This is a genomic window from Herbihabitans rhizosphaerae, from assembly GCF_004216555.1.
Lineage (GTDB): Bacteria > Actinomycetota > Actinomycetes > Mycobacteriales > Pseudonocardiaceae > Herbihabitans > Herbihabitans rhizosphaerae.
In genome coordinates, this window is record NZ_SGWQ01000002.1 from 155,219 (window position 1) to 612,215 (window position 456,997).

Consider the following 456,997-nt stretch of genomic DNA (forward strand, 5'->3'; position numbering starts at 1 on the left):
CCGGTTTCCGGTTTCCGGTTTCCGGTTTCCGGTTTCCGGTTTCCGGTTTCCGGTTTCCGGTTTCCGGTTTCCGGTTTCCGGTTTCCGGTTTCCGGTGTACTTACTATAGCCCATTCCATGCGAAAGGAGCATCAATGGTGCGGTGATGTCGTGCAGATTCCCACTATGGTGTACCGAAATGGCGAGATCGAATTCCGTGTTCGTCGCCCGGTCCCACGGGACGACGATCGCGCCACTCGTGCGGAGCATCTGTTCGATTCCCGAGTCGATCGCCGACGCGTTGGGAAACGTGAACACCAACTGCACCCTGGCGTCGGAGTCGAACACCGGCAGAATGTCGGCGAGGCGGTTCCACGCCGTGACCCCGTGCACGACCACCAGGATCAGCCGTTCCACGCGGACCGTCGACCATCGCGGCCCGTGCGGACCGAGTGGCGCTTTCGCCCACACCATCGTGCACATCGCTCCTGACAGTCGACCACGGCGTTGCGTGGCGTGTCAGCAGGGTACCTGGCAGTAGTCTCCGCCTATGGGATCCACTCCGGCCTGGTTGACCTTGATCGTCGCGTTCCTGGCTCCGCTCGGCGCGTTGGGCGCGCAGTGGGTGGCGGGCGTTCGTGCGTACAAGCTGGCCGAGGTGGAGCGCGCGGCGAAACGGGAGGATCGCGGCTTCGATCTGCGCTACGACGCCTATGCCGCGTTTCTCGCCGTCGCGCGCACGGTGCGGATCGGCGTCGAATGGGCGACCACCGCGGCGCAGACGGATACCGTCTTGTCGAATGTGCGCGAGGCTGCCGCACGGGTCGAATTGTGCGCTCCCGCCGGCGTCACCGAACGCCTCGCCGAGGTCGTGTCGGCCGCCGAGGAAATGGCGGCGGCGCGCTGGAGCGGTTCCGTGGCGGCGCGGGCGGCACGTGATTCCGGCGCCGTGTTCGACACCGCGCTGACCAGGCTCCGCGAGGCCATGCGCGATGATCTCGGAGTATCCGCCGGCGCCTGATCAGTGGTCCGAGGTCGACTTCACCTGATCCATCGGCGGTCGGGGAGTGGGTGCGGCGGAACCGTTCGGCGAGTCGGAGTGCTCGACCCGGTTGCGGCCGGTGCGCTTGGCACGCAGCAGCGCCGTGTCCGCGGCGTGGATGATCCGGTCGAGCGCCGAGCCGGCGGCGGGGTAGGTGGCCGTGCCGATGGACACCGACAGCCCGCTGATCGTCTGCATCGACTCGTCGCTGAGCGGCACGGCGAGCTGGGTGACTGCGTGCCGCACGCGTTCGGCGGTCGCGGAGATGTCCTCGCCGGCCAGGTCGGGCAACAGCACGACGAACTCCTCGCCACCGAAGCGCCCGACCGCGTCGTAGTCGCGCACCGCGTTGGTGATCGCCGCCGCGACCGCCTTGAGCACCGCGTCGCCGGCGAGGTGCCCGTAGGTGTCGTTGATCTTCTTGAAGTGATCGATGTCGATCATGAACACGGCCAGCGCGGACGACGTGCGCTGGGCACGCGTCAGCTCGCGATTGGCCAGGTGGTGCCAGCCGTTCGTGTTGAACAGACCGGTCTTCTCGTCCGTGGCGACCGCGACCTCGAGCTGCTTGATCAGCACGTGCCGGTGCAGGAGCAGCAGCGGCGGGTAGATCAGCAGCACCAGGATCGGCTGGTACACCAGCGCCGTGGCGGTCAACCCGCCGAGGCACAGCGTGACCAGCTCCAGCATGTTGTCGCTCCACGTGCCGACCACGTCGGTAAGCGAGCGCTGGCGGGTGTACAGGCAGATGCTCGCGGCCACCAGCAGCAGGTTGACCAGCTCGAACACCGCCGCCGCCACCAGCACGATCGCGGCGCCGCGTGCGGCGTTCGGCGGCGTGCCGGCCAGAATTCCGAGACCCGTGACCTGCAGGGTCACCGCCGCGAGCCAGCAGGACAACAGGGCCCAGGTGGTACTCGCGATCACGCGGTGCGCAGGTCGGGTGCTGACCTGGCGCCACACGCGAATCCAGAGGTGGACGTACAGTGCCGCCGACAACAGCGCCGCCCAGCCGGGTGCCAGCAGCACGACCCCGGCCAAGTACCAGACCGAGGTGACGTTGATGTGCGTCTGGCCGCCCATCCAGCGGCGCACCCGTTCGATCTGGCGGGACATCTCGGCCTGCGCGACGCCCATGACCAGCAGGACGCTGAACCAGATCAGGTCGTGGCGGCTGTCGAGCTCGCCCCACAGGCTCGCCACGGTCACCACGACGGCGGTGATCTCGCAGATCAGTGCGAACACGATCCATCGCGGCCGGACATCAGACCACATGGCCCAACGGTGGGGGCGCCATACAGCGCCTGACCGCAGCCGAAGGAGGGCACCCAAAATCGGGCGACCACGCCTCATACTGTCCATGCTGTACTCATCACCCCTCAGGCGAAGAGTATCTGCCCGGTAACGAGCCGTCAGGCCGTCGTCCCCGGATCAGCCGGCCTCTCCGGTAGGAGGTGAGCGTCGATGCGTACCCGTGAGCACTGAACGATACCCGGCCGACCCGCCCCTCGCGCCCTTTCGCAGGAGGTGACCACCGATGCGTACCCGCGAGCACTGACACGCCCCCGACCCGTGCCACCCCCGCCGTGCCTCACCCCCAGGAGGTGACCTTCTCCGATGCGTACCCGCGAGCACTGACCTACTTCCCGTCACCCGTCGTCGCGACCCAGACATCCGGCCGCGCGGCCGTGGCGTTGCGCCAGGCCAACGCGGCCGGGACGGCGATCAGCAGCCCGACCACGCCCACCAGACCGACCGTGTGGGCGGTACCGACGGCGTCCGCGGCGCCACCGGCCAGCAGCGGACCGAGACCCTGGACCGTCGCCGTGCCCGACTGGAGCAGCCCGAGCGCCTGCGCCCGCCGGTGATCGGGGACGCCGCGGCTGAACGACGCGGTCGCCTGGATCATCACCGCGGTGCCGAGCGCGCCCGCGACGGCGAACACCACCACCGACACCACCAGCCCCGGTTTGGCCAGACATACCAGCAGCGGCACGCAACTCGCCACCATCAGCGGCCCGAGTAGCCGAGGTCGCCGCCTCGCCGCCACCCACCTGGTGAACACGAACGCCCCGATCGCGCTGCCGAGCGGGTCCGCGGCCAGGATCAGCCCCACCGCGGCCGGCCCGCCGCCGATCTCCGCGGTGTACGGCGCCGCGAGTCCCTCGTAGACGATCAGCAGCGCGGACAGCCAGCTGAACACGGTCAGCGTGCGCAGGCCGGCGTCACGCCAGATCAGCCGCCCGCCCTGGGCGGCCGATCGTCCGAAGGAGTCGGCCTCCGGCGCGTCGTCCGGGCGGGCGGGAGCGGGTCTGGACGTCACGCCGAACCACACGAACGCCGCCGACACGACGAAGGTGAGCGCGTCGAGCAGCATCGCCGTCGGCGGGCCGACCGCGGTGAGCAGCAGACCGCCGCCGGCGAAACCGATCGTCTGCGCGGTCTGCATGGTGATCGTGCGGATACCCATACCGACGACGTAGGCGTCGCCCGGAAGCACGTCCGGCAGCAGCGCGAGTTGTGCGGCCTTGAACGGCGCCTGCGTGAACGACACCAGCCCGACGAGCACGCACAGCGTCCAGAACGGCATCCCGGGGACGGCCACGAGCGCGATCAGCCCGGCCCGCGACAGGTCGGAGACGACCATGACGGTGCGCCGGGGGAACCGGTCGGCCAGGCCGGACAGGAACACCCCGCCGAGGAACGACGGCGCGAGCGTGAGCGCGTAGGTCAGACCGGTGAGCGCGGCGGACTCGGTGCGGCCGTACACGAGCACCGCGAGCGCCACCCTGGCGAGTTGGTCGCCGGCCTGCGACAGCGCCTCGGCCGCCCACATTGCCCGGAACTCCCGCACAGCGAACACGGCGCGGAAAGTCACGCGGTCGGCTCCGGAACCCACCTCTTAACGGTACGACAGCAGTTGATCACGAAGGGCGACCATTTGGCGGGTGGTGATAGTCCGAGCGGTCTCCGACGGGGTACGGGTGATCCGGACGGGTCGACTCAGGGTGATCGCGGTAGCCTGATCCGCGATCAAGACGTCGTTGACTCGAGGAGGGCCCGTGTCGGCAGGGCAGATCGCCGCGCTGATCGCGGCCGGCGCGTTCGTGCTGCTGGTGCTGCTGTTGGCGATCCCGTTGATCAAACTCGGGCGTACCCTCGACGAGGCGACCATCGCGATCCGCAAGGCGCACACCAACTCCGATCCGCTGTTCCGGGAGGCCAACACCTCCCTGACACACGTGAACACGCAGCTCGAGCGGGTTGACGGGATCACGTCCAACGCGCAGTCGGTGACCGGCAACGTGTCCGCGCTGAGCTCGGTGTTCACCGCCACGCTCGGCGGCCCGCTTGTCAAGACGGCCGCGTTCTCCTACGGCGTGAGCAAGGCGATCAAGGCGCGCAAGGCGGCCAAGGCCGACGGCGACGGAAAGCACACCCGGCGCAAGCGGCGAGGTGTTCGCAAGTGAGGCGCCTTTTCTGGCTTGGAGTCGGCGTCGCCGGCGGCGTAGCGTTGTCGAGGAAGGCGAAGCAGACGGCACGGCAGGCCACGCCGTCCGGTGTCGCGGCCAACGTCAGCGACGCGATGCGCGAGCTGGCCGGGGCCATCGGTTCGTTCGGCGCCGACGTACGCGCCGGGATGACCGAGCGCGAGGAGGAACTGTCCGACGTGGTGGAGCAGCGCAGCGGGGTACGTCCCCCGGGAGCCAGGCACGCGGCGAACCGCCGTGGCGCCGCTGGCGCGCGAGCTCGCAGGGCGGACGGCTGACGCCCGCTTTTCCTTGCGGGGCAACCGATCCGCCGCCTCCGGCACCCCTGTCGCGCTTGACCACCTCGAGGACCCATCGTGCAGACCCATGACATCCGCAACCGTTTTCTGACCTACTTCGAGAACAACGGGCACACCAGGGTGCCCAGCTCGTCGCTGATCCTGGACGATCCGAACCTGCTGTTCGTGAACGCCGGCATGGTGCAGTTCAAGCCGTTCTTCCTCGGCGAGGAGCCGCCCGCCTACCCGCGCGCGACCAGCGTGCAGAAGTGCGTGCGCACCGGCGACATCGACGAGGTCGGCAAGACCACCCGGCACAACACGTTCTTCCAGATGGCCGGCAACTTCTCCTTCGGCGACTACTTCAAGGCCGGCGCGATCACGCACGCCTGGGAGCTGATCACCAAGTCGCGGTCCGACGGCGGCTACGGCTTCGACCCCGAGCGGCTGTGGGCCACCGTCTACCACGACGACGACGAGGGCTTCCAGTTGTGGCGCGAGCTCAGCGGCCTGCCCGAGGAGCGCATCCAGCGTCGCGGCGCCGAGGACAACTACTGGGACATGGGCGTGCCCGGTCCTGGCGGCCCGTGCTCGGAGATCTACTACGACCGCGGCCCCGAACACGGCCGCGACGGCGGGCCGGAGGCGGACGAGGACCGCTACCTGGAGATCTGGAACCTCGTGTTCATGCAGGAGATCCGGGGTGAGGTGAGCCCGAAGAAGGGCGGCCCGGTCCTCGGCGAGCTGCCCAACAAGAACATCGACACCGGCATGGGCATCGAGCGGGTGGCGCTGCTGCTGCAGGGCGCGGACAACGTCTACGAGACCGACCTGGTGCGCCCGGTGATCACGCGTGCCGAGGAGATGTCCGGCCGCCGCTACGGCCGCGACCACACCGACGACGTGCGGTTCCGGGTGATCGCCGACCACGCGCGCTCCGGCGTGATGCTGATCGGCGACGGCGTGACGCCCGGCAACGACGGCCGCGGCTACGTGCTGCGCCGGCTGCTGCGCCGGATCGTGCGCTCGGTGCGCCTGCTCGGCGTGAACGAGCCGGTGCTCGGCGAGTTCGCCTCGGTCGTGCGGGACACGATGGCCGAGTCCTACCCGGAGCTGGCCACCGAGTTCGCGCGGATCGACTCGGTGGTGCGCACCGAGGAGGAGGCGTTCCTGCAGACGCTGACCACCGGTTCGAAGATCTTCGACCTGGCGGCCGGCGAGACCAAGTCGTCCGGCGGCTCGGTTTTGGCCGGAGACAAGGCATTCCAGCTGCACGACACCTACGGCTTCCCGATCGACCTGACCCTGGAGATGGCGGCCGAGCAGGGGCTGAAGGTCGACGAGGAGGGCTTCCGCCGCCTGATGGCCGAGCAGCGCCAGCGGGCCAAGGACGACGCGGCGCAGCGCAAGACCGGCCACAGCGACGGCGCGGCCTACCGGTCCATTTTGGACAGTCACGGCGTCACGGACTTCTTGGGCTACTCCGACCTGGCGACCGAGTCGCGGGTGATCGGCCTGCTCGTGGACGGCCGGCCCACACCCGCGGCCGGCGAGGGCACCGAGGTCGAGGTGATCCTGGACCGCACGCCGTTCTACGCCGAGGGCGGTGGCCAGCTCGCCGACTCGGGCGTGATCACCACCGACGGTGCGACCGTCGAGGTGCGTGACGTGCAGTCGCCGGTCGCCGGGCTGAACGTGCACCGGGGCAAGGTCACCAGTGGCGAGCTGATGCTGGACGCGGGCGCGCACGCGGAGGTCGACGCGACCCGCCGCCGTTCGGTGTCCCGCTCGCACTCGGCCACCCACCTGGTGCACGCCGGTGTGCGCAAGGCGCTCGGCACGCAGGCAGCGCAGGCCGGCTCGCTGAACGCGCCGGGCCGGCTGCGGTTCGACTTCACCTCGCCCGGCGGGCAGGTGCCGGCCAGCGTGCTCGCCGATGTCGAGGACGAGGTCAACGACGTTCTGCTGCACGACTACGACGTGCGCTCCGAAGTCGTCACGCTGGACGAGGCCCGCAAGCAGGGCGCGATCGCGTTCTTCGGTGAGAAGTACGGCGACAAGGTCCGCGTGATCACGATCGGCGACTACTCCAAGGAGCTGTGCGGCGGCACGCACGTGCACCGCTCCGGCGAGATCGGCGTGATCAAGCTGCTGTCCGAGGCGTCCATAGGCTCCGGCGTGCGGCGCGTCGAGGCACTGGTCGGGCTGGACGCGTTCCGCTTCCTGGCCCGCGAGCACGTGCTGGTCTCGCAGCTCGCCGAGCAGTTCAAGGCCAAGCCGGAGGAGCTGCCGGACCGGATCGGGCAGACCGTGGAACGGTTGCGCGCGGCGGAGAAGGAGTTGGAGAAGCTGCGCGGCGCCCAACTGCTGTCCTCCGCCGGCACGCTCGCCGACCAGGCCGAGGACGTGAACGGCGTCGCGCTGGTCGCGGTCGCCGCACCGGACGGGGTGGCCGGCAACGACCTGCGCACGCTCGCCGGCGAGGTGCGCAACCGGCTCGGTTCGCGGCCCGGCGTCGTGGCGCTGTTCTCGGCGGCGGGGGAGAAGGTCAACTTCGTCGTGGCCACCACCTCGGCCGCGCGCGACCAGGGGCTCGCGGCCGGCAAGCTGGTGCCGGCGTTCGCGGAGAAGATCGGCGGACGCGGCGGCGGCAAGCCGGACCTGGCACAGGGCGGCGGGTCGAATCCGGCCGGTGTGTCCGACGCGGTGACGGCGCTGCGTGCGGCGCTGGCCCAGCGGTGAGCGATCCCGCCACACCGGATCGGCCGGGCTCGGACGATCCGGGCTCTGGTCGCCGGCTGGCGGTCGACGTAGGGTCTGTGCGGGTCGGCGTGGCGCTGTCGGATCCCGGTCCGGTGCTCGCCACGCCACTCGCTACCCTGTCCCGCGATGAGCGGTCGGATAGTGATTTGGATCAGCTCGCTCAGCTCGTCGCCGAGCACGAGGTGGTCGAGGTAGTGGTCGGATTGCCGAGGACCTTGGCCGCGCGGCACGGCCGCGCCGCGGAGACGGCGGTGGCCTACGCCGGTGCGCTCGCCGGGCGTGTCGCGCCGGTGCCGGTGCGCCTCGCGGACGAGCGGCTCACCACGGTCAGCGCCACCAGAATGCTGAGTGATCGTGGTGTGCGCGGCAAGCGTCAGCGCGCGGTCGTGGACCAGGCGGCCGCGGTGGAGATCCTGCAAGGCTGGCTCGACGCGCGGGCGACCGCGCTGCGGAGCCGGACCCGCGAGGAGGGGCCGTGAGCGACTTGGACCTGTGGGACGCCGAGCACGACGAGCACCAGAGTCGTCGTCCGGTGCGCCGGCGCAGGCGTCGCGGCAAGGTGTGGGCGATCGTGCTGGCCGTGTTGGCGCTGATCGGCGTCGGCGCGTACTTCGGCCTGCAGAAGATCCTGGACATCGGCGGCTACGACGACTACTCCGGTCCCGGTGAGAAGGACGTCGTGGTCGAGGTGCAGGAGGGCTCCTCGCGCGGCCAGATCGCCGACGCGCTGATGAAGCAGGGTGTGGTCGCGAGCACCAAGGCGTTCATCGAGGCCGGCGAGGACGACTCCCGGGTGAACCGGATCCAGCCCGGCTTCTACGTGATGAAGACGAAGGTGTCCGGTAAGGACGCGCTGGCGCGGATCGTCGACAAGGGCGCGCGCAAGGGCCAGTTCCAGCTCAGGGCCGGCTCGCAGCTCGACGACGTGCGCAACCCGGACGGCTCGGTGGTGCCCGGCATCATCACGCTGCTGCACACCGCGTCGTGCGTGGAGCTGAACGGCCAGACGACCTGCGCGTCGGCCGAGGACCTGCGCAAGGTGGCCGAGACGGCCGATCTCGCCCAGCTCGGCGCGCCGACCTGGGCCGCCACCGCGGCGGCCAGGACGCCCATCCCGAAGCATCGCATCGAGGGTCTCGTGCTGCCCGACGTGTACGACGTGCGGCCGGGGGCGTCGGCCGAGGACCTGTGGCGCACGCTGCTGACCCGGTCCAGGGCGACCTTCGACAGCGTGGGCATGCCCGGGATCGCCGACGGCATGGGCTTCACGCCGTACGACGTGCTGATCATGGCGTCGCTGATCGAGCGCGAGGCGATCACCGCGGACTTCCCGAAGGTGTCCCGCGTGACCTACAACCGGCTCGCCAAGCCGATGAAGCTGCAGTACGACTCCACGATCAACTACGTGCTGGACCGTCCGATGATCCGGACAAGGCCGGAGGACCGGGCCAAGGCCGGCGGGTACAACACGTACCAGAACGCCGGCTTGCCGCCGACTCCGATCGGATCGCCGAGCAAGAAGGCGATCGAGGCGGCGGCGAAGCCGGCCGACGGGCCGTGGCTGTTCTTCGTGAAGTGCGAGAAGAACGGGCTGTCCTGCTTCGCCGAGACCAACCAGCAGCACGACCAGAACGTGCGCGACGCGCAGGCTCGCGGTGCCTGGTGACCCGGTAGCCACCCGCCGCGCCGCGGTGGTGGGCAAGCCGGTGGAGCATTCGCTGTCGCCGGTGCTGCACGGCGCCGCGTACGCCGAGTTGGGGCTGGACTGGTCCTACGAGCGCGTCGAGGCCGACGAGCACACGCTGCCCGCCCTGGTCGCCGGGCTCGGGCCGGAGTGGGCCGGGCTGTCGGTGACCATGCCGGGCAAGGCCGCCGCGCTGGCGCTCGCGTCCTCGTCGACCGATCGGGCGGTGGCCGTTGGTGCGGCGAACACCTTGGTGCACAAGGAAAGTGGCGACTGGCACGCGGACTGCACGGACGTGGACGGCGTGGTCGGCGCGCTGCGAGCCGCCGGCTTCCGGCCGGGCGGGAGCGACCGTGCGGTGGTGCTCGGTGCGGGTGGCACGGCCCGGGCGGCACTCGCCGGACTGGCGGCGCTGGACGTCGCCGGCGTGACGGTCGTGGTGCGCGAGCCGTCCCGGGCGGGCGAGGCGGTGGCGTGCGCCGAACGGCTGGGTCTGCCCGTCGAGGTTTCCCGTTGGGACACAACGGACCTGGCGTCGCTGGCCGAGGCGGCGGCGGTGCTGGTGAGCACGGTTCCGGTGGCCGCGACCGCGCCGGTGGCCGCTGGTCTGGCCCGTGCGGACACCGTGCTGGACGTGATCTACCACCCGTGGCCGACGCCGCTCGCCGAGGCTGTGCTGGCGCGCGGCGCGCGGATCGCCACCGGGCTGGACATGCTGCTGCACCAGGCGTTCGGGCAGGTGGAGCAGTTCACCGGCCGGCCGGCCCCGCGCGAGGTGATGCGCACCGCGTTGCGCGACGCCACGGGCGGGATGCTGGAGCTTCCTCTCTGATACCTTGGCCTGCTGCCTACCTGGAGGGAGCGGACGTGTCAGGAGTGTCCGACGACGAGCTGCGCAGTGTCACGATCGGCGAGCTGAAACCCTTTGCCACCAAGGTGATCGTGGTGGACTACGACTCCGAGTGGCCGCGCGCGTTCGCCGAGGAGGAGGCGTGCGTCCGCGGTGCGCTCGGCGACGGCGCGCTGATGGTCGAGCACACCGGGTCGACCTCGGTGCCGGGCCTGCCGGCCAAGCCGATCATCGACGTGCTGCTGGTGGTGGCCGATTCCGGTGACGAGAGCGCGTACGTGCCGGCGCTGGAGGCGGCCGGGTACACGCTGCGGATCCGGGAGCCGAACTGGTTCGAGCACCGGATGTTCCACCGGCGGGTCGAGTACGGCGACGACCGGGACGTCAACCTGCACGTGTTCCCGTCGGGTGTGGAGGAGATCGACCGCATCCTGACGTTCCGGGATCACCTGCGCGCCAACGACTCCGACCGGGAGGAGTACGCGGCGGTCAAGCGTGATCTGGCCACCCGTGAGTGGAAGTTCGTGCAGAACTACGCGGACGCGAAGACGCCGGTGATCGAGGAGATCCTGCGGCGGGCGAAGGCCGACTGAGGACGTCGGAACCGTTGCGACACAACGGTTTTGGTGTGACAGCTGAACCGGCGGCGGAGTGAGGGTGGCCTTCACTCCCGAAATTCCTTGGCAGACAAGGGATTCGCGCGCATCGTGGACGCATGGAAGTTCTCCTGGTCGGTGTGTTCACGAGTGCCGGAGCGCTCGCGGGTGCGGGCGGACGTGTGCTGCTCGGCCGGTTACACCGCGGCACACGGGTCACGCCTGGGTGGTGCGAGGGCGCCACCGGTCTCCTGTGGACGGTCCTCGGGCTGCGCGTCGCCGGTGGAGGCGGGCCGCCGTGGTGGTGGCTGCCCGTGCCGCTCGCGCTCGCCTGGTTGGCCGTCCTGCTCACCGTCGTCGACCTGCGGCACCGCCGGCTACCCGACGCGCTGACGCTGCCGGCCTATCCGGTGCTGGCGGTGCTGATCGCGGTGGCGGCGGCCGGGGGAGCGGGCTGGCCGCTGGTGGCCAGGGCGGTCGCCGGTGCGCTGCTGTTCTGGGGCGTGCACGCGATGGTGCGCCGGCTCGTGCCCGGCTCGCTCGGTGCTGGTGACGTCAAGCTGGCCGGCGTGCTGGGCGCGGTGCTCGGCGTGCTCGGCTGGGCCGCGCTGGCCCTGGCCGCTGTCGGCGCGGCGGTGGTCACCCTGGTGCTGCTGCTCGCGGCACCGGCCCGCGTGTCGAGGCGGTGGCGCACGGGTGTCCCGCACGGTCCCGGCCTGCTCGCGGCGACCTGGCTGATCGCCGCGTTCCCCGGCGCGGCGCTGCTGTCGGAGGGGTGGCTGTGATGCCGGCGACCCGCGCGCCGCCCGCGACAAGCCGGCGGGTGGGCCACATGACAGGATCACGGGGTGCTGCGCTGGATCACCGCTGGAGAGTCACACGGTCCCGCACTGGTCGCTGTGCTCGAGGGCATGGTCGCGGGTGTCGAGATCACCACCGCCGACCTTGGCGAGCAGATGGCTCGCCGCAGGCTCGGGTTCGGCAGGAGCCCGAGGATGGGGTTCGAGACCGACGCGACCGAGTTCCTCGGCGGGGTGCGGCACGGCGTCACCCAGGGTGGCCCGATCGCCGTGCGGATCGACAACGCCGAGTGGCCCAAGTGGGAGAAGGTCATGGCGGCCGACCCGGTCGATCCCGCCGAGCTGGCCGCCCTCGCCCGCAACGAGCCGCTGACCCGCCCCCGCCCGGGGCACGCCGACCTACCGGGCATGCAGAAATACGGGTTCGACGAGGCACGGCCGGTGCTCGAGCGGGCCAGCGCGCGGGAGACCGCGGCCAGGACCGCGCTCGGCACGGTGGCCAGGGCGTTCCTGCGGCAGCTGCTCGGCGTGGAGATCGTCAGCCACGTGGTGTCGATCGGCGCGGCCGAGGCGGCGGCGGACGCACCCGTGCCGGGCCCCGGCGACCTCGCCGCGGTCGACGAGAGCCCGGTGCGCGCGTTCAGCCAGGAGGCGACCGACGCCATGGTCGCCGAGGTCGAGGCGGTCAAGGAGGCCGGTGACACGGTCGGCGGCGTGATCGAGGTGATCACCTACGGGCTGCCACCGGGCCTCGGCTCACACGTGCACTGGGACCGCAGGTTGGACGCGCGGCTGGCCGGCGTGCTGATGGGCGTGCAGGCGATGAAGGGCGTGGAGATCGGCGACGGGTTCACCACCGCGAGGAGGTGGGGCAGCAAGGCACACGACGAGATCGATCCGGCCGGCGGCGTCACCGGCGTGACCCGGCGCTCCAACCGCGCGGGCGGCTTGGAGGGCGGCATCACCAACGGCGAACCGCTCCGGGCCAGGGTGGCCATGAAGCCGATCTCGACCGTCCCCCGTGCACTGTCCACAGTGGACGTCAAGACCGGCGAGCCGGCCGTGGCGATCCACCAGCGCTCCGACGTGTGCGCGGTGCCGAGGGCCGGCGTGGTGCTGGAGTCGGTGGTCGCCCTGGTGCTCGCCGAGGCGGCGCTGGAGAAGTTCGGCGGCGACTCGCTGCCCGAGACCAAGCGCAACGCCGAGGGCTACCTGGCGGCACTCGAGCAGCGGTGGCAGCGGTGACCGGGCCGCGGCTGATCCTGGTCGGCCCGCCAGGGTCGGGCAAGAGCACGGTCGGCCGGCTGGCCGCCGAGCGGCTCGGGGTCGACCTGCGTGACACCGACGCCGACGTCGAGGCCGCCGTAGGCAAGGCGATCAGCGACATCTTCACCGAGGACGGCGAGCCGGCGTTCCGCTCGGCCGAGGAGCAGGCCGTTGCCACCGCGGTGCGCGAGCACTCCGGCGTGCTCGCGCTCGGCGGCGGCGCGATCCTGTCCGAGCGCACCAGGGCGGTGCTCGCCGGGCAGCGCGTCGCGTTCCTGAACGTCGGGCTGGGCGAGGGCGTGCGGCGCACCGGGCTGTCCACCGCCCGGCCGCTGCTGGCCGGCGTGAACCCGAGGGCCACCTTCAAGCAGTTGCTGGACGCGCGGCTGCCGCTGTACCGCCAGGTCGCCGCGATCGAGGTGGACACCGACGAGCGCACGCCGGACGAGGTGGTCGACGCCGTGCTCGCGGCGGTCGAAAACGTCGGTACCCCTTGATAGGACTGGGGTTCCGCTAGCGCCGACGTCGGGGAGGTGCCCGATGACGACCGCAGAACCCGCCGAGCTGGAGCGCGCGCGGATGGTGGCGCACCGCTCGGCCGTCCAGGGCTTGACCGCCCGCGCGCCGATCAGCGGTGTCGGGGTGCTCGACGTCGGCCTGCACGACGCGCCGGCCAGCTCCGCCGACATCGCGCTCGCCGTGCGGACCGGTGATCCGAGGGCGGCCGAGGATCCGAGTCTGGTGCGTGTGCTCAGCGTCCGCGGCGCGCCGCACCTGCACCGCCGAGCCGATCTGCCGAGATTGCGCGACGCGCTGCGGCCACGCGACGACCGAGACCTGTTGGCGCTGCTGGGTGGGCACGGCCCGGCGTTCGTCGAGTCCACTGTGGACACCCTGGCAATGGTGGACGAGGTCGTGGAGCTCATGCGCGCCAGATTCCCGGGGGAGCGGGCGAGCAAGGGCGAACTGTCCGGCGCGATCAGTCCGCACCTGCCGCCGCCGGCGCGCCCGTGGTGCGAAGGCTGTGGCTCGGCGCACGTGATCGAGGGGTTGTTCCGCGTCGGCACGCTGCTCGCCGGCATCGAATTCGAGTGGCGGGACCGGCGGCTGAGCTTCCTGCCACCGTCCACAATGGACAGCCAGGGCGGGGACGCGGCGCTGGTGCGCGCGTTCGTCCACTACGCCGGGCCCGTGCACGAGGACGACCTGCGCACCTGGCTGGTCGCCGGCGCCGTGCCGCAGAAGCCGCCGTGGACGCCGCACGGCTGGGCCGACGTACGCGCCGAGTCGGAGCCGGTCCGGGTAGACGGCAATCGGCTCACGATGGCACCCGGTGCGTTGGCCGCCGCCGAGAAGGCACCCGCGCCGCCGGCCGCGCTGCTGCTCGCCCCGCGTGATCCGTATCTGCTCGGGCACCGCACGTTGCTCGTGCCCGACCGCGCGCTGGCGGGCCAGGTGTGGCGCTCGCCGGTGAGCGCCGGCGCGGTGCTGCTGGACGGCGAGGTGGCCGGCACCTGGCGGCCGCGCGCCTCCGGGAGCAAGATCACGCTCACCGTCCAGACCGTGCATCCCTTCCCGCCGGACGTGCGCCACGACCTGGAGGAACAGGCCCAACTGATCGCCGAGACGCGCGGCGCGGGCGCGGCCGCCGTGGTGTGGGAGTAGCTCACCCGAGCGTGCGGCGGTGACCCGGGGGATGGGATGCTCGTGCCCATGGGAACAGCCGAGCCGACCAGGATCCGGGTGAGCACCGCCGCGCCGTACGACGTGGTGATCGGGCGGGGCCTGCTGGAGGAACTGGTCCGCGCGGTCGGCGACGCGTCGAAGGTCGCGGTGATCCACACCCCGACGCTGGGCAGGACCGCAGAGGCCACCCGAGACGAACTGGTCGCCGCCGGCCTGGACGCGCACCGGGTGGAGATTCCGGACGCCGAGGACGGCAAGGCGCTCACGGTCGCCGCGTTCTGCTGGGAGGTGCTCGGCCGGATCGGCCTCGACCGCCAGGGCGCGATCGTGGCGCTGGGCGGCGGCGCGGTCACCGACCTCGCCGGGTTCGTCGCCGGCACCTGGATGCGCGGTGTGCGGCTGGTCAACGTGCCGACCACGCTCGCCGGCATGGTGGACGCCGCGGTCGGCGGCAAGACCGCGATCAACACCGACGCCGGCAAGAACATCGTCGGCGTGTTCCACGAGCCGGCCGCCGTGATCGTGGACCTCGCGACGCTGGAAACCCTGCCGCACAACGAGATCGTGGCCGGCATGGCCGAGGTGATCAAGGGCGGGTTCATCGCCGACCCGAAGATCGTCGAGCTGGTGGAGGCCGACCCGGCCGCGGCCGTCGACCCCAAGGGCGACGTGATCGCCGAGCTGGTGCGGCGCAAGATCCAGGTCAAGGCCGACGTGGTCTCCGCGGACCTGCGCGAGTCGAGCCTGCGCGAGATCCTCAACTACGGCCACACCCTCGGCCACGCGATCGAGCGCCGCGAGCGGTACAAGTGGCGGCACGGCGCCGCGGTCAGTGTCGGCATGGTGTTCGCCGCCGAGCTGGCCCGCCTCGCCGGCCGGCTCGACGACGAGACCGCCGACCGGCACAGGGCCGTACTCACCTCGATCGGGCTTCCGGTGACCTACGCGGCGGACGCGCTGCCACAGTTGATCGACGGCATGCGCAACGACAAGAAAACCCGCGCGGGCGTGCTGCGTTTCGTGGTGCTGGACGGACTCGCCAAACCCGGCCGCCTCGAGGGACCGGATCCCGCTATGCTCGCGGCCGCCTACTCGGCCATCGCCGCCGACGCGGCCGAGCCCGGAGGAGGAGTACTGCTGTGAAGGTGCTGGTGCTCAACGGGCCCAACCTCGGCAGGCTCGGGACCCGAGAACCGTTGGTCTACGGCAGCAGCACGCACGCCGAGCTGGTCGAGCAGTGCCTGCGCGCCGGGCACGAGCTGGGCATCGAGGTCGAGGTGCGGCAGACCGACTACGAGGGCGAGATGCTGCACTGGCTGCACGAGGCGGCCGACTCGTCGGTGCCGGTCGTGCTCAACGCCGGCGCCTGGACGCACTACTCGATCGCCGTCCGTGACGCGTGCGCCGCGCTCACCGCGCCGCTGGTCGAGGTGCACATCTCCAATGTGCACACCCGTGAGGAGTTCCGGCACCACAGCCACATCTCGGCCGTGGCCGACGGCGTGATCGTCGGGCTCGGCGTGGCCGGCTATCCGCTCGCGCTGCGCTGGCTCGCCGAGAAGGACGGGACGGCCGAGAAGGGGAGCGGGTGACGCCCTCCAGACGCGGGCCGTCGAGTTCCTTATGGACGAGACGGCGGACCATCGGTGCCGTGGCGATCGCCGCGGGGCTGACGATGGCGTTGACCGGTGCGCTGCTCGCCGCGTGCACCGCGAGTGAGGCCTCACCTCAGGCCGATGGCACCAGACCGGCCGTGATCGGTGACGACAGCGCGCAACCGACGCGGCCGGCCGCGCCAGCGCCGCCACCGCGCCCGGCCGAGACGCTCGGCACCGACCGGCAGCGGGCCAGCTCCGCCGTGGTGGCCGCGGGTGCCGCGGACGCGCCGTACAACTACGCGCCCGCGCTGATGGCCGAGGGCGGGCGGTACCGCATGTGGTGGTGCAGCCAACTCGGCGCCGCACCCCCGCCCGGCGACGACGTGCTCTACGCCGAATCGTCCACATTGGACGGTCCATTTAGGACGAACGGCGGCGCGCCCCCGGCGCCGGTGTTCTCCGGAAGCCCCGGCGGGTTCGACAAGGTGCACACCTGCGACCCGTCGGTGATCAAGGTCGGCGGCACCTACTATCTGTACTACACGGGTGCCGCCGGCGACCACGCGCGCGGCAACGCGATCGGCCTCGCGACGAGTCCGGACGGGATCACCTGGACGCGGGCGAACAACGGCGGGCAGATCCTCGCGCCGTCCAACGAGGTGCACCGGGAGAACATCTACGGCTCCGGCCAGCCGTCCGCGTTGTACCTGGACGGGCGGTTCTACCTGATGTTCACCGACACCACCGGCGCCGCCGCGGGGTGGAACGGCGCCGGCCAGTTCGTGCTGCGCTCGCCCGACCCCGCGTTCGGTCGCGAGGTGGAATCCCTGACACCGCAAGGGTTCCGGACGATTCCCGGCACCGTGGGCAACCGGTCGCGGTCCATCGTGGACGCGTTCAGCGCGGACTGGATGTGGGTACCCGCACTGGACGCGTTCGCCGTGGCGCACGAAACGGACGGCGGCACCACGATCACGTTCTGGGACCGGGACTTCCGCCGCCACCCGTACCACCCGGTGGTGGTGCGCGGTCCGTGGCAGGAGGGCCCCGGCCTGGCTCGCACGCCGCTCGGGCACGCGCCGCCGTCGGCAGACGGACCGTGCGACCGGGTGCCGGTCGACCTGGTGCGCTCGACGGCGAACACCGCCGCGCCGACCGACATGGTCCGCTTCGGCCTCGACCTCACCGGCACGCGCGCCTGCCGCGACCCGGCCGGCGCGCTGCGGGCGCTCGACGGGTTCGCCACGCCGTCGCCGCAGCGCACGGTCGACCTGGTGGCCGGCGGTGCGCTGGTGCGGGTGGAGCGGCGAGCCGTCGCCGACCGGCTGGCGGTGCGGATGCTGGAGCGGCGCCCCACCGTGCTGGACGGCGTGCCGGTGGCGGCGCGTCTCGTGCGCGGCGCACCGGTCCGGCGGGCGGCCGGGCGCGGCACCGCCTTCCTGCTCGACGACGGCCGGCTGTGGCCGATCGCGGATGCCGGCCTGATCACGGCGAACGAATCACCGGTCACCGAGATCATCGCGGCCGAGTGGGACGCGATCGCCAAGGGACCGGCGCTGGTCGTCGCCGCCGGCTGACGGGTCGTGGTACCCGTGGAGGCATGACCGATGTGATCACCGGACCGACGCCGCAGATCGGCGTCGGCGTCGTGGCGTCCTTTCGACTTCGACCGGGACCGTGAGCTGTGGCGGTGGGTGCCCGGCGAGGTGACACCGCACCTGTCCCGCACCGCGTCGACCACCGATCGCGAGGCGCTCGCCCTGGTGTCAGCGCTGAACCAGCCGGACGTGCTGCGCCGCCCGACCCGCGAGGTGCTGGAACTGGGCGTGCGGGCGGTGGTGTACCTGTGCACCGCGTGCAGCTTCGTCGGTGGTGTCACCGGCGAGCGCGCGCTGCGGCAGGCGCTGCTGGACGAGGGCGCGGAGTCGGCCACCACGACGTCCGGCGCGGCGGCCGACGCGCTGCGCGCGGTCGGTGCCCGCAGGATCGCGGTGGCGCACCCGTACGTCACGTCGGTCGGCGAGCGGCTGAGCACCTTCCTCACCGAGTCCGGGTTCGAGGTGCTGGCCAGTCAGGGGCTCGGGCTGCAGCCGGCGGAGATCTCGGCCGTGCCGTACTCGCGAGTGTGCGATCTGGTCAGGGAGAGCGACGGGCCAGCGGTTGCTCGACGTTAGGCGTCCTTCGGCGTGGCCTTGGCGTGCCGGGCGGGACGGCGTGCCGGCCGGAGTCGTTGTCCCACAACCATTCCGAGCCACGCCGGCACCATCACCAGGAGCGCCGTGAAGGCCGCGCCGCTGGTCAGCGCCGCGCCCAGCTCGCCGGCGTCGGACTGGTCGACCAGCGTGGCCTTGCCGATCACCCGCAGGATGCCGGCGATGGGCGCGGCGACCAGTCCGGCGTAGAACCAGCGGTAGAAGTCCATGTCGTGTTTGAGCAGCGCGTCCACACCGGCCCACAGCGCGGCCGCCGCGACCAGGACGGCGAGTGCCACTGCCGGCAGCACGGTGGGCAGGGCGCTCGGATCCCGCGCCACGAAGTAGGCGCGCAGCGTCTCCACCACGGCGTGCAGAACGCCGAGGATCGCACCGCGAACGAGCCAGGACCGCATCGCGCAAGCCTAGGTGACAAAGGAGGTGTGGTCACGACGCCCCATCTAGACTCGCTGACATGCCCGAGCCACACGCCCGTCGCCGCGACGCCCTTCGCGCCGAGCTCTCCGAACAGGGACTCGACGCGCTGCTGGTCGTCAACCTGCTCAACGTCCGCTACCTCACCGGTTTCACCGGGTCGAACGCCGCACTGCTGGTGCGCGCGACCGATCACGCCGGGGCCGAGGACGGCACGATCTTCTGTACGGACGGGCGGTACCTCACGCAGGCCGGCCGCCAGGTGCCTGACCTGCAGCAGGTGATCGAGCGGCAGAGTGCGGAGGCGCTGGCCACCCGGGCCGGCAAGGATACCGCTGCCTACGGGCGCACCGGGTTCGAGAGCCAGCACGTCACGGTCGACGGCCTTGACGTGCTGGGCTCCGCCGCCGAGGGTGTCGAGCTGGTCCGGGCGCCGGGCCTGGTCGAGCGGCTGCGGCAGGTGAAGGACGACGCCGAGGTGGAGGCGCTGCGGATGGCCTGTGCGGCGGCCGACCGCGCGCTCGCCGGCCTGGTGCGGCACGGCAGCCTGCGTCCCGGGCGCACCGAGCGCGAGGTCGCCCGCGAGTTGGAAGACCAGATGCTGGATCACGGCGCCGCCAAGCCGGCGTTCGAGACGATCGTGGCGGCCGGGGCGAACTCCTCGATCCCGCACCACCGGCCGACCGACGCTCCGTTGCGCGTCGGCGACTTCGTGAAAATGGACTTCGGCGCCGTGGTCGACGGCTACCACTCGGACATGACCCGCACGGTCGTGATCGGCCAGCCTGCCGACTGGCAGCGCGAGATCTACGACCTGGTCGCGGCCGCGCAGGCGGCGGGACGGGCGGCGCTGCGGGTCGGCGCCGGGGTGCGCGAGGTGGACGCCGCGTCCCGCGAGGTGATCGAGAACGCCGGCTACGGCGAGCAGTTCCTGCACGGCCTCGGCCACGGTGTCGGCCTGGACATCCACGAGGCGCCGGCATTGTCGAAGACCGGCGACGGTAGACTCGCCGCCGGTATGGCGGTCACCGTGGAACCCGGCGTGTATCTGGCTGGCAAGGGCGGCGTCCGCATCGAGGACACGCTCGTGGTGCGCGAGGGCGACCCGGAGCTCCTCACCCTGACCACCAAGCAACTGGTTGTCGTGTAGTCGATCACGCGCGGCGGCCTAAAACGACAGAGAGACCAACCCGTGGCTTCGACCAACGACCTGAAGAACGGCCTCGTGCTGAACCTCGACGGCCAGCTCTGGACCGTCACCGCGTTCCAGCACGTCAAGCCGGGCAAGGGCGGCGCGTTCGTGCGCACCACCCTCAAGCACGTGCTGTCCGGAAAGGTTGTCGACAAGACCTTCAACGCCGGCACCAAGGTCGACACGGCCACGGTCGACAAGCGGTCGATGACCTACCTGTACCGCGACGGCGCCGACTTCGTGTTCATGGACGGCGACACCTTCGACCAGATCACGATCCCGGCGGAGACCGTCGGCGACGCGGCCAAGTTCATGCTGGAGAACCAGTTGGCCGTCGTCGCGGTGCACGAGAGCACCCCGCTGTTCGTCGAGCTGCCGACCTCGGTCGAGCTGATCGTCGAGCACACCGACCCGGGTCTGCAGGGCGACCGGTCCACCGGTGGCACGAAGCCGGCCACTCTGGAGACGGGCGCGGAGATCCAGGTTCCGCTGTTCCTGAACTCCGGCGAGAAGGTGAAGGTCGACACCCGCGACGGCCGGTACCTGGGACGAGTCACGTCCTAGTGGGAGCTCGCAGCAAGGCGCGCAAGCGCGCTGTCGACATCCTCTACGAGGCGGATGTTCGCAAGGTCGACGCCGTCACGATGGTGAGCGAGCGGGTCGGTTCACCCGACGTGCCGCCGGTGAACGACTACACGGTCACCTTGGTCGAGGGCGTCGTGACCAACCGGGACCGGATCGACGAGCTGCTCGCCGAGCACTCGGAGAGCTGGGCGCTGGACCGGATGCCGAAGGTCGATCTCGCGGTGCTGCGGCTGGGGCTGTACGAGCTGCTGTGGGCCGACGACGTGCCGGATCCGGTGGCGATCGACGAGGCGGTGGCGATCGCCAAGTCGCTGTCCACCGACGACTCGCCGCGGTTCGTCAACGGCGTGCTCGGCCGGATCGCCATGATCGCCGACCAGCTCCGCGCCACCCGCTGAGATCATGACAGCCGTGCGGCGGCTGATCATTCCACTGGCGATCGCGCTGGTGGCGTGCGCCGCGCCTGCCGAACGGCCGGCGCCGTCCCCGCCATCGCAGGCGGCTCCCGTGTGCGTGCCGGTCAAGGAGCCGCGCACGGTCGAGGACCTGAACGCGGTGGTCGCCGGGTACCGCGAGGTCGAGGGCTTTCAGGGCGCCGACGTGGGCGCGGAGGTGACCCTGCAGGACGGCCGGCGGCTGTGGGTGTTCGGGGACACCGTGCGTGCGCCGAACTTCGCCGGCCAGCGGTTCACGCACAACTCGATGCTGATCTTCGGGCCGGCCTGCGCCACCGTGGTGATCCCGCCGGACCGGGGCGCGATGATGCCCGACCGGCCGGACGGCGTCGGCTACTGGCCCATGTCGACCGGCGTGGTGCACCGGGGCGACCATGACCTCGTAGGCGTTGCGGCACAACGGGTTCGCACCGGAGCGAGCGCGCTGGAGTTCACCCATCTCGGGCCGGCGTTCGCGTTGTTCGAGGTGCCGCGCGGCGGTATGCCGAGGCTCGTGCGGATGCGCGACATGGGGCCGGACGACCCGGACAAGTCACACCCGACCTGGGGTGCGGCGACCGCCGTCGCGGGCGATTGGGTGTACGTCTACGGCACGGCCACTCCTGGTGCGCCCAAGGCGTTCGGATGGTCGTTGCGGGTGGCGCGGGTGCGTATCGAGGAGATCGAGAACCCGGCCGGCTGGTCCTATTGGGACGGTCGGGCGTGGCAGCGCGACGCCGGCCGGGCCGCCGAGGTGATCCCGGCGACCGGGGGAGTGTCACAGACGCTGTCGGTGTTCTCGCGGGACGGCACCTGGTACGCGCTGAGCAAGAAGGACGACTTCCTCGGTGAGGACTTGGTGGTGTGGCGCGCGCCCTCGCCGACAGGGCCGTTCACGCCGAGCCCGCCGCTGGCCAAGATCCCGTCCGACATCGAAGCCGGACGGATCCAGTATCTCGCGCTGGCGCACCCGGACCTGCTCCCGGAGCCCGGGAGCGTCGTGGTCTCGGTGTGCCAGAACTTCACCGACCTGCGGCGGCTCGGCGACCGGCCTTACCTGTACCGACCGAGGTTTCTCCGCGTGCGGCTGCCCTGAGCTTGATCAAGTCAAGGCAGCCCGCGCGTTGTTCAGTCCTCTTTGGACGGACGAGCTTCCGGAGGAAGCACGCCCCAGTCGATCATGCGCTCGGTCAGCTCGCCGGGCGTCATGTCGTAGATGATCGCCAGCGACCGCAGGTCCTCGGTACGAATGGACAGCACCTTGCCGTTGTAGTCGCCGCGCTGGCTCTGGATCGTCGCCGCGTACCGCGCCAGTGGCCCGACCTTCTCGGCCGGTAGCTGTTGCAGACGTTCCAGGTTGATCACGATCTTCGTTGCGGGCTCCGCACCCGACGGCACCCGGCCCTCCGGCAGCAACTCGACCACGGGCACCCCGTAGAAGTCGGCGAGCTCCGCCAGCTTCTGCACCGTCACCGCGCGGTCGCCCCGCTCGTAGGAACCAACGACGACGGCCTTCCAGCGGCCGCCGGACTTCTGCTCGACGCCGTGCAGGGACAGGCCCTGCTGCTGCCGAATACCTCGGAGCTTGGCTCCCAGCGCCTTGGCGTAGTCGCCCATGTGGCGGTTCTCCGTTCGTTCGCCCTGTCGGTCCGGACCGGCCAACAGGGTCTTCCTCAGATCGATACGCAGAGTAATGGTTACCCACGGTTGTCACCAGGTCAAGCTGATCTCGGTGGTCCGTGTGGGCGAAACGCCTCACACCACCCGGATGGTGGATCCGTTTCGCCTGATACCGTGCGATAGAGCCCCAGGTCCGAGGGTAGATCGACATCCTTTAACGACCCGTCCCGAGAGGCGGGGAAGGAGGTCCTCCGTGGCGCCGCGCAACCGTGGCGCGACGGATCCGGCCGAGCCGCGTGAGCTGCTCTCGGCCGGGGACGTCGCGCGCACCGTCGCCCGAATGGCCCATCAGATCATCGAGAAGACCGCACTCGGCGCGTCCGACGCTCCGCCGATCGTGCTACTCGGGATCCCCACTCGCGGTGCCCCTCTCGCGCACCGGCTCGCCGGCCGGGTCGCCGAATTCAGCGGCGTGACCGTGCCGGCCGGAGTGCTCGACATCACGCTGTACCGCGACGACCTGCGGCGCCGGCCCAACCGCCCGCTGGAGCAGACGTCGCTGCCCGACGACGGGATCGATGGCCGTCTGGTGGTTCTGGTCGACGACGTCCTGTACTCCGGGCGCACCATCCGAGCCGCGTTGGACGCGCTGCGCGACCACGGCCGGCCACGCGCGGTGCAACTCGCCGTGCTGGTCGACCGTGGCCACCGCGAACTGCCGATCAGGGCCGACTACGTGGGTAAGAACGTGCCCACGTCGCGCGAAGAGGAGGTGGCCGTGCTGCTCACGGAGACCGACGAGCGGGACGCGGTGCTGCTGCGCCGCAAGACCGAGGTGGTGTCGTGAAGCACCTGCTGGCCACCGAGGGGCTCGACGTCGGCACCGCGACGACGATCCTGGACACCGCCGAGCGGCTCAAGGCGACACTGCTCGGGCGCGAGGTGAAGAAGCTGCCCACGCTGCGCGGCCGCACAGTGATCACGATGTTCTACGAGAACTCCACCCGGACAAGGGTTTCCTTCGAGATCGCCGGCAAGTGGATGAGCGCGGACGTGGTGAACGTCTCCTCCGGCGGCTCCAGCGTCGGCAAGGGCGAGTCGCTGCGAGACACGGCGCTCACCCTTGCGGCGGCCGGCGCGGACTGCGTGATCGTGCGGCACCCGGCCTCCGGGGCGGCGCACCGGCTGGCCGGCTGGCTGGCCGAGGCGGGCACCAGCGTGGTGAACGCCGGCGACGGAACGCACGAGCACCCCACGCAGGCGCTGCTGGACGCGGCCACCCTGCGCGAGCGGCTGTCCACTGTGGACGGTCGCAAGGTGGTGATCGTCGGGGACGTGCTGCACAGCAGGGTGGCGCGGTCGAACGTGCACCTGTTGAGCGCGCTGGGCGCCGAGGTGGTGCTGGTCGCGCCGCCGACGCTGCTGCCGGCCGGCGTGCGCTCCTGGCCGGCCACCGTGTCGCACGACCTGGACGCCGAGTTGCCGACCGCCGACGCGGTGATGATGCTTCGCGTGCAGGCCGAGCGCATGCACGGCGGATTCTTTCCTTCGGCGCGGGAGTACTCGATCCACTACGGGCTCAACGAGAAGCGGCTCGGCCTGCTGCCGGAGCACGCCGCGGTGCTGCACCCGGGGCCGATGCTGCGCGGCATGGAGATCGCCTCGCGGGTGGCCGACTCGCCGAGTTCGGTGATCACCGAGCAGGTGCGCAACGGCGTGCACGTGCGGATGGCCGTGTTGTACCACCTGCTGGCCGGAGAAGAGGAGGCGGCGTGAAGCCGTTGGTGTTGAAGGGAATCCGGCCGTACGGCGAGGGCGAGCCGGTGGACGTGCTGGTCCGCGACGGCGTGATCGAGGCTGTTGGTTCTGAGATCGGGTCCACGGTCGAGGGTGACGCCGAGGCGGTGGACGTGCGCGGCATGATCGCGCTGCCCGGCTTCGTCGACCTGCACACGCACCTGCGCGAGCCGGGCCGCGAGGACACCGAGACGATCGAGACCGGATCGGTCGCCGCCGCGCTCGGCGGGTACACCGCCGTGTTCGCCATGGCCAACACCGATCCGGTCGCGGACAACGCGGTGATCGTGGAGCACGTGTGGCGGCGCGGCCAGGAGGTCGGGCTGGTCGACGTGCACCCGGTCGGCGCGGTCACCGTCGGGCTCGAGGGCAAGCGGCTCGCCGAGCTGGGCACGATGGCGCGCAGCGCGGCGAACGTGCGGGTGTTCTCCGACGACGGCCACTGCGTGGACGATCCGCTGATCATGCGTCGCGCGCTGGAGTACTCCACCGCGCTGGACGTGGTGATCGCACAGCACGCCGAGGAGCCGAGGTTGACCGTCGGCGCGCAGGCGCACGAGGGCGAGCAGGCCGCGCGGCTCGGGCTCGCCGGGTGGCCCGCGGTCGCCGAGGAGTCGATCGTGGCGCGGGACTGTCTGCTGGCCGCGGCGGCCGGCGCGCGGCTGCACGTCTGCCACGTGTCGACCTCCGGCACGGCGGACATCCTCCGGTGGGCGAAGGCGCGCGGCACCGACGTCTCCGCCGAGGTGTGTCCGCACCACCTGCTGCTGGACGACGCGCGGCTGGCCACGTTCGACCCGGTGAACAAGGTCAACCCGCCGCTGCGCGAGTCCGACGACGTGGCGGCGCTGCGGCAGGCGTTGGCCGACGGCACGGTCGACTGCGTGGCCACCGACCACGCGCCGCACGCCCCGCAGGACAAGGACTGTGAGTGGTCGGCTGCCCGGCCCGGGATGCTCGGACTGCAGACCGCGCTGTCCATCGTGGTGGAGACAATGGTGCGACCGGGCCTGCTCGACTGGCGCGGGGTCGCCCGGGTGATGAGCGAGCGACCGGCCGAGATCGCCGGACTGCCCGACCAGGGCCGGCCGATCGCCGTCGGCGAGCCGGCGAACCTGGTGCTGGTCGACCCGGACACGACCTGGACGGTGCGTGGTGCCGAGCTGGCGAGTCTCGCGGACAACACGCCGTACGAGGGCATGGAGCTGCCCGCCGTGATCGACACCGTGCTGCTGCGCGGGGAGATCACCGTGCGAGAGGGAAAGGTGAACCGATGACCAGGACGTTGCTGGTGCTGCTCATCGCGGCGATCTTCGCGCTGTGCGTGGCCGGGATGCTGTGGGGCTACCGCAACCGCGCGCGACGCCAGGCCGCCGTGCTGCCGCCGTTCCCCGAACCGCCCGCCGACCTCGGCGCCGAGCGGCTGACCACGACCGGCGTGTACGCGAGCACCACCACCGACGCGAGCTGGCAGGACCGGATCGCGATCGGCGACATCGGACACCGCTCCGCCGCCACGCTGCGACTGCACGACGCGGGCCTGCTGGTCGAGCGGGACGGCGCGAGCCCGGTGTGGATCCCCGCCGAGTCACTGGTGCAGAGCCGGACCTCGGCCGGACACGCCGGCAAGGTGATGGGCGGCGACGGCGTGCTGGTGATCCGCTGGCGGCTCGGCGAGCAGTTGCTGGATACCGGATTCCGGGGCGACGACAAGGACGTCTACCCAGAGTGGTCCGACGCGATCACCGAACTCGTTGGCGCACAAGGAAAGGCGGTCTCATGAGCGCGACGTCTCCAGCGGCGCTGGTGCTCGAGGACGGCAAGGTGCTGCGCGGCGAGTCCTACGGCGCGCTCGGCGCCACGCTCGGCGAGGCGGTGTTCTGTACCGGTATGACGGGCTATCAGGAGACGCTGACCGACCCGTCCTACCACCGGCAGATCGTCACGCAGACCGCGCCGCACATCGGTAACACCGGGTGGAACGACGAGGACGACGAGTCGGCCAGGATCTGGGTCGCCGGGTATGTGGTGCGCGATCCCGCGCGCACGCCGTCCAACTGGCGGTCGAAGCGCACGCTGGACGAGGAGCTGGCCCGCCAGGGAATCGTCGGCATCAGCGGTGTGGACACCCGGATGCTGACCCGCCACCTGCGTGAGCGCGGGGCGATGCGGGCGGGCGTGTTCTCCGGCGACGAGCTGGCGAGCGTGGACGACATGGTGGCGCGCGTGTTGGACAGCCCGTCCATGGTCGGCGCCGACCTCGCCGGAGATGTCTCCACCGTGAAGCCGTACGTGGTGAAACCCAAGGGCGACAAGCGGTTCCGGGTGGCGGCCATCGATCTCGGCATCAAGTCGAACACGCCGAGGATGATGGCCGAGCGCGGTATCGAGGTGCACGTGCTGCCGTCGACGTCCACAGTGGACGATCTGCTGGCGATCGAGCCGGACGGCGTGTTCCTGTCCAACGGCCCTGGCGATCCGGCCGCGATGGACGACACGGTGGAGCTGACAAAGGCGGTGCTGGGGCGGCGGATTCCGCTGTTCGGGATCTGCTTCGGCAACCAGATTCTCGGGCGGGCACTGGGTATGGGCACCTTCAAGCTGCGCTACGGCCACCGTGGAGTGAACATCCCGGTGATCGATGTGGACACCGGCCGGGTGGCGATCACCGCGCAGAACCACGGGTTCGCGCTGGCGGGTGAGCCGGGGGAGCGGTTCGACACCCCGTTCGGCGCGGCGAAGGTGAGTCACTACTGCCCGAACGACGGCTGCGTGGAGGGCGTGCGCGCGCTGGACGTGCCCGCGTTCTCCGTGCAGTACCACCCGGAGGCGGCGGCCGGCCCGCACGACGCGGCGCCGCTGTTCGACGAGTTCTGCGAGCTCATGACGAAGTCGGCGAAGGTGTCCTGATGACCATGTTGATCGACCGGCTCAGTGTCCGGAACTATCGGGTGTTGCGGGATGTGACCCTGTCCGATCTCACGCCGTTGACGGTTCTGCTCGGTCCGAACGGCAGCGGGAAGTCGACCGTTCTCGACACGCTGGCGTTCCTCGCCGAGGCGGTTGAGGACGGGCTCGGCACGGCGGTGGGCGCTCGGGGCGGTTTCGGGGAGCTGCGCACCTTCGGCTCGGAGGGGCCGGTGGCGATCGAGTTGGATGTCCGCTCCGAGGCCGGCCGATTCCACTACCGCCTCTCGTTCGACAGTGCGGAGGTGCCGATTGACGAGATTCTGTCGTGGCAATCGGCTGATTCTGAGCTGCGCCCGTTGCTGGAGTTTCGAAACGGAAACGGTGTTACCTACGACGAGAACGCCAACCAAGAGTCGGAAGTGCTCGCCGACGCTAGCCTGCTGGCGCTAGATACGTTTGGTCGGATCAATCGTTACCGGGAGATCGCGGAACTTCGGCGGTTCATTCTGAGGTGGCGACAGGTGAACATCGAGGTGGCTCGCGTCCGAGCAGGTGCAGCGGACCCAGGCGAGCAGTATGGGCTGTTTTCTGACGGCTCGAATCTCGCCTCGGCTGTGGCGAGACTGTGGAATAGCGGTCCCGACGCACATGATGAGCTCGAACGTACTCTGCGAAAGTTTGTCCCGAAGCTTGATTCCGTCGCCCTTGGCTCGGATGACAACGGTTGGTTGATAGTACAAACAAAGGACTTTGCCTTCGAACAGCATGCCGATCCAGACGCGGTTTCGGAGGGAACCCTGCGGTTGTTGGCACAGTTGGTTGCGCTCAGGCAACCACGGGCGTCCGCGCTGATGGTCGAGGAGCCGGAGAACAACGTGCATCCTCGGATGCACTATCGCCTTGCCGAGGAGTTCCGCTTCGCTTCGGCGGATCGACAAGTGCTTGTTGCGACACACGCGCCCAGGTTCGTCGATGCCGTTCGGCCAGACGAGCTGTGGGCGCTGTATCGCGATGACGATGGGTACGCGCGCGTGCGGCGCGCGGCGGATGAGCCCAGACTCATGGCGATGCTCGACGCCGGTGGCTCACTGGGGGAGCTGTGGGCCGAGGGGTACTTCCGGGGCGGTATCGCCGAGGAGGACTCCCCGTGAGACCTTCGTCGCCGGTCACGGTGGAGTTGTTGCTCGAAGAGCCCTCTGCGGAAGTTGCCTTGCGAATCCTCATGCCGAAGATCGTTCCCGGTGTGCAGGTCAATCCAGTGAGCTTCCCCGGTAAGGCCGCGCTGTTGAAGAAGCTTCCTCAGCGCTTGCGTGGCTATGCCACATGGGCGCCCGTAGCTGGTCACAAAGTAGTCATCCTTGTTGATCGGGATGATGACGACTGCAAGGAATTGAAGCACCGGCTCGATGACATTGCGGAGTCGAGTGGACTGGCTGTTGCTTCACGAGGGCGAGTGGGCACCGTACTAAATCGGGTCGTGATCGAGGAACTGGAGGCCTGGTTCTTCGGTGAGGTCGACGCGCTTCGCGCGGCGTACCCGAGATTGCCGGCGAGTATTGGACAGCAGGCAGCCTACCGCGATCCAGATGCGATTCGCGGCGGAACGTGGGAGGCACTGGAGCGAGTGCTGCAGGCTCACGGGTGTCACCGCGAACGGCTGGCGAAGTTGACCGCAGCAGAGGAAATCGCGGTCCACATGGACGTTGATAAGAACAGATCGCGAAGCTTTCAGGTATTTCGTGATGGCTTGCGGCGCCTGGTGAGCGGAGATACAGATGCCTAAACGGACGGATATCCAGCACGTGCTGGTGATCGGCTCGGGGCCGATCGTGATCGGGCAGGCCTGCGAGTTCGACTACTCGGGTACCCAGGCCTGTCGGGTGCTGCGCGAGGAGGGCATCCGCGTCTCGCTGGTGAACTCCAATCCGGCGACGATCATGACCGACCCGGAGTTCGCGGACGCCACCTACATCGAGCCGATCACCGCGGAGTTCGTGGAGAAGGTGATCGCCGCCGAGCAGGAGGCGGGGACGCCGATCGATTCGGTGCTGGCCACGCTCGGCGGGCAGACCGCGCTGAACACGGCCGTCGCGCTGCACGAGCGGGGCGTGCTGGACAAGTATGGCGTGGAGCTGATCGGCGCGGACATCGACGCGATCCAGCGCGGTGAGGACCGGCAGAAGTTCAAGGACATCGTGGCCGCCGTCGGGGCGGAGACACCCCAGTCGCGGGTGTGCCACTCGATGGCCGAGGTGCGGGAGACCGTCGCCGATCTTGGACTGCCGGTGGTCATCCGGCCGTCGTTCACCATGGGCGGGCTCGGCTCCGGCATGGCGCACACGCCGGAGGAGCTGGAGCGGCTGGCGTCCACCGGGCTGGACGAGTCGCCGGTGACCGAGGTGCTGATCGAGGAGAGCGTGCTCGGCTGGAAGGAGTACGAGCTGGAGCTGATGCGCGACAAGCACGACAACGTCGTGGTCATCTGCTCGATCGAGAACATCGACCCGATGGGCGTGCACACCGGCGACTCGGTGACGGTCGCGCCGGCGATGACGCTCACCGACCGCGAGTACCAGCACATGCGAGACGTCGGCATCGACGTGCTGCGTGAGGTCGGGGTGGACACCGGCGGCTGCAACATCCAGTTCGCCGTGCACCCGGAGACCGGGCGGCTCGTGGTGATCGAGATGAACCCCCGGGTGTCGCGCTCGTCCGCGCTCGCGTCGAAGGCCACGGGTTTCCCGATCGCCAAGATCGCCGCCAAGCTGGCCGTCGGCTACACGCTGGACGAGATCCGCAACGACATCACCGGCGAGACCCCGGCGTCGTTCGAGCCGACGCTGGACTACGTCGTGGTGAAGGTGCCGAGGTTCGCCTTCGAGAAGTTCCCCGGCGCCGACCCGACGCTGACCACCACGATGAAGTCGGTCGGCGAGGCGATGGCGATCGGCCGCAACTTCACCGAGGCGCTCGGCAAAGCGCTGCGCTCCATGGAGACCAAGGCGACCGGCTTCTGGACCCGGCCGGACCCTGATCCGTCCACAGTGGACTCCGCGTTGGCCGCGCTCGGCAAGGGCCACGACGGCCGGCTGTACACCGTGGAGCGCGCGCTGCGGCTCGGCGCGACCGTGCGGCAGGTGCACGACGCGTCCGGGATCGACCCGTGGTTCATCGACCAGATCGCCTCCCTGGTGGAGCTGCGCGGCGAGCTGGTGGACGCGCCGGTGCTGTCGGAGTTGTTGCTGCGCAAGGCGAAGCGGGCCGGTCTCGCCGATCGGCAGGTCGCCGCGCTGCGGCCGGAGCTGGCCGGTGAGGACGGCGTGCGGGCGCTGCGGCACCGGCTCGGGATCCGGCCGGTGTTCAAGACCGTGGACACCTGCGCGGCCGAGTTCGCCGCGCGCACGCCGTACCACTACTCGGCCTACGAACTCGATCCCGACGCCGAGTCGGAGATCACCGAGCAGCGCGACCGGCCGAAGGTGATCATCCTCGGCTCCGGTCCGAACCGGATCGGCCAGGGCATCGAGTTCGACTACTCCTGCGTGCACGCCGCGATGTCGCTGCGCGATGCCGGGTTCGAGACCGTGATGGTCAACTGCAACCCGGAGACGGTGTCCACCGACTACGACACGTCCGATCGCCTGTACTTCGAGCCGCTCACCTTCGAGGACGTACTCGAGGTGGTGCACGCCGAGCAGACCGCCGGCACGCTCGCCGGCGTGATCGTGCAGCTCGGCGGGCAGACCCCGCTCGGGCTCGCGCAGCGGCTGGCCGACGTTGGCGTGCCGATCGTGGGCACCCCGCCCGAGGCGATCCACCTCGCCGAGGACCGCGGCAGCTTCGGCGAGGTGCTCACCTCCGCCGGGCTGCCCGCGCCCAAGTACGGCACCGCCACCTCGTTCGCCGGCGCCAAGCGGATCGCCGACGAGATCGGCTACCCGGTTTTGGTGCGGCCGTCCTACGTGCTCGGCGGGCGCGGCATGGAGATCGTGTACGAGGACGCGGCGCTGGCCTCTTACATCGCGCGCGCGACCGAGGTGTCACCGGAGCACCCGGTGCTCGTGGACCGGTTCCTGGACGACGCGATCGAGATCGACGTGGACGCGCTGTGCGACGGCGACGAGGTGTACATCGGCGGCGTGATGGAGCACATCGAGGAGGCCGGCATCCACTCCGGCGACTCGTCCTGCGCGCTGCCGCCGATCACGCTGGGCCGCACCGATCTGGAAGCCGTCCGCCGGTCCACCGAGGCCATCGCCAAGGGCGTGGGCGTGCGCGGCCTGCTCAACGTGCAGTACGCGCTCAAGGACGACGTGCTCTACGTGCTGGAGGCCAACCCGCGCGCGTCGCGGACCGTGCCGTTCGTCTCCAAGGCGACGGCGGCACCGCTGGCCAAGGCCGCCGCGCGGATCATGCTCGGTACCTCGATCGCCGACCTGCGCACCGAGGGCCTGCTCCCGCCGACCGGAGACGGCGCCGAGCTGCCCGCCGACGCGCCGGTCGCCGTGAAGGAGGCCGTGCTGCCCTTCCACCGGTTCCGCACCCCGGAGGGCCACGGCGTCGACTCGCTGCTCGGGCCGGAGATGAAGTCCACCGGCGAGGTGATGGGCATCGACGTGTCCTTCGGCAAGGCGTTCGCCAAGTCCCAAACTGCCTCCTACGGCTCACTCCCCACCACCGGAGCCGTCTTCGTCTCCGTCGCCAACCGTGACAAACGCGCCATGGTGTTCCCCGTCAAACGGCTCGCCGACCTCGGATTCGACATCCTGGCCACCACCGGAACCGCGGAAGTGTTGCGGCGCAACGGGATTCCGTGCACCGTCGTGCGCAAGCACTTCGAGGGCGAGGACAACATCGTGGACCGGATTCTCGCCGGCGACGTGGTGATGGTGATCAACACGCCGTACGGCAACTCCGGCCCGCGCGTGGACGGCTACGAGATCCGCACCGCCGCGGTGTCCCGCGATATCCCGTGCGTCACGACGATCCAGGGCGCGGCGGCGGCCGTGCACGGCATCGAGGCGCTGATCCGGCAGGACATCGGCGTGCGCTCGCTGCAGGAACTGCAGGCCGCGTTGGGGGCGAAGCGATAGCGGCGCACTCAGCGGCGCAGCAGCGTTTCCGCATGCGCCGCGAGCGGGTCCGCGAGGTCGGGAAAGTCGCCGCCGTCGATGCGTCGAAGGAGCCGCGCGATCACGCAGAGCTGGGCAACACGTCCGCCGCGTGAATCGAGTTTGTCCGCGAACAGGGCGCGAACGCGTTCCGCCGTGGGCGGGCGCGCCAGGCTGAAGCAGTACAGCGTCGCGGCGTCGGTTCCCTCGGGGCCACGCCCCCACAGTTCCCAGTCCAGGAGCCCGAACTGGGGACGGAAAAGGTTGGACCAATGGAGATCGCCGTGCACGGTCTCCCATCTGGTGACGGTGGTGTCGGCGTTGGGGCCGAAGCGTTCCGTGATCCGTTCGGCGACCTTGGCCTGGTCGGCGTTGACGCGACTGGTCGGCACGCGGCTGAGCTGATCGAGCGCCTGGGCCAGATGTTCCCACCAGGTGTCGGACAGATCGGGGTCCGTGCGCAGTACGTCGGTGGGCGAGCACGGCTTGCCGGAGAGCAAGGTCATGACCTCGGCGCGCTGATTTCGCCAGTCGAACTCGGACCACTCATACACATCGAGTACGCGAGGTTTGGCAATACCGGTGACTGTGTTCGCGTCGAGAGTTCCGGTCCAATGATCTCCTTGCGCCCACTCGAGTTCTTGGGACACGACCCGCAGCCAACGATCGCCGTCCTGGCTGTAGGCGCGGCTCCCGATCGACCGGAGTCGCCAGCCGTAGACGGGTTCGCCCGCGAGCACGAGCCCGAAGTGGTCGGCGGCGTGGGCGAGGTTGTCGCGCATCCATGCGGCGAACTGCTCGTCGGCGTCCGTCGTGTCGCTCATGTCTCGGTGATGTGCCTCAGGTAGAAAGAGGGGTCGTCGAGGTAGCGCCGCCAGTGAGCGACCAGTTCAAGGTCTGCCCATTTGCTCCGCCGCTGCCCGTGGTCGCCGACTTGTCTCCGTTTCGAGATAGTTGGTGCTGGAGGCTTTCGACTCCTATAGTTCTCGTCGATGTAGGGTCTGGTATGGACTTTCGCACGGTTGCCGGTAAGTCGGTGAGGCGTCCGATCGATGTCGAGGACTTGCCGTCCTCGGACCTCTCTCTGTCCGGCCCGTTTGTGTACAGCGATTGCCAGGCAGAGGACGTTGATCAGTCTGCCGTGGTTGGGCAGGGTTCGCTGCATCATGTGGTGGTATCGCAGTCATCGTTGGCAGAATCCCGGTTCACAGAGCTTGAGTTGTCAGACGTCGCCCTCCGCCATGTCGCCGTGTCGAACGCATCATGGGAGCAAGCGTCGGCGCGGCGAGTGGAAGTCGTTGGCTGCCAAGCGATTGGTCTGCGATTGGGACTGGTCAAGGCGGAAGACCTCTATCTTGAGGATTGCAAGCTTGATTACGCGCGCGTTGATGTGGAACGGCAGCGTGGCGTGGTCGTGTTCCATCGGTGCACGTTCAGGGAGGCCACGCTCGGCGGCGACCTGTCCGGAATGGTGTTTTCGGAGTGCGAGTTCGCTGGGGCGGAGTTCCAGGCCCGCCGGGCCGTGGACTGCGATATGACTTCGTCGCGCTTGGTTGGTGCGTCGGGTCTGCTGACGTTGGCGGGGGCGTCGATAACCGAGGACCAGGCGGTCACGCTGGCTGGGCAGCTCGCTGCCGAGGTGGGTTTCGTCATTTCCTAGGCGGTAGGCAGTTCGGCCGGCAACTGATGGGGTTGCACCGAGGACTGCACGAGGGGTTGCACTCAGGATGGCATCCCGCTGTGTACGGCTCACATCGCGGATCACACTTCGCGGCGGCTCCGCGCTTGCGGAAGCTCGCCGCTAGTTCGTCGCGCACCTCGTGAAGGCGCTTGCCGTTGACGATATCCGATAGCGAGCAATCTTGCACGTTTCCGATGGAAAGCCAGCGGGAGAAGACGCAGGGCCATACCGCGCCGGTCGGAGATACCGCCAGAACCCCGGATGCGCAATTTCCGCATAGCTGCATGGAATCCGGTTTCCGTTGTCGGATGCCGCGACCGATCTGCCGTAGCCGGTCGGTGTCGATTTCTTCAACACCAAGGGCTTTCAGTTCTGCGGCAGCATGGTCTGATCGCTGGCTGTCGTGGATGTCGACTACACCGACCCGCAAGGGGATACCACGGCGCAGCGCTTCGACGATGTTGGCTTTCGTGCGCGTATAACTGCCGCGCCCTTTCGTGATCTTCTCATGCTGGCCGGGTTGGTCGCTGTAGTAGCTGGTGGCCAGGCGCACGCCCGGTTGGCTGAACACGTCCCAAAGCTGTGGTGTGATGTGCGTGAGGTTGCTGTACACCTCGACTCCCAACCCGTTTCCTAGCCCGTGCTCCACAAGGTCGGGCAGTGATGGGTGCAGGGTTGGTTCCCCTCCGATGAATTGGATCATTCTTACGCCGAGCGCGGTGGACTGATCGATGACCCTCGTCCAATCCGCTTCGGTCATGACTCCATTTGTCCCGTGCGGACCGGAATCGGCGTAGCAATGAGTGCAATGGAGTTGACACTTACCGGTGACCCTCAAGCCATACGAACGAAAGCCCTGTTGTCGGCATGATTATTCCTTTCTTCTGCCGTGCAACGGGTTAAGTGTCTGGAGATACATGTAGTGTGTCTGAGTGATTTCGACTTACTGACACAGTGTTTCTGAGGTGCCGTCGTTTCTGAAGTGCCGTCGATCTCGGTGGTGTTCGGACAGGTCCTCGTCGGTGAGCCGCCGAGTGAATCGACCTTCCGAGATCCGTCCGCCATGACCCGGCTGGTGCCCAATGTCTTGTTGATGACACCGGTCTTGCTGCCCTTGGCGAACCTGCGGACCGTGTTGGGATCATTGGAAATCAGGGTGCGCGACACGGTGAGTCCGCACCGGGCGGCGACGGCGAGTTGCAGCGGCTTGTACACCGCATCGGCCGCCCGGTGCGGGTGGTTGACCCAGCGCAACGGCACGGACGAGAGCGCGCCGCCGAACCCCAACTTGGCTTCCCGGTTGGCGTGCTCGCGTCCTGCCCGGGAACTCGAATCGCCGCAGGACTCCGATGCCAGGTCGATCGCAGCGATTCCAGCGCCACCGATCGGTGAGGAGTCCGCAGCGCCCGACCACCGTCCGCCGCCCAACTTGGCGTCCACGGTGAGCTGTCGCGGGAACCACCTCGTGTCGGTCCGGCATCACGCGCACGTGCCGAAAGACCGAATGGTCGTGTTTCAGACGGACGGCGCTTCGGTGTTGTCCACCGCCGCCAAACCTGGACGGGTCAGCGGAAATTGTGCGCTCACCGGGACCAACGGATCGTCGTGAAAAGCGTTGTGTTCATTGTCGAGTCTTTCCTTTCACTATGCGACGTTCTCGTGGTCGGCATGGTCGCGGAATCGTGTGCTGGCTTCCTGGAAAGCGGTCGCGAGCTTTTCGACCATGTCCTCGGAGACGGACAGGCCCAGGGAGTCGACGCCGGAGCCGAACTCGATTTCCAGCGCATCGGCGAACACGTGTTGCTTGATGCTGCACGACGAGTCGAGGCTGACCCATGCGCTGACTGCGATTCCGTTGTGAGTGAACATCGTTGCTCCCGTGGTGTGGCGTGTTGGCACGGCGTGACGGTGGTCCACGGCCTAAACTCGTCCGGTCGCGGAGGTGGCTGCCATGGAACCTGTAAGAGGAAGGTTCCTCTAGAATCTAGCGGGAAGTTGCCCCTTGGGTCATTACCCCGAACGAGTGAGGTTGGTGCATGGGCGCTCGACAGACGGTGGAGCGCAGGCAGCTCGGCCTGTCCCTGAAACGCCACCGGGTCGCGCGCGGCAGGTCGCAGGCCGACGTGGGCAAGCTGATCGGCCAGAGCGACTCGCGGATCAGCAAGGTCGAGGACGGCTCGGCGACGCTCAGCCCAGCTCAGTTGGAGCGGGTGCTGGACTACCTCGACGTGCGTGGCGGTGAGCGGGACACGCTCCTGGAGTTGGGTGCACGGGCACGACGGCGGCAGCGACGCAGCGCCAAGGAGAGTCACGAGTACCGCGCCTACGCGGACACGTTGCCCGGCTCCTTCCAGCGACTCGCGGACATGGAGGCTGAGGCTGCGGCGATCTGCTGTTACGGCGCGGGTGTTGTACCCGGGCTGCTGCAATCGCCCAGTTACATCCGTGCCGTGACGAGTGCCTGCGACGGAGTCTTCTGGCCGACATCGGAGATCGAGGTGGAGAACCGCTTCGCCTTCCGTCGCGAGCGCCAGATCAAGGTGCTGGAAGCCCAGACCTCCAAGAAGCTGGAGTTCGTCGTCGCCGAGGAGGCGCTGGACGTCGACGACGACACGACCGTGATGCGTGAGCAACTGGAGCACCTGCTGTATCTGGTCAAGCAGCACCAGCGCATCACGATCCAAGTGCTGAAACGGGGGATGAGCCTCAGAAATCCCGTCGCGAACGGCGGGATCGTGGTGCTCGACTTCGCCGGTTCCGCGCCGAGGGTCGCCTTCGCCTCGACCGCCTACGGGCCGTCGACGTACCACGACGACGAGGAGGACACGGCGGCTATGCTGCGCGCGTTCCGGAAGGTTCAGCGACTCGCTCGGGATCCTGCGGACACGGCAACGCTGATCCGCCGAAAGCTACAGGAGAACTCGTCATGACTCGCAGGCCAGAGGACACCGGCTGGTTCAAGAGCAGCTTCAGCGGTGGCGCTGACGACAACTGCGTGGAGTGCCGCATCTCGGCCGACCGCGTGGGTGTCCGTGATTCCAAGAACCGTGACGCTGGCGCACTGTGGGTCGGCGGGGAATCGTGGTCGGCGTTGGTCGTCGCAGTAATGTCATGAGGGCGCCATTCGGTGCGCGGCTGACCACGGCGGTGTCGCTGCGCGGGCCGCTGTGCGTCGGTGTCGACCCGCACCCGTCGTTGTTGACGGACTGGGGGCTCACCGAGGACGCTGACGGCCTGGCGCGGTTCGCCGACACCTGCGTGGAGGCGTTCGCCGGCGAGATCGCGGTGATCAAGCCGCAGTCGGCGTTCTTCGAGGCGTACGGGTCGCGCGGGATCGCCGTGCTGGAGCGGCTGATCGCCGAGTGCCGCGCGGCCGGCTCGCTGGTGCTGCTGGACGTCAAGCGGGGCGACGTCGGTTCCACGATGGCCGCCTACGCGCAGGCGTACCTGGCCGAGGGCTCGCCGTTGGCCGCGGACGCGGTGACACTGTCGCCGTACCTCGGCTTCGGCTCACTCGACCCGGCGCTGGATCTCGCCGAGCGGACCGGGCGCGGCGTCATCGTGCTCGCGCTGACCTCCAACCCCGAGGGCGCCTCGGTGCAGCGGGCGCGCACCGGCGACGGCCGCTCGATCGCCCAGTCCATTGTGGACAGTGCGTCCGAGCGGAACCACGGGGTGAGCCCGATCGGCTCCGTGGGCCTCGTGGTGGGCGCGACGGTCGGGGAGACGGGGTTGGACCTGTCCAAGCTCAACGGGACGATCCTGGCGCCGGGATTCGGTGCCCAGGGAGCCGGCGTCGGTGATCTTGTGCGGGTGTTCGGCGACAGCCTGCGGCACGTGCTGCCGGCGTCCTCGCGGGACATCCTGCGGCACGGCCCGGACGCCGCGGCACTGCGCACGGCCGCGCTGCGCGTGCGCGACTCACTGACGGCCCTCGGCCACGGGGTTTAGGCCCGCTCAACCGCCCGAAGCGCGCCGTTTTCGTGAGATGATCGAGGTTCGTCCCTAGCGGGCATACCTGCATTTCGTTACTGTGGGTATGTTCGAGGTGGCCGCACGGTTACCGTCCGAACAAGGTGGACCCGCGTTGTCAGGAGAAACCCAAGGTCGGTAACGTCGCCGCACCGATCCAGAGGAAACCCCACCCCACGGAGGAGATCGTGGCCCTTCCCCAGCTGACCGAGGAGCAGCGGGCCGCAGCATTGGAGAAGGCGGCTGCCGCCCGACGTGTTCGCGCCGAGCTCAAGGAGCGCCTCAAGCGCGGCGGCACCACCTTGGCTGACGTGCTCAAGCAGGCTGACAATGACGAGGTCCTGGGCAAGATGAAGGTCACCGCTTTGCTGGAGGCCCTTCCGGGCGTCGGCAAGGTGCGTGCACAGCAGATCATCGAGCGCTTGGAGATCGCTCCGAGCCGGCGTCTGCGTGGTCTCGGCGAGCGGCAGCGCAAGGCGCTGCTGGCCGAGTTCAGCGGCGAGTGACAAGCCGACTCAACAGCAACGGCGAGCCGGGGTCGGGCGTTCGCGCCCGGCCCCGGCTCACTGTTGTGTCAGGCCCCTCCGGCGTCGGCAAGTCCAGCGTGCTGGCCGAGCTGCGCACGATGCGGCCGGACATCTACTTCAGCGTCTCGGTGACCACCAGGCCGCCACGGCCCGGTGAGGTCGACGGCGACCACTACCACTTCGTGGACCGCGACGCCTTCGCGCGCATGGTGGCCCGCGACGAACTGCTGGAGCACGCTGAGTACGCCGGCAACAATTACGGAACCCCGCGCGCACCCGTCGAGGCCGCGCTGGACTCCGGGCGCCCCGCCGTTCTGGAGATCGAACTGCAGGGTGCGCGCCAGGTGCGCAGGACCATGCCGGAGGCGCAGCTGATCATGCTGGTGCCGCCGAACTGGGAGGCGCTGGTGCGGCGGCTGACCGGTCGAGGGACCGAGGACGACGCCGTCGTGCACCGCCGGCTGGAGGTGGCCAAGCAGGAACTGGCGGCCGCCGAGGAGTTCGACGCGGTCGTGGAGAACGCCGACGTGCGGGTGGCCGCCACCGAGTTGGTAACCTTGGTCGTTGGCAAGCCAACTGTCACGGGAGATTGAGTGAGCACTCCGACCGAGTTCGGCATCCAGGGCGACACGTCCACCACCCTCGAGGGCATTACCAATCCGCCCATCGACGACCTGCTCGAAAAGGTCAGCTCGAAGTACGCGCTGGTGATCTATGCCGCCAAGCGGGCGCGTCAGATCAACGACTACTACGCGCAGCTCGGCGAGGGCCTGCTCGAGTACGTCGGGCCGCTGGTCGAGCCCGGCCCGCGCGAGAAGCCGCTGTCCATCGCGCTGCGCGAGATCCACACCGGGCTGCTCGAGCACACCGAAGGCGAGTAGGTCCCTCCGGTGAGCGACCGCCCGCGAGTCGTTCTCGGCGTCGGCGGCGGGATCGCCGCCTACAAGGCCTGTGAGGTGCTGCGTCGGCTCACCGAGTCCGGTCATGAGGTGCGGGTTCTGCCTACTCGTGCCGCGCTGAACTTCGTCGGCGCGGCCACGTTCGAGGCGCTGTCCGGGCAACCGGTGCACACCGACGTGTTCACCGACGTGCCCGAGGTGCCGCACGTCCGCATCGGGCAGCGGGCCGACCTGGTGATGGTCGTTCCGGCGACGGCCGACCTGCTGGCCAAGGCCGCGCACGGCCTCGCCGACGACCTGCTGACCAACACGCTGCTGACCGCGCGCTGCCCGGTGCTGATGGTGCCGGCGATGCACACCGAGATGTGGGAGCACCCGGCGACGGTCGACAACGTGGCGCTGCTGCGCTCGCGCGGCACGATCGTCACCGAGCCGGCCAGCGGGCGGCTCACCGGCAAGGACACCGGCAAGGGGCGCCTGGCCGATCCGGCGGAGATCGTCGACCTCGCGCGACTGCTGCTGAGCCGGGCCGACGCGCTGCCGCGCGATCTGGAGGGGCTGCGCGTGGTGGTGTCCGCCGGCGGCACCCGTGAACCGCTGGATCCCGTGCGGTACTTGGGAAACCGGTCCTCCGGCAAGCAGGGCTACGCGCTCGCCCGCACGGCCGCCCAGCGCGGTGCGGACGTCACGCTGGTCGCCGCGCACACCGTCGCGCTGCCCGATCCGACCGGTGTGCGGCTGGTGCACGCGGGCACCGCCGAGCAGTTGCGGGACGCCGTGCACGAGGCGTCGGCGGACGCCGATGTGGTCGTGATGGCGGCCGCGGTGGCCGACTTCCGGCCGGCGAGCAAAGCCGATCACAAGATCAAGAAGACCGACCGCGACCCCGACCCGGTGACGCTGGTGCGCAACCCGGACATCCTGGCCGAACTGGTCGCCAAGCGGCGCGACGGCCAGACGATCGTCGGGTTCGCCGCCGAGACCGGCGACAGCGGCGCCGATGTGCTCGACCACGCGCGCGCCAAGCTGAAGCGCAAGGGCTGCGACCTTCTCGTGGTGAACGCCGTCGGCGAGGGCAAGGCGTTCGAGGTCGAGGAGAACTCCGGATGGCTGCTTTCCGCCACTGGTGATGAACGGCCGATAACTCTTGGTTCGAAGTCGCAGATGGCTACCGAAGTGTGGGACGCCATACACACTCTGCGCGATCGCTGACCTCACCGTCCGCTGGACTCAGTACTCTGTGGTAACACCTGCTGTCCAGATGAAACGAGGAACCGTGAGCCAGTCGCAGAGCCACAGGCTGTTCACTTCTGAGTCGGTGACCGAGGGTCATCCGGACAAGATTTGTGACGCGATCAGTGACTCGATTCTGGACGGGCTGCTCGGCAAGGACCCGCGGTCCCGAGTCGCGGTGGAGACGTTGGTGACCACCGGCCAGGTGCACGTCGCCGGCGAGGTGACCACCGAGGCGTACGCGGACATCCCGCAGATCGTGCGGGACGTGATCCTGGGCATCGGGTACGACTCGTCGGCCAAGGGCTTCGACGGGAACTCGTGTGGTGTGAACGTGGCGATCGGCGCGCAGTCGCCGGACATCGCCCAGGGCGTGGACACCGCCTACGAGTCCCGCCTGGAGAACGCGCTGGACGAGATCGACCGGCAGGGCGCTGGCGATCAGGGTCTGATGTTCGGCTATGCCTGCACGGACACGCCCGAGTTGATGCCGTTGCCGATCGCGCTGGCGCACCGGCTGTCCAAGCGGCTCACGAAGGTGCGCAAGGACGGCGTGCTGCCGTACCTGCGGCCGGACGGCAAGACGCAGGTGACCATCGAGTACGCCGGCGATCAGGCCGTGCGGCTGGACACGGTGGTCGTGTCCAGCCAGCACGCGGACGGCATCGACCTGGAGCGGATGCTCGGGGTGGACGTGCGCGAGCAGGTGGTGTTGCCGGAGATCGCCGAACTCGGGTTGGACACGTCGAACGTGCGGCTGTTGGTGAACCCCACGGGCCGGTTCGTGATCGGTGGTCCGATGGGTGACGCCGGACTGACCGGCCGCAAGATCATCGTGGACACCTACGGCGGTATGGCTCGCCACGGTGGTGGCGCGTTCTCCGGCAAGGACCCGTCGAAGGTGGACCGGTCCGCGGCGTACGCCATGCGATGGGTGGCCAAGAACGCCGTCGCCGCCGGCCTCGCGACGCGGTTGGAGGTGCAGGTGGCCTACGCGATCGGCAAGGCTGCCCCGGTCGGGCTGTTCGTGGAGACCTTCGGCACCGAGACGGTCGACCCGACCAAGATCCAGCAAGCCATCGGCGAGGTGTTCGACCTGCGGCCGGCGGCGATCATCCGTGACCTGGACCTGCTGCGTCCGATCTACGCGCCCACCGCCGCCTACGGCCACTTCGGCCGTCCCGATCTCGACCTGCCCTGGGAGCGCACCGACCGCGCCGCCGCACTCAAACAGGCCGCGGGCGCCTGACGGCTCGCGGCTCAGGTCGCCGGGGCCGTAGCATCGAAGTATGTGGGCCACGCGCCCCGGACCGGTTCGGTGGCTGTGGTACGCGTGGGGTGGCCGGCTGCCGCACGCGTACCGCGAGTGGGTGCTGTACGACCTGACCCGGCCGACCTGGGTGCTGTGGCACGGCGCGCGGGCGTTGGTCCAGCACTCGGTCTGGCTGCTGCTGTTGCTGCTCCCGATCCCGATGTCACTGCGCGGGCCGATGGTGCTGCTGGCGATGGGCGTCGGGTTGTTCTACTCGTTCGCGTTCATCGAGGACGCCTCCGAGCGCAAGATCGTGCAGCACGGCTACCCGCCGTGGCTCGCACGCGCGATCAGGGAAGAGACTCCCCGGGCCGACCGTGAGCAGGTCGCCGAGTTGTACGCGGCCTACTACAAGGACGGCCCGGGGGAGGCGGCTAGCAGGGACTGACCCGCCTCGGATCAGGGAAACCCGGGACGGGGGAACTCCTGGACCGAGGACGTTCCGTCCGAAGTGGACGAATCGGCAGTCGCCGCGCCGGCTCCGACGACCAGCGCACCGCAGGCCAGTACCGCCAGCAGTAGGGCTCTCATGCCACGCATCGCATCCCTCTTTTCAGTGGACCACGACCCCAGCAGGTCGAAAGTACTGCGCGGTCGGGTGCTAAAGCGTGCGTGGAACCACCTATTAGGTATACGTATCCCTCGGCTTTAGTACCGGTACGCGGTGGCCCTCCCGGTCGCGAAGTCGTACCGGATGAACCCGCCCTGGAAGTTGCTCTGCCGCCCGCCCGACACTCCGGCCTCGTCGCCGGTCGGGTAGCCGAGCCAGGAGGTCTCCCAGCCCATGTGCGCCCACAGGTCCCGGATCGCACCATGCACCTCGTGCGCCTGGCTGGCCGGCGACCAGTAGACCGAGCCACCCTGGAAGTGGTTGAACCGGCCGATGCGATCCGGCGTGCCACTCTCGTCGGTGGTCGGGTAGCCGAGCACCGAGCCGGACCGCCCCAACTCGGACCACTTGCCGTGGATCGCGCCCATCACCTCGTGCGCGCCGGCCGTCGGATGCCAGTAGACCGATCCGCGCTGGAAGTCGTTGTACCGTCCGGCGCCGTCCGGTGGCGCGGTCTCGTCGGTGGTCGGATAGCCGAGCGGGGACAGCTCCCAGCCCATCGCGGCCCACCGGTCGCGGATCGCGCCGTGCACCTCGAACGCGCCGGCCGGCAGGTGCCAGTACACCGAGCCGCCCTCGAAGTGGTTGTACCGCCCGGTGTTCTGCGGCGTGATCATCTCGTCGGTGGTCGGATAGCCGAGTATGGACTTGTGGCCGCCGACCCGGTTCCACGCGTCCTTGATCGCGTGCTGCACCAGATGCGCGCCGGTCGGCCAAGTCCAGTAGATCGATCTGTTGTCGGAGAACAGGTTGTACTGTCCACGACCGTCCCCTGTGGACAGTTCGTCGGTCTCCGGCACGCCGTAGGTGGTGTGCGCGCCGGCGTTGACGTAGGCCGCGTTGATTCCGCCGATCACGTACTTCACGCCGGTCGCCGGCGACCAGTAGAGCCGGCCGTTGGCGTGCTCCTGCCAGCGCACCGCCGCGTCGCCCTGCTCCGGTTTGGTGAGCGCGCCGACGGCGGCCCGCGCGCCCGCGTCGGAGGCGTACCGGCGCGCGATCGGAGTCAGATAGCCCACGGTGAACGTGATGTCGTTGTCCGGCACCACGAAGGTGCGCACTCGCGGCGCGTTGTCCGACCACTTGTCGAAGGTGGCCAGACCGTCCTGCGCCAGTTCGGGCGCGACGACGGTCAGCGTCATCCCGACGGTGAACAGCGCCGAGTCGGCCTGCTCGTCACCGATCACGAACCCGGCGGGCGTGTCGGTGTTCACCGTGATGCGCCGCTGCTTCGGCTTCACCCGGAACGCCTTGCTGGTCAGCGCGCCCTTGCTGTCCGTGGCGTACGCGGTGACCTCAAGGTAGGTGTCGCCCGCGTGGCCGTCGAACACCAGCGCGAAGTCCGGACCGCTGGGCTGCGGGCCGGGGTGGGTGTGGCAGTCGTTGACGCCACGGCAGTGGATCAGGTTCGCCGACCAGGTGACGGGCAGCGCGCCGTCCTCCGGGTCGGTCGCGTCGGCGTGTGCCCTGATCGTCTCGCCGACCGAGTACAGGTGGTCGGGATCCGGCTGGGTGACGGTCAGCTTCGGCGGGGCGTTCGACGGGTGCACGGTGGTCGTCGCGGTACCGCTGGCGAGCAGCGTGTCGGTGGCGGTCAGTCTCACCGGGTAGCTCTCCGGGCCGGCGGCGTAGACGTGCTTGACCGTCTCGCCGGAACCCGTTGTGCCGTCACCGAAATCCCACTGATAGGTGATCGGGTCGCCGTTGGGATCGCTCGACCCGGACGCGTCGAACACCACCGTCCGGCTCGCACTGTCCACAGTGGACTTGATCACCGGCTTCGGCGGGTGGTTGCCCGGCGCGTACACGATCCTGCGGATCTTGCCGGCGGCGATGTCGGCGTACACCACGTCGCCGCCGGACGGCATGGTGGTGAACTTGACCGGTGCGCCGATGGCGCTGCCGAACCCGTCCTGCTCGGGCGGGGTGATCAGCGCGCCGGTGGAGTCGAAGCCCATGGTCCAGATGCGGCTGCGGGAGTAGTCGCCGAAGAAGTACTTGTTGCGGTACCGCTCGGGGTAGCTGTCGCCGGTGTACACCACGCCGCCGGTCACGGCGTTGCCGGCCGTGCGCGGGTAGCTCCAGAGTGGCGCGACGGTGCTGCGGCCCTTGCACACGTCCAGTTCGCGGTAGCCGGGGGTGGTGGCGTTGCCCTCCCAGCAGGGCCAGCCGTAGTCGTTGCCCGGCCGGACGAAGTTGACCTCTTCGGTGGTGTTGTAGCCGACGTCGCCGAGGATCGGCAGCCGGGACGCCGGGTCCAGGGTGAAGCGGAACGGGCTGCGGAAGCCGCTGGCATAGACCAGGCTGCGCGCCGCGCGCGGCTTCGCCGGGTCGAAGTACGGGTTGGTCGGGACGCCGGTGCCGTCCGGGCGCAGGCGCAGCATCTTCCCGTAGGGCACGTTGACGTCGCCGGCGCGCGGCGCGAGGTCGGGGTCGGTGCCGTCCGCGCGGGCCGAGTCACCGAGGCTCACGAACAGGCTGCCGTCGTCGGCGACCTGGACGGTGCTCATGCCGTGCAGCGCGATGTCGGCGGAGGTTTGGAACAGCGTCTGCTCGCCGGCGAGCCCGGTCGGCTCGCCGGCACCGTTCAGGGTGACCGTCCACCTGCTCAGCTTGAACAGGCCGTTGACGCCGGTGCCCGGACCGGTGGCGTGCACGGAGCGGACGGTGTAGATCGCCCGGCTCGCGGCGTAGTCGTGGGCGATGGCGAGGCCCAGCAGGCCGAGGTCGCCGTTGCCGTTGGTGGGGACCATGGCGATCTGCCGAGGAGTGTCCGGCTGTGCTCCCGCCGCGGGCAGCCACATGACCTTGCCGAACTTGCCGATCGCGATGACGCTCTCGTCGGGCAGGAAGGCGAAGTCGGTGAACCCGTCACCGAGGTCGTGCGGGCCTCTCGCGCCGAGCAGGCCGGTATCGATGTCCTGGACGATGAAGTCGTCCGGAAGGCTGGGTGCCGCCTGTGCGGTCGGTGCGGAGGTGAGCACCGCGAGCCCGGCGAGAGCCGTCGCGATGACGGTGACGGCGACCAGCGTGAGTCGGCTGCGCGGCATCGTTGCCCCTTGAAAGTGCGTGCGGAGTGACCGGGAGTGGTGGTCACCCGTTCGCGTGGGGCCGGCCCGGTTGACGGCCTAATCGCCCACTTTGACGACTACGTTTCACTCGATCGGGTGATTTCGCTCGAACTGCAACACGTCGGACCGCCACCCAGGGTTGCCTGGCGCGCCACATTCGAGCCCAGCCCCTGCCGGCGGCGACGGCGCGCTCTGGTAGACCAGCGGGCATGAGCGGCGATCACCGGGGCGAGCGGCAGCCGGCCGCGCACCTTCCGGTGGCGCGTGTCGTGGTGGACGTGCCGCTCGTGCACCTGGACCGGCCCTTCGACTACCTGGTGCCCGAGGCGCTGGACGCGGACGCGGTGCCCGGCTGCCGGCTGCGGGTGCGCTTCGCCGGCCAGCTCGTCGACGCGTACCTGCTCGAACGGGCCGAGCGCACCGAGCACGGCGGCCGGCTGTCCTATGTGGACCGCGTGGTGTCACCGGAGCCGGTGCTCGCCCCGGAGATCGCCACCCTCGCGCGCGCGGTGGCCGACCGGTACGGCGGCACGATGATCGACGTACTGCGGCTGGCCGTGCCGCCGAGGCACGCGCGGGTGGAGAAGGAGCCGCCGGCCGAACCGCCACCGCCACCCGAGGCGCCCGCCTCGAGCTGGGAGCGCTATCCACGCGGAGACGCGTTCCTCGAGGCGCTGCGCTCCGGCCGCGCCGCGCGTGCCGTCTGGCAGGCGCTGCCCGGCGAGGACTGGCCGACGCGGCTCGCCGAGGCTGCGGGATCCGTTGCGGCACAAGGCAAAGGCGCGGTCATTGTGGTGCCGGACCATCGCGATCTGGCCCGCGTGCACGAGGCGTGTGTGCGGCTCGTCGGTGCCGAGACGGCGGTCGCGCTGTCCGCCGAGGCCGGTCCGGCCAAGCGGTACCGCGCGTGGCTCGCCGTGCGCAGGGGAGTGGCCCGGGTCGTGGTCGGCACCCGTGCCGCCGCGTTCGCGCCGGTCGTCGATCCGGGGCTGCTCGTGGTCTGGGACGACGGTGACGACCTGCACGCCGAGCCGCGTTCGCCCTACCCGCACGTGCGCGACGTGCTGGCGATCCGGGCGCACAACGCCGGCGCCGCGATGCTGGTCGGCGGATTCGCCAGGACGGCGGAGGCGCAGCTTTCGGTGGACACCGGCTGGGCGCACGAGATCGTGGCGGCGCGCGACACCGTGCGCGCGGCCGCGCCCCGGGTGACCGCGATCGGCGAGCACGAGTCGCAGGACGCGCGTGACCCGGCGGCGCGGGCGGCTCGGATCCCGTCGGTGGCCTATCAGGCGGCCCGCGAGGCGCTGACCGCCGGCCGGCCGGTGCTGGTGCAGGTGCCGCGCCGAGGGTACGTGCCGGGTCTGGCCTGTCAGAGCTGCCGCACGCCGGCCAGGTGCCGCCGGTGTGCCGGGCCGCTGGCGTTGCCCGGGCGGTCGGCGGACGGCGAGCCGGCGCCGCCGTACTGCCGGTGGTGCGGCGCGGTGGACGCCGCTTTCCGTTGCGCCGCTTGCGGTTCACGGCGGCTGCGGGCGGTCGTGATCGGTGCCCGGCGGACCGCCGAGGAGCTGGGGCGGGCGTTCACCGGCGTACCGGTGCGCACCTCCGGTGCGGCCGAAGTCCTGTCCACTGTGGACGGTGAGGCGGCGCTCGTGGTGGCGACGCCGGGTGCCGAGCCGGTGGCCGGCGGCGGGTACGGCGCCGCGCTGCTGCTCGACGGCTGGGCCCTGCTCGCGCGGGCCGATCTGCGCGCGTCCGAGGAGGGGCTGCGGCGCTGGATGACCGCCGCCGCGCTGGTGCGGCCGGCTCCGGACGGCGGGCGGGTCGTGGTGATGGCCGAGTCGGGGCTGGCCCCCGTGCAGGCGCTGGTCCGCTGGGACCCGGTGTGGCACGCGAGCCAGGAATTGGCCGCCCGCAAGGAGGTCGGCTTCCCGCCCGCGGTTCGAATGTCCTCAGTGGACGGTCCACCCGCGACACTCGCCGTGTTCCTGGACGACGTCGAGCTGCCACCGTCGGCGGAGGTGCTCGGACCGGTGCCGCTCGGCGAGCCCGACCACGAGGGCAACACCGAGACCGAGCGCGCGCTGATCAGGGTGCCCCGCGCGGACGGCCGCGCGCTGGCCGCCGCGCTGCACGCCGCACAGGCAACCCGTACCGCGCGAAAAGAGCCGGACCCCGTCAGGGTCCGGCTCGATCCGCTGGAACTGATCTAGCCGAGCGGGCAGGTCACCAGGAAGACGGACGCCTTCGGGTCCTTCGGGACGGGGCAGAGGAACTGCTCGAAGCGGGTGTCGTTGTCGACGAATCGCTTGAGCCAGGAAATGCTGTACCTGGCAATGGTCACATTCGGCGCGATCGGCTCGAAATGGCTTGCCCCAGCCAATTCGATGTACCCCTTCTTGACGCCAGCCGGGATGCTGTCGTGGAAGGGTTTCGCCATCGCGCCGGCCGGCGCGATGAAGTCGAGTTGCCCGCCGATCACGAGCGACGGCGTACGCACCTTGGTGAAGTCCGTGAACAGGTGCCACGGCTCGAGCGGGATGGTGGCCTTGAGCGCGGGGTTCTTGATCGCGGCCTCAAGGGATCCACCGCCGCCCATCGAATGCCCCATGACCGCCAGCCGTGAGCCGTCGACGCGGGACTTGGCCGGGCTCTGCTCGACCACGTACTTCAACGCGGCCAGCAGTTGGTCGGCACGCATGGAGGGCGTGTCGGCCGGCGTGTTCGTGCTCATGGTGAGTACGACGAAGCCCTGTGAGGCCAGCCTCGGGCCGTACCAGGAGATCATGAACTCGGGCGACATGAAGCCAGGAGAAACGGCTACCGCGCCGAACGTGCCCTGGCTCGTGTCGGTGGGGAAGTGGACCGTGCCGCCGCCGAAGCCCTGTCCGGGCGGGACGGCGGCCTTGTCGACCTTGAACGGGCCCAATTCGGCGTCGATGCTCTGCGGGGTGGGGTCGGGGCCGCGTTGGAACGGGTTGCTGGCGCTGGCGCTCGTGCTGGTGCCGGCACCCGCGCCCGCGGCGTGCGACGCGACCGTGCCGGTGACTAGCAGCGCGGTCGCCGCGAACGCCGCGACGAGCGAACGGGTCGGTTTCACAGAGGATCCTCCTCGTCAGGACTGACAGACAAGTACGGCAAAGGCCGGAAGCGCCAGTCCGACACCTGTGCCGAGATCAGCGTGGCGAGTGAGTGAACGCACCGTCAATGCGCGCTTTCGTCGCGATCAGTTGTTTGTGGTCCGCATGACAACAGCCGCCGGTACAACCGTGGCCGCCGGTGACAACGGACCCGGATCAGGTCCGTTGTCACCGACCCACTCGAGTTGATCTAGCGCTGGAGGGTGCCCTCGTGGAGCAGCTTCCCCGCCGCGTCGAAGGTCGTGTACTTCACCGTCCGAGCTCCCGGAGGTCCTTCGGCCACGAACGTCCCGTCCACGATCACCGCGTCGAACCTTGTTTCGTCGACGCTCAGCGCCATGCGCGCGACCTGAGGCGGTACCACCCCGCTGACGACCCGGCCGACCGGCTGGCCATGGTTGTCCATCGAAGGCGAGTCGGGGAACAGTGTCGGCTTGGCCACCGGCAACGTGATCATCGGGCGGTCCAACTCACCGTCGTGGTACGGGTAGAACTCGGCGGTCTTCCCGTCGACCGTCGCCTCGCACAGCGCGAGGTGGGAGCCGTTGTGCGCGATCATGCCCCAGATGTCGGCCCCGGTCTGCTGGTTGACGCCGATCTTGGTCATCGCGCCCGGTCGCCAGGTCTCCAGATCGAGCACCTTGTGCCGTGGGTCGGTCAGGCACGCGGCGAGCACGCGTCCGGCCAGTGTGTTCAGATCTTGTTGTCCGGTAACGGTTTTTGGATTGTCCACAATGGACACGACGGGTGAGGCCGGATGTGGCAGCACCCTCGGGGCATCGGGTTTCTGGTTGTTCGCGGAGGGGCCCACCATGATCGGGGTGTCCTGGTTGATACGGAGGAGTGGACGGCTGACGAACAGCCCTTCGCGGGACTTGGCGGTGTCGAAGCTGTACATGCCGATCGCGCGCCCGATCGCCACGTTCTGCCACGTGGGATCCTGCACCCCGGCGACGAACCCGTTCGGCGTCATGATCAACGCACCGGTTCGGGTGCCCGCCGCGTAGGCCGGCGGCGCCGACGGGTCGGACACGGTGACCTTGACCGGTGTCGTCTCGCAGAAGAAGGGTTTGCCGTCGGCGCGGATCGCGCTGAACTCCTGATCGGGGTCCTTCGCGGCAGGGCCCATGCTGGACGTCTTGATCACCGACTGCCAGCGGGAGCGGTCCGGGAACAGGGCGGTCTTGCCCGCCTTCTTGATCCCTTCCCAGCAGCGGTCCATGTGCTGGCCGGCCTTGGCGTTTTCGTCGGACGCGGTGAAGGTGGGCCGGGGCTTGGTGCTCGACGACGTGGGGGCCGATCCGGTGGCGTTGAAGCCCTGGGCGGACTGTGCGACCAGGAGCCCGCCGCCGGCGAGGATCGCCACTCCGGCCGCAACGGCGATCGGCGCGCGGTGGTTGTGCGACGGCTCGGTGTCGATGTTCCTGCGCAGGTCGACCCGCAGCCGGTCACGCACCTCGGGCGGCATCTCGCGCCGCGGTGGGAGCTGAATCTCGTTGTCGCTCATGGGGTTTCCTCCAGAAGAGTGCGCAGCCGAGCGCGGGCACGGGACATTCGGGAACGGACGCTCACCTCGGCCACTCGCATTGCGGCCGCCGCGTCTGATGTGGACAGTTCGCCGAGCAGGCACAGGTCGACCACCTCGCGCTCGGCGCGGGGGAGCGTCTCGACGGCGGCCAGCACCTCGCGCATGCGGCGGTCGTCGTCCACTCGGCCGGCCACAGCGTCGGCGTGATCGTCCACAGTGGACTCGTCAGGCACGCGGCGGAGGGCGCGCAGGAACCGGGCCGCGCTGCGGCGCTCGGAGCGCACGACGTTGCCCGCCACGGCGTACAGCCACGGCAGCGCGCTGTCCCGCACCAAGGTCATCTCGGCGCGCTTGCGCCACGCGGTGAGGAACACGGTGGAGGCGACATCCTCCGCCGTGGCCCACGAGCCGGTCAGCCGGTACGCGTGGTTCCACACCGCGGTGGCGTGCCGCTCGAACAGGAGGGTGAACGAGGACTGGTCGCCCGCGGCGGCGCGGCGCCACAGGTCGGGGTCGGACTCGGTCTCGGTCTCGGTGGGTGGCGGTTGTGCTCGTGCGGACAGCGTGGCCACCCCCGTTGGTTTCATCGTCACATATACAGGTGCCCGATCGGGCTACCCGTGTTGCGTCCCTGAGCCGACTCAGGGTCGCATGCGCCCCCGGTATGACGGCGATACGAGACTTTTGGCCGATGTTTTCGCAGGTACCGGGGCGGACAGTGGAGTCAGAGACAGCGAAGGGAGGTTCTCATGTCGATCAGAGCGATCAAGGTGAATACGGTGCCGCACCGGTCGAGGACGGGCCCACGCGCCGTGCTGCGGTTCCTCGGCAACTTCTGCTACGCGATGGTGGCCGTGGTGCTGTTCGGCTCGGCGGCGGACTGATCTCCTAGACTCGGGTCCGTGACAGCTCAGCCGATCCGACTGTTCGGGGACCCGGTCCTGCGCACGCCCGCCGCCGAGGTCGTGGACTTCGACGCCGAGTTGCGCAACCTGGTGCGCGACCTCGCCGACACGATGACCCAGCAGGGCGGTGTCGGCCTCGCCGCACCCCAGATCGGGGTCGGCCTGCGGGTGTTCACCTACCACTGCGACGGGTTCGCCGGGCACCTGGTGAATCCCACGTGGACGGTCGTCGGCGACGAGTGCCAGGACGGTGAGGAGGGCTGCCTGTCCATCCCCGGCCTGCGCTGGGACTGCCGGCGCTACCGCGACGTCGTGGCGGCCGGGTGGGACATGCACGGCGAGCCGGTCCAGGTGGAGGGCACCGACCTGCTCGCGCGCTGCATCCAGCACGAGACCGACCACCTGGACGGCGTGCTGTTCGTGGACCGGCTGGACGACGAGACCCGCAAGCAGGCGATGCGGGAGATCCGCGCGTCCACGTGGTTCGACGGCGCCGTGCCCACGATCAAGCAGAGCCCGCACCCGCTGTTCGGGGCGCGCTGATGCGGCTGGTGTTCGCCGGCACGCCGTCGGTCGCGTTGCCGTCGCTGCGTGCGCTGCTGGACTCGCCGCGGCACGAGGTCGTGGCTGTGGTGACCCGTCCGGACGCGGCGTCGGGCCGGGGCCGGAACGTGTCCCGCTCGCCGGTCGCGGAACTGGCCGACGAGCACGGGCTGGAGGTGCTCACTCCCAGGCGCGCGTCGGACCCGGATTTCCTTGCCAGGCTGGAAGAGCTGGCGCCGGACTGCTGCCCGGTGGTGGCCTACGGCGCGCTCCTTCCGGAGGCGGCGCTCGCCATTCCCAAACACGGGTGGGTGAACTTGCACTTCTCGCTGCTGCCGGAGTGGCGCGGTGCGGCGCCGGTCCAGGCGGCCGTGCGGCACGGCGACGAGATCACCGGCGCCACCACGTTCCAGATCGTCAAGGAGTTGGACGCCGGGCCGGTGTACGGCGTGCTCACCGAGCCGGTGCGGCCGACCGACACCGCCGGTGAGCTGCTCGACCGGCTCGCCGAAGCCGGCGCCTCCCTGCTGCTGTCCACAATGGACGGTGTAGAGGACGGCACGCTGCACGCGGTGGATCAGCCGGCCGAGGGCGTCAGCTACGCCGGCAAGGTCACCGTGGACCACGCGCACGTCGATTTCACCGAGCCCGCGCTCGGCGTGGACCGGCTGATCCGCTCGGTCACACCGGAGCCCGGCGCGTGGGCCACCTTCCAGGACGCGCGGCTCAAGCTCGGGCCGGTGTCCACTGTGGACGGTGATACCGGGGAACCGTTGGAGCCGGGGGAGATCCGCGTCGAACGCAAACGTGTACTGGTGGGCACGGCGACCCGTCCGGTGGCACTCGGCGAGGTGCAGGCGCAGGGCAAGAAGCGGATGGCGGCGATCGACTGGGCGCGCGGCGTGCGGCCCGAGTCGGGGGAGCGGCTGACGTGAACCGACGGCCTTCGCGTCCCAAGCGCCCCGGCCCGCCGAAGCGCCGGACCACCCCGCGCCCGCCGGTCGACGACCCGGCCCGCCGTGCCGCGCTGGACACCCTGCGCGCGGTGCGTGCCCAGGACGCGTACGCCAACCTGGTGCTGCCCGGAATGCTGCGCGACCGCCGGATCACCGGGCGGGACGCGGCGCTGGCCACCGAGCTGGCCTACGGTTCGTGCCGCGCGATCGGCTGGCTGGACCAGGTGCTCGAAGCGTGTTCGGAACGAGCACTGTCCACAGTGGACCCTGAGCTGCTCGACGCGCTGCGGCTGGGCGCGTACCAGTTGCTGCGCACCAGGATTCCGCCGCACGCGGCCGTCGCGTCCACTGTGGACCTCGTGCGTTCGGAGTCCGGCTCGAAGCTCGGCGGGTTCGTCAACGCCGTGCTGCGCCGGGTGTCCGAGGCGGACGAGGCGACCTGGGTGGAGCGGCTCGCGCCGGACGCGGCCACCGATCCGGTGGGCCACCTCGCGACCGCCACCTCGCACCCCAAGTGGATCGCCCGCGCGTTCGCCGACGCGCTCGGTGACACCGGCGACGAGCTGGCCGCCGCGCTGCGTGCCGACGACCGGCGTCCCGCCGTGCATCTGGTCGCACGGCCGGGGGAGATCAGCGCCGACGAGCTGGCCGCCGTCACCGGGGGAGACGTCGCGCCCTACTCGCCGTACGGCGTGCGGCTGGAGGCGGGCGCCGGCGATCCCGCCGACCTGGAGCCGGTGGCCGAGAAGTTCGCCGCCGTGCAGGACGAGGGCAGCCAGCTGTGCGCGCTCGCGCTGACCCGGCCGGAGCTGGAAACCGTTGCGGCACAAGAGGAGCGTTGGCTCGACCTGTGCGCCGGCCCTGGCGGGAAGGCGGCCCTGCTCGGCGCGCTCGCCGCGGTGTCGGGTGCGACGGTGGACGCCGTGGAGAAGACGCCGCACCGCGCCGGGCTGGTGCGCGGCGCGGTCGAAGGGCTGCCGGTGACCGTGCACCTGGCCGACGGCCGGGAGTTCGGCGAGCCGGGCAGCTACGACCGGGTGCTGGTGGACGCGCCGTGCACCGGGCTCGGGTCACTGCGCAGGCGGCCCGAGGCACGCTGGCGGCGGCAGCCGTCGGACGTCGGCGGGCTGACCAAGCTGCAGCGGGAACTGCTGATGCGGGCGGTCGAGCTGGTGCGCCCCGGCGGTGTGGTGGCCTACGTGGTGTGCTCGCCGCACCTGGCGGAGACCGTCGGAGTGGTGGGCGACGTGGTGCGCCGAACCGGCGCGAAACCCTTGCCCGCCAAGGAGTTCTTCCCCGAGATGCCCGACCTCGGCGACGGCGACAACGTCCAGCTCTGGCCCCACCGGCACGGCACCGACGCCATGTTCTGCGCCCTGTTGCGCCGCTAACCGGCGCCGGAGAGGACCTGGGCGAGGGTGGCGTCGACGCCCTTGGCCTCGATGATCTCCGCCAGGCTGCCGCCGGTCTGCTCGGTGATCTTGCGCAGCGCGTTGCGGTCCGGTGACGGGCCGAGCGCCACGATGCTGACCGACACCTTCCGCGCGGGGTCCGCGGCGCTGCGCAGCGCCGCGAGCAACTGGGGGTCGCCGGGCGTGCCGTCGTTCGGTCCGTCGGTGATCACCACGACCCGGTTGGTCTTGCCGTCGACGTAGTTGTTGGTCGCCGAGCGGTACACGGCCATGATGCTCGCGTTCAGATGTGTCGCGCTGACCGGATTGAGCCCGTTGACGCCGGTGTGCAGCGCCGAGCGGTAGTCCGCGACCGGCCTGGTCGGCACGAGCTGCCGGAACGGTTCCTCGCCCTGCAGCGCCCGGGAGAACTCCCACAGCCCGACCGAGCCGGACGCGGTCCAGTCGGCGAGCTGGTGCAGGGCCTGCTTGACCCACTCCATCCGGCTCTTGCCGTCCCCGCCGTCCTGCTCCATCGACTTGGACACGTCCACCAGCACGGTCACCACCTGGCCGCCGCCGGTGGCGTTGCTCCACGCGGTGACCAGCTGCTGGGTCGCCTGCGGGTCGGCCGGCACCAGGTTCGACGCGGGCGCGTCCCAGCGCAGGCCGGGCGATGGGCTGGGGCGGTCGTTCTGGTCCTTGCCGCGCAGGCCCGCCTTGGCGAACTCGCGCTGCTGGTCCGGCTCCTTGAGAAAGTCGCGGAACCGTTGTGCCGCACGGATGTGCGTCGGTTCGATGCCCGCGCCGGCGAGACCGACGAGCGGGAAGTCGGCGTTCGGGCTCGGGCCCTTGGACACGACCGCGGTCAGCGGGCTGGCCGGCGGCGGCTTGCCGTCGAAGCCCATGTTCCTGCGGTACAGGTCGACCTCGGCCACCGGGATCGCGTTGTAGGACAGGCCCGCCATGCCGGTGGAGTCGCCGAGCTGGATCAGCGCGTCGCGGGTGGTCGGCGGGACGTTGGCCGCCTGCGCGGCGGCGAGTCGGGCCATCGCCTCCTGCACCACCGGCAGCGTGAGGGTGGCGGTGGTGACCGGGCCGTTGCGCCACGGGCTGACGCCGGCCATCCCGCCCTGCAGCGCGAGCCCGCTCGCCGGGTTGGTCGTCGGCGAGGGCAGCGCGAGGCCGAACCGGCCCCACTCGGGGTGGCCGAAGCGGCTCCAGCCGTCGGGTGCCGCGGCCAGCTCCGGCACGTCGCTCCAGCGGAACGTCGGCCCGGAGTTCAGCGCGCTCGCGGCCTCCTCGCGCACGGCGAGCACCACCGGGCTGCCGGCGACCGACTCGGGCGCGGCACCGATCAGCGCGTTGTTGGTGGCGGACAGTCTGCTGGTCCAGAACGAGGAGTCCGGCAGCCACGCCTGCGGGCGCGGGCCGAGCTGCGACTCGTCCCATTTTCCGGTGAGCCCGCCGAGCGCGCGCTCCGGCTCGACCGCGTTCACGTCGACCGTGACGCAGTGGTCGTGCACGACGTTGCGCTGCGAGTTCCACCGGCCGGCCGACTCCTTGACGGCGGACTCGACGCTCGGCGCGACGGCGACCCGCAACGAGAGGTCGCCCTGCGGGCACCCCTCAGGCTGGTCGGCCGCGCGACTGTCCATGGCCGACTGCAGCCACGTCCAACCGAGCCATCCGAGGAGGACCACCGCCACCAGGCTGACCGCGACGATCGGCCAGCCAGCGACGCCGCGACGCGCGGGTTCACCCTGCGCGCGGTGTCGACCCATGCGACAGGTCCCCTTTCAAGCGATCCGTGAACGGACTGGTCGTAGCCGTCCGTAGTCGACACCCGAGTGGCCTCCACCCCGACACGGAGCGCATCCGGCGGTCGCCACTCTAATAGGTGAGTGTCGCCGGTCAAGAGTAGCTACTATGAGTGAGATTCGTGTTGCGCGCTGGTCGATGTGAGGACGGCGGCGCAGACCGCGGTCAGCCGCTCACGCAGCGGCGCGGCCCGTTCGGTGAGCGCGGCCTGTTCTCGCACGTACTGGGCCCGGCCGCGCTCCGACTCGATCGGCACCGGCTCAAATCCGATGGCCGACAGGTCGTACGGGCTCGCCCGCATGTCCAGCGCCCGAACTTCCAGAGCCAGCTCGAAACAGTCCGCCAGCAGGTCGGACGGCGCGTACGGGTCGAGCTTGTAGGCCCACTTGTAGAGATCCATCGTCGCGTGCAGGCACCCGGGCTGCTCCAGCTCGATCTGGCGCGGCCGGCTCGGCTGGACCGTGTTGCGCGGGCGCGCCGGCGCGGTGAAGAACCGGAACGCGTCGTAGTGCGTGCAGCGCAGCTTCGAGGACTCGACGACCTCGTTCGTGCCGCCCCGACCGAGTCGCAGTGGCCAGCCGGTGTGACGGATCTCCTCCTCGCCGGCCCGGTACACCATCGCCCATTCGTGCAGGCCAAAGCAGTTCAGCCGGGGTGTGCGGGCCGCGGTGGCGCGCAGCAGGTCCAGCACGAACGACGCCGTCTCGCGGCGATTGTCCGGCAGCGCGACGAGGTCCAGTGCCACGCCGCCGGGCACCTCCGCGTAGGCCGGCCAGCGCAGGTACTCGCGCGCGGACGAGCCCGCGAGCACCACGCCCGGCCCAGGGTGCCAGCGCAGCAGCTTGGACGGGCGGAACGAGTAGTAGGTGAACATGAAGTCGAGCACCGGGTGCTTCTCCCCGGCGGCGCGGCGGCGCGCGTGCGGCTCGGTCCACCGGCGGACCCTGGCGACGTGCTCGTCCCGGCGGGCCGTCCACGCCGCCTCGCCGAGCACGATCGCGCCGCTCACGCCGTCGACGGTAGTCAGGCCCCGTTGCCGGTGTGCGTGCCGTCCCGAACGGTGCCGACGTACTCCTCGACCAGGTCCTCCAGCGCGACCACGCCGAGCACGGCGCCGTCCTCGCCGACCGCGGCGGCCAGGTGGCTCTCCTCGCGGCGCAGCGCCGCCAGCGCCGCGTCCAGCCGCGCGTTCGCGCTCACCTCGGGGAGCTGCCGCACCCTGGACAGCGGCACTGGCGTGGCCGGATCCGCGCCCGACAGGTCCAGCACGTCCTTGACGTGCACGTACCCGGTGATCCGGCCCTCGTCGGTGCGCACCGGGAAGCGGGAGAACCCGGTGTCGGTGACCGCCGAGGCGATGTCCTCGACCGTCGGCTCGCCCGGCACCGTGCGCACCTCGCCGAGCGGCACCAGCACGTCGGCCACCGTGTGCTCGACCGACGACAGCGTCTGCGCCAGCCGCCGGTGTTCCGCGGGCTCGATCAGCCCCTCCCGGCGCGACTCGCTGAGCAGCTCGGCCAGCTCGCCGGAGGTGTACGCGGTCTCCAACTCGTCGCGCGGCTCCACCTTGAACAGGCGCAGCATCGAGTTCGCGACCAGGTTCAGTATCCAGATGAACGGGGTGGCGATCTTCACCCACAGCACGTGCGCCGGGACCAGCCACAGCGCCAGCCGCTCCGGCTCGGCGATCGCGAGGTTCTTCGGCACCATCTCGCCGACCAGCACGTGCAGCAAGGTCATCACCGCGAGCGCGAAGGCGAACGCGATCGCGTGCAGCAGGTAGGTCGGCAGCGTGAGGCCGAGCGCGTGCAGCGTCACCTCCAGCCGGTGCGCGATGGCGGGTTCGCCGAACGACAGCAGCAGCAGCGAGCAGATCGTGATGCCGAGCTGCGCGCCGGCCAGCATGGCGGACACGTCGCGGCTGGCGTTGATCACGATCTGCGCGCGCTTCTTCCCTTGTGCGACAAGGGATTCCAGCCGGTCACGGCGCGAGGAGATGAGGGTGAACTCCGCGCCGACGAAGAACGCGTTGGCCAGCAGCAGCACGACGATCAAACCCAGGGCCGCCCAGTCGCTCACGGCGCCTCCCCGGTCGTCTCGCGCGCGGCGGCGGTGCGCTGCACGTTGATCTCGGCGATCCGGTGCCGGTCCATCTCGGTGACGGTGAGCCGCCAGCCGTGGACCTCGATCGAGTCGTCGTCGCCGGGGATCCGCCCGAGCCGGTCGAGCACCAGGCCGGCCACCGTCTCGTACTCGCCCTCGGGCATCTTGAAGCCGGTGACGTCGGCGATCTCGTCGGCGCGCAGTTGCCCGGAGACGACCCAACTGTCCGCGTCCAGCCGCTGCGACGCGGGCGCCTCGCGCACGTCGTGCTCGTCGCGGACGTCGCCGATGATCTCCTCGACCACGTCCTCGAAGGTCACCAGCCCGGCCGTGCCGCCGTACTCGTCGACCACGATCGCCAGCTGCAGGTGCGAGTCGCGCAGGCGGTCCAGCAGCGCGTCACCCGGCAGCGACTCCGGCACGGTGAGCACCGGCCGCAGCATGGAGCCGATCTTGAGGGTGTCCCGGTCGGCGGCCGGCACCGTGAACGCCTGCTTGACGTGCACGGCACCGCGCACGTCGTCCAGGTCCTCGCGGTACACCGGGAACCGGGACAGGCCGGTGTCCCGGCACAGGTCCACCAGGTCGGTCACCGAGCTGTCCACGCTCAGCGCGTGGATCTGCACGCGCGGGGTCATCAGTTCGCCGGCGTCGCGGTCGCCGAACCGCAGCGACTTGTCCATCAGCTCCGCGGTGGAGGTGTCCAGCGTGCCGCTCTCCGCGCTGGCCCGCACGATCGAGCCGAGCTCCTGCGGCGAGCGCGCGGACCGCAGTTCCTCCTGCGGTTCGACGCCGAACTTGCGCACCACCCAGTTCGCGCTGTTGTTCATCAGGCTGATCAGCCAGCGGAACGTGGAGGAGAACCGCGAGTGGTAGCCGGCCACGGCGCGCGCGGTCTGCAATGGCCGCGCGATGGCCAGGTTCTTCGGCACCATCTCGCCGAGGATCATGGACAGCGAGGTGGCCAGGACCAGCGCGATCACGACCGAGAAGTTGTCCGCGACGTTCTCGGACAGGCCCATCGCGGTGAGCAGCGGGTCGATCAGGTCACCGATCAGTGGCTCGGCGACATAGCCGGTGATCAGTGTGGTGAGCGTGATCGCCACCTGCGCGCCGGAGAGCTGGAACGACAGGGTGCGATGCGCCTTGAGGACGGCGTGCGCCCGGCGGTCGCCGACCTTGCGCACGTTCGCCTCGACCGTGCTGCGCTCCAGCGCGGTGAGGGAGAACTCGGCGGCGACCGCGAGCCCGGTGCCGATCGTCAGCAGGACGACGAAGAGCAGGCCCGCGATCGCGAGGACGACATCCATCAGCGGACACCGCCGCGATGGTCATGGAGGACGCCGGGTTGTTCACCCGGCTCGGTACTGTCACCGTGCACGGACGGTGTTCACCCCTTGGCTGTCAATCGGTCAACCGTGTTCAGTGTACGGCGAGATTACGGGCGCCGGCCCAGCAGCGCCACCAGTCGTTCGGCAGGCGGCGCGTCGCCGGGCACCGGAACGGGCGGATCGAAGATGCCGGCGCCCTGCCAGTGGGCCACGGCCGGCTCCGCGACCTCGATCAGCGCGCCGGCCAGATCATCGCCGATGCGGTGCGGCACGCCGACCGCGGTGGCCAGATCCCAGCCGTGCACGGCCAGGTCGACGGTCATCTGCCAGCAGTACTCGGTGGCCGAGGTGTCGCCGAAGGACAGGTGCACGGTCCGCTCGATCGCGCCGGGTTCGAGCCACGCCCCGCGAGCCGTGGTGGCCGACTTCTCCCACGCGGCAACGGGTTCCGCGCCGAGTTGGTCACCGTCGTACCGGTCGCCGACCTCGGCCATCGTGGCGCCGGCGAGCAGTTCGGGCACCCAGAGCTGCTCGTACACGAGGTGGTTCACCAGGTCGGTGACGGTCCAGTCGGTGCACGGCGTCGGGCCGTCCCACTGGCCGGGCTCGACCTCGTGCACGGCCCGGTCGAAGATCGTCATCGCCTGACCGTGTGCTTCGAGAACGTCCATACGCTCCAGTGGAGCACGTTCGCCGGGTGGACCGCCCGGTGGCGGTGACTTGGCCGCATGTCGACCCAAGCCACGCTGAGGTCGAACTCGGAGGAGGCGTGACTGAACCACCCACGAAACCCAACCACCCACCTCGCGGCCCCCAACCACCCACTCCAAAAGACCACAGGCCGTCGGCGAAGCCGACTCGGCGACCTTGCTCTCGATAGACGACGCACGCGTACTCTGGGCGGTGTGAACCGTTGGCGCCGCATGCGCGAAGAGGGCAAGACGCCCGACTCGGGAGACGACTTGGCAACGGGCTTGGCGCCGCATTCCCAGCTTCCCAAGCTGAGCGAGCGGTCCGAGCGTGCCGGTGAGGCCTACCTCGAGGTGGAGTCGCTGTTCTCGCCGTCGGTCAAGCACATCCAGGAGCGCAAGGAGTGGGTCGCGGTCGCCAAGATCGACGACCGGGAGACCGGCTCCGGCCCGCTGGATCTGGAGTCGGGCACCGTACGGATCGAAGTGCCGAGCAGGGATTCCTAGCCCGAGCGCCGGTGCCGGCGCACACTCTCCTCGACGAGGTCCAGCACCGGGCCGAGGTCGTCGGCCGGCAGGCCCATCGCGAGGTGGGACACCAGACCTTCGAGCACCAGTTCCAGGAACGCGGTGAGCACGTCCACGTCGATGTCGTCGCGCAGGTTGCCGGCGTCGTGCTGGCGCCGCAGCCGCTCCCGGGTGGCGTCGGTGAGCGCCTGCGAGCGCTCGGCCCAGCGCGCGCGGAACTCGGGATCGGTGCGCAGCCGCCGGGACACCTCCAGCCGGGTGCCGAGCCAGTGCGCCGGGTGGTCGGGGCCGTCTCCCTCGCCGGCCAGCAGATCGCGCATGACCTGCACAAGACCTTGGCGCGCGACGACTTCGGCCATCCGGCGCGCGTCGTCCTCGGCGAGCGCGAGGAACAGCGACTCCTTGTCCCGGAAGTGATGGAAGATCGCGCCGCGGGACAGGCCGGTGGCGTCTTCGAGACGGCGAACCGTGGCGCCTTCGTAGCCGTGGCGCGCGAAGCACGAGCGGGCGCCGTCGAGTATCTGGCTCCGCCGCGCGTCGAGGTGATCCTGACTGACCCGAGGCACTCGTAGATCGTCCCAGTCGGGCACGCCGACTGCAAACCGTACGTACGTCCTGCGTTCTTTATCTCGGGCAAGGTCGCCGAGTCGGCTTCGCCGACGGCCTGTGGTCTTTTTGCTTGGGTGGTTGGGGGCCGCGAGGTGGGTGGCTGGGTTGATTGGGTGGTCCAGTCACGCCACCTCCGGGACAGCGGGCTCGTTCCTCGCCCGCTGTCCCTCCGGCGTCGTCAGGGCGACCGCCCTCGACAATGAGTTTCGACCCCAGCGGGCTTTCGATCGGTGCGGTCAACACACCCGGCTGCGTGAAGTCGGTAGGTGGGTAGGTGGGCTGGGGAGGTCGCCCAATTGTCGGTGTGGGTGCCCCGCGTGAGGGATATTTCGAGGAGTTGGCCGAGATCGCGGCCAGCGGTCGCAAGCTCACCGACGACGCCGAGTGGAACGAGCTGTACCAGCGGCACGACCAGTGGATGGCGTGAGAAGAGGCGTGCGACTGTCGGATGTGTTGTGTAGCGTCGATTTTCGACTGACACGAGGGGCGGTCGCCATGACCAGATCTGGGACGTCAGAGACTTCACTGCCGAACCCATCGATCGTCGAACCGGCCAGGCGCTGGATTCGCGAGCGGCACGACGCCGAGGCCTACGTGGCGTCGGTCTGCTTCAAGCACGGTCCACCGAAACTGACCGGTGTCGAGCTGGAATGGACGGTGCACCACACCGACGACCCGCGGCGCCCGCTCGACGCAGACCGCCTCGCCGCGGCCCTGGGCTCCCACGCCCCGCGCACTCTGCGCCCCGACAGCCCGGCAGTCCCCTTGCCCGGCGGTTCCCCGATCAGCCTCGAGCCGGGGGGCCAGGTCGAGATCTCCGCGCTTCCGCAGCCGACCCTCACCGAACTCTTCGACGTGGTCGGCGCCGACATCGCGCATCTGAGCAACCTCCTCGCCGACGCGGGCCTCGCCCTCGGTTCCAGTGGCACCGACCCGCACCGGCCGCCGCAGCGCGTCCTCGACACACCCCGCTACGCCGCCATGGAGAAGGCGTTCGAGCCCATGGGCGACGCGGGCATCACGATGATGTGCAGCACGGCCGGCCTGCAGGTCTGCGTGGACGCGGGCGAGCGGGACCAGGTCGCCGACCGGTGGGCAGCCGTGCACGCGCTCGGGCCGGTGCTGGTGGCGTTGTTCGCCAACTCCACGGGGTTGCGCGGCACGTCCAGCGACTGGTCATCGGAGCGGATGCGCACGGTGCTGGCCACCGATCCGTCCCGCACCCGGCCCGGCGCGGTCACCGCCGACCCGGCCGCCGCGTGGGCCGCCCACGTGCTGGACACGCCGCTGCTCTGCCTGCGGCGCGACGACGGGTGCTGGGAGGCGCCGGCCGGTGTCACGTTCGCCGACTGGACGGCCGGCGCGTTGCCGAATCCGCCCAGTGTCGCCGATCTGGACTATCACCTGACCACGCTGTTCCCGCCGGTGCGGCCGCAGGGCTACCTCGAGGTGCGCTACATCGACGCGCAGCCGGGGCCGGCCTGGATGGCACCGGTCGCGCTGGTCGCCGCCCTCCTCTCCACACCGTCCACTGTGGACCGAACGCTGGACGCGTGCGCGCCCGCGGTGGACCGGTGGATCGAGGCGGCGCGGGACGGTCTTGCCGATCCACCGGTGGCCGAGGCGGCCCGCAAGGTGGTCGAGATCGGCGTCGCCGAACTCCCGAACACCGGCGTTTCCCCAAGTCTGGCAACGAGTTTGGCCGACGACGTGCACCTGCGACTCGACGGAGGGACCCCGTGACCAACACCGCTGACCTCGGCGCGGAAGCGCTGCGGGACCACGTGGCGGCGCAGCTCACCCGGGCGCGCGAGCGCAGCGCGCTGCTCACCGACGCGGTGGACGACGACGACCTCGTCCGCCAGCACTCGAAGCTGATGTCGCCGCTGGTGTGGGACCTCGCGCACATCGGCAACCAGGAGGAGCTGTGGCTCGTCCGCGATGTCGGCGGCCGGGAGCCGGTGCGCCGCGACATCGACGAGCTGTACGACGCGTTCCAGCACCCGCGGGCCGCGCGCCCGACGCTGCCGCTGCTCGGCCCGGGTGAGGCGCGCTCGTACGTGCGTGAGGTGCGCGACAAGGTGCTCGACGTGCTGGAGCGCACCCCGCTGGAGGGCCGGCGGCTGCTCGACCGGGCGTTCGCGTTCGGCATGATCGTGCAGCACGAGCAGCAGCACGACGAGACCATGCTGGCCACCCACCAGTTGCGCACCGGCGCCCCGGTGTTGCACGCGCCCGATCCGCCGAAACCCGTTGTGGCACACCGTGTCGACGAGGTGATCGTCCCAGGTGGACGGTTCACCATGGGTACCTCGGCCGAGCCGTGGGCGCTGGACAACGAGCGGCCGGCGCACGCCGTCGAGGTGCCGCCGTTCGCGATCGAGAGCGTGCCGGTCACCTGCGGGCGGTACCTGGAGTTCGTCGAGGGCGGCGGCTACGACGACCGGCGCTGGTGGTCCGACGGCGGCTGGGCGTTCCGGGTCGAGGCGAACCTGGTCGCGCCGCGCTTCTGGGACAAGCACGGCCAGACCTGGACGCGGAGGCGGTTCGGCGTGGTCGAGGAGATCCCGCACGACGAGCCGGTGGTGCACGTGTCGTTCCACGAGGCGGACGCGTTCGCCCGCTGGGCCGGCAAGCGGCTGCCCACCGAGGCCGAGTGGGAGAAGGCGGCCAGGCACGACCCGGACGGCGATCGCAGCCGCAGATTCCCTTGGGGCGACGAGGATCCCGAGCCCCGGCACGCCAACCTGGGCCAGCGTCACCTGCGCCCGGCTCCGGTCGGCGCGTACCCGGACGGCGCCTCGCCGCTGGGCGTGCACCAGCTCATCGGCGACGTGTGGGAGTGGACGGCCACCGACTTCTACGGCTATCCGGGATTCCAGGCGTTCCCGTACCGCGAGTACTCGGAGGTGTTCTTCGGGCCCGAGTACAAGGTGCTGCGCGGCGGCTCGTTCGGCACCGATCCGGCCGCCTGCCGGGGTACGTTCCGCAACTGGGACTACCCGATCCGGCGGCAGATCTTCGCCGGCTTCCGGCTGGCCCGCGACGTGCGGTCGGGCGAGGTGCGCTGACGGTGTGCCGACACCTGGGATACCTCGGCCCACCGATCACGCTGGCCGAGCTGATGCTGGACCGTTCGCATTCGCTGCTGCGCCAGACCTGGGCGCCGGCGGACATGCGGGGGAGCGCCGTGGTGAACGTGGACGGCTTCGGCGCCGGCTGGTATCCGTCCGATGTGGACGTTCCAGCGCGGTACCGGCGGGCCGTTCCACTGTGGACGGACCAGAATTTCGACGTACTGGCCCGCGCGACCCACTCGGGTGCCGTGCTGGCCGCCGTGCGCTCGGCCACCACCGGCATGCCGATCATGGACAGCGCGTGCGCGCCGTTCGCGCGCGGGCGCTGGCTGTTCAGCCTGAACGGGTTCGTCGCCGGCTGGCCGGACACGGTGGCCAAGCTCGCCGAGCGGCTGCCGGTGGCCGATCTGCTGACCGTCGAGGCGCCGGTGGACTCGGCGACCGTGTGGGCGTTGCTGTACGCGCGCCTTCGCGACGGTGAGGACCCGGCCGACGCGCTGGCCGCGACCGTGCGCGAGGTGGGCGCGGCAGCACCGGGCTCGAAGCTCAACCTGATGCTGACCGACGGCCGCGTGCTGGTCGCGAACACCTGGGTGCACGCCCTGACGGTGCTGCGCGGCGAGGAGTCCGTCGTCGTGGCGTCCGAGCCGTGGGACGACGATCCGGCCTGGACACCGGTGCCGGACGGGCAGTTGGTGGTCGCCACGATCGGCGACAGCGGGCCGGTGGTGGAGATCCGCCCGATCGAAGAAGGAGAGTCCCCAAAAGTGTCCACAGTGGACGATGAGCCGACGACTGGAGAACCGATGTCCCAGCCGACCGTGGACGTGCACCTGCCGGACGACTTCGCCAGCGCGTCGCTCGCCTCCGACGTGCTCACCGGGCTCACCGCGCACCCGAAGTCGTTGCCGCCCAAGTGGTTCTACGACGCGCGGGGCAGCGAGCTGTTCGACGCGATCACCCGGCTGCCCGAGTACTACCCGACCCGCGCGGAGCGCGAGATCCTGCTCGGGCGCAGCCTGGACATCGCCCGTCTGACCGGTGCGCACACCCTGGTCGAGCTGGGCTCCGGCTCGTCGGAGAAGACCAGGCTGCTGCTGGATGCCTTGCGGCACAACGGAACACTGCGCCAGTTCGTGCCGCTGGACGTGTCCGAGCAGGCCCTGCGGGACGCCACGGTGGCGCTGCACGAGGAGTACCCGGGCCTCGCCGTGCACGGTGTGGTCGGCGACTTCACCGAGCACCTGGCACTGCTGCCGGGCGAGCCGCCCCGGCTGCTGGCCTTCCTCGGCGGCACCATCGGCAACCTGCTGCCTGGCGAGCGCGCCAAGTTCCTGTCCTCGGTGGCCGGTGTGCTGCGGCCGGGGGAGTGGCTGCTGCTGGGCACCGACCTGGTGAAGGACGAGAGCACGCTGGTGCGCGCGTACGACGACAGCGCGGGTGTGACCGCCGAGTTCAACCGCAATGTGCTGCGCGTGCTCAACCGGGAGCTGGGCGCGGACTTCGACGTCGAGGCGTTCGAGCACGTCGCGCTGTGGGATGCCGAGCACGAGTGGATCGAGATGCGGCTGCGCGCGACCAGGGCGATGCGGGTGCGGCTGCCGGCCGTCGAATTGACCGTGGACTTCGCCGATCGCGAGGAACTGCGCACCGAGGTGTCCGCGAAGTTCCGCCGCGAGACGGTGGAATCGGAACTGGCCGCGGCCGGGTTCGCCATGCGGCACTGGTGGACCGACAAGGCCGGCCGGTTCGCCCTGTCCTTGTCGGAGGCCGCCTCTGTCGCAAGTGGACGCTGAGTAGTCGAGCGGTATCCGACGATCTGCCCTACCGTGCCCATGATCATTCGTGGCAGTCTCGCGCGACTGAGGAGCGGCGAGGTGTGTCGCCGCGGGTGCGATCGAGGAGCAAGTCGGCGATGAAAACAACGAAAAAGCTGCGCGTGCTCGCGGCGGCGGCCGGTGTCGCGGTGGCGGGCGTGGTGGCCGTCGCGCTGCCGTCCACGGGTGCGGCCGAGCCGGGCGCGCCGGCGGCGGCGCCCGCCCCGGCCTGGGGTCCGTGCCTGGACGCGAACCTGCCGGGAGTGCCGCCGGAGGACCGGCCGAAGTTCAGCTGCGCCTGGTACACGGTGCCGCTGGACCACGCGAACCCCACCGGCCCCAGCATCAATCTCGCGCTGATGAAGCGCGCCGCCGACGACCCGACTCGGCGGATCGGGTCGCTGTTCCTCAACCCGGGCGGGCCGGGCGGCTCCGGGTTCCGCACGCCGACGCGCGCCAAGAACTGGTTCGAGCCGGAGGTGCTGGCCAAGTTCGACATGGTCGGCTTCGACCCGCGCGGGGTCGCCGCGAGCACGCCGCTGCGCTGCTTCGCGACCGCCGAGGACGCGCACGTGCACTCCGCGCGCACCAACGTGATCCCCACGACCGACGAGGCCGAGGCGGACATCACCGATGCCTACCAGGACTACGGCAAGTCATGCGGCCAGTTCAGCGGCGGGCTGATCGAGCACATGTCCACCGCCGACGTGGCGCGCGACCTGGATCTGCTTCGCCAGGCCGTGGGGGACAAGCAGCTCAGCTTCGTCGGGTTCTCCTACGGCACGCTGCTCGGCGCGACCTACGCGAACATGTTCCCGGACAAGGCGCGCGCGCTGATCCTGGACGGCAACGTGGACCCGAAGCTGCGCCTGTCCGACGGGCTGGACTACGACCGCCAGCGCACCAGGGGCTTCGAGATCGCGCTGGACGCGTTCCTCAAGCGATGCAAGGACGTCGGGCCGGACTGCGCGTTCTCCGACGGTGATCCGCGGGCCAAGTTCGACCAGATCCGTGACACGCTGCGGCAGCACCCGGTGGTCATGCCGGACGGCACGGCGGTCGACCTGTACTCGTTCACCGACACGGTGTCCGGCAACCTGTACTCGCCGGAGAAGCTGGCCGACACCGCGCGCCTGCTGGCCGCACTGCACAAGGTGATCAACCCGCAGGCGCAGGCGCGTGCGGGCGCCGAGCGGGTCGACGTGAAGGCGCTGCTCACCGCGCCGAAGATCGCCCGGCACGACGTGGAGCCGGACACCCCGTACGCGACCGACGACTCGTACTTCGCGGTGAACTGCACGGACAAGCCGTTCACGCACAAGATCACCGAGAACCCGAAGATCGCCGACACGTGGGAGAAGGAGTCGCCGACGTTCGGGCGGTACCTGTCCTGGTCGGACCCGGCCGGCTGCACGGAGTGGCCGGTGAAGAACCCGCAGCCGTACACCGGGCCGTGGAACAACAAGACGGCGAATCCGCTGCTGGTGATCGGGAACTACTACGACCCGGCGACGCAGTACGAGTACGCGAGGCGGATGACCGAGCAGCTGCACTCGGCCGAACTGGTGAGCGTGGACGCGTTCGGGCACTGCATCCTGGGTGACAGTTCGTGCGTGGACAAGATCGCCGCGCGGTATCTGGTGGACGGGCAGATGCCGCCGCCGGGTGTGGTGTGCCACCCGGACACCCAGCCGTTCCCGGGTCCGCCGCCTGCTCCTGCTCCGAAGAGGTAATCGAGCCAGGGGATGCGACGAGCGGGCCCTGCCGGGGAGTGCACCCCTGGCAGGGCCCGCCTCTTTCTTCGCGAGTCCCGCGCTGTGCACCGGCGAGTCCCGCGTTCTGCATCGGCTCGCCGAGCGGCTACTCGTCCAGAAGGTCGCCGGACCGGGCCACGTTGGCGCTGATCATGTCCGCGGCACGCTGTACGGCCGCGGCGATGGAGGGCAGCCGCTTGCCGTCGAAGACCGCCGCACCGACGGCGCCGATGGGTTTGCCGGTGGGCGAGCGGACAGGTGCGGCCACGCAGGACGCCCACGGTACGGAGTCGTGGTCGAAGGCCACGCCCTGCTCACGGGCGCCCGCGGTCAGCCGTTTCCACTCCTTCACGGAGTAGCACTCGGGCGGCGGCCAGCCCGACAGGTCGGTCGCGGTCAGGATGTCCGCGGCGCACCCGGACGGGAGTCGCAGCCCGGTGCGCCACGGCTGGACCTGGTCAACCTCACCGTGGAGTCCGCCAACCAGCAGCGAACGCCCCGACTCCGGAACGGACACGCCCACACTCGCGTTGTCGAATGCCGTGGCCAACTCCCGGAGCGGACGGTGGGCAGCCGCCCGCAACACAGTGCTCGGTTGCCACCCCGAACCGAGATGGAACAGGCGCGGTCCGATCCGGTACCGCCCGCCGCCGCGTCGCACCGCGCCGAGGGCGGCGAGTTGATCCAGCAACCGGTGTGCCGTGGATTTGGGCAATCCGGTGCCCGCGACGAGTTCGGTCGGGCCTGCCTCTCCGAGCCGGGTGAGTTCGTCCAGTAGGAGAAAAGCGCCCTCCAGCACGCCGCGTCCCGCCCCGTTGCCGGTGTGGCCTGCTCTCCGGCCGTCTTGCTCCTCCATCGGTGATCCCCCCGCTGTACTGGTCCCGCTCAACGGGACCGACTCTTCCCGGATATCGCCACCACCGCCATGGTCGGTACCTCACGCACCGGTGGTGCTGTGATCGTTGAGGGGGAGTGAACGATGAGAATCAGGTTGGCTCGGCGTCGGATTGTGGTGGCGCTCGCCATTCTCGCAGTGGTCGGGGGTGTGCACAACGCACCGATCGCGGTCGGCGCGGCAGCGGAGTTGCCTCAGTCGCCCCGCCCATTCCTCGCGCCCGGCGAATCGCTGGCCGACGCCCATTACATTCTCCGGTTCGGCCGCCACAAAGAGGGCAACGACAGTCTGGCCGAAACCGGCATGAAAGATCACGTCGGGCAAAGCCGACGGCTGTTCGACAATCCTGCCCCGGACGAAACCGGTACGCAGAAAAGCGGGATGTACGACATTGCCTACAAGACGAGGTGCTGCACGGAGCACGTCAGCAGCCATCTCCGTAATCGCGTCCCGCCGAATGGCAGCTATCTGAATGATTTCAGCTTTTTCGACAGCACGGCCCTGTGGCTGGGGCACAGCCAGTTCAAGCCGGGCTCGGCACCGCCGGTCGGCTCGGAGAGCCCACCCGCCGAGGGAATCAGAGACGACGGCACGCGTGGACCCGCCGACACCGGCGCGGCCGTGCGCGTCGACGACGAACATCTGGTGCCGGTCCCGGTCGTGCCGAATGCCGAGACCAAACGCAGCTTCCTGATCTCGACGAACGTCCACGCGCCGCGTCATCCCGGGGCGCGGTATCAGCTTCGCCCGCAGCCCTATCTCGACCGTGGTGGCCGCGGGCTGACGGGTCCCGGCGGCCTCGGGAATCGGACGATCGACCTCGGCCCGGCGACCGACAGGTTCGCCGTCCTGCAAATCCGGGCGGATATCGTCACCCACGGCGGCAGCCGCGTCGACACGTCGGACGACACCGGACGCGTCACCTATCGGTATTTCCTCGACAACGTCGAGGTCGGAACCCCGGACACATTCGAGATGTCCCCGTCCGCGTTGCAGACCGGCCAAGGTGACGTGCGGTTCGGCCCGGGTTTCGCGCTACTGCGGGGATGGCAGGGCGACGCCCCGGAGGTGTTCGTGGACAACATCGCCGTGTACGACATCCAGGCCGTTCCGTTCCGGACCTCGTGGATCGGCGAAACCATCCTCCCGACGGACGCCGCCAAGTACGCGGTGGACAACCATCCGTACTACGAACGCCATGTCGCCCAGAATCTCCATGCCCTCTGGACGGAATCGACGCCGTTGCCCGATGGCAAGACCTTGATCTACGCCAACAGCCACTTCGATGAAGCCGGCCGTTCGATGGGCATCTATTCCTACGAGATCGTGGACGGTCGCGGCGTCATCCGTCCGTACAGCCGGCTGGGTGGTACCTACCTCCGAAGCCTTGGCGGGTTGGCGGTCACCGGCGACTCCGAATACGTCTACGCGAGTTATCAGAAGGTCGGCGCCTCGTGTGTCGCCCAGCACGACAAGAGGAAGATCGCGCCCGATATCAGTGTCCCGACCGTGGGAACCGACCTGTGTCTGCCCGACCCGCCGTCGGCGGAAACGCATCCGCAGAACATTCGTGGCCTTGCGGCAAGCGCTGACCATCTGTTCTTGTCCCACCGCCAACTCAACGAGGTTCGTGTTTACCGCAAGGACCAGCTCACCACTCCGGTACACACCGTGTCCGTCCCGAATCCCCGGGGAATGGCCTACGGCTCGAACGGCCGCCTCTGGGTGATCGTCAACGGGCAACCATCGTATGTCCAGGAATACGTTGTCGGTCCCGATGGCGGTCTGACGCCGGGGCGGCGGTTGGCCGGTCCGCGGCCGGGCATCGCGGCTTTCGAACCGAGCGCTGTGGTCGTCGACAAGGCGGGCCTGCTGCACGTCACCAACGATGCTCGTGAGGCTCAGCAGATCCAGGTCTTCGACACCACGAAATCCGAACTGCCGGAGGTGGTGTCCAAGCGTCTTGGTGACGCGGGCGGTGTCATGGCGTTCGGCGGCGAATACGGTCCCGCGCGGTTCGACGGACCAACTGGTGTCGCCGTCGACAACGCGGGCAACTATTACGTCGCCAGCAACGGCGTGGGCGCGTCCACGGCGAAACCGCCCGCGGTTCTAGATATCCGCCGGTTCAACGGGGCCAGCAAAGCACTCGAGGCCCAGGTACAGAATTACCTCAGCACGGCGGTTGTCGCGCCGGACCCGGCGGCGCCGGGAGTGGTGTACTCACCGGTCCATCGCTATGCGTTGAACCTGGACAGTCAGGTTCCGGGAACGGAGTGGTCACCGGACAGGACCACGCTGATGACCGATCGATACCGATGCCAGGACGATCCGCGAGTGTCCGGTGTGCACCAGCAGGCCGCCATCGCCGTCCGATACATGGGTCCGGAACGGAAGAAGTTCCTGTTCGCCACCGGTCAGGGCGATGTGGGCCGGCTCGGCGTCTACAAATTCAGCGACGACGGTAAACGTTCGCAACCGTCGGTGTTCTTCAGTGAACAGACAGACGGCGCGAATTGGCCTCCGAACAAACCCACGAGTCCGCTGTGGTCATGGCGGGACAAGGACGGCGACTGCCAGTTCGACGCCAACGAATACGACAAGCAGATGGACCTCCGGATACTGTCGAACTGGAGCGTGTCGGAACAGGACACCGCGCATCATCGCGCCGGCGACCTGTGGATGGCCGGCCAGAACGGCGTGAGCCAATGGCAGTTGAAGCGGGTTCGGTTCGACGGGACGTTCGAGGGCGGCAGCCCGAAGTACGACACGAACAACGTCGAAGCAATGCCGCTGCCGCAGCCGTTCCTGTCTGTTCACGGGCTCGTCTACCAGTCGGCAACGGACACGTTGTACCTGATGGGCCAGTCGGTGAACGACCCGACCATGCGGACCGGATGGCAGATCGCGAGATACGACAAGTTCTACGAGCGTCATCTCGCGCAGAAGGCGGGAACCGGTCCGGGGCCATCACCGACCTGGCTTCAAGAACTGCCGGCGGACGTGGCGAAATTCTGCCCGAACGACCCGCACATTCTGTGCCGGCCGTTCACACTCACCGCTGCTGGTGACCGCGTCTACGTCGGTAATGCCAAGGGGACCACGCCCACGCTGACCGGTCGGATCCGGATGTACGACGCGGCGACCGGTACTCGACTGGGTTCGCTGGTTCCCGGACCGGAAGTCGCTCACCGATCAGGATTTCACGACATGCGGCACGCGGTGACGGCGATGCAACTCCCGGACGGACGGCGTTACGTGTTCGCCGAGGAGAACTGGTACAGCAGGGTCCTGATGTACAAGGGCTTCTGACCTCACGCGTACGGCGGACTTGCTCGTCCGGATGGTATGACGTGACCGCTCAGAACTGAGCGGTCACGTCATACCGGGCCACTGAGTTCTCGACTTCGCGTACCATTGCGATATGTCAGAAAGTCAAGTAGATCTTGATGAACTCAAGGGACTAACCAACGAGGTGCGGCGGGCGCAAAGCTCACTCGACGCGGGTGTGAAGGGCCTTTCCAGCTCGCCGTCACCGCAACCAACACCTGAAAGCGTGACATTGAGGACGACGTGGGGTGGCGCGCCGGCGAGCAGTTTGAGGCTCACCCCCACGACGACGTTCGGCAATACCAGCGGGGGAACAGAATGTCTCGATGCGCATCATCAGGCCAGGTCAGCCCTGGACGGGGCGCTGAAGGCCTTCGCCGCCACGGTCGACTCGGACGCTGAGCGCCTGGAATTCTCGATGGCGGTCTACCGAAAGGTGGACGCCGACGCGGCGGACAGTTTCCTGGCCATCAGTCGCAACCGGCTGGATGTCCTCACCACACATTTGAGCAAACCCGGTCCACATGCGGCGGAACAATCGGCGCAAATCGATAGGCTGCGCGGTCTGGCCGGTGACCCCACCAGCGGCAACACAGTCGTAACCGGCGACTTCAATGCCGGATCAGAGGGCAACGGTCCGTCAGCGCGCGGAATCAGGGAATTCGGCGGGCAGGGTTTCGATGTCGATGCCGGCAATATCCACGACGGGAAGCACGGCACGTCGGAGTACAACTACCGGATCGATCACGTGCTGCCACGCGGCGTCGGTTCCTCCGAGGCCACGCGGTGGCACCGAGGCAAGTCGGACCACGACGGGCAGGAGGTCGACGTGACGCTGCCGTACTGGTGACGCTCACCTGATGTTGATCTGGGTTCTGGTGGCGGAGCGAGGCTCGTCACCAGGGCCCAGATCGGTGACCGCAGAGGGACCGGTCGTCACACCGTTGCCGGTGCGCACGACGATGGCGTTGCCGAAGTCGTCCTTACCCTTGAACGGAAACAACCCGTTGTCCTCCTGGTGCCACCTCTCCGACCCCTTGCCGAACTGGACCTCCCACTTCTCCCCGGGCTCGGCCCCATCGTTGAGCGCCTTCTCCAGCTTCTCCGCGTCGTCCTTGAAGATCTCCTGCAATGTCGCGACGTCGACGTTGTTGACCCTCAATTGCGCCGCCAAGTCCCCGATGTCCCTCGACTCGGTGCCCTTGTCGTCGTTGCGCGGCCATATCTTGTTGCCGTCGCCGCCCTGTTGGACGTTCCAGTTCAGCATCTTGAGCGTGCGGGCCGACCAGGCGCGTTCCCACGCGGTCAACTGTCCAAGCGCTGCCTTGAAGACCGCCGCCTTGGCGTTCAACTCGCGGTCGACTCGGCCGCGGATCTCGTTGGCCGCCTTGATCGCCTCGTTGACGAGCTTGGCTTCCTGAGGGTCCTTGGGGCGGAAGGTGAGCGTCCCGCCGGCGTTGTCCGAGCGGATGTTGTTGAGCTTGTGCCGTTCGGCGGTGAGCTGGCTTTGGTTGTGCCGCAACGTTTGTGCGCACTCGCCGAGAGCCCGCGCAACGTTGCCGGTCAGGTCGGCACACTTGTCGAGATCCTTGACGATCTTGCGCCGGTGCTGGTCGTACCGCTCGGCCGTCTCGCCTTTCCACGCCTCGCTGCCGACCACCCTGTTCGCGGCGCTGGTGATGGTGTCCGCGGCCCACGACAACTGTTTGACCTGTGACTTCCAGGCGTCTTCAAGCGAGTCGAGCGTGGCCGGGTCGGCTTCGAGGTTCCACAGGTCAGAGACGTTTCCCATACCGTCACAATGCCGACGGCAGAACGCGTCCGGGGCGCTTGGACGGAGTTGCACGGTATTGGACGGCCGGCCGCCCTAAAGCACGCTCCGAACCAGCAGGATCACGGCCGCCACGGAGGCCACTGTGAGCACCGCGGCGCGCACTCGTCCGGCGTCGATGAATCGCCGGGCGGGGCTGGACAACGCGAATCCCGCCGCCATGAACGGCAACAGCAGCAGCGCCGCGTGCAGGTGTTCGCCGTGCACCTCGCCCGCCACGGCCAGCGTCACGATCGAGGACACCGACGCCAGGAAGAAGTACGCGCCGAGTGTCGCGCGCACGGTCGGACCCTTGCTGTTCTGGTACAGCAACGCGATCGGTGGCCCGCCGATCGCCGACGCGGTGCCGAACGTCCCGCTCGCGGTCCCGGCGATCACCAGCCCGGGCGGGGTCGGCCGAGGCTTCCAGGCGACCACCGACAGCACCACGCACGCGATCACCGACAGGGCCACCACGATGTTGAACCCGCGCACCGGCAGCGTGGCCACCGCGAGCACGCCCAGCACGTTGCCGGGCAGCCGGCCGAGCATCGCCCAGCCGACACCGGGCCAGTGCGTGTGCCCGTGCTCCCGCACCACGGCGAGCGTGGCCTGCACCGACGCGACGATCAGCACCGGCACCGGGACGAGCATGGGATCGAGCAGGGCCAGAATCGGGCCCGCGAGCAGGTTCAACCCGTAGCCGACGACACCCTGGATGATCGAGCCGATCAGGATCACCACCCCGGCAACGATCAGCGCCGTGGTCACGTGATCCTCCCTCGGACTCCGCGAACCGCGCGACAATGCGCGGCCGAGCCCAGTCTGCGACTCCGTGACCACGCCACGCCAGCGGATGCGTGCACCGTCACTGTCGTACCCCTGAGGCACTCTGCACCCATGACCGACTGGATCGACCTGCCCATCGCCGGCCCGTTCGACCTCACCGCGTCGGCGCGCTTCCTCGAAGGCTTCGCGCCGGCCGCCCGCGCGAGTGCCGCCGCGCACCAGGGCGAACTGCGGCTGGCGTTCCCGTGCGCGCCGTCCTGGCGTCCGGTGGGTGTCCACATCAGACAGTCGCAAGTGGACGGCCGGGTGCGGGCGCGCGTCGTGGGGGACCGGCGGGACACCGGCAACGCCGTGGCGCACGTGCGGCGGATCCTCTCGCTGGACGTGGACGGCTCCGGGTTCGCCGAGGTCGGCCGGCGTGACCCGGTGGTCGCTCAGCTCCAGCGTCGGTATCCGGGGCTGCGGCCGGTCGGGTTCCACTCGCCGTACGAGGCCGCGTGCTGGGCCGTGATCGGCAACCGCACGCGCATCGCGCACGCCGCCATGATCAAGCACCGGCTGGCCGAGCGGCTCGGCGTCGAGGTCGAGGTGCACGGCGAGCTGCTGCCGTCGTTTCCCGGTCCCGAGGTGATCACCGCTCTGGAGCACGTGCCGCTGGTCAACGAGGTGAAGAGCCGCAGGTTGCGGGGCATCGCCGAGGCCGCACTGGCCGGTGAGCTGGACGCCGGCGCCCTCCGCGCCATGCCGGCCGACCAGGCGATCGAGCACCTGAGGCGGCTCGACGGCATCGGCCCGTTCTCCGCCGAGCTGATCCTGTTGCGCGGCGCGGTGCACCCGGACGGCTTCCCGACCTCCGAGCGGCGCCTGCACGAGGAGATGGTCTCCGCGTACGGTCCGTCCACTGTGGATCTCCACGGCATCGCGGAGCGCTGGCGGCCCTACCGAACGTGGATATCGGTCCTGTTCCGCACCCGAAGGGAGGACTTGACCGGGGAGATCGCCGGACAGCGCCGGGCCGGCTAGATAGGGTGCGGGCGTGACCTCGAGCGAGCAGTTCGACGCGTTGGCGCAGCAGGCCCGGGAGACCGGACGCATGGGCGACTACTGGAACGCCGTGTTCAGCCTGGAGCGGTGGTTCTTCGTGATGCGCGGCGACCTACCCAACCCGGTGCCGTTCGTCGGCATGATCGACAACGCTCCGCACCTGTTCGCGTTCACCAGCGGCGAGCGCGCCCACGCCTTCGGCCAGGATGCCGGCCTCGCCGAGCAGGACGGCACCGTGAAGGTCCTCGCGCTGCCCCTGCCGAACGCGATCAGCATCTGCGGACAGCTTGCCGGACAAGGGGTTCCGACCGTCGTCTACGACGTGCACCAGGCCGGCATCACGCTGCCGACCGATCAGGTCGAGCCGCTCTGGCGGCAACTGTCCACTGTGGACGAGGTGCCCGCCGGGCCGGCGCCGGTTGTCGACCCGGTGTTCGGCTGGTACGCGACCTTCCAGGGCCAGGAGTTTCGCGCCGACCCGATGCCGGACGGCACCGTGGAGCTGTTCCCGCGCGGCCCTGGCGAGCTGCCACCGATGTTCCAGCGCGACGAGCAGGGCACCGTCTTCGCGTCCGTCCCGCGCAACCAGCTCTCCGAGCTGTACACGATCAACCTGACCGCCACCGTCGACGGCGAGCCGTTCGGCGTGGTCGCGGCCGACGGCCAGGCACGGCTGGTCTACGACGGCGGCGACGGGTTCCGCGCCCGGCAGATGGGGCTCACCGAGGTCGAGTTCGGCGTGTTCGAGGCCGTCGTGCCGCGCGAGCGGATGGTCATGGGCAACGGCCTGCGCGGCGACCTGCCGTTGGACCGCGAGGTCGAGCCGCCCACCGTCATGCAGAAAGTGCTGACGCCGCAACAGGTTTCCGACTGCCTCGCCAACCGGTACCGGTTCGTCGCCGGGTTCGTGCACCGCGCGCAGGACGTCGCGCACTTCCGCAAGCCGGCCGAGGTGGTGGCGAATCTCGGCCTCACCTATCCCGGCTCGCCGTTCAGCCCCGACCCGGACGAGGTGCACGTGCTCCGGTTCGCGGCCATCGGCGGAGCGATGAACTACGACATCGCCTACGGCGGCTCGACGCCCGAGGTCGCCGCCGACATGCAGGGCTATCTGGTGCTGCCGCGGCCGTTCCTCGGCACGGGCTACACCAGCGGCGGCACCACGGACACGACCGCTCCGGTCTGGTACATCCGCGGCGGGAAGCTGCTGCAACTCCCGGCCCGCACCGAGCTGTGGGCGCTGCGCCGGGACGGCTCCGAGCAATTCGTCGGCGTGTACCTCGGACGCCGCCGCGGCTGGCAGCGGGCGGGCTGAATCCCGCCCCTGTGATCCACTCCCGTACGTATGATCGTTTTCGGGAGGCGGCGACATCGAGGTCGCCGGATCTGGGGATCGAGGGGAGTGGGTCGTGTCGATTCGATCGAGATTCAGGCTGCGCAACATCGCCGCGGTGACCGCGTTGGTCGCCGCCGCCACGATGATCATCGTGCTGCCGCAGTCGTCCGCGGCGCAGCCGGGGAGCGCGCCGCCGCCGATCACGTGGGGCGAGTGCACCGAGGCCGACCTCGCCCCGATCCCGCAGCCGGACCGAGCGAGGTTCACCTGCGGCTCGCAGGTCGTCCCGCTCGACCACGAGCGCCCCGAGCACGGCACGATCAACATCGCGCTGATGCGCCGCGCGGCGAGCAAGCCGTACGCCAAGATCGGCTCGCTGTTCATCAACCCTGGTGGCCCCGGTGGCCCCGGATTCCACTTCGCCTGGATCGCCGAGCAGTTCCTCCAGCCCGAGGTGCTGGACCGGTTCGACGTGATCGGCTTCGACCCCCGCGGGGTCGGCCGGAGCACGCCACTGCGCTGCTTCGCCACCCAGGAGGACTCGGACGCGGTGCGCGGGCGCATGGCCCAGTTGCCGATCACCGATGCCGAGGAACGGTCCACTGTGGACGCCACGCGGGACTTCGGCCGGTTCTGCGAGCGGTTCGCCGGCCCGCTGATCGAGCACATGTCCACCGAGGCCGTCGCCCGCGATCTCGACCTGCTGCGTGCCGGAGTCGGCGACAGGCGACTCAACTACGTGGGCCTTTCCTACGGCACGTTGCTCGGCGCAACCTACGCGAACATGTTCCCGGACAAGGCGCGCGCCATGCTGCTGGACGGCAACGTCGACCCGACGCTGCGCACGCTGGACGGGCTGGAGTACGACCGCCAGCGCACCAACGGATTCGAGATCGCACTCGACGCGATGCTGACGCGCTGCGATCAGGCCGGCCCGGCGTGCGCGTTCAGCGACGGTGACCCGCGAGCGCGGTACGACGAGATCCGCCGGCACCTCCGCGACGTCGGGCCGATCACGATTCCCGGCCACACGGTCGACCTCGGGTTGTTCGTCTCCGGGTCCGCGGGTGCGCTGTACCGCAGCGCCGACCTCGCCGGCTTCGCGAAGAAGCTGAAAGCACTGCGGGACGCGATCCAGCCCGCCGAGCGGCGGGTTCCGCTGACCGCCGCCGACGTGGCCGATCTCGCCCGGTTCGCGCGGCTCGGCCAACTCGATACCCACCCGGACACGCCCTACTCCGGCGACGACTCGGGCAGCGCGGTGAACTGCACGGACAAGCCGTTCAACCATCGGCCGCAGGAGCTGCCGAGGATCGCCGACACGTGGGACCGGCAGATGCCGAGGTTCGGGCGCTACCTGGCGTGGAACGATCCGCGCGCCTGCTCGGCGTGGCCGCTGCGTGACCCGGACGCTTACCGGGGGCCGTGGAACCGCCGCACGCCGAATCCGGTGATGCTGGTCGGCAGCTACTACGACCCGGCGACGCAGTACGACTTCTCGAAGCGGATGGCGAGCCAGCTCGGCAACGCGTTCCTGGTGAGCATGGACGCGTTCGGCCACACGGCGGTCGGCACGAGCGGCTGTCTGGACAAGATCGCCACGCGCTACCTGGTCGATCTCCGGGCGCCGGGATCGGGCACGGTGTGCCACCCGAATACCCAACCGTTCCCCGGAAGCTGATTGACCCGATTGCTGCTTTCGGGTGTCACCTAAACGTGTGATCATTCGTCGGGCACGCGGCGACATGGTGGTCGCTCCAGGTCGGGGAGCGAGGGAGCACGTCGTGGCTAGTAAATGGAGATCCGGGCTGCGCGATGTCGCCGTGGTGACCGCTGTGGTCGCCGCGTCGGCGATCGTGGGGCTGCCACAGGCATCCGCGGCACCGCCACCGCAGGATGTGGCGGCCGAGGCGGCGGTCGCACCGGTCAAATGGGGGCCGTGCGCCGAGAGTGATCTGAGCAATGTGCCGCCGGCCGACCGGTTCAGGTTCACCTGCGGGCACTACGCCGTGCCGCTGAACCACGACCGGCCGCGCCAGGGCACGATCAACATCGCGCTGATGCGCCGCGCCGCGAACAACGCCGGCGCCAAGATCGGCTCGCTGTTCCTGAACCCGGGCGGCCCGGGCGGCAGCGGCTACCGGTACCCGACTGTCGGCGGGGCGATCTTCGAGCCCGAGGTGATGGACCGGTTCGACCTGATCGGCTTCGACCCGCGCGGCGTCGCCCGCAGCACCCCGCTGCGCTGCTTCGCCACCCAGGAGGACGCCGACGCGGTGTTCGGCCGCATGGCACTGCTCCCGCGCACCCGCGCGGAGGAGCGGTCCACCATCGACGCCAACCGCGACTACGGCCAGTTCTGCAAGCGGTTCGCCGGCCCGCTGATCGAGCACATGTCCACCGAGGCCGTGGCACGCGACCTGGACGTGCTGCGCGGGGCCGTGGGTGACAAGAAGCTGACCTACGTCGGGTTCTCCTACGGCACGCTGCTCGGCGCCACCTACGCCAACATCTTCCCGAACCGTTCGCGGGCGATCATCCTGGACGGCAACGTCGATCCGACGCTGCGCCTGCTGGACGGTTTGGAGTACGACCGCCAGCGCACCAACGGATTCGAGATCGCGTTGGACGCGTACCTGAAACGGTGCGACATGGTGGACACGCGGTGCGCGTTCTCCGACGGCGATCCGCGCGCCAAGTTCGACGGTCTGATCAAGTACCTGCGCGAGGTCGGCCCGATCGCCGTGCCGAACGGTCCGACACTCGGGCACGACACGTTCACCGCGACGGTCGCCGGCAACCTGTACAACCCGGCGGCGCTCGCCCCGCTCGCCGAGTCGATGCAGGCGATGTGGGACGTGATCCACCCGAGCGCGGCGTCCGCGCGCAAGGCACCGATGGCCGCCGCCAAGATCGCGGGGTTGCAACAGGCGGCCAAGCTCGCCCGCTACGACGTGCGCCAGACCAACAGCCCGGACAGTCCTTATGTGGCCGACGATTCCTACGCCGCGGTGAACTGCATCGACAAGCCGTTCAACCACCGGCTGAACGAGGTGCCCGGGATCGCCGACGAGTGGGAGCGGCAGCTGCCGACGTTCGGCCGCTACCTGGCCTGGGGCGACCCGGCGGTGTGCGCGGCGTGGCCGCTGCGCCAGCCGGACGCGTACCGGGGGCCGTGGCACGCCCGCACGCCGAACCCGATCATGGTGGTCGGCAACTACTACGACCCGGCGACGCAGTACGAGTTCTCCCGCCGCATGGCGAGCCAGCTCGGCAACGCGTTCCTGGTCAGCGTGGACTCGTTCGGCCACTGCATCCTGGGTGACAGCTCGTGCGCGGACAAGATCGCCGCGCGCTATCTGATCGATCTCCAGGTACCGGGGCCGGGCACGGTGTGCCACCCCGACGTGCAGCCGTTCCCGTTCGTCCCAAGTGGACAGGCCACCAGGGAGCACTGACGGGCTTGCACTACCCAGGCGTGTCTTTAGCCACGCTAACGGGTTCAGCGGGCTCGACCCGTTCGGCTTGCTAACGGGTTCAGCGGGCTCGACCCGCTGTAGTGCTAGCGCGGCGGCATGAGTCGCTCCGCCGCCGCGCGGAACTCCGGGCTCAACGGCGCCGAGCGGCGCGTGTGCGGGTCGATCTTGACCTGCGTGCGCGCCGCCTCGGCGTGCAGCACGGAATGATCGGCGGACAGCACCCGCGCGCCGTAGCGGATGCTGGTGCGGCCGAGGTGCTCGACCCACAGGTGCACCTCGAGGTCGTCCATCGTGGAGATCGGCGTGTGGTAGCTGATCGTGACCTCGCGGACGGCGAGCATCTGGTCATTCGGGAAGATCGAGGTGGCGGGGTTGAACGTCCAGCCCTGGCTCAGCCAGTACGTGGACAGCGCCCGCTCGACCAGCACGCCGTACCGGGCGTTGTGCACGATGCCCATCGCGTCGAGGTCGTCGAAGTGCACTTGAACCCGTTGCAGGGTCCCGAATTCGACGGTCGTGGTCACTGTTCCTCCGGGAGGATCGATGGATCGGTGGCGAGCTCGCGCAGCCGGTGCAGCACGGCGAGCCGGGATCGGGTGTAGGCGGAGTCGTCGTCGACCAGGCGGGAGTGCGCGATCACGCATTGGCCGAGCGCCTCGATCTCGAAGGCGAGTTGCTCGGGATCGGTGTCGGCGCGCAGTTCGCCCAGTTCGACGGCCTTCGCGGCGAGCGAGGCGATGAACGCCAGCCAGTCGCTCTTCGCCTCGGCGATGCGGGTGTTGACCGGCCCCGGCTTGTCGTCGAAGTCGGCCTGCACGGCGTGGAAGAAGCAGCCGCCGGGCAGGATCTCGCTGGCGTAGAAGGAAAGCCGCGCCTCGTGCAGGGCAAACAGCCGGCGCACGCCGCGCGGCGCGCGCACCGCTGGGCGGGAGATCAGGTCGGTCCACTGCGCACGGGCATGGTCGATCGCGGCGAGCTGCAGCGCCTCCTTGTCCGGCCAGTGGCTGAACAGGCCGGACTTGCTCACGCCGAGACTGTCGGCGAGCTGGCCGAGTGACAGGCCGGCCAGCCCGTCGACCGACGCGCGGGCGATCGCGGCGTCCAGCACCACCTCGCGGGTGCGCCGCCCTCGGGCCAGCCGCCCGTCGGTTCGTTCCGTTCGCACGCCATCCACAGTACACAACAATACGACCGACCGGTCGTACTTTTTGTACCGCCGGCGCGACCAGGGGTGGTTATGGGTTGTCGGCTGCGGCCGCGGACGGTTGGCAGCACGTGCCCGGCCCGGCCGGCCTCGGCGGCTGGGTGGAGGTGCTCGGCGGGACCGCCGTCAACAACACCCAGTCGTGGATGTTCGGCTCGGTGGGGAGCGCTGGGACACCCCTCACTACCCGCTGATCGCCCGATGGGATGGTTCGACCTGGCGCCGCGACCCACTGCCCGGGATCACCTGGGAAGGCAACGTGCGCTCGCTCGCGTCGGTGTCGCCGACCCAGGCCTGGGCGGTCAGCGACGACGGCGACTACGACGCGCCCAGTCACCTGTTGCGCTGGGACGGCAGGACGTGGACGGAGGTGGCCCGCCCGCCGGGCATGGCGTACCCGTCCGACGTGGTGGCCGGCGGCGGAGAGTTGTGGCTGTCCGGTCAGCGGGGCGACGACCGGGTGCTGCTGCGCCGCGACGGCGAAACCTGGCGCGACATTCCGGCGCCGCCCCTCGGGCTCGACGGGATCCGTGTCCATGGGCCGAACAACGTGTGGGTGTCCGGGACGACCGACCAGGGCGTGACGGCGGCACACTGGAACGGCACGACCTGGCGGGCGTTGCCATCCACGGGCGTCCCCGGATCGTGGGCGCACGACGTGCTCGCAGTGTCACCGACCGAGGTCTGGATCGGTGGCATGGGCAAGTACTTCTGGCCACCGCCGCCGGGCACGCCGAGGCCGCCGCTGCTGGCGAAGTGGGACGGTCAGCACTGGAACCACGTCGCCGTCCCGCCGGACTTTGGTTCGGTGATCTCGTTGGCGCCCAACGCATCCGGTGGTCTCGGCTGGGCTGGCATGTTCTACCCGCAGAGCCGTGACCCGAACGACGGGTCGAAGTTGATCCCGGACGACGGCCTACTGCGCTGGGACGGCGCCAAGCTGATCAAGTACGCCGAGCCGACCGTGCCGGGGGAGTCGCGGTCGTACTGGTTCCGGCTGTCGACCGTGCCGGGCACGGCGACGGTGTGGTCGTTCGGGGATGCCGGCTACGAGCCGATCGTGCCGCGCATCCTGCGCTACGGCTGAGGGATCGCGGCGAACAGGCGCGTGTCGAGATCCTCCAGGTAGCGCCGGCCGTAGGTGCCGTCCTCCAGGCCGTGTACCAGCTGCGCTGGCAGGTCCTGGGTGATCCTCGGTGAGCGGGACGCGGCGCCCAGCGCGATCGTTGCCACGGTGTCCACATCGCCGGTGAACGCCACGGACCTGTGCAGGATCTCGGCGAGCCCGCCGCCGGCCGCGATCGCGGTGAGCGCGGCGCGCGTGCTCATCGCGCCCTGTGCGCCGACCTTGCCGTGCCACGGCTCGGCCCACGCAGTCGTGTGGAGCTGATCATCGATCCAGTGGCCGATCTCGCCGACCGGCCCGAGATCGAAGTGGCAGTAGTGCACCGCCAGCGCGGCGGCCCGCGCGGACTCGACGCCGCCGGGTGTGTCGTGGGTGATGCGCGCCTGGACGCAGGCGTGTTCCAGGACGGCGGAAACCGTTGGCAGCAAACCGATCGGGCCGGCGCGCATGGCCGCGCCGCTCTTGTCGCTGTGCGGCCGGATGCGGTCGAGCAGGTCGGCGCCGTCGGTGACCTCGGTGAGCAGGCGCTGGAACCCGCTCGCGTATCCGGCGCGCCGGTCGCGGTGGTAGGTGGCGACGAAGGCGTCGGCGAGCACGTCGCGTGTCCACGGCTTGCCGGACACCAGGACCTCCGCGATCGCGATGGTCATCTGGGTGTCGTCGGTGTAGGAGCCGTACTCGAGGTCGGTGTGGCGCGGATGCTGGACGTAGGAGGAGAGATCGTTGTGTGCCGCGACGAACTCGGGCGAGGCGTACTCGAAGCCGCCGCCGTACGCGTCACCGACCGCCAGTTCGACCAGCATACTCAGTGGATCATGTTGTGCTGCAACGACTTCCAGGCTGGGTCACTGAACACGAGCGCGCGGCCGCCCCGGTTCTTGGAGTCGCGCACCCCGATGGAGTCGGCCACGAAAGCGACCTCGACGCAGGTGTCTTCTTCATGGGTGCCGCTGTAGCTGCTCTTCCGCCAGATCGCGCTGCTGAACACTCACGTACCGCCTTGTCATGCCGAGTACAGCTCCTCGGCCAGGCGCTCGACGAACGCTATTGAGTCCTCTGGGCTCAGTGCCATCGACCGCACCTGGTCGAACGTCACTGTAGTCTCCTGCACCTCTTCTGGTTTCTCGACATGCATTCCGCCGCGCTGGTGTGGCACGTACACCACGTCCGGGTCCTCGTCCTCCGGAAAGCGCAGGATCGTGAACGGGCCATCCATGCCGGGATGCTGCCCAGCGGAGTTGGGCACGATCTGCATCGTGACGGTGCTCAACGTGGCTCGTTCCGCCAGGTAGCGGAGCTGGTCCCGCATGACCTCCCGGCCGCCGATGGACTTGCGCAGCGCCGATTCGTCGATCAAGGCGATCAGCTCGAGTGGGTCTTCCAGGTCGGTGAGACGACGTTGGCGATGCAGCCGAAGACCGATGTCCTTCTCCAACTGCTCCGCGCTTCGACGCTGCCCGCCGGCAAAGCTCGCGCGCATGTATGCCTCGGTCTGCAGGAGCCCGGTGACATAGAGCAGCGTCAGTTCTCGCGTCTGGTCCGCATCACTCTCGAACCCGACGAAGCCGCCACCGCGAACGCCGTACCGAACCCACCAGCCGGGCTTGGCGGCGCCGATGGCCAGATCGATGAGCTTCTCGTCCCACACGTCGTACAAGTCCATAGCGGACTTGACGAGGTGCACGTCGGCAGCCACGTCACCCTTCTCGATGCGGGTGATCGTGCTCTTGTGCTTGATCAGCTTCTTGGCGGCTTGCGCTCGGGTGATGTTCGCTGCTTCGCGTAGATGCCTCAACCTCCTGCCGAGCTGGCGTTTGAGCAGCGTCGGGCCGGCTCCGGTCCCCACAGTTGTCACCTCCGGTGCACGAATGGCTACAAGTATGCGGTGTGCTGTCGGCGATGTGGAATTGCATACGGCGCGCGCGGTCCGCTCCCGACGCGCTGTGAGGCGCATGTGGACACTTGTACGACGTGAAGAAAGACGGTCGCGACGAACGCGCTGCTTTGCTTGCTGTCAAAGCGAATCTGAACAACGGCTGGGTGCGGTTCGCACGCCGTTGGGTGATCGTCGCGGACGACGTCCACGGGAACGGCCGGTGCACGGTTCTGTTCGATCTGACCATGGACCGACATCACCTGATCGTGCATCCTGCGGCCGTCGACACCTACTCGGTGGCGCTCGATCATGGTGCGGTGGCCGCCCTCGCCACGGCGGCGGAGGAGGGGGAGGAGTGCCGCGTGCCCGTCGTGCACCACCTGCACGGCCCGCGCGAACTGCGGCTGGCACCTTCGGTCCGCAATGCCCTGGTGCTGTCCGAGAAGCTGCCCGGCGGGGTGATCGTCCAGGCCGTCTTTCGCGGCGAGCGCATCCTGGAACTCGTCGACACCCTCGCCGAAGCGCGGGATAGCGTGCGCTGAGCGCTGATACGGTGCCCGCCGTGCGAAATGGGGAGCGCCGGTGGCCTGTGCACTCTGTGGGGGCTCGTCGGCGGCCGGCGGCGGTTCAGCGTTCGGGTACGCGGGTGGGCGACCTTCGGAGCGTTCTGGGTCGGCGGCACGGTCACGGTGTTCGCGTTCGTCTACACGACCGATCGGCCGTCGCCATGGCTGGCGGCACTCGCGTTCTGGATCCTCGGCCCGCTGTCGCTCGGCCATGCGGGCCTCAGTGCGTACCGGTTGATCTCCGGGCGGCACTCGGTCCGACCACCGTCGCGCCCAGGTCGGTGACGCGGGCGCGGAGTCCGCGATCGGCGGTCACCACGACGCACGGCTCGCCGGCGGCGCGCACCAGCTCGACGATCGTGTCGTCGCCTTCTCCTTGTGCCGCAACGGTTTCCACGTCGTCCGAGCCGTGAACTCCGCGAGCCGCGCCTTCGACCACCATGACGATCCGCCACGGCTTCGGCACCTCGGGAAGCCGTAGGTCCCCAGGCAGCCGGTCGCGCAGGCGTGCGGTGGCGCCGGCCCGGTCGCGCCACCAGCCGTCCGGCACCGAGCCGACGACGTTCGCCGCGTCCACGATCACCAGCGTCACACCGATGACTTTAGGCGGGCCGGGCTGTCTACACATCGAGACGACATCGAGGAGAGGACGGAATATGGGACACCCGGTCGTGCACTTCGAGATCATCGGCCACGACCCCGCCGGGCTGCGCGGCTACTACGGCGACCTGTTCGGCTGGGAGTTCGACACCAGCGGGGCGGTGGCCGAGGAGGTCTCCGAGCCGAACGACTACGGGTTCGTGGACCACGAGAAATCCACCGGTGGCGTCGGCATTCCCGGGGGAGTGGCGGGCGGCGCCGGCTACGGGCCACGGTCGCTGTTCTACGTCGGCGTGCCCAGCGTGTCCGAGGCGTTGAGCAAGGCGGAAAGCCTCGGCGGGACACGCGTCATGGGCCCGGCGAAGGCGCCGTCCGGGCTTGTCGTCGCGCATTTCACCGATCCCGAAGGAAACCTGATCGGGCTCGCGGGTGGCGAGTAGTTCGGGCAGCACGAATTGCTCCGTCCGCGGTGAGACGGAGCAATTCGTGAGGGTGTGATCAGCCGGGCTGGTGCTTCCGAATGAAGACGAACTGTCCGGGATGCGTGCCCATCCAGATGCCGATACTCAACGGGATCGTCTCATTGGTGTCGTACATCGGGAAAAGGTTTCCGTTGAACGTGACGACGGCGCGCTGCAGCCGCCACCGATCGTCCCTGTTCTGTGGCTCGAACCGCAGGTACACCGGGAACAGGTCGGCATACTCCACCTGTAGCCGCTGCTCACGCGGGTCGTTGATGTCGGCGTTGTTGACGTTCGCGCCGGAGCCGAAGACGTACTTGTTCGACGATCCCTTCTCGTAGTCGTCGCCCGACGTGTCGGCGAAGAATTCACGGCCGCAGATGCCGAGGTAGACGTCACCGTCCGTGCCGGCGTCGTCCAGTTCGCCGGTCTCCAAGTTTAACTCGATACTGGTGATGTCCGTCATTGATTCACTCCCCAGTTCGTGCGCGGGAATCGCTGTGATTGCCCGTCGACAGGGGATACGTGTGGTGGCGCCTTTCGGTTCAATCGAATTTCGAGGAGTCCGCTGATCCGGTGTCGGGCTTGTCCTTCTCGTGGGCGATCAGCGTGTCCAGAAGCGTGACGATCTGCTGCTGCCCGGCCGCCGTGGCGTCGAGCTTGCCGCGCATCTCCGCGAAGCCCTGGTCCACCTGACCGAACCGTACTTCGACATCTCGACGAAAGTCGGTCATGTCTTCACGCATCGCGTTGAAGCTCGCGGTGGTGGCCTTCCGGAAGTCGCGGATCTCCGTGCGGATCTCCGCGACATCGCGGTCGGCGCCGCCGGCGAGCACGCGTGCTGCCGCCGCGTCGTGCTGCGACGTGCGCACCTGCTTGGACAACTCGTCCACCTTGTCTTCGAGCGCGGTGACGCGCGGCTCGAGATCCTTTGACTTCGCCATGCGGCTACCTTACCGGAGGTGCGCCAGGCCGGTCGAACATATGTTCGACGATCACCCGATGGAGTGGTTTCGCCACATTCACGGTTCGGGGAACTGCCCCCTTTCAACGTATATCGCTTGCGGTAGGGCTCGGGGGTGCCGCACAATCGGCCGCCGATGCCAGGATCTGTGGAAATCCGGAATCAGCGAGCCGAATGGGTGGTTCATGTTCGATGTGATCATTGCCGGGTGCGGGCCGACAGGGGCGATGCTGGCCGCCGAACTGCGGCTGCACGATGTGCGGGTACTCGTTCTGGAGAAGGAACCCGAGCCTGTGTCGTCGTTCGTTCGCATTGTGAGTCTGCATATTCGCAGTATCGAGCTGATGGCGATGCGCGGACTGCTGGGTCGTTTTCTCGAACGCGGAAGGCAGCGTCCGGTCGGCGGTATCTTCGCCGCCATCCCCAAGCCCGCGCCGGAGGGCCTGGATTCCGCGTACACCTACTTGCTTGGCATCCCGCAGCCGGTCATCGATCGTCTGCTCGAAGAACACGCGATCGAACTGGGCGCGCAGGTCCGGCGCGGTCGCGCGGTGGCCGGTTTCGAGCAGGACGACCAGGGTGTGACCGTCGAGCTGGCCGACGGCGAACGGCTACGGTCGCGTTACCTCGTCGGCTGTGACGGCGCGCGCAGTACGGTGCGCAAGCTGCTCGGTGTCGGCTTCCCTGGCGAGCCCTCGCGGAACGACACGCTGATGGGTGAAATGGAAATGAGTGTGCCGCAGGAGGAGATCGCCGCCAAGGTGACCGAAATCCGCGAGACACATCAGCAATTCTTGCTCCGGCCCTTCGGCGAAGGGGTCTACAGCGTCGTGGTCCCCGCCGCGGGAGTCAGCGACCGCGCGGAGCAGCCCACCCTCGAGGATTTCAGGCAACAGTTGCGCGCCATCGCCGGAACCGATTTCGGCGCGCATTCCCCGCGCTGGTTGTCCCGTTTCGGCGATGCCACCCGGCTGGCCGAACGTTATCGGGTCGGGCGGGTGCTGCTGGCCGGCGACGCGGCGCACATTCACCCGCCCGCCGGCGGTCAGGGCCTCAACCTGGGCGTTCAGGACGCATTCAACCTCGGCTGGAAACTGGCCGCACAGATCTGCGGCTGGGCGCCGGAAACACTGCTGGACACCTACCAGACCGAACGTCATCCGGTCGCCGAAGACGTACTGAACAACACCCGTGCCCAAGTGGCACTGGGGTCCACCGAACCGGGCCCGCAGGCCGTGCGCAGGCTGCTCACCGAACTGATGGACTTCGACGAGGTGAACCGACACCTGATCGAGAAGATCACCGCGATCGGCATCCGCTACGACTTCGGCGAAGGCCCCGATCTGCTCGGCCGCCGCCTGCGCGACATCGACCTGAAACAGGGCCACCTCTACGACCGACTACATCAGGGCCGCGGCCTGGTACTCGACCGCACCGAACGTCTGACCGTCGAGGGCTGGTCGGACCGAGTCGATTATCTCGCGGATCCCGTTGCGGCACTGGATGTTCCGGCCGTCCTGCTGCGCCCCGACGGATACGTCGCCTGGATCGGCGAGCACCAGCAGGACCTGAACGACCACCTCACCCGCTGGTTCGGCACGCCCGCCAACTGAGCGCGGGTCAGGCGTCGGTGACCCAGTCCATGTGTGCGATCCAGTGGTCGAGCAGTGCCCGATCCCCGTGGATTTCCAGCGTAGGAGCCGCATCCAGCGGGCGACGCCGGCTGAGCACGAGCAGTAGTTCGGCGGCTGGGCCTCGCACCGCGACGTCCGCCTTGGTGTGCGCGCGTTCCAGGACGACCATGTCCGGTTCCCGGCGTGCCAGCCACTCCCCGGGCGCGTCGGTCGCGTGGAAATGCAGGGTCTGGCCGCCGCCGCGCATCGCATCGGCGAAGTCCGGCCTGTTCTCCCAGTAGCCGCGTGACGTCATCGTGTCCAGCCAGTCCTCGATGGCCCCGACGGCGTGTTCCGGCGCCAGCTCGTACCGCACGCCGAGCGCCGCGGCCGCGTCCGCGCGATGCACGCAAACCTCGCCGAACAGCCGACGTGACCAGAACGGCACGCCCGCCGCGGCGCCGGACGGATCCCACACCGGCGTGTCATCGGCGACCGATTCGAACGCCTGCTTCGCCTCGGCCGCGGTGCCGGTCAGCCACGCGCCCCACTGGGCCGAATCGGTCGGAGCCGGAACGTAGCCGGCGAACGCGCTGCTCGGCTCGGTCATCCGCTCACCCACGAGCATCGCCACCATGCGCTGTGTCGCGCCGACATGGTCGACAAGATCGGCCAGTGTCCACTTTGGACATGTCGGCGCCGGGGTCGCCGCATCCCCGCCGTTCACCCAATCGGCCAACGTGCTCGTCTGTTCCACAACAGCGTTCAGATACGTGGACGTGTCCATCGCTGTGCCTCCATCCCTGATCTCACTGGACCACGTCGTAGACCAGCTTCTGGATTCCGTTGGCGTAGGACTCGCTCTCCACGAGCCTGAGGTTCTGCTTGTCCTTGTCCGTGGCACTGAACATCCGCTTGCCGGCGCCGAGCAGGACGGGGAAGACCAGCAGGTGGTAGCGGTCGATCAGGCCGGCGTCGGACAGGTTTCGGTTCAGCGTCGCGCTGCCGTGGATGCTGATCGGCCCGCCCTCGGTCTCCTTGAGCGCGGCGACGTCGTCCAGTGAACGAAGAATAGTGATCTCGCCCCAGTTGGACACCAGATCGCTGTCCCGCAGCGTGGTCGACACGACGTACTTCGGCATCGCGTTGTACCCGGAGAACTCCTCGGTCATGCTCGGCCACACCTGCGAGAACGCGTCGTAGCTGACCCGGCCCAGCAGCATCGCAGTGGCCTCCTCCTGCTCGCGGCCCTTGATCTCGTAGGCGGCCGGGTCGAACTCGATGTCCTTGAAGGTCCAGCCGGTGCTGCGGTAGCCGGGCTCTCCGCCGGGTGCCTCGACGACGCCGTCCAGCGAAACGAAGGCAGTGGCGATCAGTGTGCGCATGGTTGCTCCTCGGGTCGGTCTTACCTGGTTTCACCAGTGCGTCGAACGGCGATCGTCGAATACGACACCTCACGCCGAGAAGTTTCGCCACCTGCTGTTCGCGGGGCTGGAGTGGGACTTTAGCGGGCTAAAGTACGCACGGGAGGCCGATCGCACGGGAGGAACCGGGCAAGTCGGGCACCTGGAGCGTAATAACCCAGCAGAACGTGCGTACTGGATGAACCGGCACGACGTCCCGACGCGCCGAAGGGGCTCCGTCCACAGTGGACGGAGCCCCTTCGTGACGCTCGATCAGGAGCGGAGCATCTTGCGCAGCACGTACTGCATGATGCCGCCGTTGCGGTAGTAGTCCGCCTCGCCCGGGGTGTCGATGCGCACCACGGCGTCGAACTCCACGGTGTCGCCATTCTCCTTGCTGGCCTTGACCCTCACCGTGCGCGGGATCTCGTCGCTCTCGTTGAACGCGGTGATCCCGGTGACGTCGAAGACCTCGGTGCCGTCCAGGCCCAGCGACGACGTCGACTGCCCCTCCGGGAACTGCAGCGGCAGCACGCCCATGCCGATCAGGTTCGACCGGTGGATGCGCTCGAACGACTCGGTGATCACCGCGCGCACGCCCAGCAGCCGGGTGCCCTTGGCGGCCCAGTCACGCGACGAGCCGGAGCCGTACTCCTTGCCGCCGAGCACCACCAGCGGGGTGCCCTCGGCCGCGTAGTTCTGCGCCGCGTCGTAGATGAACGCCTGCTCGCCGCCCTTGGTGAAGTCGCGGGTATAGCCGCCCTGCACGTCGTCCAGCAGCAGGTTGCGCAGCCGGATGTTGGCGAACGTGCCGCGGATCATCACCTCGTGGTTGCCGCGCCGCGAGCCGTAGGAGTTGAAGTCCCTGCGCTCCACGCCGTGCTCGGTGAGGTACTGCCCGGCCGGCGAGTCCTGCTTGATCGCGCCGGCGGGGGAGATGTGGTCGGTGGTGACCGAATCCCCAAGCAGGGCAAGGACTTTCGCGCCGGAGACGTCCTCGACCGGAGCCGGATCGGCGGCCATGCCCTCGAAGTACGGAGGCTTGCGCACGTAGGTCGACTCGCCGTCCCACTCGAAGATCTTGCCCTCCGGGGTGGGCAGCGAGGTCCAGCGCTCGTCGCCGGCGAACACGTCGGAGTAGGACTGCGCGAACGCCTCGGCCGACATCGCCGAGGCGATCACGTCCGCGATCTCCTGCGGCGACGGCCAGATGTCGTCGAGGTAGACCGGCTTGCCGTCAGACCCGGTGCCCAGCGGCTCGGTGGTGATGTCCTTGTCCATCGAGCCGGCCAGCGCGTAGGCGACCACCAGCGGCGGCGAGGCCAGGTAGTTCATCTTCACGTCCGGGTTGATCCGGCCCTCGAAGTTCCGGTTGCCGGACAGCACCGACACCACCGCGAGGTCGGCCTCCTGCACGCCGGCGGAGATCTCGTCCTGCAGCGGGCCGGAGTTGCCGATGCACGTGGTGCAGCCGTAGCCGACCAGGTTGAAGCCGAGCTTTTCCAGGTACGGCAACAAACCCGAGCGCTCGTAGTAGTCCATGACCACCTTCGAGCCGGGCGCCAGCGTGGTCTTCACCCACGGCTTGCGCTCCAGCCCGCGCTCGACCGCCTTCTTGGCCAGCAGCGCCGCGCCGATCATCACCGACGGGTTGGACGTGTTGGTACAACTGGTGATCGCGGCGATGGCGACCGCGCCGTGGTCCAGGTCGAAGGTGTTGCCGTCCAGGGTGACCGTGGTCGGCTTACTCGGCCGGCCCTCGGACCCCTCGGCCGCCGTGTGGTAGTCGAACGGCTGGCCGGAGTCGCCGTTGCCGGACGCGGCGTGCGCGGGGGAGTCGCTCGCCGGGAACGACTCGTCCGACGCTTCGTCCACAGTGGACAGTGCGGGGCTGTCCTCGTGAGACACGTAGTTTCCCAGCACGCCACGGAAAGCGGGCTTCGCGTCGGACAGCGCGATGCGGTCCTGCGGGCGCTTCGGGCCGGCGATCGACGGCACCACGGTGGCCAGGTCCAGCTCCAGCGACTCGGAGTAGACCGGCTCGATGGCCGGGTCGTGCCACAGGCCCTGCTGCTTGGCGTACGCCTCGACCAGCGCCACCTGCTCGGCGGAGCGGCCGGTGAACTTGAGGTACTCGATGGTCTCGCCGTCGACCGGGAAGATCGCCGCGGTGGAGCCGAACTCGGGGCTCATGTTGCCGATCGTGGCGCGGTTGGCCAGCGGCACCGCGGGCACGCCGGAGCCGTAGAACTCCACGAACTTGCCGACCACGCCCTGCTTGCGCAGCATCTCGGTGATCGTCAGCACCAGGTCGGTGGCGGTGGCGCCGGCGGGCAGCTCGCCGTGCAGCTTGAAGCCGACCACCTTCGGGATCAGCATCGACACCGGCTGGCCGAGCATGGCCGCCTCCGCCTCGATGCCGCCGACGCCCCAGCCGAGCACGCCGAGGCCGTTGACCATCGTGGTGTGCGAGTCGGTGCCGACCAGCGTGTCCGGGTAGGCATGGCCGTTGCGGGTCATCACGACGCGGGCCAGGTGCTCGATGTTGACCTGGTGCACGATGCCGGTGCCCGGCGGGACGACCACGAACTCGTCGAACGCGGTCTGGCCCCAGCGCAGGAACTGGTAGCGCTCCTTGTTGCGCTCGTACTCCAGGTCCACGTTGCGCTCGAAGGCGTCCGGGCGGCCGAAGATGTCGGCGATCACCGAGTGGTCGATCACCAGCTCGGCCGGCGCGAGCGGGTTGACCTTCTCCGGGTCGCCGCCCAGCTCGGTCACCGCCTCGCGCATGGTGGCCAGGTCGACGATGCACGGCACGCCGGTGAAGTCCTGCATGACCACGCGGCCCGGGGTGAACTGGATCTCCACGGACGGGTCGGCGGTCGGATCCCAGCCAGCCAGCGCGCGCACGTGGTCGGCGGTGATGTTCACGCCGTCCTCGGTGCGCAGCAGGTTTTCCAGAAGGATCTTCAGGCTGTAGGGCAGGCGCTCGGCCCCGTCGACGCGATCAAGGCGGAACACCTCGTAGGAGGCATCGCCGACGGTCAGCGTGTCGCGGGCGCCGAAGCTGTCCTTGCTTGCTGGTGCGGTCACGGGCAACTCCTGTGGCGGCAAGATCAGTTCGGTACTTCTGTCAGCTCGGGACGAGTCTGGCGTACCCGCCTGGGATCCGCAGAAACGCCCCGTGCGAGTCAAACAGTACGCTTGTCCTGTTTGCTTAGCCAGGGTGGGGTCGTGTGCGTCACTTTCGACTGGGACGGGGTTGGTTCACCCAATCGTGGCTAAGGTGTCGCGCGTGATCGTCATGGAGGCCGTCCGCAAACGGTTCGTCGGTGGACCTGTCGTGCTGGACGGCGTCAACCTGACGGTCGCTGCCGGCGAGGTCACCGTGCTCACCGGGAGCAACGGCTCCGGCAAGTCGACGTTGTTGCAGATCGTGGCCGGTCTGCTGCGGCCGACGTCCGGCCGGGTGAGCGGCGTGCCGAGCCGGGTCGGCTACCTGCCGGAGCGGTTCCCGGGCGGCGTGCGGCTGTCCGCGTCGGCGTATCTGAGACACATGGCCGCGATCAGGGGCGAGTCGGCCGGACGCGCGCGGACCGTGCTCGCCCGGCTCGACTTCTCCGACGAGATCGACGTGCCGATCTCCGTGCTGTCCAAGGGAAACGCGCAGAAGGTCGCCTTGGCCCAGGCACTCGGGTCGGAGAGCGCCGCGCTCGTGCTCGACGAGCCGTGGTCCGGGTTGGACCCGTCGGCCGCGCAGACAATGAGCACGCTGCTGTCCGAACGCGCCCAGGCCGGAAGCGCCGTACTGGTGACCGACCACAGCGGGCATTCCACCGAGGTCGCGCCGGTCCGGCCGCTGCGCGTGCACGAGGGCAAGGTCGGCAACAGTGAACTGGAGCCGACCAAGTTCGTGGACGTCATGCTGTGGTGCTCCCCGGACCTGGACGACGATCTGTCCACTGTGGACGGTGTGATCGGCTCGCGGCGGGATGGTGAGCTGCTGTACCTGCGCGCCGAGCCGGAGCACAGCGACGCACTGCTCGCCGAGGCGCTCGGCAGGGGCGCGTCGGTGTGGGCTGTGCAGACCTTGGAGGGCTGGACGTGATCGCGCTCGCCCGCTACCTCGGCGCCGACGTGCTGCGCTCGCAGCGGTACCTGCCGCCCGCGCTGCTGCAGCTCGCGGTGCTCGCCGTGCTGCACACCGGCAACCCCGATCCGGCGCTGCCGTCGTACTCGATCACCTCGATCGCGCTGTACCCGGTCGGCGCGTGGCTCGCCGTGGTGTGCGCCAACGCCGAGGACGACACGCTGCGCACGATCACCGTGACGGCCGCCGGCGGGCGCAGGCGGGTGGCGGTCGGGGTGGCCCTGGTCGCCGGGTTCGCCGTGCTCGTGCTCGCGCTGGTGTGCTCGGTGCTGCCGGCGGTGCGGCGGTGGCACGGTTGGACGGAGATGCTGATCGGGCTGACCGCGCACGTCGAGTGCGGGCTGGCCGGTGTCGCGGTCGGGCTGGTGTGCGCGCGGCCGGTGATCAACCGGCTCGGCTGGACGGCGGTCGCGGTGCTCGCCGTGGTGCTGCTGACCTTCGCCGCGCGCAAGATCCCGCCGGTCGGCATGGTGGTCTGGCAGCTTTCCGAGGCGGACAAGGGCGTGCCGGACGGCACCTTCGCCGTGCTCGCCGGCTGCGGTGCGGTGGCCGCTGTGCTCGTCGCGGCGGCGGTGTGGATCACCGCGACGGTCGGCGACAGACGCGGAATCTGACGGGAGATCACGGTGATCCATCACGTTCAGGTCTCCGCACCGGCCGGTGCGGAAGCCGAGCTGCGGGCGTTCTACGCGGGTGTGCTCGGCTGGCCGGAGCTGACCAAGCCGCCGGTACTCGCGGCACGGGGCGGCTGCTGGTTCCGGGTGCCCGGTCGCGGTGGGCCGGACGGCGAGCTGCACGTTGGGGTGGAGAAGGACTTCCGCCCGGCGCTCAAGGCACACCCGGCGTTCGTGGTCGACGTGGACGCCACGGCTGCCGCGCTCACAGCCGCAGGGCACGACGTGCGGTGGGCCGATCCGGACGAGATTCCCGGGCGCAGGCGGTTCTTCACCGACGACGCGGTCGGCAACCGGTTGGAATTCCTCGACGGTTAGAAGGGCGGGGGATCGGGGTCGGCGATGGGTTCTGCGTGGACTGTGGTTTCGTGTCCGAGTGGGCTTGTGGTGATGACGGTGTCGGGTTGGGGTTGTTCGACGTGCCAGCCGGGTTGTTCTTTACACAGGTTGTGTCGTTCGCAGCGTGGGTTGAGGTTGCACAGGCAGGTGTCACCGAGGTCGGCGTGCCGAACGGTGTGGTCAATTTCGCAGCGTGTGGCAGGTCGGGTGCATCCGGGGTGGGTAAATCGCGGATGTCGCAAGCGGACGTTTTCCGCCATCGCCGCCGGCGGATATCGTTTCCTGCCGACATCGGTGATCATTCCAGTGGTCGGATCGTGAAGTATTCGCCGCCATGTGCTATTCGGGTCGGCCGCGAGTTCGCGTGCGACTTGCGGGGAAGTGAATCGACGCCGACCAGTTCGCCGGGCTTGTCATCGATACCCAGCAGTGTGGTGTGGGGGACGGTGACCCAGATGATGGTTTTGATGTGCGACTGGTTCTCGCCATTCAGGTTATCGATGGCGGCGTCGAACTGCTTCTGGTCCAACGTGCGCCCGTCACGCTGACGCCGGGCTTCCTGGTCGATGCGCACGTACGCCGGGTACAGCAGTTCGACTGGTCCTCGGATCCCGAGGAAGGCTTCGCCGTCGTCACCGACGTTGAAGGTCACACACCGATCCTGGCGACGCGCCAACCTGCGCTGTTCGACCCCGTTCGGGTCGATCTTCTTGACCCACCGGTTGGCCTTGGCCCGAACGTTCTTGTAGAAGCGTGGCGCGTTGGTGAGCACGCCAGTCTCGACCTGCTGGGCCTGTTCGACGGACAGCGGTCGGCAAACCTCGTAGATGGCGCGCGCTTTGGCCCAGTCGATGTCACCGCGCTCCAACGCGGCCAACGTCTCCGGTTGCCGGGTTGCCATGCCTTCGGAGATCGCCAACCTGCGCGAGGCCTGTCCGGGCGACAGGTCCAGATATTCGCCAACTTCTTCGGGCACGTACTTGCCGACGCCTCGCGCGGCGCGCATCTGCCCGTACTGGGCGATCAACCGCACCTCACGCGCCTCAAGCGCGGCTTTATCTTTCTGGAGAATCTCCAACTCCGCGAGAATGCTGGCTTCGTCGGCGTCAAATGGTCCATCCGCCCAATCAAACTCAGGCTCGCCAAACACCTTGGGCGCGACCGAAAGAACCGCGTCCCAAGACATCTCCTCACCTATTATCAACACACCACAATTCTACCGGACTGTCCACGAAAATGGCGCCCCCCCATTCCGGTGGCAAGCCGGTCGCCCTGACACGCCAACGTAGTCAAACCACAAAAGGGCGACCGGCGCGGCAGCCAAAACGAACGCCGACGCACCCATGAGAACCGATCACCTCGACGCCCGAACACCCCATGAGGCACCATCAACCCGTCGATCACCCCAAGGAGAGGACGGGCAAGATGCGAGTCCCACTGACCGTCAACGACTTCCTGGCCAGAGCCGAGCAGGGCTACGCGACCAGCCCGGCGGTGGTGGACGAGCCGAACCAGCCCGCGACCGCCGTGCCCACCACGACCTACGGCGAGGTCAGCAGACGAGTGCGCGCCTGGCAAGCCGGCCTGGACGCGTTGAACGTCGGCGAGGGCGAGCGCGTCGCCGTGGTCAGCCACAACTCGGCGCGGCTGTTCGAGCTGCTGCACGCCGTCCCGGCCAGCGGGCGGATCTGCGTGCCGGTCAACTTCCGGCTCAAGCCGGACGAAGTGCGCTACATCGTCGAGCACAGCGGCGCGTCCGTGCTGCTGGTCGACCCCGAGCTGGACGAAGCACTGTCCACTGTGGACGCTCCGACCCGGATGGTGCTCGGTGAGGCCACCGAGACCCAGCTGATGCGGTTCGACACCGAGCCGCGCCCCTGGTCGGCGCCGGACGAGGACGCCACTGCGACGATCAACTACACCTCCGGCACCACCGCGCGCCCCAAGGGCGTGCAGCTGACCCACCGCAACATCTGGATCAACGCGGTCACCTTCGCCATGCACGTGCGCGCCTGGGAGCGCGACGTCTACATGCACACGCTGCCGATGTTCCACTGCAACGGCTGGGGCATGCCGTACGGGCTGGCCGGGCTCGGGCTCAAGCAGGTCGTCATCCGCAAGATCGACGGCGCGGAGATCCTGCGGCGGGTGGACGAGCACGGTGTCACCCTCATGTGCGGCGCGCCCGCGGTGTGGAACGCGGTGCTGGAGTCCGCGCAGTCCTGGGACGGCGAGATCCCCGGCCGGGACCGGGTGCGGATCGTGTGCGCCGGCGCGCCGCCGCCGAGCAAGACGATCGCCAGGGTGGAGGCGGAACTCGGCTGGGAGTTCCTGCAGATCTACGGGCTCACCGAGACCGCGCCGCTGCTCACGTTCAACCGATCGCAGGTGTGGGACGACGACCTGGATCCCGAGGAGCGCGCGCGGAAGCAGTCGCGCGCCGGTCTGCCGACGCTCGGCGTCCAACTGTCCACTTCGGACAGTGGGGAGATACTGGCCCGGTCGAACGTGGTGATGGAGGGCTACTGGGAAAACCCGGACGCCACCGCCGAGGCGATCACCGACGGCTGGTTCCGCACCGGCGACGGCGGGCACCTCGACGCCGAGGGCTATCTGACGATCTCCGACCGCAAGAAGGACGTGATCATCACCGGCGGGGAGAACGTGTCCTCGATCGAGGTGGAGGACTGCGTGTTCAGCCACCCGGCCGTGGCCGAGGTCGCGGTGATCGGTGTGCCGCACGAGAAGTGGGGCGAGACGATCAAGGCACTGGTGGTGCTCGCCGAGGGTGAGCAGGCCACCGAGCAGGAGATCATCGCGCACTGCAAGGAGCGCCTGGCCGGTTACAAAGCGCCGACTTCGGTGGAGTTCCGCACCGAGATCCCGCGCACGGCGACCGGCAAGGTGCAGAAGTTCAAGCTGCGCGAGGCGTACTGGGAGGGCGTTCCGCGGCAGATCAACTGAGGGTGCGGGTGGCCCCGGCGTCGGGGCCACCCGCACCGCTCACTCGCCGTCGATGATCACCTTGAGGTCCTGCGGCGTGATGCTCTGCAGGATCGTGATCGCGAACCCGCCGAAGGTGCGGAACGGGCTGACGTACCACTTGCCGTCCACCTGCGTGGTGACCACGCCGAGGCCGTTCTTGAACACGCCGGAGAAGATGTTGGTGAACGCCTGCCGCACGCCGGGCGGCATCTTCTCGCCGAACTCCTTCTCGAGTTCTCCGGCCACCTCGGACCCGCACATCCGTTCGCGCTCGCCGTTCTCCGAGGTATCGAAGCAGTCGCCGTCCTTGCGCAGCGTGAACCGGTCGGAGCCGACCTCGATGTCGATCTCCTTCGGCAGCACCTTCGTGCCGCCGGTGACCTGCTGCGTCTCGGTGTCGAACTTGTGGATCCTCACCTGCTGCGGGCGGCTCTTGCCGAGCACCGAGTCCAGCAGCAGCGGGCCGGTGTCGTGCAGGACGCCCATCTCGTCCGGCGGCAGCAGCTCGATCAGCCGCCGGCCGTCCTCCGCGCCTGCGGCCTGGACCAGGTCGCGCACGGCATCACCGGGGGAGGCGGCGCCGTTGGCCGGGATCGGCGCGGACGGCCACTTCTCCTTCGCCTCGCGCAGCATCTCGTCGGCGATCGTGTAGAAGAGGCTCGGATACCACTTGTCCTCGTGCTTCACGGTGGCGATGCGGATCGGCCTGCCCTCGCGCTTGATCTCCTCGGCGATGTCGACCGTTCGCGTGCTGGGCTTGGTGTCCCGCCCGCGCGGGAACAGGATGTCGAGGAACCTGTCGGTGAGCGGGATCTTGCTCGCGTCCTCGTGGATCGTGATCGTGCCGCCGGTCAGTTTGGTGACCGTCAGGCGGTCGTTGATCCGCTCCGCGTTCGCCTCGTCGAAGGTGAGGTTCTTCGTCTCGAGTTGCACGCCGGACACGTTCTGCGTGTTCGCCTCCGGCTTGAGCACCTCGAGCCGCTTGAGGTTGTCCACCGCGTCCTTGAGCAGGTCGCCGACCAGTGCCGCCTCGGCCGGCGCCAGCGTCGCCGCCGCGCCGGACAGGTCGCCCTTGGTGAACGCGTTCAGGATCTGCTCGGTCGCTTCCCTCGGGCTCGCCGCGCCGGCGACCGAGTCGCTGCGATTGAACGCCATGACCGTCACCACCGTGCCGGCGGCGAGCGCGATCACCGCCACGATCGCGGCGATGATCAGCCCGCGCCGGCGATTCGGCGGCCGGGGTGGTTCCGGCGGCTGGAACGTCTGCGGCGCGGGAAAGCCCTGCGGCGGAGTCGGTGTGTCGTCGGAGGGCTGTTCGTACGGGTACTGCGTCACGTCTGTCTCCCCACTCGTGCGGCTTCGCCAGGACGTGGCCTGACCAGGACACCCGTAGCCCCCAGCAGTGCCAGTACCGACCCGGTCAGCGTGACCGTCGGGCCGGTCCCGGCGATGCCCAATGAGGCTTCTCCACCGCTGACTCTGATGGCGGCGACCACCGAAACGGTTCCGGTCACCACTGACAAAGCGCTCAACAGGCCCGCGGCGTTTCTCCTCAGGCCGAACGCGTACACGATCACGGCCACGGTGGCCACCGGCACGATCGCCATCCAGACGTCGAGCAGCACGGTCAGCGCGGTGCCCTCGACGAAGTCCAACGCCTTGAGCACGCCGATCGACTGGTAGCTGTCCCGGTAGACCGACCCGGAACGTGTCCAGTCGAGGAACGTGCCGAGCACGATCAGCACGATTCCGGCTGCCGAGGTACCCGCGGTGATCCGTGGCAGGAGGGAGCGCACCGGCGGAGCCTGCCACACAGAACGTGCTCAAAGGGGTGATTGTTTTCAGCGGTGAGTATGTTTCCCTTGTGACGACTGGTGCGAAACGTGCGAAAGTGGCACGCTCGGATCGTTTGGACCGTACGCCGTTCGGCCGAACGTACTGGGTCTGATCAGCAGAGCCGGGCCGTGTGGGAGCAGCTCGGAGTGGGAGGTGGGCGTCGTGTCGACTCGACGAGCCGTGGCGCAGGGACTGGCCGCCGCGTCGTTCGCACTGGCCGTGGTGGTCACCGCGGCCGGTACCGGCATGGCCGTGCCGCCACCACCGCCGAACCCGAGCGACGCCGAGATCGACCGCAGCCGTGAGGCGGCGAACTCCCAGGCCGGGCGGGTCGGCGCGCTGACCAACCAGCTCGCCCAGGCCGAGTCGCGGCTCGTGGCGCTGCAGTCCGACGTCGAGGCCAAGATGGAGGAGGCCAACAAGGCGTTGGTCGACCTCGAGACCGCGCAGGACGACGCGGCCAAGGCCAGGGCGGAGGCGGACGCGGCGCGGCGCGAGTCCGACGGCGCGAACCAGGCGATCGACGCCGCACGCGCGCAGATCGACCGGTTCGCCGCCGCCAGCCTGCGGCAGGGCAGCTCGGTCGGATCGATCCCCGCGTACCTCTCCGCGAAGAGCCCCGAGGACATGCTCGCCAAGTCCGGCCTGCTCAACGCGGTCAGCAGCAGCCAGCTCAACGTCATGGACCAGCTCGAGCGGGCGCGTGCGGCCAAGGCCAACAAGGATTCGCTGGCGCGGGCGGCGCTGGAGCGCGCCAACATAAAGCAGGCGGCGGCGGACAAGGCCAAGCGCGACGCGGACGGTGCGCAGGCGATCGCCAGCCAGGCGCAGCGCGACCAGGTCGGTCGCAATCAGCAACTCGAGTCCGAGCGGGGCACCGTCGAACAGGCGCTGGTCCAGGCCCAGAACCAGGTCGGCGGACTGCAGGCGCAGCGGCAGCGGTACCAGGACTGGCGGGCGGCCAAGGAACGCGAGGACGCCGAGCGCGCCCGCGCCGCCGCGGAGGCCGCCGCGAACCAGGGCGGCGGCGGAGGCAGCAACAACAACAACGGCGGCCGGCCCGGTGGTGGGGGCTCGGCGCGTCCGCCGGTGGTCGGCGGCGGGTCGGCGTCCACGGTCATCTCACGCGCGCTGGCCCAGCTCGGTGTGGTCTACGCCTGGGGCGGCGGCAACGCCTACGGTCCGACGCGCGGGATCGCCGACGGCGGCGTGGCCGACGCGCACGGCGACTACCGCAAGATCGGGTTCGACTGCTCCGGCCTGATGATCTACGCGTTCGCCGGGGTCGGGATCAAGCTGCCGCACTACAGCGGCTACCAGGCGCAGGCGGGACGGCGGGTGCCGCTGTCCCAGATGCGGCCGGGCGACATGCTCTTCTGGGCGTCCGGCGGGCGCATCCACCACGTCGCGCTGTACATCGGCAACGGGCAGATGGTCGAGGCGCCGTACTCCGGCTCCCGGGTGCGGGTGACCTCCGTGCGCTACGGCGGCATCGTCCCCTACGCCACGCGATTGCTCTGAGCGTCACCGCGGGCGGTGTATTCCGCGTCGATTTGAGCATTTCCGCGTGTAGTTGAGCCGCTCTTGCCGATGTGATCGCGTCATCCGGCAGGCTGGTCGGCGGCGAGGAAGGGCACCAGGAGTCGGAGCAGTTCGCGGGGCCGGTCCAGCGGAATGATGTGGCCGCAATCCTGGACGAGGTGACCGGCGAGGTCGTCGGTGACGGGGCGCAACTGCTGTTCCAGTGCGCGGCCTACCGGGTGGGCGCCGATCGCCATGGTGGGCATGGTGAGCTGGCCACCTGCCACCGCCTCGCTGATCTGACGCGCGCTGGTCGGCTGGGCGCGGTAGTAGGAGAAGGCGCAGCGCAGGGCGTCGTGTCCGGTGTAGGCGCCGACGAAGGCGTTGCGGATCTCCGGCGGTACACCGCGGCCGTGGGTGCCTGCGGTGAGGAACCAGTCGAGGTACTCCGCCTCGTGTCCGATCAGGACCGTTTCGCCGAGACCGGGAACGGAGTGGAACCCGAACCACCACGGCGGGCCGCTGGCGAGGAAGTCCTCGGCGCCGGGCAGTGAGCCCAGCAGCGACTCCATCACGACCAGACGCCGCACCAGGTCCGGCCGCCGCATGGCGAGCAAGAAGGCGATCGGGGTGCCGGCGTCGATGGCGACCACGGCCGCGGTGGGTTCGGCGAGGGCGTCGAGGACACCTTCGGCGTCGGCGGCCAGCGTGCCCGCGTCGTAGCCCTCGGCCGCGCGGGCGCTGGCGCCGAGCCCGCGCAGATCTGGGGCGATGACCCGATGGTGCTCGGCCAGCGGGCCGATGATCTCGGTCCACAGCCGCCAGGTGTGCGGAAAGCCGTGCAACAGCAGGACTGCCGGCCCTGAGCCGACGACAGCCACGTTGGCTTGGATGCCGTTGGTGGCGATCCGCCGGAGCACGATGTCGGCTCCGTGCCGTGGGGAAGGGGTTGTGGGTGGTGTGCCGGGCACGACGCCTCCAAGCTGGTTACCATTGGTTACTTGGAAACGTTAGGTAACTTCGGTAGTACTGCCAAGACGGCACCTTCTCCACAGGTGGTGAGTTCCAGGTGACCTCCCAACCGGCGCGCTCGACACAAGGTGGGCGCGGTGACTTGTTCGATCCCCAGTGCCCGACCCGCCAACTACTGGACCGCATCGGCACAAAATGGACGTCCATGGCGGTCAAGGTCCTCGCGGAGGCGGCCCCGCACGAGGTGCGTTTCGCCGAGTTGCGCCGGCGGATGCCCGGTGTCTCACAGAAAATGCTGTCGGTGACCTTGCACAGCTTGATCCGCGACGGCCTCGCTGCCCGCCGGGTGGAGCCCACCGTGCCGCCGCGCGTGCACTACCAGCTCACCGATCTGGGCTCATCGCTCGAGGTCCCGCTCGCGGCGCTCCGGACATGGGCCGAGGAGCACATGGCCCAGATCGACCGCGCCAACGCGACCAGCGACGCCCAAGCCAACCCCGCAGACAGAGCGTGAGGCCGCCCGCGAAACACACGCTCATACCGCTGGGCGTCAGCCAGACCAGGGCACCGTTCGGGGCGGTGATTCCTCCGCTGGGTTCACGCCGTGGACATCGGAATCGCCACCTTTGCTGGTGAATACGGCATGGAACCGCCCGCGCTCGGCCGCGCGGTTGAGGAACGCGGCTTCGATTCACTGTTCTTTCCGGAACACACGCACATCCCGGTGCACAGCAGGCGGCCGGACGGGAGCTCGACGCGGCACTACGCGGAAACCTACGACCCGTTCGTGGCGCTGTCCGCGGTCGCCGCGGTCACCCGCACTCTCAAGCTTGGCACCGGGGCACTACCTCTTTGATCACGGGATGGCCACGGGGTGAGGAGCGACGAAAGTCGTAACCCAATCGGGTGATACAAGTACACCTCTCGTCGTCGAACCGGTTCCGCTGGAGGAGCTCAGATGAGTCGCCCCGTTCGATCCGCAGTCGCCCACGTTCTCGCCGCCGCCGCCATCGCGACGGCGACCATGTTGTCCCTGGCCGGGACGGCCGCCGCGCAGGAAGACCCGGTGTCCGGTGACAAGCGCGCGACCGTGCACGCCGGCAACGCCACCACCTGTGAGCAGGCCGGACTGGCCGGTGTCGACGTCACCGCGAAGCTGACCGTCACCAAGGACGACACCTACCTCGACGTGACGGCCGCACCGGCCGACCACGTCCTGACCGGCGTCGTGGTGAAGGGCGGTCCGGCCTACAACGTCTACCTGCCCGGCGTGCTCGGCACCCTGCCGTGGCTGGATCTGCACTCGCCACTGGTGTCCAGCGGCAAGCCGGCCGCGGTCAGCCACTGGTACGCGTGCGGCACGAAGACGACCACCCCGACGTCGACGCCGAGCACCACCACCTCGAGCCCGCACCCCAGCAGCCCGGCGTCGACGTCGACCGCTCCAGGCACGTCGGCCCCGACCGGTACGCCGTCGGTCCCGGTGAAGATCCCGGCCGGTGACGGCCCGCAGGGCGGCGGTGCGTCCGGCGGCTGGCTGGTGCCGCTCGGCGTGGGCGTGCTGGCCGCGAGCGCGGTCGCCTTCATCGCCGTGCCGAGGCTTCGCCGCCGCTGAGGTTGCCGGCTTCGTCGGCGTGTCGTTCCGGGCACGGCTAGATTCGCGGGCGTGCAAGGGAAACTGGCCGCGATCGTGCTCGCCGGGGGAGCGGCACGCCGACTGTCCGGTGTGGACAAACCCGGGCTGGTCGTCGGCGGGCGCACGCTGCTCGCGCGGGCGTTGGACGCGGTCGGCGGCGCCGAGCCGGTCGTGGTGGTCGGGCCGCGGCGGGACATCGGCGAGAACGTCGTCTGGACCCGCGAGGAGCCGCCGGGCGGCGGTCCGCTGGCCGGTTTGGCCGCCGGCGTGCGTGCGCTGTCCGAAGTGGACGGTGGCACGCCGGTCGCGGTGCTGGCCGGCGATCTGGTCGGCGTGCGCCCGACGACCGTGAACCGGCTCCGTGCCGCGCTGGACGGCGATGGCGCGGTGCTCGTCGACGCCGCCGGCGAACCGCAGTGGCTGATCGGCGTGTGGCGGCTGGCCGCGCTGCGCGGCGCGATCCCGCAGGACTCCGACGGCGGCTCACTACGGCGCGTGCTCGGCCGGCTGTCGTATGTGGAGGTGCCCGCCGAGCCCGGGGAGGCCGACGACGTGGACACGCCCGAGGACCTGCACCGGCACGGCGGGTGAGCTTCACAGCCCTCATACCGGTGATCCGGTTGGCTGTAGTCGGCGGAAAGTCTGGTTGCACAAGGAGGTTGGCCCGTGTCCGATCACGGCCAGGTGGACAGCGCGGCGGAGACGGCGGGGCGCCAGTTCGGCCCCGACGCGTCTGACGGCCAGCACGGGCCGGCGTCGAGCACCCCGGCGCGTGACGCCCAGCTGCTCGAACGCACCGTGTTCGAGGTCAAGCGGGTGATCGTGGGGCAGGACCGGCTGGTCGAGCGGATGCTCGTCGGTCTGTTGTCCAGGGGCCATCTGCTGCTGGAGGGCGTGCCCGGTGTGGCCAAGACCCTCGCGGTGGAGACGTTCGCGCGGGTGGTCGGCGGCTCGTTCAGCCGCGTGCAGTTCACTCCCGACCTGGTGCCGGCCGACATCCTCGGCACCCGCATCTACCGCCAGGGCAGCGAGAAGTTCGACGTCGAGCTGGGCCCGGTGGTGGCCAACTTCGTGCTCGCCGACGAGATCAACCGCGCGCCGGCCAAGGTGCAGTCCGCGATGCTCGAGGTGATGGCCGAGCGGCACGTGTCCATCGGCGGTCAGACCTTCCCGATGCCCGACCCGTTCCTGGTGCTCGCCACGCAGAACCCGATCGAGAACGAGGGCGTCTACCCGCTGCCCGAGGCGCAGCGCGACCGCTTCCTGTTCAAGATCATCGTGGAGTACCCGACCGCGGAGGAAGAGCGCGAGATCGTCTACCGGATGGGCGTCACGCCGCCGGAGCCGCACCAGGTGCTCAGCCCCGAGGAGCTGGTCCGCCTGCAGGGCGTCGCCTCGCGGGTCTTCGTGCACCACGCGCTGGTCGACTACACGGTGCGCCTGGTGCTCGCCACCCGCACGCCCGCCGAGCACGGACTGTCCGATGTGGACGGTTGGGTGGCCTACGGCGCCTCACCGCGTGCCAGCCTCGGCATCGTGGCCTCCTCCCGCGCGCTGGCCCTCGTGCGCGGGCGCGACTACGTACTGCCGCAGGACGTGGTGGACGTCGTGCCGGACGTGCTGCGGCACCGGCTGGTGCTGTCCTACGACGCGCTCGCCGACGGCGTGCCGATCGACCACATCATCAACCGGGTGCTGCAGACCGTGCCGCTGCCCCAGGTGTCGGCCCGTCCGCAGGCCGGCGCGCCACAGCACGGCGTGCCCCACCCGGCGGCGACCGGAGCGGCCAGGCCGTGACACGCGACCGGCACGCGGATTCCGAGCGCCCGGGCTGGGCGCCCCCGATCCTGCAGGGCGACCGCATGGAGGCGGGCCTGCGGCTGCTGGAACTGGACACCCGCCGCCGCCTGGACGGCCTGCTGCAGGGCAACCACCTCGGGCTGGTCCCCGGGCCCGGCTCCGAGCCGGGCGAGGCGCGCCCGTACCAACCGGGCGACGACGTGCGCCGGATGGACTGGGCGGTCACCGCGCGCACCACGGTCCCGCACATCCGGGAGACGGTGGCCGACCGCGAGCTGGAGACGTGGCTGGTCGTCGACCTGTCCGCGAGCCTGGACTTCGGCACCGCCGCCTGCGAGAAGCGTGACCTGGCCGTCGCCGCCGTCGGGGCGGTCGCGCACCTGACCCGAGGCGGCGGCAACCGCATCGGCGCGGTGATCTCCACCGGCGAGAAGCTGATCCGAGTGCCGGCGCGCGGCGGGCTGGCCTACGCGCGCGGCCTGGTCCGCAAGGTCGCCGAGACACCCCGCCCGGAGGAGGGCACCAGGGGTGACCTGGCCGGTGCGCTGGAGCAGTTGCGCCGGCCGCCCCGTCGGCGCGGGCTCGCCGTGGTGATCTCCGACTTCCTCGGCGGCATGGAGTGGCAGCGGCCGCTGCGCGGGCTGGCCGCCCGGCACGACATGATCGCCATCGAGGTGCTCGACCCGCGCGATATCGACCTGCCGGAGGTCGGCACGGTCGTGCTGGCCGACCCGGAGTCCGGCCGGCAGCGCGAGGTGCACGCGTCCGCGTTGCTGCGCAAGGAGTTCGCCGCCGCGGCGGCCGAGCACCGGGCCGAGGTGGCCACCGCGCTGCGCCGCGCCGGCGCCGGGCACCTGGTGCTGCGCACCGACTCCGACTGGATCGCCGACACCGTCCGCTTCGTCGTCGGCCGCAAGCGCCGCTGGTCGGGAGGTGCCGCCTGATGTTCGGCTTCAGCTTCGAGGGGTTCTCCGCCCCTGTGTGGTTCCTGCTTCTGATCGCGGTGCTCGCGCTGGTGGTCGGATACGTTGTGGTGCAACGGATTCGGCGGCGCAGGACGATGCGGTTCACCAACCTGGAGCTGCTGGAGAAGGTCGCGCCGAAGCGGCAGAGCTGGCTGCGGCACGTGCCGGCATTGCTGCTTGTGATCTCGCTGATGCTCCTCACCACGGCAATGGCAGGTCCGACCGCCGAGCAGAAGGTGCCGCGCAACCGGGCGACCGTGATGCTGGTGATCGACGTGTCGCTGTCCATGGAGGCGACCGACGTGCGTCCGTCCAGGATCGCGGCGGCCAAGGTGGCTGCCAAGTCGTTCGTGGATGGGCTCACACCCGGCATCAACCTCGGGCTTATCTCCTTCGCCGGCACCGCGTCGGTCCTCGTCGCCCCGACCACTGACCGCAAGAGTGTCGCGCAGTCAATCGAAACGCTCAGGCTGGCCGAGTCCACCGCCACAGGCGAGGCGATGTTCGCCGCGCTGCAGTCGGTCGAGGGCTTCTCCCAGATCATGGGCGGCGCGCAAGGGCCACCGCCGGCGCGTGTCGTTCTGATGACTGATGGCAAGCAGACCGTGCCGACCGACCCTGATCACCCGCGTGGCGCTTTTACCGCCGCAAGGGCGGCGGCTGAGCGGAAGATACCGGTGTCCACTATCTCTTTCGGCACTCCGCATGGCTCGGTCACCATCAATGGTGAAACTCAGCCGGTGAGCGTCGACGATGATTCGATGCGGGAAATCGCGAAGGTTTCGGGTGGTGAGTTCTACAAGGCGGCGAGCGCGGAGGAGCTGCGAAAAGTGTACGACACACTCGGCGAACAGATCGGCTATGAACTCAAGGACGCCGATGCCAGCCGGCCGTGGCTGGCGCTCGGCGTCCTTGTGCTGCTCATTTCTGCAGGTGGATCGCTACTTATTGGTCAACGGCTGCCGTAATGCAGGTGGCAAATGTTTGCCGGATCATCGGGGTTGTGATGCCTTTGAGGCCAAGCATGAAACGCAGCCACCGAGGAAGCTGACCGAGTCAAACCCGATATCGACGTATTCGGTGTGCCTTACTACAGGGCGTGACCGACCGCTGCAGTTCGGGCCTTCGTAGTAGTAGCCCTCTTGTGAACCATGCCGGGCAGATCGTGCTACGGGAAACGAAGGTGTAAGCGGGAAACAAGTCCCGTCGGGAACGTTATATGCAAGTGCGTCCTCGTCTCCATGAAAATCTGTGAAAGGGTAGTAGCAGAACACATCGCATCGTCCCAGTGGTTCGGGACTGCTCATGGAGGTGGTACCGCTTGCGGACGTCGGGAACGAAGTGAGCGAGAGCGCGATGGCTACAATTAGCAAAGCTGTTTTTCGCACAAGAAACCCCAAAAAAGTTACAGGCTGATCGGGTCGGTCTTGAATTCAAAAGTGGCAGTTTGGCCAGGGGTGATCAACCGTGAAGTCCAATGAAGCGAGATTGGTCGCGACACTACACCCCCAGGATGGACTGCGTTTCCCCGATTGAGAATCTACATGAGCGGTGCGCTTGGTCGTCAAGACCAATCACCTGGTTGGACTATTGCGGAGCTCGTGGCGATTCACTGGATAGCTGGTTCTAGGCAAATTCCGCGGATGGGAATTCCGTCATCGGCGCGCTGATCAGCCAGCGGATTCCCTAGCGCGTCGCCGTCTCGGTCACCAGGCGGGCGGCCAGCGCGCCGAAGATCGCCGCGGATACGCGGTCGAGCCAGCGCTGCACGGCCGGCTTGCGACGCAGTGCCTCGGACAGCGTGCCGGCGAGCAGACCGGCCGTCGCGTCCACGATCAGCCCGATCGCGATCAGCAGTGCGCCGAGCACGATGAACTGGAGGCCGACCGGCCACGCGCCCGTCGACGTGGTGAGGAACTGCGGGACGAACGAGACGTAGAACAGCACGACCTTCGGGTTCGCCAGGTTCGTCAGCACCGCCATGACGTACGTGCGGCGCAGCGAACCCGGCGGCACCTTCGGCGCGTCCTCGGTGATCGCCTTCCTCGACGATCGCAGCGTGGTGACCGCCAGGTACACCAGGAAGATCGCGCCGAGCACGCGCAGCACGTCCAGGATCGCCGGCGCGGCGGCCAGCAGCGCGCCCAGGCCCAGCGCGGCGGCGAGCGTGTGCACCGCCAGCCCGGTCGACATGCCGAGTGCGGCGAGCACCCCGGCTCGCCTACCCTTGGCGACGCCGTGAGCGATAATGAAGATCATGTCCGGTCCGGGCACGACGGCGATCAGCACCGCCGCGGCGGCGAAGGCGAGCAGCGGCGACACGTCCATGCGGATACTGAAACACAGGGGCGAAACGATCTTGTTCGGCGTGTGACCGCTACCGCGATTGACCTGCCGTCCGTTCGATCTTGAGCGACGCCGGTTAGCCTCTTCGAGTACTGCAAGCGGGGGAGCGGGTGAGGAGACGGCTCAGTGGCACGGTCTGTATTGGTTACCGGCGGCAACCGCGGGATCGGCCTGGCGATCGCCCGCGCGTTCGAGGCCCAGGGTGACAAGGTCGCGGTGACCCATCGCGGGTCCGGCACACCGGACGGCCTGTTCGGCGTGAAGTGCGACGTGACCGACTCCGATGCGGTCGCGGCCGCGTTCGCCGAGGTCGAGCAGGCCCACGGGCCGGTCGAGGTACTCGTCTCCAACGCCGGGATCACCGACGACACGCTGCTGCTGCGCATGTCCGAGGAGCAGTTCACCCGCGTCGTGGACACCAACCTGACCGCCGCGTTCCGGGTCACCAAGGCAGCCACCCGCTCGATGCTGCGCAAGCGCTGGGGCCGGCTGATCTACGTGTCCTCGGTCGTCGCCATGCTCGGCTCCGAGGGCCAGGCGAACTACGCGGCCAGCAAGTCCGGCCTGATCGGGTTCGCCCGCTCGACCGCGCGCGAGCTGGGATCGCGCAACATCACGGCCAACGTCGTGGCGCCCGGGTTCGTGAAGACCGACATGACCGCGAGCCTGCCCGAGCAGCGCACCGAGGCGATTCTGGGCAACATCCCGCTGCGCCGCTACGCCGAGGCGGAGGAGATCGCCTCGGCCGTCACCTTCCTCGCCTCGGACGGCGCCGCCTACGTCACCGGCGCGGTGATCCCCGTTGACGGTGGGTTGGGCATGGGGCATTAGATTTGGCCCTCGTTCCACACCACCACGAGGGGAGTCGCCCGTGTCTGGCCTGCTCGATGGCAAGCGCCTGCTGATCACCGGTGTGATCACCGATGGGTCGATCGCGTTCCACGCCGCCAAGATCGCCCAGGAGCAGGGCGCCACCGTGGTGCTCACCGGGTTCGGCCGGCTGAGCCTGGTCGAGCGGATCGCCAAGCGGCTGCCGGTGCCCGCCCCGGTGATCGAGCTGGACGTGACCAAGCAGGAGCACCTTGACGGGCTGGCCGACAAGGTGCGCGAGCACGTCGACGGTCTGGACGGCGTGCTGCACTCGATCGGCTACGCCAACCCGGAGACCTGCCTCGGCGCGCCGTTCGTGGACGCGCCGTGGGGCGACGTCGGCCCCGCGCTGCACGTCTCCACCTACTCCTACGCCTCGCTGGCGAAGTCCGTGCTTCCCCTGCTCGGCGCGGGGTCGTCCATCATCGGTATGGACTTCGACGCGCGCGTGGCCTGGCCGTCCTACAACTGGATGGGCGTGGCGAAGGCGGGGCTGGAGTCGGTCAACCGCTACCTTGCCCGCGACCTCGGCCCGCACGGGATCAGGGTCAACCTGGTCAACGCCGGGCCGCTGAAGACCATGGCCGCCAAGTCCATTCCGGGCTTCGGCGAGCTGGAGGGCGGCTGGAACGATCGCGCGCCGCTCGGCTGGGACGCCACCGACCCGACGCCTGTCGCCAAGTCGATCTGCGCGCTGTTCTCCGACTGGCTGCCCGCCACCACCGGCTCGGTGATCATGGTGGACGGCGGCGTGCACGGCACGGGACAGTGACCGCCCGTGTCCACTGTGGACTATGACGCGCTGCTCTGGCTTTCCTTCGGTGGCCCGGAAAAACCCGAGGACGTGCGCCCGTTCCTGGAGAACGTGACGCGCGGCAGGGGAGTACCGCCGGAGCGGCTGGACGAGGTCGAGCGGCACTACCTGCGGTTCGGCGGAGTGTCGCCGATCAACAAGCTGAACCGCGCGGCGATCGACCGCACCCGGGGCGAGTTGGACCGCGCGGGCATCGATCTGCCGATGTACTTCGGCAACCGCAACTGGCACCCGATGGTGGAGGACACCGTCGCCCAGATGGCCGCCGACGGTGTGCGCCGCGCGCTGGTGTTCACCACGAGCGCGTTCGGCGGGTACTCGGCGTGCCGGCAGTACGACGAGGACATCACCCGCGCGCGGGCCGCCGTCGGTGACGGTGCGCCCGAACTGGTGAAGCTGCGCCAGTACTTCGATCATCCGCTGTTCGTCGCCTCGTTCGCCGACGAGGTGCGGGACACCGTGGCCGCGCTCGGTCACCCGGAGGGCGCGTACCGGCTTGTGTTCACCGCGCACTCGGTGCCCGTAGCGGCGGACGCCGCCGCCGGCCCGCGTTCCGAGGGCGGGCACCGCTACTCGCGGCAGGTGGCCGAGGCGGCCCGGCTCGTCGCGGCCGAGGCCGAGGTGCCCGACTTCGACGTGGTGTGGCAGTCGCGGTCCGGCCCGCCGCAGGTGCCGTGGCTGGAGCCGGACATCGTCGATCACCTGGACACGTTGCGGGACAAGGGTTTCACCCAGGTCGTGGTGTGCCCGATCGGGTTCGTCAGCGATCACCTCGAGGTGGTCTGGGACCTGGACACCGAGGCCGGTGAGCACGCCGACGAACTGGGGATGGAGCTGCTGCGCGCCGGCACGCCGGGATCCGATCCCCGGTTCGCCGAGCTGGTCGTCGAGCTGGTCCGCGAGCAGGTGGCCGGTGCCGAGGTGCGCAAGCTGTCCGAGTTCCCCGCCGACGGCGCCACCGTCAACGGCGAGCCCTGCTGGACCGACTGCTGCCTGCCCGCTCGTCGCCCGTGAACGTACTTTTGCGGGGTTAAGTACGGATGCATAGGCCGCCACGAGTGTCAAGGACTTCCTGGGAAAATGGTTGTTGACCTGGGAAGTGGTTCGAGGGGTGCACGGAGGATGCACAGAAGTGGCCGTGAAGGTGCCTTTCGTGCGGCAAAATCGCGGACTTTAGCCCGCTAAAGTCCGCGAAGGTGTTCGAGGTAGGCCGCGCCGCGCGGGGAGATCCGGTAGCCGACGGTCAGGCTGATCGTCAGCCCCATGTTCTTCAGCTTTCGTACGTCGATCTTGAACGGCTGCGTCTCGCGGCCCAGCGTCGCGGCGAGGTCCGGGGCGCGCACGCCCGGGTTGTCGCGGATGATCGCGAGCGTCGGGCCGGTCCAGGAACCGTTGCGGGACAAGCGATCCAGCCGCTCTAGCCGGCCGGTGATCGCCGCGACGTCGGCATCGGTGAGCGCGGAGTCGTGCGCCAGTTCGTCGCGCGGATCGGGTTCGTCCACATAGGACAGCCGCAGCCGGTACACCGGGTCGCTCGGCTCGCCGCGCAGGTCGGCCAGCACGTCGTCGGGCGAGGAGTACCCGGCACGGCGGGCGTCCGCCTTGGTGATCTTCTCCGGCGGGACCACCGTCACGTCGGACACCCGAATGCGGCCGGCCGCCGTGCGGTACACGTTGCCGGCGGTCACCTGGCGGCGGCGCCAGCGGCGGAACATCACGGTGATCGAGCCGTCCCGGATGCCCGCCCACCACCGCTTCTCGATCAGCATTCCGGCTTCCTGCCGGTGAGGATCAGCGTCGGGGCGATCTCGCGTTCCGCGTCCCAGCCATCGCCCGTGGCCAGCGGTCGCCGCTCGGACTCGATCGCGAAGCCGGCATCGGTCAGCACGTCGTGGTGGTCGGCCACCGACCACCACGTGTCGGTGATCTCCATCCAGCCGTCCGCCGTGGCCAGCGACACCGGCATGGCGTCCCCGGACCGGTAGGCCCGGCCGGCCTCGCCGAACCGGAACGTGCGGAACGGCACGCCGGTCGCCTCCGGGTTCGTGGTCAGCACGGCGAACCGGCCGCCGGGGCGCAGCACCCGGAAGACCTCGGCGGCGATCGTTCGCAGTCGCGCGATCTCATCGACGCAGACGAACACGTAGCACGACATGGCCGCGTCCATCGACGCGCCGGCGACCTCGGGCATCCGGTCGTCCAGCACCGCGGAGGTGCGCAGCCCGCGTGCCGAGGCCAGCGCCAGCATCTCCGGGGAACTGTCCACCGCGAGCACGTCCACGTTGTGGGTACGCCGGACTCGTGCGGCGATCTCGCCGGGCCCGCAGCCGTAGTCCAGCAGCGTGCGCACCTCGCCGCCGGCCAGATCGAGCGCCTCGAACACGTGCGGGTAACCGAACTGCCAGCTCGTGTCGTCCGCGACCGCCGCGTACTCCTCCGCCACGTCCGCCGATCGCCACTCGGTCATGGCTAGTGCCGGTCCGCGTGATCGGTGAGCACGCTGACCGCCTCCTGAACCGCCGCACGCCGGGCCGCGCGCACCGCGTCGGACAGCGGCCGCAGCGCGTCGGCACGCTGCAGCGCCGCCGACGCGGACACCGCGCCGCCGGGCTCGTCCTCGGCCGCCAGCTCCAGGATCGCGGCCAACTCGTTGGCGCGCTGCAGAACCCGAAGCGAACGCTGCGGCATGGCGGCCGGCCACGCACCCGTGGACGCCACCCGCTCGGCGATCTCCGCGCGCACGTTGGGGCGGTCGCGCGCGACGTCCAGCGACGCCAGCGTTCCGGCCGCCGCGCGCATCGCCTCGCTCAGCTCACGGTCCGCCGCACCGATCGGCTCGGGCGCCTGCGGTGGGGTCACCGGCAGGTCGTAGACCGTCCACCGGACCACGCCGTCGGCGACTCGGTCCGGCACCAGACCCAGGCCGGCGAACACCGCCGCGTCGCCCACCCGGATCGCCTCGGCGGCGAACTCGCTCTTGCCGTCCAGCCCGCGCACGTCGCCGGGCACGGGCAGCACGATCCGGCCGGCGGACGCGCCGTACTGGCGCAGCGCGGCGAGCAGCATGGCGAGAGCGGCCGGCGGCTCGTCGCGGGTCGGCAGGTCGAGCGCGGTGGCCGTGCCTTGATCGGCGACGACCACTTCGTGCAGCTCGCCCCACTCCTGCGACGCGTCCAGCACGTCGTCCGCCGCGGCCGCGCCGTGCAGCCATGCGGACGTCCACACCACGAACGTGGCACTCGGGCAACACACGGCAACCGAGCCTACGCGAGTCGTGTCGTGTGGCGCGTTCGAGTACCGCATGATGATCGGGTGACGAATGCCGCACCGGCTGCCGGCGAGCGCGGCGCGAGCTGGCTGGAGCTGTTCTTCGACCTGGTCGTGGTCGCCGCCGTGTTCCAACTCGGGCATCTGCTGCACGGGCACGCGGTGCACGGCGTGGACGTGCTGAAGTTCGTACTCCTTTACTACGTGGTGTGGCAGACCTGGACGGCGTTCACGCTGTACGCCAACGTCGCCGCCGAGGCCACACTCCGGCGCACGATGTTCGCCGGCATGGGCGGCATCGCGGTGATGGCCGCCGCCATCCCGGAGGCGTTCGGCGAGCACGCGCAGGTGTTCGCGATCGCCTACGTGTACACCAGGGTGGTCGCCGCCAACGTGTGGCAGAAGCGCCGGCAGATGTTGGCCGCCTGGCCGCTGGCACAGATCGGCTTCGGTCTGCTGCCGTGGATCGCGTCGCTGTGGGTGGACGGCACCGCGAAGTACGTGCTGTGGGCCGTCGGGGCCGGCATCGACCTGGTGGTCAGCGTGCTGATCGGGCCGGAGCGGATGCGCCGCGGTCTCGAGCGGCGCGTGTCGCGGGTCGAGGACTACCGCAGCCGTCACCCGGAGCGCAGGGTGCCGGCAGTCGACACCGCCGAGGTGGCCGCGCCGCACCTGGCCGAACGCATGGGCCTGCTCGTGATCATCGTGCTCGGCGAGGGCGTGCTGCAGATGATCAGGGCGGCCGAGGGCGCGCACTGGGACGCCGAACTCGCCGCCACCGGGCTCGTCGGTTTCGTGCTGCTGATCGCCATGTGGTGGCAGACGCTGCAATACGGCTTCGGCAGGCTGACCGGTCGCAAGCGGCTGAACCTCACGATGGTCGCGCACTTCGCGGTCACGGCCACCATCACCATGATCGCGGCCGGTCTCGGCGCGGCCGTCGAGCACCCGGCGCACCACCTCGACACGGGGATGCGCTGGGCGCTGTGCGGCGCGGTGTCGATCTACCTGGTGGCGATGACGGTGCTGGCGGTGCGCCCGAGGTACTGGGGTTTCGGCGCGCTCCTGGTGGCCGGTCCGCTGGTGCTCGCCGCGCTCGGCTCGCACATGCGATCGTCGGGCGTCGCGGGTGTCGCGACGTTGATCATGCTGGCTCAGGTGGCGTTTCTGGGGACGCTGCGGCGCCGCCACCGCGAGAGCTAGGCTCGCCGACCGCGGTGCGCAGCAGTTCGCGGAACGCCTCGCGCTCCTTGTCGCCGGCGAACGCGCGGTGCGGCACCGGGTACAGCCCGCCGGCCTGGCTGCGCAGGACGAACGTGCGCGAGGTCTCCAGCCAGCCGGGCACGGTCGTCCACTCGACGTCGCTGTGCGCCGTCCCGTCGATCGTGGTCATCCGCAGCGCGGTGGCGTCCGCGACACCGGTCACCTTCCGGTCGGCGACCGGATTCCGCTTGAACGCCAGGTGAATCTGCACCACCGGCATCGCGGCGATCACCACGGCGGCGATCAACCCGAACCCGCCGGCGAGCGGCGAGCCGATGAACAGCAGCACGATTCCCATCACCGCGAGCGCGCCCGCGTACCAGGGTGCCCACCGGTATGCCCGCACGGTCGCCCGCAGCGCGTCGCCCCAGTCGCCCGGCACCGGGTCCCAGTCGAACTCGATCGGTTCTCGTTCCTCCACGAGGTGAAACCGTAGGGCACGATCTGGTCACGCTGGAGCGCACTCCACGTCGACCGAGTCGGTGTGCGTGCGTACGGTCGACACCGTGAACGACGCACCGACCGCGAAGACCCTCGCCGAACTGCGCGCCTCCGGACACCGGCAGCGCGGCGTGAAGGAGGAGATCCGGGAGAACCTGCTCGCCGCCCTGCGCGACGGGCGCGACGCCTGGCCGGGCATCGTCGGCTTCGACGCGACCGTGCTGCCGCAGCTCGAGCGCGCGCTGATCGCCGGGCACGACGTGGTGCTGCTGGGCGAGCGCGGCCAGGGCAAGACCCGCCTGCTGCGCACGCTCGCCGGCCTGCTGGACGAGTGGACCCCGGTGATCGACGGCTCCGAGCTCGGCGAGCACCCGTACGAGCCGATCACCCCCGAGTCGCGCCGCCGCGCCGAGGAGTTGGGCGACGATCTGCCCGTGGCGTGGCGGCACCGATCCGAGCGCTACGCCGAGAAGCTCGCCACACCGGACACCTCGGTCGGTGACCTGATCGGCGACGTGGACCCGGTGAAGGTGGCCGACGGCCGCAGTCTCGGCGACCCGGAGACCATCCACTTCGGACTCGTGCCGCGCGCGCACCGCGGGATCGTGGCGGTCAACGAGCTGCCCGACCTCGCCGAGCGGATCCAGGTCGCGCTGCTGAACGTGATGGAGGAGCGCGACATCCAGGTCCGCGGGTACACCCTGCGGCTGCCGCTGGACGTGCTGCTGGTGGCGACCGCGAACCCCGAGGACTACACCAACCGGGGCCGGATCATCACCCCGTTGAAGGACCGGTTCGGCGCCGAGGTGCGCACTCACTACCCGCTCGACGTCGGGCAGGAGGTGACGCTGGTCCGCCAGGAGGCGAACCTGACCGCCGAGGTCGGCGACGAGCTGCTCGAGGTGCTCGCCCGGTTCGTGCGCAACCTGCGCGAGTCCAGCGCCATCGACCAGCGCTCCGGCGTGTCCGCGCGGTTCGCCGTCGCGGCGGCGGAAACCGTTGCGGCGTCGGCACTTCGGCGTTCCGCGCTCACCGGCGAGGAGCCCGCTGTGGCCCGCCCGGTGGACCTGGAGTCGGTGCCGGCCGTGCTGCGCGGCAAGCTGGAGTTCGAGTCCGGCGAGGAGGGGCGCGAGACCGAGCACCTGACCTACCTGCTGCGCCGTTCGCTTGCCGAGACCGCCCGCGCGCACCTGGCCGGCATCGACCTGCGCCCGCTCGTGGACGCCGTGGCCGACGGGCACCTGGTGGCCACGGGGGAGCGAGTGCCCGGCGCGGAGGTGCTCGCCGCGCTGCCCGAACTGCCCGTGCTGCACGAGGTGGCCGCGCGCCTGCGGGTCACCACAGGGGATTCTCTCGCGGACGCGCCGGCCGGCCGGATCGCCTCGGCCGTCGAGTTCGCACTGGAGTCGCTGTACCTGGCCCGCAAGGTCGCCAAGGACGCGCACGACGGTGAGGTCGTGTACGGGCCGTGAGTACGTCTGGGAGCGCTCCCCGGTACGCCTACGGCCCGTGGCACGACGGGCCGGATCCCCTTGCCGCGCCAGTGGATCTGCGGTCCGCCCTGGACGCGCTCGGCCGCGAGGTGATGGAGGGCGGGACGCCGCGGTCGGCGCTGGACGAGGTGCTGCGCCGCGGCACCCGCGACACCGCCGGACTGGACGAGCTGACCCGCCGGGTGTGGCAGCGGCGCGCGGAGATCCAGCGCCGGCACCGGCTGGACGGCACGCTGCAGGAGGTGCGCCGGCTGCTGGACCAGGCGCTGGACGCCGAGCGGCGGGCACTGTTCCCGGACCCGTCGGACGACGCGCGGTTCCGCGAGTCCACTTTGGACGCTCTGCCGTCCGGCACGGCGGCCGCGGTGCGCGAGCTGTCCACCTACGACTGGCGGTCTTCGGACGCGCGGGAGGCCTACGAGCGAATCGGCGAGCTGCTCGGGCGCGACCTCATGGACTCGCGGTTCCAGGGTATGAAGGACGCGCTGCGCAACGTCACGCCGGAGGACACCGAGCGGATCGCCCGGATGATGTCCGACCTGAACGACCTGCTGCTGGCGCATCTTCGCGGCGAGGACACCACCGAGCGGTTCGAGAAGTTCATGCGCGAGCACGGCGAGTTCTTCCCGGAGAACCCGCGCGACACCGAGGAACTGATCGACGCGCTCGCCGCCCGTGCGGCCGCCGCGCAGCGGATGCTGAACTCGACGTCCGATCAGCAGCGCGCGGAACTGTCCGACCTGATGTCCAGCGCGTTCGGCGATCCCCGGCTGGCCGAGCAGGTGGCCACGCTGGACGCCAACCTGCGGGCGCTGCGGCCCGGCGAGGACTGGACCTCGTCCGGCCGGTTCCGGGGCAACAACCCGCTCGGGATGGGTGAGGGCGCCCAGGCGATGGAGGACCTCGCCGCGCTGGACGCGCTCGCCGAGCAGCTCGCGCAGTCCTACCCGGGCGCGCGACTGGAGGACATCGACCTGGACGCGCTGACCGGTCAGCTCGGCGAGGAGTCCACTGTGGACGCCCGGCGGCTGGCCGAGCTGGAGCGGGAGCTGCGCGCACAGGGCATCCTGGATCGCGCACCGGACGGCACGCTTCGCTTGTCGCCCAAGGCATTGCGGCGGCTCGGCGAGACGGCCTTCCGCGACGTGGTCGGCCGGTTGCACGGCCGGCGCGGCGAGCGGGACACCGCACACGCGGGTGCCGCGGGGGAGCCGACCGGCGCCAGCAGGCCGTGGGCGTTCGGCGACACCGAGCCGTGGGACGTGCCGCGCACCGTGCGCAACGCGGTGCTGCGCGGTGGGCCCGGCCGGGTCCGGTTGGACGTGTCGGACGTGGAGGTCACCGAGACCGAGCAGCGAGCCCGCGCGGCGGTGGCGCTGTGCGTGGACACCTCGTGGTCGATGGTGCAGGACGGGCGCTGGGTGCCGATGAAGCGCACCGCGCTCGCGCTGCACCATGTGATCAAGACCCGCTACCGCACCGACTCGCTCGAGCTGATCACCTTCGGCCGGCACGCGTCCACTGTGGACATCGGCGAACTGGTGTCGCTGGAGGGAACCTGGGAGCAGGGCACCAACCTGCACCACGCGCTGCTGCTCGCCGGGCGACACCTGCGGCGCCACCCCGACGCCGAACCGATCGTGCTCGTGGTGACCGACGGCGAGCCGACCGCGCACCTCGAGCCGGACGCGCAGCCGGTGTTCAGCTACCCGCCGCTGCCCGAGACGCTGCGCCGCACGCTGTCCGAAGTGGACGGTCTGGCCCGGCTGGGCGCGTCGGTCACGGTGTTCATGCTCGGCGAGGACGAGCGGCTCAAGTCCTTTGTGGACATTCTGGCCAGGCGCGGCGGGGGCCGGGTGCTCGCGCCGGACCTGGACGGTCTCGGCGCGTCGGTGGTCGGGGACTACCTGCGCACCCGGCGCTCCCGCCGCTGACCCTCAGAGCTCCATCACGTTGTCCCGCGTGGTCAGCCACGGCTGACCGCCGCTGTCACAACCCGCCTTGCCGACCTGGGTCGGGCCGTACGGACTGCGCTTGAACGTCGGGATCCGGTCACCCCCGAACCCCTGCGGCCCGACGGTGCCGTTCGCGTCCCGGACCGCTTTCAGCGTGTTCTCGGTGAACTGGTTGCCGTGGCTCGGGCACTCGAAGAACGCGACCTCGCCCTTCTCGAGCGTGTCGCAGCCCTTGCTGGTCACCTCGGGTTTCGGCGTGCACGGGAAGTTCTCCACGCGGTCGTAGAACACGCCGTCGGAGACGGTTCCGGTGCGAGTGAACCGGTTGCGGGTCACCGTGTTGCCGCTGGCGTCGTTGCGGATCTTGAGCGGTGAGCCGCTGATCGTGCCGAAGTTGTTGGCCTCGATGGTGTTACCGGTGGAGCCGTCCTTGACGTAGAACGCGTGGATGATCTCCGCGTCCAGACCGTGGGTTGCCGGGTCCTCCACTCCCACCAGGTCGAGGAAGTGGTTGTTGCGGAACGAGTTGTGGTTGGAGTTGCGCAGCGCGACCGCGTGGGTGCCCTTGTGGGCGGTGTTGCCCGGGGTCAGCTCCGCGCCGTTCCAGTTGTACCGGTCACCGAGGAACTGGAACTTCATGCCGAACAGCGAGTTGTGGTTGTTCCCGTTGGCGGCGGGCAGCCGCAGGTCGTGGTGGCCCCGGTCGACCACGCCGCCGCTGAAGCTCATGCCGCTGGCGTAGTTGCGCACCTCGAGATAGTGGAAGTGCAGGCCCTCGGTCGGCCTGGTCGCCCGCGTCGGATCGGCGGCGTTGAACCACGACGCCCCGTCCTCCTTGTCCTTCGGCGCCTGGAACACCGGACGCTCGCCGGTGAAGGGGCTGCCGGGGACGTAGCCGACGGGCAGGAACGAGATCTTGTGATCGTCGAGGTAGGTGTCCCAGGAGGTCTTCTTCGCGTCCTGGTACAGACCCGGCGCGATGAGCACCTCGACGTCGACGGCGGGCCGATGGTGCTTGATCACGTTCTCCGCGCCGTCCAGCGTCCGCACGGCCTGCTCCGGTGACAGGCCGGCGTTGGTGTCCGTGCCCGCCGGCGACAGGTACACGCGGAACGGTTCCGCCGCAGCCGGTTCAGCGGCTGCCGGGAACTGGGTGACCGCGAGTCCCGCGGCGACCAGTGCGGTGGCCGCGACGCCGATCAGTATCGCGGGTCTGCGGCGTTTGACGGTTGACACATGGCTCATGCGTTGCCCCCTCGATCGTGTTCGCGGTGGGTTCGCCGCGCGCGGCACGGTATCGAGAGGATCTTTCAATCGGCTTTCACTCGACCGTGTAGTTGCCGTCGTGTGCCCCGTCGCCGCTGGTGATCACGATTCCCCCTAGCGTGCTTCGATGTCTGTCTGCATGAGTCCGAACAGATTGCCCTCGGTGTCGCGGCAGTAGGCCAGCCATCCCACGGCGGGCACCGCGCTGCGCGTGACCACGACGAGCCCGCCCGCGATGGTCACCGCGTTGGTGAAGCCGTCGAGATCGGGCACGTCGATGGTCAGCGGGAACGCCGCCATCGGCGCGTCGAGCGCGGGTTCGACGCCCAGCCTCGGGGTCAGCGCGCCGTCGATGCCCGGCCCATCGCCGGTCTGGATCAGCCAGTACGGGTTGTCCGCCAGTCGCACGAACGCCCAACCGAACACCGTCTCGTAGAACGTCCTCGCCCGATCCGGGTTGGTGGCGTGGATCTCGAAGTGCACGGGACGAGGCATTTGGCGCCTCCTCTTCTTGATCGCCGCACGGACGGTACGCGCGGCGACGCGAAGCGAGGCAGGGGCGAACGGCTCTGTCCTGGCGGGCTTTGGTCAGGCGTCGGTGTCAGACGTGAGGGTCGGGCTTGGCCTGGTTGAGCACCCGCAGTCCCGGCACGGACAGGTCCGGCCACGGCGGCCGGCGCAGAATCGCGAGGGTGGACAACGTCGCGGCCACGAGCCCGGTGATCGCGCCGAGCAGGGCGATCCGCTCACGGTCCACGGCCGCCTCCCACGATGCCTTGCCCTCGTGGATGACGAACACGCCGACCGGGGTGACCCGTCCGCCACGTCCGACGCGCGCGACCGGGATGACCGTGCTCCCGTCGGTCAGGACGTGGGGCTCGCCGTACGCGCGCGTCATCACAGGATCCTCTCGTCGACTGCCTTCCTGTCTACAGCAGACGGTCAGCTCGTGATGTCCTTGCGGGTGAAGCGGCGCACGGCGAGCGCGCCGAACACACCGCAGTACAGCACGGCGGAGAACGCGCCCTGGGTCATCTGCTCCCAGTCGATGTCCGTGGCGATCAGGTCCGACCAGGCGAACGCGAAGTGCGTCGGCAGTACGTCGCGTATCCCGCCGAGCGCGGTGATCTGGTCGAGGATCTGGGACAGGATCGACACCAGCACGGCGCCACCCACCGCACCCAGCGGCGCGTCGGTCAGCACCGACAGGAACAGCGCCAGCCCGGCCACCCAGAGGAGTTGGATCGCGAGGTAGCAGACCGCGAGGCCGATCGCGTACACGCCGCTGGAGAACGGGATCGCGTCCCCGGTGGGGCTGACCGCCTCACCGGCGCCGTAGAAGATCACGCCGGCCAGCAGCGCCACCGCCGGCAGCAGCGCGATCGCGGTCAACGACAGCAGCGCCGACGCGATCGCCTTCTGCCGCAACAGTCTCGTGCGTGGCACGGGCATCGCGAGCAGGTATTTCAGGCTCGACCAGGACGCCTCGCTGGCGATCGTGTCACCGAAGAACACCGCCACGATCATCGGCAGCAGGAAGGTGCCGGCGGCGAACAGGATGAACACCACGAAGTTCGGGGCGCTCGCCGTGGCCAGGTCCACGAACCCGCCGGAGCGCCGGTTCGGCGACGCGTCGCCCAGCGCGAACGCCCCGGCGATCAGGAACGGCAGCAGCACGAGGAAGCCGAAGATGAGCTGGGTGCGGCGACGGCGGAGCTGGCGGACCAGCTCCACCCGCAGCTTGAGTGTCCCTTGTGGACGGTAACCCGCCGACGCGCCGGCCGCGCCGACCCCGACGTGCTCGTGCGAGGCCATCTCGGTGAACTCGGCGACCGCCGCCGGGTCGGTGTGCACCTCGTGATCAGTACTGTCCACTGTGGACTTCCGGTCGCTCATCCGGACGCCTCCTCTCCGACCAGCTCCAGGAACACGTCCTCCAGGCGGCGCCTCGGGCCCGCCTGCTCCACCGCCACGCCCGCCTCGACGAGCGCGGCCACCGCGGTCGACCTCGGCGTGCCGTTGAGGCTGGCGTGCACGACACCGTCCTCTGTGGACACTTCGGACACGCCGTCGAATCCGCGCAGCACCTCGGCGGCCCGGTCCGGGAGGTCCACCCGGAAGGTCGCCTCGCCACCGCCGGCCACGATGTCGGACACCTCGCCGGAGGCGATCAGCCGGCCGCGGTGCATCACCACGACGTGGCTGCAGGTCTGCTCCACCTCGGCGAGCAGGTGGCTGGAGACCAGCACGGTGCGCCCGGTGCTCGCGTACTTCTGCAGCACCTCGCGCATCTGGTGGATCTGCGGCGGGTCCAGCCCGTTGGTCGGCTCGTCGAGCACCAGCAGATCGGGGAGCCCCAGCATGGCCTGCGCGATCGCCAGCCGCTGGCGCATGCCCTGGCTGTAGGTGCGCACCCGCCGCCTGACCGCGTCGCCGAGTCCGGCGATCTCCAGCGCCTCGTTGAAGTGCGCGTGCTCGGTCGGCCGACCGGTGGCCGCCCAGTACAGCCGCAGGTTCGCCTCGCCGGACAGGTGCGGCAGGAAGCCGGAGCCCTCGACGAACGAGCCGATCCGGGACAGCACCGGCGCGCCGGAGTCGATCTTGTGCCCGAATACCCGGATCGTGCCCGTGGTCGGCGTGATCAACCCCATCAGCATGCGCAGCGTGGTGGTCTTGCCGGCGCCGTTCGGGCCGAGCAGGCCGAGCACCTGCCCGGTGTCCACTCGGAACGAGAGACTGTCCACGGCGGTGACGCCACCGGGGTAGGACTTGGACAGGTTCTCGATCACCAGCGGCACGTCGGCCAGCTCACTGTCCACATCGGACCGGCGGCGGCGCAGCACGATCATCGCGATACCGCCGAGTACGGCCAGCCCGAGCACCACGCCGATGCCGATCAGCGGCGCGGTGGGCGGGCCGGTGCTGGACGCGGAACCCGGAACCACCGGCGCGGCAAGGGAAGCCGGCTCGGCCAGCGCGACCGTGTAGGCGGCCGGCTGCGCGGGCGTGGCGTAGGACTGGTCGGTCGTGGTGACCGCCAGCTCGATCGCGTGCTCGGCCTCGATCGGCCGCACGATGCCGGGCAGCGTCACGGTCACCTCGACCGGCCGCCCGTCGGCCGGCAGGTTCGGCACTCGGAACGCGGAGACGTTGGAGCCGGGGAGGATCTTCACGCCGTCCGGTCCGACGTCGTAGATCTTGGCGAAGAACACGCCCTCTCCGGGCGGCTGGCCGGGCACCGCCGCGATGCGCAGCCGCACGGTCGACGAGCCGGCGATCAGCAACTGCCCGTCCAGCGGCGCGCTGCGGAATCGCGCCACCTGTCCCGGCAGGTCGATCGCCATCCGGCCGGCCAGCCGCGACGAACTGCCGATCATCGCGCCGAGGCCGGGCATGCTGCTCACCGACGCCGGGTTGCCGCCGGGCGGGTTCACCACGGTCTGCTGCTCGCCGCGCAGCGGAACGGTCTTGCGCTCGCCCGCACCGCTCGCCGCACCCGGGTAGTTCGCCGCGGTGACCGTGCGCACCGACGGTGTGCCCTGCGCGCGCAGCGCCCCCTGCACGGCGTACTGGAAGCCGGAGCCCGGGTCGGATCCGTTGCCGCGCAGGTGGAAGTCGAACCAGTCCACAATGGACGATCGGAGTTCCTTGCCCGGCCGGCCGCCGTCGTGGCCACCGGTGTACCAGGACACCTTCACCTTGCCGCCCGCCCGCGCGATTGCCCGCGCGGTGGCGTCGGCCTGGTCGAGCCCGAACAGCGTGTCCTGTTCGCCCTGCACGATCATCGTCGGCTTGGTGATCCGGTCGGCGACCGACACGGGGGAGACCGACCGCAGCAGGTCAACGGTCGCCTGGCTGGCCTTGCCGGTCGTGGCCACCTCGGCGTAGGCGCGGCAGATCTCCAGCCGGAACCGGCCGCAGGCGTTCATCGGCCCGGCCTGGCGTTGCCCGCCGTTCTGCCCGGGAGCGCCCGCGCCCGGGATTCCGCCACCACCCGCGCCGCCGGTCGGGTCACCGCCGCCGGGTGCGGGCGGATCGGCGTTCTGGTCCTCCTCGTCGCCCGGCTCCGGTGCGTCGGCCTGTGGGTTGGCCAGGCCCGCGCCGCCCATTCCGGCGGCGAAGAAGATGCCGGCCCACGAGCGCTTGAACACGCCGTTGGCCTCGAACGCGCCGGCGGCCGGGGTGCCCGGCAGGTCGGTGCGCGTGGTGGCCGCGTTGGGGATCAGCGCTTGGCCGAGGTCGTTGTAGGTGATCACTGGCGCCAGCACGTCCACCCGGGGGTCGTGCCCGGCGAGCAGCAGTGAGAGCGCGCCGCCGTAGGACGCGCCGGTGACGCCGACCCGCGGGTCGTTCGGCCCGTCCTTCTGTACCTCGGACCGGGTGGACAGCCAGCTGATCAGCTCGCGCGCGTCGGCCACCTCGGCGTCCGGCGCGTTGAGCGCGATCTCCCCGGTGCTGCGGCCGAACCCTCTGGCGGAATAGGCCAGCACCACGAATCCGCGCTCGGCCATCTCCCTGGCCTCGCCGGCGACGCTGTCCTTACTTCCACCGAACCCGTGCGCGAGCAAGATCGCCGGCGCCGGTGTCCCCGTCTCGGGGAGGTACAGGGTGGTGTCGATGCGCACTTGGCTGATTCCGGTGCCGATGGGCAGCACGGACTCCTGCGTACGGACCTCGGCGGTGTCATCATCGGCAAGGAACCACACCACGCCGGCCGCGGCGAGGAGGGCGACGAGCAGGATGACCACGAACGTGCGCGGCCTGGGAGTTCGGGGCACGGCACGACGTTATGCGAGTTTCGCTGAGATATCTGAGAACGACCTGAAACCCGCCAGAACCCGACCCCGGCTCACCTACCCACTTACCGACTTCACGCAGCCGGGTGTGTTGACCGCCCCGATCAAAAGCCCGCTGAGGTCGAAACTCATTGTCGAGGGCGGTCGCCCCTACGACGCCGGAGAGACAGCGGGCGAGGAACGAGCCCACTGTCTCGGAGGAGGCGTGACTGAACCACCCACGAAACCCAACCACCCACACCCGGCACCCAGCCACCCACCCAAAAAGACCACAACCCCGTTCGGCGAAGCCGAACCAGGCGACCCTGCCCGAGATAGAGAACACAGCCCACCCGGCTGGTGTCGCGGGCGCGGACAGTGAACAATGGTCACCAAGTGGAGGGGAGTATTCCTTCGCGTCGACGTCGTCAACACGGCACCGTTCGCGGTCCCGGCGTCGGCGGCCAGCCGCTACGCTGGCGGAAGAGACCTCCGGTTGTTCGGCGGTTCGTCCGTAGCACCGGAGGTTTGACTGAATGAACATCCCTGTCTGGGTTTGGGCGGCGACGCTCGGGGGTTTGCTGCTGCTGCTCTTGATCGATCTCGTGATTGTGGACAGCAAGCCGCACGAGGTCACGGTCGGCGAGGCTGCTCGATGGGTGACCTTCTACGTCGCGATCGCGGTCCTGTTCGGCCTGGGCATCTGGTTCTTCTCGGGCGGCCAGCACGCCGGGGAGTACTTCGCCGGATACATCACCGAGTACTCGTTGTCGGTGGACAACCTGTTCATCTTCTTGGTGATCATGTCCGCGTTCAAGGTGCCGAAGGTGCACCAGCACAAGGTGTTGCTGGTGGGAATCCTGCTCGCGCTGGTGATGCGCGGCATCTTCATCGCGGTCGGCGCGGCGGCCATCGCCGAGTTCAGCTGGGTGTTCTACCTGTTCGGCGTCTTCCTGATCTACACGGCGTGGAAGCTGTCCAGCACCGGCCTCGGGCACGATGACGAGGACTACGAGGAGAACAAGGTCACCACGCTGGCCCGCAAGTTCCTCCCGGTCGCCGAGGACTACCACGGCTCCAAGACGATCACCAAGATCGACGGCAAGCGCTACGTCACGCCGATGATGATCGTGATGATCGCGATCGGCTCGGCGGACCTGATGTTCGCGGTCGACTCGATCCCGGCGATCTTCGGGCTCACCAAGGAGCCGTTCCTGGTGTTCACCGCGAACGCCTTCGCGCTGATGGGCCTGCGGCAGTTGTACTTCCTGCTCGGCGGCCTGCTGAAGAAGCTGGTGTACCTGTCCATCGGCCTCGCGGTGATCCTCGGCTTCATCGGCGTGAAGCTGATCCTGGAGGCGCTGCACTCGAACACGCTGAGCTTCATCAACAACGGCGAGGGCCTGCACGTCCCGACCGTCGGCATCGAGGTCTCGCTGGCCGTGATCGTCGGCGTGCTGGCGATCACCGCGATCGCGAGCCTGATGAAGTCGCGCAAGGACGAGAAGAAGGCCGCGGAGGAGAACGCGGACTCTGAGGACGCCACGGATTCCTCGAAGTCCCAGTCCAGCAACGCGTAGTCCGGTTCCACGCGCGGCACGCGGTGGCCCAGGACAGGCCCTAGTACTACAGGGCTACAGCCGGGTCGAGCCCGCTGAACCCGTTAGCGCGGCTAAAGGTTCAGCGGGCTCGACCCGTTAGCGTGGCTCACGACACGCCGGAAAGGCCCTGTAGTACTTAGTCCAGCAGCGTGTAGTTCAGTTCCTCGCAGACGCGGGCGAGTGGGAGATCGAGGCCCGGGTAGCTGAGTGGGACCAGTACGTCCGGGTTGGCCGGCAGCGCGTCGGCGGCCGGCGGGTTCCACAGCGCCAGCGCGGGTGAGCCGGAGTCCATCGAGGACCGGTACCAGACGCCGTCCAACTCGGGGTGCGCCGCCCTGATCGCGCGCGCCCACGCCTGGGTCACCGCCTTGGTGCCGCTGCTGCTGATCAACTGGGACGCGCCGGCCCTGGTCGGCCAGAGCCCGGACAGGTCGAGCAGGCGCAGCGTGCGGCGCGGGCGGACGATCACCAGGTGCGGCCGGCGGGTGGCGCGGTCGAGTACCGAGGTCGCCTGGAACACCTCGGCCACGCTGGTGCGCACGGACAGTCCGAAGTAGACGACGCCGTGCTCGGGCGTGGTGGACGGCGATCCGTCGGGCTTGGGCTCCTGCGGGTCGAACCGGCCGTGCGGCAGCGGCCCGGTGTAGCGGAACGTGTTCCACCGCTGCCGGTGCGCGCCACCCGCGGCGAAAATACGCACGAGCCGGGTGGCGCTGTGTACTGCGACGATGTCCTCATCCACACGCAGTAACGCGCGCAGCGCAGCGGGACTCGGCGGCTGGGGGAGCCGTGCCATGTCGAAGGGGATCCAGTCAGCTGTGGTCGGCGGCGGTCCGGAGTACGGTCACGCCGGAATGCCGAGCACGGCCGCGAGTTCCGCGACCCGCTGCGGTTCGCCGCCGGCGAGCAGCCACTGTCTCGGCGTGGCCGGCGAGCCGTTGATCCGCAGGTCCTCCTGGGGCGTGGTCACGAACGCGGCGACGACGAGCGGGGGCTGGTCGTCCGGCACCGCGGCGAGGACGGTCTCCAACCCGGGCAGCACGCCGCTGCTGGTGAACTGCCACGCGGGCAGCCGCCAGCCGCCCCGGTCCTTCCAGCCGACCAGCCGGCCGGCCGCGAGGCGGTGCCGGATGCGGCTGTCGTCGACGCCGAGCTTGCGTGCCGCGTCGAGCACGGTGAGCGCCGAGTCACGCAGAACCGTCTGTGCCGCAACGGTTCGAGCGCGCGCGTCGATCTCGTCGGGGCGGCGCGGGGACAGGTCGAGCCCGACCTCTCCGAGCGCGTCGCGCTGCTCGGAGGAGAAGTAGTCGGTCGGGTCCGGGTTGGGCGGTGACAGACGCTTCGCGGCATCCTCCACCAGGTGCAGGAACTCCACGGCGTTCACACGCAGGCCTGCCTTTGCCAACACGGTCTCGAGCGCAGTCATGCCGCATAGACTAACCCGTCTGTGCGCTTTCGTGCGCGTTTGTGCCGAAAATCACCAAGATCGACACTTGCCGCACATACTAAATCACAATCGGTAGGCGACGGTTGGGAATCGCCTGATCCGGTGACGCTTGACACAACGAACGGGCCAGCCCTAGCGTCTCCGAGTAATCGATTTCTCGGCGTGCCGGTGACCCGACACAGCCGGCGGCCGAACACACCTTCGGCGACGAGGGATGGGATGGACGACGACGTCAGTCCGTTGGTCGAAATGACCAGCATCAGCAAGTCCTACGGGGGAGTCCAGGCCTGCCGGGACATTGACTTCACCGTGCGCGCCGGCGAGGTGCACGCGTTGCTCGGCGAGAACGGCGCGGGCAAGTCGACCTTGATGAAGGTGCTGTCCGGTGAGGTTGTCGACCACCAGGGCGAGATCTTCATCGAGGGTGCCCGGATTCGGTTCAACCGCCCGATCGATGCCCAGCGTGCCGGTATCGCGATGATCCATCAGGAGCTCGACCTGGTGCCCGCGCTGTCCATCGCGGAGAACATCTTCCTCGGCAAGGAACTCAAGACGCGCGCCGGAACGGTCGACAAGCGGCGCATGATCAGACAAACCGGCGAGTTGCTCGAGCGCACCGGGGTCGCGCTCGATCCTCGCCGGCTTGTCGAGGAACTGCGTACCGGCGAGCAGCAGCTCGTCACGATCGCCAAGGCGCTGTCCCTGGACGCGCGGGTGCTGATCATGGACGAGCCCACCTCCGCGCTGTCCTCGCACGAGGTGGAGCAGCTGTTCGAGGTGATCAGCGAGCTGCGGGCCAGCGGCGTCGGCATGGTCTACATCTCGCATCGCATGGAGGAGATCGGCCGCGTCGCCGACCGCGCGACCGTGCTGCGCAACGGTTCGGTCGTCGCCGAGTTCGACGCCCGCGAGCTGACCGCGGCCCAGGCCTCCGAGGCGATGGTCGGCCGCCCGGTGCAGACCCTGTTCCACACCTCGACCGCCGCCACCGGCGACGAGGTGCTCGTGGTGAACGACCTTCACGTGCACCCGAAGCACCCGAGCCCCGGCCGCCGAGACCCGAACGGGATCACGCTCAGCGTGCGCGCCGGGGAGATCGTCGGGCTCGCCGGGTTGCTCGGCGCCGGCCGCACCGAGCTGCTCGAGACGCTGTACGGAATCGGCTCGCCCGGCTCCTGGAGCGGCGAGGTTTCGTTGCGGGGCAAGCGAATCCGGCCGCGCGGCGCGCGTCGGGCGCTGCGCATGGGCATGGCGTTCGTGCCGGAGGACCGGCGCATCGCCGGGCTGGCGCTGGAGCACTCGGTACTCGCCAATACCGTGCTGTCCATTGTGGACCGATTGGCCGTGGCGGGCGCGGTGCCGCGGGGGCGCGAACGCGACGCCGCCCAACGCAGTGTCGAGGAGCTCGGCGTGAAGCTGGGGTCGATCAACGACCCGGTCGGCTCGCTGTCCGGCGGCAACCAGCAGAAGGTGGTGCTCGGTCGGGGCATGCTCACCGACCCGGTGCTGCTGCTGCTCGACGAGCCCACCCGCGGGGTGGACGTCGGCGCGAAGGCGGAGATCTACCGGCTGCTCGGCGAAGCGGCCAAGCGGGGAGTCGGCGTGCTGTTCGCGTCCTCGGAATTGGCCGAGCTGGTCGGTGTGTGTGACCGGGTGATCGTGCTTCGGGACGGGCGCAGCGTGCGCGAGCTGAATACGAGTGAAGTCGGGGAGGCCGACCTGCTGGCGGCCTCCATGGGAGAAGGAATGGTGGTCGACGCCTTGGCGAACGGCGAGGCGAACGGCGGTGAGGTGGCATGAGCTCGGACAAGGGTGACGTGACGACGACGGATTCGGCCGAGGAGCCGGACGAGGTGCAGGCCGCGACGCCGGTAAAGGGGGGTGGCGGCGGCCGGAAGAACGTGGTCGCCACGCTGTTCCGGTTCCAGAGCCTGTTCGGTTTGGCCCTGGTGTTCATCGCGGGCGTGATCTTCTCGCCCAACGTGAACGGCGAGCTGATCTTCCTCGGCGTGAACAACCTGTTCGACATCGTGCGGTCGGTGTCCGAGATCGGCATCCTCGCGGTCGGCATGACGCTGGTGATCCTGATCGGCGGGATCGATCTGTCCGTCGGCTCGATGCTGGGCTTCTCCAGCGTCGTGGTCGCCGTGCTGCTGGTGAACGAGAACTGGGGAGTCGGCCCGGCGGTCGTGGTCGTGCTGATCCTCGGGCTCGCGTTCGGCGCGCTGCAGGGCGCGCTGGTGGCGTCGTTCGGGATCCAGGCGTTCATCGTGACGCTGGCCGGTATGCAGGTCGCGCGCGGCCTGGCCAGGATCACCTCCGGCGGTCAGGGCGTGCAGATCTCCTACGGGAACGACGATCCGAGCAAGGCGCCCGAGGTGTTCTCGCTGATCGGCGAGCGCACGTTCAACGGCGTGGTGCCGATCTCGACGCTGATCTTCGCCGCCGTGGCCGCGCTGGCGATCATGGCGCTGCGGGTGACCTCGTTCTCCCGGCACGTGTACGCGATCGGCGGCAACGAGAAGGCCGCGCGGCTGTCCGGTGTGCCGGTCATGCGCGTGAAGATCATCGTGTTCGCGATCTGCGGGCTGTGCGCCGCGCTCGCCGGAATCGTGCACGCCGGATACCTGAACTTCGGCGGGCCGAACGACGGCACGATGTTCGAATTGAAGGCGATCGCCGCCGTGGTCATCGGTGGAACGAGTTTGATGGGCGGCCGAGGAACCGTACTCGGCACGGTCGCCGGCGCGTTGTTGGTCGGAATGCTGGAAAACATCCTCGGACTGAACAACATCAAGTCGGATTGGCAATCGATAATCATCGGTTTGGTAATTGTGCTTGCCGCGGGCCTGCAACGTATTCGCCCGGCATCGGTGAGTTCGTGAAGAAGGGAAGCACGCTCATGACAAGAATGGCACGCCGTGGTGCGGCGGTGACAGTGTTGGCTGCGTGCGCGACGCTCGCGCTGGCCGGCTGCGGGACGACGAGTGAGCAGACCGGAGGCAGTGCGGAGGCGGGCAAGCCGGAGAAGTGCGGCGCCGACGGCAAGTACACGATCGGGATGAGCCAGGCGAACCGCGGCGAGCCCTACCGCGTCCGCATGGACGACGACGTGCAGAAGGCCGGCTCGAAGGTGCCCCAGTTCAAGGTCGAGCTCGCCGACGCGCAGAAGGACAGCGCCAGGCAGGCCGAGCAGGTGCAGACCTTCATCACGCAGAAGGTGAACCTCATCATCGTCAGCCCGAACGAGGCGGCGCCGCTCACCGATATCGTGAAGAAGGCCTACAACGCGCGAATTCCGGTCATCGTGCTCGACCGGAAGACCACCACTGAGGACTACAACCAGTGGATCGGCGCGGACAACATCAAGATCGGTGAGGCGGCCGGAAAGTACTTCGCCGAGAAACTGCTTCCGCAGGGCGGCGAGATTCTCGAGATCCGGGGTCTGTCCAGCTCGACCCCGGCCGGCGAACGCGGTGACGGGTTCCGCAAGGGTGCCGGCGACAAGATCAAGATCGTCGCCCAGGCCGACGCCGAGTGGGAGCGCGACATCGCCGTCACCAAGGCCACCGAGCTGCTGCGCAGCCACCCGAACATCAAGCACGTGTACGCGCACAACGACCCGATGGCCGAGGGTGTGTACAAGGCCGCTGAGCAGCTCGGCCGCAAGGACATCGTGGTCACCGGCATCGACGGCCTGCCGATCGACGCCGGCGGCATCAAGGCGGTCGAGGCCGGCCGGCTCGCCGCCACGTTCGTCTACCCGACGGCCGGCAAGGAGGCCATCGAAACGGCGAAGAAGATCCTGGTCGACTGCCAGTCCGTGGCCAAGCAGCAGCTGCTGCAGACCGAGCTGGTGTCCAAGGAGAACGCACAGCAGGTTTACACCCGATTGAACGCGGGCTGAACCGTATCGCGGCCTTCACCCACTCGTTAGGGTGATAGCTGCGTGTGCTCAGCCGTACACTGTCCGTACGACGAGGGGAGCTTTTCCCATGCGATCACGTTCACCGCGTTCCCCCCGTCGCACGGATGGTGGAGAGTCCCCCGGAGGGGACTCGGGCCCCTCGGGCGGAAGACGGTGGGCGGTGGCCCTCGCGGCCATCGCCCTGTCCCTGGTCATCCCCGGCACCACGCCGGCGAGCGCGCAGCAGCAGCTGCCGCAACCGCCGCGCGTGCCCGGGGTGACCGCGGCCCTCGCGGACAAGGGGCCGATCGGTTGGGACGTGTACCGCACGCTCGACGGCGCGGCACGGTTACGCGCGGGTTCGCAGGTCAAGCAGTTCTCCAGCTACGACCGCACCGGCGGCAACGACGACGGGTTCGTCGGCACCTACTCCTGCTTACGGATCACCGCCGCCGGCTGTGTCATCGCGGAGAAGACCGGCGCGGGTCAGATCGAGTCGATGTGGTTCACCCGCGACTACGGCTCGATGGTCAACACCGGCCGGATCCGGGTCGAGATGGACGGCGTGACCGTGCTGAACGCCATGCTCCAGGACGTGGTGGACGGCAAGCGCGGCGCACCGTTCGTGTGGCCGCTGGTCGGCAACGGCAACGACACCTCGGGCGGCGCGGTGATCAAGGTGCCGATGCCGTACGTCAACTCGATGCGGGTCACCGTCCAGCACAACCCGCTCTTCTACCACGTGAGCTACCGCGAGTTCGCCGACCCGATCGGCGTGCGCACGTTCAACCCGGCCGACCGCGCCGACGACGTGATCACCAACCTGCGCGGGTTCGGCGTCCGTGACCCGAAGCCGTTCGTGCCGGGCGCGCCGGTGCAGGCGAACACCAAGGACGTGGCGCCGGGCGCGGCCGCGTCGTTCATGGACCTCAAGGGCGCCGGCTGGATCAACCAACTGCGAGTGCGGCTGCCGCAGGTGGTGGCCAGCCCGAGGGTCGTCAGCGACGGTCGGGCGTTCGGGCCGAGCGGCGGGTCGAGCTTCCGGGCGAACATCCACCCCGGCAACAGCGGCGTGCGCATCACCAGGCGGTACGACCCGCTGATCGCCGACCAACGCACCCGGCTCAAGGTCGAAGGCCGGGAGATCGCCGTACTGGACAGCGGTCCGAGCCGGCCTGGCCTGTGGGACAACCACATCATCGAGGTGCCGCAGGCGCTCACCGGCGGCAAGTTCCAGGTCAACGTGGCGACCGAGTTCATCTCGTCCAGTCTCGACGTGAACGAGTTCCGCTACGACGTGCACTCCAAGGTCGGCAACGACTGGGTGCGCACCGACATCATCGACGTCGGACCGGGCCACACCAGCGAAGAGGCGGCGCACGGCTACGTGATCCGGCTGCAGACGTGGAACGGCTTCCGCGCCTACCGCTACCCGTCCAACCCGGACGAGCTGAGCCGCTCCGACGCCGTGCTCAACGACGCGCGGCTGCGCATCACGTTCGACGGCAAGTCCACAGTGGACGCGCCGATCGGCGAGTTCTTCGGCTCCGGGCTGGGCGAGCACGACGTGCGCAACCTGATGACCACGATCGACGGCTCGTTCGACGGCTGGTACCAGTCCTGGTGGCCGATGCCGTACGCGAAGGGCGCCAAGGTCGAGATCGTCAACGGCAGCGGGATCCCGATCACCGGGGCCACCGTGGAGGTCGCCACGAAGGCCGACTCGACCGTGCCGGCCAAGCTCAAGCCCGGCGGTTCGCTCGGCTACTTCAACGCGACCCACCACCGAGGGCAGACGGTGAACGGCGCGGACTGGGTGTTCCTGCAGACCAACGGCCGGGGCCTGTTCTACGGCGCCACGCACTCGATGCGCGGGCTGATCGCGGCCGGCAACCGGCGCAACTACCTCGAGGGCGACGAGCGCGTTTACGTGGACGGCGCGGCCAGTCCGACGCTGTACGGCACCGGCAGCGAGGACTACTACGAGTCCGGGTGGTACTTCCGGGACGGCACCACGTACGCGATGCCGCTGGCCGGCAACCCGTCGCACGAGATGGACGGTGACGGCTGTCAGTACGACTGCACCGGCGCGTATCGGCTGCTGGTGGGCGACGCGGTGTCGTTCGCGACGTCGCTGCGCTTCGGCATCGAGCACGGGCCGGCCAACAACGAGCCGGGCGACTACGGCTCGACCGCGTACTGGTATGGCCAGCCGGACGTCGGGCTCACCGAGACCGATGGCGTGGACGTGACCGACGAGGCCAGCCGCACGGCGCACAAGTACACCGCGGTGAACGAGACGCGGTCGGTGCTCGAGTCCACGTTCGAAGGTGACAACGACACCGCGCCGATCCGCCGGGGCACCACCACGGCGACCGGGCCGGTCGAGTTCACCGTCGCGGTCAAGCAGGACAACGCCGGTGTGCGGCTGCTGCGCCTCGGCGACCAGGCCACGGCGTACCAGCGGGCGACCGTACTGGTCGACGGGCTGGCCGTGGGCACCTGGATGCAGCCGTTGGGCAACAAGCACTCGCGCTGGCTGGAGGACTCCTTCGAGCTGCCGTCGTCGGTGACCTCGGGCAAGGCGTCGGTGACCGTGCGGATCGAGCCGGAAACGGGCGCGCCACCCTGGTCCGCATCCCGCTACCGGGTGCTCACCCGCTGATCGAGCCCGGGGTTTGTGGGTCTTCAAGACCCACAAACCCCGGTTCGGGGTGTCCGCAACGACGGCAAACCCCGGTGGTCAGGCGCGGCTGGATGAGCCACGTTCGATGAGGCGGGCGCTGAGCGTGGTGGTCGTGGCCGCGCGATCGCTGTCGGCGATGCGGGCCAGCAGCAGCTGGGCGGCCACCGTGCCGATCTCGTAGGCCGGCTGGGCGACCACGCTGAGCGGCGGGTCGACCAGCTTGGCCCAGGAGACGTCGTCGAACGCCACCACGCCGACGTCCCTGCCCACCTGTTTGCCCAGCTCGTCCAGCGCTTCGAGCACGCCGATCACCATCGAGCTGTTGGCCACGAGCAGCGCGTCCGGCGGGTCGTCCTGCGACATGAGGCCCACGGTGGCGGCCTTGGCACCGGCCGCCTTGTACTCGGTGCGCCGCACCAGCCGCGCCGAGCTGCGCTTCTTGGCCGAGCGCACGGCATCCCGGTACCCGGCGAGCCGGTCGTCCGCGGTGCGCACGCCGGCCGGTCCGGTAATGCAACCGACCTGCTCGTAGCCCTGGGCGAACAGGTGTGCCGCCGCCTCCTTGGCGGCCATCCTGGTGTCGACGAGCACCATGTCGTGCTCGTCGTCGGGCAGCGGACGGTCGACGGCGACCACCGGCATGCCGCGGTCGGTGAGCCGCTTGGTGTTGGTGGTCGTACTGGTGGGGGACAGGATCACCCCGGCGACCCGCTCCTGGATCGCCACGTCGATGTAGCGCCGCTCCTTGTCGCCGCTCTCGTCGGAGTTGCACAGCACGACCGAGTACCCGACCGCCTGCGCCACATCCTCGACACCGCGGGCGATCGCGGTGAAGAACGGGTTCTCCACGTCGGAGATGATCAGCGCGAGGACGGCGGCCTCCTGACGGCGCAGATTGCGCGCCGGTCCGTTGGGTGAGTACCCGAGTTCCTCGGCTGCCGCGAACACCCGTGCGGCCAGCTCGGGGTCCACCGTGGACTTGCCGTTGAGCGCTCTGGAGACCGTCGCCGTCGACACACCCGCCATCGACGCGACGTCGCTTATCGTCGCCACGACCGCCCCACCTCCGACCTATTGACAGTTGCCTGACGTGCAGAATAGCGTCTGAGAAAACGATTACTCAGAACACGCGCGAATGGCCGGACCTGTTGCCATCACAGGAGGATCAGTGGCTCGCATCGGCGTCATCAACATCTCGGACGGCCGGGACTACGTCCACTCCGGCATCGCCGACTTCATCAGAGGCAACGAGGACAAGCTCGTGCAGAGCCTCGAGGCGGCCGGCCATGAGGTGGTGAGAGGTTCCGCTCCGGTGTCCGCGAACTCCGTGGCGACCTCGGTGGCGCGCGAAGTGCAGGCCGCCGATGTCGACATCACCGTGCTGCACTACTGCGTCTGGGCGTTCCCGCACTTCACGATGCTCGCCGCCGGCCAGATCAGCGGCCCGTTGCTGCTGCTGGCCAACATCGACCCGGTGCAGCCCGGCATGGTCGGCATGCTCGCCGGCGGTGGCGCGCTGGACCAGATCGGCCGCCGGCACACCCGCCTGTGGGGCGACCCGACCGACAAGGCCGTGATCGACGCGATCGGCGTGCACGCCTCGGCCGCGGGCGCGGTGTCGAGCCTGCGCGGCTCGACGTTCGGCCGGATCGGCGGCCGTCCGATGGGCATGAACACCGCCGTCGCGGCGACCGACCAGTGGCAGCGGATCTTCGGCGTCGACGTCGAGGAGATCGACCAGTACGAGATCGTGCGCCGCACCGAGCTCGCCGACCCCGCGGAGAAGCGCAAGGGGCGCGAGTGGTTCGAGCGGCACGCCACCGTGCACTACGACGGCAAGAAGCTCACCCCCGAGCTGCTGGAGAAGCAGGTCGGCTCCTACCTCGCGATGCGCTCGCTGATCGACGAGTGGAACCTCGACTTCACCGGCATCAAGGGCCAGCCGGAGATGACCCAGTACTTCGCCACGATGGACATCGTCGAGGCGGTGCTGAACGACCCGTACGACTGGAACGGGCCGAAGGAGACGCACGTCTGCGCCACCGAGGCGGACATGGACGGCGCGCTCACGATGCAGATCATGAAGCACATCTCCAAGACGCCGGTGCTGTTCGCCGACGTGCGGCACTACCACGGCGACAAGGACATCTGGGACCTGTGCAACTCCGGTCAGCACGCCACCTGGTTCGCCGCGCGCAGTGACGACCCGGCCGAGAACCTGGCGAAGGTGAACCTCTACCCGGAGGTGTTCTTCTTCCCGGCGGGCGGCGCGTCGGTGCAGCACATCGCCGCCGCCGGCCAGATGACACTCGGGCGGCTGACCCGCAACGACGGCAAGTACCGCCTGCAGCTGATGCTCGGTGACTTCGAGGAGTACGACAAGGAGACCACCGAGTCGCTGATGAAGATGTCCACGCCGGAGTGGCCGCACGCGTGGGCCCGGCTGGACGCACCCGGCGAGGTGTTCCTGTCGAGGTTCGGCGCGAACCACATCCACGCGATCCCCGGTGACCGACGCGCCGAACTGCGCGCCGTTTGTGAGTTGCTGGACATCACCCTCGACGAGTTCACCCGGGGCTGACAAGAGAGTGTCGGGCAACCTGATGTGGTGGTCGGGCAGGGCACGCCCAGGCGGCGCTCGGTTAATGCGGGACACCCGCACCCGGGACATGCGTTGTCGGTCGTTCGAGTATGACCAATACGAGTCTCTCCCTCCGCCTTGTAGCTCATCCACCTGGACGCGCCCGGGTGGCCAACCTGCGATGTGGGTGAACTGAATGGATGGATTGCTGCTCGGCGTCGACATCGGCACGTCGAGCTCCAAGGGTGTGCTCGTCAGTCCACGGGGGACGATCGTGGCGCGGGCAAGCCGTCCGCACGACACCTCCTACCCGCATCCGGGTTGGGTGGAGCACGACGCGGAAACCGTGTGGTGGCAGGACTTTCTGGTGATCACCCGTGAGCTGGTGGCCGCCGCGGACCAGCCGATCATCGGCCTCGGTGTCTCCGGCATCGGCCCGTGCTTCATGCCGGCCGACGACGCGGGTGCCCCGCTGCGCCCGGCGATCCTGTACGGCGTGGACACCCGCGCCGGCGTGGAGATCGATGAGCTGAACGCCGAGATCGGCGCCGAGGAGATTCTGCGCCGGGGTGGCACCCCGCTGTCCTCGCAGGCGGTCGGGCCGAAGGTGCGCTGGTTCGCCAAGAACGAGCCGGAGCGCTACGAGCGCACCGCGATGTGGTTCATGGCCAGCTCGTACCTGGTGCACAAACTGACCGGGCGGTACGTGCTCGACCACCACTCGGCCAGCCAGTGCGACCCGATGTACGACCTGCGCGAGGCGGAGTGGGCCACGGACTGGTGCGAGCGCATCGCACCGGGACTCTCGCTGCCCGAGCTGGCCTGGCCGACCGAGGTGGTCGGTGAGGTGTCGGCCGAGGCGGCGGCGCTAACCGGTCTGCCGCAAGGACTTCCGGTCACCGCGGGCACGGTGGACGCGTGGGCCGAGGGCACCAGCGTCGGCGTCACCGACCCCGGCGACGTGATGGTCATGTACGGCACCACGATGTTCCTGATCCAGGTGCTGTCCGACCCGAGCCCGCACGCCGGCCTGTGGACCACCCGCGGCGCGTTCCCGGGCACGTACTCACTCGCCGCCGGAATGGCCACCTCGGGCGCGATCACCGACTGGCTGCGCAAGCTCGTCGGCGGCGAGTTCGGCACGCTCGTCGAGGAGGCGGCCGCCGTGCCGGCCGGCAGCCGAGGGCTGTTGCTGCTGCCGTACTTCGCCGGCGAGCGCACCCCGATCTTCGACTCGGAGGCGCGCGGGATCATCGCGGGCCTCACGCTCGGCCATGGCCGAGCCGAGTTGTACCGCGCCGCGCTCGAGGGCATCGCCTACGGCGTGCGGCACAACCTGGAGGCGATGCGCGAGGCGGGCGGCGGGTCCACCCGGCTGGTCGCTGTCGGCGGTGGCACGCAGGGCGGGCTCTGGACGCAGATCGTGACCGACGTGATCGGCGCGGAGCAGCAGATCCCCCGGGAGACGGTGGGCGCGTGTTTCGGTGACGCGCTGCTCGCCGCGACCGCACTCGGCCAGGACGTCGACCGGGAGCAGTGGAACCCGGTGGAGCAGACCGTCCGGCCGGACGCCGGCCGGGCACGAGCCTACGACGAGTTCTACAAGCGGTACCGGGAGCTGTATCCGTCCACAGTGGACATCGCGCACTTCCTGGCGGCCGAGCAGCACGCGGCCGACGCCGAGGGCTGACGAAACAAGTCTCGGAGTCCGTGCAACCGACGAACGTCGGGTCTCCGTCCTGGGTGCATGAACACCGACACAGGATGGTGGTTAAGACGCGCGGGCGTCGCCACCGTAGCGGCCGCGACGGCCGCAGGGGTGGTCGTGGCCGTGACGGCCGGGACCGGGACCGGATCGTCCACGCCGGACGCGCCGGAGATCGCGCTGGTCTCCTACGACTCGTGTGAATCAGCGCTGAACGGGCTGCGATCGGCGGCGAGGCCGTACATCGGCTCCAACGGGTGGAACAGCGGTGGGTACACCGACGCCATGCCCCGTGCGCCGAGGGAGGCCAACGGGAGCGACAGCCGGGCCGCCGCCGAGTCGTCGCCGGGCTCGACCGGGTCCGCGCCCACCGACGCGCCGAAGCACTCCACCACGAACACGCACGAGGCCGGCGTGGACGAGCCGGACCTCACCAAGACCGACGGCCGGCGACTGATCAGCGTCGTGGACGGCAAACTCCGCGTGCTGGACGTCCGCGGCCGCACGGTCACCGCGACCGTGCCACTGCCTGAAGGCGGCCAGCACCAACTGCTGGTGCAGGGTGACCGTGCGCTGGTCGTGACGAAACAGCCGATGTACCGCGCCGAGCCGGCGATCCGCGGTGTGCCGGACGCGCGACCGATGCCGACGCCGGTGCAGGGGTCGACGCTGACGTTGATCGACCTCGCCGGCACGCCGAAGACGATCGGCACCCTCAAGCTCGACGGGTCCTATGTGGACGCTCGTCAGGTGGGCAGCACGGCGCGGGTCGTGGTGCGGTCCACCCCGCGCATCCCGTTCACGCGGCCGGCTTCCGGCAAGTCGCGCGCCGAGGCGGAGCGCGAGAACCAGGGCATCCTGGACCGGTCGACCATCCAGGACTGGCTGCCGCGCTACGAGCTCGAGGCGGGCGTCGACCGGCGGCAGGGCCAGCTCGTCGAGTGCGCGAACATCAAGCACGCCAAGGAGTTCACCGGCAAGTCGATGCTGACCGTGCTGTCGGTCGACCTGACCAAGGAACTCGGCACGGGCGAGCCGGTGTCGGTGGCCGGCGACGGCGAGACCGTGTACGCCACCGGGACGAACCTGTACGTCGCCGACGACCGCGCTGGCACGACGATCATGCCGCGCGGCGGCGTGCCGGGCATGCCGACGCCCATGCCGCCGCGTGAGCAGCGGGTGGACGTGCACCAGTTCGACATCGGCAAGCCGGGCAAGCCGGACTACGTCGGGTCCGGCAGCGTCGAGGGGCGGCTGCTGAACCAGTACTCGCTGTCCGAACACGACGGCAACCTGCGGGTGGCGACCACGACCGGCCAGCCCTCCGCGCGATCCGGCAGCGGGTCGGAGAGCCGGGTGACCGTGTTGCGGCGCAACGGAAGCACGCTCGGCGAGATCGGCAAGGTGACCGGTCTCGGGCCGGGGGAGCGGATCTACGCGGTGCGGTTCTTCGGTCCGGTCGGCTACGTCGTGACGTTCCGGCAGACCGACCCGCTGTACACGCTGGACCTGTCCAACCCGACCAAGCCGCGCACGGTCGGCGAGCTGAAGATCCCCGGCTACTCGGCATATCTGCACGCCGCCGGCCCGGGCAAGCTGATCGGCGTCGGTCAGGACGCGACGACCGAGGGGCGGCGGCTGGGCACCCAGGTGTCGCTGTTCGACGTGGCGAACCCGGCGGACCCGAAGCTGCTGAACGCGCACAAGCTGGCCGGTACGACGTCCGAGGTGGAGCGCGACGCGCACGCGTTCCTGTACTGGCCGGAGGACGGGCTGCTGGTCGTCCCGGTGCGCGGGTACGGCTCGCGGTCCGGTGAGCAGCCGGTCAACGGTGCGCTGGTGCTTCGCTTGTCCGGCAACGGGTTCACTGAGGTCGGCACGATCGAGCACCAGGCGCGGGCCTCCTCGACGAGCTACTACGGCGAGCAGATCCGGCGCGCGATCGTGATCGGGAACGAGCTGTGGACGGTGTCCGCGGCGGGCGCGATGGTCAGCGGCAAGGACCGCGTGGCACAGCAGGGATGGGTGCCGTTCGCCTGACCAGCGAGCAGGAGTGAGTGGGTGTTCGCCGTCGGGGGGAACACCCACTCACTTCGTCGTACGCCACCGAATCGGCAGGCTCTTGATCCCGTTCTGGAAGTTCGACCGCAGCCGCACCGGCTCGCCGGCCAGCTCCACCTGGCCGAGCTGATCGAGTACCGCGGCGAACATCGCCCGCATCTGGACCTTGGCGAGGTGCGCGCCGAGGCAGAAATGCGGGCCGTGGCCGAACGTGAGGTGGTCGTTCGCGGTCCGGGTGATGTCGAACGCCTCCGGCTCGGCGAACACGCTCTCGTCCCGGTTGGCCGAGGAGAACCACACCACGACCTTGTCGCCGGCCTTGATGTCCACATCGGACAGTCGGGTGTCCTGGGTGGCGGTGCGCCGGAAGTGCATTACCGGCGTCCACCAGCGCAGCATCTCCTCGACCGCGCCGGGCAGCAGGTCGCGCTCGCGCAGCAGCAGGCGGTACTGGTCCACAGTGGACAGCAGGGCGAGCATTCCGCCGGGCAGGCCGTTGCGCAGGGTTTCGTTGCCCGCCACGGAGAACAGCCAGAACAGGTTCTCGAACTCGGCGAGCGTCACGGCGCCGGTGCTGTCCCGGTGCCGCATGAGGTTGCTCATCACGTCGTCGCCCGGGTTGGTCCGCTTGTAGTCGCCGAGCGCGTTGGCGTAGGCGTACAGATCGGGCATGCCGTCCCTGGTTCGCGGGTCCGGCATGCGGCCGTCCGGGCCCGGTACGGGGCGCAGGTCGAGCGCCGCGCGCGCCATGTCGGTGGCGCCTTCCGCACGCTCGTCGCTCGCGGCACTGGTCGAGTACTCGGCGTCCTGGTACCCGATGACCCGGTTGCTCCAGTCGAACATGAGCCAGCGGTCCTGTGGCGGCACACCGAAGATCTCGGCGAGCGTGAGCAGCGGCAGATCGGCCGCCACGTCTTTGGCGAAGTCGCACTCGCCGCGCGGCGCGACCGCGGCGACCAGTTCGTGCGCCCACCGCTCGATCTTGTTCTCCAGCCGGGCGATCGCGCGGGGTGTGAACGCCTTGGTGAGCAGGCCGCGGATCCGCGAGTGCTCGGGCGGGTCCAGGTTCAGCATCATGCGGCGCACGTAGGTCAGCGCCTCGGGGGTGGCCGGGTCGCGGATCTGGGTCGCGCCGAGCTGGGAGGAGAAGACGGCCGGGGTGCGGAGGACCTGCTTGACGTCGGCGTGCCGCAGGACGGCCCAGAATCCGGGGCCCTCCGGCCAGTGCTCGACGGCCGGCTCGGGCATCCGGATCACCGGCGAGTCGCGGCGCAGCGCGGTCAGTAGGTCGTGCGGCACGCCGCGCGTGTAGGTGTCCGGGTCGATGATCGTGTCGAGCGCGGCGGTCATGCTCGCATTCTGTACCGAGGTGGTGTGGGTACGGCAAGATCCGTCGGGTGGACACGGAATCGCGGCTCTACGTCGAGCGCCACGGCGAAGGCGGGCCGACCCTGGTGCTGCTGCACGGGCTCGGCGCGACCGGCACGGTCTGGCGCGGACTCGGCGAGGTGCTCGCCGACCGGTGGCCGGGCCGCTGGCTGGTGGTCGATCTGCCCGGACACGGCCGCTCCGCGCCCCTGGGCAGCTATTCGTTCGGCGGGATGGCGGCGGCGATCGCGCGTGAGGTGGACGGCGATCCGGTGGTGGTGCTCGGGCACTCGCTCGGCGGCGTGCTGGGGCTGACCCTGGCCAGTGGCTGGTTCGGGGTTCCGGTGGCCGCCGCGTGCGGGCTCGGCATCAAGATCGACTGGACCGGCGACGAGCTGGCCAAGGCGGCCGGGCTGGCGGCCAAGCCGAACCGGGTGTTCCCGACGCGGGCCGAGGCGCTGGACCGGTCGCTCAAGGTCGGTGGGCTCGCCGGGCTGGTCGCGCCCGAGTCCGACGACCTGTCGCCGAGCGTGGTCGAGGCGGACGGTGGCTGGCGGCTGGCGCTGGATCCCGGTGCGTTCGGTGTCGGCGCACCGGATATGACCGGGCTGCTCGCCGCGGCACGGGCGGACGTCGTGCTGGCAGCGGGGGAGCGCGATCCGATGTGCCCGCCGGATCGGTTGCGGGCGGTGCGGCCGGACGCGGTGGTGCTCGACGGTCTCGGGCACAACGCGCACGTCGAGGATCCGGCGGCACTGTGGCCGTTGCTGGAGCGGCTGTTGGACGCCGTGCGCGCCTGATCGTCCACTGTGGACGTGCACGCGGAGCCGATGTGCTTGTCCCGCAACGGGTATCGGCTCCGCGTGACGTGCCGGCGACTCAGTTCACACCGAGCAGGTCCACCACGAAGATCAGGGTCTCGCCCGGCTTGATCGCGCGGCCGGCGCCGCGGTCGCCGTAACCGAGGTGCGGCGGGATGACCAGCTTGCGACGGCCACCGACCTTCATCCCGGCGACACCCTTGTCCCAACCGGCGATCACCGTGCCGCCGCCGAGCGGGAACTCGAACGGCTGGCCGCGGTTCCAGGAGGCGTCGAACTCCTCGCCGCTCGAGTGCGACACGCCGACGTAGTGCACGCTGACGGCGTTGCCCGGCGCGGCCTCGGGCCCTTCGCCGACGGTGATGTCCTCGACGAGCAGGTCCGTGGGCGGTGTGCCGTCGTGCGGCTCGACGACGGGCTTCTCCAGTGCCATGGGCTCCTTCGGTTGACGTTTTGTTCGGCACCACCCCATCACGGACGCGCTCGCGCCCTGCGGACTACCCGGTACTCGGCGTGCCGGGGTCGACGCTGCGCTCGAAGAAGGTCTCCAGTACGACGACGGTCTGCGTGCCGCTGACGCCGGGGATGTCGTAGAGCTTGCGCAGGCAGGCCTGGATGTCCTCGGTGGTGGGGACGCGGATCTTCACCAGAAGGCTGGCCGGCCCGGCGATCACGTGCGCCTCCTGCACCTCGGGCAGCGCGGCGAGCTCGTCGGCCTTGTCGCCCATCCACCTGGACGACTCGATCAGCACGTACGCGCAGACTCCACGGCCTACCGCCGCCGGATCGACCTCCACGGTGGTGCGGCGGATGACGCCGCGGTCGCGGAGCTTGCGCACCCGGTCGTGCGCCGAGCCCGCGGACATGCCGACGACCTCGCCCAGCGTCGCGTAGGACGCGGTCGCGTCCCGCTGGAGCGCCGCGATCAGCTTCCGGTCGGTGTCGTCCATCACACAGTCTCCCTACGTCGCACGCTAGGCATATCATGTTCGGCTATGAACGTACTATACGGAACCTCATTAGGTGGACGTGCTGATTTCATCGACGCACGGTTCGAGAAGCTGGACGAGCGGTTCCGGTGGTGCGACGGCGACTACAAGGTCGAGCGACTGCACTCCGGCGCGCGCAAGTCGGAAGGGCCTGCCTACTTTCCGGCCGGGCGCTACCTGGTCTGGAGCGACATTCCGAACGACCGGATGCTGCGGTGGGACGAGACCACCGGAGCCGTCGGCGTCTTCCGGCACGGCAGCGGCTACGCCAACGGCAACACCGTCGACCGCCAGGGCCGGCTGATCACCTGCGAGCAGGGCAACCGTCGGGTCACGCGCACCGAGCACGACGGGTCGATCACCGTGCTCGCCGAGCGCTGGCAGGGCAAGCGACTCAACAGCCCCAACGACGTCGTCGTCCGCACCGACGGCTCGATCTGGTTCACCGATCCGTCGTACGGCATCACCGGTGACTACGAGGGCAACGACGCCGAGAGCGAGATCGGCGCGTGCCACGTGTACCGGATCGACCCGTCCACCGGTGAGGTGCGGATCGTCGCCGACGACTTCGTGCGCCCCAACGGCCTGGCCTTCTCCCGCGACGAGCAGCGACTGTACATTGTGGACACTCGTCAGGATCCGAGCCATATCAGGGTTTTCGACGTCACCGAGGACGACGGGCTCGTCGGTGGCGAGATCTTCGGCACCTGCGACAACGGCAAGTTCGACGGCATGCGCGTGGACTCCGTCGGCCGGGTGTGGGCGGCGGCGTGGGACGGCGTGCACTGCTTCGACCCGGACGGCAGCCTGATCGGCAAGCTGCTGCTGCCCGAGTCGGTGGCGAACCTGACCTTCGGCGGCCCGAAGCTCAACCACCTGTTCATCACCGCCGGCGCGTCGGTCTACACGCTGCGTGTCACGTTCAACGGCGCGCGCTACCCCAGTAGGCCGCGTCTGACGGATCCATGGTCGCGGTCTTCGCGCCGAGATCCATCAGACACGACCTGGTCACCGAACTCCTCTCGGCCGGAACTGGATGCTGATCCGAGGACCGACGGGCCTGGCCGTCTTCGGCACGGCGTGCTCCCAGGTGCGCTGACACGAGCCGCCCATGACGATCAGGTCGCCGTGGCCCAGCGCGTACCGCACGACCCGACCACCGCCGCGCGGCCGGAGTAACAACGCGCGGGGGGCGCCGACCGACACGATCGCGACCATCGTGTCCTCGGTGCGGCCGCGGCCGATCGTGTCGCCGTGCCAGGCGACGCTGTCCCGGCCGTCGCGGTAGTAGCACAGGCCGGCCGTGCGGAACGGCTCGCGTAACTCGGCCGCGTAGTGCCGGCTCAGCATCGAGCGCGCGTCAACGAGCACCGGGGCGGGGAGTGGATCGTGCTCGTCGTAGAAGCAGAGCAGGCGCGGAACGTCCACGACTCGCTCGTACATCTGGCGACGTTCCGCGTACCACGGCACGTCGGCGACCAGCCGTTCGAACAGCGCGTCGGCGCCGCGCAGCCAGCCGGGTAAGACGTCGACCCACGCGCCGTCGCCGAGCGTGGTGCGCTCGACGGCGGTCAGCGGGCCGAGTTCGGCCCGGCCCTCGCCGTCCAGGTCGAGCAGCGAGCCCTGCAGTGCGATCGACATGGCGTCACTCTACAACAGATTCGAACGCCTGTTCGAGTGAACCTCAGCCGTAGCTCTTCGGCGGGATCCCGCACGGCGCGCTACCGGTGTCGGCGTCGATCACCAGCTGGCCGTTCTCCCTGGTCACGACCAGCGACCGCTTCTCGGCACTGCCGCCGGTCGCGGTCTTGTGCGTGACGTCGACCGGCACGGTCACCGAGCCGTCCGCGTTCGGGGTCACGCCGTAGGCGTTGCGGGCGCTGACGTCGGTGAACTGCGCGGTACACGAGATGAACGCCTGCTGGCCGCCGACCTGGCTCTGTGCCCGGGAGGACAGCATCGACCAGCGCTTGGCTTGGTCGCTGTGGCTGTTGTAGTAGGCGATCACCAGTCTGCCCGCCTCGGCCCAGTCGATCTTGCCTGCGACCGGCGTCGGCGCGGTCGTCGTCGGCTGAGCGCTGGTCGTCTGAGGTGGCGGTGGCGCCGCCGCCGACGAGGGAGTGCTGGCCGCCGTGGCCGTGCCTGCGTCCTTCTCGCGGGTGAGCAGCACGGCGATCACACCGGCGGCGACGAGCAGCAGAACAGCCGCGATCACCAGAATCCGGCGGTTCGGGCCGGACCTCGGCGGCCGTGCCGGTGCTGCCGGCGCTGGGAAGTTCATCGTGGACGGGCCGACAGCGGGCGCGGGTGCGACCGGGGCGGCTGCTGCAGCGGCGGGTGGCGGCACGGGCCACGCGGCCGGCACCGGTACCTGCGTCTCGGCCGGCAAAGTCTCCAGTAGCGCAGCCGTCTGCGCCATGCTCGGGCGCTCGGTCGGCTCGACGCGCAGCAGCTTGGTGAGCGCGCCGGACAGTTCGCCGGCCCTCGACGGAGGCGTGACCTTGCCGGAGGAGACCGCGTGCAGCAGCCGCAGCGGGTTCGCGTCGGTGCCGAACGGCGGCGCGCCCTCGACCGCGTGGTACAGCGTCGCGCCGAGCGAGAACACGTCCGCGGGGTAACCCGGCTCCTCACCCTTCGCGATCTCCGGCGCCAGGTAGGCCGGCGTGCCGGCGGACAGGCCGGAGTGCGTCACCGTCCCGTCGTCCTGAGCGCGCGAGATGCCGAAGTCGGTCAGCTTCACCGAGCCGTTGTCACCGATCAGGATGTTGCCCGGCTTCACGTCGCGGTGCACAACACCGACCGCGTGCGCGGCGGCCAGCGCGCCCGCGACCTGCGCGCCGATCCCGGCGACCTCACGCGGCGGGAGCGGGCCCCGCTCGGTGAGCACCGCGGACAGGCTTCGCGACGCGAGGTGCTCCATCACCAGGCACGGGTCGCCGTCGTGCTCGACAACGTCGTACATGGACACCGCGTTGCGATGCTGGATTCGCGCCGAGATCCGAGCCTCGCGCATCGCCCGAGCCCGCACCCGATCCGCCTGCTCGTCGGTCAGCCCCGGGCGGATCAACAGTTGCTTCAACGCGACCGTTCTGCCGAGCAGTTCGTCCCGCGCGCGCCATACGACACCCATCGCGCCAGTGCCGATCGACTCCTGCACCCGATAGCGTCCGGCGACCAGTAGCCCCGGTTCGATGAGTCACGTCCCTTCGTCGTTCACCGTCGGCCCCGACTCCGATCGAGGGTAACGGTCGCTGGTTCACCAGCCTCTGGCGCGCCACTCACCGAGCTTGGGCCGTTCGGCCCCGAGCGTGGAGTCGTCGCCGTGACCTGGGTAGAACCACGTGTCGTCCGGGAGCACGTCGAAGATCCGCTGCTCCACGTCGTCGATCAGGGTGGCGAAGTTCTCCTTGGAGCCGAACGTGTTGCCCACTCCACCGGGGAACAGCGAGTCGCCGGTGAACAGGTGCGGGTGGCCGCCCGGATCGCGGTACAGCAGCGCGATCGAGCCGGGTGTGTGGCCGCGCAGGTGGATCGCCTCGAGCTCGCACCGGCCCACCGGCACGGTGTCACCGTGCTCCACGAACCAGTCCGGCGGGACCGGCAGCGGCTCGGCGTCGGCGGCGTGCGCCACGGTGTTCGCGCCGTTCGCGCCGGCGGTCGCGCCGAGCGCCTGCCAGTGGTCCTGGTGCTGGTGCGTGGTGACGATGGTGCGCAGCGTCGGGCGATCCTGGCCGTAGCCGATCAGCTCGGACAACCGCTGCGGGTCGGCCGCCGCGTCGATCAGCAGCGCTTCGCGGCTTTCCTTGCACACCAACAGGTACGCGTTGTTGTCCATCTTCCCGACGGACACCTTGGTGATCGTCAGATGGTCCAGGGTCCTGCGCGTCGCCGCGCCCCCCGGTTCGACATGCCCGGTGTAGTTCTCGACGACGTCCACACGTCAAACGTTATCGCGCGTGCCGTTCAGCGAGCTCACAGGTTGGCCCCCTACGGTGAGGGGGCAACGCACCCCGTGTCCCTTCGATCACTGCGAGCTTGTGACCACCACACCGATGGAGAACGCGCCGCGGTCCGCACGCCGGATCAGCTGGGACCTCCTGCGCGTGCTGGCCGTGTTCGCCGTGGTGCTGCAGCACTTCACCCATCTGGGCCCGATCATCCACCCGGAGTTGGGCGAGTTCCCGGTGAAGCTGCCCTGGATGTTCGGCGCCAGCGCGCTGCTGGTGATCTCCGCGTACTTCGTGTGCGTCACCGTCCGCAAGGGTTCGGCGGGTCGCTGGTGGTGGCGCCGGGTGGCGCGGCTGCTCCCGCCGTACCTGGCGGCCGTGGTGATCACCTACCTGGTGCTGAGCCTGGTCGTGCCGATCTTCAACGACCAGGGTCACACGATGGGGCAGTTCCTCGGCGGGCCGTTCGGCGACGGCGGGGATGCCGAGGTGCCGCCCTGGTACGAGCCGGACGAGCGCGACCTGTGGGTGAACCTGCTGATGGTGCAGGGCTGGTCGCCGACCTACCACTGGATCGACGCGTCGTACTGGACGCTCCCGGTGCAACTGATCGCGTTCACGCTGGCCGCGATGCTCTGGCCGCGCAAGTGGCTGCGCGGCCGCGGGCTGCCGGTGCTGCTGTGGAGCCTGCTGATCGTGCCGCTGGCGCTGCGCTTCACGCTGTACTACGACACCTCGCCGCAGTGGGTGCGGTCGCTGTTCGACGGGCTGGCCCTCAACCGGGTGCACCTGTTCGCCATGGGTATCGCGATCTACCTGTGGTCCAAGCGGCGGATGTCACACCTGCACCTGATCGCGCTGCTGCTGTCCGCGCTGGTGGCGCACGACGCGCACGCGTACTGGACCGACCTCGAGTCGACGGTCGCCGTCGGCATCGCCGTGGTGCTGATCTGCGCGGCGGCTCGCGGTCCCGACTGGCGCGCCGGTCCGCTGCGGTGGCTCGCGCGGCCGATCCAGTGGCTGGCCGGGATCTCGTTCGGCGTCTACCTCGTGCACCAGGAGCTGGGGTACGTGCTGGACCGGCTGCTGGTCGGCGAAGGTCTCGATCCGTGGACGCGGCTGCTCGTGCTGGTCACCGCGTCGGTGCTGGCCGGGTGGCTGCTCACGGTCGCGGTCGAGCGGCCGGTGTTCCGCCTGCTCACCGGCGAGCGCAGGCGGCCGGCGATCCCGCGTCAGCCCCAGGAGGGCAGGACCGGCAGGGTGCCGGTGAGCGCGGTGCCGTCCGCGCGGCCGGTCAGCCACGCGAGCACGTCCGCTCCGGTGCCGCCGACCGAGGCCGAATCGCCGTCGTTCGCCAGGTCCCACACGCGCTGACGGCCGTCCAGGTCGACCTCCAGCCGCAGCGCCGGCAACGTGGTGCGGGCGTCGAGCATCCCGAGCGCGTTGTCGATCACCCGTTCCAGGTGGTCGGCCGGAATGTCGGCGAACGTGACGCCGAGATCGAGATCCACCAGGTGCACCCAGACCTCGAGGTGACGCATGCCCGGCACCCGCCAGGCCGGGAACTGCGTGCCCGAGCGGTGCGCCACGGTGGCGAGCCACTGCGAGCCGGTCATCTCGTGGGCGGCGTTGTCGAACCGCTGAGTCGAGGCGAGCAGGTCCTCGTGCAGGATCTGCGCGAGGCGGTCGGCGCCTTCCTCGATGTCGGCGTCCCGGTCGGCGGCACTGGCGTACATCGGATGCTCCACACCGGTGCGCGCCCAGGTCAGCAGGTTGACCAGCGCGTCGGCGTTGCGGGCCAGATGGGTGATCACGTGCCCTCTGGTCCAGCCGGGCAGGCGGCTCGGCGTGTGGGCGCCGCGGTCGTCGAGGTCCGCGACCGCGTCGTGCAGCGCGGCGTCGGCCACGCGTACGGCGGCCAGGGTCTCGGTTGCCCTGTCCAGCGCGGCCCTGCTCTCGTGGTCGCGCGGCGCGGGTACCGTGTCACCGGTGAGAGTGCGCGGTGACGTGCTTGATCCGGTCATGGCGGCATCCCCGACGTAGTGGTCCATCTGTACCGATTTCGTGTGTGCGGTGAGATCCAGGGTAGGCCGGTTCGGCTACGGAGGGGTAGGGCCCATTCGCCTCTCGGTCGACGGGGGCGTCCGGAATTGTCGGTGGCCGGACATAGCATGGTTCGCGGCTGTGTTCGTCTCGCCAGTTCTCACCTGAAGTACCAGTACCGAAGGGACACCAGTGGCCGATCGTCTCGTGGTTCGCGGCGCCCGCGAGCACAACCTGCGCGGTGTGGACCTCGACCTCCCGCGCGACAGCATGATCGTCTTCACCGGTCTGTCCGGCTCCGGCAAGTCGAGCCTCGCGTTCGACACGATCTTCGCCGAGGGGCAGCGGCGCTACGTCGAGTCGCTGTCCGCGTACGCGCGCCAGTTCCTCGGCCAGATGGACAAGCCGGACGTGGACTTCATCGAGGGTCTGTCGCCCGCGGTCTCCATCGACCAGAAGTCGACTTCGCGCAACCCGCGCTCGACGGTCGGCACGATCACCGAGGTCTACGACTACCTGCGGCTGCTCTACGCGCGCGCCGGCAAGCCGCACTGCCCGCAGTGCGGCGAGGCGATCAGCAAGCAGACCCCGCAGCAGATCGTCGACCAGGTGCTGGCGATGGAGCCGGGCGTCAAGTTCCAGGTGCTCGCGCCGATCGTGCGCGGGCGCAAGGGGGAGTACGTCGACCTGTTCTCCCAGCTCCAGTCGCAGGGTTACTCGCGCGCCCTGGTCGACGGCGCGGTGCACCAGCTCACCGACCCGCCGACGTTGAAGAAGCAGGAGAAGCACGACATCGCGGTCGTGATCGACCGGCTCGCCGTGAAGCCGACCGCCAAGCAGCGGCTGACCGACTCGATCGAGACCGCGCTGCGGCTCGCGGACGGGTTGGTGGAGCTGGACTTCGTCGACCTCGACGAGCACGACCACGGCCGGCGCCGCGGCTTCTCGGAGAACCTGGCCTGCCCGAACGGGCACCCGCTGGCGATCGAGGACCTTGAGCCGCGGTCGTTCTCGTTCAACTCGCCGTACGGCGCGTGCACGATCTGCTCGGGTCTGGGCATCAAGAAGGAGGTCGACCCGGAGCTGGTCGTGCCGGACGACGAGATGTCGCTCGGCGACGGCGCGATCGCACCGTGGGCCGGCGGCCAGACCTCCGACTACTTCACCAGGCTGCTCACCTCGCTCGGGCAGGCCGTCGGATTCCGGATGGACACGCCGTGGCGTCGGCTGCCGGCCAAGGCGCAGAAGGCGGTCCTGCACGGCATCGCCGACCAGGTGCACGTGCGCTACCAGAACCGCTACGGCCGCGAGCGCTCGTACTACGCGAACTACGAGGGCGTGATCCCGTTCCTGGAGCGGCGCCTGGACCAGACCGACTCGGAGTACATGCGCGAGCGGTACGAGGGCTACATGCGCGAGGTGCCGTGCCCCGCGTGCCAGGGCAGCCGCCTCAAGCCGGAGATCCTCGCGGTCACGTTGGCGCACAAGGACAAGGTGGACCGTTCGATCGCGGACGTGTCCTCGCTGTCGATCAGGGAGTGCTCGGATTTCCTGGACGGGCTCAAGCTCGGCAAGCGCGAGTCGATGATCGCCGGCGCGGTGCTCAAGGAGATCCAGGCGCGGCTGCGGTTCCTGCTCGACGTGGGGCTCGACTACCTGTCGCTGGATCGCGCGTCGGCGACCCTGTCCGGCGGCGAGGCGCAGCGGATCCGACTGGCCACCCAGATCGGCTCTGGTCTGGTCGGCGTGCTGTACGTGCTCGACGAGCCGTCGATCGGCCTGCACCAGCGGGACAACCACCGGCTGATCGAGACGCTGACCCGGTTGAAGAACCTGGGCAACACGCTGATCGTGGTGGAGCACGACGAGGACACGATCCGCGCGTCGGACTGGGTGGTGGACATCGGGCCGGGCGCGGGGGAGCACGGCGGCAAGATTGTCCACAGTGGACCGTTCAAGCAGCTGTTGAAGAGCAAGGAGTCGCTCACCGGCGCGTATCTGGCGCGGCGCAAGGAGATTCCGGTTCCCCCGCTGCGCCGGCCGATCAGCCGCAAGCGCCAGCTCACCGTGGTCGGCGCCCGGCAGAACAACCTGCGCGACATCGACGTGTCGTTCCCGCTCGGCTGCCTGGTGTCGGTGACCGGCGTGTCCGGCTCCGGAAAGTCGACCCTGGTCAACGACATCCTGGCGACGGTGCTGGCGAACAAGCTGAACGGCGCGCGGCAGGTGCCGGGCCGGCACACCCGGATTCGCGGGCTCGACCAGGTGGACAAGCTGGTGAAGGTGGACCAGTCGCCGATCGGGCGGACGCCGAGGTCGAACCCGGCGACCTACACCGGGGTGTGGGACCACGTCCGCAAGCTGTTCGCGGCGACCGCCGAGGCGAAGGTGCGCGGCTACCAACCGGGCCGTTTCTCCTTCAACGTCAAGGGAGGCCGCTGCGAGGCGTGCGCCGGCGACGGCACGATCAAGATCGAGATGAACTTCCTGCCCGACGTGTACGTGCCGTGCGAGGTGTGCAAGGGCGCGCGGTACAACCGGGAGACGCTGGAGGTCCACTACAAGGGCAAGACCGTGGCCGAGGTGCTCGACATGCCGATCGAGGAGGCGGCCGAGTTCTTCGAGCCGATCAAGGCGATCCACCGGCACCTCAAGACGCTGGTGGACGTCGGCCTCGGGTACGTGCGGCTCGGTCAGCCGGCGCCGACCCTGTCCGGCGGTGAGGCGCAGCGCGTGAAGCTGGCCTCCGAGCTGCAGAAGCGGTCCACCGGCAAGACCGTGTACATCCTGGACGAGCCGACCACCGGCCTGCACTTCGAGGACATCCGCAAGCTGCTCGGCGTGATCAACGGCTTGGTGGACAAGGGAAACACGGTCATCGTCATCGAGCACAACCTGGACGTGATCAAGACGTCCGACTGGATCGTGGACATGGGGCCGGAGGGCGGTTCCGGCGGTGGCATGGTGATCGCCGAGGGCACGCCGGAGGAACTGCTGGACGTCGAGGCCAGCTACACCGGCCAGTTCCTGCACCACGTGCTGGACTCGCCCACCAAGGCCGCCGTCGGCTGAGTGGCGTGCCGCACCGTGATTGTCGGTGCCTTGTGCGAGACTCAGCGTGACACCAGGAGGCGATGTGACTGCTCTTCCCCAGCCGCCGCATCTGCTGACGGTCGCCGAATTCGCCGCACTCGGCGAGGACGAGACCGTCCGCTATGAGCTGCAGGAAGGCGTTCTCGTCATGTCGCCGAGCCCGGCGCCCGACCACAACATCGCATCGGGCGAGTTGTTCTTCCAGGTGCGACCACAACTGCCGCCCGACCTGCGTGCGATCCAGGACACGGATATAGATCTTGAACTCGTGCCTGCGGACGATCCAGGGTTCGCGCGCAGGCCGGACCTTGCCGTGATCAGGGGCTCGGCGCTTGATCGAGTTCGAAACCAAGGCGGATTGCTCTGCGCTGCCGACGTCGTCCTGGCGGTGGAGATCGTGTCTCCTGGCTCCAAGCGCATGGACTATGTGATCAAGCGCGGGGAGTACGCGGACGCCGGAATCCCGCACTATTGGATCATCGACCTCGGCGAGCCCGCGTCGCTTGCGACCTTCCATCTCGCGGACGAGTTCGGCTACCTCGAGGGTGGCGAGCACTCGGGCACTTTCCGCGCGGTGGAGCCGTTCGAGATCACGATCGACCTCGACGCGCTCAACTGAGCGGCGGGCGCTCCTCGTCGTCGTGGGGCTGGGCGCCGGGGCCGACCTCCTGCACGGCGAACCCGTCGGACGGCGAATCCTGTTGCGGCGCACCGGGTTCCGGTGTCGCCTCGTCCCGCCGGTCACGCAAGTACAGCAGGACGAGCAGAGCGGCCGCGATGGTCAGCACCGTGCAGTAGATCACCAGGCCGGCCGTGTCGTCCTGGCGCACCGGCTCCTCGCCGGGCGCTCCGACGTCGACCCGCACCTTCATCAGCGAGTCACCGATCACGGTGAGGGTGCCGCTGGCCGCGACGGCGATCGCGGTGGTGAACGCGGCTATCTGAGGGAAGTTCGACAGCCGCGGACGGCTGGGCGTGATCGCCGTGGCGACACACACCAGCGCGAGCGGGCCGATCGCGGCGAGAACCTTGCCGAGGGTGTCGCTCGATTTCGTCTGCGTCTCGACGAGCACGACCAGGATGACCGCCAGGCCGACCAGTACGCCCGGCGCGACCAGCGACCGGAAGCGGAACGCGCCGATGATCACGCCGAGGAGTACCGCCACCACGCAGTACACCCAGGTGGCGCTGTCGTCGTCGCGTCCGGACATCGAGAAGGTGCCGACGCCGAACGTGATCAGGAACGGGTACACGGCGGCGATCGTGAGCCCGAGCGCGGTGGCGGCCAGCGCCATGCGCACGCCGGCCGCCGCGGCGAGCACGACTCCGGCCACCAGCATCGCGACCACGGCGATCTTGCCGACTGTGCTCTCGGTGACGGGCTTGTCCGTGCCGAGCACGACCACCGTGGTGAGCAGCGGCAGTAGAAGGGCGACGATCGCGGCGACCGGATTCCCTTGTGGCGCAACCGTTTCCTGGCGCACCGTGAGCAGCGGTGCGACGGTGACGAGCGCCGCCACGACGAGCAGGACCAACGGAATGGCGGGCGTCTCCCAGCGGCCGGCCGGCCCGAGCAGGACCTGTGAGCCGCCGGCTCCGCCGGCCGCCAGCAGTCCCACGATGGGTGCCGCGATCCACCGGCGGTTGGACCGCACGATGTACAGCACCGCGGCGAGCACCCCGACCAGAACCAGCGCGCCGCCGGCCGCCTTCAAGCAGGTCACCACGATCTGGTCGGCGAACGCCGGTTTCTCGCCCCGGAACGAGAACAGTCCTCCGCGCCGGTCCGACGACGGGTGGTCGATGAGGAACCCGACGACGATCGCCACCGCTCCCAGCGGCAACTGCCATCGCCACAGCCGGACGAACAGCAGCGCCACGGCGGTGACGATCGCGCCGACGATGTACACCGGGAGCTGCCAGTCGGCCACGTCGGTCTGCTCGGGGCCGACGACCAGGCCCTGGGCGAACGACTGCGGAGCGCCGATGAAGGCGATGGCCACGGCACCGGCGATGGCTGCCGCCGCGACGGGCAGCGTCGCGGTCGAGTCCTGGCGAGGCGCGGGCGCCTCGATCGATGCGGTCACGACGCGAACCGTAGCGGGCCGCGCCGGACACCGCGGGTGAGTGATCAATCCGTGACACTCGGCTGTTCCGTCGGTGGTTCACGTCACCGACAGCCGGTGTACATCACCGCTCACGAGGCTGGGCTCTCACCGATCAGGGAGGCACCATGGCCAGACTCGGCCGGATCGCGGCGGCGAGCGCCCTCACGCTCGCCGCGGTGTCAACGGTCCTCGGCGGCGTACCGGCGAGCGCGGACGCGCTTCCGGTGGTCCAACCGCGAACCGAGACCGCACCCAACTTCGACGACGACCCTGGCGGCAACGCCGACGCGGACGACCCGGCGATCTGGGTGCACCCCACCAACCCCGACCGCAGTGTCGTGGTCGGCACCCTCAAGAACGGCGGGCTCACCGTCGTCGGACTCAATGGCCGCCAGCTCCAGCACATCGCCGCACCGCCGGCCGGCCGGTTCAACAACGTCGACATCATCCAGGGCGCGCGGTTCGCCGATCGGGTCCTGGACATCGCGGTCGTCACCGACCGCGGCCGCGACCGGCTGCGCGTGTACGGCATCGACCCGCGCGGCGCCGACGCCGGCTCGGCCGTTCTCACCGACATCACCACCGCCTCGCCCCGGCTGCTGTTCAGCGCGTCCGAGGCCGAGGTGGAGGAACAGCGCACCGGCTACGGGACGACGGTGTGGCCGGACCCCGCGGGCGGCGCGCCGTTCGTCGTGGTCAGCCGGCGGCACGAGACCCGACTGGCGGTGTTCCGGATGCGCTCGGACTCGACCGGCAAGATCGGCTACGTGCCCAGCGCTCAGATCGACCTGCCGGCCACGTTCACCGTGGGCGGCGCCGAGTGGACGCCGTGCGCCGAGCCGGGCGAGCGGCCACAGGTCGAGGGCATGGTCGTGGACGGGGTGGCGAACGTGCTCTACGCGGCGCAGGAGGACGTGGGCGTGTGGCGGATTCCGTTGCAGGCAGGCGGATTCGGCACACCGGAGTTGGTCGAGCGGGTGCGCGAGTTCGGCCAGCCGGCCACGTATGACGCCACGAAGGAGGAGTGCGTGCCGACGGGTCCGCCCGCGGCCGAGGCCGGCACCCGGCTGAGCGCCGACGCCGAGGGGTTGACCGTGGCGTACAACGGTGACGGGACCCGCACGCTGGTCGCGTCCAGCCAGGGCGACAGCACGTTCTCCGCGTTCGCGATCACCGACACCGGGATCACCGCGACCGGCCGGTTCCGAGTCGGCCGCGGTTACCGGATCGACGGCGTCCAGCACAGCGACGGCGCCGCAGTCACCACCGCACCGCTCGGGCGGGCGTTCCCGAACGGTCTGCTGGTCGTGCACGACGGGGAGAACACTCCTGCGGTGTCCGACGGCGGTGAGACCCGGCCGAACACCAACTTCAAGTTCGTGCGCTGGGACGAGGTGACCTGCGTGCTCGGCAGCTGACCGGCGCGGAGCCTCAGCATAGCCCGGGCATACTGGCGGCGTGGCTGGACGATTCCCGCATCACTATTCGTTCCGCAGCGAGTGGGATCTCGGCGCGTCCGCGTCGGAGGTGTTCGACGTGCTCGCTGACCTGGGCTCCTACCCGGCGTGGTGGCCGCAGGTCCGCTCGATCCGGCAGGTCGCCGAGGACGCGGCCGAGCTGGTGTGCCGCTCGGTGCTGCCGTACGACCTGGTGTTCCGGGCGAGCCACGAGCGCAAGGACAAGGCGGCGGGCGAGCTGCGCGCCCGGCTGACCGGCGACCTCGACGGGTACGCCGGGTGGACGATCGAGCCGCGCGGGCACGGCACCCGGCTGGTGTTCACCCAGGGCGTCGAGGTCACCAAGCCGCTGCTGCGCCGCCTCGGCCTGATCGCGCGGCCGGCCCTGCTGGTCAACCACGAGCTGATGATGCGCCAGGGGCGGCGTGGACTGCGGACGCTCCTGGCCCCGCCTAGTTAGCCGAGTTCACCGGCAGACCGGCGGGCTCCTCGTCATCGTCCACTGTGGACGGTTCGGTTCCGCTGCCGACGCCCATCACGAGCACACAGGCGACGAGCAGCAACGCGCCCGCGATCAGTGTCGCCTCGCCGCCGTTGAACACGGTGGCCTCGCCGGTCTGGCCGATCTGCGTCAGGTTCAGCGCGTACGCCGTCCCGACCTGGGCGGTCACCGCGAACGCGCCGATCACCGGCGCCGCGACCGACCGTGGGCCGAGTGCGGCGCCGGTGGTGGCGACGCTCGCCGTCACGGCGAACACGGCGAGGCTGAGCAGCACGGCGTACGGCAGGTACGGATCGCCGTCGGACGGCGGTGTGCTGACGCCGACGGTGAAGGCCAGCAGGATCAGTGACAGCAGCGCGCACGCGCCGGCGCCGTACCAGGCGCGCCACCGGTTCAGGCCGGCCGCGCACCCGAGCAGCAGACCGACGAGCGCGAACACCCACATCAGATCGAGGTGCCCGCGCATGCCACCGGCGGCCAGCGCGAACGGGGTGAACAGCCCGACGTTGATCAGCGCGACGGCCGCCGTGCCGACCACCGCGCGGGAGCCGGCGGTAGCCGCCAGACTCACCGCCACGACGAGCAGCGCCACGCCGGCGACGCCGATCGTCACCACCTGGTCGGACTGCCGCAGCACCAGGTCGAGCACGACCGGCAGCGCTGCCGCGACCGAGGCGGCGGCGACGACCAGCCAGGTCGGTGGTTGCCCGACCGTGGCACGGGGGAGTGCTCGGTTGATCACCACCGCGCCGGTCGCGCCGGCCAGGCTGACCGCGGCGAGCACCGTGTGCAGGGTGTCCAGCGAGCCGCCGGTGCCGGTGAACGCGTGCACGAACACGGTCAGGCCGAGCCACGCGACGCCGGCGACCGCACCGGCGAGTGCCCCGCCGATCGGCGGGAAACCGTTGCGACACAACAATGTCGCGGCACCCAGTAGGCCGATGGTGACCAGTGCGGGGGACGCGCCGCCGGTCACGTACACCAGCTCGAGTGGGAGGTCCTCGGTGAACATCGTCGGGTCGATCTCGGTCAGTGTGGCCGGCATGCCGAGCACCGTGCCGGCCACCAGCAGCCACGGCCAGCCTCGGTGTGCGGCGAGGCGCAGCACCACGAGCCCGATCACGGTGGCCACCGCGGCGGACCCGCTGAGGTACCCGAACAGACCGATATCCGATCCGCCCGGCCGGTTCATCCCGGCAAGCCGGTGCACCGCGAGCGCCGAGGACGACGCGTTCACCAACGCGCCGACGGTCGCGGCGGCGAAACACGCCGCGATCACCGCCTGCCGCGAGACTCGACTGTCCACTATGGACTCCACGGCGAGCTCGTCGCCAGGCGAAGACATGGCCGACACCGTACGGAGGTCATGTCAGGTGAATCGAGTCCCGAGGCCCTTTCGTAATGCTCGGGTCACCCGGATGGCGGCTTGCTCGCTTCCCCTTGCTCTTCACCGTGTTCGTCGACCAGCGTCGACTCGTCGAACGGGTCGTCGCCGCGCAGCACGCCGGCCGCCTTCTCGCGATCGAACTCCTTGGTCCAACTGCCGACGAGCACGGTGGCGACCGCGTTGCCGGCGAAGTTGGTCAGCGATCGCGCCTCGGACATGAACCGGTCGATGCCGACGATCAGGCCGACGCCGCCGACCAGGTCCGGCCGGTGCGCCTGGAGCCCGCCGGCCAGCGTGGCCAGCCCGGCTCCGGTGACACCGGCGGCGCCCTTGGAGGCGATGATCATGAACACCAGCAGCGAGATCTGCTCACCGAAACTGAGCGGGCTGTTGGTCGCCTCGGCCACGAACAGTGTCGCCATGGTCAGGTAGATCGCGGTGCCGTCCAGGTTGAACGAGTACCCGGTCGGCACCGTGATGCCGACGACCGGCTTGCTCACGCCGAGGTGCTCCATCTTGGCGATCAGCCGGGGGAGTGCCACCTCGGACGAGGACGCGGACAGGATCAGCAGGAACTCCCGGCCCAGGTAGCGCAGCAGCGTGAAGATGTTGATCTTGGCGACGAACCACAGAATCGGGCCGAGTACGACGAACACGAACAGCAGACAGGTGACGTAGAACCCGACCATGATCACCAGCAGGCCCTGCAGCGCGCTCGCGCCGGTCTGGCCGACCACCGCGGCGATCGCGCCGAACGCGCCGACCGGAGCCGCCCACATCAGCATGGCGAGGATCTTGAACACCAGCCGCTGGATGTGCTCGATGCCGCGCAGGATCGGCTTTCCCTTGTCGCCCAGGCGTTGTAGCGCGAATCCGGTGAGCAGCGCGATGAACAGCGTCTGCAGCACGCTGTCCGCCGTGAACGCCGAGATCATGGTCTTCGGGATGATGCTGAGCAGGAAGTCGACCGTGTTCTGCCCGCCCTTGGCCTCCGCCTGGCCCGCCTTCTCGGTGTCCTTGTCGACCGAGAGGCCCTCGCCGGGGTGCAGGATGTTGCCGACGATCAGGCCGATCACCAGCGCCACGGTGGACATGATCAGGAAGTAGCCGATCGCCAGCCCGCCGACCTTGCCCACCTTGGCGGCCTTGGCCACCGAACCGACGCCGAGCACGATCGTGCAGAAGATGATCGGGCTGATCATCATCTTGATCAGGTTCACGAACGCGGTGCCGATCGGCTTGAGGCCCTTGGCGAACTCGGGTGCGAGGAGCCCGACCGCGATGCCGATCGCGACCGCGACGATGACCGCGATGTACAGGTAGTGCGTTCGGTCCTTACGGGGCGGCCGCACCTCCGGATAGGTCACGGTTACCTCCTCGGCTGTGGTGTGGGGCACACCGTAGCGAGAAGTTGACCAACTGGGGACCCCTACCGTGCACCGTCCACAAGAGACCGGAGGGTACGCCGGCCGAGCTCCTCGAACGGCCGGTCACCGACCTGGTGCGACCAGGCGACCGTGCTGAGCGCGTCGATCGCACAGAGCCCGTCGAGCAGCCGCCACTCGGTGGAGGTCAGCGCGCGGCCGTAGCCGTCGAGCACGGCGTCCAGGAGATCGGTGCCCTGGTCGAGGTCCCGTGTGCGCAGCCGGGCCAGGTCGTGCGCGGGGACCCGGAGCTCGGTGCGGGCGAAGTCGATCAGCCGGAGCGTGCCGTCGTCGTCCAGCACCGCGTTGCGCAGAGTGAGATCGCCGTGCGTGGGCACCACCTCGACGGGCCCGAGTTCGCGCAGGTCGGCCATCACCGCGTGCGCGAAGTCGATCTCGCGCGGCTCGAGCAGCGCGCGGGCCGGCGCGGTCCACCGGTCCAGGCCGGCGGCGACCCGGTCGAGGTAGCCGGCGTCGGTGGCCGGGGGAGCGCCGTCGTGCAGCCGCCGCGCCAGTGCGCCGAGTTGGCGGTGGACCGCGTCGTCGGTGACGTCGAGCGCGAGCCGGCCGGGGACGGCGGTGACCAGGAGCGCGGCCAGTTCGTCGTCGGTCGCGACCAACGACGGCGCCAGACCGTCCAAATTGAACAGCCAGTGCCGGTAGGCGTGCGTCTCCTGCTCGAAGTGGTGGCGCTTGGCCGGCGCCTTGGCGAACCAGCGGCCACCCTCGCCGGCGAGCTCCAGCACAACGGCGCCGCCGTGGTCCCACGAGTGGTCGGCGACCACCTCGCACGGGCCTGTCGCGCGGCGCGCGAACGCGGCCAGCGTGCCGAAATCCGTTGGCACGCCTAGAAAACTGGGCCGGTGTACTTCTCGCCGGGCCCGGCACCTGGCGCGTCCGGCACCGCGGACTCCTCGCGGAACGCACGCTGCAGCGACTGCAGGCCGTCCTTGATCGGCGCGGCGTGCGGGCCGAGGTACTCTCCGCCCGCGGTCACCAGGCCGGCGAGCGCGGTGATCAGCCGGCGGGCCTCGTCGAGGTCGCGGTGGTCGCCCGACTCGGACAGGCCCAGCCGTTCGGCGGCGGCGGACATGAGCATCAGCGCCGCCCGGCTGATCACCTCGACGCTGGGGATCGCGCCGAGATCGCGGACGTCGGCGCCGGTCTGGGGGTCGTTCACGGTCTGCTACCCTGTCATGTGCGACCAGCCCCCGTCCGTACGGGGGCCGCAAGTGGAGCCCCGCTCCCACCCGAGTAGCGATTCAGTACTCAGCTTCCGGGTCCGGTCCCGTGATCGTGGTTCGCCGTGGTCGCGGAGTCCCAGCATCACGCTGGGCCGGTATGGACGAGGGCCCCTTCGCCACTGTGGCGACAGGGGCTCGAGCCATGTCGGAGACCTTTTGGGGCATTGCTCGTGGCGGGTCGCCGCAGGCGAACAACCTCGGACCGAGGAGGCCCCATCAGCTCCGAGACACGTATTAACGACCGCATCCGGGTGCCGGAGGTCCGACTTGTCGGACCAAACGGTGAGCAGGTCGGAATCGTCCGCATCGAGGACGCGCTCCGATTGGCCCAGGAGGCGGATCTAGACCTCGTCGAGGTCGCCCCCCAGGCACGGCCCCCGGTGTGCAAGCTCATGGACTTCGGCAAGTTCAAGTACGAGAGCGCGCAGAAGGCCAGGGAGTCCCGGCGTAACCAGGTACTCACCGTCATCAAGGAGCAGAAGCTCCGGCCGAAGATCGATTCCCACGACTACGAGACCAAGAAGCGCAACGTCGTTCGCTTCCTCGAGCACGGGAACAAGGTCAAGGTGACGATCATGTTCCGAGGCCGCGAGCAGTCCCGGCCGGAGCTCGGTTTCCGGCTGCTGCAGCGATTGGCGGACGACGTGGCCGAACTCGGCTTCGTCGAGTCCTCGCCGAAGCAGGACGGCCGCAACATGATCATGGTGCTGGCGCCGCACAAGAACGTGAAGCCGAAGGCCAAGGCGACGACACCGACGGGTGACTCCACGGAGTAACCATCCTGGCCGGGGAGATCCGGCCGACCAGAGATGCCCCGCCGCCGAGCCGGCGGCGGGACGATGATGAGGGACGAACATGCCGAAGAACAAGAGCCACAGCGGGATCCGCAAGCGCGTCAGGATCACCGGCAAGGGCAAGCTGCGCCGCGAGATGGCCGGCACACGGCACAACCTGGAGAAGAAGCCCTCCACGCTGACCCGCCGTCTCGCCGGCACCACCGAGGTGGCCCCCGCGGACGTGCGCCGCGTCAAGAAGCTGCTCGGCCGCTGATACCAGACACTGACCACCAGGGCGGCCGGGACGATCCCCAGCCCCCATGAGATCGACAGGACGGACCCGTGGCACGCGTCAAGCGGGCGGTCAACGCCCACAAGAAGCGCCGCACAACTCTCGAGTCGGCCAGCGGTTACCGCGGCCAGCGTTCGCGGCTGTACCGCAAGGCGAAGGAGCAGATGCTCCACTCGCTCAACTACGCCTACCGGGACCGCCGGGCCCGCAAGGGTGACTTCCGCAAGCTGTGGATCCAGCGGATCAACGCGGGCGCGCGGCAGAACGGCCTGACCTACAACCGGTTCATCCAAGGCCTGAAGGCCGCCGGTGTCGAGGTCGACCGGAAGATCCTCGCCGAGCTGGCGGTGTCCGACCCGACCGCGTTCGCGGCGCTGGTCGAGATCGCCAAGAAGAACGCGCCGGTCCAGGGCGCGCTCGCCAAGGGCGAGGCCTGAGCAACACCACGCGACCCGGGGAGGGTCCACTCTTCACCGAGCGGACACCCCGGGTCGTCGCTGCCCGGCACCTGACCCGCCGCGCCGGCAGGGACAAGGCGCGGCGGTTCCTCGCCGAGGGCGCACAGGCCGTGCGCGAGGCGCTGGCCTGGGCGGCGGCCGGGCGTGGCACCGTGCACGAGCTGTTCGTCGGCGAGTCCACCGAGGACCGTCACGCCGAGCTGATCGACGCGGCACGCGAGACCGGCGTGCGGGTATCGCCGCTGACCGACAAGGCCGTCGCGAGCCTGTCGGAAACCGTGACACCGCAAGGAATCGTGGCTGTCTGCGACCTCGTCGAGGTGCCGCTGGCCGACGCGCTGGACGGCCGGCCGAAGCTGGTCACCGTGCTCGCCGGGATCTCCGATCCGGGCAACGCGGGCACCGTCACCCGGGTCGCCGACGCGGCCGGTGCGGACGCGGTGATCTTCGCCGGCGGCACGGTCGACCCGCACAACGGCAAGGCGGTTCGCGCCTCGGCCGGCAGTGTCTTCCACCTGCCCGTCGCCCGAGTGTCCACTGTGGACGAAGCGCTGGTCGCCTGTCGCGCCGCCGGGCTTCGGGTGGTCGCCGCCGACGGGTATGCCGAGGCCGACGTGGACGGTGCGGCCGACAACGGCGAGTTGGACGGCCCCACCGCGTGGGTGTTCGGCAGCGAGGCGCACGGGCTGGATGCCGAGGTGCTGGCCGCGGTGGACGCGTCGCTGCGGGTGCCGATCCACGGCGCGGCGGAGAGCCTCAACCTGGCGACGGCCGCGGCGGTCTGCCTGTACGCGAGCGCCCGGCGCCACCGGATCGGCTGAATTCCGCGGTTTCGCCGCCGGAATGTGACCTCGGTGCCTGCCGCCCGCAGTAGGGTGCGCCATCACTGTTCGCATGGGGAGGACAACGATGGGCCGGTTCGCGCGTTCGTGGCAGCTGTTCAAGGCGTCCTGGGCGGTATTGCGGTCACGCAAGGAGCTGGCGGTGTTCCCGGTGCTGTCCGGGGTCGCGAGCGTGGTCGTCGCGGTGGCGTTCCTCGCGCCGGCCGCGGCGGTGTCCTGGTCGGAGATGGACAACAACGGCGGCGTGAAGCCGCTGTCCTACGTGCTGCTGGGGCTGTTCTACCTGGTGTCGGCGTACGTCACGATCTTCTTCAACGCCGCATTGATCTCGCAGGCGAACATCGCGCTGTCCGGCGGCGACCCGAGCGTCAAGGGCGGTCTCAAGGTGGCGGGAGAGAACTGGCTGCGGATCCTGCCGTGGGCGGTGATCTCGGCCACCGTGTCGGTGATCCTGCGCGCGATCGAGGAGCGGCTCGGCTTCCTCGGCCGGTTCATCGTCGGCCTGGTCGGGCTCGCCTGGCAGCTCGTCACGTTCCTGGTGCTGCCGGTGTTGGTGCTGGAGCGGGTCGGCGTGAAGCAGGGGCTGAGCCGGTCGGCGGAGATGTTCAAGGGCACCTGGGGCGAGAACGTGGTCGGCAACGCCGGCCTCGGCATCCTCGGCTTCCTGCTGACCCTGCCCGGCGTCGCGCTGATCGCCCTGGGCGTGTCCGCCGGCGGTGCCACGGCGCTCGCCTGCCTGATCGTCGCGGTGGTGTGGTTCCTCGTGGTGGCGATCGTGATGACCGCGCTGACCGGCATCTACCAGACCGCGCTTTACCGGTTCGCGGCCGACGGCGCCACCCCACCCGCGTTCGAGCAGGCCGACCTGTCACACATGTTCGCCTCGAAACGGTGATCCCAGCGGCGACAGAGTGAACGCGGCGCGGAGGCATCCCATAAGATCGAGGCCGCGTCCGACGGACATGCCTGCGCCGGCTCAGTGGACTGGTGCACACCCATCACCCAAGAGGCCATGAGGAGTTGCCCACCCGCGATGTCCGGAGCCAATGATTCCTACGACCCCAAGCAGGTCGCGGCGCTCGCGCCGGAGACCCTGGAGTCGGCGGTCGAGAAGGCGCGCGAGGAGTTCGCCGCAGCCGCGGATCTCGACGCACTCGCCAAGATCAAGCCGGCACACCTCGGCGACAAGTCGCCGTTGCTGACCGCGCGCCGGGAGATCGGCGCGCTGCCGCCGAAGGCGCGTTCGGACGCCGGAAAGCGGGTCAACGAAGCCAGGACCGCCGTGCAGGCCGTCTTCGACGAGCGGCGCGAGCAGCTCCTCGCCGAGCGGGACGAGCGCGTGCTCCGGGACGAGCGGGTCGACGTCACGCTGCCGTGGGACAAGACCCCGCGCGGCGCCCGGCACCCGATCACCACGATCGCCGAGCTGGTGTCCGACGTGTTCGTCGGCATGGGCTGGGAGGTCGCCGAGGGGCCGGAGCTGGAGACCGAGTGGTTCAACTTCGACGCGCTCAACTTCGGCAAGGACCACCCGGCGCGCACCATGCAGGACACCTTCTACGTGGCGCCGGAGGACTCCGGGCTCGTGCTGCGTACGCACACCTCCCCGGTGCAGGTGCACTCGCTGCTGGAGCGTGATCTTCCGGTGTACGTGGTCTGCCCCGGCCGCACCTTCCGCACCGACGAGCTGGACTCCACGCACACGCCGGTGTTCCACCAGATCGAGGGTCTCGCGGTGGACAAGGGCCTGACCATGGCGAACCTCAAGGGCACCCTGGACGCGTTCGCCAGGGCCATGTTCGGCGAGGAGGCGAAGGTGCGGCTGCGCCCGTCGTTCTTCCCGTTCACCGAGCCGTCCGCGGAGACCGACGTGTGGTTCCCGCAGAAGAAGGGCGGCCCAGGCTGGGTCGAGTGGGGCGGCAGCGGCATGGTCAATCCGAACGTGCTGCGCGCGTGCGGGATCGATCCCGACATCTACAGTGGATTCGCCTTCGGCATGGGGCTCGAGCGCACGCTGCAGTTCCGCAACGGGATTCCCGACATGCGCGACATGGTCGAGGGTGACGTCCGGTTCACCGTGCCCTTCGGAACGGAGGCGGAGTGAGAGTCCCGGTCAGCTGGCTGAAGAACTACCTCGAGCCGTCCGGGGATCTCAAGCCCGACGAGCTCACGCCCGAACAGGCCGCCGAGGCGTTGGTCAAGGTCGGTTTCGAGGTCGAGGAGTTGCACTCGCTCGACCAGGTCACCGGCCCGCTCGTGGTCGGCAGGGTGGCCGAGATCGAGCCCCTCACCGAGTTCAAGAAGCCGATCCGGTTCTGCCTCGTGGAGACCGTGCACGAGGACGACGTCGACATCGACGCGGACACCCCGCGCACCCGAGGGATCATCTGCGGCGCGTTCAACTTCAAGGAGGGCGACCTCGTCGTGGTGGCGCTGCCCGGCGCCGTGTTGCCCGGCGGGTCCGAGATCGCCCAGCGCAAGACCTACGGGCGGGTCAGCGACGGCATGATCTGCTCCACCCGTGAGCTCGGCCTCGGCGACGATCAGGGCGGCATCCTGGTGCTGCCCAGCGGTGAGGCGGAGCCGGGCGACGACGCGATCGAACTGCTCGAGTTGCACGACTCGGTGGTGGAGCTGGCGATCACCCCGGACCGCGGCTACGCGTTCTCGGTGCGCGGCCTGTCCCGCGATCTGGCCGCCGGCACCGATCTGGTGTTCGGCGATCCCGCCCAGGGTGAGGTGCCGCAGGCCGAGGGTGACGCCTACCCGGTGTCCATCGAGGACGCCGAGGCGTGCCCCAGATTCGTGGCGCGCCGGGTCAGCGGTGTTGACGTGGACGCGCCGACGCCGTTCTGGATGCAGCGGCGGCTGATGCTCGCCGGCATCCGCTCGATCTCGCTGGCCGTGGACGTCACCAACTACGTGATGCTCGAGCTCGGCCAGCCGATGCACGCCTACGACACGAGCGCGCTCAACGGCGACATCGTGGTGCGGCGGGCCAAGAAGGGCGAGAAGCTGTCCACTTTGGACGGTGTGCAGCGCGAGCTGGACCCGGACGACATCGTGGTGTGCGACGCGTCCGGCCCGATCGGCCTCGGCGGGATCATGGGTGGCGAGACCACCGAGGTGCGCGTCGACTCCAGCGACATTCTCCTTGAGGCGGCCGTGTGGGATCCGCCGTCGATCGCTCGCACCGCGCGCCGGCACAAGCTCGGCTCGGAGGCGTCCAAGCGGTTCGAGCGCACGGTCGACCCGATGCTCGGGCCGGTCGCGCTGGAGCGGGCGGCGCGCCTTCTCCGCGAGCTCGGCGACGGCACGATCCAGCCGGGTCGCACCGACGTCGGCCAGCCGACCCTGCCCGAGGCGGTGACCATGCCGATCGACCTGCCCGACCAGGTCGCCGGCGTGCGCTACCCGCGTGGCGTGACCGTTCGGCGGCTGCACCAGATCGGCTGCCGTACCGACGTCGCCAGCCACGAGGGCGGCAAGCCGCACGTGATCGCGATCCCGCCGCCGTGGCGGGCCGACCTGAAGCAACCGGCCGACCTGGTCGAGGAGGTGCTGCGGCTGGAGGGCTACGACAGCATCCCGTCGGAGCTTCCCGCCGCGTCGGCCGGTCGTGGACTGAGCGCCGCGCAGCGCCGCAGACGCACCGTGTCGCGGGCGCTCGCCGAGGCCGGATACGTCGAGGTGCTGCCGTTCCCGTTCGTCGATCCGTCCACTTGGGACGCGCTCGGGCTGCCCGAGGACGACGTCCGCCGGCGGACCGTGAAGCTGCTGAACCCGCTCGAGGCCGACGCGAACGAGTTGGCCACCACGCTGCTGCCCGGGTTGCTGGAAACGTTGTCCCGCAACATATCCCGGGGTGCGCGCGATGTCGCGCTGTACCACGTCGGGCAGGTCGTGCTGCCCAAGGCCGAGCAGCTCGAGGTGCCGGACGTCGGCGTCGCCGGCCGCCCGAGCGACGAGGACCTGGCCGGTTTGCGGGCGGCGCTGCCGCAGCAGCCGGTGCACGTGGCCGTGGTGCTCGCCGGTGACCGGCCGCGCGCCGGATGGTGGGGGCCGGGTGAGCCCGCGAGTTGGGCCGACGCCGTGGCCGCCGCGCACCGGGTCGCCGCCGCTGCCGGCGTGGAGCTGCGGGTGGTCGCCGGTGATCTCATGCCGTGGCACCCCGGCCGGTGCGCGCAGTTGCGGGTCGGCGACTGGCCGGTCGGACACGCCGGCGAGTTGCACCCGAAGGTCGTCGAGGCGCTCGGACTGCCCAAGCGCACCTGCGCGATGGAGTTGGACCTGGACGCGTTGCCGCTGCTGGAGAAGCGGCCGGCACCGGACGTGTCGCCGTACCCGCCGGTGCTGATGGACGTGGCGCTCGTGGTGGACGCCGACGTGCCGGTGGCCGAGGTGCGGGACGCGCTGCGGTCCGGTGGCGGCGAGCTGTTGGAGGACGTCGCGCTGTTCGACGTGTACACCGGCGAGCAGGTGGGCGAGGGCAAGCGGTCGCTGGCGTACTCGCTGCGGTTCCGCGCGCCGGATCGCACGCTCACCGCCGAGGAGGCCACCACCGCGCGGGACGCCGCCGTGGCGGCCGCCACAGAACGTGTCGGCGCGGCCCTGCGCGCCTAGAGTGTTCGCCATGGCTGAGCAGACCGTGGATCCGAAGGCGATCAAGTCGGCGACGGCTTTCGTTGCGGCACACGGGAAACCGGCGCGTGCCGTGGTGGAGAACATCGGCCGTGCCGGAGCCCGCGTGGTGCTCGTCGGCGCCGACGGCGTGCTGGGCGACGTGATCGTTCCCACTCCGGAGCTGGGCGAGACGCTGGTGGAGAAGGTGGCCGGTCTGGAACTGTCCGCTTGGGACCCGGAGACGACTGCGGCGGCCCAGATCGGTGCCGCGCACCGCCGCAAGATGGCGACCCGAACCAAGGGGTGAGCGCACCCGAAAGTCCCGCGAAGATTACGAATGGACGGCGTCACCGAGCGCGACGGCTACGCCGACGACATCGTCCAGCGGCTGATCCACCTCGGCGGCTGGCGCTTGGTCTCGAGCAGCACCTGACGCTGCCCAGTTGGCGCCGATCACCGAGTCGAGCAACCCGAGGATGGCATTCCGGGTGCCCGGCATGTACGGCTCGTTCAGCTACGAGTTGGACTAGTTCTGGTGGATGCGCGCCGCGAGTTCGGCGGCACGCTGGCGGAGTTCGTTGACCTCTTCCTGGAAGTCCCTGGCGAGCTTGATGATGCTGTCGACCGCTTTGAGGACCGCTTCGGTCGCGCCCGTGAGGTCGGACCCGACGCCGGTGAAATCACCGAGAACGATGAGCGCGTTCGTGTGGTTGTGATCGGCGATCCCTGTGATCCACTCGCCGTACTTGGCCGCCCGCTTGTCGAGTTGGTAGGCGATCACGTAGATCGCGTCCTGAGTCTGGCGTAGGTCCTCGTGCTTCTTGCTCAGCTTCTCGATGAGATGCTTCGCCTTGGCGACCTTCTTTTTGTGCGCGTCGCCGGAATCCCCACTGTCGGTGAGCTTCGTCAGCTCGGCCTCGGCGTCGGCGATCTTCTGCCGAAGTTTGGTGAGGCCAGGGTCCATCTGCTCGGCAAGCTGGTTGATCGCCTCGGGGTCGCAATCCATGTGCTTGATCGCGTCCACCGGATCAGGCCCACCCACCGACGCTGACGCTCTCGCCAAGGTCTTGCAGTCCTTGGCCGCCGCCTCCAATGCCGGGTGAGTCATGACCGGTCCTCCCGGTAGGTCGCCTGGAGCTTCGCGCCGTTGTCGCTTTCGAGATCGTCGTAGGTGTCGGCGGACGCGTTCACGTTGCCGATGAACTCGTCGAGCTGACCGAGCAGGTCGTCGACCTCGCCGAGCGTCGTGCCGATCATGTCCTCGATGCCGGCGGCGAGCCGCGGCCCCGGTCCGGACACCCCGAACGCCTCGTGCGGCACGGAGATCTGGTTGAGGCTGTCCTGCGCGTCGCTCACCCCGCCGTGCACGTTCCGGAATCCGTCGGCGCTGTCGCGCAGCCCTCCGGTGTCGGTTTGGTACCCCGGTCCTTTCATCACTGTCACCTTTCTCGTGCCGGACTGCCGAGGTGGTAGGACCGCCGCTGCTCGACCGTCTGCCGCGTCTCGCGCTGTGCCGACCGTGTGGCCTGCAACATGGCCGCCGCTAGCGTCTTCGGGTCGACCTTGTGCACCAGCGTGGCGTTCAGCGCGACCTCGGTGAGCTCGCCCGTGCTGTCGACGGTCACCTCGACCAGCGCGTGGTCGTCCCGCGCGGTGGTGGTCAGCTCGGCCAGCTCCCGCTTGAGCGCGAGCAGGCCCTTGTCGACCCGCTCCACCTGTGCGGCCAGCTCGTCGAGCGATGGCAGCTGTCCCATGACCTCACCCCCTCGTTCGCCGGCTCCGACGGGTCCGACCGCGGGCCGGTTTCTCTTTCGACGGCGTTCGAAAGTCGATCTCCGGGTGGAACCCGTGTGGTGGTGGCTGGTCGAATCAGGCGTGAGGGATTCCGCAGAACGGTGGGTGCGCGCACGGGCCGGCGACTCGCTCGGCCCACGCCCGGTGGCGCGCGAGCGGCCGGTGTGGGTGCGGGCCGACACGCGCACGCCGATCACGGCGCCGGTGTTCGTCCGGCCGGTGCGGGCGCGGGCCGCCGCGGTCGACACGCTCGTGGAGCAGCGAGTCGCCGCCGATGATCAGTGGGAGCGTGCGCGCAACACCCCGGTACTGCCGGAGTGGCCGTGCACGGGAAATCAGTGGCTGGTCCACTCGCTGCCGCCGCACCCGAAGCAGCGGTGCTGACTCAGGCGGGGACGCGCACCTCGGCTTGTTCGGCGTCCTCGGTGTGTGGTGCGCGATCCGTTGTGGCGCACCAGAAGGCGGCCGTGGCGACGATCACCGACATGGCGCCGAGCACGTGCAGGACGACCAGTCCGCCGGGCACATCGGTGAGGAACTGCACCACGCCGATCAAGCCCTGGGCGAGCACCACGGCGACCAGCGTGAGGTAGCGGCGCCACAGCTTTCGCTCGTGCCGCGCGGTCCGCCAGATCACCGCGCCGATGATCAGCAGCAGCGCGAGGAAGGTGTACAGCAGCGAGGCGTGCACGTGTGCCAGCGTCTCGACGGGCAGGTTCAGCCGAGGCACGTCCCTGTCGCCCGCGTGCGGGCCGGCTCCGGTCACCATCGTGCCGGCGACCACCAGCCCGCCGAGCACCACGACGGCCACCACGAGCAGGTGGGACACCACCGGCGGCACGAGCTTGCGCGGCGGGCCGTCGGCGTCGTTGATCGCGTGCAGCAACAGGAACGCGAACCACACCAGCACGGCCGACGCGATCAGGTGCAGCGCGACGGTCCACCAGAGCAGGTTGGTGCGCACCGTGATCCCGCCGAGCACACCCTGGAACAGCACGCCGGCCGGCATCGCGACGGCCAGCTTCACCACGCGGGAACGACGCGGCCGAGACAGCCACACGGCGGCGAACACGGCTAGCGCGCCGGCGCCGATCACGCCGTTCAGCAGGCGGTTGCCGAACTCGATCCACTGGTTGAGCATTTCGTACTCGGGGTGCTCGACCGGGACCATGCTGCCGGGGAAGCACTCCGGCCAGGTCGGGCAGCCGAGCCCGGAGCCGGTCACCCGCACGATCGAACCGGTCACCGCGATCGTGCCCTGCAGGATCAGGTTCACCAGCGCGATGGTGCGCACCAGCCGATGACTGGGAGCGGGAATCCGGTCGATCCTGGCCTTGAGCGTGTCGAGCACCCGCCAAGGGTATCTGCCGGCGAACTGGCGCCACTTGCTGGTATGGACGCGGTGAGCGCCGCGATGGCGGTCGAGGCCTGCGCGATCCATCTGTTCGTGCCGCTGGAGCGGACCTCATCCAGCGAGGAGAACCGGTTCCTGTTCGTGGCACTGGTCGCGGGCGTCGTCGTGCTGGCGGCCGTGACGCTGGTCGCGCTGCCCGGTGCCGGTCGCCGTCCGGGGTGGGCGACCTGGCTCGGGTTCATCGCGGTGGCGGCGGATCCTCACCGACGCGCTGTGGACGGCCGGCTGGGGCGACTCCAACGGGCAAGGCGCGCCGGCACTGATGGCGCTGCGCATGCCGGTATACGGTGCCGCCTTCGCCGGCTCGGAGGTCTACTGGCACGGATGATCGAGGTCGTGGCGGTCGCGCTGGTGCTCGCCGCCGCGTCAGGTGAGCTTCGTCGTGCGGGTGGCCAGCGCGCTCGCGGCGGCACCCCATAGGACGAGCACGAGGAACGGCTGCCACCCGGGTGCACCAGAGACCAGCGCGCCGTGCAGGCCCTCGGCGAGCGCGCCGGACGGCAGCAGCGCGACCAGGTCCCCGAGCACTCCGGGCATCGACGACGCCGGCACCATGATCCCGCCCGCGAGCAGCAGGATGAACCACACGATGTTCGCCACCGCGAGCACGACCTCGGCCTTGAGGGCACCGCCGAGCAACACCCCGAGCGCGCCGAAAGCCAAGGCGCCCAACAGGATCAGCACGACCGTCCACAGTAGACCGACGGCGTCCGGCGACCAGCCCATGATCGCCGCGACCACCGCCAGCAGCACGATCTGGATCACCACCACGGCCAGCCCGCCGACCACCCGGCCGGCCACCAGCAGCCAGCGGGGGAGCGCGGTGGCTGCCAGCCGCCGCAGCACGCCGTAGCGGCGGTCGAAGCCGAGCGCGATCGCCTGCCCGGTGAACGCCGAGGACATGATCGCCAGCGCGAAGATCCGCGGCGTCACCTCGTCCACCCGGGGGTCGGGCAGCGACACGATCGGCACCAGCGTGAGCCCGACCAGCAGCGCCAGCGGGATCAGCAGGGTCAGCAGCACCTGCTCGCCGTTGCGCAGGGTCAGCATCGCCTCGGTGCGCGCGTGCGTGAGCAGCATCCGGCCGAGCCGCCCGGTGCCGGGCGACGGCGTGAAGGTGCCGGCGGGGAAGGTCACGATCGCAGCTCCCGTCCGGTCAGATCGAGGAACACGTCCTCCAGGCTGCGCCGCCCGACGTGCAACTCCTCGGCGAGCACGCCCTGCTGCGCACACCACGCGGTCACCGTGGACACCACCTGCGGATCGACCGGCCCGGACACCAGGTACGCGCCGGGCGACGACTCGACCACCCGACAGTCCTCCGGCAGCGCGGCGGCCAGCAGCTCGGTGCTCATCCCCGCCCGCGCGCGGAACCGCAGCTGCGCCTCCGCGGGGTGCTCGCTGGTCAGCTCGCTCGGCGTGCCCTCCGCGACGACCCGGCCGTGATCGATGATCACGACGTGGTCGGCGAGCGCCTCCGCCTCCTCCATCAGGTGCGTGGTGAGCAGCACGGTGACGCCGTCGGTGCGCAGCGCCCGGACCAGCTCCCACACCAGCCGGCGCGCCTGCGGGTCCATGCCGGCGGTCGGCTCGTCCAGGAAGACCAGCTCGGGCCGCCCGATCAGCGCGCACGCGAGCGACAGCCGCTGCTGCTGTCCGCCGGACAACCGCTTGTACGGGGTGCGCGCGGAACCGGACAGGCCGAGCGTCTCGATCAGCCAGGCCGGGTCGAGCGGGTTCGCCGCGCAGGCCGCGACCAGCCGCAGCATCTCCTCGGCGCGCACACCGGGGTAGGCGCCGCCGCCTTGCGGCATCACGCCGATCCGGGGACGCAGCTTCTCGGACTGGGTGACCGGGTCGAGCCCCAGCACGGACACGGTGCCGGCGTCCGGGCGGACGAACCCCTCACACGTCTCCACCGTGGTCGTCTTGCCCGCCCCGTTCGGTCCGAGCAGCGCGAGCACGTGGCCGCGCGGCAGGCTCAGATCCAGGCCGTCGACGGCGGTGGTGCCCGAGTAGCGCTTGGTCAGGCCACGCACCTCGACGGCGGGCCGGTCTGCAGCACTACTCACGGACGGAGAGCCTATCCGCGTCCCCCTGTGCGGCCTTGCGGCGGCGTATCGGGAGTGTGCGGTTCACCACCAGGAGGCTCAGCGCGACCACGACCGCGGCACCCAGATACGCCTGCGGCAGCACGAACGCGTGCCCGAGGAAACCGCTGCCGGTGGGCGGCTGGGCCAGCGCGATGAACGCGCACACGCCGGCCGCCACGGTGCGGAAACGGTTGTCGCCGACCGCCGCGGACAGCGGGATCACCGCCCACAGCAGGTACCAGGGGAGGACCGTGGCGCCGAGCGCGACCACCACGCCGAGCGCGAGCCCGAGTCCGATCATCGGGTCCAGCCGTCCGCGGAAGCTGCGCCACAGCAGCCGCACGCAGATCGCGGCGGCCAGCGCCATACCGATCAACCTGGCCACGTCGATCGCCGCGTCGGTGTGGTTGCCGAGCTGCAGCAGGACGCCGAGCTGACCGGAGAGCATGCCGACCCCGGTCACCGGCGCCATCCAGCTGCGCACCAGGCCAGGCGTGCCGAGCTGGCCGGTCCAGCCGAAGCCGAGCCCGGTCACCAGCGAGGCGGTGACCAGCACGGTCGCCGAGATCGCGATCATGAACGCGGCCGCCTTCACCAGGTGCGCGAACGTGGCGCCCCACCGTCTCGCCACGATCACGCCGAGGAATCCGAGTGCGGGCATCGCCGAGATCTTCACCGCGGCGCCGAGCGTGATCACCACCGCGCCGATGATCAACCACAACAGCTCGCCGCGTTGCCAGGGTGGTGGCTTGTCGGGTTTTTCACCTGGTCGGGTGACCGGCACGTGGCGCAGCGCCAGCTCGAGGCCGGCCATCATGAAGCCGATCATGAGCGCCTCGTTGTGCGCGCCCGCGATCAAATGGAACAGCACCAGCGGGTTCACCGCGCCCAGCCACAGCGCGGACACCGGCTGCGCGCCGAACCGCTTGGCGAGCCTCGGCAGCGCCCAGACGATCATCGCGACGCCGAGCAGCTCCAGCCCGCGGTGCAGCAGGACGCTGACCACGACGCTGTCGCTGGTGATCTCGGAGAACCAGCGCGCGCACTGCAGGAACAGCGGCCCGTACGGCGCGGGCGTCTCCTTCCACATGTTCGGGATGTCACGGGTGAGCGGGTCGGCGAGGCCCAGTGCCTGTGCCGCACCGAGCAGGTACGGGTCGATGCCGCGCGCGGTGATCTTGCCCTGGGCGATGTAGCTGTAGACGTCGCGCGAGAACAGCGGTGGGATCAGCGCCAGCGGCGTCGCCCACATGATCAGCGTGCGGTCCATCTGCGACTTGGACATCAGCCGTTCGCGGCCGGGCCGGGCGAAGCGGCCGAGCAGCAGCCAGCTGATCACGATGATCGCCATACCGGCGAATCCGCAGGCCAGCGCGACGGTCGGCATTCGGGCGAACAGGCCGAGTACCGGGACGCCGGTGACCGGGTTGTACACCGGTGCGGCGCCAGCGCCCAGGGACGCGACGGCCAGCAGCAGCGCGCCGAGCGTGCCGTACCGGCGCACCACGGTGAGCTGCCGGCGTTCCTGCCCGTTCAGCGCCTCGGGTTCGACGGGCGGCGGTGTCGCCGGCACGCTGCGTGACCGCTGTGCGGCCCCACCTCGCAGTCCTCCCGTCACCACGCGTCGAAGGGTAGCGGTAGCCGGACCCGACCTTGATCGGGTGAGTCCGGTCACCCGGTGGTGGTGGGTCTTTGCCCCCGCGCCGGAAATAAGACACACTTGTGTTGTGAAAAAGCCCGAGGCTCGTTCTGTTGCGGAGACACACGTCCCCGCGACGGTGCAGCACGCCGACGGCCGCACCCGCCAGGGTGTGGCGCGTCTGCTGCTGGAGCAGGGCCCGATCACCGCGGTCGCCGTAGCGGAGGCACTCGGCCTCAGCCCGACGGCCGTGCGGCGGCACCTCGACGCGCTGATCGCCGACGGCGAGGTGTGCACGAGGGAAGCGCCACGTTCCGCTCGTCGGGGGCGAGGCCGTCCCGCGAAGTTGTTCCTCCTCACGGAGGCGGGACGGTCGCGATTCGGGCACGCCTACGACGATCTCGCCGTCGCCGCCCTGCGGTTCCTCGCCGAGCACGAGGGCGAGCAGGCGGTACGGGAGTTCGCCGAGCGTCGGGTGGCCACGCTGGTACAGCGGCACCGCGAGTCGGTGACCGCCGAGATCGACCCTGAGCACCGCGCGGAGGCCCTGGCCACCGCGCTGACCCGCGAGGGTTACGCTGCCTCGACGCGCCGCGTCGGGGCGGGGGAACAGCTGTGTCAGCACCACTGCCCGGTGGCGCACGTCGCGGCCGAGTTCCCCCAGTTGTGCGAAGCCGAGACGGCCGCGTTCGCCGACCTGCTCGGCACCCACGTGCAACGGCTGGCAACCATCGCCCGCGGCGACGCCGCGTGCACGACGCACGTACCGGCGGGGCCGCAGCATGGCAGCACCGCACCGGAGAGCACGACCCCGGATGGAGGGAAACCCGAATGACTACCGCTGCCGAGCAGCGACCCACCACCACGCCCCTTTCCCAAGAAGAGACGCTGGCGAGCATCGGCCGCTACGAGTTCGGCTGGGCCGACTCGGACTCGGCGGGTGAGAGTGCGCGGCGCGGCCTCAACGAGGACGTCGTCCGGGACATCTCCGGGAAGAAGAGCGAACCGGAGTGGATGCTCGAGTCCCGCATGAAGGCGTTGCGGCTGTTCGACCGCAAGCCGATGCCGAACTGGGGTGCGGACCTCTCGGGCATCAACTTCGACACGATCAAGTACTTCGTGCGCTCCACCGAGCAGCAGGCCGCCTCCTGGGAGGACCTGCCCGAGGAGATCAAGAACACCTACGACCGGCTCGGCATCCCGGAGGCGGAGAAGCAGCGCCTCGTGGCGGGCGTCGCCGCGCAGTACGAGTCCGAGGTCGTCTACCACAAGATCCGCGAGGACCTCGAGGAAAAGGGTGTCATCTTCCTCGACACCGACACCGCCCTCAAGGAGCACCCGGAGCTGTTCCAGGAGTACTACGGCTCCGTGATTCCGCACGGGGACAACAAGTTCTCCGCTCTGAACGGTGCCGTGTGGTCGGGTGGCTCGTTCATCTACGTGCCGCCGGGCGTGCACGTGGACATCCCGCTGCAGGCCTACTTCCGGATCAACACCGAGAACATGGGCCAGTTCGAGCGGACCCTGATCATCGTCGACGAAGACGCCTACGTGCACTACGTCGAGGGCTGCACCGCGCCGATCTACTCGTCGGACTCGCTGCACTCCGCGGTCGTGGAGATCGTGGTGAAGAAGGGCGGCCGCTGCCGGTACACGACCATCCAGAACTGGTCGAACAACGTCTACAACCTGGTCACCAAGCGCGCCAAGGCCGAAGAGGGCGCGACCATGGAGTGGATCGACGGCAACATCGGCTCCAAGGTCACCATGAAGTACCCGTCGGTGTTCCTGATGGGCGAGCACGCCAAGGGCGAGGTGCTCTCGATCGCGTTCGCGGGCGAGGGCCAGCACCAGGACGCCGGCGCGAAGATGGTGCACATGGCGCCGCACACGTCCTCCACGATCGTGTCGAAGTCGGTGGCCCGTGGCGGTGGCCGCACGTCGTACCGCGGTCTCGTGCAGGTCAACAAGCGGGCGTACGGCTCGAAGTCCACCGTGAAGTGCGACGCGCTGCTGGTCGACCAGATCAGCCGGAGTGACACCTACCCGTACGTCGACATCCGTGAGGACGACGTGCAGATGGGCCACGAGGCCACGGTGTCCAAGGTCTCCGAGGACCAGTTGTTCTACCTGATGTCGCGCGGCCTCACCGAGGACGAGGCGATGGCCATGGTGGTGCGCGGGTTCGTCGAGCCGATCGCGCGTGAGCTGCCCATGGAGTACGCGCTCGAGCTGAACCGGCTCATCGAGCTGCAGATGGAAGGGGCCGTCGGCTAGATGACCACGACTGAACAGCCGCACTCGCACGGTGTGGCCCCGGGCGAGGAACGAGCCCGAAAAGGTCAAAGAACTAGCCCGACCGCGTCCAGGGCTGAGTGGTTCAGCTCCTACGACGTGGAAGCCTTCGAGGTACCCAGCGGCCGCGAGGAGATCTGGCGCTTCACGCCGATGAAGCGCCTCTCCGGCCTGCACACCGGCGTCGAGGCCACCGGCCAGTCCACTGTGGACGTCGCGGCCGCGCCGGAGCTGACGGTGGAAACCGTTGCGCGGCAAGACAAGCGGCTCGGCACGGCCGGTGTTCCGGCCGATCGGGTGGCCGCGCAGGCGTACTCCTCGTTCGAGTCGGCGACCGTGATCACCATCGGCAAGGAGGTGCGCGCGAGCGCGCCGTCCACGGTGACGATCACCGGCCCTGGCGAGGGCAAGGTCGCCTACGGACACCTGCTGGTGCACGCCGAGCGGTTCGCCGAGGCCGTCGTGGTGCTCGACCACCGGGGCGCCGGCACGCTGGCCGACAACGTCGAGCTGGTGGTGGACGAGGGCGCGAAGCTCACCATCGTCGCCGTGCACGACTGGGCCGACGAAGCGGTGCACGTGTCCGCGCACCACGCCAAGGTCGGCCGGGACGCCACGCTCAAGCACACGGTGATCACGTTGGGCGGCAACGTGGTTCGGGTCAGCCCGACCGCCACGTTCGCCGACAAGGGCGGCAACGCGGAGCTGCTCGGCCTGTACTTCGCCGACGCCGGCCAGCACTTTGAGCACCGCACGTTCGTGGACCACGCGGTGCCGAACTGCAAGTCCGACGTGACCTACAAGGGCGCGCTGCAGGGCCGTGAAAATGAGCCTGCCGCGCACACGGTATGGATAGGCGACGTGCTGATCCGCGCGGCGGCCGAGGGCACGGAGACCTTCGAGCTGAACCGGAACCTGATCCTCACCGACGGCGCGCGGGCGGACTCGGTGCCGAACCTGGAGATCGAGACCGGCGAGATCGTCAGCGCCGGACATGCCAGCGCCACCGGCCGGTTCGACGACGAGCAGCTGTTCTACCTGCAGGCTCGCGGCATTCCGGAGGACGCGGCACGACGGCTCGTGGTGCGTGGGTTCTTCCACGAGATCCTGCTCAAGATCGGTGTGCCGGACATCCGCGAGCGGCTCGAGGCGGCGATCGAGGCGGAGCTGGAAGCGGTGGGCATCTGATGACCCGCGCCTGTGCACTGTCGGAGCTGGACGACCGCAAGCCGCTGGCCGTCCAGGTCGACGACGTCGACGTCGTGCTGGTGCGCGACGGCGACACGGTGCACGCGCTGCGCGACGAGTGCTCGCACGCGGAGCTTTCGCTGTCGGAGGGCGAGGTCACGAAGAACGGGATCGAGTGCTGGTTGCACGGTTCCTGCTTCGACCTGCGCACCGGCGCGCCGTCCTCCCCGCCGGCGACCGAGAAGGTCGACGTGTACGCGGTGTCCATTGTGGACGATGACGTGCACGTCGACGTCGCCACCGTGACGAACTGACTTACCCACCAAGGAGAAGCGAAGTAGAGATGGCCACACTGGAGATCAAGGACCTGCACGTCAGCGTCACGACTGACGAGGCGGAGAAGGAGATCCTCTCCGGCGTCGACCTCACCATCAAGGCCGGCGAGACGCACGCGATCATGGGCCCGAACGGGTCCGGCAAGTCCACCCTGTCCTACGCGATCGCCGGGCACCCGAAGTACCAGGTGACCTCCGGCTCGATCACGCTGGACGGCGAGGACGTGCTGGAGATGACCGTGGACGAGCGCGCGCGGGCGGGCCTGTTCCTCGCGATGCAGTACCCGGTCGAGGTCCCCGGCGTGTCCATGTCGAACTTCCTGCGCACCGCCGCGACGTCCGTGCGCGGCGAGGCGCCGAAGCTGCGGCACTGGGTCAAGGAGGTCAAGACCGCGATGTCCGACCTCGACATCGACCCGGCGTTCGCCGAGCGGTCGGTGAACGAGGGCTTCTCCGGCGGTGAGAAGAAGCGGCACGAGATCCTGCAGCTGTCGCTGCTCCAGCCGAAGATCGCGATCCTGGACGAGACCGACTCCGGCCTGGACGTGGACGCGCTGCGCGTGGTGTCCGACGGCGTGAACAAGTACAAGGAGTCCGGTGAGGTCGGCGTCATGCTGATCACGCACTACACCCGGATTCTGCGGCACATCACCCCGGACTTCGTGCACGTGTTCGCGGGCGGCCGGATCGTCGAGTCGGGCGGCAAGGAACTCGCCGACCAGCTCGAGTCCGAGGGTTACGTGAAGTACGGCGTCAAGCAGGAAGCTTCGGCGGCCGGCTGACGTTGTAGCTCACGAGAGGAGGTGTCGGACATGACGACGGTAAGCCCTGTCCTGCCACTCGACGTGGCGGCTCTGCGTGCCGACTTCCCGATCCTCGCGCGCACGGTGCGGGACCGGAAACCCTTGGTGTACCTGGATTCCGGCGCCACCTCGCAACGCCCCCGCCAGGTGCTCGACGCCGAGCGCACGTTCCTGGAGACCTCCAACGCGGCGGTGCACAGGGGTGCGCACCAGCTCGCCGAGGAGGCCACGGACGCCTACGAGGGCGCTCGCGCCAAGATCGCCGCGTTCGTCGGTGTGACGCCTGGTGAGGTGGTGTTCACGAAGAACGCCACCGAGAGCGTGAATCTCGTGGCGTACGCGATGGGCAACGCCGCGACGGCGGGCCCCGAGGCGCACAGGTTCACGCTCGGACCCGGCGACGAGATCGTGGTGACCGAGATGGAGCACCACGCGAACCTCGTTCCCTGGCAGGAGCTGGCCAAGCGGACCGGTGCCACCCTGCGCTGGTTCGGTGTCACCGACGAGGGCCGGCTCGATCTGTCCGATGTGGACAGCGTGATCACGCCGAGGACGAAGCTGGTCGCGTTCGCGCACCAGTCCAACGTGCTCGGCACGGTCAACCCGGTGAAGACGCTCGTCGAGGCGGCGCACAAGGTCGGCGCGCTGACCGTGCTGGACGCGTGCCAGTCGGTGCCGCACTCGCCGGTGGACTTCGCCGGCCTGGGTATCGACTTCGCGGTGTTCTCCAGCCACAAGATGCTTGGGCCACAAGGGATCGGCGTGCTCTACGGCCGCCGCGAGCTGCTGGAGGCGCTGCCGCCGTTCCTCACCGGCGGATCGATGATCGAGCTGGTCACCATGGAGCGGACCACGTTCGCCGCGCCGCCGCAGCGGTTCGAGGCCGGCAGCATGATGATCTCCGAGGCGGTCGGGCTCGGCGCCGCGGTGGACTACCTCACCGCGATCGGCATGGACAAGGTGGCCGCGCACGAGCACGCGCTCACCGAGGCCGCACTCGCCGGACTGTCCGAAGTGGACGGTGTGCGGATCGTCGGGCCGACGTCCACCGTGGACCGTGGTGGCGCGATTTCCTTTGTGGTGGACGGGATTCACCCGCACGACGTCAGCCAGGTGCTGGACGACCAGGGCATCGCGGTTCGGGTGGGGCACCACTGCGCGTGGCCGCTGCACCGGCGGCTCGGCGTGCCGGCGACGGTGCGCGCCAGCGTGTACGTGTACAACGATCTGTCCGATGTGGACGCACTGGTCGCCGGTGTCCGCGCAACGCAGAAGTTCTTCGGGACAGCACAGTGAATCTCGAGTCCATGTACCAGGAGATCATCCTGGACCACTACAAGAACCCGCACGGGCGTGGCCTGCGCGAGCCGTTCGACGCGGAGTCGTTCCAGGTCAACCCCACGTGTGGGGACGAGGTCACGCTCCGGGTGAAGCTGGACGGCGAGAAAGTCACCGACGTCTCCTACCAGGCGCAGGGCTGCTCGATCAGCCAGGCCGCCACGTCGGTGCTGACCGATCTCGTGGTCGGTGACACGGTCGAACACGCACTGTCCACAATGGACTCTTTTGTGGACCTGATGCAGGGGCGTGGCAAGGTCGAGCCGGACGAGGACGTGCTCGAGGACGGCATCGCCTTCGCGGGTGTGGCGAAATATCCGGCCCGCGTCAAATGTGCTCTACTGGGTTGGATGGCTTTCAAGGACGCGATCGGACGAGTGGAGGCCGCATGACAACCGCCGCTCCGTGGCCTGACCATCTGCTGTCACTCGACGAGTTTCTTGCGCTCCCCGAAGACAACTCTCGTATCTACGAACTGCACGAGGGAGTGCTGATCGTGAGCCCCCGGCCCGCCAAGCCGCACCAGCGGGTGATCAACAAGTTGGTTCCGATACTCAACGAGCAACTGCCGCCCGAATGGGAGGCGTTCGGCGAGTTGGACCTCATCGTCCAGGCGGGTGAGCCGCCGATCGTCCGAGTGCCGGACGTGGTGGTGGCGCCGGCCGACGACGCTCGCAATGTGCCCGCCGCCGAGGCCCTGATCGCGGTGGAGATCATCTCGCCCGGTTCGTACCGCACGGACACCAAGATCAAGCCGATGGAGTACTCCGAGGCCGGCATCGAGCACTACTGGGTGATCGATCTCAAGCAGCCGGTGTCGCTGACGGCGTACCGCCTCGACGGTCCGGTGTACCGAGTGGCGGATGCCGTCACCGGCAAGTTCGTGACCGGTGATCCATTTCCGATCGCTGTCGATCTCGAGGAACTGGCCGCACGGCGAGTCGAGGGAGGGAAGCCCGAATGACTGACACGAGTACCGAGAACGTGGAGCGTGGCGTCGAATCGCTGCCGGAGCCGCCCGCGCCGAAGGCGGACCTGGCCGCGGTGGACGACGTCGAGGAGGCCATGCGCGACGTGGTCGACCCAGAGCTGGGCATCAACGTGGTTGACCTCGGCCTGGTGTACGACATCCACGTCGAGGACGACAACTCGGTGACGCTGGACATGACGCTGACGTCCGCGGCCTGCCCGCTGACCGACGTGATCGAGGACCAGACGAAGACGGCGCTCACCGGCGGCCCGGGCGGCGGCCTGGTGTCGGACTACCGGATCAACTGGGTCTGGATGCCGCCGTGGGGGCCGGAGAAGATCACCGAGGACGGGCGCGAGCAACTCCGCGCACTCGGCTTCACTGTCTAGGCCCACCCGCGCGGAGCTGGAGGCGGCTCGCGCGCGAACGATCCCGGACGTGATCGCGCCCGGGCTGCGGGTGCTGTTCTGCGGGATCAACCCCGGCCTGTACTCCGGTGCCACCGGGCACCATTTCGCCAGGCCTGGCAACAGGTTCTGGCCCGCCCTGCACCTGTCCGGCTTCACGCCGAGACAGCTGCGGCCGGACGAGCAGGAGCACCTTCTTGACTACGGGCTCGGTGTCACGAACCTCGTCGCCAGGACCACCGCGCGCGCCGACGAGCTGACCGCGGCGGAGCTGGCCGCGGGTGGTGAGCGGCTGCGTGAGCTGGCCGCGCGATACGAGCCGCGGTGGATCGCCGTCGTCGGCGTCACCGCGTACCGCACCGCGTTCGACCGTCTCCATGCGACTGTGGGGGAGCAGTCCGACGGCCTGTGGGTGCTGCCCAACCCGAGCGGCCTCAACGCGCACTATCAGCTTCCGGCGCTCGCCGAGGAGTTCGCGGCCCTGCGGCGCGCGTCTGGTTGATGGTCGTCCAGGCCGGCAGCGGCGGCGGACACCGCGTCGGCCACCCGGCGCAGCGACGGCGAGTCCAGCTTCCACTGCTGCCAGTACAGCGGCACGCGGAACGAGTGGTTGCCAGCCAGCCGCACCAGCGGGCCGGCCATGGCGAACTGCTCGTCCATCAGCACACCCCAGCCGAGGCCGGCGCTGACCGCTTCGGTGTACGCCTGCCCGTCCGGCACGTGGTGCCGCACGCCGAGCGGAGCCTGCCCGGTGACCTCCCGGCAGAACCGGTCCTGCAGGTCGTCGCGCTCGTCGAACACCACGACCGGCGCCTCGGCCAGTGCGGTGGCCAGCGGCCGGCCGGCGAGCCAGCGCGTGTGGAACGCCTTGGTCGCCGCCGCGTGGTACCGGATGCCGCCGAGCCCACGCACCAGACAACCCTGGACCGGGGTGGCGGACGACGTGACGGCCGCGACCACCAGCCCCTGGCGAAGCAGCTCCGTGGTGTGGTCCTGATCTTCGCGGCGCACCCGCAGCGCGACCAGGTCGTCGCCGGCGAGATCGCGGATGACGCGGCGGAACCAGGTCGCCAGCGAGTCGGCGTTCACCGCGATCGGCACCGGCACCGGATCGTCGGACAGCGCGAGGCTGGCCCGAAGATCGCGCTCCAGCATCACGAGCTGACGGCCGAACGCGACCACGACTTCGCCGGATTCGGTCAGCCGCACCGGTTTCGCGCGCACCAGCAGCACCCGGCCGGCCCGCTGTTCGAGCAACTTGATCCGCTGGCTGACCGCGGACGGCGTGACGTGCAGCGCCCTGGCGGCCGCGTCGAGCGTGCCCTCGTCCACGACGGCGACCAGGGTACGGACGCTCTCCGGCGGCAGATCGATCATCATGGTTGCTAATGATACGTAAAGAACTGTAGCTGGTCTTATGGTAGGGCCGGACTTAGCGTCGAAGCATGTTGACAGCAGCGGTAGCGGGACTCGGAGTCGGAATCTCCCAACTCATGGTGATCGGCGCGCAGAACGCGTTCGTGATCCGCCAAGGAATCAGGCGCGACAAGGTCACCCTCGTCGTGGCGATCTGCGCGCTGTCCGACATGGTGCTGGTCGTGGTGGCCACCGCCGGCATCGGCGCGCTGGTCGCCCAATGGCCGTCGGCGATGACCGTGCTCCGCTTTACTGGCGCGGCCTTCCTGCTGTGCTACGGCATGTTCGCCGCCTGGCGTGCGTACCGACCGTCCACTGTGAACCTGAGTGTCGCGACCGGCGGCACCACGGTCGTGCTCACCTGCCTCGCGCTGACCTGGCTGAACCCGCACGTGCACCTGGACCTGCTGATGCTCGGCTCGGTGGCCAACTCCTGGGGTGCGGACAAGTGGTGGTTCGGCGTGGGCTCCGCGATCGGCAGTTGGCTGTGGTTCGGCGGGATCGGCTACGGCTCGAGGTCGCTCGCCGACGTCCTGGCGCGGCCGGCGGTGTGGCGCGGCATGGACGCGGTGGTGGCCGTCGTGATGGTCACGATCGCGGTGTCGCTCGTCGCGCGGTAGCCCCGATCACCGTGGAGCGGAAGGCGAAGTCGTCGGCGTCGAGGACGCCGAGCCGCTCGGCGGCCTTGGTGAGCACGGCCTCGCGTGCGTCGGGTGTCAGGTGCGCGAGCCGCCGGTGCTCGGCGCCGAACGTCGACCGCAGCGCGATGAACTCCTCGGCGGTCGGTGTGAACGACCACGGCACGTAGTCCGCCTCGATCTCGTCGAATCGCGCCTCGGCGAGCAGTCCACACAGCTTGTCCGGGGTGTCCATCAGCTCGTGCATGGCCACCAGCGGCGGTTCCTCCGGAACGCCGTGTTCGGTGAGGACCTCGTTCCAGACCTCCATCGCCGGAAACCCGGGATCCACGCCCCACACGGTCAAACCGATCGTGCCGCCGTCCCGCAGCACCCGGCGCACCTCGGCCAGCGCCCGCACCGGCTCCGGTATGTGGAACAGCATGAACGGCATCGCCACGACGTCGAAAACCCTTGCGGCGAAAGGGAGTTCGGTGGCGTCGGCCACCGCACGCCGATAGCCGGGAGGTCCGGCGCGCAGCATGCCCTCGGACCGGTCGGCCGCGACGACGACCGCGGAGGGGGCCGCGTCCCGCAACGCCGGGAGTAGCAGGCCGACGCCGCTGCCGAGGTCGAGCACGGTCCGGGCGTCCCGCAGCGGCAGTCGCGTCAGCAGGTCGAGGTTGGTCGGCTGGAGCGCGTCCGCCCAGTGGTCTCGGTACACACCGGCGATCGAGGAGTAGTACGAGCTGAGCTTCCGCACCGGCGCCGACATGTGGCGGCTAGGCCGGCGCGCCTGGCGTGACCGAGCCGACGAACGCGTGCCACTGTTCGGGTGCGAAGGAGAAGGCCGGCCCGGTCGGGTCCTTCGAGTCCCGCACCCCGACGAACCGGTCGGTGATCCGAACCTCGACGCAGCCTTCGCTCGCGCCTGCGCTGCGGGTGCTCTTGAACCAGCCGGTGTCATGAACCACGAAAGTCATTCAAATAGCTCTTTCTCAACCCGCTCAATGAACCTCCTCGACTCTACACGGCTCAACGCGAGTTCCCAGACGCGATAGAACGCCCGCGACATGGCCGTGGTGTCCGCCTCGTCGTCGTAGTAGATGGCCGGACCCGGCACCGCTGGGGAGTAGCCGACCGGCGTGGCACGGTCACCGAAGCCGAAGTACCAGAGTCCGGTGCCGCGGACCGGATTCCCGTACGTGTCGTTAGGCAGCACGCGCACGGTGAGGTCCCGGTTTTCCTTGAACAGGGCCAGGATGTGGCGTAGTTGCTCGCGCATGGCCTCGGTGCTGCCCATGTTCGCGCGCAACGCGTCCTCGGTGACGACGATGCGCACGATGCGCTGGTCGGGTGGATCGAGCAACCGGCGCTGGCGCTCGATCCGGAAGGCGAGCCGATCCTCGCCCTCCTGCGTCGACGGCTCCCACCACACGCCCTCGCACTCGGCCAAGATCGCCTTCATGTACAGCGGGGACTGCAGCAAGCCGGGGATGATCCCGGTCTCGAACCAGTTGATCTCGGTGGCGCTGGCCTCCAGATCGGCGAACCGCTGGTAGGCGTCGGGCAGATGATCCACGTACACCCGGCGCTTCTGGCGGTGTCGGGCCTGGGCGCCCAACTCGAGCACGGTGGATCGCTCCTCGCCGGTCACGTCGTAGCAGTCGAGCAGCTTCGCCAGGTCTTCCTGGCTGATGGTCGCCTTGCCGTCCTCCAGTTCGATGATCCGTGACCGGACCTTGCCCACCGCGTCGGCGGCCGCCTGCTGGGTCTTTCCGGCTTCGTCGCGGAGCCGGCGCAGGGTGAGTCCCAGTTGCCGGCGCTCGAATGTCGGACGTGCCTGCCCCACCGTTCAACCTCCAGATCAACGACGTCACCCGATCGGACGTTTGCGCTATGCCCGACAGTCGGCCTAGTCTTCCTCCGACAGTCGGGCTAACCTTATCGGGAGGAACAACAATGGCTCTGTACCGCCACGCCGAAGTGTCCGTGGAGTCCTGGGTGGAGATGGCCGAGGGCGTATCGGTGTCCTACGACGTCGACCACCTCAACGATCAGGCCACCCTCTACTTTGGACACGATCGCGACTACGTACTGACCCTCGGCCGGAGCAACCTCGAAGTGCTGATCTCCCTGGCCGGCCAAGCGGTCGGCGACCTTCAGGTGGAGGACGGCGAGTCCGGTGACGAACCCGTTGAGGCACAAGGAAAACCCTCGTGAACGAGCTGCGGTTCGCCTGGCTGGAGATCACCGGGAAATGTCAACTGCGGTGCGGTCACTGCTACGCCAGTTCCGGGCCGAGCGGGACGGATGGCTCGATGTCGCCGAGCGATTGGACACGAGTGATCACTGAGGTTTCTCGACTTGGTGGCCGGATGGTGCAGTTCATCGGCGGTGAACCGACACTGCATCGTTCTCTTCCAGATCTGGTGAACCACGCGCTGGAAGTCGGCCTGGAGGTGGAGGTGTTCAGCAACCTCGTGCACATATCGTCCCAGCTATGGGAAGTCTTCGCGCGACCGGGTGTGCGATTGGCGACCAGCTACTACAGCGTCGATGCCGCCGAGCATGCCGCGATCACACGACACGCGAGCAGCCACGTTCGGACCAGACGCAACATCGTCGAGGCATTGCGCCGATCCATTCCATTGCGGGTGGGCTTGATCGACGTCAAGGACGGTCAGGGTATCGAGGGGGCATACGAGGAGTTGGCCGCGCTCGGTGTACGTGAGATTGGAATCGATCGTGCCCGTCAGGTCGGACGTGGCGCGCGTGGCCAGACATCCGGCGTCGAGCAGCTATGCGGCAACTGCGGGCGAGGACAAATTGCCATCGCGCCAGACGGTTCAGTCTGGCCGTGCGTGTTCTCGCGCTGGCTGTCGGTAGGCAATGTGCGACAGGCGTTGTTGTCCGAGATCATTACTGGGTCAGCGATGATCGACACCAGCGAGCATCTCGTGGCTCACTTCGACCGTAGGGTTCGCTCGGCTCCGTGTGTTCCGACCGAGTACTGACCGAGGGAGTCCAATGCTGGTTCACCGTGCGCGCGTGCATGAGCCCCTCGCGGCGGCGGAGCGGAGTTGGCCGTTTGACGTGCCGTGCGTGGCCGAATTGATCGAGAGCGGCATGTCGTTCTCGAAGCCAATCACCTTTCTGGTCGGGGAGAATGGCTCCGGTAAGTCGACGTTGATCGAAGCGTTCGCCGAAGCGTACGGGCTGGACTCCCGCGGCGGGCGGGCTGGTAGAAAGTACGGAAATGATCGGCCGAAAACGCTTTTGGGTCAAGTGCTGACCCTGGACTCGACCGCGGAGGGCGCCCGGCAACGAGGCGGTCCGCGTGGCAAGAAGAAGGGATACTTTCTCCGCGCCGAGACGGCCTTCGGATTCATGGAGGTCGTCAGCGGAATGGCGGGGTACTGGGACGAGGACACTTCGTCGATGAGCCATGGCGAAGGATTCCTCACTGTTTTCGACTCAATGTTCCGAGAGCCTGGACTCTATCTGATGGATGAGCCGGAAGCGGCGCTGTCGTTCCAATCCTGTCTCCAACTGGTGGGCTTGATGCATCGACTCGGCCGCAGTGGAGCGCAGGTAATTTGTGCTACCCACTCGCCGATTCTGGCGTCCACGCCGGACGCTGAGATAATCGAGATTGGTGACCACGGCTTTCGTTCGGCTAACTGGGACCAGCTTGAGATCGTGGCCAACTGGCGGCGCTACATGAACGATCCGTCCTTCTATCTTCGCCATCTTGTCCCGTGACCTCCGATATGACGTCCGACGAGGCCGACGCGGAGTTTCGCGATTGGATGCGCGACAATCTGACCAGGGCGGCCAAACATTTCGGGGTGACCGTCAGCGGACAGCCGGTGTTCGGATGGCTGGACCGATCGATCAGTGTCGCGGTGCGAAAGGGCGGCGCGGACCGGTGGCTACGGGTGGTCTCCGAGGACCCAAAATGGGTTCACCTGGACTTCTGGAAAGGTAACCGCGACTCTAACAACATCATAGACATACCAAAGCCAATCGTGCTCGCGTCGTTTGAATGGGACGAGCATCGCAGACAGCGGGCCGAATTGATGACGCGATTGCCTGGCCGGCCGTGTTCTTCGACGGATGTGTTACGTACGGACATTCCATTGTCTTCGCAATGGTGGTCACAGTTGCGGCGTGCGCTCTCTGTCCTGTCTCGGACGCCGACCGGGCGCGTCAACGTTGATCAGAACAAAGTGGACCAGCGCGTTCATGCCGCATTCGGAGAACACGTCAACATCAAGGTCGAGCAGTGGGAGACCGCCCATGGTGATCTTCACTGGGGGAACCTGTTCCGTCCGCGATTGGGCATTGTCGACTGGGAGCACTGGGGGAGAGCGCCAGCCGGAACCGATGCGGCGACGTTGTACTGCTACAGCTTGTTGGCCCCATCCACGGCCCGTGCGTTGCACGATGTTTTCGCTGATGTGCTCGATTCGCCGGCCGGTCAAGTCGCCCAGCTCTACGTCATCGCTCGGTTGTCGCACCGCGCTCGACGCGGAGAGCATCCGGACCTCGTCGAACCCCTTGCCAACCACGCGCGGTCGCTCCTCGGCGATCCCGGTCAGCCTATGCCCGGCCCTTGAGTTGCCAGCCGATGCCGCGCGCCATCTGCCGCTCGGCGTCGCGTTTGGCGATCGCCTGCCGTTTGTCCCAGGTCCGCTTGCCCTTGGCCAATGCCAGCTCCACCTTGACGTACCCGTTGGCGAAGTACAGCGCCATCGGCACCAGGGTCAGCCCGCTGTCCGCGATGCGGCCGGCGATCTTGTCGATCTCCTTGCGGTGCAGCAGGAGCTTGCGGGTGCGGCGTGGCGCGTGGTTGGTCCACGAGCCGTAGGCGTACTCGGCGATGTGCAGCCCGTGCAGCCAGACCTCGCCGCCGTCCACGATCGCGAACGCGTCGGCCAGCGACGCGCGCCCGAGCCGCAGGCTCTTCACCTCGGTGCCGGCCAGCGCGATGCCCGCCTCGTAGGTGTCCAGGATCGTGTAGTCGTGCCGCGCGCGACGGTTCGACGCGATCACACCTGGTGTGCCTCGCTTTCCCACCCGTTCGACACTAGTGCCCGCACTCGGTGAACCGCGGATGTCGATGGTGGAAAGTCTTCCAATTGGCGGTGTTTCTCGCCAAGGTTGTTCCTCGAACATGGTCCGTGAACAACACGGAGGTGACAGATGAGTACGAGCAAGCTGGGTGCGCTCCGCATCCTGCTCCCCGTCGCGCTCGTCGTCGGGGTGATCACTGCTGGCGCGACCGCCGCGACCGGTGCTCCCGACCAGGCGAACGCCGCGCCCGCGGTCGACATGGAACGGGTGGTCGTGCAGGCGCACGTCGAGCCCACCCTCGGGCAGACCGATCTGCCCGGCGACGACAGCGTCAAGGTCGTGCAGGAGGCGCTGAAGGCCAAGGGGCACGAGACGAAGGTGGACGGCTGGTTCGGCTCGGAGACCCGCGGCGCCTACTCGGCGTGGCAGAAGAGCCTCGGCCACTCGGGCAACGGCGCCAACGGGATTCCCGGGCCGGGTTCGCTGGCCAAGCTCGGCGAGGGCCGGTTCACCATCGACCGCAAGATCGACGTCGGCGGTCAGACCACCCACGACGGGCACACGGTCAACAAGCGCACGTCCGACATGCTGACCGAGGCCGATGGCAAGCTGAGCTGGGGCATCGACGTGACGCAGGGTTCGTACCGGCCGTGCTCCGGCGCGTCGTCCTGCACGCACAACGGCGGCGGCGCGGTGGACATCGCGGCCGAGAGTCTCAGCACCACTCAGCGCTGGGAGACCGTGAAGGCGCTGCGACAGGTGGGCTTCGCGGCCTGGTTGCGCACCCCGGATCAGGCCAACTGGCCGTACCACATCCACGCGATCGCGGTGGCCGACACCGACGTGCACGTGGAGGCGGCCGCGCAGGTGGCCGACTACCACGCCGGCCGCAACGGCCTGGCCAGCCACGCGCCCGACAACACCCCACAGGAGTACCGCGTCCCCTTCACCTGGTGGGAACAGTACAAGCGCGGCTAGTTCCAGGTGTTGCACGCGGAGAGCTGGCGGGACTGGAAACCCTTGTCCAGCCAGCTCTTCGCGTCCGCTGGAGCGTCCATAGTGGACAGACGGTCGCGGATCTCACGGGTGATGTTGGCGTCCACCGCGCCCTGGTTCTGCATCGCGCCGGCGGTGATCCCGGCCATGCAGGTGGCCTGCAGGCGGTACCGGCGCTCCAGATCCGCCGGCTGGCCGCCCTGCGCCTTCGCGGTCAGATACGCGGCGGTCAACCCGCTGGCCTCCTGCACGGCGTGCGCGTACTCGCGCAGCAGCACGGCGAAGTACCGGCCGGGGAAGCGGCCGTTGCCCTCGACGTCGCGCAGGTAGGTCGGTGACAGGTACACCGTCGCCCGGCACACGCGCGGCGGGTCGGTCGGCTTCAACGGAGTGCCGCACGCTTCCGTCGGCTGTCCACTTTGGACGATCACCAGGTTCACGGTGGCCGCCGGGAGCCCGGCCGAGGCCAGCACCGGGCGCCACGCCGCGTCCGCGCATGTCTTGCCGGCCTGGTGGAACGGCGGCTGGTCGTCCGGGTTGAACCGGGGGAGCGGGCAGGCCAGCGGTGACATCGCGACCGACGCGGTGGACAGCGGGTGCGCCGCCAGCGTCTGCAAGGGGTTGACCGGAGGCGCGGCCGGTGTGGTCGTCGGCGGCGCGACCGTGGTGGGGAGCACGGTCGTGGTGATCGGGACCTCGGTGGTCGGCAGCGGGGCGAGCGAGGGGGTCGACTCCTCGGTCGTGGCGGGCGGCGGTGCCGGCTGCGGCTGCGCGTTGTCGTCGTCCGCGCCACGAAGCACCGCCCAGACGATCAGCCCGGCGACACCCAGCACCCCGATCACGGCGAGGACGATCGCGGCGATCCGCCGGCCGGACGGTCCGTGCTTCGGCTCCGGCGCGTACACCGGCCCGAACCCGCTGGTATTCGACGGCGGGTACCACGGCTGTGGCGCCTCCACCGGCTGATCCATCGGCGCGTACGGCGTCACGGGCTGGGTCAGGTCCGACGGCGGCACTCGCTGGGTCTGCTCGTCCGGCCCGCCCGGAATGCGCTGAGTGTCCTCGTTGGACGGCGGGTTGATCGACACCGTCTGGGTCTCGTCGGACGAAGGGTCCGGAACGTTCACCCGCTGTGTGACTTCCGGCTCGTCGTCGTCGGGTGTCGTCATCCCACCTCGCCATGATCCCCGTGTGCACACGAGACGTTACTCGCGCGATGCGGAGCGCGCCTCTGCGAGGATCACCGTGTGCGCACCGTGCTCGGCCCCCTGATCAGCCCGTCGACGTACCGGCGGTGGGCTTACCTGATCATGGGCGGGGCGCTGCTGGTGCCGTTCGTGCTGCTGGCGATCTTCATGGTGCCGCTGACGCTGCCGGCCGGGAGCGAGGCGACGCCGGTGCTGTCGCTGGTGCTGCTCGTATTGCTGTTCTGCGTACTGGTGCTGGTGTCGTTCATTCCGGCGGTGCGGCTGGTGGAGGCGACGGCGGCGCGCGAGCTGTTGGGCGAGCGGGTGCCGGCGGCGGGCGAGCGTGGTCCGCTGACCTGGCCGGCGCGGTGGCGTTCGGCCGGCTGGTTCGCCACCCATCTGCTGCTCGGCGGCGTGGTCAGCGTTCTGACGCTGACCGTGCCACCGGTCGCGGTCGTGCTGGTGCCGGCGCCGTTCACCGGGCGGGTCTCGCTGCTGGGTTCCTCGTGGACGGTCACCAAGGGCTGGGCCGGCGCCTGGCTGCCGCTGCTCGGCGTGGCGGTGCTCGCCGGGCTCGTCGCGCTGGTGCTGGTGGCGTCCTCGCTGTTGATCAGGATCGCGCCGTTCCTGCTCGGGCCGACCGCCACGGAGCGACTGGCCGAGGTGCGGCGGCAGGCCGAGCGGCTCGCGCAGCGCAACCGGCTGGCGCGCGAGCTGCACGACTCGGTCGGGCACGCGTTGAGCATCGTGACCATCCAGGCCAGCGCCGCGTCCCGGGTACTCGACGGCGACCGGGAGTTCGTGCGCACCGCGCTGACCGCGATCGAGGAGTCGGCCCGCGGCGCGCTCGCCGATCTCGATCACGTGCTCGGCGTGCTGCGTGCCGAGTCGGACGAGCCGCGTGACACCGCGCCGACCCGTACGCTGGCCGACCTGGACGACCTGCTGGAGCGCACCCGCGCGGCCGGCGTCCCGGTCGAGTCCACTGTGGACGGTGACATCGGCGCCGTGCCGCCGGCGGTGTCCCGCGAGGCGTACCGGATCGCGCAGGAATGCCTGACCAACGCGGCCAAGCACGCCGGTAGGGTGCCGGTCACGCTGCGGCTGACGGTGGACATCGGCGAACTGCGACTGGACGTGGTGAATCCGCTGTCGCACAAGGAGAACACGGCCGGCGGCGGGCGCGGGCTGGGTGGCATGCGGGAGCGCGTGACCGTGCTCAGCGGGCGGTTCGAAGCAGGCGAGACGGACGGGGAGTGGCGGGTTTCGGTCGCGATCCCGCTGACGATGGAGTGGGCATGATCAATGTTTTGCTGGTCGACGACGAGGACCTGATCAGGGTGGGGCTGCGGGCGATCATCGACGCCGAGGAGGACCTCGCCGTGGTCGCGGAGACTGGCGACGGCGCGTCGGTGCCGCCGCTGATCGCCAAGCACCGGCCGGACGTGGTGCTGATGGACGTCCGAATGCCGGCGGTCGACGGGATCACGGCCACCAAGCACGTCGTGCGGAACGTGCCGGAGCCGCCCAAGATCATCGTGATCACCACGTTCGGCAACGACGACTACGTCTACGACGCGCTGCGTGCCGGCGCGAGCGGGTTTCTGCTCAAGCGCACCCCTCCGGACGAGATCGTGTCCGCGATCCGGCTGGTCGCGCGGGGCGAGTCGCTGCTGTTTCCCGAGGCGATCCGTGGGCTGGCCGCCGCGCACGGCTCGCGTGGCCGGGCCGGGCTGGAGCAGGCCGGGCTGACCGAGCGCGAGCGGGAGGTGTTGCGGCTGATGACGGCCGGGCTGTCCAACACCGAGATCGCCGAGAAGCTGGTGCTCGGCGTGCAGACGGTGAAGACGCACGTCGGCAACGTGCTGGGCAAGCTGCACGCCAGGGACCGCACTCAGGCCGTGATCATGGCCTACGAGTCGGGATTCGTGACGCCGAGCTGACGGGTCCTGCCCGGATTCGGGCAGGAAAGTTGCCGAACCGGGCCTCCGGCTGTGAGAGTCCACGTCGTGGAGGAGATCCCGGCGGACCTGGTGCGGCATGTGGTGGCGTCCACCGCGCTGCCGCCCGCGGTCGCCGCGCGGGTGATCGCCGACGTGATCGGCTACTTCGGCGAGACGGTCGAGCAGTTCGTCCGCCGCCGGCACACCGAGCTGAAACGGCAGCAGTGGCGCAACGCCCAGATCTGGGACGCGATCAGCACCGAGCTGGCCGCGCGTCCGGTGAGCGCGCCGGAACTGTCCGAGCGGCAACTGCGCCGCATCGTCTACGGCTGAACAAGGGGAGCGTCATGTGCGGAATCGTCGCCTACGTGGGATCGGGCAACGCGCTGCCGGTCCTGCTGGAGGGGCTGCACCGGCTGGAGTACCGGGGCTACGACTCGGCCGGGATCGCCGTCGTGCGGCGCGGCCGCATGAAGGTGACCAAGGCCGCCGGCCGGGTCGCCGATCTGCGCGAACGCGTGGGTGACGCGGCGCCGGCACCGGTCGGCATCGGGCACACCCGGTGGGCGACCCACGGCGAGGTCACCGACGTGAACGCGCACCCGCACACCGACACCGACGGCCGGATCGCGTTGGTGCACAACGGAATCATCGAGAACGCCGAGCAGTTGCGGGCCCAGCTCGCGGCCGACGGCGTGCCGCTCACCTCGGAGACCGACACCGAGGCGATCGTGCACCTGGTGGCGGCCGAACTGGCCGAGGCGGGCTCGCTGGAGGACGCCGTGCGCGCCGCGCTGCGCCGGGTCGAGGGCACCTACGGGATCGTCGTGGTGGACACCAAGCGGCCCGACGAGCTGGTGGTCGCACGTAACGGCAGCCCGATCGTGCTGGGCGTGGCCGACGGTCAGATGTACGTCGCCTCCGACGTCGCCGCGCTGGTGCAGCACACGCAGCGGGTGGTGTACCTGGACGACGGCGAGCTGGCCACCGTCCGCGCCGGCGGTTACACCACCAGCACGCTGGAAGCCCGCCGCACGGAGAAGGCGCCGACCACGGTGGACGCCGCCGCCGAGGACTACGAGCTGGGCGAGTTCGACGACTACATGCGCAAGGAGATCGCCGAGCAGCCCGAGGCGGTGCGGCGCGCGCTGCGCGGGCGGCTGGACGAGCGGTTCGCCACCGCGCGGCTCGGCGGTCTCGGCATGGACGCCCGCGAGCTGCGCGCGATCCGGCGGGTGAAGTTCCTCGGCTGCGGCTCGGCGTACTACGCGGGTCAGCTCGGCGCGGCGCTGGTGGAGCAACTCGCCAGGGTGCCGTCGGACGCCGAGCCGGCCTCGGAGTTCCGGTACCGCAACCCCGTGGTGGAGTCGGACACGCTGTACATCGCGGTGAGCCAGTCGGGGGAGACGCTGGACACGCTGGCCGCGGTGTCGGAGCTGAAACGCAAGGGCGGCAACGTACTCGGCGCGGTGAACGTGGTCGGCAGCGCGATCGGGCGAGAGTGCGGGCGCGGCATGTTCCTGCACGCCGGACCGGAGGTGGCGGTCGCCTCGACCAAGGCGCTGACCAACATGTCGGTGTCCTTCGCGATGCTGGCGGTGGTACTCGGCCGGGTCCGCGATCTGTCCACAATGGATGGTTCGCGGATCGTCAACGGGCTGCGCGAACTGCCGGACAAGATCGACGAGACGCTCGCCCGCGAGGCGGAGATCGCCGAGGTCGCGGCCCGGTTCGCCGCGGCGCGGAACATGTTCTTCATCGGGCGGGTGCGCGGCTGGCCGGTGGCTCGCGAAGGTGCGCAGAAGCTCAAGGAGATCTCCTACGTGCACGCCGAGGCGTACCAGGCCTCCGAGTTGAAGCACGGGCCGCTCGCGTTGATCGACCCGGACATGCCGAGCGTGGTGATCGTGCCCGACGACGAGCTGCTGGCCAAGAACGTCAGCACGATCGAGCAGATCAAGGCGCGCGGCGGGCCGGTGATCGCGGTGACCAACGCGGAGTTGCCAGACGGGCTCGCCGACGCGGTGCTGCGCTGCCCGCGCACCGAGCCGGAGCTGGACCCGATCCTGCTGACGATTCCCTTGCAGCTCTTGGCATATCACGTGGCGGCGGCACTCGGCCGGGACATCGACAAGCCGCGCAACCTGGCCAAGAGCGTCACGGTCGAGTGAGCGCGGGCGCCGGAATCCGGTGTCCGTTCGGGTTCGGCCGGGCCGCGCGGCCGCGCAGCACGTCCGAACGGTCCGAGCCCGGCCGGCCGGACACCCAGCTCGATCCGGCCACCGCCTTGGCCTGCTTCTTCAACGGCGCCAGCAGCCGGGACGCCTCGCGGAACGAGGTCACCGACCCGACCCGGCAGACCAGCGACGCCAGCGACACGCTGACCGTCCTGCCCTCGACGGACCACTCGCGGTCCACGAGCCCGGCCGCCAGAGACGCGATCTCGTCCACCTCGCACACCATGAGGAAGTCGTCGCCGCCGACGTGCCCGACCCGCACGCCCGGCATGGTCGCCTCGGCGTCGGACAGCGAGCGGCCGACCGCGCGGATCAGGTCGTCGCCGGCCGCGAACCCGACCGTGTCGTTGACCGCCTTGAACGAGTCGATGTCCAGCCACGCCACGACGAACATCTCGTCCGCGCCGATCCGGCGGTCGATCTCGCGGGCCACCGAGTCGGTGCCGGGCAGCCGGGTGAGCGGGTTGAGCGCGGCGGCCTGCTCGATCTTCAACTCGGCGACCCCGCGCACCACCTCGGTCACCCGCACGATGCCGACGCACCGGCCGACCTCGTCCACCACGACCACGTCGTCGCCGGTGCGCTCCCAGTCCGCGTCGCCGACCAGCTCCAGCAGTTGCAGTGCGGTCGCGTCGGCGCGGATCACGCGCGGCTGATCGGCGTGCCGTGCCGCGTCCCGCTTGGCGTGCAGGGCGTGCCCGTACGGCCCGGTCACGGCGATCAGGAACCGGCTGCGGTCCACCGACTTCACCGGCCGGTCGAGCTCGTCGAGCAGCACCACGCCGTTGATCTCGTCGTGCTCGGCGAACAGCTCGCGCACCTTCTCCGAGGTGGCGACGATCGGCGCGGTGGTCGGCGGGTGCAGGAAGTCGCCGACCAGCGGGACGGTCGTGCCGCGCACCACCGTGGTGGACGTGTCCAACTTGGACAGGTCGATCGACGGGTGGGTGTCCTCGGTGGTCGGGTCCGTGGTCCGCGCGGCGCTGGCGAGCAGGTCGCCCTGGGCGACGCGGACGCCGAGCCGGCTCAGTGCCACGAGCTGTGCCTCGGACTCCACGCCGACCGCGGCCAGCCGGATGCCGGTGCGCTCGGCCATCAGCGCGAGCGCCTCCACCACGGCCACCGCGCCGGGGTCGTCCGGCACGCCGCCGACCACGCTGTGGTCCAGCTTCACCATCTCCGGGCTGACCTCGGCGAGCAGGGACAGCGGCATGTCACCGTCGCCCAGCCCGTCGAAGGCGATCATGAAGCCATGGCCGCGCAGGGTGGCGACACCCTCGGTGAACTCCTTGTAGGGCAGCCGGAAGAACGGCCCGCCGATCTCCAGCACGATGTCGCGCGGGCGGCGTTCGGTGCGCCGGATCGGTTCGGTGAGCGCGTCGATGAGTGCCTCGGCGTGGGTGGCGGTAACGGCCAGGACGTTGAGGTGCAGGGGGAGCCTGCGCTCGTCGTTCGCCGACTCGGCCACCGCGCGTGCGGCCAGTGCGATGTCGGCGTCGACCAGCCGGCCGGCCTGGTGGGCTCGGCGCAGCACGTGATGGATGGTGCCTCGGATGGGCCGGGCGAGCGCTTCTACGGCTACTAGACCACCGGTGCGGGTGGACAGCAATGGCTGGTAGGCGAAGGTCACCTCGGCGAACTCGTCCACTCCGCCATCCTGCCCGGTAATACCCAGGTCGGCTAACCCACGTCAGATGGATTTCATCACCATTTTGGCTGTTGTCATCAACCGTGGGTGAATTGGACGACTGTACCAATCTCTGGCGGCAGTGAAAGAATTGCCAACCGGTGACGCTACTCGCGAATTCGTCGCGCGATTACCGGACCATCGACGCCCGCAGCCGCCACGGGGCTGCTGTGAACATACGCGTCATCGCGGCCGCTGTCGCCGTCGGCGAGTCCCGCTCCGACAGGTAGGCGCGCTGGAGGTCGGGCGGCAGCCGGAAGAACACCTCGAAGAACGCCGGCACCTGGTGCGGCGCGAGCGACAGCACGGCGCGAAGCCCCCACGTGCGCAGGGCGTGCGTGTGGCGCGCCGCCCTCGGCCATACCGCCGCACGGGCGGCTCGGACGGCGGCCTCGGGACCGCCGGGAAGTTCGGCCGCGAGGGTGGCGGCCACCTCGGGGGCGGTGCGCAGTGCGGCCGCCACGCTGTAGCCGGTCGCCGGGTGGACCATCGCGGCGGCGGCACCGAACGCGAGCCCGCGCCGGGGGAGCGGCACCTGTACCGGGAAGCGCACTCGTTCCTGGTCGACGGCCTCCACGGGGTCGACGCCGTGCGCGCGCAGGCGTGCGGACAGCTTGTGCCGCAACGGTTCCGCGGCGACACCCGGCCGGTGGGCCAGCGACGTCTCCTCGAGCAGGACGTGTCCGCCACCGAGCGGCACGGCGTAGAGAAAGGTGGGCAGCTCGTGTCCGGCGACCGGGCGCCAGTCCATGAACAGCGCCTCGCCCGGTGGCAGCAGCGGCTCCGTCGCCCGCTCGGGAAGCACCAGCCCGAAAGCGCTCTGCTCGGCGCGCGGGCGGGTCGTCCGAGGCGCGCCGGCACAGTTCGCGATCACGCCGGCGGCGATGCGCCGGCCGGTGCTCAGCGTCGCGGTGGCACCGCGCGGCCCGCTGTCCGAGCCGGCGAGCGTTCCGGTGATCATCCGGACGGCGGGGTGGCTCAGGTGGCGGCGCAGGGCGGCGTTGTCCAGTACGGCGTACTCGCGGTCGATCACGTGCTCGTGCTCGGCGAACGCGCGGGTGCGTGTGGCGGTCGCGGCGAGCACGTTGTCCGAGAGATCGGGCACCTCGTCGCGCCAGAGTCCGTAGGTCGCGCGCCACTGTCGTTCCGGGCGCGGGTCGAGCACGGCCGTGTCCAGCCCTGCGGTGGCGCACGCGGAGGCGAGCGCGAGACCGGCCGGACCGGCACCGACGACGAGCACGTCCACCACTCGAACGTACGGTGTTCGCCGTGGGACGCACGCGAGCGGTCGCCGGTGGCGGCAGGGCGGTCGAGGTCGAACCGGAGCGGGTCGCCGGCTGGTTCGACCGGTTCGGCGAGCGCCACGGGGGTGTCTCGCGGACCGTGCTCGGGCAGGACGAGGTGCGCGTGGAGGCGGCCGACGGTGCCACCGCGACGATCGCCGTCCCGTTCGCGCCGCTGGCCGGCGAGCCCGGTGAGCAGGTGGGTCTCTTTGTGCAACCGTTTATCGAGCACCTCGTGCGGGAACGCACCGTCGGGCTGGTGCTGGCCAGGGTCGGCGGGCACAGCGTCGGTATGGCCCGTGGCGGGAAGGTGATCGCGTCCAGGACCGACCGCCGGCACGTGCAGGGCCGCAGCGCCGCGGGCGGGTGGTCGCAGCAGCGCTTCGCCAGGCGCAGAGCCGGCCAGGCGCGCCAGGCGCTGGAGGCGGCCGCGGACGACGTGGCCGAGGTGCTACTGCCGCGAGTGCGCGAGCTTGACGCGGTGGTGCTCGGCGGCGACCGGCGCGCGCTCGACACGGTGCTCGCCGACCGCCGGCTGGCCCCGATCGCGAAGTTGGCCGAGCCGCGAGTGCTGGACGTGGCCGAGCCGAGGCGGACCGTGCTCGACGAGGCGGCACACCGGGCGTTCTGCGTGGAGATCGTGATCAGGGAGCCGTAACGCACACGATTCTCGGGGGCAATTCTCAGCGGTGTCTCAGTGGAGGCTGGACATACTCGCACCATGAGCGACAAACCAGACGAACCAACTGATCAGCCGTCAGACGAACCAGCGCGGGAGCCCGTCGAAGACAGTGTGAACGAGCAGCAGAAGACCGAGAAGGCGACACCGGCCGAGCCGGTTGTCGAGAGTGCGCCGGCCGCCGCGGCGGTCCCGGCACCCCGCAAGCCGGCGAAGCAGGTCAAGGTGTGGGTGGCCGCCGCGATCGGCGGCGGGGTGCTCGTGGCCGGCGGACTCGGCGGGTTCTTCATCGGCTTCGCCTCCGGCGACGACGACTACCGTGATCGCCGGTACGCGCCAGCCGTGGGCAAGATGGACCCGCGCTACGGCCCGGGCTACCGGGACCGCGGCTACGGAGACCGCGACTATTGGCCGAGGCGGGGGCCGTACCAGGATCGCCGGTCGCCGCACGACGAGCAGCAGCCGCCGACGTCCGCCACACCCACCCCCAGCCCCACGCCGAGCCCGACCCCAGGCTGAGGTCTACCGCACGATTCGACTGTCGAAGCCGGCCGCCACCAGACGCGCGTACGCGTCCAGGACGGTGGCCGGCACGTCCTGCTCGACGGCGAAACCGAGGCTCGGGTACTCGATCACTCGCTGCAGGTCGCCGACCACCATGTCGACGACCAGCTTCTGGTCGCCGATGGCCCGCACGTAGTTGTCCAGCGTCAGCCGTTCGGAGGCGCACACGATCCCCACCTCGGGCCACACCTTGCGGCACGTGGCGAACGCGCGGCGCTCCATGTACGGCTTGGAGATCAGCAGCACCGACCGCGGCGTGAGCCCCCGCTCGGCCAGCAGGGCGCGGGACAGCTCGATGTTCTGACCGGTGTTGCGGGCCCGGGGTTCGACCAGGATGGCACTGTCCGGCACGCCGAGCTCGAGCGCGTGCTGGCGGTAGTGGACCGCTTCGCCGCGCGGGAATCGCAGCGCGGTGGTGGAGCTGTTGGCACCGCTGAACACCAGCACCGGGAACAGCCCCGACCGGTACAGCTCGGCGGCACGGGTGGCGACCCCGAGGTCGTGGCTGCCCAGCCCGATCGCCGCGTCACAGGGCATCATGTCGTGCCCGAGCAGATGGAAGTCCCAGATCGTCCGGGTGTCCGTCCAGTCCTGCTCGGTGATCTCACCCACCGGGTCAGGCGAGCTGGCCGGTGGCCAGCAGCCCGCCGTCCACCCGCACGGTCTCGCCCGTGATCCAGGAGGCGGCGTCGGACGCGAGGAACGCCACCAGACCGGCCACGTCCTGCGGCACACCGAGCCGCTTCATCGGATAGCCCGCGCTGCTCTCCTCCTCGCGCTCCGCGTACAGCGCCTCGGCGAACTTCGTCTTCACCACCGCGGGCGCCACCGCGTTCACCCGGATGCCGGGGCCGAGCTCCCAGGCCAGCTCCTCGGTGAGCCGGATCAGCGCGGCCTTGCTCGCGCCGTAGGCGGCGATCGCGCCGGTGGAGCGCAGCCCGCCGACCGAGGCGATGTTGACCACCGCGCCGCCGTGCTCGCCCATCCACGCCGCATGGGCGAGCTGGGTGAACCCGAGCGCGGCGACCACGTTCACGTCGAAGATCTTGCGCACCGCACCGAGATCGGCCTCCATCAGCGGCCCGAACGTCGGGTTGATCCCGGTGTTGTTGACCAGCACGTCGAGGCTGCCGAATTCCTTGATCGCCGTGTCGACCACGGCCTGCCGGTCCTCGTCGGACCCGGCGTTGCCCGCGAAGCCCAGCACCTTCGCGCCGGGCACCTCGGCGCGCAGCTGGTCCGCCGCCGCCGCGATCCCGTCCGGTTTGCGGGACATGATCACGATCGACGCCCCGCCGCGGGCGAACTCCGCCGCGATGCCGTATCCGATGCCCCGGCTCGCGCCGGTGATCAACGCTGTCTTGCCGTCAAAGAGAGAGGTGGTCACAGGGGCACCGTAGCCGGACGCAAAACCGGTGGCACCGGGTGCGTACACTGATCACGTGGTCGTTCGTACGGACTGAGGTGCGGATCGGCCCGCCGGTCACGACAGGCGGGCAGACGGTCCGCGTCCACGACCACCTTCCCGGAGCCTTCTGTGATCACTGCGAACGACCTCGAGCTGCGCGCGGGCTCGCGCATTCTGCTGTCCGACACCGCGCTGCGCGTCCAGGCCGGCGACCGAATCGGGCTCGTCGGCCGCAACGGCGCCGGCAAGACCACCACTCTGCGGGTACTCGCCGGTGAGGGCGAGCCGTACGCGGGCGACCTGCGCCGCTCCGGCGAGGTCGGCTACCTGCCGCAGGACCCGCGTGAGGGCGATCTCTCCGTGACCGCCAAGGACCGGGTGCTCTCCGCGCGCGGCCTGGACGACCTCGCCCGCAAGATGGAGAAGGCGCAGAACGCGATGGCCGAGCTGGTCGACGACGGCCAGCGGGACAACGCGGTGCGCAAGTACGGGCGGCTGGAGGAGCGGTTCGCCTCCCTCGGCGGGTACGCGGCCGAGAGCGAGGCCGCGCGCATCTGCGGCAACCTCGGCCTGCACGAGCGGGTCCTCGCCCAGCCGCTGCGCACGCTGTCCGGTGGCCAGCGGCGCCGGGTGGAACTGGCCCGCATCCTGTTCGCCGCGTCCGACGCGGGTGCCGGCGGCAAGTCCGGCACGATCCTGCTGCTGGACGAGCCGACCAACCACCTGGACGCCGACTCGATCACCTGGTTGCGCACGTTCCTCAAGTCGCACAGCGGCGGGCTCGTGGTGATCAGCCACGACGTGGAGCTGCTCGCCGACGTGGTGAACAAGGTGTGGTTCCTGGACGCCATGCGCGCCGAGGTCGATCTCTACAACATGGGGTGGCAGCGCTACCTGGACGCGCGCGCCTCCGACGAGAAGCGCCGCCGCCGCGAGCGGGCCAACGCGGAGAAGAAGGCGTCCGCCCTGATGGCGCAGGCGGACAAGATGCGCGCCAAGGCCACGAAGGCGGTCGCCGCGCAGAACATGATCAAGCGCGCCGAGCGGCTGGTGTCCGGCCTTGACGACGTCCGGCAGTCCGACAAGGTGGCCAAGATCCGGTTCCCGTCGCCGGCGCCGTGCGGCAAGACTCCGCTCACCGCGAGCGGGTTGGCCAAGAGCTACGGCTCGCTGGAGGTGTTCTCCGGAGTCGATCTCGCCATCGACCGCGGCTCGCGGGTGGTCGTACTGGGGCTCAACGGTGCCGGCAAGACGACCCTGCTGCGGCTGATCGGCAGCATGGAGGAGTCCGACTCCGGATCCGTCGAACCGGGCCACGGCCTGCGGATCGGGTACTACGCGCAGGAGCACGAGACGCTCGATCACAACGCGAGCGTGTGGGCCAACGTGCGGCACGCCGCGCCGGACACGCCCGAGCAGACGCTGCGGAACCTGCTCGGCACGTTCCTGTTCACCGGCGAGCAGTTGGAGCAGCCGGCCGGCACGCTGTCCGGCGGCGAGAAGACCAGGCTGGCGCTGGCCGGTCTGGTGTCCAGCGCGGCGAACGTGCTGCTGCTGGACGAGCCGACCAACAACCTCGACCCGGCCAGCCGCGAGCAGGTGCTGGACGCGCTGCGCCGGTACGAGGGCGCGGTCGTCCTCGTTACACATGATCCCGGCGCGGTGGAAGCCCTGGAACCCGAGCGGGTGATCTTGTTGCCGGACGGCACGGAGGATCACTGGTCGCCCGACTACCTGGATCTGGTGCAGTTGGCCTGAAATCCGTTGCGACACAAGCGGATCGGAGCGTCACACGGCTGTCACCGGCGGCGTACGACTTCTCCCTCGCAGTGGTACATGCGGGGGAGAAGTTGATGATTTATGCGTGCTCGTCTGGCATTCCCGGCTTCCGTGTTCGATCATTGCCTTCGTGGGGGTCGAATGTGGCCCCAGCTCTCGCGATGGAAGGCGGATAACGTGGCTGACCTGAAGAAAGGCGCGCGGATCACCGGTGCCACGCGCGACAAGCTGGCTACCGACCTGAAGAAGAAGTACGAGAAGGGCGCGAGCATCCGCTCATTGGCGGAATCGACCGGTCGTTCCTACGGATTCGTGCACCGGGTCCTCTCGGAATCCGGCGTGACCTTGCGTGGTCGTGGTGGAGCGACGCGAACGAAGAAGAAGTGAGGCCGCGTCTGGCGGACCCATGGTCCACCAGACACGGCCACGCTACATCGCTGATCTCCGTGGCTCGTCGGTGGCCGAACGGGCCGGTTCCTGCTCGGCCACCGAGAACGTGAGCGCGGCCCCGAACAGCGTCAGTGGGTAGACCAGGTAGCCGAACCGGGTCGCGGGCGTGAGCAACGCGGCCGCGCCCAGGCTGACCGCGGCGCGCATCATCGCGTCCGAGCCCGTGGTCGGCGGTCGTCGGACGAGCCACGCCAGGATCGTCACGGCCGCGACCCCGAGCAGGCCGAGTGCGACCGCGTGCCCGGCCGGTCCGGATTCGGCGATCAGGTGGCCGGGGAATGGGCTCGCGGCCGGCGAGCTGATCTTGCCCATACCCAGCCAGAACCTGATCACGTGCTCGATGTAGGCGTCCGGGTCGACCAGCAGTACCGGCACGTTCAGGGCCAGGCACACGGCGACGAAGATCGCGGCGCAGCGGGCGAACACGCGCGCGCCCCCGGTGGCGAGCACGAGGAACGCGATCACGCCGACGGCGGGCAGGGCGGTCAGCTTCATGCTGGTCACCACGGCGAGCACGACCGTCGCCCACTCCGGGCGGTGCCGTGCGGCCAGCGCGCCGGCGAGGATGAGCGCGCCGATGATCGCCAGGTCGGGCCCGGCGACGGCGAACGTGAGCGCGGTGAGCGGGCACGCCACCGCGAGCTGTGCGGCGCGCACCGGGATCTTCGGCGCGCCGAGGATCTTCAGCGCGGCCACCACACAGAGCGCGGCGGCCAGCGCGAAGTACAGCCGCGCGTCGGTGAGCGCGCCGCCACCGAAGATCGCGCGGGGCAGGCCGAAGATCGCCATCACCGGGCCGTACGGCGTGTAGTCGTTCACCTCGACCGCCCGGCCGAGCGTGTTCACGTCCACGTAGGGCGTGCCGGTGTGCAGCAGTAGATCGGCCGACCGCTCGATCACCCACACCTCGGGCTGCGCGGCCCACGAGATCGGGGTGATCAGCCAGTCCACGCCGGTGAGCCGGCGCACCACCAGGATCGCCAGCGGCACGAGCATGCCGAGCACCATGACCGCGGCCAGCGGCGTCCAGCGTGATCGCAGGCGGGTCAGGAACCCGGTGTGCTCGCGCGAGTCGATCATCAGCCATACCGCGTGCAGCACGCCGAACAGGTAGGCGGCCGTGGCGAGGTTGCCCCAGACCCGGTAGCCGTAGAACTCCGACCACACCGCGCTCGCCGCCGCGAACGTCAGACACACGGCGTAGAAACCGAGGTCGAGGAGCAACACGCGCTTCGTCGATCCCTCGGCCACGACCGAACCTTATCGATCGGGAAGCATCGCCGGCGTCCGGGTGTTGACCTCGCCGTACGAGGTGAGGAGTACACCGTGGATGGACAGTGGGCCCTGATGCGTGGGGCCATGAGCGCGTCGGAGTTGTCGCAGGGGCAACGCGCGGTGCGCAAGGGCACGATCCGGCGGATCGGTCGGTTCATCCGACCACACCGCACGATGCTGGTGATCTTCCTGCTGATGACCGTGGTGTCGGCGGCTCTCGCGGTGAGCACGCCGCTGCTGGCCGGCCGGGTGGTGGACGCGATCGTGGGCGGCCGGGACGTGTCGGTCGTGGTGTGGCTGGCGGTCGTGATCGCCGGCATCGCGATCCTGGACGCCGGCCTGGGGCTGGCCGAGCGGTGGCAGTCCTCGCGCATCGGCGAGGGGCTGATCTACGACCTGCGGCGCGAGGTGTTCGGACACGTGCAGCGGATGCCGGTGGCGTTCTTCACGCGGACCCGCACCGGCGCGCTGGTCAGCCGGCTGAACAACGACGTGATCGGCGCGCAGCGGGCATTCACCTCGACGCTGTCCGGCTTCGTCACCAACAGCATCCAGCTGGTGCTCTCGCTCGGCGTGATGTTCACACTGTCCTGGCAGGTGACCGCACTCGCGCTGGTGCTGCTGCCGGTGTTCGTGCTGCCGACTCGCCGGATGGGCCGCAAGATGGCCGTGCTGCAGCGGGAGGCGGCCGGCCTGAACGCGTCGATGACCACGCAGATGACCGAGCGCTTCTCCGCGCCGGGTGCCACTCTGGTGAAGCTGTTCGGGCGGCCGCGCGCGGAGGTCGACGAGTTCGGCGAGCGGGCCGCGCGGGTACGCGACATCGGGGTGCGCAACGCCATGGCGACGCGGTGGTTCCTCACCGGGCTGACGCTGGTGTCGCAGCTCGCCCAGGCGCTGGTCTACGGGCTCGGCGGCTACCTCGCGCTGACCGGGCAGATCGAGGCGGGCACGGTCGTGGCACTGGCGCTGCTGCTCACCCGGATGTACTCGCCGCTGACCCAGCTCGCGAACGCGCGGGTGGACCTGATGGCCGCGCTGGTCAGCTTCGAGCGGGTGTTCGAGGTGCTGGACCTGCGGCCGATGATCACGGAGAAGCCGGACGCGAAGACGGCGCCGGCCGGTGCGGTGTCGGTGGAGTTCGACGACGTGCGGTTCGCCTACCCGTCGCCGGACAAGGTGTCGCTGGCGTCGCTGGAGGAGGTGTCGGTGCTCGACCAGCGTGGTGGCAGCGAGGTGCTGCACGGTGTGAGCTTCCGCGCCGAGCCGGGTCAGATGGTGGCACTGGTCGGGTCGTCGGGTGCGGGCAAGTCCACGATCGCCTCGCTGGTGCCACGCCTGTACGACGTGGACGCCGGTGCTGTTCGACTGTCCGATGTGGACGTTCGGGATCTGAGCTTCGACGCGCTGCGCGACACGGTGGGCGTGGTGACCCAGGACGGGCACCTGTTCCACGACACGATCCGCGCGAACCTGTTGTACGCCAGGCCATCCGCGTCGGAAGCCGAGCTGGCCGACGCGGTCGAGCGGGCCCGGCTGGGTGCCTTGATCGCGTCGCTGCCGGACGGCCTGGACACGGTCGTGGGGGAGCGCGGGTACCGGCTGTCCGGCGGTGAACGGCAGCGGTTGACGATCGCCCGGCTGCTCCTGGCCGCGCCGCGCGTGGTGATCCTGGACGAGGCGACCGCGCACCTGGACTCCGAGTCGGAGGCGGCCGTGCAGGAGGCGCTGGCCAACGCGCTGGACGGGCGGACCGCGCTGGTGATCGCGCACCGGTTGTCCACGATCAGGGCGGCCGACCAGATCCTGGTGGTGGAGGACGGCCGGATCGTGGAGCGCGGCACGCACGCCGAGTTGCTCGCCGCCGACGGCCGGTACGCGGTCCTCTACACCACGCAGTTCGCCGAGCGGGTGGCCACGACGGCGGTCTGAGATCCGTCCAGCTGGATCTATTGGAATGAAGCATTCCGTTCTGCTATAGTGGGAACAGAACATTCCGATCCAGCTTGAAAGGAACCACTCAGATGATCATCTTGGTCACTGGAGCCACCGGAACCGTCGGCCGCAACGTGGTCGAGCAGTTGATCCAGCACGGGCCCGCCGACCTGCGGGTTCGCGCGCTGACTCGTAACCCGGAGACGGCAGGGCTGCCCGAGGGAGTGGAGGCCGTCCGGGGCGATCTCGCCTCGCCGGACACGCTGGCCGACGCGCTCGACGGCGTCACCGCGGTGCATTTCATCAACTTCACCGGACACGACTACGCGCCGCTGACCACGGGCGAGCAGATCGTCGAGTTGGCAGAGCGTGCCGGTGTGCGTCGGGTGACCGTGCTCGGCGGGCGCGCAGACGGGTCGCTGGAGCAGGCGTTGGCGGCCAGCGCGATCGAGACGACCATGGTGCACCCGGTCGAGTTCATGTCCAACACGCTGCAGTGGTGGGCCGCGCCGGTCAGCGCGGGGGAGCCGATCCGGGAACCGTTCCCCGAGCGGATCAGCGCGATGGTGCACCCGGGGGACATCGGCGCGGTCGCGGCCAAGATCCTGCTGGACGGCGGTCACGGCGGGAAGGAGTACTTCATCACCGGGCCGGAGGCACTGGACGTCAAGAACAAGGCCCGCATCCTCGGCGACGCCGTCGGGCGGGAGATCGAGTTCGTGGAGCTGACCGCCGAGCAGGCACGGGAGAAGTGGCTCGGCGACGGCATGCACACCGACCTCGTCGAGTTCCTGATCGATGCCTGGGGCAACACGCCGACCGTCGGCAGGACCGTGCTGCCGACGGTCGAGCAGATCACCGGCCGGCCGCCGCGCACGTTCGCCCAGTGGGCGGCCGAAAATGCGGCGTCGTTCCGCTAAGCGAGTGGCATACTGCCCCGTATGGCGGTGACACAGCAGCTCGCGCGTGTCACCGCCATGCAATTGGCCGCGTGCCGCCGTTCGGTGGCGGAGCTGGACGAACTCTGTTCTTTTCGGTCGGCGCCGCGGTACGACTACCTGGATCTGAATTGGTGGCCCGCAACCCTGGAACGGGTCTGGGAATTGACTGGCGCGGATACCGCGACCATGAGTGTGTTGCGGCGTGGATTCGGGAGCGCCGACGAGGTCAACCCCGCCTATCGGGACTATCCGACGGTATGGGAGCACCCCGTCACCGCGGTGGAGCCGGACCAGGTCGCCGAGGTCGCCGATGCCTTGCGGACCATGACACCTGGTGCGGTGCACGCCGTGGTGTCATCGAGCAGAGACCGCGCGCTGGCCGAGATCGTGCCCGATGTGACAGGCGATCTCGCTGAAATCGTGGCCGAGCAGCACGCGATTCTTCGTCAATTTTATGACGAGGCCGCGCGCCGCCGGCTTGCCACGGTGTTGTGGTGGGACTGAGTCACGATTGTCACGACGTGAAGAATTGCTCCAGTATCGAAGCCAGAATTCGAGGCTCGGCGACGTGAGTTTGTTTTTCGAGAATCTGCCGGCGCGCGTTCGGGAGCGCCGCCGTGATCTCGTCGGCGGCCGCGTCGAAGTAGCCGGGCTGCAGGCCCTGCATGTGCGGGTCGACGATGCCGCCGGTGGCGACCAGCGTGGGTTGGGTGATCGTCGCCAGGCGGGTTGTCGGCGGTCGGCCGTCTCCCAGGCAGGCGGCGTCGTAGGCCAGCGTGTGCGCGAGGCCTTCCACGTGGGACCACATGGGCGATTCGTGCGCCTTGGCGATGTCGTCGGCCGAGGAGCCGGCGAGCTGCATGAACAGTTCGATCGCCTCGCCTCTGCGGCCGTCGCTGAGCGCGGTGGTCAACTGCGTGACGTAGTGCGACCAGTACCGCGCCGCGTCGTCGTCGGTGGCGTAGGGAACCTCGTACACGGCGAGGCGCTCGACGGCCACACCGGCGGCCGCCGCCTCGAGGACGAGCGCGCCGCCGGAGGACGCGCCGAACAGGTGGGCCGAGCCGCCGGCCTCGCCGATCAGGGCGTTGAGGTCCTCGATCTCACGGTCCACGGCGTACGGGAGCGTGTCGCCGCTGTCACCCCTGCCACGGCGTGCGTAGTTGAGCACCGTGAATCGCTTCGCCAGTTCCGGGACCAGGGTGGCGTTCTCCGAGCCGTCGTCCAGACCACCTCCGACCAGGATGATCGCCGGTCCGCTTCCGCCGCGTTCGTAGGCGATCGGCGTGCCGTCCTTCGATGTCACTCGGTTCATGCGGGCTCCCTTTGTTGGTGTGGTCACTCTAGTATTAGGAGCCAACCGAATGGCGCTCAGCCGCATCTCATCTCCTGACGGGGTGCGGTGAGGGGAGTCGGGATGGGGAAGGTGGGACGCCGGGCGCTGCTGGCCGGCGCGCTCGGGCTCGGGGTGACCGGGCTGGTCGGCACCGGGATGGTGACCGACGTGCTGCCGGGCGGGGCGGCGGCACGGCGCGCGTTGGGGATGACCGGGACGGACGGCACGGTGCCCGACGTGCCGCCCGGCCCGGTCTCGGTGCGCCGGGTGTACTCGGCGGCACGCGGGCGGGAGGTCGAGATCGTCCACATGGGACCGTCCGATGTGGACGGTTCGCGGCTGCCGGTGTGTCTGGCGCTGCACGGCAGGGGCGGCGGCGCGCGGTGGTTCGCCGACCTCGGCCTGCCGAGATTCCTCACCGCGGCGGTGCGCGCCGGAGTGCGGCCGTTCGCGGTGGTCGCGGTGGACGGCGGCGACTCCTACTTCGTCCGGAGTGGACACGACGACCCGCAGCGGATGCTCGCCGACGAGGTGCCGGCCTGGCTCGGCGCGGACCCGTTCGCGGTCCTCGGCATCTCCATGGGCGGCTTCGGCGCGCTGCGACTGGCGCGCACCCGGCGGGACCTGCGCGCGGTCGCGGTGGCCAGTCCGGCACTGTTCGGCGACTGGTCAGATGCCAAGGGGCGCAACGGTTTCGAATCAGAGCAGCGGTGGGCCGACAACGAGCCGCTGCGGTACCTGAACGAGATCACCGGGTCCTCGCTCGGCGTGTGGTGCGGAACCGAGGACCCGTTCGCCGACGCGGCCCGCGAGCTGGTCGAGGGGGCGCGGCCGGCGTCGTCCTCGATCGACTCCGGAGAGCACGATGACGGCTACTGGCTGCGCGTGCTGCCGGACATGCTCCGGTTTGTCGGTGCGCGCGTATAGGTTCGGCGCCATGACCACACTCGAGAACCGGCCCCACACCGCGCTGCTGGTCGTGGACGTGCAGAACGGCGTCGTCGACGGGGCCTACGAGCGCGACGCGGTCGTCGCGAACATCGGCACACTCGTGGAGAAGGCCCGAAGCGGGCGCGTGCCCGTCGTCTGGGTGCAGCAGACCGACGAGGAGTTCATCGAGGGCACCGAGGAGTGGCGGATCGTCTCCGAGCTGACGCCGGAGGACGCCGAGCCGAAGGTGCTCAAGGAGTACGGCGACTCGTTCGAGGAGACGGACCTGGAGGGCGTGCTGTCCAAGCTGGCCGTCGGGCGGCTGCTCGTCACCGGCGCGCAGACCGACGCGTGCATCCGGGGCACCATCCACGGCGCCCTGACCCGCGGGTACGACACGATCCTGGTCAGCGACGCGCACACCACCGAGGATCACACCTCCTACGGCGCGCCGCCGCCGGACGCGGTGATCGCGCACACCAACCTGTACTGGGCCTACGAGACGGCGCCCGGCCGCACCGCCGGGACGGTGACGACCGCCGAGGCGGTGGGTCAGATCCAGCCCTCGTCGTAGGCGATCCGCGCGGCCTCGTGCCGGGTCGCGACGCCGAGCTTGGTCATCGCCGAGGACAGGTAGTTGCGCACCGTACCGGCCGCGAGGTGCACCTCGTCGGCGATCGCGGACACGGTCGGCACGCGCAGGGTCAGCCGCAGCACGTCCAGCTCGCGCGCGGTGAGCGGACACGCGTCCTCGGTCAGCGCGGACGCGGCGATCTCCGGGTCGATGTAGCGCCCACCGGCGTGGATGTCGCGCAGGATCGACGCGAGCCGGCTGGCCGGCGTGGTCTTCGGCACGAACCCGCGGATGCCGGCGGCCAGCGCGCGTTTCAGCACGCCGGGGCGGGCGTGCCGGGTGACCAGTACGACGGCGGTGTCCTGCGTCCGGTGGATCGCCTCGGCCGCGGCGACCCCGTCCTTGCGCGGCATCTCCAGGTCCAGCACGGCGATGGCCGGCCGGTGCCGGGCCACCGCGGCCACGGCGGCCTCGCCGTCGCTGACCTGTTCGAGCACGGTGATGTCGTCCTCGAGTTCGAGCAGCGCGGCGAGCGCGCCCCTGATCAGGTCCTCGTCGTCGGCCAGCACCACGGTGATCAACGCGCCGCCCTCCTCGCCGGGTCGACGGCCCGCCCGACCAGGTCGAACCATCCGTCGTCGTCGATCTCGCCCTGCACCTGCCCGCCGAGATCGGCGAACCGCTCGCGCAGCCCGGCAAGACCCGAACCGTCCATTGTGGACTTTCGGCGGACTCCGTTGTTGCGCAACCGAACGATCACCTTGCCGTCCGATGTGGACAGTTCGAGGATGCATCGGGTGGCGTCGCTGTGCCGCAGCACGTTGGTGGTTCCCTCCCGCACCAGTGCGGCGAACAGTGGCTGCAGCGGCGCGGGCACGTCCACCGCCTCGCCGCTCACGGTCGCCTCGATGCCGGCCGCGCGCAGGATCCCGACCGCGTTGCCGATCTCGGTCTGCAAGCTGGCCCGCCGATAGCCCAGCACCACCTCGCGCGTCTCCTGCAACGCGGTGCGCGCGAGTTCGGCGACGTCGTGCGCGTTGGCCCGCGCCGCGTCGTCGTCGCGCCCGACCAGCCGCTCGGCCAACTCCGCCTTGAGCGCGATCGCCTGCAGGTGGTGGCCCTGGATGTCGTGCAGGTCGGCGGCGAACCGCAGCCGCTCCTCGGCCACGGCCAGCGCACCCGCCGCGGCACGGCTGCGGTCCACTTCGAGCACCACGTCCCACAGCCACACCTGGAACACATACGCGAACACCGCCGACGGGATGACGATCACCGTGGCGAGCGCGGCTCGCCACGGCGCGGCATCGGTGACTCCCCACGCCACCCCGGCCATGCCCACCGCGGCGGTCACCAGCGTGCCGCCCACCACCACCGGCCAGCGCAGCGACGTGCGCACCAGCACCACGCCGACCGCGATCACCGCGGCCGGCAGCACCAGCCACAGCGCGCCGCCGCGGGTCTGCGACACCATGTAGCCCCACGCGGCCAGCGCGATCGCGAAGGTCGTCGCCAGCTCCAGGTGGCTGACGTCGCTCTTGCCGAGCCCGCGCATGGCGTCGCGCATCCACCGCACGTGCTGTGCCGTGACGATCGCGAGCGCCGCGCCGGCGAGGAGGGTGACCGCGAACGGGTAGGGGTGGCGCAGCAGGTCGATGACCGGCAGAACGGCGATCACCGGACCGAAGCCGACCAGCACCCACCACATCGCGCGGCGCAGTCTCGCCATGCTGGCGTCGCTCATCGTGCTGTGCGCGTCGGTCACACGAGCAATCTACGAGGCGCGGGCACGGCGGGTCTGCTGACGGGCCGCACGTGCACCCATGACATCTGTCATCCGATCGTGTGGAATCCGCCCGCGCGCTCGTGATCGCCGGCGCTACCGGGACCACCCCGGCGGACGCGACGCTCTAGCCATGACGGAAACAGTGATCGACGTGCGGGACCTGGTGTGCCGCTATGGAGACTTCGAGGCGGTGCGCGGCGTCAGCCTCGACGTGGCGCGCGGCGAGTTGTTCGCCTTGCTCGGCACGAACGGCGCCGGCAAGACGACCACCCTGGAAACGCTGGAGGGGCACCGGAAACCGGCGTCCGGCACCGTGCGGGTGCTCGGTGCGGACCCGATCGGCGAGCGGGTCGCGGTGCGTGCGCGGACCGGGATCATGTTGCAGCACAGCGGTTTCGCGCCGGACCTCACGGTGATCGAGACCATCCGACTGTGGGGCGATCTGTCCACTCGGGACGGTTCGGCGGAGCACGCGCTGGAGCGGCTGGACCTCGGGCACCGGCGCGACGTGCGGGTCAAGCAGCTCTCCGGCGGCGAGCGGCGGCGGCTCGACCTGGCGATGGCCACGTACGGCGACCCGCCGGTGCTGTTCCTGGACGAGCCGACGACGGGCCTGGACCCGGAGTCGCGCAAGCGCACCTGGGACGTGGTGCGCGACCTGCTCTCCGGCGGCACCACCGTGCTGCTGACCACGCACTACCTCGAGGAGGCCGAGTCGCTGGCGCACCGGCTGGCGATCATGCACGAGGGCCGGATCGCGGTGTCCGGGTCGCTGACCGACGTGCTGGCACGACGGCCCGCGTCCATCCGGTTCGACCTGCCGCACGGTGTGGCGGCCGGCGACCTGCCGGTGCTGTCCGGCGACGTCGACGGCGCCGCGCTCACCGCCGGCCAGGTCAGGGTCGACACGAGGGAACTGCAACACGATCTCGGCGCGGTTCTGGACTGGGCGCGCAACCGGTCCCTGCGGTTGTCCGGGCTGCGTGCCGCGCACGCGTCGCTCGACGAGGTCTTCCACGCCGTTCGTGACGGCGCCACTGTCAACGAGGAGGTGGGCGTGCGATGAACGCCCTGTTGAAACTGTCCACTGTCGAGCTGAAACTGTTGGTGCGCAACAAGACCGTGGCGGTCACGGCGATCGCGCTGCCGCTGATGTTCGGCGCGTTCCTGGTGGCCAACCGGGACGCCACCGCGATGCACGGCGGCTGGCCCGCCGTGGTGGCGCTGCAGTTCGTGTCACTGCTCGGATTCACCGTCTACGTCAGCGTCACCACCACGCTGGCCGCGCGCAGGCAGGACCTGTACCTCAAGCGACTGCGGTCGGGCGAGGTCTCCGACGGCGCGATCCTCGGCGGCATGATGGTGCCCTTCGCGGTGCTCGGCGTCGCCCAGGCCGTGGTGATCCTGATCTACATCTCGGTCAACGGCGCGCCGGTGCCGGCCGACCCGGTCGCCCTCGTGCTGGCGCTGATCGTCGGTGTGGCGGTGAGCATGGCGGTCGGCGTGGTCACCTCCGCGGTGACCGCCACGGCGGAGATGGCACAGATCACCACCGCGCCGTTCTTCTTCGCCCTGCTCGGCGGCGCGATCTGGGCGCTGACCAATCCCGGCGACGTGCTCCCGCTGATCGCGCCGGGGGGAGCGGTGACCGACCTGGTGTCCCGTGCCTGGGACGACGGCGGGATCGCCGCGCACCTTGGTGACGCGTTGCCGGCGCTGGGCATCAGCGCGGTGTGGGTCATCGTGTCGGTGGTGGCGGCGGGTCGGCTGTTCCGGTGGGAGCCGCGCGGCTGAGCGCCTGACAAACCGTGCCTGACAAACTGGGGGACATGTTGATCCCCACCGCGACGGAACCCCGGCTCAGGGTCATCGACCCGCCGGGGTCCGTTCCGGTCAAGGCCATCGTGATGGTGCTGCACGGTGGCAGCGAGACCGGCAGGCAGCGGGCGCACCGGTTGCGGTTGGCCTACCTGCGGATGCTCCCGTTCGGCACGAATCTGGCCGCGTCGACGGTCGACGACGGGGTGGCCGTGTGGTTGCTGCGGTACCGCTACCGCGGCTGGAACGCACCGCACGAGGACCCGATCGAGGACGCGCGGTGGGCCCTGGCGCGAGCCCGCGAGCGGCACCCCGGCGTGCCGGTGGTGCTCGTCGGGCACTCGATGGGCGGACGGGTGGCCCTGCGCGTCGCCGGGGACGAGGCCGTCGCCGGGGTGTGCGCGCTGGCGCCGTGGACACCGTCCGGCGAGCCGGTCGACCAACTCGCCGGGCGCACCGTGCTGATCGCGCACGGTGATCGTGACACCACCACGCTGCCGGCGGACTCGTACGCGTACGCGCTGCGGGCCAAGGAGATCACCGACTCGGTGTGCCGCCTCACCGTGCGTGGCGAGGGGCACGCGCTGCTGCGCAAGGCCGGGGTGTGGACGGCGCTGGTGCGCTCGTTCACCAAGGGCGTGCTCGGGCTGGAGCCGCTCGATGACAAGATCACCGAGGCGCTGCGCAAGCCGTCACCCGATGGGCTCGACGTGATGGTGTGAAACACCGAGTGTCGCCTTCGTCGCGGAGCGTCGCCCGCGTACCGTGTGGCGGTGGGCACACGGGGTGCCGACGCAACCGGGTGGGTCGGGCGCACGTCTCCCAATGACAAGAAGGAGCGCATCGAGATGATGCTGTCGGGGGAGGGTGAACAACGATGAGCCATGGCCAGGGTGGGCCAGGCTGGGGTAACGGAGGCGGCAACCGGCCGCCGCCACGGCGTCCCGCGCCGACCCGGCACATGCCGATGGCGCCGGGGTCCGAAGGCCCCTACGGCGAGCCACGGCTGTACGGCGACCGCTACGGAGGTGGTCCGGAGCCGCAACAGCCACCGCCGCCGGGCCGGTACGGGCCGAACGACTACGGCCAGCCGCCGCACCAGCCGCCGGGGCAACAGCCGCCACCCGGTCCGCCGCCACCGCGTCCGCGCAAGCGCAGGCGGGTCGGCCGCACGCTGCTGATCATCTTTCTGGCGTTCCTGACGTTGATCGGCGGCATCTGGATCTGGCTGGACACCTCGCTGACCCGCGTGGAGGCGATCACCGACTACCCGGGACGGCCCGCCGAGGCCGCCGGCGTCAACTGGCTGATCGTCGGCTCGGACAGCCGCGAGGGCATGGCGGCCGAGGAGCAGGAGCACCTGTCCACCGGCGATGTCGGCGGCAAGCGCACCGACACGATGATGTTGCTGCACGTCCCGGACAACAGCAGCAAGCCGACGCTGGTCAGCCTGATGCGTGACTCGCTGGTCGAGATCCCCGGTCAGGGCAAGTCGAAGAAGATGCTGAACTCGGCGTACGGGATCGGCGGCCCGAAGCTGCTCACGCAGACCGTGGAGAAGAACACCGGGCTGCGGATCGAGCACTACATGGAGATCGGCCTCGGCGGGTTCGCCGAGATCGTGGACGCCGTCGGCGGTGTCGACATGTGTCTGGACAAGCCGGTGAACGACCCGAAGGCGGGGATCAACCTTAAGGCCGGCTGCCAGGAGTTGGACGGCCCGGCAGCACTCGGCTACGTGCGCACCCGCGCGGTCGCCACGAACGGCGTCGCCGACGACTTCGGCCGCACGCTGCGCCAGCGCCAGTTCATCAGCGCGCTGACCGACAAGGTGGCCAGTCCCGGCACGCTGCTCAACCCGTTCCGGCTGTTCCCGTTGCTGGGCAGCGCGCCGGAGGCGATCACCGTGGACGAGGGCGATCACCTGCATCACCTGCCGTCGGTGGCGTTCGCGATCGCGGGTGCCAGCAACGGGGACACGAACACCACGATCGTGCCGTTCACGCCGAAGGGCGCCAGGATCGAGTGGCACCCGACCAAGTCCAAGCAGCTGTTCGAAGCGCTGCGCACGGACGCCGAGGTGCCCAAGGAGTTGATCATCACCGGCCCCGCCGGCTAGCCGGAATCGTCGGCTGCCGCTGCTACGTTCCGCGCGAACGCATGCAGAGGCGGAGGAACCATGGCAGAAGTGGCACTGCGGCCGATTGAGGACGGCGACCTCGACACGCTGTTCGACCAGAGGCGTGATCCCGAGGCCGTTCGGATGGCGGCGTTCACCGCCAAGGATCCGAACGACCGCGCCGCGTTCGACGCGCACATGGCGAAGACGCGGGCCGCGCCCGACGTCCATCAGTTCGCCGTGACCGAGGCCGGACGTCTGGTCGGCAGCATCGCCAGTTTCGTCATGGAGGGCGACACCGAGATCACCTACTGGATCGACCGTTCGGTCTGGGGACAGGGCGTGGCCGGCCAGGCACTCGCCCTGCTCCTGGAGCGGATCACGACCCGGCCGCTGCACGCCCGCGCCGCCAGTGACAACCTCGGATCGCTCAAAGTCCTGCGGAGGGCCGGCTTCGCGATCATCGGCACGGAGATCGCCTACGCGCCCGCCCGGAACGCCGAGATCGAGGAGACGATCCTGCGGCTCGACTAGGCGCGGGCGCGCAGGGCGGCGAGCGCCTTGTCGGCGTGCACGTTCATGCGCAGCTCACTGGAGATCACCTCGAGCACGGTGCGATCGGTGTCGATCACGAACGTCTTGCGCTTGGTGAGCAGCGGGCCGACGCCGATCGAGCGGCGCACGCCGAACGCCTTCGCCACCTGTCCGTCCACATCGGACAGCAGTGGGAAGTCGAACGAGTGCTTCTCGGAGAACTCTCGCTGCTTGTCCACGGCGTCCCCGCTGATACCCACGCGGCGCGCGCCCACCTCGCCGAATTCCTTTGCCAGGTCACGGAAGTGGCAGCTCTCCGCGGTGCACCCGGGCGTCAGTGCGGCGGGGTAGAAGAACAGCACGAGCGGGCCGTCGGCAAGCAGCTCGGTGAGCGTGCGCTTCGTACCGGTCTCGTCGGCCAGCTCGAAGTCGGGTGCCGTGTCGCCAGCTTTCATCGTGCCTCCGTAGGGTCGTTCCGTGGATGATCGACGTCTGGCGCACGTGGTGACCGAGGTGCTCTCGCCCGCCGTGGTCGTGGTGCTGCTTCCGTTCGCGGTCGCCTGGCACGCTACCGGTCACGAGTTCGGGCCGACCGTGCTGTGGGCGTTGGTGGTGGCGGTGTTCTACAGCGTGCTGCCGATGGCGTTCATCATCCGGGGCGCGCGGCGCGGACGCTGGGACGGGCACTGGGTGCGCGAGCGCGAGCAGCGGTTCGTGCCGCTGCTGATGTGCCTGGTCTCGACGATGGCCGGGCTGCTGATCCTGGTGTTCGGCTCGGCGCCGCGCGACATGCTGGCGCTGGCCGCGTCGATGATCGCCACGCTCCTGGCCTGCATGCTGATCACCCGCTGGTGGAAGGTGTCGGTGCACGCCACGGTCGCCGCCGGCGCGACCGCCACCGTCGTGTTGCTGTACGGACCGTGGCTGCTGTCGCTCGTGCCACTGGTGGCGCTGGTCTGCTGGGCGCGTGTGGTGCTCACCGATCACACGGTCGCGCAGGTGATCGTCGGCGCGCTGCTCGGCCCGACCGTCGGCGGCGTGGTGTTCCTCCTGCTGCGCTGAGGACTACTCGCGCCAGCGCACCTCGCGGACCGGCGCCCAGTTCTTGCGGTAGTGCGACAACGCGGACACCGCGATCAGGATCGCGGTGATCGGCCACACCGCGACGGCGGTGAACGTCACCCACAGCGGGAGATCGTCGGCGCGCGCGAGCAGCAGGAGCAGCGGCAGGATCGCGGCGAGCGGCGTGAGCCAGCCGAACGCGTAGGTGCGCAGGACCTCGGCGGGGCGCAGTTGGGAGACCCCGACGATCCGATACCGGGTGATCGTCTCGTTGTACAGGCCGCTCATCGCGCCGCCCGCGAGCACGCCGTCGCTCACGTAATACCGCTCGAGCGGCATGATCGGCAGGCCCACGATCATGAACCAGCGCGTGGCGAAGCAGTGGCCGGTCGGATCGAGGCGGGTGAATCCCTTGAACTCGAAGCCGATCCCGTTGTAGCTGCGCAGACTGCCCGGCCCTGGGTCGGCGGCCGAGATCGGCCGGACGTCGTCGGGCATGGCGGCACAGTACCGGTGCCGGGATGGGACCCCTCCCGGCTACGGTGGCCGCGTGGACAGCAGGTTCCGGGCGGCGATGCGCCTCATGCGCAAGCGCGACCCACAGCTCGCCGAGGACGGTTTCGGCACTCTGCTTCCGCATACCGCGCTCTACGCCGACGACCTGATCGCCGAGTTCGAAGCCGAGCGCGACGATCGCGGCCTGCGTCGCTGGCTGCTGGAGCTGATCGCGGAAAGCCGCGCGCCGCAAGCATTGCCGATCTTCGTGCGGGAGCTGAGTTCCGAGGACGAGTCGTTGCGCGACTGGGCCGCGGACGGCCTGCGCAATCTGGACACGAAAGAGGCCCGCGAGGCGCTCTACCGCGCCAAGGCGAACGGGCAGCTCTAGTACTCGACCTTGTCGGGCTTGGCGCGCCAGGCGTCGAACGGGCTCGTCTCGCCGCCGGTGCGGTGCTGGCTCAGCTCGACCGGCCAGGCGGCGCGCGGCTTGCCGAACAGGTCGTGGAACGCGCGGTCGTCGAACCCGGCCGCCGCCGCGTCGTCCCGGTCCGCCGCGTAGACCACCCGGTCCACGCGCGCCCACAGCGCGGTGAACAGGCACATCGGGCAGGGCTCGCACGAGCTGACCAGCACGCAGCCGGTCAGCGTGAAGTCGCCGGTCTCCTCGCAGGCCCGGCGAATCGCGACGACCTCGGCGTGCGCGGTCGGGTCGAGCGTGGACGTCACCTGGTTCACGCCGTTGGCCACCACGTCGTCCCCGCGCACGATCAGCGCGCCGAACGGGCCACCACCGTCGCCGACGCTGCGCTCGGCGAGCGCCACCGCCTCGGCGAGCCACTTGTCGTCCCGCGTCTTCATCGCGTGTCTCCGATCGTGCGGCTGCGGCCGCGGAATTCGGCCACCACCTCGTCCCCGCGCCGCACGGTCACGTCGTAGATGCCGCTGCGGCCGAACCGGGTGCGCTCCCTGGCGGTCGCGACCAGCTCGTCGCCGGCGTACACGGGCGCCACGAACGTGATGTCCGCGCCGGCGGCGACGGCCACCGGACCGTGGCTGTTGCACGCGCAGGCGAACGCGGTGTCGGCCACCATGAACACGTACCCGCCGTGCGCCACGGCGTGCCCGTTCACCATCGCGTCGGTGATTTTCATCCGGACCGACGCGTGACCGATGCCGGATTCGACCAGCTCCATGCCGAGGCTTGAGGACGCGGCGTCGTCGCGCAGCATCCGTGCCACGGGGTCGCTGTCGGGCACGTCACACCCCCTTTCCTCCACCACGCGGCTGTCGAGACCCGGTATCCGCCCGTAGCGTGGGTTTTGTCGCCATCGTCGCAGGTGCCGAACGCTCCGGCAGCGATGGGCCAGACCACGGGTGCCACCCCTGTCAGACCCCGACGTGGTTGCACTTCCGATAGTAGGACGTCAAACTATTTCAGTAGGCCGTTTGCCGTGGCCTCACGTTGAGCACCCTCGGAGTACAGATGACCGCGTCCTTGTACCGCCCGCAGCACCCGGTCCGCTTCGTGACCGCCGCGAGCCTGTTCGACGGCCACGACGCGGCGATCAACATCATGCGGCGCATCCTGCAGTCGCAGGGCGCCGAGGTGGTGCACCTCGGGCACAACCGCTCGGTCCGCGAGGTGGTCGACGCCGCGATCCAGGAGGACGCGCACGGCGTCGCGATCAGCGCCTACCAGGGCGGACACGTCGAGTACTTCAGCTACCTGGTCGAGCTGCTGAACGAGCGCGGCGCCGGCCACGTGAAGGTGTTCGGCGGCGGCGGTGGCGTGATCGTGCCAGCCGAGATCGAGCTGCTGCACTCGCGCGGGGTGGCCCGCATCTTCTCCCCGGAGGACGGCCAGGAGCTGGGCCTCGCCCGCATGATCAACACGATGATCGAGGCGTGCGACCACGACCTCGCCGAGGTGCCGCCGTCCACCTGGGACGGCCTGTACGGCGGTGACCAGGCCACGCTGGCCAGGGCGATCACGCTGATCGAGGCCGGCAAGCTGCCCGAGGACGTGCGCACCACGATCGCCGGCACCGCGAGCAACCGCGCCGTGCCGGTGCTCGGCATCACCGGCACCGGCGGCTCCGGCAAGTCCTCGCTGACCGACGAGCTGGTGCGCCGGTTCCGGACCGACCAGCAGGACAAGCTGCGCATCACGGTGATCGCGGTCGACCCGACCCGCCGGCGCGGCGGCGGTGCGCTGCTCGGCGACCGGATCAGGATGAACTCGCTCGACGGCGACCACGTGTTCTTCCGCTCGATGGCCACTCGTGGTGCGGGCTCGGAGGTGCCCGAGGGGCTCACCGACGCGATCGCCGCCGCGAAGGCCGCCGGCAGCGATCTGGTGGTCGTGGAGACGCCGGGCATCGGCCAGGGTGACGCCGCGATCGTGCCGTTCGTGGACGTGTCGCTGTACGTGATGACGCCGGAGTTCGGCGCCGCGTCACAGCTCGAGAAGATCGACATGCTGGACTTCGCCGACCTGGTGGCGATCAACAAGTTCGAGCGCAGGGGAGCCGAGGACGCCCGCCGGGACGTCGCGCGCCAGCTCGTGCGCAACCGGGAGGCGTTCGGCGCGAAGTGGCAGGACATGCCGGTGTACGGCACGAGTGCCGCCACGTTCAACGACGACGGTGTCACCGCGCTGTACCAGGAGCTGCGGAACCTGTTGACGGACAAGGGTTTGCCGGTCACCGACGGCACCCTCGCCCCGGTGGACGGGAAGGTCTCCACCACGGCGGCGACGGTCGTCCCGGCGGCCCGCGTGCGGTACCTGTCCGACATCGCCGAGACCCTGCGCGGCTACCACACGCGGACCGACCAGCAGGTCGCCGCGGTGCGCCGGCGTAACCACCTCACGGCCGCGCGCGACGAGTTGGCCAAGGCCGAGGCGCCGACCGACGACATCGAACGCCTCGCCGCCGAGGCCGACGCGGCGCTGGACAAGGACACCGCCGCGGCGCTGGAGGAGTGGCCCCAGGTCGTGGAGGACTACTCCGGCGACGAGATGGTGGTCACCGTGCGGGACAAGGAGATCCACACCAACCTGGTGCGGGAGACGTTGTCCGGCAACAAGGTCCGCCGCGTGTCACTGCCGCGCTACGACGACGAGGCGTCCCTGCTGCGGTTCCTCCGCAAGGAGAACCTGCCCGGCAAATTCCCTTACACGGCAGGGGTTTTCGCGTTCAAGCGGGACAACGAGGACCCGGCCAGGATGTTCGCCGGCGAGGGTGACGCGTTCCGCACGAACCGGCGCTTCAAGTACCTGTCGGAGGGTTCGGAGGCCACCCGCCTGTCCACCGCGTTCGACTCGGTGACGCTGTACGGCCGCGACCCGGACACCCCGCCGGACGTGTACGGCAAGATCGGCACCTCGGGTGTGTCGATCGCCTCGCTGGAGGACATGAAGGCGCTCTACGACGGGTTCGACCTCGCCTCGCCGACCACGTCGGTGTCGATGACCATCAACGGTCCGGCGCCCACCATCCTGGCGTACTTCCTGAACACCGCGATCGACGCCGAGGTGGACAAGTTCGTTGCCGCACAAGGCAAGCAGCCCGACGAGCAGGAGCACGCCGAGCTGGCGGCGAAGGCGCTGCAGACCGTGCGCGGCACCGTGCAGGCCGACATCCTCAAGGAGGATCAGGGGCAGAACACCTGCATCTTCTCCACCGAGTTCTCGCTGCGCATGATGGCCGACATCCAGGCGTACTTCATCCAGCAGAAGGTGCGGAACTTCTACTCGGTGTCGATCTCCGGCTACCACATCGCCGAGGCCGGGGCGAACCCGATCAGCCAGCTCGCCTTCACCTTGGCCAACGGGTTCACCTACGTGGAGTCCTACCTGGCGCGCGGGCTGGACATCGACGACTTCGCGCCGAACCTGTCGTTCTTCTTCTCCAACGGGATGGACGCCGAGTACTCGGTGATCGGCCGGGTGGCCCGCCGCATCTGGTCGGTGGCCATGAAGGAGCGCTACGGCGCGAACGAGCGGTCGCAGAAGCTGAAGTACCACGTGCAGACCAGCGGCCGGTCGCTGCACGCGCAGGAGATGCAGTTCAACGACATCCGCACCACGCTGCAGGCGCTGTGCGCGCTCTACGACAACGCGAACTCGTTGCACACCAATGCTTTCGACGAGGCGATCACCACGCCGACGGAGACCTCGGTGCGCCGCGCGATGGCGATCCAGTTGATCATCAACAGGGAGTGGGGCCTGTCGATGAACGAGAACCCGCTGCAGGGTTCGTTCGTCATCGACGAGCTGACCGACCTGGTGGAGGAGGCCGTGCTCACCGAGTTCGACCGCATCTCCGACCGCGGTGGCGTGCTCGGCGCGATGGAGACCGGCTACCAGCGCGGCAAGATCCAGGACGAGTCGATGCTCTACGAGCAGCGCAAGCACGACGGCTCGCTGCCGCTGATCGGCGTGAACACGTTCCTGCCGAGCAAGGACAACGCCGAGGAGATGCCCGAGATCGAGCTGGCGCGGGCGACCGAGGAGGAGAAGAAGTCGCAGGTCGACCGAACGCTGGATTTCCAGCACCGGCACCAGACCGACGCGGCCGAGGCGCTCCGCCGCCTCAAGGAGGCCGCCTCCGGCGACGACAACGTGTTCGCGGTCCTGATGGACGCCGCGCGAGTGTGCACCCTCGGCCAGATCACCGAGGCCTTCTTCGAAGTCGGTGGACAGTATCGCCGCAACATCTGACCCCTGTTGGCGAATCACTGACAGACTTTAGCGGGCTAAAGTACGCACGCATAAGACGCTCGTCATGTCAAGCCACGTGTCCACAACCCGATGACCTGCGCAAACGTTAACGGCGGTGGTGAGAAACGCCGCTGAGGCGGGGACTTTAGCCCGCTAAAGTACGCAAGTGGCGCTGACAGCGTGGTCGGTGTCAGAAGGGAAACGAGTGAGCGAGATCAGTCGGGTCGGGGTCGTCGGCGCGGGGTTGATGGGGTCCGGAATCGCGGAGGTGTGCGCGCGGGCGGGCCTCGACGTCGTGGTCAACGAGGTGAGCGAACAGGCCGTCGACCGAGGCCGGGCCAGAATCGAGAAGTCACTGGCGCGCGGCGTGAAGAGCGGCAAACTGTCCACGGAGGACAGTGAGGCCGCACTCGGCAGGCTGCGGTTCACCACCGACATCGGTGAGTGCGCCGATCGCCAGTTCGTCGTGGAGGCGGTCGCCGAGGACGAGCGGATCAAGACCGAGGTCTTCGCCGCGCTGGGCAAGGTGGTCACCGATCCGGACGCGATCCTGGCGTCCAACACCTCGTCCATCCCGATCATGAAGCTGGGCATGGCGACCAGCCGCCCGCAGCAGGTGATCGGGGTGCACTTCTTCAACCCGGTCCCGGTACTCAAACTGGTGGAGTTGGTGCCGTCGCTGCTCACCGGCGAGCCGACGCTCGAGCGCGCCAAGGGCTTCGTGGAGGGCGCGCTCGGCAAGCAGGTGGTGCTCAGCCAAGACCGCGCCGGCTTCGTGGTGAACGCGCTGCTGGTGCCGTACCTGCTGTCCGCGATCCGGATGATGGAGTCGGGCTTCGCCTCGGTGGAGGACATCGACAACGGCGTGGTACTCGGGCTCGCGCACCCGATGGGCCCGCTGCGGCTGACCGACCTGATCGGTCTGGACACCACCAAGGCGATCGCCGAGTCGCTGTACGAGGAGTTCAAGGAGCCGCTGTACTCCCCGCCGCCGCTACTGCTGCGCATGGTGGACGCCGGCCTGCTCGGCAAGAAGTCCGGCCGAGGGTTCTACTCCTACGCCTGAGGCGCGAACACCTCCACTGTGGACTGATCGCCGGCGGTCGCGGCGTGCGCGAGCAGGACGGCGCCCGCGGTCCAGGTGGTCCGCTCGCCGTGTGGCCAGAACTCCTGGTCGCGGAACTGGTATCCGGTCCAGTACGAGCCGTCGTGGTGCCGCAGCGATTCGAGGTCGGCGAGCAACTCGTCGGCCCGGCGGTCGCCACGCACGGCCAGCGCGATCGCCAGCTCCGCCGTCTCGCCGCCGGTCACCCAGGGCTCGTGGTGCACGCAGCGCACACCGAGGCCCGGCACCACGAACCGGTTCCAGTCGCCGTCGAGGTGATCGGCGGCGAGCACGCCGGTGAGCACCGGGTAGTACCAGTCCATGGCGTGCGGCTTCGGGGTGAAGTCGGCGGCTCTCGACGCGATCGCTTCGCGCAGACACTTGGCGGCCAGCGTCCATTCAGGACGGTGGAGGCCAAGGAGGTCCGCGATGCGAACGGCGCAGCGCAGCGCGTGTTGGACGCTGCAGTTGCCTGGCACCAAGGTCTCCGGAGTCGTGGTGCCGTCGGCTCGCAACCGCCAGGGCACGGTTCGGTCCGGGCGGCGAACCCGCAGCACGAATTCCATCGCGGCGGACACCGCCGGCCACAATCGTTCGAGAAATGCACTGTCGTGTGTGGACAGTGCGTGATGCAGCACGCCGACCGCGATGTAGGCGGTGAAGTTCGTGTCCTTGGCAAGGTCCGCGACCAGACCTTCCCGGTATTCGGCGTACCACGAGCCGTCCGGGTTCTGCCTCGCGGCGAGCCAGTCGTAGGCGGCCTCCGCCTCAGCGTGTCGGTCGGCGGCGTCGAGCCCCATCGCCGCTTCGATGTGGTTCCACGGATCGGTGATGCCGCCGGGCGTCCACGGGATCGCGCCGTCCGGAAGTTGGCAGGCGGCGATCACGGCCGCGGTGTGATCCGCGTTCACAGTCGCGCGTAGACCACGAAACACTTGCCCAGCACGGGATTCAGCGCCTGCTCGAGCATTCTGACCGGCCATGGATTGCTCATGATGTCCCAGCAGAGGAATTCGTGGTACAGCTCGACGAACCGGCTGTCGGTGGCCGGGGTGCACTTCAGCCACCAGTACGGCGAGTGCAGCGCGTGCGCGTGGTGTGTCCGAAGTGGACGGACACCCGCGTCGCGCAGCAGCGCGAGGAGCTGCCGCCTGCGGTAGATGCGCACATGGCCGCCCTCGACCTGGTGGTACTCGTCGGACAGTGCCCAGCACACGCGCTCCGGCCACCAGCGCGGCACGGTGACCGCCATCAGACCGCCGGGCGCGAGCACCCGCACGGCCTCGGCGATCATGGCACGGTCGTCGGGCACGTGTTCCAACACCTCGGAGATGATCACTCGCTCGAACGTGTCGTCGGCGAAGGGGAGTGCCAGCCCGTCGGCCCGCACGGCCGCCGAGCCCGGCACGGCGGCCAGAGTGTCCCTGGCGTCCTTGAGCACCGCCGCGTCGAGGTCCACCGCGACAACCTGGGCGCCGAACCGCTGAGCGGCCGCCGCGTGCCGGCCGGTGCCGCTGCCGAGATCCAGCACCAGGTTTCCCTTGCCAACGGGGAACTTCGCGAAATCGACGGTCAGCACCTCAGGCCACCTCGGCGGGGACGGCCGACGCGTCGAGCAGGGTGCGGTATCGCGTCACGGTCTTCTCCGCGGTGGCTCGCCAGCTGAAGGACTCCGCGCGGGCGAGCGATGCGGCGGCCAGGCGCGCGCGGGTGGCACTGTCGCGCAGCACCGTGGTCAGCGCACCGGCGAGTACGGCGGGGTTGGCCGGTGGCACGAGGAGTGCCGCGTCGCCGACGACTTCGGGCAACGCGCCGGCCGTGGTCGCGACCAGCGGTGTGCCGCACGTCATCGCCTCGACGGCGGGCAGCGAGAACCCTTCGAACACCGAGGGCACACAGGCGACCTCGGCGCTGGCGAACAGTCCGGCCAACTCATCGCCGGTGAGGCCGTGCACGAAATCCACAGTGGACTCCAGACCGAGGTCCGCGACCAGCTTCGCGGTCGGGCCATCCTCCTTGAGCCTGCCCACCACGACGAGCCGCGCACCGCGCTCGCGCAGCATCGGCATGGCGCGCAACAGATGGTCGAGCCCCTTGAGCGGCTCGTCGGCACTCGCGATCGCGACGATCCGGCCAGGAACGCGATCGACGTCGGGGCGGGGACGGAAGGTCGCACGGTCGGCCGCGAGCGGCGTGACACCGATGCGTTCCGGCGGTACGTCCATGCGGGTGGTGATCTGGTCGCGGGCCGCTCCGGATACGGTGAGCACGGCGGGCAGCCGACGGGCGACCTGGTGCTGCATGCGGACGAAGCGGTACCAGCGCTGGTCGCCGCCGGCCTCGCGAGACAGCTCGGCGTCGATCGCGATGGGGTGATGCACGGTGGCGATCACCGGCAGGCCGAGCGCGCGCACGCCGAGCAGCCCGTAGCCGAGGCACTGGTTGTCGTGCACAACGTCGAACTCGTGTCGCCGTCTCGCCAGGTGCCACAGCGCGCGCAGCGAGAATGCCAGCGGCTCGCCGAACCCGCCGCGCCGCATCGCCGCGAACTCGAGCCAGTCGGGCAGCGCGCGCAGTTCTCGCAATGCCGGCGTGCGGAACGGGTTCGGCTCGGCGAACAGGTCCAGTGACGGCAGCCTGGTGAGCCGTACACCGTTGTCGAGCACCGGGTACGGCGGGCCGGAGATCACCTCCACGGAGTGCCCGAGCGCCGCCAGCTCGCGGCTGAGGTTGCGCACGTAGACGCCCTGCCCTCCGCAGAAAGGCTTGCCACGATAGGAAAGCAGCGCGATTCGTAGCGTCGTCCGTGGGGTCATGCCGGATCACCGGCCGAGTCGCTCGCGTACCTCGCGGGTGCGGGAGTGCCGGGTGCCGAGCACCCGCTCACAGTCGGGGAGGAGTGCTTCGAACAGTGCGGCCGACTCGTCGCGATGCCCGGCGATCTCGGTGAGGTGCGCCAGGTTGAACCGGTAGTCGAGCAGGTCGGGATGGTCATCGGTCAGCACCCGCCGCATGTCGGTGAGTCCAGTTTCGTCCTCGTGAGCTACGAGCACGGGTTTCTGCCGTCCAAAAGTCGATGTTGTCCCGGATGTTGAATGCCAGTTTATGGTTGCTGGCAAGCTCTCTGTCCACATCGGACAGCAGTTGCCGCCACTGGTGGAGGGCAACGCTTACGAAGCCGCACTTCGCTGTCGTCCATGCAAGCAGGTGCCGGTTGTGCAGCGTCTCTTCGTCGGTCGCGCTGAGCGCCGCCGTTGAATCGATGACCAGTTGGGCGAACAACCTCATGGCTTTCCTATGGTCGCCAAGAGCCCCAACTAGGTACGCGATGTTGTTGCGGATGCTCAGAGTCTCTCGATGGCATGGGCTGAGGTGTCGTACCGCGGTTGGCAGCAGTGCCACGAAGGCCTGAATTGCTCGCCTCGGTTCATCTGCCTTGCCGGTCCAGGTGGCGCACCGAGCCTGCGCCTGGATCCCCAGAAGGCTGGTTGGGTGGAAACGAGGGACCCAGTCGGCCCACCGTTCGTAGTTCAATGCCGGTTCGGCGAGTGGCCGGGCCTCTAGGCTGCGCAGCGCTTCCTCCGGCCGTCCGGCCAGCCACAGATGCTCGGCTTCGGTCGCCTCGGCGTATCGGTTTGCCGCCGCTGATGTGGGAGCCAACATTGCGGCAGCGTCAGCGATCGCGGCGTGAACCCGCAGATCGGAGAATCCGCGCAGGGTCGAACTAACGATTTCGTCCGGTGTGCCTGCTGCGCCGCGCGCGACGAGCGGGCCCAGGCTCACCAACATAGTTCGTACGTCTACTTCACTGGGTGAACCGCCGAGGCGTGCGCAGGCGGCTGCGAGCACCGCGATAGGTAATGCTGGCCCGCTGTCAGCGGCGATAAGGACGTCGAGTACCCGTTTCTCGGCTTCACCCAACGCCATCTCGTATTGCTCCTCGTGCATCGCCGGTACGTTGTCGCTGCGGCTTGGCCGTTGTGCACAGCAGCGTCAATGTGGCTGTGATCGACCTGTCAACCAACCCAATGTGCACAGTTGGCTATTTAGCCTACCGGGGGAGGTCGGGGAAAATTCGCCAGTGCAGCGGGGTCAGCACGACATCGCGCGGCGATGGCTCGGTGTCGTCGAAGCGTTCATCGGTGTGTTCGGGAGAAGGCTGTCGGCCCAATGCAGCGAAGTGGCGACGTAAGCTGGGTACCGCGCCTTGAAGGAGCTTGCGCTCCCTGCTTGGCGGTGGAGACGACTGTCCATATACGACTGGATGGTCACAATGAGTCCTCCGGACGGGCATTCGGGTCTCCGCTTGGCCTGCGCACGATCGTGTACGACCGGCTGCGCCCACAACCGCCGAGTGTCCCGCCGTCGCTGGCGCGCTGGGTGAACCTGGCCGACCGGGACGATCTCGTCGCCGCACGGCCGGACCTGACGCGGCTGTTCCCCGGCGCGGACGGCGTGCTGGACAGCGGCTACACCGTGGACAACGGCGCGAAGCCGCACGAGGCGACGTTCTACCTGACCAAGCGTGAGGCGGGTGCCGCGATCGCCGCGGCCATGGGCTGACCCGTACTGCGATTTCAGTACACGAGTGCCGGCAGGCGCATGACGACGTAGCGGGGGCGCGGGGGCGAGCCTTGCCGGGTGGCGAATCTTCTCTCTCGACTGGGCCGCTTGGCGTTTCGGCGACGCTGGTACGTCGTCGCGATCTGGTTGGCCGTACTGGGCGCGATCGGCTTCGCGTCGACCACCGCGTCCGCGCTGCCGGACGACTCCGGCTCCCGACCGGACATCGAGGCGCAGGCGGCGTTCGAGCTTGTACAGCAACGGTTTCCGGGCGACGCGGGCGGCGACCGCGCATCGGCGAAGATCGTGTTCGTCGCGCCGGCGGGGGAGAGGGTCACCGATCCGGACAACCGCGCGGCGATCGAACGGCTCGTCGGCGAGGCGTCGCGGGGAAGCCAAGTGGCCGTCGCGGTGAACCCGTTCCAGGCGCGCGCGGTGAACGCGGCCGCGACGACGGCGTACGCGACCGTCATGTACTCGGTGACGGCCGGCGAACTGACCGACGATGCCCGGCGACACCTGCGGGAGGCCGTGGACCGGGCACGGGCGGCGGGTTTGACGGTCGAGGTCGGCGGACCCGTGCTCGCCGAGAAGGCCGGGATCGGCGGGGTCAGCGAGTTGATCGGCGTCCTGCTCGCCGCGCTGGTCCTGCTGATCACTTTCGGCTCGCTGGTGGCCGCCGGGCTGCCGCTGCTGACCGCACTGCTCGGCGTCGGCGTCAGCATGCTGGCGATCGCCACTCTCGGCAGCGCGTTCGGCATGTCTAGCAACAGCAGCACGTTGGCGATCATGCTGGGACTCGCCGTGGGCATCGACTACGCGCTGTTCGTGGTGTCCCGGTACCGCGAGGAACGGGCCGCCGGGCGCACGCCCGAGGACGCGACGGCGATCGCCGTGGGCTCGGCGGGCTCCTCGGTGGTCTTCGCGGGGCTCACCGTGGTGATCGCGTTGGCCGGCCTCACCGTCCTCGGCATTCCGGCGGCGGGGCAGATGGGCCTGGCCGCGGCGGGAGCCGTCGTGATCGCGGTACTCATCGCGTTGACACTGGTGCCCGCGCTGCTGGGCTTCTGGCCGAACGCCGTACTGGCCCGTCGAATCCGCGGAGGTGCGTCGATCACCACGGGCGGCGGAGGCACCCGGTGGTCGCGGTTCGTGCTGCGGCACCCGGTGGCCGTGCTGGTCGCGTCGGTCACCGGACTGGCGGTGCTCGCGATACCGGCGTTGGACCTCCGCCTCGGTATGCCGGGCGACGAGGCGAAGTCCACCGAGACCACCGAGCGGCGGGCCTACGACGCGCTCGCCGCCGGCTTCGGGCCGGGCTTCAACGGTCCGCTGACGATCGTGGTGGACGCGAAGGGCGCGGGCGATCCGCGGGCGGCGGTGCGCACGGTCTCGGCGAAGATCGCCGGCACACCGGGCGTGGTGTCGGTGTCGCCGCCGCGGTTCAACCCGGACGGTGACACCGCGCTGTTCACCGCGACGCCGTCCACCGCCCCGGCCAGCGAGGAGACCAAGGACCTGGTGCGGCTCATCCGCGACCAGCGGGCCGGCGACACGTTCCTGGTTTCCGGTACCACGGCGGTGAACATCGACGTCGCGCGCAAGGTGCAGGACGCGCTGGTTCCGTACCTGGCGATCGTGCTCGGCCTGGCGTTCCTGCTCCTGTTGGTGGTGTTCCGGTCCTTGCTGGTGCCGCTCAAGGCCGTCGTCGGGTTCCTGCTGTCCGTACTGGCCTCGCTGGGCTGTGTGGTCGCGGTGTTCCAGTGGGGCTGGGCCGCCGACCTGATCGGGCTTGAGCAGACCGGCCCGATCATCAGCATGATGCCGATCGTTCTGGTGGGCATCGTGTTCGGGCTCGCCATGGACTACGAGGTGTTCCTGGTGTCCCGAATGTGTGAGGCGCACAGTCGCGGGGAGCCGGCCCGTCAGGCGATCGTCACCGGCTTCCGGCACAGCGCTCGGGTCGTGGTGGCCGCGGCGCTGATCATGATCGCGGTGTTCGCCGGGTTCGTCGGTGCCGACCTGGCCATGATCAAGATGATCGGCTTCGGCCTGGCCACCGCCGTGTTGTTCGACGCGTTCGTGGTCCGCATGGCGCTCGTGCCGGCCGTCTTGGCGCTGCTCGGCGAGCGGGCCTGGACGCTGCCGCGCGTGACTGCCCGCGCCGGTTCACCGACGATGGACCCATGACAACGATCAGCCGGCGTCCGTACGGCGACGTGGCACTCGTCGCCCTGCTGATCATCGCGGCGTCCGGCCCGGCGGTACTGAACAGCAACCTGTCCGCGACCGACAATCTCAGTTGGCGATCCGCGGTGCCGCTGGCCGTCGCCGGCGCGCTGGCTCTCGTGTGGCGCCGGAGCCATCCGCGTGCCGTGGTCGTGTTCACCGCGGCCTGCGCGTGCACCGCCGGGGCGCTCGGCTATCTGATCACGCCGTTGCTGATCGCCCCGCTGATGGTCGCGCTGTACGAGCTGGCCGTGCGGATTCCGGGCCGGACGACGTACTGGTTCGGTTTCGTGGTCACCGTGGCGACTGTCGTGACGGCACTGACCGGCGACGCCGGCGGCTATCCGTGGTTCCTCACCGTCCTCAATCCGATCCTGTTCCTGCTGTTGCCCGTCCTGCTCGCCCTGGCTACCCGTTTACGCGCCGAGAACGCCGAGCGCAATCGAGAGGAGGAGACCCGTCACCGGGTCGCCGAGGAGCGGGTGCGCATCGCCCGCGAGTTGCACGACGTCGTGGCGCACCACCTCGCGCTGGCCAACGCACAGGCGGGCACGGCCGCCTACCTGGCGCGCACCCGGCCCGAGCAGGTGCAGCCGATCCTGACCGAGTTGACCGGCACGACGTCCGCCGCGCTGCGCGAGTTGAAGGCGACAGTCGGCCTGCTGCGACAGCCCGATGACCCGGGCTCTCCGTTGGAGCCGATGCCGGGGCTCGACCGGTTGCCGGACCTCACCGCCGGGTTCGCCGCCGCCGGACTGGACGTGGAGATCACCGTCGAGGGGGAGCGCCGGCCGCTGTCGTCGGGCGTGGACCTGACCGCGTACCGGATCGTGCAGGAGGCGTTGACCAACGTCACCAAGCACGCCGACACGTGCACGGCGCGCGTGCTGCTGCACTACGACCACGATCGGTTGACGATCACGGTCACCAACGACGGCGCACCCACGAATTCGCGCGGTGGCAAGGGATTCGGCCTGATCGGGATGCGCGAGCGCGCCCATTCGGCGGGCGGCAGCTTCCACGCCGGCGCGCGGCCGAGCGGCGGATTCACCGTCACCACGGAGTTGCCGGCCAAGGTGGACTCATGACGATTCGCGTTCTGCTCGCCGACGATCAGGCTTTGCTGCGCACCACGTTCCGGATGCTCATCGAGGCCAACCAGGACATGGAGGTGGTGGGCGAGGCGGCCGACGGCGACGAGGCGGTCGCGCTGACCCGCACTCACCGGCCCACCGTCGTGCTCATGGACATCCGCATGCCTGGCGCCAACGGCCTGGACGCGACCGCGGCAATCTGCGCCGACTCGGGCCTGTCGGCGACGCGCGTGCTGATCCTCACCACGTTCGAGACCGACGAGTACGTCGCCACGGCCCTGCGTGCGGGCGCCAGCGGGTTCCTCGGCAAGGACGTCTCGGCTGACGCGCTCCTGGACGGCATCCGCACGATCGCGGCCGGCGACGCGCTGCTGTCACCGGCCGCCACCCGAAGCCTGATCACCCGATTCCTCGCCACTCGTGAACCTGACCCGGCACCGCTGGAGCTGTTGACCGCCAGGGAACGCGAGGTGATGGTGCTCGCCGCGGAGGGCAGATCCAATGCCGAGATCGCTGACGAGTTGATCGTGAGCCCGCTGACCGTGCGTACTCATATTCAGCGCGCCATGACCAAGCTGCACGCGCGCGATCGCGCACAGTTGGTCGTGATCGCGTACCAGACCGGTTTGGTACGCCCGTAGAGCACAATGACGGGCGTGACAGAGAAGATCACGTCCGTCGATCCGGACAGCGAACCCGCCCGCGCGATGCTGGACGCGCTGTGGGGCGAGATCCAGCGGCGCTACGGGTTCACCGCGCCCAACCCGATGGGCGCGGACCTGTTCGCCGAGCCGCCCGGCCGCTTCTGGCTCGCCACGGTCGACGACATACCCGTCGGCAGCGTCGGGATCACCGCCCACACGGAGACGGCGCTCGAACTCGACGCGATGTACGTGACCCCCGAGGTTCGCGGCACCGGGACGGCTCAGCGCCTGCTCGCCGCCGCCGAGGAGTACGCGTCGAGCTTGGGCTATCAGGCGATCCGTCTGCGGACGGGTGAACCGCAGCCCGAGTCAGTGCGGTTCTACGAGAAGGCGGGGTACCGCCGCATTCCGCGCTTCGGCAAGTGGCTGGAGGACGACACGGCCTGGTGCTTCGAGAAGGCGCTCAGCACGCCCGCAGAAACCGGCTGACCATCGACGGCGCACCGGCAGGGTGCACGTGCAGGTAGGACGCGTGCACCTGGCCGGACACGAATCCCTCGGCTGATTCGCCACGCCAGGCCCACGCGGCGGGCAGGTGGCCGCGGCCGTGCACCACGGTCCGGTGGAACTCGTGCCCGGTGGCTCGTGCGCCCGTCTCGGCGAGCACGGAGTCGTTCAGCGCCACCGCGTCCCGGTACCCGAGGGTCAGCCGAGGCGTCATCTCCGCCGCCACGTCCAGCACCCCGCACATCGGTACACCGTCCACAGTGGACGCCAGGTACAGCAGGCCGCCGCATTCCGCGTGGACCGGTACACCACGGCTGACGGCCGCCGCCACCGCTGAACGTATCGCGGTATTCGCCGACAGTTCCGCTGCGTGCTGTTCGGGGAACCCGCCGGGCAGAACAAGCCCGGCCGTCCCGTCCGGCAGCGCCTCGTCCCGCAGCGGGTCGAAGACCACCACTTCGGCACCCGCCGCGGCCAGCAGCTCGACGTGCTCGGCATACCCGAAGGTGAACGCCGGTCCACCCGCCACGGCGACAACCCGTTGTCCCACAACGGATTCCACCTCGTCACGCGGCGACCACGCCTCGCCGGATAGCGCTGGGGCCGTCCGCGCGACCGACATCACCGCGTCCAGATCCACCGACGACGCCACCACCTCGGCCATCCGTGCGACGGCTGCCCGCGCCGATCCGCCGTGCTCCTCGGCGGTGACCAGACCGAGGTGCCGCGACGGCACGGCCAGCGACGATTCTCGCCGCAGCACGCCAAACACGTCCAGCCCGACCTCCACGCACGCGTCGCGCAACACTTCTTCGTGCCGGTCCGAGCCGACCTGGTTGAGGATCACGCCGGCCAGCCGCACCTCCGGCCGGTACGTGCGGAACCCGTGCAGCAGCGCGGCGATGCTGCTGCTCTGCCCGCGCGCGTCCACCACGAGCAGCACCGGCGCGTCGAGCAGCCCGGCGACGTGCGCCGTCGAGCCGAAGCCGTCGGTGCCGATCCGACCGTCGAACAGGCCCATCACGCCTTCGACCACGGCGACCGACGCGCCGGCCGCGCCGTGCCGGAACAGTGGCGGAATCCGTTCCACACCAACGAGAACCGGATCCAGGTTGCGCCCGGTTATGCCGCACGCCAGCCCGTGATACCCCGGATCGATGTAGTCCGGCCCGACCTTGAACGGCGCCACGCGTTCGCCGCGCCGGCGCAGCGCGGCCATCAGCCCGGTGGCCACGGTGGTCTTGCCGCTGCCCGATCCGGGAGCCGCGATGACCACCCGTGCTACCACTCGATGCCTCGCTGGCCCTTGGCGCCGTCGTCCATCGGGTGCTTGATCTTCGTCATCTCGGCGACCAGGTCCGCGGCGTCCACAAGGGACGGTGGCGCGTCCCGGCCGGTGATCACCACGTGCTGGTGGCCGGGCCGGTCGCGCAGGGTGCTGATCACCTCGTCGGTGTCGATCCAGCCCCATTTCAACGGATAGGTGAACTCGTCGAGCACGTACAGCGTGTGCCGCTCGTCGGCGAGCCGCCGCTGGATCTCGCGCCAGCCCTCCAGTGCGTCCGCGGCGTGATCGTCCTGGCTGCCCTGCTTGCGCGACCACGACCAGCCGGAGCCCATCTTGTGCCACTCGATCGGCCCGCCTTGGCCGGTCGAGTCGTGCAGCTCACCGAGCGCGGTGAACGCCGCCTCCTCGCCGACCTTCCACTTCGCCGACTTGACGAACTGGAACACGCCGATCGACCAACCCTGGTTCCACCCGCGCAGCGCCAGCCCGAACGCGGCCGTCGACTTGCCCTTCATCTGTCCGGTGTGGACGATCAACAGCGGCCGGTTGCGGCGCTGTCTGGTGGTCAGCCCGTCGTCCGGCACGGCCTCCGGTTTACCTTGTGGCACAACGATTTCCTCTCACGCTGCCCGCCGCGCGGCGTGCACCACACCGGCCACCCGGTCGGCGGACAGCTCGTCCAGCCGCACGCACGCGCCGTCCATCACCGATGCCAGCCGGTCGGCAAGGCCCAGCCGCACCGGTCCGCGCTCGCAGTCCACGACAACGGACGCGACACCGTCCGCCGCGAGCAGGGCGGCGGCGCGCTCGGCGTCGGCGACCGGATCGCCGCCGCGTGACGCCGCGACGGTGGCCCGCCCGTCGGTGACCACCACGAGCAGTGGCCGGCGGCGGGGATCGCGCAGGCGTTCCAGCGACAGCGTGTGGTGCGCCTTCAACAGTCCGGCGGCCAGCGGCGTGCGCCCGCCGGACGGCAGCCGGCGCAGCCGCGTCACCGCGATGTCCACCGACGACGTGGGCGGCAGGGCCAGTTCGGCGTCGCCGCCGCGGAAGGTGATCAGCCCGACCTTGTCCCGCCGCTCATAGGCGTCGCGCAGCAGCGAGATCACGCCACCGGTGACGGCCGCCATCCGCTTGCGCGCGGCCATCGAGCCGGACGCGTCGACGGCGAACAGCACGAGATTGCTCTCCCGGCCCTCGCGCACGGCCCGCCGCACGTCGCCGCCGCGCAGCAGCATTCCGGGGCCGGTGCGTCCGCGCGCGACCTGATGAGGTGCGGCGGCGGACAGCGTGCCGACCAGGTGCAACCCGGAACCGTCCACTGAGGACGGTCGAACGACGCGGCCGGAGTCGGTCCGCGACTTGGACCGCTTGCCCGGCGCCCCCCGGCCGGTTCCCGGGAGCCGCAGCAAGCGCGCGCGGAACGCCGGATCCGGCTCCACAGCGGGGTTTTCGGGTGCCTGACCGTTCCCACTCTGACCGTCCGACGCGGACGGTGGGGCCTCGGCGGGACCGTCCTGGGGCGCACCTCCGTCGCCGCCACCGTCCGGCGGTGGCTCGTCGTCCGGCTCCTCGCGGGCGTCGTCCAGCGCCTCTCGCAGTTGCTCGTCGGGGATGCCCGGCGCGTCGAACGGATCGCGCCGACGCCGGTGCGGGAGCGCCAGCCGTGCGGCCACCTCGACGTCCACTTCGGACACCGCGTCCGCGTTCCGCCAGGCCGCGTGCGCCACCGCCGTGCGCGCCAGGACCAGGTCGGCTCGCATGCCGTCCACATCGAACGACGCGCACACGGACGCGATCCGCCGCAGCTCGGCGTCCGGCAGATCCACAGTGGACAGTCGAGCGCGCGCACCGGAGATCTGGTCGGCCAGTGCCACGTCGTCGGCCAGCCAGCGCGCGACGAACTCGGATGGCGACGCCTCGAAGTTCAGCCGCCGCCTGATCACCTCGGTCCTGGTGTCCACGTCCCGCGCGGCCCGCACCTCGACGGTCAGCCCGAACCGGTCGAGCAACTGCGGGCGCAGCTCGCCCTCCTCGGGGTTCATCGTGCCGACGAGCAGGAACGTGGACGCGTGCGAGACGGAGATACCTTCGCGCTCGATGTACGCGCGTCCCATCGCCGCCGCGTCGAGCAGCAGGTCGACCAGGTGGTCGTGCAGCAGGTTGACCTCGTCCACGTACAGCACGCCTCGGTGCGCGGCGGCCAGCAGGCCGGGCTGGTACGCCCGCACGCCCTCGTTCAGCGCGCGCTCCAGGTCGAGTGAACCGACCAGCCGGTCCTCGGTCGCGCCGACCGGCAGCTCCACGAGCCGCGCGTCGCGGGTCACGGCCGCCGCGTCGTGCGGCTCGTCCGGGCAGGTCGGATCGGGTGCCGAGGGATCGCAACTGAACCGGCAGTGCTCGACCGCCTCGACCTGGGGGAGCAGGGCCGCGAGACCACGCACGATGGTCGACTTCGCGGTGCCCTTCTCGCCGCGAACGAGCACGCCCCCGATGCCGGGGTGCACGGCGTTGAGCAACAGGGCCAGCCGGAGATCGTCGTGCCCGACGACGGCGGAGAACGGGTAACTCGCGGTCATCCGCGGTCCTTCCTCGGGTGTCCACGCCCGATCCAGAAATCACACACCAGGGCCGAGTGTCTGGCTCCCGGAGGCGCACCTCCGGTCACAGTGGCGGGACCGCGCCGGACTCGCACCGGCTTCCTCGCACACCCTGGTGTCGGTCAGTTGTCACCTCGGATCGTGTCAGACGAGACACGAGAACTCCAAGTGTCGTGGGTTACCGTGCATCGTCATGAGCAGGGTGTACGTCGTCGGTATCGGGGCCGATGGTTGGGCGAGCCTGTCCGCCGACACGCGTGAGCTGCTGTCCGACGCGGATCTGGTGATCGGCGGCACTCGTCACCTTGACCTGCTCCCGGAGGTGCGCGCCGAGCGGGTGACACTGCCGTCGCCGCTGCTGCCGGCGCTCCGTGAGGTGCTGGGTTCTCGCGGCGACCGGCTCGTGTGCGTGCTGGCCAGTGGCGATCCGATGTTCTACGGGATCGGCCGCACGATCGTGGACTTGCTTGGGCCGGATGACGTGATCATCGTGCCGAACATCTCGTCGCTCGCGCTGGCCTGTGCGCAGTTGCGCTGGCCGGTCGAAGACGTCGAGGTGATCAGCGCGGTCGCGCGGCGGCCGGAGCGGCTGCGGGCGGCGCTGCATCCTGGGCGGCGGCTGCTGGTGCTCAGCGAGGGCGCGCGCACGCCGGCGATCGTGGCGCAGCTGCTCACCACGGCGGGCTACGGCGACAGCGAGATCTCCATCCTGAACGATCTCGGGGCCGAACGGCAGGGCGGCGATGTCGGGCGGGCGCGCACGTGGAAGGACGTCGGGCAGGTGAGTGCGCTCAATGTCGTTGCGGTGCAGTGTGTTCCGGACCGGGACACTGTCCCGTTGGGACGGTCGCCGGGGCTACCGGACGAGGTGTACGACTCCGACGGGCAGCTCACCAAGCGTGAGGTGCGCGCGGTGACGCTGGCGCACTTGCGACCCGGTCCGGGTGAGCTGCTGTGGGACGTCGGCGCCGGTTCGGGCAGCATCGGAATCGAGTGGATGCGGCACCATCCGACGGCTCGGGCGATCGCGGTGGAGTCGGCAGAGAACCGCGTCAAACGGATCGTGGCGAACGCGATGTCCCTTGGTGTGCCAGGAATTCAGGTAATCGAGGGGCGTGCGCCGGAGGCGTTGGACGGGCTCGATCGGCCGCACGCGGTGTTCATCGGCGGCGGGCTCACCGGCTGTGGTGTGGTCGAGGCGTGCTGGGCGGCGCTGCGTCCCGGCGGGCGGCTTGTCGCCACTGCGGTGACCGTCGAATCGGAGACGGCGCTCGCGTCGTGGCACGCTGAACTCGGTGGTGATCTTGTTCGGCTGGCGGTCAGTCGTGCTGAACCGCTCGGCTCGTTCACCACCTGGCGGCCGATGCTGCCCGTGACACAGTGGACCGTGAGGAAGGAATCGACAGAATGACCGTGCACTTCGTCGGAGCCGGGCCGGGTGCCGCGGACCTGATCACCGTCCGCGGGCAGCGGCTGATCGCCTCGGCGCGCGTCTGCCTGTACGCGGGAAGCCTTGTGCCGCAAGAGCTTCTGGCGCAGTGCCCATCGGACGCGGTGCTGGTGGACACGGCTGATCTCACGCTGGACGAGATCGTTGGGCACATGCGGGAGGCGCACGACGCCGGCCACGATGTGGTGCGCTTGCATTCCGGTGACCCGTCGGTGTTCAGCGCGGTGGCTGAGCAGGCGCGGCGGCTCGACGCGCTCTCCATTCCGTACGACATCGTGCCCGGTGTGCCGGCTTTCGCGGCGGCGGCGGCTTCGTTGCGGCGTGAGTTGACGGTGCCGGGTGTGGGGCAGACTGTGGTGCTCACGCGGACGTCGGCGCGCGCGACGCCGATGCCGGACGGCGAGGACTTGGGCACGTTGGGGGCGAGCCGCGCGACGATGGTGTTGCACTTGGCCGTGCAGCGCATTGATCAGGTGGTCGCTGATCTGGTCGGCAACTACGGCTCGGACTGCCCGGTCGCGGTGGTGGCGTACGCGTCGCGGGCGGACGAGATCATTCTGCGGGGGACTCTCGCCGATATCGCGGCGCAGGTGCACGCGGCCGGCGTGAAGCGCACGGCGGTGATCATCGTGGGGAGGGTGCTGAACGCCGAGGGCTTCTGTGACAGCCATCTGTACTCAGTGGCACGGGAACGTCAGTCTCGTTGAGGCGCTTGGCCGACGATCGTGCCGGCGCGGTCGATCACCACGATGTCGACGTGCACCGGGGTGCCGGTGAGCACTCGCAGCGCGGTCTCTCTCGCGCGCTCGGCGACGGCGTCTCCGAGTGGCACGCCGTCCACTTGGGACAGTTGGAGTGCTTCGAGTGCGGTGTTGCCGGCTGCGATCGCTGCGGCCAGTCGTTCCGTGCCGCCGGCGTTGCGAGCCACGTCGGCGAGGAAGATCAAGTCCACTGTGGACCGTCCGCTGTGGAGGTCGAGGTGACCGTTGGCCAGCTTGGAGAGTTTGCCGAAGCCGCCGGCGATGGTGAGGCGGTCGACGGGGTGGCGTTTCAGGTACTTGAGTACCGCGCCGGCGAAGTCGCCCATGTCGAGGAGCGCGTCTTCGGGCAGGCCGTACAGCTCGGTGACGGTCCGCTCGGACGTGCTGCCGGTGCAGCCGGCGACGTGCGTGTACCCGGCGGCGCGTGCCACGTCGATGCCGCGACGGATGCTGTCGATCCAGGCCGAGCAGGAGTACGGCACCACGATTCCGGTGGTGCCGAGGATGGACAGGCCGCCGAGGATGCCGAGCCGTGGGTTCCAGGTGTGCTTGGCGATCTCTTCGCCGTTGTCCACGGAGAGGGTGACCACGACGTCGCCGGTGCCGCCGTGTTTGCTGTCCACTGTGGACACGGCGTCGCGGATCATTTGGCGTGGCACGGGGTTGATGGCGGGCTCACCGACTGGGAGTGGCAGGCCGGCTTTGGTGATCGTGCCGACACCGGGGCCGGCTCGGAAGATCACTCCGCTGCCGGGTTCTCCGTGTTGGACAGTCGACTTGATCAGTGCGCCGTGGGTGACGTCGGGGTCGTCGCCGGCGTCCTTGATCACTCCGGCCATGGCGGTGTCGTCCGTCAGGTTCTCCACGGCGAGGGCGAAGGACGGCGTTTGGCCTTTCGGCAGGGTGATCGTCACCGGGTCGGGGAACTCGCCGGTGAGCAGGGCGGTGTAGGCGGCGGTGGTCGCCGCCGTCGCACAGGCGCCGGTCGTCCAGCCGTAGCGCAGTTCGCCCATGCTCGTAGTTTGCATTGTCGCTGGTGGCGGTCGTGAGCGGGTACGTGCTGGTGCTGGGTGGGACGGCGGAGGCGCGTTCTCTTGCGGCCGCGCTGGTTGATCGGGGTGTGCGGGTGGTGTCGTCGCTGGCTGGGCGGGTGAGGGCGCCTCGGTTGCCGGTGGGGGAGGTGCGCGTCGGTGGTTTCGGCGGCGTGGACGGCTTGCGCGCGTGGCTGGCGCGCGAGGGGGTCGACGCGGTGGTGGACGCGACGCACCCGTTCGCCGAGCGGATCAGTTGGTCGGCGGCGGAGGCGTGTGCGGCTGAGGGGGTGCCGTTGTTGGTGCTTCGGCGTCCTGGGTGGACGGCTCGGGACGGCGACGACTGGCACTGGGTGTCCACTGTGGACTCTGCGGCGGCGGTGCTTCCGGGGTACGGGTCGCGGGTGTTTCTGACTACTGGGCGGCAGGGGCTCTCGGCGTTCGCTTCGCTGGACTTGTGGTTTCTCGTGCGGACGGTGGATGAGCCGAAACCGCCTGTGCCACAACGGATGCGGCTGCTTCTTGATCGTGGGCCGTACACGGTGGAGGGGGAACTGGGGCTCATGCGGGAGCATGGGATCGACGTGCTGGTGAGCAAGGACAGCGGGGGCCGGCTGACGGTCGCCAAGCTTGACGCTGCTCGGGAGTTGGGTCTTCCTGTGGTGATGGTGCGGCGGCCGGCTGTTCCTGATGTGGGGCGTGTCGGGTCGGTTGACGGCGTGCTGGCTTGGCTGATCGAGGGTGGGGTGCTTCGGTTTTCTTAGGCGCAATTTCTGACGTTTGGCTGCCGCGCCGGTCGCCCTCTCGTGGTTGTTCTCCGTGGGGGTGTCAGGGCGACCGGCTTGCCAACGGGAAGAGGGCGCGCTGATCACGGGCGTACGTGTGTCTGCAATCTGAACCCGCGCTGCGAACGGCACAACCTGTGCAAGGAGCGCCCCGGCTGGCACGTCGAACAACCAGAACCCGATCTGGTGATCACGACCAGCCCGCAGAACCGGGAAACCCATCTGGGAACACCCGCATGCCAACATTCGAGCACTGCATGTGATCGATGGGAGTGGGGATGAGCAGCGGGCAGGGCGTACCGTTCCGCAGGCGACGGCTGGGCAAGAAGCTCCGTGAGATGCGGGAAGCGGCCGGCAAGACCTTGGAGGAGGCCGGCGCGTACCTCGACATGAGCAGAAGCGCGCTGCAGCGATGGGAAAGTGGCGAGACGCGGCCGAACATCAACGTCGTGCGCTCGATGATGGACCTCTACGACTGCCGCCCGGAAGGCCTCCTGGACGAGGTACGCGCGGTGCGGGAGAAGGCTTGGTATGAGGATTTTGGCATCGAAGGCCTCGGTGGGTCATACATCGATGCCGAGACCGAGTCGGACGCGGTGCATGAGCTGACCTTGCAGTTCGTGCCAGGCTTGCTGCAGACCGAGGGCTACATGCGGGCGCTCTTTGCCGCCGGCTTCCCGCCGATGACCCAAGGGGAGATCGACAAGCAGACCAAGGTTCGGCTGATCCGCCAGGAGCGCCTCCTCAGCGTGCAACGTCCGCTGGAGTTGATCGCGATCGTCGCCGAACTGGCGCTGCACCTCCCGGTTGGTGGACCCGACGTGATGGGGGCGCAGCTTCGCCGCATCGTCGAGATGACCAAGCTGCCCACCGTGACCGTGCAGGTCATTCCACGAGCGCGTGGTGCACATGGCGGCATGCGGGCGGACTTCACCTTGCTGCACTTCCCGTACCCCGACTACCCGGAGATGTTGTATTCGCCGTTCGTCAACGGAGCCAAGCGTGACGAGAAGTACGAGCGGCTGCAGGACGTTAGACTGCTGTTCGACCAGCTTCGCAGTGAGGCGCTGGACCCAGCCGGGTCCGCCGAGCTGATCGAGCGGTTGGCTGGTGATCTGTACGGCTCGTGATGATGGAGGCGACCGGATTGTCGACGCTGACGTGGCGCAAGAGCAGCCGCAGCAATCAGCAGGCCGAGAACTGTGTCGAGGTGGCCTTCGTGGATGCGGCGGTCGCGGTGCGGGACTCCAAGAACCCGGGCGGGCCGAGGCTGTCCTTCCCCGCGTCAGCCTTCGCGAGCCTTACCGCGCGGGGTAGCTCCTCGGCGTGAACACAGTGGTCGTGCCGTCCGGCTTGACCACAGCACGTGTCTGCGACGAGCCGATGATCAACAGGCACCGCATGTCCACTGTGGACGGGTCGATATCTGCGAGCCGTACTACGCGCACCGACTCCTGCGGCCCGCCGACGTCCCGGCCGATCACCACTGGTGTGTCCGCGGACCTGTGGCGCAGCAACAGATCCCGCGCTTCGGCGAGCTGCCAGGTGCGCGCCTTGGACGCCGGGTTGTAGATCGCGATCGCCAGGTCGGCCGACGCGGCAGCCGCCAGCCTTTCGGTGATCACCTCCCACGGCTTGAGCCGGTCGGACAGGGACAGCACGCAGTAGTCGTGGCCGAGGGGCGCTCCAACTCGGCTCGCCACGGCTTGGGCGGCGGTGAGGCCGGGGAGCACACGCACCGGCACGTCCGTCCATTGTGGATCGACGGCCACCTCCAGCACGGCTGCCGCCATCGCGAACACGCCTGGGTCGCCGGAGGACACGACGGCCACCCGCGCTCCATCTCGGGCCAGCTCCAGGGCGTGCGCCGCGCGTTCGGCCTCCACTCGGTTGTCCGACGGGTGCTTGCGCTGGCGGTGGTTGGTGGTCACGCGATCCAGGTACGGCCCGTATCCGATCAGCTCGTCGGCCTTGGCGAGCGCGTCGCGTGCCTCTGGGGTGAGCCACGATTGGCCGGCCGGACCCAGGCCCACGACGACCACCTCGCCGGCGGGTGGCACCTCCGTGGCGTTTGCCGCCGATCCGCTGGGCAGCAGCGCCAGCGAGAAATACGGCACGCTTTCGGGATCGACGTCCGCCAGTGGGGCGAGCCGTTGCTTGTCGGTGGTGGCCCGCTCGGCGTACCAGGCGTCGTCGAGCTTTCCCGCGCGGGACAAGGCATCCCGGACCTTGGTGAAGGTGCGGCCGAGCTTCAATACTGCCGCAGAGTCGGCGTTGGCGAGGTGTTCGGCGAGCACGTCTTCGGGGAGCGTGCCAGGGAGCACGGTGAGCGTTTCCTCGCCCTCGACCAGCGGCTGGCGCAGTTGGGCGGCCGCTCCGCTGATCGAGGTCACGCCTGGCACGACCTCGGTCGGGTACTGGTCCGCGAGGCGCTTGTGCAGGTGCATGTAGGAGCCGTAGAACAGCGGATCGCCCTCGCAGAGGACCACCACGTCGCGGCCGGCGTCCAGGTGGGCGGCCAGGGTGGCGGCCGCCTTGGCGTAGAAATCAGCCAGCGCGCCGGCGTAGCCGCCGGGGTGGTCAGTGCTCTCGACGGTGATCGGGTAGACGAGCGGCTCTTCGTGCACGCCGTCGCGAATGTGTTCTGCCGCAACGGATCGGGCGATGCTGCGGCCGTGTCGTGCACTGTGGTAGGCGATCACGTCGGCAGCTTCGATCATCCGCGCTGCTTTGATCGTGATCAGCTCGGGGTCGCCGGGGCCGAGGCCGACTCCGTAGAGGGTTCCGGTTGTCACGTTCACTCCGCCTCGCTTGCGATCGCGTTGACGGCGGCGACGGCCATCGCGCTGCCGCCGCGCCTGCCGTGCACCACCAGGTAGGGCACACCGGCCTCGTGCTCCGCGAGGTCCACTTTGGACTCGGCGGCGCCGATGAAGCCGACCGGGAGCCCAAGGATCGCGGCCGGCCTCGGCGCGTCTGCGTCGATCATCTCGAGCAGGCGGAACAGGGCGGTGGGGGCGTTGCCGATGGCGACGACGGCACCGTCGAGTTGGTCGGCCCACAGGTCGAGTGCAGCCGCACTTCGTGTGGTGCCAAGGGTTTTCGCGAGTGCGGGTACGCGCGGGTCGGACAGAGTGCACACGACCTCGTTGTCCGCCGGCAGCCGGCGGCGGGTGATTCCGGAGGCCACCATGTGCGCGTCGCACAGGATCGGCGCACCGGTGTCGAGGGCCGCGCGCGCGGAGCGCACCACATCGGGGGAGAAGGCGAGGTCGTCTACCAGGTCGACCATGCCGCAGGAGTGGATCATGCGAACGGCCACCCGCTCGATGTCCGGCGGCAGCCCGTCGAGCGGCGCCTCCGCGCGGATCGTGGCGAACGATCGCTTGTAGATCTCCGCGCCGTCGCGCACGTAGTCCCGTCGTGTCACACCGTTCTCCTGGCCTCGCCGGCGAGTTGCGCCGCTTGCTGTGCCGACAGCGCGGTACCGCACTGCCGGCCGTTCACCCATACTTGATAACCGTCCACAGTGGACACGACGTCCACGACTCGTCCGCGGGGAACACCGCAACGCCGTTCGCAACCCGCCCAGTGCACCGGGAGCCGGCCGGACGGTGTCGCGCGGGCGTGTGCGCGCACGTCGGTCAATGCCTTGGCGCACTTGGGTTTTCCGGTGCACGCCGTGACACCCGACAGCGGTGAGTCGGCGTCCCACAGCAAGTCCGCGTCGATCCGCCGGGGAAGCACGACGCTGCGCCACGGCGTGATGATGATCATGTCGGCCACGTCGGCGATCGTGTGTGCCTGCGCGGTGGTGAGGCGGCCGAGCGGTGCGCCCGCGACCACCGCGGAGCCAACCGGGCCGATCGGACCGCGCGCCAGCGGGGCGGGTACCTCGACCGGCTCGGCGAGATCGTCGGTCAGGCGTGCGGCCAGAGCGGCGCCGTGGTCCGCCAGCTCGGCGACCCGCCATGCCACGCCGTCGCGAATCTCAGGCTCGGTGAGAAACTGTCGTGCGGCGTTGATCATCGTGGGCACGGCGTCCATCAGTGAACAACGCACGCCGTGATCCCGACCGCCGACTGTCACTGCCGCCATATGACCGTCCAAGGGCCAGAGTCCGACATCGGCGCCCATGCCGGCGACATCGCCGCGACCGTCGTCCACCGTGAACAGGAAACGTCCTGGCAGCGCTGACAGTTCGGGAACCGCGCAGAGTGCGCGGTCGAGTGTGGTGGCAAGACCATGACCGTCCACACCGGACAGTGGGGACGCGACGATGTTGCGCACCCGCTCGTGCGTGGCGGACGGCAGCAGGCCGGCGGCGGCGAGGCGGTCGGCGAGCGTGCTGACCGAAGCCACGGCCATTCCGCGAATCTGGATGTTGGCTCTAGAGGTCAGCTCTAGTGTCCCGTCGCCGAGGTGGTCGGCGGCATCGGCGAGCACGCGTAGTTGATCACCGGTCAGCCGGCCACCGGGCAGCCGTACCCGGGCGAGTGCGCCGTCGGCCGCCAGATGCGGACGCAGCGCACCAGGGCAGGCGTCCGGCTCGTCCGGATGGCGTGTGGTGTCGGGCACCAGCCGAATATACGAAAGCCGCCGGCTTGACGAACGCGCGCCGAGTGTCAAGAGTGATCGATGCACCATGCGACGGCATGTGGAGGAAGCCGGTGAAAGTCCGGCGCGGTCCCGCCACTGTCACCGGAGGCACCTGCCTCTGGGAGCCAGACACTCCGTCGTCGCGTACTTCGAATTGGGGCGAGGACCCCCAGGAAGGCCGCGGGAATGATCCTGCTTCTGTCCACTTCGGACACCGATTTGCTGTCCGCACGCGCGAGCGGCGCCGACTACCGGTTGGCCAATCCGGCGCGTGTCGGTGTGGACGACCTGCCCACGCTGCTCGACGGGATCGCCCTGGTCGTCGTGCGAATTCTCGGCGGCCGGCGCGCCTGGGAGGAAGGGCTGGACGCGCTGCTGGCCACCGGTCTCCCGGTGGTCGTGCTGGGCGGTGAGCAGGCGCCGGACGCCGAGCTGATGGAGCTGTCCACGGTGCCGGGCGGCGTGGTCGCCGAGGCGCACGCGTACCTCGCGCACGGCGGGCCGGCGAACCTCCGTGAGATGTCTCACTTCCTGTCCGACACGGTGTTGCTCACCGGAAACGGGTTCGCCCCGCCGCAGGAGATGCCGGCGTGGGGGCAGTTGGAGCGGGTGTCGAGCCGGGCCGATGGCCCGAAGGTCGGCGTGCTTTATTACCGCGCGCACCATGTGGCCGGGAACACGGCGTTCGTGGAGACCTTGTGCGACGCGGTCGAGGACGCCGGCGGCCAGGCGCTTCCGGTCTATTGCGCCTCGCTGCGGGGTGCCGCGCCCGAACTGCTGGAGCTTCTGTCCACTGTGGACGCTCTGGTGGTGACCGTGCTCGCCGCCGGTGGTACCCGTCCGGCCGACGCGGGTGCCGGTGGGGACGACGAGGCGTGGGACGTCGGGGCGCTCGCCGCGCTCGATATCCCGGTGCTGCAAGGACTGTGCCTCACCTCCTCGCGTGCGACCTGGGAGGAGAGCGACGACGGGCTTTCGCCGATGGACACCGCGACACAGGTCGCCGTGCCGGAGTTCGACGGGCGGCTGATCACGGTGCCGTTCTCGTTCAAGGAGACCGGCGCGGACGGGTTGTCGCACTATGTGCCGGACCCGGAACGCGCCGCCCGGGTGGCCGGGATCGCGGTGCGGCACGCGATGCTGCGGCACGTCCCGCCGGCGTCACGGAAGATCGCGCTGATGCTGTCGGCGTACCCGACCAAGCACGCGCGGATTGGCAACGCGGTGGGTCTCGACACACCCGTGTCCGCCGTGAAGCTGTTGAACACGTTGCGGGACAAGGGTTACGACATCGGCGAGCCGGCCGATCTGCCCGGTGTGTCCACATCGGACGGTGACGCGCTGGTGCACGCGCTGATCGAGGCCGGCGGGCAGGACGAGAACTGGCTGACCGAGGAGCAGCTCGCCGGCAACCCGATCCGGGTGCCGGCCGCCCGGTACCGCGAATGGTTCGCGACGCTGCCGGAGGCGCTGCGATCCGCCGTCGAGGGGCACTGGGGGCCGCCGCCCGGCGACCTGTTCGTCGACAAGTCGCGCGATCCGGACGGCGAGATCGTGCTGGCCGCGCTGCGCGCCGGGAACCTCGTGCTGATGGTGCAGCCGCCGCGCGGATTCGGCGAGAACCCGATCGCGATCTACCACGATCCCGATCTTCCGCCGAGCCACCACTACCTGGCCGCCTACCGGTGGATCGCCGACGACTTCGGTGCACACGCGATGATCCACCTCGGCAAGCACGGCAACCTGGAATGGTTGCCCGGCAAGAACTTGGGCATGTCGGCGGCCTGCGGGACCGACGCCGCGCTCGGCGATCTGCCGCTGATCTACCCGTTCCTGGTGAACGATCCCGGCGAGGGCACGCAGGCCAAGCGGCGCGCGCACGCCACGCTGGTCGATCACCTCGTGCCGCCGATGGCGCGTGCCGAGAGCTACGGCGACATCGCGCGGCTGGAGCAGCTGCTTGACGAGTACGCGTCGATCCAGTCGATGGACCCGTCGAAGCTGCCGGCGATCCGCGCGCAGATCTGGACGCTGATCCAGGCGGCCAAACTCGATCACGATCTCGGCTTGGCCGAGCGTCCGCACGACGCGGAGTTCGACGACTTCCTGCTGCACGTCGACGGGTGGCTGTGCGAGGTGAAGGACGCGCAGATCCGCGACGGCCTGCACGTGCTCGGCGAGGTGCCGGCCGGCGAGGCGCGGGTGAACCTGGTGACCTCGATGCTGCGCGCGCGGCAGATCTGGGGCGGCAAGGCCGGTGCACTGCCCGGACTGCGGGAAGCGTTGGGGCTCAACGAGGACGGCACGGCAGCGCGGGGCACGGTCGACGAGATCGAGGGCGTCGCGCGGTCGCTCGTCGAAGCGATGGAGCAGGCTGGTTGGGGTGATCCCGGTCCGGTCGTGCGCGAGGTGCTCGGCGAGGGCTTCGATGCCGTGGTCGCCGTGCTGCGGTTCGCCGCCGACGAGATCGTGCCGAGGCTGGCGCGCACCACCGACGAGATCGACGCGGTGCTGCACGCGCTGGACGGCGGCTACGTGCCGGCCGGGCCGAGCGGGTCACCGCTGCGCGGGTTGATCAACGTGCTGCCCACCGGGCGGAACTTCTACTCGGTCGACCCGAAGGCGGTGCCGAGCCGGCTGGCCTGGGACACCGGCCAGGCGATGGCCGACTCGCTGTTGGCCCGCTATCGCGAGGACACGGGGGAGTGGCCGCGGTCGGTCGGCCTGTCGATCTGGGGCACCTCGGCGATGCGCACCGCCGGTGACGACATCGCGGAAGTGTTCGCGCTGCTCGGGGTTCGGCCGGTGTGGGACGACGCGTCCCGCCGGGTGTCGGGGCTCGAAGTGATCCCGCTGGCCGAGTTGGAGCGGCCCAGGATCGACGTGACCGTGCGGATCAGCGGGTTCTTCCGGGACGCGTTCCCGCACGTGGTGTACCTGCTGGACGACGCGGTGCGGATGGTGGCCGCGCTGGACGAGCCGGACTCGGACAACTTCGTGCGCGCCCACGTGCGGACGGATCTCGATGCACATGGCGACGAACGGCGTGCCACCGCGCGCGTATTCGGTTCGAAACCCGGCACTTACGGCGCCGGCCTGCTGCAATTGATCGACAGCCACAACTGGCGCGACGATCGCGATCTCGCCGAGGTGTACGCGGTGTGGGGCGGTTACGCCTACGGCCGCACACTCGACGGTGTCGCCGCGCGGGAGGACATGGAGTCGGCGTACCGGCGCATCGCCGTCGCCGCGAAGAACGTCGACACCCGAGAACACGACATCGCCGATTCCGACGACTATTTCCAGTACCACGGCGGAATGGTCGCCACCGTGCGCGCCTTGACGGGTCGTGCGCCGGCCGCCTACATCGGCGACTCCACCCGCCCGGAGCACGTGCGCACCCGATCGCTGTCCGAGGAGACCGCGCGCGTGTTCCGGTCCCGCGTGGTCAATCCCCGGTGGATCTCCGCCATGCGCCGCCACGGCTACAAGGGCGCGTTCGAACTGGCCGCCACGGTGGACTATCTGTTCGGGTACGACGCCACGACCGGAGTGGTCGCCGACTGGATGTACGAAAAGCTGGCGCAGGAATACGTGCTGGACGAGGAGAATCGCAAGTTCCTCGAACAGTCCAACCCTTGGGCGCTGCACGGAATGACTGAGCGGCTTTTAGAAGCCGTCGACCGGGGCATGTGGGCCGAGCCCGACCCGGCCGTGCTCGCCGATCTCCGTGCCACCTATCTCGATATCGAAGGCAGCCTCGAAGACCGGGCTTGATCACAGGTGCACGACGCCGTGTCGTGTCTCCGGATGTCGGTGTCGAGGCGTCGGGATATGGGTACCGGTGTCGACGTACTGGATCAGGTGTGCGCGCTCATGCCGGGTCAGCGGCCTGGCCGCACCCGCCTCCGCGTCGAATGCGACGAGTACGACCTCCGACGTCGCGCACACCGCATCGGCCGGGCGAAAGGCACGCTGCAGCACCGTGAACGACGTGCGGCCGATATCGCCGATCGAGAGAGAAACGTCGATCTTCTCCTCGTGCGCCGGGATCGGCCGCACGAACTCGAACGTCATCCTCCGGGTGACGACGTTGATCGCCAGCGGGTCCATCTGGAGAAAGGCGGCGCGTGATTCTTGGAAGTATTCGACGATCCGAGCGTTGTTGACATGTCCGAGCCGATCCACGTCACCCCAACGCACCTGGAGTTTGTGGCTGAACAGTCTCGGTGACACGGACGATCCACTCCCCGCGTAGACGGTGATCACATGGCTACCGTACGAGGCTGTGAGGTTCGGTTGCCAGTACCGGAACGGGTGGATCTTGACGCGCGGAAAAGGACGGCGACGACGCGGCGCGCGCGATCAGCAGGAGCGCGCCGAGGAGGCAGATGTCGACGACGAGCGCGACTCGCTGGACGAGGCCGACGGGGAGGAGTTCGGCGAGTTCACCGATGATCGGCGTGTCCGGAAAGTCGCTGCACAGGTAGCTGATTCCGAACAACAGGAGGCACGCGGTGCTGTAGCGCGTCCACCGGGCGAGAATCGCGGAATTCCGGGAGAGTGCGGCGTTGTCGCGGAGGCGGTCGAGGATTGAATAGCCGATCGCCGGAACACTGATAAACGCGACGAGGCACGAATACTGGTGGATGTCGCCGCTGATCGCGCCGACGTACTCGCTGAACCTGGCGCGGAAGATCGCGGCCGCCGTGAGGCCGCCGATCCAGCAGCCGAACAGGATCTTCGTCGTCCGGTTGAGCGGGATTCGCGCGGCGGAGAGCGCACCGAGCAGGGTGAGTGAACCGATGGCCATCGACAGCATGCTGGTGGCCAGGAGCTGGGGCGCGTTGTCCTGGAAGGCGTAGCTGGACAAGGTGTCCAGCATCGGGTTGCCGTCGTTGATCAGGTGCAGGATCACCATCGTGAGCCCGCTCCACATGATTGCCGCGGCCGACACGATCAGCCACGGCCGGGATCTCGCCCCGGGAGAGACCCTCCCGGTCTGGTCTGCCACGTGTGTCGTCATGAAACAAGATTGGCGTGGCGGCCAGGGAATCGAAATCGGGGAAACACCCTGACCTAGGTAGACATTTGCCTACCCCTACGGCCCCTACGGAACATTCCTTTAGCCATTCTTGAGCCCTCCTTCGCTGCCCCTGACGTTTGTCATGGTCAGGTCGTGACGGCTGCCCTGCGTCTCGGGCCGCGTGCGGCGGGAGTCTCGTCGGTATGAACGAGAAACCGATATCCGGGGTGGCCGCCGGCGCCGCCGTCTACCTGGCCGGAGTACGCAAGTACTACGGGGACGTGCACGCCGTCGACGGAGTCGACCTGATCATCGCGCCGGGCGAGGTGGTCGCCCTGCTGGGGCCCAACGGCGCGGGCAAGTCGACCACCGTGGACGTGATGCTCGGGCTGACCAGGCCGGACGCGGGGGACGTGCGGGTGTTCGGGAAGACGCCGCACGACGCCGTCGCGGCCGGGACGATCGGCGCGATGTTGCAGGAAGGCGCGCTCCTCGACGACGCCACCGTGGGCGAGATGGTCGCCATGGTCGCGTCCCTGCACCGCAAGCCGATGCCGGTCGAGGACGCGTTGCGCCGCGCCGGCGTCGAGGAACTGGCCGGCCGCCGCGGGAGCAAGCTCTCCGGTGGGCAGAAGCAGCGAGTGCGGTTCGCCATCGCACTGGTCTCCGACCCGGACCTACTGATTCTGGACGAGCCGACCGCCGCGATGGACGTCGGCAGCCGGCGCGAGTTCTGGGGATCCATGCGCGGGTTCGCCGACGCCGGCCGGACCGTGCTGTTCGCGACGCATTACCTCGAGGAGGCCGAGGAGTTCGCCGACCGGGTGGTGCTGATGCGCTCGGGCACGGTGGTCGCCGACGGGTCGGTCGCCGAGGTGCGCGCGCTGGCGTCTGGGCGGACGCTGCGTGCGGTCGTTCCCGGCGTGGCCGAGCAGGCGCTGCACGGGCTGCCCGGGGTCACCGAGCTGATCGTCCGAGGCGACCAGATCGCCTTGTCCAGCAAGGATTCCGACGCGACGCTGCGCGCGCTGCTGTCCCGTCACCCGCAGGCGCGCGACATCGAGATCACCGCGATCGGCCTCGAAGGCGCGTTCCTCACCCTCACGGCCGACGAGTTGGAAGGAGCCGCCCGATGAGCGCGACCTACCTGGCGCTGGAGATGAGGCGGGTGCTGCGCACGCCGGCGTTCGCGGTGTTCACGATCGGGTTCCCGGTCGTGCTGCTATTCCTGTACAGCGGGATCTTCACCAACGACGCGGAGAACAAGCAGGTCGCCTTGGCGATCATCATGACCTCGATGTGCGCGTTCGGCGGGGTGACCGCATCCCTGGTCACCGGCACCAGGGCAGCCGAGGAGCGGCACGCGGGGTGGCAGCGGCAGCTACGGCTGACCCCGCTGTCCGGCGGCGGCTACCTGGTCGCGAAGGTGATCGTCGGCATGGTCGTCGCACTCGGGCCGATCCTGCTGGTCGCGCTGCTGGGCGGGCTGGTCCAGGGCGTGTCGCTGGACGCCGCCGGCTGGCTGCGGGTGACGCTCGGCGTGTGGCTCGGGATGCTGCCGATCGCGCTGATCGGGCTGTTCATCGGGCAGACCGCCACGGCGGACAGCGTGCAGGCGGTCACCCAGGCGGTGATGCTGCTGCTCACCCTGATCGGCGGGATCTTCATTCCGGTCGACTCGATGCCGGGGTGGTTGATCAACGTGTCGAAGGTGCTGCCCACCTACTGGATCAGTCAGATCGCCAGGGGCGCGGTCACCACCGACCTGTCCGAGGGGCTCGGCACGGCGATTCTGGTGCTGGCCGCCTGGACTGTCGTGGCCGGTGCGCTGGTCGTCCGGCGTTACCGTAGGGACAGCGCACGGGTCTGACGAACGGCAGCGATGAGCAGGAACCTGTTTGAGGTCGAGGCGGGTGCGGACGGCTTGTGGGCCGGCACGCTGCCCGCCTTCGCCGACAGCCGGAAGACAATGGGACGCCGCTGGACGCCTCCGGCGGCGTTCTTCCTGCTGTTCATGCTCGTGCCGGGGGTACCGGGGCTCCTCGACGACGGCATGACCACGCACACCGTCGTGTCGCTGATCCTGCTGACCGCCTACAGCGGGGCGTATCTGGTCTTCCCGGTGGTGATGTGGGGGCGGTCGATCGCGGCACGAGTGTTGCTGTGCTGTGGGTTGCTGCTGCTCGGCGGTGGGGTCGTCGTGGCGATGGGCCCGGACTCGCTCACCGTGATGATCTACGCGACGGCGGTGATCGCGTTCGCGATGCCGTTCGGGTGGGCGCTCTCGCTCAACGGCGCGGCGATCCTCACGCTGGTGGTCATTCAGCTCGTGGAGGGCACGTTCGTCGAGAACATCGGCGTTCTGGTCACCGTCGTCTCGATCACCATCGCGCTGTTCTTCATGGGGCAGCTGATCCAGACGATCCGGCAGTTGCGCAACGCGCAGGACGAGATCGCGACGTTGGCCGTCTCCGCCGAGCGGGAGCGGCTGGCGAGGGACCTGCACGACATTCTCGGGCACAGTCTCACGACCATCACGGTCAAGGCCGGGCTGGCTCGCCGGGTGTTGGAGAGCCAGGCCGACACGGCGCGGGCGATCGAGGAGATCCGTGAAGTGGAAGGTCTGTCCCGGCGCGCGCTCTCCGACGTCCGCGCGACCGTGTCCGACTACCGCGAGGTGTCCCTGTCCGCCGAGCTGGTCGGGGCGCGAGCCGCCCTGCGCGCTGCGGAGATCGACGCCGACCTGCCGCACGCGGTGGACAACGTCCGCTCCGATCTGCAGGGGCCGTTCGGGTACGTGCTCCGCGAGGCGATCACGAACGTGGTGCGGCACTCCGGCGCGCGGACGGTGACCGTGCGCCTCGGGCCGACCTGGATCGAGGTGACCGACGACGGCGCCGGATCAGGCAGCGCCACGCCGGGCAACGGCCTGCGCGGGCTGTCCGAGCGGCTTCGTGGCGTCGGTGGCAAGATCGAGTCCGGGCCGGTCGAGGGTGGCGGATTCCGGCTCACCGCAAGGGTTTCCGCTCCGCTGAAGGAGCACGTGTGATCAGGGTGCTGCTCGCCGACGATCAGGCACTGGTCCGTGGAGCGCTGGCGGCGATGCTCGGGCTGGAGCCGGACATCGAGGTGGTGGGCCAGGTCGGCAGCGGTGACGAGGTGTTGGACGCCGCTCGGCGCAGCACTCCCGATGTCGCGCTGTTGGACGTGCAGATGCCGGGGAAGGACGGCCTGACCGCGGCCGCCGAACTGCGCGACGGCATGCCACGCTGCCGGGTGATCGTGTGCACCACGTTCGGTCGGCCCGGCTACCTCGCGCGCGCGATGGCCGCCGGTGCCGCCGGGTTCGTCGTGAAGGACTCGCCGCCCGAGCAACTCGTCGACGCGGTCCGGAGAGTCCACAGTGGACTGCGCGTGGTGGATCCGGCGCTTGCCGCCGAGTCACTCGCGACCGGAGCAAGTCCGCTGACGACCCGCGAGCAGGAGGTGCTCAGGGAGGCGAGCGACGGGAGCACGGTTGCCGATGTCGCCCGTGCGCTCCATCTTTCCGAGGGCACGGTGCGCAACCATCTCTCCGCCGCGATCGGCAAGACCGGGGCCAGGACTCGGGCCGAGGCCGCTCGACTCGCCGAGGAGCGCGGCTGGTTGTAGCTCACAGCACGGCGAGCACCGCGGCGACGGCCTCGGAACGTTTGCCGGCGTCCATCCGGATCGCCGGCCGGAACTCCTGGTGGACGAACTGTCCGCCGGTTGCCCGGCTGTGCTTGCCCTGCGGGTTGCAGGTGGCGCCGAGATCGGCCCACTGGTCGCCGTCGAACACCCCGGCGTCGATCCCGCGGTCCGTGAACTCGGTGCGCAATCGGTGCAGCTCGGCCGGGGGCGTGTCGTTGCCGTTGCTGAGCACGACGTCGGGATAGCCGTCGCGGTCGGCGAACCCGTGGTACTGCAGGGCGACCGTGCCTTGCCCGGCGATCCGGTGGACGGCCATGAACAGGCTGTGGTCATTGCGGGCCATGTCCGATTCGACGCCCCGGCAGGCGTCGGAGGGCTCGCCGTTGGCGTACCGGTGGGTGCCGGCCAGCAGCAGCAACGACGCGCCGGTGCGTTGGAAGGCCTCGACTCCGAACTCCGGCGTGTTCTGGTCGTGCAGCGGATGAGGGATCTCGACGAACACGTTCTTCGCCGAGCTCGACCGGTTGATCACGTAGGTACCCCAGCAGCGCTGGCACGGTGTGCGCTCCTGGATCACCAGATACGTCTCGAGTTCGTGCACCTCGTAGGCCAGTGGGGCCAGCATCGCCCGGGCACCGGCGATGTCGCCGGCACGTGCGGCCGCGATCGCCGAGGCAGCCGTGTCGACCTCGTTCGGCGGACCGTCGACGAAGGCGTCGCTGTCACGTCCCGGCAGTGTCCGCACCACCTCGGCCACATGTTCGGCCAGGCTGGGCGCCGGCGCGGCGGGCGCTTTGGCCGGCGCGAACACGATCATCGCGGCCAGCGCCATCGCGGCTGCCACGGCACGAGCGGTTGCGGACATGGAAACCTCCCAGTGCGGCAGTCCATGATTCACCAGGCTATATCGCTGTCGGTGAATCGTGTCCATACTTGTCGCATGATACGTATCTTCGTTGTGGCCCTGGCACTTCTGCTGTGTTTACCCGCCGGCGTCGCCTCCGCGGCGACCGAGGGGTTCGCCTACTTCAAGGTGAGCGAAGGGGTGAGCTACACGAACCCGGACTTCGCGAAACAGCGTGACGACGCGCTCGCGCGCGGGCTTCTGGTCGGCGGGTTCCACTTCGCGCTGCCGGACCGCGGAACCGGTGCGGCGCAAGCAAACCACTTCGTCGACCACGGCGGCGGGTGGACCTCCGACGGGCGCACCCTGCCCGGCGCGATCGATCTCGAACACAACCCGTACGGCGCGACCTGCTACGGCCTCACGCCGGCGCGACTCGTCGCCTGGGTGAAGGATTTCAGCGACACCTACGCCGTCCGCACCGGCCGCGCGCCTGTGATCTACACGCCCACGTCGTGGTGGAACCAGTGCACCGGCACGCTGGGCGACTTCGGCGCCACGAATCCGTTGTGGGCCACCGGATCCCTCACCGCGCTGCCGCACGGCTGGACGAGCTACACCTTCTGGCAGGACGACGCCGGCGACCACTTCAACGGCACTCGCGAACAACTGCTCGCCTTCGCCAAGGGCGACTGATTCAGCGGTGGTGGGTGGCCAGGCGCAGCACGTCCGCGAGCCACGGGGTGAACTCGTGCGGGCCGGCCGTCATCCGCTGTCGCAACACATCCGGGTCCTGCCAGGTGTAGTCGGCCACCTCGTTCGGGTCCGGCACCGGCGTGCGCCCCTCGAGCACGCCGGTGAGGACGTGGTCCCATTCGTGCTCCACCCGTCCGGTGGTGGTGTCCACCGCGCGGTAGGTGAACGTGCCGACCGGGGTGAGCCGCGCGGTCGGCCCATCTCCTCGGCCAGCCGTCGCCCTGCCGCGGCGGCCAGGTCCGCACTCGGTTCGGGGTGACCGCAGCACGTGTTGGACCACCGCGACGCGAACCGGGTCTTCGCCGCGGCCCGCTGTTGCAGGAGAATCCGCCCGGCACCGTCGAACAGCAGCACCGAGAACGCCCGGTGCCGCTGTCCCGGCGCGATGTGCGCCTCGTCGACGGTGCACGCGCCGGTCGCGGCTCCGCTGTCGTCCACCAACTCGACCAGGAGGCGCTCGCGATCGACGGGCGCACTCATGTGCCGATCTTGTCCGCCGCGATGAGCAGGTAGTGGAAGCTGCCCTCCCGGTACGCGGTCAGGAACGCGTCCTCGATGCCGGTTGCCACCGACGAGCGGGCGCGCAACTCCCAGTACGGGATGGTCGCCGCGGTCAGGTCGACCACGCTGATCGGCGCGAAGTTGTTGGCTGTCAACGCTTTGAAGTACTCGCTGCGGGGGTGGATGTTGCAGATGTAGTGCTGGTCGATCTGGCTGACCGCGCGGGACCGGCCGCCGGTGACGTCGTTGTAGCACCCGGTGATGCACACGTAGCGGCCGCCGAAGCTCATGAGCCGCCCGAACTCCTCGAACAGCTCGTGCAGGTCGACGTACATGGTGGTCTCGTTGGTCCAGATGCCCCGCCGCGAGCCACTGGTGAACCCGGTGTCCAGCATGTTGCGGAAGTGGAACCGCACCGCGTCGGCCACGCCACGCTCGGCGGCCTGGTTGTTGGCGAACCTGACTTGCTCCTCGGAGATCGAGACCCCGTCGACCTGGCAGCCGAACCGCATGTTCGCCATGAAGCTGGTGCCGCCGCGCCCGGAACCGCCGTCCAGGAGCGCGTCGCCGGGACCGATGTCGCCGAGGTGGTCCAGCAGCACGTCGGCCTGCGCGGTCTCCAGCCGGTGCATCTCCTTGATGACCGCCTCGTCGCGGTCGCCGGCGGGCGTGTCGAGCACCGCGGGGTCGTAGTCGCCGAGGCCGTAGTGGTGGTGGAAGAGACCGTCGACCTCGCCGAGCCGGATGTTCACCGGGTCGCGCTCGGCGTTCCAGTACTGGGCCACCGATCGCTGGTACTGGCTACGCAGAACAGCTGCCGACGGGTCGGCGGTCCTGGGCTGGGACATGGTCATTCTCGCACTCCTCCGTGACGTTGATGATGATTCGTAATCACTGAATGATCGAGTTGGCCGACGGTCAGCCGCGAATTCGCACCCCGATCGACTGTGGCACTTCCGCTCCCCGGTGCACCAGTCCACCGATTGGGGGTACTCCTGAGGAAAACGGACGATTAGCTCGACTGCCGTAGTCGCGGCGTGATCGCTGTGACCCTCGGTGAATCCCCGCACGGACGAGCGGAATCGCCGCACAACCCTTTCGTGTGCTTGCCTGGTCATGAGGTGCTGCTACGTTGGATTTGGCCGAGCAATGGCGCTGCGGCCATATTGATCGAGCGACCACCACTCGCGCCGCCCCCACTTCGCCAACGCCCGCCACGACGGCGGGTTATCGCGGCATTCAGCGGAGAAATGCACCAGGCTCGAAATTCTGGAAAACGTCGAACCCGGAAGGTCGGTATGACATCCACTCGCACCGGAATCGTCGAGTCGCTGCTGGCCGACATGGCGGGAGCGCCGCCGGCGGATCTCTCCCGATTGCTGGAACCGAGCAGTGGTCGGGTGGCGCGCACACCGTCGACCGTGCAGCGCTTCACGAGTGGGCTCGGCACCTCGGCGGTGCGGGTCCCGTTGTCCGAGCCGGTACCGCCGGCCACCCGCGATCTCGGCACGCACGACATACCCCGGCTCACCGGGCTCGGCACGTCCGCCGTGCAACTCGTGGCACCACCTGTCGAGCAACCGAGCGAGCCCTCGCCGTCGACGGACGACTCGATGCCCGAGCTGTTCTGTCCTGGTCCGGTGCGCGACGACCCGGCACTCGGTGAGGAGGTGAACGAGCGCGTCGTGGAGTGGGCGGGCGAGGTCGGCATCTATCCCGGCGAGCTTGATCATCTTCGGAACTGCGACTTCGGCCGGCTGATCATGCTCACGCACCCGGCCACCGATGACCCGGACCGGCTGCTGGCCGCGACGAAGTGCGTGGTGGCCGAGTGGGCCGCCGACGACTACTACATCGACGAGGTGGACCTGGGTGCTGACCCGGCCGCCGCGGCGTCGCGGATGTCAACTCTCAACGCGATCATCGATCCCGCCGGCCTGCCCGCCGAGTACACGCCTCAGTTGGACGAATACCGCACGGGGGAGCCGATCGCCACCGCGTTCCGCAGCGCCATGCGGCATCTCGCCCAGTACTGCTCACCCACCCAGCTCGGCCGGTTCCAGCACCAGATGACCTTGATGTTCACCGCGTGGAACCACGCCATCGAGTGGCGCGCGGAGGGGCGCATGCCCGCGGTGTGGGAATACCTGGTGCAACGGAACATGGACAGCTACTTGCCGCCGATGATCCTGATCGACGCGGTCGCCGGGTACGAACTGCCCGCGACGCAGTTCTACGTTCCGCCGGTGCGCCGTGCGTTCACGATGGCCGGCCTGGCCAACGTCCTGCTCAACGACCTGCACTCCGCCGGGCGTGAGTCCGACAATGACGTGAACCTGCCCCGGGTGATCGCGCTGGAGAACGGCTGCGCGATGCGCGAAGCGATCAAACGCACTGTCGAGATCCACAACGAGCTGATGCACACCTTCGTCGCCGAGGCGGCTCTGCTGTCCGCCACCGATCCCACCCTGCGCCGATTCTTCACCGACGTGTGGGCCTGGCTGGGCGGCAGCCGCGAATGGCACGCCACCACCCGCCGCTATCACACCGACCCCGCCGACACCCCGACCTGATTCACGGTCCAGTGCCCTCTGCGGGCCCGTGTTCGGCTTGGCTGACCCAGGTGGCGATCTGCGTTCGGTTGCGGAAGCCAAGCTTGGTCAAGATGTGGTCGATGTGGGTTTCCGCAGTGCGTTGCGCGATGAAGAGCACCTCGACTGCAGGACTTGCCGACGCAGGTGCGGGAGCTGTCGCACACGGTGCGGGCTTTGGCGGACCGAGTGAAGGCGTCGATGGGTGGTGGGCCGGCGGGGTGTCCACATGTGGTCCACACGGATCTCGGCGCAAGATCGACACTGAATGTGTTCGCAGACGAAAGAAAGCCTCCCTACCTGGGGTCTACCCTGGTTGTGAGGCTTCTCGTCGTCTGTCGGGCTGACAGGATTCGAACCTGCGACCCCTTGACCCCCAGGACTACAGGGAAGTCGTTTTCACAGGTCAGACGGTGTTTCGTGGTCGTGCGCGAAGTGACCCGACGTGCGGGTTGTTCATGGTCGCGTATGGCGTGTGGTCCCCAAACGGTCCCCAAGATCGCCGCTGGTCGGAGCCGCCTGCGCATCGCTGCCTCCCTCGGCGACTCAAGTGATCAATCGCGGTACCTGCTCGCCCCCGTTCCCTCGTACAGGCCATCCCTAGCGGCGGGTCGGCGGCGTCAAGGGTGGGAGCTTGCGACCATCGCGAAGCGACGCCGTAGGCGCTCTTGATGCCGTCGGCACGGCGTTAGACGATCAAGTCCAGAGGGACATCCGGTGCCACGCGGGCGCACGCCTGCACCGCGGTTCGGTCGCGCTGCGTAACAGGCAGCGATCACGGCCCGATCCCTGCGACATGCGATCGGATAAGGTGCGTCGCCGGCGGCGCCCGCCCACGCATGCGCCACTGCGCGCCGCCGTCGGCGGCGCGCCCTTGATCCCATAGAGCCAAATTCGGCAGCTCACCGCTAACGGCGGCGCGGAGATGTTCGAAGACCAAGCATGTGGACGCGGGCGAAGGTCACCGACGCGGTACTGGACCTGGTGTGCGGCATTGTGCTGATCGGTATCGCGGTTTTGGCACTGCTGGTTCTAGGTCTGGTCAGTGGCGGTGGCTCGTCGGGCTGTCAGCGTCACGATTGCGTGGAGGGTGGGGGAGGTGGGGGAGACGGCCCTGACCATCCCGATCCCGTGGACCTGTATCGCGATCTTCAAGAGATGTACCCGCAGCCAGAGCCGGAAGAAGAAGCAGAGGAGACTACAGAACAGGTTGACCGGCGGCGGGAGTAGGGCGACCCGTCTACGTGCGTGGAACCAGTTCCAGCAGCGAGTCGGCAACTCCTGGTGTCACCGCGATGGTTTCAGTTGACGTAATGCTGTGGGGCGTGTTGCCCGCATCGATGACAAAGGCGCCGGCTTCGCGGGCGAGGAGGACGCCGGCTGCGGTGTCCCACGGTTTGTTGGACAGGATGATGGTCGCGTCGGTGCGGCCTTCGGCGACCCAGGCGAGATCGAGTGCGGCGGAGCCGAACATGCGGACGCGTTCGACGTTCTCGGCGAGGCTGGTCGTGAGCTGGATGCGGCGGGCGTTCTTCGTGGCGGCGCTGGGGCCTACGGCGTAGTCGCCGATGGACACGATCGCTTCGGATAGCTCGGTCGTCTTGCTGACCTGGATTTGCCGGTCGTTGCAGAAGGCTCCGCGTTCGTGGGCGGCGTGGTAGCGAAGGCCGAGGAAGGGCGCCACGATTGCGCCGACGATGGGGCGGCCGTTCCTGATCAGCGCCAGGGAGACGCCGCACAAGGGGACGCCGTGGGCGAAGTTCGACGTGCCGTCGACCGGATCGAGGGTCCAGACGTCCTGGTCGCCGTTGAGGTCGACTTGTCCGCCTTGCTCCTCGCCGAGGAAGGCGGCTTCGGGCGTGACGCGGGAGAGGAAGTCGCGAACGTCGGTCTCAATCTTGAGATCGACTTCGGTCACGGTGTCGCGGTCGCTCTTGTGCCGGACCTCGCCGGGGGCCATGTTGAGTAGCGTGTCGTAGCCGAGACCGACGGCGCGGCGGGCGATGTCCAGCAGCTCGTCAACGCTCTTCACGGGCTGACCTCCTTCGCGCGATTCCACATGGAGTTGAAGACCTGGGCGAAGGTGTCGAACAATCCGGTGTCACCGGAGCGCTCGAGTACGAGCGTGGGGGACTCGACTCCGCGTGCATCGGGCAGGTATGGCTGCACCACGCACTTGCTGTCGTCAACGACGGTGATGTTGAACCGAACAGGTTCGTCGTAGGTGCGGATGCGGAGGTTCTCCGCGGCTTCGGGCGAGAGCTTGGCGCGGATGCGGCGAAGGGCGTCGATGTTGAGCTTGGTCAGCGTCGACAGGTGGCCGTCGGTCTGCGACTCCTCGCACTCGCGGCGTGCGATGTACTCGCCGTCGGGGTCGAGGAACAGGCAGTCAACAGTGCAGCCGGACTCCAGTAGTTTCTTCAACGCGCGGTCGGGGTAGTGCTGGCACAGGATGTTCAGCGACAGCCCGACAAGCCGAAGTTTGTTCGCATCATCGAACAATTGGCGCGGTGGCATGTCGTGCATGAAGTCCGACCGGCTCGCGTAGGCGGCAACGATATCGGCCACCTTTCCCGTTTCCGCTGACGCGACTGACTCGGCCCTCTGTGGACGCACTTGGGGCGACGTACCGGATTCTGGTACGAAGTCGAGACGGTTGTTGTACGGCTTGAAAAGCTGTTCTGCGGACCATTCCGGGAACATGCTTTCGAGAATTCGGCAGTGGTCGGCGTAGGGGAGTCCGACAAGGTCGCCGGACAGCCAGCGATAGAATTGAGCTTTGCTTGGATGACCGCCGCGAAGCTCTGGATCGATCTTTGCGGCCACCTTGTCGTACTCCTTGCAGAATGCGCGGTGCCCCTGTAGGTGCCGTTGTCGCAGCAGTACCTTGAGCAGGATGGCCTCGTCGGTCACGATCTCCCCTTTTCGCTGGTACGAGACGAGACTAGCACTGAGATGAGACAAGGACGAGACTGGGCGAGTCTAAGTGGCTCCCAGGAGAGACAGACACGATGTCGTGATGTGACCCGATTTCGCCGAGCTTGTACGTAGCGCCCCGCGCAGCGGGGTGTCGACGAGCGAGACGACGAAGAGAGGTCCATCGACGATGGCGATTCAAAAGGGTCAACGATTTTCGGTTGACTTCACCGATGGTGAACTCGCGAACGCCATGGCTATCGGCACGGCGGTCGGCCGGCAGAAAGACGCCGGTGTCGAGATGGTCGAACGTGAATTGGTCAAACATTGGGAAGCGGCGTATCGCGCCTATGGAGCAGCCTCGGAATCGCTGGCACAGTCGCCGGCCGGTGACCCTGCGGCAACGAAGTCGATGGCCTCGGCTTCCTGGGAGGTAGCGGTCGCCTGGCGCGACATGGTGTCGAGCCCGGACACGTCGTGGTGGATCCGGGCCGCGGTCGGCGCGGCGGCGCAGGCGTTCGAGTTCCAGGCGCACGACTGGCAGGCGCGGCTTGAGCAGTCGCGGCGGTCAGGTGATCGGTTGTGGTGAGCGAAGAGGGCGCACGGCCGAAGGTGCTGAGCGAGGCGCACGAACTGGTGTTGCGGAAGCGTCCGGAGCAAGGCGCCTCCTCGAAGGTGTGGCTGAACTACTTGCGAGACAGCGCGAAGTTGTACGCCGAGGTCGCGGAGACCGATCGTGGTCACCATCATGAGGCGCTGTATTGGGCAGGCAGCGTGCGCGCACGAGCCGAGGACATGGCCGCTCAGCTCGCCGAGAACAAGCGGGGAGTGCGGCCACCGCCGATGCCGCCGTGGTGAGAAGATCGTCCTAAGAGTGACGAAGAGCCTCCTGACCAGTGGTGATGTACTGGTGAGGAGGCTCTTTCGTGACCGTCGGGCTGACAGGATTCGAACCTGCGACCCCTTGACCCCCAGTCAAGTGCGCTACCAAACTGCGCCACAGCCCGGCCACACCCCGGTGAGGTGCCGCGCCAGCTTAGCGCACCGCCTCCGCACCGGCCGGGCAGGGACCAACGCCCGCTTGACCTGCGTGATCAGAGATCGTTGACTGGGGGCCTGTGAACGGCGTCACAGGGAGGCAGGCATGGCGGACGACGGGCTGCTCGGTGCGCTGGGGCGTGTCGGCGCGCGGAAACCTTTGCAGCGCGCCGGCTTGCTCAGTGAGCCCACGAGCCCGGTGGCGTCGGACGCTGACGAGGTGGCGCGGCTGCTGACGGACGAGCACTTCACCGCGGGGCTGCACGAGGTGGCGGGGCGGTTGGGGAAGCCCACGACCGAGGTGGAGGCGGAGGCGGCGGGGTACCTGCGTGAGATGGCCGCGACGCACAACCAGTGGGTCAGTGACAGGTGGACGAAGTTCGGCCAGTGGTTGATGCGGGCGTATGACGTGTACGTGGACGACGACTGGATCACGAAGCTTCGGAGCCTGGATCGTCGGCACAGCTTGGCGTTTCTGTTTTCCCATCGGTCCTATTTGGACGGGTTCGTGGTGCCGGAGATGGTCCGGTCGCGGCGGATCACCCCGGCCTTCACCTTCGGCGGGGCGAATCTGAACTTCTTCCCGATGGGCGCGGTCGTCAGCCGTTCGGGCGTGATCTTCATCAAGCGGAACACCGGCGAGAAACCCGTGTACCGGTACGTCCTGCGCTCCTACATCGGCGAGTTGGTGCGCACGAAGGCCAACCTCGCGTGGTCGATCGAGGGCGGGCGCACGCGCACCGGCAAGCTTCGGCCACCCGTGTTCGGGATTCTGCGCTATGTCGCGGACGCCGTGGAGGCCACCGATGCCGACGCGCTGATCATTCCGGTATCGATCGTGTACGACCAGCTGCACGAGGTCGCGATGATGACGGCCGAGGCGCGCGGCGGGATCAAGCGGCCCGAGGATCTCCGCTGGCTGATGCGGTTCGCCCGGGAACAACGTCATCGGCTGGGCCGGGCGTACGTCGAATTCGGCGAGCCGATGTCGTTGCGGGAACGACTTGCCGAGTTGCACGCCGACGAGCAAGCCGCGCCGCGTGCGATCGAGCGCATCGGGTTGGACGTGTCGCACCGGATCAACCGGGCGACCCCGGTCACCGCCACGGCCGTGGTGAGCCTCGCGATGCTGGCGGCGGACCGTGCGCTGTCGTTGAGCGAGGTGTTGACAACGGTGGCACCGGTCGCCGACTACTTGGCTCGGCGGCGCTGGCCGGTGGCGGGTGCGGCCAATCTGAACGACCGGTCCACGATTCGCCGGGCGCTCCAGGAACTGGTCGCCTCGGGCGTGCTGACCTGCTACGAGGGCGGTACCGAGACGGTCTGGGGCATCGCCGAGGACCAGCACCTGATCGCCGCGTTCTACCGCAACACCGCGATCCACGTCTTCGTCGAGCGCGCGATCGGCGAGCTGGCCCTGCTCGCGGCCGCCGAGAACGGGCACACCGACCTGGTCGCCGCCGTGCGCGCCGAGGCGTTGCGGCTGCGGGAGATCCTCAAGTTCGACTTCTTCTTCTCCGCGCGCGACACCTTCGGCGAGGAACTGGACGAGGAACTCGGCCGGCTCGCCTCGGAGGACGCGGCCAAGGTGGAACTCGCGGCCGACGATCTCCGGGTGCGACTCGCCCGAGCCCGCCCACACGTGGCGCACCTGGTGCTCCGCCCGTTCCTGGACGCCTACCACGTGGTCGCCGATCGACTGTCCAACTGGGACGGTGATTTCGACGAGCAGGCGTTCCTGGACGAGTGCCTGCGCGTCGGCAAGCAGTGGGCGCTGCAGCGTAGGGTGGCCAGCGACGAGTCGGTCAGCCTCGAGTTGTTCAAGACAGCGTTGCGGCTGGCCCGACATCGCGATCTGGTCGAGTCGACGCAGCCACAACTCGCCAAGCGCCGCAAGGCATTCGCGGACGAGATCGCCGACGCCGCACGCCGGGTGAGCGTGATCGCCGACATCGCCAGGGAGCTGTCGTGAACCCCGAGGACGTGATCGCCGAGATCGAAGCCGGCGAGGGCGGCGCGCACATCGGCGCGTTCTTCGACCTGGACGGCACCCTGGTGCAGGGCTACACCGTCGGCGCGTTCTACTCCGATCGTGTACGCCGCCGCGAGATCGGGCCGGGCGAACTCGCCAGGACGCTGGTCGCCGCGCTGGACGGCAACGTGCTCGGCGGCAACCCGACCAAGATGGGCGACGTGAGCTTCTCCGGGCTCGCCGGCCGCAACGTGGACGAACTGGTCGAACTGGGGGAGCGGCTGTTCGTGCAGAAGATCGCCGGCACGATCCGCACTCAGGCACGCGATCTCGTCCGGGCGCACCTGCGGATGGGGCACACGGTGGCGGTGGCGTCCTCGGCGACCCGGTTCCAGATCGAGCCGGTGGCGCGTGATCTTGGCATCGAGCACGTGCTGTGCACCGAGGTCGAGTCGGAGAACGGCATCCTCACCGGCCGCCTCGACGGGCCGATGCTGTGGGGCGAGCCGAAGGCGCAGGCGGTGCGGAAGTTCGCGCGGGACAACGGAATCGAGGTGTCCACGAGTCACGGCTACGCCAACGGCGACGAGGACATCCCGTTCCTGTCCTCGGTCGGCCGGCCGCACGCGATCAACCCGCACCGGGGGTTGGCCGAGGCGGCGGCCGCGCAGGGTTGGCCGGTGCTCGGCCTGCGTGAGCCGCGCAAGGCCGGGCTGCGGTCGCTGCTCGGCACGGCGGCGGCGCTGGCCGGTTTCAACGTCGGACTCGGGCTCGGCGCCGCGCTCGGCACGATCAACCGGGACCGCCGGTTCGGCATCAACGCCGGCATCCCGCTGGCCTGCGACTCGGCACTGGCGCTGGCCGGCGTTCGGCTGAGCGTGCGCGGCGAGGAGAATCTGTGGCGCGCCCGGCCGGCGATCTTCATCGCGAACCACCAGAGTTCGCTGGACGCGCTGGTCATGGGTTCGTTGCTGCGCAAGGACTTCACCGCGGTCGGCAAGAAGGAGGCGCGGTTCGATCCTCGGGTGGCGATCGGCGGTGTGCTGCTGGACCCGGCGTTCATCGACCGGTCCAACCCCGAGCAGGCGAAGATCGAACTCGACAAGCTGATCACCCGAATCCGGTCCGGCACCTCGATCGCGATCTTCCCGGAAGGCACTCGGTCGGCCACGCCGGAGCTGGGCCGGTTCAAGAAGGGCGCGTTCCACCTGGCCATCCAGGCCGGCGTGCCGATGGTGCCCGTGGTCCTGCGTAACACCGGCGAGCTGATGTGGCGGCGCTCGATGGTGGTCAATCCCGGCACCGTGGAGGTGTGCGTGCTGGACCCGATTCCGACCGGCGACTGGACACCCGACAAGCTGGACACGATCACCGCCGAGGTTCGCCAGCGATTCGCCGACACGCTGGAGCGCTGGCCTGGGAGTAGCGATGCCTAAACGTCCGAGTGTGACCGTCCTCGGCGGCGGATCGTGGGGCACGACCGTCGCCTCGCTCGCCGCCCGCAACACCGAAACCGTGGTGTGGGCACGGAATCCGGACACCGCGGCGGAGATCGCGACCGATCATCGCAACTCCGCCTACCTTGGCGATCTTCCGCTGACCGAGTCGCTGCGCGCGACCGCCGACCTCGCCGAGTCGGTCGAGTCGGCCGACGTGCTGGTGCTCGGCGTGCCGTCGCAGCACGCGCGCGGGGTGCTGGAGCGGGTCGCCGAGCACGTCAGACCGTGGGTGCCGGTGGTCAGCCTGGTGAAGGGGCTCGAGCAGGGCACCCGCAAGCGGATGACCGAGATCGTGGCCGACGTGCTGCCCGGTCACCCCGCCGGAGTGCTCGCCGGGCCGAACATCGCCAAGGAGGTCGTGCAGGGGTTCGCCGCCGCCGCGACGATCGCGATGCCCGAGCAGCGCGCCGCCGAGATGCTGCAGGATCTCTTTCGCACCAAGCGTTTCCGGGTGTACACGACGACCGACGTGATCGGCGTGGAGATGGCCGGCGCATTGAAGAACGTGTACGCGATCGCGGTCGGCATCGGCGACGGGCTGGAGGCCGGCGACAACACCAGGGCGATGGTGATCACGCGGGCGCTGCGCGAGCTGTCCCGGCTCGGGGTGGCGCTCGGCGGTGACGCGGCCACGTTCGCCGGGCTGACCGGCATGGGCGACCTGATCGCCACGTGCACATCTCCGTTGAGCCGCAACAGGTCCGTCGGTGTGCAGCTCGGGCGGGGCAAGTCGCTTGAGCAGATCGTCGCGGAGATGAACCAGGTCGCCGAGGGCGTGAAGACGGCCGCCACGGTGATGAAGCTGGGCGCGGAGAACGGGGTGGACCTGCCGATCGCGCGGGAGGTGGACGCGGTGCTCAACCACGGCCAGCCGGTCGGTGACGCCTATCGAGGGCTGCTGCGCCGAGCACCCGGCCACGAGGTGCACGGGGAGGAATGGTGACCCAGCGGGAATCACGGAAGCCGTTCTCCACCAACGAGGAGGCCTGGGCCGCCGCGTCGGAGTGGGGCCGCCAGGAGCGGATGAACGAGATCGAGTCGCTGATGTGGCGCTCGGAACGGCATCCCCGGCTGTCCTCCACGATCACCTCGGTGCTGGTATTCGACAGCGTTCCGGACTGGGACCGGTTCTTCGCCGCGCACGAGTGGGCGACCGAGCTGATTCCCCGTACGCGGCAACGGGTTCTGGAGCCGGCGCTGCCGGTCGGGCCGCCGGCCTGGATCCCCGACGAGAACTTCCAGCTCGACTACCACGTGCAGCGCGCGCACCTGCCCGGCCCGGCCGGCATGTCGGAGCTGCTGGAGTTGGCGCAGTCGATCGCGCTGCAGCCGTTCGACCGGACCCGGCCGCTGTGGCAGGGCACCCTCGTCGAGGGGCTGGACGGCGGGCGCGCCGCGTACGTGCTGAAGCTGCACCACTCGCTGACCGACGGTATGGGCGGCATCCAGCTGATGACGCTGGTGCAGAGCCGTACCCGGGAGCACACGCCGGACAAGCCGCGTGCCGTGGACCCGTTGCCGTACAAGGAGAATCCCGACGCGTCCGGGTTGGCCATGATGGAGCTGACCGAGCAGGCGCGGCGGTTGCCGTCGGTAGTCGGGCGGGCGCTGACGGCCGGCGCGCGGGCGGTCACCCGACCCGGTGACGTGCTCAGTGAGGTGGTCCGGTTCGGCGCCTCACTGCGGCGAACCCTGTCCCCGCCGCCCGCACCACCCTCGCCGCTGCTGCGCGAGCGATCCGGGACGGCGTGGCGGTTCGGCGTGCTGGAGTGCGGGCTGGACTCGTTGAAGGCGGCGGCCAAGGTGGCCGGCGGCTCGCTGAACGACGCCTATGTCGCGGCGCTGCTCGGCGGGCTGCGGCTGTACCACGAGCGGCTGGACGCGCCGGTCGACGAGCTGCCGATGGCGATGCCGGTGAGCCTGCGCAAGGCCGACGATCCCATGGGCGGCAACAAGTTCGCCGGTGCGTTCTTCGCCGCGCCGGTCGGGATCGCCGACCCGGCGGAGCGCATCGCGACGATCAGGGGCACCGTGCTGTCGCTGCGGATCGAGCCGGCGCTGGACACCTTCTCGATGGTGGCGCCGGTGCTGAACCGGATCCCGTCGGCGATCGGCGGCCTGGTGTACGAGCGGGTGGGCGGCGTGGCCGACCTGTCCGCGTCGAACGTGCCGGGCGTCCCCTATCCGGTGTACATGGCCGGCGCGAAGGTGGAGAGAATGTTCCCGTTCGGGCCGCTGCCCGGCGTGGCGGTGATGGCCGCGATGGTGTCGCACGCTGGCACCTGCTGCATCGGGATCAACTGCGACGGCGACGCGGTGGCCGATCCCGCGATGTTGATCGACTGTCTGCGGGACGGGTTGAACGAGGTGCTGAGCCTCGCGGAGGAGGATCGCGCGTGACCGAGCACGTCGAGGAGAAGTTCACCGGGTCGGCGGGCGGCAGCGTCTACTGGCAGGGTTGGTTGTCGGCCGAGGCGCTGGGCGTCGTGGTGATCTCGCACGGCATCGCCGAGCACGGCGGCCGGTACGCGCACGTCGCGGAACACCTTGCGGCACAAGGGTTCGCGACCTACGTGGCGGACCACCAGGGCCACGGTCGCTCGGCCGGCGCGCGCGGCAACATCGAGCGGATGGACGTCGTCACCGGCGACCTGCACACGATGATCAGGCTCGCCGGCGAGCGGCACGACGGCCTGCCCGTGTTCCTGCTCGGCCACAGCATGGGCGGGCTGATCGCGCTGCAGTACGTCACCGGCGAGCCGGCCGCCCTGCGTGGCCTGATCGTGTCCGGGCCGGCCGTGGAGATCGCCGTGGGTTCGAAGTTCGAACGCGCGATGGCCGGCACACTGTCGAAGCTCGTGCCGAACCTGGGCGTGGTGAAGCTGGACTCCTCGGCGGTCAGCCGTGATCCGGACGTGGTGCACGCCTACGACACCGATCCGCTGAACTACCGCGGCCGGGTGCGGGTGCGCACCGGTGCGGAGATGCTCGCCGCTGCGGACACGATGGCGGCTCGGCTGCCGAAGATCACCATGCCGGTGCTGATCCTCCAGGGCACCGAGGACAAGCTGGTCGACCCGTCCAGCGCGAAGGTCGTCGCCGACGGCGTCGGCTCGGACGACGTGACCGTGAAGACCTACGACGGGCTGTACCACGAGGTGCTCAACGAGCCGGAGAAGGAGACCGTGCTCGCCGACATCGTCACCTGGCTCAAGGAACACGTGTAACTGGCGTGAGTGTGACGCCACCACCGCGTGCGCCCTGACGTGCACCAGTCTTCACGTTTCGACCATCTGCTGACCTGGGCTTTTCCTGCGGTTGACGTACTTTAGCGGGCTAAAGTACGGACGCAGATGATGTTGTGGTTGTCAAGCTTCTGGGCGCGATTAACGGGCCTCGGCCGGCTCGCCGATGTGGGCCGAGCCGTTGGAGAACACGCGCACCCGCAGGTCGCGCCGCCGGGGTGAACCGCACGGCCGAGTCGTACGGCACGTTCATCCACTTGTGCCGGTCAACGCACACCGAGTCGGCCTCGCCGATCCCGTCCAGCAGCGGCGCGTGTTCCGGCGAGAGCGCGGCGAACCCGCCGAACGCCGCGTCCACGTGCGGCCAGAACGGGAACTCGTCGCGCAGCGCGGCGATCGCGCGCAGGTCGTCGAAGTCCACCGTGTCGACCGTGCCGGCGTTCGCCACGACGATCGCCGGCCGGCCGTCGAGTGCCGCCAGATGCCGAGAATGGACAGCGCCCTGTCCACGGTGGAGTGCGATGAGCCGGACAGTGCGGCGACCTCGCCCAGTGCGTGGACTCCTTGGTGCGCAACGGAAACACCATGCTGCTCGCCGAACCGGTCCAGCGCGGCGGCGAGCCCGACCCCGGAGCGGGGGAGCGGCGCCGGTTCGTGCCGAGGTGGAGCAGGTCGGTCAGGTTGGCCAGGTCGGCGGCCAAGCGGTCGTGTACGAAATCAGTCAAGCAGTTTGGCGAGCTTTTCGCGCACGGCGTGACTGGTCAGGGCGATCAGGTGGGTGCGAATAGTGGCGCCGGCTTCGAGTTCCGCGTATGTCTCGCGCACGTGTCGCTGCACGGTGGGGTGATCGAATCTCGGGGAATGGGCCTCGACCAGCTCGTCGGTGAGGCGGTCGAGCTCGTGGTTGACCTCGGTGGCGGACGGGTCGGGGGTGCCGACCCGGTTGGACGTGTCGGTCATCGTGACTCCTCAGCGGTGGACCACGAACGGTGGTTCGAGGGTAGTGGTTCCCGGTTAGTGTTGCGGCCATGGCGATCCGCGTCGTCGAGCTGACCGAGGCCGGCTCCCACCACGAACTCACCGCGCTGTACGCGACCGTCTGGGGCACCGACGCCGCCACCCAGCTCATCGACTCCGGACTGCTGCGCGCCCTCGCGTACACCGGCAACTACGTGGCCGGAGCGTACGTCGGCGCCGAAATGGTCGGCGGCACGGTCGCGTTCCACACCGAGAACGGGGGTCTGCACTCGCACATCACCGGCGTGCTGCCGAACGCGCGCGGGCACGGCGTGGGCCGGGCGCTCAAGCTGCACCAGCGGGAATGGGCGCTGCGGCGGAACATCGGGGTGATCGGCTGGACGTTTGATCCGCTGGTGCGCCGTAACGCCTACTTCAACCTGCACGGCCTCGGCGCGACCGCCACCGCGTACCTGCCCGACTTCTACGGCGCGATGTCCGACGACGTCAACGCGGGCGCGCCGACCGACCGGCTGGCCGTCGAGTGGCGGTTGGCCTCGCCGCGCGTGGAGCAGGCCTGCGCCGGTCGGGCCGACGAACCGCGCCGGCCGGCAGAGGCGTTCCTGCTCGTCGACCGGGACGGTGACGAACCCGTTGCGGCACAACACAGGTGGGCCGACGGGGCGGTCGTGCTGGTCGCCGTGCCACCGGACATCGAGTCGCTGCGGGCGCGCGCTCCGGCGACGGCGATGCTGTGGCGAACCCTGGTACGCGAGGCGCTGGTGTCCACAGTGGACAATGGGTACGCGATCACGGCAATGACGCGGGACGGGTGGTACGTGCTGGAGGCGACGCGATGAGGCTGGACGGGGTCGAGCTGTACCGGATCGCGATGCCGCTGGTGTCGCCGTTCCGCACGTCGTTCGGTGTGCAGACCACGCGGGACGTGCTGCTGGTGCGCGCGGTGACCGGCGAGGGTGACGGCTGGGGCGAGTGCGTGGCGATGTCCGCGCCGCTGTACTCGGCGGAATACGTGGACGCCGCCGCCGACGTGATCATCCGGTTCCTGGTGCCCGCGCTGGCCGGTGTGGACCTGGACGTGACGACGGTGCGGCCGGCGCTGGACCGGTTCAAGGGTCACTCGATGGCCAAGGCGGCCGTGGAGATGGCCGTGCTGGACGTGGTGCTCCGCGCGCGTGGCGTGCCGCTCGCCGCGCACCTCGGCGCGGTCCGCACGACCGTGGACTGCGGTGTGTCGGTCGGCGTGATGGACACCGTGCCCGAACTGCTGGACGCGGTCGGCGGCTACCTGGACGAGGGGTACAAGCGGATCAAGTTGAAGATCGAGCCGGGCTGGGACGTGGAGCCGGTGCGCGCGGTGCGCGAGCGGTTCGGCGACGACGTGGCGCTGCAGGTCGACGCGAACACCGCGTACACCCTGGCCGACGTCGCCACCATGGTCGCGCTCGACCCGTTCGACCTGCTGCTGATCGAGCAGCCGCTGCCCGAGGACGACCTGCTCGGACACGCCGAGCTGGCCAAGCAGGTGGACACGCCGATCTGCCTGGACGAGTCGATCACCTCGGCGAATGTCGCCCGTGCGGCGATCGAACTCGGCGCGGCGCAAATCGTGAACATCAAGGCCGGTCGGGTCGGCGGCTACCTCAGCGCCGTCGAGGTGCACGACGCGTGTGCGTCGCGCGGGATCCCGGTGTGGTGCGGCGGCATGCTGGAGACCGGGCTGGGCCGTGCGGCGAACGTGGCGCTGGCCGCGATGCCGAACTTCACACTGCCCGGTGACACCTCCGCGTCGCGCCGCTACTTCGCGCGGGACGTCACCGAGCCGTTCGAACTCGTGAACGGCACGCTCGCGGTGCCGACCGAGCCAGGAATAGGCGTGCGGCCGCACCCGGATGTGCTCGCCGAGCTGACCGAGGATAAGCGGTGGATCCCTGGCATGGCCGGCGATTCGACGGCGCTCTGAGTAATCGTCCGGACATAGGACGTCTACTGTGGCCGGTGCGGCCGAACGGGTGAGATCTGCGTGGTGTGCGCCACGAGTAGGTGATGAGGTTGTTTCTCGTTAACCGCTACCTGGTAATTCAGTAGGCATGGTCCTCACCGAGAGCGCCGCACCCGAGGCCGCGACCACCGTCGCGACCCGGGTCGCCGCATTCGTGATCGATGACGCCGGCCTGGTGCTGATGACCCGGCACGCCGACGACACGCACACCGTGCCCGCGGGCATGCCCCGCCCGGCCGAGCGGCTCGGCGACGCGGTCGCGCGCCTGGTCCGAGAGTCGGCCGGGATCGAGGCCGAGGCGACCGGCCTCGTCGGCGTGCACGGCGGCGGGCAGTGGCTCACGATCTGCCTGCGGGCCCGCCCGCTGCGGGGCACGCTGTCCTCGCCGGACGAGAACGCCCAGGCCGTCTGGGTGGAGCCGGAGCACATCGAGGAGCTCGAGGCCAACGAACTGGTCCGCTCCGCGCTGCGCCGCGTGCTCACCGACGAAGTCGAGCCGTTCTTCGTTTAGTCACAACGGAAACGGCTACTCTCTGGGGCTGTGAACGCTGAGCGGGAGTTCGTGGTCTACGGGACCTCGCACCTGATCGTGCTCGGTGTGTTCGTGGCCGGCACGGTGGCCGTGCTGGTGCTCGGTGCCCGGCTGACCGAGCCGGGACAGCGCCGGTTCGCTCGCGTCCTCGCCGTCGTGGTCCTGGCGGTGCAGCTGACCATCCAGGTGTACTCGGCACTGCCGGAGAACTGGAGCATCTACCACTCGCTGCCGTTCCAGCTGTCCGACCTCGCCGCGTACACCTGCGCGCTGGCGCTGTGGACGCTGCGCGAATGGGCGTACTGGCCGATGTACTACTGGGGCCTCACGCTGTCCACGCAGGCGCTCGTCTCGCCGGCCCTGCGCGGCGACGACTTCCCGGACATCGGGTTCATCGCGTTCTGGACGATCCACCTGCTGGTGATCTGGGCGGCGATCTACCTGACCTGGGGCATGCGGATGCGGCCGACCTGGCGCGGGTACCGGCTCACCGTCGCGGTCACCGCGGTCTGGGCGGCCACCATGCTGGTGTTCAACGCGATCGCGGACACCAACTACGGGTTCCTCAACGCCAAGCCGGCCGGCTCGGTGCTGGACCTGTTCGGCCCGTGGCCGTGGTACCTGGTGCCGGAGTTCGCCCTCATCCTCGGCGTGTGGGCGTTGATGACCTGGCCGTGGACCCGCTCGAAGGACCGGGCATCATTGCGCCCGTGAGCATCTACACGACGCCGAGAGCGGTCACGAATGTCGAGGACTGCTACTTCTACCACACGATGGACATCCCCGGGCACGGAACGGTGCACGGGGAATGGGACCTTCGCGGTGGTGAGCACGAATACCTCGGCGGCGTCGAACTCGCCGGGAAAAGGGTGCTGGAATTGGGGCCGGCGAGCGGTTTCCTGACGGTTCACATGGAACGGCAAGGCGCCGACGTGGTCGCCTACGACCTGTCCGAGGACTACTCGTGGGACGTGGTTCCCTTCGACGGCACCGACTTCGCCGTCCTGGACGACCAGCGCCGCCAACATCTGCGCAAGCTGAACAACGGGTTCTGGCTCAACCACGCGGCGAACGAGTCACGTTCCACAGTGGCCTACGGAACCATTTACACCGTGCCCGAGGAAATCGGGCCGGTCGATATCGTCACATTCGCCAGCATTCTGCTGCACGTGCGCGATCCCTTTCTCGCACTGCGCAGCGGAACGGCGTTGGCGAAGGACACCGTGGTGGTCACCGACGCGTGGCCGGCGACCGACCTGCACCTCGTCCAGCACCTGGAGGACACCACGTCGGGCGGCGAGATCCGCCCGCTGGACGTGCTCGGCGAGCCGAAGATGTCGTTCATGCCGCAGCACTGGGACCGCGGGTACGCCGACACCTGGTGGCACATGACGCCCGCGATCGTGCGGCGGTTCCTCGGCGTACTCGGGTTCACCGAGACCGAGGTCAGCTACCACTACGCGACCGCGGGCGAGCAGCGCATCCTGCTGTACACGGTGGTCGGCCACCGGGGCTAACTCGTTGGCGTTACTGCACTTCGGAGTCCGGTGGGCCGACGTCGTAGCCGCGCTCCTGCTCGACGTCGCGCACACCGGACACCGACCTCAGGTCGGCCAGCACCCGGGTGCCGTCGATCGAGCCGGTGACCACGCCGGTCGTGCGCAGCACGTCGTCCACGCTCAGTCCGGCGCGGCGCAGCGCGGCCACCGTCTCGTCGATGTCCTGCAGTGCCGTCTCGTCCAGCGAGATCACCACACGCGGCATGGTGCGCCTCCCTCAGGGAGCCTGCACCAGCCCGCTCCCGACGTCCGTCGACGGCAACGGTAGCCGACGAGAGCCCTGCGCCAGGCGAGCCCAGAGCTCCCAGGCGCGCGAGCCGTACTTCTGGGCGATCTGCGCGGCCACGCCCGCGACGTGCGGCGTCGCCATGCTGGTGCCCTTCATCTTGGCGTAGCGCTTGGGCATCGGGACGCTGGAGTGCACGTCCCACCCGGGGGCCACGATGTCCACCGCGCCGATATCGCCGACCGTGCCGCAGGAGAAGTACGCGATCTCCGTCTTCGGGTCGGTCGCGCCCACCGCCATGATCGACGGGCAGTTGGCCGGGTGACCGACCGGGTTGATCCGGCCGACGCGCCGGTCGCTCTCGTTGCCCGCTGCGGCGATGATCAACGTGCCCGCCGCCATCGCGCGCACCGCCACCTCCTCGAACAGCGGCGAGAACGGAGTGTCCGGCGCGGTGGCCGCGCCCAGCGACATGGAGATCACGGCGCAGTCGTTGTTGATCGCCCACTCGATGCCGGCCAGGATGCCGCGGTCGGTGCCGCTTCCCTTGTTGGACAACACCTTTCCGGCGAAGATCTCCGCCTCGTAGGCCACCCCGTAGCCGGGACCGCCGTCCACCTTGCGGGGCCCGCACGAGGTGCCGATGCAGTGCGTGCCGTGTCCGTGTCCGTCCTGCACGTCCTCGTCCTTGACGAACGACGCCGTGGTGACCGTGCGCCCGGCGAAGTCCGGGTGCTTCACGTCGAAGCCGGTGTCCAGCACCGCGACCCGGATTCCCTTGCCGGTCGCGTCGCTGCCCGGCGCGCCGATCGCCTGCAGGCCCCAGGTGTAGACCGACTCGTCCAGCGTCGACGCCTCGGTCGCCGGTGCGGCCGGAATCGCGTGCACGATCCGCTCCGGCTCCACCATGGCGATCGGGCCCGGCCCCGCGGCCGCGTCCCGCAGCCGCGACAACTGGGCGCTGTCCGCGTCCACACACGCGACCCGCAGCTTGTCGAAGCTGATCCCGTCAGCCTGGCTGAGCCTCTCGGCGACGACCGAGGACTCGTCGCTCGGATCGAGACTGACCGTCTGGATGCCAGTCACGTCGTTGATCTCCTGCACGCCGGCCGCCGCCGTCGCGCTCTCCTCGTACAGCACCAGGTAACGCCCCGTTGTGCCGTCCGATGTGGCCATCGTCCCCACCTCTCTTGCTTTCACCGCCTGGCGGTCTCACTAATCAGGATCGGAGACCTCATCGCGCGCGTAACGGCCGTCACACCAATGGACGCGGTTAGTGTCGAGCCCATGCAGACATGGCAAGGCGTGCACGTCCCCCGCGTCGGCGGACAACCCCGTCCGCTACGGCTGTTCGACACCGCGACCGGTCAGGTGCGACCCACCGCGCCCGGGCGCGAGGCCACGATGTACGTCTGCGGGATCACCCCGTACGACGCGACGCACCTCGGCCACGCGGCGACCTATCTGGCCTTCGATCTGGTGCACCGGCTCTGGCTGGACGCCGGCCACACGGTCAACTACGTGCAGAACGTCACCGACGTGGACGACCCGCTGCTGGAGCGGGCCGAGCGCGACCAGGACGACTGGGTGGTCCTCGGCATGCGGGAGACGGCGTTGTTCCGCGAGGACATGGAGTCGCTGCGGGTGGTCCCGCCGCGCGACTTCGTCGGCGCGGTCGAGTCGATCCCGGAGATCGCCGACGCGGTGGCGAAGCTCATCGCCGACGGCGCCGCCTACCGGGCCGAGGACGCCGAGTACCCGGACATCTACTTCGATCACACCGCGACCGGCCGGTTCGGCTACGAGTCGAACTACGACGCCGACACGATGGCGAAGTTCTTCGCCGAGCGCGGGGGAGACCCGGACCGCCCCGGCAAGCGCCACCCGCTGGACGCGCTGCTGTGGCGGATGGCCCGCGACGGCGAGCCGTCCTGGGACACCGAGCTGGGCGCCGGCCGTCCCGGCTGGCACGTCGAGTGCAGCGTGATCGCCCTGAACCGGCTGGGCACCGGTTTCGACGTGCAGGGCGGCGGGTCGGACCTGATCTTCCCGCACCACGAGTACAGCGCCGCGCACGCGGAGGCGCTCACCGGCGAGCACCCGTTCGCGCGGCACTACACGCATGCCGGCATGATCGCGCTGGATGGCGAGAAGATGTCCAAGTCGCGAGGCAACCTGGTGTTCGTGTCCCGGCTGCGCGCCGACAAGGTCGATCCGATGGCCGTGCGGCTGGCCCTGCTGGACGGGCACTACCGCGCCGACCGGTCCTGGACCGGTGAGCTGCTCGCCACCGCGGAGGCGCGGCTGGGCCGCTGGCGCGAGGCGTTCGCCCTGGACGGCGGCCCGTCGGCGGAGGCGACCATTGCCCGCCTTCGCGATCACCTCGGCGATGACCTGGACACACAGCGTGCACTCGCCGCGGTGGACGCCTGGGTAGCAGAGGCACGCCGGCACGGTGGGCCCGACCAGGGCGCGCCCGGCGCGGTGCGGGACGCCGTGGACGCCCTACTCGGAGTCACCACTCGTTGACCCGTCGCCGTCAGTGGTGAACCAATCGGGGTCCTTGCGTGACAAGAAGCACCCCGATGCGCCATCCTCCTTGTCACTCGGGGTCCACAGGGGGTTTACCGGATCTCGAGTGAACCGTGGGGGCGGTTACGCCGTCCAAATAGGTAGCCGGGGAGACGGGCGGGGAGAACAGCATGCTTCGAATCCATTTCGGCGCGCAGGACATGGCGCGCACCACGATCGCCACAACGGTCGACCCGCTGTGGGAAACCGTGCTCAGCCTGCACATGGTGCAGACGCCGCGGCCGCCGGTGGTGTTCGGCCGCTGGCGTGATCACGCGCGCCGCGCGCTGGTGCGGCAGGGGCTGGCCAAGCAGATCAACCACACGCTGATCCCGATCACGCCGCCGGCGAGCTACTTTCCCGACTTCCTTACCCCCGCCGAGTCGGTCGAAGGACTGGACGCCGGCATCGAGGCGATCATCGCCACATCGGATCGCCGGGTCCGCGACGAGTTGGCCATGCTCGGCACCACCACCTCCACGACGAGCTGGGTGCAGCTGCTGGCCCAGGGCGACCGGGAGGCGCGTCAGCAGCTCGGACAGGCGCTGCGCGCGTACTACGACGTGGCACTGGCGCCGCACCAGGCGGCGATCGACGCGTGCCTCGAGGCCGACCGGCAGAACCGGGTGCGCGCGATGGTCGGCGGCGGCATCGAGCAGATGCTCGGCGGCATGCGGCCGCTGATGCGCTGGGAGGCGCCGGTGCTCGAGGTGGCCTACCCAGTCGACCGGGACGTGTACCTGGACGGGCGCGGCATGCTGCTGGTTCCGTCGTTCTTCTGCTGGCGCATGCCGGTCGCGCTGGCCGACGAGTCATTGCGGCCGGTGCTAGTGTACCCGGTGCGGCACGAGGCGATCACGGCATCCGCGGTCGGCGGCGCGAGGCGGCCGAAGTGCACCGAGGAGGCCCTGGGGAACCTGCTCGGCGCCACCCGCGCGGCCGTGCTGCTCGGCGTCAACGAAGGGCGTACCACCAGCCAGCTCGCCGCCGACGTGAAGGTGTCGGCCGCGACGATCAGCCACCACACCACCGTGCTGCGCGAGTCCGGCCTGATCGACACCACCCGGCAGGCGAACACGGTCGTGCACACGCTCACACCGCTGGGCAACGACCTGGTCGGCGGCTAGTCACCACGTACGGCGTGCCGGAAGAACGCCGAGGCCCCGCGCCGACCCGACGTGGGTGAGCGCGGGGTCCGGATTGGTCAAGTCAGCCGGCTCGGGAATGAAGCCGAGCAAACCCGGCGACTCGTGTCGACCCGTGAAGAACCTTTCGCTACTTTACGGGAACGAACTTCGTGTAGGAGCCAACCGGATGCGTATTTGGATCGTCCATCCACGGCTTCCAGACTGGCCGAGTACCAGAACAGCAATCGTAGCTCCACCACAGCGCGCGGAGAGTCGTCGCACCGGCCGGGTAGAGGTAGCCGGTGTCGGGACTGTAGGCCCATTTCTGATCGGCTCCGCCATTACAGTCGCGGACGGCTATGGCGAGGCCGATCGCGTTCGGGTCGGCTGCGAGTTTCTGTGAACGGCCGCCACTCCCGAGAAGTCCGCCCACCGCATGGACCGCGTGGCCGGCCGTGTGAGCGACGTGGCCGACCAGACCATGGGATTGGTGGGCGGCATGCCGCATGAAATAGGTGAGGCAGCCACCGTAGTACCTCGCGTGAATCGTGCCGTCGCCAGGAAATCGCCATTGCATTGGTTCACCGAAGTAGCCGTCGGTGCAGTCCCGCGCCAGGATGCGCCGAGCGCCGACTTCACTGTTCATAATGCACGCTTTGTCGTTATGGTTCTTCATGACATAGTACCGACCGTCGGATGGCAAATTGCCCGACGCGGACGCCGATGCGGTCGAATTAGCGAAGCTGACGCCGAGAACAACGGCAGTAGTCGCGAGGACGCAACCTGCTCGTCGAAGTTTCTGGTGACGTTCAGACATTGTTCCGCTCCTTCTGCGGATGTCGGTCAACGTAATATCAGAAATCGACACTGCGAAGTGAGCATATGGTCGCGTGTATTATCGCTTCTAGTGTTGCCGAATGCATTCACTCGATCGTTGGTCGCTCGATCGTTGGTCACTCTGTCGCGCCGACGTAGGTCTCCGCACTTCGGGCTTCAGCGGCGGAACTAGGGCAGCTCGTAGTCCAGCCACGGATCGGTGAGGAACTCGCGCCACTGCGGGCCGTGCCCGGTCCGCTTGACCCGGAAGTACACCGCGCGCCGCGTGTGGTCGGACACGTTGCCGCCGATGTTGTGGCCGAGCAGGTAGTGCGCGAGCAGCAGATCGCCCGCGCGGCCGGTGATCTGCTCCGGCTCGGGCAGCTCGATCGGCGGGTAGCCGGCGGCGGAGAAGAACGCGTCCGGCCCGTGCTCGGTGAAGTACTCGGCATGGGTGCGGTGCGTCCCCGGCCAGACCCACAGATTGCCGCCGTCCTCGGTGAGCTGGTCGGACATGAGCACACCGGCGAGCAGCGTGAACGTGTGCGGCCGGCCGTCGGCGTCCGGCGGGTAGCCGTCGATGTGGTGCATGCCAGGGCGGTGCGAGAACGGCGGGATGTTCAGCGCCACCTGCACTTGCGGCGGGACGTCGACCTTGCCGGCGCCGATCAGCGACTCGACGCCGGCCCACGCCGTGCTCTCGGTGAGCAGGCCGAGCAGCGCCGGCACGTCGGCCGAGTCCGGGAAGTAGAAGTGCGGCCCCTGGGTGGTCGGGTCGGGCGGAGCGTCGTCGACCAGCTCGTCGATCACCCGGGTCGCGGCGGCGACCAAGTCCTCGGCGATCGCGCCCGGCACGACGACGTACCCGCGTTCGGCGAACTCACGTATCTGATCACTGTCGAGCACGCCGGCAGGTTAGGGCCGGCGTGCCCCGACGGGCCAACGGATTTAGAGGTCACGCGAATTGGGCGAATGCCTGCTGCGCGGGGCAAGCAGCGGCGATCTACTGATCTTTGTCAGCGTCGTCGGCCATGCCAAGTACAACTGCCCGGTACGAGGAATGGCCTCCTCCTTGCTCCGAGCATGACCCCCGCGAGACTGACTCCCGCTCGCGACGGCAGCCCCAATCCGCGCAACCTCTTAGCTGCGGCTCTGACCCGGCGGGCGGCGCCTGCGACGCAGGTACCGCTCGAACTCGGCGGCGATCGCGTCCCCGCTGGTCTCGCTGAGCGTGATCTCGTCGCCGCGCTGCTCCAGCGCCCGGACGTAGTTGCTCACGTCCTCGTCCTCGTCGGCCATCTCGCTGACCTGCCGCTGCCAGTCCTCGGCCTGCTCCGGGAGCCCACCGAGCGGCACCTCCACGTCGAGCACCTCCTCGATCCGGTGCAGCAGCGCGAGGGTGGCCTTCGGCGACGGCGGCTGGGACACGTAGTGCGGCACCGCGGCCCAGATCGAGATCGCCGGGACGCCGGCGCGCACGCAGGTGTCCTGGAGCACGCCCACGATGCCGGTCGGGCCCTCGTAGCGGGAGCGCTCCAGCCCGAACTTGGCCGCCGACTTCGCGTCGTAGGCCGTGCCGGTCACCGGAACCGGTCGGGTGTGCGGCGTGTCGGCGAGCAGGGCACCGAGGGTGATCACCGTGGTCACCCCGAGTTGCTCGATCTGCTGGAGCAGTTCCGCGCAGAAGCCGCGCCACCGCATGTTCGGCTCGATGCCGTGGACGAGTACCACGTGGCGGGACGAGCCCTCCGGCTTGCACAGGGACAGCCTGGTGGTCGGCCATTCGACGCGCCGGGTCACCCCGTCCACCATGCGGACAGTGGGCCTGGTCACCTGAAAGTCGTAGTAATCGTCCGGATCGAGGTCGACCAGCGGTTTCGCGTCCCAAGTGAGCTGCAGGTGCTCCACGGCCGTGGTAGCCGCGTCACCTGCGTCGTTCCAGCCCTCGAAGGCGATGACCATGATCGGGTCGTCGAGCCGCTCCTGCTCGTCGGCGGCTGGCTGGCGCTGGTCGTGGTCGGTCACTCGGCAAGCCTACGACCCGAGGCCAACACGCGGAGATCGTAGGCTGTATGGCATGTCTGACCTCCCCCCCGGCGACGCTACTGCGCCGCTGCTGGCCGCCCTGTCCGACCGTGTCGTCGTGGCTGACGGCGCGATGGGTACGGCGTTGCAGGCGCGTGACCTGTCGCTCGACGATTTCGCTGGCCTGGAGGGGTGCAACGAGATCCTGAACGTGACGCGCCCGGATGTGGTGCGCTCGATCCACCGCGAGTACTTCGAGGCGGGTGCGGACGCGGTGGAGACGAACACGTTCGGCACGAACCTGAGCGCGCTGGCCGAGTACGACATCGCGGACCGGATTGTGGAGTTGTCCGAGGTGGCGGCGCGGCTGGCGCGTGAGGTGGCCGACGAGTTCGAGGGGCGGTTCGTGCTGGGCTCGGTCGGGCCGGGCACGAAGTTGCCGACGTTGGGGCACATCGGGTTCGAGGCGTTGCGCGAGGCGTACCGGGATCAGGTGCGCGGGATGCTGGCCGGCGGGATCGACGCGGTGATCGTGGAGACCTCGCAGGATCTGCTGCAGATGAAGGCGGCGATCACCGGTGCGCACCGGGCGATGGCCGCCGAGGGGCGGACGGTGCCGATCATCGCGCAGGTGGCGGTGGAGACGACCGGCACGATGCTGTTGGGTTCGGAGATCGGTGCGGCGCTGACCGCGTTGGAGTCGTTGGGGATCGACCTGATCGGGTTGAACTGCTCGACCGGTCCGGCGGAGATGTCGGAGCATTTGCGGACGCTGTCGAAGCATTCGCGGATCCCGTTGTCGGTGATGCCGAACGCGGGTTTGCCGATTTTGACCTCGGACGGCGCGGTGTATCCGCTGTCGCCGGAGGAGTTGACCGAGGCGCTGTCGACGTTCGTGACGGAGTTCGGCACGCGGTTGATCGGCGGCTGTTGCGGCACGACCAACGAGCACATTCGGCAGTTGGCCGTGGCGGCGCGGGAGTTGGAGGCGCGGCAGCGGCGGCCCAGGCCGGAGCCGGGTGTGTCCTCGCTCTACCAGTCGGTGCCGTTCCAGCAGGACGCGTCGGTGCTGGTGATCGGTGAGCGCACGAATGCCAACGGCAGCAAGGCTTTCCGGGAGGCGATGCTGGAGGGCCGGTACGAGGACTGCGTGGAGATCGCCCGGGCGCAGACTCGGGACGGCGCGCACCTGCTGGACCTGTGCGTGGATTACGTGGGCCGGGACGGGGCGGTCGACATGGCCGAGTTGGCCGGCCGGCTGGCGACCGCGTCGACGTTGCCGATCATGCTGGACTCGACCGAGCCGGAGGTGATCCAGGCCGGTTTGGAGCGGCTCGGCGGGCGGTGCGCGGTCAACTCGGTGAACTACGAGGACGGTGACGGGCCGGGGTCGCGGTTCCAGCGCACCATGGCGTTGGTGCGTGAGCACGGCGCGTCGGTCGTGGTGATGTGCATCGACGAGGAGGGGCAGGCGCGTACCGCGGAGACGAAGGTGGCGATCGCGTCCCGGATCGTCGACGATCTGGTGCGCGACTGGGGGATGCGGGTCGCCGACATCATCGTGGACTGTCTGACGTTCCCGGTCTCCACCGGTCAGGAGGAGACCCGGCGTGACGCGATCGAGACGATCGAGGCGATCCGCGAGTTGAAGCGCAGGTACCCGGAAGTGCGTACCACGCTTGGGGTTTCGAATGTCTCGTTCGGACTGAACGCGGCGGCGCGGCAGGTGTTGAACTCGGTGTTCCTGCACGAGGCGACGCAGGCCGGGTTGGACACCGCGATCGTGCACGCGTCGAAGATCCTGCCGATGGCGCGGATCGAGGACGAGCCGCGTGCGGTGGCGCTGGACCTGGTCTACGACAGGCGCAGGCCGGCGACCGAGGACAGCGAAGCCTATGACCCGCTGCAGAGGCTGATGGAGCTGTTCGAGGGCGCCACCGTGAAGGGCACCAAGGCCTCCCGTGCGGAGGAGTTGGCGGCGTTGCCGTTGTTCGAGCGGTTGCAGCGGCGGATCGTGGACGGGGAACGCAGCGGGCTGGAAGCGGATTTGGACAGTGCGCTGGAGCAGCGTCCGGCGTTGGAGATCATCAACGACACGCTGCTGTCCGGTATGAAGACCGTGGGCGAGTTGTTCGGCTCGGGGCAGATGCAGTTGCCCTTCGTCTTGCAGAGCGCGGAAGTCATGAAAGCCGCGGTGGCCTATCTGGAGCCGCACATGGACAAGGCCGACGACGCGGGCAAGGGCCGGATCGTGCTGGCCACGGTCAAGGGCGATGTGCACGACATCGGCAAGAACCTGGTGGACATCATCCTGTCCAACAACGGCTACGACGTGGTGAACCTCGGTATCAAGCAGCCGATCACGGCGATCGTGGACGCCGCCGACGAGCATCGCGCCGACGTGATCGGCATGTCCGGGCTGCTGGTGAAGTCGACCGTGATCATGAAGGAGAACCTGGAGGAGTTGAACTCCCGGGGGATGGCCGCGCGGTGGCCGATCCTGTTGGGCGGCGCGGCGCTGACCCGCGCCTATGTGGAGAACGATCTCACCGAGACCTACCTGGGGCAGGTGCGCTACGCCCGCGACGCGTTCGAGGGCCTGCGCCTGATGGACGCGATCATGGCCGCGAAGCGCGGTGAGTCGCCGTTGGTGTCGCCCGAGGACGAGGCGAAGGCGGCCGAGCGCAAGGCACGCCGCGAGCGGTCGCTGCGGATCGCCGAGGCGCGGCGCGCCAAGGAAGAGGTCACCGAGGAAGACGCGCCGGCGCGGTCGAACGTGGCCACCGACGTGCCGCTGCCCGCGCCGCCGTTCTGGGGCAGCCAGGTGGCCAAGGGCGTGCCGATCGCCGACTACGCGTCGATGCTGGACGAGCGCGCCACGTTCCTCGGCCAGTGGGGCTTGCGTGGCTCCAAGGGCGGGTCCGGCCCGTCCTACGAGGAGCTGGTCGAGACCGAGGGCCGGCCGAGGCTGCGGTACTGGATGGACCGGCTCACCACCGACGGCATCCTGCAGCACGCGGCCGTCGTGTACGGCTACTTCCCTTGCGTGGCAACGGACAACGACCTGATTGTGCTCACCGAGCCGCGGCCGGACGCACTCGAGCGCACCCGGTTCACCTTCCCCCGTCAGCGCAAGGACCGCCGGCTGTGCCTGGCCGACTTCTTCCGCCCGCGCGAGCAGGCGATCGAAGCCGGTGAGGTGGACGTGGTCGCGTTCAACCTGGTCACCATGGGCCAACCGATCGCCGACTACGCAAACGACCTGTTCGCCGGCGACAACTACCGCGACTACCTCGAGGTGCACGGGCTCGGCGTGCAGCTCGCCGAGGCGCTGGCCGAATACTGGCACCGCCGCATCCGCACCGAACTGCACTTCGCCAGCGGTGCCGCCGTCGCCGACGAGGACCCCGAGGACATCGAGGCCTTCTTCAAACTCGGCTACCGAGGCGCACGATTCTCCCTCGGCTACGGCGCCTGCCCCAACCTCGAAGACCGCGCCAAGATCGTCGACCTGCTTGAGCCCGAACGCATCGGCGTCAAACTCTCCGAGGAATTCCAACTGCATCCCGAACAATCGACTGACGCGATCGTGATCCATCACCCAGAAGCCAAGTACTTCAACACATAGCGGGGAGATCTCATATGGAACCGTCCACTATGGACGGACTGGCCGCCGTGCTGTGGGACATGGACGGTACGCTGATCGACTCGGAGAAGCTCTGGGACATCCCGCTCTACGAGGTCGCCGAGCACTTCGGCGGCACGCTCACCCCGGAGGGGCGCGCGCTCACCGTGGGGACCACGACGACCACCACCGTGCGGATGATCTTCGAAGACATCGGCCTGGAGTGGACCGCCGAGCGCGAGGCCGAGGCGAAGGCGTTCATCTACCGTCGCATCAAGGAGATCTTCGCCGGCGAGCACGAGTGGCGGCCCGGCGCGGAGAAGGCGCTGCGCATGGTGCGCGAGTCCGGCCTGCCCACCGCGCTGGTCACCAGTACCGAGCGGGAGCTGGCCGAGTTCGCGCTGAACACCATCGGCCGCGAGCACTTCGACGTGACGATCACCGGCGACGACGTGGACGGCAACTACAAGCCGCACCCGGAGCCGTATCTGCGGGCCGCGCGGCTGCTCGGGGTGGACCCGACGCGTGCGGTGGCCGTCGAGGACTCGCCGACCGGGACGGCGTCCGCGGTGGCCGCCGGGTGCACGGTTCTCGTGGTGCCCTGCGACGCGCCGGTCGAGCCGGGGGAGCGGCGAGTGTTCCGTGAGTCACTCGTCGGGCTGGACCTCGCCGACCTCGCCGCGCTGGTCGCCGACCAGGGATGACAGGATCGACGCCGTGAAGACGTTCGACGAGCTGTTCGCCGAGCTCACCGAGCGCGCGCGAAGCAGGCCGGAAGGTTCCGGCACGGTCGCCGCACTCGACGCCGGTGTGCACGCGCAGGGCAAGAAGGTGCTCGAAGAAGCCGGCGAGGTGTGGATCGCCGCCGAGCACGAGTCCGACGAGCATCTGGCGGAGGAGATCTCCCAGCTTCTCTACCGCGTCCAGGTCCTGATGTTGGGCCGCGATATCACCCTCGACGACGTCTACAAATACCTCTAGGAGAGCACCATGCTGCGGGTCGCCGTGCCCAACAAGGGAGCGCTGGCCGGACCGGCCTCGGAGATGCTGACCGAGGCGGGCTACCGGCAGCGGCACGAGCAGCGGGACCTCACGGTGCTCGACCCGGCCAACGACGTCGAGTTCTTCTTCCTGCGCCCCAAGGACATCCCGATCTACGTGGGCTCGGGTGACGTGGACCTCGGCATCTCCGGGCGGGACCTCGCGCAGGACTCCGGCGCGCCGGTGGAGGAGCGGCTCGCGCTCGGGTTCGGCGGCTCGACGTTCCGGTACGCCGCGCCGGCCGGTCGCGAGTGGACGGTGGCCGAGCTGGACGGCAAGCGGCTCGCCACGTCCTACCCACGGCTCGTGGCCGACGACCTGGCGCGGCACGGCGTGTCGGCCGAGGTGATCCGGCTGGACGGTGCGGTGGAGATCTCGGTACAGCTCGGCGTGGCCGACGCGATCGCCGACGTCGTGGGCTCCGGGCGCACACTGCGCCAGCACAACCTGGTTGCGTTCGGCGACGCGATCTGCGAGTCGGAGGCGGTTCTGTTGCACCGCAAGGGATCCGACGATCTGGCGGCCAAGGACCAGATGACAGCGCGGCTGCGCGGTGTGGTGTTCGCGCAGCAGTACATGATGCTGGACTACGACTGCCCGAAGAGCATCCTCGACGACGCGATGGCGATCACGCCGGGCCTCGAGTCGCCCACCGTCGCGCCGCTCGCCGAGCCGACCTGGGCAGCCGTGCGGGCCATGGTGCCGCGCGGCGAGGTGAACCTGATCATGGACCGCCTCGCCGCACTCGGCGCGAAGGCAGTCCTCGCCTCCGACATCCGCTCCTGCCGCCTCTAACCGGGACAAAGTTCACCCGTCCGGCCGTAAGGCCGGAATTGAGCGGGCTAAATCCCGCTTGGTAAGGCGGAATTGAGCGGGCTAAATCCCGCGGGTCACCGCTGCGGGCGGACGAGGAGAGCCTGCGTGGTGCGGCCGAGCGGGCCGTGCACGTCGTGCAGCGTGCTGGTCGCCATGCCGACGCCGTCCGGGCCGAGGATCGTGGTCGCGTCCAGCGCGGTCCACTCGCCGGCCGGCATCCGGTACAGGTGCACGGTCAGGTCGGTGTTGATGAACAGCCACTCACGCGGATCGAGCCGGCTGGACACGCCGCTGGCCGAGTCCGCCACGGTCAGCAGCCGTTGCAGATCGGTCAGCGTCTCGCCCTCGACCAGGTCCACCAGCGGGCGCACCCAGACCGTCGCGTCGCCGGGGATGAACATTCCACTGTGGATTGATCGCCACTCCATGGCCTTCGCGTATCCGCTGTGCCAGTTGTCCGGCATGGGCATCTGCTTGGCCTCGTCCGGGCCGGGGAGCGGCTCCGGCAGCCCGGCGACCACCGCCGTGGTATCCGCCCGGGCGATCCGCCATGCGTTGGCGCGCAAGGCAACCCGGCCTTCGGCGACCAGCTCGGCGACCAGCAGCTCGACCGCGCGACCCGGCCGCTCCACCCGTGCGGACACCTCGACCTCGGCCACCGGCACCCGGCCGAGCACTTCGAACGTGATCCGCCCGAACGTGCCGCCCCCAGCAGTGTCTACTGTGGACGGAAGCCGCTCCAGCTCCCTGGCCAGCAGCGCCGACGGCGGGCCGACGTGCTGGTGATCCGGCGACCACACCGCGGCGGTCAGCTCGGAGGCGGCGTACCGGTTTTCGCCCAGTGGCTGGAAGAACGCCGTCACTGGTCCGACCTGTCCAAAGTGGACTCCTCGGACGCGGCGGGCTCCGGCCAGCCCGGGTACTCCGGCGGCTCGCCGCCGAACGCCGGGCAGCGCTGCTTGTGGTCGCACCAGTCGCAGAAGCGGCCGGGGTTGGCGCGGAAGTCGCCCGTCTTCGCGGCACGCATGATCGCCGTCCAGATCGCGTCCAGCGTGCGCTCGAACCGGCGCAGCTCCGCCTCGTCCGGCGCGTAGCTCAACGACTGCTTGTCGGTCAGGTACATCAGCCGCAGCTGCTTGGGCACCTCACCGCGCAGCCGCCACAGCACCAGCGCGTAGAACTTCATCTGGAACAGGGCCTTGGCCTCGAAGATCTCGCGCGGGGCCGTGCCCGTCTTGTAGTCGACCACGCGGAGCTCGCCGCCCCGGCCGACGTCGAGCCGGTCGACGTAGCCGCGCAGCAGCACGCCGGAGTCCAGCTCGGTCTCCACCAGTTGCTCGCACGCCTCCGGCTCCAGCCGGCGCGGGTCCTCCAGCTCGAAGTAGTTGTCGACCATGCGCGCGACCGACTCCAGCCACCCGTCGAACGGCAGCTCCGCGCCCTCGGCGAACAGCTCGGCCAACTCGGGGCTCTCGGCGCTCAGCTCGTCCCAGACCGGCGCGACCAACTCGTGCGCGCGGTCGGGCACCCGCTCGGCCGCCGGCAGCCCGAACAGCCGCTCCAGCACCGCGTGCACGACCGTTCCTCTGACCTGTGCCTGTGTCGGGATCTCCGGAATCCGGTCAACGGCCCGAAACCGGTACAGCAGCGGGCATTGCTTGAAGTCGCTGGCGCGCGACGGAGAGAGCGCGGGGCGGCGCGGCGGCTTCTCCGGGGCGGTCTCCTGCTCTGCCGGCAGGGTCAGCGGGTCCGACATAACGCTCACACTAGGCCACAGCACCGACACTCTCGGCCTGCGCCGCGCTGTCAGATCACCGCGGTCCCACACGTTGGCGCTTAGGCTCTGGCCGTGCTGAACGCCAGCCGGCCGGGTGCCGTCGACCAGGACGGCGGCTTGCTGCTGTTCCGGTTGCGTGGCGTGCCCGTGCTGCTGGCGCCGTCCTGGTGGATCGGCGCGCTGGTGGTCACGGTCCTGTACGCGCCGCTGGTGTCGCGCCTTCTGCCCGGCGCCAGCGACGGCCTGGCGATCACCTTGTCCGCCGCGTTCGCCTTGCTGCTCGGCGCTTCCGTGCTCGCGCACGAGCTGAGCCACTGCCTGGTGGCACTGCGGCTCGGGCTGCCGGTGCGGCGAGTGCGGCTGTTCCTGCTCGGCGGGCTGACCGAGGTCGCCAGAACGCCGAGGCGGCCGGTGCACGAGGGCCTGGTCGCCGTCGCCGGCCCCGCGGTGTCGGTCGTACTGGCGCTGTTCTCCGGCGGCCTGCTGCTCGTCATGCCGGACGAGAACGCGGTGTGGCTGCTCGTGCTGGAGTGCGGCCTGGCCAACGCGGCGGTCGCCGTGTTCAACCTGCTGCCCGGCCTGCCACTGGACGGCGGACGGATGCTGCGTGCCGGCGTGTGGTCGTTGACCGGCAATCGCAGCAGGGGCACGCACGCCGCGGTGATCGGCGGCTGGGCGGTCGCCGCCGCGCTGGTCATCTGGGCGTTCGCCGGACTGGTCAACGGCAGCGAGGACCGCTGGCTGCGGCTGGGCGTGTGCGCGCTGACCGCGTGGTTCGTGGTCGCCGGAGCCGGTGGCGAGCTGGCCTCCGAGCAGCGGCGCACCTGGCCGGAAGGGCTGGCGCTGCGCGACATCGTGCACCCGGTCCTGCAGTTGCCGGCGGAGAGCCCGGTGGCTGACGCGCTCGCGGCCGCGGCCGGCCGGGGCGTGGTGCTGGTGCGGGCCGACGGTGTGGCGGCCGGCCTGCTCGACGAGGTCGCGGCGCAGCGGCTGGCCGAACGATCACCCCAGGCGCCCGCCGAGCGCGCCGCCGAGCCGATCCGCCCGGAGACCGTGCTGCTGGACTCGGAGCCGGGGGAGGAGATCGCCGAGCGGGTCGCCGAGACGCCCGCGTGGCAGTTCCTCGTGGTCGACGACGAGGGCCGTCCGTCCGGCGTGTTGCGCCGCGAGGACCTGCGCCGCGCCATCCGGGGCCGCTGACACCGCGCGCGGGTGCTGCTGTCAGGATCACTGTTCGTGAGCGCGCGTAGTGGACCGTTCCAGGTCGGAGACCGAGTGCAGCTGACCGACGCCAAGGGCCGGCACTACACGCTGGTGCTCGAGGAGGCCGGCCAGTACCACACGCATCGCGGCGCGATCCTGCACGACGATGTGATCGGCAAACCCGAGGGCTCGGTGGTCACCTCGGCCGGGCAGACCGCCTACCTGGCGATGCGGCCGCTGCTGGCCGACTACGTGCTGTCGATGCCGCGCGGCGCGCAGGTGATCTACCCGAAGGACGCCGCGCAGATCGTCATGTGGGGCGACATCTTCCCGGGCGCGCGCGTGCTGGAGGCCGGCGCCGGCTCGGGCGCGCTGACCTGCTCGCTGCTTCGCGCCGTGGGGGAGAAGGGCAGCGTGACCTCATACGAGATCCGCGCCGACCACCACGAGCACGCCGAGCGGAACGTGGACGCGTTCTTCGGCGAGCGGCCGCCGAACTGGACGCTGCTGCTCGGCGATCTGTCCGAGCACGACGGCGAGGTCGACCGGGTCGTGCTGGACATGCTGGCGCCGTGGGAGGTGCTGCCCACGGTGGCGAAAAGCCTTGTGCCAGGCGGAGTTCTGATGGTCTACGTGGCGACGACGACGCAGCTGTCCAAGGTCACCGAGGCGCTGCGCGAGCAGCAGTGCTGGACCGAGCCGCAGTCATGGGAGACGCTGCTGCGGCCGTGGCACGCGGTCGGGCTGGCGGTCCGGCCGGAGCACCGGATGGTGGCGCACACCGCGTTCCTGATCACCGCGCGCCGGCTGGCCGACGGCGTCACGCCGCCCCGCCCGCAGCGTCGCCCCAGCCGCGGCTAGCTAGTTGGAGTGGACGACGATCCGCCGCCACTTCCCGGGCAGGCCTTCCAGGCGCCGTCCTCCTTCTTGAGGCCGACCCTGGAACCGCTGGACGGCGTGCTGTCCCCACGCTGGTAGTACATCCTGAAGGTGCCGGAGTCGCCTTCGGTCTGCACGTCCTTCACGCTGTAGGTCCTCGGCCGGGTGGCCGGCCTCGGCGTGCGGGTGGCCTCCTTCTGCTGTGCCTCGGTGTACTCCTCCTCGATCTCGGCGTGCCCCTGCTTGCACAGCACGGCCTTGATGTCCTCCAGCTTCACCGAGGTCATCTGATCGGAGTTGTTCACCTGCTCGACGATCTTGGACCAGCGCTGTGCGACCGCTTCCGGGTTGGCGGAGTCGACCGGGCCGGAGGTGCCGCCCGCGCCCTCATCGCCGTTGTCGTCCTTGAGCAGCAGCCACAGGCCGACGCCGCCACCGCCGAGCAGCAGCACGGCGACCACCACGATGGTGACGATCACACCGGTGTTGCTCTTCTGTGGCGGTGGGCCCATGGGCGGATATCCGCCGCCCTGCTGCGGGTAGCCCTGCTGGGGAAACCCGCCCGTCGGTGGCCCGTAACCGGCGCCACCCTGCTGCGGGAAGCCTCCGGACGGCTGCTGTCCGTACTGGCCCGGTTGGCCCTGCTGACCGTATTGGCCTTGCTGCCCATAAGGATCGGGCTGTTGACCGTAGGGACCGGGCTGCTGCGGCGGGTAGGTCATCGTGATCCCCAGGATCCGGGCGCGACAGGATTCGGGTCGCGCGGTGCGCGTCACCCTAGCCGGTGCTTCCTGAGAATTCGGTGCCGGTTCTTTGATCAGCTCGTCGGCGCGCTCGACCCCGTCCGCCGATCGTTGTTGCAGACCTTCCAACCGCCGTCTTCCTTGCGCAGCGGAACGGTCTTGCCCCGGCTGCTCGTGCTGCCCTGGCGGTCGTAGCTCAACCGGAACGTGCCGGTGTCGCCGTTCACCTGGACGTCGCTCGCCCGGTAGGTGTACGGCCGGGTCTCCGGCGTCGGAGGGCGGGTCTGCGCCCGGCGTTCGGCGGTGTCGTACTCCTTGTCGAAGTCGCTCTGGTCGGCCGAGCAGATGATCGCCTTGATCTCGGCACGGGGCACGGCGGTGACGCTGTTGCCGTTCTCCGACGCCTCGTTGATCTTGGCCCACTTCTCCGCGACCGACTTCGGGTCGGACGTGTCGACCGCGCCGGACCCGCCGCCGTCGTCGTCCTTGAGCAGCAGCCACAGACCGACACCGCCGCCGCCGAGCAGCAGCACGGCGACCACCGCGATGGTGACGATCACGCCGGTGTTCCGCTTCTGCGGCGGCGGGCCCATGGGCGGGTATCCGCCGCCCTGCTGCGGGTAACCCTGTTGCGGATAGCCCTGCTGTTGGGGGAACGACCCGCTCGGCGGACCGTACTGACCCTGCTGCCCGTACGGATCGGGTTGTTGACCGTAGGGGCCGGGTTGCTGCGGCGGGTAGGTCATCGTCGTCCCCGGGATCCGGGCGCGCCAGGAGCGGTCGCGCGGTGGGCGTTCACTTTAGCGGCGTGTGTCCTGAAACACCCGTGCCGCCCGACCGGGTGGTCGAGCGGCACGGTGCGATCCTGATGATCAGTAGCTCGGCGTCGGGTACGGATAGCCCGTCGTGTAGCTCGGGTAGCTGTACGACCGCGACGTGTAGGTCGGGTAGCTGTACCGCGAACTACTGCTGCTGCGCGAGCTGCTGGTGCTGGAGCCACCGCTGGACACGCACCACTGCTCGTCCTTCTTGCGCAGCGACAACGTCACCGGCGTATCCCGGCCCTTGAACTTGGCCTTGCCCTTGGCCTTGGCCGAGCTGCCGCTCTCCTCGACGTCGTTGACCTCGGCGTCGGAGTAGTTCTTGACGAGCTGCTCGACGTCGTCCTTGCCCGGAGAGGTGCACAGCAGGCTCTCCAGGGCCGACGCGTCGTCGTCGTTGAACGCCTTCGCGGCGGCCTCGGCGACCGACTTGGCCGAGCTGCGGTCGACGCTGGACGACGAGCCGCTGCTCGGCGACCCGCCGGCATTGGCGTTGTCGTCCTTGTCGTCGCCCTTGGTGAGGAAGAAGATCCCGACGCCGGCGCCGGCGAGCACCAGCACGACGACCGCGATGATCGCGGTCAGCGCGCCGGGGCTCATCTTCTTCGGCGGAGGTCCCATCGGCGGGTATCCACCGCCGGGGCCGCCCTGCTGCGGGAAGCCGCCCGTAGGAGGTCCGTACCCGGGAGCACCCTGCTGCGGGAAGCTTCCGGAGGGCGGCCCGTAGCCGCCCTGGTTGTACGGGTCCTGCGGCCCCGGCTGTTGTGGTGGATAGGTCATGGTTCCCCCCGCTTTCGCGGCTTGGTCGGTTACTCGCCGGACGTGGTGGAACTGCTGCCGCGGGTTGAGCTGCTGCCGCCGCTGGGGGAGGCGCTAAGGCTGGTGACGCACCACCGCTCGCCTTCCTTCTTCAACGTGATCTTGCCCTGACCAGCCTGACCGCGGCGCTTGCCCGAGCCGGTGGCCGTCGCGGCGGTGCCGCCGCTCTTTTCCTCGACCTTCTCGACGCTCAGTTCGGAGTACTGGTCGATGATCGGCTGCAGCTCCGAGTCCGGCGGCGGCTTGCAGATCTGGGCCTTCGCCTTCTCCAGGCTCTTCTCGTTGACCGCGCCGGCGAAGGCCTTCGCGGTGCCCTCCGCGGTCTTGCCGGCGTCGGCGTGGCCGCTGTCACTGCCCTCGTCGCCACCGGAGAGAACGAGGATCAGCGCGACGGCGCCACCGATGACGAGCACACCAACGATCGCCAGGATCCACGGCAGCGGGCTCTTCTTCTGCGGCGGCGGGAAACCGCCACCTGGCGGGTAGCCACCCTGCTGCGGGTAGCCGCCGGGCTGTTGCTGCTGCCCGGCCTGCGGGTACCCACCTTGCTGGGGGTAGCCGCCTGATTGCTGCTGCGGGTAGCCGCCGCCCTGCTGAGGGCCTTGCTGAGGAAAGCCTCCGGACGGCGGGCCATAGCCGCCCTGCTGGCCGTACCCCGGCTGCTGACCGTAAGGGCCGGGCTGCTGCGGCGGTTGCGACATTCACCTTCTCCTTGGATGTGGCGTTTGGGTGCACTACGTATTGCAACCAAGTTCGCCCTGAGAGCCATTTGGCCTACTGCACGGACGCACGGTAGCGGGTGCTCGGTTCCACCTAACACCGGTATGGAGCATTTCACCCGCTAAGTGACTTGTTCGTGTAACGACTCGCCCGTCCCGCCAGAGGAGATGGGCTTCTCTTGTGGGTGATCGCCGGTACCGTGGAGGCAGGGAAGTTCGGGAAGGAGGTGCCGACATGCAGCACGACCGTCCCGGCAGTCGGCCGGAGGAGGATGACGAGCACGGCGCCGGTACCGGCGCGGGCCGTGAGCTCAGCGAGTCCGCGCAGATTCGGTTCCTCGAAGAGGAAGTAGCCCTGCTGCGCCGCAAGCTGACCGATTCGCCCCGGCACGCTCGCGTGCTGGAGCAGCGGCTCGCGGAGGCGACCGAACGGGTTGAGCAGTTGACGGAGCGGAACACCAAGCTCGTCGACACCCTGCGCGAGGCACGAAGCCAACTGCTGGCGTTGCGCGAGGAGGTCGACCGGCTGGCGCAGCCGCCGAGCGGCTACGGCGTGTTCCTCGATCGGTACGAGGACGACACGGTCGACGTGTTCACGGCGGGCCGCAGGATGCGGGTCGCGGTGTCGCCGGCGGTCGAGGGCGAGGAGTTGCGGCGCGGCCAGTCCGTGCGGCTCAACGAGGCGCTGACCGTGGTCGAGGCCGGCACGTTCGAGCGCACCGGCGAGGTGTCGACGCTCCGCGAGCTGCTGGCCGATCCTTTGGCCGCTGTCGACGACAAGCCGAGGCGCGCGCTCGTGGTCGGACACGCCGACGAGGAACGCGTGGTCTGGCTTGCCGATCCGCTCGCCGACGCCACGCTGAAACCGGGTGACTCGCTGCTCGTCGACTCGAAGTCCGGGTACGCGTACGAGCGGGTGCCCAAGGCGGAGGTCGAGGATCTCGTGCTCGAGGAGGTCCCGGACGTCGACTACGAGGACATCGGCGGTCTGTTCCGGCAGATCGAGCAGATCCGCGACGCCGTGGAGTTGCCGTTCCTGCACGCGGACCTGTTCAGCGAGTACCAGTTGCGGCCGCCGAAGGGCGTCCTGCTGTACGGCCCGCCCGGCTGCGGCAAGACGCTGATCGCGAAGGCGGTGGCGAACTCGCTGGCCAAGCAGGTCGCCGCGGCGCGGGACGGGGAGAACGCCAAGGAGGCGAAGTCCTACTTCCTGAACATCAAGGGTCCCGAGCTGCTCAACAAGTTCGTCGGCGAGACCGAGCGGCACATCCGGCTGATCTTCCAGCGGGCGCGCGAGAAGGCGTCCGAGGGCACACCGGTGATCGTGTTCTTCGACGAGATGGACTCGATCTTCCGTACCCGAGGCAGCGGCGTGTCGTCCGACGTGGAGACGACGATCGTGCCGCAGCTGCTCAGTGAGATCGACGGTGTCGAGGGCCTGGAGAACGTCATCGTCATCGGCGCGTCCAACCGCGAGGACATGATCGACCCGGCGATCCTGCGGCCCGGCAGGCTCGACGTGAAGATCAAGATCGAGCGGCCGGACGCGGAGGCGGCGAAGGACATCTTCTCCAAGTACCTCACCAAGTCGCTGCCCATCCACGCCGACGACCTCGCGGAGTTCGGCGGCGACCGGACGACCTGCATCGACGCGATGATCCAGCACACTGTCGAGCGGATGTACGAGGAGAGCGACGACAACAGGTTCCTCGAGGTGACCTACGCCAACGGGGACAAGGAGGTGCTCTACTTCCGCGACTTCAACTCGGGCGCGATGATCCAGAACATCGTGGACCGGGCGAAGAAGGCGGCGATCAAGTCGGTGCTGGAGACCAAGCAGCGAGGCCTGCGGGTGCAGCACCTGCTCGACGCGATCGTCGACGAGTTCGCGGAGAACGAGGACCTGCCGAACACCACCAACCCGGACGACTGGGCACGCATCTCCGGCAAGAAGGGGGAGCGGATCGTCTACATCCGCACCCTCGTCACCGGGAAGAACCAGGAGACCGGCAGGGCGATCGACACGGCCAACAACACCGGCCAGTACCTGTAGCGACAAATGAAGGTGCGCCTCAAGCCGCGGCTTGAGGCGCACCTTCGTCCGTCCGGCTCGGACGGTGCCTCTCGTGTCAGCCGGCCAGGAGGACGCACCACTTCCCGTCGACCTTTTTGAGGCCCATGACGTCCTTTTCTTCCTTGCCGCTCTCGTCCCGCCCGACCAAGTCGGCCTTCGCCTTGTCGCCCTCCTCCTTGACCTCGCCGAGCGTCACAGTGATCTTCAGAGCCTGCAAGCGCTCGTTCGATGCCTTCGGGCTTTCCGGGCAAACCACGCTGTTCAGCTTCTCGGCGTCGCGCTTGTTGTAGCCCTCGATGGCCTGTTCGGCGGTGGCCTTCGCTGAGCCGCCGGCCTCGCCTCCCTTGTCGTCACCGCCGGTGAGCACGATGATCAACACGACCGCGCCGGCGACGACCAGCACGCCGACGATGGACAGGATCCAGGGCAGCGGGCTCTTCTTCTGCGGCGGCGGGAAGCCGCCGCCTGGCGGGAACTGCCCCGGCGGGAACTGTCCCGGCGGAGGACCGAATCCGCCGGGCGGTTGGCCAGGCGGCTGCTGGCCCGCCTGCGGCGGTGGCGGGTAGCCCCCGCCCGGCTGCTGCTGCGGCTGCTGTTGGGGAAAGCCGCCGCTCGGTGGGCCGTAGCCGGGCTGCTGGCCGTATGGACCAGGTTGCTGGGGTGGCTGAGTCATCACGAATCCTCTGCTCGGGTACTCAACGACCCAGGGTAGGCCCGCCGGTGGCGGGCTACCCGGTCGGGCCGACTGTGTCGGCCTCGGCCGGCGCGCGCCACCACGACCGGTCCGCGGAAATGTCCCGGAACGCGTTCGTGGTGCAATGGACCTCACCGCCGCCCTGATGCGCCCAGGCGAAATCCTCGACCCAATGGATTCGCATTCCGTTCACCGCGAGCGCGGATTCCGTCGCTTTTCAGAAAATGTCCGTACCGGCGACGACCGGGCCGTGCGGGTCGGGTGCCGCGTAATCGCGATCGGTCAACGAGATGCCATTCGTGGAATTGGGGGAGAACGCGATCGAGCGCGGGCCCTGGCCGATGTCGACGGCGTGGAACAGCGCCGGTACCCGCACCACCTCGTCGGGCCGCAGGCCGGTCTCAGCCAGCAGGACGGCCACCTGTGCCTCCACACCGCGTGCGGTAATCTCGTTGTCCCGCAACAACTTCCGGTCGCCGAGCGTCTGGCCACGGTCGGCTTGAGTTTGGCGGTGGTGCGCTCGAACAGCCGGGCGGTCGACCGCGAGCCGAGGGTCGGCCACCATGATCGTCCAACCCCTGCGGTTGTCGGCGCGCACCACGTGCACGATTTCGTCGACATGGCCGACGACCAGCCACGATGTGTCCACGGTGACCGGCGGCTGCGCTCCCTGGCTTTCCAGCATGCGCACGAACGACGCGTCCGGACGGCGATTCTCCGCCGATCCATAGAGAATTCGGCCATTCGGAAACCACGGTACGGCGGCACCGACTCGAAGTTTCCGGTCGAGTTCACCAGGTTGACGCCGGCCGGTCCGCTCCCGTTCGCGAACTCCGGTACGACGGCGACGTCCGGCCCCGGAAGTCGCGGAACAACAGCCGCGAGGCGGGCCGCAGGGTGCGCTGCGGCCGACCGTCCGGGCCGGCGAGATCCCAGGCGTTAGTGGAGCGGATCAACACGCGGATGGTGTGCACGCCGTGCCTGGGCGGCATGCTCGCGGTGGCCGGCTCGAACAGGTCCTGCCACCACACGTCACGCCACCAGAACGGCGTTCCAGTCGCGAACGTTGTCTTCGCGCCGGTGGCAGCGGCGCGATCCGCATCCGGTGCGTGCCACTGACCGTCGAGCCGCCGTCGGTGATCGTCAGCGTCACGGCGATCCGGCCGTCCCAGCGGGCGGAGTCGTGCATGATGTCGCGCCCCTCGACGGCCAATTCGACGACGTGCCGCAGCTCGCCTGCGGTCAGGACGTCGCGCCCGAGTGGGATCAGCTCGCCGGCCCGGCGGGCGAAGATCCGCACCGCGTCGCCGTGGTCGACCGACACCGAGCCCACCGCGTGCCGGCTCACTTTCCGTTGTGGGGCAACGAGAACACGGGCGAGGTCACGAAGATCGTGTCACCGGACAGTATCGGCCCTCCTGCCGCCGAGGAGACCGGTGCCGCGGCGGACAGCGGAAGTCCACACAGGACGGTCACGGTGAGCGCTTTGCGTTGACGCACAAGGATTCTCCGCTCTACTCGCGCCGGTCGCGGGCCATCGAGGTCAGCCAGCGGATGCCGTCGCGGACGGTGGGGGAGGAGTCGAGCGGGCGGTCGTTGGTGGCGCGCGAGGGATCGCTGAGCCTGTCCAACACCGAGCCTCGGCTCTGCCGCTCGTCCTGGGCGAACGGGGTGTTGGTGGACAGCGCGCGCAGCCCGACGGTGATCATCTCGCCGACCAGTCCGATGCCGATCGACAGCGTCATCGGACGTGCCTCGTGGTGCATTCCCATTGCCACGGCGAGGAATCCGACACCGGCGTTGCCGACGAGCGAGGTGATCCAGACGACGACGGTCCAGCGGGTGTACCGCTGCCAGAGCACGCCGTCGCGTACGTAGATCTTCGTGGTGGTGCCCCGGAGCGCCCCGAAGGCGAGGCCGACCACTCCGCCGATCACGATCCAGGTGATGTCGATACCGGTGAGGGGCACCTCGCGGAGGCTGTACACGCCCACGCCCAGCAGGACGAGCGGCAGCACGAACACCTCGCGGGCGTACATCGGCTCGCCGAGGAACCGCTTGACGACCACAGTCACCACCGCGACGGCGACAACGATCCACAGCACTGGGCTCAACATCGACTCCTTGGTAGCACGAGCTTGCCAAATCAAGTTAGCACGAGCGTGCTACCAAAGCCAGAAGTCAAATCCTTGCTTTACAGACGGAACCGATTGCTTTGCTTGCGCGTCTCCAGGTGCATGTCTCGAATCGCGAAGACGTTGACCGCCGTGGCCGCGGGCCTGGTGGGCCTGACCCTGCTCGCGCCGCCGGCGGGAGCGGAGCAGCAGGCGCAGGAGTACGCGCCGACCATGCTCGTGCTGGACGCGTCCGGGTCGATGAAACAGGCCGACCCGACGCGCGGCACCAAGATGGAGGCGGCCAAGCACGCGGTGCGCTCGTTCGTGACCGGCGCGCCGAACGAGTCGAAGGTCGGTTTGACCGTGTACGGCACGGGCACCGGCTCGTCGGACGCGGAGAAGGCGGCCGGCTGCCAGGACGTCCGCGTGCTGCGCGGCGCCGACACGATCGACAAGCCGGCGCTGACCGCGGCCGTGGACGGGATCCAGCCCAGCGGGTACACACCGATCGGCACCTCGCTGCGCAAGGCTGCCGAGGCACTGCCCAAGCAGGGGCCGCGCTCGATCGTGCTCGTCTCCGACGGCGAGGACACCTGCGCGCCGCCGGACCCGTGCGAGGTGGCGCGGGAGCTGAACCAACAGGGCGCGAAGATCGTCATGCACGCGATCGGGTTCGGCGTGGACGCGAAGTCACGGTCGCAGCTGACCTGCATCGCGCAGGTCACCGGCGGCACCTACACCGACGCGCGGGACGGCGGGACGCTCGGACGTGTGCTGCCGAGGGTGACCGCGACGGCGTTGCGCAACTACCAGCCGGCCGGGCTGCCGATCACCGGCACGCCGGCGTACTCGACCGCGCCGGTCGCCGCGCCCGGCCAGTACCTGGACACGATCGGCCAGTCCGAGACACGGTTCTACGCCGTGGACGTCCCGCAGGGCGCGACCGCGTACTTCACCGGCACGATGTCCTTTCCCCGGATAACCGGCGTTTCGCGCGCGAGGGACATCAACACCCTCCAACTGCAGGTGTTCGGAGCCGGCGGCGAGGACTGCGGGGTGTTCGAAAACGAGATGGCCACGTCATCGAGCGACGGTGTGGCGCTGACCGCCGCCACGATCTGGAACGGAGCGGCGAAGTCGGGTTCCGGGTGTCGGGGCGGGGGTAGGTACTACTTCGCGCTGAAATGGCACATTGCGTCGGACGGAATGCCGGAGCGGCTGCCGCTCGAACTGTCAGTCGGTGTCGAGCCGGCCGTGGTGGACGCCGGCCCCGCGCCGGTGCTCACCAAGGCCGCGCTCGCCGAGCAGAGCGGCCCGGGCACGCTCGTGACCGGTGGCGGCTCGTTCAACGTCGCCGGCACGCTCGCCGGCAGCGGCCGCTACACCGACACCGTGCGGCCCGGCGAATTCCTGTTCTATCGAGTGCGCCTGGAATGGGGGCAGGGCCTGGCGTACCGGGTGCACTACGGAGACAACGGTCAGCGCGGACCGGGGACGATCTCCAACGTGACCACGGCGCTGTACAACCCGTTCCGGCAGGAGATCGACTCCGACGGCACGGCGTACACCGGATCGTCGGTCGAGCTGCCGAGCAGTGCCGCGGCCGCGCTCGTGCCGGTGCGCTACAAGAACCGGGTCGCCAACGACGCCGACGCGCGCAAGCAGGGAATGGCCGGCTGGTACTACATCGCGGTGAAGGTTGGCCCCACGTCAGCCTCGGGCAACGACGCGCCGGTGCCCGTGCGGATCGACCTCACCGTGTCCGGTAACCGCGAGGAGGGCCCGAGGTACGCGTCGCCGTCCATCGGCGGGGTGTTCGGGGAGAACGCTCCGAAGCAGCCGCAGCAGGCGCCGCTGCCCGCGGTCGGCGCGCAGCAGCCCGCGCCGGCGACTTCGTCGACGGACAACTCGGTCGTGTGGATCATCGTCGCCGCGGCGGCCGGCGCGCTGTTGGTGGCGGGGATCGCCGGCGGGTTGGCGATCCGCCGGCGCAGGAACCGGCAGTCGGCCGACCAGTCGCCGTGGGGCACGTACTGAGCAAGTTAGCAGGATCGTGCTACAAAGTACGGATGCCGAAGATCGTCGACCCGGAAGCCCGCAGGCGTGACGTCGCCGAGGCGGTCTTCCGGGTCGTCGCGCGCGACGGGTTCGCCTCGGCGTCACTGCGCAACGTGGCCGACGAGGCCGGTCTCGCGATCGGCTCGGTGCGGCACTACTGCGGCAGCCACGAGCAACTCATGGCGATCGCCTTCGACGCGCTGAACGACTCGTTCACCGCCCGGTTCATGCCGCACGTCGGCAAGGTCGAGACCACCGAGCCGCGCTCGCCGGAGCGGCAGGCACTGGTCGAGGCGATGCTCGCCGAGTTCCTGCCGCTGGACGAGCAGCGCACCAGGGAGATCGTGGTGTGGCTGGAGTTCTCCATCGCGGCGCGCGGCGACTCCCGGTACCGCCCGTACGTACGCAGGATCTCCTCGGGCATGCGGATGATCGTGCGGCGGATCCTGGACGGCTCACGCGACGCTGGCCAACTCGCCGGCGACATCGACCTCGACGAGGAGACCGACCGGCTGGCCGCGCTCATCGACGGGCTCGCGCTGACCGCGGTCACCACGCCCGAGGCGATCCCGCCGGAACGCACGATGGAGGTCCTGCGCGCCCACCTCGGCACGCTCCTGCGCTAGGTTTGCGCCCGGGAGAGCCACGTTGGACCGGGAGGGTGGCTGTTGCGTCGCAGGAACGTGGTCGCGACCGTGTCGACGATCAGTGTCGCCGTAGTGCCGCTCGTCGCGGGTTGTTCCTTTGGTGACAACAAACTCCGGCGCGCGTCGGACTCGGACGAGCCCGTGGCGGCGGCGAGCCCGTCGACCACGAGCACACCGCCGGTGCCGGCCGCCGCGCCGGTGCGGGTCGCCCCGCCGCCCCGCCTCGACCGGTTCGCGCTGACCGAGGCCGACCTCGCCGGCGAGGGCCTCACCCGGGCAGGGGAGCCCGTGCGGATGATGTTGGCCCGGCTGGACGACTGCGGCGCGCCGCTGGGTGCTGCCCGGGAGTCCTACCGCGCGTCGTGGCGCTACCCGACCGGCGCGACCGTCCTGCAGTACCTCGCGCTGCACCCCGGCGGCGCGGACGCGATCGTGCGGAACACCCGCGGCGCGCTGGCCTGCGGGCGTTTTCGCTTGGGCGGCAACACTTTCCGGGTCGAGACACCGTTCCGATTCCCCGGCGACGACCCGGCCGGCCTGTCCTGGTGCGCGGTCGGCGAGCGCGAGACGACGTGCACCAGCCTGGTCGCCAGGGGCGAGGTGCTCTCCGTGCTGACGGTGTCCGCGCCGGCCGCCGCCCGGGCGCGCGCCGCGCTGATCCGACTCGCGCCGAGAGCCGCCTCGGCACTCGACAGGGTGTGACCGGTGGGCACGTCGTACTACGACAGCCATCACTGGGACTGGAACGGTGCCAAGGAGGACGCGCGACGGCGTGAACGGCTGGCCCGCCTGCCCGAACGGTTCGCCGCACCCGGCCGTGAGGTGCGCCTGAGCGCCTACCGCGACTCCGAACGCGTGGCGTGGCTGCAGATCGCGCCGGACGGGCGGCCACTGGAGACGCGTGGACTCGACCGTCTCCAGTGGACGGACGGCTCGCCGGGGGACGCGCTGGCCGGGCTCGGCGCGCGCGTGATCGCGGAGACGGTGCTGCGGCTGACGATTCCCGCGCCGCACGGTCCGGTACTCGCCGAGGGCACGCTGGGCGGTGATCCGGTCGAGCTCTCGGTGGACCGGTTCGGCCTGGCGAAGGTGATCGGCGCCGCGGCCGAGGAACTGCCGTTGTACGACGCCGCGTTCGCCGCCGACCCGTTCGACTGGGCGCGCCGGCTGCCCCGGCGGATGTCCGGCCTGCGCTGGCGGCGGGTGTCCGAGGGGCCCACACCCGCCGACGAGTCGCTGGTGGACTGGCGGGTCAGCGGCCTGGACGTGCAGGCTCAGCCGTATCCGGCGAGCCCGCCCACGTTTCCGCACGGGCTGCCGGACCACGTGCCGTCCACCGTGGCGGCGCCGGGCCGCGAAGTGCTGATCTCCTTCCACGAAAGGGGATCCACGCGGTGGGAGGTGCACGTCGCCGCCGACGGCCGGGTGCTCGGCGCGGACAACGCCGCCCGGTTCGACCACGAGCCGCGAGGCCGGGACGGCCGGCCGATCCGGTTCGTCGACGCGCCGGAGGACTGGGCGTTCGCGCTGGCGGTGGAGTACGGCCGCAGCGAGTTCTGGGGCCGCGTGCAGGACGTCGTGCGCACCTCGATTCCCGCGCCGGGCGAGTCGATCGCGGCCCGGATCGGCCGTGGCACACCGGAATTCCTCACCCTGGGCGTGTCACCGGAGGGCGCGGTGACACTGCTCGGCGACGCGTCGGCGGCGGTGGGCGAGCGGCTGCGCTGGCCGGCCGAGGTTCCCGGCACCGGGCCGCTGGCCTTCGCCGACGATCCGGTGACCTGGCTACGGTACGCGCACACAGTGCTCGGCGACATCGAGCGGTACCGCCCAGCCTACGACCCGATCCAGGTCACCGTGCGACCGTCCACAGTGGACTGATCACTGCATGCGCAGCCACATGGTGAACCCGATCCGCCCGTCCGGCACGAACGGCCAGTCCGGATCGCCGAGCTTGGACACCAGCTCGGCCAGGGTCAGCCAGCCGCCGCCGGCGATCTCCGACTCCTGGTGCACGATCGGCCCGTCCCAGCGGACCTCGTGCGCGAACATGTGCAGCCGCAGCGGCGGCAGCTCGATCCGCGAAGTGAACAGGCGCCGTGGCGTGACCCCGGTGACGCCGAGTTCCTCGGCAAGCTCGCGCACCGCGCAGTCGGTCGGGTCCTCACCGGCCGCGACCACGCCGCCGGCCCAGCAGTCGTGCATGCCGGGGTAGATGTCCTTGTCGGACGTGCGCTGGTGCACGTAGATCCGCTCACCGTCACCCGAGCGCACCAGCACCGAGCCGCTCGCGTGCCACAAACCCTCGGCACGCATGACATCGCGCGGCCGGGCGTCGACCACGACCCCGGTGGAGTCGTAGATCGCGACCATCTCGCCGCGGGTGTCTGAGGTGCTCACCCGTTCATGGTGCCAGTCCGACCCGTAGGCTTGCCGGCATGCGGAGGATCATGGGAACCGAGGTCGAGTACGGCATCGCCGTGCCCGGCGACGCGACCGCGAACCCGGTACTGACCTCCACACAGGTCGTGCTGGCCTACGCGGCGGCCGCCGACATCCCGCGCGCACGCCGCGCACGCTGGGACTACGAGGTGGAGTCGCCGCTGCGGGACGCCCGGGGATTCGACCTCGGCGCGCCCGGCATGCCACCCACCGACCCCGAGGTCGAGGACCTCGGCGCGGCCAACGTGATCCTCACCAACGGCGCCCGGCTGTACGTCGACCACGCGCACCCGGAGTACTCCGCGCCCGAGGTCACCAACGCGCGCGACGCGGTGATCTGGGACAAGGCGGGGGAGCGGGTGATGGAGCAGGCCGCGATGAAGGCGGCCACCGTACCCGGTCAGCCGAGGCTGCAGCTGTACAAGAACAACGTCGACGGCAAGGGCGCCAGCTACGGCACCCACGAGAACTACCTGATGGCCAGGAACACGCCGTTCACCTCGGTGATCGCCGGCCTGACGCCGTTCTTCACCTCGCGCCAGGTGATCTGCGGATCCGGCCGCGTCGGCATCGGCGTGACCGGCGAGGAGGCCGGCTTCCAGCTCACCCAGCGTGCCGACTACATCGAGGTCGAGGTCGGCCTGGAGACCACGCTCAAGCGCGGGATCATCAACACCCGCGACGAGCCGCACGCCGACGCGGACAAGTACCGCAGGCTGCACGTGATCATCGGCGACGCGAACCTCGCGGAGACCTCCACCTATCTGAAGGTCGGCACCGCCACGCTGGTGCTCGACATGATCGAGTCCGGCACCCGGTTCGACCACCTGAAACTGGCCGACCCGGTGCGCGCGGTGCACGCGATCAGCCACGACCCGACCTTGAAGGCGACCGTCGAGCTGGCCAACGGGCGCAAGTTCACCGGGCTGGACCTGCAGTTCGCCTACCACGAGATGGCCGCCGAGCACCTGGACCGCCACGAGCACGACCGGGTGGACGCCGACGTGCTGCGGGTGTGGGGCGAGATCCTGGACGCGCTGGCCCGCGATCCCGAGGAGTGCGCCGACCGGTTGGACTGGCCGGCCAAGCTGCGCCTGCTGGAGGGTTTCCGGGCGCGCGACGGGCTGGGCTGGTCCTCGCCTCGGCTGCACCTGATCGACCTGCAGTACTCCGACGTGCGGCTGGACAAGGGCCTGTACAACCGGCTGGTGGCGCGTGGCTCGATGAAGCGGCTGGTGTCCGAGGACGAGGTGCTCGCGGCGATCACCACGCCGCCCAGCGACACCCGCGCGTACTTCCGGGGACGGTGCCTGGAGCGGTACCCGAACGCGATCGCGGCCGCTTCGTGGGATTCGGTGATCTTCGATCTGGGCCGCGAGTCGCTGGTTCGGATCCCCACCCTCGAGCCGCTGCGCGGGACGAAAGCGCACGTCGAGGCCTTGATCGAGTCGGCGAATACCGCAGAGGAACTCGTCGACGCGCTCACCGGGGCAACGCGGCGGTAACGACATTGGTCGGTCCCGGTCGGTAATGTTCTCGGTAGAGCCGTACGCGAACGGCGAGTTTGGGAGGCGACATGTCCCAGGAGCAGCAGCAGCGTCAAGGTGGCGGTGACGGCGACGAGGAACTCGAGGAGACCGGCGCGGCAGGGCAGGAGCGCCGGGAGAAGCTCGGCGAGGACGTCGACACGATCCTGGACGAGATCGACGACGTGCTCGAGGAAAATGCGGAGGACTTCGTGCGCGCCTACGTCCAAAAGGGCGGACAGTAAGCCCGCACGTCGGTACGAGCCATAAGCGAAGGAAGCAATGGAGCACACCTCGTCGCGCCCGGAGCCGGGTGCCGCGCTGCCAGCCGCCTACCTGTCGGCCGGCACGTCCTCGTTCACCGACTTCCTGCGCGCGCAGGCGCCCGAACTGCTGCCCGGCAGGCGGAGCGCCGGCGCGCCCGGGACGGTCGACGTGCCGCACGGCACCACGATCGTCGCGATCGTGTACGCCGGCGGCGTGCTGATCGCGGGTGACCGGCGTGCCACGTCCGGCAACCTGATCGCGCAGCGGGACATGGACAAGGTCTACGTGACCGACGACTACTCCGCCGTCGGCGTTGCCGGTACGGCCGGGCTCGCGGTGGAGCTGGTCCGGCTCTACGCGGTCCAACTGCAGCACTACGAGAAGCTGGAGGGGACGTCGCTGTCCCTGGACGGCAAGACGAACCAGCTCGCCACGATGGTGCGCGGAAACCTGGAAACCGCGATGGCCGGGCTCGCCGTGATGCCGATGTTCGTCGGCTACGACACGGACGCGACCGACCCGGCGAAGGCCGGCCGGGTCGTGTCGTTCGATGTGGCCGGCGGGCGCTACGAGGAGCGGGCCGGCTACCACGCGGTCGGCTCCGGCTCGCTGTTCGCCAAGTCCGCGTTGAAGAAGACCTACGACCCGGAGGCCGACGTGAACACCGCCGTGCGGCGTGCGGTCGAGGCGCTCTACGACGCCGCCGACGACGACTCGGCCACCGGCGGCCCGGACGTCGGCCGGCGCATCTACCCCTCGGTGATCACGATCGACGGTGAGCACGGCGCGGTCAAGCTGCCCGACGAGCGCGCCGCCGAGGTCGCCACCGCCGTGGTCGCCGAACGCGGCGACTCACCCCGCGGCTAGCCCGCTTCCCAGTCACGCCAACGTCGAACGCCGAACGTCGAACAAGGAGAGTGCCGCCGTGACGATGCCGCTGTACGCCTCACCCGAGCAGTTGATGCGCGACCGCTCGGAGTACGCCCGCAAGGGCATCTCTCGGGGGCGCAGTGTCGTCGCGCTGAAATACACCGACGGCGTGGTGTTCGTGGCGGAGAACCCGTCGACGACGCTGCACAAGGTGTCGGAGATCTACGACCGGATCGGGTTCGCCGCGGCCGGCCGGTACAGCGAGTACGAGAGCCTGCGCAAGGCCGGCATCCGGCACACCGACCTGCAGGGCTACTCCTACGACCGGCGCGACGTGCACGCCAGGCAGCTCGCCAACCTGTACGCGCAGACGCTGGCGTCGATCTTCACCGAGCAGCTCAAGCCGTTCGAGGTGGAGATCTGCGTCGCCGAGGTGGGGGCCACCGCCGAGCAGGACCAGCTGTTCCGGCTGACCTACGACGGGTCGATCGTGGACGAGCCGAAGTACCTGGTGATGGGCGGCCAGACCGAGCCGATCGCCAACGCGCTCAAGGACGCCTACACCGACGGGCTGGAGCTCGCCGACGCGGTGAGGCTGGCCGTGCAGGTGCTCGCGGCCGGTGTGACCAACGGCGACGGCCCGCCCGGCATCGGCAGGCTCGAGGTGGCCGTGCTGGAGCGGTCCCGCCTCCAGCGCGCGTTCCGCAGGATCAACGGCGCCGCGCTCAAGGAGATGCTGCCGGAGGCGGCCGACGGTGACTCTGGTGACTCCGAAGGCAAGAAGGCCAAGGGGGACAAGGACTCCAAGAAGCCGGTCACCGACGTCGAGCTGCCCGAGCCGGACGAGAACGGCGACAAGGACAGCTAGGCACTGTCCTGCGAGTCCATGGTCGCGGGCTCCGCGCCGAGACTTACAGGACAGCACCTAGCGGGCCGGGTTCACCGGTAGATCGTCAGGGCGGACGGGCGGGAGCGGAACCGGAAGTGTCGCCCCAGCGGGCCTACCTCGCCGTCGGTGGCCACCCGCCGGTTGCCGTCCAGCAGTTCCACGGTCAGCTCGGCCACGTCGAGCTGGCGGTACACGTGGCTGGCGTTCAGCGAGTTGGTCAGCGCGGCGAGTACGAAGCGCGCCCGTGAGTAGGGCAGGTCGGCGCGCAGGTATCGCACGTCGAGCAGGCCGGTGTCCAGTGCCGGCCGTGCGGACGGCGCGAACCCCTTCGGCGCGTAGGTCCCGTTGCCCACGAACACCATCCACACCAGGCGGGCATCGCCGTTGAGCAGGACGCGCAGCGGTCGCGCGTGACGCAGCGTGCGGATGGTGGCGATCACCATGGCCGGCCACTTCGGCAGACGGTCCTCGAGTTTTTCGCGCAGCCGCACCATTTCCGGGTACCCGCCGAGGCTTGCCGTGTTCACGAACCAGCGCTGCGAGTTCGAGTCGCTCGCGTTGATCTCCACCTCGCCGAGGTCGATCCCGACCGCCGAGCCGGCCTCCGTCGCGAGGTCGGCATCACGCATCGAGCGCACCCCGACGTCACGCGCGAAGTGGTTCAGCGTGCCGGCCGGGATCAGCGCGAGCGGCAGTCCGGTCTCGGCGGCGACAGACGCCACGGCGGCGACCGTGCCGTCCCCGCCGGCCACGCCGAGCGCCTTCACCCGCCCGGCCCGCCGCTCGATCTCCTTGCGGAGCTGCTCCTGGATGTCGTTGCCGTTCGGGTACAGGAAGGTGGCCGACGGCCAGGCGATCCGCGCGAGGTCCACCGGGTCGAAGTTGCGGTCGCCGGAGCCGGGGTTCACCAGCACGAGCATGTCCACGCCGTCCACCATCACCGGCGCGTCGGCGCGGTGGGCCGTCTGGGCGGGCACGTCCGGGTGCAGCGGCCACCAGTGCCGGGTGGCCAGCGCCGCCGTCACGCCGATCGCGGTGCCGGCGGCCACGTCGGAAGGCCAGTGCACGCCGGTGTGCACTCGCGAGTAGGCGACGGCGGCGGCCAGCGGTGCCACGGTCGCGCCGAGCACCGGGTGCTCCATCGCCACTGCCGTGGAGAACGCGGCGGCCGAGGCGGCGTGCCCGGACGGGAACGACGAGGAGGTCGGCCGTTTGCTGAGCCTGCGGTGCATCGGGACCAACTCGGCGGCGGGGCGTCGGCGGGGGAACAGCCGCTTGCCGATCAGGTTGGCCGACGCGCTGGCGCCGGCGATCGCGGCGACGCCACGGAACGCGGCACGGCGGCCGCGGCGGTTGCCGGAGGCGAGAATCGTGGCCACGCTGAACCACAGCACACCGTGGTTGGCCGACCTGGTGAGCCGCTTGAGCCGGTAGTCCAGCTTGGTCTCCGGCAGCGCTCCGAGCCTGCGCACCAGCGACTGGTCGAATCGGTTGACCTTGCGCGCGGAGCGCCGCACTCGTCTGATCACCACACCCGCACGTTAGTCACGCGGCGACCCGGCTGCCGATTTGGGAGCTGACCGTCCACAATGGACACACCTTCGACCGGCTCTTTTACGTTGCGCGGACGGTACGCGACGAAGCTCACAGAACGGCCGCGAACTTCAGGTGACCCTCAGGTTAATCACTCTCGGCACGGTAACGAACTGGCCCACCCCCCGAACGGCGCACGGTCACTAGCCCGAATACGGCCTAGGCTGTGAGGATGCAGCGGCGGATCTTCGGAATCGAGACCGAGTTCGGCGTGACCTGTACGTTCCACGGTCAGCGCCGGCTGAGTCCTGATGAGGTAGCGCGCTACCTCTTTCGGCGGGTGGTCTCCTGGGGCCGTTCGTCGAACGTGTTCCTGCGCAACGGTTCTCGGCTGTACCTGGACGTCGGGTCACACCCCGAGTACGCCACGGCCGAGTGCGACGACCTGGTGCAGCTCGTGACGCACGACAAGGCGGGCGAGCGCATCCTCGAGGACCTGCTCGTCGACGCCGAGCGGCGGCTGGCCGACGAGGGCATCGGCGGCGACATCTTCCTGTTCAAGAACAACACCGACTCGGCTGGCAACTCCTACGGCTGCCACGAGAACTACCTGGTCACACGGGCCGGGGAGTTCTCCAGGATCGCCGACGTGCTGCTGCCGTTCCTGGTCACCCGGCAGCTGATCTGCGGCGCCGGCAAGGTGCTGCAGACCCCGCGCGGCGCGGTGTACTGCCTGTCCCAGCGTGCCGAGCACATCTGGGAGGGCGTGTCCTCGGCGACCACCCGCTCGCGGCCGATCATCAACACGCGCGACGAGCCGCACGCCGACGCCGAGCGCTACCGGCGGCTGCACGTGATCGTCGGCGACTCGAACATGGCGGAGCCGACCACGCTGCTCAAGGTGGGTACGGCCAACCTCGTGCTGGAGATGATCGAGGAGGGCGTGCAGTTCCGGGACTTCAGCCTGGACAACCCGATCCGTGCGATCCGCGAGATCAGCCACGACCTGACCGGGCGCAAGCCGGTGCGGCTGGCCGGCGGGCGCGAGGCGTCCGCGCTGGACATTCAGCGTGAGTACTACGAGCGGGCGCTCGAGCACGTGGCCCGCCGGTCGCCGGACCCGGTGGCGGAGCGCGTGATGGAGCTGTGGGGCCGCACCCTGGACGCGGTCGAGCACCAGCAGCTGGACAAGATCGACCGCGAGATCGACTGGGCGATCAAGCTGCGGCTGGTGAACCGCTACCGGCGCAAGCACGACATGGACCTGTCCAGCCCGCGCATCGCGCAGCTCGACCTGGCGTACCACGACATCAGACGCGGGCGCGGCGTGTTCGACCTGCTGCAACGCAAGGACCTGGTGCAACGGGTGACCGAGGACCCCGAGATCGAGGCCGCCAAGGACACGCCGCCGCAGACCACCCGCGCGAAACTGCGCGGTGACTTCATCGCGGCCGCACAGGAGGCCGGGCGCGACTTCACGGTCGACTGGGTGCACCTCAAGCTGAACGACCAGGCGCAGCGCACCGTGCTGTGCAAGGACCCGTTCCGCGCCGTCGACGAGCGAGTCGAGCGCCTGATCGCCTCGCTGTAGATCAAAACCTGACGTCTACCGTGACCCTGTGTCGAACCTGAGCCTGACCGTGGTGATCACCCGTAAGGATGACCGCTACGTGGCGCAGTGTCTGGAGGTCGACGTGTCGAGCTTCGGCGACACGCACGACGAGGCACCCGCCATGATCACAGAGGCGCTGCAGCTGTGGTTCGAGGAAGAACCGGTCCTGGACCACCTGCCGCGTCCGGTCGTGACGACGGTGGACGTCAACATTCCGGGTTACTCAGCGAGCCAGTAGGGATCGACGATCTCCTGGCCGTAGCCGTGCTCGTGCTCCTCGAACGCGGGCCGGCGGCGGCCGGGTACCCGAACGTTGATCCGCTTGAGCCACCGGTCGGTGCCGTCGTACCGCGCCGTGAACGGCTGGCGACCGTGCACGACCGCGTCGTTGTCCATCACCAGCACGTCGCCGGGTTCGAGCGTGATCGAGTTGCCCACCCGGCGCAGTTCCTCGCCGAGCCGCAGGTACGCCACGCGGTACCGCCGGCCGGCGCGCTCCAGCGGCGTGTGCGCCGGATCGAAACGCAGGCAGACACCGTCCTCGCGCTCCCAGAGCGTCGGGACGGGTGGACTGTCGTCGTCGTAGGAGGACGAGTCGCCGTAGGAGTCGTCGGGCAGGATCGGCACGGTCGGCGTGGCGAGCAAGGCCCGGTCCGCGGCGTCCAACCGGGTGCGACGCACCGAGGCCACATGAGTGCTGACGCCGCCGCGGTTGCGCATGCAGGCGAGCATCAGCAGGTGCGCGCGGCGCGGGTGGAACGCGCCCTCGCAGTGTGGGCTGAGCTGCACGGCGCTGCTCATGCCGGTCTGCGCCAACTCCTGATCGGCGGACGGCACGAGGTTGTGCACGAGTTTGCCGTCCTGCTGGCCGGCCCAGCCGAACGGGCGGCCCATCGCCGAGGCGAGCAACATCATCATGATGTCCCACGACGCGGTGCGCACCGGTGACACATCCGACCAGTGCGGGGGAGTGCGGCCGATCCGTGTGTCGTCGACGGGCAGGCCGCGCAGGACGAACAGGCCCAGTTCCGGGTCGGGAGGGCTGAGCAACTCACGCACCGACGCGCCGATCTTGGCGGTCAGCTCGGGAGCGCGGCGGACCAGCTCGGGGTGAGCCGCGGTGCCGTACTCCAGGGCGAGGCGCTCGGTCAGATCGCTCAGCGTGCCAGCGGGTCCGGCGTCCAGCAGCCGGATCGGACCGGGTGACGAGGACATGCGGAAACGCTAACCTCGCGCATTAGGTTAGGCAACCCTTACTGACTGTCGGTCGGGTCACTAGAGCATCTGTGGCAGATGCACGACGAGGAACGCCTGGAGTTCGCCGACCAACCCGCCGAGGATCGCGCCCACCGCGATCGCGGTCTTCTCGTCCTCCTTGAACGCCGGCCGCAGGATCTGGATGAACTGCGTCGGCGTCAGCTCGCGCATCTTCTCCCGGATCGTGGACTTGATGTCCAACGCCTTCTCGGTGTACTCGAACATGCTCTCTGCCGCGTCCGGAGCGGTCTCGATCACCTTGGTGACCGCGGCCTGCTTCATCTCCCGGTAGCGCCGCCCGCCGACCGCGAGCACCACGAGCGGCTTGGCGATCCCGGCCTGCCGGTCGATCGTGCGCTGAACTTCCTTCTGTACCAACGCGATCAGCCGATCCGACTTCGGCCCGGTGAGCATGCCCTCGAACAGGTTGCGCGGGGTCAGGATCTCCTTGGCGATCAACTCGCCGTACACCGAGGCGACCTCGTGCTGCCGGCGCAGGAACAGCCCGTGCACCTTGAGACCGAGGAACCGGCGCGGCTCGTTCGGCACGAACAGCATGTTCAGCGCCACGTAGTCGGTGATCCAGCCGGTGGCGAATCCGAAGATCGGCATCACCAGCGCGTTGTGCGTGAGGGCCCACACGCACATCTGCACCAGCCCGATGATCGACCCGAAGTAGATGCCGGACCGCACCAGGAACTTGATCTCCGGCGTCGCGATGTCCTTGATCAGCCGGTTGACCAGGTCCTTGTCCCTGGACAGGTTCGACACCACCATGTGCCGCACGTCCACGACCGAGTGGATGTCCTTGCGGATCTCCTCGGCGAGCTGTCGCAGCACCCTCGGCGCCTCGGCCTGCGCCCGCCTGATCAACAGCCGCTTGGCCTGGTCGGGGAGCGTTTCCCAGAGGCCGGGCTGGTACTCGACGAGCAGGCTTTCGGCCAGCTCCGCGATCGTGTCGTTCATCGGCCCGCGCATCTCCCGCGCGAGGTCGTCCGGGTCGATCCTGCCCATCACCTCCTGCAGGTCGACCAGATTGTTGGTGATCATGTCGTAGGCGATCGAGGCCATTTTCGGTGCGCGCCTGGGCAACATGCCCTGCCAGCCGAGGTACGGCGGGATTCCCTTGAACTCCAAGGGTTTGAACATCATCTGCACGGCGAGCAACTTGGTCACGTAGCCGATCACCGCGGCCATGACGGGCATGGAGAGGTAGATCCACCAGTTCGCCTGGAAGTCGGCGACGATCTCCGACCAGCTCACCCCGCCCCTTCCGCCGTGCGTGCCGGCCGATCATGTCACGGCGTCAGATCCGTCCTGACCTGGCCCGATTCGCCCATCGGGTAGGACAGATGCTGGTGGATCATGAGCCACCGGCCGTCCCGGCGCTGGAACACGCGAGTGCCGCGCGACCAGGTCGTGACCGACTCGCCGTCGTGGACGCGAACCCGGTCGAACCCCCACGACACGGCGAGGTCGTCGCGCACCAGCACGGTGAGATCGGGTGTGTCGAAGTCCACGCCGGGCCCGGAGTCGAGCCCGCGCGCGCAGACCTCGCGGACGTCGTCCACGCCGACGTAGGCCAGCGGCCCGCCGTGCTCGTAGCTGACCACGTCGTCGGCGATGTGCGACATCAGCCCGTCGAGGTCCTTGTCCGCCGTCGTGCGCGACCAGTCCTCGTGCACCGCGCGCACCTCCCGTTCGGCCACCGCGAAATCGGCTGACAGGTCCGCGAACGAGTGGTGCTCGTGCGCCACCACCCAGCGCCCGTTCTCTTTGCGCAGGCCCAGGGTCAGCCGCAGCCGCTGCTGGGGGATCGCGGTGAGTTCCTCCGGTGTCCCGCAGCGCAGCAGCGCGTGCGCGAACGCCACGTCCTCGCCCGCCGTCACGTCCAGCTCGACGATCTCGAAGCTCGCCCCGGCGGCCTGCCACTCGAAGAAGCCCGGCCAGGTGGCGCGGTAGTCGTCGATGCCGCGCACGCCGTCGTGCGGTGGCGGCACGTCGAACATCACGATGTCCTCGGCGTGGTCGGCGAGCACGCCGGCCATGTCGCCGGTGTGCACCGCGCTCGTCCAACGTTCGATCAGGTCCCGGATCCGCTGCTCGTCCGACATCGGCTCGTCCTCTCTCGAAGGGTGTCAGTCGAGAAGAAGACTCGCGCCGCCGCGGGAATTCATCATGACTCCGGGGGAGTCGGCTGGGTCTGCCGTGCGGCGGCGTGGATCGCGCCCAGTGTCACCGCCACCGACGGCCTGCGCACGCTCGCGGTGCGGGTGACCGCGTACACCTCGCGGGCGATCGTGCGGCCGGGCAGCCGGCGCACCGCGACACCCTGGTCGCCGGCCGCGAGGGTGAGTGCGGGTACGGCGGTGATCCCGATGCCTCGGGCGACCAGGCTGAGGATCGTGTGCAGGCCCTCGAACTCCCACGGCACCGGGCGCGCGCCGCCGACCGTGTCCAGCAGCCGCTCGACCGCTCGCCGGGACGGCTCGCCCGCTGGTGCTGCCATCCACGGCTGATCGCGGAGTTCCTGCAGGTCGACCGGCACGGTCGGGTCGGCCATCGCGTGCCCCTCGGGCAACGCGAGCACGACCGGGTCACGCCGCAGGTGGAAGAACTTGAGGGTGGACGGCGCCTGCTCGGGTGCCTTGCCGGTCCAGTCGTCGATCAGCGCGATGTCCACCTCGCCGCTCTGCACCTGGCGCAGGCCCTCGCCGGGCCGGGTCTGCCGGAGCACGAAGGTGAGGCCGGGGTGGTCGCCGAGACTGCGCGCCAGCGCGGGTGCGAAGGCGACGGCCGCGGTGGGGAAGCCGGTCACCACGACCCGCCCGGTCGGCGCGTTCTCCTGCGCGGACAGGTCCGCCTCGGCGGCTTCGACCAGCGTGAGGATCTCCTCCGAGCGCTCGGCGAGCCGGCGGCCGGCGTCGGTCAGCTCGGCGCTGCGGGCGGTGCGGTCCAGCAGCGCGACGCCCACCTCGCGTTCGAGCGCGGCGAGCTGTTGGGAGACGGCGGACGGCGTGTAGCCGAGTGACGATGCGGTCGCGGCGATGCTGCCTCGGCGTACGAATTCGGTCAACAATCTGAGACGGCGTAACTCCAGCATCAGTTTTCCTTACGGTCGCCATCGGCGAGACTCGCTTGCAATGATGCTAGCTCTGAGCAAGCATGGAAAGTGATCCGGCCGGGTCACGGAGATTCGGGGATTTCCGTCGTTGTGTCAGCCGCCCGTCTCTCGTCGTGTCCTGGAGCCTTGATGCCTGCCCTGAACCCGTCCGCCACCTGGTCGATGTCCGACCCGCGCCCCGTTCCGCTGTCGCCGACGTTGGCCGTGAACGAAGCACTCGTCCGCAAGAGACGGGAAGGGATGCGGGTCCTGCCGCTCGGTTTCGGTGAGGCGGGAATACCCATCCACCCAGCGCTGACCAGCGAACTCGCGGCCGCCGCCGGCCGTGGTGGCTACGGCCCGGTGGCCGGGTCCGGCGAACTGCGCGAGGCGGCCGCCGGCTACTGGTGCCGCCGCGGCCTGCCGACCGACCCCGACTTCCTCGTCGCCGGCCCGGGGAGCAAGCCTCTTCTCTACGCGTTGCTGATGGCCGTCGGCGGAGACGTCGCCGTCGCATCACCCAGTTGGGTGAGCTACGCGGCGCAGGCCTCGCTCGTCGGCGTGGAGCCGATCCGGATCCCGACCGTGCCCGGCGAGGGCGGCGTGCCCGACCCGGAGTTGCTGGCCGAGGCGGCCACCGCGGCGAAGGCCGCCGGGCGCGCGATCCGGACCGTGATCGTCACGCTGCCGGACAACCCGACCGGCACGCTCGCCTCCGAGGACACCGTGCGCCGCCTGTGCACGGTCGCCAAGGAGCACGACCTGCTGATCATCTCCGACGAGATCTACCGCGACCTGGTGCACGACCCGTCGCGGCCGGTGCCCAGCCCGGCGCGGTGGGCGCCCGAGCGGACCGTGGTGACCACCGCGCTGAGCAAGCACCTCGCGGCCGGCGGCTGGCGCATCGGTGTCGCGCGGCTGCCGGACGGACCGTGTGGGTCGGCGCTGCTGTCCAGCGTGCGGGGGATCGCGAGCGAGATCTGGTCCAGCCCGCCCGCGCCGATGCAGCACGCGGCGGCGTTCGCCTTCGGTGAGCCGCCCGAGTTGCTGGAACGGGTGGACGCGAGCCGGGCGCTGCACGCGACGATCGTGAACGCGGTGGCCGACCGGTTCGAGGCGGCCGGCGCACGGGTGGTGCGGCCGGAGGCGGGGTTCTACACCTATCCGGACTTCGAGCCGATGCGGGAGAACCTGCGTGCGGCGCACGGAATCGAGACGGGCGCCGAGCTGACCGGCATGCTGCTCGAGCGGCACGGGCTGGGCGTGCTCCCGGCCAGCGCGTTCGGCGAGCCGGACGAGGCGCTGCGCATGCGGGTGGCGCCGAGCCTGATGTACGGGGAGAACGACACGCAGCGGCTCGCCGCGCTGGGTGCCGATGACCCGACCGAACTTCCCTGGATCGCCGACTCGCTCGATCGGCTGTCGGAGATCCTCGACGACGTGCTCGTGCCGGTGTGTGAACCGGTGCCGGCGCGAGCGGTGGCCTAGCTTTCCGCACCCGAGAAGGCCCGTCAGTCCTCGGGGGACTGACGGGCTTTTTCATGTTGTCACCCTACCCCCCTAGGGTATACAGTCGGCAGTGGTTCGACCGACGAGGAGGCGCGATGCGGGGTTACAGCGGCGACAAGGACGACTTCCTGAAACGGCTGCGGCGGATCGAGGGGCAGATCCGAGGGCTGCAGCGGATGGTCGAGAACGACGAGTACTGCATCGACATCCTGACCCAGGTGTCCGCCGCGACCAAGGCGCTGCAGTCGGTGTCGCTCGGCCTGCTCGACGAGCACCTCAAGCACTGCGTGCACGAGGCGATCGTGGAGGGCGCCGACGCCGAGGAGAAGATCCGCGAGGCCAGTGACGCGATCGCGCGTCTCGTCCGTTCCTGACAGAAATCGTTGCGACACAAGGAGAACAGCAATGGCTGAAACCACCTACGGGGCCACCTACACCGTCACCGGCATGACCTGCGGGCACTGCGTGAGCGCGGTGACCGAGGAGGTCGGCAAGATCGGCGGTGTGTCCACTGTGGACGTCGACCTGCCTACGGGCGCGGTCACCGTGACCAGTAGCGCGCCCCTCGCCGACGACGCCGTGCGCGCCGCCGTCGACGAGGCGGGCTACACCCTGGCGAGCTGATCATGCGAACCGCGGTGAAGCTGTCCGCCTTCGGCGCGGCGCTGGCCCTGATCGGAGGAGGCGGCTGGGCCGTCGGGTCCGCCGTCGGGCCGGTCGCCGAGGAACAGCCGGTGGCCGCCGAGCACGGGCACGGCGGTGTGCCGCCCGCACCCGGTGCGACACCGGCTGCCGAGACGCTGCCCACGGGTCTCGCCTCGACCCGCGGCGGCTACACGTTCACGCCGGTGCAGACCACGCTGGCGGCCGGCCCGGCGGTCGAGTTCAGCTTCCGGATCACCGGGCCGGACGGGCGACCGGTCACCGCGTTCGACCTCAACCACGAGAAGCGGATGCACCTCATCGTGGTGCGCCGCGACACCTCCGGCTACCAGCACGTGCACCCGAAGATGGCGCCGGACGGCACCTGGACGGCATGGCTGGACCTGCCGCGGGCCGGCAGCTACCGCGCGTTCGCCGACTTCGTGCCCACCGGGGGAGCGCCGGCCACCCTCGGTATGGACCTCGTGGTGCCCGGCGATCTGCGGCCGGTGAGCTACCCGCAATCCCGGGTCGCCGAGGTGAACGGCTACACCGTGCGACTGGACGGCGATCTGGTGCCGGGTCGGTCTTCCAAAGCGACTCTGCACGTCAGCAGGGCCGGCGTGCCGGTCACCGACCTGCGGCCGTACCTGGGCGCCTACGGCCACCTGGTGGCGCTGCGCGTCGGCGACCTCGCCTACCTGCACGTCCACCCGGACGGCGAGCCCGGTGACGGGAAGACGCCGCCCGGCCCCACCGTGGCGTTCGACGTGGAGGTGCCGTCGGCCGGCGAGTACCGCCTGTTCCTGGAGTTCGAGCACGCCCACCAGGTGCACACGGCCGAATTCACGGTGGCGACAGGCGGAGCGGTGTCCCAGACCACTCCGCCCGCACCCACCCAGCCGGCGCCGACCCAGGGCGGGCACACTCACGCACCAGGTGAAGGGCACGGCTGATGACCTCCATCGAGCTCGACATCGGCGGGATGACCTGCGCGTCCTGCGCCATGCGCGTCGAGAAGAAGCTGAACAAGCTGGACGGCGTCACCGCGACGGTGAACTACGCGACCGAGAAGGCGAAGGTCTCCTTCGGCAACCCGGTCACGGTCGAGCAGCTCGTCGCGCAGGTCGAGGCGGCCGGCTACGCCGCATCGCCGCCCGCGCGCACCGAGGAGATCGAGCCGAACGATCCGACCCGGTCGCTGCGGCACCGGCTGATCGGCGCCGCGGTGCTGTCCGTCCCGGTGATCGCGATGTCGATGGTGCCGGCGCTGCAGTTCACCTACTGGCAGTGGATCTCGCTGACGCTCGCCGCGCCGGTCGTGGTGTGGGGCGCGTGGCCGTTCCACAAGGCGACCTGGGCGAACCTGCGGCACGGCGCGGCCACCATGGACACGCTGATCACGGTCGGCACGCTGGCCGCGTTCCTGTGGTCGCTCTACGCGCTGCTCTGGGGCACGGCCGGCACACCCGGCATGACGCACCCATTCGAGCTGACCGTGGAGCGCTCGGCCGGCAACGGTAACCTGTACCTCGAGGTCGCCGCCGGTGTCACCACGTTCATCCTGGCCGGCCGGTACTTCGAGGCACGGTCCAAGCGCCGCGCCGGTGCGGCGTTGCGTGCGCTGCTTTCCTTGGGCGCCAAGGATGTCGCCGTGCTGCGCGACGGCATCGAGCAGCGTGTCCCGGTGGAGCAACTGGTCGTCGGCGACGAATTCGTGGTACGACCTGGCGAGAAGATCGCCACCGACGGGACCGTGATCGACGGCAGTTCGGCGGTCGACGCCAGCATGCTCACCGGCGAGTCGGTCCCGGTCGAGGTCGCCACGGGTGACACGGTGGTCGGTGGCACTGTGAACGCGGGCGGGCGGCTCGTGGTGCGCGCGTCCCGGATCGGCGCGGACACACAGCTCGCGAAGATGGCCGAACTGGTCGAGCAGGCGCAGACCGGCAAGGCCGAGGTGCAGCGGCTCGCGGACCGGATCTCCGGTGTCTTCGTGCCGATCGTGATCGCGCTTTCCGTTGGCACGCTTGGGTTCTGGCTGGGTACCGGTGATTCGACAGCGACCGCGTTCACCGCCGCCGTGGCCGTGCTGATCATCGCCTGCCCGTGTGCGCTGGGCCTCGCCACCCCGACGGCGCTGCTCGTCGGCACCGGCCGCGGCGCCCAGTTGGGCATCCTGATCAAGGGCCCGGAGATGCTCGAGTCCACCCGCAAGATCGACACGATCGTGCTGGACAAGACCGGCACGGTCACCACCGGCGTGATGTCGATGGTCGGCGTGCACACCGCCGACGGCGTGGAGGACGACGAGGCGCTGCGGCTCGCCGGCGCGGTGGAGCACGCGTCCGAGCACCCGATCGCCCGGGCCATCGCCGAGGGCGCCCGGGAGCGGGTGGGCGACCTGCCGCCGGTGGATGCCTTCGCGAATGTGGAGGGCCTCGGCGTGCGGGGCACGGTCGACGGCCGCGCGGTGGTCGTCGGGCGGGCCGCGCTGTTCGACGCGGAGCTGCCCGACGAGCTGGCCGCCAGGAAGGCCGACGCGGAGAAACTGGGCCGCACCGCCGTTCTGGTCGGCTGGGACGACACAGTGCGCGCACTGCTCGTGGTCGCCGACACCGTCAAGCCGACCTCCGCCGAGGCGATTCGCCGGATGCGCGACCTCGGCCTCACCCCGGTGTTGCTCACCGGCGACAACGAGGCGGTGGCCCGTGCGGTGGCCGCCGAGGTGGGCATCGACGAGGTGATCGCCGAGGTGCTTCCGGCCGACAAGGTGGACGTGGTGAAGCGCCTGCAGGCCGATGGCAAGGTCGTCGCGATGGTCGGTGACGGCGTCAACGACGCGGCCGCGCTGGCCACCGCGGACCTCGGCCTGGCCATGGGCACCGGCACCGATGTCGCGATCGAGGCGAGCGACCTGACGCTGGTGCGCGGCGATCTGCGCGCGGCGGTCGACGCGATCAGACTCTCGCGCCGCACGCTGCGCACGATCAAGGGCAACCTGTTCTGGGCGTTCGCCTACAACGTGGCGGCGATCCCGCTGGCCGCTGCCGGCCTGCTGAACCCGATGCTCGCCGGTGCCGCGATGGCGTTCAGCTCCGTGTTCGTGGTGACGAACAGCTTGCGGCTACGCGGTTTCCGGGCGATCTAGCGGGCTCCGGCGATCACCTTCGCGGCGTTCGCCATCCCGGCGGCGTTCGGGTGCAACGGCGCTGCCGGGTTGCCTGGGAGCAGCGGCTCGTAGAACCGCTTGTTCGGCGGCGCGCACACCGTGTGGTCCACAGTGGACGGTTCGAGGTCGACGAAGGTGACTCCGGCGCTCGTGGCGACTGCCTCCAGCGCGTCGTTCATCTTGCTGATCGACGCCTGGATGTAGTCGGAATCCCGCGCCCACATCGGGATCTGCGTCGGGCAGCCGCCCTTGGGCAGGTAGGTGCCGTAGCCGACGATGTAGATCTCCGCGTTCGGCGCGTTGCGCTTGGCCTCGGCGAACGCGTTCGTCCACACCGGACGGAGGCTCTCGATCTTCTCGGCGAGCTGATCGCGACCGCCCGAGGTCATGCGGTCCGCGCAGGAGAACCCGATCGGCTCGGGGAACAGGTTGAGGCAACCGAGCGCGGCCTGCACCAGGCCAACGTCGTTGCCGCCGATCGTGATCGTGACGATGTCGGTGTTCTGGTTCAGCACGTTGTACTGCTTGGCCAGATCAGGCGTGACCGCACCGCTGCACGACACGTCGGTGAGCGTCGCACCGAGCGACTCGGCCAGCACGTGCGGGTAGTTGGCCAGCGAGCGCGCGCAGAACGGGTCGCTCCAGTCGATCGGCGGGACCAGCGGGCCGGCCGCGGCCGAGTCGCCGAGCGCGGCGTATCGGGCGGGTTCGGCCGACGCGTTGTCGGCGAACGCCTGCGCGGTGATCACCCCGGTGGCGAGCACGGCCGCCGCCAGTCCGCTTGCCCAACGTCGTGCTCGCCGCATCGTGCCGCTCCTCGTGGTCGCCGTTGCCGAATTCCTTTCATCATGGCGGGTGAGACCGGCGTCACGGCTGGGACAGATTCCAGAGTCGTCTTACCCGGGTTGTGACGGGTTCCAGTACGTATGGCCGTTCGTCACAAGAACGGGTATGAATCCGGACATGCGGCGGAGCGACTTGTGACCGGTTCCAGGAAGGCTGGCATCTCGGCGGAGGCATACCAGCGGCTGATCGCCAACCTGCCCACGCTCACCGGCGCGGTGGTGCGCCGGCTGGCCGGCGGTTTGCCGTTCTACCGCGAGCTGCCGCCCGAGGAACTGGCCGGCGACATCGTGCGCGCCACCGAGATGAACATCCGGCTGTTCGCCCGGACCGTGTTCGAAGGACGGCTGCCGGACGACCGGGAACTCGTGGAGCTGCGCACCTCGGCGGCACTGCGGGCCGACGAAGGTGTGCCGCTGGACATCGTGATCGCCGCCTACCATCTTGGTGCGCGGGTGGTGTGGGACGAGGTGCTACGCGAGCGCGACGACGCCGAGTTCCTCAGGACCATGCACGACCTGGTGATGCGGTACCTCGAGGTGGTCGTGCCGGTGGTGGCCGCCGGGTACACCGAGGCGCAGTGGACCGCGCCGGGCGAGGAGCGGTTCCTGCTCGCCGCGCTGCTGGGCAGAGGCGAGGCGGCCGCGTTGCCGGCGCCGGCCGGTGCGCAGCTCGCGCGGAGCTACGTCGTGCTGTCGCTGCGGGTCGGGCGCAACTCCGACGAGGCCGACGCCGCGGTGAACACGCACATCGCCGCGCGCAGGAAGGTGCGCCGGCTGCTCGCCGAGGCGGAGATGTTCGCCAAGAGCCCGGTTCTGTCCACTGTGGACGATCGCGGCGGGCTCCTGCTCCTGCCGCACGACACCGCGGTGGAGCGGCTCGGCGCGGACGACTGGCGGCGGCTGGCCACGCTGGTCGAGAAGATGTCCTCGGCGGCGGGTGCTGAGGTCGTGGCGGCCGCCGCCGTCGCGGTGCCCAACGACGTGGCCAGCGCCGCCGATCTGGCCAGGGAAGTGCTCGAACTCGTTGTGGTACTGGAGAAACCGGCCGGCCTGTACCGGCTGGCCGACGTGCTGCTGGAGTACCAGCTCACCCGCCCGGGGCCGGCCCGCGACGAACTGGCCACCGTGCTGGCGCCGCTGGCCGACCGGCCGGACCTGCTGGACACGCTGCGGGTGTACCTGGGCTCGGCCGGCAACCGGCGCAAGGCCGCCAGCGAGCTGCACGTGCACCCGAACACGGTGGACTACCGGCTCGCCCGGATCGCCGAACTCACCGGCCTGGATCCGTCGGACAACGCCGAGGCGCCCCGGCTCGCCGCCGCCTACGCCGTCCGTGCGGTCACGAAGGCTTGAACGGCCGCTCGGCCAGCGCGCGCTTGAGCACCTTGCCGGTCGGATTGCGCGGCAGCTCGTCCAGGAACACGACGTCCCTCGGCACCTTGTAGCGCGCGAGGTTCGCCCGCACGTGCTCGCGGACGTCCTCCTCGGTGAGCGTGGCGCCGTCGCGGACCACCACGAAGGCGCGCAGTCGCTGGCCGAACTTCTCGTCCGGCACGCCGATCGCGGCGGCCTCGATGATCGACTCGTGCGTGGCGAGCAACTCCTCCACCTCGCCCGGGAACAGGTTCTCCCCGCCGGAGATGATCATGTCGTCGTCCCGGCCGTCCACGAAAAGCCGGCCGTTCGCGTCGATGTGGCCGACGTCGCCGGTGGACATCAGGCCGTCGATGATCTCCTTGTGCTGGCCGCCGGTGTACCCCTCGAACTGCACGGTGTTGCCGACGAAGATCCGCCCGGTGCGGCCGGGTGGCACCTCGCGGCCGTTCTCGTCGAGGATACGGATCACGGCGCCGCGGACCGGCGTGCCGACACAGCCCGGCTCCACGCGCAGGTCGTCCGGCGTGGCCATCGTGGCGTAGGCGACCTCGGTGGAGCCGTAGAGGTTGTAGACCACCGGTCCGAACGCCGCCGTCGTGCGCCGGCACAGATCCGCGCCGAGCTGCGAGCCGGCCACGAAGATGATCCGCAGGGCCAGTTTCCGTTGCAGCGCGGCGGAGTCCAGCTCCAGCAGCCGTTGCAGCATCACCGGAACGACGATCATCGCGGTGGCGCCGTGCTTCTCCAGGCTGTCCATTGTGGACAGTGGATCGAACCGGCGGCGGACCACCAGCGTCGAACCCAGCGCCACGCCGAACAGCATGTGCGCGAACCCGAGCGTGTGGAACATCGGCGCGCAGCACTCGGTGACCTCGCCGGACCGGAACGGCACCTTGGACAGGATGGCGCCGAGTGGCGCGAGCGACCGCGGTTCCGGGCGGGGCGCGCCCTTCGGCGTGCCGGTGGTGCCGCTGGTCAGCAGGATGATCTTGGGGATCACGCCCGGCTTGGGCGGCGGCGTGCTCGGGTTCGCGGCGGCCAGGGCCTCCAGCGTGTCCGTGCCAGGGGAGTCGGTCCAGGCGAGGAACCGTCCGCGCGGCGGGTCGATCCCGGTCAGCAGCTCGGTGTACTCCTCGTCGTGCACGAGCAGGTGAGTGCCCTCGCGCTGGGCGACCTCGCGGATCTGCGGTCCGGCGAACTCGGTGTTCAGTAGCACGATCCGGGCGCCGCACTTGGCCGCCGCGAACGTGGCGACCAGGAAGCCGCGGTGGTTGCGGACCAGGATCGCGATGCCTTCACCGGGCCGGAAACCCTTGGCGCGCCAGGCATGCGCCACCGCGTTGGAGTGCGCCTCCAACTCGCCGAAGGTGAACGTGCCCCGTTCGTCGAGCACCGCGGCACGGTCCGGGTGCCGGCCGGCGGCGAGTTGGGGGAGTGCGCCGAGCATGCCGAACCGCAGATACGAGCGGGCCAGCCGAGCCAGCCGCCACGGCGGGTCGGCACGCAGCACACCGCTGCGCGCGGCCAGCCCGACGTAGACCAGCTCGTCGGCGATTCGACGCCCCAGCGCGGTCGGCTTACCCGTCATACCGGCCTCCGTCCCAGTCCGAGCCGCCGCCGCACATCGCGCGCGCCGAGCAGGCGGAACATGGTGCTCACGATGCGGCCCTTGGTCTTCGAGTACGGGAACCAGGCCAGCGCCGCGATCAGCGACAGCTCGACCCGCGGCTCGACCACCGTCTGCGTCCGGCAGAACTTGCGGATGCCGGCCGCGCCGCCGAGCCGCCCGCCGATGCCGGAGGATTTCCAGCCGGCCTGTGGCACCGGGTAGCAGGCCAGGTGCGCGGACGCGTCGTTCACGTCGACCGTGCCGGCCTCCAGGCGTCGGGCGATCTCCCTGCCGCGCGCCTTGTCGGTGGTCCACACGCTGGCCGACAGCCCGTACGGCGTGTCGTTCGCCAGCCGCACCGCTTCGTCCACAGTGGACACGCGCATCACCGGCAGCACCGGTCCGAACGTCTCCTCGCGCATGATGTCCATGGTGTGGTCGACATTGGTGAGTACGGTCGGCTGGAACGCCGTCCCGCCGGCCGAGGACCCTCCACAGTGGACGGTCGCGCCCTTGGCCACCGCGTCGGCCACGTGCCGGGCCACGATCGCGTGCTGCGCCTCGGTGGCCAGTGGTCCGACGTCGGTGTCGTAACCGCCGGCGGAGTTCTGCCTCAGCCCGCGCACGGTCGCCACCAGATGCCGGACGAACTCGTCGTGCACCGCGTCCTCGACGTAGATCCGCTCCACCGAGGTGCACATCTGGCCCGCGTTGGACAGCCCGCCGAACGCGATCCCGGCGGCGGTCTGCTCCAGATCGGCGTCGGCCAGCACGATCGCCGGGTCCTTGCCGCCCAACTCCAGCCCGTACGGGATCAGCCGGGCGGCGGCCTGCTGCGCCACGATCTTGCCGGTCCGGGTGGAGCCGGTGAACTGCACGTAGTCCACCGTGTCCACGAGCGCCTTGCCGGTCTCGGCGAGCCCGGTGACACAGGCGAACACCGGAGGTGCGCCGATGTCGGCCCAGCCGTCGGCCGCCGCGCGCACCGCGAGCGGGGTCTGCTCGGACGGCTTGACGATCACCGCCGCGCCGGCGATCAGCGCGGGTACGGAGTCGAACAGGGTCAGCGCGAGCGGGAAGTTCCACGGTGTGATCACGCCGACCACCGGATACGGCCGCTGTTCCACGGAGAGCTGCTTCACCGCGGTGAACAGGTTGTGCGGCCACGGCCGCTCGACGGCGAGGTACCGGGGCGCGCGCTCGGCGTAGTAGTTGATCAGGTCGATGGACAGGCCGACCTCGAGATTCGCCTCGGCGAGCGGCTTTCCGGTCTCCGCGCGCAGCAGGTCGGTAAGCCGGTCGGCGTTGTCCAGCAGCCAGTCGCGGTACTTCCCGATCCAGCGGATCCGCTCGTCGAGCCCGGCCGCCTCCCAGCCGCGCTGCGCCGCCCGCAGATCGTCCACTGTGGACATGACGTCCGCCGCCGCGTGTTCGGTGACCACGCCGAGCGGCGCACCGTCGGCCGGCGAGTGGACGACCACGCTGCCCTCAGTCGCCGCGGTCATTTCCGCCCCCGCTTGCGGGTGGAGGCCAGGTCGAGCTGCTCGGTGCGATCGCGGTACGCGCCGCGCACGGACTCGTCGGTGTCCAGCGTGACGTGCTGCATGCCGAGCAGCTTGGAGATTCGGTTGCGCAGGTTCTCCGGCATGAAGGTCATCGCCTTGAGCGCGGCGCCACCGGAGCGCGGCACGAATCGCTGCCCGCCGCGTTCTCGCCACACCTCGTCCACGATCGCGTTGGCCACGTCCTCCGGCTGCACGTATCCGATCTTGCGCACCAGCCAGGGCGGGGTGATGCCGGCGATCAGTTCGGTGTTCACGAAACCGGGGCAGATCGTGGTCACCTTCACGCCGTCCTCGGCCAGCTCCTGATGCAGCGCCGAACCCAGCCCCACCACGGCGTGCTTGGTGGCGCAATAGGTCGCCACTCCGGGTGCGGCCGCGACACCGGCCACCGAGGCGATGTTCACCAGGTGCCCGCCGCCGTCGGCGACGAACCGCCGGCCGCCGAGCCGGGAGCCGAGCACCACGCCGCGCAGGTTGATGTCGAGCTGGCGGTCGTCGACGCCCTGGTCAGTGTCCAGGAACCGGCCGGTCGGCATGATGCCGGCGTTGTTCACCAGAACGTCGAGCCCACCGAGCTCGGCGTGCGCACTGTCCAGGAACGCCGAGAAGGACGCGGTGTCGGTGACGTCCAACTCGAACGCGGCCACCGTCGCACCGGGCCGCGCGTTGGCCATGCCGGTCGCCGACTTGGCCGCCAGCTCCGCGTCGATGTCGCCGATCGCCACCCGCGCGCCGGCGGCGATGAACGCCTCCGCGGTCGCCGCGCCGATGCCGCGCGCGCCGCCGGTGATCGCCACACGCTTGCCGTTCAGTTTGGTGCTCATGCTGATATCCCTTGCTGTGCGGGCACTTCGTGCTGGACGTGGTAGTTGTCGACGTCGAACGATCTGGTGCGCCGGCGGTACTCGGACATCAGGCCGGGCCAGTTGTTGGTGACCTTGCCGCCGTGTGTGTACCAACTGGTGCACCCGCCGGTGGCCCACACCGAGGTGGACAGCCGCCGCCGCGTCTCGGCGCGGAACTCGTCGTAGGCGCGGGGGCGGACCTCCATGCCCAGGTACGCGCCCGGCTCGCCGGCCACAGTGGACATGCTGAGCGCCGGAAAGTAGTTGCTGGACAACAGGATTCGCTTGCATCCCATGGTGTAATCGGGCGTGAGCTTGCGGCGCAGCTCGGCCAGGTCGGGCGGTTGGACATCCGCGTCACCTCCGCTCGGGGTTCATCTGACGTTACGGCTGGTCCACCAAGTGCACCAAGCGACTGGAGGCCACAAACTTGCGAATTTCGGCCACACCGGCCACGATCGAGCGATGAGCGACAGGTGGGCGGACCGGCTGCGGATGCCGCGCACCTGCACGAGCGCCGCGTTGCTCACGGAGCTCGCCGGCGAACACGGCGTCCCGGCCCGCGTGTGTCTGCGTGGCACCGGCATCACCGAGGCGATGCTGCGTGATCCGAATTCGGAGATCGTCGCGCGCCAGGAGCTGCGACTACTGGAGAACCTCGTGGCCGAACTCGGCCACGTGCCCGCACTCGGGCTCACCGCAGGCCAGCGGTATCACGCCACCACGCACGGCGTGTGGGGCTTCGCGGTGATCAGCAGCCCGACCGTGGGCGCGGCGTTGGACGTCGCGGTGCGGTACTTCGAGCTGTCGTTCTCCTTCGCCGACATCCGCAAGGAGGACATCGGCGACGGTATCCGGTTGGTGCTGGACGACTCCTGGCTGCCAGAGGACGTTCGCCGTTTCCACACCGAGCGGGATGTCGCCGGTGTGGCCACGATCCAGCGTGATCTGCTGAACGTGACCCTGCCGCTGCGCGAGTTCGAGGTGGCACTGCCCGAGCCGGCCTACGCCGACAGGTACACCGAGTTGGTCGGCACCACACCGCGGTTCAGCGCCGCGATCACGTCGATCACAGTTGATCGTGCGGTGCTCGATCTGCCGCTGCCACAAGCGAATCCGCACACCGCCGAGGTTTGCGCGGCCCAGTGCGCGGACCTGTTGCAGCGTCGCAAGCAGCGGCTCGGCACATCCGGCCAGGTGCGGGATCTGCTGTTGCGTCGCAGGGGAGTGGCCGAGCAGGAGGAGATCGCCGCCGAACTGCACCTGAGCGTGCGCACGTTGCGTCGCAGGCTGGCCGACGAGGGCACGTCTTATCGGGAGTTGGCCGCCGAGACCGCGACGATGCTCGCCGAGGAGTTGCTCGGGGCGGGTCTGTCGGTGGAGGACGTGGCCCATCGGCTCGGCTACTCCACGGCGTCGGCCTTCACGCATGCTTTCAAGCGGCACAAGGACATCACGCCCGGCCGGTACGCGCGGGCCGGCCGTCAGTAGGGCGGTGGGTCTGGGTCTGCGATGGGTTGGGCTCGGACGGTTGTTTTGTGTCCGAGTGGGCTGCGGGTGATGACGGTGTCGGGGTGGGGTTGTTCGACGTGCCAGCCGGGTTTCTCTTTGCAGAGGTTGTGGCGTTCGCAGCGTGGGTTGAGGTTGCACAGGCAGGTGCGGCCGTGGTCGGTGTGGCGGAGGGTGTGATCGATGTGGCATCGGGTGGCTGGTCTGTCGCATCCGGGGTGGGTGCATCTGCGGAATCGCAGTCGCACGTTTTCGGCCATCGTGGCGGGTGGATAGCGTTTCCTGCCGACGTCGGTGATCATCCCGGTCGGTGGGTCGTAGAGTATTCGTCCCAGGTGGATTTCTGGTCGGCCGCGAGTTCCCGCACGACTTGCGCGGGGAGTATGTCGACGCCGAAGAGTTCACCCGGCTTGTCGTCCACACCCAACAGCGTGGTGTGCGGCACGGTCACCCACACAATCGTATCGAGACTGCGCGCGTCGCCCTGTTGCTTCAACCGGCGGGCGTGCTGGTCGATCCGCACATACGCCGGATACAGCTGCTCGACCGGTCCCCGGATACCGAGGAAGGCCTCCCCGTCCTCGTCCTGCGTGAAGGTGACACACCGATCCTTGCGCCGCGCCAACCGGCGCTGCTCCGCGCCGTCGGGGTCAACCTTGTTCACCCAGTAGCGCACCTTGCGCTGAAACCGGGTGTAGTAGACCGGCGCATCCACCAACACCGCGGCCTCCACCCGGGCGGCGTCCTCATCCGACAACGGCCGGGTCACCTCATACATCGCCCGAGCCTTCGCCCAATCAATCACACCCCGCCCCAACGCGGACAGGGTCTGCGGCAGCCGGGTCACCAACGCCTCAGCCATCACCACCTGATGCGAAGCATGCCCCGGTGCCCACTTCAACGCCTGCCCGATCTCCTCAGACACATTCTCCACCCCACCCCGCAACTGGTTGTACCGAGCGAGTAGCCGAACCTCATCAGCGCACAACGCCGCTTTGTCCCGCTGAACACTTTCCAACTCCGCTACCGTGCTCGCCTCATCAGCACTAAACGGCCCATCCGAGAAGTCAAATTCAGGCTCGCCAAATACCCGAGGCGCGGCTTCAAGAACCGCGTCCCAAGACATTTCCTCACCTATTATCAACACACCACAATTCTACCGGACTATCCACGAAAAGGGCGTCCCCCATTCCGGTGGCAAGCTGGTCGCCCTGACACCTCCACGCGGAACAACCACAAGAGGGCGACCAGCGCGGCAGCCAAAACGCACAAAGCGCACCAAAGAACGCAGATCACCTCAAGAGCCGTGTGTCCGCAGTTGGTACAACCCCTCAGTAGTAGCCACAACCGTCCCCTCGGCATCCACAATCTCCGCCACCAGCGTGAAGTCCGCCTTACCGTGAGCGTCCGCCGCCGCCGTGATCGCCGAAACCGCCTCTGGAGCCAACGACGTACTAGCCCGAACCGTCGACCGCGCCGGCCGCCGAAAGTTGATCCGCAGATCCTTCACCAGCGGAAAGTACTTCGCACTGTCGAACGTCGTGATGCCGATCGCCCCACCGAGCACCTCAGCGACCGTGAACAACACACCCGCGTACATCACGCCGAAGTGATTTCCGTTGTCCTCGAACGGAACCTCAGCCGCCGCGAACCCCGGCCGCACCTCCACGAAGCGCACGCCCATCCGGTGCACCACCGGGATCGCGTGCTGGATCCCGAGGTTGGCCATCTGCAACGGATCCGGCATTTCGGTGTCGGTCATTGCCCGAGCAGTCCCTTCGCCGTCTGGGTGATCTGGACTTCGTTCGAGCCCGCGTAGATCATCAACGATTTCGCGTCACGCGCGAGTTGCTCGACACGGTACTCCGACATGTATCCGTTGCCGCCGAACAACTGTACGGCGTCCATCGCGACCTCGGTGGCCGTCTCCGAGGAGTACCACTTGATCGCCGACGCCTCGGCCAGCGTCGGCATCTTCCCGGCACGGGCCCGCTCGATCGTGTTGAACACCATGTTCTGCACGTTGATCCGCGCCACCTCCATCTTGGCCAGCTTGAGCTGGATCAGCTGGAAGTCGGCGATCGGCTTGCCCCACAATTCGCGCTGCTTGGCGTACTCGACGCACAGCCGCTGACACTCGTTGATCACGCCGAGGGCCATCGCCGCCACGCCGACCCGCTCGGTGACGAACCCCTGCTTGGCGCTGTCCCGGCCGTCGCCGCCCTTGTGCTCCTCGGTCTCGCCGAGCAGCCGATCGCGGCCGAGCTTCACGTTGTCGAAGAACAGCTCGCCGGTCGGGGAGGAGTGCAGGCCCATCTTGCGCATCGGCTTGGACTGGACGAAGCCGTCCATTCCCTTGTCCAGCACGAAAAGGAGCACCTTGCGGTCACGCTGCGGGGTGCCGTCGCCTTCGTCCAGCTTGGCGTACACGACGGTCGTGTCGGCGTACGGGCCGTTGGTGATGAACGTCTTCTGTCCATTGAGGACATACCCGTCACCGTCGCGCCGGACCGTGGACTTCATGCCGCCGAACGCGTCGGACCCGGAGTCCGGCTCGGTCAGCGCCCACGCGGCCACCTTCTCCATGGTGACAAGCTCGGGGAGCCACCTTTCCTTCTGTGCCAGCGTTCCGCGCGCCAGAATGGTCGCCGCGCCGAGGCCCATCGAGACACCCATCGCGGCGAGCATGCCCATCGACACGCCGCACAGCTCGCTGCACAGGATCACGCCCAGCGACTCCTGGCCACCCGCGCCGAGCAGGCTCGTGCTCCCACGTTCCTTCGCGGACGATTGCTCGCCGGACTCTTCGCGAGCGCGCTGCTTGTCCAGGATCTTCTTGAGCGTGTCACTGGCCAGCGCGTCGATGCCGAACGCGGCGAACAGCTTGCGCAGCAGCTCGTACGGAGGCAGGTCGCCGTGCTCCAGCTCGTCGACGTGCGGCCGGATCTCCTTGCCGATGAACTCGCGGATGGCCGCGCGCACCATCTCGTCGGTCTCGGACCACTCGAACACGGTCAGCCTCCCAGCTTGGTGGCGATGTCGTCGATCAGCCACGGGCCGTCGGTCTCGTGGGTCTTGGCCACGTTCCAGCCGGCCAGCTCCTGGATCGCGCCGCCCTGCACGGCGAACACCTTGCCGGTGACGGAGCACTTCTCCGTCGCCAGGTACGCCACGATCGGCGAGATGTGCTCCGGCGCGAACGGGTCGAACTCGCCCTCCGGCACCTCGGCGGCGAAGAACGCGCCCATGCCCGGGGTGGCCAGGGTGAGCCGGGTCCGCGCGATCGGCGCGATCGCGTTCACCCGCACGCCGTAGCGCTCCAGCTCCTCGGCCGCGACCAGGGTCAGTGCCGCGATGCCCGCCTTGGCCGCGCCGTAGTTGGCCTGGCCGGCGTTGGGCAGCGTGGTGCCGGACGCCGAGGCGGTGTTGATCACCGAGCCGGCGACCTGCTCACCGGCCTTGGAGCGCGCCTTCCAGTAGGCGGCCGCGTGGTGCAGCACGGCGGCGTGCCCCTTGAGGTGCACGGCGATCACACTGTCCCACTGCGACTCGTCGAGGCCGGCGATGAACGCGTCACGCAGGATGCCCGCGTTGTTCACCACCACGTCGAGCCGGCCGAACTCGTCGACCGCTTGCCGCACAAGGCTTTCGGCGCCGGCCCAGTCCGCCACGTTGCCGGTGTTGGCCACCGCCTTGCCGCCGGCGGCGGTGATCTCGTCGGCCACCTGTTGCGCCGGCCCGGCGTCGGAGCCGGATCCGTCGTTCGCGCCGCCGAGGTCGTTCACCACCACGCTGGCACCCTCACGGGCGAACAGCAGCGCGTGCTCGCGCCCGATCCCTCGGCCGGCTCCGGTGACGACGGCGACCCGCCCGTCCAGTGCACCCATCAGTCAGTCTCCTTGATCTCCGCGAGCCCGTCCTTGACGACCACCTCGCCGTCCGCGGTGGTCTCGTACGCGTAGCTGGTCACACCGTCCACTGTGGACTTCCGCCATATGGTCGTGGTGATGTCCTGACCGGGAAGCACCGGCTTGGCGAACCGGACGGCCAGCCGCCGCAGTCGGTCCACATCGGACCCGCCGGCCTCGGTGAGCACCGCCCACGCGGTGAACGCCATGGTGCACAGGCCGTGCGCGATGATCCCGGGCAAGCCCATCTGCTTGGCGAACTCGGCGTCCAGGTGGATCGGCATCGGGTCACCGGCGGCCGGGCCGTAGCGGAACGTCTGGTCGTCGTCCACGTGCTGCACGACCTTGGCCACCGGCGGCGAGTCGCGCAGCGCCTCGTCGAACTTGTGCCCAGGGGCCAGTTCGCCCTGCGTGTCACCGTTGTCGAACCCGCGCACGAAGAACGTCACGTACTGCTCGTTGACCAGTTCGCCGTGCTGGTCGCGGGTCTCCAGGTAGACGCACGCGCGGGTGCCGTTCTGCAGTCCCTCCCAGCCGGTCATCCGGCCCTTGGCGGCCAGCTGATCGCCGGGCCTGATCGGCCGGTGGAACCGGAAGTCCTGCTCGCCGTGCAGGATCTTGCCGACCAGCGACATCGGCACCACCTCGAGCGCCGGCTCCATCAGCGACTGGAACACCGGCACGATCGCGAACACCGGGTTGGCCGCCTCACCGGCCCGGTGCCGCTCGATCGGATCGTTGGTGGCCTCGGCGTACTCGACGAGTCGCTCGCGGGTCACCTCGAACCGCGTCTCGTCGGTCCACTTGTCCAGCCCTGCCGGGTCAAACTTCTCAGTCACAGCAGCGCCTTGAACTGCTCGATGGACTTGTCCAGCTCGGCCTGGCCCTGCTTCTCGATCGCCTTGCCGAGCGCGCCGACGATCATCGCGCCCTCGAACTCGGTGGACAGATCCAGCTTGGAGCCCTCGCCGGCGGCCTCGACGGAGATCCGGATGGACACCTTCACGCCGGCCATGCCGGTACCGGAGATCGCCAGCGCCTTCGGCTTCTCGTACTCGTCCACGGTCCACTCGATCGTGTTGGGCATGCCCATCATCGAGATGACCTCGGTGAACTTCGCGCCGGTGGACAGCTCGGCGGGCAGCTCGCTCTTGAACTTCACGTGCAGGGTGAGCCACTTCTCGAAGCTGTTCGGGTCGCCGGCGACCTCGAACACCTTGTCCGGGGCGGCGGGCAACTCGACGGAGGTACTGATCTGTCCCATGAGGATTCTCCTTACGTGTCAACGGTTTGCGTGCTGGTAGGCGGTGATCACGCAGGCCCCGCCGAGGCCGAGGTTGTGCTGCAGTGCGGCGGTGACGTTCTCGACCTGACGCTTGTCCGCGGCGCCGCGCAGCTGCCAGGTCAGCTCGGCGCACTGGGCGAATCCGGTGGCGCCGAGCGGGTGGCCCTTGGAGATCAACCCGCCGGACGGGTTCACCACCCACTTGCCGCCGTAGGTGGTCTCGTTCGCGTCGACCAGCTTGCCGCCCTCGCCCTCGGCGCACAGGCCGAGCGCCTCGTAGGTGAGCAACTCGTTGGTGGAGAAGCAGTCGTGCAGCTCGATGACCTGGAAGTCCTCCGGCCCGAGGCCGCTCTGTTCGTAGACGCGCTGCGCGCCCTGCTTGGCCATGTCGAAGCCGACGATGCTCTTCGCGGTGCCGTCGAACGTGGACTGGAAGTCGGTGGTCATCGCCTGGCCGACGATCTCCACCGCGCGGTCGGCGAGCCCGTGCTTGTCCACAAAGGACTCACTGGCCAGGATCGCCGCACCGGAGCCGTCCGAGGTGGGGGAGCACTGCAGCTTGGTCAGCGGCGCGTACACCTCGCGCGAGTCGAGAATGTCCTGGAGCGTGTACTCCTCCTGGAACTGCGCGTACGGGTTGTTCACCGAGTGCTTGTGGTTCTTGTAGCCGATCTTGGCGAACTGCTCGTCGGTGGTGCCGTACTTCTCCTGGTGCTCGCGCCCGGCCGCGCCGAACATCCACGGTGCCGGCGGGAAGCGCACCTCGGAGATCTCGGCGAGCGCCTGGATGTGCTTCATCATCGGCTGCTCGCGATCGTCGAAGACGGAACCGAGCGAACCGGGCTGCATCTTCTCGAACCCGAGGCCGAGCGCGCAGTCGGCCAGGCCGCCGCGGATCGCTTGTGCGGCAAGGTAAAGCGCGGTCGAGCCGGTCGAGCAGTTGTTGTTCACGTTGACCACGGGGATGCCGGTCATGCCCAGCTCGTAGACCGCGCGCTGGCCGGATGTCGACTCGCCGTAGACGTAGCCGACGTAGGCCTGCTCGACCAGGTCGTAGGAGATCCCGGCGTCCTCGAGCGCCTTGGTGCCCGACTCGCGGGCCATCTCGGGGTAGTCCCAGCCTTCACGGCGGCCGGGCTTCTCGAACTTCGTCATCCCGACGCCGACGACGTACACCTTCTGCGCCACCGCTGGCCTCCTCGCAACTGACTACGGGTGTCATCACAGTAGGAGTGAGGACGGGTGTCGTCAATCTTGGTGCACGTGTGACCTGGGGCACAACCCCATCCGGTGAGTTTTCCGCGCCGGCGATGTCTACAGACCATGACAACGACACACACTCTGGAAACCGCCAGGCAGCGATCGTCTACGACGTGCACGGCCCACTGCCCACCGCCGATGGCCGCCCGCCGCTGGTCATGATCGGCCAGCCGATGGACGCCACCGGGTCCACCACTCTGGCGTCGTATTTCCCCGACCGCACGGTCATCACCTACGACCCGCGCGGCCTCGGCCGGAGCACTCGCCAGGACGGCCGGGTGGACAGTTCGCCGACCGTCCAGGCCGCCGACGTGCACGCTGTGATCGAGGCGATCGGCGCCGGCCCGGTGGAGATGTTCGCCAGCAGCGGTGGCGCGATCACCGCGCTCGCCCTGGTCACGGCGTACCCGGACGACGTGACCACCCTGGTGGCACACGAGCCGCCGTTGAACTCGGTGTTCCCCGACGCCGAGGCGGCTACGCGCGCTCGCGCTGGCGTCCGGGACGTCTACGAGGCCAAGGGATCGAATGCCGGTATGGCCGCCTTCATCGGGATGACCTCGTGGCAGGGCGAGTTCACCGAGGACTACTTCGCCCAGCCGGCGCCCGATCCCGCCTCGTTCGGCATGCCGAGCGAAGACGACGGCACTCGCGGCGACCCGCTGCTGTCCGACCGATCCTGGGCCGTGAGCGGCTACCAGCCCGACGTCGAGGCGTTGACAGCTGCGTCCACCCGGGTCGTGATCGCCGTGGGCGAGGAGTCAGCCGGCACGATCACCGCGCGCACGTCGGTGGCGATGGCGGAACTGCTCGGCCAGCAGGCGACCGTGTTCCCGAGTCATCACGGCGGCTTCGCCGGTCCGGAATTCGGGTATCCGGGGCAGCCAGAGGCGTTCGCGCACACCCTGCGCGCCGTGCTCGACGGACAAGCCGGCTGAGCTACTTCGCTTGCCAGTACAGGAGAATCGTGTCGACGCAGTGGTCGATCAGCTCTTCGCGCGACACGTGCAGCGTCCCGGTCATCCAGGAGGAGAACAGCGCGGCGACCGCGCCGGTGAGGCCGATCGCGGTCATCGACGCCTGCTGACGGGTGGGGTGGCCGGGCAGTTGGGCGCGCACCATTCTGGTGAACATCGGCACCGAGGAGATCGTGACGCCGGCGAGCGCTTGGTCGGCCATCGGTTCGACGAGCACCAGGCGTCCCTTGCGCGGGTCGTCGAGGCAGATCGCCGCGAAGCTCTGCACGGCGGCCCGCGCCTGCCGTTCGAGATCCTCGCCCGCCTCGGCCACCGACGTCTTGAGCGCCTCCTGGATCTCGTCGGCCACCCCGAGGAACAGGGCCGCGAGCAACTCGTCACGGCCGGCGAAGTTCTCGTAGAAGTAGCGATCGGTCAGGCCCGCCTTGCGGCACACCGAACGGACCGTGACACCCGCGCCGCCCTGCTCGCCGACCAGCTCCAGCGCCGCGTCCAACAGCGCGATCCGGCGAGTGGCGCGGCGCTCGGCGAGCGTGGTGCCACCCCAGACGCGCTCGCCGCCCGACGTCGACATCGTGATTCCTTCCGCGACCTGTGCTGATCCACGACAGGGTAGCTCGGGACACCCGTTGTTCATTTTCGACATTCGTGAAAGCCCGGACAACGAGCACCAATCGCTGGTAGACCTTCGATCGCGGCGTCGACGGGAAGGTGTTCTGTGGGTTCGAACGAAACCGGCCGCGGGTTGTCGCGGCGCACGATGCTCAAGATGGCCGGCGGCACGGCGGTGGCCGGCGGGCTGCTCGGCGGCGCCGGCTACGCCATGGCACGGCCGTCCGCCCCGGCATCCGCTCCTGAGGCCGCCGCGCCGTGGCACTCCAAGCTGGTGCGCCCCGGACCGGACGGCAAGCTGGTGTACGCCGAGGACGCGAACAAGAGCCGGATCCCCGACTTCAGCTGGGCCGGCTACCGCAACGGCGAGGCGCCGCTGCCCGACGTTCCGGTGCTGCGCACGATCTCCCCGGTGAGCGGTGACAACACCGAGCACATCCAGAAGGCGCTGGACGAGGTGGGCGCGCTTCCGTTGGACGCCAACGGTTTCCGCGGCACCGTGCTGCTTCGGCCCGGCACCTACCCGGTGGCCGGCACGATCCGGATCGCGCACAGCGGCGTGGTGCTGCGCGGCGCGGGTCCGACCGACGACCCGGCGGTCAGCTCGATCATCAAGGCGACCGGCAAGGCGGCCCAGCAGAACGTGATCCTCGTCGGTGGCGCGGTGGAGAACTGGAGTGCCGAGGTGCCCGGCTCGCGCACCGATGTGGTGTCCGATTTCGTGCAGGTCGGCTCGCGCACGTTCACCGTGGCCGACGCGTCGAAGCTGAAGGTCGGCGACAACATCATCGTGTTCCACCCACACACGGCCGAGTGGTTGAAGGCGATCGACAACGGCGGCGTGGACGAGAAGCCGCCGTGGCCGGTCGGCAAGCGGCCGATCATCTACAACCGCTACGTGAAGGCCGTCTCCGGCAACGAGATCACGATCTGCGCGCCGGTGTTCAACCACCTGGAGCGCAAGCTCTCCCAGTCCTACGTCTACAAGTGGGACAACGGCGAAGTGGTGCGCGACGCGGGTGTGGAGAGTCTACGCATCGACATCCAGGCGAACAGCGCCGAGGACGAGGACCACGCGCGCAACGGCGTGCAGCTCAAGGGCGTCGAGGACGCGTGGGTGCGGAACTGCCGCGCGGTCCACTTCGTCTTCGCCGGGTTCGACACGCACGCCGCCACGCGGTGCACGATCCTGGACTCGTGGGCCTACAGCCCCAGGTCGCAGATCATCGGCAGCCGGCGGTACAACTTCAACGCCGGCAACTACGCGCAGCAGGTCCTGTTCCGTGGTCTGACCGCGAGCTACGCGCGGCACGCGTTCGTGGCCAGTGGCACCACGAAGACCTCTGGCTGCGCGTGGGTGGACGGTGTGAGCCGGCTCAGCTACTCGGAGAGCGGTGGGCACCACCGGTGGAGTCAGGGTCTGCTGTTCGACAACATCTCCGAGATCGAGGCGAAGTACGACCGCGGCCACATGATCTCGCTGCACAACCGTATCGACCACGGTAGTGGCCACGGCTGGTCCTCGGTGCACAGCGTGGCGTGGAACTGCACGGTGGACGACGGCAAGTGGGTGACCGTGCAACGTCCGCCGACCGCGCAGAACTACGCGATCGGCACCACGGGTGCGGCAAACGGCAAGAGCTACCAGGACCTCACGCCCGGGTTCATCGAGGGCACGAACAAGCCGGGCCTGGCGATCAAGTCGCTGTACGACGCGCAGTTGGCCGACCGGCTGCGCTGATCGGCGACCGGTAGACCACCGCCGGGTTGCCCAGCGCATCGGTACCCAACTCGGCGTCCATCTCGAACACCGAGCGCAGCCGGTCGCGGCTGAGCACCTCGTCCGGGGTGCCGGCCGCGACCGGGGTGCCGCCGTCCAGGAGCACCAGCCGGTCGCAGTACCGGGCCGCGAGCGACAGGTCGTGCAGCGCCACGATCACGGTCGCCTCGCTCCCCGCGAGCAGCTCCATCAGCTCGAACTGGTGGCGCACGTCGAGGTGGTTGGTCGGCTCGTCCAGCAGGATCCCGTACGGCTGCTGGGCGAGCGCCCGCGCGATGTGCGCCCGCTGACGCTCGCCGCCGGACAGCGTGGACCACTGCCGCTCCTCGAGTCCGGTGAGCCCGAGGCGCTCGACCGCGGCCTCGATCACGAGCCGGTCGATCACGGTCGGCCCGCGCCACGGGTCGCGGAACGGCGTGCGGCCGAGACCCACGACGTCGATCAGCCGCAGATCGCTGTCGGCATGCGAAACCTGTTCCACGAAGGCGATCCGCCGCGCCACCTGACGCCGGCTCCAGCCGCTGATGTCCTCGCCGTCGTAGCGGACCACGCCGGTACTCGGCGCGCGCAGGCCGGCGACGCAGCGCAGCAGGGTGGACTTGCCGGACCCGTTCGGCCCGATCAGCCCGACCGTCTCATGTGGACGGACGTCGAGGTCCACGTCGTGCACGATCACCTTGTCTCCAGCGGCCCAGCTCAGTGCCTCGACGCTGATCCTCACAGCTCGCCCCGCTTTCGCAGCACCAGCAGGAACAGCGGCACGCCGACCAGCGCTGTGAACACCCCGACCGGCACCTCCCTCGGCGCGAACGCCACGCGGGCCAGCGCGTCGGTCCACACCAGGAAGATCGCGCCGACGAGCGCGGTGAACGGCAGCAGCACCCGGTGCAGCGGGCCGACCAGGAACCGCACCCCGTGCGGCACGATCAGCCCGACGAATCCGATCGCGCCGACCGTCGCCACCGCCACCGAGGTCAGCACCGCGGTCACGATGAGCAGCGTGACCCGGGTGGCGCGCACGTTCACGCCGAGCGAGGCCGCCGTGTCCGCGCCGAAGGAGAAACCGTCCAACGCGTTGGCGCACAACCAGATCAGCGTGATCCCGAGCGCGGCGGCGATCGCGCACACCACCACGCCGTCCCAGCGCGACGGTGCCATCGAACCGAGCAGCCAGTGCGTGATCGCGCGGGTCGCCTCGGCGTCGCCGGACGCCATCAGCACCAGCGAGGTGATCGCCGCGAACAGTTGCCCGACCACCACGCCGGTGAGCACGATCCGCATGGAGTCCAGGCCGCCGCGCCGCATCAGCACCATCAGCAGGCCGAAGGAGAGCAGCGCGCCGACCAGCGCGCCACCGGTCACGCCCAGTGTGGTGGCGCCGTAGCCGAGCACGACGACGATCACCGCGCCGGTGGACGCGCCGTTGGAGACGCCGAGCAGGTACGGGTCGGCCAGCGCGTTGCGGGTGACCGCCTGCAACGCGGCGCCGCACACCGCGAGCGAGGCACCCACGACCGCGGCCATCAGCACCCGAGGCACCCGCAGGTCCCAGATCAGCGAGTCGACGAGCCTGGGGAGCGGCTCGACGTCCAGGCCCAGCCGCCATCCGAGCGCACGGCCGATCTCCGGGTAGCCGATCTGGCTGGCGCCGATCCGGATGGACACGACGATCGACACGGCCAGGCCGGCGAGCCCGAGTACGAACAGCAGCACCAGGCGCGGGGTGTTGCCGGTGCGGCGGCGCGGTGCCTCGGGCGACTCCAGCGACCGCGCCGACGGGTGCAGCAGGTCGACCGGCTCGGTCGCGCTAGCGGACATGACCCAGCGTCCGCAGCCCGTCGGTGATCACTCGAAGTGCGTTCACCGAGCGCACCGTCGGGTCCAGCTCGACGCCCGGGGCGATGATGAACCTGTTGTCCCGCACGGCTTTCAGCTGTGACATGACCGGGTCCCGGCGCATCAGGTCGATCTTGTCGGCGGCGCTGTCGCCAGGCAGGCCGCGCTCGGCCAGGTCACCGATGACGATCACGTCGGGGTTGCGCTTGGCCAGTTCCTCCCAGGACACCTCGGGCCAGTCGTCGGCCACGTCGTCGAACACGTTGCGCACGCCGAGCAGCCTGCTCATCTCGTTGGGCAGGCCGGTCCTGCCCGCGACGTAGGGGATTCCCTTCGCGGTCGAGTACAGGTAGGCGACCGACGGCGTGCCGATCAGACCGGCGCGCGCGTCACTCGCGCGCCGCAGGACCGCGCGCTGTTCGGTGATCATCGCGGTGGCGCGGTCCTCGACACCGAAGATCCGCCCGAAGTTCTCGAAGTCGCGGAACAACAGGTCGAACGCGGCGAGGCCAGGATCGTTGTCCTTCGGGCAGTCCAGGCCGCTGACGTAGGCGGGCAACCCGAGCTCGCCGAGCTCCGCACGCGTGCCGGCCCGGTCCTTGGTGAACAGTTCGGCGCTGGCGGCCACGGCGAAGTCGGGCGTGGCGGCACGAAGCTGTTCGCTGGTGAGGTACTTCGGGTTGAGTACCGGGATCTTGCCGTAGGCGTCCGCGTACTGGGGCGCCACCTTCGTCTTGAGGTTGGCGGTACCGACCATGCGGTCCGCGACGCCGAGCGCGATCAAGGTCTCCGTGGACGGCTGGTCCAATGTGACGACTCGCTTCGGCGGCCGTGGCACGGTGATCTCGGTGCCACAGCTGCGCAGGGTGGTGGTGGCTCCCGTCGGTGCGGCGTTGGTCTGGTTCGCGCAGCCGGCGGCGATCAGCGTCGCCGCGAGTATCAGGCCGGCGCGGGCACGAGCGGGCACGGGTACCTCCGGGATCCTGTGGTGGTTTGCCTACTATAACGACAATCGTTTTCACGTATGTCCGCTGGAGGCTGGAATGTCGGTGGTCACGCCGCCGTCCGTGCTGCGCGATGGCGCGTTCGTGCGGCTGTGGACCGGTGCGACCGGGTCCGGCCTCGCGACCTGGGCGCTGCCGTTCATCCTGGGGCTGGCGGTCTTGCACGGCGATCTCGACCCGGTCGGCCTCGGCGTGGTGCTCGCGGCGCGCACCGTGGGGTTCCTCGCCGCCGTCCCGGTCGGCGGCGTGCTGGCCGACCGGCACTCGCGGCGGGGCGTGGTGCTGTGGTCCGGGTTGGTGGCGGCCGTCGCGATGCCCGTGATGGTGTTCGGCCTCGGCCGCTCGGTGGCGCTGATGGCGATCGCCGCCGCGGTGGCGGGTGCCGGCCAGGGTGCGTGCCGGCCGGCGTTCCAGGCGCTGACCGCGGAGATCGTGGACGGGGACCGCCGTCAGCAGGCCAACGCGGCCATGTCGCTCGCGGTGCGTGTCACCACGCTGGTGGCGCCCGGGTTGACCACGCTGCTCGGCGCGTTCGTCTCCGTGCACGCGCTGCTGTTCGGCGTGGCGGTGCTCTGGTTGACCGCCGCATTCGTTCCGCCACAAGGGAAAGCTCGTCCGGTCGATGACGTGCCGGCGCGGGCCGGGTTCTTCACCGAGTTCGTCGAGGGCGTGCGGGAGGCGCGCCGGCACCCGTGGTTCGTCGCCGGGCTCGTCGCGCTGACCTGCGTGGTCGCGACCGGCTACTCGGCGACCGGGGTGGTGCTGCCGATGGTCAGCCGCGACCGGTACGGCACTGAGGTGGTGCTGGCCGCGGCGACGACCGGATACGCGGTCGGCGCGTTGATCGGCGCGCTGCTGATCTCACGCTGGCGACCCGCGGCCCAGGGCTGGGCGGCGTTCGCCAGCCTCGCCTGCTACGGATTCGCGCCGCTGAGCCTGCTGCTTCCGGTACACCCGGCGATGATCGTGGCGGCCTACGTGATCGCCGGCCTCGGCATCGAGTTGTTCAACGTGCCGTGGTTCACCGCGACGCAGCGCGAGGTGGCGCCGGACAAGCTGGCGCGCGTGTCCTCTTTGGACTTCCTGCTGTCCTACGGGCTCGCGCCGGCCGGGCTCGCGCTGATCGCCCCCGCGATCCAGGAGTTCGGGGCCACGCCGGTACTCGCCGTGTGCACGGTGATCTGCTTCGCGGTACCCGCGGCGGCCTGCCTGGTGCCGAGTGCCCGCGGGCTCACCACGAAGCCGTGAGCGCGGTGTGGATCTGCTCGTGGGTGGGCAGGTCCAGCCGGCAGCACGCATCGGTGGCGGGCGGCGCGCCCGTGACGACGTCCCGACCGTCGATCACGACCGTGGGGGACGGGTAAGCACCCTGACGCTCGTGGGTCGGCACCGGCACCGCGCCCACCCGCGACCAACTCACCGACCTCGACGAGGCGCCGGTCGTGCTGTCCGCCGCCGACGTCATCGGCCTCGACACCGCGGCGAGATCGCCTACGCCTACCCGTTCTCCTCCCGGCCCACCGAGACACGGCTCTACGCGATGTGCGCGATCGACGCGCTCGGCATCCCAGCCATGCTGGACACCGATGCGGTGATCACCTCCCGCGATCCGGAGACCGGCGAGCCGATCACCGTCCAGGTGACAGGCGGCGGCACGGACTGGCGGCCCGCGAACGCCGTGGTGCATCTCGGTTCACGAGCCGACTGCCGCACGACCACCTCGGCCGAGTCCTGCTGTGGCTACATCAACTTCTTCGGCCACCGTCGCGGCGCGCTCACATGGGCGGCCCGCCATCCGGAGATCGACAGCCTCGTGCTCGACCAGGACCAGGCACTCGCCGAGGATGTGCGCTGCTTCGGCGACCTGCTCAGCTGAGTTCCGAGTAGTGCGAGGCGTCGCCGGTGCGGATCGTGCTGGACACGCCGTCCACGCTGACCGGCACGTCGCCGGAGATGGTCACCCGGTTCAGCCTGCGGTGGTGGTCGTCGTAGTCGGCCACGCCGTAGTGCTGGGTGGCCCGGTTGTCCCAGATCGCCACGTCGCCCTCGGCCCACTGCCAGCGCACGGTGTTCTCCAACTGGGTCACCCGGTGCTGCAGGAGCTGGAAGATCGCCTGTGACTCGGTGCTGGTGAGCCCGACGAGCCGCTTCACGAAGTGGCCGAGCAGCAACGCCCGCTCGCCGGTCTCCGGGTGCACGCGCACCACGGGGTGCTCGGTCTCGTACACCTTGGACACGAATTCCTCGCGGTACTCCTCGGTCTTCACGTCCACCCCGCCGATCCGGGTGGAGTCGAGGTTCGCCGCGTAGTCGTAGGCGTTGGTGTGCACCGCCCACAGCCGGTCGACCAACGCCTTGACCGCCTCGGGCAGGCTCTCGTACGCGCGCACGGTGTTCGCCCACACCGTGCTCCCGCCGTAGGGCGGCAGCTCGATCGCGCGCAGGACGCTGATCGCCGGCACCCGGTCCACGAAGGTGACGTCGGTGTGCCAGCTGTTCGCCTTGCCGTAGTCGGAGTCGATCGGCAGCACGTTGGCGTGGTCGCGGCCGCGCACCGTGGGGTGCGCGAGCGTCGGGTCGCCGAGCAGCCTGGCGAACTCGAGCTGGCCGGCGTCGTCGAGGTGGTGCTGGCCACGGAAGAAGATCACCTTGTTGGCCAGCAGCGCCGACCGGACTTCGGCGACCGTGCTCGTGTCCAGGCCGCCGCCGAGTCGCACCCCGTCGATTCTGGCGCCGATTCCCGCGCCCAGCTTCGACACCCCGATCGCCGTCGCCGTGCTTTCCAACTGTGCGGTCATGATTGTTTCCTTTCGCGCAAATCGCTTCGCCTTCCATTCGAGGCGCGTAAAGGTGTTACTGGCAAGTTTGTTCGGCGTGAAATTAAGTCGTCTCACCTGGCGGACGCGGTGGACTAACTTTCACGGCGAAAGCAACTGCCGGGACGTCCAGCAACGGCGGTGCTCGATCCATGATGTGGGAACGGCTTCCGGAGCGTTGACCACACCCGATCACGATGTCAGGCTCCCGGTGTGAGTCAAGCCGCCACCCTCACCACACGCCGGCACGTCGATCTGCGACGGCACGCCAGCGCATTCTGTCGCGCCTGACGCGTCTCATTCTTCGAGCTCATACGGGAGCACCTGTTTCCGTGTCATCGGCGTGCTCGAATTCGTTCCCGAACCCCAAGGAATTTGCGGTGACCACGACAAGACGGAATTTCCTCGGCCTCGCCCTGCTGGGTGTCGGCTCCGCGGCGATCGGTTGCGGGAACGCGATCGGCAGCGCCGGCCCGACCAACACGCTGCGGTACCAGGGCTGGGCCGGCGACGTGATCCTCCCCGAACTGGCCGCGGACCTCGGCTTCCTCGGCGACGTCAAGCTCGAGTGGGTCGGCAACACGATCAGCGGACCACAGGACATCCAGTCGGCGGCGACCGGGCAGGTGGACTTCGGCGGCGCGTTCAACGGTGCCGTGGTCAAGCTCAAGGCGGCCGGCGCCCCGATCAAGTCGGTGATCAGCTACTACGGCGCCGACGCGGACGCGTACTCCGGGTTCTTCGTGGCCGAGCACAGTCCGATCAAGACGGCGCGCGACCTGCTCGGCAAGAAGGTCGGCATGAACACGCTCGGCGCGCACCACGAGGCGATGCTCGGCATCTACCTCAAGCGCAACGGGCTGACGCCGGAGGAGATCAAGCGGGTCGAGCCGATCGTCGTGCCGCCGCCGAACACCGAACAATCGTTGCGGCAGAAGCAGATCGAGGTCGGTGTGCTCGGCGGGATCTGGCGCGACAAGGCGCTGGAGCGCGGCGGAGTACGCAAGCTGTTCAGCGATTTCGACCTGCTCGGCGCGTTCTCCGCGGGCACCTACGTCTTCACCGAGCGGTTCCTGAAGCAGAACCCGAACACCGTGCGCGCGTTCGTGTCCGGCGTCGCGAGGACCATCGAGTGGAGCAGGGCCACGCCGCGCCAGCAGGTGGTGGAGCGCAAGGCGGAGATCATCAAACGGCGCGGGCGCAACGAGGACGCGGCCGCGATCAGGTACTGGAAGTCCAACGGCGTGGCCGGGCCGGGCGGTCGCATCCAGGAGTCCGAACTGGCCCTGTGGGCCGACTGGCTCGCCGAGCGGGGCGAGGTCGAGCGAGGCCGGATCAAGATCGCCGATCTGTACACCAACGAGTTCAACGACCTGGCGAAGGGCTGAGCATGAGCACGCACATCAGCTTCCGCGGTGTGACCAAGCGGTTCACCGTGAAGGACCGGAAGTCCAGGCGCCGCACCGAGTTCACTGCCGTGGAAGGCGTCGACCTGGACATCGCGCGCGGCGAGCTCGTGGTGATCGTCGGGCCGAGCGGCTGCGGCAAGTCCACCCTGCTGGACCTGCTCGGCGGGCTGGGGGAGCCGAGCGACGGGGAGATCCTGCTCGACGGCGTGCCCGTGCGCGGGCCCGGTCTGGATCGCGGAATCGTGTTCCAGCAGTACGCGCTGCTGCCGTGGCGGACCGCGCAGGGCAACGTCGAGCTGGGCCTCGAGGCGACCGGTGTGCCGCGCCAGAAGCGGGCCGAGCGCGCGCGGGAGTACCTGGAACTGGTGGGGCTGAACGGTTTCGAGGGCCGGCACCCGCACCAGTTGTCCGGCGGCATGCGCCAGCGCGTGGCGATCGCGCGCAGCCTCGCCTACGACCCGGACGTGCTGCTGATGGACGAGCCGTTCGCCGCACTGGACGCGCAGACCCGCGAGTCGCTGCAGGACGAGCTGCTGCGGATCTGGCAGCGCACCGGCAAGACGATCGTGTTCATCACGCATGCCATCGACGAGGCGGTCTACCTCGGCCAGCGGGTCGCCGTGCTGACCTCGCGGCCCGGTCGGGTCAAGCAGGTCGTGCCGATCGACCTGGGGGACCGCGCCGCGCGGGACGACCTGCGATCCAGTCCCGCGTTCGCCCAGTACCGCCACCGGATCTGGGAGCTGCTGCGCGACGAGGTGTCCCGGGCTCAACTTCAGGAGAAGGAGGTGGTGCCGGTATGACCGCCACACTGGTCACCGAACCGTCCCAGGTGGACAGTCCACAGCGGACGGTCGAGCCGGCGGGCCCGTCGCCGCTGCGGCGGATCGGCGGCGTGCTGCTGACCGTGTCCACCAAGCTCGTGGCGATCGCGGCGCTGCTCGCGCTGTGGGAGATCGCGCCGCGGGTCGGGCTCGTGGACGCCACGTTCCTGCCGCCGTTCTCCGACGTCGTGGACGCCTGGTTCGGGCTGCTCGCCGACGGGCAACTGCTCACCAACACCGAGGCGAGCCTGACCCGATCGCTGACCGGATTCGGCCTCGCGGTGCTGATCGCGGTACCGCTCGGCCTGCTGATCGGGTGGTACAAGCCGGTGGCGAACCTGCTCGGACCGCTGCTGGAGGTGTTCCGCAACACGGCGGCGCTGGCCCTGCTGCCGGTGTTCGTGCTGCTGCTCGGCATCGGCGAGACGTCCAAGATCACGATCATTCTCTACGCGTGCACCTGGCCGATCCTGCTGAACACGATCAGCGCGGTGCGCACGGTCGACCCGACTTTGCTGCGGCTGGCCAAGTCGATGGACCTGACCGGCCCCCGGCTGTTCACCAAGGTGATCCTGCCGGCGTCGGTGCCCACGGTGTTCACCGGAATCCGGCTCGCCGGTGCGGTGTCGATTCTGGTGCTGGTCGCCGCCGAGATGGTCGGTGCGAAGGCCGGCCTCGGCTACCTGATCAACGCCTCGCAGTTCAACTTCGCGATCCCGCAGATGTACGCCGGGATCATCACGATCTCGGTGATCGGCGTGGTGTTCAACCAGCTGCTGGTCGCACTCGAGCGGCGGTTCACCTCGTGGCGGGTGCCCGTCGGGGCCCGATGATGTCGGCGGCCGCCGTGATGCTGCGCGCGGTGCTGCGGTACGGGCCGGTGCCGCGCAGCCGGATCGCGCGGCTCACGGGTCTCAGCCCGGCGGCGGTCACCCGGCAGTACGGAGCGCTCGCCGAACGCGGACTGGTGTCCGAAGTGGACGGTCCGGTTCGGAGCAACGGCGTCGGGCGGCCGCACGTGCCGGTGGACGTGGACACCCGGCGGCACGTGGTCGCCGGCATCCATGTGGCGCACGACTTCTGCACGATCGCGCTGCTGGACCTGCGTGGCCGGGTGCTCGCGACGCGGCGGCTGCCGCACCCGAGCGACGATCCGGCGCGGGTGCTCACCGAGGCGGCGAACCGCCTGACCGTGTTACAGGCCGAGGAGTTACCCGGGCAGGTGCCGCTCGGGCTCGGCGTGGCCGCGGGCGGCTGGGTCGACCCGGACGACGGTGTTCTCGTCGAGCACGCTTCGCTTGGCTGGCAACGGGTTCCGGTGCGCTCGCTGCTGACCGGGGTGGTCGGGCTGCCGGTCATGGTGGACAGCCACGCGCGGGCACTCGCCGCGGCGGAGCGGCTGTTCGGCGCGGCGGCCGGCCGTGGCTCGGTGGTGCACCTGTTCGTCGGCAACGTGGTGGACGCGGCGATCGTCACCGACGGCGTGACCCATCGCGGGCCGCGCTCGGCGGCGGGGGAGGTGGCGCACCTGGCGGTGGGCGATCCGGCCGTGCGGTGCGCGTGCGGCGGCCGCGGCTGCCTGGAGGCGACGGTCGCCGAATGGGCGTGGGCGCGTCGCGCGTACGACGCCGGCGTGATCGCCCGGCCGTCGTTCGTCGACCTGATCGATGCCGCGCGGGCCGGAGACGCCACGGCTCGGGCGTGGTTCGTGGAGCGCACCCGGATCATCGGGCGGGCCGCCGCGCTGCTGTTCGACATCGTCAACCCGGAGACGCTGGTGGTCACCGAGCAGGGCGTGCTGCACGTGCCGGAGTGCGTCACCGCGCTGCGCGAGGAGGTCGCCGCGCGGTCGCGGGTGTGCGCGGACCCGGCCGCGGACGTGGTTCCGACCAGCTTCGGCCCCGACGACCTGCTCGCCGTCGCCGCGGGCGCGGTCCAGCTCGACGCCGTCTACACCGACCCACTCTCGTTGCGGCGCAACACTTTCCCGATAGGAGCCTCGCATGGTTGACGGCACGCTGCACCTGAACGCCTTTCTCATGGGCGTCGGCCACCACGAGGCGGCCTGGCGGCATCCGCGTACCGACCCGACGGCGGCGGACGACGTCGCGCACTTCCAGAACCTGGCGCGGATCGCCGAGCGCGGGACGTTCGACTCGGTGTTCCTGGCCGACGGCGTGCAGATCTTCGGCGACGTGCGGCACAGCCTCGCCGGCCGGTTCGAGCCGCTGACGCTGCTGACCGCGCTGGCCACCGTGACCGAGCACATCGGGCTGATCGCCACCGCGTCCACCGGGTTCAGCGAGCCGAACAACCTGGCGCGGCTGTTCGCGTCGCTGGACCACATCAGCCGCGGGCGGGCCGGGTGGAACATCGTCACCACGGCGGGGGACCGGGCGGCGCAGAACTTCAACCGGGACGTGAACACCGAGCACGCCGAGCGCTACCGGCGGGCCGACGAGTTCCTCGACGTGACCACCGCGCTGTGGGACTCCTGGGAGGACGACGCGCTGCTGGTGGACAAGGAGTCCGGGGTGTACGCCGACGACGCGCGGGTGCACGAGATCAACCATCGTGGCCGGTTCTTCGCCGTGCGCGGGCCGCTGAACTCGGTGCGCTCGCCGCAGGGGCGCCCGCTGCTGGTGCAGGCCGGATCCAGCGAGGACGGCAAGGCGTTCGCCGCGCGCTGGGCCGAGGCGGTGTTCACCGCGCAGCAGACGCACGAGGAGGCGATCGCGTTCTACGCGGATCTCAAGCGCCGCGTCGTCCACAGTGGACGGTCAGCCGAGCAGGTGAAGGTGCTGCCCGGTGTCGTGCCCGTGCTCGGCGGCACGGAGGCGCAGGCGCGGCGGCTGGCCGGCGAGTTGGACGAGCTGATCGTGCCGACCCGGGCGCTGCGCCAGCTCACCGAGATGATCGGCGTGGATCTGAGTGATCACCCGCTGGATCAGCCGCTGCCCGAGCTGCCTCCGGTGGCCGCGATCAACGGCGCGAAGAGCCGCTTCGAGCTGGTGCGCGATCTGGCTGTGCGGGAGCGGTTGACACTGCGGCAACTGCTCGGGCGGCTCGGCGGCGGGCGCGGTCACCAGGTCCTGGCCGGCACGCCGGAGCAGATCGCCGACCACATCGAGCACTGGTTTACCACCGGTGCGGCGGACGGCTTCAACGTGATGTCACCACTGCTGCCGTCCGGGCTGGAGGAGTTCGTCGACCACGTGGTTCCGTTGCTGCGCAAGCGAAACCTGTTCCGCACCGAGTACACGGGCGCGACCCTGCGCGAGCACTACGGGCTGCCAAGGCCGGCGAGCCGGTACGCCGGTCAGAGCGTGATCTCCTCGCCGACGGCCAGGTCGGCGATGGCGTAGGTCTCCGAGGAGGCGGCTTCGAGGAACCGGCCCAGTTCGTGCGGCTGGGTCGCGTAGAACCCGTCGATGTGGAAGCCGTCGTAGTGGATCGGTACGGCGACCTTCGCGTCGAGCAGCCGTGCGGCGACGGCGGCGTGTGCGGCGTCCAGGCTCGCCGGGAACGGGCTCGGCGGCTGGCGGTGCGGGAAGCACACGACCGGCCCGTTGATCGGGGTGAGCACCGCGTCGAACGGGCCGTATCGGTGCGCGGCGCGCCACCAGTAGCCGTGGAACATGCTGTCGCCGAGGTGGAGCACGCGCTTGCCGTACGCCTCGACCGCCCAGGAGACCTGCGGGTCGCCGAGTGTGTCGACGGCGGGCACGGTGGCGATCGTGAACGGGCCGATCGTGGTGGTCTCCCAGTAGGCCATCTCACGCCGGGGCAGGCGCAGCGCGTCCAGCTCGCCGTCGGCCTTGAGCGTCCACAGGTTCTCCTGCTCGTCACCGCCGAACGACTCCGGGTGGAGCACGGAACCGTTGGGGCGTAACGCTTTCGCCAGCGCACCGGCGTCGGTGTGGTCGCGGTGCAGATGGGTGCACAGGCCGGCCAGCACCTCGCCCTCGGCGCGTGGCGGCACAACCGTGGGCATCGGCGCGGACAGCCCGGTGCCCTCCAGCACGCCGTCCGGATCGCCGAGCAGGTCGATCACCAGGTGCTGTCCCCGCGCCTCCAGTTCGACACCGGCCCAGCCGAGCCACCGTACCCGCATGCCGCCTCCTCGAATAGCGAACGATCGTTCGCGCGAAGTTAGCACACGAACGTTCGGTATACGATGACCCGCATGAGTCCACGCCGATCAGTCCAGGACGCGCTGCTGACCAAGGAGCGGATCGTCGACGCCGGGGTCGCGCTGGCCTCGTCCGACGGTCTCGGCGGCGTGAGCATCGGATCGCTCGCCGACGCGCTGGCGATGAGTAAGGCGGGCGTGATCGGCCCGTTCGGCAGCAAGTCCGATCTGCAGGGTGCGGTGCTGGCGCGCGCGTCGGCGATGTTCACCGAGGCGGTGATCATGCCCGCGATGGCCGAGCCGGCCGGGCTGCCGCGCCTGCGCAAGGTGATCAACCGGTGGACGTCCTACCTCGCGGACTGCCCGTTCCCGAATGGCTGTTTCATCACGGCGGTTTCCTGCGAGCTGGACGCGCACGAGGGGCCGCTGCGCGAGCAACTGGTCGAGACGGTCACCCGGTGGCGGTCGTTCCTGCGCGACCAGGTCGTGGCCGGCCGCAAGGCCGGCGACATCCCGAAGGAGGTCGACCCGGACGACGCGGTGCACACGCTGGTGGGCCTGTCCATGGCGGCCAACCAGGAGATCCAGCTGCTGGGAGATCAGGGCGCGGCGCGGCGCGCCCGCCGGCTCATGCTCGCCGCGGTTCGCGCCGGCGCTTCGGGTTGAGCGCACGTCGTCCGCCCCGACCTCGGCGCCGCGAGCGGCGCGCGGCTGATGACCACGCTGGTGCACGCGCTGCGCGAACGGGGCGCCCGGTACGGCCTGCAGACCATGCGCGAGGCGGGCGGCCTGTCCAACGCCACGATCCTGGAGCGGCTCCAGTGACGCCGGGCAAGAGCCTGCTGGTCACCGACGCTAGGCCGGCACCAGAAGGACCATGACCGGGCCGTCGGCGACCGGCAGCGGGGCGCCCGCGGCCGTGCGGAAACGGGTCGGCGAGCCGGGGTCGGGGCGCGACCACGTGCCGGCGAACCGCTGGCCGTCGCGCAGCACGGTCGCCGTGCCCTGGCCGACGGTGATCGCGACCGGGGAGACCGTGCCGTGCGCGTCCTCGATCGGCTCGGTGGCGTCGATCCGCACCTGCTGCACGATCACCGTCGGCATCGCGAGTGGCCCGGAATCCGTTGACACCACAGGAGATCTGTCCAGCGAGACGAGCCAGCGCCGGGCGCCGGGCGACCAGGTGAACGCGTACTTGGCGGCCGGGAAGTCGACGTTGTGGCCGTTCGCGGACACGCCGCCGGCCGGTGCCGCGCCGCGCTCGAACACCTCGGACGGCGAGCGGGTGCCCGGCAGCCGTCCGGTCTGCAGGAGCAGATTGTGTGGCATCTGGCGGCGGCTGTCCCTGGTGTACGCGCCGGCGACCTCGGTCGGAGAGGCGTTGTCCAGGGATGCGCCGTGCAGCGCCGGCAGCAACTGCGGCGCGGCACCCGAATAGGCGAACGTCGGGCGCCCGAACTGGGCGAGTACGTCGATATCGGTGCGGCGGGCGCTGCGCACCGGGCCCACCACCGGCGGCACCGTGCTCCCGTACAGCGCCAGCAGCCTGGTCAGACCGCCCTCGACCGGCTCGACGTAGAGCACGTCGGCCGCGCCAAGACCGGTCTGCGGCCGGGCCGGCGCCACGTTGTCGATCTTCACGGCCAGCGGCGCGCCGCCCGCGTTCGGCGGATTCGGCGCGCTCGACGGCACCGGCTCGGGTCCACCGTCCTTCTCACGCAGCACGAGCACCAGCACGGTCGCCACGGCGGCGGCCGCCACGACTACGGCGACCCAGCGCAGCCACTCCATCGGTCGCTCTGCCATCGGCACCACCCGTCGTCACGACTTGGTCGATCATAGTCAACGACGAGATGGGGGCAGGCCGCAACACGTCCACAGTGGACAGTCTATTTGCGACGGTTCTGGCGGGCACGGTCCACGGCCGGAACGGTGCGCGGCCAGGCCCGGCCGCGTGCTTGCCGTACCGCATGCCCTTGCGATGCAGGTCGAGCATGGTTCGCAGCAGCAGCGCGTTCATCACGCCGAGCACCGCGCCGACCGAGTTGTGCAGGACGTCCTGCGTCTCGCAGACGCCGACACCGGTGAGGTTCTGGGTGATCTCGATCGTGAGACTGAGCAGCGCGCTGACCGACAGCACCGGCCAGGACCGCCGCGTGGCGAGCGCGCCGAAGAAGCTGAACGGCACCAGCATCGCGAAATTGAGTCTCTGCGCATCCCCTTGTAGCGCAAAGGAATTCGTGCGGCAGCCGGCTTCCTGGATGCGCGGGTGGTCCGGGTTCACGCCGAACCGGCCGAGGCTCACCGATAACGCGAGCGCCAGCCCGAACGCCGCGAGCAGTGCCGCGCCGCGCGACCAGCCGAACGTCCCGGCAGCGAACCACGCCACGAGCCCGAGGGCGATCGAGCTGCCGATCAACGTGGGAAGCACGCCTGGTTGATCGAGAATCGTATCGACCACGGCGTGACGGAACATTCCCGGCGACCTCCCGATTGATCATCCGGCTTCATCACGCTAGGGGTGGGTACGGGGACGTGTGCACCCGTCGGTCGGCGGGAGCCCAACCGACGAAAGTCAGTGTCAAGTCGTCGGTTCGACCGTCCGTTAACGCGGTCGGCAACCGGTTGCAACCCCGTTGTCACATGTTCGATCGTCTACTGTGGACTCTCGTGTTCGACGAGATCATCGCCGGCTGGCCGGAGCCGGCGGCGAACCTCGCGCTGGACGAGGCGCTGCTGCGTGCCGGGCCGAGGCGGCCGCTGGTGTGGCTGTGGCGCAACCCGGCCTGCGTGGTGATCGGCCGCGGCCAGAAGATCGAGCGTGAGGTGGAGCTGTCGGCGTGCGCGCGGGACGGCGTGCCGGTGCTGCGCAGGGCCAGCGGCGGCGGCACGGTGTTCCACGATCCGGGCAACCTGAACGTCACCACGGTGCTGCCCGACGCGTCGGAACCGTTGGCACACTTGGGAAAGCTGATGTCCCAGGTGGTCACCCGGCTTGGGCTCACCCCGGTACTCGGTGATCGCGGGCTGTTCGTGGACGGTGCGAAGCTGTGCGGGTTCGCCGCGTTCCGCACCCGCACCGGCGCGCTCGCGCACTCCACTTTGCTGATCGACACCGACGCGGATCTCGTGGGCGAGTACCTCACGCCGCAGCCGTCCGACAAGCGTCCGCTCGACTCGCATCGCAGCCCGGTCGCGTCGCTGGCCGACCACGGCGTGCGGCCGTCGGCGGAGGAGCTGGACGCGATCGTCGCCGAGGTGCTGGAGGTGGATCGCCGCCGGCCGCCCACGGACGAGGAGTCGGACTGGCAGCGCCGGCTGCGCGAGACCCGCTACGACAACCCGGACTGGCACCGCACCGGTGCGCGCGGTCAGGTGGGACAGCGCTCGGCCGGCTCGTCGAGGTGACCAGCCGCTACGGGCGGCAGGGTCGCGGCTCGATCGTGCTGAGGCCCTTGCCGCCGGGGCCGACCCGATTGTCGTCGCACACCACGTTCTCCCGATCACCGCACTGGCGATTGTTGGTGATGTCGAAGGCGTACCCGTCGTCCTTGGCGAACGGCGCCACCGAGCCGGAGTTGGCGCGGAACGTGTTGCCGCAGCCGAATCCCTCGGCCTCGGTGCGGGTCTTGAACCCGCTGCGGTGCGCGCCGGCGCCGGTGTTCTCCGCGATGACGTAGTCGTTGCCCTTGGCGTTGATCCAGCTCTCGCCGGAGTTCTCGCCGGTCTGGCCGGCACCGTCGAACGTGTTGCCGCGCACCTCGCCGCCGGTGGTGCCCTCCTTGATGTCGACACCCTCGCCGGTCACGTTGGGGCCGATCCGGTTGCTGTACGCCTTGTTGCGATCGCTGCGGTCGGGTTGCCCGCCGGGCCAGTTGCTCTTCGCCGAGCCGAAGTAGACGCCTTCGCCGAAGCCTGGGCGGCGCTTGCCGGTGTCGTGGATGAACGAGTCGCGCACGACGTTGTCGGTGCTGCCGTGCTGGAAGTGCACGGCCTCGTCGCCGATCTGGTGCACCTCCAGGCCGATGACCTGGGTCCCGGTGACACCGATGCCCATGATCCCCTTCTGGCCGTTGCGCACGGTGAAGCCCTCCAGCCGCCAGTGGCTTGCGGTCAGCTCGACCGTGCGGCCCTCCTTGATCCCCTCGCCGTCGATCACCGCGCCGCGCCCGCCGCGCAGGGTGATCGGCTTGTCCGCGGTGCCGGCCGAGGTGAGCTGGAACTTGCCCGGGTACACGCCGTCGGCCAGTTGGATCACGTCGCCGGGCCGTGCCTCGCGACCGGCCGCGGCCAGCTCGGCGGCGGTGCGCACGGTCCTCGTCGCCGGGCCGACCGGCGCGGGCGGGGTGGGAACCGGCGGCAGGCCCGCAGCCGGTGCGCGATCGGCCGCCACCCCGAACGGCGAGCCACCGCCGGCGGTCTCCGACGAGCACGCGGCACACCCCAGTGCGACCGCCACGGCGATCACCGCGGCACCTTTCTTGATCACAACGCCTCCCCGATTGCAAATCGCACCGTTTCAGATGCAATCGAGACGCGGCGGATCGCCGAACGGTTCCCGACTCGTTGATCAACCCTCGTATGCTCGGCCACCCGCGTGCACTCACACAGGAAGGCGACGCATGTCCGCCAACAACGACATCGCCAGCGCGTTCGAGGAACTCGACCTCGACCGCGACGGGCAGATCACGCAGGACGAGTTCCACACCGCGATGACCGACCGCGGCGAGGAGATCACCGACGACGAGATCAGCTCGATCTTCGCCGACGCCGACACCGACAAGGACGGCAAGATCTCGCTGTCCGAGTTCACCGACGCCTGGACCCGCGCCGAGCAGGCGTGACGACCACCGAGAGGAAAGCCGTGACCGAGTCCACCCGCGACGTCGAGAAGATCTACTCCACGACCGATGTCGTCGCGAAGCTCCGCCGTCTCGCCGACGCGCTCGAGTCGGAGACCTCATTCCGCATCCAGATCGCCGGTGAGCGCATCCGCGTGCCCGCCCGCGCCCAGTTCTCCATCGAGCACGAGCGCGGCAGCGACGAGGAGGAGATCGAGTTCCAGCTCAAGTGGACGCTCGACGAGTCGCCGGACACCGACGGCGACAAGATCGTCTAGCTCGCACGTAGGGTGAGGCACAAGAGAGGACGGCGATGACGGTGGCGAGAGCGGCATGGCGGCCAGGTCGACTGGCCGTGCTGGTGCTGCTCGCTGCCCTTTTGGCCGCGCTGGGAACGTCGTTCTCCCTGTCCAGCCCCACGGCCGCCGCCTCTTCGGAACCTCGGGATGCGGGCCTGTCGGTCGACGGCTCGGCACTCACGGTGGTGGCACCGGTCCGCGGCGTGGACCGGTTGGCCGCCGAACCGTCGACGCGCGGTGTCCACGGTTCCGACGAGCTTTCCCCGTTCGGCGAGCTGCCGAACACCGCGCCGCACGCGGCGCTGCTCCGCCTCGGTGTGCAGGACACCGGCGTGACACCGCGGTTTCGAGCGACCCAACGCCCGACCGCGGGCGATCGAGCTCCTCCAGTCCGGCTGACGGACCAGTAAGTCCGCGGGCACGCGTGTGCCCGCGCCGGAGGAACTCATCGAGGAGCTGTCGTGCCGCGCGTTGCCGCCGCGCGGCGAGGACTGATCGGCCGGGCCCTGTTGTCCCTGTTCGTCCTCGCCGCATCCGTGTACCTGTTGTCGACCACCGCGCCACGCCTGGGCTTGGACCTGCGTGGCGGTACTCAGATCGTTCTGGAAACCCGAGATTCGCCGACCGTCAAGGCCGACGGGGAGGCGACCGATCGCGCGCTGGAGGTGTTGCGCCGCCGGGTCGACGCGCTCGGCGTCGCCGAGCCGCTGCTGGCCAGGTCCGGCGAGAACCGGATCATCGTCGAACTACCCGGAGTGCAGGATCCGAAAGAGGCCGTGGAGGTGATCGGCCGCACCGCCCAGCTGGCCTTCCATCCCGTGGTGCCGGACGGTCGGGAGCTGCCCGATGAATCCGGCCGGCCGTTGCGGCTCGGACCGGCCGCGCTGAGCGGCGAAGGTGTCGACAAGGCCAGTGCGAACGGCAATCCGCAGGGTGCGGGCTCGCTGGTGAATGTCGAGTTCACCGGTGACGCCGGGCGCGGATGGCAGCAGTTGACCGGGCAGGCCGCCTGCGCGCCGCCGGGCGATCCGGCGCGGCGGGTGGCGATCGTGTTGGACGACAAGGTCATCTCCTCGCCGCAGGTCGATCAGAAGGTGGCCTGTCAGGTCGGGATCACCGGCGGCAGCACGCAGATCACCGGCCAGTTCTCCCAATCGGAGGCGAACGATCTTGCTCTGCTGATCAACGCCGGTGCGTTGCCGGTGCCCGTGGAAACCATCGAGCAGCGCACCGTCGGCCCCACCCTCGGCGCCGCGGCCATCGAGGACAGCGCGCGTGCCGCGATCATCGGAATCGCGCTGACGGCGTTGTTCCTGGTCGCCGTGTATTGGCTGGCCGGATTCGTCGCGCTGATCGCGCTGGCGGCGTACGCGCTGGTCTCCTACGCCGCGCTGCTGGCGATCGGTGCGACGCTGACGCTGCCAGGGCTGGCCGGTTTCGTGCTCGCGATCGGCATGGCGGTGGACGCGACCGTGCTGGTGTTCGAACGGGCCAGAGAGGAACGGCGTGGCGGATCGCTGCCACGCGCGGTCGATCGCGGGTTCCGCGGCGCGCTGTCGGCGATCATCGACTCCAACGTCACCACGCTGCTCGCCGCCGGACTGCTGTTCCTGCTGGCATCCGGGCCCGTGCGCGGTTTCGGCGTCACCCTCACCATCGGCGTACTCGCGTCCATGTTCACCTCGCTGGTGTTCCTGCGCTGGCTGCTGGGCGTGGCGATGCGGCTCGGGCTGGATCGCGCGCCGCGACTGTCCGGCCTCACCCACGAAGGCGGCGTTCGCCGGTGGGTCAACCGTCGGGATCCGGGCTTCCTTGCCCAGCCGCGCCGGTGGCTGATCGCCGCCGGTGTCACGGTCGCCGCGGCGGTGGCCGGACTGGTGCTCGTCGGGCCGAGTCTCGGCGTCGAGTTCACCGGCGGTCGGGTGCTCGAGTACACGACCTCCGCGCCGGCGGATGTCGATCAAGTGCGCACGGCGGTGGCCGACGCCGGATTCCCACGCGCGGTCGTGCAGGACTCGGGTGCCAACGCGGTCTCGGTGCGCACCGAGCCAGTGGATCAGCAGGCCGCGGAACGGATTCGGGCCGCGGTCGCCACGGCGGCGGGCGACGCGTCGCAGGTGCGGGACGAGCAGATCGGCCCCAGTCTCGGCGCGGAACTGCGCACCAAGGCGGTGATCGCGCTCGGCCTTGCCGTGCTGGCCCAGCTGATCTATCTCGCGGTGCGGTTCGACTGGCGACTCGGTGTGGCCACGGTCGTGGCACTGGCCCAGGACGTACTGATCATCCTCGGGATCTTCGCCTGGCTGGGCAAGACGATGGACGGGGTGTTCCTGGCGGCGCTGCTGACCGTGATCGGCTACTCGGTCAACGACACGGTGGTGGTCTTTGATCGCGTGCGCGAACTGCGGGCGCGGCGGCGCGGTGATCCGTTCGCCCGGGTCGTCGGCCGGGCGGTGCTGCAAACCTTGCCGCGCACGGTGAATACGGGTATCGGCGTGTTGTTCGTACTCGGCGCGCTGCTGCTGCTCGGCGACGGATCACTCGCCGACTTCGCGCTGGCGCTGCTCCTCGGTCTGGTCACCGGCACGGTGTCCACCGTGGCGACCGCCGGGCCGGTGGCGATCCTGCTCGACCGCCGTCACCCCGGAGCCGCGCGACCGGCCCGACAACGCCGCACACCCAGTCGCACCGACAGCGGCGCCGTGGTCTGACCTCGCCGTGCCACTTCCCGGAGAACGGCGCCGAGCCGCGGGCATGATGTGGGCCATGACGCCCATCGCCCGTCGCATGTTCGAGCTCCTGGAGCCGATCTGCCTGGTCACCTACTTCGCCGACGAGTGCAACGAGGAGATGGCCGCGCTCGGCCACCGCACCTACTGGGACGGCTACTTCGCCAGCCGCGCGGCGCCGCTGGGGCGGGTGCCGGCACAGGTCGTGCACGCGGCTTTCTACAGCTTCGCCGACGGGGAGGCCGCGCGGCACATCCCGAGCGCGTGGGAGACGATCCCGCCCGAGGCGTCCGTCGCCGCGCGGGAGCGGGGCAGCGCGGCCTCCGTCCGGCGGATCCTCGGCGACGAGCTGGCCGACTCCCCGGGCCTGGTGCGCGCCGCCGACCTGACCACCAAAGCCGCCACGAGCGCGCCCACGGCAGGTCGGGTGATGTACGCCGGGATGCGCACCCTTCCGGTGCCGAGCGACCCGGTCGCCCGGCTGTGGCATTCCGCGACCATGCTGCGCGAGCACCGCGGTGACGGGCACGTCGCCGCTCTCGTCGGAGCGCGCATCGGCGGCACGGAGGCCCACGTGTTGTCCGCGCTGGAGATGGGCATCCACCCGCCGGAGTCGTTCGGGCGCATCCATCACCTGCCGAAGGAGCGGCTGGCCGCGGTCATGGACGGCTTGCGCGAACGTGGGCTCGTCGGCATCGAGGGCCGGTTCACCGACGCCGGCCGCGAGACCAAGCAACGCATCGAAGCCCTGACCGACGAGCTCGCCGCCCCGCCGTACGACGCCCTCTCCGCCGCCGAACTCGACGAGCTGATCGGTGAGCTGAAACCCATCGCGGCGACGCTGGTGGCCGCGGGTTCGCAGTAAGGTCGACACAGTGCGGATCGACATCGCCACCGTGCCGGGCGATCCTCGGCGGCCCAACGAGGATTTCGTCGCGGTCGCCGGTGAGGTGGTCGTCGTGCTGGACGGAGTCACACCGCCGCCGGACGGTGTCACCGGCTGCGTGCACGACGTGCCGTGGTTCGTCGCGCGGCTCGGCGCGTCGGCGGTGGAGCGGGCCAGTACCGGGCCGCGATCCGATCTGGCCGAGTGTCTCGCCGGGGCGATCGAGACGACCGCCGCGGCTCATCGGGACACCTGCGATCTGGCGCATCCGCGGACGCCGCAGGCCACGGTGGCGATGCTGCGTTGGGACGCCGATCTGGTCGAGCACCTCGTGTTGTCCGACGCCGCGGTGCTGCTGGACGGCCCTGCGGTCACCCCGATTCTGGACACCACGCTGACCGACGTGCTCGCGCGCGACGACGTACGAGCGGCTCATGGGCGCGTCTACCGCGAGCTGATCGAGGGGCTGCGCAATGTCGACGGCGGCTTCTTCACCGCGGCGGCCGATCCGGCGGTCGTCGCTCGGGCGATCACCGGGAGCACGCCGAGGTCCGAGGTTCACGGCGCGGCGGCGCTCACCGACGGGGTGACCAGGTGGGTCGAGGCGTTCGGTGCGGGCGACTGGTCTGGACTGTGCGAGCAGCTCGGGAAGCGCGGGTGCTCGGCGGTGATCGACGAGATCCGGCGGTACGAGGCGGCGGACCCGGATGGCGTGCGGTACCCGAGAGGGAAACGGCACGACGACGCGACCGCCGTATACGTCGATTTCGACAGCTAGCCGAAGTTGAGCCGGTACACCTGCTCGGCCTTGGCGGCGGTGGTGAAGTCCATCGCCACCACACCGATTATCGGCTTCGCCGTGACGTCGAGGCCGTTGAGGTAGTCGGTGACCCAGGGCCAGATGTTCGTGTCGGCGTCGCGCGGCCACAGCGCCCAGCCGGAGGAGGAGGTGAACGTGATGTACGCCTTCTCCGCCGGAGGGGTGGTGCGGGCGCTCTCGAAGTGCGCCCGCACCCCGGGCCATTTGCGGGATTCCTGTTCCCAGATCGTGCCGATGTCGTAGTCGTCGGAGATGTCCAGCAGGGGACTGTTCCACCTGATTCCGGGCACACCGCCGTTGTCGGCGAGCACGACGACCTTGCCCTGCGATTCGGCGAGTCGTGGAATGCGCGACTCGGTGTAGAACAGGTTCGGCCACTGCCGCCGGTAATCGGCGAAGATCGCGCCGAACTCGGTGTCCGGGGCCGTGGAGTACTCCTGTTTGACCCGCATCAGCACGGTTTCTCTGGAGTGTGCGGAGAGGAATGCCTGGCAGTCGTTGAGCACGTCGCCGAACATGATTTCCTGGAAGAAGCGGTCGTGGTGAATGGCGAACACGCCGTCGATCGCTCGGCAGCGCACGTCCAGGAATCGGGCGCCGGCCGCGAGTTGTTCGGTGATCGTCAAGTCCTGGTTGATCACGAGCGCTCCGCCGTACCGGGCGCCCGATCCGTGCGTGCCGGGCAGGCTGATCCGCGACAGTGGCATGGCCTGGTCCAGCTCGCTCATCCAGTCCGCCGCCTGGGGAACGGCGGCGCCGTGCGCGGGAATCGCCCCGGCCGCGAGCCCCGCCGTGGCCACCCCGAGTGCCGCCGCCGACCGCACGAACGCGCGCCTGCTGAGGGCCTCACCGTTCCCCATCCGGCCACCTTTCCGGGCGTCGAAACCTATTGTGTACGGACTCGGTCGCGGATCCATTTTCCGGCTTCCTTCAAGCTGCCGGTACCGGCGAACGGACCGTTCGGGCAGGTTCCCTGGTTGAACACGGCACCCGATCGGTGGTCGTCGGAATAGTTCCAGTTGGTCCAGCTGATCTTCTTGCTCGCCGCCAGATCGAGGTATTGCTGCGAACGGGCGAAGTCGTTCGGCCCTTCGCCGGCATAGTCCTGCGTCCCGAATTCCGTGATGAACATGGGAATGCGATCGGCGGCGCGGGACAACGCGTCGATGTACTCCTGGCCGTGTGACGCGGCATAGAAGTGGAACGTGTACATGACATTCGACGCGTTCACCGGGTTGTCCACCACCTCGGACTCGTTCGCCCCGTCGGACACGCCGAGCGAGGACCAGGCCCGGGTGCCGAGCAGGATCACCGCGTCGGAGTCCGTGGCCTGAATGACCGGGACGATCTGCTCGTGGTAGCTCTTGATCGTCGACCAGGACACGCCGTTGGGCTCGTTGGCCACCTCGTAGATGATGTTCTTCTTGTCCTTGTGCCGTTCGGTGATCGCGGTGAAGAACGTCTTGGCGCGCTCCAGGTTGTAGTGCGGGTCGCCGGGATCGAGCATGTGCCAGTCGACGATCGCGTACAGGCCGCGCGCGCTCAGCTTGTCGATGTAGTCGTGCACCAGGCTGGTGAACTTGGCCGGGTCGGTCTCGTAGCCGCCCTCCTGCACGTACGTGGAAATCCGCATCACGTCGGCGTTCCAGTCGGTGGCGAGCGCGTCGAGCGAGGCGTCGTTCACGCAGTTCGCGTACCACTGGGTGCCGTGCGTACTCATGCCGTGCAGCTGGATCTGCTCGCCGCTCTCGTTGCACAGCCGTGTGTCGCACACGCGAAGCTGCCCGTTCTGGGCCACGGGCGTCGCCAGAGGGGCTGCCACTGGGACCGCCGCCGGGGCCGCACTGGCCGGCGCGGCGACCAGCCCGATCACCACCGCCGCGACGGCGATCAGCAGCGCGACGGTGTTCCGTTTCGTCCGGGACATCGGGCTCCTCCCACGGTGCAAACAAACTGGTAACTTTCCAGACCATTTGTCTACAGTGAGCCACGCCACAGTGTCAACGGGCGACGGCGACGGCCAAACAGTGGTCTTGACCAGTGTGGCGGCGGTCACTACGGTCAAACCGTCTGTAAAGTTGCCAGATTAATTGGGGGCACTGAGTGCGAACCGGAAGTCCGAGGAGACTGCGGGAGATCAACGATCGGGCGGCGATCGCGGCGTTGCTGCGTGAAGGCCCGCTGACCCGCGCGGACCTGGAGTACGCGATCGGCCTGTCCAAGCCGGCCACCGCGCAACTGCTCACCCGGCTGGAGCTGGACGGAATCCTGGTCAAGAACGGGGTGCGCGGCGGCGGTCGTGGCCCCCGGGCCCAGCTCTGGTCGGTCAACGGCTCGGTGGCGCACGTGGCCGCCGTCGATCTCCGCCCTCAGACCAGCGAGTTCGCCATCGCCGACGTGACCGGCCGGGTGCTCGCCGAGCACAGCGCACCGCTGCCGGTAGGCGCCGGGGCCGATGTGGTCGGCGCGCTTCGGGGCGCCCTGATCGCCGCCGCGTCGAAGGCGTCGCTCGGCCTGGACAGCGTCAGGCACGTCATGATCGGCGTGCAGGGGGCGCTCGATCCGGCGACCGGTTTTCTCCTGTCCGCGCCGCATCTGCCCGGCTGGTCCGGGTTCGACCTGCCCGGCCGGCTCAGCCGGGCACTCGGCGTCGCGGTGGCGGTCGAGAACGACGTGAACCTGGTGGCACTGGAGGAGATGATCTCCGGCCGGGCCAGTGAGTTGAACGACTTCGTACTGGTCTGGCTGGACGAGGGTGTCGGCGGCGCCGTGGTCGTCGGTCGCCGGTTGTTGAAGGGCGCGACCGGGAGTGCCGGTGAGATCGACTGGCTGCGGGTGCCCGCCGAGTCCGGGGGCGGCCGCTTCGGCGATCTGGTCGACTCGCCCAGCATCGTCGCGCTGGCCGGCGCACACGGCATCACCGCGACGACCGGGCCGGCCGCTGTTCGCGCGGCGGTCGACCAGGGCGCCGGCGCCTTCCTGAGCACGCTCGCGCATCGCGTCTCCCTTGGCGTGGCCAACCTGGTGAGCGTGCTCGACCCGGAGGTCGTGCTGCTCTGCGGCGAGGTCGGCCGGGCGGGTGGGGAGACGCTGGCCCGGCTGGTCACCGACGAACTGCACCAGATCGTCGTGCCGCGCACACCGGTCGCCCAGGCCGCCGCCTCCGGCAAGGCGGTGCTCACCGGCGCGCTGCACTCGGCACTCGCCGCCGCGCGACACGAGGTGTTCGGTCTGACGCAGTCGACAGCCCAGGCGCCGGTCGAGCGCCACCCGAACCCCGCCGAGGAGCTGAGTTCCACGGCGAAGAACTAGCTCACCTACCGGTCCCCAACCGCCTCGACGAGGAGAGCACATGCGCACGACGATCACGGCCTGGCGACTTCGGCGCGGGATGACTCTGGTCAGCGCCGCCTCGGTCCTCTTGTTGACGGCGTGCTCGGCCGCCGCGGGTGGGTCTGGTGACGGTGACGGCCCCGCGGCCGCGCCGAACAAGGACGACAAGATCAGCCTGGTCGTCTACAGCAAGTTCACCAATCGCGAGTACCCCGTGGTGAGCGCCGGGCTGAACAGGTTGAAGGCGAAGTTCCCGAACATCGAGATCAAACACGAGGGCAGCCAGGACGACGACAAGCTGACCCAGTCCATTCGCGGCGGGAATCCGCCGGATGTGGCGATCTCGTTCTTCACGGACAATCTCGGCGCGTGGTGTTCCAACGGCAGTTTCGTCGACCTCAAGCCGTACATCGACCGGGACAAGGTCGACCTCAACGTCATTCCCGAAGCCGTGCGCAGCTACACCGAATTTCGCGGGAAGCGGTGCGCCATGCCGATGCTCGCCGATGTCTACGGTTTCTTCTACAACAAGGACATGTTCGCCGCGGCGGGCCTGAGCGCGCCGCCGAAGAACACCACGGAGCTGTTCGACCACGCGAAGCGGCTCACCCAGTTGAACCCGGACGGCTCGATCAGGGTCGCCGGGTTCCTGCCGACCATGCCGTTCTACAACAACCAGGCGCAGATCTGGGCGCCCAACTGGGACGCCCGCTGGCTGGGCCCGGACGGCAAGTCGAACCTGGCGGCCAGCGCCGAGTGGAAGGAGATGTTCACCTTCCAGAAGAAGCTGATCGATTTCTACGGGCATGACCGGCTGGCGAAGTTCAAGGCCGGCCTCGGCGACGAGTACTCGGAGGACCACGCGTTCCACCGCGGCAAGATCGCGATGATGTTCGACGGTGAATACCGCACCGCGTTCTTGAAGGAACAGGCGCCGAACGTCAAATATGGCACCGCGTCGCCGCCGGTCTCCGACAGCAAACCGAATCGCTACGGCGGGGCGTTCACCACCGGCACGATCATCGCCATTCCCAAGGGCGCCAAGAACCCGGGCGCGGCGTGGGAACTGATCAAGCAGATGTCGTTGGACACCGACACGCTGGTCGAACTCGGAAACGGGTTGAAGAACGTGCCGAGCACCATGGCCGCGCTGCGCGATCCCCGGCTGGAAGTGGACGAGAACTATCGCCCGTTCCTCACCATGTTCGACGGCGGAAAACTGCTGCCCAACCCGACCACGCCGATCGGAGACGCGCATCTGAAGGCGGTCAACGACTTCGCCGAGCGCTGGCAGGCCGGCCGCGAACCGGATCTGGAGGCCGGGCTGCGCAAGGTCGACGCGCAGATCAACGACGAACTGGCACAGAAGGGCGGCGGGCGATAGGCGCGCCGCGATGACCGCCACCGTCCCGCGCACGCGGGTGAACGCCGCGGCACGGCCGGCGCGAAAGGTGCCGAGGCGCGACCGGCGCCGCCGGCTCACCGTGCTCGCCTTCATGGCGCCGGCCGTGCTCGGATTCGTGGTCTTCTTCGGCTATCCGCTGCTCGCCACGGTCTACTACTCGTTCACCCGCTACGACCTGGTGAACGAGCCGGAATGGATCGGCCTCGGCAACTACATCCGGATGTTCACCTCCGAGCCGCTGGTGGCGGTGGCGGCGTGGAACACGCTGTGGCTGGTCGTGGTGCTGACCTTGACCCGGGTGCTGTTCGCGCTCGGTGTGGCGCTGGTGATCGCGAGGCTGAAAAGCGGCGTCGGGCTGATTCGCACGCTGTGTTATCTGCCCGCGCTGGCACCCCCGGCCGCGGCCACGCTGGCGTTCGTATTCATGTTCAACCCGGAATTCGGGCCGGTGAACCGATTTCTCCGGTTGCTCGGCATCGACGGCGGGTTGTGGTTCAACGATCCGGCGATGTCCAAGCCGGCGCTGACACTGTTGGTGCTGTGGGGTTCCGGCGAGTTGATGATCATCATTCTGGCCGCGCTGCTGGACGTGCCGGTCTCGCAGTACGAGGCGGCCGAACTCGACGGCGCCGGTCCGATACGGCGATTCCGGCACGTCACCCTTCCGTCGATCTCTCCGGTGCTGTTGTTCGGAGTGGTGAACTCGATCATTTTCGCGCTGCAGTTCTTCACGCAGGCGATCGTGGCCGGGGGAGTGGCGTCCGGCAGTGCCGACGTGGCCGGCAACACGAAATACATCGGCTCCCCGGAGAATTCGACGCTGACCTATCCGGTCTGGCTCTACGTCCAAGGGTTCCGGTATTTCAACATGGGATACGCGGCCGCGATGGCGGTGTTGTTGTTCGTGGTCTCCTTCGCGTTCACCGCGGTTCTCGTGCACCAGTTGCGGCGGGCTTCGAGTGCGGAGGAGAACGCATGACGGCGACGCTCACGCACACGCGGCCGGTGCGCCGGCAGCGCTGGGACAGGCGGCTGCAGTGGGTCGCCGTGCACAGTCTCGGTGTCGCGCTGGGCATCATGTTCACCCTGCCTGTGGTCTTCGTGCTGCTGACCGCGGTGATGGCCAGCGACCAGGCGATGTCGTCGAGCCTGTGGCCGACGCAATGGCGGTTCGACAACTTCGTCAAGGTGTTCGAACGCGCGCCGATGCTGGACTATCTGGTCAACAGCTTCACCTATTCGCTGCTGGCCACGGCCGGAATTCTGTTGTCGGCGATTCCGGCCGCCTACGCGCTGTCCAAGATTCGCTGGCGCGGCCAGAACGTGTTCTTCATGCTCACCGTGGCGGCGATGATGCTGCCGCCACAGGTCGTCACCGTGCCGCTGTACGACCTGTGGGTGCGGCTCGGGCTCACCGGCACCTTGGTGCCTCTGATCGCGCCCTACTTCCTCTTCGACGCGTTCAGCGTGTTCCTGCTGCGGCAGTTCTTCCTGACCATTCCCCGCGACTACATCGAGGCGGCGAAGATCGACGGCTGCTCGGAGTTCCAGGCCATGGTTCGGGTGCTCGTGCCCATGGCGAAACCGGGTATCGCGGCGACGATGATGTTCTGTTTCCTCTACACCTGGAACGACTATTTCGGCCCGCTGCTCTATACCGGGGAGAACCGGGACAGCTGGCCGCTCTCACTCGCGTTGGCCTCGTTCCGGGGAATGCACCACGTCGAGTGGAATCTGACCATGGCGGCCACCGCCGTGGTGATGGCGCCGGCCATCGTGCTTTTCGTGTTCGCGCAGAAATCGTTCGTCCGCGGGATTACCTTCACGGGAGTCAAAGGGTGAAACTGGCCGTTGTCGGTGGCGGGTCCACCTACACTCCGGAGCTCGTCGACGGGATCGCCGGGCGACGGTCGACCCTGGACGTCGACGAGATCGTGCTGATCGATCCCGACCAGCACCGGCTGGACATCATCGGTCCGTTCAGCCAGCGCATGCTCGACCACGCCGGCCACCCGGCACGGGTGCGCACCACGTCCGATCTAGAGGAGGGCGTGGACGGGGCGGCGGCGGTCCTGCTGCAACTGCGGGTCGGCGGCCAGACCGCCCGGCGGTCCGACGAGACGTTCCCCCTCACGTGCGGGTGTGTCGGCCAGGAGACCACCGGCGCCGGAGGGCTCGCCAAGGCGTTGCGCACCGTCCCGGTCGTGCTGGACATCGCCGAGCGGGTCCGCGCGACAGCCGGCCCGGACACCTGGATCGTCAACTTCACCAACCCGGTCGGGATCGTCACCAGGGCACTGCTGAATGCCGGACACCGGGCCGTCGGGCTGTGCAACGTGGCCATCCACCTGCAGCGGATGTTCGCCGGCCTGCTGGCCGTGGACCCCGACGCGGTGCGACTGGAGCACGTCGGCCTGAACCACCTCAGCTGGGAACGGCGGGTACTGGTCACCGAGGACGGCGTCACCACCGACCGGCTGCTGGAGTTGCTCGCCACGCACGGCGAGGCGCTGGCCGAGCACGTCGGCTGCCCGCTGGACTGGTTGCGGCGCTTGGGAATGGTGCCGTCGTACTACCTGCACTACTTCTACGCCCACGATCAGCTGGTCGCCGCGCAGCGCGAGGAGATGCCCCGCGCCGACGTGGTGATCGAGGTGGAGAACGAGCTGCTGAAGGTGTACCAGGACCCGAATGTGATGACCAAGCCCGAGCAGCTGAGCCGGCGCGGCGGCGCGTTCTACTCGGAGGCGGCGGTGCGCCTGGTGCACGCGCTGACCGGTGACGGCCCGGCCGAGGAGCACGTGGTGAATGTGCGCAACGGCGGGACATTGCCGTTCCTGCCCGACGACGCGGTCATCGAGGTCGGGTCCACTGTGGACAGTGACGGCGCGAGGCCGCTGCCCGTCGAGCCGCTGCCGCCGCTGCTCGCCGGACTGATCGCGCACGTCACCGCGTACGAGCACCTCGCGCTGGAGGCCGTGCTGTACGGCGGCCGGGACCGGGTGGCCGACGCTCTGCTGGCGCACCCGCTGGTCGGGCAGTACGAGTACGCCGACGAACTGGCGGACCGGCTGTTGGAGGCGAACCAGCGGTTCCCGTTCTGGGTCCGACCGTGAGTACGCCGATCGTCCTCGCGGTCGACGGCGGCAACAGCAAGACCGACGTGCTGGTGACCGACTCCGAGGGACAGGTGCTCGGCAGTGCGCGCGGTCCTGGTGCGTCGCCGCACAGCATCGGGTTGGCCGCGAGCGTGGCGGCGATCGAGCGGCTGGTGCTGGCGGCGCTGGCCGAGGCCGGGCTGCCCGATGATCGTCCGTTCGGCCGGCACTGCGCGTTGTATCTGGCCGGGCTGGACCTGCCGGAGGAGGAGACGGCGTACCGCAACGCGCTGGTGGCCCGGAACTGGGCCGACTCGGTGACGGTGGGCAACGACGCGTTCGCCCTGCTGCGAGCGGGCACCTCCGACGGCGTCGGCGTGGCCGTCGTGTGCGGCGCGGGGATCAACTGCGTCGGCGTCGGCGCGGACGGGCGGGTGCACCGGTTCCCGGCGCTGGGGCGGATCTCCGGTGACTGGGGCGGCGGGCTGTTCCTGGGGGAGGAGGCGCTGTGGTGGGCGGTCCGGGCCGAGGACGGCCGGGGTCCGGGCACCGCGTTGCTGGCCGCGGTCAAGGCGCACTTCGACGTGTCGTCCGTCGTGGAACTCGTGCACCGGCTGCACGTCGGGGACCTGCCGCACGCCGTTCTGCACGAGCTGTGCCCGGTGTTGTTCGCGGTCGCCGCGCTCGGCGACGAGGTCGCCCAGCGGGTGGTGGACCGTCTGGTCGACGAGGTGAGCGTGCTGGCCACGGTGAGCCTGCGCCGGTTGGGGATGACGGGCGGCGAGCCGGTGGTGGTGCTCGGCGGCGGGGTGCTCACGGCCGCCGCGGACACGGTGATCGCCGAGATTGAGCGGCGCTGCCGGAAGGTCGCGCCCCGAGCCGCTGTCCGGGTGGCCGCGCTCGCCCCGGTGGTCGGCGCCGCACTGGCCGGGCTGGACGCGGTGGGCGCAACCCCTGACGCCAAGCGCCGCTTGTCCGTTTCCGGTGACCAGCGGCTTGAGCAATACAAGTGACCTGTCCTGGGCTACGTCCAGGTGATCGGACTCGGGGCGCGCGTCTCGGCGCTGCGCATGGCGGCGTCGATCGTGTCGTAGCCGGCCGAGTCGGGCCACGTCCGCGGGACTGTCTCTCCGGCGTGCCGGAACCGAACGTAGTAGAGCAACCCGTCCTCGCCGAGCGGTTGGGCCGTCTCGCCGGGCTCGAGCTGGTCGTCGGCCCGGGCCAGCTCGTACCAGAAGTCGTAGGGCAAACCGACGATGTCGACCGGCCTCGCGACTTCCTCCGCGTAGACCCAACTCCCGCTTCTGACGATCACCACAGACTCAGCATGCCGCGAAACCCACTAGCGCATGGCCAGTTCCTCGCAGGTGCGCACGACCACGTGCGCCGCCTGGCGCTGGGCGACCGTCCAGTCCGGCCGTTCGGCGTTCTCCCGCCACCGGTGCAGCATGTCCCACGCCTCGGCTTCCAGGTCGGAGTCGGTGGCGTCCTCGTGCAGCCCGAGCCGGATCACCGGGGCCACACCGAACCCGCCGATGAGCCGCCGGACCTCGTCGGCCAGCTCCTCCGTAAACGCCATCGAGTCCAGGGCGGCGAGCGTGCGCAGCTCCCGGAACTCGTGCGCACCGGCGACGATCCGCTCCAGCTCGGCGGCCAACTCGTTCGCACCGGGACCGGTCTCGGTGCGCAGCAGCGGACCCAGCGCGGCGAGTGCGGTGCGCGCCTTGAGCACGTCGGCGCGATCGGTGAACAGCCGGCCGATCGATTCGCGCAGGTCGCCGATTCCACTGCGGCGCACCAGTTCCGCCGCGAGCGCCGCCTTCGACGTGCTGCCGGTGCGGATCAGGGTCACCGCGAGCCGCACCCCGAACAGGCCGTACCGATCGAGCAGCTCGGCGCGAACCTCGGGCGGGAGCGGGGCGGGGAACGAGGCGCCGGCGAACCGGTCCGCCGAGAGCAGGGCCGGCTCGAGGTCGGCGCGCGGGACGGCGGCGACCTGGCACAGCGAGTCGAAGTCCAGCTCGGTCATCGTTCGTCCGGCCAGCGCGAGCAAACCGGCCACCGCGATCACGTCCTGGCACACCTGGCGCACCTCGACCCGGTCGCGATGCCCTCGGGCGACCTGCTTGGCCGAGGTGAGCGCGTCGATCCGGCCACCGCCCACCTCGTCGGCCCTGGCCAGCACGACCATCGACCCCACGGCACCGGCCCCGGTGGGCGCCCGGTCGCAGGCCGCGCGCACCGGCGCGATCTCGGGAAGTGCCGCCTGGCGCACCAGATACAGCACCGCGTCGGCGGCGGCGAACACCCGCGCGTCGGTCGGCTCCGCGTCGTCGGGCGCGACCGCGTCCAGCAGGGTCAGGCCACGCAGCGACCGCGCGGGCCAGCGCAGGTCGACCCGGTCCAGCGGCCCGTCGGGCCACGCGTCCGGGTCCACCCGCGAGCGGTCGCCCTCGCGGCGGATCAGGCCGGACACCGGTGGACCGCCGGACGGGTACATGATCGCCTCGGCGGTCGGCGCGCCGTGGATCCACACCGGCGCGTCACCCGGCCCCGGCGGGCACAACCGTTCCCCGATCAGCGCGTTGACCAGCGTCGACTTCCCGGTCTGGCGGCCTCCCGCAATCGCCAGGCGCAGCGGTTCCTCCCAGCGTTCCAACTGCCCGTGCAGCCACGCACGCGCACGCGGGACGTCCTGGAACACCTCGGCGGCACGCAGGAGCAGGTGGTGTACCGCCGGCGCGAGTCCGGTCACGCGGTGATCCCCTGGACGGCCCGTGCGGGCTCACCCAGTTGCTCGGCCAGCGCGGTGAGCTGTCCCAGCAGTGCGTCCATCTCCGCCTGCTTGCGCTGGCGCTGCGTGGTTCGGGCGACCAGCTCCTGGCGGGCCTGCTCCGCGGCGGTGGTCGCGGCGTGCTGCAGACGCTCGGCGACGGCGCTGAAATGATCACGCACCAGGCGGTGCGCCGCGCGCGCCGCGTCCCGGCTTTCCTTGCTGTAGGCCAGAAAGAAGTCGTCGACGTACCGCTGGGCGACCTGCTTGGCGGTGGCCTGGCGGCGGGTCTTGCGGGTGCCGCTCTCCTCGTACACGGTGCGCGCGCCGAACACCGCGCCCGCGCTCACCGAGATCGGGTTGACCAGCGGCATACCGGCGAACGTGGTGGCCAGGCCGAACATCAGCAGCCCGCCGTAGGACCCGCGCAGGCCGGAGAACAACTTCTGGAACGGGCCGAACTTCTCGGTCCTCGGCGGCGCGAGTTCGCCGATCCGGTGCGACAGCTCCTGCTCCATCGCCTCGGCCAGGTCGCCGGCGTCGTCCAGGGAGAGCTGGCGGGCGATCTTGTCGGCGAGCCACGCGAAGCGCTCGATCTGCCAGGTGAAGTTGGTCTCGGCGACCTCGTCGAGGGTGTCCCGCAGCCAGTCCTCGAAGGCGTCCCAGTCGCCGCGCGGATCGGCCGAGTCGAAGTAGGTGTCGATCTCTCGCACGATGGCCCGGGTCCGGTCGCGCACGTCGAACTCCACGTCGGACTGCAGGTCGGCCACGTCGTCGGCGAGCACGATCGGCCAGCGTGCGGCCATTCGCTGGAGCTGGACCAGCCGCTCCTGGGTGGCCTGCCAGCGGGAGTGTTCCGGCCCGGAGAGAGGATCGGCCCGCCGGGCCTGCTCGGCACGGATCCCGCCGATCAGCGTGTGCACCACGTCGGTGGTCAGGGCGCTGGTCGAGCGTGCGGCCAACTGGTCGCGCTGCCGGGCGATCTCACCGAGGAACAGCTCAAGGTCGCTGACGCCGGACTCCTCGTGCAGCCGCTGGTCGCCGGCGCGAACCGCGGTCAGCCGCAGGGACGCGGACACCGGGATCACCGGGGCGCGCAGGCCGGCACCGGCGATGCGCCCCTGGGTGTCGGCCAGCGCGTCCCGCCAGCGCGGCGCGATGTCGATCTTGGTGAGCACCACGGCGACCGGTCGGGCGGCCATGCGTTCGAGCATGGCGAGTTGCCCGGGGGACAACTCGCGAGTGGCGTCGCAGATCAGCAGCACGGCGTCCGCCTCGGGCAGCAGCGCCGTGGTGTTGGCCGGATCGGCCGGGCAGTCGATGAGCACCAGACCGGCGGCGAGCAGGTCACGCGGCAGCCCGATCTGTGCGCGGGTGCCGGTCGCGGCGGGTTGGGTGGCCTTCGCGCGGACCTGCTCCACCGACAGCGGCGCGGCGTCGAGCGGAGTCAGTTCGCGCCGGGGTGTGGGGAGTGAGAGCACGGTGGCCGTCGGGGTCGGGGCGTAGCGCACGAAGGTGGCCATCGCGGTGGTCACGCCGTCGCCGACCGCGCAGACCGGCGCGTCCACCAGCGCGTTGACCAGCGCGCTCTTGCCCTGACCGGGATCGCCGACGACCAGCACGCGGACCGCGGGATCGAGTAGCGCCTCACGCCGCGCGACCAGCTGGCCGGCGAGATCGGGTCGGTCCAGAGCGGTGCAGGCGCGCACCACACTGTCCAGAACCGGGATCCACGTCCGAGGCATCCAGGAGAGTGTGCCGTGATTCCCCGAATGGGTGAACCCGTCTGGGGGACTGTATTGCGCCAATCGACAAAAAGCAGGCCGGAAACTCGTCCAGGGAGACGAGTTTCCGGCCTGCGCGACGCGGCTGGTCTCAGAGCACGCCGTCGACGTCGATCACCTTGTCGACCTGCGGCAGCGCGTGCTGGGCGGCACTGGTGATGCCGTCCACCGGGCTGGCGTTGAGCACGTCGCCCACCGGGCTGTGCGTGATGTGCGCGACACCGGGCAGCTCGGTCACCTTCGGCAGCTCGGTGACCTTCGGCAGCGCGGGCAGGTGCGCCGGAAGGTCGGACAGGTCAGGCAGCTTCGGCAGGGTCGGGATCTGCGGGAGGTGCGGCACCGGCAGGTCGGTCGACTCCGGCAGCGCGGGCACCTGCGGCAGGTTCACCGGCAGCTGCGGCACCGCCGGGACGTCGACCGGCAGGTCCGCCGAGGGCTGCGGCAGCGCGGGCACGGCCGTCGGGAGGGCCGGGACGGCCGGCACACCGGGGACCGAGGGCAGCGCCGGCACGGCCGGCAGGTCCAGCGGCAACCCGTCGGTGAGCTCCGAGCCGCGGTTCACGAAGTCGGCCACGGTCCCCGCGGCGACCTGCGCCGACGGCAGCGAGTTCAGGGCCTTGGTCGGGTCGGCGATGGTGAAGCCGCTGTCGGTGGTGAACTGGCCGACCGGCGAGTCGACCGAACCGGTCACGCCGTCGACGCCGATGGCACCGGCCAGCGACACGCTGCCGAGCGGGCTGCTCAGGGCAACGCCGCCCTCGACGCCCTCCAGGCCGCCGGAGAGCCCACCCTCGGCCGAGAGGTACTCGTTGCCGGCGGCGACCTGGGCCTCGACGCCGGACGTGCTACCCGAGCCGGACAGGTCGACGTCGCCAACCGGAGAGACGCCGGTGAACGAGCTCTCGACACCGTCGGCGGTCGCGGTGACCCCACCGACGCCGGTGACCTGGTCGCTGACGAACCCGCCGGCCGCGGTCACACCGTCGGCGCTGCCCGCGGCACCCGCGGCGAAGTCGCCCAGCGCTGAGGTGCCGTAGAGAGCACCCTCGACACCGTCGGCGCTCGCGGTGACCTCGCCGATGCCGCTGACGTGATCGGTGGCCACCCCAGCGACGGCGTCGGCGCGCTCGGGGCCGGCCGCGGCCCATCCGGCGACCTCACCGAGGGTGGACTCGCTGGTCACCGCGCCACCGATACCACCGGCGTTGGCGGCGAACTCGCCGGCCACGGAGCCGAGGCTGCCGAGGCTCCCGGTGACGGCACCGGCCGCACCGTGCAGGTCGCCGGCAACCGACGCGGCGAACTGGGGCGCGCAGTCGGCCACGGCCTTGAGCTGCTCGATCACGCCGGCGTCGGTGGGCACGGCGGCGCGCAGCGCGTCGACACCGTCCTGCACCGCGGCCGCGCCCGGCGCCGCGTCGAGGACCAGCGGCACGACGTCCTGGACGTCCTGGGTGGTCACGTCACCCAGGCCGGCGGTCGACAGCGCGGCGGTGGGGTCCTGCGCGAAGGCCGCGCGCGCCTGCTCGTTGGTGAGCAGGTTGAGGACGAAGTCGTAGAGCGTGGGCTGCGAAGACAACAGATCTCCCTGATCGGCGGACAGCGGGGACGGTTCGCCCCGTCGTGTTGACCACACGCTAGGCACGGGCGCGCCCCAGGCCATCGGGTTTCACTCCCTGTCTTCAATTCACCCGATAGGGAGTTGGTGAGTTACGCCAATTAGGGGATTAGGGGGTTGCTCCGCGTGTACCGGTCTTTGATAGGAAGACGCCGCTCCGAAGCAGGCCCCCGCACGTGTGAGGAGACCATTGCCGTACGTCCTGGGTGTCGATCTCGGTTCAACCCGGGCTCGGGCCGCGACCTGCGAGATCGGGTCCGCGGACGTGCCGGAGCTGATCCGCCTGGAAGGTCGTTCGCCATGGTTGCCCGCGGTGTTACAGGTCCGTGACGACGAGACCGTGTTGGTCGGCGCGGCCGCTGAGCGCCGGGCCGGGGTCGAGCCGGAGTGCACGGCCCGTGGGCTGCTGCACCGGGTCGGCGACACCGTCCCGTGCGTACTGGGCGAGCGCGCCTACCCGGCCGACATCCTCGTCGCCGTGCTGATCACCTGGATCGTCGGCGCGGTGCGGGAGAGCCGAGGCTCCGATCCGGAACTCGTGATGCTGACCCACCCCGCGAGCTGGGGCGCCTACCGCCGGGGGCAGCTTGCCGGGGCCGCGCGCGAGGCCGGTGTCGCGGACATCGTGCTGATTCCCCGACCGGTGGCGACCGTGGAGACGGCGCTCGCCGCGCGGCCGACCCGGGACGGTCTGTTCGCGGCGAGCACGGTCGGCGCGACCCGGGCGGAATGCGCGATCGTGCGGGCCACGCCCGGCGACTGCGAGGTCCTGGCCACCGTCGAGGACGATCACGGCGCCGGCACCCACCTCGACGAGGTGCTCATGCGGCACGTGCTGGCTGGCCGGCCGCACGTGGGCGAGTCCGACCGGCTGCGGGCGGCGTGCGCGCTGGCCAAGGAGCGCCTGGCGGTGCACGGCCAGGCCAGTGTCGCGATCCCCGAGGACTCGGCACCGGTCCCGCTGTCCTGGGCGGAGTTCGAACCGCTGGTGCGACCGGTGGCCGAGGGCGCCGTCGACCGGATACGCCGGGCCACCCTGGCCGCCGGCGTGCGTCCGGAGCAGCTCGACGCGATCGCGCTGGCCGGTGGATCGACCCGGATCCCGCTGTTCGGCGCACTCGTCGGCGAGGCGTTCGGCCGGCCGGTGCTGACCGACGACGTGCCGGCCGGCGTCGCCTGCCGAGGCGCCGCCCTGGCCGCCCGTCGCCTGCTGACCCCGAGGACGCCCGAGTTGGTCACCGCCGCCGCCCACCCCGAGCCCAGCGCCCCGGTGGCCCCGCCTCCGCCCCGGCCGCCGGTCGACATTCCCGGACTGGAGCCGCCGCCCCGCCGCCGGTTCGGCCGCCGCGCGAAAGCGGTGGAGGAATGATCCTCGACGAGCACACCCGCACGTTGTGCGAGCGGATCACCACGGACCCGTCGGCACCGCGCCGGGTCGCGGTCGTGGCACCCGGCGGGCTCGGCAAGACGACCCTGTTGCGACATCTGGGACGGGAGTTCGCCGAAGCCGGGACGCGCCCGGTCTGGCACGGCTCGGGTGAGCAGCCGGGTGACGGCGACGTCCTGCTGATCGACGACGCGCACCGGCTGGCCGAGGACACGCTGACCGACCTGGTTCGACGGGCGCGGGTGGTGATCGCCGCCCGGCCGTGGCCCCAGCCGGCCGCGCTGGGCGACCTGTTCCGGATCGTGCTGCGGCCGTTCGACCAGGATCAGGTCGGCGCCTATCTGGCCCGCTACTGCCCGGACGCGGATCGCGCGGCGGTGCACGAGCTGACCGGCGGCGTGCCGCGCCTGGTGGCACTGGTCGCGCGGGGCGCCGATCCGGTGGAGCTGCGCGCCGAGATCGAGGCGCTCGCGCCCGACACCCAGACCTATCTGCTCGCCGCCCAGGCCGGCGCCATCCGTCATCCGGATCTGCTGCGCGCGCTGTTCGACACCGACGAGGCGGGCATCGGCGCGATCAGTGAGGCCGCCCGGTCGACCGGTCTGCTCGATTCCGGTGGCGCTCTGGTGCCGGTCGCCGAGGCGGCGGTCAGCGCGCTGGTTCCGGTCGACCGGCGGCTGGCGGTGTGCCGGAACCTGGTGCGGTTGCAGCGAAATCGGAGTGGGCCGGTGCTGGATCTGGTGCGCCCGCTGCTCGGTACCGACGCGGGCGGGGCGGACCTCGCGCAGGCCTACCAGACCGCGGCCGAGGAGGCGCTCACCGCCGATCCGGCGCTGTCCGTGCGGCTGTACGAGGCGGCCGCCCGCGCGGGTGCGGGGGAGCTGGAGATCGGTGCGCACTGGGCGCGCGCGTCCGCGTTGGCCGGCGATCTGACCGGTGCGCTGCGGCGGGCCGACCGGGTGATCGGCACGCCGGACGCCCCGGGCCGCGCCGAGGCCGCGCGGGTGGCCGCCGTGGTGCTGGGCAGCCACGGCCAGCTCGATCGCAGTGCCGAGCTGCTGCGGTGGGCCGGCGACTCGACCTCGCGCGCGTTCGCGGCACTCGCGCTGCTCGGCGCCGGCCGGCCGGACGAGGCCACGCCCCTGCTCGACGAGCGGTCGGACGGGGAACCGCCCACGCTGCTGTCCGGTGCCGCATCCCTTGTGGCACAAGGGATTCACGAGTCGCTGCGATCACCGGCCGCGACCGTGCTGGCGACACTGGCGCGGGCCTCGTCGATGGTCGAACCGTTGGGCCGCACGGCATTGCTGCCGGACAGCCCGGCCGCGCTGGGGGCGATCGTCGGCATCCACGCCGGCGAGATGGCGATGGCCGAGGCGCTGGTGCGTGACGCCGTCGCGGCCGACGTCGGCACCCTGCGACTCGGCATCCGGCACAGTCTGATGAGCGCCTGGATCGCGATGACCCGCGGTGATCTCAATGCCGCCGAACCGGTACTGGTCGACGTGCTCGGCCGCGACGAGTTGCAGCCGAGGGACTGGTTGTTCGCCATCGGTCTGGACGTCGGGCTGGCCCGGCGGCGCGGTGATCTCGCGGCGCTGCGCGGAATCTGGGAGCAGGCGCGGGAGGCGGTGATCCGCCATCCGGTGGACCTGTTCACGCTCCTGCCGTTCGGCGAGTTCGTCGTGGCGGCGGCCCGGCTCGACGAGTACGACCGGCTGGCGCCGCATCTCGCACAGGCGCACGCGCTGCTGGCTCGGCTGGGTGACCCGCCGCTGTGGAGCGCGTCGCTTCGCTGGCACCGCCTGCACGCCGCGATCATCATGGGCCAGCCCGACGAGGCGGCGACGCACGTCGAGGCGCTGGCCGGGTTCGCGCCGCACGAGCGACACCTGGCCGCGCTGCACGCCGCGGCCCGGTGCTGGCTCCAGGTGCTGACCGGCACGATCGATTCGAGTCAGGTCATCGACGCCGCGCGCGATCTGCACGCGACCGGCCTGAGCTGGGACGCCGCCCGCCTGGCTGGTCAGGCGGCCATCCACACGACCGATCGCACCGCGATGGCCGCGCTGCTCGAGTGTGCGCGCCAGCTCCAGGGGCCGACCGCCCCGACCCCGGAGCCGTCACCTGGTCCGGTGACGGCTCAGCTCAGTGATCGGGAGCGGCAGGTCGCCGAGTTGGTGGTCGCGGGCATGACCTACAAGCAGGTCGGCGACCAGCTCTACATCTCGGCGAAGACGGTCGAGCACCACATCGCCCGCATCCGCCACCGGCTCGGTGCGCAGAATCGGCGTGAGCTGCTCGACCGGCTCCGTTCAATGCTGGCCGGCTGACCTCAGGGCGAGGCGGACGACCGGGTATTCGCGGTCGCTCTTGGACTGGTATTTCCCGTAGCGGGGCTGGGCTTCGATGATGCGCTGCCAGGCCTGTTCGCGGTCGGTGCCGTCGAGTCGTTCTGGTGTGACGGGCGTGGCGTCCTTGCCGGGCAGTTCGATCGACGCCTGCTCGGGGTGTGCCATGAGGTTGACGTACCAGTCCGGGTGGACGCTGCCTCCGCCGGAGGCGACGACCAGTTGGGCGTCGCCGTCGGCGAAGCAGGCGACTGGGGTTTCTCTGGGTTGTCCGCTTTTGCGGCCGACGGTGTTGAGGATGAGCACGTTCATGCCCATGAACTTGTCGCGGCCGCCGCGGATCTTGCGGTTGATGCGGGCGTTGGCCTTGTGCTGCATCCAGCGGGAGAAGGTTCCGGGGGTGCCGGGCTTGCGCTTGTTCTTCTTGTTGTCGTCCATGGCGATAACGCTAAGGACGGCACCACGACCAGCGCTTCTCGATTCCTGACCGGTTGGCCATCGGCGCGACTTAACGAGGTGCTAACACGCCACAATCGCCCCGCAAACTCGGCTTCGTAGCTTCCGACGATGACCGAGACGATGCGGGAAGTGGAAGCGGGTGCCACCCGGGAGTTACGCCGGTACGCCCCGCTCGCGGCCAACGACAACCGGGAGGACTACTCACTGCGCTTCGCCGCGGTGTCCTTCCGCCGCTGGAGGCCGTTCGTGGTGGCCACGGCGGCGCTCGGCGGCATCGCGTACCTCGCGGACTTCGCCATCGGCGCGAGCATCGTGCTCTCCTTCGGCTTCACCTCGGGCGTGCTGGCGATCCTCGCCGCGGCGCTGGTGATCTTCCTGACCGGAATTCCGATCGCGGCCGCGTGCGCGCGCAGCGGCGTGGACATGGACCTGCTGACCCGCGGTGCCGGGTTCGGGTACCTCGGCTCGACGCTGACATCGTTGGTGTACGGCAGTTTCACGGTGATCTTCTTCTCGCTGGAGGGGGCGATCATGGCGCAGGCGCTGGAGATGGCGCTGCACCTGCCGCTGTGGCTGGGCTACCTGGTGTCGACGCTGATCGTGCTGCCGTTCGCGATGTACGGCATGGGCGCGATCGCGAAGATGCAGACCTGGACCCAGCCGCTGTGGATCGCCGGGCTGATCCTGCCGTTCGTGGTGATCGCGGTCCGCGAGCCCGGCCGGTTCGCGGAGTTCGCGTCCTTCGCCGGCACCGACGGCACGCACGGCTCGTTCTCGGCGGTGGGTTTCGGGTTCGGCATGGGTGTGGCGCTGTCGCTGATCGGACAGATCGGGGAGCAGGCCGACTACCTGCGGTTCATGCCGCCGAAGACCGCGGAGAACAAGCGCGCGTGGTGGACCGCGGTGATCGCGGCCGGTCCTGGCTGGGTGGTGCTCGGTGCGGCGAAGCAGATCGGCGGGGCGTTCCTGGCGTTCTGCGCGCTCGGGGTGGTGGGTGCGGCGCACGCGGTGGAGCCGATCGCGCCGTACGTCGAGGCGGTGCGCCCGGCGCTCGGGCCGATGGCGATCGCGCTGTCCGCGTTGTTCGTGGTGATCTCCCAGATCAAGATCAACACGACGAACGCGTACTCGGGGTCGCTGTCGTTCGCGAACTTCTTCTCCCGCGTGCTGCACCGCCATCCGGGCCGGGTCTGGTACGTGCTGGTCAACTGCGGGATCGCGCTGGCGCTGATGGAGTTCGGCGCGTTCGGCTTCCTGAACAAGATCCTCGGCTTCTACTCCAACGTCGGGATCGCGTGGATCGGCGCGCTGGTCGCGCACCTGGTGATCGTCAAGCCGCTCGGGCTCGCGCCGCCGTACATCGAGTTCAAGCGGGCGTACCTGCCGTCGATCAACCCGGTCGGCTTCGGCTCGATGGTGATCGCGTCGGTGGTGTCGATCGTGGCGTTCTTCGGGGCGTTCGGCCAGACGGCCGCGGCGTTCAGCCCGCTGCTGGCGCTGGTGATCGCGATGGTGCTGGTGCCGCTGTTCGCGTACCTCACCAAGGGCCGGTACTACCTGAAGCGGCCGAACACCGTCGCCGGGCCGGACGTTCCCGCGGCGCTTCTGGCCGGCACGCACGAGTGCCTGGCCTGCGGCGAGCACTACGAACTGCCGGACATCGCCGACTGCCCGGCGCACTCCGGTGCGATCTGCTCGCTGTGCTGCACGCTGGAGACGACCTGCGGCACGGCGTGCCAGGAGCCGGGCGCGGAGCCGGTTTCCCTTGGCATGCCGACGATGAAGCTCAGTTAACACGTCGTTGACAGCGACGCGGCCGATCGCGTGATAGACCTTCATTCATGCACCTCACGCCACAGGAGCGGGACAAGCTGCTCGTGTTCGTGGCGGCCGACGTGGCGCGGCGGCGGCAGGCGCGCGGGCTGCGACTGAATCATCCCGAGGCCGTCGCGTTGATCACCGAGCACGTGCTCGAGGGCGCGCGGGACGGCCGCGGCGTCGCCGAGCTGATGAGCAGCGGTCGCGAGGTGCTGCGACGTGAGCAGGTTCTCGACGGAGTGCCGGAGATGCTCGACTCCGTGCAGGTCGAGGCCACCTTTCCGGACGGCACCAAGCTCGTCACCGTGCACGACCCGATCCCGTGAGGAGTGTGCATGCGTCCCGGTGAGGTGCTCTGCGGCAGTGATCCGATCCCGCTCAATGCCGGCCGGCCTCGGGTACGGCTGACCGTGATCAACACGGCGGACCGGCCCGTCCAGGTCGGCTCGCACTACCACTTCGCCGCCGTCAATCCCGGCCTCGAGTTCGACCGTGACGCCGCCTGGGGACACCGGCTCCACGTGCCCGCCGGCACGTCGGTGCGCTTCGAGCCCGGAGTGGAGCGCGAGGTGGACCTGGTGCCGATCGCCGGCGCGCGGGTGGTGCCGGGCCTGCGCCCCGAGTCGGCGGGAGCGCTGGACCGATGACCGACGCGCTGGATCGCGAGCGCTACGCGGAGCTGTTCGGCCCGACCGCCGGCGACCGGATCAGGCTGGCCGACACCAACCTGTTGATCGAGATCACCGAGGACCGCGCCGCCGGGCCGGGCGGCTCCGGTGACGAGGTGGTTTTCGGCGGCGGCAAGGTGATCCGCGAATCGATGGGCCAGGGCACGGCCACCCGCGCCGACGGCGCACCCGACCTGGTGATCACCGGCGCCACCATTCTGGACCACTGGGGCGTGATCAAGGCGGACATCGGCGTACGCGACGGGCGGATCGTCGGCATCGGTAAGGCCGGCAACCCGGACACCATGGACGGTGTCGACTCCGCACTGGTGATCGGCCCGTCCACCGAGATCGTCGCCGGCAACGGCAAGATCGTCACCGCCGGCGGCATCGACTGCCACGTGCACTTCATCTGCCCGCAGCTCACCGACACCGCCCTGGCGTCCGGCGTCACGACCCTGATCGGCGGCGGCACCGGTCCGGCCGAGGGGACGAAGGCCACCACGGTGACACCCGGCGCGTGGAACCTGGCCCGCATGCTCCAGGCGATGGACGGCCAGCCGGTCAACATTCTGTTGCTGGGCAAGGGAAACACCGTCTCCGAGGCGGCGTTGCACGAGCAGGTGCGCGCCGGCGCCGGCGGGTTCAAGCTGCACGAGGACTGGGGCACCACCCCGGCGGCGATCGACGCCTGCCTGCGGGTCGCCGACCAGACCGGCGTGCAGGTCGCGATCCACACGGACACGCTGAACGAGGCGGGCTTCCTCGAGTCCACAGTGGACGCGATCGCCGGCCGGTCGATCAACGCCTACCACTCCGAGGGTGCCGGCGGCGGGCACGCGCCGGACATCATCCGGATCGTCTCGCAGCCGAATGTGCTGCCGTCCTCGACCAATCCGACCCGCCCGCACACGGTGAACACCATTGACGAGCACCTGGACATGCTCCTGGTGTGCCACCACCTGAACCCGTCGGTGCCCGAGGACCTCGCGTTCGCGGAGAGCCGGATCCGGCCGACCACCATCGCGGCCGAGGACGTGCTGCACGACCTCGGCGCGATCTCGATGATCGGCTCCGACGCGCAGGCGATGGGCCGGATCGGCGAGGTGATCATCCGGACCTGGCAGACGGCACACGTGATGAAGGACCGGCGCGGCGCGCTGGCCGGCGATGGCGCGGCGGACAACCTGCGGGCGCGCCGGTATGTCGCGAAGTACACGATCAACCCCGCGATCGCGCACGGCGTCGCGCACGAGGTCGGCTCTGTCGAGGTGGGCAAGCTCGCCGACCTGGTGTTGTGGGAGCCGAAGTTCTTCGGTGTGCGCCCGTCGCTGGTGATCAAGGGCGGGTTCATCGCCTGGGCCGCGATGGGCGACGCCAACGCGTCGATCCCCACCCCGCAGCCGGTGTTCGCCCGGCCGATGTTCGGCGCCGCACCGCGAGCGGCCGCGGCGAGCAGCCTGCATTTCGTGGCTGTCGAGCCGGAGATCGACACGTGGACCCCGCGGTCGGTGATCACCGACACGCGCCGGATCGGCAAGGCGGACATGGTGCTCAACGACGCGCTGCCGGACGTGCGGGTCGACCCGGACAGCTTCGCGGTGCACGTGGACGGTGAGCTGATCGAGCCGGCACCGGTGTCCGAGCTGCCGATGGCGCAGCGCTACTTCCTGTTCTGATGCACGCCGCCGCGCTCATGCTCGCCGACTCCCGGTTCCCGGGCGGCGGGCACGCGCATTCCGGCGGGCTCGAGGAGGCGGTGGCTCGCGGGCTGGTCCACTCCGAGTCGGATCTGGCGCCGTTCCTGGCCGGCCGGTTGCGGACCGCGGGGGAGTTGGCCGCCGTGTTCGCCGGGGCGGCTGCCCATGCCGGTCGACGCGACGCCGGAGTTGATCACTGGCGGCTGCTGGACGCCGAACTGGACGCCCGCACACCGTCACCCGCGCAGCGAACCGCGTCGCGCGCCCAGGGCCGCGGCACCCTCCGTGCGGTGTCCCACCTCGTGCTCGACACGCTCGCCGCCGCCACGCCTCGGCCGCACCACCCGATCGCGGTCGGTGCGGTCGTCGGAGCGTCCGAGGGTGCACCAGCCGACGCCGCCCTGACCGTCGCCTACCTGGCGGTGAGCGGGCCGGCCAGCGCCGCCGTCCGGCTGCTCGGCCTGGACCCGTTCGCGGTGAACGCGCTGGTCATGCGGCTGATCCCGGTCATGCACACGGTCGCCGAGTACGCGGTGCGGCACGCCGGAACGGACCCCGCGGACCTGCCCGCCCCCGCCGCGGTGGGGCTGGACCTGCTCGCCGAAGCCCATGATCGACACAGTCAGAAGGAGGTGCGTCTCTTTGCCAGTTGAGCACACCCACACGCATCCGGTGAACTTCGACCCGACCGCGACCGAGCCCGATCCACACGCCGCCGCGACCCACGCCGGGCGGGCGTTCCGGCTCGGCATCGGCGGGCCGGTGGGCAGCGGCAAGACGGCGCTGGTCGCCGCGCTCTGCCGGGCGCTGGGCGGCCAGGTCGAGCTGGCCGTGGTGACCAACGACATCTACACCACCGAGGACGCCGACTTCCTGCGCGGTGCCGGCGTGCTGGACGCGACTCGGATCGAGGCCGTGCAGACCGGCTGCTGCCCGCACACCGCGATCCGCGATGACATCAGCGCCAACCTGGACGCCGTCGAGCACCTCGAACAGCACCATCCCGGGCTCGAGCTGATCATCGTGGAGAGCGGCGGCGACAACCTCACCGCGGTGTTCAGTCGCGGACTGGTGGACGCGCAGATCTTCGTGGTGGACGTGGCCGGCGGGGACAAGGTGCCTCGCAAGGGTGGTCCCGGCGTCACCACGGCCGACCTGCTTGTGATCAACAAGATCGACCTGGCCGAACAGGTGCGCGCCGATCTGGGCGTGATGGTCACCGACGCGCACCGCATGCGCGGCGAACTGCCGGTGATCACCCAGTCTCTGGTGCGGACACCGGACGCACCCGAGGTGGCCGCCTGGGTGCGAGACCGGCTGGCCGCACAGCCGGCGTGAAGGCACACGCCCGGTTGGTAGTCGAATGCGACTCAGCTGGTCGCAGCGTGATCCGTGAGCTGCGTTCCGCCGCACCGCTCACATTGGTCCCGCAACGCCGCCGGCAGGCCGCTGCCGTGGTGCACCTGGTCAGCTCGGCCTGCGCGCCGCTGGGCGGTGATGAGCTGGTGCTCGACGTGCGGGTCGGCGCGGGCGCCACGCTGCGGCTGGCCGGTGTCGCCGCCACCGTGGCGCTTCCCGGGCAGCATGCGGGGCCGAGCCGCACGACGGTGCGCGTCGATCTGGAGGGTGCGCTGGAGTACCTGCCCGAGCCCACGGTGGTCACCGCGCGAGCCGATCACACGGCCGTGCTGACAGCCGACCTCAGCGATCGGGCGAGCCTGCGGTGGCGGGAGATCCTGGTCCTCGGCCGGTCGGGGGAGTCGCCCGGCCGGTGCCGCAGCGGGCTGTCGGTCCGGCGAGCCGGTCGCCCGGTGCTGCGCCAGCAGTTGGACATCGGCGACCGCGAGCTGGACGCCAGCCCCGCCGGTCTGGCCGGCAAGCGGGTGTCGGGTACCGGCCTGCTCCTCGACGGTTCGACACCCGCGGCCGCCGGTGGCCCGTGGTGGTCGCGCGTCCCGATCGACGGCGGCGCGCTGACCACGGTCCTGGCCGACGATGTGGTCAGCGCCCTGGCCGTACTGACCACCTCAATGCCCGGCTGACCGCACGGCGAGCCGGACCACCGGGTACTGGCGCTCGCTCTTGGCCTGGTACGTCCATCGAGTTGTTAGCGTTGTTGCTCGATGCGCTCGAAGATGTCGGCGTCGGTTTCTTGCTGCCAGTCGGGCAGTTGGTCCCAGTCGGCGACGTAGGCGGGCTTGGGGTCTGGGAAGTGCTTGTAGATCTGGCCGATCCAGCAGAGGGCGACGAACTTGCCCTTCTGCTCGCGGGTGAGTTTGGTGGTGGCGCCGTCGGTGGCGGTGATGAACGCAAGCACCTGGTCGTAGACGGCCGCGGCGGAGGCGCGCTCCCAGTCGGGGGTGTCTTCCCAGGGTGCGGTGTAGCCGGGTTTGGGCTCGCCCGGGTAGTGCTTGGTGACTCCGGCGATCCAGGCTTCGCGGAAGGCACGGCCGTGCTCGTTCTGCAAGATCATTTCCCTTCTCGTCGGTGGTCCTGTGGCGAACAAGACGTTGATCTGTCTCGCCTGCGGCTTAGAGATCGTACGAGGCGACGCCCTCCGCCCCGGTCCTTGTGACGCCGTCGGCTCACAGATTCGATTTTCGAATGAGCCTGTTGCTCGGTCAGCGCGGCCGGCCGGGGACGCCGGGGCGGGTTTGCCAGGGGTGCGGGCCGTGCAGCGGGCGGTACTCGACGCCGAGCGCGTCCAGTCGCGGCAGGTGGTGGGTGGCGAGCCGGTTTTCGAACTCGGTGTAGTCCTTGTCCGGCGGGGACCAGACGACCTCGGCGAACGCGGACAGCCGGGGGAAGGCCGCGTAGTCGACGCGGCGAGGGTTGTCGAGGTGCTCGGTCCACACCTGGGCCTGGGCACCGAGAACCCTTGCGGGGTCAGGCATGCCGGGCGGGATCGGCTCGTATGAGTACACGTCGCGAAGGGTGACCAGGTAGCCGACCGGGATCGGTTCGTCGGGGTGGTCGGACTGCCGGTGATCGAGGTAGACGGACTGCTCGGGGCACATGATCACGTCGTGGCGGGTGGTGATCGCCGCCTCCTCGCTGCGCCAGCACGCGATGATCGTGTCCGGGGGCAGTGGCCCGGTCTCCAGGATCTCGTCCCAGCCGAGCGCGCGGCGGCCGAGCGTGGACAGGTGCTCGGCGATCCAGCCGATCGGCCAGTTGTGCCGACCGGCTTCGTCGCCGCCGAGGCAGATCACCGGGGAGTCGAAGACATCCGCGAGATGGTCGAACACCCGGCGGTAGAAGTCCACTGTGGACGGTGCGGTGTTGAGCACGTGTTCGCTGATGCCCCAGGCGGTGCGCACCTCCGCCGGCCCGCACGCGCCCAGCAGCGGGTACGCGGCGATCGCGGCCTGGCTGTGCCCGGGAATGTCCACCTCGGGCACGACGGTGACCGACCGTGAGCGCGCGTAGGCGACGATCTCGCGCAGGTCGTCGGTCGTGTAGTACCCGCCGTGCGGGCGGCCGTCGTGCGACGTGGTTCCGTCCGGCGGCCGGCCGACCCACGATCCGGCGCGCCAGGCACCGACCTCGGTCAGCCGGGGGTAGCCGGGGACCTCGACGCGCCAGCCTTGATCATCGGTGAGGTGCAGGTGCAGCACGTTCAGCTTGTGCGCGGCGAGCAGGTCCACGAAGCGCAGCACGGCGGCCTTCGGCTGGAAGTGCCGTGCCACATCCAACAAGCACCCGCGCCAGGCGAACCGGGGGTGGTCCTCGATCTCGCCGCACGGCAGGTGCCACTGTCCACTGTGGATGTTCGCGGCACGGAAAGCGTTGGGGCCGGCCAATTGTCGCAGGGTCTGTTCGGCGTGCCGCACTCCCGACTCGTCGGCGGCGATCGCGCGCACGCCGTCCGGGGTGATTGTGATCCGGTACCCCTCGGCGTGCCGAACTTCGGCCGGATCGATGACCACCCGCGTCCGCCAACTGTCCACTGTGGACACGCCGGGTGCCGGTGAGGCGCGCACCGGGCGGGGGAGCAGTCCGTCGAACGCGGTCATCCCTTCACCGCCCCGGCCAACCCGCTGACCAGATGCCGCTGCACCAGCACGAAGAAGATCAACACTGGAATGGTCATCAGCGTCGAGCCGGCCATGATCGCGCCCCAGTCCTGCTCATCGGGCTTGTAGAACACCAGCAGCGCCTGCGGCAGCGTGCGGTTCTCCGTACTGGAGTAGATCAGCGTCCGGGCGAACAGGAAGTCGTTCCACGAGTGGATGAACGACAGCACGCTGGTGGCCACGAGTCCAGGCGCCACAAGGGGAAACAGCACTCGCCAGGTGAACTGGAAGCGGCTGGCGCCGTCCAGCGCGGCGGCCTCCTCCAGGTCGGCCGGCACGGCGGCGACGAACCCGCGCAGCATCCAGATCGCGAACGGCAGGCTGAACGCCAGGTTCACCAGCACCAGCGGGCCCAGTTCGTTGAGCCCGAACGCCGGCGCCACGTCGCCGACCGAGCGCACCATGAAGAACAGCGGAATGGTCAGCGCCTCGACCGGCACCATCTGCGCGACGAGCAGCATCACCAGCAGCACGGTCCGGCCGCGGAACCGGAACCGGGTCAGTGCCACCGCGGACAGGAACGACAGCAGGATCGACCCGCCGACCACGAGCACCGCGACCAGGGCGCTGTTCAGGAAGTACTGCCCGAAACCCTGCACGTCGAGCACTCTGCGGAAGCTGTCCAGCGTGGGGGCGAACGTCCACGGGCGCGGATCGGCGGACTGGATCTCGCCGGCCGGTTTCAGCGCGGACAGCACCATCCAGTACAGCGGCAACGCGACGAGGATCGCGGCGACCACGCAGAGCACATCGGAGATCCGGGACCTCACGGCTGCCACCCCGATTTCCGTTGCACGCGAAGGTAAATCACGGTGATCAGCAACAGCAGCACGGTCATCACCACGCCGATCGCCGCGCCCATGCCGTATTCCTCGCCGGCGAACGCCTTCTGGTAGGCGTACACGTTGAGCACGAGGTTGCGGCCCGCGACACCGCCGCCGCCCGTCATCACGTAGATCTGGGTGAAGATCTTGAAGTCCCAGATGATCGACTGGATCGTGGCGATCACGATCAGCGGTTTCAGGATCGGCAGGATCACGCCGGTGGCGATCCGCCGCCAGGACGCGCCGTCCAGTTGGGCCGCCTCCACCACCTCGGACGGGATGGCCTTGATCCCGGCGTACATGGTCACCATGACGAACGGGAACGAACACCAGATGATCTCCGCGGCGACCAGCCCGAACGCGGAGAACCGGTCGAAGGTCCACGAATGTCCTTCCAGACCGGTGAATCCGAGCCCGGCGAGCACCTCGTTGACCAGCCCGAGGTCCTGGTCGAACAGGAACAGCCACACATAAGAGCCGGCCATCGCCGGGGTGGCCCACGCACCCAGCGCGGCCAGGAACAACAGCATGCGCGGGATCGGCCGGGCACGCGTGGCCAGCACGGCGAGCGCGCCGCCGACTAGGAGACTGCCGACCACGCACACCGCGGCGAACAGCACCGTGGCCAGCAGCACGCTCCAGAACTGCGGATCGGTCAGCAGCTCGGCGTAGTTCGCGAAAGCCAGGAACCGCAACGGTTCCGCGCCGCTGGCCTGCGGCTGGTTGTAGTCGTACAGCGAGATCTGGGCGAGCTGGAACAGCGGATAGGCCATCAGTCCGACCAGCAGCACCGCGGCGGGCGCGAGGTAGAGGACGGCGGCGCGCCCGTCGCGGCGGGTCCGCTGGCGGGGAACGGTCATCAGCCGCCGAACGCCTTGTTCATCTCGGCGGCCGCGGCGTCGGTGGCAGCCTCGACGCTCTGCGCCCGGGTGGCGATCTGCTGGATGGCGGTGGGGATGATGTTCGCGGCGTCGATCTTCGTCCAGGCCGGGCTCGCCGGCACGAACTTGGCGCCCGCCTTCACCGAGGCGACGAACGCCGCCAGCGTCGGGTCGGCGCCGGCCAGCTCGGACTGCACGTCGGTGAACGTGGGCAGGTTGCCCATCGCCTGGTACATCTTCCGCTGGTACTTCTTGCCGGCCAGCAGCTTGCTGAACTCCATCGACAGCGAGTACTTCTTGCTCGCCCGGAACACGCCGAGCAGGTTGCCGCCGGCGAACGGCGGCGCGATCGCGCCGATCTCCTTGCCGGGCAACGGAATCACGGCGTACTTGCCCTTCGCCGTACCGGCCTCGATCGCCTTGCGGTTGAAGTCGCCGCCGATCACCATGCCGGCCTTGCCCGCCGCGAACGCGGCCACCGACTGGCTGCCGGTGAGCTGCGCGCAGGCCGCGGGCGGGCAGATGTCGTCGTTGATCAGCTCGGCGTAGCGGCGCAGCCCCTCGCGGGACGCGGCGCTGGTCACGCCGGCGGTCCACTTGTCGCCGTCGCGCGTGGCGACGTCGCCGCCGTGCGCCCACACGTAGGGCAGCGCCGCGTAGACGTACTTGCCGCCGGTGGCGATGCCGTACAGATCGGGCTTGGCCTTGCGGATCGCGCGGGCGGTGTCGGCCAGTTCGGTGAGCGTCTTCGGCGGGTTGATGCGCAGCTCGGTGAACACGTCGGTGCGGTAGTACAGCGCGCGCGTCCCGGTGAACCACGGGATGCCGTAGGTCTTGCCGTTGATCTTCGCGGTGTCCAGCACGGTCGGCGCGAGGTCCTTGCCCTCCGCCCAGCCGGCCAGGTCGCCGGACACGTCGGCGAACCCGTTGGACGCGATGTAGCCGGCGAGGTCGGTGTTGCCGAACTCGGCGACGTCGGGGGAGCTGTTCCGGTCGTTGAACGCGCCGTTGAACCGGTTGGCCCGCCCGTCGACCGGGAGGTATTCGACGTTCACGGTGACGCCGGCGTGCGACGCTTCGAACTCCCGCTTCGCTTCCGCCACAACGGTTTCCTTGGGCGTGTTGTTCGCCTCCTGGAACAGCCACACCTTCAGCTCGCCGGTGGTCTCGCCGCCGCCGGACTGCTGCTGGTTGTTCGACGCCTGCGGCGGTGCGCATCCGGCGGCCAGCGTCACGGCCAGGGCCATCAGTAAGAGTGGGCGTCTCATCGGGCGTTCCTTCCGAACAGCACGAAACAGGCGGAGTTCACCGCGGCGGACCCGGCCGGCGACCCGAGCCGGCCGGTGCGCGGGTCACGGAGGAGCCAGGACACGGCGTTGGCGCGCTGGTTGGCCACGTACACCCAGCGGCCGGTCGGGTCGAGGGTGAAGTGCCGCGGCCAGGCGCCGCCGCACGGGGTGGTGCCGGCGAACGCGAGCCGCTCGCCGCGCACGTCGAAGGTGGCGATGCTGTCGTGGCCCCGGTTGGCGGCGTAGACGAACCGCCCGTCCGGCGACACCTGGATCTCCGAGGGAAAGTTCTGCGGCGGTGTCGCGTCGCCGAGCGTCCCGATCACCTGGCCGGGGGTGAACAGGCCGGCGGACGGGTCCCACGCGGCGACCGTGATCTCCGAGCGCAGCTCACCGAGAATGTAGGCGCGACGCCCGTCCGGGTGGAACGCCAGATGCCGCGGCCCGTACCCGGTGGGCAGCCGAAGTTGTTGGCGCGCACGGAGTTTCCCGCTCGCCGGGTCGAGGCCGTACACGTACACCGAGTCGGTGCCGAGATCCACGGCGACCACCCAGCGGCCACTCGGGTCGGGCAGCACCTGGTGCGCGTGCGCCTCGGCGGCACCGGTGTGTGTCACCAGGTCGGTGGACTCGCCGATGGTGCCGTCGCCGGCCAGCCGATGCACCACGACCGAGCCGGAGCCGTAGTTGGCGGTCAGCAGGAATTGCCCGTGCACGCTCAGGTGTGTGGGTGCCTCGCCGTGCGTGGACTGCTTGTTCAGCACTCTGCCGGTGGCGGCGTCCACGGCGGAAACGTGGCCCTCGGGCAGTTCGTTGGTGACGTAGACGATCCGGCGGTCGGCCGAGTGGGCGAACCAGGACGAGTCCGGCAGGTCCGGCACGGTCGCCCCCACGGTCAGTACGCCGGTGCGCGGGTCGACGGTGCCACGCTGCACGCCGGCATCCGGTGAGAAGCTGCCGAGGTACACGCCGAGTCTCCTACCGTGGGCACTGGCGGTCGTGCCGAACAACTGCGCTGCGGCACCCGCCACGGCGCCGGTGAGCAGGGTCCTTCTGGGTAGGGCACGCACGTGGTTTCCTTTCACCGCAGGGAAATCAGATGATCGCAATGAGCACTGCGGCGACCGCGAATCCGACCACCGACAGGATCGTCTCCAGCACCGTCCAGGTCTTGAGGGTGTCCTTGACGGTCAGCCCGAAGTACCGCGACACGATCCAGAATCCGCCATCGTTGACGTGCGAGGCGATGATCGAACCGGCGCAGATGGCGGCCACGATCAGCGCCAGCTCCGGCTGGGAGAACCCGGTGGTGGCGATGGTGGGGCCGATGATGCCCGCCGTCGCGGCGATCGCGGCCGTCGCCGAGCCCTGCGCGATCCGCAGCCCGCAACTGATCACGTACGCCGCGAAGATCACCGGCAGCCCGGCGTCGGCCAGCGAGTTGGCCAATGCCGTGCCGATCCCGGTGGCCTTGAGGACCGCGCCGTAGAACGCGCCGGCACCGACCACCAGCAGGATCATCGCCACCGGACGCAGCGACACCGACCCGATCTCGGCCACCTGTGAGCGGGTCATCCCACGGCGATATCCCAGGAGCCAGAAGGCGAGCAGCACCGCGATGGTCAACGCGATGGCCGGCGTGCCGACGAAGTTGGCGATACCGGCGGCCACCGAACCCTTGGGCAACCAGATACTGCCGAATGTGCCGGCCAGGATCAGCGCGAGCGGAACCGCGATGATCGACACCACCAGCCCGAGTCTCGGCTCCTCCTCGGGCCGGTCGGCGACCTTGGCGGCCTCCAGCATCTCCTCGGGCACCGGCACGTGCATCCGCTTGCCGATCCACGACGAGAAGATCACGCCGCCGATGTACCAGGCCGGGATCGCGCAGGCGGCGCCCATCAGGATCACCCAGCCCAGCTCGACCTTGAGCAGCGCGGCCGCGGCGACCGGCCCGGGGTGTGGCGGCAGGAACGCGTGCGTCACCGACAGGCCGGCGATCAGCGGCAGGCAGTACAACAGGATGGACTTGCCGCTCTGCTTGGCCGCCACGTATACCAGCGGTGCCAGCACGAAGATGCCGACGTCGAAGAACACCGGCACGCCGAAGATCAGCCCGGCCAGGCCCATCGCCAGCGGCGCCCGGTTCTCGCCGAGCGCGCGCAGCAGCGCCCTGGTGAGCACCTGCGCGCCACCGGACGCCTCGAGCATCGCGCCCAACATGGTGCCCAGTCCGATGATCGCCGCGATGTGCCCGAGGATCGACCCGAAACCCGTCTCCAGCAACGACTTTCCGGGATCCTGCGCGGTTCCGACCAGCGTGCCGATCGGCACCCCGGCGGCCAGCGCGGTGAGCAACCCGATCACCAGCAGCGCGATGAACGGCTCCAGCTTGAACTTGACGATCAGCAACAGCAGCAGGGCGATGCCGACGGCGGCGAGCAGCAGCAGGCCGCCCGTCTCGTGCTGTAACCAGTGGATCATGGCTGCTCCTTCACGGCGGCGACGAACTCGCTGGCGCGCAGGCGAATGCGGTCGAGATCGGTCAGGTCGGGCGGGACCACGCCGCTGCCGGCGGTGACCGCGATCGCCCCGGCGGCGAGGTAGGCGGCGGCGTTGCCGGCGTTGACACCACCGCTGGCCACGAGCGGCACGTCGGGGTAGGGACCGCGCAGGTCGCGGAAGTAGGCCGGGCCGAGCCGGGCGGCCGGGAACACCTTCACGGCGGCGGCCCCGATGTCCATCGCGTCGGCCACCTCGGTGGGCGTGAAAGCGCCCAGCACCACCGGAATCCCGAGCCGCTCGGCCTCCTCGGCCACGTCGTCGCGCAGGCCCGGCGTGAGCAGATATCTCGCGCCGGCGTTGACCGCGTCCCGGGCCATCGCCGCGGTCATCACCGTGCCGGCGCCGATCAGCGCACCGTCCACAGTGGACGCCTGCTCGATCACGCGCGGGGCGTTCGGTGTGGTGAACGCGATCTCGATCATGGGCAGCCCGGCGTCGACCAGCGTGCCGGTCAGGCCGACGGGATCCGGCACCGCCGGCGCGCGCACGATGCACAGCGCACGCCGTGTGCGCAGCTCGCCGAGCAGGTCCATCACGCCCCCCGGTTGCGCAGCGAGTGGCCGGCCAGCGCGCCGGTGTGCGCACCGTCGCTGATCACCGGAACGCCGTTGACCAGCACGTACGGGATTCCGGCGGCAGGCGTGCGCGGCTCGTCGAACGTCGCGGTGTCGGCGATCGTGTCCGGGTCGAACAGCACCAGGTCGGCCGCGTAGCCCGGCTTGACCAGCCCGCGATCGGTCAGCCGCAGGCGGCGCGCGGCCCGGCCGGTCAGATGCGCGACGCACTCCTCCAGCCCGAGTACGCGCAGCTCGCGCACGTAGCGGGCCAGATACCGGGGGAAGGTGCCCCAGGCGCGCGGGTGCGGGCGCGCGCCGACCAGCAGCCCGTCGCTGCCGCCGGTGTGCGCGGGGTGCCGCATGATCGTCCGCACGTTGTCCTCGTGGCCGACGTGCATCAGGCACGAGGTGCCCAGCTTCTCGGCGATCAGCGTGTCGAAGTACAGATCGGCGGGCGCGGCGCCGGCCGTGCTGGCCGACTCGGCGACGCTGTGCCCGACCAGGTGGGCGTTCGCCGGGTCGCGCACGCCGTTGATCTCGATGGACGACCAGTCGACCGGCACGCCGTGGCAGCCGTCCGAGCCGGTCACCTCGATGTCCCGCCGGATCCGCTCTCGGGTGTCCACATCGGACAGCCGGGCGATGGTGGCGTCCGGGCCGCCCTCGGTGGCCCAACTCGGCAGCAGCGCGGACAGGTACGTCGCGCCCGGCAGGTACGGGTAGGTGTCCAGCGAGATGTCCGTACCCTCGGCGATCGCGTTGTCCAGCAAGGAAAGCAGCTCGCCCGCGCGGCCGGCGTTGACCGGGAAGTTCATCGTGGCGTGCGCCAGGTGCAGCGGGCAGGCCGACCGCTGGGACACGTCCACCATCTCGGCGTAGGCCTCCAGCGCGCCGGCGCCGTAGCTGCGATGGTGCGGGCTGTAGTACCCACCGCCGGCGCCGACCACCTCGCACAGCGCGACCAGCTCGTCGGTGTTCGCGTACATGCCGGGCGTGTAGGTCAGCCCGGAGGACATGCCCATCGCGCCCTCGGCGAGCCCGGTCGCGGTGATCTCGCGCATCCGGTCCAGCTCGTCGGGCGTCGCCGGCCGGTCGTCCCAGCCGACCACCAGCATCCTGATCGTGCCCTGCGGCAACAGGTACGCGGCGTTCACCGCGATGCCGAGGTCCAGCCGGTCGAGGTACTCCGCGACGCTGCGCCAACTCCAGTCGAACCCGGGCGGGTCGTCGTTCCAGCCGGCGAGCTGTGCGCGCAGACCGGCCAGCGTCGCGTCGTCCACCGGTGCGTACGACAGCCCGTCCTGGCCGAGCACCTCGGTGGTCACGCCCTGGGACACCTTGGCCAGGTGCTCCGGATTGGCCAGGATCTGCAGGTCGGAGTGCGAGTGCATGTCGATGAACCCGGGCGCGAGGACCAGGCCGTCCGCGTCGATCACGGTGTCGCCGGTCAGCGCGCCGCCCTCGACGGCGGCGATGCGCCCGTCGGTCACGCCCACGTCGGCGACGTAGGACGGCTCGCCGGTGCCGTCGACCACCCGTGCGCCGCGAAACACGATGTCCATGGCGTTCCTCAGAAGTAGGTGCGGATCAGGTCGACCACGGTCTCGCCGTCGGCGCCGACCATCGGGATGAGCTGCCACTTGTCGAACGCGGTGCACGGGTGCGACAGGCCGAGCCCGATCCAGTCGCCGACCAGCACGTCGGTGGCCGGCTCCAGGAACGCGTGCTGGTCGTTCACCGCGGTGATCGTTGAGCCGTCCAGTGGCGTGGTGACGCCGTCGCGGCGACGCAGCCGAGGGATCGGCAGCCCCTCGTCGTAGGGCACGTCCCGCTTGCCCGCGGTGAGCAGCGCCAGACCGTCCGACGGTCGTGAGGTGACCTGCGCCCAGGCCAGCATTCCGGACTGGAAGCCTGGTGTGCCAACGATTCTGGGGTGCTCGCCGAGCGGGGAGATGCCGCGGTAGAAGCCGTCGTCGTGGGTCACGTAGGCGCCGCTGCGCAGCACCGGGAGCACGGGCACGGTCTCCGGCCACGGCGTGGTCAGCGCGCGGGTCACCTGGTCGAAGTACGCGCTGCCGCCGACCGAGACGATCACCTTCGGCACCTCGTCGAACCGGCCGCGGTCGGCCAGTGACACGGTCAGCTCGCGGATGCCGTCCAGGTAGGCGTCCACCGTGGCGCGCGAACTCTCCGACGCGTCGTGCGCGAGCGCGCCCTCATAGCCGGCGACGCCGACGAGCCGCAGCGCCGGACTGGCCACCGCCGCCTCGGCCACCGCGATCGCCTCGGCCGAGCCGCGCGCCCCGGTCCGCCCGCCGTCCGCGCCCAGCTCGACCAGCACGTCCACCGGGCGCGTGGCGCCCTCCAGCGCGGCGGTCATCAGCTCGACGCCGGCCACCGAGTCCACCCAGCAGTAGCACGAGAAGTCCGGATCCCGTTGCAGCTCAACGGAAAGCCAGCGCAGCGCGGCGGCGTCCACGAGCTGGTTGGCCAGCATGATCCGGCTGACCCCGAACGCCCGGTACACCCGCACCTGGCTCGCCGTGGCGGCGGTGATCGCCCACGCGCCGTGCTCGATCTGCCGGGCGAACAGCTGCGGCGCCATGGTCGTCTTGCCGTGCGGGGCCAGCGCCAGCCCTCGCTCGGCGCACCACCGTTCCATGGTCCGGAGGTTGTGCTCGATGGCGTCGTCGGACAGCACCAGCAATGGCCCGACGAACCCGTCGGTGAACAGATTCGGCTTGCGCGCCAACGCTTCCGCGATCGTGCTGCCGAACAGCGCGTCGGGCGCTCCCTTGACATGCCAGTCGATCCGCTCGGTCCTGATGGCCGAGACTCGGTCGAGATCGATCCTCGCCGGTGGTTCCATCACTCGCCGCCTGATTGCGTATGTTGCAACGGGTGTTGCGCAATGTGGTGTGGAAGTGTGTAGCATCCGCTCGTCGGCACGTCAACGGATCGGAGGAACGTGGACACCGAGGTTCTGTGCCTCGGCGAGTCGATGGCCCTGTTCGTGCCAGCCGAGCCCGGTCCGGTCGACGAGGTGCGAACCTGGACGAGGACCGTGGGCGGCGCCGAGTCGAACGTGGCCTGCCACCTCGCCGGGCTGGGCGTGCGCGCGAGCTGGGTCAGCACGGTCGGGGCGGACGCCTTCGGCCGCGCGGTGGTCTCCGCGATCGCCTCCGCCGGCGTCGACGTGTCCTCGGTCGAGGTCGATCCGAGCCGCCCAACTGGCTTGTACGTCAAGGAGAGCAGCGCGACCGGCAGCCCGGTGCGCTACTACCGCGCCGGCTCGGCCGCCGCCGGAATGGGGCCGGCGCTGCTGGACCGATTGAGCCTCGACGGCGTGCGGATCGTGCACGTCAGCGGCATCACCGCCGCCCTGTCACCGGAGTGCCTCGCGTTGATGCGCGGGCTGATCGCCACCGCGCGCCCGACCCACCTGCTGTCCTTCGACGTGAACTGGCGCGCTCCACTGTGGACGGACGGCGAGCCGGGTGTGCTGCGTGAACTGGCCGACGCGTCGGACATCGTGCTGGTCGGCGACGACGAGGCGGCAGCCGTGTTGGGAGTGTCCACAGTGGACGAAATCCGCCGGGTGCTGCCCGGCCCGCGTACCCTCGTGGTCAAGCACGGCGAGCGGGGCGCGTCCCTGATCGAGCGCGACCCGTCGACGGGGGAGGACCTGCCCGTGGTGTTCGAGCCGGCGTTGCGGGTGGACGTGGTCGAGCCGGTCGGTGCCGGTGACGCGTTCGCGGCCGGGTTCCTCGCCGCCACGCTGAACGGCGCCACACCCGGCCGGCGGCTGCGGGCCGGGCACCTGCGTGCCGCGGGAGCCCTGCGCGCGCACGATGATCTGGGGACACCGCTGCCCAGCGAGTTGGTCGCCGAGTTGTTGGAGGCGGACGGTGCGAGCTGGGCGGCGACGCGTTTGACCGAGCAGGGAGTGCTGCGATGAGCCAGAGTTTGGATCGCGGCCTGGCTCTCGTGGAAGAGCTGGCCGGCGGGCGCAAGACGCTCGACGAGTTGACCGACGCCGCCGGCGTGCACAAGTCGACCGTGCTGCGCCTGCTGCGCACGCTGGAGGCGCGCCGGTTCGTGCAGCGCGACGGCGTGCACCACTACCGGCTCGGCACCGCGCTGTTCGCGCTGGCCCAGCGATCCCTCGACGACCGGGACGTGCGGCGCAGCGCCGAGCCCGCGTTGCGCGAGCTGAACGCCCGCACCGGGCACACCGTCCACCTGGCCAGCTACGAGGACGGCGAGGTCGTCTACATCGACAAGTTCGAGAGCCGGCACGCGGTGCGGATGTACTCGCGGATCGGCAAGCGCGCGCCGCTGCACTGCACGGCGGTGGCGAAGGTGTTGCTCGCCGCGATGCCGGCGCCGAAGCGCTGGGCGATCGCGCACGCCATGGAGTACCCGAAGCTGACCGAGAACACGATCACCACACCCGAGGAGTACCTGGCCGAGCTGGACCGGGTGGCCGAGCGCGGGTTCGCCGTGGACGACGCCGAGCACGAGGACTTCATCCACTGCGTCGCCGCGCCGATCCGAGGACAGCACGGGGTGGTCGCCGCCGCCTCGCTGTCGGTGCCCGAGGTGATCGCCGACCTGGACACGCTGCTCGGGCTCGTCCCGGATCTCCTTGCCACGATGGAGAAAGCCTCGATCGAATGTGGCGCCGCACCCGCACGAAAGGATGTCTGATGCCCAGGACCGCCTACCTCCCCGACGGCACCCGCCCGCCGGCCGTGCCGCTGTCGCCCGGCGTGCGCAAGGGCAACATCGTGCAGGTGGCCGGTCAGGTGGCGTTCCACCCGGCGACCAACGAGATCGTCGGTGAGACGGTCGCCGAGCAGACCCGCCAGGTCATGACCAACGTGCTGGCCGTGCTCGCCGCCGCCGGTGCGACCGAGGCGGACGTGGTGATGTTCCGGGTGTACCTGACCGACGTCGCACACTTCGGCGAGATGAACGAGGTGTACGAGGAGTTCCTCTCCGAGCCGTACCCGGCGTGCACCACGGTCTACGTCGGCCTGCCGCCCGGTCTGCTGGTGGAGATCGACGCGCTCGCCGTAGTCGACTGACCCCCGGTTAACGTGAGATGTGAGCACCGAACGCCCTTCCATCGCCCGACGCCGCCGCGAGCAACTCCGCGACTTCCTCCGCACCCGCCGGGCCCGGCTGACACCCGGTGACGTCGGCATCGTCTCGGTCGGCCGGCGGCGCACACCCGGCCTGCGCCGCGAGGAGGTCGCGATGCTGGCCGGCGTCGGAGTCTCCTGGTACACCTGGCTCGAGCAGGGACGCGACATCACGGTCTCGGCCGAGGTGCTCGACGCGGTCAGCCGAGCGTTGCGGCTGACCGATCCCGAGCGCGCACACCTGTATCTGCTGGCGGGCCTGAATCCGCCGAGGCCGGACGTGCCGGCCGACGCGGAGATCACCCCGCAGTTGCGGCGCATGATCGACGCGTGGGCGCCGCGCCCGGCGGTGCTGCGCGACCGGTACTGGAACCTGCTCGTGGTCAACGACGCGGCGCGCGCCGTGTTCGGCTACGACGACACCGACTACAACTGCCTGATCTCGTTCTTCACCAACGCCCGCTATCGGGCGATGCACGTCCCCTGGACCGACGTGGCGCCGGCCGTCGTCGCCGCGTTTCGCGCGGACGCCGCCCGCGCTCCCGGCGATCCGGGGTTCGACCGGGTGATCGACGAGTTGAGTGCCGCCTCTCCGGAGTTCGCCGAACTGTGGGCCCGTCACGACGTCGGCGCTCCCGAGCAGGCCGTCAAGGCGGTGCGGCACCCGGACGCCGGCGAGCTGATCTTCGACACGACGACCATGACGGTGGCCGATCGTCCGGACGGGTACGTCGTGCTGTACGACCCGCGTCCCGGTACCGGAACGGAGGATCGGCTCCGGTTGCTCGATCTCGCGCCGAACGTGGTGGTGCCAGTCCCAGGCTGAGCACGCACTGGTTGGGGCGCGTTCCGCCGGGCACCGTCGGTGCCATGACACACCGATTCGACGGCAAGATCGCCCTCGTCACCGGCGGCACGAGCGGCATGGGGTTGGCGACCGCCAGGCGGTTGCTCGCCGAGGGCGCGCGGGTGATCATCACCGGGCGCGACGAGACCCGGCTGGCCGCGGCGGTCGAGCAGCTGGACGGCACGGTCCGCGCGGTGCGCGCGGACGCGGCGAGCCTCACCGACCTCGACGCCCTGATGGACGTGATCAGCACCGAGTACGGCCGCCTCGACGTGGTCTTCGCCAACGCGGGCGTCGCCTCGTTCGGGCCGATCGCCGACGTCACCGAGAAGGAGTTCGACCGCGTCGTCGACATCAACCTCAAGGGCGTGTACTTCACCGTGGCCAAGGCGCTGCCGCTGCTGGCCGACGGTGCCGCCGTGGTGATCAACGCGTCCTGGACGCTGCACCGCGGGTTCTCCGGCGCCTCGCTCTACGCGGCGACCAAGGCAGCGGTGCACAACCTGGCGCACACCCTGACGGCGGAACTGGCCCCACGGCGAATCCGGGTCAACTCGGTCAGCCCCGGCTACATCGCGACCCCGATGTTCCACGACAACGTGTCCGTCGACGACCAGCCCGGTGTCGTCGCCGCGGTGGCCGCCGGGCGCACCGGGACTTCCGAGGAGGTCGCCGACGCGGTGGTGTTCCTCGCGTCCGCCGAGGCGTCCTACGTCAACGGGCAGGATCTGATCATCGACGGCGGTCTGGTCGCCGCGATTCCGGGCTCGTGACTACATGGTGGCGGCGGCGCTCTTGATGGCCTGGCGGATTCGGGCGTAGGTGCCGCAGCGGCAGACGTTCTCGATCGCGTCGATGTCGGCGTCGGTGGGATTCGGGTTGCTCTTGAGCAGCGCGACGGCGGCCATGATCTGGCCCGGTTGGCAGTAGCCGCACTGGGCGACGTCGTGGTCGATCCAGGCCTGCTGCACGGGGTGGAGCGTGTCGCCGTCGGCGAGGCCCTCGATGGTGGTGACCGTTCGGCCGGCGGCGTCGGCGACCGGGACGACGCACGGGTTGACCGCTTCGCCGTCGAGGTGGCTGGTGCAGGCCTTGCAGACGTCGATGCCGCAGCCGTACTTGGGTCCGCGGATCCCGAGCTTGTCGCGCAGCACCCAGAGCAGGGACAGGTCGGCCGGTGCGTCGACGGTGACGGATTCGCCGTTGACGGTGAAGGTGTACTTCGGCATCGGGATCCTCAGCGGGGAAACGGTTCGAAATCGACCGGGAAATGGATGGGGAACAGGGTCGGCGTGGTTCCGGTTGCCCGGCGATAGGCGTTGGCGATCGCGCCGACCGCGGCGGGCAGTCCGAGTTCGCCCGCGCCGCCGGGTTTTCCGTGCGCCGGCATGACGACGATTTTCACGTCCGTGGGCGTGTTCTTCTGCCGGGCGTAGTGGAATTGCGAGTAGCTGCCCTCGAGTGGCAGCCCCTTGTCGATGTGCAGGCCGGCGCGCAGGGTGGTGGAGATGGCGTCGGTGAGCCCGCCGAGCATCTGCGCCTCCAACCCGCGAGGGTTGACGGGTTTGCCGACGTCGACGGCGATAACCGCTTTGGTGACACGGGGTTCCGCGCGATCCCTGGCGTCGATCTCGACCAGGCACGCGGTGCACGACTTGTACTCGTCGTGGATGCCGATGCCCTGGGCGTGGCCGTCGGGCATGGGCCGGCCCCAGTTGCCGGCACTGGCGACGGCGTCGAGCACCGCGCGTTGCCGGTCGTTCTTGAGGAATTCGTGGCGAAACGCGACCGGGTCCTTGCCCATTTTCTCGGCGATGAGGTCGACCATGATTTCTTCGGCGCCTCGGGTGTTGGCCGAATAGACCGACCGGAAGCTCGCGGTGTGCATTTTCAGTGGCACTTCGCTGAGCTGGTGTTTGGTGGCGCCGAAGTGATAGGGCGTGTGGATCGTGGTGAGAAACAGGGCCTGGGAAAAGGCCAGGTTTCCGATGATCGGCAGGTGGGTGACCGCGGCGCTGAGGATCTCGCCGATTCCGTGCCGGAAGTCGGTCTCCACGCTGGCGACCCGGTGTTCGAAGCTGAGCACCTGGCCGAGCGCCATGGTCGCGCGGATCTTGTGGTGGCTTGCCGGGCGGGCCCGGCCGTGCCGCATGTCGTCGATGCGGCTCCACATCAGTTTGACCGGCCGGCCGATGGCGCGGGAGATCTGGGCGGCTTCCAGCGCGCCGTCGAAGAACAGGCGGCGGCCGAACGAGCCGCCGGCCTGGGTGACGTGCACGGTGACCCGGTCGACCGGGAGACCGAGGGCCGCGGCGATGGTCTGCCGGGCGATGATCGGCGCCTTCAACCCAGACCAGATCTCGGCCCGGTCGGCCCGGACGTCGGCGATCGCGGAGTTGGTCTCCAGCGGAGCGTGGCTCACGAACGCGAACTCGAAGTCGGCGTCCACGGTCTGCACGAGCGGGTTCGGCGCCGGGAACCGTGGCGCCGCGTTCCGCAGTTTGGCGCTGATGTCCGAGTCGGACAGGTCGTCCACGGTGCCGCGATTCCAGGTGACCTCGAGGGCGTTCTTGCCGTCCAGCGCCTGACCGAAGGTCTCCGCCGTCACCCCGACGCCGGTCGGGATGACGCTGACGGCGACCACGCCCGGCATGGCCAGCACGGCCGCGCGGTTGTCCACCGAGCGCACGCTGCCGTTGATCGTCGGCGGCCGGCGCACCATCGTGGGCAACGCGCCGGGCACGTCGAGATCGAGGGCGTAGCGCACCTGCCCGGTCACGATGGCGCGCGCGTCCACGCGGGTGGTGGGCGTGCCGACCAGGGTGTGCTCGGACTCCGGTTTCGGTTGGGCCGCACCGGTTCGCAGCGTGCGGTCGGCCGCCGCCGCGGTGAGGGTGCCGTAGGTCGCGCGACGCCCATCCGGCGCGACGACCGCGCCGTCCCGGGTGTGAAGTTTCCTGGTCGGCAGGTCCCACAGTGTGCTCGCCGCGGCGAGCAGCCGGCCTCTGGCGGCCGCCGCGACGTGCCGGATCGGGTCGTACAGCGACCTGACCGAGTTGGAGCTGCCGGTGAGCTGGTTGAACAGCAGCTCGGGTCGGGCGTCTTCCAGGGTGACCGCCACGGCGCCGATCGGAAGGTCGAGCTCCTCGGCGACCAACATCGCCACGGCGGTCGTGATGCCCTGGCCCACCTCGGTGCGCGGGAGCCGGAGCCGGACGGTGTCGGTCACCTCGATGACGATCATGTGCGCGGTGGGCAGGCCGACCAGGATGCCCAGGTCGCCGATGTCGGCGATCTCCGCGACGGCCGGGGGAGACGGGACGACCGCCGCCGCGGTCTTCGCGGTGCTGAGGTCCGCGGCGACGGTCAATACCGGCGCCGCCACCAGAAAGGTGAGGAATCGGCGCCGTTCGATCCCGGTCGATTCCTTCGTGGAGCGTGCCATCGGATTCCCTTTCGAATCGCCGGGGTCAGGGGCGGTTCATGTCGGGAATCTCGATTTTCGTTTCCTTGCCCTTGGTGAGATAGAACAGGATGTACCGACGGGCGGCCTCGTCGATGGCCCAGGCGGCCTCGGGCACCAGCGGCAGCGGTAGGAGGCCTTCGCGGAACGCCACCAGTGCCGGCCATGCGGCCTTGATCGCCGGGCCCCAGATGGGCTCGCGCCTGATCTGGTCCCAATCGGATACCTGGTCGCCGACCAGGTATCGGGCGAACGCGTTGCACAGTGGCCGGCTGATGCTGCCAGGACTGGTCTGCTCGGCGAGTTGGCCGAGCAGAATGTCGGTCAATTCGACACCTTCTCGGGTCGGGCCCATGTTCGGCGGCAGAACCTGGTCGGACTGGGCATTGGCCGCGGCCCAGTCGGCGGGAATGTATTCGTCCCTGATGCCGAGAAGATGTGCGGTCACCTGCCACACGTGCAGATAAGCCTCGGAGTCGGCGGGTTTGATCGAGACCTTCCATTCGAGCATCTTGCGCATGGCGTAGGTCGGCAGCGTGTGCCAGGTGACCAGCATGTCGTTCTGGCTGATCGGGATGTCGCCGTTCCAGTGCGGGGATTGCGGCAGCAGATGCCGCACGGCCGCGTGCACCAGTCGCGTCTTCACGGCCTCGACCACACACGAACCGTCGGGGCGATACGCGTTCAGCGAGCCGACGGCGAAACCGAGAATGCTGGTCTTGGCGACGCGGTCCTCCATATCGGCGCCACCCTTGGAGTAGTAGACCGCGCGCGCCTCCTTGGGAATGGCGGTGCTGAGCATGCCGCCGCCGAGACCGTTGAGCAGATTGAGGTACAGCCCACGGGACTTGTTGAACTCGGCGGCGATCTCCAGCTTGCGGGAATCGGCCCAGGACGGCATTCGGCGGGCGTACTCGACGAAGTCGCGCACGTAGCCCGGTAACCCGTCCGGCACCGGCTGGTCGTTGCGGGTCCAGTTCCACAGCGCGGCGTTGACCTGCTGGACCTCGCCGCGATCGAGGATCTTGGCGGCCACCGGGTCGGCCTCCGGATCCCACACCCACTTGGGGTCGGTACCCGCGCGGGGCAGTGCGTTGGCGGACGCGGCGCCCAGCATGCCCAGCGCACCCAGTGCCGCTCCACCACCGACGAGGAACATCTTGCGCCGACTGAGGTCATCCATGCTCTGAACTCCTCCTTGAGTCTGAGACACCCGACTTGGTACCGTGATACGCGTCATGCAACGGTGTATCACAGGAGACCACAACCTGAGCCGTGACACCAGACCTGCGAGAAAGGCTGATTCGTGGAACCTGCATTGTCCGCTCTGATTACCACCGGTGGATCGGAGTCCATGCTGGAACGCGCGTTCGCGGAAGCGGTCGAGCGGAGTGAGGGTGAGGACGAGGTTATCGGGCGTCTGCTCGACGCCGCGTACGAGCAGTTCTGTCGCATGGGAATCCGGCGATCCACCATGGAGGACGTCGCCCGGCGGGCAGGAATGTCACGGATCACCGCGTACCGGCGGATCGCCACGAAGGACGCGTTGGTCGAGCAGGTGGTGCGACGCGAGTTTCGGCGCTACTTCGACCAGTTCCTGCTGGACATCCGGCAGGCGAAGACGGTCGGTGACCGTGTCGTACTGGGATTTGTCAGCTCACTGCAGGCGATCCGGCGCAATCCGCTGATCGGCGGCCTGATGGCGACCGAGCCGGAGATGGTCGTCCCGTCCTTGATCAACGACGGTGGTCGGACACAGGCGACGGTGCAGCGATTCGTCGCCGGCCAGCTTCGCGCGGAGCAGCAGGCCGGCAATGTGTCCGACGAGCTGAACGTGGAACTCGTGGCGGAAATGATGACCCGTGTCTCCACGTCTTTCCTGATCAGTCCCAGCCAGGTCATCGACCTGGATGACGACGAGCAATTGCGTGAGGTGGCCAGGAAGTTTCTCGTGCCCATGCTGGAACCAGTGAAGAGCTGATGAGGTAGGCAATGACCACCGAGGACGACTGTGCGCGAGCGATAGCCGGACTGACGATTCCCGCACTCGTACATCGCAATGCGACCGAGTTCGGCGCGTTGCCCGCGTTGACCACAATGGACGCGCCCGATCCAGTCACATTGACCTGGGCGGAATTGCGTGACGAGGTCGCGGCGCTCACCTTCGGCCTCGAGGACGCGGGCCTGCGGACGGGTGACCGGATGCTGATCATGATGTCGGCCAGGACCGAACACTGGATCACCGACCTGGCCGCCGTGCATCTCGGTGCGGTGCCGTGCACGGCTTATCACACGCTGAGCCCGGACCAGTTGCGTTACCTCGGCCGGCACAGCAAGGCCCCGGTCGTGGTGCTGGAGGGTCGCGCGGAACTCGACCGGTGGCGGCCGATCCTGGACGACCTGCCGGACCTGCGCACCGTGCTGGTGCTGGACGAGGACGCGATTCCGGATGCGGATCCCCGGTTCCGCGCACTGTCCGAGGTGCTCGACACCGGTCGGAAACACTATGTGCCGCAACGGTTCGAGGAACTCTGGCGCGCGGTGTCGCCCGAGGATCCGGTCACTCTGCTCTACACCTCGGGCACGACCGGCGATCCGAAAGGCGTCCTGCTCAGTCACACCAACGCGCTGTATCAGGCGGCCGCACTCGAGGCGATGGTGCCGCTGCCCGCGCACGCGCCGAGCGTGTCCTACCTGCCGCTCGCGCACATCGCCGAGCGCGAGTTGGGCATCTACATCCCGATCTTCCGCGCCGGGCAGGTGCACATCTGCGCCGACCCCGGCCAACTGGTGGGCACGCTGCGCCAGGTGCGTCCGGTGTCGTTCTTCGGTGTGCCGAGGGTGTGGGAGAAGATGATCGCCGCCGTCCGGTCGATCGTCGATCTTCTGCCGGAAGGTCAGCCCGCCGCGTTCGAACGGGCCCACGCGCTCACGCTGCGCGCCTACCAACTGCGGTCGAACGGCGCGTCGGTCCCCAGCGGTCTCGCCAGGCAGGTCGCCGAGGTGGACGAGGCCGTGCTCAAGCCGATTCGCGAGATGTTGGGGCTGGGCAACGTGATCTGGGCGGGCAGCGGCGCCGCGCCCATTCCGGTCGATGCCCTGAACGACCTCGCCGGCCTGGGTATCGAGGTGCTCGAGGTCTGGGGGATGACCGAGACGACCGGGACGGCGACGATCAACACGCCGGAACGGTTCCGCCCCGGCACGGTCGGGCTGCCCAACCCCGGCATGCGGGTGAAGCTCGCCGAGGACGGCGAGATCCTGGTCCGCGGACCGCTGGTGTGCCTCGGTTATCTCCAGCCGGACGGCAGCGTGGAGCCGCAGACCGACGCGGACGGATGGCTGGCCACCGGCGATGTCGGCACCCTCGACGCGGACGGCTACCTCACGATCGTCGACCGCAAGAAGGAGCTGATCATCACCTCCAGCGGGAAGAACATCTCGCCGGCGAGGATCGAGGGTTTGCTGCGCGCGCACCCGCTGATCGGCCACGCGGTCGCGGTGGGGGACCGGCGGCCGTACGTCACCGCGATCGTGGTGCTGGACGAGGAAACGGCACCCGCGTGGGCGCGCTCGCACGGCATCGACACGGCCGCCGACGATCCGACCGCGCTGGCCGAGCATCCCGCTGTCCTGGCCGAGGTGGAGAACGCGGTCACCGCCGCGAACGCCAAGCTGGCCAGGGCGGAGCAGATCAAGAAGTACCAGGTACTCGGGCGGCCATGGACGCCGGACAGCGGCGAATTGACGCCCACCTTGAAACTGCGCCGGCGGGTGATCGGGGAGCGGTTCGCCGACCTGATCGACGGCCTCTACGAAACCGAACGGGAGAAATCGGATGACCATGCCCTTCACACCTGAGCGGGAAGATTTCGCCGCGTCGGTCGCCGACTTCTGCCGTCGCGAGTGCGGCGCCCGTGAACAACGCGACGCGCTGACCGACAACGGCCGGCATCAGCACAATTCGTGGCTGTACCAGAAAATGGCCGACCTTGGCTGGGTCGGTGCCGGTCTGCCCTCCGAATTCGGCGGATCCGACGCCGGAATGGTGGACGTCTGTCTCTTTCTGGAAACAACGGCGCGCGGTATGGCGCCGATCAGCGGATTCACCACGTCGACCATCGTGGCCGGGGCGTATCAGCGATTCGGGTCACCGGAACAGCGCAAGCTCGTCCTCGGCGGTGTCGCCGGCGGTGAGGTCGCCGCGATCGCGATGTCCGAGCCCGAGGCCGGTTCGGACGTGGGAGCGCTGTCCTGCCGGGCCGAGCGGTGGGGCGATCACTGGGTGATCAACGGCCAGAAGACGTGGTGCTCCAACGCGCACATCGCGAACAGCATTCTCCTGGTCGCGCGCACCTCGTCCGACAAGGACAAACACAGTGGCCTGACCATGTTCCACGTGCCCGCCGACGTCGACGGGCTGCGGATCCACGGCATCGACACGATGGGCGGCCGCGAGGTCAACGACCTGTACTTCACCGACTGCGAACTGCCCGATGACGCGGTGGTCGGACAGGTCGACGGCGCCTGGGGGCAACTGATGGCGGGCCTCAACCTGGAGCGCCTTGTGCTCGCCGCGGTCATGCTGGGCACCGCGCAGCGCGCGTTCGACGACACCGTGGCCTACATCAGCGAACGACGACAGTTCGGCCGGCCGGTCGGATCGTTCCAGGCTATTCGGCACCGCATCGCCGACCTGGCGACGGAAATCGAATGCTGTCGGCTGCTGGTGTACCGCGTGGCCGAACTCGTCGACGAAAACCCCGACCGGATGCTGCCGAAAGAGGCGTCGATGGCCAAACTCAAGGTCACCGAGACGGCCAAACGAGTGGCGCTGGAGGGTATGCAGATGATGGGTGGTTACGGCTATGCCACCGAATACGACATGGAGCGCCATGTGCGCGGCACGTTGATTTCCACGGTGTACGGCGGCACCAGCGAAATCCAGCGGGACATCATTGGCAAGACCTACGGTCTCTGACCGCGCGAGACAAGTTGTTGCACCGTATCAATCCGGCCATTTGAGGAGCGAAGACATGCGCGAACTCAGCAGGCGCAAGGTGCTGGTGACGGGTGGAGCGTTGGGCGCACTCGGTGCGCTGGGCGTGGCATCGACGGCGAACGCGAACTCGGTGTGGAACTGGTCGCCGACGGGGTCGGTGGCCGGCGCCGGGAAGGGCGCCGACCCGCGATGGGTATGGGACCCGGAGGCCGATCCGCTGGTCGCCTCGTTGCTCGACCGGGGTGACGTGCCCAGGGTCAACGAGCTGCTGCGGACCTGGACCAAGAACGCCCAACCGCTGCCGGCCGGGCTGCCCGCGGACCTTCGGGACTTCATGGAGCGCGCACGTGCGCTGCCGCCGTGGACCGACCAGGGCAAGCTGGCCACCGCGGTGGAGTTCAACGAGAAGCGCGGGCTGTACCTGGGCGTGTTGTACGGGCTGGCCAGCGGAATGATGAGCACGGTCATTCCGCACGAGGCGCGCGCGGTCTACTACTCGCAGGGCGGCGCGGACATGAAGGACCGCATCTCCAAGACCGCCAAGCTCGGGTACGACGTCGGGTCGAACAATGCCTATCAGCCCGACGGCGAGATGATCGTGACCTGCGTCAAGACCCGGCTGGTGCACGCGGCCGTGCGGCACCTGCTGCCGCAGTCCCCGCACTGGCCCGGCTCGGCTGACGAGGAGATTCCGATTAGCCAGGCGGACATGATGGTCACGTGGCACAGCCTGCCCACGACCGTCATGCGGAAGCTGACCGCGTGGAAGGTGCCGATCCCCGCCGCGGAGTCCGAGGCCTTCCTGCACTCGTGGCAACTCGCCGGGCACATGCTCGGGATCAAGGACGAGTACATCCCCGCCTCGTGGGAGGAGGCCAACTCCCAGGCCAAGCAGGTACTCGACCCGACGCTCGCGCCGACGCCGGAAGGCATCAAGCTGGCCGACATCCTGCTCAACCTCGGTCGCGAGATCGACGGCGGACTCCTCTCCAAGCCCGTCCTCGGCGCGTTCACGCGCTTCATGCTCGGCGACCGGATCGCCGACTGGCTGCACATCGGGCGCGAGCCGGTCTGGGACCCGCTGCTCAATGTGGCCTGGGGACCGTTCATCGCCGTGCGCGAAGGCCTGCTCCCGTTCCCGTTGGCGCCCAAGGCTTACTGGACTTTCGACGAGTTCCTGCGCAGGGCCGCTCTGCTGTTCCTGTCCGAGGCGAAACCGATCAGCATCGAGATCCCGGAGACCAACCGACCGTCGTGACCTGACGGCCCGGGCGGCGGTGTGGCACGGTGACATATGGATGTCGTGACGGCGATACGTGCACGAGGGACCGAACAGCGCCAGAGCCAGATCGTGAACGTGCTCGTCGACGCGTTCGAGGAGTTGATGCGGGCCGACACGACCGCGTTCCGCCGTCGGTTCCGCCGGATGGCCGACGCGCCGTTCTCGTTCTACCGGGGCTCCGCGTGCCTGTTCTACGCGGACATGGAGCACGACCCGGATCCGTGGGCGGACGAGCGGACCAGCCGGGTGTGGATCCAGGGTGATCTGCACGCGGAGAACTTCGGCAGCTACATGGACTCCTCGGGCACGCTGGTCTTCGACGTCAACGACTTCGACGAGGCGTACCTGGGCTGTTTCACCTGGGACCTCAAGCGGCTGGTGGCCAGCGTCGCGCTGCTGGCGTGGAGCAAGGCGCTGTCCGACGACGACATCGCGGTGCTGATCGGCAGCTTCCTGCGTGCCTACGTGCGGCAGGTGCGCGACTACGCCGACAAGCCCGGCGACGAGCTGGTCCGGCTGCACATCGACAGCACCGACGGAGTGCTGCGCGAGGTGCTGCTGCGGGCTCGGCTGCGCACCCGGATCGATCTGCTCGACCAGCTGACCGCCATCGAGGACTACGACCGCCGGTTCCACCGTGGCCCGGGTGTGCGGGACCTGGACGGTGACGAGCGGGACATCGTGCACCAGGCGTTCGAGTCCTATTTGGACACCATTCCGCGGCGCAAGCGGTTCGGCAGCATCACCTACAAGATCAAGGACGTGGTGGGGCGCACCGGGTTCGGCATCGGATCGGCCGGACTGCCGGCGTACAACATCCTGGTCGAGGGCCGCACCCAGGCGTTGGAGAACGACGTGGTGCTGTCGATGAAGCAGGGCAACGTGGCCGCGCCCAGCCGGATCGTGCCCGACCAGCGCATCCGGCACTACTTCGAGCACGAGGGGCATCGGACCGCCGTGTCGCAGCGCGCGCTGCAGGCGCACGCGGATCCGTGGCTCGGCCACACCGAGATCGGCGGCACCGGTTTCGTGGTCGCCGAACTGTCGCCGTACGTCTACGACCTGGACTGGTCCGACCTGACCGAGCCGGCCGAGATGAGCCCGGTGCTGGCTTACCTCGGCCGGGCCACCGCCAAGATGCACTGCGTGTCGGATTCCGACTCCGAGCAGACTCTGGTCGACTTCCAGAGCGAGGAGGCCATCGCCGCGGCGATCGGCGACGGCGAGGAGGAGTTCGTGCGCACGCTGACCGAGTTCGGGCTGGCCTACGCCGAACAGTCCCGGGAGGATCATCGGCTGTTCGTCAACGCCTTCCGCCACGGGCAGATCCCCGGCGTGCGGTCGGCCGACTCGTAGCGGTCCTGGTCAGGGGAATTCGCGGGGGAGCTTGGTGAGTTCTCGTCGATACCGTGGGGTGCGGATCGCCGCGCGGACGCGGTCCAGCGTCGACCGCTCACCGAACGCGGGCCACAGGGCGAACAGCTCCGCGTCCCGCCATCTCATCGTCGCCTTGTCGGTGGTCGGGTCGACGGCGATGATGCGGTTCACGATCTCGTCCAGCAGCGGGTGATCGCGGTCGGGATTGTGGCCGGAGGCCGCTCGCACCGTCTGCGCGAGCATGCTGAGCTGATCGATTTCGGACAGCACACCCGTGGCATCGCCGGCGAAGACCCGCCGCAGGCCGGCCACGTCCCCGACGGCGGGAAAGCCGGCGAAGGCGAACTTGGCGAATGCGGAGCCGACGCGCTTGTCCTTGGTGACGGCCAGCGCGGCCTGCCACCCCTCGTCGCGGGCGACCGCGGTGATCAGCTTCTTCTTGAGCACGACCATGCCGTCGCGATCCTTGCCCGCCACATAGCGTTTCCAGTCGCCGAAGAACTCGTCGACGTCACCGCGCTCGGCCAGCACGGTCCCGATGTCGCGGTACCCGACCCAGGACCGACCGTCGGCGATCAGGTCGGCCGCCGCTCGAGCTCCAGCGAGATCGCCCGCCGCGAGCCGGTTCAGCACCTGCTGACGGCGCACCCCGCAGTAGGACGGCACGTGCTCGATCAGCGCGTCGACGTCCGTGTCGTCCAGCGCCCCGACCGCGAGCAGAGCGCAGGTCGCGTCACCGAAATCGAAGCGATCAGGTTTGCCCAGCGAACGCACCACGCCGCGGTAGGCGACCGGCGTCCCGTGGATCCGCGTCACCGTCAACGGGCCGTCCCCGTCCGTGGGGAGCCTTGACTCCAACTCGCGCAGCAGCCGGTCACGCTCGGTCTCGGTGACCGGCGCGGTGAGCCCCTTGACGATGACCTCGGCCAACGACCGATCCCGCGTTGTCATATCGCGATCCTGTCAAACCCGGTGCTGGCGCCGCTCGGAGATCACCTGCGCGATGGTGTGCACGGGGCTGGTGCCCAGCCGGTGCCGGGCGGCGTCGTAGCCGCGGGTCGTGCGCGGGTCGGCGTGCCCGAGCAGGTCCTGTACCTGTTGCAGCGAAGCGCCGTTGGCCAGCGCGATCGTGCCAGCGGTCCGGCGGGTCGAGTGCAGCGTGATCGTTTCCCAGGTCGACACACCGATGTCGCGAGCCACCACCTTGAAGTGGTCATAGACGTTGCTCTGCACCATTTGTCGGCCGCCGGTCAGTTCGGGCCGACGCGGGTGCGGGGTCGACACGAAGACGAATCCGGACAGGTTCTCCACGGCGATTCCCGCCCGCCGCGCGCGCACGTCCCAGTACCGGTGCAGCAGGCGCAGGACGTCCTCGGACAGCGGAACCCAGTCGGCCTCGCCGCCCTTCTTGACGTAGTGCAGCACCGCGTACTTCTGGTGCCCGTCGGACTCGAACCCGATGTCGCTGATCCGCGCGCGCAGCACCGGCGCGATCCGCAGGCCGGTGTGGAACATCAGGGTGAACATCGCGGCGTCGCGCCAGGCCGCCTCCTCGCCGAGCCGTTCGGCTCGCTCGACCAGACCGTCGAGGAACATGGCCAGTTCGGTGGCGTCGACGGTGGGGTAGGGCGAACGCTTGCGTCGCTTCGGCCGTTTGGTTCGCGCGGCGGGGTTGAGCACCGCGAGCTCGTTGTCCTGCAGGTAGCCGTACCAACTGCTCAGCCCGGACAGCCGCTTGCACACCGTATCCGCGGCCGGCTTGACCCTGACGAGTTCGCCGTCGACCCACCGCTGCGCGGTCATCTGCGCCTTCCAGGCGTCGGTGTCGGCACGGCGAGCCAGCAGAGGATCGCGGCCGACGTGGCGACACCACAGCAGGAAATCCGCCAGCGCCAGGAAGTAGCTGCGTCGTGAGGTGTCCGCCAGGTCGACCAGCCAGCGCACGGTGAGCGTGCGCGGGTCGTAGGGATCGTCCGGGTCCGGCGGTGGCAGGACAGGGAGCAACGCGACGGTGGCGGCGATCTGTCGCTCCAGATCCGCCGCCTGCTCCGTACGCCGCAGCCCGAACTGGTCGAAGACCTCCAACGCGCTCGAAGTCTCGACCGCGGGTGCCTCCCACTTTTGCTCGCTGCTGCCGGCCACACCGCAGTCTACAACGAAGGGGTGATAACAGTGATTCTCACCCCTCTAATTGACCATGCAGATGTCTAGAAATATCTAGCAGTGTTGCACAAGTAGAAATTTATCACTGTGATAAGGTGAGGTGGTGACCAAGCAAGCCGTGTCGACCGGCGATGACCAGGTGTTTTCCGACAAGCTGGAGGACCGCCCCGGAAATCGGCCTGACGAAACCGGTGACGAAACGGCCGTCAAGGCACTCAGGGAGGCACGCCGGGCGTTGACGAGCGGCGTTCGCCGCTGCGCCTGCTGCGGCAACCCGCTGCCCCCGCCCACCCGGGAAGCCAAGAAACCACGCAAGTACTGCCCGGACGGCCAGGGCGGCTTCGAGGACAGCCACGGCATCACCTGCGCCGAACTCGGCCCGGCCAAGGAGAAGGTCGACCGGGTTTTCGACCACGCGGCTGTCCCGCCGGCCGGCCTCGAACGCCTCGGCGAGCAGATCGCGGCCGCCCAGGACCTGCTCGGTCCCGAGAGTCCGGTCACCCGGCTGCTCACCGGCCTGGCCGGCACCATGACCGGCGTCGGCGATCAACTGGAGAACACCGTCGCCGAGGCGCTGGCCCGCGCCGAGCGTGCCGAGGCCGACGCCCGCGAGGCGCGCGGCGAGAAGAACGCCATGGAGATCGAGCGGGACACCGCCACACACCAGGCCCAGCAAGCCGTACTCGACCGTCAGGCCGCCGAACGCGACCGCGACACGAAGGTCCGCGCCGCCGAGAACGCGGTGAAGACCGCCCAGGAAGATCAGCGCACCGCCGAACGAGCCCAGACCAAGGCCGAGGCCGAGCGCGACCTGTACCAGGAACAGGCCACACGAGCCGGCGAGGCGGCCGAACGCGACCGTGTGCGCGCCGAGGAGACCGCCCGCGAGAACACCGAGCTGACCACCAAGGTCACCGAACTCACCGAGCGGCTGCGGCAGGCTGGCGCCGATCTCACCGCGCAGCGCGAACAAACCCAGGCGACGCTCGACCGAATCGCGGCCGAGACCGAGGCCAAGATCGAGACGATCCGTGACAGGGCCCGCGAGGAGGTCGACGCCGAGCGCGTTCGCGCCGACGGGCTCGCCGCCGAGTTTCGTCGCGATCTGCAAGCCATCCGCGGTCGCCACACCACCCAACTCCGCCGCGTCGACCGCCAGTCGAGCACCGCCCTCGCCACAGTGCGACAACTACACCGCGACCTCGCCGCCGCTCGCCGCCGCCCGGCCGACGTCACCGACCGCGAATGCGCCACGTGCACCACACTCGACGACTTTCTCGCCGCGGCGGACGAGACCCTGGGCGAACTCGACGGCAGCCTGGCCACCCTCGACGTCGACGAACCAGCCGACGACCCTCGCACGTAATGATCTTCGGCGCGTCGCGCCGTCCGCGCGGGCTGGATCTGATTGGATCGCCGGTCGTGGGCACGCAGGGGGAGGGCTTTCGCTGATGATGGGCCGCACGCACGCGTTGACCGGTTGGTGCGCGGGACTGGCCGCGGCGCCCCTGCTCGGCATCGGGTCGGTGTACCAGGTGCTGGCGTTCGCCGCGACGACCGCCGGGTTCGCGCTGCTGCCCGATCTCGATCACCCCGGCGCGAAGGCCTCCCGGCTGCTCGGCCCGTTCTCCCGGGCGGTGAGTTGGCTGCTGCGGCGCGCCTCGGCGGCGCTGTACGCGGTGACGAAGGGGCCCAGGGACGAGAAGCGCACCGGAACTCATCGCCACCTGTCGCACACCGTGCTGTTCGCGGTCGGACTCGGCTTCGCCACCCATGCCGGCACGAAGGCCGGTGGCGCGTGGGTGGTCGCCGCGATCGTGCTGCTCGGCCTGCTGCTCGCCGACGCCTGCCTGGGCGACTGGCTGCTGCCGGTCGGCTGCGCCGCGGTGGTCGTCTGGGTGTACAAGGCGCCGGATGTGGTGGCGCAATTGGACGCGCTGGCCGGTTTGCTGGGTGTCGCGGTCGCGTTGGGCTGCGTGGTCCACTGCCTCGGCGACGCCATCACCGAATCGGGTTGCCCGTTCCTCTTTCCGATCCCGATCGCCGGTGAGACCTGGTATGAACTCCGCCCGCCCAAGGTCCTGCGCATCCGCACCGGTCGCCGTGTGGAGAACCTCGTCGTGTTCCCGGCCTTCGCCGTGCTGGCGGTGTTGCTGTTGCCAGGCGTGTGGGCCTTCACGGTGGCCACCATCGGCGGTGTGTTCGACTCGCCGACGGCGTCACCGTGAAAACGTCCATCGCGCCTCCTCGTCGATAAGCTCCGCGGCCATTCGAAAATCTGAGACTCGCTTCCAATTACTGACGGAAGGCAGTTCACGGCCGCCGGATGCCCAGGTGACCTCTATGGGCGTGATGCCACAGCTCTCCGCGGCGCTCAACTCGCCATTGTTGCCGTCCCCAAGGAAATATGCCTCTTGAGCCTGACAGTTCAGGAGCGAGAGTGCGTGATCATAGATTCGCGGATCCGGCTTCACCGCGCGTATCTGATAGGAGAGAACTTCGCAATCGAAATGCGACCGCAGCCCGCTGGCGTTCAGTGCCCAGTTCACGCTGGGCGAACAGTTGCTGACAAGGCCCACCTTGTAGCCTCGACGCCTCAATTGGATCAGAAATTCTGCCGCCCATGGGCCGAGTTCGATGTTCTCCAGGAGCATATCGTGCTCCATTTGAGCAAGTTTGCCCACGTCAACGTCGCCCGTGACACCAAGCCGCTCCAGAATAACCGCGAACCTCGCTGACGTATCGACGATGCCCCCGACGTTGCTGTCATATGTCGTCGATTCCCATTCCTGCGCCAGTCTGTTCGCGTCAATGGACAACATCTCGGCCATCTGGGCGTGCATGGATTCTCGGACGCCCGGCTTCACCCTGATCAACGTGTCGTAGAGATCAATAAGTACGGCGGCACGCCCGTACGGTCGAGACCGAAATTCCCAGAGGTAGTCGAACCATTGGCGTGTTGAGTGGTACACCCGGATCTGAAGATTGACATTGGCCACAATTGTCTTGATAGGTGACAGCTGCGGCCAATGCGTTCAATTCCGAAGCGACATGTGAAACATTCCGCCTCGTTCGCTCAAGGAACTGCGGGATGGTCAATCTTGCCGCGGCGTGCTCCAACGCGGTTTTCTCGACTATGGACTGAGAGTCCGGATTGAGCATCAGTATGCGCACCCTGTGGCCGGCCGACAGGCTGCGCCTGATCTGAGGCATGATCTCGGCCACGATGGCGTGAACGGAGTAGCCGACGACGTCCATTGCTCCCGGACTGCCGTTTCAATCGCCGCTCGGAACCTTGCGAATGCTGTCTCTGGCGCTACCCGGGCGAGCTCACCGTCAGAGCGTGCGCGCTTTCGACCCGCGCGGCGGCCCAGCTCGAACACCGCCGCATAGAACGCCAGAAGCGATGCTACGGAGCCGGCGATGGCCAGAAACGTCATCATGGGCAGGTCCTCACCAGGGCGCGGGAGAGCGGAACACCCTGCCGATCGGGATGTGGCACCGCTCCATTACCGCCACAATTCAGCCGGCAGAATGGTCCGGTTCCCTGGGGACTGGTGTGGCGGTGCCGAGGATGTGGCGGGTGAACGGCGTGCGGGCGTTGCCGAGCCAGAACCGGTCGATCGACTCGATGGTGAACCCGGATTCGTTGATCGTGGCGGTGGTGTCGCGGCCGGTGTGGCAGCCGCCGGCGAGGTGCGGCCAGATGGTCGCGTCGAGGATTCGTTGGGTGCGGGCGATGCCGCGGGTGTCGGCGCGGACGTGTTCGAGGAATCGGAGCTGGCCGCCCGTTTTGAGTACGCGCCTGATCTCGCGCAGCGCGGCACCTGGATCGTTGATCGAGCACAGCACCAGGGACACCACGGCGGCGTCAAGGCTGGCATCGGCGGTCGGGAGGTGCTCGGCGAGGCCGGCGACCACCTCGACCGGGACGGGGGCTCGCTCGGCGGCGATCTCGGCGAGCCGACGTAGCCGGTGCTCGGGCTCGACGGCGACGACCCGGGTCACCGTGGGCGGATAGTGGCGGAAGTTGAGGCCGTTGCCGGCGCCGATCTCGATCACCTCACCGGTCAGGCCGGCCAGTAGCCGCTGTCGGTGCTCGGTCATGCCGCCACGTTCGGCCGCCCGGCTGAGCGCCGGGTACACGCGGGCGAAGATCGGATGCTGGTGTGCCATGTCGTTCACCATTCCACCGCGAGTGTCGTGAACCCGCCGGTCAGTACGTCACGCCGTGGCGTCAGCTCGTTAGCCGGCCTGGTGAGCCGCATCGTGGGGAACCGCGTGGTGAGCTGCGTGAACACGGCACACAGTTCGATGCGGGCGAGTGGGGCGCCGATGCAGTAGCGGATCCCGTGCCCGAAGGTGAGGTGTGCGGCGCCGGTGCGGGTGATGTCGACCTGGTCCGGGTCGGCGAACACCGTGGGGTCGTGGTTGGCGGTGTTGGTGTCCAGCAGCACCAGTTCACCGGCGCGGACGGCTGTTCCGGCGATCTCGAGGTCGGTGCGGGCGTAGCGCGGGATGCCGCCACCGCCTTGGCCGGGGGCGCGCAGGATCTCTTCGACCGCACCGGGAACCAGCTCGGGGTCGCTGGCCAGGGCCCGCCAGTGCTCCGGGGTGTCCAGCAGCAGCGCGGCGCCGAGGCCGATCCGCGCGACCGTGGTCTCGTGGCCGGCGAACAACAACGCCATGGACAGCATCGCCGCCTCGTCGTCACCGACGCCGTCCGTGGCGCACAGCCGGGAGATCACGTCGTCCGCCGGCTCGCGCCGCTTGCGGGCGACCAGGTCTCGGCCGTACTCGAACAGCGCGCCCAGCCCACGCTCGGAGCGCGCTCGATCCCGCACGTCGCCCACCTGACCGGTCCAGGCGCGGAATCGGTCGCGATCCTCGTACGGCACGCCGAGCAACTCGCAGATCACCAGCACCGGCAGCGGAACGGCCACCAGCGCGTGCAGGTCCGCTGGCGGCCCGTGCTCGGCGAGCGCGTCGACCGATTCGCTGGTCAGCTCCGACACCCGGTCGGTCAACGCGCGCATCCGCTTCGCCGTGAAGTGCGGTGCCAGCAGTGAGCGCATCCGCGCGTGGTCGGTGTGCTCGGTGTCGAACGAGCCCAGCGGCCCGCCGAACAGGGCCGACTCGCCCGTGCGGGCCGCGCTGTCCGGCTCGGGGTGCGATCGGCCCAACCGGTCGTCGCCGAGCAGTCGTCGCACCTCGGCGTAATCGGTCACCAGCCAGGCATCGTCCCCGACGGGCGTGCGTATCCGATGGATCGGCCCGGAGCTTCGCAACGCCACCATCGCTGGGGCCTCCTAGTTAACATCTGCAGATACACAACGTTGTAAACTAGCGTAGAAGTAAACATGCCTGTTAACAAGGAGGGTTCGTGGCGACGAGTCAGCGGCTGCCTCGGGCGCAGCGGCGTGAGCAGATTCTCGACGCGGCGACGCGTGTGTTCGCCCGCGCCGGCTATGCCGCCACCAGCGTCGACGATGTCGCGGTGGAAGCCGGGATCACGCGGGTGCTGCTGTACCGGCATTTCGACTCGAGGACCGACCTGTACCGGGCCGTGTTGGATCGGGCCCGCGCCCACCTCGGCGACACCGTCGGCTCCCGCGACTTCGACGACAACAGCATCGCCGACCTCGTGCGTGCCGCGGTCGCGGATCCGGACGGGTTCCGGCTCCTGTTTCGGCACGCGGGCCGGGAACCGGAGTTCCGCGACGTGATCGAGACGATGAGGGCGGCCTCGACCGAGATCGCGGCGAACGCGCTCGCCGACCACGTCCCGGACGGACCGTGGCGCGCCTGGGCCGCCCGGCTCGTCCCGACGCTGGTGTTGGAGGCCGTCCTGGCCTGGCTCGACGTCGGTCAACCCGATCCGGACACCGCGGCCGACCGCATCGGCCGCGCCGTGCACGCCGCGCTTGACGCCGCCCAGCCCGAACCGAGCGAGCGACCGGCGCCGTAGGGGCATCGTCGGTGTGCCGCACGGTGTAGACGAACATCGCGCCCGGTCGCAAGACCCGACGAACCTCGCCGACCAGGCCCAGGATCGGTTCCGCAGCATCGATTGGGCAATATCATCGACCGTAATCGATGGTTGCACCCGGTCGGCTCGGCCGCTACATTCATCCACATCGATGGATAAATCGATATGGATCGATGGAGGTTGTCGTGGGTGAGCCGGTGGTGATCGTCGGAGCCGGGCCGGTCGGGCTGGCGGCGGCGGCACACGTGCTGGAGCGTGGGCTTGAGCCGTTGGTGCTGGAGGCTGGTGACGCGGCGGGTGCCGCGGTGCGCGAGTGGGGCCACGTGCGGTTGTTCTCGCGGTGGGCTGAGCTGGTCGACGAAGCGGCTGCCCGGTTGCTTGCTTCGACCGGTTGGGTGAGGCCGGCCGGGGACGTCTATCCGACCGGAGGTCAGTGGGTGGACCAGTATCTGGGGCCGCTTGCGGCCGCGCTGGGGGAGCGGGTGCGGTTCGGCGCGGTGGTGACCGGGGTGGCGCGCCGGGGGTGGGATCGGGTGGTTGACGCGGGCCGCGAGGACGAGCCGTTCACGGTGCACCTGACCGGGGCCGGTCGCGGCGGGCAGGAGCTGATCACGGCGCGCGCGGTGATCGATGCGAGCGGCACGTGGAACTCGCCGAGTCCGGCCGGTGCGGACGGGCTTCCCGCGGTCGGCGAGGCTGCCGCCGGGGAGCGGATCAGTTACCGCGTTCCGGACTTCGGTGACGATGTGACCCGGGCGCGGTATCTGGGCAAGCACACGGTGGTGGTCGGGCGTGGGCATTCGGCGCTGACCGCGTTGATCCAGTTGGCCCGGCTGTCCGAACAGGACGGTGCGACGCGGGTGAGTTGGGTGCTGCGTCGCGGCCTGTCGCCGAACACCTTCGGCAGCGGGGAGTCCGACCAACTTGCTCAGCGCGGTGCGCTCGGCTTGCGGGCGAGGCAGGCCGTCGACGCCGGCACGGTGGAGGTGGTGACCGGGTTCCGCACCGCGGCCGTCGAGTCCACAGTGGACGCCGTGACGCTGGTATCCGAGGAGGGTGCGCGGATCGAGGGCGTGGACGAGGTGGTGGTGCTGACCGGGTTCCGGCCGGATCTCGGGTTCCTGTCCGAGGTGCGCCTCGACCTGGATCCGACGCTGCAAGCTCCGGTGAAGCTCGCCCCGCTGATCGACCCGAATGTGCACTCCTGCGGCACGGTCCGCCCGCACGGGGTGGTCGAGCTGGCGCACCCGGAGCCGGGTCTGTTCGTGGCCGGCATGAAGAGCTACGGCCGGGCGCCGACGTTCCTCGCGCTGACCGGCTACGAGCAGGTGCGCAGCATTGCCGCGGACCTGGCCGGAGATCGCGCGTCGGCCGAACGGGTGGAACTCGTCCTGGAGGCCACCGCATGAGCATGCACGACGCCGTCGTCATCGGCGCAGGGCAGGCTGGGCTCGCCGCCGCGAAAGCCTTACGGGACAAGGGATTCGATCCGGTCGTGCTGGAGGGTTCGGACGCGCCGACCGGGTCCTGGCCGCGTTACTACGACAGCCTCACCCTGTTCTCGCCGGCCCGGTTCAGCTCGTTGCCCGGTATGGCGTTCCCTGGAGACCCGGACCGGTATCCCCGCCGTGACGAGGTGGTCGACTACCTCAAGCAGTACGCCACCGCCCTCGACGTCGACATCCGCACCGGCCACCGCGTCACCGCTGTGTCCACAGTGGACTCGCGGTTCACGGTCGAACTCGCCGGCCGGCGGCCCCTGCACGCGCGGTACCTCATCGCGGCGACCGGCGCCTTCGGGCAACCACACGTGCCGAGCTTCGACGGCGAGTTCACCGGGGCGATTCTGCACGCGTCCGCCTACACGACCCCGCGATCCCTTGCGGGGCAACGGGTTGTCGTGGTCGGCGCGGGTAACTCGGCGGTGCAGATCGCGGTCGAGCTTGCCCGGCACGCGAAGGTGACCCTGACCAGTCGCTCGCCGGTGAAGTTCGTCCCGCAGCGTCCGTTGGGTCGTGACCTGCACTGGTGGCAGCACATCACCCGAATCGACAGCTGGCCGATCGGGCGGTGGCTGCCGGAGTCCTTCACCCAGCCCGTCTTCGACACCGGCAGCTACCGCGCGGCGATCGAGGACGACCGGCCCGAGCGGACGCCGGTGTTCTCCCACCTGGACGGCGACGGCGTGATCTGGGCCGACGGCCGCCGCGAACGAGTCGACACCCTGCTTATCGCCACCGGCTACCGGCCCGATCTCGGCTACCTGTCCGAGACGCACGCACTCGACGACGGCGGCATGCCGGTCCACAGGAACGGCGTGTCCACGACGGTGCCGGGACTCGGCTACGTCGGCCTGGAGAACCAGCGCACCCTCTCGTCGAACTCGCTGCGCGGGGTCGGCCGCGACGCGAGGTACGTGATCGATCGACTCCTGCGGGCCTGACTCCACGACCCGCCGGCTCAGGAGGTTTGTCGCCCCTCCTGGGTCAGCACGACCGTCCTGTTCGCCAGGGGCTCGACCAGGTGCACCACAAGATCCGGATAGCGGATGTCCATCGTGCACGGCCTGGATTCCTTGGGAACGGTTTCCACAATTCTCACGACGACCTTGGCCGCGGATTGCTCGGCGATTTCAGCATTCGCACGACTGCACCCGCTTTCCTTGCCCTTCAGGCCGACCGTAGTGCCGCGGCGTTCGGTCCACACCTTGGCTTGGAAATCGTGCAGCGCCGCCGCGTCCACCTGTCCCTGCGGCACCACCTGATGCTGTGCCGGCGGCGGCCGACCAGGCGACGAATTGGGTGGTGGGCTCGTCGACTGGCCTGGGGGAGTGCTACTCGACGCGGGGTTGGCGCATGCCGTTCCCAGGATTGCCAGGACACTTGCACTGATCGTAATGGTGATTCGTTTCATGGTTGGAGGACGGAACCGGGAACGGATTCGGTTGCACCGTGTACGAGACCGCCGAGGCGTGACCGTGTGGGTGATACCCGCCATTCGTTGACACCGCCGGCGCGCGGTCGCGGGGGTCGCCGTCGGCGCGTCGGGGCGGACGCTCATGATATTGACGATGCCTCCCTTCACATGGCGCGAGGAGACCAGTGACCGACGACGGCAGTAGTCACATCCAGATCGATCGGCAGGTCAGCGATGCCGAGGCACAGACCGACGATGGTGCGGTCGCCGAGACTGAGCCGGGTCGCGCGCGGCGTCGCTGGCCGCTGTTGGCCGCGCTGATCGGGCTCCTGGTTCTCGGCGGCGTCTACGGGGTGGACCTGCTGGTGTCAGCCGGGACTGTGCCGCGTGGCGTGGTCGTCGCCGGTGTGGAGGTGGGCGGTCTGACGCGGGCCGAGGCGGAGTCGCGGTTGACCGAGCGGTTGGCGTCGCGGCTCGCCGAGCCGGTCACGGTGGTGGGGGCGGACGGTGCGCGCGCGGTGCTCGATCCGCGTGGTGTCAACGTCACGGCCGACTGGGCGGCAACGCTCGACCGAGCCGGTGACCAGCCGGTTGCGCCGTGGACGCGGGTGCGGTCGCTGTTCACGACGACCGAGGTGAGTCCGGTCCTGTCCAGGGCGGACGGCGCGGCGTTGGTGAATGTGTTGGGTCCGCAGGTGTTGCCGACCGAGCGGCCGGCTTCGGACGCGCGATTGCGGTTCGCTGACGGGCGGCCGAGCGTGGAGCCCTCCGTCGCGGGCCGTCGCGTCGACTGGGATCGCCTGGCCGCGGCGTTGCCCGAGGTGCTCGCGCGGCCACGTGACCGGGTGGTGGAGCTCGCGTATCGGACGGTGCCGCCGGCGGTGGGCACCGAGCAGGTGACCGCGCTCGGCGTGAACGAAGTGATCGGTGAGTTCACCACCAAGGGTTTCGCCCGCGATTCGGGGGTGAACATCCGTGTGGTGGCCGAGAAGGTGAACGGGGCGGTGCTCCCGCCGGGTGGGACGTTCAGTCTCAACGGTTTCACTGGGCCGCGGGGCAGGGCGCAGGGTTACGTCGAGGCCGGTGTGATCGAGGAGGGCGTGCCGGCTCGTGCGGTCGGTGGCGGTATTTCGCAGTTCGCGACGACGATGTACAACGCGTCGTATTTCGCCGCCATGACCGATGTCGAGCATAAGGAGCACAGTTACTACATCAGTCGCTATCCGATGGGCCGTGAGGCGACGGTATTCCAGAATCCCAACGGCTCCAGTGTGATCGACTTGAAGTTCCGCAACGACAATCCCACCGCCGTGGCGATCCAGACCATCTGGACGCCCGCCACGATCACGGTGAAGCTGTGGGGGACGAAGCGCTACACGATCGAATCCGTCAACGGCGGCCGCTACGGCTCCACGGGTGCGCCGACAACGATCAAACCCCCGGGCGAGTCGTGTCGCGCCAGCAAGGGGCAGTCCGGATTCAGCACCTCGGACACCCAGATCGTCCGCGATCTGACCGGAAAGGAAATCCGCCGCACGCCCCGGACAGTGGTGTACAACCCGGTGCCCGCGATCCGCTGCCAGGCCGAGAAGCCCACACCCTGAGCGCACTTCGTGGCCGACGGTCAATGGACACACTCGGGCCTGATCAGTTGACCGGGTCAGGTGTTCGTGCGGGGTGCGCTGCATTTGTGAGCCGGCGGGGTGTCGCGCCAGAGGCAGACCTCGATCGTGGTGTCCTTGCCGCTGATCTGAGTCGCTACGGCCGGTGAGTACACGTAGTCCGGTTCGGTTGCTGGTAGCGGCACCGCGCAGTTGTGCCAGGGACCGTTGCCGATCTTCCAGCGGGTCATGATTCCGCCGTTTTGCCGGTCGTGGTCATCGGATCCGGCGCGGCCCCAGATGTAAGTGCGGCTGTCCTTGACGGTGCGCCAAACCGATCCGTTCATTGGGCCAAAGTCAAGGATCTCGCCTAGCTGGGCATGGGACGTGAGCGCGCTCCCGGTGGGGAGGATTTCCCCAGCGCCGGTGGCTGTATGGCATTCCTCGGCCGCGGTCGGAAAGTCCTTCTCGGGTGGCGGGACAGTGCCGAGCTCGTCACGGCTGACCAGGACCACGATGACGGCGATCATGAGCACGGCCACCCCGGCCGCTCCTGCTGCCAGCAGCCACCGGCGCCGGCGTGGTGTGACAGAGGCGGTGGGCACTTGTTCCGGCTTGTCGCTGTCGTCGCCGGGGGAGGCTTGCCTCGCCTTCTCGAGCGTGGCGCTGCGATCGTGGGCAGATGCCTGGGAACGGTGTCCGATCACGGTCAGCCACGCCCGCACGGTCTTGGAGTCGGTGATCGCGACCGTGGTCCCGGCGAACTCCTCGGGGTGGATTCCCTTGTGTCCCTGGGAGATCACGTCGGTGTGGAACACGTCGGACACGACCAGCACCACGGTCGCGGCGGGTGTGCCGGCGAGCGCCAGCTTGGTCGCCGGCGCGTTGAGCATCCGGGCCAGCACGACCTTCGGCGACCCGGTCAGCCCGTGCGCGTCGCGCACCAGATCGCCAGCGTGCAGCGCCACCCGCACCCGGATCACATCGTCCTCGCGAGCGGTCCGGTTGCGGTGCCGCAGCGTCTCGGCGAGGTGCCCGAGCAGCGGATACACCAGGCGCGACTTGGGCACGTCCGGCTCCACCAACACGATCAGCTCGTCGCCGCGATCCTGTGTCTCGCAACGCGCCCAGTCGATCCCGCTGGCCTCGAACGCCTCGACCACCGCGGGAAACAGCGCCTCCCGCATGCGCGCGTAGCCGGCGTTGTCCCGCGCGCTGGACCGCTCGACATCGATCGCGAACAACGCCCGGTACACCGAGACCCGCTCCGTCATGAGATCCCCCTGAGATCGAGTGCCTACCCAGTGTGACCCGAGCTGTCGACCATTTCCAGCCGGCGAACCACCGACCCACCGATCGCACGATCTCTGATCGCCTACGACCGCTGATCGAATTCGGACTTACTCGTCTAGCCGCGGATCTCGTTGAGGTAGTTGTAGATCGTGTGCCGGGTGACGTCGAGCTGTCCGGCGAGGTGCTCGACGGATTCCTTGATCAGGAAGAAGCCGGCGTCGTCGAGCTCGCGCACCACGGCAGCCTTGTGCGCCTTCTTCATCAGCTCGATCGGCACGCCGGTCTTGGTGATCGCCCGGTCGACCAGGAACCGCTGCAGGCTGTCCACGTCCGGCGGGAACGTCTCCCGGTGGGGCGTCCTCGGCTGCTCCCCGTTGGCCAGTTCGCTGTTGACGCACAAGCAGCCGATCGCCGTGCCCTCGCCGTCGCGCAGGAACAGCGTCGAGGAGCGGATCGACCTGCCGTCCGGGCCGTAGGTCAGGTAGTTGGTCAGGTTCTGCGTGGTTCCCCTGCGGATGAGCCCGAGCAGCAGATCGGTCATCGGGCCGCCGACGGTCCGGCCGGTGACGTCACCGGCGATCGCGATGATCGAGTCCGGCAGCTTGCTCAGGTCGTGCAGCAGCACCTCGTTGCCCGGGCCGAGCATCGCGGCGAGCCCGTGCACGGCGGGCACGAGCGCGGTCAGCACGTCGGACGGCGGCGCACCACCGGCCGCTCGGGCCGGAGCGGCGACGGTGGTCACCGGCCGGACCAGCCGGGCCAGCGCGGCGCGCACCCGGTCGGCGGCCGTTGCCGGCGTCGAGGCGTGTGGGGAGAGGCGGACGTGGTCCGGCCGCACGGTCGCGGCGATGTCGGCGGCGGTCAGCGCCGCGCCGACCTGCTCGGCTGGATAGCCGGGCAGGTCGAACCCGAGGATGCCGGCGCGCCGCTCGGTCGCGGACACGATCCGCCCGCCCGCGGACTCGAGAACCTGCTCCAGCTCGCCGATCCGCTCGGCGATCCGCCCCGCGATCGCGGGCACCCGTGCCTGCTCGACCAGCTCCAGCGCGGCGGCCAGCGCGCCGGAGGTGACCGGGCTGAGGTTGCTGATCGACCAGCCGGCGGCGGTCGGGTCCGGCGGATGGATCATCTCGTCGAACAACCCCGGGTCCAGGGCGCCGGTCCAGCCGGACAGCAGCGGCCTGGTGCGCTCCAGGGCCCGGTCGGACAGCACGGCGAAGCCGGTTCCCCAGCCGGCGCGCAGCCACTTCTGCCCGCCGGCGACCAGGATGTCGGCCGCCTCCCACGGTTCGTCGGCCACGCCGAAGCCCTGGATGGCGTCCACCACCAGCAGCCGGTCGCCGACGACCTCGCGCAGCGCGGCGAGATCGGCGCGGTAGCCGGTGCGGTAGTCCACCGCGCTCACCGCGACGGTCGTGACGGCGGGGGTGAGCGCGGCGGCGACGGCCTCGGGGGTGACGTGGCCACCGCGCAGCCAGCGCACGGTGAGCAGGCCGGCCTGCTCGGCCCGCGCCCACGGGTAGGTGTTGGCGGGGAACTCCGCGGCGGGTACCAGTACCTCGCCGCCCGGCGTGTTGAACGCCGCCTGGAACAGGCCCGAGCTGGTGTTGGGCAACAGCACGACGTGGTCGGTGTCGGTGCCGGACAGCCGTGCCGCGGCGGCCTTGGCGCGGACCTCCTGCCGCATCAGCTCGTCCACTGTGGACGGTCCAGCGGTGGTGGTCTGGTCGAGCAGGTGGACCGTGGTGTCCAGCACGGCGTGCGACGGCGGCCCGAAGCGGGCGAAGTCGAGGTAGCCCGCCGGCTCGTCGAACTGCAGCAGGTACCGGGGGGCGATCCGGCTCATGCGAGAACCCGGGCGAGGAACTGTCGGGTGCGGTCCTCCCGCGGATCGCCGAGCACCTGACTCGGCGGGCCGGTCTCGACCACGGCGCCGTCGGCGAGGAACACCACCTCGTCGGCGGCTTCGGCGGCGAAGCCCATCTCGTGTGTCACGACCAGCATGGTCATCCCCTCTGCCGCGAGTGAGGTCATCACCGCCAGCACATCACCGACCAGCTCGGGGTCGAGCGCGGAGGTGGGTTCATCAAACAGCATCAGCTCCGGTTTCATGGCCAGCGACCGGGCGATCGCGACCCGCTGCTGCTGCCCGCCGGACAGCTGCGCCGGATAGGCGCCGGTACGCTCGGCCAGACCGACCCGCTCGAGCAGATCGAGCGCCTCGGCCCTGGCCTGCTCGCGCGGCGTGCCCAGCACCCGGATCGGGCCATCCATGACGTTCTGCAGCGCTGTGCGGTGCCCGAACAGGTTGAAGTGCTGGAACACCATGCCGATCTTGCGGCGCTGCCGGGCGACCTCGCGCTCGCGCAGCTCGTACAGTTTCCCGTGCCGCAGCCGGTAGCCCATCGGCTCGCCCGCGACCCAGATCTGGCCCGCGTCAACGGTTTCCAGGTGGTTGACGCACCGCAGGAAGGTGCTCTTGCCGCCGCCGGACGGGCCGAGCAGGCAGACCACCCGCCCCTTGGCGACGTCGAGGTCGATGCCGCGCAGAACCTCGGTGCCGCCGTAGGACTTGTGCACGCCGACGGTGCGCAACAGTGGCAGGTCAGACACGGGCGCTCCTTGCCGCCCTGGACACCGGGCCGCGATCGGCGGCGCCGAAGGCACGTTCGAGGTAGTGCTGGCCGATGCTCGCGATCGTGACCACGACCATGTACCACACGGCCGCCGCGAGCAGCGTCTCCATGACCAGCAGGTTGTGCGAGGAGATGTTGTTGGACGCGTGGATCAGCTCGGTCACCCCGATGACCGACGCCATCGACGTGCCCTTGAGCATGTTGATGAAGTCGTTGCCGGTCGGCGGGATGATCACGCGCATGGCCTGGGGGAGCACCACCCGGCGCAAGGTCGTCGCCGGCGTCATGCCGATCGACTTCGCGGCCTCGGTCTGCCCGGTGCTCACGCTGGTGAGCCCTGCGCGCACGATCTCGGCCATGTACGCGCTCTCGTTGAGCGCCAGGCCGAGCAGGGCCGCGGTGAACGCGCTGATCAGCACGTTGGTCTGCTCGTGAACAAGGTGTCCGCCGAACGGCAGCGAGATCGAGATCATGGGGAAGACAAGCGCCAGGTTGTACCAGATCAGGATCTGCAGCAGCACCGGCAGACCGCGGAACAACCAGATGTAGCCCGAGGCGAACCACCGCGCGACCGGATTGGCAGACAGCCGCAGCAACGCGATCACCACGCCGATGACGATCGCGCTCGCCTGTGCCAGCACCGCCAGCACCACGGTGTTCAGCAGCCCGATCGCCATCACCCGATACCACAGGAAGTCCGGGACGGAGTTCCACTGGATCTTCGCGTTGCCCAGGGCGATTCCGAGCAGCACCAGCAGGGCGATGATGATCAGCGCGCTGATCCAGCGTCCCCACCGGCGCAGCGGCACCACGGGCAGTGGCTCGGTGTCAGCCGCCATTGATCACGGCCTCCTTGACCGCGCCCTGCTCCACGCCCCAGGAGCGCAGGATCGCGCCGTAGGTGCCGTCGGCGATCAGCGCCCGCAACGCCGCGCGGATGGCGTCGGCGAGTGGACGGTTGTTCTTGTCGACGCCGATCCCGTACGGCCCGCCGTTGATCGGCGCACCCGGCACGACCTCGAAGAACGCGCCGTCACCCGCGGTGCGGGAGACGTACACCGCGGTCGGCAGATCGTTCAGGATCGCCGCGACCCTGCCGGTGCGCAGCTGGTTCTGGTTCTGCGTGTCGCTGTCGGTCGCCACCGCGTTCACCGCGGGCTTGCCGGCGCCGGTGCAGCGCGCGGTCTGCTCGGCGGCGAAGGCCTGGTGCGTGGTGCCCTGGACCACGGCGACTGCCTTGCCGCACAACGTGTCCGAGCCGGTGATGCCGTCCGGATTGCCCTTGCGCACCATGATCGTGATGCCCGAGGTGAAGTAGTCGATGAAGTCGATCTGCCGCTGGCGTGGCTTGGTGTCGTTCATCGCGGCCATGGTCAGGTCCACCCGCCCCGACTGGAGGCCGGTGATCAGCGAGCCGAACGCCATGTCCTGGTGTGCGACGCCCACGCCGAGCTTCGCGGCGATCGCCTTGGCCAGGTCCACCTCGTAGCCGATGGGCGTCTTGCCGTCGGCGGAGTAGAAGTTGTTCGGCGCTGACTGCAGGCTGGACGCCACCTGGAGCGTGCCGGCCTGTTTCACCCGGTCCGGCAGCGCGGCGTGCATCGCCGGGTCCTTGCGCACACCGGCGATCACCTGCGTGTTGTCCGGGATGGGCGATGCGGCCCTGCCACCGTCACTGCCGCTGCCGTCACCGCAGCCGGCGACGGCGACCAGTGTCAGGCCCGCGACGAGCCACTTGACGTGTGGAATCCGGCTTCTCGACATCACGACCTCCGGGCTGGGCCATCTGGGTCAACGCAAAGTACAACGTCTTGTTGAAGAAGTCGACACCGTGTAGAAGTCCTTGTGTCGGACGCACCGGAGGGACTCCTGTCATGCGCTTCACGCTCGCCCCCGTCCTCGTGGCCGCCCTCGTCCCGTTCGCGGCGCAGCCCGCGCAGGCCGGGCAACCGGCCGGTGATCCGGCCCGCCACGTCGACCCGTTCGTCGGCAGCGCGAACAAGGGCAACACGTTCCCGGGAGCCGTCGCGCCGTTCGGCATGCTGAGCCTGTCGCCGGACCAGCGTCGCTACTACGGGCCCACGTCCGGCCCGAACGCCGGCAAAGGAGCGATCCGGCCGGCCTCGCCGAGTGGCTACCAGTACGACACCGACTACATCTCCGGCTTCAGCCTCGCCCACCTGTCCGGCCCCGGGTGCATCGGCAGCGCCGGCGACGTGCCGCTGATGCCGATCACGCGGGAGGTCACCACCTCGCCGGCGGCCTCGGAGTACACCGCGCCGTATCGCAGCACCTTCAAGCACGCCAACGAGCAGGCGCAGCCCGGCTTCTACCAGGTGGGGCTGGACTCCGGGGTGACCGCGTCGATGGCGGCCGACCAGCGTGCCGGCAGCCTGCGGTTCGCCTACCCGGCCGGCACGCCCGCCGGTCTGTTGGTGCGCGGCTCGGACTCCATCGCGGGCAGCAGCGACGCCGCGCTGTCCATCGACGAGGCGGGGCGCACCGTGTCCGGCTCGGTCACCGGCGGCAACTTCTGCGGGCCGTACACCGACGACAGGATTCTGCAGCGCAGCTACTACACGCTGCACTACACGATCACCTTCGACCAGCCGTTCACCGCGACAGGTACCTGGCGCGACGCCGCCGTGAGGCCGGGCGGCACCCGCGTCCGCGGCGGCACCGGGTACGAGGGCGGATTCAAGCCCGACGGGTCACCGGCCTACGGGTACCCGCCGCATGGCAAGGGCTCCGGCGGCTATCTGATGTTCCAACCGGGATCGACGGTCAACGCCCGGGTCGGCATCTCCTACGTCTCCTCGCGCAACGCCGAGGCCAACCTCGCGGAGGAGAACCCCGACGGCACCACGCTGGAGGAGATCCGAGACAGGACCCGGCGAGCCTGGAACGCCGAGCTGGGCCGGATCGCCGTCGGCGGCGGCACCGAGGAGCAGCGGCGCACGTTCTACACCGCGCTGTACCACTCGCTGCTGCACCCCAACGTGATCAACGACGTGAACGGCCAGTACCCCGGGTTCGACGGGCGGCCACACCGGCTGAGGCCAGGGCAGGACGCGCAGTACGGCACGTTCTCCGGCTGGGACGTGTACCGCTCGCAGGTGCAGTTGGTGACCCTGCTCGACCCGAAGCGCGGCAGTGACATCGCCTCCTCGCTGCTCAACCAGGCCGACCAGAACAAGGGCGTGTGGGACCGCTGGACACACCTCAACGGCGGCACGCACGTGATGGTCGGCGATCCGTCCGCCGTCGCGCTCGCCGGGATCTTGTCCTTTGGTGGCAAGGACTTCCCGGTGCGCGAGGCGTTCGGCTCGCTGGCCACCGCGGCCCGCGTACCCACCAAGGACGACTACTCGCGTGCCGGCTACGAGGTGGCGGTCGTCGGGCAGCGCCCGTCGCTGGACAAGTTCCTGCGGCACGGCTTCTACCCGGCGGACTGCAATGCCTGGGGGTGTCCCAACGAGACGCTGGAGATGGCCGCGGCCGATCACGGTCTCGCCACCATCGCCAGGCAGCTCGGGGACGAGCGGTCCTACGCCGAGTTCGCGAAGCGGTCGCAGTCCTGGCAGAACCAGTTCAACCCGGAGAGCGGCTACGTCCAGAACCGCAACGCCGACGGTAGCTGGGTGCCCGGGTTCGACCCCGCGTCGGCGAAGGGTTTCGTCGAGGGCACCGCGGCGCAGTACGTGTGGATGGTCCAGCACAACCCGGCCGGGCTGATCGACGCCATGGGCGGCCGGCGGAACGCGATCTCCCGCCTGGACCGGTTCTTCAAGGACGAGAACGGCGACTGGGTGCTGATCGGGCCGTGGGACGGCACTACCCACGCCAACATGGACAACGAGCCGTCGATCGGCGTGCCGTGGCTGTACAACTACGCGGGCGCGCCGTGGAAGACCCAGGAGACCGTGCGCGCCACGATCCGGCAGCTGTGGCTGGATACCAAGGACGGCGTACCCGGTGGGCCGGACGGTATTCCGGGCAATGACGACCTCGGCCAGATGAGCTCCTGGCTGGTGTTCTCGGCCATGGCCGTGTACCCGCAGAACCCGTCCCAGGCGGATCTGGTCGTGACCGCGCCGCTGTTCCCGTCGATCACTGTGCACCGGGCCAGCGGGCAGACCCTGCGCATCACCGCGCCGGGCGCCGGCCTGGACAAGCCGTACATCACCGGCATGAAGCTCGACGGCGACGCACGCACGCAGACCTACGTCCCGGCGTCCGCGTTGTCCAGGGACACGACCGTGGACTTCGCCCTGTCGGCCACCCCGGACACCGGTTGGGGCACCGAGCCGGCCGATGCGCCGCCGTCCAACCGCGATGGCGAAGCGCTTTCGCGCGACCAGCTGGGTCCGCTCGGATCCAGATAGACAGCCGCCAGTCCGCGATTACGCGGCCGTTGTGACGATTCAACCCAAGACCCGGGTGAATAGTGTGTGTCCGAGGGGGGACTTGAACCCCCACGCCCTTAACCGGGCACTAGCACCTCAAGCTAGCGCGTCTGCCATTCCGCCACTCGGACTCAGTGGAGGACGCAAGCCTAACCGATGGTGGGGAGCTCGCCCAACTCGGGTTCAGTGCCCGAAAGTTGGTGACTCTTCGTGGTGATTTCCGACACCACGTGGCTCGCGTTGAACGATAGCTCGGTTAGTGCATCCGGTCGTATTCCCTTGTGAGCCTGGTCGCTTCGACGGTACATCGGCCCAGGTGGGACCTGAAACCGAGCTTGAACCGGCCTCGGGGCACGTTACTGTGGGTGACGTTCTGGGGCAACTGGCCCCGATCACCTTCGACTGGCTGCAGGGCGCGCGACCGGCGCGTCCTGGACGGGTGCGCGCTTACTGAGGGGCTGCGAGTGGGGTTCGAACGGGCTCGGATCGATGATGTCTACGAGTTACTTGAGCTGTATCGGAAGGTCTACGGGCGGGGCTACGCGCTTCCGCTCGGTACCGATCCGCAGGTGATGGGCGATCACATCAATTCACCGGACACCACCTGGTTGGTCGGCCGGGCTCAGGGCCGGGTGGTCGCGTCGATCTTGGCCACCCGTTCGTCGGCGGACCGGCTGGCCAAGATGCAGGGGCTCGTGGTCGATCCGGACAGGCGCGGCTCGGGCGTCGCGCAGCAGGCGGTGCGCTCGCTGGCGGACGCGTTGCTCGACAGCGGGGAGGTGGATTCGGTCTATGCCACAGCGCGGACCACGGCCACCGCGCCGCAGCGGATCTGCTTGCGCGCGGGGTTCCGCGGGCTCGGCATCTTTCCGAATCAGCGCAAGGCGGCCAAGCACGAAACCATGGTGCTGCTGGCTCGCCATCAGGACGGGGTGCTCGAACAGCGGGTGCCTGTGGCACGGGTGCCCATCGGGCTCGGGCCGATCATGGACGCACTGGATAGCGTGCCGGGAATGCCGGTCCGCCCGAAATGCATGCCGTCGGACATCGTGCGGCCGCGCACCGCGCGCGCCGCCGGGGGAGACATCGAACTCGTTTCAGCCGACCGATTCGTGCTGCGCCGGTTCGACGAGGTGCTCACCGACCCGGCCCGCCGGTTCTACCCGTTCCACCAGCCCAACGTGTTGCTCGCCGGCCCGGACGGCGACTACGAGGTGTACGCACATTTGAGCCCGGCGGACGGGTATTGCGCGCTGATCGGTGCGGTGCCCTCGGCCGGCGTGGTCACCGAACACCTGGACCAGATCATCGCCAGGCTGGCCGAGTCCGGCGCCCACCACGTGGAGACGCTGGTGCCGCTGGACGCCTTCGACGGGCTCAGCGCGCTGCTCGCACACGGCTTCCTGCCGGCGGCGGTCTACCCGGCGATGCGCCGTGAGGCCGACGGCTTCCACGACTACGTCGTGATGACCCGCACGATGCAGCCGCTCGATTTCCGTGGCCTGGCAATGGATGCCGCGTTCCGCCCGTTCGCCGAGCAGTACATCTCGCAGTGGACGCAGATGTACCTCAACACTCAAGGAGTGTTTCGTTGAGTTCGTACCTTGACCCGGTCGAGGTTCCCGATCCGGTGGCCTTGTCCGCGGTCGCCGAGTTGTGCGACCTGCCGCCGTACGAAGAGCACAGCGACGACTTGTTCGTCGACGCGATGAACCAGATCAACGCGTGGCACGCGGAGCGCTCGGAGTTCTTCGCCGCGCTGTGGGCCGACACACCGGGTGCGATGGCCGACATCGACGATCTGGCCCGCCAACCGTTGGTACACGCCAACTTCTTCAAGCAGCACTCGCTGGTGTCGGTGCCCGAGTCCGAGGTCGCGCTGCACGTGACCTCCTCGGGCACCACCGGGCAGAAGTCGCAGATGCACTTCGACAAGTGGACGCTGCACACCGGCCAGCGCATGGTCGCCAGGATCTTCGACCATCACGGCTGGATCGACGACTCCGAGCCGGTCGACTACCTGATCTACACCCATCAGCCGCGCCCGGCATCCGGCTCGGCGCCTCTTTCACGGATCACTACCTGTGCGAGTTCGCGCCGGTGCGCACCGTCGAGCACGCCATCCCGCACACCGGTGAGGGCCACGAGTTCGACGCGTTCGGCTGCGTGCGCGCGCTGCTGCGGTCGGCCAGGGACGAGGTGCCGGTGCGGATCTTCGGGTTCCCCGCCTTCCTTTCCTTCACCTTGGACCGGATGCGCGCGCTGGGCGTGCCGCCGGTGACGCTGCCGCCGAGTTCGCTGGTGCTGTTCGGCGGCGGCTGGAAGGGCCACGCCGACCAGCAGGTCGGCAAGCCGGAGTTGTACGCGCGGATCACCGAGCAGCTTGGCATCCCGGACGAGCGCATCCGCGACGGGTTCGGCTCGGTCGAGCACTCGGTGCCCTACTTGGAGTGCGAGCGGCACAACCTGCACGTGCCGGCGTGGGCGCGGGTGCTGATCCGGTCGGTGCGCGACCTGTCGCCGCTGTCCGACGGCGAGCGCGGCTACCTGCAGTTGATCTCGCCGTACATCACCTCGGCGCCGGCCCAGTCCGTCCTGATGGGCGATCTCGCGTCGCTGCACCCGGCTGCCGAGTGCGGCTGCTCCCTGAACACCCCGTGGTTCCAGGTGCACGGCCGGGCTGGCCTGTCCCGCAACCGCAGCTGCGCGATCGCCGCGGCCGAACTTCTGAAGGGCACCTCGTGACCGAGCATTTATGGCAGGGCGAGCGGATCGCCGACGACGAGGCGCGGCGGCGGCTCGATGAGCTTGAGGCGACGGCGGGCCGGGTGCTCGCCGGCGAGCAGATCCGGCCGCTGCGGGTCATCCGCGCCTGCGATCGCGTGGCCGCGCGATTGGCCGACCAGGACGACGAGCTGACCGGTCGGTTGACCGCCGCGCTGGCCGAGCAGGGAGTGCCGGCCGCCGAGGCGCGCGACACGCTGGACGGGCTCGCGGCGGCGCTGCGCCGGGAACCGTTGGAGCGCAAGCTGATCCGCGAACTCGGTGGTACCGATCCCGGCCGGCTGGCCAGGTTCGACCACCACCAGACGGTGTTCGAGGCGTGGGCGCCGGTCGGTCTGCTGGCGCACGTCGCCCCGGGCAACGCGCCGGCCGCGGGCGCGCTGAGCGTGGTCGAGGGCCTGCTCAGCGGCAACCTCAACGTGATCAAGACCAGTGGCGCCGACGCCGGGTTCACCACGACGCTGCTGGCCGCGCTGGCCGACGCCGACCCCGGCGGCGGGATCGCCGAGCGGGTGATCGTGCTGGCCTTCCCGTCCGCGCGCACCGAGTGGCTGCGGCTGATCTGCGCGGCCGCCGACGCGGTGGCGGTGTGGGGCGGCGAGGAGGCGGTGGCCGGCATGGCCGGGCTGGTCCGGCCGGGCTGCCGGCTGGTCGACTGGGGGCCGAAGCTGTCCTTCGCTTACCTGACAACGGAATCGTGCACCGACGACGTGCTGGCCGAGGTTGCCGCCGACGTGTGCCGGCTCGACCAGCAGGCCTGCTCCAGTCCGCAGGTGATCTACCTGGACACCGACGACGAGGCGGAGCTGTTCGCCGTGGGCACCCGTTTCGCGCGGGTGTTGGAACGCGTCTCCGCCGAGTCGCCGGCCAGGGTGCCCGGTGACGCGGAGTGGGCCGAGATCACCAACACGGTGTTGGTCGCCGACCTGGAGCGGCACCTCGGCCTGACCGACGTGCACACCGCGGAGGACCGCTCGTGGCGGGTGCTGGTGGACACCCGTTCCGCCCTGCGTGCCTCGCCGCTGCACCGCACCGTGTGGGTCAAACCGTTGCCGCGCAAGGAAATCGGCCGCTATCTGCGTCCGATGCGCCGCTACCTGCAGACCGCGGGCGTGGGCGCGGACCGGACCGATGTGGCGGTGCTATCCCGGATGCTGCTGGCCGCCGGGGTGCAGCGGGTGACCGTGCCGGGCGCGATGCTCGGCAGCTACGACGGCGAGCCGCACGACGGGGTGTACGCGTTGCAGCGCTACTCCCGCCGGGTGGACGTGCAGCTGGACGACCGGTTCGCCACCGACTCCTGCCTCGACGATCTCACCGGCACGGGACAGCTGCCCGCGCCGGACGTCCCGATCACCGGCAAGGCCGCGTTCGGCACGCTGCAGGAGGACACCAGCCGGGCGGCGGTGTTCTTCCGCAGCGGCGGCACCACCGGCGAGCCGAAGTTGTCCGCGTTCAGCTGGGCCGACTACGACGAGCACATGCACGCCGGCGCCGAGGGTCTGCTCGCGGCCGGGCTGGACCCGCGCACCGATCGCGTGATGAACCTGTTCTTCGGCGGCCAGCTCTACGGCGGGTTCCTCAGCTTCTTCTCGGTGCTGGAGCGGCTCGGCGCGGTGCAGTTCCCGATGGCCGGGCAGCAGAACGGGCACGCCATGGTGGTCAAGTCCATTGTGGACAATCGGGTGGACACGCTGCTCGGCATGCCCAGCTACCTGATGCGGCTGTTCGTGGAAGAAGGCGCGGCGCTGCGTGAGTACGGCGGTGTGCGCAAGATCTTCTACGGCGGCGAGCACTTCAGCGCGGCGCAGCGGCGGCTGCTCACCGAGGAGTTCGGCGTCGAGGTGATCCGCTCGGCGGCCTACGGCAGCGTGGACGCCGGTCCGCTTGGCTACCAGTGCGCGGCCGGCGAGCCGGGGGAGCACCACCTGTTCACCGGCGTGCAGACGCTGGAAATCCTTGACCAGCAACAGGATCGGCCGGCCGAGCCCGGTCAGGTCGGCCGGCTGGTGTTCACGTCGCACACCCGGCGCGGGCAGCGGCTGGAGCGCTACGAGATCGGCGACCTGGGCCGCTGGCTGGACGCCGACTGCCCGTGTGGGCGGCGCACGCCGCGGTTCGAGCTGCTCGGCCGATCCGGCGACGTGTTCCGCAGCGGCGGGCACTTCCTGAACTACCGGCGGTTCGTGGCGGTGGCCGACGAGGTGCTCGGCTACTCCGGCGACCTGCAGATCGAGCTGGACTTCGACGGCGGACAGGAGTGGCTGACGGTGCGGGTCGAGCACGGCAAGACGCCGGAGCCGGACGAGGTGGAGCGGCTGCTGCTGCGCAACTACCCGGAGCTTGCCACCACCGCCGAGCAGGACCGGTTGGTGCGGCTGCGGGTGCGCCCGACGCCCGCGGAGGCGTTCGACCGGGCGGCCACCAGCGGCAAGCTCGTGCCGGTACTGGACCGCCGCTAGGCCGTGTCCTCAAAGCCAGATGGTGAGGGTGGCCAGGTCGATCATGGCTTGGTAGGACAGGGCGGTCTTGTCGTAGCGGGTGGCGATGGCCCGGAACTGCTTGAGTCGGTTGAAGCAGCGCTCGACGACGTTGCGGCGCTTGTAGATCGCCGGGTCGAAGGCCGGTGGGCGGCCACCCCCTTGCCCGCGCCGGACACGGTTGGCTTGCTGGTCGCGGCGTTCGGGGATGGTGGCCCGGATGCCGCGCTGGCGAAGGTGGGTGCGGATGGCGCGGCTGGAGTAGCCCTTGTCCGCTATCACCCGGTGCGGCCTGGTCGCCGGACGGCCCGCAACCTGTCGCTGGAACACAACACCGGCCAGGACATCGTGGAACATGGTGCAGTCGTTGGTGTTGCCGCCCGTCAACACGACCGACAGCGGACGGCCGTGCCCGTCACACGCGAGATGGATCTTGGTCGAGGGTCCGCCGCGTGACCGACCGATAGCATGATCATCTGGTTCGGTGTGCCCGCCACACGATCCGCTCGCCCCCTGTGTGAGCACGCGGGCGGCGACGGGCACCGGCCGCGTGCTGATGGGCACGCACGATGCTGGAATCGACCGAGACTTCCCGGTCCAGCTCGTCGATCGCCTCCGCGATCACCCGCACCTTGCCCACCAACATGGTCAAGGTGCCATCGCGCGACCAGCGCCAGAACCGGCCGTAGACCGTTTTCCACGACCCATACCGCTCCGGCAGATCACGCCACGACACCCCGGTCTTAGCCTTGAACAACATCCCGTTGATCACACGCCGGTCATCCACCCGCGGACGACCCTTCACCCCCGACGGCGGCAGCAACGGTTCCACCACACACCACTGCTCATCAGTCAACTCATGCCTACGCACCACGACCGAAGATCAAACCAGGTCAGCCAAATCACCTTTGAGGACAGGTCCTAGCGCCCGCGTTCGTCGATCAGCCGGACGAGTTTTCCGGAGCGCGGGTTGATCGCCAGGCCGTCGGGTCCGGTCAGCTCGACGGCCAGCGGCGCGATCAGCCCGCGCTCCACGTGGTCGGCGAACATCGGGCGGACGCGGTCCAGCTCGTCGGCGATGTCGGCGGTGAATCGCTCCGGATCGATCAACTGGCAGGCCACCCGCAGCACGAGCTGGTCCTTGGCGTCCATCCGGCGCAGCACCACCTGCATGCCGGCCACCATCCGCGAGTGCGACGTCGCGGACTCGACCACGGCGCGCAGATCGTCGAGGTAGAGGGTCACCGGGCCGACTCGCGCGCCCTCGTCGGAGCGGCCGAGCAACCGGAACGTGTCCTCGCCCGCCCACTCGGCGAGGTCGCCGACCGGGTAGCGCAGCACCGGCTGCAGACGTCGCACCAGGTCGGTCACCACGACCCGGCCCGGCACGCCGGGCTCGGTGACCGGCCGGCCGGTCTCGGGGTCCAGCAGTTCCACGATCCGGTCGGGGAAGGCGCGGTGCATCCGCGTGTCGCCTTCGCCGTCCACCGGTGCGCCGACGATGCCGCCGTCGACCGAGGCGTATCCGATGGAGCGCACCTCGGCGTTGGGGAACGCGCTGGCCAGCAGCGCGCGCTGGTCGCCGTAGAACGACTCGCCGCTGAACAGGGCCAGCCGGACCGAGGGGAGTGCTCCGGTGTTCGCCGTGACGTGCTCGGCCAGCCGGCACAGCGTGGTCGGCGGCGCGGCCAGGACGGTCGCGCTGAAGTCGGCGATCGCGGTCGCGGTGAAGTCCAGCGGGGCCGACCCGGCGATCGGCAGGTGCACGGTGTCCACCGGCGCGTCCTGCAGGCAGTTGAGGGTGAAGATGAAGCTGGAGTACAGCTCGCCGGCGTAGAAGAGGTTGGCGACCCGGTCGCCGTCGCGCAGGCCGGCCGCCGGCAGTCCGGCGGAGAACGTGGCGGCCATTTCCCGCCATTCCGCGCGGGTGTACCGGGAGACCCTCGGCGCGCTGGTGGTGCCGCCGGTCTTCAGGACGATGCCGCCGGCCTGCTCACCGGTCAGCAGCCGGTTGTCGTGCTGGTCGTTGGCAGCCCAGTAGGCGGCGTGGTCGACCAGTGGCAGATCGGCCAGCGTGGGGGAGTCGGGCAGGCCGGCGTAGAGGTCTCGATAGAACGGCGAGTGGGTGCGGGCGAAGGCGATGATCTGATCGAGACGCGCGGCGATGGCCGCGGATAATTCGGCTGGCACTGGTGGAAACCCCTGGAACGACGGTGGAGGGTACGTTGTGAGCATAGCGGCCGCGGCGTGGGCCGATCGGCTGCGGACGAACGGGCTCCTCAAGCCCCCAACCTCGTGATATCGCTCCTCGGGGCCGGAGTGTTACATGACGCTGTTTGAACCGGTCCGTCTCAGAGGTACAGTGAGGACGAACGGACCGCTGCCCGGGTTCGTCCTGGTGCGCTACCGTGACGCAGCGCTACGGCTCCCTCAGTGGGTGCCGGGCATCGCCGTACGGACCACTGGACGTGATTCTGGGAAGACTGCAAAGGGGCAGTGATGACCTTCGAGCAGAATATAGTCGACAAGAGTTCACCCGAAGGTCAGGTCGTCGGCGCATCATTCGCCGGAACGCCCGCACTGGGGCCAGTCGACGCGTCGTCCTGTGGGCGGCGTTCGGCGCGTTGTAACTGCTGAAGTTTTCCGGATTACCGCCGCGACAGAAACGCGGCAGATACGATCGACGGTTGGAACCACCCAAAAAAGCAATCATCTTGGCGGAAAAGTCTACCCTTGACAATTCCGACTGGGAAATTAGGTGACCTAACAGCTTGGTAGGAGAACACAGTGTCGGTAGAGAATCGAGAGCTTGCTGGACCCAAGATGCGGGCGATCCCCGGAGCTAGGCTTTCGAAGATCCCCCAGATCGAACAGCTTGACGCTGATCTGCGGCGGGACATCGAGGTCGTCAGCGCGGTCCTCCCCTTCAAGGTCAACAATTATGTGGTTGACGAGCTGATCGACTGGGACGCCGTGCCGGACGATCCGATCTACCGGCTCACGTTCCCGCACCGCGACATGCTCCCGTCGCAGATGTTCGACGACATCGGCAAGATCATCGACTCGAAGGCGGACAAGGCGACCCTGCGCGCGGCTGTCGACGACGCCCGCCTGTCGCTCAACCCGCACCCTGGCGACCAGCTCGCCTCGAACGTGCCGGTCGAGGACGACGAGCCGGTCAACGGCCTGCAGCACAAGTACCACGAGACGGTTCTCGTGTTCCCGGGCCAGGGCCAGACCTGCCATTCCTACTGCGGTTACTGCTTCCGGTGGGCGCAGTTCATCGGAATCGCGGACCTGAAGCAGGCCGTGGACACTCCGGACAAGGCGTTCGCCTACCTGCGGCACCACCGGGAGGCGTCGGACGTCCTGTTCACCGGCGGCGACCCGATGATTATGTCGACCGAGCGGATCCGTAACTACATCGAGCCGCTTCTGGCGCCCGAGTTCGAACACATCAGGAATGTGCGTTTCGGGACCAAGGGCCTTTCTTACTGGCCGTACCGGTTCACCACCGACAATGACGCCGACGATTTGCTGCGGCTGTTCGAGAAGGCCATCGCGGCCGGCAAGCACGTCGCGATCATGGCGCACTTCTCCCACCCCCGTGAACTGGAGACCCCGGCCGTCGTGGAGGCCATCCAGCGGGTGCGCGCGACCGGTGCGGTGATCCGCGCCCAGGCCCCGCTCGTGCGGCACGTCAACGACGACCCCTCGGTGTGGTCGGACATGTGGCGCAAGATGGTCAACCTCGGCGTCGTGCCGTACTACATGTTCGTCGAACGGGACACCGGCGCGAGCAGCTACTTCGAGCTGCCGCTGCGCCGCGCCGTCGGCATCTACCGCGACGCGATCGCCGCCGTGTCCGGCCTGGAGCGCACCGCCCGCGGCCCGGTGATGTCCGCGTCGCCGGGCAAGGTCGTGCTGGACGGCATCGTGAAGGTCGGCGGCGAGGAGGTGTTCGCCTGCCGGTTCCTGCAGGCGCGCAACCCCGACAACGTCGGCCGCCCGTTCTTCGCCCGGATGGACGAGCACGCCGTGTGGTTCGACGACCTCAAGCCGGCGTTCGACGAGCCGTGGTTCTGGCAGCAGTGATCGTTGTCCGCACCTGGTAGGAAGAGCCGGTGACGACTGACGACACCAGCCTTTCCCTCGCCCAGGACGAGGCCGTCACGTTCACCAGCGAGTTGATCCGGATCGACACCTCGAATACGGGGGATCTGGAGACGACCGTTGGTGAACGTGCGGCCGCGGAATACGTCGCGGAGAAACTTCACGAGGTCGGCTACGAGACGACCTACCTCGAGTCCGGCGCGCCCGGCCGGGGCAACGTGTTCGCGCGCCTGCCCGGCGCCGACTCGAGCCGGGGCGCGCTGCTGATCCACGGACACCTCGACGTCGTGCCGGCGGATCCCACAGAGTGGTCGGTGCACCCGTTCTCCGGAGCGGTGCACGACGGCTACGTCTGGGGCCGCGGCGCCGTCGACATGAAGGACATGGTGGCGATGACACTCGCCACCGCACGCCGGTTCAAGCGGGACGGCATCGTCCCGCCGCGGGACCTGATCTTCGCGTTCGTCGCCGACGAGGAGGCCGGCGGCAAGTACGGCTCGCAGTGGCTGGTGGAGAACCGGCCGGATCTGCTCGAAGGTGCCACCGAGGCGATCGGCGAGGTCGGCGGGTTCTCCGTGACCGTCGCCGACGACGTGCGCGCGTACTTCATCGAGACCGCGGAGAAGGGCATCGCGTGGATGAAGCTGCGTGCCCGCGGCCGCGCCGGGCACGGCTCGATGATCCACGACGACAACGCGGTCACCAAGCTCACCGAGGCCGTCGCGAAGCTCGGCAACCACCGCTTTCCGTTGGTGCTCAGCGATTCCGTGCGCGACTTCCTGTCCTCGATGACCGAGCTGACCGGCATCGACTTCGACGAGAAGGACCTCGACGGGTCGGTCGCGAAGCTCGGCAGCATCGCCAGGATCGTCGGTGCCACCCTGCGTGACACGGCCAACCCCACGATGCTGTCGGCCGGCTACAAGGCCAACGTGATCCCGTCGGTGGCTGAGGCGGTCGTGGACTGCCGGGTGCTGCCCGGCCGGCAGGAGGCGTTCGAGCGGGAGCTGGACGAGCTGCTCGGCCCGGAGATCGAGCGCGAGTGGGTCACCCACCTGCCGCCGGTGGAGACCACGTTCGACGGCGCGCTGGTGGACGCGATGGCCGCGGCCGTGCTCGCCGAGGATCCGGCCGCGAAGACCGTGCCGTACATGCTGTCCGGTGGCACCGACGCGAAGGCGTTCCACACGCTGGGAATCCGCTGCTTCGGGTTCGCGCCGCTGCGGTTGCCGCCGGACCTGGACTTCGGCGCGCTGTTCCACGGCGTCGACGAGCGGGTGCCGGTCGACGCGCTGCGCTTCGGAACCCGAGTGCTGGACAGGTTCCTGCGTACATGCTGACCGAGCCGGGCGAGCTCGTCCTCCCTGATGGGACCCGGCTGCACGTAGTGCGGACGGGCGAGCCCGGCGCGGCGATCACTGTGGTCCTGGCGCACAGCTATGCCCAGGACCACCGGATCTGGCACAAGGTGCTCGACGTGCTGCCGCACGCCACCGAGCGCCCGGTCGGCGTGCTCGCCTACGACCACCGCGGGCACGGCGACTCCGAGCCGGCCACACCGGCGACCGCGACCGTGGAACAGCTCGGCGCGGACCTGGCCGGCGTGATCACCGAGGGTGTGCCGACCGGTCGGGTGATCCTGGTCGGTCACGGCATGGGCGGGCTGGCCGTGATGGCGCTGATCGAGGCGCACCGCGAGCTGTTCACCGAGCGGGTGGCCGGCGTGGTGTTCGTGAACACCGCGGCCGGCTGGCTCGCCGACACGTCGACGGCGTTGCCGAGTTCGGTCGGCCGGCTCGTGCAGGACCTCGAGCGGATCATCGGCGCCCCCATCATCGGCAGGCCGAGTATCGGGCCGATCAGACAGCGCATCGACCGGGCCACCGCGATCGGGCTGCGCTGGCTGCTGCTCGGTGACGATCCCGATCCGGAGGACGTGCAACTCGTGGCCGACATGGTGCTGCGGCACTGGCCGGACACCGTGGCGATGTTCCGGCCGGGGCTGGCCGACGCCCGGCGGGCGTCCGCGCTGGAGGTGGCCAGCGACACGCCGGTGGTGGCGATCGTGGGGGAGAAGGACCGGCTGGTTCCGGAGACCGACGCCGCCGTGCTGGCCGACGCGGTGCGCGACGGCACGGCGATCGTGTTGCCGAGACTCGGCCACATGTTGCCGCTGGAGGGCGCACCCGAGATCATTCCCAGGATCGTCGCGCTCGTGCACGCGGCATACCGCTCGTCACCAGACTGAACCGGACCGTGTTCGCGGACGTATCGACAGTGAGAGTGCGATCGATTCCACGGGAGGCGTCCGATGCCCGAATTCTTCAACGGTCTGCCACTGCACGCGCTTGTCGTGCACGCGGTGGTGATCCTGGTTCCACTCGCCGCTCTCGGCGCGGTGGTGATCGCGGTGTGGCCGGCGGCCAGAAAGCGGTTCGGGTGGCTCGTGGTGGGCGTGACCGCCGCGGCGACCGCCTCGGTTCCGGTGGCGACGGCCAGCGGCGAGAACCTGGCGAAACGCATTCCGCCGAACGAGCTGGTCGACCGGCACATGGCGCTCGGGGACGATCTGCTGATCTTCGTGATCCCGCTGCTGGTGGTCACCCTGGCGCTGGTGCTGGCCGACCGGCTGCCCCGGGAGACGTGGGTGAAGGCGGGCACGATCGTGGTGAGCGTGCTAGTGGTGGCACTGGCCGGAGTGTCGGCCGTGCAGGTCTTCCGCATCGGCGAGGCCGGCTCGCGTGCGGTCTGGGACTACGTCGAGGACGTTCCGCCGGCTAGGTGATCACTCCGGGGAGCACTCCGGCCCGGCGACGGCGGCGCAGCCACACCTTGCGGGTGCCGTCGGCGTAGAGCCGGACGTTGGACAGCTCCCAGCCGGAGAACTCGGCGTGGATCGCCAGTTGGGTGGCCGCTGTCAACCGTGACACTCCCGGTGGCAGGCGCAGCGGCCGGTATTCCCAGTCCCCGTCGATCACCCCGTCGCTCATGGTTGCATCACCTGAACACCTCCTCCGCTCGCGGACGCCACGATCACGCGCCCGCTCTCCTGGTCGACGGCCACCGAGTTGGGCTGGCCGACGGTGGGCAGCCGGTAGCGCTCGCGGGGTTCGTCGCCGGCGACGTGGAAGCCGACGACCTCGTTGCGCGCGGTGAGGGTGACCCACGCGAGGTCGCGCTTGGCGTCGTAGGCGATGCCGTACGGCGCGCCCGGCACCGGGTAGCGCTGGCGCATCAGCAGCGGGTCGAAGGAGAACGCGAGCAGCGCGCCGCCTCGGGTGTCGGTGGTCAGCACGCGGCCGAACCGGTCGAGGACGCCGTTGGTGGACCCTTCGCCGGCGCGCAGGCCGGCGCCGATCGTGCCCTGCTTGAGGTCGACTTCGAAGATCGCGTTGCGCACCCGGTCCAGTACCGCCCCCCGGTCGCCCATGGCGAACGGCACGTCGGAGCTGAACAGCCCGCCGGAGATCACCCGCACGACCTTGTCGCCCTCCACCACGGCGACCGACTTGTGCTCGCGCAGGGCGACCAGCGTGGCCGCCCCGACCGGCGTGGCGGCGACTGGCGCGGCGGGCAGGGTCACGGTCGTCGCGGCGCCGTCCGGCAGCCGCACGCTGATCAGTTGCTTTGAACTACTGACCGAGGCGAGTACCGGTCCGCCCTCGCGGACGAGGGTCAGCGACTCCGCCGGACCGGCAAGCGGCACGGACACCGCGGGCGCGGCAAGGTCGTCGAGCCGGTAGAGCAGCACGGCGGGGGGAGCGGCCGCCGCGACGGCGATCAGCCGTGATCGCGGGTCCACCACCACCGAGGACGCGGCGGGTGCGGACACGACCGCGCCCGCCGGGGTGACGGCGGGCGCGGGTGACGTGGCCGGGGTGGCCGCGACCGGGTTGTCGGTCACCATCAGCTCGTCGGTCGGCTGATCCTCCTTCGAGCAGGCCGTCACGCTCGCCGTGGCGAGAATGGCCAGCGCGAGCATGCCGATGATCCGCAGCAAAGCTGTCCTCACAAGTTCATCCCAGCCGTCGGTCGCGTCAAGGGTGCCCTCCAGCATCCCTCAACTCGGTGTCGGATTCCACGTGACCCGCCAGGTCGTCAGGCCGTGAGGGTGCGGTACGGCGTGAACCGGCGCACCGCGACGTGCCGCACGCCGGGCGTGTTCTGGACCCGGTTCCACTGCGGTGTCCGCGCCGACCCGACCCCGTTTCCAGGCCCGGCCAGCGCGTCGATGTGCGACTGCTCGTCGACCCATTCGGCGTAGTTGAGTACCCGGGTGCCGTCGGTGCTGATGTGGAAGTACGCGCCGATGCCGCCGCCGTGCGGGTTCGGATCGGTGTCCAGCGCGTCGAATACCGAGTCCACCCAGGCCTCGGCGGTGCGCGCGTCGTCGGTGTCCACGTGCACCGCGACGATGCAGCCGGGTACCCGGGCGTCGTCGTCGGAGCGCCCGGATCGGTAGAGGCGGAACCGGCCGAGGCCGAGTCGCTCGATGCCCGGCACGGCGGCGTCGATCTCGGCCACCTTCGGCCCGCGGCCCTCGGCGGCGAACGCCTCGTAGGCCGCTTCGTCGCGGTACTGGGAGTAGTGCATGAGCCGGTCGCCGTCGGTGCCGAGCAGGAGCGTGTAGGAGATCAGGCCGTCCGGCCAGGGTGCGTCGCGCCAGACCCGGACGGTGGCCTCGGCGGCGGCCAGTTGGCGCTCGGGGGTGCCGAGCGACCATTCGCTGGACAGGATCACGCCGACCCCGTCGCGCCGGGGATCGGGCAGCGTCGTGCTCACGGTAGTCATGGGAAACTCCTTGGCAGGGAAGGGAATCAGGCCGCGTAGGGGCGTACGGAACGGGCCTCGCGCAGCGATCGCGCCCACCAGTCGAGCTGATCCAGCATGGTCTTCGCGGCACCGGCGGCACCCTCGGTGTCGATCAGCGTGCCGGCGTCGTCGAACCGGCCGGCCACACCGTGGAAGCTGACCGTGTCGCGCACGGTCACCGCGTGCAGCTCGGCGAGGACCTGCCGCAGGTGCTCGACCGCGCGCAGCCCGCCGGCCAGACCGCCGTAGGAGACGAAGGCGACCGGCTTCGCGCGCCACTGGGTGTAGTGCCAGTCGATCAGGTTCTTGATCGACGCGGGGAAGCTGTGGTTGTACTCCGGGGTCACGATCACGAACGCGTCCGCCGCGTCGAGCTGGGGTGTCACCTGGGCGAGCGCGTCGGCGTCGTCGGGTGCCAGGTCGCCGGTGAGGACGACGGGCAGCGCGGCCTCGGCGAGGTCGACCACGTGCACGGTCATGTCGTCGCGCCGGGCCGCCTTGCCGACGAACCAGTCGGCGACGATCCGGCCGATGCGCTGCGGGCGGGTGCTTCCGATGACGACGACGACCTTCAGCGGGTCGCGATCGGAATGGGGTGTCTCAGTCATGATCACAATGGTGAAACCTCGACAATACTTGAGGTCAAGCCGATGTGACCTGGCACTCAAGCCCATGTGATCGCGAGTCCCGCGCCCTGCACCAGTGAGTCCCGCGCCCTGCACGGTGCACAGCGCGGGACTCGCCGTGTCTGAGCGCGGGACTCGCGCGTTAACCGAGACGGCGTTCCGGGTAGCCCAGCTCGATATCGCTGACATCGTCCAGTGCGGCCCTGATCGCCGGCGGGAGCACCAATCCCTCCGAGGCGAGCGAGCCGGCCAGTTGTGCGGCGTTGCGCGCGCCCACCACCGGCGCGACCACACCCGGCCGGTCACGCACCCAGGCGAGCGCCACCGCGATCGGGGAGGTGCCAAGCCCGTCGGCCGCGGTCATCACGGCCTGCACGATCCGCGCCGCGCGCTCCGTGCGGTGCTGCTCCACGTACGGCGCGAAGTGCGGCGACGCCCCGCGCGAGTCGGCCGGCGTGCCCGAGCGGTACTTCCCGGTCAGCACGCCACGGCCGAGCGGCGCCCAGGGGAGCAGCCCGACCCCGTGGTGATCGGCGGCCGGCACCACCTCGCGCTCGATACCGCGCTCCAGCAGCGAGTACTCGACCTGTGTGGACACGATCGCGGCCGGACGCAGCGTGCACGCGGTCGCGAGCTGCCAGCCGGTGTAGTTGGACACGCCGACGTAGCGCACCTTGCCGCTGTGCACGGCGGCCTCGACCGCGCCGAGCGTCTCCTCGATCGGCACCTCGGGGTCCCACGCGTGTAACTGCCACAGATCGACGTGATCCACCCCGAGCCGGCGCAGCGAACCGTCCAGCGCGGACAACAGCGCGCCCCGAGAGGCGCCGCCACCGAACGGCGAATCGTCCCGCCGGGCCACCGCCTTCGTCGCGACCACCAGGTTCTCGCGTGGCACCAACTCGCCGAGCAGCGTCCCGAGCAGCCGCTCACCCTCGCCGTCCGCGTTCACGTCGGCGGTGTCCACCAGCGTGCCGCCGGCGTCCAGGAAGGCCACCAACTGGCTCGCGGCCTCATCGGCGTCGGTGTCCTGCCCCCAGGTCATCGTGCCGAGGGCCATCCGGGACACCCGCAGGCCACTGCGGCCGAGGCGTCGTTGCTCCACATGGCCGACCTTAAGGGCTGGACATGGTCACACCCGGCAGCAACGCGCGGTGCGGATCACACACCTGTTGCCGTTGGCGTACTGCCAAGTAGGGTCCGGAGCATGCGACTCGGAATCAACATGGGGTACTGGGGTGCCGGCAACGACGCGGCCAACCTGGAACAGGCCAAGGAGGCGGATCGGCTCGGGTACTCGGTGGCCTGGGTCGCCGAGGCGTACGGCTCGGACGCGCCGACGGTGCTCGCCTGGGTCGCCGCGCACACCGAGCGGATCGACGTCGGCAGCGCGATCTTCCAGATTCCGGCACGCCGGCCGACCATGGCCGCGATGACCGCCGCGACCTTGGACACCCTGTCCGGCGGCCGGTTCCGGCTCGGGCTCGGCGTGTCCGGTCCGCAGGTGTCCGAGGGGTGGTACGGCGTCAAGTTCGACAAGCCGCTTGCCCGCACCCGGGAGTACGTGGAGATCGTCCGCAAGGCACTGCGCCGCGAGCGGGTTTCCTTCGACGGCAAGCACTTCACGCTGCCGCTGCCGGACGGGCCGGGCAAGCCGCTAAAGCTGACCGTGCACCCGGTGCGCGAGGAGATCCCGATCTACCTCGCCTCGATCGGCCCGAAGAATCTCGAGCTGACCGGTGAGATCGCGGACGGCTGGCTGGCGATCTTCTTCTCGCCGGAGCACAGCCGCGAGTCGCTGGACCTGATCGCCAAGGGGCGGGAGAAGGCCGGCAAGACCATGGACGGCTTCGACGTGGTGCCTACCGTCCCGCTGGTGGTGGACGACGACTGGCGCGCCGCCGCCGACCTGGTGCGGCCCTACGCGGCGCTGTACATCGGCGGCATGGGCAGCCGCGAGCAGAACTTCTACTACAACCTGGCCTGCCGGATGGGCTTCGAGTCGGCCGCGGCCGAGATCCAGGATCTCTACCTGGCCAAGGACTACGCGGGCGCGATGGCCAGGGTGCCGGCGGAGTTCATCGACGCGACGTCGCTGCTCGGTCCGAAGGAGCGGATCACCGAGAAGATGAGCGCGCTCGCCGAGGCCGGTGTCACCACGTTGACCGTGTCGCCGCTGTTCCAGGAGGCCGACCGGGCCACCGCGGCGCTGCGCACGGCCGTCGAGTCGCTGGACGCCGCGGGCGTCGGTGACTGATCACCTGCGCTCGTGTCCGATTCTTAGCGATCGCTCCGTTCATGTTTGGCGTACTTTAGCCCGCTAAAGTACGCGGACCACCACGTTCCGGTGAACGGAGCCCGCTGACTGCCCCCGATCGTGGGTGCTGCAAGATCGTGGCCGTCGCGCTCGCACTCGTTGGTGGGGAGTAGTCGTTGGGTTGGCTTGAAGCCCTTGTGCTCGGTCTCGTTCAGGGGCTCACCGAGTTCCTTCCGATCTCGTCCAGCGCGCACCTGCGGATCACCGCGGCGTTCGCCGGCTGGGGCGACCCGGGTGCCGCGTTCACCGCGGTGACACAGATCGGCACCGAGACCGCGGTGGTGATCTACTTCCGCAAGGACCTGCTCCGGTTCATCAAGGGGTTCTTCCGGACGCTGGCCAGCCCGAAGAAGTGGATGGCCGACCAGGACTCTAAGATGGCCTGGCTGCTGATCATCGGCACGCTGCCGATCGCCGTGCTCGGGCTGCTGTTCGAGGACGAGATCAGCCACGCGTTCCGCGACCTGCGGCTGATCGCGTTCACGCTGATCCTGTTCGGCGTGCTGCTCGGCATCGCCGACAAGATCGGTGCCAAGCAGCGCAAGCTGGATGACCTGACCCCGCCGCACGGACTCGCCTACGGGTTCGCCCAGGCGATGGCGCTGATCCCGGGCGTCTCCCGGTCCGGCGGCACCACCACGGCGGGCCTGCTGATGGGCTACCGGCGCGAGTCGGCGGCTGAGTACGCGTTCCTGCTGGCCATGCCGGCGGTGTTCGCGTCCGGGTTCTACAAGCTGACCGACATCGGCGGGGACAACAGCCCGCCGTGGGGCCCGACCATCTTCGCCACGGTGATCTCGTTCTTCGTCGGCTACGCGGTGATCGCCTGGCTGATGAAGTACATCAAGACCCGCACGTTCACGCCGTTCGTGATCTACCGGGTGGCGCTGGGCCTCGCCCTGCTGCTGCTCGTGATGTTCGGCGCGCTCGACCCGAACGCCGGCCCGGTCGTCTGATCCCGCACTAGGGTGGCCTTCGTGGCCACCGTGATACTCCTCAGGCACGCGCGCTCGACCGCGAACGGGTCGGGGGTGCTCGCCGGCCGCACGCCCGGGGTGGCACTGGACGACCGGGGCAAGGCGCAGGCGGCAGGACTGGTGGAACGGCTCGCCAGCGTGCCGCTGGCCGCGGTGGTCACCTCGCCGCTGCTGCGCTGCCGGCAGACGGTGGCGGCACTGGTCGCCGATCGCGGCCTGCGCGCCGGTACCGACGGCCGGCTGTCCGAGGTGGACTACGGCGACTGGACCGGCCAGGCACTGTCCAAGCTGGGCAAGGAGCCGCTGTGGCGGGTCGTGCAGCAGCACCCGTCGGCGGCGGTGTTCCCCGGCGGCGAGGGGCTCGCCACGGTGCAGTCGCGCGCCGTCGCGGCGGTGCGGGAGCACGACGCGCGGGTCACCGCCGAGCACGGTGTCGAGGCGGTGTGGCTGCTGTGCAGTCACGGTGACGTGCTGAAGGCGATCCTGGCCGACGCCCTCGGCCAGCACCTGGACGCGTTCCAGCGGATCGTGGTCGACCCCGGATCGGTGTCCGTGGTGCGCTACACCGACACCCGCCCGTTCGTGCTCCGGGTGAACGACAACGGCGGCGACCTGACCGGCGTGGTTCCGGAGAAGCCCCGACAGTCCAAGCGGCGCAAGGGAAAGGGCGGCTCGGGCGACGCCGTCGTCGGTGGCACGACCGGCCGCTGATGCTCTCGTCCGGCATCGCGGACACCAAGCGCGTCCGTTAGGCGAGCAGTTCGATCTGGGCGAGGGTGACCGGCGGCTGGCCGCCGGTCAGCTCCAGCCGGTAGTGCGTGCACGGCACCGGACTGTCCACTTTGAACGGACGAACTTGCCTGCGCCACAGGAAGTTCTCGTCGTTCCGGCGGTCCACGGTGGTCCACTGGGTACCGTTCGTGGATCCGCTGAGCACCCACGAGCGGGGGTCCTCGTTGGGCGCGATGCCGGACGTGAGGGTGTAGAACCGCGCCGCCGCCGGCTCGGTGAGCGCGATGTCGATGGTGACCCGACCGTCGGCGAAGCGCACTTCGCTGCGGGTGGTGTCGTCGAACAGGAAGTCGATCTCGACGTCGTCCGGACCGGTCGCCGTCGCGCCGAGCGTGACGTCCGCCAAGGGTGACGGGCGCACCCCGGGCGGGCTGACCGACGGGGGAGCGGCGGCCGGGTCGGTGCCCCAGTCCGACGGCTCCGGCCCCATGTCGAACGTCAGCGTGGCGCCCTCGGCGATCATCGCGTGTGGGAGATAGGTTTTCGTGTACGGGCGGCTGTTCACCGTGAGCGCTTGGACATACACATTCTCGGCGCTGTTGTTCGGCGCCTCGACCACGATTGTGCGCCCATTCTCCAAACGCACGGTCGCCTTCGTGAAAAGCGGCGAACCGATGACGTAATACGGGCTGCCGACCGTGAGCGGATACAGTCCGAGCGCGTTGAACAGCCACCACGCGGACATTTCGCCGTTGTCCTCGTCGCCGCAGTATCCCTGGCCGATCTCACTGCCCGAGTAGCCGCGCGCCATGATCTCGCGGATCTTGCACTGCGCGGCGGCCGGCCGCCCGGCGTGCAGGTAGGTGTGGATGATGTGGTGCGAGGGCTGGTTGCTGTGCCCGTACTGGCCCATCCGCACGTCCCGCGCCTCGGTCATCTCGTGGATGATTCCGTTGTACGAGCCGGGATTCGTGCCGGTTTCCGGCGTGCCGAAGAACTCGTCGAGCTTGGCGGCCAGTGCCTCCCGGCCACCGTGCAGCGTGGCCAGCCCGGCACCGTCGTGCGGCACGCTGAACGCCGTGTTCCAGCCGTTCGTCTCGGTGTAGTCGAACCCCCACATTGTCGGGTCGTACCGATCCGGTGACCACCGCCAGGTGCCGTCGTCGTTTCGCCCCTGGAAGAAGCCGATTCGCTCGTCGAACATGTGCACGTAGTGGCGCGCGCGTTCCAGGAAGTACTCCGCCTCCTCGTGTGCGCCGATCTCGCGGGCCAGATTCGCGATTCCGAAATCGTTCACGCAGCCTTCCAACGCCCAGGAAAGACCCTCGTGCACCGATGTCGGGGTATATCCGATAAATATCGAGCGGTCGATTCCCTTCCGGCCGACCGCGTCGTGCGGCGGGGTGACGGTCGCGTTGCGCAGCGCGGCCCGGTACGCCTCGTGCGGGTCGATCCCCGGCACACCCTTGAGGTAGGCGTCGGCGAACGCGACGTCGGAGCTGGTGCCGGTCATGAGGTTGGCGTACCCGGGGGAGGACCACCGCGGCACCCAGCCGCCGTCCGCGGCCAGGCGCAGGAACCCGTTCACCAGCTCACCGCACCGCGCCGGCGCGAGCAGCGCGTAGGCCGGCCAGACCGTCCGGTAGGTGTCCCAGAACCCGTTGTTCACATACGCCCGACCGTCCACAATGGACGCACCGGTGCGCGCGCGGGTGTTCGGCTTCCGCCTACGCAGCACCGGACTGGCGTACCGGTGCACCGGAGCCTCGGCCGTTCCGGTGTTCTCGAAGATCGAGTTCGGGTACAGGAACAGGCGGTACAGATTGCCGTACAGCGTGGCGAGCTGGTCGTCGGTCGCGCCGTCCACCTCGATCGTGCCGAGCACGTCGTCCCAGACGCCGGCCGCCCGCTCGACCACGTCGTCGAACGCGGTGTCGGCCGGCAGCTCCAGCTCCAGGTTGCGGCGGGCCTGCTCGGCACTGATCAGCGAGGTCGCGATCCGCATCGTGACAACGGTTTCGCCGTGCTCGGCCGGCGCGAACCGCAGATGCCCGGTGGTGCGCGGACCGAACCAGCGCCACAGCCGGCCGCCGCCGATCACCGGGCGGTCGAACTCGGCGTGCGTGAACATCCGGGTCGCGCCATTGGACAGTCCACTTCGGACATCCGAGTACCCGGTGACGACGCCGCGCGAGGTGTCCAGGAACAGCCGCCCCCGGCAGTCGCGGTTGTCGAACACCAGCGACGCGTCCGGGCCGGGAAAGGTGAACCGGAACATCGCGGCGTGGTCGGTCGGCGCGATCTCCGCGCGCACGCCGCCGGTGAACGTCACGCCGTAGTAGTGCGGCCGGGCGATCTCGTCGTCGTGGGAGAACTCCAGCGCCCGCTCCTCGAGCCCGGCCGGCGGTCGGCCCGGCGCGGCGCTCGGCATCACGTGGAAGGTCTGCCGGTCGCCCATCCACGGACTCGGCTGGTGGCTCACCGAGAACGCCTGCAGCGCGGGGAGATTCCGCTCGCTGTTGCGCTGGTGCCAGCTGTACAGCCAGTTCAGCTCGCCGGCGGCGGTGAGCGGCGTCCAGAAGTTGAAGCCGTGCGGGACTGCGGTCGCCGGAAAGGTGTTGCCCCGGGAGAACCCGCCGGAGGAGTGCGTGCCCCTGGTGGTGATCACGTGCTCGCTCGGACGGGTCGCGGCACGGGCGGGCACCGACCGGATCGCGATGTCGTCGATCCACCCCGAGAAGCCGGCCGGTCCGTCCGGATTGTCGTAGCCGAGCAGCACGGCGGTGACCGTGCGCCCCGCGGCTATTTCCCCGAGGCGGCACGCGCGCCGGTTCCACTGGTCCGGGTACAGCGACTTGGCCGCACCCTGCCCGGCGGGGGAGAGCTCGAACCCGAGGTGGTCGAGCGCGCCGAGGTCGGACAGCAGGGTGCCGTCGTCGAGGGCGAGGTCCAGCGCGACGAATGTGGCCGGGTAGCCGAGGTCCCCACCGAGTTCGGGAAAGATCACATAGGACAGTTCGGTGTCCGCCGTGACCGGAATGTCGACCGCGAACAGTTTGTGCCGCACGAATCCCCGGCCGTCCGCCCGGTGCGTGCCGGTGTAGTTGAGCGCGCGCAGGCCCGTGAACCCGACACCGGTTTTCGCCGCCGGCGCGTGTGCCGGCCCGCCGCCGACCCGCAGGGCCAGCTCGACACCCTCGGAATCGAGTGGCTCCGAGATCGGCGTGGGGTCGCCCGTTTCGAACGACGTGGTGAATGAGGCGGCGGTCACGAAAACAACTCTGCGGCCTGATCCTTTGACACGCCAGTGCGAGAGTGAGATGTAGGTCACAGGTGGCGTGACTCGGCTACCGAATAGTAGGACGTCAGAGTGTTCGCGTGGTGGTGAGTACTTTGCGGCAAAGACGTCACGTTCGTGAGGCGAAAATTATCGGGCTCGGCAGTTATCTGCCGTCCACGGTGGTCGCCAGCGACGAGGTCGCCGCGCGGTTCGGTCGGGATGAGGAGTGGGTGCTTGCCCGCACCGGCATCGCCACCCGCCGGCGCGCCGAGAAGGAGACGGTGTCCCAGTTGGCGGTGAAGGCCGCAACTCGGGCCCTGGCTCGCTGCGCCCTGACCGGCGGCGACATGGACCTGGTCATCGTGGCGAGCTGCAGCGTCGAGCAGCCGATGCCGGACGTGGCGTCGGGGGTCGCGCGGGCGCTCGGCGCCGAGGAGGCGGGCGCGTTCGACCTGAACGCCGCCTGCGCCGGGTTCTGCTACGCGCTGGCCGTCGCGGCGGACGCGGTGCGGATGGGCTCGGCGCGGCACGTGCTGGTGATCGGCGCGGAGAAGATGACCGCCTGGGTCGACCCGGAGGACCTCGGCACCTCGATCATCTTCGGCGACGGTGCCGGAGCCGCGGTGGTCGGGCCGGCCGAGGAGCCCGGCATCGGCCCGGTCGCCTGGGGCAGTGACGGCACCCGGGCCGAGCTGATCGAGGTCCCGGACGGCAAGCGCACCATGAACATGGACGGGCGAGCGGTTTTCCGTTGGGCCACAACGGAGATCTACCCGGTCGCGCAGCGCGCCTGCGATCTCGCCGGCGTCGCGCCGGCCGACCTGGACGCGCTCGTGCCGCACCAGGCGAACCTGCGCATCGTGAACGCGCTGGCCACCAAGATCGGCGCCACGAACGCGGTGATCGCCGATGACGTGATCAGGTACGGCAACACCTCGGCTGCGTCGATCCCGATCGCGCTGGACACCCTGATCACCGAGGGCACGGTCGAGCACAACGGCACCGCGCTGCTGTTCGGCTTCGGCGCGGGCCTGTGCTACGCCGCCCAGGTGGTCACCCTCCCGACTGCGTGACAGGCCTCTCGTACGCTGGATAAGATCCCCGGCACCGTGCGGTGTGGCCGGACCTGGGGGTTGCGTGTGGCTGGAAGGTTCCGCCGAGGCGCGGAGAAGGTCGTCCTGCTCGTCACGGCCGCGACCGGTATCGGGGTCGTCGTGCTCGACCTCGTCGGTTTGCTCGACAAAATGGCGTCCGGAGACCTGATTCCCAAGGTGACGCTCATCGTGCTCTCCTCCGTCACTGTTTTCCTGCTCTTCGAAATACATCGCTTGCAGGCGTTGGACAAGATCGAGCAGCGGCTCGCGGGCCTGGATATCCAGGCACTCGCCGAGACGCTGAAACACGAGCATTACGCCGGCCTGGTCAAGGTTCATCACCAGTTCTCGGACGAGCATTTCGGAGAGCGCGTCTGCGACGCGAAGCAGGTGACGATTCTCAACACCTGGATCCCGAACCTGGAAAACCTCGAGCGTGACATCCTGAACGCGGTGAACAAGCGGGCCGAGGTCCGCATCATGCTGCTGCATCCGAACTCCATGGTCACCGGTCTTCGCAACGACGCGCTGCGCGATCGGGGCGTGGATCGGAAGGACGACCATGTGAAGACCGGTATCAAACATTGTCTCGACATCCTGGAGACACTCCAGCAGCAGGTGAACAAGCGCCGTCTCGGCAACCTCAAGGTGCGCGTCTACAACTCGCTTCCGTCCGTTTCGGTCTACCGGGCCGACGATCACTACCTCGTCGGCGTGTTCCTGCACCGTCAACTGGCCATTCACTCGCCACAGTTCGAGATCGTCGGCGCCCAGTCCGTGCTGGGCCAGAGTATTCAACGCGAGCTGGACACCCTGTGGGGCATCGGCAAGGACGTCGATCTCAAGGACTGGCCGCGCAGCATCGACATCAACCGCGCCGACCGTTAGACAGGGTGCACGAAATGAATGACCTCGACGAATTCGAGAACGCGCAGATCGAGCGGTTCCGGCAGCACGCCGTGTTTCGTGAACTGGAGACCCTGCCCGAACCGACCTTGCACGCCCTCCTGCTCCAGCGTCGCTTCGTGTCCCTCGCGTTCACCGCGTTCTACGATCTCGCGATCGACCTCCTGACCGATGAACGCGCGGCTCAGATCGCGCGAGTGATTCTTCGTGAGGAGTACCCCGACGACAAGGCTCCCGGGCGCACGCCGTCACACCGCGAGCTCATGCGGGACGACATCCTCCGCAGCGGCGTCAGCAGAGAAGCTCTGGTCGCATCGCGGCCGTCGGAAGCGACCAAGACCGCCATCACCGGTGCGCTGTCCCTCATCGCGACATCGGCGGCGGCCGACCACCCGGACGTGCGGCTGGTGACCTGTCTCCGATTCTGGGGCGAGATTCTTGTCTCGGTGGAGTACGAAGAACTGTGGCGGCGACTGGAAAGCCGCCTCGTGGTCGCCGGCGAGAACCGCTCCACTTTTTACTATCCGCACATGGTGCACGATGCGAAAGTGCATCCGATCGCCGCCGCCTCGGCGTTGTCCTTGACGCACTCCGACCAGCTCGGCACGCGGCTGTCGGAGCTGCTCGACTCGCCGGCCGGCGTACAGGGATTTCGAGAGACCGAATCCGCGATCGTGGAGCTCAAGTCGGGCTTCTACGACCAGTTTCTCCCCGCGGCGTGACGCCTACTCCTCGAACTCGACTCGCACCGCCGAGGCGCCGCGTAGCTCGGCGAGCTGATCCGCCTCGTCATGCAGCTGCTTGCGGAGTTCGGCGCTCAGCGGCCGGAACGTGTTGATCGTCAGCGACAGCGTGCGGCCGTTCTTGCGAGGTCGCCAGATGCCGACGACCGCACCGTCGGCCAGAACCGCGCCGGGTTCGCCGACCGTCTTCCACACCTCGCGATGGTGTCGCTTGTCGACGATGGTGTCTCGATCACGCATTTGCGTGTAGGGATCGCGTGGCGGCAGGAGCCGCACCCCGCGTGTTTCCGGCGGTGATCGCAGGGTGTCCAGATCTTGGGTGAGAATCCACCTCCGGCCGCCGTCGAATTCGACCGGGGTGATTTCGTCCTCCAGCGTGCTCCACCACGGGTCGACGTCGCCGGTGTACACACCGATCCAGGCGGCGAAATCCTTGCGGGTGGACGGGCCGTAGCAATGCAGATAGCGACGCAGCAGGGCGGCGCGGGCGCTGTCGGGGTCGGCCTGTGGCAGGGGGCCGCCCAGCCATTCCTCGACCAGGACGAACGGCGCCTTGTTCCCGCTGCGCGGTGCGAAGCAGACGATTCCGCGCAACGTCAGAATCCGGACGCAGAAATGCACGACGGCCTCACCCAGCGGTTGGTTCGTGCCGTAGGGCCCATTCGCCTGCCACGTCTTGCGCTGGGCGG

Annotated in this window: 449 protein-coding genes, 2 tRNA genes, 7 pseudogenes and 2 riboswitches (1 of these 460 only partly in view); of the genes and pseudogenes, 261 read left to right on the forward strand and 197 right to left on the reverse strand. The window is 69.5% G+C overall.

All coding sequences use genetic code 11. From position 1 onward, the window contains the following. Nucleotides 1–327: pseudogene (locus EV193_RS33180) on the reverse strand (hypothetical protein); the annotation flags it as partial. 223 nt (nt 328–550) lie between these two features. On the opposite strand from EV193_RS33180, the gene EV193_RS06235 reads away from it, so the two are divergent. After that, a complete protein-coding gene (locus tag EV193_RS06235; protein WP_130343048.1) occupies nt 551–1,000 on the forward strand; it encodes a hypothetical protein in 450 nt (149 codons plus the stop codon). Here the strand turns inward: EV193_RS06235 and EV193_RS06240 are convergent, their stop codons facing one another. Both EV193_RS06240 and EV193_RS06245 read right to left on the reverse strand, forming a co-directional pair. Next, nucleotides 1,001–2,296 (reverse strand): GGDEF domain-containing protein, encoded by a 1,296-nt coding sequence (locus tag EV193_RS06240; RefSeq protein ID WP_130343049.1) that lies wholly within the window; start codon nt 2,294–2,296, stop codon nt 1,001–1,003. A gap of 364 nt (nt 2,297–2,660) precedes the next feature. Then, nucleotides 2,661–3,920, reverse strand: a complete 1,260-nt coding sequence (locus tag EV193_RS06245) for an MFS transporter (RefSeq protein ID WP_130343050.1) — start codon at nt 3,918–3,920, stop codon at nt 2,661–2,663. 163 nt (nt 3,921–4,083) lie between these two features. Between EV193_RS06245 and EV193_RS06250 the strand changes: the two genes are divergently transcribed. The 15 genes from EV193_RS06250 to EV193_RS06320 all read left to right on the forward strand — a co-directional run bounded on the left by EV193_RS06250 (nt 4,084) and on the right by EV193_RS06320 (nt 18,207). Next, entirely contained in the window at nt 4,084–4,491 is a 408-nt protein-coding gene (locus EV193_RS06250) for a DUF948 domain-containing protein (protein ID WP_130343051.1), read from the forward strand. Further along, complete coding sequence (locus tag EV193_RS06255) at nt 4,488–4,790, forward strand: hypothetical protein (RefSeq protein WP_130343052.1); 303 nt, start codon at nt 4,488–4,490, stop codon at nt 4,788–4,790. Before EV193_RS06250 ends, EV193_RS06255 begins: the two co-directional genes overlap by 4 nt. A gap of 78 nt (nt 4,791–4,868) precedes the next feature. Beyond that, on the forward strand, nt 4,869–7,532 hold the full coding sequence (gene alaS / locus EV193_RS06260; RefSeq protein ID WP_130343053.1) for an alanine--tRNA ligase: 2,664 nt from the start codon (nt 4,869–4,871) through the stop codon (nt 7,530–7,532). Beyond that, a complete protein-coding gene (ruvX, locus tag EV193_RS06265; protein WP_130343054.1) occupies nt 7,529–8,032 on the forward strand; it encodes a Holliday junction resolvase RuvX in 504 nt (167 codons plus the stop codon). The genes alaS and ruvX overlap by 4 nt, the downstream gene beginning before the upstream one ends. Further along, a complete protein-coding gene (gene mltG / locus EV193_RS06270) occupies nt 8,029–9,219 on the forward strand; it encodes an endolytic transglycosylase MltG (RefSeq protein ID WP_130343055.1) in 1,191 nt (396 codons plus the stop codon). The genes ruvX and mltG overlap by 4 nt, the downstream gene beginning before the upstream one ends. Continuing rightward, nucleotides 9,209–10,069, forward strand: coding sequence for a shikimate dehydrogenase (locus tag EV193_RS06275; protein WP_130343056.1), 861 nt, complete (start codon nt 9,209–9,211; stop codon nt 10,067–10,069). Before mltG ends, EV193_RS06275 begins: the two co-directional genes overlap by 11 nt. 35 nt (nt 10,070–10,104) lie before the next feature. Further along, nucleotides 10,105–10,680 (forward strand): GrpB family protein, encoded by a 576-nt coding sequence (locus EV193_RS06280; RefSeq protein ID WP_207222531.1) that lies wholly within the window; start codon nt 10,105–10,107, stop codon nt 10,678–10,680. A gap of 122 nt (nt 10,681–10,802) precedes the next feature. Beyond that, nucleotides 10,803–11,468 carry a prepilin peptidase gene (locus tag EV193_RS06285; protein WP_130343057.1) on the forward strand — a complete coding sequence of 222 codons (666 nt, stop codon included), beginning with the start codon at nt 10,803–10,805 and terminating at the stop codon, nt 11,466–11,468. Nucleotides 11,469–11,531: 63 nt separating this feature from the next. Next, complete coding sequence (aroC, locus tag EV193_RS06290) at nt 11,532–12,728, forward strand: chorismate synthase (RefSeq protein WP_130343058.1); 1,197 nt, start codon at nt 11,532–11,534, stop codon at nt 12,726–12,728. Then, entirely contained in the window at nt 12,725–13,246 is a 522-nt protein-coding gene (locus tag EV193_RS06295) for a shikimate kinase (protein WP_130343059.1), read from the forward strand. The genes aroC and EV193_RS06295 overlap by 4 nt, the downstream gene beginning before the upstream one ends. Nucleotides 13,247–13,289: 43 nt before the next feature. Then, on the forward strand, nt 13,290–14,414 hold the full coding sequence (locus EV193_RS06300) for a DNA glycosylase AlkZ-like family protein (protein ID WP_130343060.1): 1,125 nt from the start codon (nt 13,290–13,292) through the stop codon (nt 14,412–14,414). A 48-nt stretch (nt 14,415–14,462) separates the two neighbouring features. Next, entirely contained in the window at nt 14,463–15,578 is a 1,116-nt protein-coding gene (gene aroB, locus EV193_RS06305; protein ID WP_130343061.1) for a 3-dehydroquinate synthase, read from the forward strand. Beyond that, nucleotides 15,575–16,027, forward strand: coding sequence for a type II 3-dehydroquinate dehydratase (gene aroQ, locus EV193_RS06310; protein ID WP_130343062.1), 453 nt, complete (start codon nt 15,575–15,577; stop codon nt 16,025–16,027). The genes aroB and aroQ overlap by 4 nt, the downstream gene beginning before the upstream one ends. 83 nt (nt 16,028–16,110) lie before the next feature. Then, nucleotides 16,111–17,610 (forward strand): glycoside hydrolase family protein, encoded by a 1,500-nt coding sequence (locus tag EV193_RS06315; RefSeq protein ID WP_130343627.1) that lies wholly within the window; start codon nt 16,111–16,113, stop codon nt 17,608–17,610. A 117-nt stretch (nt 17,611–17,727) separates the two neighbouring features. After that, nucleotides 17,728–18,207: an aspartate racemase/maleate isomerase family protein gene (locus EV193_RS06320; RefSeq protein WP_130343063.1), complete on the forward strand. Its 480-nt coding sequence runs from the start codon at nt 17,728–17,730 to the stop codon at nt 18,205–18,207. Here EV193_RS06320 and EV193_RS06325 read toward each other — a convergent pair. Continuing rightward, nucleotides 18,204–18,641 carry a hypothetical protein gene (locus EV193_RS06325; RefSeq protein ID WP_242613178.1) on the reverse strand — a complete coding sequence of 146 codons (438 nt, stop codon included), beginning with the start codon at nt 18,639–18,641 and terminating at the stop codon, nt 18,204–18,206. The genes EV193_RS06320 and EV193_RS06325 overlap by 4 nt on opposite strands. 59 nt (nt 18,642–18,700) lie before the next feature. On the opposite strand from EV193_RS06325, the gene EV193_RS06330 reads away from it, so the two are divergent. From EV193_RS06330 to EV193_RS06345, 4 genes are read left to right on the forward strand one after another with little or no spacing between them, the layout of a single operon-like run. Continuing rightward, nucleotides 18,701–19,810 (forward strand): M24 family metallopeptidase, encoded by a 1,110-nt coding sequence (locus EV193_RS06330; RefSeq protein WP_130343064.1) that lies wholly within the window; start codon nt 18,701–18,703, stop codon nt 19,808–19,810. 42 nt (nt 19,811–19,852) lie between these two features. Further along, nucleotides 19,853–20,416: an elongation factor P gene (gene efp / locus EV193_RS06335; RefSeq protein ID WP_130343065.1), complete on the forward strand. Its 564-nt coding sequence runs from the start codon at nt 19,853–19,855 to the stop codon at nt 20,414–20,416. Next, the gene (gene nusB / locus EV193_RS06340; protein ID WP_130343066.1) at nt 20,416–20,835 is read left to right on the forward strand and encodes a transcription antitermination factor NusB; all 420 of its coding nucleotides are present in this window, start codon (nt 20,416–20,418) and stop codon (nt 20,833–20,835) included. Before efp ends, nusB begins: the two co-directional genes overlap by 1 nt. 4 nt (nt 20,836–20,839) lie before the next feature. Continuing rightward, complete coding sequence (locus EV193_RS06345; protein ID WP_130343067.1) at nt 20,840–21,967, forward strand: DUF4185 domain-containing protein; 1,128 nt, start codon at nt 20,840–20,842, stop codon at nt 21,965–21,967. Nucleotides 21,968–21,999: 32 nt separating this feature from the next. On the opposite strand, the gene bldD is transcribed toward EV193_RS06345, so the two are convergent. Next, nucleotides 22,000–22,488 carry a transcriptional regulator BldD gene (bldD, locus tag EV193_RS06350; protein WP_130343068.1) on the reverse strand — a complete coding sequence of 163 codons (489 nt, stop codon included), beginning with the start codon at nt 22,486–22,488 and terminating at the stop codon, nt 22,000–22,002. A gap of 256 nt (nt 22,489–22,744) precedes the next feature. On the opposite strand from bldD, the gene pyrR reads away from it, so the two are divergent. The 8 genes from pyrR to carB are packed head-to-tail and all read left to right on the forward strand — an operon-like array spanning nt 22,745 to nt 32,291. Further along, nucleotides 22,745–23,338, forward strand: coding sequence for a bifunctional pyr operon transcriptional regulator/uracil phosphoribosyltransferase PyrR (gene pyrR / locus EV193_RS06355; protein WP_130343069.1), 594 nt, complete (start codon nt 22,745–22,747; stop codon nt 23,336–23,338). Next, entirely contained in the window at nt 23,335–24,267 is a 933-nt protein-coding gene (locus EV193_RS06360; RefSeq protein ID WP_130343070.1) for an aspartate carbamoyltransferase catalytic subunit, read from the forward strand. The genes pyrR and EV193_RS06360 overlap by 4 nt, the downstream gene beginning before the upstream one ends. Continuing rightward, on the forward strand, nt 24,264–25,565 hold the full coding sequence (locus EV193_RS06365; RefSeq protein ID WP_130343071.1) for a dihydroorotase: 1,302 nt from the start codon (nt 24,264–24,266) through the stop codon (nt 25,563–25,565). Before EV193_RS06360 ends, EV193_RS06365 begins: the two co-directional genes overlap by 4 nt. After that, a complete protein-coding gene (locus EV193_RS06370; protein ID WP_130343072.1) occupies nt 25,562–26,071 on the forward strand; it encodes a PH-like domain-containing protein in 510 nt (169 codons plus the stop codon). Before EV193_RS06365 ends, EV193_RS06370 begins: the two co-directional genes overlap by 4 nt. After that, nucleotides 26,068–27,198, forward strand: a complete 1,131-nt coding sequence (carA, locus tag EV193_RS06375; RefSeq protein ID WP_130343073.1) for a glutamine-hydrolyzing carbamoyl-phosphate synthase small subunit — start codon at nt 26,068–26,070, stop codon at nt 27,196–27,198. The genes EV193_RS06370 and carA overlap by 4 nt, the downstream gene beginning before the upstream one ends. Beyond that, nucleotides 27,198–28,349 (forward strand): AAA family ATPase, encoded by a 1,152-nt coding sequence (locus EV193_RS06380; protein WP_130343074.1) that lies wholly within the window; start codon nt 27,198–27,200, stop codon nt 28,347–28,349. The genes carA and EV193_RS06380 overlap by 1 nt, the downstream gene beginning before the upstream one ends. Beyond that, on the forward strand, nt 28,346–28,981 hold the full coding sequence (locus EV193_RS06385; RefSeq protein WP_242613179.1) for a DUF4276 family protein: 636 nt from the start codon (nt 28,346–28,348) through the stop codon (nt 28,979–28,981). Before EV193_RS06380 ends, EV193_RS06385 begins: the two co-directional genes overlap by 4 nt. Then, on the forward strand, nt 28,974–32,291 hold the full coding sequence (gene carB / locus EV193_RS06390; RefSeq protein WP_130343075.1) for a carbamoyl-phosphate synthase large subunit: 3,318 nt from the start codon (nt 28,974–28,976) through the stop codon (nt 32,289–32,291). The genes EV193_RS06385 and carB overlap by 8 nt, the downstream gene beginning before the upstream one ends. Before the next feature lie 8 nt (nt 32,292–32,299). On the opposite strand, the gene EV193_RS06395 is transcribed toward carB, so the two are convergent. Further along, the gene (locus tag EV193_RS06395) at nt 32,300–33,091 is read right to left on the reverse strand and encodes a protein kinase family protein (RefSeq protein ID WP_242613180.1); all 792 of its coding nucleotides are present in this window, start codon (nt 33,089–33,091) and stop codon (nt 32,300–32,302) included. Nucleotides 33,092–33,315: 224 nt separating this feature from the next. Here EV193_RS06395 and EV193_RS33185 point away from each other — a divergent pair, with 224 nt between their 5' ends. Beyond that, nucleotides 33,316–33,969: a pentapeptide repeat-containing protein gene (locus tag EV193_RS33185; protein ID WP_165401264.1), complete on the forward strand. Its 654-nt coding sequence runs from the start codon at nt 33,316–33,318 to the stop codon at nt 33,967–33,969. On the opposite strand, the gene EV193_RS06410 is transcribed toward EV193_RS33185, so the two are convergent. From EV193_RS06410 to EV193_RS06420, 3 genes are all read right to left on the reverse strand, one after another. Further along, nucleotides 33,959–34,828 carry a radical SAM/SPASM domain-containing protein gene (locus tag EV193_RS06410; protein ID WP_130343078.1) on the reverse strand — a complete coding sequence of 290 codons (870 nt, stop codon included), beginning with the start codon at nt 34,826–34,828 and terminating at the stop codon, nt 33,959–33,961. The genes EV193_RS33185 and EV193_RS06410 overlap by 11 nt on opposite strands. Then, nucleotides 34,825–35,430, reverse strand: coding sequence for an MvdC/MvdD family ATP grasp protein (locus EV193_RS06415; protein ID WP_130343079.1), 606 nt, complete (start codon nt 35,428–35,430; stop codon nt 34,825–34,827). The genes EV193_RS06410 and EV193_RS06415 overlap by 4 nt, the downstream gene beginning before the upstream one ends. Nucleotides 35,431–35,634: 204 nt before the next feature. Continuing rightward, on the reverse strand, nt 35,635–35,889 hold the full coding sequence (locus tag EV193_RS06420; RefSeq protein WP_130343080.1) for a hypothetical protein: 255 nt from the start codon (nt 35,887–35,889) through the stop codon (nt 35,635–35,637). Nucleotides 35,890–36,026: 137 nt separating this feature from the next. On the opposite strand from EV193_RS06420, the gene EV193_RS06425 reads away from it, so the two are divergent. From EV193_RS06425 to EV193_RS06465, 9 genes are all read left to right on the forward strand, one after another. Further along, the gene (locus EV193_RS06425) at nt 36,027–36,920 is read left to right on the forward strand and encodes a helix-turn-helix domain-containing protein (protein ID WP_130343081.1); all 894 of its coding nucleotides are present in this window, start codon (nt 36,027–36,029) and stop codon (nt 36,918–36,920) included. Further along, nucleotides 36,917–37,105 carry a DUF397 domain-containing protein gene (locus EV193_RS06430; RefSeq protein ID WP_130343082.1) on the forward strand — a complete coding sequence of 63 codons (189 nt, stop codon included), beginning with the start codon at nt 36,917–36,919 and terminating at the stop codon, nt 37,103–37,105. The genes EV193_RS06425 and EV193_RS06430 overlap by 4 nt, the downstream gene beginning before the upstream one ends. Next, entirely contained in the window at nt 37,102–37,941 is an 840-nt protein-coding gene (gene pyrF / locus EV193_RS06435) for an orotidine-5'-phosphate decarboxylase (protein ID WP_130343083.1), read from the forward strand. The genes EV193_RS06430 and pyrF overlap by 4 nt, the downstream gene beginning before the upstream one ends. A gap of 209 nt (nt 37,942–38,150) precedes the next feature. Continuing rightward, entirely contained in the window at nt 38,151–38,468 is a 318-nt protein-coding gene (gene mihF, locus EV193_RS06440) for an integration host factor, actinobacterial type (protein ID WP_130343084.1), read from the forward strand. Further along, nucleotides 38,465–39,082, forward strand: a complete 618-nt coding sequence (gene gmk, locus EV193_RS06445) for a guanylate kinase (protein ID WP_130343085.1) — start codon at nt 38,465–38,467, stop codon at nt 39,080–39,082. Before mihF ends, gmk begins: the two co-directional genes overlap by 4 nt. Beyond that, nucleotides 39,083–39,370 carry a DNA-directed RNA polymerase subunit omega gene (gene rpoZ / locus EV193_RS06450; protein ID WP_207222533.1) on the forward strand — a complete coding sequence of 96 codons (288 nt, stop codon included), beginning with the start codon at nt 39,083–39,085 and terminating at the stop codon, nt 39,368–39,370. It abuts the gene before it with no gap. 9 nt (nt 39,371–39,379) lie between these two features. After that, nucleotides 39,380–40,600 (forward strand): bifunctional phosphopantothenoylcysteine decarboxylase/phosphopantothenate--cysteine ligase CoaBC, encoded by a 1,221-nt coding sequence (coaBC, locus tag EV193_RS06455; protein WP_130343086.1) that lies wholly within the window; start codon nt 39,380–39,382, stop codon nt 40,598–40,600. A 49-nt stretch (nt 40,601–40,649) separates the two neighbouring features. Then, nucleotides 40,650–41,870 (forward strand): methionine adenosyltransferase, encoded by a 1,221-nt coding sequence (gene metK, locus EV193_RS06460; protein WP_165401266.1) that lies wholly within the window; start codon nt 40,650–40,652, stop codon nt 41,868–41,870. Between the two features lie 40 nt (nt 41,871–41,910). Continuing rightward, nucleotides 41,911–42,321, forward strand: coding sequence for a DUF5313 family protein (locus tag EV193_RS06465; protein WP_130343087.1), 411 nt, complete (start codon nt 41,911–41,913; stop codon nt 42,319–42,321). 11 nt (nt 42,322–42,332) lie between these two features. Here the strand turns inward: EV193_RS06465 and EV193_RS34390 are convergent, their stop codons facing one another. Both EV193_RS34390 and EV193_RS06470 read right to left on the reverse strand, forming a co-directional pair. Further along, nucleotides 42,333–42,464, reverse strand: coding sequence for a hypothetical protein (locus EV193_RS34390; RefSeq protein ID WP_278044161.1), 132 nt, complete (start codon nt 42,462–42,464; stop codon nt 42,333–42,335). 117 nt (nt 42,465–42,581) lie between these two features. After that, nucleotides 42,582–45,593, reverse strand: a complete 3,012-nt coding sequence (locus EV193_RS06470) for a PQQ-dependent sugar dehydrogenase (RefSeq protein ID WP_130343088.1) — start codon at nt 45,591–45,593, stop codon at nt 42,582–42,584. A 191-nt stretch (nt 45,594–45,784) separates the two neighbouring features. Here EV193_RS06470 and EV193_RS06475 point away from each other — a divergent pair, with 191 nt between their 5' ends. After that, on the forward strand, nt 45,785–47,827 hold the full coding sequence (locus tag EV193_RS06475; protein WP_278044171.1) for a primosomal protein N': 2,043 nt from the start codon (nt 45,785–45,787) through the stop codon (nt 47,825–47,827). On the opposite strand, the gene EV193_RS06480 is transcribed toward EV193_RS06475, so the two are convergent. The 3 genes from EV193_RS06480 to EV193_RS06490 all read right to left on the reverse strand — a co-directional run bounded on the left by EV193_RS06480 (nt 47,824) and on the right by EV193_RS06490 (nt 50,869). Further along, nucleotides 47,824–48,714 (reverse strand): poly(ethylene terephthalate) hydrolase family protein, encoded by an 891-nt coding sequence (locus EV193_RS06480; RefSeq protein WP_130343090.1) that lies wholly within the window; start codon nt 48,712–48,714, stop codon nt 47,824–47,826. The two genes, EV193_RS06475 and EV193_RS06480, sit on opposite strands and share 4 nt — an antisense overlap. 230 nt (nt 48,715–48,944) lie before the next feature. Continuing rightward, a complete protein-coding gene (locus EV193_RS06485) occupies nt 48,945–50,261 on the reverse strand; it encodes a hypothetical protein (RefSeq protein WP_130343091.1) in 1,317 nt (438 codons plus the stop codon). After that, on the reverse strand, nt 50,258–50,869 hold the full coding sequence (locus EV193_RS06490) for an RNA polymerase sigma factor (RefSeq protein WP_130343092.1): 612 nt from the start codon (nt 50,867–50,869) through the stop codon (nt 50,258–50,260). The genes EV193_RS06485 and EV193_RS06490 overlap by 4 nt, the downstream gene beginning before the upstream one ends. 162 nt (nt 50,870–51,031) lie before the next feature. Between EV193_RS06490 and EV193_RS34395 the strand changes: the two genes are divergently transcribed. From EV193_RS34395 to EV193_RS06505, 4 genes are read left to right on the forward strand one after another with little or no spacing between them, the layout of a single operon-like run. Continuing rightward, nucleotides 51,032–51,166 carry a hypothetical protein gene (locus EV193_RS34395; RefSeq protein WP_278044162.1) on the forward strand — a complete coding sequence of 45 codons (135 nt, stop codon included), beginning with the start codon at nt 51,032–51,034 and terminating at the stop codon, nt 51,164–51,166. 18 nt (nt 51,167–51,184) lie between these two features. Beyond that, nucleotides 51,185–51,730: a peptide deformylase gene (gene def, locus EV193_RS06495; RefSeq protein ID WP_130343093.1), complete on the forward strand. Its 546-nt coding sequence runs from the start codon at nt 51,185–51,187 to the stop codon at nt 51,728–51,730. Further along, complete coding sequence (fmt, locus tag EV193_RS06500; protein WP_130343094.1) at nt 51,730–52,665, forward strand: methionyl-tRNA formyltransferase; 936 nt, start codon at nt 51,730–51,732, stop codon at nt 52,663–52,665. The genes def and fmt overlap by 1 nt, the downstream gene beginning before the upstream one ends. Further along, entirely contained in the window at nt 52,662–54,077 is a 1,416-nt protein-coding gene (locus tag EV193_RS06505) for an RsmB/NOP family class I SAM-dependent RNA methyltransferase (protein WP_130343095.1), read from the forward strand. The genes fmt and EV193_RS06505 overlap by 4 nt, the downstream gene beginning before the upstream one ends. Here the strand turns inward: EV193_RS06505 and EV193_RS06510 are convergent. From EV193_RS06510 to EV193_RS06530, 5 genes are all read right to left on the reverse strand, one after another. Continuing rightward, nucleotides 54,074–55,861, reverse strand: a complete 1,788-nt coding sequence (locus EV193_RS06510; RefSeq protein WP_130343096.1) for a substrate-binding domain-containing protein — start codon at nt 55,859–55,861, stop codon at nt 54,074–54,076. The genes EV193_RS06505 and EV193_RS06510 overlap by 4 nt on opposite strands. A 143-nt stretch (nt 55,862–56,004) precedes the next feature. Next, nucleotides 56,005–56,907, reverse strand: coding sequence for a 3-methyladenine DNA glycosylase (locus tag EV193_RS06515; protein ID WP_130343097.1), 903 nt, complete (start codon nt 56,905–56,907; stop codon nt 56,005–56,007). Between the two features lie 14 nt (nt 56,908–56,921). Next, nucleotides 56,922–57,977: a hemolysin family protein gene (locus tag EV193_RS06520; RefSeq protein ID WP_130343098.1), complete on the reverse strand. Its 1,056-nt coding sequence runs from the start codon at nt 57,975–57,977 to the stop codon at nt 56,922–56,924. Next, nucleotides 57,974–59,311 carry a hemolysin family protein gene (locus EV193_RS06525; protein WP_165401267.1) on the reverse strand — a complete coding sequence of 446 codons (1,338 nt, stop codon included), beginning with the start codon at nt 59,309–59,311 and terminating at the stop codon, nt 57,974–57,976. The genes EV193_RS06520 and EV193_RS06525 overlap by 4 nt, the downstream gene beginning before the upstream one ends. Nucleotides 59,312–59,439: 128 nt before the next feature. Further along, nucleotides 59,440–60,003 (reverse strand): TIGR03086 family metal-binding protein, encoded by a 564-nt coding sequence (locus EV193_RS06530; protein ID WP_130343100.1) that lies wholly within the window; start codon nt 60,001–60,003, stop codon nt 59,440–59,442. 234 nt (nt 60,004–60,237) lie between these two features. Between EV193_RS06530 and EV193_RS06535 the strand changes: the two genes are divergently transcribed. Then, a complete protein-coding gene (locus EV193_RS06535) occupies nt 60,238–60,528 on the forward strand; it encodes a hypothetical protein (protein WP_130343101.1) in 291 nt (96 codons plus the stop codon). On the opposite strand, the gene EV193_RS06540 is transcribed toward EV193_RS06535, so the two are convergent. Continuing rightward, the gene (locus EV193_RS06540; RefSeq protein ID WP_130343102.1) at nt 60,525–61,115 is read right to left on the reverse strand and encodes a TetR/AcrR family transcriptional regulator; all 591 of its coding nucleotides are present in this window, start codon (nt 61,113–61,115) and stop codon (nt 60,525–60,527) included. The genes EV193_RS06535 and EV193_RS06540 overlap by 4 nt on opposite strands. 347 nt (nt 61,116–61,462) lie before the next feature. On the opposite strand from EV193_RS06540, the gene EV193_RS34400 reads away from it, so the two are divergent. The 6 genes and pseudogenes from EV193_RS34400 (at nt 61,463) to EV193_RS06565 (ending at nt 67,785) form a co-directional block, all read left to right on the forward strand. Next, the gene (locus EV193_RS34400) at nt 61,463–61,585 is read left to right on the forward strand and encodes a hypothetical protein (RefSeq protein WP_278044163.1); all 123 of its coding nucleotides are present in this window, start codon (nt 61,463–61,465) and stop codon (nt 61,583–61,585) included. A 68-nt stretch (nt 61,586–61,653) separates the two neighbouring features. Continuing rightward, entirely contained in the window at nt 61,654–62,901 is a 1,248-nt protein-coding gene (gene egtA / locus EV193_RS06550; protein ID WP_130343103.1) for an ergothioneine biosynthesis glutamate--cysteine ligase EgtA, read from the forward strand. After that, nucleotides 62,898–64,229 (forward strand): ergothioneine biosynthesis protein EgtB, encoded by a 1,332-nt coding sequence (egtB, locus tag EV193_RS06555; protein WP_130343104.1) that lies wholly within the window; start codon nt 62,898–62,900, stop codon nt 64,227–64,229. The genes egtA and egtB overlap by 4 nt, the downstream gene beginning before the upstream one ends. A gap of 2 nt (nt 64,230–64,231) precedes the next feature. Next, nucleotides 64,232–64,930, forward strand: a pseudogene (gene egtC, locus EV193_RS33690) (ergothioneine biosynthesis protein EgtC); the annotation flags it as partial. 111 nt (nt 64,931–65,041) lie between these two features. Then, nucleotides 65,042–66,031 (forward strand): L-histidine N(alpha)-methyltransferase, encoded by a 990-nt coding sequence (gene egtD, locus EV193_RS33695; RefSeq protein ID WP_207222565.1) that lies wholly within the window; start codon nt 65,042–65,044, stop codon nt 66,029–66,031. Nucleotides 66,032–66,150: 119 nt separating this feature from the next. After that, nucleotides 66,151–67,785 carry an alpha/beta hydrolase gene (locus EV193_RS06565; protein WP_130343106.1) on the forward strand — a complete coding sequence of 545 codons (1,635 nt, stop codon included), beginning with the start codon at nt 66,151–66,153 and terminating at the stop codon, nt 67,783–67,785. Nucleotides 67,786–67,912: 127 nt separating this feature from the next. Here EV193_RS06565 and EV193_RS06570 read toward each other — a convergent pair whose 3' ends face one another. Continuing rightward, a complete protein-coding gene (locus EV193_RS06570; protein ID WP_130343107.1) occupies nt 67,913–68,662 on the reverse strand; it encodes a helix-turn-helix domain-containing protein in 750 nt (249 codons plus the stop codon). A gap of 123 nt (nt 68,663–68,785) precedes the next feature. Between EV193_RS06570 and EV193_RS06575 the strand changes: the two genes are divergently transcribed. Both EV193_RS06575 and EV193_RS06580 read left to right on the forward strand, forming a co-directional pair. Continuing rightward, entirely contained in the window at nt 68,786–72,013 is a 3,228-nt protein-coding gene (locus EV193_RS06575) for an NHL repeat-containing protein (protein ID WP_130343108.1), read from the forward strand. A 112-nt stretch (nt 72,014–72,125) separates the two neighbouring features. Then, nucleotides 72,126–72,881 carry an endonuclease/exonuclease/phosphatase family protein gene (locus tag EV193_RS06580; protein ID WP_130343109.1) on the forward strand — a complete coding sequence of 252 codons (756 nt, stop codon included), beginning with the start codon at nt 72,126–72,128 and terminating at the stop codon, nt 72,879–72,881. Between the two features lie 3 nt (nt 72,882–72,884). Here EV193_RS06580 and EV193_RS06585 read toward each other — a convergent pair whose 3' ends face one another. Next, complete coding sequence (locus EV193_RS06585) at nt 72,885–73,823, reverse strand: WXG100 family type VII secretion target (RefSeq protein ID WP_130343110.1); 939 nt, start codon at nt 73,821–73,823, stop codon at nt 72,885–72,887. A gap of 75 nt (nt 73,824–73,898) precedes the next feature. After that, nucleotides 73,899–74,612 carry a sulfite exporter TauE/SafE family protein gene (locus EV193_RS06590; protein WP_130343111.1) on the reverse strand — a complete coding sequence of 238 codons (714 nt, stop codon included), beginning with the start codon at nt 74,610–74,612 and terminating at the stop codon, nt 73,899–73,901. A 129-nt stretch (nt 74,613–74,741) separates the two neighbouring features. Here EV193_RS06590 and EV193_RS06595 point away from each other — a divergent pair, with 129 nt between their 5' ends. From EV193_RS06595 to EV193_RS06610, 4 genes are all read left to right on the forward strand, one after another. Continuing rightward, nucleotides 74,742–75,653, forward strand: coding sequence for a DNA-3-methyladenine glycosylase family protein (locus EV193_RS06595; RefSeq protein WP_130343112.1), 912 nt, complete (start codon nt 74,742–74,744; stop codon nt 75,651–75,653). Nucleotides 75,654–75,666: 13 nt separating this feature from the next. Continuing rightward, entirely contained in the window at nt 75,667–76,989 is a 1,323-nt protein-coding gene (locus EV193_RS06600; protein ID WP_130343113.1) for a hypothetical protein, read from the forward strand. Between the two features lie 94 nt (nt 76,990–77,083). Further along, complete coding sequence (locus EV193_RS06605) at nt 77,084–78,691, forward strand: alpha/beta hydrolase (protein WP_242613181.1); 1,608 nt, start codon at nt 77,084–77,086, stop codon at nt 78,689–78,691. A gap of 103 nt (nt 78,692–78,794) precedes the next feature. Continuing rightward, nucleotides 78,795–80,468, forward strand: coding sequence for an alpha/beta hydrolase (locus EV193_RS06610; protein WP_242613182.1), 1,674 nt, complete (start codon nt 78,795–78,797; stop codon nt 80,466–80,468). Between the two features lie 104 nt (nt 80,469–80,572). Here EV193_RS06610 and EV193_RS06615 read toward each other — a convergent pair whose 3' ends face one another. Both EV193_RS06615 and EV193_RS06620 read right to left on the reverse strand, forming a co-directional pair. Beyond that, entirely contained in the window at nt 80,573–81,013 is a 441-nt protein-coding gene (locus EV193_RS06615; RefSeq protein ID WP_130343114.1) for an acyl-CoA thioesterase, read from the reverse strand. Next, the gene (locus EV193_RS06620) at nt 81,010–81,654 is read right to left on the reverse strand and encodes a TetR/AcrR family transcriptional regulator (RefSeq protein ID WP_130343115.1); all 645 of its coding nucleotides are present in this window, start codon (nt 81,652–81,654) and stop codon (nt 81,010–81,012) included. Before EV193_RS06620 ends, EV193_RS06615 begins: the two co-directional genes overlap by 4 nt. Nucleotides 81,655–81,835: 181 nt before the next feature. On the opposite strand from EV193_RS06620, the gene EV193_RS06625 reads away from it, so the two are divergent. Continuing rightward, a complete protein-coding gene (locus EV193_RS06625; protein WP_130343116.1) occupies nt 81,836–82,780 on the forward strand; it encodes a WD40/YVTN/BNR-like repeat-containing protein in 945 nt (314 codons plus the stop codon). Here EV193_RS06625 and EV193_RS06630 read toward each other — a convergent pair. From EV193_RS06630 to EV193_RS06640, 3 genes are read right to left on the reverse strand one after another with little or no spacing between them, the layout of a single operon-like run. After that, entirely contained in the window at nt 82,771–83,622 is an 852-nt protein-coding gene (locus EV193_RS06630) for an ADP-ribosylglycohydrolase family protein (RefSeq protein WP_130343117.1), read from the reverse strand. The genes EV193_RS06625 and EV193_RS06630 overlap by 10 nt on opposite strands. Nucleotides 83,623–83,624: 2 nt before the next feature. Then, nucleotides 83,625–83,807 (reverse strand): DUF397 domain-containing protein, encoded by a 183-nt coding sequence (locus EV193_RS06635; protein WP_130343118.1) that lies wholly within the window; start codon nt 83,805–83,807, stop codon nt 83,625–83,627. Nucleotides 83,808–83,822: 15 nt separating this feature from the next. Further along, entirely contained in the window at nt 83,823–84,665 is an 843-nt protein-coding gene (locus tag EV193_RS06640) for a helix-turn-helix domain-containing protein (protein ID WP_165401269.1), read from the reverse strand. 116 nt (nt 84,666–84,781) lie between these two features. Between EV193_RS06640 and EV193_RS06645 the strand changes: the two genes are divergently transcribed. Continuing rightward, on the forward strand, nt 84,782–85,237 hold the full coding sequence (locus EV193_RS06645) for a hypothetical protein (protein WP_130343120.1): 456 nt from the start codon (nt 84,782–84,784) through the stop codon (nt 85,235–85,237). Between the two features lie 244 nt (nt 85,238–85,481). Here the strand turns inward: EV193_RS06645 and EV193_RS06650 are convergent, their stop codons facing one another. Continuing rightward, a complete protein-coding gene (locus EV193_RS06650; RefSeq protein WP_242613183.1) occupies nt 85,482–85,853 on the reverse strand; it encodes a PIN domain-containing protein in 372 nt (123 codons plus the stop codon). A gap of 64 nt (nt 85,854–85,917) precedes the next feature. Here EV193_RS06650 and EV193_RS06655 point away from each other — a divergent pair, with 64 nt between their 5' ends. Beyond that, the gene (locus EV193_RS06655) at nt 85,918–86,301 is read left to right on the forward strand and encodes a VOC family protein (RefSeq protein WP_130343122.1); all 384 of its coding nucleotides are present in this window, start codon (nt 85,918–85,920) and stop codon (nt 86,299–86,301) included. Between the two features lie 58 nt (nt 86,302–86,359). Here EV193_RS06655 and EV193_RS06660 read toward each other — a convergent pair whose 3' ends face one another. Then, nucleotides 86,360–86,788: a hypothetical protein gene (locus EV193_RS06660; protein ID WP_130343123.1), complete on the reverse strand. Its 429-nt coding sequence runs from the start codon at nt 86,786–86,788 to the stop codon at nt 86,360–86,362. Nucleotides 86,789–86,867: 79 nt separating this feature from the next. After that, nucleotides 86,868–87,266: a hypothetical protein gene (locus tag EV193_RS06665; protein ID WP_130343124.1), complete on the reverse strand. Its 399-nt coding sequence runs from the start codon at nt 87,264–87,266 to the stop codon at nt 86,868–86,870. Between the two features lie 205 nt (nt 87,267–87,471). Here EV193_RS06665 and rox point away from each other — a divergent pair, with 205 nt between their 5' ends. Then, nucleotides 87,472–88,899, forward strand: coding sequence for a rifampin monooxygenase (gene rox / locus EV193_RS06670; RefSeq protein ID WP_130343125.1), 1,428 nt, complete (start codon nt 87,472–87,474; stop codon nt 88,897–88,899). A gap of 7 nt (nt 88,900–88,906) precedes the next feature. On the opposite strand, the gene EV193_RS06675 is transcribed toward rox, so the two are convergent. The 3 genes from EV193_RS06675 to EV193_RS06685 all read right to left on the reverse strand — a co-directional run bounded on the left by EV193_RS06675 (nt 88,907) and on the right by EV193_RS06685 (nt 93,395). Next, entirely contained in the window at nt 88,907–89,686 is a 780-nt protein-coding gene (locus tag EV193_RS06675; protein ID WP_130343126.1) for a maleylpyruvate isomerase family mycothiol-dependent enzyme, read from the reverse strand. Nucleotides 89,687–89,708: 22 nt separating this feature from the next. Further along, nucleotides 89,709–90,284 carry a dihydrofolate reductase family protein gene (locus tag EV193_RS06680; protein ID WP_130343127.1) on the reverse strand — a complete coding sequence of 192 codons (576 nt, stop codon included), beginning with the start codon at nt 90,282–90,284 and terminating at the stop codon, nt 89,709–89,711. Nucleotides 90,285–90,575: 291 nt separating this feature from the next. After that, the gene (locus EV193_RS06685) at nt 90,576–93,395 is read right to left on the reverse strand and encodes an aconitate hydratase (RefSeq protein ID WP_130343128.1); all 2,820 of its coding nucleotides are present in this window, start codon (nt 93,393–93,395) and stop codon (nt 90,576–90,578) included. A gap of 211 nt (nt 93,396–93,606) precedes the next feature. On the opposite strand from EV193_RS06685, the gene EV193_RS06690 reads away from it, so the two are divergent. The 3 genes from EV193_RS06690 to EV193_RS06700 are packed head-to-tail and all read left to right on the forward strand — an operon-like array spanning nt 93,607 to nt 95,444. After that, complete coding sequence (locus tag EV193_RS06690) at nt 93,607–94,410, forward strand: ATP-binding cassette domain-containing protein (RefSeq protein ID WP_242613250.1); 804 nt, start codon at nt 93,607–93,609, stop codon at nt 94,408–94,410. Further along, a complete protein-coding gene (locus tag EV193_RS06695; RefSeq protein ID WP_130343130.1) occupies nt 94,407–95,066 on the forward strand; it encodes a hypothetical protein in 660 nt (219 codons plus the stop codon). The genes EV193_RS06690 and EV193_RS06695 overlap by 4 nt, the downstream gene beginning before the upstream one ends. Before the next feature lie 12 nt (nt 95,067–95,078). Beyond that, nucleotides 95,079–95,444, forward strand: a complete 366-nt coding sequence (locus EV193_RS06700) for a VOC family protein (protein ID WP_130343131.1) — start codon at nt 95,079–95,081, stop codon at nt 95,442–95,444. Nucleotides 95,445–95,763: 319 nt separating this feature from the next. Here EV193_RS06700 and EV193_RS06705 read toward each other — a convergent pair whose 3' ends face one another. Beyond that, nucleotides 95,764–96,651, reverse strand: a complete 888-nt coding sequence (locus EV193_RS06705; protein ID WP_130343132.1) for a DUF222 domain-containing protein — start codon at nt 96,649–96,651, stop codon at nt 95,764–95,766. 239 nt (nt 96,652–96,890) lie between these two features. Between EV193_RS06705 and EV193_RS06710 the strand changes: the two genes are divergently transcribed. After that, nucleotides 96,891–98,429: an AMP-binding protein gene (locus tag EV193_RS06710; protein ID WP_130343133.1), complete on the forward strand. Its 1,539-nt coding sequence runs from the start codon at nt 96,891–96,893 to the stop codon at nt 98,427–98,429. A 39-nt stretch (nt 98,430–98,468) separates the two neighbouring features. Here the strand turns inward: EV193_RS06710 and EV193_RS06715 are convergent, their stop codons facing one another. Further along, nucleotides 98,469–99,785, reverse strand: coding sequence for a flagellar basal body protein FliL (locus EV193_RS06715; protein ID WP_130343134.1), 1,317 nt, complete (start codon nt 99,783–99,785; stop codon nt 98,469–98,471). Then, complete coding sequence (locus EV193_RS06720; RefSeq protein WP_130343135.1) at nt 99,782–100,246, reverse strand: hypothetical protein; 465 nt, start codon at nt 100,244–100,246, stop codon at nt 99,782–99,784. The genes EV193_RS06715 and EV193_RS06720 overlap by 4 nt, the downstream gene beginning before the upstream one ends. Before the next feature lie 193 nt (nt 100,247–100,439). Between EV193_RS06720 and EV193_RS06725 the strand changes: the two genes are divergently transcribed. After that, nucleotides 100,440–101,807, forward strand: a complete 1,368-nt coding sequence (locus EV193_RS06725; RefSeq protein WP_423202137.1) for an NlpC/P60 family protein — start codon at nt 100,440–100,442, stop codon at nt 101,805–101,807. An 80-nt stretch (nt 101,808–101,887) separates the two neighbouring features. Here the strand turns inward: EV193_RS06725 and EV193_RS06730 are convergent, their stop codons facing one another. Beyond that, nucleotides 101,888–102,727, reverse strand: coding sequence for an alpha/beta fold hydrolase (locus tag EV193_RS06730; RefSeq protein ID WP_423202138.1), 840 nt, complete (start codon nt 102,725–102,727; stop codon nt 101,888–101,890). Nucleotides 102,728–102,921: 194 nt separating this feature from the next. On the opposite strand from EV193_RS06730, the gene EV193_RS06735 reads away from it, so the two are divergent. The 7 genes from EV193_RS06735 (at nt 102,922) to EV193_RS06765 (ending at nt 108,148) form a co-directional block, all read left to right on the forward strand. Continuing rightward, on the forward strand, nt 102,922–103,293 hold the full coding sequence (locus EV193_RS06735) for a winged helix-turn-helix transcriptional regulator (RefSeq protein WP_207222534.1): 372 nt from the start codon (nt 102,922–102,924) through the stop codon (nt 103,291–103,293). 90 nt (nt 103,294–103,383) lie between these two features. Next, a complete protein-coding gene (locus EV193_RS06740) occupies nt 103,384–103,635 on the forward strand; it encodes an LLM class flavin-dependent oxidoreductase (RefSeq protein ID WP_130343138.1) in 252 nt (83 codons plus the stop codon). Nucleotides 103,636–103,737: 102 nt separating this feature from the next. Beyond that, complete coding sequence (locus EV193_RS06745) at nt 103,738–104,394, forward strand: hypothetical protein (RefSeq protein WP_130343139.1); 657 nt, start codon at nt 103,738–103,740, stop codon at nt 104,392–104,394. Nucleotides 104,395–104,445: 51 nt separating this feature from the next. After that, a complete protein-coding gene (gene mobA / locus EV193_RS06750; protein WP_130343140.1) occupies nt 104,446–105,006 on the forward strand; it encodes a molybdenum cofactor guanylyltransferase in 561 nt (186 codons plus the stop codon). A 192-nt stretch (nt 105,007–105,198) separates the two neighbouring features. After that, nucleotides 105,199–106,212, forward strand: coding sequence for an AAA family ATPase (locus tag EV193_RS06755; RefSeq protein WP_207222568.1), 1,014 nt, complete (start codon nt 105,199–105,201; stop codon nt 106,210–106,212). Between the two features lie 65 nt (nt 106,213–106,277). Then, nucleotides 106,278–107,159 (forward strand): DUF58 domain-containing protein, encoded by an 882-nt coding sequence (locus EV193_RS06760; protein ID WP_130343635.1) that lies wholly within the window; start codon nt 106,278–106,280, stop codon nt 107,157–107,159. Further along, entirely contained in the window at nt 107,159–108,148 is a 990-nt protein-coding gene (locus EV193_RS06765) for a VWA domain-containing protein (RefSeq protein WP_130343142.1), read from the forward strand. The genes EV193_RS06760 and EV193_RS06765 overlap by 1 nt, the downstream gene beginning before the upstream one ends. A 718-nt stretch (nt 108,149–108,866) precedes the next feature. Here the strand turns inward: EV193_RS06765 and EV193_RS06770 are convergent. Continuing rightward, nucleotides 108,867–109,508 carry a LysE family translocator gene (locus EV193_RS06770; RefSeq protein WP_130343143.1) on the reverse strand — a complete coding sequence of 214 codons (642 nt, stop codon included), beginning with the start codon at nt 109,506–109,508 and terminating at the stop codon, nt 108,867–108,869. Nucleotides 109,509–109,652: 144 nt separating this feature from the next. Between EV193_RS06770 and fabG the strand changes: the two genes are divergently transcribed. The 3 genes from fabG to EV193_RS06785 are packed head-to-tail and all read left to right on the forward strand — an operon-like array spanning nt 109,653 to nt 112,224. Continuing rightward, a complete protein-coding gene (gene fabG, locus EV193_RS06775) occupies nt 109,653–110,357 on the forward strand; it encodes a 3-oxoacyl-[acyl-carrier-protein] reductase (RefSeq protein ID WP_130343144.1) in 705 nt (234 codons plus the stop codon). 40 nt (nt 110,358–110,397) lie between these two features. After that, nucleotides 110,398–111,168 carry an enoyl-ACP reductase FabI gene (gene fabI / locus EV193_RS06780; RefSeq protein WP_130343145.1) on the forward strand — a complete coding sequence of 257 codons (771 nt, stop codon included), beginning with the start codon at nt 110,398–110,400 and terminating at the stop codon, nt 111,166–111,168. Between the two features lie 15 nt (nt 111,169–111,183). After that, nucleotides 111,184–112,224, forward strand: coding sequence for a ferrochelatase (locus tag EV193_RS06785; RefSeq protein ID WP_130343636.1), 1,041 nt, complete (start codon nt 111,184–111,186; stop codon nt 112,222–112,224). A gap of 167 nt (nt 112,225–112,391) precedes the next feature. Here the strand turns inward: EV193_RS06785 and EV193_RS06790 are convergent, their stop codons facing one another. The 3 genes from EV193_RS06790 to EV193_RS06800 are packed head-to-tail and all read right to left on the reverse strand — an operon-like array spanning nt 112,392 to nt 114,462. Then, nucleotides 112,392–112,979 (reverse strand): ASCH domain-containing protein, encoded by a 588-nt coding sequence (locus EV193_RS06790; RefSeq protein ID WP_130343146.1) that lies wholly within the window; start codon nt 112,977–112,979, stop codon nt 112,392–112,394. Next, the gene (locus tag EV193_RS06795) at nt 112,973–113,677 is read right to left on the reverse strand and encodes a class I SAM-dependent methyltransferase (protein ID WP_130343147.1); all 705 of its coding nucleotides are present in this window, start codon (nt 113,675–113,677) and stop codon (nt 112,973–112,975) included. Before EV193_RS06795 ends, EV193_RS06790 begins: the two co-directional genes overlap by 7 nt. 2 nt (nt 113,678–113,679) lie before the next feature. Continuing rightward, the gene (locus EV193_RS06800) at nt 113,680–114,462 is read right to left on the reverse strand and encodes a hypothetical protein (protein ID WP_130343148.1); all 783 of its coding nucleotides are present in this window, start codon (nt 114,460–114,462) and stop codon (nt 113,680–113,682) included. A 60-nt stretch (nt 114,463–114,522) separates the two neighbouring features. On the opposite strand from EV193_RS06800, the gene EV193_RS06805 reads away from it, so the two are divergent. Then, complete coding sequence (locus EV193_RS06805) at nt 114,523–115,680, forward strand: low temperature requirement protein A (protein ID WP_165401270.1); 1,158 nt, start codon at nt 114,523–114,525, stop codon at nt 115,678–115,680. Here EV193_RS06805 and EV193_RS06810 read toward each other — a convergent pair. Beyond that, a complete protein-coding gene (locus tag EV193_RS06810) occupies nt 115,622–116,161 on the reverse strand; it encodes a YcxB family protein (RefSeq protein ID WP_130343150.1) in 540 nt (179 codons plus the stop codon). The two genes, EV193_RS06805 and EV193_RS06810, sit on opposite strands and share 59 nt — an antisense overlap. 85 nt (nt 116,162–116,246) lie before the next feature. Here EV193_RS06810 and EV193_RS06815 point away from each other — a divergent pair, with 85 nt between their 5' ends. After that, nucleotides 116,247–117,653 carry an ATP-binding protein gene (locus EV193_RS06815; RefSeq protein WP_130343151.1) on the forward strand — a complete coding sequence of 469 codons (1,407 nt, stop codon included), beginning with the start codon at nt 116,247–116,249 and terminating at the stop codon, nt 117,651–117,653. Beyond that, nucleotides 117,650–119,608 (forward strand): vWA domain-containing protein, encoded by a 1,959-nt coding sequence (locus EV193_RS06820; protein ID WP_130343152.1) that lies wholly within the window; start codon nt 117,650–117,652, stop codon nt 119,606–119,608. The genes EV193_RS06815 and EV193_RS06820 overlap by 4 nt, the downstream gene beginning before the upstream one ends. A 3-nt stretch (nt 119,609–119,611) precedes the next feature. Here the strand turns inward: EV193_RS06820 and EV193_RS06825 are convergent, their stop codons facing one another. The 5 genes from EV193_RS06825 to EV193_RS06845 all read right to left on the reverse strand — a co-directional run bounded on the left by EV193_RS06825 (nt 119,612) and on the right by EV193_RS06845 (nt 125,673). Next, nucleotides 119,612–120,874 carry a right-handed parallel beta-helix repeat-containing protein gene (locus tag EV193_RS06825; protein ID WP_130343153.1) on the reverse strand — a complete coding sequence of 421 codons (1,263 nt, stop codon included), beginning with the start codon at nt 120,872–120,874 and terminating at the stop codon, nt 119,612–119,614. A 135-nt stretch (nt 120,875–121,009) separates the two neighbouring features. Then, a complete protein-coding gene (locus EV193_RS06830; RefSeq protein ID WP_130343154.1) occupies nt 121,010–121,390 on the reverse strand; it encodes a VOC family protein in 381 nt (126 codons plus the stop codon). A 106-nt stretch (nt 121,391–121,496) separates the two neighbouring features. Further along, nucleotides 121,497–121,793 carry a hypothetical protein gene (locus EV193_RS06835; RefSeq protein WP_130343155.1) on the reverse strand — a complete coding sequence of 99 codons (297 nt, stop codon included), beginning with the start codon at nt 121,791–121,793 and terminating at the stop codon, nt 121,497–121,499. A gap of 44 nt (nt 121,794–121,837) precedes the next feature. Beyond that, nucleotides 121,838–122,791 carry an ABC transporter permease gene (locus EV193_RS06840; RefSeq protein ID WP_130343156.1) on the reverse strand — a complete coding sequence of 318 codons (954 nt, stop codon included), beginning with the start codon at nt 122,789–122,791 and terminating at the stop codon, nt 121,838–121,840. Continuing rightward, a complete protein-coding gene (locus EV193_RS06845) occupies nt 122,788–125,673 on the reverse strand; it encodes an alpha/beta fold hydrolase (protein WP_130343157.1) in 2,886 nt (961 codons plus the stop codon). Before EV193_RS06845 ends, EV193_RS06840 begins: the two co-directional genes overlap by 4 nt. A 533-nt stretch (nt 125,674–126,206) precedes the next feature. Here EV193_RS06845 and EV193_RS06850 point away from each other — a divergent pair. Beyond that, nucleotides 126,207–127,250 carry a TerC family protein gene (locus EV193_RS06850; RefSeq protein WP_130343158.1) on the forward strand — a complete coding sequence of 348 codons (1,044 nt, stop codon included), beginning with the start codon at nt 126,207–126,209 and terminating at the stop codon, nt 127,248–127,250. Nucleotides 127,251–127,407: 157 nt separating this feature from the next. Here EV193_RS06850 and EV193_RS06855 read toward each other — a convergent pair whose 3' ends face one another. Beyond that, complete coding sequence (locus EV193_RS06855; protein ID WP_130343159.1) at nt 127,408–128,067, reverse strand: RES family NAD+ phosphorylase; 660 nt, start codon at nt 128,065–128,067, stop codon at nt 127,408–127,410. A 48-nt stretch (nt 128,068–128,115) separates the two neighbouring features. Beyond that, the gene (locus EV193_RS06860; protein WP_130343160.1) at nt 128,116–128,697 is read right to left on the reverse strand and encodes a DNA-binding protein; all 582 of its coding nucleotides are present in this window, start codon (nt 128,695–128,697) and stop codon (nt 128,116–128,118) included. 240 nt (nt 128,698–128,937) lie between these two features. Between EV193_RS06860 and EV193_RS06865 the strand changes: the two genes are divergently transcribed. The 4 genes from EV193_RS06865 to EV193_RS06880 all read left to right on the forward strand — a co-directional run bounded on the left by EV193_RS06865 (nt 128,938) and on the right by EV193_RS06880 (nt 135,290). Beyond that, nucleotides 128,938–130,518, forward strand: a complete 1,581-nt coding sequence (locus EV193_RS06865) for a sugar ABC transporter ATP-binding protein (protein ID WP_130343161.1) — start codon at nt 128,938–128,940, stop codon at nt 130,516–130,518. After that, entirely contained in the window at nt 130,515–131,603 is a 1,089-nt protein-coding gene (locus EV193_RS06870; protein WP_130343162.1) for an ABC transporter permease, read from the forward strand. The genes EV193_RS06865 and EV193_RS06870 overlap by 4 nt, the downstream gene beginning before the upstream one ends. A gap of 47 nt (nt 131,604–131,650) precedes the next feature. Beyond that, nucleotides 131,651–132,625 carry a substrate-binding domain-containing protein gene (locus EV193_RS06875; protein WP_341273141.1) on the forward strand — a complete coding sequence of 325 codons (975 nt, stop codon included), beginning with the start codon at nt 131,651–131,653 and terminating at the stop codon, nt 132,623–132,625. A 181-nt stretch (nt 132,626–132,806) separates the two neighbouring features. Continuing rightward, nucleotides 132,807–135,290, forward strand: a complete 2,484-nt coding sequence (locus EV193_RS06880; RefSeq protein WP_242613185.1) for a glycoside hydrolase family 172 protein — start codon at nt 132,807–132,809, stop codon at nt 135,288–135,290. A gap of 78 nt (nt 135,291–135,368) precedes the next feature. Here the strand turns inward: EV193_RS06880 and EV193_RS06885 are convergent, their stop codons facing one another. Continuing rightward, nucleotides 135,369–136,364, reverse strand: a complete 996-nt coding sequence (locus tag EV193_RS06885; RefSeq protein ID WP_130343163.1) for a LacI family DNA-binding transcriptional regulator — start codon at nt 136,362–136,364, stop codon at nt 135,369–135,371. 115 nt (nt 136,365–136,479) lie between these two features. Here EV193_RS06885 and EV193_RS06890 point away from each other — a divergent pair, with 115 nt between their 5' ends. The 3 genes from EV193_RS06890 (at nt 136,480) to EV193_RS06900 (ending at nt 141,637) form a co-directional block, all read left to right on the forward strand. Further along, nucleotides 136,480–137,892 carry an L-fucose/L-arabinose isomerase family protein gene (locus tag EV193_RS06890; protein ID WP_130343164.1) on the forward strand — a complete coding sequence of 471 codons (1,413 nt, stop codon included), beginning with the start codon at nt 136,480–136,482 and terminating at the stop codon, nt 137,890–137,892. Between the two features lie 196 nt (nt 137,893–138,088). Further along, nucleotides 138,089–139,582 carry an FGGY-family carbohydrate kinase gene (locus EV193_RS06895; protein ID WP_130343165.1) on the forward strand — a complete coding sequence of 498 codons (1,494 nt, stop codon included), beginning with the start codon at nt 138,089–138,091 and terminating at the stop codon, nt 139,580–139,582. 141 nt (nt 139,583–139,723) lie between these two features. Next, complete coding sequence (locus EV193_RS06900) at nt 139,724–141,637, forward strand: beta-propeller domain-containing protein (RefSeq protein WP_165401271.1); 1,914 nt, start codon at nt 139,724–139,726, stop codon at nt 141,635–141,637. A gap of 48 nt (nt 141,638–141,685) precedes the next feature. Here EV193_RS06900 and EV193_RS06905 read toward each other — a convergent pair whose 3' ends face one another. Next, nucleotides 141,686–143,008, reverse strand: a complete 1,323-nt coding sequence (locus tag EV193_RS06905; RefSeq protein WP_130343167.1) for a cytochrome P450 — start codon at nt 143,006–143,008, stop codon at nt 141,686–141,688. Nucleotides 143,009–143,055: 47 nt separating this feature from the next. Between EV193_RS06905 and EV193_RS06910 the strand changes: the two genes are divergently transcribed. Beyond that, nucleotides 143,056–143,826 (forward strand): alpha/beta fold hydrolase, encoded by a 771-nt coding sequence (locus EV193_RS06910; RefSeq protein WP_130343168.1) that lies wholly within the window; start codon nt 143,056–143,058, stop codon nt 143,824–143,826. A 79-nt stretch (nt 143,827–143,905) separates the two neighbouring features. Here EV193_RS06910 and EV193_RS06915 read toward each other — a convergent pair whose 3' ends face one another. Both EV193_RS06915 and EV193_RS06920 read right to left on the reverse strand, forming a co-directional pair. Then, the gene (locus EV193_RS06915; protein WP_165401272.1) at nt 143,906–144,280 is read right to left on the reverse strand and encodes an FKBP-type peptidyl-prolyl cis-trans isomerase; all 375 of its coding nucleotides are present in this window, start codon (nt 144,278–144,280) and stop codon (nt 143,906–143,908) included. A 64-nt stretch (nt 144,281–144,344) separates the two neighbouring features. Beyond that, on the reverse strand, nt 144,345–144,797 hold the full coding sequence (locus tag EV193_RS06920) for an Lrp/AsnC family transcriptional regulator (protein ID WP_207222537.1): 453 nt from the start codon (nt 144,795–144,797) through the stop codon (nt 144,345–144,347). Nucleotides 144,798–144,842: 45 nt separating this feature from the next. Here EV193_RS06920 and EV193_RS06925 point away from each other — a divergent pair. Then, a pseudogene (locus EV193_RS06925) lies at nt 144,843–145,778 on the forward strand (SMP-30/gluconolactonase/LRE family protein); the annotation flags it as partial. Between the two features lie 66 nt (nt 145,779–145,844). Here the strand turns inward: EV193_RS06925 and EV193_RS06930 are convergent. From EV193_RS06930 to EV193_RS06940, 3 genes are all read right to left on the reverse strand, one after another. Next, nucleotides 145,845–146,477, reverse strand: coding sequence for an alpha-ketoglutarate-dependent dioxygenase AlkB (locus tag EV193_RS06930; protein ID WP_130343170.1), 633 nt, complete (start codon nt 146,475–146,477; stop codon nt 145,845–145,847). 43 nt (nt 146,478–146,520) lie between these two features. Continuing rightward, nucleotides 146,521–147,966: a serine/threonine-protein kinase gene (locus tag EV193_RS06935; protein WP_130343171.1), complete on the reverse strand. Its 1,446-nt coding sequence runs from the start codon at nt 147,964–147,966 to the stop codon at nt 146,521–146,523. 126 nt (nt 147,967–148,092) lie between these two features. Continuing rightward, nucleotides 148,093–148,773 (reverse strand): MBL fold metallo-hydrolase, encoded by a 681-nt coding sequence (locus EV193_RS06940; RefSeq protein ID WP_130343172.1) that lies wholly within the window; start codon nt 148,771–148,773, stop codon nt 148,093–148,095. Between the two features lie 100 nt (nt 148,774–148,873). Here EV193_RS06940 and EV193_RS06945 point away from each other — a divergent pair, with 100 nt between their 5' ends. Beyond that, nucleotides 148,874–150,157, forward strand: a complete 1,284-nt coding sequence (locus EV193_RS06945; protein WP_242613186.1) for an acyltransferase family protein — start codon at nt 148,874–148,876, stop codon at nt 150,155–150,157. On the opposite strand, the pseudogene EV193_RS06950 reads toward EV193_RS06945, so the two are convergent. Continuing rightward, a pseudogene (locus EV193_RS06950) lies at nt 150,088–150,834 on the reverse strand (maleylpyruvate isomerase N-terminal domain-containing protein); the annotation flags it as partial. The gene EV193_RS06945 and the pseudogene EV193_RS06950 overlap by 70 nt on opposite strands. 184 nt (nt 150,835–151,018) lie before the next feature. On the opposite strand from EV193_RS06950, the gene uvrA reads away from it, so the two are divergent. Both uvrA and EV193_RS06960 read left to right on the forward strand, forming a co-directional pair. Further along, a complete protein-coding gene (gene uvrA / locus EV193_RS06955) occupies nt 151,019–153,898 on the forward strand; it encodes an excinuclease ABC subunit UvrA (RefSeq protein WP_130343174.1) in 2,880 nt (959 codons plus the stop codon). A gap of 64 nt (nt 153,899–153,962) precedes the next feature. Further along, nucleotides 153,963–154,538, forward strand: a complete 576-nt coding sequence (locus tag EV193_RS06960) for a Uma2 family endonuclease (RefSeq protein ID WP_130343175.1) — start codon at nt 153,963–153,965, stop codon at nt 154,536–154,538. Here EV193_RS06960 and EV193_RS06965 read toward each other — a convergent pair. After that, nucleotides 154,531–156,006 (reverse strand): hypothetical protein, encoded by a 1,476-nt coding sequence (locus EV193_RS06965; RefSeq protein WP_130343176.1) that lies wholly within the window; start codon nt 156,004–156,006, stop codon nt 154,531–154,533. The two genes, EV193_RS06960 and EV193_RS06965, sit on opposite strands and share 8 nt — an antisense overlap. Before the next feature lie 146 nt (nt 156,007–156,152). Here EV193_RS06965 and EV193_RS06970 point away from each other — a divergent pair, with 146 nt between their 5' ends. Beyond that, on the forward strand, nt 156,153–157,445 hold the full coding sequence (locus tag EV193_RS06970) for a phytase (RefSeq protein WP_130343177.1): 1,293 nt from the start codon (nt 156,153–156,155) through the stop codon (nt 157,443–157,445). Nucleotides 157,446–157,485: 40 nt separating this feature from the next. After that, a complete protein-coding gene (locus EV193_RS06975) occupies nt 157,486–157,944 on the forward strand; it encodes an SRPBCC family protein (RefSeq protein ID WP_130343178.1) in 459 nt (152 codons plus the stop codon). Here the strand turns inward: EV193_RS06975 and EV193_RS06980 are convergent. From EV193_RS06980 to EV193_RS06995, 4 genes are all read right to left on the reverse strand, one after another. Then, a complete protein-coding gene (locus EV193_RS06980; protein WP_130343179.1) occupies nt 157,937–159,331 on the reverse strand; it encodes a hypothetical protein in 1,395 nt (464 codons plus the stop codon). The genes EV193_RS06975 and EV193_RS06980 overlap by 8 nt on opposite strands. Before the next feature lie 65 nt (nt 159,332–159,396). After that, a complete protein-coding gene (locus EV193_RS06985; protein WP_242613187.1) occupies nt 159,397–160,740 on the reverse strand; it encodes a cation:dicarboxylate symporter family transporter in 1,344 nt (447 codons plus the stop codon). A 62-nt stretch (nt 160,741–160,802) separates the two neighbouring features. Continuing rightward, complete coding sequence (locus EV193_RS06990) at nt 160,803–161,642, reverse strand: aminoglycoside phosphotransferase/kinase family protein (protein WP_130343180.1); 840 nt, start codon at nt 161,640–161,642, stop codon at nt 160,803–160,805. 2 nt (nt 161,643–161,644) lie between these two features. Further along, nucleotides 161,645–161,977 carry a DUF1844 domain-containing protein gene (locus EV193_RS06995; protein WP_130343181.1) on the reverse strand — a complete coding sequence of 111 codons (333 nt, stop codon included), beginning with the start codon at nt 161,975–161,977 and terminating at the stop codon, nt 161,645–161,647. A 228-nt stretch (nt 161,978–162,205) separates the two neighbouring features. On the opposite strand from EV193_RS06995, the gene infC reads away from it, so the two are divergent. From infC to EV193_RS07035, 8 genes are all read left to right on the forward strand, one after another. Beyond that, nucleotides 162,206–162,817 (forward strand): translation initiation factor IF-3, encoded by a 612-nt coding sequence (gene infC, locus EV193_RS07000; RefSeq protein WP_130343182.1) that lies wholly within the window; start codon nt 162,206–162,208, stop codon nt 162,815–162,817. Nucleotides 162,818–162,896: 79 nt separating this feature from the next. After that, nucleotides 162,897–163,091: a 50S ribosomal protein L35 gene (gene rpmI / locus EV193_RS07005; protein WP_130343183.1), complete on the forward strand. Its 195-nt coding sequence runs from the start codon at nt 162,897–162,899 to the stop codon at nt 163,089–163,091. Nucleotides 163,092–163,159: 68 nt separating this feature from the next. Continuing rightward, nucleotides 163,160–163,546 (forward strand): 50S ribosomal protein L20, encoded by a 387-nt coding sequence (gene rplT / locus EV193_RS07010; RefSeq protein WP_130343184.1) that lies wholly within the window; start codon nt 163,160–163,162, stop codon nt 163,544–163,546. Further along, nucleotides 163,543–164,388 (forward strand): TrmH family RNA methyltransferase, encoded by an 846-nt coding sequence (locus EV193_RS07015; protein ID WP_130343640.1) that lies wholly within the window; start codon nt 163,543–163,545, stop codon nt 164,386–164,388. The genes rplT and EV193_RS07015 overlap by 4 nt, the downstream gene beginning before the upstream one ends. An 88-nt stretch (nt 164,389–164,476) precedes the next feature. Further along, complete coding sequence (locus tag EV193_RS33190; RefSeq protein ID WP_165401273.1) at nt 164,477–165,304, forward strand: DUF6159 family protein; 828 nt, start codon at nt 164,477–164,479, stop codon at nt 165,302–165,304. A 138-nt stretch (nt 165,305–165,442) separates the two neighbouring features. Continuing rightward, a complete protein-coding gene (pheS, locus tag EV193_RS07025) occupies nt 165,443–166,513 on the forward strand; it encodes a phenylalanine--tRNA ligase subunit alpha (protein WP_130343185.1) in 1,071 nt (356 codons plus the stop codon). Next, entirely contained in the window at nt 166,510–169,032 is a 2,523-nt protein-coding gene (gene pheT, locus EV193_RS07030) for a phenylalanine--tRNA ligase subunit beta (RefSeq protein WP_130343186.1), read from the forward strand. Before pheS ends, pheT begins: the two co-directional genes overlap by 4 nt. A 10-nt stretch (nt 169,033–169,042) precedes the next feature. Continuing rightward, nucleotides 169,043–169,339 (forward strand): hypothetical protein, encoded by a 297-nt coding sequence (locus tag EV193_RS07035; protein WP_130343187.1) that lies wholly within the window; start codon nt 169,043–169,045, stop codon nt 169,337–169,339. A 219-nt stretch (nt 169,340–169,558) separates the two neighbouring features. Here the strand turns inward: EV193_RS07035 and EV193_RS07040 are convergent, their stop codons facing one another. From EV193_RS07040 to EV193_RS07050, 3 genes are read right to left on the reverse strand one after another with little or no spacing between them, the layout of a single operon-like run. After that, nucleotides 169,559–170,140 carry a hypothetical protein gene (locus EV193_RS07040; protein ID WP_130343188.1) on the reverse strand — a complete coding sequence of 194 codons (582 nt, stop codon included), beginning with the start codon at nt 170,138–170,140 and terminating at the stop codon, nt 169,559–169,561. After that, entirely contained in the window at nt 170,137–170,466 is a 330-nt protein-coding gene (locus EV193_RS07045; protein WP_130343189.1) for a hypothetical protein, read from the reverse strand. Before EV193_RS07045 ends, EV193_RS07040 begins: the two co-directional genes overlap by 4 nt. Before the next feature lie 5 nt (nt 170,467–170,471). Further along, on the reverse strand, nt 170,472–170,786 hold the full coding sequence (locus EV193_RS07050; protein WP_130343190.1) for a YbaB/EbfC family nucleoid-associated protein: 315 nt from the start codon (nt 170,784–170,786) through the stop codon (nt 170,472–170,474). A gap of 121 nt (nt 170,787–170,907) precedes the next feature. Here EV193_RS07050 and EV193_RS07055 point away from each other — a divergent pair, with 121 nt between their 5' ends. Then, nucleotides 170,908–171,210 carry a hypothetical protein gene (locus EV193_RS07055; protein WP_130343191.1) on the forward strand — a complete coding sequence of 101 codons (303 nt, stop codon included), beginning with the start codon at nt 170,908–170,910 and terminating at the stop codon, nt 171,208–171,210. 1 nt (nt 171,211) lies between these two features. Here the strand turns inward: EV193_RS07055 and EV193_RS07060 are convergent, their stop codons facing one another. Next, a complete protein-coding gene (locus EV193_RS07060; protein ID WP_242613188.1) occupies nt 171,212–172,177 on the reverse strand; it encodes a COX15/CtaA family protein in 966 nt (321 codons plus the stop codon). A gap of 42 nt (nt 172,178–172,219) precedes the next feature. On the opposite strand from EV193_RS07060, the gene EV193_RS07065 reads away from it, so the two are divergent. Further along, entirely contained in the window at nt 172,220–172,660 is a 441-nt protein-coding gene (locus EV193_RS07065; protein WP_165401247.1) for a hypothetical protein, read from the forward strand. Here EV193_RS07065 and EV193_RS07070 read toward each other — a convergent pair. The 3 genes from EV193_RS07070 to mptB are packed head-to-tail and all read right to left on the reverse strand — an operon-like array spanning nt 172,607 to nt 175,954. Next, nucleotides 172,607–173,320, reverse strand: a complete 714-nt coding sequence (locus EV193_RS07070; RefSeq protein WP_130343641.1) for an ABC transporter permease — start codon at nt 173,318–173,320, stop codon at nt 172,607–172,609. The genes EV193_RS07065 and EV193_RS07070 overlap by 54 nt on opposite strands. 53 nt (nt 173,321–173,373) lie before the next feature. Beyond that, entirely contained in the window at nt 173,374–174,312 is a 939-nt protein-coding gene (locus EV193_RS07075; protein WP_130343194.1) for an ABC transporter ATP-binding protein, read from the reverse strand. Next, on the reverse strand, nt 174,305–175,954 hold the full coding sequence (mptB, locus tag EV193_RS07080) for a polyprenol phosphomannose-dependent alpha 1,6 mannosyltransferase MptB (protein ID WP_242613189.1): 1,650 nt from the start codon (nt 175,952–175,954) through the stop codon (nt 174,305–174,307). The genes EV193_RS07075 and mptB overlap by 8 nt, the downstream gene beginning before the upstream one ends. Nucleotides 175,955–176,060: 106 nt before the next feature. Here mptB and EV193_RS07085 point away from each other — a divergent pair, with 106 nt between their 5' ends. From EV193_RS07085 to mug, 10 genes are read left to right on the forward strand one after another with little or no spacing between them, the layout of a single operon-like run. Further along, nucleotides 176,061–176,807, forward strand: a complete 747-nt coding sequence (locus EV193_RS07085; protein ID WP_423202139.1) for a helix-turn-helix transcriptional regulator — start codon at nt 176,061–176,063, stop codon at nt 176,805–176,807. Continuing rightward, on the forward strand, nt 176,804–178,249 hold the full coding sequence (gene sufB / locus EV193_RS07090) for a Fe-S cluster assembly protein SufB (protein WP_130343195.1): 1,446 nt from the start codon (nt 176,804–176,806) through the stop codon (nt 178,247–178,249). The genes EV193_RS07085 and sufB overlap by 4 nt, the downstream gene beginning before the upstream one ends. Continuing rightward, the gene (sufD, locus tag EV193_RS07095) at nt 178,250–179,455 is read left to right on the forward strand and encodes a Fe-S cluster assembly protein SufD (protein ID WP_130343196.1); all 1,206 of its coding nucleotides are present in this window, start codon (nt 178,250–178,252) and stop codon (nt 179,453–179,455) included. Beyond that, nucleotides 179,455–179,769, forward strand: a complete 315-nt coding sequence (locus EV193_RS07100; protein WP_130343197.1) for a Rieske 2Fe-2S domain-containing protein — start codon at nt 179,455–179,457, stop codon at nt 179,767–179,769. Before sufD ends, EV193_RS07100 begins: the two co-directional genes overlap by 1 nt. 29 nt (nt 179,770–179,798) lie before the next feature. Next, nucleotides 179,799–180,572 (forward strand): Fe-S cluster assembly ATPase SufC, encoded by a 774-nt coding sequence (gene sufC, locus EV193_RS07105; RefSeq protein ID WP_130343198.1) that lies wholly within the window; start codon nt 179,799–179,801, stop codon nt 180,570–180,572. 30 nt (nt 180,573–180,602) lie between these two features. Further along, entirely contained in the window at nt 180,603–181,889 is a 1,287-nt protein-coding gene (locus tag EV193_RS07110; RefSeq protein WP_130343199.1) for a cysteine desulfurase, read from the forward strand. Then, a complete protein-coding gene (gene sufU, locus EV193_RS07115; RefSeq protein ID WP_130343200.1) occupies nt 181,886–182,323 on the forward strand; it encodes a Fe-S cluster assembly sulfur transfer protein SufU in 438 nt (145 codons plus the stop codon). Before EV193_RS07110 ends, sufU begins: the two co-directional genes overlap by 4 nt. Further along, nucleotides 182,320–182,895 carry a Uma2 family endonuclease gene (locus EV193_RS07120; protein ID WP_130343201.1) on the forward strand — a complete coding sequence of 192 codons (576 nt, stop codon included), beginning with the start codon at nt 182,320–182,322 and terminating at the stop codon, nt 182,893–182,895. Before sufU ends, EV193_RS07120 begins: the two co-directional genes overlap by 4 nt. Then, nucleotides 182,892–183,290: a metal-sulfur cluster assembly factor gene (locus EV193_RS07125; protein ID WP_130343202.1), complete on the forward strand. Its 399-nt coding sequence runs from the start codon at nt 182,892–182,894 to the stop codon at nt 183,288–183,290. Before EV193_RS07120 ends, EV193_RS07125 begins: the two co-directional genes overlap by 4 nt. A 49-nt stretch (nt 183,291–183,339) precedes the next feature. Continuing rightward, on the forward strand, nt 183,340–183,810 hold the full coding sequence (gene mug / locus EV193_RS07130) for a G/U mismatch-specific DNA glycosylase (RefSeq protein ID WP_423202140.1): 471 nt from the start codon (nt 183,340–183,342) through the stop codon (nt 183,808–183,810). Here the strand turns inward: mug and EV193_RS07135 are convergent. Further along, nucleotides 183,756–184,688 (reverse strand): LysR family transcriptional regulator ArgP, encoded by a 933-nt coding sequence (locus tag EV193_RS07135; RefSeq protein WP_130343204.1) that lies wholly within the window; start codon nt 184,686–184,688, stop codon nt 183,756–183,758. The genes mug and EV193_RS07135 overlap by 55 nt on opposite strands. Before the next feature lie 65 nt (nt 184,689–184,753). On the opposite strand from EV193_RS07135, the gene EV193_RS07140 reads away from it, so the two are divergent. Beyond that, entirely contained in the window at nt 184,754–185,344 is a 591-nt protein-coding gene (locus EV193_RS07140) for a LysE/ArgO family amino acid transporter (RefSeq protein WP_130343205.1), read from the forward strand. On the opposite strand, the gene EV193_RS07145 is transcribed toward EV193_RS07140, so the two are convergent. From EV193_RS07145 to EV193_RS07155, 3 genes are read right to left on the reverse strand one after another with little or no spacing between them, the layout of a single operon-like run. Beyond that, the gene (locus tag EV193_RS07145) at nt 185,313–186,104 is read right to left on the reverse strand and encodes a class I SAM-dependent methyltransferase (protein ID WP_165401274.1); all 792 of its coding nucleotides are present in this window, start codon (nt 186,102–186,104) and stop codon (nt 185,313–185,315) included. The two genes, EV193_RS07140 and EV193_RS07145, sit on opposite strands and share 32 nt — an antisense overlap. A 19-nt stretch (nt 186,105–186,123) precedes the next feature. Further along, nucleotides 186,124–186,324, reverse strand: a complete 201-nt coding sequence (locus tag EV193_RS07150; protein ID WP_130343207.1) for a DUF397 domain-containing protein — start codon at nt 186,322–186,324, stop codon at nt 186,124–186,126. Continuing rightward, nucleotides 186,321–187,193, reverse strand: coding sequence for a helix-turn-helix domain-containing protein (locus EV193_RS07155; protein WP_130343208.1), 873 nt, complete (start codon nt 187,191–187,193; stop codon nt 186,321–186,323). The genes EV193_RS07150 and EV193_RS07155 overlap by 4 nt, the downstream gene beginning before the upstream one ends. A 110-nt stretch (nt 187,194–187,303) precedes the next feature. On the opposite strand from EV193_RS07155, the gene EV193_RS07160 reads away from it, so the two are divergent. The 4 genes from EV193_RS07160 (at nt 187,304) to EV193_RS07175 (ending at nt 189,963) form a co-directional block, all read left to right on the forward strand. Next, the gene (locus EV193_RS07160; RefSeq protein WP_130343209.1) at nt 187,304–187,564 is read left to right on the forward strand and encodes a hypothetical protein; all 261 of its coding nucleotides are present in this window, start codon (nt 187,304–187,306) and stop codon (nt 187,562–187,564) included. Next, complete coding sequence (locus EV193_RS07165; RefSeq protein ID WP_130343210.1) at nt 187,561–188,358, forward strand: radical SAM/SPASM domain-containing protein; 798 nt, start codon at nt 187,561–187,563, stop codon at nt 188,356–188,358. The genes EV193_RS07160 and EV193_RS07165 overlap by 4 nt, the downstream gene beginning before the upstream one ends. Before the next feature lie 88 nt (nt 188,359–188,446). Next, a complete protein-coding gene (locus EV193_RS07170; protein WP_242613190.1) occupies nt 188,447–189,106 on the forward strand; it encodes an AAA family ATPase in 660 nt (219 codons plus the stop codon). A gap of 8 nt (nt 189,107–189,114) precedes the next feature. Beyond that, entirely contained in the window at nt 189,115–189,963 is an 849-nt protein-coding gene (locus EV193_RS07175; RefSeq protein ID WP_130343212.1) for a phosphotransferase, read from the forward strand. Here EV193_RS07175 and smpB read toward each other — a convergent pair. Then, the gene (gene smpB, locus EV193_RS07180) at nt 189,947–190,423 is read right to left on the reverse strand and encodes an SsrA-binding protein SmpB (RefSeq protein WP_242613191.1); all 477 of its coding nucleotides are present in this window, start codon (nt 190,421–190,423) and stop codon (nt 189,947–189,949) included. The two genes, EV193_RS07175 and smpB, sit on opposite strands and share 17 nt — an antisense overlap. A gap of 126 nt (nt 190,424–190,549) precedes the next feature. Between smpB and EV193_RS07185 the strand changes: the two genes are divergently transcribed. Next, entirely contained in the window at nt 190,550–191,398 is an 849-nt protein-coding gene (locus tag EV193_RS07185) for a peptidoglycan-binding domain-containing protein (RefSeq protein ID WP_130343214.1), read from the forward strand. Here the strand turns inward: EV193_RS07185 and EV193_RS07190 are convergent. Then, complete coding sequence (locus tag EV193_RS07190; RefSeq protein WP_130343215.1) at nt 191,395–192,585, reverse strand: neutral zinc metallopeptidase; 1,191 nt, start codon at nt 192,583–192,585, stop codon at nt 191,395–191,397. The two genes, EV193_RS07185 and EV193_RS07190, sit on opposite strands and share 4 nt — an antisense overlap. A gap of 78 nt (nt 192,586–192,663) precedes the next feature. Between EV193_RS07190 and EV193_RS07195 the strand changes: the two genes are divergently transcribed. The 4 genes from EV193_RS07195 (at nt 192,664) to glmS (ending at nt 196,717) form a co-directional block, all read left to right on the forward strand. Continuing rightward, nucleotides 192,664–193,905, forward strand: a complete 1,242-nt coding sequence (locus EV193_RS07195; protein ID WP_242613192.1) for a sensor histidine kinase — start codon at nt 192,664–192,666, stop codon at nt 193,903–193,905. Beyond that, the gene (locus EV193_RS07200; protein WP_130343216.1) at nt 193,902–194,546 is read left to right on the forward strand and encodes a response regulator; all 645 of its coding nucleotides are present in this window, start codon (nt 193,902–193,904) and stop codon (nt 194,544–194,546) included. The genes EV193_RS07195 and EV193_RS07200 overlap by 4 nt, the downstream gene beginning before the upstream one ends. Nucleotides 194,547–194,621: 75 nt before the next feature. Beyond that, a complete protein-coding gene (locus EV193_RS07205; protein WP_130343645.1) occupies nt 194,622–194,879 on the forward strand; it encodes a hypothetical protein in 258 nt (85 codons plus the stop codon). A 14-nt stretch (nt 194,880–194,893) separates the two neighbouring features. After that, entirely contained in the window at nt 194,894–196,717 is a 1,824-nt protein-coding gene (gene glmS, locus EV193_RS07210; RefSeq protein WP_130343217.1) for a glutamine--fructose-6-phosphate transaminase (isomerizing), read from the forward strand. On the opposite strand, the gene EV193_RS07215 is transcribed toward glmS, so the two are convergent. Both EV193_RS07215 and EV193_RS07220 read right to left on the reverse strand, forming a co-directional pair. Then, on the reverse strand, nt 196,704–198,431 hold the full coding sequence (locus tag EV193_RS07215; protein WP_130343218.1) for an EAL domain-containing protein: 1,728 nt from the start codon (nt 198,429–198,431) through the stop codon (nt 196,704–196,706). The genes glmS and EV193_RS07215 overlap by 14 nt on opposite strands. Before the next feature lie 169 nt (nt 198,432–198,600). Continuing rightward, the gene (locus EV193_RS07220; protein WP_341273142.1) at nt 198,601–199,716 is read right to left on the reverse strand and encodes a lycopene cyclase family protein; all 1,116 of its coding nucleotides are present in this window, start codon (nt 199,714–199,716) and stop codon (nt 198,601–198,603) included. Between the two features lie 23 nt (nt 199,717–199,739). Here EV193_RS07220 and EV193_RS07225 point away from each other — a divergent pair, with 23 nt between their 5' ends. Next, nucleotides 199,740–200,411: an acVLRF1 family peptidyl-tRNA hydrolase gene (locus tag EV193_RS07225; protein WP_130343220.1), complete on the forward strand. Its 672-nt coding sequence runs from the start codon at nt 199,740–199,742 to the stop codon at nt 200,409–200,411. A gap of 63 nt (nt 200,412–200,474) precedes the next feature. Continuing rightward, nucleotides 200,475–200,951 (forward strand): hypothetical protein, encoded by a 477-nt coding sequence (locus EV193_RS07230; protein ID WP_130343221.1) that lies wholly within the window; start codon nt 200,475–200,477, stop codon nt 200,949–200,951. A gap of 3 nt (nt 200,952–200,954) precedes the next feature. Here EV193_RS07230 and EV193_RS07235 read toward each other — a convergent pair whose 3' ends face one another. Beyond that, entirely contained in the window at nt 200,955–201,608 is a 654-nt protein-coding gene (locus EV193_RS07235; protein WP_242613193.1) for a YdcF family protein, read from the reverse strand. A gap of 4 nt (nt 201,609–201,612) precedes the next feature. After that, the gene (locus EV193_RS07240; protein WP_130343222.1) at nt 201,613–202,383 is read right to left on the reverse strand and encodes an SDR family oxidoreductase; all 771 of its coding nucleotides are present in this window, start codon (nt 202,381–202,383) and stop codon (nt 201,613–201,615) included. A 150-nt stretch (nt 202,384–202,533) separates the two neighbouring features. On the opposite strand from EV193_RS07240, the gene EV193_RS07245 reads away from it, so the two are divergent. Further along, nucleotides 202,534–204,162: an ABC-F family ATP-binding cassette domain-containing protein gene (locus EV193_RS07245; protein ID WP_130343223.1), complete on the forward strand. Its 1,629-nt coding sequence runs from the start codon at nt 202,534–202,536 to the stop codon at nt 204,160–204,162. A 198-nt stretch (nt 204,163–204,360) separates the two neighbouring features. Next, the gene (locus EV193_RS07250) at nt 204,361–204,570 is read left to right on the forward strand and encodes a helix-turn-helix domain-containing protein (protein ID WP_130343224.1); all 210 of its coding nucleotides are present in this window, start codon (nt 204,361–204,363) and stop codon (nt 204,568–204,570) included. 42 nt (nt 204,571–204,612) lie between these two features. Here the strand turns inward: EV193_RS07250 and EV193_RS07255 are convergent, their stop codons facing one another. After that, entirely contained in the window at nt 204,613–205,884 is a 1,272-nt protein-coding gene (locus EV193_RS07255; RefSeq protein WP_130343225.1) for a glycosyltransferase 87 family protein, read from the reverse strand. Between the two features lie 75 nt (nt 205,885–205,959). Here EV193_RS07255 and EV193_RS07260 point away from each other — a divergent pair, with 75 nt between their 5' ends. From EV193_RS07260 to EV193_RS07270, 3 genes are all read left to right on the forward strand, one after another. Further along, nucleotides 205,960–207,840, forward strand: coding sequence for an ABC transporter ATP-binding protein (locus tag EV193_RS07260; protein ID WP_165401275.1), 1,881 nt, complete (start codon nt 205,960–205,962; stop codon nt 207,838–207,840). Between the two features lie 92 nt (nt 207,841–207,932). Then, nucleotides 207,933–208,763 carry an NmrA family NAD(P)-binding protein gene (locus tag EV193_RS07265; RefSeq protein WP_130343226.1) on the forward strand — a complete coding sequence of 277 codons (831 nt, stop codon included), beginning with the start codon at nt 207,933–207,935 and terminating at the stop codon, nt 208,761–208,763. Between the two features lie 21 nt (nt 208,764–208,784). Further along, nucleotides 208,785–209,288, forward strand: a complete 504-nt coding sequence (locus tag EV193_RS07270) for a DUF1877 family protein (RefSeq protein WP_130343227.1) — start codon at nt 208,785–208,787, stop codon at nt 209,286–209,288. A gap of 10 nt (nt 209,289–209,298) precedes the next feature. Here EV193_RS07270 and EV193_RS07275 read toward each other — a convergent pair whose 3' ends face one another. Continuing rightward, on the reverse strand, nt 209,299–210,099 hold the full coding sequence (locus EV193_RS07275; protein WP_130343228.1) for an alpha/beta fold hydrolase: 801 nt from the start codon (nt 210,097–210,099) through the stop codon (nt 209,299–209,301). Between the two features lie 102 nt (nt 210,100–210,201). On the opposite strand from EV193_RS07275, the gene EV193_RS07280 reads away from it, so the two are divergent. Both EV193_RS07280 and EV193_RS07285 read left to right on the forward strand, forming a co-directional pair. After that, nucleotides 210,202–211,047, forward strand: a complete 846-nt coding sequence (locus EV193_RS07280) for an alpha/beta hydrolase (RefSeq protein ID WP_242613194.1) — start codon at nt 210,202–210,204, stop codon at nt 211,045–211,047. A 10-nt stretch (nt 211,048–211,057) separates the two neighbouring features. Beyond that, on the forward strand, nt 211,058–211,624 hold the full coding sequence (locus tag EV193_RS07285) for a cysteine hydrolase family protein (protein WP_130343229.1): 567 nt from the start codon (nt 211,058–211,060) through the stop codon (nt 211,622–211,624). On the opposite strand, the gene EV193_RS07290 is transcribed toward EV193_RS07285, so the two are convergent. Together EV193_RS07290 and EV193_RS07295 are read right to left on the reverse strand one after the other, a co-directional pair. Continuing rightward, complete coding sequence (locus EV193_RS07290) at nt 211,603–212,205, reverse strand: response regulator transcription factor (RefSeq protein WP_207222540.1); 603 nt, start codon at nt 212,203–212,205, stop codon at nt 211,603–211,605. The two genes, EV193_RS07285 and EV193_RS07290, sit on opposite strands and share 22 nt — an antisense overlap. Next, nucleotides 212,202–213,386 carry a sensor histidine kinase gene (locus tag EV193_RS07295; RefSeq protein ID WP_242613195.1) on the reverse strand — a complete coding sequence of 395 codons (1,185 nt, stop codon included), beginning with the start codon at nt 213,384–213,386 and terminating at the stop codon, nt 212,202–212,204. Before EV193_RS07295 ends, EV193_RS07290 begins: the two co-directional genes overlap by 4 nt. Before the next feature lie 151 nt (nt 213,387–213,537). Here EV193_RS07295 and EV193_RS07300 point away from each other — a divergent pair, with 151 nt between their 5' ends. The 5 genes from EV193_RS07300 to EV193_RS07320 all read left to right on the forward strand — a co-directional run bounded on the left by EV193_RS07300 (nt 213,538) and on the right by EV193_RS07320 (nt 217,878). Continuing rightward, the gene (locus EV193_RS07300; RefSeq protein ID WP_130343231.1) at nt 213,538–214,473 is read left to right on the forward strand and encodes an ABC transporter ATP-binding protein; all 936 of its coding nucleotides are present in this window, start codon (nt 213,538–213,540) and stop codon (nt 214,471–214,473) included. Further along, nucleotides 214,470–215,201, forward strand: coding sequence for an ABC-2 transporter permease (locus tag EV193_RS07305; protein ID WP_130343232.1), 732 nt, complete (start codon nt 214,470–214,472; stop codon nt 215,199–215,201). The genes EV193_RS07300 and EV193_RS07305 overlap by 4 nt, the downstream gene beginning before the upstream one ends. A 35-nt stretch (nt 215,202–215,236) precedes the next feature. After that, nucleotides 215,237–215,947 (forward strand): alpha/beta hydrolase, encoded by a 711-nt coding sequence (locus tag EV193_RS07310; protein ID WP_130343233.1) that lies wholly within the window; start codon nt 215,237–215,239, stop codon nt 215,945–215,947. Between the two features lie 155 nt (nt 215,948–216,102). Then, a complete protein-coding gene (locus tag EV193_RS07315) occupies nt 216,103–217,344 on the forward strand; it encodes an LCP family protein (RefSeq protein ID WP_130343234.1) in 1,242 nt (413 codons plus the stop codon). Between the two features lie 60 nt (nt 217,345–217,404). Next, nucleotides 217,405–217,878: a GNAT family N-acetyltransferase gene (locus EV193_RS07320; protein ID WP_130343235.1), complete on the forward strand. Its 474-nt coding sequence runs from the start codon at nt 217,405–217,407 to the stop codon at nt 217,876–217,878. On the opposite strand, the gene EV193_RS07325 is transcribed toward EV193_RS07320, so the two are convergent. Beyond that, on the reverse strand, nt 217,875–218,333 hold the full coding sequence (locus EV193_RS07325) for a peroxiredoxin (protein ID WP_130343236.1): 459 nt from the start codon (nt 218,331–218,333) through the stop codon (nt 217,875–217,877). The genes EV193_RS07320 and EV193_RS07325 overlap by 4 nt on opposite strands. A 22-nt stretch (nt 218,334–218,355) precedes the next feature. On the opposite strand from EV193_RS07325, the gene EV193_RS07330 reads away from it, so the two are divergent. Continuing rightward, complete coding sequence (locus EV193_RS07330) at nt 218,356–218,940, forward strand: phosphatase PAP2 family protein (protein ID WP_130343237.1); 585 nt, start codon at nt 218,356–218,358, stop codon at nt 218,938–218,940. 3 nt (nt 218,941–218,943) lie between these two features. On the opposite strand, the gene EV193_RS07335 is transcribed toward EV193_RS07330, so the two are convergent. Beyond that, a complete protein-coding gene (locus EV193_RS07335) occupies nt 218,944–219,438 on the reverse strand; it encodes a hypothetical protein (RefSeq protein ID WP_130343238.1) in 495 nt (164 codons plus the stop codon). Nucleotides 219,439–219,490: 52 nt separating this feature from the next. On the opposite strand from EV193_RS07335, the gene EV193_RS07340 reads away from it, so the two are divergent. Further along, nucleotides 219,491–219,826, forward strand: a complete 336-nt coding sequence (locus tag EV193_RS07340; protein WP_207222541.1) for a HEAT repeat domain-containing protein — start codon at nt 219,491–219,493, stop codon at nt 219,824–219,826. On the opposite strand, the gene EV193_RS07345 is transcribed toward EV193_RS07340, so the two are convergent. Both EV193_RS07345 and paaI read right to left on the reverse strand, forming a co-directional pair. Next, nucleotides 219,823–220,296, reverse strand: coding sequence for a nucleoside deaminase (locus EV193_RS07345; protein WP_130343239.1), 474 nt, complete (start codon nt 220,294–220,296; stop codon nt 219,823–219,825). The genes EV193_RS07340 and EV193_RS07345 overlap by 4 nt on opposite strands. Next, nucleotides 220,293–220,667 (reverse strand): hydroxyphenylacetyl-CoA thioesterase PaaI, encoded by a 375-nt coding sequence (gene paaI, locus EV193_RS07350; protein ID WP_130343651.1) that lies wholly within the window; start codon nt 220,665–220,667, stop codon nt 220,293–220,295. Before paaI ends, EV193_RS07345 begins: the two co-directional genes overlap by 4 nt. Before the next feature lie 254 nt (nt 220,668–220,921). Between paaI and icmF the strand changes: the two genes are divergently transcribed. Both icmF and EV193_RS07360 read left to right on the forward strand, forming a co-directional pair. Then, on the forward strand, nt 220,922–224,161 hold the full coding sequence (gene icmF / locus EV193_RS07355; RefSeq protein ID WP_130343240.1) for a fused isobutyryl-CoA mutase/GTPase IcmF: 3,240 nt from the start codon (nt 220,922–220,924) through the stop codon (nt 224,159–224,161). Nucleotides 224,162–224,366: 205 nt separating this feature from the next. Further along, complete coding sequence (locus tag EV193_RS07360) at nt 224,367–225,227, forward strand: 3-hydroxybutyryl-CoA dehydrogenase (protein WP_130343241.1); 861 nt, start codon at nt 224,367–224,369, stop codon at nt 225,225–225,227. Here the strand turns inward: EV193_RS07360 and EV193_RS07365 are convergent. Genes EV193_RS07365 through EV193_RS07385 form a run of 5 tightly spaced genes read right to left on the reverse strand, consistent with a single transcriptional unit; the run spans nt 225,218 to nt 229,214 of the window. Beyond that, a complete protein-coding gene (locus EV193_RS07365; protein WP_130343242.1) occupies nt 225,218–226,177 on the reverse strand; it encodes a prenyltransferase/squalene oxidase repeat-containing protein in 960 nt (319 codons plus the stop codon). The genes EV193_RS07360 and EV193_RS07365 overlap by 10 nt on opposite strands. Next, the gene (locus EV193_RS07370) at nt 226,174–226,845 is read right to left on the reverse strand and encodes a class I SAM-dependent methyltransferase (RefSeq protein WP_130343243.1); all 672 of its coding nucleotides are present in this window, start codon (nt 226,843–226,845) and stop codon (nt 226,174–226,176) included. Before EV193_RS07370 ends, EV193_RS07365 begins: the two co-directional genes overlap by 4 nt. A 1-nt stretch (nt 226,846) precedes the next feature. Next, on the reverse strand, nt 226,847–228,082 hold the full coding sequence (locus tag EV193_RS07375) for a glycosyltransferase family 4 protein (RefSeq protein WP_130343244.1): 1,236 nt from the start codon (nt 228,080–228,082) through the stop codon (nt 226,847–226,849). 6 nt (nt 228,083–228,088) lie between these two features. Then, nucleotides 228,089–228,280 (reverse strand): tetratricopeptide repeat-containing protein, encoded by a 192-nt coding sequence (locus EV193_RS07380; protein ID WP_130343245.1) that lies wholly within the window; start codon nt 228,278–228,280, stop codon nt 228,089–228,091. Continuing rightward, entirely contained in the window at nt 228,258–229,214 is a 957-nt protein-coding gene (locus EV193_RS07385) for a hypothetical protein (protein ID WP_130343246.1), read from the reverse strand. Before EV193_RS07385 ends, EV193_RS07380 begins: the two co-directional genes overlap by 23 nt. Nucleotides 229,215–229,496: 282 nt before the next feature. On the opposite strand from EV193_RS07385, the gene EV193_RS07390 reads away from it, so the two are divergent. From EV193_RS07390 to EV193_RS07410, 5 genes are all read left to right on the forward strand, one after another. Next, nucleotides 229,497–229,829, forward strand: a complete 333-nt coding sequence (locus EV193_RS07390) for a hypothetical protein (RefSeq protein ID WP_242613196.1) — start codon at nt 229,497–229,499, stop codon at nt 229,827–229,829. Nucleotides 229,830–229,937: 108 nt separating this feature from the next. Then, nucleotides 229,938–232,019 carry an MMPL family transporter gene (locus EV193_RS07395; protein ID WP_242613197.1) on the forward strand — a complete coding sequence of 694 codons (2,082 nt, stop codon included), beginning with the start codon at nt 229,938–229,940 and terminating at the stop codon, nt 232,017–232,019. Further along, on the forward strand, nt 232,016–233,146 hold the full coding sequence (locus EV193_RS07400) for a sensor histidine kinase (protein WP_130343248.1): 1,131 nt from the start codon (nt 232,016–232,018) through the stop codon (nt 233,144–233,146). Before EV193_RS07395 ends, EV193_RS07400 begins: the two co-directional genes overlap by 4 nt. Next, nucleotides 233,143–233,793 (forward strand): response regulator, encoded by a 651-nt coding sequence (locus EV193_RS07405; RefSeq protein WP_130343249.1) that lies wholly within the window; start codon nt 233,143–233,145, stop codon nt 233,791–233,793. Before EV193_RS07400 ends, EV193_RS07405 begins: the two co-directional genes overlap by 4 nt. A 15-nt stretch (nt 233,794–233,808) precedes the next feature. Continuing rightward, the gene (locus EV193_RS07410) at nt 233,809–234,285 is read left to right on the forward strand and encodes a GNAT family N-acetyltransferase (protein ID WP_207222542.1); all 477 of its coding nucleotides are present in this window, start codon (nt 233,809–233,811) and stop codon (nt 234,283–234,285) included. On the opposite strand, the gene EV193_RS07415 is transcribed toward EV193_RS07410, so the two are convergent. Genes EV193_RS07415 through EV193_RS07420 form a run of 3 tightly spaced genes read right to left on the reverse strand, consistent with a single transcriptional unit; the run spans nt 234,260 to nt 238,170 of the window. Next, nucleotides 234,260–235,591, reverse strand: a complete 1,332-nt coding sequence (locus EV193_RS07415; protein WP_242613198.1) for a cobyrinic acid a,c-diamide synthase CobB — start codon at nt 235,589–235,591, stop codon at nt 234,260–234,262. The two genes, EV193_RS07410 and EV193_RS07415, sit on opposite strands and share 26 nt — an antisense overlap. Continuing rightward, the gene (gene cobO / locus EV193_RS33970) at nt 235,585–236,199 is read right to left on the reverse strand and encodes a cob(I)yrinic acid a,c-diamide adenosyltransferase (RefSeq protein WP_242613199.1); all 615 of its coding nucleotides are present in this window, start codon (nt 236,197–236,199) and stop codon (nt 235,585–235,587) included. The genes EV193_RS07415 and cobO overlap by 7 nt, the downstream gene beginning before the upstream one ends. A gap of 12 nt (nt 236,200–236,211) precedes the next feature. Then, entirely contained in the window at nt 236,212–238,170 is a 1,959-nt protein-coding gene (locus EV193_RS07420) for a magnesium chelatase subunit D family protein (protein ID WP_130343252.1), read from the reverse strand. A 33-nt stretch (nt 238,171–238,203) separates the two neighbouring features. After that, nucleotides 238,204–238,321, reverse strand: a riboswitch (cobalamin riboswitch). Nucleotides 238,322–238,384: 63 nt separating this feature from the next. Here EV193_RS07420 and cbiE point away from each other — a divergent pair. Further along, on the forward strand, nt 238,385–239,602 hold the full coding sequence (cbiE, locus tag EV193_RS07425) for a precorrin-6y C5,15-methyltransferase (decarboxylating) subunit CbiE (protein WP_130343253.1): 1,218 nt from the start codon (nt 238,385–238,387) through the stop codon (nt 239,600–239,602). Next, nucleotides 239,599–240,348: a precorrin-4 C(11)-methyltransferase gene (cobM, locus tag EV193_RS07430; RefSeq protein ID WP_130343254.1), complete on the forward strand. Its 750-nt coding sequence runs from the start codon at nt 239,599–239,601 to the stop codon at nt 240,346–240,348. The genes cbiE and cobM overlap by 4 nt, the downstream gene beginning before the upstream one ends. On the opposite strand, the gene EV193_RS07435 is transcribed toward cobM, so the two are convergent. Next, on the reverse strand, nt 240,336–241,415 hold the full coding sequence (locus tag EV193_RS07435) for a cobalt-precorrin-5B (C(1))-methyltransferase (protein ID WP_207222543.1): 1,080 nt from the start codon (nt 241,413–241,415) through the stop codon (nt 240,336–240,338). The two genes, cobM and EV193_RS07435, sit on opposite strands and share 13 nt — an antisense overlap. A 14-nt stretch (nt 241,416–241,429) precedes the next feature. On the opposite strand from EV193_RS07435, the gene EV193_RS07440 reads away from it, so the two are divergent. The 3 genes from EV193_RS07440 (at nt 241,430) to EV193_RS07450 (ending at nt 243,548) form a co-directional block, all read left to right on the forward strand. Next, a complete protein-coding gene (locus tag EV193_RS07440; protein ID WP_479723860.1) occupies nt 241,430–242,197 on the forward strand; it encodes a cobalt-precorrin-6A reductase in 768 nt (255 codons plus the stop codon). 299 nt (nt 242,198–242,496) lie between these two features. After that, complete coding sequence (locus EV193_RS07445) at nt 242,497–243,348, forward strand: helix-turn-helix domain-containing protein (RefSeq protein WP_165401276.1); 852 nt, start codon at nt 242,497–242,499, stop codon at nt 243,346–243,348. 17 nt (nt 243,349–243,365) lie between these two features. Then, nucleotides 243,366–243,548 (forward strand): DUF397 domain-containing protein, encoded by a 183-nt coding sequence (locus EV193_RS07450; protein ID WP_423202141.1) that lies wholly within the window; start codon nt 243,366–243,368, stop codon nt 243,546–243,548. On the opposite strand, the gene EV193_RS07455 is transcribed toward EV193_RS07450, so the two are convergent. The 3 genes from EV193_RS07455 to EV193_RS07465 are packed head-to-tail and all read right to left on the reverse strand — an operon-like array spanning nt 243,520 to nt 246,796. Further along, nucleotides 243,520–245,013 carry a precorrin-2 C(20)-methyltransferase gene (locus tag EV193_RS07455; RefSeq protein WP_207222544.1) on the reverse strand — a complete coding sequence of 498 codons (1,494 nt, stop codon included), beginning with the start codon at nt 245,011–245,013 and terminating at the stop codon, nt 243,520–243,522. The two genes, EV193_RS07450 and EV193_RS07455, sit on opposite strands and share 29 nt — an antisense overlap. A 2-nt stretch (nt 245,014–245,015) precedes the next feature. Then, complete coding sequence (locus tag EV193_RS07460) at nt 245,016–245,648, reverse strand: precorrin-8X methylmutase (RefSeq protein ID WP_242613201.1); 633 nt, start codon at nt 245,646–245,648, stop codon at nt 245,016–245,018. Beyond that, on the reverse strand, nt 245,645–246,796 hold the full coding sequence (locus tag EV193_RS07465; RefSeq protein ID WP_130343259.1) for a precorrin-3B synthase: 1,152 nt from the start codon (nt 246,794–246,796) through the stop codon (nt 245,645–245,647). Before EV193_RS07465 ends, EV193_RS07460 begins: the two co-directional genes overlap by 4 nt. 56 nt (nt 246,797–246,852) lie before the next feature. Further along, nucleotides 246,853–246,973: riboswitch (cobalamin riboswitch) on the forward strand. A gap of 30 nt (nt 246,974–247,003) precedes the next feature. On the opposite strand from EV193_RS07465, the gene cobN reads away from it, so the two are divergent. Further along, on the forward strand, nt 247,004–250,594 hold the full coding sequence (cobN, locus tag EV193_RS07470; protein WP_130343260.1) for a cobaltochelatase subunit CobN: 3,591 nt from the start codon (nt 247,004–247,006) through the stop codon (nt 250,592–250,594). Here the strand turns inward: cobN and EV193_RS07475 are convergent, their stop codons facing one another. Continuing rightward, nucleotides 250,595–251,053 carry an acyl-CoA thioesterase gene (locus tag EV193_RS07475; protein WP_165401278.1) on the reverse strand — a complete coding sequence of 153 codons (459 nt, stop codon included), beginning with the start codon at nt 251,051–251,053 and terminating at the stop codon, nt 250,595–250,597. A 37-nt stretch (nt 251,054–251,090) separates the two neighbouring features. Beyond that, nucleotides 251,091–251,843 carry a DUF998 domain-containing protein gene (locus tag EV193_RS07480; RefSeq protein WP_130343262.1) on the reverse strand — a complete coding sequence of 251 codons (753 nt, stop codon included), beginning with the start codon at nt 251,841–251,843 and terminating at the stop codon, nt 251,091–251,093. A 203-nt stretch (nt 251,844–252,046) separates the two neighbouring features. Here EV193_RS07480 and EV193_RS07485 point away from each other — a divergent pair, with 203 nt between their 5' ends. From EV193_RS07485 to EV193_RS07500, 4 genes are read left to right on the forward strand one after another with little or no spacing between them, the layout of a single operon-like run. Beyond that, on the forward strand, nt 252,047–252,979 hold the full coding sequence (locus EV193_RS07485; protein WP_165401279.1) for an ABC transporter ATP-binding protein: 933 nt from the start codon (nt 252,047–252,049) through the stop codon (nt 252,977–252,979). Further along, nucleotides 252,976–253,713, forward strand: a complete 738-nt coding sequence (locus tag EV193_RS07490) for an ABC transporter permease (RefSeq protein WP_130343263.1) — start codon at nt 252,976–252,978, stop codon at nt 253,711–253,713. The genes EV193_RS07485 and EV193_RS07490 overlap by 4 nt, the downstream gene beginning before the upstream one ends. Nucleotides 253,714–253,725: 12 nt before the next feature. After that, nucleotides 253,726–254,892, forward strand: coding sequence for a sensor histidine kinase (locus EV193_RS07495; RefSeq protein ID WP_130343264.1), 1,167 nt, complete (start codon nt 253,726–253,728; stop codon nt 254,890–254,892). Then, nucleotides 254,889–255,494: a response regulator transcription factor gene (locus EV193_RS07500; protein WP_130343265.1), complete on the forward strand. Its 606-nt coding sequence runs from the start codon at nt 254,889–254,891 to the stop codon at nt 255,492–255,494. Before EV193_RS07495 ends, EV193_RS07500 begins: the two co-directional genes overlap by 4 nt. A gap of 1 nt (nt 255,495) precedes the next feature. On the opposite strand, the gene EV193_RS07505 is transcribed toward EV193_RS07500, so the two are convergent. Next, a complete protein-coding gene (locus EV193_RS07505) occupies nt 255,496–256,380 on the reverse strand; it encodes a hypothetical protein (protein ID WP_165401248.1) in 885 nt (294 codons plus the stop codon). 75 nt (nt 256,381–256,455) lie between these two features. On the opposite strand from EV193_RS07505, the gene EV193_RS07510 reads away from it, so the two are divergent. Next, nucleotides 256,456–257,055, forward strand: a complete 600-nt coding sequence (locus EV193_RS07510) for a GH25 family lysozyme (protein ID WP_242613202.1) — start codon at nt 256,456–256,458, stop codon at nt 257,053–257,055. A 69-nt stretch (nt 257,056–257,124) separates the two neighbouring features. Here the strand turns inward: EV193_RS07510 and EV193_RS34875 are convergent, their stop codons facing one another. Then, the gene (locus EV193_RS34875) at nt 257,125–257,595 is read right to left on the reverse strand and encodes an NUDIX domain-containing protein (protein ID WP_479723861.1); all 471 of its coding nucleotides are present in this window, start codon (nt 257,593–257,595) and stop codon (nt 257,125–257,127) included. Then, nucleotides 257,592–258,464 (reverse strand): geranyl diphosphate 2-C-methyltransferase, encoded by an 873-nt coding sequence (locus EV193_RS07520; protein ID WP_207222570.1) that lies wholly within the window; start codon nt 258,462–258,464, stop codon nt 257,592–257,594. Before EV193_RS07520 ends, EV193_RS34875 begins: the two co-directional genes overlap by 4 nt. Nucleotides 258,465–258,914: 450 nt before the next feature. On the opposite strand from EV193_RS07520, the gene EV193_RS07525 reads away from it, so the two are divergent. Beyond that, nucleotides 258,915–260,189: a family 2 encapsulin nanocompartment cargo protein terpene cyclase gene (locus EV193_RS07525; RefSeq protein WP_207222545.1), complete on the forward strand. Its 1,275-nt coding sequence runs from the start codon at nt 258,915–258,917 to the stop codon at nt 260,187–260,189. Between the two features lies 1 nt (nt 260,190). On the opposite strand, the gene EV193_RS34880 is transcribed toward EV193_RS07525, so the two are convergent. After that, the gene (locus EV193_RS34880) at nt 260,191–260,472 is read right to left on the reverse strand and encodes a LuxR C-terminal-related transcriptional regulator (RefSeq protein WP_479723862.1); all 282 of its coding nucleotides are present in this window, start codon (nt 260,470–260,472) and stop codon (nt 260,191–260,193) included. A gap of 677 nt (nt 260,473–261,149) precedes the next feature. On the opposite strand from EV193_RS34880, the gene EV193_RS07535 reads away from it, so the two are divergent. Then, nucleotides 261,150–261,437, forward strand: a complete 288-nt coding sequence (locus tag EV193_RS07535) for a hypothetical protein (RefSeq protein WP_130343269.1) — start codon at nt 261,150–261,152, stop codon at nt 261,435–261,437. A gap of 10 nt (nt 261,438–261,447) precedes the next feature. On the opposite strand, the gene EV193_RS07540 is transcribed toward EV193_RS07535, so the two are convergent. Both EV193_RS07540 and EV193_RS07545 read right to left on the reverse strand, forming a co-directional pair. Next, nucleotides 261,448–262,239, reverse strand: coding sequence for an inositol monophosphatase family protein (locus EV193_RS07540; protein WP_130343270.1), 792 nt, complete (start codon nt 262,237–262,239; stop codon nt 261,448–261,450). Next, on the reverse strand, nt 262,236–263,120 hold the full coding sequence (locus tag EV193_RS07545; RefSeq protein WP_130343271.1) for a DUF5919 domain-containing protein: 885 nt from the start codon (nt 263,118–263,120) through the stop codon (nt 262,236–262,238). Before EV193_RS07545 ends, EV193_RS07540 begins: the two co-directional genes overlap by 4 nt. Before the next feature lie 193 nt (nt 263,121–263,313). Here EV193_RS07545 and EV193_RS07550 point away from each other — a divergent pair, with 193 nt between their 5' ends. After that, on the forward strand, nt 263,314–263,712 hold the full coding sequence (locus tag EV193_RS07550; RefSeq protein WP_130343272.1) for a hypothetical protein: 399 nt from the start codon (nt 263,314–263,316) through the stop codon (nt 263,710–263,712). Further along, complete coding sequence (locus tag EV193_RS07555) at nt 263,706–263,981, forward strand: AMED_5909 family protein (protein ID WP_242613203.1); 276 nt, start codon at nt 263,706–263,708, stop codon at nt 263,979–263,981. The genes EV193_RS07550 and EV193_RS07555 overlap by 7 nt, the downstream gene beginning before the upstream one ends. Before the next feature lie 75 nt (nt 263,982–264,056). On the opposite strand, the gene EV193_RS07560 is transcribed toward EV193_RS07555, so the two are convergent. After that, nucleotides 264,057–264,130 (reverse strand) — tRNA-Pro (locus EV193_RS07560). Between the two features lie 137 nt (nt 264,131–264,267). Here EV193_RS07560 and EV193_RS07565 point away from each other — a divergent pair. Genes EV193_RS07565 through EV193_RS33195 form a run of 5 tightly spaced genes read left to right on the forward strand, consistent with a single transcriptional unit; the run spans nt 264,268 to nt 270,859 of the window. Further along, complete coding sequence (locus tag EV193_RS07565; protein ID WP_130343273.1) at nt 264,268–266,133, forward strand: lysophospholipid acyltransferase; 1,866 nt, start codon at nt 264,268–264,270, stop codon at nt 266,131–266,133. After that, nucleotides 266,130–267,569, forward strand: a complete 1,440-nt coding sequence (locus EV193_RS07570) for an HAD-IB family hydrolase (protein WP_130343274.1) — start codon at nt 266,130–266,132, stop codon at nt 267,567–267,569. Before EV193_RS07565 ends, EV193_RS07570 begins: the two co-directional genes overlap by 4 nt. Continuing rightward, on the forward strand, nt 267,562–268,575 hold the full coding sequence (locus EV193_RS07575) for an NAD(P)H-dependent glycerol-3-phosphate dehydrogenase (protein ID WP_130343275.1): 1,014 nt from the start codon (nt 267,562–267,564) through the stop codon (nt 268,573–268,575). Before EV193_RS07570 ends, EV193_RS07575 begins: the two co-directional genes overlap by 8 nt. Continuing rightward, nucleotides 268,569–270,032, forward strand: a complete 1,464-nt coding sequence (locus tag EV193_RS07580; RefSeq protein WP_130343276.1) for a wax ester/triacylglycerol synthase family O-acyltransferase — start codon at nt 268,569–268,571, stop codon at nt 270,030–270,032. The genes EV193_RS07575 and EV193_RS07580 overlap by 7 nt, the downstream gene beginning before the upstream one ends. Then, the gene (locus EV193_RS33195) at nt 270,029–270,859 is read left to right on the forward strand and encodes an alpha/beta hydrolase (protein WP_165401280.1); all 831 of its coding nucleotides are present in this window, start codon (nt 270,029–270,031) and stop codon (nt 270,857–270,859) included. The genes EV193_RS07580 and EV193_RS33195 overlap by 4 nt, the downstream gene beginning before the upstream one ends. Nucleotides 270,860–270,968: 109 nt before the next feature. Here the strand turns inward: EV193_RS33195 and EV193_RS07590 are convergent, their stop codons facing one another. Both EV193_RS07590 and EV193_RS07595 read right to left on the reverse strand, forming a co-directional pair. Next, nucleotides 270,969–271,325: a pyridoxal-dependent decarboxylase gene (locus tag EV193_RS07590; RefSeq protein ID WP_242613204.1), complete on the reverse strand. Its 357-nt coding sequence runs from the start codon at nt 271,323–271,325 to the stop codon at nt 270,969–270,971. Between the two features lie 269 nt (nt 271,326–271,594). Beyond that, entirely contained in the window at nt 271,595–271,837 is a 243-nt protein-coding gene (locus tag EV193_RS07595; protein ID WP_130343278.1) for a three-helix bundle dimerization domain-containing protein, read from the reverse strand. A gap of 68 nt (nt 271,838–271,905) precedes the next feature. Between EV193_RS07595 and EV193_RS07600 the strand changes: the two genes are divergently transcribed. The 5 genes from EV193_RS07600 to EV193_RS07620 all read left to right on the forward strand — a co-directional run bounded on the left by EV193_RS07600 (nt 271,906) and on the right by EV193_RS07620 (nt 275,906). After that, a complete protein-coding gene (locus EV193_RS07600) occupies nt 271,906–272,694 on the forward strand; it encodes a GNAT family N-acetyltransferase (RefSeq protein ID WP_130343279.1) in 789 nt (262 codons plus the stop codon). Beyond that, nucleotides 272,691–273,818: an o-succinylbenzoate synthase gene (gene menC / locus EV193_RS07605; protein ID WP_130343280.1), complete on the forward strand. Its 1,128-nt coding sequence runs from the start codon at nt 272,691–272,693 to the stop codon at nt 273,816–273,818. The genes EV193_RS07600 and menC overlap by 4 nt, the downstream gene beginning before the upstream one ends. Before the next feature lie 127 nt (nt 273,819–273,945). After that, on the forward strand, nt 273,946–274,368 hold the full coding sequence (locus EV193_RS07610; RefSeq protein WP_130343281.1) for an NUDIX domain-containing protein: 423 nt from the start codon (nt 273,946–273,948) through the stop codon (nt 274,366–274,368). Between the two features lie 30 nt (nt 274,369–274,398). Next, a complete protein-coding gene (locus EV193_RS07615) occupies nt 274,399–275,103 on the forward strand; it encodes a YwaF family protein (protein WP_130343282.1) in 705 nt (234 codons plus the stop codon). Continuing rightward, nucleotides 275,100–275,906, forward strand: coding sequence for a class I SAM-dependent methyltransferase (locus EV193_RS07620; RefSeq protein WP_130343283.1), 807 nt, complete (start codon nt 275,100–275,102; stop codon nt 275,904–275,906). The genes EV193_RS07615 and EV193_RS07620 overlap by 4 nt, the downstream gene beginning before the upstream one ends. A gap of 10 nt (nt 275,907–275,916) precedes the next feature. On the opposite strand, the gene EV193_RS07625 is transcribed toward EV193_RS07620, so the two are convergent. Together EV193_RS07625 and EV193_RS07630 are read right to left on the reverse strand one after the other, a co-directional pair. Continuing rightward, nucleotides 275,917–276,153 (reverse strand): hypothetical protein, encoded by a 237-nt coding sequence (locus EV193_RS07625; protein ID WP_130343284.1) that lies wholly within the window; start codon nt 276,151–276,153, stop codon nt 275,917–275,919. A 12-nt stretch (nt 276,154–276,165) separates the two neighbouring features. After that, on the reverse strand, nt 276,166–277,350 hold the full coding sequence (locus EV193_RS07630; RefSeq protein ID WP_130343285.1) for a S8 family serine peptidase: 1,185 nt from the start codon (nt 277,348–277,350) through the stop codon (nt 276,166–276,168). Nucleotides 277,351–277,461: 111 nt separating this feature from the next. Here EV193_RS07630 and mshC point away from each other — a divergent pair, with 111 nt between their 5' ends. Beyond that, nucleotides 277,462–278,703 carry a cysteine--1-D-myo-inosityl 2-amino-2-deoxy-alpha-D-glucopyranoside ligase gene (gene mshC / locus EV193_RS07635; RefSeq protein WP_130343286.1) on the forward strand — a complete coding sequence of 414 codons (1,242 nt, stop codon included), beginning with the start codon at nt 277,462–277,464 and terminating at the stop codon, nt 278,701–278,703. A gap of 173 nt (nt 278,704–278,876) precedes the next feature. Beyond that, nucleotides 278,877–279,872, forward strand: coding sequence for an ArsR/SmtB family transcription factor (locus EV193_RS07640; protein ID WP_130343287.1), 996 nt, complete (start codon nt 278,877–278,879; stop codon nt 279,870–279,872). 148 nt (nt 279,873–280,020) lie between these two features. On the opposite strand, the gene EV193_RS07645 is transcribed toward EV193_RS07640, so the two are convergent. From EV193_RS07645 to EV193_RS07655, 3 genes are all read right to left on the reverse strand, one after another. After that, the gene (locus tag EV193_RS07645; protein ID WP_130343288.1) at nt 280,021–280,689 is read right to left on the reverse strand and encodes a hypothetical protein; all 669 of its coding nucleotides are present in this window, start codon (nt 280,687–280,689) and stop codon (nt 280,021–280,023) included. Nucleotides 280,690–280,877: 188 nt separating this feature from the next. Next, a complete protein-coding gene (locus tag EV193_RS07650) occupies nt 280,878–281,594 on the reverse strand; it encodes a phytanoyl-CoA dioxygenase family protein (RefSeq protein WP_130343289.1) in 717 nt (238 codons plus the stop codon). 234 nt (nt 281,595–281,828) lie between these two features. Continuing rightward, complete coding sequence (locus tag EV193_RS07655; RefSeq protein WP_207222571.1) at nt 281,829–282,650, reverse strand: PAC2 family protein; 822 nt, start codon at nt 282,648–282,650, stop codon at nt 281,829–281,831. Between the two features lie 115 nt (nt 282,651–282,765). Between EV193_RS07655 and metH the strand changes: the two genes are divergently transcribed. From metH to hisG, 4 genes are read left to right on the forward strand one after another with little or no spacing between them, the layout of a single operon-like run. Continuing rightward, nucleotides 282,766–286,341 (forward strand): methionine synthase, encoded by a 3,576-nt coding sequence (gene metH / locus EV193_RS07660; protein WP_130343291.1) that lies wholly within the window; start codon nt 282,766–282,768, stop codon nt 286,339–286,341. Nucleotides 286,342–286,370: 29 nt separating this feature from the next. Continuing rightward, nucleotides 286,371–287,042: an HAD family hydrolase gene (locus EV193_RS07665; RefSeq protein ID WP_130343658.1), complete on the forward strand. Its 672-nt coding sequence runs from the start codon at nt 286,371–286,373 to the stop codon at nt 287,040–287,042. A gap of 13 nt (nt 287,043–287,055) precedes the next feature. After that, nucleotides 287,056–287,319: a phosphoribosyl-ATP diphosphatase gene (locus EV193_RS07670; RefSeq protein ID WP_130343292.1), complete on the forward strand. Its 264-nt coding sequence runs from the start codon at nt 287,056–287,058 to the stop codon at nt 287,317–287,319. Between the two features lie 9 nt (nt 287,320–287,328). Continuing rightward, nucleotides 287,329–288,174, forward strand: a complete 846-nt coding sequence (gene hisG, locus EV193_RS07675) for an ATP phosphoribosyltransferase (RefSeq protein WP_130343293.1) — start codon at nt 287,329–287,331, stop codon at nt 288,172–288,174. Between the two features lie 95 nt (nt 288,175–288,269). On the opposite strand, the gene EV193_RS07680 is transcribed toward hisG, so the two are convergent. Beyond that, entirely contained in the window at nt 288,270–289,058 is a 789-nt protein-coding gene (locus EV193_RS07680) for a thioesterase family protein (RefSeq protein ID WP_130343294.1), read from the reverse strand. After that, nucleotides 289,055–289,951, reverse strand: a complete 897-nt coding sequence (locus tag EV193_RS07685; protein WP_130343295.1) for a RecB family exonuclease — start codon at nt 289,949–289,951, stop codon at nt 289,055–289,057. The genes EV193_RS07680 and EV193_RS07685 overlap by 4 nt, the downstream gene beginning before the upstream one ends. A 93-nt stretch (nt 289,952–290,044) precedes the next feature. On the opposite strand from EV193_RS07685, the gene EV193_RS07690 reads away from it, so the two are divergent. Together EV193_RS07690 and EV193_RS07695 are read left to right on the forward strand one after the other, a co-directional pair. Continuing rightward, entirely contained in the window at nt 290,045–291,172 is a 1,128-nt protein-coding gene (locus EV193_RS07690) for a site-2 protease family protein (protein ID WP_242613206.1), read from the forward strand. A 36-nt stretch (nt 291,173–291,208) separates the two neighbouring features. Then, the gene (locus tag EV193_RS07695; RefSeq protein WP_130343296.1) at nt 291,209–292,036 is read left to right on the forward strand and encodes a tRNA (adenine-N1)-methyltransferase; all 828 of its coding nucleotides are present in this window, start codon (nt 291,209–291,211) and stop codon (nt 292,034–292,036) included. On the opposite strand, the gene EV193_RS07700 is transcribed toward EV193_RS07695, so the two are convergent. The 4 genes from EV193_RS07700 to EV193_RS07715 all read right to left on the reverse strand — a co-directional run bounded on the left by EV193_RS07700 (nt 292,033) and on the right by EV193_RS07715 (nt 295,138). Then, entirely contained in the window at nt 292,033–292,776 is a 744-nt protein-coding gene (locus EV193_RS07700; RefSeq protein WP_130343297.1) for a hypothetical protein, read from the reverse strand. The genes EV193_RS07695 and EV193_RS07700 overlap by 4 nt on opposite strands. Nucleotides 292,777–292,871: 95 nt before the next feature. Continuing rightward, the gene (locus EV193_RS07705) at nt 292,872–293,543 is read right to left on the reverse strand and encodes an Rv0361 family membrane protein (protein ID WP_130343298.1); all 672 of its coding nucleotides are present in this window, start codon (nt 293,541–293,543) and stop codon (nt 292,872–292,874) included. A gap of 126 nt (nt 293,544–293,669) precedes the next feature. After that, complete coding sequence (locus EV193_RS07710) at nt 293,670–294,398, reverse strand: hypothetical protein (RefSeq protein ID WP_130343299.1); 729 nt, start codon at nt 294,396–294,398, stop codon at nt 293,670–293,672. 29 nt (nt 294,399–294,427) lie between these two features. Then, the gene (locus EV193_RS07715; RefSeq protein ID WP_130343300.1) at nt 294,428–295,138 is read right to left on the reverse strand and encodes a hypothetical protein; all 711 of its coding nucleotides are present in this window, start codon (nt 295,136–295,138) and stop codon (nt 294,428–294,430) included. Nucleotides 295,139–295,391: 253 nt separating this feature from the next. On the opposite strand from EV193_RS07715, the gene arc reads away from it, so the two are divergent. Beyond that, on the forward strand, nt 295,392–297,209 hold the full coding sequence (arc, locus tag EV193_RS07720; protein WP_130343301.1) for a proteasome ATPase: 1,818 nt from the start codon (nt 295,392–295,394) through the stop codon (nt 297,207–297,209). 76 nt (nt 297,210–297,285) lie between these two features. Here arc and EV193_RS07725 read toward each other — a convergent pair whose 3' ends face one another. The 5 genes and pseudogenes from EV193_RS07725 to EV193_RS07745 form a co-directional block, all read right to left on the reverse strand. After that, nucleotides 297,286–297,903 (reverse strand): hypothetical protein, encoded by a 618-nt coding sequence (locus EV193_RS07725; protein ID WP_130343302.1) that lies wholly within the window; start codon nt 297,901–297,903, stop codon nt 297,286–297,288. A 55-nt stretch (nt 297,904–297,958) separates the two neighbouring features. Then, nucleotides 297,959–298,855, reverse strand: a pseudogene (locus EV193_RS33980) (protein-arginine deiminase family protein). Between the two features lie 21 nt (nt 298,856–298,876). Further along, nucleotides 298,877–299,248: a hypothetical protein gene (locus EV193_RS07740; RefSeq protein WP_130343305.1), complete on the reverse strand. Its 372-nt coding sequence runs from the start codon at nt 299,246–299,248 to the stop codon at nt 298,877–298,879. 20 nt (nt 299,249–299,268) lie between these two features. Then, nucleotides 299,269–299,424, reverse strand: a complete 156-nt coding sequence (locus tag EV193_RS33200) for a hypothetical protein (RefSeq protein ID WP_165401281.1) — start codon at nt 299,422–299,424, stop codon at nt 299,269–299,271. A 14-nt stretch (nt 299,425–299,438) separates the two neighbouring features. Beyond that, complete coding sequence (locus tag EV193_RS07745; RefSeq protein WP_130343306.1) at nt 299,439–300,041, reverse strand: CcdC protein domain-containing protein; 603 nt, start codon at nt 300,039–300,041, stop codon at nt 299,439–299,441. A 120-nt stretch (nt 300,042–300,161) separates the two neighbouring features. Between EV193_RS07745 and EV193_RS07750 the strand changes: the two genes are divergently transcribed. The 4 genes from EV193_RS07750 (at nt 300,162) to EV193_RS07765 (ending at nt 304,627) form a co-directional block, all read left to right on the forward strand. Continuing rightward, nucleotides 300,162–302,078 (forward strand): vWA domain-containing protein, encoded by a 1,917-nt coding sequence (locus EV193_RS07750; protein WP_165401282.1) that lies wholly within the window; start codon nt 300,162–300,164, stop codon nt 302,076–302,078. Between the two features lie 32 nt (nt 302,079–302,110). Beyond that, nucleotides 302,111–302,725, forward strand: a complete 615-nt coding sequence (locus tag EV193_RS07755; RefSeq protein ID WP_130343307.1) for a TetR/AcrR family transcriptional regulator — start codon at nt 302,111–302,113, stop codon at nt 302,723–302,725. A gap of 69 nt (nt 302,726–302,794) precedes the next feature. Continuing rightward, nucleotides 302,795–303,448 (forward strand): hypothetical protein, encoded by a 654-nt coding sequence (locus tag EV193_RS07760; protein WP_165401283.1) that lies wholly within the window; start codon nt 302,795–302,797, stop codon nt 303,446–303,448. A 3-nt stretch (nt 303,449–303,451) separates the two neighbouring features. Beyond that, nucleotides 303,452–304,627 (forward strand): hypothetical protein, encoded by a 1,176-nt coding sequence (locus EV193_RS07765; RefSeq protein WP_130343309.1) that lies wholly within the window; start codon nt 303,452–303,454, stop codon nt 304,625–304,627. Here the strand turns inward: EV193_RS07765 and EV193_RS07770 are convergent, their stop codons facing one another. Then, a complete protein-coding gene (locus EV193_RS07770) occupies nt 304,628–305,146 on the reverse strand; it encodes an NUDIX hydrolase (RefSeq protein ID WP_242613207.1) in 519 nt (172 codons plus the stop codon). It lies immediately after the preceding gene. Between the two features lie 38 nt (nt 305,147–305,184). On the opposite strand from EV193_RS07770, the gene dop reads away from it, so the two are divergent. From dop to prcA, 4 genes are all read left to right on the forward strand, one after another. Next, complete coding sequence (gene dop / locus EV193_RS07775; RefSeq protein ID WP_130343310.1) at nt 305,185–306,693, forward strand: depupylase/deamidase Dop; 1,509 nt, start codon at nt 305,185–305,187, stop codon at nt 306,691–306,693. Between the two features lie 71 nt (nt 306,694–306,764). Next, nucleotides 306,765–306,959, forward strand: a complete 195-nt coding sequence (locus tag EV193_RS07780; RefSeq protein WP_130343311.1) for a ubiquitin-like protein Pup — start codon at nt 306,765–306,767, stop codon at nt 306,957–306,959. 37 nt (nt 306,960–306,996) lie between these two features. After that, nucleotides 306,997–307,848, forward strand: a complete 852-nt coding sequence (prcB, locus tag EV193_RS07785) for a proteasome subunit beta (protein ID WP_130343312.1) — start codon at nt 306,997–306,999, stop codon at nt 307,846–307,848. Between the two features lie 58 nt (nt 307,849–307,906). Further along, nucleotides 307,907–308,719: a proteasome subunit alpha gene (gene prcA, locus EV193_RS07790; protein ID WP_130343313.1), complete on the forward strand. Its 813-nt coding sequence runs from the start codon at nt 307,907–307,909 to the stop codon at nt 308,717–308,719. Nucleotides 308,720–308,790: 71 nt separating this feature from the next. Here prcA and EV193_RS07795 read toward each other — a convergent pair whose 3' ends face one another. Beyond that, nucleotides 308,791–310,269, reverse strand: coding sequence for a bifunctional phosphatase PAP2/diacylglycerol kinase family protein (locus tag EV193_RS07795; protein WP_130343662.1), 1,479 nt, complete (start codon nt 310,267–310,269; stop codon nt 308,791–308,793). A 236-nt stretch (nt 310,270–310,505) separates the two neighbouring features. On the opposite strand from EV193_RS07795, the gene pafA reads away from it, so the two are divergent. Beyond that, nucleotides 310,506–311,864, forward strand: a complete 1,359-nt coding sequence (gene pafA / locus EV193_RS07800) for a Pup--protein ligase (RefSeq protein ID WP_130343314.1) — start codon at nt 310,506–310,508, stop codon at nt 311,862–311,864. A 28-nt stretch (nt 311,865–311,892) separates the two neighbouring features. Next, the gene (locus EV193_RS07805; RefSeq protein ID WP_207222546.1) at nt 311,893–312,123 is read left to right on the forward strand and encodes a type II toxin-antitoxin system HicB family antitoxin; all 231 of its coding nucleotides are present in this window, start codon (nt 311,893–311,895) and stop codon (nt 312,121–312,123) included. Here EV193_RS07805 and EV193_RS07810 read toward each other — a convergent pair. The 4 genes from EV193_RS07810 to EV193_RS07825 form a co-directional block, all read right to left on the reverse strand. Next, nucleotides 312,105–313,100, reverse strand: coding sequence for a TauD/TfdA family dioxygenase (locus EV193_RS07810; protein ID WP_130343315.1), 996 nt, complete (start codon nt 313,098–313,100; stop codon nt 312,105–312,107). The genes EV193_RS07805 and EV193_RS07810 overlap by 19 nt on opposite strands. A gap of 60 nt (nt 313,101–313,160) precedes the next feature. Continuing rightward, a complete protein-coding gene (locus EV193_RS07815) occupies nt 313,161–314,405 on the reverse strand; it encodes a DUF445 domain-containing protein (RefSeq protein ID WP_130343316.1) in 1,245 nt (414 codons plus the stop codon). A gap of 35 nt (nt 314,406–314,440) precedes the next feature. Further along, nucleotides 314,441–315,256 carry a YybH family protein gene (locus tag EV193_RS07820; protein WP_130343317.1) on the reverse strand — a complete coding sequence of 272 codons (816 nt, stop codon included), beginning with the start codon at nt 315,254–315,256 and terminating at the stop codon, nt 314,441–314,443. Between the two features lie 62 nt (nt 315,257–315,318). After that, a complete protein-coding gene (locus tag EV193_RS07825) occupies nt 315,319–316,245 on the reverse strand; it encodes a LysR family transcriptional regulator (protein WP_130343318.1) in 927 nt (308 codons plus the stop codon). A 150-nt stretch (nt 316,246–316,395) separates the two neighbouring features. On the opposite strand from EV193_RS07825, the gene EV193_RS07830 reads away from it, so the two are divergent. The 5 genes from EV193_RS07830 to EV193_RS07850 all read left to right on the forward strand — a co-directional run bounded on the left by EV193_RS07830 (nt 316,396) and on the right by EV193_RS07850 (nt 321,547). After that, the gene (locus tag EV193_RS07830; protein ID WP_242613208.1) at nt 316,396–317,733 is read left to right on the forward strand and encodes a pyridoxal phosphate-dependent aminotransferase; all 1,338 of its coding nucleotides are present in this window, start codon (nt 316,396–316,398) and stop codon (nt 317,731–317,733) included. Nucleotides 317,734–317,849: 116 nt separating this feature from the next. Then, nucleotides 317,850–318,128: a metal-sensitive transcriptional regulator gene (locus tag EV193_RS07835; RefSeq protein ID WP_130343319.1), complete on the forward strand. Its 279-nt coding sequence runs from the start codon at nt 317,850–317,852 to the stop codon at nt 318,126–318,128. A 31-nt stretch (nt 318,129–318,159) separates the two neighbouring features. Further along, on the forward strand, nt 318,160–318,378 hold the full coding sequence (locus EV193_RS07840) for a heavy-metal-associated domain-containing protein (protein WP_130343320.1): 219 nt from the start codon (nt 318,160–318,162) through the stop codon (nt 318,376–318,378). Between the two features lie 2 nt (nt 318,379–318,380). Further along, a complete protein-coding gene (locus tag EV193_RS07845; RefSeq protein WP_130343321.1) occupies nt 318,381–319,352 on the forward strand; it encodes a hypothetical protein in 972 nt (323 codons plus the stop codon). Next, nucleotides 319,352–321,547: a heavy metal translocating P-type ATPase gene (locus EV193_RS07850; RefSeq protein WP_130343322.1), complete on the forward strand. Its 2,196-nt coding sequence runs from the start codon at nt 319,352–319,354 to the stop codon at nt 321,545–321,547. The genes EV193_RS07845 and EV193_RS07850 overlap by 1 nt, the downstream gene beginning before the upstream one ends. On the opposite strand, the gene EV193_RS07855 is transcribed toward EV193_RS07850, so the two are convergent. Beyond that, the gene (locus EV193_RS07855) at nt 321,544–322,374 is read right to left on the reverse strand and encodes an SGNH/GDSL hydrolase family protein (protein WP_130343323.1); all 831 of its coding nucleotides are present in this window, start codon (nt 322,372–322,374) and stop codon (nt 321,544–321,546) included. The two genes, EV193_RS07850 and EV193_RS07855, sit on opposite strands and share 4 nt — an antisense overlap. A 174-nt stretch (nt 322,375–322,548) precedes the next feature. On the opposite strand from EV193_RS07855, the gene EV193_RS07860 reads away from it, so the two are divergent. Further along, entirely contained in the window at nt 322,549–323,766 is a 1,218-nt protein-coding gene (locus EV193_RS07860; protein ID WP_130343324.1) for a PucR family transcriptional regulator, read from the forward strand. Here the strand turns inward: EV193_RS07860 and EV193_RS07865 are convergent. Genes EV193_RS07865 through EV193_RS07880 form a run of 4 tightly spaced genes read right to left on the reverse strand, consistent with a single transcriptional unit; the run spans nt 323,753 to nt 328,105 of the window. After that, a complete protein-coding gene (locus EV193_RS07865) occupies nt 323,753–325,378 on the reverse strand; it encodes an acyl-CoA synthetase (RefSeq protein WP_130343325.1) in 1,626 nt (541 codons plus the stop codon). The genes EV193_RS07860 and EV193_RS07865 overlap by 14 nt on opposite strands. Next, nucleotides 325,375–326,904 carry an aldehyde dehydrogenase family protein gene (locus tag EV193_RS07870; RefSeq protein WP_130343326.1) on the reverse strand — a complete coding sequence of 510 codons (1,530 nt, stop codon included), beginning with the start codon at nt 326,902–326,904 and terminating at the stop codon, nt 325,375–325,377. Before EV193_RS07870 ends, EV193_RS07865 begins: the two co-directional genes overlap by 4 nt. Then, nucleotides 326,901–327,788, reverse strand: coding sequence for an SDR family NAD(P)-dependent oxidoreductase (locus EV193_RS07875; protein ID WP_130343327.1), 888 nt, complete (start codon nt 327,786–327,788; stop codon nt 326,901–326,903). The genes EV193_RS07870 and EV193_RS07875 overlap by 4 nt, the downstream gene beginning before the upstream one ends. Continuing rightward, the gene (locus EV193_RS07880; RefSeq protein ID WP_130343328.1) at nt 327,785–328,105 is read right to left on the reverse strand and encodes a hypothetical protein; all 321 of its coding nucleotides are present in this window, start codon (nt 328,103–328,105) and stop codon (nt 327,785–327,787) included. Before EV193_RS07880 ends, EV193_RS07875 begins: the two co-directional genes overlap by 4 nt. Nucleotides 328,106–328,274: 169 nt before the next feature. On the opposite strand from EV193_RS07880, the gene EV193_RS07885 reads away from it, so the two are divergent. Continuing rightward, a complete protein-coding gene (locus EV193_RS07885) occupies nt 328,275–329,300 on the forward strand; it encodes an AraC family transcriptional regulator (RefSeq protein WP_242613209.1) in 1,026 nt (341 codons plus the stop codon). A gap of 316 nt (nt 329,301–329,616) precedes the next feature. Here the strand turns inward: EV193_RS07885 and EV193_RS07890 are convergent, their stop codons facing one another. The 7 genes from EV193_RS07890 to EV193_RS07920 all read right to left on the reverse strand — a co-directional run bounded on the left by EV193_RS07890 (nt 329,617) and on the right by EV193_RS07920 (nt 335,699). After that, nucleotides 329,617–330,444, reverse strand: coding sequence for a DUF222 domain-containing protein (locus EV193_RS07890; protein WP_130343329.1), 828 nt, complete (start codon nt 330,442–330,444; stop codon nt 329,617–329,619). 171 nt (nt 330,445–330,615) lie between these two features. Beyond that, the gene (locus tag EV193_RS07895; RefSeq protein WP_130343330.1) at nt 330,616–331,080 is read right to left on the reverse strand and encodes a PaaI family thioesterase; all 465 of its coding nucleotides are present in this window, start codon (nt 331,078–331,080) and stop codon (nt 330,616–330,618) included. Continuing rightward, entirely contained in the window at nt 331,077–332,330 is a 1,254-nt protein-coding gene (locus EV193_RS07900) for an acyl-CoA dehydrogenase family protein (protein WP_130343331.1), read from the reverse strand. The genes EV193_RS07895 and EV193_RS07900 overlap by 4 nt, the downstream gene beginning before the upstream one ends. A 2-nt stretch (nt 332,331–332,332) precedes the next feature. After that, entirely contained in the window at nt 332,333–333,205 is an 873-nt protein-coding gene (locus EV193_RS07905; protein WP_130343332.1) for an SDR family oxidoreductase, read from the reverse strand. Beyond that, nucleotides 333,205–334,065, reverse strand: a complete 861-nt coding sequence (locus tag EV193_RS07910) for a MaoC/PaaZ C-terminal domain-containing protein (RefSeq protein ID WP_130343333.1) — start codon at nt 334,063–334,065, stop codon at nt 333,205–333,207. The genes EV193_RS07905 and EV193_RS07910 overlap by 1 nt, the downstream gene beginning before the upstream one ends. Beyond that, complete coding sequence (locus EV193_RS07915) at nt 334,062–334,490, reverse strand: type II toxin-antitoxin system Rv0910 family toxin (RefSeq protein WP_130343334.1); 429 nt, start codon at nt 334,488–334,490, stop codon at nt 334,062–334,064. The genes EV193_RS07910 and EV193_RS07915 overlap by 4 nt, the downstream gene beginning before the upstream one ends. Before the next feature lie 18 nt (nt 334,491–334,508). Next, a complete protein-coding gene (locus tag EV193_RS07920) occupies nt 334,509–335,699 on the reverse strand; it encodes a lipid-transfer protein (protein WP_130343335.1) in 1,191 nt (396 codons plus the stop codon). A gap of 185 nt (nt 335,700–335,884) precedes the next feature. Between EV193_RS07920 and EV193_RS07925 the strand changes: the two genes are divergently transcribed. Then, a complete protein-coding gene (locus EV193_RS07925; protein WP_341273144.1) occupies nt 335,885–336,709 on the forward strand; it encodes an alpha/beta fold hydrolase in 825 nt (274 codons plus the stop codon). Nucleotide 336,710: 1 nt separating this feature from the next. Here EV193_RS07925 and EV193_RS07930 read toward each other — a convergent pair whose 3' ends face one another. Continuing rightward, nucleotides 336,711–337,322, reverse strand: a complete 612-nt coding sequence (locus tag EV193_RS07930; protein WP_130343336.1) for a TetR/AcrR family transcriptional regulator — start codon at nt 337,320–337,322, stop codon at nt 336,711–336,713. Between the two features lie 144 nt (nt 337,323–337,466). On the opposite strand from EV193_RS07930, the gene EV193_RS07935 reads away from it, so the two are divergent. After that, nucleotides 337,467–339,101: a pectate lyase family protein gene (locus tag EV193_RS07935; protein ID WP_130343337.1), complete on the forward strand. Its 1,635-nt coding sequence runs from the start codon at nt 337,467–337,469 to the stop codon at nt 339,099–339,101. Here EV193_RS07935 and EV193_RS07940 read toward each other — a convergent pair. Genes EV193_RS07940 through EV193_RS07950 form a run of 3 tightly spaced genes read right to left on the reverse strand, consistent with a single transcriptional unit; the run spans nt 339,058 to nt 341,943 of the window. Next, entirely contained in the window at nt 339,058–339,861 is an 804-nt protein-coding gene (locus EV193_RS07940) for an ABC transporter ATP-binding protein (RefSeq protein ID WP_130343338.1), read from the reverse strand. The two genes, EV193_RS07935 and EV193_RS07940, sit on opposite strands and share 44 nt — an antisense overlap. Continuing rightward, nucleotides 339,858–340,958 carry a FecCD family ABC transporter permease gene (locus EV193_RS07945; RefSeq protein ID WP_130343339.1) on the reverse strand — a complete coding sequence of 367 codons (1,101 nt, stop codon included), beginning with the start codon at nt 340,956–340,958 and terminating at the stop codon, nt 339,858–339,860. The genes EV193_RS07940 and EV193_RS07945 overlap by 4 nt, the downstream gene beginning before the upstream one ends. After that, nucleotides 340,948–341,943: an ABC transporter substrate-binding protein gene (locus EV193_RS07950; RefSeq protein ID WP_130343340.1), complete on the reverse strand. Its 996-nt coding sequence runs from the start codon at nt 341,941–341,943 to the stop codon at nt 340,948–340,950. Before EV193_RS07950 ends, EV193_RS07945 begins: the two co-directional genes overlap by 11 nt. A 76-nt stretch (nt 341,944–342,019) precedes the next feature. On the opposite strand from EV193_RS07950, the gene EV193_RS07955 reads away from it, so the two are divergent. After that, the gene (locus EV193_RS07955) at nt 342,020–343,228 is read left to right on the forward strand and encodes an MFS transporter (RefSeq protein ID WP_130343341.1); all 1,209 of its coding nucleotides are present in this window, start codon (nt 342,020–342,022) and stop codon (nt 343,226–343,228) included. Here the strand turns inward: EV193_RS07955 and EV193_RS07960 are convergent. Continuing rightward, nucleotides 343,212–343,445 (reverse strand): hypothetical protein, encoded by a 234-nt coding sequence (locus EV193_RS07960; protein WP_130343342.1) that lies wholly within the window; start codon nt 343,443–343,445, stop codon nt 343,212–343,214. The genes EV193_RS07955 and EV193_RS07960 overlap by 17 nt on opposite strands. On the opposite strand from EV193_RS07960, the gene EV193_RS07965 reads away from it, so the two are divergent. Beyond that, nucleotides 343,359–343,856: an alkylmercury lyase family protein gene (locus tag EV193_RS07965; protein WP_278044166.1), complete on the forward strand. Its 498-nt coding sequence runs from the start codon at nt 343,359–343,361 to the stop codon at nt 343,854–343,856. The genes EV193_RS07960 and EV193_RS07965 overlap by 87 nt on opposite strands. On the opposite strand, the gene EV193_RS07970 is transcribed toward EV193_RS07965, so the two are convergent. After that, nucleotides 343,849–344,778, reverse strand: coding sequence for a TauD/TfdA dioxygenase family protein (locus EV193_RS07970; protein ID WP_130343344.1), 930 nt, complete (start codon nt 344,776–344,778; stop codon nt 343,849–343,851). The genes EV193_RS07965 and EV193_RS07970 overlap by 8 nt on opposite strands. Nucleotides 344,779–345,009: 231 nt before the next feature. Between EV193_RS07970 and EV193_RS34705 the strand changes: the two genes are divergently transcribed. The 6 genes from EV193_RS34705 (at nt 345,010) to EV193_RS07995 (ending at nt 350,394) form a co-directional block, all read left to right on the forward strand. After that, nucleotides 345,010–345,087, forward strand: coding sequence for a putative leader peptide (locus EV193_RS34705; RefSeq protein WP_423202147.1), 78 nt, complete (start codon nt 345,010–345,012; stop codon nt 345,085–345,087). Between the two features lie 89 nt (nt 345,088–345,176). After that, nucleotides 345,177–346,184: an ABC transporter substrate-binding protein gene (locus EV193_RS07975; protein WP_242613210.1), complete on the forward strand. Its 1,008-nt coding sequence runs from the start codon at nt 345,177–345,179 to the stop codon at nt 346,182–346,184. 2 nt (nt 346,185–346,186) lie between these two features. Then, the gene (locus tag EV193_RS07980; protein WP_130343346.1) at nt 346,187–347,008 is read left to right on the forward strand and encodes an ABC transporter ATP-binding protein; all 822 of its coding nucleotides are present in this window, start codon (nt 346,187–346,189) and stop codon (nt 347,006–347,008) included. Beyond that, nucleotides 347,005–347,862 carry an ABC transporter permease gene (locus EV193_RS07985; protein ID WP_130343347.1) on the forward strand — a complete coding sequence of 286 codons (858 nt, stop codon included), beginning with the start codon at nt 347,005–347,007 and terminating at the stop codon, nt 347,860–347,862. Before EV193_RS07980 ends, EV193_RS07985 begins: the two co-directional genes overlap by 4 nt. Then, nucleotides 347,835–349,040 carry an ROK family transcriptional regulator gene (locus EV193_RS07990; protein WP_242613211.1) on the forward strand — a complete coding sequence of 402 codons (1,206 nt, stop codon included), beginning with the start codon at nt 347,835–347,837 and terminating at the stop codon, nt 349,038–349,040. The genes EV193_RS07985 and EV193_RS07990 overlap by 28 nt, the downstream gene beginning before the upstream one ends. Next, a complete protein-coding gene (locus EV193_RS07995; protein WP_130343348.1) occupies nt 349,033–350,394 on the forward strand; it encodes an LLM class flavin-dependent oxidoreductase in 1,362 nt (453 codons plus the stop codon). The genes EV193_RS07990 and EV193_RS07995 overlap by 8 nt, the downstream gene beginning before the upstream one ends. On the opposite strand, the gene EV193_RS08000 is transcribed toward EV193_RS07995, so the two are convergent. Next, nucleotides 350,349–351,143 carry an MBL fold metallo-hydrolase gene (locus EV193_RS08000; RefSeq protein WP_130343349.1) on the reverse strand — a complete coding sequence of 265 codons (795 nt, stop codon included), beginning with the start codon at nt 351,141–351,143 and terminating at the stop codon, nt 350,349–350,351. The two genes, EV193_RS07995 and EV193_RS08000, sit on opposite strands and share 46 nt — an antisense overlap. 72 nt (nt 351,144–351,215) lie before the next feature. Here EV193_RS08000 and EV193_RS08005 point away from each other — a divergent pair, with 72 nt between their 5' ends. Then, nucleotides 351,216–351,827, forward strand: coding sequence for a TetR/AcrR family transcriptional regulator (locus EV193_RS08005; RefSeq protein ID WP_130343350.1), 612 nt, complete (start codon nt 351,216–351,218; stop codon nt 351,825–351,827). Nucleotides 351,828–351,869: 42 nt separating this feature from the next. Next, nucleotides 351,870–351,986 (forward strand): annotated as a pseudogene (locus tag EV193_RS08010) (hypothetical protein); the annotation flags it as partial. Nucleotides 351,987–352,016: 30 nt separating this feature from the next. On the opposite strand, the gene EV193_RS08015 reads toward EV193_RS08010, so the two are convergent. Beyond that, on the reverse strand, nt 352,017–352,967 hold the full coding sequence (locus tag EV193_RS08015; RefSeq protein WP_242613212.1) for a DUF3048 domain-containing protein: 951 nt from the start codon (nt 352,965–352,967) through the stop codon (nt 352,017–352,019). Then, the gene (locus EV193_RS08020) at nt 352,876–353,622 is read right to left on the reverse strand and encodes a VanZ family protein (RefSeq protein ID WP_165401284.1); all 747 of its coding nucleotides are present in this window, start codon (nt 353,620–353,622) and stop codon (nt 352,876–352,878) included. Before EV193_RS08020 ends, EV193_RS08015 begins: the two co-directional genes overlap by 92 nt. A 209-nt stretch (nt 353,623–353,831) precedes the next feature. Here EV193_RS08020 and EV193_RS08025 point away from each other — a divergent pair, with 209 nt between their 5' ends. Then, nucleotides 353,832–354,569, forward strand: coding sequence for a lipoate--protein ligase family protein (locus tag EV193_RS08025; protein WP_242613213.1), 738 nt, complete (start codon nt 353,832–353,834; stop codon nt 354,567–354,569). A 7-nt stretch (nt 354,570–354,576) separates the two neighbouring features. Here the strand turns inward: EV193_RS08025 and EV193_RS08030 are convergent, their stop codons facing one another. Continuing rightward, complete coding sequence (locus EV193_RS08030; RefSeq protein ID WP_242613214.1) at nt 354,577–355,650, reverse strand: right-handed parallel beta-helix repeat-containing protein; 1,074 nt, start codon at nt 355,648–355,650, stop codon at nt 354,577–354,579. Nucleotides 355,651–355,783: 133 nt separating this feature from the next. Here EV193_RS08030 and EV193_RS08035 point away from each other — a divergent pair, with 133 nt between their 5' ends. The 6 genes from EV193_RS08035 to EV193_RS08060 are packed head-to-tail and all read left to right on the forward strand — an operon-like array spanning nt 355,784 to nt 360,694. Continuing rightward, nucleotides 355,784–356,005, forward strand: a complete 222-nt coding sequence (locus EV193_RS08035) for an EF-hand domain-containing protein (protein ID WP_165401285.1) — start codon at nt 355,784–355,786, stop codon at nt 356,003–356,005. A gap of 20 nt (nt 356,006–356,025) precedes the next feature. After that, nucleotides 356,026–356,280 (forward strand): amphi-Trp domain-containing protein, encoded by a 255-nt coding sequence (locus tag EV193_RS08040; protein WP_130343670.1) that lies wholly within the window; start codon nt 356,026–356,028, stop codon nt 356,278–356,280. Nucleotides 356,281–356,315: 35 nt separating this feature from the next. Further along, nucleotides 356,316–356,711, forward strand: a complete 396-nt coding sequence (locus EV193_RS08045; RefSeq protein WP_130343354.1) for a hypothetical protein — start codon at nt 356,316–356,318, stop codon at nt 356,709–356,711. A 51-nt stretch (nt 356,712–356,762) separates the two neighbouring features. Next, nucleotides 356,763–359,012, forward strand: coding sequence for a protein translocase subunit SecD (secD, locus tag EV193_RS08050; protein WP_130343355.1), 2,250 nt, complete (start codon nt 356,763–356,765; stop codon nt 359,010–359,012). 55 nt (nt 359,013–359,067) lie between these two features. Continuing rightward, complete coding sequence (locus EV193_RS08055) at nt 359,068–359,895, forward strand: SCO6745 family protein (RefSeq protein WP_130343356.1); 828 nt, start codon at nt 359,068–359,070, stop codon at nt 359,893–359,895. 10 nt (nt 359,896–359,905) lie between these two features. Further along, complete coding sequence (locus EV193_RS08060) at nt 359,906–360,694, forward strand: hypothetical protein (protein WP_130343357.1); 789 nt, start codon at nt 359,906–359,908, stop codon at nt 360,692–360,694. On the opposite strand, the gene EV193_RS08065 is transcribed toward EV193_RS08060, so the two are convergent. Further along, complete coding sequence (locus tag EV193_RS08065) at nt 360,691–361,596, reverse strand: phosphatidylinositol-specific phospholipase C (protein WP_165401286.1); 906 nt, start codon at nt 361,594–361,596, stop codon at nt 360,691–360,693. The two genes, EV193_RS08060 and EV193_RS08065, sit on opposite strands and share 4 nt — an antisense overlap. Nucleotides 361,597–361,622: 26 nt before the next feature. Beyond that, a complete protein-coding gene (locus tag EV193_RS08070; protein WP_130343359.1) occupies nt 361,623–362,663 on the reverse strand; it encodes a glycoside hydrolase family 5 protein in 1,041 nt (346 codons plus the stop codon). A gap of 176 nt (nt 362,664–362,839) precedes the next feature. Between EV193_RS08070 and EV193_RS08075 the strand changes: the two genes are divergently transcribed. From EV193_RS08075 to EV193_RS08100, 6 genes are all read left to right on the forward strand, one after another. Beyond that, nucleotides 362,840–364,048 (forward strand): ROK family transcriptional regulator, encoded by a 1,209-nt coding sequence (locus EV193_RS08075; protein WP_130343360.1) that lies wholly within the window; start codon nt 362,840–362,842, stop codon nt 364,046–364,048. 79 nt (nt 364,049–364,127) lie between these two features. Further along, nucleotides 364,128–365,453 carry an extracellular solute-binding protein gene (locus tag EV193_RS08080; protein WP_423202148.1) on the forward strand — a complete coding sequence of 442 codons (1,326 nt, stop codon included), beginning with the start codon at nt 364,128–364,130 and terminating at the stop codon, nt 365,451–365,453. Nucleotides 365,454–365,565: 112 nt separating this feature from the next. Further along, entirely contained in the window at nt 365,566–366,453 is an 888-nt protein-coding gene (locus tag EV193_RS08085) for a carbohydrate ABC transporter permease (protein ID WP_242613253.1), read from the forward strand. Next, nucleotides 366,450–367,316: a carbohydrate ABC transporter permease gene (locus EV193_RS08090; protein ID WP_130343363.1), complete on the forward strand. Its 867-nt coding sequence runs from the start codon at nt 366,450–366,452 to the stop codon at nt 367,314–367,316. Before EV193_RS08085 ends, EV193_RS08090 begins: the two co-directional genes overlap by 4 nt. Next, complete coding sequence (locus EV193_RS08095) at nt 367,313–368,590, forward strand: 6-phospho-beta-glucosidase (RefSeq protein WP_130343364.1); 1,278 nt, start codon at nt 367,313–367,315, stop codon at nt 368,588–368,590. Before EV193_RS08090 ends, EV193_RS08095 begins: the two co-directional genes overlap by 4 nt. Beyond that, on the forward strand, nt 368,587–369,585 hold the full coding sequence (locus tag EV193_RS08100; protein WP_130343365.1) for an N-acetylglucosamine kinase: 999 nt from the start codon (nt 368,587–368,589) through the stop codon (nt 369,583–369,585). Before EV193_RS08095 ends, EV193_RS08100 begins: the two co-directional genes overlap by 4 nt. An 11-nt stretch (nt 369,586–369,596) precedes the next feature. On the opposite strand, the gene EV193_RS08105 is transcribed toward EV193_RS08100, so the two are convergent. The 4 genes from EV193_RS08105 to EV193_RS08120 form a co-directional block, all read right to left on the reverse strand. Continuing rightward, a complete protein-coding gene (locus tag EV193_RS08105) occupies nt 369,597–369,890 on the reverse strand; it encodes a hypothetical protein (protein WP_130343366.1) in 294 nt (97 codons plus the stop codon). Nucleotides 369,891–369,914: 24 nt separating this feature from the next. Next, nucleotides 369,915–371,327: a P-loop NTPase family protein gene (locus EV193_RS08110; RefSeq protein WP_242613215.1), complete on the reverse strand. Its 1,413-nt coding sequence runs from the start codon at nt 371,325–371,327 to the stop codon at nt 369,915–369,917. After that, nucleotides 371,324–373,090 (reverse strand): dynamin family protein, encoded by a 1,767-nt coding sequence (locus EV193_RS08115; protein WP_130343367.1) that lies wholly within the window; start codon nt 373,088–373,090, stop codon nt 371,324–371,326. The genes EV193_RS08110 and EV193_RS08115 overlap by 4 nt, the downstream gene beginning before the upstream one ends. A 130-nt stretch (nt 373,091–373,220) precedes the next feature. Continuing rightward, the gene (locus EV193_RS08120; RefSeq protein WP_130343368.1) at nt 373,221–374,708 is read right to left on the reverse strand and encodes an IniB N-terminal domain-containing protein; all 1,488 of its coding nucleotides are present in this window, start codon (nt 374,706–374,708) and stop codon (nt 373,221–373,223) included. A 352-nt stretch (nt 374,709–375,060) separates the two neighbouring features. Between EV193_RS08120 and EV193_RS08125 the strand changes: the two genes are divergently transcribed. Beyond that, the gene (locus EV193_RS08125; protein ID WP_242613254.1) at nt 375,061–376,116 is read left to right on the forward strand and encodes an Hsp70 family protein; all 1,056 of its coding nucleotides are present in this window, start codon (nt 375,061–375,063) and stop codon (nt 376,114–376,116) included. After that, nucleotides 376,113–378,467: a helix-turn-helix transcriptional regulator gene (locus EV193_RS08130; RefSeq protein WP_130343370.1), complete on the forward strand. Its 2,355-nt coding sequence runs from the start codon at nt 376,113–376,115 to the stop codon at nt 378,465–378,467. The genes EV193_RS08125 and EV193_RS08130 overlap by 4 nt, the downstream gene beginning before the upstream one ends. Here the strand turns inward: EV193_RS08130 and EV193_RS08135 are convergent. Then, complete coding sequence (locus EV193_RS08135) at nt 378,450–378,923, reverse strand: nitroreductase family deazaflavin-dependent oxidoreductase (protein ID WP_130343371.1); 474 nt, start codon at nt 378,921–378,923, stop codon at nt 378,450–378,452. The two genes, EV193_RS08130 and EV193_RS08135, sit on opposite strands and share 18 nt — an antisense overlap. 129 nt (nt 378,924–379,052) lie before the next feature. Between EV193_RS08135 and EV193_RS08140 the strand changes: the two genes are divergently transcribed. From EV193_RS08140 to EV193_RS08170, 7 genes are read left to right on the forward strand one after another with little or no spacing between them, the layout of a single operon-like run. After that, nucleotides 379,053–380,738 (forward strand): purine-cytosine permease family protein, encoded by a 1,686-nt coding sequence (locus tag EV193_RS08140; RefSeq protein ID WP_130343372.1) that lies wholly within the window; start codon nt 379,053–379,055, stop codon nt 380,736–380,738. A gap of 47 nt (nt 380,739–380,785) precedes the next feature. Beyond that, a complete protein-coding gene (locus EV193_RS08145; protein ID WP_130343373.1) occupies nt 380,786–381,088 on the forward strand; it encodes an urease subunit gamma in 303 nt (100 codons plus the stop codon). A gap of 9 nt (nt 381,089–381,097) precedes the next feature. Further along, nucleotides 381,098–381,409: an urease subunit beta gene (locus tag EV193_RS08150; protein WP_130343374.1), complete on the forward strand. Its 312-nt coding sequence runs from the start codon at nt 381,098–381,100 to the stop codon at nt 381,407–381,409. Beyond that, complete coding sequence (locus EV193_RS08155) at nt 381,406–383,109, forward strand: urease subunit alpha (RefSeq protein ID WP_130343375.1); 1,704 nt, start codon at nt 381,406–381,408, stop codon at nt 383,107–383,109. Before EV193_RS08150 ends, EV193_RS08155 begins: the two co-directional genes overlap by 4 nt. Further along, nucleotides 383,109–383,783, forward strand: coding sequence for an urease accessory protein UreF (locus EV193_RS08160; protein WP_130343376.1), 675 nt, complete (start codon nt 383,109–383,111; stop codon nt 383,781–383,783). The genes EV193_RS08155 and EV193_RS08160 overlap by 1 nt, the downstream gene beginning before the upstream one ends. After that, complete coding sequence (ureG, locus tag EV193_RS08165; RefSeq protein ID WP_130343377.1) at nt 383,740–384,468, forward strand: urease accessory protein UreG; 729 nt, start codon at nt 383,740–383,742, stop codon at nt 384,466–384,468. The genes EV193_RS08160 and ureG overlap by 44 nt, the downstream gene beginning before the upstream one ends. A 47-nt stretch (nt 384,469–384,515) precedes the next feature. Next, nucleotides 384,516–385,172 (forward strand): urease accessory protein UreD, encoded by a 657-nt coding sequence (locus EV193_RS08170; RefSeq protein ID WP_423202142.1) that lies wholly within the window; start codon nt 384,516–384,518, stop codon nt 385,170–385,172. Between the two features lie 65 nt (nt 385,173–385,237). Here EV193_RS08170 and EV193_RS08175 read toward each other — a convergent pair whose 3' ends face one another. The 10 genes from EV193_RS08175 to EV193_RS08220 all read right to left on the reverse strand — a co-directional run bounded on the left by EV193_RS08175 (nt 385,238) and on the right by EV193_RS08220 (nt 396,191). Continuing rightward, a complete protein-coding gene (locus EV193_RS08175; RefSeq protein WP_207222575.1) occupies nt 385,238–385,597 on the reverse strand; it encodes a hypothetical protein in 360 nt (119 codons plus the stop codon). 154 nt (nt 385,598–385,751) lie between these two features. After that, nucleotides 385,752–387,146, reverse strand: coding sequence for a beta-N-acetylhexosaminidase (locus tag EV193_RS08180; protein ID WP_130343380.1), 1,395 nt, complete (start codon nt 387,144–387,146; stop codon nt 385,752–385,754). Beyond that, a complete protein-coding gene (locus EV193_RS08185; protein WP_242613217.1) occupies nt 387,143–387,976 on the reverse strand; it encodes a carbohydrate ABC transporter permease in 834 nt (277 codons plus the stop codon). Before EV193_RS08185 ends, EV193_RS08180 begins: the two co-directional genes overlap by 4 nt. Beyond that, a complete protein-coding gene (locus EV193_RS08190) occupies nt 387,973–388,890 on the reverse strand; it encodes a carbohydrate ABC transporter permease (protein WP_130343381.1) in 918 nt (305 codons plus the stop codon). Before EV193_RS08190 ends, EV193_RS08185 begins: the two co-directional genes overlap by 4 nt. Then, on the reverse strand, nt 388,890–390,179 hold the full coding sequence (locus EV193_RS08195) for an extracellular solute-binding protein (RefSeq protein WP_130343382.1): 1,290 nt from the start codon (nt 390,177–390,179) through the stop codon (nt 388,890–388,892). Before EV193_RS08195 ends, EV193_RS08190 begins: the two co-directional genes overlap by 1 nt. Continuing rightward, entirely contained in the window at nt 390,176–391,270 is a 1,095-nt protein-coding gene (locus EV193_RS08200) for a lactonase family protein (protein ID WP_130343383.1), read from the reverse strand. Before EV193_RS08200 ends, EV193_RS08195 begins: the two co-directional genes overlap by 4 nt. Before the next feature lie 25 nt (nt 391,271–391,295). Then, nucleotides 391,296–392,684, reverse strand: coding sequence for a GntP family permease (locus tag EV193_RS08205; RefSeq protein ID WP_130343384.1), 1,389 nt, complete (start codon nt 392,682–392,684; stop codon nt 391,296–391,298). Continuing rightward, nucleotides 392,681–393,298 (reverse strand): bifunctional 4-hydroxy-2-oxoglutarate aldolase/2-dehydro-3-deoxy-phosphogluconate aldolase, encoded by a 618-nt coding sequence (locus EV193_RS08210; protein ID WP_130343385.1) that lies wholly within the window; start codon nt 393,296–393,298, stop codon nt 392,681–392,683. Before EV193_RS08210 ends, EV193_RS08205 begins: the two co-directional genes overlap by 4 nt. Next, entirely contained in the window at nt 393,298–394,884 is a 1,587-nt protein-coding gene (locus EV193_RS08215; RefSeq protein WP_130343386.1) for an N-acyl-D-amino-acid deacylase family protein, read from the reverse strand. Before EV193_RS08215 ends, EV193_RS08210 begins: the two co-directional genes overlap by 1 nt. A gap of 8 nt (nt 394,885–394,892) precedes the next feature. Beyond that, the gene (locus EV193_RS08220) at nt 394,893–396,191 is read right to left on the reverse strand and encodes an amino acid deaminase (protein ID WP_130343387.1); all 1,299 of its coding nucleotides are present in this window, start codon (nt 396,189–396,191) and stop codon (nt 394,893–394,895) included. 132 nt (nt 396,192–396,323) lie between these two features. Here EV193_RS08220 and EV193_RS08225 point away from each other — a divergent pair, with 132 nt between their 5' ends. From EV193_RS08225 to EV193_RS08245, 5 genes are read left to right on the forward strand one after another with little or no spacing between them, the layout of a single operon-like run. Then, nucleotides 396,324–397,280 (forward strand): sugar kinase, encoded by a 957-nt coding sequence (locus tag EV193_RS08225; protein WP_130343673.1) that lies wholly within the window; start codon nt 396,324–396,326, stop codon nt 397,278–397,280. Then, a complete protein-coding gene (locus tag EV193_RS08230) occupies nt 397,277–398,032 on the forward strand; it encodes an IclR family transcriptional regulator (protein ID WP_130343388.1) in 756 nt (251 codons plus the stop codon). Before EV193_RS08225 ends, EV193_RS08230 begins: the two co-directional genes overlap by 4 nt. Continuing rightward, a complete protein-coding gene (locus tag EV193_RS08235) occupies nt 398,032–398,412 on the forward strand; it encodes a RidA family protein (RefSeq protein WP_130343389.1) in 381 nt (126 codons plus the stop codon). Before EV193_RS08230 ends, EV193_RS08235 begins: the two co-directional genes overlap by 1 nt. 19 nt (nt 398,413–398,431) lie before the next feature. After that, a complete protein-coding gene (locus EV193_RS08240; RefSeq protein WP_130343390.1) occupies nt 398,432–399,295 on the forward strand; it encodes a helix-turn-helix transcriptional regulator in 864 nt (287 codons plus the stop codon). A gap of 44 nt (nt 399,296–399,339) precedes the next feature. Beyond that, entirely contained in the window at nt 399,340–400,089 is a 750-nt protein-coding gene (locus EV193_RS08245; RefSeq protein ID WP_130343391.1) for an SDR family oxidoreductase, read from the forward strand. Here the strand turns inward: EV193_RS08245 and EV193_RS08250 are convergent, their stop codons facing one another. From EV193_RS08250 to EV193_RS08260, 3 genes are read right to left on the reverse strand one after another with little or no spacing between them, the layout of a single operon-like run. Further along, nucleotides 400,090–400,545: a (2Fe-2S)-binding protein gene (locus EV193_RS08250; RefSeq protein WP_130343392.1), complete on the reverse strand. Its 456-nt coding sequence runs from the start codon at nt 400,543–400,545 to the stop codon at nt 400,090–400,092. A gap of 8 nt (nt 400,546–400,553) precedes the next feature. Next, nucleotides 400,554–402,761 (reverse strand): xanthine dehydrogenase family protein molybdopterin-binding subunit, encoded by a 2,208-nt coding sequence (locus tag EV193_RS08255; RefSeq protein ID WP_130343393.1) that lies wholly within the window; start codon nt 402,759–402,761, stop codon nt 400,554–400,556. A 25-nt stretch (nt 402,762–402,786) separates the two neighbouring features. After that, nucleotides 402,787–403,962 (reverse strand): oxygenase MpaB family protein, encoded by a 1,176-nt coding sequence (locus EV193_RS08260; RefSeq protein WP_130343394.1) that lies wholly within the window; start codon nt 403,960–403,962, stop codon nt 402,787–402,789. 171 nt (nt 403,963–404,133) lie between these two features. Between EV193_RS08260 and EV193_RS08265 the strand changes: the two genes are divergently transcribed. The 5 genes from EV193_RS08265 to EV193_RS08285 are packed head-to-tail and all read left to right on the forward strand — an operon-like array spanning nt 404,134 to nt 410,419. Further along, complete coding sequence (locus EV193_RS08265) at nt 404,134–404,760, forward strand: TetR/AcrR family transcriptional regulator (protein ID WP_130343395.1); 627 nt, start codon at nt 404,134–404,136, stop codon at nt 404,758–404,760. Between the two features lie 11 nt (nt 404,761–404,771). Beyond that, nucleotides 404,772–406,640, forward strand: a complete 1,869-nt coding sequence (locus tag EV193_RS08270; RefSeq protein WP_130343396.1) for an AMP-dependent synthetase/ligase — start codon at nt 404,772–404,774, stop codon at nt 406,638–406,640. Further along, nucleotides 406,618–407,760: an acyl-CoA dehydrogenase family protein gene (locus EV193_RS08275; RefSeq protein WP_130343397.1), complete on the forward strand. Its 1,143-nt coding sequence runs from the start codon at nt 406,618–406,620 to the stop codon at nt 407,758–407,760. Before EV193_RS08270 ends, EV193_RS08275 begins: the two co-directional genes overlap by 23 nt. A gap of 55 nt (nt 407,761–407,815) precedes the next feature. After that, nucleotides 407,816–409,039 carry an oxygenase MpaB family protein gene (locus tag EV193_RS08280; RefSeq protein ID WP_130343398.1) on the forward strand — a complete coding sequence of 408 codons (1,224 nt, stop codon included), beginning with the start codon at nt 407,816–407,818 and terminating at the stop codon, nt 409,037–409,039. A 36-nt stretch (nt 409,040–409,075) separates the two neighbouring features. After that, the gene (locus EV193_RS08285) at nt 409,076–410,419 is read left to right on the forward strand and encodes a DUF2252 domain-containing protein (RefSeq protein WP_130343399.1); all 1,344 of its coding nucleotides are present in this window, start codon (nt 409,076–409,078) and stop codon (nt 410,417–410,419) included. 9 nt (nt 410,420–410,428) lie between these two features. Here the strand turns inward: EV193_RS08285 and EV193_RS08290 are convergent, their stop codons facing one another. Beyond that, on the reverse strand, nt 410,429–411,391 hold the full coding sequence (locus tag EV193_RS08290) for a hypothetical protein (RefSeq protein WP_207222548.1): 963 nt from the start codon (nt 411,389–411,391) through the stop codon (nt 410,429–410,431). 12 nt (nt 411,392–411,403) lie between these two features. Beyond that, entirely contained in the window at nt 411,404–412,582 is a 1,179-nt protein-coding gene (locus tag EV193_RS08295; RefSeq protein WP_130343400.1) for a tyrosine-type recombinase/integrase, read from the reverse strand. A 124-nt stretch (nt 412,583–412,706) separates the two neighbouring features. Between EV193_RS08295 and EV193_RS08300 the strand changes: the two genes are divergently transcribed. Both EV193_RS08300 and EV193_RS08305 read left to right on the forward strand, forming a co-directional pair. Continuing rightward, on the forward strand, nt 412,707–413,969 hold the full coding sequence (locus tag EV193_RS08300) for a hypothetical protein (RefSeq protein ID WP_130343401.1): 1,263 nt from the start codon (nt 412,707–412,709) through the stop codon (nt 413,967–413,969). An 85-nt stretch (nt 413,970–414,054) separates the two neighbouring features. Continuing rightward, the gene (locus tag EV193_RS08305; RefSeq protein WP_130343402.1) at nt 414,055–414,831 is read left to right on the forward strand and encodes a metal-dependent hydrolase; all 777 of its coding nucleotides are present in this window, start codon (nt 414,055–414,057) and stop codon (nt 414,829–414,831) included. On the opposite strand, the gene EV193_RS08310 is transcribed toward EV193_RS08305, so the two are convergent. The 3 genes from EV193_RS08310 to EV193_RS08320 all read right to left on the reverse strand — a co-directional run bounded on the left by EV193_RS08310 (nt 414,823) and on the right by EV193_RS08320 (nt 417,831). Beyond that, the gene (locus EV193_RS08310; protein WP_130343403.1) at nt 414,823–415,602 is read right to left on the reverse strand and encodes an HAD family hydrolase; all 780 of its coding nucleotides are present in this window, start codon (nt 415,600–415,602) and stop codon (nt 414,823–414,825) included. The two genes, EV193_RS08305 and EV193_RS08310, sit on opposite strands and share 9 nt — an antisense overlap. A 523-nt stretch (nt 415,603–416,125) precedes the next feature. After that, nucleotides 416,126–416,779 carry a class I SAM-dependent methyltransferase gene (locus EV193_RS08315; RefSeq protein ID WP_130343404.1) on the reverse strand — a complete coding sequence of 218 codons (654 nt, stop codon included), beginning with the start codon at nt 416,777–416,779 and terminating at the stop codon, nt 416,126–416,128. A 5-nt stretch (nt 416,780–416,784) separates the two neighbouring features. Beyond that, on the reverse strand, nt 416,785–417,831 hold the full coding sequence (locus EV193_RS08320; protein ID WP_242613218.1) for a cytochrome P450: 1,047 nt from the start codon (nt 417,829–417,831) through the stop codon (nt 416,785–416,787). Nucleotides 417,832–417,986: 155 nt separating this feature from the next. Here EV193_RS08320 and EV193_RS08325 point away from each other — a divergent pair, with 155 nt between their 5' ends. From EV193_RS08325 to EV193_RS08340, 3 genes are all read left to right on the forward strand, one after another. Then, a complete protein-coding gene (locus EV193_RS08325; protein WP_130343406.1) occupies nt 417,987–418,571 on the forward strand; it encodes a TetR/AcrR family transcriptional regulator in 585 nt (194 codons plus the stop codon). A gap of 194 nt (nt 418,572–418,765) precedes the next feature. Further along, the gene (locus EV193_RS08335; RefSeq protein ID WP_130343407.1) at nt 418,766–420,001 is read left to right on the forward strand and encodes an FAD-dependent oxidoreductase; all 1,236 of its coding nucleotides are present in this window, start codon (nt 418,766–418,768) and stop codon (nt 419,999–420,001) included. After that, nucleotides 419,998–421,035, forward strand: a complete 1,038-nt coding sequence (locus EV193_RS08340; RefSeq protein WP_341273146.1) for a flavin-containing monooxygenase — start codon at nt 419,998–420,000, stop codon at nt 421,033–421,035. Before EV193_RS08335 ends, EV193_RS08340 begins: the two co-directional genes overlap by 4 nt. Nucleotides 421,036–421,052: 17 nt before the next feature. Here EV193_RS08340 and EV193_RS08345 read toward each other — a convergent pair whose 3' ends face one another. Next, nucleotides 421,053–421,349 (reverse strand): hypothetical protein, encoded by a 297-nt coding sequence (locus EV193_RS08345; RefSeq protein WP_130343408.1) that lies wholly within the window; start codon nt 421,347–421,349, stop codon nt 421,053–421,055. Between the two features lie 344 nt (nt 421,350–421,693). On the opposite strand from EV193_RS08345, the gene EV193_RS08350 reads away from it, so the two are divergent. Further along, nucleotides 421,694–423,112: a VanW family protein gene (locus EV193_RS08350; RefSeq protein WP_165401288.1), complete on the forward strand. Its 1,419-nt coding sequence runs from the start codon at nt 421,694–421,696 to the stop codon at nt 423,110–423,112. A 56-nt stretch (nt 423,113–423,168) separates the two neighbouring features. Here EV193_RS08350 and EV193_RS08355 read toward each other — a convergent pair whose 3' ends face one another. From EV193_RS08355 to EV193_RS08375, 5 genes are all read right to left on the reverse strand, one after another. Further along, nucleotides 423,169–424,383 carry a hypothetical protein gene (locus EV193_RS08355; RefSeq protein WP_130343409.1) on the reverse strand — a complete coding sequence of 405 codons (1,215 nt, stop codon included), beginning with the start codon at nt 424,381–424,383 and terminating at the stop codon, nt 423,169–423,171. Between the two features lie 134 nt (nt 424,384–424,517). Next, nucleotides 424,518–426,248 (reverse strand): aminotransferase class V-fold PLP-dependent enzyme, encoded by a 1,731-nt coding sequence (locus EV193_RS08360; RefSeq protein ID WP_130343410.1) that lies wholly within the window; start codon nt 426,246–426,248, stop codon nt 424,518–424,520. Continuing rightward, the gene (locus EV193_RS08365) at nt 426,245–427,006 is read right to left on the reverse strand and encodes an amino acid ABC transporter ATP-binding protein (RefSeq protein ID WP_130343677.1); all 762 of its coding nucleotides are present in this window, start codon (nt 427,004–427,006) and stop codon (nt 426,245–426,247) included. Before EV193_RS08365 ends, EV193_RS08360 begins: the two co-directional genes overlap by 4 nt. A gap of 1 nt (nt 427,007) precedes the next feature. After that, nucleotides 427,008–427,877 (reverse strand): amino acid ABC transporter permease, encoded by an 870-nt coding sequence (locus EV193_RS08370; protein WP_130343411.1) that lies wholly within the window; start codon nt 427,875–427,877, stop codon nt 427,008–427,010. Further along, a complete protein-coding gene (locus EV193_RS08375) occupies nt 427,867–428,802 on the reverse strand; it encodes an ABC transporter substrate-binding protein (protein WP_130343412.1) in 936 nt (311 codons plus the stop codon). Before EV193_RS08375 ends, EV193_RS08370 begins: the two co-directional genes overlap by 11 nt. Nucleotides 428,803–428,912: 110 nt before the next feature. On the opposite strand from EV193_RS08375, the gene EV193_RS08380 reads away from it, so the two are divergent. Continuing rightward, nucleotides 428,913–431,423, forward strand: a complete 2,511-nt coding sequence (locus EV193_RS08380; protein ID WP_130343413.1) for a GH92 family glycosyl hydrolase — start codon at nt 428,913–428,915, stop codon at nt 431,421–431,423. A 67-nt stretch (nt 431,424–431,490) separates the two neighbouring features. Here EV193_RS08380 and EV193_RS08385 read toward each other — a convergent pair. Next, nucleotides 431,491–431,575, reverse strand: a tRNA-Leu gene (locus tag EV193_RS08385). Between the two features lie 333 nt (nt 431,576–431,908). Between EV193_RS08385 and EV193_RS08390 the strand changes: the two genes are divergently transcribed. Next, nucleotides 431,909–433,039: a GNAT family N-acetyltransferase gene (locus EV193_RS08390; protein ID WP_130343414.1), complete on the forward strand. Its 1,131-nt coding sequence runs from the start codon at nt 431,909–431,911 to the stop codon at nt 433,037–433,039. Here the strand turns inward: EV193_RS08390 and EV193_RS33700 are convergent. Next, on the reverse strand, nt 433,021–433,479 hold the full coding sequence (locus EV193_RS33700) for a hypothetical protein (RefSeq protein ID WP_207222549.1): 459 nt from the start codon (nt 433,477–433,479) through the stop codon (nt 433,021–433,023). The two genes, EV193_RS08390 and EV193_RS33700, sit on opposite strands and share 19 nt — an antisense overlap. Nucleotides 433,480–433,544: 65 nt before the next feature. Here EV193_RS33700 and EV193_RS33705 point away from each other — a divergent pair, with 65 nt between their 5' ends. Continuing rightward, a complete protein-coding gene (locus EV193_RS33705) occupies nt 433,545–434,189 on the forward strand; it encodes a LuxE/PaaK family acyltransferase (RefSeq protein WP_207222550.1) in 645 nt (214 codons plus the stop codon). Then, nucleotides 434,186–436,690, forward strand: coding sequence for an acyl-CoA reductase (locus tag EV193_RS08400; RefSeq protein ID WP_130343415.1), 2,505 nt, complete (start codon nt 434,186–434,188; stop codon nt 436,688–436,690). Before EV193_RS33705 ends, EV193_RS08400 begins: the two co-directional genes overlap by 4 nt. A gap of 9 nt (nt 436,691–436,699) precedes the next feature. On the opposite strand, the pseudogene EV193_RS08405 reads toward EV193_RS08400, so the two are convergent. Both EV193_RS08405 and EV193_RS08410 read right to left on the reverse strand, forming a co-directional pair. Then, nucleotides 436,700–437,579, reverse strand: a pseudogene (locus tag EV193_RS08405) (IS5 family transposase). Between the two features lie 50 nt (nt 437,580–437,629). Next, on the reverse strand, nt 437,630–438,898 hold the full coding sequence (locus EV193_RS08410) for a phenylacetate--CoA ligase family protein (RefSeq protein WP_242613219.1): 1,269 nt from the start codon (nt 438,896–438,898) through the stop codon (nt 437,630–437,632). 753 nt (nt 438,899–439,651) lie between these two features. Between EV193_RS08410 and EV193_RS08415 the strand changes: the two genes are divergently transcribed. From EV193_RS08415 to EV193_RS08430, 4 genes are all read left to right on the forward strand, one after another. Beyond that, complete coding sequence (locus tag EV193_RS08415) at nt 439,652–440,803, forward strand: KamA family radical SAM protein (protein ID WP_207222551.1); 1,152 nt, start codon at nt 439,652–439,654, stop codon at nt 440,801–440,803. A gap of 29 nt (nt 440,804–440,832) precedes the next feature. Beyond that, the gene (locus EV193_RS08420; RefSeq protein WP_130343417.1) at nt 440,833–442,161 is read left to right on the forward strand and encodes a M20/M25/M40 family metallo-hydrolase; all 1,329 of its coding nucleotides are present in this window, start codon (nt 440,833–440,835) and stop codon (nt 442,159–442,161) included. Next, nucleotides 442,155–443,069, forward strand: a complete 915-nt coding sequence (locus tag EV193_RS08425) for an alpha/beta fold hydrolase (protein WP_130343418.1) — start codon at nt 442,155–442,157, stop codon at nt 443,067–443,069. Before EV193_RS08420 ends, EV193_RS08425 begins: the two co-directional genes overlap by 7 nt. Before the next feature lie 63 nt (nt 443,070–443,132). Further along, nucleotides 443,133–443,606 carry a DUF2231 domain-containing protein gene (locus tag EV193_RS08430; RefSeq protein ID WP_130343419.1) on the forward strand — a complete coding sequence of 158 codons (474 nt, stop codon included), beginning with the start codon at nt 443,133–443,135 and terminating at the stop codon, nt 443,604–443,606. Here the strand turns inward: EV193_RS08430 and EV193_RS08435 are convergent. The 5 genes from EV193_RS08435 to EV193_RS08455 all read right to left on the reverse strand — a co-directional run bounded on the left by EV193_RS08435 (nt 443,599) and on the right by EV193_RS08455 (nt 447,364). Continuing rightward, complete coding sequence (locus tag EV193_RS08435; RefSeq protein ID WP_130343420.1) at nt 443,599–443,811, reverse strand: DUF5703 family protein; 213 nt, start codon at nt 443,809–443,811, stop codon at nt 443,599–443,601. The genes EV193_RS08430 and EV193_RS08435 overlap by 8 nt on opposite strands. Further along, entirely contained in the window at nt 443,808–444,833 is a 1,026-nt protein-coding gene (locus EV193_RS08440; RefSeq protein ID WP_242613220.1) for a YncE family protein, read from the reverse strand. The genes EV193_RS08435 and EV193_RS08440 overlap by 4 nt, the downstream gene beginning before the upstream one ends. 86 nt (nt 444,834–444,919) lie before the next feature. After that, nucleotides 444,920–445,612 (reverse strand): antibiotic biosynthesis monooxygenase, encoded by a 693-nt coding sequence (locus EV193_RS08445; RefSeq protein ID WP_130343421.1) that lies wholly within the window; start codon nt 445,610–445,612, stop codon nt 444,920–444,922. A gap of 26 nt (nt 445,613–445,638) precedes the next feature. Then, nucleotides 445,639–446,241: an NADPH-dependent FMN reductase gene (locus tag EV193_RS08450; protein WP_130343422.1), complete on the reverse strand. Its 603-nt coding sequence runs from the start codon at nt 446,239–446,241 to the stop codon at nt 445,639–445,641. 160 nt (nt 446,242–446,401) lie between these two features. Continuing rightward, the gene (locus EV193_RS08455) at nt 446,402–447,364 is read right to left on the reverse strand and encodes an aldo/keto reductase (RefSeq protein ID WP_130343423.1); all 963 of its coding nucleotides are present in this window, start codon (nt 447,362–447,364) and stop codon (nt 446,402–446,404) included. Nucleotides 447,365–447,466: 102 nt separating this feature from the next. Between EV193_RS08455 and EV193_RS08460 the strand changes: the two genes are divergently transcribed. From EV193_RS08460 to EV193_RS08470, 3 genes are all read left to right on the forward strand, one after another. Beyond that, nucleotides 447,467–448,516 (forward strand): LLM class F420-dependent oxidoreductase, encoded by a 1,050-nt coding sequence (locus tag EV193_RS08460; protein ID WP_130343424.1) that lies wholly within the window; start codon nt 447,467–447,469, stop codon nt 448,514–448,516. Nucleotides 448,517–448,692: 176 nt separating this feature from the next. Then, nucleotides 448,693–449,532 (forward strand): undecaprenyl-diphosphate phosphatase, encoded by an 840-nt coding sequence (locus EV193_RS08465; RefSeq protein ID WP_130343425.1) that lies wholly within the window; start codon nt 448,693–448,695, stop codon nt 449,530–449,532. A gap of 21 nt (nt 449,533–449,553) precedes the next feature. Continuing rightward, nucleotides 449,554–450,264 (forward strand): histidine phosphatase family protein, encoded by a 711-nt coding sequence (locus EV193_RS08470; RefSeq protein ID WP_130343426.1) that lies wholly within the window; start codon nt 449,554–449,556, stop codon nt 450,262–450,264. Nucleotides 450,265–450,301: 37 nt separating this feature from the next. Here the strand turns inward: EV193_RS08470 and EV193_RS08475 are convergent, their stop codons facing one another. Further along, nucleotides 450,302–453,556 (reverse strand): GH92 family glycosyl hydrolase, encoded by a 3,255-nt coding sequence (locus tag EV193_RS08475; protein WP_207222552.1) that lies wholly within the window; start codon nt 453,554–453,556, stop codon nt 450,302–450,304. 107 nt (nt 453,557–453,663) lie between these two features. On the opposite strand from EV193_RS08475, the gene EV193_RS08480 reads away from it, so the two are divergent. The 3 genes from EV193_RS08480 to EV193_RS08490 all read left to right on the forward strand — a co-directional run bounded on the left by EV193_RS08480 (nt 453,664) and on the right by EV193_RS08490 (nt 456,287). Further along, complete coding sequence (locus EV193_RS08480) at nt 453,664–454,638, forward strand: beta-ketoacyl-ACP synthase III (RefSeq protein WP_341273147.1); 975 nt, start codon at nt 453,664–453,666, stop codon at nt 454,636–454,638. A gap of 66 nt (nt 454,639–454,704) precedes the next feature. Then, the gene (locus EV193_RS08485) at nt 454,705–455,547 is read left to right on the forward strand and encodes a hypothetical protein (protein ID WP_242613221.1); all 843 of its coding nucleotides are present in this window, start codon (nt 454,705–454,707) and stop codon (nt 455,545–455,547) included. 14 nt (nt 455,548–455,561) lie between these two features. After that, a complete protein-coding gene (locus EV193_RS08490; RefSeq protein ID WP_130343427.1) occupies nt 455,562–456,287 on the forward strand; it encodes a hypothetical protein in 726 nt (241 codons plus the stop codon). A 3-nt stretch (nt 456,288–456,290) separates the two neighbouring features. On the opposite strand, the gene EV193_RS08495 is transcribed toward EV193_RS08490, so the two are convergent. Then, nucleotides 456,291–456,997 carry the 3' portion of a winged helix DNA-binding domain-containing protein gene (locus EV193_RS08495; protein WP_130343428.1) on the reverse strand. The gene runs 511 nt beyond the window's last position, so the window shows 707 of its 1,218 coding nt (coding positions 512–1,218); its start codon lies off the right edge, out of view; the stop codon is at nt 456,291–456,293.

Bases quoted from the DNA above. Each gene is read 5' to 3' on its own strand.
- EV193_RS06240 (WP_130343049.1), bottom strand. From the start codon at position 2,296: ATGTGGTCTGATGTCCGGCCGCGATGGATCGTGTTCGCACTGATCTGC.
- EV193_RS06285 (WP_130343057.1), top strand. From the start codon at position 10,803: ATGGAAGTTCTCCTGGTCGGTGTGTTCACGAGTGCCGGAGCGCTCGCG.
- EV193_RS06300 (WP_130343060.1), top strand. From the start codon at position 13,290: ATGACGACCGCAGAACCCGCCGAGCTGGAGCGCGCGCGGATGGTGGCG.
- aroB (WP_130343061.1), top strand. From the start codon at position 14,463: ATGGGAACAGCCGAGCCGACCAGGATCCGGGTGAGCACCGCCGCGCCG.
- EV193_RS06315 (WP_130343627.1), top strand. From the start codon at position 16,111: ATGGCGTTGACCGGTGCGCTGCTCGCCGCGTGCACCGCGAGTGAGGCC.
- EV193_RS06325 (WP_242613178.1), bottom strand. From the start codon at position 18,641: ATGCGGTCCTGGCTCGTTCGCGGTGCGATCCTCGGCGTTCTGCACGCC.
- EV193_RS06330 (WP_130343064.1), top strand. From the start codon at position 18,701: ATGCCCGAGCCACACGCCCGTCGCCGCGACGCCCTTCGCGCCGAGCTC.
- EV193_RS06345 (WP_130343067.1), top strand. From the start codon at position 20,840: ATGACAGCCGTGCGGCGGCTGATCATTCCACTGGCGATCGCGCTGGTG.
- bldD (WP_130343068.1), bottom strand. From the start codon at position 22,488: ATGGGCGACTACGCCAAGGCGCTGGGAGCCAAGCTCCGAGGTATTCGG.
- EV193_RS06370 (WP_130343072.1), top strand. From the start codon at position 25,562: ATGACCAGGACGTTGCTGGTGCTGCTCATCGCGGCGATCTTCGCGCTG.
- carA (WP_130343073.1), top strand. From the start codon at position 26,068: ATGAGCGCGACGTCTCCAGCGGCGCTGGTGCTCGAGGACGGCAAGGTG.
- EV193_RS06380 (WP_130343074.1), top strand. From the start codon at position 27,198: ATGACCATGTTGATCGACCGGCTCAGTGTCCGGAACTATCGGGTGTTG.
- carB (WP_130343075.1), top strand. From the start codon at position 28,974: ATGCCTAAACGGACGGATATCCAGCACGTGCTGGTGATCGGCTCGGGG.
- EV193_RS06395 (WP_242613180.1), bottom strand. From the start codon at position 33,091: ATGCGCGACAACCTCGCCCACGCCGCCGACCACTTCGGGCTCGTGCTC.
- EV193_RS33185 (WP_165401264.1), top strand. From the start codon at position 33,316: ATGGACTTTCGCACGGTTGCCGGTAAGTCGGTGAGGCGTCCGATCGAT.
- EV193_RS06425 (WP_130343081.1), top strand. From the start codon at position 36,027: ATGGGCGCTCGACAGACGGTGGAGCGCAGGCAGCTCGGCCTGTCCCTG.
- EV193_RS06430 (WP_130343082.1), top strand. From the start codon at position 36,917: ATGACTCGCAGGCCAGAGGACACCGGCTGGTTCAAGAGCAGCTTCAGC.
- pyrF (WP_130343083.1), top strand. From the start codon at position 37,102: ATGAGGGCGCCATTCGGTGCGCGGCTGACCACGGCGGTGTCGCTGCGC.
- metK (WP_165401266.1), top strand. From the start codon at position 40,650: ATGAAACGAGGAACCGTGAGCCAGTCGCAGAGCCACAGGCTGTTCACT.
- EV193_RS06465 (WP_130343087.1), top strand. From the start codon at position 41,911: ATGTGGGCCACGCGCCCCGGACCGGTTCGGTGGCTGTGGTACGCGTGG.
- EV193_RS34390 (WP_278044161.1), bottom strand. From the start codon at position 42,464: ATGAGAGCCCTACTGCTGGCGGTACTGGCCTGCGGTGCGCTGGTCGTC.
- EV193_RS06470 (WP_130343088.1), bottom strand. From the start codon at position 45,593: ATGCCGCGCAGCCGACTCACGCTGGTCGCCGTCACCGTCATCGCGACG.
- EV193_RS06485 (WP_130343091.1), bottom strand. From the start codon at position 50,261: ATGAGCGACAACGAGATTCAGCTCCCACCGCGGCGCGAGATGCCGCCC.
- EV193_RS06490 (WP_130343092.1), bottom strand. From the start codon at position 50,869: ATGAAACCAACGGGGGTGGCCACGCTGTCCGCACGAGCACAACCGCCA.
- EV193_RS34395 (WP_278044162.1), top strand. From the start codon at position 51,032: ATGTCGATCAGAGCGATCAAGGTGAATACGGTGCCGCACCGGTCGAGG.
- fmt (WP_130343094.1), top strand. From the start codon at position 51,730: ATGCGGCTGGTGTTCGCCGGCACGCCGTCGGTCGCGTTGCCGTCGCTG.
- EV193_RS06510 (WP_130343096.1), bottom strand. From the start codon at position 55,861: ATGGGTCGACACCGCGCGCAGGGTGAACCCGCGCGTCGCGGCGTCGCT.
- EV193_RS06525 (WP_165401267.1), bottom strand. From the start codon at position 59,311: ATGGATGTCGTCCTCGCGATCGCGGGCCTGCTCTTCGTCGTCCTGCTG.
- EV193_RS06530 (WP_130343100.1), bottom strand. From the start codon at position 60,003: ATGGACGTTCTCGAAGCACACGGTCAGGCGATGACGATCTTCGACCGG.
- egtA (WP_130343103.1), top strand. From the start codon at position 61,654: ATGACCAGATCTGGGACGTCAGAGACTTCACTGCCGAACCCATCGATC.
- egtD (WP_207222565.1), top strand. From the start codon at position 65,042: ATGTCCCAGCCGACCGTGGACGTGCACCTGCCGGACGACTTCGCCAGC.
- EV193_RS06565 (WP_130343106.1), top strand. From the start codon at position 66,151: ATGAAAACAACGAAAAAGCTGCGCGTGCTCGCGGCGGCGGCCGGTGTC.
- EV193_RS06570 (WP_130343107.1), bottom strand. From the start codon at position 68,662: ATGGAGGAGCAAGACGGCCGGAGAGCAGGCCACACCGGCAACGGGGCG.
- EV193_RS06575 (WP_130343108.1), top strand. From the start codon at position 68,786: ATGAGAATCAGGTTGGCTCGGCGTCGGATTGTGGTGGCGCTCGCCATT.
- EV193_RS06580 (WP_130343109.1), top strand. From the start codon at position 72,126: ATGTCAGAAAGTCAAGTAGATCTTGATGAACTCAAGGGACTAACCAAC.
- EV193_RS06585 (WP_130343110.1), bottom strand. From the start codon at position 73,823: ATGGGAAACGTCTCTGACCTGTGGAACCTCGAAGCCGACCCGGCCACG.
- EV193_RS06595 (WP_130343112.1), top strand. From the start codon at position 74,742: ATGACCGACTGGATCGACCTGCCCATCGCCGGCCCGTTCGACCTCACC.
- EV193_RS06630 (WP_130343117.1), bottom strand. From the start codon at position 83,622: ATGCTGGTCGAACTGGCGGTCGGTGACGCGTACGGCGGCGGCTTCGAG.
- EV193_RS06655 (WP_130343122.1), top strand. From the start codon at position 85,918: ATGGGACACCCGGTCGTGCACTTCGAGATCATCGGCCACGACCCCGCC.
- EV193_RS06660 (WP_130343123.1), bottom strand. From the start codon at position 86,788: ATGACGGACATCACCAGTATCGAGTTAAACTTGGAGACCGGCGAACTG.
- EV193_RS06665 (WP_130343124.1), bottom strand. From the start codon at position 87,266: ATGGCGAAGTCAAAGGATCTCGAGCCGCGCGTCACCGCGCTCGAAGAC.
- rox (WP_130343125.1), top strand. From the start codon at position 87,472: ATGTTCGATGTGATCATTGCCGGGTGCGGGCCGACAGGGGCGATGCTG.
- EV193_RS06675 (WP_130343126.1), bottom strand. From the start codon at position 89,686: ATGGACACGTCCACGTATCTGAACGCTGTTGTGGAACAGACGAGCACG.
- EV193_RS06680 (WP_130343127.1), bottom strand. From the start codon at position 90,284: ATGCGCACACTGATCGCCACTGCCTTCGTTTCGCTGGACGGCGTCGTC.
- EV193_RS06690 (WP_242613250.1), top strand. From the start codon at position 93,607: ATGGAGGCCGTCCGCAAACGGTTCGTCGGTGGACCTGTCGTGCTGGAC.
- EV193_RS06705 (WP_130343132.1), bottom strand. From the start codon at position 96,651: ATGTCTTGGGACGCGGTTCTTTCGGTCGCGCCCAAGGTGTTTGGCGAG.
- EV193_RS06710 (WP_130343133.1), top strand. From the start codon at position 96,891: ATGCGAGTCCCACTGACCGTCAACGACTTCCTGGCCAGAGCCGAGCAG.
- EV193_RS06745 (WP_130343139.1), top strand. From the start codon at position 103,738: ATGAGTCGCCCCGTTCGATCCGCAGTCGCCCACGTTCTCGCCGCCGCC.
- EV193_RS06760 (WP_130343635.1), top strand. From the start codon at position 106,278: ATGGAGGCGGGCCTGCGGCTGCTGGAACTGGACACCCGCCGCCGCCTG.
- EV193_RS06765 (WP_130343142.1), top strand. From the start codon at position 107,159: ATGTTCGGCTTCAGCTTCGAGGGGTTCTCCGCCCCTGTGTGGTTCCTG.
- EV193_RS06770 (WP_130343143.1), bottom strand. From the start codon at position 109,508: ATGGACGTGTCGCCGCTGCTCGCCTTCGCCGCCGCGGCGGTGCTGATC.
- EV193_RS06790 (WP_130343146.1), bottom strand. From the start codon at position 112,979: ATGCTGATCGAGAAGCGGTGGTGGGCGGGCATCCGGGACGGCTCGATC.
- EV193_RS06795 (WP_130343147.1), bottom strand. From the start codon at position 113,677: ATGACCGAGTGGCGATCGGCGGACGTGGCGGAGGAGTACGCGGCGGTC.
- EV193_RS06825 (WP_130343153.1), bottom strand. From the start codon at position 120,874: ATGAGCCATGTGTCAACCGTCAAACGCCGCAGACCCGCGATACTGATC.
- EV193_RS06830 (WP_130343154.1), bottom strand. From the start codon at position 121,390: ATGCCTCGTCCCGTGCACTTCGAGATCCACGCCACCAACCCGGATCGG.
- EV193_RS06835 (WP_130343155.1), bottom strand. From the start codon at position 121,793: ATGACGCGCGCGTACGGCGAGCCCCACGTCCTGACCGACGGGAGCACG.
- EV193_RS06840 (WP_130343156.1), bottom strand. From the start codon at position 122,791: ATGAGCGACCGGAAGTCCACAGTGGACAGTACTGATCACGAGGTGCAC.
- EV193_RS06850 (WP_130343158.1), top strand. From the start codon at position 126,207: ATGAACATCCCTGTCTGGGTTTGGGCGGCGACGCTCGGGGGTTTGCTG.
- EV193_RS06855 (WP_130343159.1), bottom strand. From the start codon at position 128,067: ATGGCACGGCTCCCCCAGCCGCCGAGTCCCGCTGCGCTGCGCGCGTTA.
- EV193_RS06860 (WP_130343160.1), bottom strand. From the start codon at position 128,697: ATGACTGCGCTCGAGACCGTGTTGGCAAAGGCAGGCCTGCGTGTGAAC.
- EV193_RS06865 (WP_130343161.1), top strand. From the start codon at position 128,938: ATGGACGACGACGTCAGTCCGTTGGTCGAAATGACCAGCATCAGCAAG.
- EV193_RS06870 (WP_130343162.1), top strand. From the start codon at position 130,515: ATGAGCTCGGACAAGGGTGACGTGACGACGACGGATTCGGCCGAGGAG.
- EV193_RS06895 (WP_130343165.1), top strand. From the start codon at position 138,089: ATGGATGGATTGCTGCTCGGCGTCGACATCGGCACGTCGAGCTCCAAG.
- EV193_RS06905 (WP_130343167.1), bottom strand. From the start codon at position 143,008: ATGACCGCCGCGCTCGACACGATCATCGACCCGGACACCTACACGCGC.
- EV193_RS06915 (WP_165401272.1), bottom strand. From the start codon at position 144,280: ATGGCACTGGAGAAGCCCGTCGTCGAGCCGCACGACGGCACACCGCCC.
- EV193_RS06920 (WP_207222537.1), bottom strand. From the start codon at position 144,797: ATGGACGACACCGACCGGAAGCTGATCGCGGCGCTCCAGCGGGACGCG.
- EV193_RS06930 (WP_130343170.1), bottom strand. From the start codon at position 146,477: ATGTCGATCGCACTGCAGGGCTCGCTGCTCGACCTGGACGGCGAGGGC.
- EV193_RS06935 (WP_130343171.1), bottom strand. From the start codon at position 147,966: ATGGGTGTCGTATGGCGCGCGCGGGACGAACTGCTCGGCAGAACGGTC.
- EV193_RS06970 (WP_130343177.1), top strand. From the start codon at position 156,153: ATGGCCAGACTCGGCCGGATCGCGGCGGCGAGCGCCCTCACGCTCGCC.
- EV193_RS06980 (WP_130343179.1), bottom strand. From the start codon at position 159,331: ATGTCTTCGCCTGGCGACGAGCTCGCCGTGGAGTCCATAGTGGACAGT.
- rpmI (WP_130343183.1), top strand. From the start codon at position 162,897: ATGCCGAAGAACAAGAGCCACAGCGGGATCCGCAAGCGCGTCAGGATC.
- EV193_RS33190 (WP_165401273.1), top strand. From the start codon at position 164,477: ATGGGCCGGTTCGCGCGTTCGTGGCAGCTGTTCAAGGCGTCCTGGGCG.
- pheS (WP_130343185.1), top strand. From the start codon at position 165,443: ATGTCCGGAGCCAATGATTCCTACGACCCCAAGCAGGTCGCGGCGCTC.
- EV193_RS07035 (WP_130343187.1), top strand. From the start codon at position 169,043: ATGGCTGAGCAGACCGTGGATCCGAAGGCGATCAAGTCGGCGACGGCT.
- EV193_RS07040 (WP_130343188.1), bottom strand. From the start codon at position 170,140: ATGACTCACCCGGCATTGGAGGCGGCGGCCAAGGACTGCAAGACCTTG.
- EV193_RS07045 (WP_130343189.1), bottom strand. From the start codon at position 170,466: ATGAAAGGACCGGGGTACCAAACCGACACCGGAGGGCTGCGCGACAGC.
- EV193_RS07050 (WP_130343190.1), bottom strand. From the start codon at position 170,786: ATGGGACAGCTGCCATCGCTCGACGAGCTGGCCGCACAGGTGGAGCGG.
- EV193_RS07065 (WP_165401247.1), top strand. From the start codon at position 172,220: ATGGACGCGGTGAGCGCCGCGATGGCGGTCGAGGCCTGCGCGATCCAT.
- EV193_RS07070 (WP_130343641.1), bottom strand. From the start codon at position 173,320: ATGCTGCTCACGCACGCGCGCACCGAGGCGATGCTGACCCTGCGCAAC.
- sufB (WP_130343195.1), top strand. From the start codon at position 176,804: ATGACTACCGCTGCCGAGCAGCGACCCACCACCACGCCCCTTTCCCAA.
- sufD (WP_130343196.1), top strand. From the start codon at position 178,250: ATGACCACGACTGAACAGCCGCACTCGCACGGTGTGGCCCCGGGCGAG.
- EV193_RS07100 (WP_130343197.1), top strand. From the start codon at position 179,455: ATGACCCGCGCCTGTGCACTGTCGGAGCTGGACGACCGCAAGCCGCTG.
- sufC (WP_130343198.1), top strand. From the start codon at position 179,799: ATGGCCACACTGGAGATCAAGGACCTGCACGTCAGCGTCACGACTGAC.
- EV193_RS07110 (WP_130343199.1), top strand. From the start codon at position 180,603: ATGACGACGGTAAGCCCTGTCCTGCCACTCGACGTGGCGGCTCTGCGT.
- EV193_RS07120 (WP_130343201.1), top strand. From the start codon at position 182,320: ATGACAACCGCCGCTCCGTGGCCTGACCATCTGCTGTCACTCGACGAG.
- EV193_RS07125 (WP_130343202.1), top strand. From the start codon at position 182,892: ATGACTGACACGAGTACCGAGAACGTGGAGCGTGGCGTCGAATCGCTG.
- EV193_RS07135 (WP_130343204.1), bottom strand. From the start codon at position 184,688: ATGATGATCGATCTGCCGCCGGAGAGCGTCCGTACCCTGGTCGCCGTC.
- EV193_RS07140 (WP_130343205.1), top strand. From the start codon at position 184,754: ATGTTGACAGCAGCGGTAGCGGGACTCGGAGTCGGAATCTCCCAACTC.
- EV193_RS07150 (WP_130343207.1), bottom strand. From the start codon at position 186,324: ATGACTTTCGTGGTTCATGACACCGGCTGGTTCAAGAGCACCCGCAGC.
- EV193_RS07160 (WP_130343209.1), top strand. From the start codon at position 187,304: ATGGCTCTGTACCGCCACGCCGAAGTGTCCGTGGAGTCCTGGGTGGAG.
- EV193_RS07175 (WP_130343212.1), top strand. From the start codon at position 189,115: ATGACGTCCGACGAGGCCGACGCGGAGTTTCGCGATTGGATGCGCGAC.
- EV193_RS07185 (WP_130343214.1), top strand. From the start codon at position 190,550: ATGAGTACGAGCAAGCTGGGTGCGCTCCGCATCCTGCTCCCCGTCGCG.
- EV193_RS07190 (WP_130343215.1), bottom strand. From the start codon at position 192,585: ATGACGACACCCGACGACGACGAGCCGGAAGTCACACAGCGGGTGAAC.
- EV193_RS07200 (WP_130343216.1), top strand. From the start codon at position 193,902: ATGATCAATGTTTTGCTGGTCGACGACGAGGACCTGATCAGGGTGGGG.
- glmS (WP_130343217.1), top strand. From the start codon at position 194,894: ATGTGCGGAATCGTCGCCTACGTGGGATCGGGCAACGCGCTGCCGGTC.
- EV193_RS07230 (WP_130343221.1), top strand. From the start codon at position 200,475: ATGAGCGACAAACCAGACGAACCAACTGATCAGCCGTCAGACGAACCA.
- EV193_RS07265 (WP_130343226.1), top strand. From the start codon at position 207,933: ATGATCATCTTGGTCACTGGAGCCACCGGAACCGTCGGCCGCAACGTG.
- EV193_RS07270 (WP_130343227.1), top strand. From the start codon at position 208,785: ATGGCGGTGACACAGCAGCTCGCGCGTGTCACCGCCATGCAATTGGCC.
- EV193_RS07275 (WP_130343228.1), bottom strand. From the start codon at position 210,099: ATGAACCGAGTGACATCGAAGGACGGCACGCCGATCGCCTACGAACGC.
- EV193_RS07280 (WP_242613194.1), top strand. From the start codon at position 210,202: ATGGGGAAGGTGGGACGCCGGGCGCTGCTGGCCGGCGCGCTCGGGCTC.
- EV193_RS07285 (WP_130343229.1), top strand. From the start codon at position 211,058: ATGACCACACTCGAGAACCGGCCCCACACCGCGCTGCTGGTCGTGGAC.
- EV193_RS07300 (WP_130343231.1), top strand. From the start codon at position 213,538: ATGACGGAAACAGTGATCGACGTGCGGGACCTGGTGTGCCGCTATGGA.
- EV193_RS07305 (WP_130343232.1), top strand. From the start codon at position 214,470: ATGAACGCCCTGTTGAAACTGTCCACTGTCGAGCTGAAACTGTTGGTG.
- EV193_RS07310 (WP_130343233.1), top strand. From the start codon at position 215,237: ATGTTGATCCCCACCGCGACGGAACCCCGGCTCAGGGTCATCGACCCG.
- EV193_RS07315 (WP_130343234.1), top strand. From the start codon at position 216,103: ATGAGCCATGGCCAGGGTGGGCCAGGCTGGGGTAACGGAGGCGGCAAC.
- EV193_RS07320 (WP_130343235.1), top strand. From the start codon at position 217,405: ATGGCAGAAGTGGCACTGCGGCCGATTGAGGACGGCGACCTCGACACG.
- EV193_RS07325 (WP_130343236.1), bottom strand. From the start codon at position 218,333: ATGAAAGCTGGCGACACGGCACCCGACTTCGAGCTGGCCGACGAGACC.
- EV193_RS07335 (WP_130343238.1), bottom strand. From the start codon at position 219,438: ATGCCCGACGACGTCCGGCCGATCTCGGCCGCCGACCCAGGGCCGGGC.
- EV193_RS07345 (WP_130343239.1), bottom strand. From the start codon at position 220,296: ATGAAGACGCGGGACGACAAGTGGCTCGCCGAGGCGGTGGCGCTCGCC.
- paaI (WP_130343651.1), bottom strand. From the start codon at position 220,667: ATGCTGCGCGACGACGCCGCGTCCTCAAGCCTCGGCATGGAGCTGGTC.
- icmF (WP_130343240.1), top strand. From the start codon at position 220,922: ATGACCGCGTCCTTGTACCGCCCGCAGCACCCGGTCCGCTTCGTGACC.
- EV193_RS07375 (WP_130343244.1), bottom strand. From the start codon at position 228,082: ATGACCCCACGGACGACGCTACGAATCGCGCTGCTTTCCTATCGTGGC.
- EV193_RS07380 (WP_130343245.1), bottom strand. From the start codon at position 228,280: ATGCGGCGGGTGCTGACCGATGACCATCCCGACCTGCTCGACTACCGG.
- EV193_RS07385 (WP_130343246.1), bottom strand. From the start codon at position 229,214: ATGCACGAGGAGCAATACGAGATGGCGTTGGGTGAAGCCGAGAAACGG.
- EV193_RS07400 (WP_130343248.1), top strand. From the start codon at position 232,016: ATGACAACGATCAGCCGGCGTCCGTACGGCGACGTGGCACTCGTCGCC.
- EV193_RS07405 (WP_130343249.1), top strand. From the start codon at position 233,143: ATGACGATTCGCGTTCTGCTCGCCGACGATCAGGCTTTGCTGCGCACC.
- EV193_RS07420 (WP_130343252.1), bottom strand. From the start codon at position 238,170: ATGACCGCGAGTTACCCGTTCTCCGCCGTCGTCGGGCACGACGATCTC.
- cbiE (WP_130343253.1), top strand. From the start codon at position 238,385: ATGAGCAGGGTGTACGTCGTCGGTATCGGGGCCGATGGTTGGGCGAGC.
- cobM (WP_130343254.1), top strand. From the start codon at position 239,599: ATGACCGTGCACTTCGTCGGAGCCGGGCCGGGTGCCGCGGACCTGATC.
- EV193_RS07435 (WP_207222543.1), bottom strand. From the start codon at position 241,415: ATGGGCGAACTGCGCTACGGCTGGACGACCGGCGCCTGTGCGACGGCG.
- EV193_RS07445 (WP_165401276.1), top strand. From the start codon at position 242,497: ATGAGCAGCGGGCAGGGCGTACCGTTCCGCAGGCGACGGCTGGGCAAG.
- cobN (WP_130343260.1), top strand. From the start codon at position 247,004: ATGATCCTGCTTCTGTCCACTTCGGACACCGATTTGCTGTCCGCACGC.
- EV193_RS07480 (WP_130343262.1), bottom strand. From the start codon at position 251,843: ATGACGACACACGTGGCAGACCAGACCGGGAGGGTCTCTCCCGGGGCG.
- EV193_RS07485 (WP_165401279.1), top strand. From the start codon at position 252,047: ATGAACGAGAAACCGATATCCGGGGTGGCCGCCGGCGCCGCCGTCTAC.
- EV193_RS07490 (WP_130343263.1), top strand. From the start codon at position 252,976: ATGAGCGCGACCTACCTGGCGCTGGAGATGAGGCGGGTGCTGCGCACG.
- EV193_RS07495 (WP_130343264.1), top strand. From the start codon at position 253,726: ATGAGCAGGAACCTGTTTGAGGTCGAGGCGGGTGCGGACGGCTTGTGG.
- EV193_RS07505 (WP_165401248.1), bottom strand. From the start codon at position 256,380: ATGTCCGCAACCGCTCGTGCCGTGGCAGCCGCGATGGCGCTGGCCGCG.
- EV193_RS07510 (WP_242613202.1), top strand. From the start codon at position 256,456: ATGATACGTATCTTCGTTGTGGCCCTGGCACTTCTGCTGTGTTTACCC.
- EV193_RS34875 (WP_479723861.1), bottom strand. From the start codon at position 257,595: ATGAGTGCGCCCGTCGATCGCGAGCGCCTCCTGGTCGAGTTGGTGGAC.
- EV193_RS07520 (WP_207222570.1), bottom strand. From the start codon at position 258,464: ATGTCCCAGCCCAGGACCGCCGACCCGTCGGCAGCTGTTCTGCGTAGC.
- EV193_RS07525 (WP_207222545.1), top strand. From the start codon at position 258,915: ATGACATCCACTCGCACCGGAATCGTCGAGTCGCTGCTGGCCGACATG.
- EV193_RS07535 (WP_130343269.1), top strand. From the start codon at position 261,150: ATGTGGACGCGGGCGAAGGTCACCGACGCGGTACTGGACCTGGTGTGC.
- EV193_RS07550 (WP_130343272.1), top strand. From the start codon at position 263,314: ATGGCGATTCAAAAGGGTCAACGATTTTCGGTTGACTTCACCGATGGT.
- EV193_RS07565 (WP_130343273.1), top strand. From the start codon at position 264,268: ATGGCGGACGACGGGCTGCTCGGTGCGCTGGGGCGTGTCGGCGCGCGG.
- EV193_RS07575 (WP_130343275.1), top strand. From the start codon at position 267,562: ATGCCTAAACGTCCGAGTGTGACCGTCCTCGGCGGCGGATCGTGGGGC.
- EV193_RS07580 (WP_130343276.1), top strand. From the start codon at position 268,569: ATGGTGACCCAGCGGGAATCACGGAAGCCGTTCTCCACCAACGAGGAG.
- EV193_RS07595 (WP_130343278.1), bottom strand. From the start codon at position 271,837: ATGACCGACACGTCCAACCGGGTCGGCACCCCCGACCCGTCCGCCACC.
- EV193_RS07600 (WP_130343279.1), top strand. From the start codon at position 271,906: ATGGCGATCCGCGTCGTCGAGCTGACCGAGGCCGGCTCCCACCACGAA.
- menC (WP_130343280.1), top strand. From the start codon at position 272,691: ATGAGGCTGGACGGGGTCGAGCTGTACCGGATCGCGATGCCGCTGGTG.
- EV193_RS07610 (WP_130343281.1), top strand. From the start codon at position 273,946: ATGGTCCTCACCGAGAGCGCCGCACCCGAGGCCGCGACCACCGTCGCG.
- EV193_RS07625 (WP_130343284.1), bottom strand. From the start codon at position 276,153: ATGCCGCGTGTGGTGATCTCGCTGGACGAGACGGCACTGCAGGACATC.
- EV193_RS07630 (WP_130343285.1), bottom strand. From the start codon at position 277,350: ATGGCCACATCGGACGGCACAACGGGGCGTTACCTGGTGCTGTACGAG.
- mshC (WP_130343286.1), top strand. From the start codon at position 277,462: ATGCAGACATGGCAAGGCGTGCACGTCCCCCGCGTCGGCGGACAACCC.
- EV193_RS07640 (WP_130343287.1), top strand. From the start codon at position 278,877: ATGCTTCGAATCCATTTCGGCGCGCAGGACATGGCGCGCACCACGATC.
- EV193_RS07645 (WP_130343288.1), bottom strand. From the start codon at position 280,689: ATGTCTGAACGTCACCAGAAACTTCGACGAGCAGGTTGCGTCCTCGCG.
- EV193_RS07655 (WP_207222571.1), bottom strand. From the start codon at position 282,650: ATGGTCATCGCCTTCGAGGGCTGGAACGACGCAGGTGACGCGGCTACC.
- metH (WP_130343291.1), top strand. From the start codon at position 282,766: ATGTCTGACCTCCCCCCCGGCGACGCTACTGCGCCGCTGCTGGCCGCC.
- EV193_RS07665 (WP_130343658.1), top strand. From the start codon at position 286,371: ATGGACGGACTGGCCGCCGTGCTGTGGGACATGGACGGTACGCTGATC.
- hisG (WP_130343293.1), top strand. From the start codon at position 287,329: ATGCTGCGGGTCGCCGTGCCCAACAAGGGAGCGCTGGCCGGACCGGCC.
- EV193_RS07685 (WP_130343295.1), bottom strand. From the start codon at position 289,951: ATGTCGGACCCGCTGACCCTGCCGGCAGAGCAGGAGACCGCCCCGGAG.
- EV193_RS07700 (WP_130343297.1), bottom strand. From the start codon at position 292,776: ATGACCTACCCGCCGCAGCAGCCCGGTCCCTACGGTCAACAGCCCGAT.
- EV193_RS07705 (WP_130343298.1), bottom strand. From the start codon at position 293,543: ATGACCTACCCGCCGCAGCAACCCGGCCCCTACGGTCAACAACCCGAT.
- EV193_RS07710 (WP_130343299.1), bottom strand. From the start codon at position 294,398: ATGACCTATCCACCACAACAGCCGGGGCCGCAGGACCCGTACAACCAG.
- EV193_RS07715 (WP_130343300.1), bottom strand. From the start codon at position 295,138: ATGTCGCAACCGCCGCAGCAGCCCGGCCCTTACGGTCAGCAGCCGGGG.
- arc (WP_130343301.1), top strand. From the start codon at position 295,392: ATGCAGCACGACCGTCCCGGCAGTCGGCCGGAGGAGGATGACGAGCAC.
- EV193_RS07725 (WP_130343302.1), bottom strand. From the start codon at position 297,903: ATGACTCAGCCACCCCAGCAACCTGGTCCATACGGCCAGCAGCCCGGC.
- EV193_RS07745 (WP_130343306.1), bottom strand. From the start codon at position 300,041: ATGTTGAGCCCAGTGCTGTGGATCGTTGTCGCCGTCGCGGTGGTGACT.
- EV193_RS07750 (WP_165401282.1), top strand. From the start codon at position 300,162: ATGTCTCGAATCGCGAAGACGTTGACCGCCGTGGCCGCGGGCCTGGTG.
- EV193_RS07755 (WP_130343307.1), top strand. From the start codon at position 302,111: ATGCCGAAGATCGTCGACCCGGAAGCCCGCAGGCGTGACGTCGCCGAG.
- dop (WP_130343310.1), top strand. From the start codon at position 305,185: ATGCGGAGGATCATGGGAACCGAGGTCGAGTACGGCATCGCCGTGCCC.
- EV193_RS07780 (WP_130343311.1), top strand. From the start codon at position 306,765: ATGTCCCAGGAGCAGCAGCAGCGTCAAGGTGGCGGTGACGGCGACGAG.
- prcB (WP_130343312.1), top strand. From the start codon at position 306,997: ATGGAGCACACCTCGTCGCGCCCGGAGCCGGGTGCCGCGCTGCCAGCC.
- pafA (WP_130343314.1), top strand. From the start codon at position 310,506: ATGCAGCGGCGGATCTTCGGAATCGAGACCGAGTTCGGCGTGACCTGT.
- EV193_RS07810 (WP_130343315.1), bottom strand. From the start codon at position 313,100: ATGTCCTCGTCACCCGGTCCGATCCGGCTGCTGGACGCCGGACCCGCT.
- EV193_RS07820 (WP_130343317.1), bottom strand. From the start codon at position 315,256: ATGTCGGACGAGCAGCGGATCCGGGACCTGATCGAACGTTGGACGAGC.
- EV193_RS07825 (WP_130343318.1), bottom strand. From the start codon at position 316,245: ATGCTGGAGTTACGCCGTCTCAGATTGTTGACCGAATTCGTACGCCGA.
- EV193_RS07830 (WP_242613208.1), top strand. From the start codon at position 316,396: ATGCCTGCCCTGAACCCGTCCGCCACCTGGTCGATGTCCGACCCGCGC.
- EV193_RS07835 (WP_130343319.1), top strand. From the start codon at position 317,850: ATGCGGGGTTACAGCGGCGACAAGGACGACTTCCTGAAACGGCTGCGG.
- EV193_RS07840 (WP_130343320.1), top strand. From the start codon at position 318,160: ATGGCTGAAACCACCTACGGGGCCACCTACACCGTCACCGGCATGACC.
- EV193_RS07845 (WP_130343321.1), top strand. From the start codon at position 318,381: ATGCGAACCGCGGTGAAGCTGTCCGCCTTCGGCGCGGCGCTGGCCCTG.
- EV193_RS07850 (WP_130343322.1), top strand. From the start codon at position 319,352: ATGACCTCCATCGAGCTCGACATCGGCGGGATGACCTGCGCGTCCTGC.
- EV193_RS07855 (WP_130343323.1), bottom strand. From the start codon at position 322,374: ATGCGGCGAGCACGACGTTGGGCAAGCGGACTGGCGGCGGCCGTGCTC.
- EV193_RS07865 (WP_130343325.1), bottom strand. From the start codon at position 325,378: ATGACGGGTAAGCCGACCGCGCTGGGGCGTCGAATCGCCGACGAGCTG.
- EV193_RS07870 (WP_130343326.1), bottom strand. From the start codon at position 326,904: ATGACCGCGGCGACTGAGGGCAGCGTGGTCGTCCACTCGCCGGCCGAC.
- EV193_RS07875 (WP_130343327.1), bottom strand. From the start codon at position 327,788: ATGAGCACCAAACTGAACGGCAAGCGTGTGGCGATCACCGGCGGCGCG.
- EV193_RS07880 (WP_130343328.1), bottom strand. From the start codon at position 328,105: ATGGGATGCAAGCGAATCCTGTTGTCCAGCAACTACTTTCCGGCGCTC.
- EV193_RS07885 (WP_242613209.1), top strand. From the start codon at position 328,275: ATGAGCGACAGGTGGGCGGACCGGCTGCGGATGCCGCGCACCTGCACG.
- EV193_RS07890 (WP_130343329.1), bottom strand. From the start codon at position 330,444: ATGTCTTGGGACGCGGTTCTTGAAGCCGCGCCTCGGGTATTTGGCGAG.
- EV193_RS07895 (WP_130343330.1), bottom strand. From the start codon at position 331,080: ATGACCGACACCGAAATGCCGGATCCGTTGCAGATGGCCAACCTCGGG.
- EV193_RS07905 (WP_130343332.1), bottom strand. From the start codon at position 333,205: ATGGGTGCACTGGACGGGCGGGTCGCCGTCGTCACCGGAGCCGGCCGA.
- EV193_RS07915 (WP_130343334.1), bottom strand. From the start codon at position 334,490: ATGGGACAGATCAGTACCTCCGTCGAGTTGCCCGCCGCCCCGGACAAG.
- EV193_RS07930 (WP_130343336.1), bottom strand. From the start codon at position 337,322: ATGTCGACGTCGGGCGGCGAGCGCGTCTGGGGTGGCACCACGCTCGCC.
- EV193_RS07945 (WP_130343339.1), bottom strand. From the start codon at position 340,958: ATGTCCGCTAGCGCGACCGAGCCGGTCGACCTGCTGCACCCGTCGGCG.
- EV193_RS07955 (WP_130343341.1), top strand. From the start codon at position 342,020: ATGTCGGTGGTCACGCCGCCGTCCGTGCTGCGCGATGGCGCGTTCGTG.
- EV193_RS07960 (WP_130343342.1), bottom strand. From the start codon at position 343,445: ATGACGTCGGCGGCGGACAGCACGACCGGCGCCTCGTCGAGGTCGGTG.
- EV193_RS07970 (WP_130343344.1), bottom strand. From the start codon at position 344,778: ATGACCGCACAGTTGGAAAGCACGGCGACGGCGATCGGGGTGTCGAAG.
- EV193_RS07980 (WP_130343346.1), top strand. From the start codon at position 346,187: ATGAGCACGCACATCAGCTTCCGCGGTGTGACCAAGCGGTTCACCGTG.
- EV193_RS07985 (WP_130343347.1), top strand. From the start codon at position 347,005: ATGACCGCCACACTGGTCACCGAACCGTCCCAGGTGGACAGTCCACAG.
- EV193_RS07995 (WP_130343348.1), top strand. From the start codon at position 349,033: ATGGTTGACGGCACGCTGCACCTGAACGCCTTTCTCATGGGCGTCGGC.
- EV193_RS08000 (WP_130343349.1), bottom strand. From the start codon at position 351,143: ATGCGGGTACGGTGGCTCGGCTGGGCCGGTGTCGAACTGGAGGCGCGG.
- EV193_RS08005 (WP_130343350.1), top strand. From the start codon at position 351,216: ATGAGTCCACGCCGATCAGTCCAGGACGCGCTGCTGACCAAGGAGCGG.
- EV193_RS08015 (WP_242613212.1), bottom strand. From the start codon at position 352,967: ATGGCAGAGCGACCGATGGAGTGGCTGCGCTGGGTCGCCGTAGTCGTG.
- EV193_RS08035 (WP_165401285.1), top strand. From the start codon at position 355,784: ATGTCCGCCAACAACGACATCGCCAGCGCGTTCGAGGAACTCGACCTC.
- EV193_RS08045 (WP_130343354.1), top strand. From the start codon at position 356,316: ATGACGGTGGCGAGAGCGGCATGGCGGCCAGGTCGACTGGCCGTGCTG.
- EV193_RS08055 (WP_130343356.1), top strand. From the start codon at position 359,068: ATGACGCCCATCGCCCGTCGCATGTTCGAGCTCCTGGAGCCGATCTGC.
- EV193_RS08065 (WP_165401286.1), bottom strand. From the start codon at position 361,596: ATGGGGAACGGTGAGGCCCTCAGCAGGCGCGCGTTCGTGCGGTCGGCG.
- EV193_RS08070 (WP_130343359.1), bottom strand. From the start codon at position 362,663: ATGTCCCGGACGAAACGGAACACCGTCGCGCTGCTGATCGCCGTCGCG.
- EV193_RS08080 (WP_423202148.1), top strand. From the start codon at position 364,128: ATGACTCTGGTCAGCGCCGCCTCGGTCCTCTTGTTGACGGCGTGCTCG.
- EV193_RS08085 (WP_242613253.1), top strand. From the start codon at position 365,566: ATGGCGCCGGCCGTGCTCGGATTCGTGGTCTTCTTCGGCTATCCGCTG.
- EV193_RS08090 (WP_130343363.1), top strand. From the start codon at position 366,450: ATGACGGCGACGCTCACGCACACGCGGCCGGTGCGCCGGCAGCGCTGG.
- EV193_RS08115 (WP_130343367.1), bottom strand. From the start codon at position 373,090: ATGCCTCGGACGTGGATCCCGGTTCTGGACAGTGTGGTGCGCGCCTGC.
- EV193_RS08130 (WP_130343370.1), top strand. From the start codon at position 376,113: ATGATCCTCGACGAGCACACCCGCACGTTGTGCGAGCGGATCACCACG.
- EV193_RS08135 (WP_130343371.1), bottom strand. From the start codon at position 378,923: ATGGACGACAACAAGAAGAACAAGCGCAAGCCCGGCACCCCCGGAACC.
- EV193_RS08140 (WP_130343372.1), top strand. From the start codon at position 379,053: ATGACCGAGACGATGCGGGAAGTGGAAGCGGGTGCCACCCGGGAGTTA.
- EV193_RS08145 (WP_130343373.1), top strand. From the start codon at position 380,786: ATGCACCTCACGCCACAGGAGCGGGACAAGCTGCTCGTGTTCGTGGCG.
- EV193_RS08150 (WP_130343374.1), top strand. From the start codon at position 381,098: ATGCGTCCCGGTGAGGTGCTCTGCGGCAGTGATCCGATCCCGCTCAAT.
- EV193_RS08155 (WP_130343375.1), top strand. From the start codon at position 381,406: ATGACCGACGCGCTGGATCGCGAGCGCTACGCGGAGCTGTTCGGCCCG.
- EV193_RS08160 (WP_130343376.1), top strand. From the start codon at position 383,109: ATGCACGCCGCCGCGCTCATGCTCGCCGACTCCCGGTTCCCGGGCGGC.
- ureG (WP_130343377.1), top strand. From the start codon at position 383,740: ATGATCGACACAGTCAGAAGGAGGTGCGTCTCTTTGCCAGTTGAGCAC.
- EV193_RS08180 (WP_130343380.1), bottom strand. From the start codon at position 387,146: ATGACCGCGTTCGACGGACTGCTCCCCCGCCCGGTGCGCGCCTCACCG.
- EV193_RS08190 (WP_130343381.1), bottom strand. From the start codon at position 388,890: ATGACCGTTCCCCGCCAGCGGACCCGCCGCGACGGGCGCGCCGCCGTC.
- EV193_RS08195 (WP_130343382.1), bottom strand. From the start codon at position 390,179: ATGAGACGCCCACTCTTACTGATGGCCCTGGCCGTGACGCTGGCCGCC.
- EV193_RS08205 (WP_130343384.1), bottom strand. From the start codon at position 392,684: ATGATCCACTGGTTACAGCACGAGACGGGCGGCCTGCTGCTGCTCGCC.
- EV193_RS08210 (WP_130343385.1), bottom strand. From the start codon at position 393,298: ATGGACCTGCTCGGCGAGCTGCGCACACGGCGTGCGCTGTGCATCGTG.
- EV193_RS08215 (WP_130343386.1), bottom strand. From the start codon at position 394,884: ATGGACATCGTGTTTCGCGGCGCACGGGTGGTCGACGGCACCGGCGAG.
- EV193_RS08220 (WP_130343387.1), bottom strand. From the start codon at position 396,191: ATGGAACCACCGGCGAGGATCGATCTCGACCGAGTCTCGGCCATCAGG.
- EV193_RS08225 (WP_130343673.1), top strand. From the start codon at position 396,324: ATGGCCCTGTTCGTGCCAGCCGAGCCCGGTCCGGTCGACGAGGTGCGA.
- EV193_RS08230 (WP_130343388.1), top strand. From the start codon at position 397,277: ATGAGCCAGAGTTTGGATCGCGGCCTGGCTCTCGTGGAAGAGCTGGCC.
- EV193_RS08235 (WP_130343389.1), top strand. From the start codon at position 398,032: ATGCCCAGGACCGCCTACCTCCCCGACGGCACCCGCCCGCCGGCCGTG.
- EV193_RS08245 (WP_130343391.1), top strand. From the start codon at position 399,340: ATGACACACCGATTCGACGGCAAGATCGCCCTCGTCACCGGCGGCACG.
- EV193_RS08250 (WP_130343392.1), bottom strand. From the start codon at position 400,545: ATGCCGAAGTACACCTTCACCGTCAACGGCGAATCCGTCACCGTCGAC.
- EV193_RS08255 (WP_130343393.1), bottom strand. From the start codon at position 402,761: ATGGCACGCTCCACGAAGGAATCGACCGGGATCGAACGGCGCCGATTC.
- EV193_RS08260 (WP_130343394.1), bottom strand. From the start codon at position 403,962: ATGGATGACCTCAGTCGGCGCAAGATGTTCCTCGTCGGTGGTGGAGCG.
- EV193_RS08265 (WP_130343395.1), top strand. From the start codon at position 404,134: ATGCTGGAACGCGCGTTCGCGGAAGCGGTCGAGCGGAGTGAGGGTGAG.
- EV193_RS08270 (WP_130343396.1), top strand. From the start codon at position 404,772: ATGACCACCGAGGACGACTGTGCGCGAGCGATAGCCGGACTGACGATT.
- EV193_RS08275 (WP_130343397.1), top strand. From the start codon at position 406,618: ATGACCATGCCCTTCACACCTGAGCGGGAAGATTTCGCCGCGTCGGTC.
- EV193_RS08280 (WP_130343398.1), top strand. From the start codon at position 407,816: ATGCGCGAACTCAGCAGGCGCAAGGTGCTGGTGACGGGTGGAGCGTTG.
- EV193_RS08285 (WP_130343399.1), top strand. From the start codon at position 409,076: ATGGATGTCGTGACGGCGATACGTGCACGAGGGACCGAACAGCGCCAG.
- EV193_RS08290 (WP_207222548.1), bottom strand. From the start codon at position 411,391: ATGACAACGCGGGATCGGTCGTTGGCCGAGGTCATCGTCAAGGGGCTC.
- EV193_RS08305 (WP_130343402.1), top strand. From the start codon at position 414,055: ATGATGGGCCGCACGCACGCGTTGACCGGTTGGTGCGCGGGACTGGCC.
- EV193_RS08315 (WP_130343404.1), bottom strand. From the start codon at position 416,779: ATGGCACACCAGCATCCGATCTTCGCCCGCGTGTACCCGGCGCTCAGC.
- EV193_RS08335 (WP_130343407.1), top strand. From the start codon at position 418,766: ATGGAGGTTGTCGTGGGTGAGCCGGTGGTGATCGTCGGAGCCGGGCCG.
- EV193_RS08340 (WP_341273146.1), top strand. From the start codon at position 419,998: ATGAGCATGCACGACGCCGTCGTCATCGGCGCAGGGCAGGCTGGGCTC.
- EV193_RS08355 (WP_130343409.1), bottom strand. From the start codon at position 424,383: ATGACGGAGCGGGTCTCGGTGTACCGGGCGTTGTTCGCGATCGATGTC.
- EV193_RS08360 (WP_130343410.1), bottom strand. From the start codon at position 426,248: ATGAGCCGGATCGCCCCCCGGTACCTGCTGCAGTTCGACGAGCCGGCG.
- EV193_RS08370 (WP_130343411.1), bottom strand. From the start codon at position 427,877: ATGGCGGCTGACACCGAGCCACTGCCCGTGGTGCCGCTGCGCCGGTGG.
- EV193_RS08375 (WP_130343412.1), bottom strand. From the start codon at position 428,802: ATGTCGAGAAGCCGGATTCCACACGTCAAGTGGCTCGTCGCGGGCCTG.
- EV193_RS08380 (WP_130343413.1), top strand. From the start codon at position 428,913: ATGCGCTTCACGCTCGCCCCCGTCCTCGTGGCCGCCCTCGTCCCGTTC.
- EV193_RS33700 (WP_207222549.1), bottom strand. From the start codon at position 433,479: ATGGGTGTAGATCAGGTAGTCGACCGGCTCGGAGTCGTCGATCCAGCC.
- EV193_RS08425 (WP_130343418.1), top strand. From the start codon at position 442,155: ATGCTGACCGAGCCGGGCGAGCTCGTCCTCCCTGATGGGACCCGGCTG.
- EV193_RS08430 (WP_130343419.1), top strand. From the start codon at position 443,133: ATGCCCGAATTCTTCAACGGTCTGCCACTGCACGCGCTTGTCGTGCAC.
- EV193_RS08435 (WP_130343420.1), bottom strand. From the start codon at position 443,811: ATGAGCGACGGGGTGATCGACGGGGACTGGGAATACCGGCCGCTGCGC.
- EV193_RS08445 (WP_130343421.1), bottom strand. From the start codon at position 445,612: ATGACTACCGTGAGCACGACGCTGCCCGATCCCCGGCGCGACGGGGTC.
- EV193_RS08450 (WP_130343422.1), bottom strand. From the start codon at position 446,241: ATGACTGAGACACCCCATTCCGATCGCGACCCGCTGAAGGTCGTCGTC.
- EV193_RS08460 (WP_130343424.1), top strand. From the start codon at position 447,467: ATGCGACTCGGAATCAACATGGGGTACTGGGGTGCCGGCAACGACGCG.
- EV193_RS08490 (WP_130343427.1), top strand. From the start codon at position 455,562: ATGAATGACCTCGACGAATTCGAGAACGCGCAGATCGAGCGGTTCCGG.